At 62.6% G+C, this 453,179-nt stretch carries 436 protein-coding genes, 5 tRNA genes and 1 other RNA gene (1 of these 442 running past the window's edge); 237 read left to right on the top strand and 205 right to left on the bottom strand.

What is annotated here, in order from left to right; all coding sequences use genetic code 11:
- Nucleotides 1-460, top strand: partial view of an MlaD family protein gene (locus K3146_RS07780; protein WP_221545706.1) — the 3' portion only. The gene continues 488 nt to the left of window position 1, outside the view; only the last 460 of its 948 coding nucleotides appear in the window; its start codon lies beyond the left edge, outside the window; the stop codon is at nt 458-460.
- Nucleotides 461-477: 17 nt separating this feature from the next.
- Nucleotides 478-1,062: an ABC-type transport auxiliary lipoprotein family protein gene (locus tag K3146_RS07775; RefSeq protein ID WP_221545705.1), complete on the top strand. Its 585-nt coding sequence runs from the start codon at nt 478-480 to the stop codon at nt 1,060-1,062.
- Nucleotides 1,063-1,065: 3 nt separating this feature from the next.
- Here the strand turns inward: K3146_RS07775 and K3146_RS07770 are convergent, their stop codons facing one another.
- From K3146_RS07770 to crcB, 9 genes are all read right to left on the bottom strand, one after another.
- The gene (locus K3146_RS07770) at nt 1,066-1,590 is read right to left on the bottom strand and encodes a CAP family protein (RefSeq protein WP_221545704.1); all 525 of its coding nucleotides are present in this window, start codon (nt 1,588-1,590) and stop codon (nt 1,066-1,068) included.
- 71 nt (nt 1,591-1,661) lie between these two features.
- Nucleotides 1,662-2,324: a L,D-transpeptidase gene (locus K3146_RS07765; RefSeq protein ID WP_247711117.1), complete on the bottom strand. Its 663-nt coding sequence runs from the start codon at nt 2,322-2,324 to the stop codon at nt 1,662-1,664.
- Between the two features lie 5 nt (nt 2,325-2,329).
- Nucleotides 2,330-3,016: a PEPxxWA-CTERM sorting domain-containing protein gene (locus K3146_RS07760; RefSeq protein ID WP_345723986.1), complete on the bottom strand. Its 687-nt coding sequence runs from the start codon at nt 3,014-3,016 to the stop codon at nt 2,330-2,332.
- A 131-nt stretch (nt 3,017-3,147) separates the two neighbouring features.
- Complete coding sequence (locus K3146_RS07755) at nt 3,148-3,843, bottom strand: ATP12 family chaperone protein (protein ID WP_221545703.1); 696 nt, start codon at nt 3,841-3,843, stop codon at nt 3,148-3,150.
- On the bottom strand, nt 3,840-4,052 hold the full coding sequence (locus tag K3146_RS07750) for a hypothetical protein (protein WP_221545702.1): 213 nt from the start codon (nt 4,050-4,052) through the stop codon (nt 3,840-3,842). Before K3146_RS07750 ends, K3146_RS07755 begins: the two co-directional genes overlap by 4 nt.
- Nucleotides 4,039-4,689: an HAD-IA family hydrolase gene (locus K3146_RS07745; RefSeq protein ID WP_221545908.1), complete on the bottom strand. Its 651-nt coding sequence runs from the start codon at nt 4,687-4,689 to the stop codon at nt 4,039-4,041. The genes K3146_RS07750 and K3146_RS07745 overlap by 14 nt, the downstream gene beginning before the upstream one ends.
- A gap of 5 nt (nt 4,690-4,694) precedes the next feature.
- A complete protein-coding gene (locus tag K3146_RS07740) occupies nt 4,695-5,297 on the bottom strand; it encodes an FMN-binding negative transcriptional regulator (protein ID WP_221545701.1) in 603 nt (200 codons plus the stop codon).
- Entirely contained in the window at nt 5,297-6,430 is a 1,134-nt protein-coding gene (locus K3146_RS07735; RefSeq protein WP_221545700.1) for an RluA family pseudouridine synthase, read from the bottom strand. Before K3146_RS07735 ends, K3146_RS07740 begins: the two co-directional genes overlap by 1 nt.
- The gene (gene crcB / locus K3146_RS07730; protein WP_221545699.1) at nt 6,427-6,837 is read right to left on the bottom strand and encodes a fluoride efflux transporter CrcB; all 411 of its coding nucleotides are present in this window, start codon (nt 6,835-6,837) and stop codon (nt 6,427-6,429) included. The genes K3146_RS07735 and crcB overlap by 4 nt, the downstream gene beginning before the upstream one ends.
- A 207-nt stretch (nt 6,838-7,044) precedes the next feature.
- Between crcB and rpsU the strand changes: the two genes are divergently transcribed.
- The 7 genes from rpsU (at nt 7,045) to K3146_RS07695 (ending at nt 13,278) form a co-directional block, all read left to right on the top strand.
- Entirely contained in the window at nt 7,045-7,251 is a 207-nt protein-coding gene (rpsU, locus tag K3146_RS07725) for a 30S ribosomal protein S21 (RefSeq protein ID WP_006834591.1), read from the top strand.
- Nucleotides 7,252-7,329: 78 nt separating this feature from the next.
- Nucleotides 7,330-7,875: an FKBP-type peptidyl-prolyl cis-trans isomerase gene (locus K3146_RS07720; protein WP_221545698.1), complete on the top strand. Its 546-nt coding sequence runs from the start codon at nt 7,330-7,332 to the stop codon at nt 7,873-7,875.
- An 87-nt stretch (nt 7,876-7,962) separates the two neighbouring features.
- Nucleotides 7,963-9,684, top strand: a complete 1,722-nt coding sequence (locus K3146_RS07715) for a DUF4153 domain-containing protein (protein WP_221545697.1) — start codon at nt 7,963-7,965, stop codon at nt 9,682-9,684.
- A 58-nt stretch (nt 9,685-9,742) separates the two neighbouring features.
- Nucleotides 9,743-10,045, top strand: coding sequence for an Asp-tRNA(Asn)/Glu-tRNA(Gln) amidotransferase subunit GatC (gene gatC / locus K3146_RS07710; protein WP_221545696.1), 303 nt, complete (start codon nt 9,743-9,745; stop codon nt 10,043-10,045).
- Nucleotides 10,045-11,526 (top strand): Asp-tRNA(Asn)/Glu-tRNA(Gln) amidotransferase subunit GatA, encoded by a 1,482-nt coding sequence (gene gatA / locus K3146_RS07705; protein ID WP_221545695.1) that lies wholly within the window; start codon nt 10,045-10,047, stop codon nt 11,524-11,526. The genes gatC and gatA overlap by 1 nt, the downstream gene beginning before the upstream one ends.
- Before the next feature lie 109 nt (nt 11,527-11,635).
- Complete coding sequence (locus K3146_RS07700) at nt 11,636-12,439, top strand: FkbM family methyltransferase (RefSeq protein WP_221545694.1); 804 nt, start codon at nt 11,636-11,638, stop codon at nt 12,437-12,439.
- Nucleotides 12,440-12,501: 62 nt separating this feature from the next.
- Nucleotides 12,502-13,278: an FkbM family methyltransferase gene (locus tag K3146_RS07695; RefSeq protein WP_221545693.1), complete on the top strand. Its 777-nt coding sequence runs from the start codon at nt 12,502-12,504 to the stop codon at nt 13,276-13,278.
- A gap of 18 nt (nt 13,279-13,296) precedes the next feature.
- Here the strand turns inward: K3146_RS07695 and K3146_RS07690 are convergent, their stop codons facing one another.
- Nucleotides 13,297-14,193 carry a class I SAM-dependent methyltransferase gene (locus tag K3146_RS07690; RefSeq protein WP_221545692.1) on the bottom strand — a complete coding sequence of 299 codons (897 nt, stop codon included), beginning with the start codon at nt 14,191-14,193 and terminating at the stop codon, nt 13,297-13,299.
- A gap of 139 nt (nt 14,194-14,332) precedes the next feature.
- On the opposite strand from K3146_RS07690, the gene K3146_RS13630 reads away from it, so the two are divergent.
- The 4 genes from K3146_RS13630 to K3146_RS07670 all read left to right on the top strand — a co-directional run bounded on the left by K3146_RS13630 (nt 14,333) and on the right by K3146_RS07670 (nt 20,031).
- A complete protein-coding gene (locus tag K3146_RS13630; RefSeq protein ID WP_221545691.1) occupies nt 14,333-15,556 on the top strand; it encodes a glycosyltransferase family 4 protein in 1,224 nt (407 codons plus the stop codon).
- Between the two features lie 28 nt (nt 15,557-15,584).
- Entirely contained in the window at nt 15,585-17,081 is a 1,497-nt protein-coding gene (gene gatB, locus K3146_RS07680) for an Asp-tRNA(Asn)/Glu-tRNA(Gln) amidotransferase subunit GatB (protein WP_221545690.1), read from the top strand.
- A 131-nt stretch (nt 17,082-17,212) separates the two neighbouring features.
- Nucleotides 17,213-17,695, top strand: coding sequence for a DUF4410 domain-containing protein (locus K3146_RS07675; RefSeq protein ID WP_221545689.1), 483 nt, complete (start codon nt 17,213-17,215; stop codon nt 17,693-17,695).
- A 173-nt stretch (nt 17,696-17,868) separates the two neighbouring features.
- The gene (locus tag K3146_RS07670) at nt 17,869-20,031 is read left to right on the top strand and encodes a S46 family peptidase (RefSeq protein WP_221545688.1); all 2,163 of its coding nucleotides are present in this window, start codon (nt 17,869-17,871) and stop codon (nt 20,029-20,031) included.
- A 61-nt stretch (nt 20,032-20,092) separates the two neighbouring features.
- Here the strand turns inward: K3146_RS07670 and K3146_RS07665 are convergent, their stop codons facing one another.
- Nucleotides 20,093-20,773 (bottom strand): hypothetical protein, encoded by a 681-nt coding sequence (locus K3146_RS07665; RefSeq protein ID WP_221545687.1) that lies wholly within the window; start codon nt 20,771-20,773, stop codon nt 20,093-20,095.
- 16 nt (nt 20,774-20,789) lie between these two features.
- Entirely contained in the window at nt 20,790-21,581 is a 792-nt protein-coding gene (locus K3146_RS07660; RefSeq protein WP_221545686.1) for a hypothetical protein, read from the bottom strand.
- Between the two features lie 171 nt (nt 21,582-21,752).
- Here K3146_RS07660 and K3146_RS07655 point away from each other — a divergent pair, with 171 nt between their 5' ends.
- Entirely contained in the window at nt 21,753-21,932 is a 180-nt protein-coding gene (locus K3146_RS07655) for a hypothetical protein (protein WP_221545685.1), read from the top strand.
- An 80-nt stretch (nt 21,933-22,012) separates the two neighbouring features.
- Here K3146_RS07655 and K3146_RS07650 read toward each other — a convergent pair whose 3' ends face one another.
- Genes K3146_RS07650 through K3146_RS07640 form a run of 3 tightly spaced genes read right to left on the bottom strand, consistent with a single transcriptional unit; the run spans nt 22,013 to nt 27,474 of the window.
- Nucleotides 22,013-22,318 (bottom strand): hypothetical protein, encoded by a 306-nt coding sequence (locus K3146_RS07650; RefSeq protein ID WP_221545684.1) that lies wholly within the window; start codon nt 22,316-22,318, stop codon nt 22,013-22,015.
- Between the two features lie 41 nt (nt 22,319-22,359).
- Nucleotides 22,360-25,233, bottom strand: coding sequence for a M16 family metallopeptidase (locus K3146_RS07645; protein WP_247711116.1), 2,874 nt, complete (start codon nt 25,231-25,233; stop codon nt 22,360-22,362).
- 15 nt (nt 25,234-25,248) lie between these two features.
- The gene (locus K3146_RS07640; protein ID WP_221545682.1) at nt 25,249-27,474 is read right to left on the bottom strand and encodes a penicillin acylase family protein; all 2,226 of its coding nucleotides are present in this window, start codon (nt 27,472-27,474) and stop codon (nt 25,249-25,251) included.
- Nucleotides 27,475-27,593: 119 nt separating this feature from the next.
- Between K3146_RS07640 and K3146_RS07635 the strand changes: the two genes are divergently transcribed.
- From K3146_RS07635 to clpB, 3 genes are all read left to right on the top strand, one after another.
- Nucleotides 27,594-29,042 carry an ATP-binding protein gene (locus tag K3146_RS07635; RefSeq protein ID WP_221545907.1) on the top strand — a complete coding sequence of 483 codons (1,449 nt, stop codon included), beginning with the start codon at nt 27,594-27,596 and terminating at the stop codon, nt 29,040-29,042.
- 122 nt (nt 29,043-29,164) lie between these two features.
- Nucleotides 29,165-30,730 carry a leucyl aminopeptidase family protein gene (locus tag K3146_RS07630; protein ID WP_221545681.1) on the top strand — a complete coding sequence of 522 codons (1,566 nt, stop codon included), beginning with the start codon at nt 29,165-29,167 and terminating at the stop codon, nt 30,728-30,730.
- 177 nt (nt 30,731-30,907) lie between these two features.
- The gene (clpB, locus tag K3146_RS07625) at nt 30,908-33,484 is read left to right on the top strand and encodes an ATP-dependent chaperone ClpB (protein WP_221545680.1); all 2,577 of its coding nucleotides are present in this window, start codon (nt 30,908-30,910) and stop codon (nt 33,482-33,484) included.
- 19 nt (nt 33,485-33,503) lie between these two features.
- Here the strand turns inward: clpB and K3146_RS07620 are convergent, their stop codons facing one another.
- Nucleotides 33,504-34,292 carry a hypothetical protein gene (locus K3146_RS07620; RefSeq protein ID WP_221545679.1) on the bottom strand — a complete coding sequence of 263 codons (789 nt, stop codon included), beginning with the start codon at nt 34,290-34,292 and terminating at the stop codon, nt 33,504-33,506.
- Nucleotides 34,293-34,376: 84 nt separating this feature from the next.
- Nucleotides 34,377-37,565 (bottom strand): TonB-dependent receptor domain-containing protein, encoded by a 3,189-nt coding sequence (locus tag K3146_RS07615; protein WP_221545678.1) that lies wholly within the window; start codon nt 37,563-37,565, stop codon nt 34,377-34,379.
- Between the two features lie 387 nt (nt 37,566-37,952).
- Here K3146_RS07615 and K3146_RS07610 point away from each other — a divergent pair, with 387 nt between their 5' ends.
- A complete protein-coding gene (locus tag K3146_RS07610) occupies nt 37,953-38,522 on the top strand; it encodes a hypothetical protein (protein WP_221545677.1) in 570 nt (189 codons plus the stop codon).
- Between the two features lie 110 nt (nt 38,523-38,632).
- Here the strand turns inward: K3146_RS07610 and K3146_RS07605 are convergent, their stop codons facing one another.
- Nucleotides 38,633-41,845: a TonB-dependent receptor plug domain-containing protein gene (locus K3146_RS07605; RefSeq protein WP_221545676.1), complete on the bottom strand. Its 3,213-nt coding sequence runs from the start codon at nt 41,843-41,845 to the stop codon at nt 38,633-38,635.
- Nucleotides 41,846-42,171: 326 nt separating this feature from the next.
- Here K3146_RS07605 and K3146_RS07600 point away from each other — a divergent pair, with 326 nt between their 5' ends.
- Complete coding sequence (locus tag K3146_RS07600) at nt 42,172-43,344, top strand: acetyl-CoA C-acetyltransferase (protein ID WP_221545675.1); 1,173 nt, start codon at nt 42,172-42,174, stop codon at nt 43,342-43,344.
- A gap of 27 nt (nt 43,345-43,371) precedes the next feature.
- Nucleotides 43,372-44,157, top strand: a complete 786-nt coding sequence (locus K3146_RS07595) for an SDR family NAD(P)-dependent oxidoreductase (RefSeq protein ID WP_221545674.1) — start codon at nt 43,372-43,374, stop codon at nt 44,155-44,157.
- 76 nt (nt 44,158-44,233) lie between these two features.
- Here the strand turns inward: K3146_RS07595 and K3146_RS07590 are convergent, their stop codons facing one another.
- On the bottom strand, nt 44,234-44,833 hold the full coding sequence (locus K3146_RS07590; protein WP_221545673.1) for an SDR family oxidoreductase: 600 nt from the start codon (nt 44,831-44,833) through the stop codon (nt 44,234-44,236).
- A gap of 32 nt (nt 44,834-44,865) precedes the next feature.
- A complete protein-coding gene (locus tag K3146_RS07585) occupies nt 44,866-46,245 on the bottom strand; it encodes an NAD-dependent succinate-semialdehyde dehydrogenase (RefSeq protein WP_221545672.1) in 1,380 nt (459 codons plus the stop codon).
- A 272-nt stretch (nt 46,246-46,517) separates the two neighbouring features.
- On the opposite strand from K3146_RS07585, the gene K3146_RS07580 reads away from it, so the two are divergent.
- Nucleotides 46,518-47,390, top strand: a complete 873-nt coding sequence (locus K3146_RS07580; RefSeq protein ID WP_221545671.1) for a crotonase/enoyl-CoA hydratase family protein — start codon at nt 46,518-46,520, stop codon at nt 47,388-47,390.
- Nucleotides 47,391-47,455: 65 nt separating this feature from the next.
- Complete coding sequence (locus K3146_RS07575) at nt 47,456-47,926, top strand: MarR family winged helix-turn-helix transcriptional regulator (RefSeq protein ID WP_221545670.1); 471 nt, start codon at nt 47,456-47,458, stop codon at nt 47,924-47,926.
- Between the two features lie 42 nt (nt 47,927-47,968).
- Here the strand turns inward: K3146_RS07575 and K3146_RS07570 are convergent, their stop codons facing one another.
- The 7 genes from K3146_RS07570 to K3146_RS07540 all read right to left on the bottom strand — a co-directional run bounded on the left by K3146_RS07570 (nt 47,969) and on the right by K3146_RS07540 (nt 55,401).
- Nucleotides 47,969-48,952 (bottom strand): type II secretion system F family protein, encoded by a 984-nt coding sequence (locus K3146_RS07570; protein ID WP_221545669.1) that lies wholly within the window; start codon nt 48,950-48,952, stop codon nt 47,969-47,971.
- A 22-nt stretch (nt 48,953-48,974) separates the two neighbouring features.
- Nucleotides 48,975-49,946, bottom strand: coding sequence for a type II secretion system F family protein (locus K3146_RS07565; protein WP_221545668.1), 972 nt, complete (start codon nt 49,944-49,946; stop codon nt 48,975-48,977).
- An 84-nt stretch (nt 49,947-50,030) separates the two neighbouring features.
- Nucleotides 50,031-51,278: a pilus assembly protein CpaE gene (locus K3146_RS07560; protein WP_221545906.1), complete on the bottom strand. Its 1,248-nt coding sequence runs from the start codon at nt 51,276-51,278 to the stop codon at nt 50,031-50,033.
- Between the two features lie 9 nt (nt 51,279-51,287).
- Complete coding sequence (locus K3146_RS07555; protein WP_221545667.1) at nt 51,288-51,941, bottom strand: CpaD family pilus assembly protein; 654 nt, start codon at nt 51,939-51,941, stop codon at nt 51,288-51,290.
- Between the two features lie 14 nt (nt 51,942-51,955).
- A complete protein-coding gene (locus tag K3146_RS07550; protein ID WP_221545666.1) occupies nt 51,956-53,500 on the bottom strand; it encodes a type II and III secretion system protein family protein in 1,545 nt (514 codons plus the stop codon).
- A 38-nt stretch (nt 53,501-53,538) separates the two neighbouring features.
- Complete coding sequence (cpaB, locus tag K3146_RS07545) at nt 53,539-54,597, bottom strand: Flp pilus assembly protein CpaB (protein WP_221545665.1); 1,059 nt, start codon at nt 54,595-54,597, stop codon at nt 53,539-53,541.
- A 90-nt stretch (nt 54,598-54,687) separates the two neighbouring features.
- Nucleotides 54,688-55,401 (bottom strand): A24 family peptidase, encoded by a 714-nt coding sequence (locus K3146_RS07540; protein WP_221545664.1) that lies wholly within the window; start codon nt 55,399-55,401, stop codon nt 54,688-54,690.
- Between the two features lie 63 nt (nt 55,402-55,464).
- Between K3146_RS07540 and K3146_RS07535 the strand changes: the two genes are divergently transcribed.
- The 3 genes from K3146_RS07535 to K3146_RS07525 are packed head-to-tail and all read left to right on the top strand — an operon-like array spanning nt 55,465 to nt 57,799.
- Nucleotides 55,465-56,469 (top strand): alpha/beta hydrolase, encoded by a 1,005-nt coding sequence (locus tag K3146_RS07535; RefSeq protein ID WP_221545663.1) that lies wholly within the window; start codon nt 55,465-55,467, stop codon nt 56,467-56,469.
- A complete protein-coding gene (locus tag K3146_RS07530; RefSeq protein ID WP_221545662.1) occupies nt 56,466-57,563 on the top strand; it encodes an NAD(P)/FAD-dependent oxidoreductase in 1,098 nt (365 codons plus the stop codon). The genes K3146_RS07535 and K3146_RS07530 overlap by 4 nt, the downstream gene beginning before the upstream one ends.
- Nucleotides 57,564-57,622: 59 nt before the next feature.
- Nucleotides 57,623-57,799, top strand: coding sequence for a YegP family protein (locus tag K3146_RS07525; protein WP_221545661.1), 177 nt, complete (start codon nt 57,623-57,625; stop codon nt 57,797-57,799).
- A gap of 2 nt (nt 57,800-57,801) precedes the next feature.
- Here K3146_RS07525 and rnhA read toward each other — a convergent pair whose 3' ends face one another.
- From rnhA to ispH, 3 genes are read right to left on the bottom strand one after another with little or no spacing between them, the layout of a single operon-like run.
- On the bottom strand, nt 57,802-58,251 hold the full coding sequence (gene rnhA / locus K3146_RS07520) for a ribonuclease HI (protein WP_221545660.1): 450 nt from the start codon (nt 58,249-58,251) through the stop codon (nt 57,802-57,804).
- A gap of 28 nt (nt 58,252-58,279) precedes the next feature.
- Complete coding sequence (gene thrB, locus K3146_RS07515) at nt 58,280-59,236, bottom strand: homoserine kinase (RefSeq protein ID WP_221545659.1); 957 nt, start codon at nt 59,234-59,236, stop codon at nt 58,280-58,282.
- Complete coding sequence (gene ispH / locus K3146_RS07510) at nt 59,237-60,223, bottom strand: 4-hydroxy-3-methylbut-2-enyl diphosphate reductase (RefSeq protein ID WP_221545658.1); 987 nt, start codon at nt 60,221-60,223, stop codon at nt 59,237-59,239.
- A gap of 93 nt (nt 60,224-60,316) precedes the next feature.
- Here ispH and K3146_RS07505 point away from each other — a divergent pair, with 93 nt between their 5' ends.
- The 9 genes from K3146_RS07505 to tatC all read left to right on the top strand — a co-directional run bounded on the left by K3146_RS07505 (nt 60,317) and on the right by tatC (nt 67,559).
- Nucleotides 60,317-60,970 carry a hypothetical protein gene (locus K3146_RS07505; RefSeq protein WP_221545657.1) on the top strand — a complete coding sequence of 218 codons (654 nt, stop codon included), beginning with the start codon at nt 60,317-60,319 and terminating at the stop codon, nt 60,968-60,970.
- Between the two features lie 46 nt (nt 60,971-61,016).
- Complete coding sequence (gene argS / locus K3146_RS07500) at nt 61,017-62,756, top strand: arginine--tRNA ligase (protein ID WP_221545656.1); 1,740 nt, start codon at nt 61,017-61,019, stop codon at nt 62,754-62,756.
- A 3-nt stretch (nt 62,757-62,759) separates the two neighbouring features.
- Nucleotides 62,760-63,461, top strand: a complete 702-nt coding sequence (locus tag K3146_RS07495; RefSeq protein ID WP_221545655.1) for an SPOR domain-containing protein — start codon at nt 62,760-62,762, stop codon at nt 63,459-63,461.
- A gap of 91 nt (nt 63,462-63,552) precedes the next feature.
- Nucleotides 63,553-64,572, top strand: coding sequence for a beta-N-acetylhexosaminidase (gene nagZ, locus K3146_RS07490; protein WP_221545654.1), 1,020 nt, complete (start codon nt 63,553-63,555; stop codon nt 64,570-64,572).
- Nucleotides 64,569-65,372 (top strand): segregation and condensation protein A, encoded by an 804-nt coding sequence (locus tag K3146_RS07485; protein WP_221545653.1) that lies wholly within the window; start codon nt 64,569-64,571, stop codon nt 65,370-65,372. The genes nagZ and K3146_RS07485 overlap by 4 nt, the downstream gene beginning before the upstream one ends.
- Entirely contained in the window at nt 65,369-65,971 is a 603-nt protein-coding gene (gene scpB, locus K3146_RS07480; RefSeq protein WP_221545652.1) for an SMC-Scp complex subunit ScpB, read from the top strand. Before K3146_RS07485 ends, scpB begins: the two co-directional genes overlap by 4 nt.
- 62 nt (nt 65,972-66,033) lie before the next feature.
- On the top strand, nt 66,034-66,264 hold the full coding sequence (gene tatA, locus K3146_RS07475) for a twin-arginine translocase TatA/TatE family subunit (protein ID WP_221545651.1): 231 nt from the start codon (nt 66,034-66,036) through the stop codon (nt 66,262-66,264).
- 28 nt (nt 66,265-66,292) lie between these two features.
- Nucleotides 66,293-66,742: a Sec-independent protein translocase protein TatB gene (tatB, locus tag K3146_RS07470; RefSeq protein ID WP_221545650.1), complete on the top strand. Its 450-nt coding sequence runs from the start codon at nt 66,293-66,295 to the stop codon at nt 66,740-66,742.
- Nucleotide 66,743: 1 nt separating this feature from the next.
- On the top strand, nt 66,744-67,559 hold the full coding sequence (gene tatC, locus K3146_RS07465) for a twin-arginine translocase subunit TatC (RefSeq protein WP_221545649.1): 816 nt from the start codon (nt 66,744-66,746) through the stop codon (nt 67,557-67,559).
- On the opposite strand, the gene K3146_RS07460 is transcribed toward tatC, so the two are convergent.
- Nucleotides 67,544-69,193, bottom strand: coding sequence for an amidohydrolase (locus K3146_RS07460; protein ID WP_221545648.1), 1,650 nt, complete (start codon nt 69,191-69,193; stop codon nt 67,544-67,546). The two genes, tatC and K3146_RS07460, sit on opposite strands and share 16 nt — an antisense overlap.
- 112 nt (nt 69,194-69,305) lie before the next feature.
- Here K3146_RS07460 and K3146_RS07455 point away from each other — a divergent pair, with 112 nt between their 5' ends.
- The 4 genes from K3146_RS07455 (at nt 69,306) to K3146_RS07440 (ending at nt 77,871) form a co-directional block, all read left to right on the top strand.
- Nucleotides 69,306-70,559, top strand: a complete 1,254-nt coding sequence (locus tag K3146_RS07455) for a threonine ammonia-lyase (protein ID WP_221545647.1) — start codon at nt 69,306-69,308, stop codon at nt 70,557-70,559.
- Nucleotides 70,560-70,704: 145 nt separating this feature from the next.
- Entirely contained in the window at nt 70,705-71,547 is an 843-nt protein-coding gene (locus K3146_RS07450) for an arginyltransferase (RefSeq protein WP_221545646.1), read from the top strand.
- A gap of 10 nt (nt 71,548-71,557) precedes the next feature.
- Complete coding sequence (locus K3146_RS07445) at nt 71,558-73,672, top strand: autotransporter assembly complex protein TamA (protein ID WP_247711114.1); 2,115 nt, start codon at nt 71,558-71,560, stop codon at nt 73,670-73,672.
- Nucleotides 73,672-77,871: a translocation/assembly module TamB domain-containing protein gene (locus K3146_RS07440; RefSeq protein ID WP_221545645.1), complete on the top strand. Its 4,200-nt coding sequence runs from the start codon at nt 73,672-73,674 to the stop codon at nt 77,869-77,871. The genes K3146_RS07445 and K3146_RS07440 overlap by 1 nt, the downstream gene beginning before the upstream one ends.
- A gap of 9 nt (nt 77,872-77,880) precedes the next feature.
- Here K3146_RS07440 and K3146_RS07435 read toward each other — a convergent pair whose 3' ends face one another.
- The 3 genes from K3146_RS07435 to K3146_RS07425 all read right to left on the bottom strand — a co-directional run bounded on the left by K3146_RS07435 (nt 77,881) and on the right by K3146_RS07425 (nt 80,143).
- Complete coding sequence (locus tag K3146_RS07435) at nt 77,881-78,462, bottom strand: fasciclin domain-containing protein (RefSeq protein ID WP_221545644.1); 582 nt, start codon at nt 78,460-78,462, stop codon at nt 77,881-77,883.
- A 15-nt stretch (nt 78,463-78,477) separates the two neighbouring features.
- Nucleotides 78,478-79,464, bottom strand: a complete 987-nt coding sequence (locus tag K3146_RS07430; protein ID WP_221545643.1) for a hypothetical protein — start codon at nt 79,462-79,464, stop codon at nt 78,478-78,480.
- Between the two features lie 82 nt (nt 79,465-79,546).
- A complete protein-coding gene (locus K3146_RS07425) occupies nt 79,547-80,143 on the bottom strand; it encodes a lysozyme (RefSeq protein WP_221545642.1) in 597 nt (198 codons plus the stop codon).
- Between the two features lie 116 nt (nt 80,144-80,259).
- On the opposite strand from K3146_RS07425, the gene K3146_RS07420 reads away from it, so the two are divergent.
- Nucleotides 80,260-81,015: a hypothetical protein gene (locus K3146_RS07420; RefSeq protein WP_221545641.1), complete on the top strand. Its 756-nt coding sequence runs from the start codon at nt 80,260-80,262 to the stop codon at nt 81,013-81,015.
- On the opposite strand, the gene K3146_RS07415 is transcribed toward K3146_RS07420, so the two are convergent.
- The 6 genes from K3146_RS07415 to K3146_RS07390 all read right to left on the bottom strand — a co-directional run bounded on the left by K3146_RS07415 (nt 81,006) and on the right by K3146_RS07390 (nt 86,904).
- Nucleotides 81,006-82,013, bottom strand: coding sequence for a PilZ domain-containing protein (locus K3146_RS07415; protein WP_221545640.1), 1,008 nt, complete (start codon nt 82,011-82,013; stop codon nt 81,006-81,008). The two genes, K3146_RS07420 and K3146_RS07415, sit on opposite strands and share 10 nt — an antisense overlap.
- A gap of 165 nt (nt 82,014-82,178) precedes the next feature.
- Nucleotides 82,179-83,588 (bottom strand): type I glutamate--ammonia ligase, encoded by a 1,410-nt coding sequence (glnA, locus tag K3146_RS07410; RefSeq protein WP_221545639.1) that lies wholly within the window; start codon nt 83,586-83,588, stop codon nt 82,179-82,181.
- 60 nt (nt 83,589-83,648) lie between these two features.
- Nucleotides 83,649-83,987: a P-II family nitrogen regulator gene (locus K3146_RS07405; protein WP_221545638.1), complete on the bottom strand. Its 339-nt coding sequence runs from the start codon at nt 83,985-83,987 to the stop codon at nt 83,649-83,651.
- Between the two features lie 174 nt (nt 83,988-84,161).
- A complete protein-coding gene (gene argC, locus K3146_RS07400; protein ID WP_221545637.1) occupies nt 84,162-85,100 on the bottom strand; it encodes an N-acetyl-gamma-glutamyl-phosphate reductase in 939 nt (312 codons plus the stop codon).
- Nucleotides 85,090-85,443, bottom strand: a complete 354-nt coding sequence (locus K3146_RS07395) for a hypothetical protein (protein WP_221545636.1) — start codon at nt 85,441-85,443, stop codon at nt 85,090-85,092. Before K3146_RS07395 ends, argC begins: the two co-directional genes overlap by 11 nt.
- Before the next feature lie 72 nt (nt 85,444-85,515).
- Nucleotides 85,516-86,904, bottom strand: coding sequence for a leucyl aminopeptidase family protein (locus tag K3146_RS07390; RefSeq protein ID WP_221545635.1), 1,389 nt, complete (start codon nt 86,902-86,904; stop codon nt 85,516-85,518).
- 46 nt (nt 86,905-86,950) lie between these two features.
- On the opposite strand from K3146_RS07390, the gene K3146_RS07385 reads away from it, so the two are divergent.
- The gene (locus K3146_RS07385; RefSeq protein WP_221545634.1) at nt 86,951-87,769 is read left to right on the top strand and encodes a PdaC/SigV domain-containing protein; all 819 of its coding nucleotides are present in this window, start codon (nt 86,951-86,953) and stop codon (nt 87,767-87,769) included.
- 41 nt (nt 87,770-87,810) lie between these two features.
- A complete protein-coding gene (gene map, locus K3146_RS07380; RefSeq protein ID WP_221545633.1) occupies nt 87,811-88,641 on the top strand; it encodes a type I methionyl aminopeptidase in 831 nt (276 codons plus the stop codon).
- On the opposite strand, the gene K3146_RS07375 is transcribed toward map, so the two are convergent.
- Both K3146_RS07375 and ccmA read right to left on the bottom strand, forming a co-directional pair.
- Complete coding sequence (locus K3146_RS07375) at nt 88,638-89,294, bottom strand: heme exporter protein CcmB (RefSeq protein ID WP_221545632.1); 657 nt, start codon at nt 89,292-89,294, stop codon at nt 88,638-88,640. The genes map and K3146_RS07375 overlap by 4 nt on opposite strands.
- The gene (gene ccmA / locus K3146_RS07370; protein WP_221545631.1) at nt 89,291-89,872 is read right to left on the bottom strand and encodes a heme ABC exporter ATP-binding protein CcmA; all 582 of its coding nucleotides are present in this window, start codon (nt 89,870-89,872) and stop codon (nt 89,291-89,293) included. The genes K3146_RS07375 and ccmA overlap by 4 nt, the downstream gene beginning before the upstream one ends.
- Nucleotides 89,873-89,942: 70 nt before the next feature.
- Between ccmA and K3146_RS07365 the strand changes: the two genes are divergently transcribed.
- The gene (locus tag K3146_RS07365; RefSeq protein WP_221545630.1) at nt 89,943-90,233 is read left to right on the top strand and encodes a 4a-hydroxytetrahydrobiopterin dehydratase; all 291 of its coding nucleotides are present in this window, start codon (nt 89,943-89,945) and stop codon (nt 90,231-90,233) included.
- 1 nt (nt 90,234) lies between these two features.
- Here the strand turns inward: K3146_RS07365 and K3146_RS07360 are convergent, their stop codons facing one another.
- Nucleotides 90,235-91,041 carry an SDR family oxidoreductase gene (locus K3146_RS07360; protein ID WP_221545629.1) on the bottom strand — a complete coding sequence of 269 codons (807 nt, stop codon included), beginning with the start codon at nt 91,039-91,041 and terminating at the stop codon, nt 90,235-90,237.
- Nucleotides 91,042-91,181: 140 nt separating this feature from the next.
- Nucleotides 91,182-91,799 (bottom strand): DNA-3-methyladenine glycosylase family protein, encoded by a 618-nt coding sequence (locus K3146_RS07355; RefSeq protein WP_221545628.1) that lies wholly within the window; start codon nt 91,797-91,799, stop codon nt 91,182-91,184.
- An 87-nt stretch (nt 91,800-91,886) separates the two neighbouring features.
- On the opposite strand from K3146_RS07355, the gene K3146_RS07350 reads away from it, so the two are divergent.
- The 25 genes from K3146_RS07350 to K3146_RS07230 all read left to right on the top strand — a co-directional run bounded on the left by K3146_RS07350 (nt 91,887) and on the right by K3146_RS07230 (nt 118,648).
- Nucleotides 91,887-92,204, top strand: coding sequence for a 2Fe-2S iron-sulfur cluster-binding protein (locus K3146_RS07350; protein WP_221545627.1), 318 nt, complete (start codon nt 91,887-91,889; stop codon nt 92,202-92,204).
- A gap of 42 nt (nt 92,205-92,246) precedes the next feature.
- Entirely contained in the window at nt 92,247-93,263 is a 1,017-nt protein-coding gene (locus tag K3146_RS07345; RefSeq protein ID WP_221545626.1) for a cysteine synthase A, read from the top strand.
- A gap of 14 nt (nt 93,264-93,277) precedes the next feature.
- Nucleotides 93,278-93,658, top strand: a complete 381-nt coding sequence (locus K3146_RS07340; protein ID WP_221545625.1) for a hypothetical protein — start codon at nt 93,278-93,280, stop codon at nt 93,656-93,658.
- On the top strand, nt 93,639-94,427 hold the full coding sequence (locus tag K3146_RS07335) for a GldG family protein (RefSeq protein ID WP_221545624.1): 789 nt from the start codon (nt 93,639-93,641) through the stop codon (nt 94,425-94,427). Before K3146_RS07340 ends, K3146_RS07335 begins: the two co-directional genes overlap by 20 nt.
- Nucleotides 94,428-94,807: 380 nt before the next feature.
- Nucleotides 94,808-95,293 carry a division/cell wall cluster transcriptional repressor MraZ gene (locus K3146_RS07330; RefSeq protein WP_221545623.1) on the top strand — a complete coding sequence of 162 codons (486 nt, stop codon included), beginning with the start codon at nt 94,808-94,810 and terminating at the stop codon, nt 95,291-95,293.
- On the top strand, nt 95,290-96,228 hold the full coding sequence (gene rsmH / locus K3146_RS07325) for a 16S rRNA (cytosine(1402)-N(4))-methyltransferase RsmH (protein WP_221545622.1): 939 nt from the start codon (nt 95,290-95,292) through the stop codon (nt 96,226-96,228). The genes K3146_RS07330 and rsmH overlap by 4 nt, the downstream gene beginning before the upstream one ends.
- Nucleotides 96,228-96,746, top strand: coding sequence for a hypothetical protein (locus K3146_RS07320; protein WP_221545621.1), 519 nt, complete (start codon nt 96,228-96,230; stop codon nt 96,744-96,746). The genes rsmH and K3146_RS07320 overlap by 1 nt, the downstream gene beginning before the upstream one ends.
- Nucleotides 96,747-96,787: 41 nt before the next feature.
- Nucleotides 96,788-98,500: a peptidoglycan D,D-transpeptidase FtsI family protein gene (locus K3146_RS07315; RefSeq protein WP_221545904.1), complete on the top strand. Its 1,713-nt coding sequence runs from the start codon at nt 96,788-96,790 to the stop codon at nt 98,498-98,500.
- Entirely contained in the window at nt 98,487-99,965 is a 1,479-nt protein-coding gene (locus K3146_RS07310) for a UDP-N-acetylmuramoyl-L-alanyl-D-glutamate--2,6-diaminopimelate ligase (protein ID WP_221545620.1), read from the top strand. The genes K3146_RS07315 and K3146_RS07310 overlap by 14 nt, the downstream gene beginning before the upstream one ends.
- Nucleotides 99,962-101,419, top strand: coding sequence for a UDP-N-acetylmuramoyl-tripeptide--D-alanyl-D-alanine ligase (locus tag K3146_RS07305; protein WP_221545619.1), 1,458 nt, complete (start codon nt 99,962-99,964; stop codon nt 101,417-101,419). Before K3146_RS07310 ends, K3146_RS07305 begins: the two co-directional genes overlap by 4 nt.
- 15 nt (nt 101,420-101,434) lie before the next feature.
- Nucleotides 101,435-102,505 carry a phospho-N-acetylmuramoyl-pentapeptide-transferase gene (mraY, locus tag K3146_RS07300; protein WP_221545618.1) on the top strand — a complete coding sequence of 357 codons (1,071 nt, stop codon included), beginning with the start codon at nt 101,435-101,437 and terminating at the stop codon, nt 102,503-102,505.
- A complete protein-coding gene (gene murD / locus K3146_RS07295; protein ID WP_221545617.1) occupies nt 102,502-103,785 on the top strand; it encodes a UDP-N-acetylmuramoyl-L-alanine--D-glutamate ligase in 1,284 nt (427 codons plus the stop codon). The genes mraY and murD overlap by 4 nt, the downstream gene beginning before the upstream one ends.
- A 5-nt stretch (nt 103,786-103,790) precedes the next feature.
- Nucleotides 103,791-105,050: an FtsW/RodA/SpoVE family cell cycle protein gene (locus tag K3146_RS07290; protein WP_221545903.1), complete on the top strand. Its 1,260-nt coding sequence runs from the start codon at nt 103,791-103,793 to the stop codon at nt 105,048-105,050.
- Entirely contained in the window at nt 105,047-106,243 is a 1,197-nt protein-coding gene (gene murG / locus K3146_RS07285; protein ID WP_221545616.1) for an undecaprenyldiphospho-muramoylpentapeptide beta-N-acetylglucosaminyltransferase, read from the top strand. The genes K3146_RS07290 and murG overlap by 4 nt, the downstream gene beginning before the upstream one ends.
- Nucleotides 106,240-107,649, top strand: coding sequence for a UDP-N-acetylmuramate--L-alanine ligase (gene murC / locus K3146_RS07280; RefSeq protein ID WP_221545615.1), 1,410 nt, complete (start codon nt 106,240-106,242; stop codon nt 107,647-107,649). Before murG ends, murC begins: the two co-directional genes overlap by 4 nt.
- A gap of 38 nt (nt 107,650-107,687) precedes the next feature.
- Entirely contained in the window at nt 107,688-108,614 is a 927-nt protein-coding gene (murB, locus tag K3146_RS07275) for a UDP-N-acetylmuramate dehydrogenase (protein ID WP_247711158.1), read from the top strand.
- Entirely contained in the window at nt 108,611-109,105 is a 495-nt protein-coding gene (locus tag K3146_RS07270; RefSeq protein WP_221545613.1) for a DUF4262 domain-containing protein, read from the top strand. The genes murB and K3146_RS07270 overlap by 4 nt, the downstream gene beginning before the upstream one ends.
- Nucleotides 109,102-110,082 (top strand): D-alanine--D-alanine ligase, encoded by a 981-nt coding sequence (locus tag K3146_RS07265; protein ID WP_221545612.1) that lies wholly within the window; start codon nt 109,102-109,104, stop codon nt 110,080-110,082. The genes K3146_RS07270 and K3146_RS07265 overlap by 4 nt, the downstream gene beginning before the upstream one ends.
- Nucleotides 110,075-110,983: a cell division protein FtsQ/DivIB gene (locus K3146_RS07260; protein WP_221545611.1), complete on the top strand. Its 909-nt coding sequence runs from the start codon at nt 110,075-110,077 to the stop codon at nt 110,981-110,983. The genes K3146_RS07265 and K3146_RS07260 overlap by 8 nt, the downstream gene beginning before the upstream one ends.
- Complete coding sequence (gene ftsA, locus K3146_RS07255; RefSeq protein ID WP_221545610.1) at nt 110,983-112,281, top strand: cell division protein FtsA; 1,299 nt, start codon at nt 110,983-110,985, stop codon at nt 112,279-112,281. Before K3146_RS07260 ends, ftsA begins: the two co-directional genes overlap by 1 nt.
- 139 nt (nt 112,282-112,420) lie before the next feature.
- Nucleotides 112,421-114,184 carry a cell division protein FtsZ gene (gene ftsZ / locus K3146_RS07250; RefSeq protein ID WP_221545609.1) on the top strand — a complete coding sequence of 588 codons (1,764 nt, stop codon included), beginning with the start codon at nt 112,421-112,423 and terminating at the stop codon, nt 114,182-114,184.
- Nucleotides 114,185-114,228: 44 nt separating this feature from the next.
- Complete coding sequence (locus K3146_RS07245; RefSeq protein ID WP_221545608.1) at nt 114,229-115,929, top strand: SPOR domain-containing protein; 1,701 nt, start codon at nt 114,229-114,231, stop codon at nt 115,927-115,929.
- 146 nt (nt 115,930-116,075) lie between these two features.
- Nucleotides 116,076-116,579 carry a type III secretion system chaperone family protein gene (locus K3146_RS07240; protein WP_221545607.1) on the top strand — a complete coding sequence of 168 codons (504 nt, stop codon included), beginning with the start codon at nt 116,076-116,078 and terminating at the stop codon, nt 116,577-116,579.
- A gap of 125 nt (nt 116,580-116,704) precedes the next feature.
- Nucleotides 116,705-117,487, top strand: coding sequence for a Bax inhibitor-1/YccA family protein (locus K3146_RS07235; protein ID WP_221545606.1), 783 nt, complete (start codon nt 116,705-116,707; stop codon nt 117,485-117,487).
- A 168-nt stretch (nt 117,488-117,655) separates the two neighbouring features.
- The gene (locus tag K3146_RS07230; protein ID WP_221545605.1) at nt 117,656-118,648 is read left to right on the top strand and encodes a hypothetical protein; all 993 of its coding nucleotides are present in this window, start codon (nt 117,656-117,658) and stop codon (nt 118,646-118,648) included.
- Between the two features lie 48 nt (nt 118,649-118,696).
- On the opposite strand, the gene K3146_RS07225 is transcribed toward K3146_RS07230, so the two are convergent.
- The 6 genes from K3146_RS07225 to K3146_RS07200 are packed head-to-tail and all read right to left on the bottom strand — an operon-like array spanning nt 118,697 to nt 129,965.
- Nucleotides 118,697-120,199: a tryptophan halogenase family protein gene (locus tag K3146_RS07225; RefSeq protein ID WP_221545604.1), complete on the bottom strand. Its 1,503-nt coding sequence runs from the start codon at nt 120,197-120,199 to the stop codon at nt 118,697-118,699.
- Nucleotides 120,196-122,229: a glycoside hydrolase family 97 protein gene (locus K3146_RS07220; protein ID WP_221545603.1), complete on the bottom strand. Its 2,034-nt coding sequence runs from the start codon at nt 122,227-122,229 to the stop codon at nt 120,196-120,198. The genes K3146_RS07225 and K3146_RS07220 overlap by 4 nt, the downstream gene beginning before the upstream one ends.
- On the bottom strand, nt 122,226-123,827 hold the full coding sequence (locus tag K3146_RS07215) for an alpha-amylase family glycosyl hydrolase (RefSeq protein WP_221545602.1): 1,602 nt from the start codon (nt 123,825-123,827) through the stop codon (nt 122,226-122,228). The genes K3146_RS07220 and K3146_RS07215 overlap by 4 nt, the downstream gene beginning before the upstream one ends.
- The gene (locus K3146_RS07210; RefSeq protein ID WP_221545601.1) at nt 123,824-125,671 is read right to left on the bottom strand and encodes an alpha-amylase family glycosyl hydrolase; all 1,848 of its coding nucleotides are present in this window, start codon (nt 125,669-125,671) and stop codon (nt 123,824-123,826) included. Before K3146_RS07210 ends, K3146_RS07215 begins: the two co-directional genes overlap by 4 nt.
- Nucleotides 125,668-127,176: a tryptophan halogenase family protein gene (locus K3146_RS07205; RefSeq protein ID WP_221545600.1), complete on the bottom strand. Its 1,509-nt coding sequence runs from the start codon at nt 127,174-127,176 to the stop codon at nt 125,668-125,670. Before K3146_RS07205 ends, K3146_RS07210 begins: the two co-directional genes overlap by 4 nt.
- Nucleotides 127,177-127,235: 59 nt before the next feature.
- Nucleotides 127,236-129,965: a TonB-dependent receptor gene (locus K3146_RS07200; RefSeq protein WP_221545599.1), complete on the bottom strand. Its 2,730-nt coding sequence runs from the start codon at nt 129,963-129,965 to the stop codon at nt 127,236-127,238.
- A 309-nt stretch (nt 129,966-130,274) separates the two neighbouring features.
- Between K3146_RS07200 and K3146_RS07195 the strand changes: the two genes are divergently transcribed.
- The 6 genes from K3146_RS07195 (at nt 130,275) to K3146_RS07170 (ending at nt 138,204) form a co-directional block, all read left to right on the top strand.
- Nucleotides 130,275-131,309, top strand: a complete 1,035-nt coding sequence (locus tag K3146_RS07195) for a LacI family DNA-binding transcriptional regulator (RefSeq protein ID WP_221545598.1) — start codon at nt 130,275-130,277, stop codon at nt 131,307-131,309.
- Nucleotides 131,310-131,406: 97 nt separating this feature from the next.
- Nucleotides 131,407-132,939, top strand: coding sequence for an MFS transporter (locus K3146_RS07190; protein ID WP_221545597.1), 1,533 nt, complete (start codon nt 131,407-131,409; stop codon nt 132,937-132,939).
- Nucleotides 132,932-134,326, top strand: coding sequence for an alpha-amylase family glycosyl hydrolase (locus tag K3146_RS07185; RefSeq protein WP_221545596.1), 1,395 nt, complete (start codon nt 132,932-132,934; stop codon nt 134,324-134,326). The genes K3146_RS07190 and K3146_RS07185 overlap by 8 nt, the downstream gene beginning before the upstream one ends.
- 37 nt (nt 134,327-134,363) lie before the next feature.
- Complete coding sequence (gene cysD, locus K3146_RS07180) at nt 134,364-135,413, top strand: sulfate adenylyltransferase subunit CysD (RefSeq protein WP_282098473.1); 1,050 nt, start codon at nt 134,364-134,366, stop codon at nt 135,411-135,413.
- Nucleotides 135,413-137,332: a sulfate adenylyltransferase subunit CysN gene (gene cysN / locus K3146_RS07175; protein ID WP_221545594.1), complete on the top strand. Its 1,920-nt coding sequence runs from the start codon at nt 135,413-135,415 to the stop codon at nt 137,330-137,332. Before cysD ends, cysN begins: the two co-directional genes overlap by 1 nt.
- 26 nt (nt 137,333-137,358) lie before the next feature.
- Entirely contained in the window at nt 137,359-138,204 is an 846-nt protein-coding gene (locus K3146_RS07170) for an FkbM family methyltransferase (protein WP_221545593.1), read from the top strand.
- 6 nt (nt 138,205-138,210) lie between these two features.
- Here the strand turns inward: K3146_RS07170 and K3146_RS07165 are convergent, their stop codons facing one another.
- Nucleotides 138,211-139,479, bottom strand: a complete 1,269-nt coding sequence (locus K3146_RS07165) for an acetyl-CoA C-acetyltransferase (RefSeq protein WP_221545592.1) — start codon at nt 139,477-139,479, stop codon at nt 138,211-138,213.
- Between the two features lie 115 nt (nt 139,480-139,594).
- Here K3146_RS07165 and K3146_RS07160 point away from each other — a divergent pair, with 115 nt between their 5' ends.
- The 6 genes from K3146_RS07160 to K3146_RS07135 are packed head-to-tail and all read left to right on the top strand — an operon-like array spanning nt 139,595 to nt 147,035.
- Nucleotides 139,595-140,356 carry a crotonase/enoyl-CoA hydratase family protein gene (locus K3146_RS07160; RefSeq protein ID WP_221545591.1) on the top strand — a complete coding sequence of 254 codons (762 nt, stop codon included), beginning with the start codon at nt 139,595-139,597 and terminating at the stop codon, nt 140,354-140,356.
- A gap of 1 nt (nt 140,357) precedes the next feature.
- Entirely contained in the window at nt 140,358-141,521 is a 1,164-nt protein-coding gene (locus tag K3146_RS07155) for an acyl-CoA dehydrogenase family protein (protein ID WP_221545590.1), read from the top strand.
- Between the two features lie 51 nt (nt 141,522-141,572).
- Complete coding sequence (locus K3146_RS07150; RefSeq protein ID WP_221545589.1) at nt 141,573-142,961, top strand: O-antigen ligase family protein; 1,389 nt, start codon at nt 141,573-141,575, stop codon at nt 142,959-142,961.
- The gene (locus K3146_RS07145; RefSeq protein ID WP_221545588.1) at nt 142,958-143,671 is read left to right on the top strand and encodes a polysaccharide biosynthesis/export family protein; all 714 of its coding nucleotides are present in this window, start codon (nt 142,958-142,960) and stop codon (nt 143,669-143,671) included. The genes K3146_RS07150 and K3146_RS07145 overlap by 4 nt, the downstream gene beginning before the upstream one ends.
- A 17-nt stretch (nt 143,672-143,688) precedes the next feature.
- A complete protein-coding gene (locus K3146_RS07140; RefSeq protein WP_221545587.1) occupies nt 143,689-145,872 on the top strand; it encodes a GumC family protein in 2,184 nt (727 codons plus the stop codon).
- Nucleotides 145,869-147,035 carry a hypothetical protein gene (locus K3146_RS07135; RefSeq protein ID WP_221545586.1) on the top strand — a complete coding sequence of 389 codons (1,167 nt, stop codon included), beginning with the start codon at nt 145,869-145,871 and terminating at the stop codon, nt 147,033-147,035. The genes K3146_RS07140 and K3146_RS07135 overlap by 4 nt, the downstream gene beginning before the upstream one ends.
- On the opposite strand, the gene K3146_RS07130 is transcribed toward K3146_RS07135, so the two are convergent.
- The 13 genes from K3146_RS07130 to tsaD all read right to left on the bottom strand — a co-directional run bounded on the left by K3146_RS07130 (nt 147,011) and on the right by tsaD (nt 157,411).
- The gene (locus K3146_RS07130) at nt 147,011-148,105 is read right to left on the bottom strand and encodes a glycosyltransferase (protein WP_221545585.1); all 1,095 of its coding nucleotides are present in this window, start codon (nt 148,103-148,105) and stop codon (nt 147,011-147,013) included. The genes K3146_RS07135 and K3146_RS07130 overlap by 25 nt on opposite strands.
- Nucleotides 148,106-148,140: 35 nt before the next feature.
- The gene (locus K3146_RS07125) at nt 148,141-149,151 is read right to left on the bottom strand and encodes a fumarylacetoacetate hydrolase family protein (RefSeq protein ID WP_221545584.1); all 1,011 of its coding nucleotides are present in this window, start codon (nt 149,149-149,151) and stop codon (nt 148,141-148,143) included.
- 15 nt (nt 149,152-149,166) lie between these two features.
- On the bottom strand, nt 149,167-149,808 hold the full coding sequence (maiA, locus tag K3146_RS07120) for a maleylacetoacetate isomerase (RefSeq protein WP_221545902.1): 642 nt from the start codon (nt 149,806-149,808) through the stop codon (nt 149,167-149,169).
- Nucleotides 149,808-150,983, bottom strand: coding sequence for an acyl-CoA dehydrogenase (locus tag K3146_RS07115; RefSeq protein WP_221545901.1), 1,176 nt, complete (start codon nt 150,981-150,983; stop codon nt 149,808-149,810). Before K3146_RS07115 ends, maiA begins: the two co-directional genes overlap by 1 nt.
- An 80-nt stretch (nt 150,984-151,063) precedes the next feature.
- Nucleotides 151,064-151,504: a lasso peptide biosynthesis B2 protein gene (locus K3146_RS07110; protein WP_221545583.1), complete on the bottom strand. Its 441-nt coding sequence runs from the start codon at nt 151,502-151,504 to the stop codon at nt 151,064-151,066.
- A 53-nt stretch (nt 151,505-151,557) separates the two neighbouring features.
- Nucleotides 151,558-151,944, bottom strand: a complete 387-nt coding sequence (locus tag K3146_RS07105; protein WP_221545582.1) for a four-helix bundle copper-binding protein — start codon at nt 151,942-151,944, stop codon at nt 151,558-151,560.
- A gap of 82 nt (nt 151,945-152,026) precedes the next feature.
- Complete coding sequence (locus K3146_RS07100) at nt 152,027-152,392, bottom strand: response regulator (RefSeq protein ID WP_221545581.1); 366 nt, start codon at nt 152,390-152,392, stop codon at nt 152,027-152,029.
- A 66-nt stretch (nt 152,393-152,458) separates the two neighbouring features.
- Nucleotides 152,459-152,929, bottom strand: a complete 471-nt coding sequence (locus K3146_RS07095; protein ID WP_221545580.1) for a hypothetical protein — start codon at nt 152,927-152,929, stop codon at nt 152,459-152,461.
- On the bottom strand, nt 152,929-153,069 hold the full coding sequence (locus K3146_RS07090; RefSeq protein WP_221545579.1) for a hypothetical protein: 141 nt from the start codon (nt 153,067-153,069) through the stop codon (nt 152,929-152,931). The genes K3146_RS07095 and K3146_RS07090 overlap by 1 nt, the downstream gene beginning before the upstream one ends.
- Nucleotides 153,070-153,810 carry an OmpA family protein gene (locus tag K3146_RS07085; protein WP_221545578.1) on the bottom strand — a complete coding sequence of 247 codons (741 nt, stop codon included), beginning with the start codon at nt 153,808-153,810 and terminating at the stop codon, nt 153,070-153,072.
- 33 nt (nt 153,811-153,843) lie between these two features.
- The gene (locus tag K3146_RS07080) at nt 153,844-155,334 is read right to left on the bottom strand and encodes a lipopolysaccharide biosynthesis protein (RefSeq protein ID WP_221545900.1); all 1,491 of its coding nucleotides are present in this window, start codon (nt 155,332-155,334) and stop codon (nt 153,844-153,846) included.
- A 50-nt stretch (nt 155,335-155,384) separates the two neighbouring features.
- Complete coding sequence (locus tag K3146_RS07075; protein ID WP_221545577.1) at nt 155,385-156,374, bottom strand: NAD(P)H-dependent glycerol-3-phosphate dehydrogenase; 990 nt, start codon at nt 156,372-156,374, stop codon at nt 155,385-155,387.
- The gene (gene tsaD / locus K3146_RS07070; RefSeq protein WP_221545576.1) at nt 156,371-157,411 is read right to left on the bottom strand and encodes a tRNA (adenosine(37)-N6)-threonylcarbamoyltransferase complex transferase subunit TsaD; all 1,041 of its coding nucleotides are present in this window, start codon (nt 157,409-157,411) and stop codon (nt 156,371-156,373) included. Before tsaD ends, K3146_RS07075 begins: the two co-directional genes overlap by 4 nt.
- Before the next feature lie 45 nt (nt 157,412-157,456).
- On the opposite strand from tsaD, the gene hemC reads away from it, so the two are divergent.
- From hemC to K3146_RS07055, 3 genes are read left to right on the top strand one after another with little or no spacing between them, the layout of a single operon-like run.
- Nucleotides 157,457-158,389: a hydroxymethylbilane synthase gene (gene hemC / locus K3146_RS07065; protein ID WP_221545575.1), complete on the top strand. Its 933-nt coding sequence runs from the start codon at nt 157,457-157,459 to the stop codon at nt 158,387-158,389.
- The gene (locus K3146_RS07060) at nt 158,386-159,069 is read left to right on the top strand and encodes a uroporphyrinogen-III synthase (protein WP_221545574.1); all 684 of its coding nucleotides are present in this window, start codon (nt 158,386-158,388) and stop codon (nt 159,067-159,069) included. The genes hemC and K3146_RS07060 overlap by 4 nt, the downstream gene beginning before the upstream one ends.
- A 54-nt stretch (nt 159,070-159,123) precedes the next feature.
- The gene (locus K3146_RS07055) at nt 159,124-160,023 is read left to right on the top strand and encodes a hypothetical protein (RefSeq protein WP_221545573.1); all 900 of its coding nucleotides are present in this window, start codon (nt 159,124-159,126) and stop codon (nt 160,021-160,023) included.
- Nucleotides 160,024-160,026: 3 nt separating this feature from the next.
- On the opposite strand, the gene K3146_RS07050 is transcribed toward K3146_RS07055, so the two are convergent.
- Nucleotides 160,027-161,241 (bottom strand): FAD-dependent monooxygenase, encoded by a 1,215-nt coding sequence (locus K3146_RS07050; protein WP_221545572.1) that lies wholly within the window; start codon nt 161,239-161,241, stop codon nt 160,027-160,029.
- A 43-nt stretch (nt 161,242-161,284) separates the two neighbouring features.
- On the opposite strand from K3146_RS07050, the gene K3146_RS07045 reads away from it, so the two are divergent.
- Nucleotides 161,285-163,357: a protein-disulfide reductase DsbD family protein gene (locus K3146_RS07045; protein WP_221545571.1), complete on the top strand. Its 2,073-nt coding sequence runs from the start codon at nt 161,285-161,287 to the stop codon at nt 163,355-163,357.
- Here K3146_RS07045 and K3146_RS07040 read toward each other — a convergent pair.
- On the bottom strand, nt 163,299-163,853 hold the full coding sequence (locus K3146_RS07040) for a hypothetical protein (protein ID WP_221545570.1): 555 nt from the start codon (nt 163,851-163,853) through the stop codon (nt 163,299-163,301). The genes K3146_RS07045 and K3146_RS07040 overlap by 59 nt on opposite strands.
- A gap of 69 nt (nt 163,854-163,922) precedes the next feature.
- Nucleotides 163,923-165,383: an amidohydrolase family protein gene (locus K3146_RS07035; RefSeq protein ID WP_221545569.1), complete on the bottom strand. Its 1,461-nt coding sequence runs from the start codon at nt 165,381-165,383 to the stop codon at nt 163,923-163,925.
- 149 nt (nt 165,384-165,532) lie between these two features.
- On the opposite strand from K3146_RS07035, the gene K3146_RS07030 reads away from it, so the two are divergent.
- The 3 genes from K3146_RS07030 (at nt 165,533) to K3146_RS07020 (ending at nt 167,618) form a co-directional block, all read left to right on the top strand.
- Nucleotides 165,533-166,153 (top strand): TetR/AcrR family transcriptional regulator, encoded by a 621-nt coding sequence (locus tag K3146_RS07030; RefSeq protein WP_221545568.1) that lies wholly within the window; start codon nt 165,533-165,535, stop codon nt 166,151-166,153.
- Nucleotides 166,153-166,545, top strand: a complete 393-nt coding sequence (locus tag K3146_RS07025) for a DUF1761 domain-containing protein (RefSeq protein WP_247711153.1) — start codon at nt 166,153-166,155, stop codon at nt 166,543-166,545. Before K3146_RS07030 ends, K3146_RS07025 begins: the two co-directional genes overlap by 1 nt.
- A 71-nt stretch (nt 166,546-166,616) precedes the next feature.
- Complete coding sequence (locus K3146_RS07020; RefSeq protein WP_221545566.1) at nt 166,617-167,618, top strand: hypothetical protein; 1,002 nt, start codon at nt 166,617-166,619, stop codon at nt 167,616-167,618.
- Here K3146_RS07020 and K3146_RS07015 read toward each other — a convergent pair.
- The 4 genes from K3146_RS07015 to uvrB all read right to left on the bottom strand — a co-directional run bounded on the left by K3146_RS07015 (nt 167,615) and on the right by uvrB (nt 172,074).
- A complete protein-coding gene (locus K3146_RS07015; RefSeq protein ID WP_221545565.1) occupies nt 167,615-168,403 on the bottom strand; it encodes a class I SAM-dependent methyltransferase in 789 nt (262 codons plus the stop codon). The two genes, K3146_RS07020 and K3146_RS07015, sit on opposite strands and share 4 nt — an antisense overlap.
- Before the next feature lie 129 nt (nt 168,404-168,532).
- Complete coding sequence (locus K3146_RS07010; RefSeq protein ID WP_221545564.1) at nt 168,533-168,991, bottom strand: MarR family winged helix-turn-helix transcriptional regulator; 459 nt, start codon at nt 168,989-168,991, stop codon at nt 168,533-168,535.
- A gap of 66 nt (nt 168,992-169,057) precedes the next feature.
- Nucleotides 169,058-169,765 (bottom strand): hypothetical protein, encoded by a 708-nt coding sequence (locus tag K3146_RS07005; RefSeq protein ID WP_221545563.1) that lies wholly within the window; start codon nt 169,763-169,765, stop codon nt 169,058-169,060.
- A gap of 113 nt (nt 169,766-169,878) precedes the next feature.
- A complete protein-coding gene (gene uvrB / locus K3146_RS07000) occupies nt 169,879-172,074 on the bottom strand; it encodes an excinuclease ABC subunit UvrB (protein WP_221545562.1) in 2,196 nt (731 codons plus the stop codon).
- A 98-nt stretch (nt 172,075-172,172) separates the two neighbouring features.
- On the opposite strand from uvrB, the gene K3146_RS06995 reads away from it, so the two are divergent.
- The 7 genes from K3146_RS06995 (at nt 172,173) to K3146_RS06965 (ending at nt 178,312) form a co-directional block, all read left to right on the top strand.
- On the top strand, nt 172,173-172,718 hold the full coding sequence (locus K3146_RS06995; protein ID WP_221545561.1) for a DUF3617 domain-containing protein: 546 nt from the start codon (nt 172,173-172,175) through the stop codon (nt 172,716-172,718).
- Nucleotides 172,719-172,767: 49 nt separating this feature from the next.
- Nucleotides 172,768-173,520: an esterase/lipase family protein gene (locus K3146_RS06990; protein ID WP_221545560.1), complete on the top strand. Its 753-nt coding sequence runs from the start codon at nt 172,768-172,770 to the stop codon at nt 173,518-173,520.
- Between the two features lie 64 nt (nt 173,521-173,584).
- On the top strand, nt 173,585-175,012 hold the full coding sequence (locus K3146_RS06985) for a circularly permuted type 2 ATP-grasp protein (RefSeq protein ID WP_221545559.1): 1,428 nt from the start codon (nt 173,585-173,587) through the stop codon (nt 175,010-175,012).
- On the top strand, nt 175,012-175,956 hold the full coding sequence (locus K3146_RS06980; RefSeq protein ID WP_221545558.1) for an alpha-E domain-containing protein: 945 nt from the start codon (nt 175,012-175,014) through the stop codon (nt 175,954-175,956). Before K3146_RS06985 ends, K3146_RS06980 begins: the two co-directional genes overlap by 1 nt.
- The gene (locus K3146_RS06975) at nt 175,956-176,771 is read left to right on the top strand and encodes a transglutaminase family protein (protein ID WP_221545557.1); all 816 of its coding nucleotides are present in this window, start codon (nt 175,956-175,958) and stop codon (nt 176,769-176,771) included. The genes K3146_RS06980 and K3146_RS06975 overlap by 1 nt, the downstream gene beginning before the upstream one ends.
- A gap of 13 nt (nt 176,772-176,784) precedes the next feature.
- A complete protein-coding gene (locus tag K3146_RS06970) occupies nt 176,785-177,534 on the top strand; it encodes a proteasome-type protease (RefSeq protein WP_221545556.1) in 750 nt (249 codons plus the stop codon).
- Between the two features lie 148 nt (nt 177,535-177,682).
- The gene (locus K3146_RS06965) at nt 177,683-178,312 is read left to right on the top strand and encodes a response regulator transcription factor (protein WP_221545555.1); all 630 of its coding nucleotides are present in this window, start codon (nt 177,683-177,685) and stop codon (nt 178,310-178,312) included.
- Between the two features lie 41 nt (nt 178,313-178,353).
- Here the strand turns inward: K3146_RS06965 and K3146_RS06960 are convergent, their stop codons facing one another.
- Nucleotides 178,354-179,028, bottom strand: coding sequence for an extensin family protein (locus K3146_RS06960; protein WP_221545554.1), 675 nt, complete (start codon nt 179,026-179,028; stop codon nt 178,354-178,356).
- Nucleotides 179,029-179,124: 96 nt separating this feature from the next.
- On the opposite strand from K3146_RS06960, the gene K3146_RS06955 reads away from it, so the two are divergent.
- Genes K3146_RS06955 through K3146_RS06945 form a run of 3 tightly spaced genes read left to right on the top strand, consistent with a single transcriptional unit; the run spans nt 179,125 to nt 181,060 of the window.
- Nucleotides 179,125-179,427, top strand: a complete 303-nt coding sequence (locus tag K3146_RS06955) for a metalloregulator ArsR/SmtB family transcription factor (RefSeq protein ID WP_221545553.1) — start codon at nt 179,125-179,127, stop codon at nt 179,425-179,427.
- Nucleotides 179,424-180,086 carry an SdpI family protein gene (locus K3146_RS06950; protein WP_221545552.1) on the top strand — a complete coding sequence of 221 codons (663 nt, stop codon included), beginning with the start codon at nt 179,424-179,426 and terminating at the stop codon, nt 180,084-180,086. Before K3146_RS06955 ends, K3146_RS06950 begins: the two co-directional genes overlap by 4 nt.
- Nucleotides 180,086-181,060 carry an alpha/beta hydrolase gene (locus tag K3146_RS06945; RefSeq protein WP_247711111.1) on the top strand — a complete coding sequence of 325 codons (975 nt, stop codon included), beginning with the start codon at nt 180,086-180,088 and terminating at the stop codon, nt 181,058-181,060. Before K3146_RS06950 ends, K3146_RS06945 begins: the two co-directional genes overlap by 1 nt.
- A 6-nt stretch (nt 181,061-181,066) precedes the next feature.
- Here the strand turns inward: K3146_RS06945 and K3146_RS06940 are convergent, their stop codons facing one another.
- The 3 genes from K3146_RS06940 to putP are packed head-to-tail and all read right to left on the bottom strand — an operon-like array spanning nt 181,067 to nt 184,759.
- The gene (locus tag K3146_RS06940) at nt 181,067-181,438 is read right to left on the bottom strand and encodes a VOC family protein (RefSeq protein ID WP_221545551.1); all 372 of its coding nucleotides are present in this window, start codon (nt 181,436-181,438) and stop codon (nt 181,067-181,069) included.
- Nucleotides 181,439-181,449: 11 nt separating this feature from the next.
- Nucleotides 181,450-183,240 (bottom strand): gamma-glutamyltransferase, encoded by a 1,791-nt coding sequence (gene ggt / locus K3146_RS06935; RefSeq protein WP_221545550.1) that lies wholly within the window; start codon nt 183,238-183,240, stop codon nt 181,450-181,452.
- A 40-nt stretch (nt 183,241-183,280) separates the two neighbouring features.
- The gene (gene putP / locus K3146_RS06930; protein ID WP_221545549.1) at nt 183,281-184,759 is read right to left on the bottom strand and encodes a sodium/proline symporter PutP; all 1,479 of its coding nucleotides are present in this window, start codon (nt 184,757-184,759) and stop codon (nt 183,281-183,283) included.
- A 126-nt stretch (nt 184,760-184,885) separates the two neighbouring features.
- Between putP and K3146_RS06925 the strand changes: the two genes are divergently transcribed.
- Together K3146_RS06925 and K3146_RS06920 are read left to right on the top strand one after the other, a co-directional pair.
- On the top strand, nt 184,886-185,431 hold the full coding sequence (locus K3146_RS06925; RefSeq protein ID WP_221545548.1) for a PAS domain-containing protein: 546 nt from the start codon (nt 184,886-184,888) through the stop codon (nt 185,429-185,431).
- A 12-nt stretch (nt 185,432-185,443) separates the two neighbouring features.
- Complete coding sequence (locus tag K3146_RS06920) at nt 185,444-188,866, top strand: chemotaxis protein CheB (protein ID WP_221545547.1); 3,423 nt, start codon at nt 185,444-185,446, stop codon at nt 188,864-188,866.
- Here K3146_RS06920 and K3146_RS06915 read toward each other — a convergent pair.
- Entirely contained in the window at nt 188,841-189,227 is a 387-nt protein-coding gene (locus K3146_RS06915) for a response regulator (protein WP_221545546.1), read from the bottom strand. The two genes, K3146_RS06920 and K3146_RS06915, sit on opposite strands and share 26 nt — an antisense overlap.
- A 443-nt stretch (nt 189,228-189,670) precedes the next feature.
- Here K3146_RS06915 and K3146_RS06910 point away from each other — a divergent pair, with 443 nt between their 5' ends.
- Genes K3146_RS06910 through K3146_RS06900 form a run of 3 tightly spaced genes read left to right on the top strand, consistent with a single transcriptional unit; the run spans nt 189,671 to nt 192,443 of the window.
- A complete protein-coding gene (locus tag K3146_RS06910; protein ID WP_221545545.1) occupies nt 189,671-191,191 on the top strand; it encodes a Tad domain-containing protein in 1,521 nt (506 codons plus the stop codon).
- On the top strand, nt 191,188-191,811 hold the full coding sequence (locus K3146_RS06905) for a TadE/TadG family type IV pilus assembly protein (RefSeq protein WP_221545544.1): 624 nt from the start codon (nt 191,188-191,190) through the stop codon (nt 191,809-191,811). Before K3146_RS06910 ends, K3146_RS06905 begins: the two co-directional genes overlap by 4 nt.
- Nucleotides 191,812-191,813: 2 nt before the next feature.
- Entirely contained in the window at nt 191,814-192,443 is a 630-nt protein-coding gene (locus tag K3146_RS06900; RefSeq protein ID WP_247711110.1) for a TadE/TadG family type IV pilus assembly protein, read from the top strand.
- A 30-nt stretch (nt 192,444-192,473) separates the two neighbouring features.
- On the opposite strand, the gene typA is transcribed toward K3146_RS06900, so the two are convergent.
- A complete protein-coding gene (gene typA, locus K3146_RS06895) occupies nt 192,474-194,294 on the bottom strand; it encodes a translational GTPase TypA (protein ID WP_221545543.1) in 1,821 nt (606 codons plus the stop codon).
- 269 nt (nt 194,295-194,563) lie between these two features.
- Here typA and K3146_RS06890 point away from each other — a divergent pair, with 269 nt between their 5' ends.
- Nucleotides 194,564-197,221 (top strand): TonB-dependent receptor, encoded by a 2,658-nt coding sequence (locus K3146_RS06890; RefSeq protein ID WP_221545542.1) that lies wholly within the window; start codon nt 194,564-194,566, stop codon nt 197,219-197,221.
- Between the two features lie 161 nt (nt 197,222-197,382).
- Entirely contained in the window at nt 197,383-197,871 is a 489-nt protein-coding gene (locus K3146_RS06885; protein ID WP_221545541.1) for a DUF805 domain-containing protein, read from the top strand.
- On the opposite strand, the gene K3146_RS06880 is transcribed toward K3146_RS06885, so the two are convergent.
- Together K3146_RS06880 and K3146_RS06875 are read right to left on the bottom strand one after the other, a co-directional pair.
- On the bottom strand, nt 197,868-200,375 hold the full coding sequence (locus K3146_RS06880) for an ABC transporter permease (protein ID WP_221545540.1): 2,508 nt from the start codon (nt 200,373-200,375) through the stop codon (nt 197,868-197,870). The genes K3146_RS06885 and K3146_RS06880 overlap by 4 nt on opposite strands.
- Entirely contained in the window at nt 200,372-201,061 is a 690-nt protein-coding gene (locus K3146_RS06875) for an ABC transporter ATP-binding protein (protein ID WP_221545539.1), read from the bottom strand. Before K3146_RS06875 ends, K3146_RS06880 begins: the two co-directional genes overlap by 4 nt.
- A gap of 47 nt (nt 201,062-201,108) precedes the next feature.
- Between K3146_RS06875 and K3146_RS06870 the strand changes: the two genes are divergently transcribed.
- Nucleotides 201,109-201,810 (top strand): arylesterase, encoded by a 702-nt coding sequence (locus tag K3146_RS06870; protein ID WP_221545538.1) that lies wholly within the window; start codon nt 201,109-201,111, stop codon nt 201,808-201,810.
- Here K3146_RS06870 and recF read toward each other — a convergent pair.
- Complete coding sequence (recF, locus tag K3146_RS06865) at nt 201,807-202,886, bottom strand: DNA replication/repair protein RecF (RefSeq protein WP_221545537.1); 1,080 nt, start codon at nt 202,884-202,886, stop codon at nt 201,807-201,809. The genes K3146_RS06870 and recF overlap by 4 nt on opposite strands.
- A 229-nt stretch (nt 202,887-203,115) precedes the next feature.
- Here recF and K3146_RS06860 point away from each other — a divergent pair, with 229 nt between their 5' ends.
- From K3146_RS06860 to K3146_RS06850, 3 genes are read left to right on the top strand one after another with little or no spacing between them, the layout of a single operon-like run.
- Nucleotides 203,116-203,235: a recombination protein F gene (locus K3146_RS06860; RefSeq protein ID WP_221545536.1), complete on the top strand. Its 120-nt coding sequence runs from the start codon at nt 203,116-203,118 to the stop codon at nt 203,233-203,235.
- A 39-nt stretch (nt 203,236-203,274) separates the two neighbouring features.
- The gene (locus K3146_RS06855; protein ID WP_221545535.1) at nt 203,275-203,394 is read left to right on the top strand and encodes a recombination protein F; all 120 of its coding nucleotides are present in this window, start codon (nt 203,275-203,277) and stop codon (nt 203,392-203,394) included.
- Nucleotides 203,391-203,612: a PspC domain-containing protein gene (locus K3146_RS06850; RefSeq protein WP_221545534.1), complete on the top strand. Its 222-nt coding sequence runs from the start codon at nt 203,391-203,393 to the stop codon at nt 203,610-203,612. Before K3146_RS06855 ends, K3146_RS06850 begins: the two co-directional genes overlap by 4 nt.
- A gap of 93 nt (nt 203,613-203,705) precedes the next feature.
- On the opposite strand, the gene K3146_RS06845 is transcribed toward K3146_RS06850, so the two are convergent.
- From K3146_RS06845 to K3146_RS06825, 5 genes are read right to left on the bottom strand one after another with little or no spacing between them, the layout of a single operon-like run.
- Entirely contained in the window at nt 203,706-204,500 is a 795-nt protein-coding gene (locus K3146_RS06845; protein ID WP_221545533.1) for an SDR family oxidoreductase, read from the bottom strand.
- Nucleotides 204,501-204,502: 2 nt separating this feature from the next.
- On the bottom strand, nt 204,503-205,048 hold the full coding sequence (locus K3146_RS06840; protein WP_221545532.1) for an NUDIX hydrolase: 546 nt from the start codon (nt 205,046-205,048) through the stop codon (nt 204,503-204,505).
- A gap of 2 nt (nt 205,049-205,050) precedes the next feature.
- Nucleotides 205,051-205,725, bottom strand: a complete 675-nt coding sequence (locus K3146_RS06835; RefSeq protein ID WP_221545531.1) for a TPM domain-containing protein — start codon at nt 205,723-205,725, stop codon at nt 205,051-205,053.
- A complete protein-coding gene (locus K3146_RS06830) occupies nt 205,726-206,559 on the bottom strand; it encodes a TPM domain-containing protein (RefSeq protein WP_221545530.1) in 834 nt (277 codons plus the stop codon).
- Between the two features lie 19 nt (nt 206,560-206,578).
- Nucleotides 206,579-207,196, bottom strand: coding sequence for a LemA family protein (locus tag K3146_RS06825; protein ID WP_221545529.1), 618 nt, complete (start codon nt 207,194-207,196; stop codon nt 206,579-206,581).
- A 136-nt stretch (nt 207,197-207,332) separates the two neighbouring features.
- On the opposite strand from K3146_RS06825, the gene mscL reads away from it, so the two are divergent.
- From mscL to K3146_RS06805, 4 genes are all read left to right on the top strand, one after another.
- The gene (gene mscL, locus K3146_RS06820) at nt 207,333-207,800 is read left to right on the top strand and encodes a large conductance mechanosensitive channel protein MscL (protein WP_221545528.1); all 468 of its coding nucleotides are present in this window, start codon (nt 207,333-207,335) and stop codon (nt 207,798-207,800) included.
- A gap of 31 nt (nt 207,801-207,831) precedes the next feature.
- Nucleotides 207,832-208,176, top strand: a transfer-messenger RNA (tmRNA) gene (gene ssrA, locus K3146_RS06815).
- Between the two features lie 241 nt (nt 208,177-208,417).
- Nucleotides 208,418-208,876, top strand: a complete 459-nt coding sequence (locus K3146_RS06810; RefSeq protein ID WP_345723922.1) for a DM13 domain-containing protein — start codon at nt 208,418-208,420, stop codon at nt 208,874-208,876.
- Between the two features lie 154 nt (nt 208,877-209,030).
- Nucleotides 209,031-209,705 carry a CPBP family intramembrane glutamic endopeptidase gene (locus K3146_RS06805; RefSeq protein WP_221545527.1) on the top strand — a complete coding sequence of 225 codons (675 nt, stop codon included), beginning with the start codon at nt 209,031-209,033 and terminating at the stop codon, nt 209,703-209,705.
- 10 nt (nt 209,706-209,715) lie between these two features.
- Here K3146_RS06805 and K3146_RS06800 read toward each other — a convergent pair whose 3' ends face one another.
- From K3146_RS06800 to K3146_RS06785, 4 genes are all read right to left on the bottom strand, one after another.
- On the bottom strand, nt 209,716-209,976 hold the full coding sequence (locus K3146_RS06800) for a hypothetical protein (RefSeq protein ID WP_221545526.1): 261 nt from the start codon (nt 209,974-209,976) through the stop codon (nt 209,716-209,718).
- Nucleotides 209,977-210,122: 146 nt separating this feature from the next.
- On the bottom strand, nt 210,123-211,373 hold the full coding sequence (locus tag K3146_RS06795; protein ID WP_221545525.1) for an N-succinylarginine dihydrolase: 1,251 nt from the start codon (nt 211,371-211,373) through the stop codon (nt 210,123-210,125).
- Nucleotides 211,370-212,386 carry an arginine N-succinyltransferase gene (locus K3146_RS06790; protein WP_221545524.1) on the bottom strand — a complete coding sequence of 339 codons (1,017 nt, stop codon included), beginning with the start codon at nt 212,384-212,386 and terminating at the stop codon, nt 211,370-211,372. Before K3146_RS06790 ends, K3146_RS06795 begins: the two co-directional genes overlap by 4 nt.
- Entirely contained in the window at nt 212,383-213,591 is a 1,209-nt protein-coding gene (locus K3146_RS06785; RefSeq protein WP_221545523.1) for a hydrolase, read from the bottom strand. The genes K3146_RS06790 and K3146_RS06785 overlap by 4 nt, the downstream gene beginning before the upstream one ends.
- 130 nt (nt 213,592-213,721) lie before the next feature.
- Here K3146_RS06785 and K3146_RS06780 point away from each other — a divergent pair, with 130 nt between their 5' ends.
- Both K3146_RS06780 and K3146_RS06775 read left to right on the top strand, forming a co-directional pair.
- The gene (locus tag K3146_RS06780; protein ID WP_221545522.1) at nt 213,722-215,827 is read left to right on the top strand and encodes a malate synthase G; all 2,106 of its coding nucleotides are present in this window, start codon (nt 213,722-213,724) and stop codon (nt 215,825-215,827) included.
- Nucleotides 215,828-215,895: 68 nt separating this feature from the next.
- A complete protein-coding gene (locus K3146_RS06775) occupies nt 215,896-216,447 on the top strand; it encodes a PilZ domain-containing protein (protein WP_221545521.1) in 552 nt (183 codons plus the stop codon).
- Here K3146_RS06775 and rsmA read toward each other — a convergent pair.
- The 4 genes from rsmA to K3146_RS06755 form a co-directional block, all read right to left on the bottom strand.
- Nucleotides 216,439-217,260 (bottom strand): 16S rRNA (adenine(1518)-N(6)/adenine(1519)-N(6))-dimethyltransferase RsmA, encoded by an 822-nt coding sequence (gene rsmA / locus K3146_RS06770; RefSeq protein WP_221545520.1) that lies wholly within the window; start codon nt 217,258-217,260, stop codon nt 216,439-216,441. The two genes, K3146_RS06775 and rsmA, sit on opposite strands and share 9 nt — an antisense overlap.
- Nucleotides 217,253-218,266: a 4-hydroxythreonine-4-phosphate dehydrogenase PdxA gene (pdxA, locus tag K3146_RS06765; RefSeq protein ID WP_221545519.1), complete on the bottom strand. Its 1,014-nt coding sequence runs from the start codon at nt 218,264-218,266 to the stop codon at nt 217,253-217,255. Before pdxA ends, rsmA begins: the two co-directional genes overlap by 8 nt.
- A complete protein-coding gene (locus K3146_RS06760) occupies nt 218,263-219,609 on the bottom strand; it encodes a peptidylprolyl isomerase (RefSeq protein WP_345723916.1) in 1,347 nt (448 codons plus the stop codon). Before K3146_RS06760 ends, pdxA begins: the two co-directional genes overlap by 4 nt.
- Nucleotides 219,610-219,736: 127 nt before the next feature.
- A complete protein-coding gene (locus tag K3146_RS06755) occupies nt 219,737-222,046 on the bottom strand; it encodes an LPS-assembly protein LptD (RefSeq protein WP_247711109.1) in 2,310 nt (769 codons plus the stop codon).
- A gap of 136 nt (nt 222,047-222,182) precedes the next feature.
- Here K3146_RS06755 and K3146_RS06750 point away from each other — a divergent pair, with 136 nt between their 5' ends.
- The 4 genes from K3146_RS06750 to K3146_RS06735 all read left to right on the top strand — a co-directional run bounded on the left by K3146_RS06750 (nt 222,183) and on the right by K3146_RS06735 (nt 225,148).
- The gene (locus K3146_RS06750) at nt 222,183-223,640 is read left to right on the top strand and encodes a leucyl aminopeptidase (protein WP_221545517.1); all 1,458 of its coding nucleotides are present in this window, start codon (nt 222,183-222,185) and stop codon (nt 223,638-223,640) included.
- An 11-nt stretch (nt 223,641-223,651) separates the two neighbouring features.
- Nucleotides 223,652-224,098: a DNA polymerase III subunit chi gene (locus tag K3146_RS06745; RefSeq protein ID WP_345723913.1), complete on the top strand. Its 447-nt coding sequence runs from the start codon at nt 223,652-223,654 to the stop codon at nt 224,096-224,098.
- Nucleotides 224,099-224,208: 110 nt separating this feature from the next.
- Nucleotides 224,209-224,631 carry a nucleoside-diphosphate kinase gene (ndk, locus tag K3146_RS06740; protein ID WP_221545516.1) on the top strand — a complete coding sequence of 141 codons (423 nt, stop codon included), beginning with the start codon at nt 224,209-224,211 and terminating at the stop codon, nt 224,629-224,631.
- Nucleotides 224,632-224,725: 94 nt separating this feature from the next.
- Complete coding sequence (locus K3146_RS06735) at nt 224,726-225,148, top strand: nuclear transport factor 2 family protein (protein WP_221545515.1); 423 nt, start codon at nt 224,726-224,728, stop codon at nt 225,146-225,148.
- Here the strand turns inward: K3146_RS06735 and K3146_RS06730 are convergent, their stop codons facing one another.
- Genes K3146_RS06730 through purM form a run of 4 tightly spaced genes read right to left on the bottom strand, consistent with a single transcriptional unit; the run spans nt 225,149 to nt 228,606 of the window.
- Nucleotides 225,149-226,348, bottom strand: coding sequence for a sulfotransferase (locus K3146_RS06730; protein WP_221545514.1), 1,200 nt, complete (start codon nt 226,346-226,348; stop codon nt 225,149-225,151).
- Entirely contained in the window at nt 226,345-226,551 is a 207-nt protein-coding gene (locus K3146_RS06725; protein WP_221545513.1) for a hypothetical protein, read from the bottom strand. Before K3146_RS06725 ends, K3146_RS06730 begins: the two co-directional genes overlap by 4 nt.
- On the bottom strand, nt 226,551-227,516 hold the full coding sequence (purN, locus tag K3146_RS06720) for a phosphoribosylglycinamide formyltransferase (protein WP_221545512.1): 966 nt from the start codon (nt 227,514-227,516) through the stop codon (nt 226,551-226,553). Before purN ends, K3146_RS06725 begins: the two co-directional genes overlap by 1 nt.
- Complete coding sequence (gene purM, locus K3146_RS06715) at nt 227,509-228,606, bottom strand: phosphoribosylformylglycinamidine cyclo-ligase (protein ID WP_221545511.1); 1,098 nt, start codon at nt 228,604-228,606, stop codon at nt 227,509-227,511. Before purM ends, purN begins: the two co-directional genes overlap by 8 nt.
- 147 nt (nt 228,607-228,753) lie before the next feature.
- Between purM and K3146_RS06710 the strand changes: the two genes are divergently transcribed.
- Genes K3146_RS06710 through K3146_RS06695 form a run of 4 tightly spaced genes read left to right on the top strand, consistent with a single transcriptional unit; the run spans nt 228,754 to nt 231,673 of the window.
- The gene (locus K3146_RS06710; RefSeq protein ID WP_247711108.1) at nt 228,754-229,968 is read left to right on the top strand and encodes a heavy-metal-associated domain-containing protein; all 1,215 of its coding nucleotides are present in this window, start codon (nt 228,754-228,756) and stop codon (nt 229,966-229,968) included.
- 23 nt (nt 229,969-229,991) lie between these two features.
- Nucleotides 229,992-230,603 carry an HdaA/DnaA family protein gene (locus K3146_RS06705; RefSeq protein ID WP_221545509.1) on the top strand — a complete coding sequence of 204 codons (612 nt, stop codon included), beginning with the start codon at nt 229,992-229,994 and terminating at the stop codon, nt 230,601-230,603.
- Nucleotides 230,604-230,630: 27 nt separating this feature from the next.
- Nucleotides 230,631-231,320, top strand: coding sequence for a serine O-acetyltransferase EpsC (gene epsC / locus K3146_RS06700; RefSeq protein ID WP_221545508.1), 690 nt, complete (start codon nt 230,631-230,633; stop codon nt 231,318-231,320).
- Nucleotides 231,320-231,673, top strand: coding sequence for a DUF2794 domain-containing protein (locus tag K3146_RS06695; protein ID WP_221545507.1), 354 nt, complete (start codon nt 231,320-231,322; stop codon nt 231,671-231,673). The genes epsC and K3146_RS06695 overlap by 1 nt, the downstream gene beginning before the upstream one ends.
- 57 nt (nt 231,674-231,730) lie before the next feature.
- Here K3146_RS06695 and K3146_RS06690 read toward each other — a convergent pair whose 3' ends face one another.
- The 4 genes from K3146_RS06690 to K3146_RS06675 form a co-directional block, all read right to left on the bottom strand.
- Nucleotides 231,731-232,792 carry a hypothetical protein gene (locus K3146_RS06690; protein WP_221545506.1) on the bottom strand — a complete coding sequence of 354 codons (1,062 nt, stop codon included), beginning with the start codon at nt 232,790-232,792 and terminating at the stop codon, nt 231,731-231,733.
- Nucleotides 232,793-232,847: 55 nt separating this feature from the next.
- Nucleotides 232,848-233,693, bottom strand: coding sequence for a DUF4328 domain-containing protein (locus K3146_RS06685; protein ID WP_221545505.1), 846 nt, complete (start codon nt 233,691-233,693; stop codon nt 232,848-232,850).
- Between the two features lie 70 nt (nt 233,694-233,763).
- A complete protein-coding gene (locus K3146_RS06680; RefSeq protein ID WP_221545504.1) occupies nt 233,764-234,693 on the bottom strand; it encodes an SDR family NAD(P)-dependent oxidoreductase in 930 nt (309 codons plus the stop codon).
- A 129-nt stretch (nt 234,694-234,822) separates the two neighbouring features.
- Nucleotides 234,823-235,506, bottom strand: coding sequence for an HAD hydrolase-like protein (locus K3146_RS06675; RefSeq protein ID WP_221545503.1), 684 nt, complete (start codon nt 235,504-235,506; stop codon nt 234,823-234,825).
- A 62-nt stretch (nt 235,507-235,568) separates the two neighbouring features.
- Between K3146_RS06675 and glmU the strand changes: the two genes are divergently transcribed.
- Entirely contained in the window at nt 235,569-236,936 is a 1,368-nt protein-coding gene (gene glmU, locus K3146_RS06670; protein ID WP_221545502.1) for a bifunctional UDP-N-acetylglucosamine diphosphorylase/glucosamine-1-phosphate N-acetyltransferase GlmU, read from the top strand.
- Nucleotides 236,937-236,959: 23 nt separating this feature from the next.
- Here glmU and K3146_RS13625 read toward each other — a convergent pair whose 3' ends face one another.
- From K3146_RS13625 to K3146_RS06620, 10 genes are all read right to left on the bottom strand, one after another.
- Entirely contained in the window at nt 236,960-237,187 is a 228-nt protein-coding gene (locus K3146_RS13625; protein ID WP_221545501.1) for a hypothetical protein, read from the bottom strand.
- Nucleotides 237,188-237,191: 4 nt separating this feature from the next.
- Complete coding sequence (locus tag K3146_RS06660; RefSeq protein ID WP_221545500.1) at nt 237,192-238,442, bottom strand: O-antigen ligase family protein; 1,251 nt, start codon at nt 238,440-238,442, stop codon at nt 237,192-237,194.
- Nucleotides 238,443-238,556: 114 nt separating this feature from the next.
- A complete protein-coding gene (locus K3146_RS06655) occupies nt 238,557-240,689 on the bottom strand; it encodes a prolyl oligopeptidase family serine peptidase (protein WP_221545499.1) in 2,133 nt (710 codons plus the stop codon).
- A gap of 155 nt (nt 240,690-240,844) precedes the next feature.
- Entirely contained in the window at nt 240,845-241,102 is a 258-nt protein-coding gene (locus K3146_RS06650; RefSeq protein ID WP_221427993.1) for an ATP synthase F1 subunit epsilon, read from the bottom strand.
- 9 nt (nt 241,103-241,111) lie between these two features.
- Nucleotides 241,112-241,396: a hypothetical protein gene (locus K3146_RS06645; RefSeq protein ID WP_221545498.1), complete on the bottom strand. Its 285-nt coding sequence runs from the start codon at nt 241,394-241,396 to the stop codon at nt 241,112-241,114.
- 3 nt (nt 241,397-241,399) lie between these two features.
- Nucleotides 241,400-242,857: a F0F1 ATP synthase subunit beta gene (gene atpD / locus K3146_RS06640; RefSeq protein ID WP_221545497.1), complete on the bottom strand. Its 1,458-nt coding sequence runs from the start codon at nt 242,855-242,857 to the stop codon at nt 241,400-241,402.
- Nucleotides 242,858-242,877: 20 nt separating this feature from the next.
- Nucleotides 242,878-243,240 (bottom strand): hypothetical protein, encoded by a 363-nt coding sequence (locus K3146_RS06635; RefSeq protein ID WP_221545496.1) that lies wholly within the window; start codon nt 243,238-243,240, stop codon nt 242,878-242,880.
- 11 nt (nt 243,241-243,251) lie between these two features.
- Nucleotides 243,252-244,124, bottom strand: coding sequence for a F0F1 ATP synthase subunit gamma (locus K3146_RS06630; protein WP_221545495.1), 873 nt, complete (start codon nt 244,122-244,124; stop codon nt 243,252-243,254).
- 27 nt (nt 244,125-244,151) lie between these two features.
- The gene (gene atpA / locus K3146_RS06625; protein WP_221545494.1) at nt 244,152-245,681 is read right to left on the bottom strand and encodes a F0F1 ATP synthase subunit alpha; all 1,530 of its coding nucleotides are present in this window, start codon (nt 245,679-245,681) and stop codon (nt 244,152-244,154) included.
- A gap of 12 nt (nt 245,682-245,693) precedes the next feature.
- Entirely contained in the window at nt 245,694-246,248 is a 555-nt protein-coding gene (locus K3146_RS06620; protein WP_221545493.1) for a F0F1 ATP synthase subunit delta, read from the bottom strand.
- 203 nt (nt 246,249-246,451) lie between these two features.
- On the opposite strand from K3146_RS06620, the gene K3146_RS06615 reads away from it, so the two are divergent.
- Nucleotides 246,452-247,279 carry a TauD/TfdA dioxygenase family protein gene (locus K3146_RS06615; protein ID WP_221545492.1) on the top strand — a complete coding sequence of 276 codons (828 nt, stop codon included), beginning with the start codon at nt 246,452-246,454 and terminating at the stop codon, nt 247,277-247,279.
- Nucleotides 247,280-247,305: 26 nt separating this feature from the next.
- Here K3146_RS06615 and K3146_RS06610 read toward each other — a convergent pair whose 3' ends face one another.
- Entirely contained in the window at nt 247,306-248,871 is a 1,566-nt protein-coding gene (locus K3146_RS06610; RefSeq protein ID WP_221545491.1) for a S1 family peptidase, read from the bottom strand.
- A gap of 117 nt (nt 248,872-248,988) precedes the next feature.
- Between K3146_RS06610 and K3146_RS06605 the strand changes: the two genes are divergently transcribed.
- Nucleotides 248,989-250,029, top strand: a complete 1,041-nt coding sequence (locus K3146_RS06605; RefSeq protein WP_221545490.1) for a bifunctional transcriptional activator/DNA repair enzyme AdaA — start codon at nt 248,989-248,991, stop codon at nt 250,027-250,029.
- A 215-nt stretch (nt 250,030-250,244) separates the two neighbouring features.
- Here K3146_RS06605 and K3146_RS06600 read toward each other — a convergent pair whose 3' ends face one another.
- From K3146_RS06600 to K3146_RS06590, 3 genes are all read right to left on the bottom strand, one after another.
- The gene (locus tag K3146_RS06600) at nt 250,245-251,201 is read right to left on the bottom strand and encodes an amidohydrolase family protein (protein ID WP_221545489.1); all 957 of its coding nucleotides are present in this window, start codon (nt 251,199-251,201) and stop codon (nt 250,245-250,247) included.
- 116 nt (nt 251,202-251,317) lie between these two features.
- On the bottom strand, nt 251,318-252,874 hold the full coding sequence (locus K3146_RS06595; protein ID WP_221545488.1) for a cryptochrome/photolyase family protein: 1,557 nt from the start codon (nt 252,872-252,874) through the stop codon (nt 251,318-251,320).
- 34 nt (nt 252,875-252,908) lie between these two features.
- Nucleotides 252,909-255,074: a primosomal protein N' gene (locus tag K3146_RS06590; protein WP_221545487.1), complete on the bottom strand. Its 2,166-nt coding sequence runs from the start codon at nt 255,072-255,074 to the stop codon at nt 252,909-252,911.
- 66 nt (nt 255,075-255,140) lie between these two features.
- Here K3146_RS06590 and K3146_RS06585 point away from each other — a divergent pair, with 66 nt between their 5' ends.
- The 7 genes from K3146_RS06585 to K3146_RS06555 all read left to right on the top strand — a co-directional run bounded on the left by K3146_RS06585 (nt 255,141) and on the right by K3146_RS06555 (nt 262,399).
- Nucleotides 255,141-255,827: a DUF4197 domain-containing protein gene (locus K3146_RS06585; protein WP_221545486.1), complete on the top strand. Its 687-nt coding sequence runs from the start codon at nt 255,141-255,143 to the stop codon at nt 255,825-255,827.
- Nucleotides 255,828-255,970: 143 nt separating this feature from the next.
- Nucleotides 255,971-256,693, top strand: a complete 723-nt coding sequence (locus tag K3146_RS06580; RefSeq protein WP_221545485.1) for a PEPxxWA-CTERM sorting domain-containing protein — start codon at nt 255,971-255,973, stop codon at nt 256,691-256,693.
- 185 nt (nt 256,694-256,878) lie between these two features.
- A complete protein-coding gene (fsa, locus tag K3146_RS06575; RefSeq protein WP_221545484.1) occupies nt 256,879-257,538 on the top strand; it encodes a fructose-6-phosphate aldolase in 660 nt (219 codons plus the stop codon).
- 10 nt (nt 257,539-257,548) lie between these two features.
- Nucleotides 257,549-259,375 (top strand): cobaltochelatase subunit CobT, encoded by a 1,827-nt coding sequence (gene cobT / locus K3146_RS06570; RefSeq protein ID WP_221545483.1) that lies wholly within the window; start codon nt 257,549-257,551, stop codon nt 259,373-259,375.
- 328 nt (nt 259,376-259,703) lie between these two features.
- Nucleotides 259,704-260,384 carry a nitroreductase gene (locus tag K3146_RS06565; RefSeq protein ID WP_345723896.1) on the top strand — a complete coding sequence of 227 codons (681 nt, stop codon included), beginning with the start codon at nt 259,704-259,706 and terminating at the stop codon, nt 260,382-260,384.
- Between the two features lie 152 nt (nt 260,385-260,536).
- Entirely contained in the window at nt 260,537-262,012 is a 1,476-nt protein-coding gene (gene cysS / locus K3146_RS06560) for a cysteine--tRNA ligase (protein ID WP_221545482.1), read from the top strand.
- 30 nt (nt 262,013-262,042) lie between these two features.
- A complete protein-coding gene (locus K3146_RS06555; RefSeq protein WP_221545481.1) occupies nt 262,043-262,399 on the top strand; it encodes a hypothetical protein in 357 nt (118 codons plus the stop codon).
- Here K3146_RS06555 and K3146_RS06550 read toward each other — a convergent pair.
- Complete coding sequence (locus K3146_RS06550) at nt 262,396-263,043, bottom strand: 2OG-Fe(II) oxygenase (RefSeq protein ID WP_221545480.1); 648 nt, start codon at nt 263,041-263,043, stop codon at nt 262,396-262,398. The two genes, K3146_RS06555 and K3146_RS06550, sit on opposite strands and share 4 nt — an antisense overlap.
- Nucleotides 263,044-263,057: 14 nt before the next feature.
- Between K3146_RS06550 and K3146_RS06545 the strand changes: the two genes are divergently transcribed.
- Nucleotides 263,058-263,996 carry a D-2-hydroxyacid dehydrogenase gene (locus tag K3146_RS06545; RefSeq protein ID WP_221545479.1) on the top strand — a complete coding sequence of 313 codons (939 nt, stop codon included), beginning with the start codon at nt 263,058-263,060 and terminating at the stop codon, nt 263,994-263,996.
- Here the strand turns inward: K3146_RS06545 and K3146_RS06540 are convergent, their stop codons facing one another.
- Both K3146_RS06540 and K3146_RS06535 read right to left on the bottom strand, forming a co-directional pair.
- Complete coding sequence (locus K3146_RS06540) at nt 263,997-264,350, bottom strand: hypothetical protein (protein WP_247711107.1); 354 nt, start codon at nt 264,348-264,350, stop codon at nt 263,997-263,999.
- Complete coding sequence (locus tag K3146_RS06535; protein WP_221545478.1) at nt 264,340-264,552, bottom strand: hypothetical protein; 213 nt, start codon at nt 264,550-264,552, stop codon at nt 264,340-264,342. The genes K3146_RS06540 and K3146_RS06535 overlap by 11 nt, the downstream gene beginning before the upstream one ends.
- A gap of 179 nt (nt 264,553-264,731) precedes the next feature.
- Here K3146_RS06535 and K3146_RS06530 point away from each other — a divergent pair, with 179 nt between their 5' ends.
- Nucleotides 264,732-265,370, top strand: coding sequence for a S24 family peptidase (locus K3146_RS06530; protein ID WP_221545477.1), 639 nt, complete (start codon nt 264,732-264,734; stop codon nt 265,368-265,370).
- Between the two features lie 223 nt (nt 265,371-265,593).
- The gene (locus tag K3146_RS06525) at nt 265,594-266,037 is read left to right on the top strand and encodes a hypothetical protein (RefSeq protein ID WP_221545476.1); all 444 of its coding nucleotides are present in this window, start codon (nt 265,594-265,596) and stop codon (nt 266,035-266,037) included.
- 12 nt (nt 266,038-266,049) lie between these two features.
- On the opposite strand, the gene K3146_RS06520 is transcribed toward K3146_RS06525, so the two are convergent.
- Nucleotides 266,050-267,060: a hypothetical protein gene (locus K3146_RS06520; RefSeq protein ID WP_221545475.1), complete on the bottom strand. Its 1,011-nt coding sequence runs from the start codon at nt 267,058-267,060 to the stop codon at nt 266,050-266,052.
- A gap of 206 nt (nt 267,061-267,266) precedes the next feature.
- On the opposite strand from K3146_RS06520, the gene K3146_RS06515 reads away from it, so the two are divergent.
- Entirely contained in the window at nt 267,267-268,055 is a 789-nt protein-coding gene (locus tag K3146_RS06515; protein WP_221545474.1) for a hypothetical protein, read from the top strand.
- Here K3146_RS06515 and K3146_RS06510 read toward each other — a convergent pair.
- Nucleotides 268,052-268,417 carry a c-type cytochrome gene (locus K3146_RS06510; RefSeq protein WP_221545473.1) on the bottom strand — a complete coding sequence of 122 codons (366 nt, stop codon included), beginning with the start codon at nt 268,415-268,417 and terminating at the stop codon, nt 268,052-268,054. The genes K3146_RS06515 and K3146_RS06510 overlap by 4 nt on opposite strands.
- Nucleotides 268,418-268,529: 112 nt before the next feature.
- On the opposite strand from K3146_RS06510, the gene K3146_RS06505 reads away from it, so the two are divergent.
- A complete protein-coding gene (locus tag K3146_RS06505; protein ID WP_221545472.1) occupies nt 268,530-269,171 on the top strand; it encodes an MBL fold metallo-hydrolase in 642 nt (213 codons plus the stop codon).
- Between the two features lie 6 nt (nt 269,172-269,177).
- On the opposite strand, the gene K3146_RS06500 is transcribed toward K3146_RS06505, so the two are convergent.
- Nucleotides 269,178-269,576 (bottom strand): MAPEG family protein, encoded by a 399-nt coding sequence (locus tag K3146_RS06500; RefSeq protein ID WP_221545471.1) that lies wholly within the window; start codon nt 269,574-269,576, stop codon nt 269,178-269,180.
- A gap of 238 nt (nt 269,577-269,814) precedes the next feature.
- Here K3146_RS06500 and rpmF point away from each other — a divergent pair, with 238 nt between their 5' ends.
- The 5 genes from rpmF to K3146_RS06475 all read left to right on the top strand — a co-directional run bounded on the left by rpmF (nt 269,815) and on the right by K3146_RS06475 (nt 272,818).
- Nucleotides 269,815-269,997 (top strand): 50S ribosomal protein L32, encoded by a 183-nt coding sequence (gene rpmF, locus K3146_RS06495; protein ID WP_040965823.1) that lies wholly within the window; start codon nt 269,815-269,817, stop codon nt 269,995-269,997.
- 26 nt (nt 269,998-270,023) lie between these two features.
- Nucleotides 270,024-271,061 (top strand): phosphate acyltransferase PlsX, encoded by a 1,038-nt coding sequence (gene plsX / locus K3146_RS06490; RefSeq protein WP_221545470.1) that lies wholly within the window; start codon nt 270,024-270,026, stop codon nt 271,059-271,061.
- Nucleotides 271,058-272,023 (top strand): beta-ketoacyl-ACP synthase III, encoded by a 966-nt coding sequence (locus tag K3146_RS06485; RefSeq protein ID WP_221545469.1) that lies wholly within the window; start codon nt 271,058-271,060, stop codon nt 272,021-272,023. Before plsX ends, K3146_RS06485 begins: the two co-directional genes overlap by 4 nt.
- Nucleotides 272,024-272,131: 108 nt before the next feature.
- Entirely contained in the window at nt 272,132-272,431 is a 300-nt protein-coding gene (locus K3146_RS06480) for an integration host factor subunit alpha (protein ID WP_221545468.1), read from the top strand.
- A 21-nt stretch (nt 272,432-272,452) separates the two neighbouring features.
- Nucleotides 272,453-272,818, top strand: coding sequence for a MerR family transcriptional regulator (locus K3146_RS06475; RefSeq protein ID WP_221545467.1), 366 nt, complete (start codon nt 272,453-272,455; stop codon nt 272,816-272,818).
- Here K3146_RS06475 and K3146_RS06470 read toward each other — a convergent pair.
- The 6 genes from K3146_RS06470 to K3146_RS06445 form a co-directional block, all read right to left on the bottom strand.
- Nucleotides 272,815-273,864 carry an amidohydrolase family protein gene (locus K3146_RS06470; protein WP_221545466.1) on the bottom strand — a complete coding sequence of 350 codons (1,050 nt, stop codon included), beginning with the start codon at nt 273,862-273,864 and terminating at the stop codon, nt 272,815-272,817. The genes K3146_RS06475 and K3146_RS06470 overlap by 4 nt on opposite strands.
- Nucleotides 273,865-274,015: 151 nt before the next feature.
- Complete coding sequence (locus K3146_RS13450; RefSeq protein ID WP_247711106.1) at nt 274,016-274,753, bottom strand: PEPxxWA-CTERM sorting domain-containing protein; 738 nt, start codon at nt 274,751-274,753, stop codon at nt 274,016-274,018.
- A gap of 197 nt (nt 274,754-274,950) precedes the next feature.
- Complete coding sequence (locus K3146_RS06460) at nt 274,951-278,373, bottom strand: AAA family ATPase (RefSeq protein ID WP_221545465.1); 3,423 nt, start codon at nt 278,371-278,373, stop codon at nt 274,951-274,953.
- A 24-nt stretch (nt 278,374-278,397) separates the two neighbouring features.
- A complete protein-coding gene (locus K3146_RS06455) occupies nt 278,398-279,144 on the bottom strand; it encodes a thioredoxin domain-containing protein (protein WP_221545464.1) in 747 nt (248 codons plus the stop codon).
- A gap of 104 nt (nt 279,145-279,248) precedes the next feature.
- Nucleotides 279,249-279,980: a thioredoxin domain-containing protein gene (locus K3146_RS06450; RefSeq protein ID WP_221545463.1), complete on the bottom strand. Its 732-nt coding sequence runs from the start codon at nt 279,978-279,980 to the stop codon at nt 279,249-279,251.
- Nucleotides 279,981-279,984: 4 nt separating this feature from the next.
- A complete protein-coding gene (locus K3146_RS06445; protein ID WP_221545462.1) occupies nt 279,985-280,557 on the bottom strand; it encodes a DUF721 domain-containing protein in 573 nt (190 codons plus the stop codon).
- Nucleotides 280,558-280,571: 14 nt separating this feature from the next.
- Between K3146_RS06445 and mutY the strand changes: the two genes are divergently transcribed.
- Nucleotides 280,572-281,591 carry an A/G-specific adenine glycosylase gene (mutY, locus tag K3146_RS06440; protein ID WP_221545461.1) on the top strand — a complete coding sequence of 340 codons (1,020 nt, stop codon included), beginning with the start codon at nt 280,572-280,574 and terminating at the stop codon, nt 281,589-281,591.
- Here the strand turns inward: mutY and K3146_RS06435 are convergent.
- Nucleotides 281,588-281,809, bottom strand: a complete 222-nt coding sequence (locus K3146_RS06435; protein WP_221545460.1) for a hypothetical protein — start codon at nt 281,807-281,809, stop codon at nt 281,588-281,590. The genes mutY and K3146_RS06435 overlap by 4 nt on opposite strands.
- A 112-nt stretch (nt 281,810-281,921) precedes the next feature.
- Between K3146_RS06435 and K3146_RS06430 the strand changes: the two genes are divergently transcribed.
- The 4 genes from K3146_RS06430 to K3146_RS13445 all read left to right on the top strand — a co-directional run bounded on the left by K3146_RS06430 (nt 281,922) and on the right by K3146_RS13445 (nt 285,704).
- Nucleotides 281,922-283,232 carry a serine hydrolase domain-containing protein gene (locus tag K3146_RS06430; protein WP_221545459.1) on the top strand — a complete coding sequence of 437 codons (1,311 nt, stop codon included), beginning with the start codon at nt 281,922-281,924 and terminating at the stop codon, nt 283,230-283,232.
- Nucleotides 283,232-284,089 (top strand): NAD(+) diphosphatase, encoded by an 858-nt coding sequence (gene nudC, locus K3146_RS06425; RefSeq protein WP_247711104.1) that lies wholly within the window; start codon nt 283,232-283,234, stop codon nt 284,087-284,089. Before K3146_RS06430 ends, nudC begins: the two co-directional genes overlap by 1 nt.
- On the top strand, nt 284,086-284,769 hold the full coding sequence (locus K3146_RS06420) for a DsbA family oxidoreductase (protein WP_221545458.1): 684 nt from the start codon (nt 284,086-284,088) through the stop codon (nt 284,767-284,769). The genes nudC and K3146_RS06420 overlap by 4 nt, the downstream gene beginning before the upstream one ends.
- A 350-nt stretch (nt 284,770-285,119) precedes the next feature.
- A complete protein-coding gene (locus K3146_RS13445; protein ID WP_247711103.1) occupies nt 285,120-285,704 on the top strand; it encodes a PEPxxWA-CTERM sorting domain-containing protein in 585 nt (194 codons plus the stop codon).
- A gap of 85 nt (nt 285,705-285,789) precedes the next feature.
- Here the strand turns inward: K3146_RS13445 and K3146_RS06410 are convergent, their stop codons facing one another.
- Genes K3146_RS06410 through mgtE form a run of 3 tightly spaced genes read right to left on the bottom strand, consistent with a single transcriptional unit; the run spans nt 285,790 to nt 287,982 of the window.
- Complete coding sequence (locus K3146_RS06410; protein WP_221545457.1) at nt 285,790-286,179, bottom strand: DUF1489 family protein; 390 nt, start codon at nt 286,177-286,179, stop codon at nt 285,790-285,792.
- A 29-nt stretch (nt 286,180-286,208) separates the two neighbouring features.
- The gene (locus K3146_RS06405) at nt 286,209-286,532 is read right to left on the bottom strand and encodes a hypothetical protein (protein WP_221545456.1); all 324 of its coding nucleotides are present in this window, start codon (nt 286,530-286,532) and stop codon (nt 286,209-286,211) included.
- Between the two features lie 4 nt (nt 286,533-286,536).
- On the bottom strand, nt 286,537-287,982 hold the full coding sequence (mgtE, locus tag K3146_RS06400; RefSeq protein WP_221545455.1) for a magnesium transporter: 1,446 nt from the start codon (nt 287,980-287,982) through the stop codon (nt 286,537-286,539).
- Nucleotides 287,983-288,098: 116 nt separating this feature from the next.
- On the opposite strand from mgtE, the gene K3146_RS06395 reads away from it, so the two are divergent.
- From K3146_RS06395 to K3146_RS06365, 7 genes are all read left to right on the top strand, one after another.
- The gene (locus K3146_RS06395; RefSeq protein ID WP_221545454.1) at nt 288,099-288,560 is read left to right on the top strand and encodes a peptidylprolyl isomerase; all 462 of its coding nucleotides are present in this window, start codon (nt 288,099-288,101) and stop codon (nt 288,558-288,560) included.
- Nucleotides 288,561-288,580: 20 nt separating this feature from the next.
- A complete protein-coding gene (locus K3146_RS06390) occupies nt 288,581-288,820 on the top strand; it encodes a hypothetical protein (RefSeq protein WP_221545453.1) in 240 nt (79 codons plus the stop codon).
- 35 nt (nt 288,821-288,855) lie between these two features.
- The gene (gene miaB / locus K3146_RS06385) at nt 288,856-290,199 is read left to right on the top strand and encodes a tRNA (N6-isopentenyl adenosine(37)-C2)-methylthiotransferase MiaB (protein ID WP_221545452.1); all 1,344 of its coding nucleotides are present in this window, start codon (nt 288,856-288,858) and stop codon (nt 290,197-290,199) included.
- A 101-nt stretch (nt 290,200-290,300) separates the two neighbouring features.
- Nucleotides 290,301-291,332, top strand: a complete 1,032-nt coding sequence (locus K3146_RS06380; RefSeq protein ID WP_221545451.1) for a PhoH family protein — start codon at nt 290,301-290,303, stop codon at nt 291,330-291,332.
- Between the two features lie 214 nt (nt 291,333-291,546).
- Nucleotides 291,547-292,038, top strand: a complete 492-nt coding sequence (gene ybeY / locus K3146_RS06375; protein WP_221545450.1) for an rRNA maturation RNase YbeY — start codon at nt 291,547-291,549, stop codon at nt 292,036-292,038.
- Between the two features lie 17 nt (nt 292,039-292,055).
- Entirely contained in the window at nt 292,056-292,973 is a 918-nt protein-coding gene (locus K3146_RS06370) for a hemolysin family protein (RefSeq protein ID WP_221545449.1), read from the top strand.
- Between the two features lie 68 nt (nt 292,974-293,041).
- Nucleotides 293,042-293,926 carry a LysR substrate-binding domain-containing protein gene (locus K3146_RS06365; protein WP_221545448.1) on the top strand — a complete coding sequence of 295 codons (885 nt, stop codon included), beginning with the start codon at nt 293,042-293,044 and terminating at the stop codon, nt 293,924-293,926.
- On the opposite strand, the gene K3146_RS06360 is transcribed toward K3146_RS06365, so the two are convergent.
- From K3146_RS06360 to K3146_RS06330, 7 genes are all read right to left on the bottom strand, one after another.
- Nucleotides 293,923-294,825 carry a lysophospholipid acyltransferase family protein gene (locus K3146_RS06360; RefSeq protein ID WP_221545447.1) on the bottom strand — a complete coding sequence of 301 codons (903 nt, stop codon included), beginning with the start codon at nt 294,823-294,825 and terminating at the stop codon, nt 293,923-293,925. The two genes, K3146_RS06365 and K3146_RS06360, sit on opposite strands and share 4 nt — an antisense overlap.
- Nucleotides 294,797-295,219 (bottom strand): Fur family transcriptional regulator, encoded by a 423-nt coding sequence (locus tag K3146_RS06355; RefSeq protein ID WP_221545446.1) that lies wholly within the window; start codon nt 295,217-295,219, stop codon nt 294,797-294,799. The genes K3146_RS06360 and K3146_RS06355 overlap by 29 nt, the downstream gene beginning before the upstream one ends.
- Before the next feature lie 77 nt (nt 295,220-295,296).
- The gene (locus K3146_RS06350; RefSeq protein ID WP_221545445.1) at nt 295,297-295,737 is read right to left on the bottom strand and encodes a Ros/MucR family transcriptional regulator; all 441 of its coding nucleotides are present in this window, start codon (nt 295,735-295,737) and stop codon (nt 295,297-295,299) included.
- 119 nt (nt 295,738-295,856) lie between these two features.
- On the bottom strand, nt 295,857-296,312 hold the full coding sequence (locus K3146_RS06345) for a GNAT family N-acetyltransferase (RefSeq protein WP_221545444.1): 456 nt from the start codon (nt 296,310-296,312) through the stop codon (nt 295,857-295,859).
- Nucleotides 296,309-296,920 carry a tRNA (adenosine(37)-N6)-threonylcarbamoyltransferase complex dimerization subunit type 1 TsaB gene (tsaB, locus tag K3146_RS06340; RefSeq protein ID WP_221545443.1) on the bottom strand — a complete coding sequence of 204 codons (612 nt, stop codon included), beginning with the start codon at nt 296,918-296,920 and terminating at the stop codon, nt 296,309-296,311. Before tsaB ends, K3146_RS06345 begins: the two co-directional genes overlap by 4 nt.
- Nucleotides 296,921-296,956: 36 nt before the next feature.
- A complete protein-coding gene (locus K3146_RS06335; protein ID WP_221545442.1) occupies nt 296,957-297,565 on the bottom strand; it encodes a malonic semialdehyde reductase in 609 nt (202 codons plus the stop codon).
- Nucleotides 297,566-297,591: 26 nt separating this feature from the next.
- Nucleotides 297,592-298,173: a NifU family protein gene (locus K3146_RS06330; protein ID WP_221545441.1), complete on the bottom strand. Its 582-nt coding sequence runs from the start codon at nt 298,171-298,173 to the stop codon at nt 297,592-297,594.
- Between the two features lie 114 nt (nt 298,174-298,287).
- On the opposite strand from K3146_RS06330, the gene K3146_RS06325 reads away from it, so the two are divergent.
- From K3146_RS06325 to K3146_RS06285, 9 genes are all read left to right on the top strand, one after another.
- On the top strand, nt 298,288-301,221 hold the full coding sequence (locus tag K3146_RS06325) for a M16 family metallopeptidase (RefSeq protein WP_221545440.1): 2,934 nt from the start codon (nt 298,288-298,290) through the stop codon (nt 301,219-301,221).
- 109 nt (nt 301,222-301,330) lie between these two features.
- A complete protein-coding gene (locus tag K3146_RS06320; protein WP_221545439.1) occupies nt 301,331-302,704 on the top strand; it encodes a class II 3-deoxy-7-phosphoheptulonate synthase in 1,374 nt (457 codons plus the stop codon).
- A 112-nt stretch (nt 302,705-302,816) separates the two neighbouring features.
- Nucleotides 302,817-303,884: a GGDEF domain-containing protein gene (locus K3146_RS13620; protein ID WP_221545438.1), complete on the top strand. Its 1,068-nt coding sequence runs from the start codon at nt 302,817-302,819 to the stop codon at nt 303,882-303,884.
- A gap of 127 nt (nt 303,885-304,011) precedes the next feature.
- Complete coding sequence (gene egtB, locus K3146_RS06310; RefSeq protein WP_221545437.1) at nt 304,012-305,262, top strand: ergothioneine biosynthesis protein EgtB; 1,251 nt, start codon at nt 304,012-304,014, stop codon at nt 305,260-305,262.
- Nucleotides 305,259-306,257: an L-histidine N(alpha)-methyltransferase gene (egtD, locus tag K3146_RS06305; protein WP_221545436.1), complete on the top strand. Its 999-nt coding sequence runs from the start codon at nt 305,259-305,261 to the stop codon at nt 306,255-306,257. The genes egtB and egtD overlap by 4 nt, the downstream gene beginning before the upstream one ends.
- A gap of 52 nt (nt 306,258-306,309) precedes the next feature.
- Complete coding sequence (locus K3146_RS06300; protein ID WP_221545435.1) at nt 306,310-306,948, top strand: retropepsin-like aspartic protease family protein; 639 nt, start codon at nt 306,310-306,312, stop codon at nt 306,946-306,948.
- Between the two features lie 59 nt (nt 306,949-307,007).
- A complete protein-coding gene (gene otsB / locus K3146_RS06295; RefSeq protein ID WP_221545434.1) occupies nt 307,008-307,751 on the top strand; it encodes a trehalose-phosphatase in 744 nt (247 codons plus the stop codon).
- Entirely contained in the window at nt 307,748-309,535 is a 1,788-nt protein-coding gene (locus K3146_RS06290; protein ID WP_247711102.1) for a glycoside hydrolase family 15 protein, read from the top strand. The genes otsB and K3146_RS06290 overlap by 4 nt, the downstream gene beginning before the upstream one ends.
- A complete protein-coding gene (locus K3146_RS06285) occupies nt 309,532-310,932 on the top strand; it encodes an alpha,alpha-trehalose-phosphate synthase (UDP-forming) (RefSeq protein ID WP_221545433.1) in 1,401 nt (466 codons plus the stop codon). Before K3146_RS06290 ends, K3146_RS06285 begins: the two co-directional genes overlap by 4 nt.
- Here K3146_RS06285 and K3146_RS06280 read toward each other — a convergent pair whose 3' ends face one another.
- Nucleotides 310,933-311,391: a response regulator gene (locus tag K3146_RS06280; RefSeq protein ID WP_221545432.1), complete on the bottom strand. Its 459-nt coding sequence runs from the start codon at nt 311,389-311,391 to the stop codon at nt 310,933-310,935.
- Nucleotides 311,392-311,512: 121 nt separating this feature from the next.
- Here K3146_RS06280 and K3146_RS06275 point away from each other — a divergent pair, with 121 nt between their 5' ends.
- Complete coding sequence (locus K3146_RS06275; protein ID WP_221545431.1) at nt 311,513-312,292, top strand: tyrosine-protein phosphatase; 780 nt, start codon at nt 311,513-311,515, stop codon at nt 312,290-312,292.
- Between the two features lie 66 nt (nt 312,293-312,358).
- A complete protein-coding gene (trxB, locus tag K3146_RS06270; RefSeq protein ID WP_221545430.1) occupies nt 312,359-313,324 on the top strand; it encodes a thioredoxin-disulfide reductase in 966 nt (321 codons plus the stop codon).
- A gap of 10 nt (nt 313,325-313,334) precedes the next feature.
- Here the strand turns inward: trxB and K3146_RS13555 are convergent, their stop codons facing one another.
- The 5 genes from K3146_RS13555 to K3146_RS06250 form a co-directional block, all read right to left on the bottom strand.
- Nucleotides 313,335-313,463, bottom strand: coding sequence for a hypothetical protein (locus K3146_RS13555; protein ID WP_282098472.1), 129 nt, complete (start codon nt 313,461-313,463; stop codon nt 313,335-313,337).
- The gene (locus K3146_RS06265; protein WP_221545429.1) at nt 313,463-313,633 is read right to left on the bottom strand and encodes a hypothetical protein; all 171 of its coding nucleotides are present in this window, start codon (nt 313,631-313,633) and stop codon (nt 313,463-313,465) included. Before K3146_RS06265 ends, K3146_RS13555 begins: the two co-directional genes overlap by 1 nt.
- 113 nt (nt 313,634-313,746) lie before the next feature.
- A complete protein-coding gene (locus K3146_RS06260) occupies nt 313,747-314,181 on the bottom strand; it encodes an MAPEG family protein (protein WP_221545428.1) in 435 nt (144 codons plus the stop codon).
- Between the two features lie 15 nt (nt 314,182-314,196).
- Nucleotides 314,197-314,649, bottom strand: coding sequence for an MAPEG family protein (locus K3146_RS06255; RefSeq protein WP_221545427.1), 453 nt, complete (start codon nt 314,647-314,649; stop codon nt 314,197-314,199).
- A 66-nt stretch (nt 314,650-314,715) separates the two neighbouring features.
- Nucleotides 314,716-315,654, bottom strand: a complete 939-nt coding sequence (locus tag K3146_RS06250; RefSeq protein WP_221545890.1) for a threonine ammonia-lyase — start codon at nt 315,652-315,654, stop codon at nt 314,716-314,718.
- A 260-nt stretch (nt 315,655-315,914) separates the two neighbouring features.
- Between K3146_RS06250 and K3146_RS06245 the strand changes: the two genes are divergently transcribed.
- From K3146_RS06245 to K3146_RS06215, 7 genes are all read left to right on the top strand, one after another.
- Nucleotides 315,915-317,126 carry a saccharopine dehydrogenase family protein gene (locus K3146_RS06245; RefSeq protein WP_221545426.1) on the top strand — a complete coding sequence of 404 codons (1,212 nt, stop codon included), beginning with the start codon at nt 315,915-315,917 and terminating at the stop codon, nt 317,124-317,126.
- Complete coding sequence (locus K3146_RS06240; protein WP_221545425.1) at nt 317,126-318,430, top strand: S41 family peptidase; 1,305 nt, start codon at nt 317,126-317,128, stop codon at nt 318,428-318,430. Before K3146_RS06245 ends, K3146_RS06240 begins: the two co-directional genes overlap by 1 nt.
- The gene (locus K3146_RS06235) at nt 318,427-319,395 is read left to right on the top strand and encodes a peptidyl-alpha-hydroxyglycine alpha-amidating lyase family protein (protein ID WP_221545424.1); all 969 of its coding nucleotides are present in this window, start codon (nt 318,427-318,429) and stop codon (nt 319,393-319,395) included. Before K3146_RS06240 ends, K3146_RS06235 begins: the two co-directional genes overlap by 4 nt.
- A gap of 91 nt (nt 319,396-319,486) precedes the next feature.
- A complete protein-coding gene (locus K3146_RS06230) occupies nt 319,487-319,867 on the top strand; it encodes a hypothetical protein (RefSeq protein WP_221545423.1) in 381 nt (126 codons plus the stop codon).
- Nucleotides 319,868-319,933: 66 nt separating this feature from the next.
- Nucleotides 319,934-321,112 (top strand): carboxynorspermidine decarboxylase, encoded by a 1,179-nt coding sequence (locus tag K3146_RS06225; RefSeq protein ID WP_221545422.1) that lies wholly within the window; start codon nt 319,934-319,936, stop codon nt 321,110-321,112.
- Between the two features lie 188 nt (nt 321,113-321,300).
- Entirely contained in the window at nt 321,301-322,503 is a 1,203-nt protein-coding gene (locus K3146_RS06220; protein ID WP_221545421.1) for a type III PLP-dependent enzyme, read from the top strand.
- A gap of 58 nt (nt 322,504-322,561) precedes the next feature.
- Nucleotides 322,562-323,422 carry a DUF5694 domain-containing protein gene (locus K3146_RS06215; protein WP_221545420.1) on the top strand — a complete coding sequence of 287 codons (861 nt, stop codon included), beginning with the start codon at nt 322,562-322,564 and terminating at the stop codon, nt 323,420-323,422.
- Nucleotides 323,423-323,433: 11 nt separating this feature from the next.
- On the opposite strand, the gene K3146_RS06210 is transcribed toward K3146_RS06215, so the two are convergent.
- The 8 genes from K3146_RS06210 to murI all read right to left on the bottom strand — a co-directional run bounded on the left by K3146_RS06210 (nt 323,434) and on the right by murI (nt 331,276).
- On the bottom strand, nt 323,434-324,642 hold the full coding sequence (locus K3146_RS06210; RefSeq protein ID WP_221545419.1) for an RNA polymerase sigma factor: 1,209 nt from the start codon (nt 324,640-324,642) through the stop codon (nt 323,434-323,436).
- Nucleotides 324,643-324,648: 6 nt separating this feature from the next.
- On the bottom strand, nt 324,649-324,987 hold the full coding sequence (locus K3146_RS06205; protein ID WP_221545418.1) for a YciI family protein: 339 nt from the start codon (nt 324,985-324,987) through the stop codon (nt 324,649-324,651).
- Nucleotides 324,988-325,097: 110 nt separating this feature from the next.
- Complete coding sequence (locus tag K3146_RS06200; RefSeq protein WP_221545417.1) at nt 325,098-325,889, bottom strand: hypothetical protein; 792 nt, start codon at nt 325,887-325,889, stop codon at nt 325,098-325,100.
- A gap of 83 nt (nt 325,890-325,972) precedes the next feature.
- Nucleotides 325,973-326,443 (bottom strand): hypothetical protein, encoded by a 471-nt coding sequence (locus tag K3146_RS06195; protein ID WP_221545416.1) that lies wholly within the window; start codon nt 326,441-326,443, stop codon nt 325,973-325,975.
- Nucleotides 326,444-326,622: 179 nt separating this feature from the next.
- Nucleotides 326,623-327,315 carry a nitroreductase gene (locus tag K3146_RS06190; protein ID WP_221545889.1) on the bottom strand — a complete coding sequence of 231 codons (693 nt, stop codon included), beginning with the start codon at nt 327,313-327,315 and terminating at the stop codon, nt 326,623-326,625.
- A gap of 76 nt (nt 327,316-327,391) precedes the next feature.
- Entirely contained in the window at nt 327,392-329,005 is a 1,614-nt protein-coding gene (locus K3146_RS06185; RefSeq protein ID WP_221545415.1) for a class I adenylate-forming enzyme family protein, read from the bottom strand.
- A gap of 147 nt (nt 329,006-329,152) precedes the next feature.
- Nucleotides 329,153-330,373 (bottom strand): 5-aminolevulinate synthase, encoded by a 1,221-nt coding sequence (hemA, locus tag K3146_RS06180; protein ID WP_221545414.1) that lies wholly within the window; start codon nt 330,371-330,373, stop codon nt 329,153-329,155.
- A gap of 108 nt (nt 330,374-330,481) precedes the next feature.
- Nucleotides 330,482-331,276 carry a glutamate racemase gene (gene murI / locus K3146_RS06175; RefSeq protein WP_247711101.1) on the bottom strand — a complete coding sequence of 265 codons (795 nt, stop codon included), beginning with the start codon at nt 331,274-331,276 and terminating at the stop codon, nt 330,482-330,484.
- A 118-nt stretch (nt 331,277-331,394) separates the two neighbouring features.
- Between murI and plsY the strand changes: the two genes are divergently transcribed.
- The 7 genes from plsY (at nt 331,395) to K3146_RS06140 (ending at nt 338,446) form a co-directional block, all read left to right on the top strand.
- A complete protein-coding gene (plsY, locus tag K3146_RS06170) occupies nt 331,395-332,000 on the top strand; it encodes a glycerol-3-phosphate 1-O-acyltransferase PlsY (RefSeq protein WP_221545412.1) in 606 nt (201 codons plus the stop codon).
- Nucleotides 331,997-333,115 (top strand): DNA-processing protein DprA, encoded by a 1,119-nt coding sequence (gene dprA / locus K3146_RS06165; protein ID WP_221545411.1) that lies wholly within the window; start codon nt 331,997-331,999, stop codon nt 333,113-333,115. Before plsY ends, dprA begins: the two co-directional genes overlap by 4 nt.
- A gap of 89 nt (nt 333,116-333,204) precedes the next feature.
- On the top strand, nt 333,205-334,803 hold the full coding sequence (locus tag K3146_RS06160; protein ID WP_221545410.1) for a vWA domain-containing protein: 1,599 nt from the start codon (nt 333,205-333,207) through the stop codon (nt 334,801-334,803).
- A 71-nt stretch (nt 334,804-334,874) separates the two neighbouring features.
- Nucleotides 334,875-337,421: a type I DNA topoisomerase gene (topA, locus tag K3146_RS06155; protein ID WP_221545409.1), complete on the top strand. Its 2,547-nt coding sequence runs from the start codon at nt 334,875-334,877 to the stop codon at nt 337,419-337,421.
- On the top strand, nt 337,421-337,603 hold the full coding sequence (locus K3146_RS06150) for a hypothetical protein (RefSeq protein WP_221545408.1): 183 nt from the start codon (nt 337,421-337,423) through the stop codon (nt 337,601-337,603). Before topA ends, K3146_RS06150 begins: the two co-directional genes overlap by 1 nt.
- An 88-nt stretch (nt 337,604-337,691) precedes the next feature.
- Nucleotides 337,692-338,051 (top strand): DUF805 domain-containing protein, encoded by a 360-nt coding sequence (locus tag K3146_RS06145; protein ID WP_221545407.1) that lies wholly within the window; start codon nt 337,692-337,694, stop codon nt 338,049-338,051.
- Complete coding sequence (locus K3146_RS06140; RefSeq protein WP_221545406.1) at nt 338,048-338,446, top strand: hypothetical protein; 399 nt, start codon at nt 338,048-338,050, stop codon at nt 338,444-338,446. Before K3146_RS06145 ends, K3146_RS06140 begins: the two co-directional genes overlap by 4 nt.
- Before the next feature lie 19 nt (nt 338,447-338,465).
- Here the strand turns inward: K3146_RS06140 and era are convergent, their stop codons facing one another.
- The 3 genes from era to lepB all read right to left on the bottom strand — a co-directional run bounded on the left by era (nt 338,466) and on the right by lepB (nt 341,003).
- Complete coding sequence (gene era, locus K3146_RS06135) at nt 338,466-339,368, bottom strand: GTPase Era (RefSeq protein WP_221545405.1); 903 nt, start codon at nt 339,366-339,368, stop codon at nt 338,466-338,468.
- 115 nt (nt 339,369-339,483) lie between these two features.
- Nucleotides 339,484-340,155 carry a ribonuclease III gene (gene rnc, locus K3146_RS06130; protein ID WP_221545404.1) on the bottom strand — a complete coding sequence of 224 codons (672 nt, stop codon included), beginning with the start codon at nt 340,153-340,155 and terminating at the stop codon, nt 339,484-339,486.
- Nucleotides 340,152-341,003, bottom strand: a complete 852-nt coding sequence (lepB, locus tag K3146_RS06125; protein ID WP_221545403.1) for a signal peptidase I — start codon at nt 341,001-341,003, stop codon at nt 340,152-340,154. The genes rnc and lepB overlap by 4 nt, the downstream gene beginning before the upstream one ends.
- 52 nt (nt 341,004-341,055) lie before the next feature.
- Here lepB and pgi point away from each other — a divergent pair, with 52 nt between their 5' ends.
- The 4 genes from pgi to K3146_RS06105 are packed head-to-tail and all read left to right on the top strand — an operon-like array spanning nt 341,056 to nt 344,780.
- The gene (gene pgi / locus K3146_RS06120) at nt 341,056-342,645 is read left to right on the top strand and encodes a glucose-6-phosphate isomerase (RefSeq protein ID WP_221545402.1); all 1,590 of its coding nucleotides are present in this window, start codon (nt 341,056-341,058) and stop codon (nt 342,643-342,645) included.
- Nucleotides 342,642-343,622: a calcium/sodium antiporter gene (locus tag K3146_RS06115; RefSeq protein ID WP_221545401.1), complete on the top strand. Its 981-nt coding sequence runs from the start codon at nt 342,642-342,644 to the stop codon at nt 343,620-343,622. The genes pgi and K3146_RS06115 overlap by 4 nt, the downstream gene beginning before the upstream one ends.
- Before the next feature lie 53 nt (nt 343,623-343,675).
- On the top strand, nt 343,676-344,359 hold the full coding sequence (locus K3146_RS06110; protein WP_221545400.1) for a ferritin-like domain-containing protein: 684 nt from the start codon (nt 343,676-343,678) through the stop codon (nt 344,357-344,359).
- A gap of 16 nt (nt 344,360-344,375) precedes the next feature.
- Nucleotides 344,376-344,780, top strand: coding sequence for a GtrA family protein (locus tag K3146_RS06105; RefSeq protein WP_221545399.1), 405 nt, complete (start codon nt 344,376-344,378; stop codon nt 344,778-344,780).
- 15 nt (nt 344,781-344,795) lie between these two features.
- Here K3146_RS06105 and K3146_RS06100 read toward each other — a convergent pair whose 3' ends face one another.
- From K3146_RS06100 to K3146_RS06090, 3 genes are all read right to left on the bottom strand, one after another.
- Nucleotides 344,796-345,344 (bottom strand): hypothetical protein, encoded by a 549-nt coding sequence (locus K3146_RS06100; protein ID WP_221545398.1) that lies wholly within the window; start codon nt 345,342-345,344, stop codon nt 344,796-344,798.
- A gap of 142 nt (nt 345,345-345,486) precedes the next feature.
- Nucleotides 345,487-345,753, bottom strand: a complete 267-nt coding sequence (locus tag K3146_RS06095; protein ID WP_221545397.1) for an antitoxin Xre/MbcA/ParS toxin-binding domain-containing protein — start codon at nt 345,751-345,753, stop codon at nt 345,487-345,489.
- Nucleotides 345,754-345,883: 130 nt separating this feature from the next.
- On the bottom strand, nt 345,884-346,063 hold the full coding sequence (locus tag K3146_RS06090; RefSeq protein ID WP_221545396.1) for a hypothetical protein: 180 nt from the start codon (nt 346,061-346,063) through the stop codon (nt 345,884-345,886).
- Between the two features lie 523 nt (nt 346,064-346,586).
- On the opposite strand from K3146_RS06090, the gene K3146_RS06085 reads away from it, so the two are divergent.
- Together K3146_RS06085 and gorA are read left to right on the top strand one after the other, a co-directional pair.
- Nucleotides 346,587-347,948, top strand: a complete 1,362-nt coding sequence (locus tag K3146_RS06085; RefSeq protein WP_221545395.1) for a DEAD/DEAH box helicase — start codon at nt 346,587-346,589, stop codon at nt 347,946-347,948.
- 65 nt (nt 347,949-348,013) lie between these two features.
- On the top strand, nt 348,014-349,366 hold the full coding sequence (gene gorA, locus K3146_RS06080; RefSeq protein WP_221545394.1) for a glutathione-disulfide reductase: 1,353 nt from the start codon (nt 348,014-348,016) through the stop codon (nt 349,364-349,366).
- Here gorA and K3146_RS06075 read toward each other — a convergent pair.
- Complete coding sequence (locus tag K3146_RS06075) at nt 349,363-350,466, bottom strand: NAD(P)/FAD-dependent oxidoreductase (RefSeq protein WP_221545393.1); 1,104 nt, start codon at nt 350,464-350,466, stop codon at nt 349,363-349,365. The genes gorA and K3146_RS06075 overlap by 4 nt on opposite strands.
- A gap of 79 nt (nt 350,467-350,545) precedes the next feature.
- Here K3146_RS06075 and K3146_RS06070 point away from each other — a divergent pair, with 79 nt between their 5' ends.
- From K3146_RS06070 to K3146_RS06040, 7 genes are all read left to right on the top strand, one after another.
- Nucleotides 350,546-351,571: an NAD-dependent epimerase/dehydratase family protein gene (locus K3146_RS06070; RefSeq protein ID WP_221545392.1), complete on the top strand. Its 1,026-nt coding sequence runs from the start codon at nt 350,546-350,548 to the stop codon at nt 351,569-351,571.
- Nucleotides 351,568-352,293 carry an SDR family NAD(P)-dependent oxidoreductase gene (locus K3146_RS06065; RefSeq protein WP_221545391.1) on the top strand — a complete coding sequence of 242 codons (726 nt, stop codon included), beginning with the start codon at nt 351,568-351,570 and terminating at the stop codon, nt 352,291-352,293. Before K3146_RS06070 ends, K3146_RS06065 begins: the two co-directional genes overlap by 4 nt.
- Before the next feature lie 105 nt (nt 352,294-352,398).
- Nucleotides 352,399-352,956 carry a TspO/MBR family protein gene (locus K3146_RS06060; protein ID WP_221545390.1) on the top strand — a complete coding sequence of 186 codons (558 nt, stop codon included), beginning with the start codon at nt 352,399-352,401 and terminating at the stop codon, nt 352,954-352,956.
- A 31-nt stretch (nt 352,957-352,987) separates the two neighbouring features.
- Entirely contained in the window at nt 352,988-353,233 is a 246-nt protein-coding gene (locus tag K3146_RS06055; RefSeq protein ID WP_221545389.1) for an accessory factor UbiK family protein, read from the top strand.
- A gap of 32 nt (nt 353,234-353,265) precedes the next feature.
- Nucleotides 353,266-353,862, top strand: a complete 597-nt coding sequence (gene recO / locus K3146_RS06050; RefSeq protein WP_221545888.1) for a DNA repair protein RecO — start codon at nt 353,266-353,268, stop codon at nt 353,860-353,862.
- Entirely contained in the window at nt 353,863-354,930 is a 1,068-nt protein-coding gene (gene leuB / locus K3146_RS06045) for a 3-isopropylmalate dehydrogenase (protein WP_221545388.1), read from the top strand. It abuts the gene before it with no gap.
- A gap of 31 nt (nt 354,931-354,961) precedes the next feature.
- A complete protein-coding gene (locus K3146_RS06040; protein WP_221545387.1) occupies nt 354,962-356,053 on the top strand; it encodes a glycosyltransferase family 2 protein in 1,092 nt (363 codons plus the stop codon).
- A 4-nt stretch (nt 356,054-356,057) separates the two neighbouring features.
- Here the strand turns inward: K3146_RS06040 and K3146_RS06035 are convergent, their stop codons facing one another.
- Together K3146_RS06035 and K3146_RS06030 are read right to left on the bottom strand one after the other, a co-directional pair.
- A complete protein-coding gene (locus K3146_RS06035) occupies nt 356,058-357,329 on the bottom strand; it encodes a phospholipid carrier-dependent glycosyltransferase (protein WP_221545385.1) in 1,272 nt (423 codons plus the stop codon).
- Nucleotides 357,330-357,372: 43 nt separating this feature from the next.
- Nucleotides 357,373-357,762, bottom strand: coding sequence for a hypothetical protein (locus K3146_RS06030; RefSeq protein ID WP_221545383.1), 390 nt, complete (start codon nt 357,760-357,762; stop codon nt 357,373-357,375).
- A gap of 86 nt (nt 357,763-357,848) precedes the next feature.
- Here K3146_RS06030 and K3146_RS06025 point away from each other — a divergent pair, with 86 nt between their 5' ends.
- The 5 genes from K3146_RS06025 (at nt 357,849) to apaG (ending at nt 363,070) form a co-directional block, all read left to right on the top strand.
- Nucleotides 357,849-358,373 (top strand): TetR/AcrR family transcriptional regulator, encoded by a 525-nt coding sequence (locus tag K3146_RS06025; protein ID WP_221545381.1) that lies wholly within the window; start codon nt 357,849-357,851, stop codon nt 358,371-358,373.
- A gap of 40 nt (nt 358,374-358,413) precedes the next feature.
- A complete protein-coding gene (locus K3146_RS06020) occupies nt 358,414-359,619 on the top strand; it encodes a trans-sulfuration enzyme family protein (RefSeq protein WP_221545380.1) in 1,206 nt (401 codons plus the stop codon).
- Entirely contained in the window at nt 359,616-360,227 is a 612-nt protein-coding gene (locus K3146_RS06015) for a 2-hydroxychromene-2-carboxylate isomerase (RefSeq protein ID WP_221545378.1), read from the top strand. Before K3146_RS06020 ends, K3146_RS06015 begins: the two co-directional genes overlap by 4 nt.
- Nucleotides 360,228-360,624: 397 nt before the next feature.
- Nucleotides 360,625-362,613, top strand: coding sequence for an alpha/beta hydrolase family protein (locus K3146_RS06010; RefSeq protein ID WP_221545377.1), 1,989 nt, complete (start codon nt 360,625-360,627; stop codon nt 362,611-362,613).
- Between the two features lie 58 nt (nt 362,614-362,671).
- On the top strand, nt 362,672-363,070 hold the full coding sequence (apaG, locus tag K3146_RS06005; RefSeq protein WP_221545887.1) for a Co2+/Mg2+ efflux protein ApaG: 399 nt from the start codon (nt 362,672-362,674) through the stop codon (nt 363,068-363,070).
- Nucleotides 363,071-363,074: 4 nt separating this feature from the next.
- Here apaG and K3146_RS06000 read toward each other — a convergent pair whose 3' ends face one another.
- The 4 genes from K3146_RS06000 to argJ form a co-directional block, all read right to left on the bottom strand.
- Complete coding sequence (locus K3146_RS06000) at nt 363,075-364,610, bottom strand: Ppx/GppA phosphatase family protein (protein ID WP_345723855.1); 1,536 nt, start codon at nt 364,608-364,610, stop codon at nt 363,075-363,077.
- Entirely contained in the window at nt 364,607-366,796 is a 2,190-nt protein-coding gene (locus tag K3146_RS05995; RefSeq protein ID WP_221545375.1) for an RNA degradosome polyphosphate kinase, read from the bottom strand. The genes K3146_RS06000 and K3146_RS05995 overlap by 4 nt, the downstream gene beginning before the upstream one ends.
- An 82-nt stretch (nt 366,797-366,878) precedes the next feature.
- Complete coding sequence (locus K3146_RS05990; protein ID WP_221545885.1) at nt 366,879-367,643, bottom strand: inositol monophosphatase family protein; 765 nt, start codon at nt 367,641-367,643, stop codon at nt 366,879-366,881.
- Nucleotides 367,644-367,672: 29 nt separating this feature from the next.
- Nucleotides 367,673-368,899, bottom strand: a complete 1,227-nt coding sequence (gene argJ / locus K3146_RS05985) for a bifunctional glutamate N-acetyltransferase/amino-acid acetyltransferase ArgJ (RefSeq protein ID WP_221545373.1) — start codon at nt 368,897-368,899, stop codon at nt 367,673-367,675.
- A 109-nt stretch (nt 368,900-369,008) separates the two neighbouring features.
- Between argJ and K3146_RS05980 the strand changes: the two genes are divergently transcribed.
- Together K3146_RS05980 and secA are read left to right on the top strand one after the other, a co-directional pair.
- A complete protein-coding gene (locus K3146_RS05980; protein WP_221545371.1) occupies nt 369,009-369,281 on the top strand; it encodes a hypothetical protein in 273 nt (90 codons plus the stop codon).
- Between the two features lie 95 nt (nt 369,282-369,376).
- Nucleotides 369,377-372,178 (top strand): preprotein translocase subunit SecA, encoded by a 2,802-nt coding sequence (gene secA, locus K3146_RS05975; protein WP_221545370.1) that lies wholly within the window; start codon nt 369,377-369,379, stop codon nt 372,176-372,178.
- 21 nt (nt 372,179-372,199) lie between these two features.
- Here the strand turns inward: secA and K3146_RS05970 are convergent, their stop codons facing one another.
- Entirely contained in the window at nt 372,200-372,820 is a 621-nt protein-coding gene (locus K3146_RS05970; protein ID WP_221545368.1) for a GNAT family N-acetyltransferase, read from the bottom strand.
- Nucleotides 372,821-372,881: 61 nt separating this feature from the next.
- On the opposite strand from K3146_RS05970, the gene K3146_RS05965 reads away from it, so the two are divergent.
- The gene (locus K3146_RS05965) at nt 372,882-373,619 is read left to right on the top strand and encodes a sulfite exporter TauE/SafE family protein (RefSeq protein ID WP_221545367.1); all 738 of its coding nucleotides are present in this window, start codon (nt 372,882-372,884) and stop codon (nt 373,617-373,619) included.
- Nucleotides 373,620-373,625: 6 nt separating this feature from the next.
- On the opposite strand, the gene K3146_RS05960 is transcribed toward K3146_RS05965, so the two are convergent.
- Nucleotides 373,626-373,700, bottom strand: a tRNA-Asn gene (locus K3146_RS05960).
- A 96-nt stretch (nt 373,701-373,796) separates the two neighbouring features.
- Complete coding sequence (locus K3146_RS05955) at nt 373,797-374,579, bottom strand: NAD kinase (protein ID WP_221545365.1); 783 nt, start codon at nt 374,577-374,579, stop codon at nt 373,797-373,799.
- Nucleotides 374,580-374,708: 129 nt separating this feature from the next.
- On the opposite strand from K3146_RS05955, the gene K3146_RS05950 reads away from it, so the two are divergent.
- On the top strand, nt 374,709-376,028 hold the full coding sequence (locus tag K3146_RS05950; protein ID WP_221545364.1) for a GGDEF domain-containing phosphodiesterase: 1,320 nt from the start codon (nt 374,709-374,711) through the stop codon (nt 376,026-376,028).
- A gap of 9 nt (nt 376,029-376,037) precedes the next feature.
- On the opposite strand, the gene mfd is transcribed toward K3146_RS05950, so the two are convergent.
- Nucleotides 376,038-379,529, bottom strand: a complete 3,492-nt coding sequence (gene mfd, locus K3146_RS05945) for a transcription-repair coupling factor (RefSeq protein WP_221545362.1) — start codon at nt 379,527-379,529, stop codon at nt 376,038-376,040.
- A 36-nt stretch (nt 379,530-379,565) separates the two neighbouring features.
- Complete coding sequence (locus tag K3146_RS05940; protein WP_221545360.1) at nt 379,566-379,844, bottom strand: FAD assembly factor SdhE; 279 nt, start codon at nt 379,842-379,844, stop codon at nt 379,566-379,568.
- 93 nt (nt 379,845-379,937) lie between these two features.
- Between K3146_RS05940 and K3146_RS05935 the strand changes: the two genes are divergently transcribed.
- Together K3146_RS05935 and recG are read left to right on the top strand one after the other, a co-directional pair.
- Nucleotides 379,938-381,359 (top strand): pyridoxal phosphate-dependent decarboxylase family protein, encoded by a 1,422-nt coding sequence (locus K3146_RS05935; RefSeq protein ID WP_221545358.1) that lies wholly within the window; start codon nt 379,938-379,940, stop codon nt 381,357-381,359.
- A gap of 41 nt (nt 381,360-381,400) precedes the next feature.
- Nucleotides 381,401-383,464, top strand: coding sequence for an ATP-dependent DNA helicase RecG (recG, locus tag K3146_RS05930; RefSeq protein ID WP_221545356.1), 2,064 nt, complete (start codon nt 381,401-381,403; stop codon nt 383,462-383,464).
- Here the strand turns inward: recG and K3146_RS05925 are convergent.
- The 8 genes from K3146_RS05925 to K3146_RS05890 all read right to left on the bottom strand — a co-directional run bounded on the left by K3146_RS05925 (nt 383,461) and on the right by K3146_RS05890 (nt 389,708).
- Complete coding sequence (locus K3146_RS05925) at nt 383,461-384,267, bottom strand: fructosamine kinase family protein (RefSeq protein ID WP_221545354.1); 807 nt, start codon at nt 384,265-384,267, stop codon at nt 383,461-383,463. The two genes, recG and K3146_RS05925, sit on opposite strands and share 4 nt — an antisense overlap.
- Nucleotides 384,254-384,727: a low molecular weight protein-tyrosine-phosphatase gene (locus K3146_RS05920; protein WP_221545353.1), complete on the bottom strand. Its 474-nt coding sequence runs from the start codon at nt 384,725-384,727 to the stop codon at nt 384,254-384,256. Before K3146_RS05920 ends, K3146_RS05925 begins: the two co-directional genes overlap by 14 nt.
- Before the next feature lie 150 nt (nt 384,728-384,877).
- Entirely contained in the window at nt 384,878-385,927 is a 1,050-nt protein-coding gene (locus K3146_RS05915; protein WP_221545351.1) for an MBOAT family O-acyltransferase, read from the bottom strand.
- Nucleotides 385,924-386,967 (bottom strand): hypothetical protein, encoded by a 1,044-nt coding sequence (locus K3146_RS05910; RefSeq protein ID WP_221545350.1) that lies wholly within the window; start codon nt 386,965-386,967, stop codon nt 385,924-385,926. Before K3146_RS05910 ends, K3146_RS05915 begins: the two co-directional genes overlap by 4 nt.
- Nucleotides 386,964-388,409 carry an AMP-binding protein gene (locus K3146_RS05905; RefSeq protein WP_221545348.1) on the bottom strand — a complete coding sequence of 482 codons (1,446 nt, stop codon included), beginning with the start codon at nt 388,407-388,409 and terminating at the stop codon, nt 386,964-386,966. The genes K3146_RS05910 and K3146_RS05905 overlap by 4 nt, the downstream gene beginning before the upstream one ends.
- Nucleotides 388,406-388,657, bottom strand: coding sequence for a hypothetical protein (locus tag K3146_RS05900; RefSeq protein WP_221545346.1), 252 nt, complete (start codon nt 388,655-388,657; stop codon nt 388,406-388,408). The genes K3146_RS05905 and K3146_RS05900 overlap by 4 nt, the downstream gene beginning before the upstream one ends.
- Before the next feature lie 4 nt (nt 388,658-388,661).
- The gene (locus K3146_RS05895) at nt 388,662-389,480 is read right to left on the bottom strand and encodes a sulfotransferase (RefSeq protein WP_221545345.1); all 819 of its coding nucleotides are present in this window, start codon (nt 389,478-389,480) and stop codon (nt 388,662-388,664) included.
- A gap of 151 nt (nt 389,481-389,631) precedes the next feature.
- Nucleotides 389,632-389,708, bottom strand: a tRNA-Pro gene (locus K3146_RS05890).
- A gap of 122 nt (nt 389,709-389,830) precedes the next feature.
- Between K3146_RS05890 and thyA the strand changes: the two genes are divergently transcribed.
- The 6 genes from thyA (at nt 389,831) to K3146_RS05860 (ending at nt 395,800) form a co-directional block, all read left to right on the top strand.
- Nucleotides 389,831-390,793, top strand: a complete 963-nt coding sequence (gene thyA, locus K3146_RS05885; RefSeq protein ID WP_221545343.1) for a thymidylate synthase — start codon at nt 389,831-389,833, stop codon at nt 390,791-390,793.
- Between the two features lie 91 nt (nt 390,794-390,884).
- Nucleotides 390,885-392,201, top strand: a complete 1,317-nt coding sequence (locus tag K3146_RS05880; RefSeq protein WP_221545342.1) for a 3-methyl-2-oxobutanoate dehydrogenase (2-methylpropanoyl-transferring) subunit alpha — start codon at nt 390,885-390,887, stop codon at nt 392,199-392,201.
- The gene (locus tag K3146_RS05875) at nt 392,198-393,031 is read left to right on the top strand and encodes an alpha/beta hydrolase (protein WP_221545340.1); all 834 of its coding nucleotides are present in this window, start codon (nt 392,198-392,200) and stop codon (nt 393,029-393,031) included. Before K3146_RS05880 ends, K3146_RS05875 begins: the two co-directional genes overlap by 4 nt.
- Nucleotides 393,028-394,089, top strand: coding sequence for an alpha-ketoacid dehydrogenase subunit beta (locus K3146_RS05870; protein WP_221545338.1), 1,062 nt, complete (start codon nt 393,028-393,030; stop codon nt 394,087-394,089). The genes K3146_RS05875 and K3146_RS05870 overlap by 4 nt, the downstream gene beginning before the upstream one ends.
- 5 nt (nt 394,090-394,094) lie before the next feature.
- The gene (locus tag K3146_RS05865; protein WP_221545337.1) at nt 394,095-395,387 is read left to right on the top strand and encodes a dihydrolipoamide acetyltransferase family protein; all 1,293 of its coding nucleotides are present in this window, start codon (nt 394,095-394,097) and stop codon (nt 395,385-395,387) included.
- Between the two features lie 336 nt (nt 395,388-395,723).
- Nucleotides 395,724-395,800 (top strand) — tRNA-Asp (locus tag K3146_RS05860).
- Between the two features lie 42 nt (nt 395,801-395,842).
- Here K3146_RS05860 and K3146_RS05855 read toward each other — a convergent pair.
- Both K3146_RS05855 and K3146_RS05850 read right to left on the bottom strand, forming a co-directional pair.
- On the bottom strand, nt 395,843-397,279 hold the full coding sequence (locus tag K3146_RS05855; protein WP_221545335.1) for an MFS transporter: 1,437 nt from the start codon (nt 397,277-397,279) through the stop codon (nt 395,843-395,845).
- Between the two features lie 116 nt (nt 397,280-397,395).
- On the bottom strand, nt 397,396-398,751 hold the full coding sequence (locus K3146_RS05850) for an amidohydrolase family protein (RefSeq protein WP_345724075.1): 1,356 nt from the start codon (nt 398,749-398,751) through the stop codon (nt 397,396-397,398).
- Between the two features lie 322 nt (nt 398,752-399,073).
- Between K3146_RS05850 and K3146_RS05845 the strand changes: the two genes are divergently transcribed.
- Both K3146_RS05845 and K3146_RS05840 read left to right on the top strand, forming a co-directional pair.
- The gene (locus K3146_RS05845; RefSeq protein ID WP_221545332.1) at nt 399,074-399,406 is read left to right on the top strand and encodes an ArsR/SmtB family transcription factor; all 333 of its coding nucleotides are present in this window, start codon (nt 399,074-399,076) and stop codon (nt 399,404-399,406) included.
- A complete protein-coding gene (locus K3146_RS05840) occupies nt 399,399-399,923 on the top strand; it encodes an SRPBCC family protein (RefSeq protein WP_221545330.1) in 525 nt (174 codons plus the stop codon). Before K3146_RS05845 ends, K3146_RS05840 begins: the two co-directional genes overlap by 8 nt.
- On the opposite strand, the gene K3146_RS05835 is transcribed toward K3146_RS05840, so the two are convergent.
- The 4 genes from K3146_RS05835 to K3146_RS05820 form a co-directional block, all read right to left on the bottom strand.
- Entirely contained in the window at nt 399,920-400,135 is a 216-nt protein-coding gene (locus K3146_RS05835) for a DUF2842 domain-containing protein (RefSeq protein WP_221545328.1), read from the bottom strand. The two genes, K3146_RS05840 and K3146_RS05835, sit on opposite strands and share 4 nt — an antisense overlap.
- Entirely contained in the window at nt 400,132-400,704 is a 573-nt protein-coding gene (locus tag K3146_RS05830) for a 5-formyltetrahydrofolate cyclo-ligase (protein WP_221545326.1), read from the bottom strand. Before K3146_RS05830 ends, K3146_RS05835 begins: the two co-directional genes overlap by 4 nt.
- Nucleotides 400,705-400,981: 277 nt before the next feature.
- A complete protein-coding gene (locus K3146_RS05825; RefSeq protein WP_221545325.1) occupies nt 400,982-401,290 on the bottom strand; it encodes a cell division protein ZapA in 309 nt (102 codons plus the stop codon).
- Nucleotides 401,287-401,469 (bottom strand): hypothetical protein, encoded by a 183-nt coding sequence (locus K3146_RS05820; RefSeq protein WP_221545323.1) that lies wholly within the window; start codon nt 401,467-401,469, stop codon nt 401,287-401,289. The genes K3146_RS05825 and K3146_RS05820 overlap by 4 nt, the downstream gene beginning before the upstream one ends.
- Nucleotides 401,470-401,647: 178 nt before the next feature.
- On the opposite strand from K3146_RS05820, the gene tkt reads away from it, so the two are divergent.
- Genes tkt through K3146_RS05805 form a run of 3 tightly spaced genes read left to right on the top strand, consistent with a single transcriptional unit; the run spans nt 401,648 to nt 405,876 of the window.
- A complete protein-coding gene (gene tkt, locus K3146_RS05815) occupies nt 401,648-403,627 on the top strand; it encodes a transketolase (protein ID WP_221545321.1) in 1,980 nt (659 codons plus the stop codon).
- A 27-nt stretch (nt 403,628-403,654) separates the two neighbouring features.
- Nucleotides 403,655-404,662 carry a type I glyceraldehyde-3-phosphate dehydrogenase gene (gene gap, locus K3146_RS05810; protein WP_221545319.1) on the top strand — a complete coding sequence of 336 codons (1,008 nt, stop codon included), beginning with the start codon at nt 403,655-403,657 and terminating at the stop codon, nt 404,660-404,662.
- A 14-nt stretch (nt 404,663-404,676) separates the two neighbouring features.
- Nucleotides 404,677-405,876, top strand: coding sequence for a phosphoglycerate kinase (locus K3146_RS05805; protein WP_221545317.1), 1,200 nt, complete (start codon nt 404,677-404,679; stop codon nt 405,874-405,876).
- Here K3146_RS05805 and K3146_RS05800 read toward each other — a convergent pair.
- Complete coding sequence (locus K3146_RS05800) at nt 405,873-406,631, bottom strand: flavodoxin family protein (RefSeq protein WP_221545315.1); 759 nt, start codon at nt 406,629-406,631, stop codon at nt 405,873-405,875. The genes K3146_RS05805 and K3146_RS05800 overlap by 4 nt on opposite strands.
- Before the next feature lie 124 nt (nt 406,632-406,755).
- On the opposite strand from K3146_RS05800, the gene K3146_RS05795 reads away from it, so the two are divergent.
- A complete protein-coding gene (locus K3146_RS05795) occupies nt 406,756-407,643 on the top strand; it encodes a fructose bisphosphate aldolase (RefSeq protein WP_221545314.1) in 888 nt (295 codons plus the stop codon).
- Nucleotides 407,644-407,679: 36 nt separating this feature from the next.
- On the opposite strand, the gene K3146_RS05790 is transcribed toward K3146_RS05795, so the two are convergent.
- Nucleotides 407,680-408,750, bottom strand: a complete 1,071-nt coding sequence (locus K3146_RS05790) for a leucine-rich repeat domain-containing protein (protein ID WP_221545313.1) — start codon at nt 408,748-408,750, stop codon at nt 407,680-407,682.
- A gap of 122 nt (nt 408,751-408,872) precedes the next feature.
- Between K3146_RS05790 and thiE the strand changes: the two genes are divergently transcribed.
- The 3 genes from thiE to K3146_RS05775 are packed head-to-tail and all read left to right on the top strand — an operon-like array spanning nt 408,873 to nt 411,493.
- Nucleotides 408,873-409,505, top strand: a complete 633-nt coding sequence (gene thiE, locus K3146_RS05785) for a thiamine phosphate synthase (protein ID WP_221545312.1) — start codon at nt 408,873-408,875, stop codon at nt 409,503-409,505.
- A 54-nt stretch (nt 409,506-409,559) separates the two neighbouring features.
- Nucleotides 409,560-410,774, top strand: coding sequence for a L,D-transpeptidase family protein (locus K3146_RS05780; protein WP_247711099.1), 1,215 nt, complete (start codon nt 409,560-409,562; stop codon nt 410,772-410,774).
- Nucleotides 410,775-410,791: 17 nt separating this feature from the next.
- The gene (locus K3146_RS05775) at nt 410,792-411,493 is read left to right on the top strand and encodes a M23 family metallopeptidase (RefSeq protein WP_221545310.1); all 702 of its coding nucleotides are present in this window, start codon (nt 410,792-410,794) and stop codon (nt 411,491-411,493) included.
- A gap of 6 nt (nt 411,494-411,499) precedes the next feature.
- Here the strand turns inward: K3146_RS05775 and K3146_RS05770 are convergent, their stop codons facing one another.
- Entirely contained in the window at nt 411,500-411,865 is a 366-nt protein-coding gene (locus K3146_RS05770) for an elongation factor P (RefSeq protein WP_221545308.1), read from the bottom strand.
- Nucleotides 411,866-412,005: 140 nt separating this feature from the next.
- Between K3146_RS05770 and efp the strand changes: the two genes are divergently transcribed.
- From efp to K3146_RS05750, 4 genes are all read left to right on the top strand, one after another.
- Complete coding sequence (gene efp / locus K3146_RS05765; RefSeq protein WP_221545306.1) at nt 412,006-412,569, top strand: elongation factor P; 564 nt, start codon at nt 412,006-412,008, stop codon at nt 412,567-412,569.
- 15 nt (nt 412,570-412,584) lie between these two features.
- Nucleotides 412,585-412,938, top strand: a complete 354-nt coding sequence (locus tag K3146_RS05760) for a hypothetical protein (protein WP_221545305.1) — start codon at nt 412,585-412,587, stop codon at nt 412,936-412,938.
- A 9-nt stretch (nt 412,939-412,947) separates the two neighbouring features.
- Complete coding sequence (locus tag K3146_RS05755) at nt 412,948-413,769, top strand: inositol monophosphatase family protein (RefSeq protein WP_221545303.1); 822 nt, start codon at nt 412,948-412,950, stop codon at nt 413,767-413,769.
- A gap of 41 nt (nt 413,770-413,810) precedes the next feature.
- Nucleotides 413,811-413,895: transfer RNA gene (locus K3146_RS05750), tRNA-Leu, on the top strand.
- Nucleotides 413,896-413,905: 10 nt separating this feature from the next.
- On the opposite strand, the gene K3146_RS05745 is transcribed toward K3146_RS05750, so the two are convergent.
- Entirely contained in the window at nt 413,906-415,003 is a 1,098-nt protein-coding gene (locus tag K3146_RS05745; protein ID WP_221545301.1) for an acyltransferase family protein, read from the bottom strand.
- Between the two features lie 178 nt (nt 415,004-415,181).
- Between K3146_RS05745 and K3146_RS05740 the strand changes: the two genes are divergently transcribed.
- The 4 genes from K3146_RS05740 to K3146_RS05725 all read left to right on the top strand — a co-directional run bounded on the left by K3146_RS05740 (nt 415,182) and on the right by K3146_RS05725 (nt 419,809).
- Entirely contained in the window at nt 415,182-415,760 is a 579-nt protein-coding gene (locus K3146_RS05740) for an ArsR/SmtB family transcription factor (protein WP_221545299.1), read from the top strand.
- A gap of 115 nt (nt 415,761-415,875) precedes the next feature.
- Nucleotides 415,876-416,487 carry a hypothetical protein gene (locus tag K3146_RS05735; protein ID WP_221545298.1) on the top strand — a complete coding sequence of 204 codons (612 nt, stop codon included), beginning with the start codon at nt 415,876-415,878 and terminating at the stop codon, nt 416,485-416,487.
- A gap of 45 nt (nt 416,488-416,532) precedes the next feature.
- The gene (locus tag K3146_RS05730; RefSeq protein WP_221545297.1) at nt 416,533-418,332 is read left to right on the top strand and encodes an SLC13 family permease; all 1,800 of its coding nucleotides are present in this window, start codon (nt 416,533-416,535) and stop codon (nt 418,330-418,332) included.
- A 130-nt stretch (nt 418,333-418,462) separates the two neighbouring features.
- The gene (locus K3146_RS05725; protein WP_345723835.1) at nt 418,463-419,809 is read left to right on the top strand and encodes an amidohydrolase; all 1,347 of its coding nucleotides are present in this window, start codon (nt 418,463-418,465) and stop codon (nt 419,807-419,809) included.
- An 89-nt stretch (nt 419,810-419,898) separates the two neighbouring features.
- Here the strand turns inward: K3146_RS05725 and K3146_RS05720 are convergent, their stop codons facing one another.
- Together K3146_RS05720 and K3146_RS05715 are read right to left on the bottom strand one after the other, a co-directional pair.
- Nucleotides 419,899-420,081, bottom strand: coding sequence for a hypothetical protein (locus K3146_RS05720; RefSeq protein ID WP_221545882.1), 183 nt, complete (start codon nt 420,079-420,081; stop codon nt 419,899-419,901).
- A 20-nt stretch (nt 420,082-420,101) separates the two neighbouring features.
- The gene (locus K3146_RS05715; protein WP_221545295.1) at nt 420,102-421,700 is read right to left on the bottom strand and encodes an isocitrate lyase; all 1,599 of its coding nucleotides are present in this window, start codon (nt 421,698-421,700) and stop codon (nt 420,102-420,104) included.
- A 156-nt stretch (nt 421,701-421,856) separates the two neighbouring features.
- On the opposite strand from K3146_RS05715, the gene K3146_RS05710 reads away from it, so the two are divergent.
- The 4 genes from K3146_RS05710 to K3146_RS05695 all read left to right on the top strand — a co-directional run bounded on the left by K3146_RS05710 (nt 421,857) and on the right by K3146_RS05695 (nt 427,969).
- The gene (locus K3146_RS05710) at nt 421,857-423,239 is read left to right on the top strand and encodes a helix-turn-helix domain-containing protein (RefSeq protein ID WP_221545293.1); all 1,383 of its coding nucleotides are present in this window, start codon (nt 421,857-421,859) and stop codon (nt 423,237-423,239) included.
- Between the two features lie 205 nt (nt 423,240-423,444).
- On the top strand, nt 423,445-425,556 hold the full coding sequence (prsK, locus tag K3146_RS05705; RefSeq protein ID WP_221545291.1) for an XrtA/PEP-CTERM system histidine kinase PrsK: 2,112 nt from the start codon (nt 423,445-423,447) through the stop codon (nt 425,554-425,556).
- Entirely contained in the window at nt 425,556-426,929 is a 1,374-nt protein-coding gene (prsR, locus tag K3146_RS05700; protein WP_221545289.1) for a PEP-CTERM-box response regulator transcription factor, read from the top strand. The genes prsK and prsR overlap by 1 nt, the downstream gene beginning before the upstream one ends.
- 38 nt (nt 426,930-426,967) lie before the next feature.
- On the top strand, nt 426,968-427,969 hold the full coding sequence (locus K3146_RS05695; RefSeq protein WP_221545288.1) for a bile acid:sodium symporter family protein: 1,002 nt from the start codon (nt 426,968-426,970) through the stop codon (nt 427,967-427,969).
- On the opposite strand, the gene K3146_RS05690 is transcribed toward K3146_RS05695, so the two are convergent.
- The gene (locus K3146_RS05690; RefSeq protein ID WP_221545287.1) at nt 427,902-428,969 is read right to left on the bottom strand and encodes a DUF475 domain-containing protein; all 1,068 of its coding nucleotides are present in this window, start codon (nt 428,967-428,969) and stop codon (nt 427,902-427,904) included. The genes K3146_RS05695 and K3146_RS05690 overlap by 68 nt on opposite strands.
- A gap of 20 nt (nt 428,970-428,989) precedes the next feature.
- Nucleotides 428,990-429,862 (bottom strand): 3-methyl-2-oxobutanoate hydroxymethyltransferase, encoded by an 873-nt coding sequence (gene panB, locus K3146_RS05685; protein WP_221545286.1) that lies wholly within the window; start codon nt 429,860-429,862, stop codon nt 428,990-428,992.
- 137 nt (nt 429,863-429,999) lie between these two features.
- On the opposite strand from panB, the gene K3146_RS05680 reads away from it, so the two are divergent.
- Nucleotides 430,000-431,412, top strand: coding sequence for a sodium-dependent transporter (locus tag K3146_RS05680; RefSeq protein ID WP_221545284.1), 1,413 nt, complete (start codon nt 430,000-430,002; stop codon nt 431,410-431,412).
- A gap of 63 nt (nt 431,413-431,475) precedes the next feature.
- On the opposite strand, the gene K3146_RS05675 is transcribed toward K3146_RS05680, so the two are convergent.
- Entirely contained in the window at nt 431,476-431,961 is a 486-nt protein-coding gene (locus K3146_RS05675) for a pyridoxamine 5'-phosphate oxidase family protein (protein WP_221545282.1), read from the bottom strand.
- 148 nt (nt 431,962-432,109) lie between these two features.
- Between K3146_RS05675 and K3146_RS05670 the strand changes: the two genes are divergently transcribed.
- Nucleotides 432,110-432,892, top strand: coding sequence for a hypothetical protein (locus K3146_RS05670; RefSeq protein ID WP_221545281.1), 783 nt, complete (start codon nt 432,110-432,112; stop codon nt 432,890-432,892).
- Nucleotides 432,893-432,957: 65 nt separating this feature from the next.
- Entirely contained in the window at nt 432,958-434,475 is a 1,518-nt protein-coding gene (locus K3146_RS05665) for a DUF6504 family protein (protein ID WP_247711138.1), read from the top strand.
- A gap of 4 nt (nt 434,476-434,479) precedes the next feature.
- Here K3146_RS05665 and K3146_RS05660 read toward each other — a convergent pair whose 3' ends face one another.
- The 3 genes from K3146_RS05660 to K3146_RS05650 all read right to left on the bottom strand — a co-directional run bounded on the left by K3146_RS05660 (nt 434,480) and on the right by K3146_RS05650 (nt 436,430).
- A complete protein-coding gene (locus K3146_RS05660; protein WP_221545276.1) occupies nt 434,480-434,878 on the bottom strand; it encodes a PilZ domain-containing protein in 399 nt (132 codons plus the stop codon).
- A 129-nt stretch (nt 434,879-435,007) separates the two neighbouring features.
- Nucleotides 435,008-435,739, bottom strand: a complete 732-nt coding sequence (locus tag K3146_RS05655; protein ID WP_221545274.1) for a carbonic anhydrase — start codon at nt 435,737-435,739, stop codon at nt 435,008-435,010.
- Nucleotides 435,740-435,845: 106 nt separating this feature from the next.
- Nucleotides 435,846-436,430, bottom strand: coding sequence for a phosphoribosyl-AMP cyclohydrolase (locus K3146_RS05650; RefSeq protein WP_221545272.1), 585 nt, complete (start codon nt 436,428-436,430; stop codon nt 435,846-435,848).
- A gap of 223 nt (nt 436,431-436,653) precedes the next feature.
- Here K3146_RS05650 and K3146_RS05645 point away from each other — a divergent pair, with 223 nt between their 5' ends.
- Genes K3146_RS05645 through K3146_RS05625 form a run of 5 tightly spaced genes read left to right on the top strand, consistent with a single transcriptional unit; the run spans nt 436,654 to nt 444,330 of the window.
- Entirely contained in the window at nt 436,654-437,898 is a 1,245-nt protein-coding gene (locus tag K3146_RS05645; protein ID WP_221545270.1) for a putative DNA modification/repair radical SAM protein, read from the top strand.
- Nucleotides 437,895-439,331 carry a UdgX family uracil-DNA binding protein gene (locus K3146_RS05640; protein ID WP_221545269.1) on the top strand — a complete coding sequence of 479 codons (1,437 nt, stop codon included), beginning with the start codon at nt 437,895-437,897 and terminating at the stop codon, nt 439,329-439,331. Before K3146_RS05645 ends, K3146_RS05640 begins: the two co-directional genes overlap by 4 nt.
- 1 nt (nt 439,332) lies before the next feature.
- The gene (locus K3146_RS05635) at nt 439,333-442,947 is read left to right on the top strand and encodes an error-prone DNA polymerase (RefSeq protein WP_221545267.1); all 3,615 of its coding nucleotides are present in this window, start codon (nt 439,333-439,335) and stop codon (nt 442,945-442,947) included.
- 22 nt (nt 442,948-442,969) lie between these two features.
- Nucleotides 442,970-443,608, top strand: a complete 639-nt coding sequence (locus tag K3146_RS05630; RefSeq protein WP_221545266.1) for a LysE family translocator — start codon at nt 442,970-442,972, stop codon at nt 443,606-443,608.
- Nucleotides 443,605-444,330 (top strand): extensin-like domain-containing protein, encoded by a 726-nt coding sequence (locus K3146_RS05625; protein ID WP_345723827.1) that lies wholly within the window; start codon nt 443,605-443,607, stop codon nt 444,328-444,330. The genes K3146_RS05630 and K3146_RS05625 overlap by 4 nt, the downstream gene beginning before the upstream one ends.
- Here K3146_RS05625 and phoB read toward each other — a convergent pair whose 3' ends face one another.
- The 9 genes from phoB to K3146_RS05580 form a co-directional block, all read right to left on the bottom strand.
- Nucleotides 444,331-445,020: a phosphate regulon transcriptional regulator PhoB gene (gene phoB, locus K3146_RS05620; protein ID WP_221545881.1), complete on the bottom strand. Its 690-nt coding sequence runs from the start codon at nt 445,018-445,020 to the stop codon at nt 444,331-444,333.
- A gap of 61 nt (nt 445,021-445,081) precedes the next feature.
- Nucleotides 445,082-445,753: a phosphate signaling complex protein PhoU gene (phoU, locus tag K3146_RS05615; RefSeq protein WP_221545264.1), complete on the bottom strand. Its 672-nt coding sequence runs from the start codon at nt 445,751-445,753 to the stop codon at nt 445,082-445,084.
- Between the two features lie 12 nt (nt 445,754-445,765).
- A complete protein-coding gene (gene pstB / locus K3146_RS05610; protein ID WP_247711134.1) occupies nt 445,766-446,512 on the bottom strand; it encodes a phosphate ABC transporter ATP-binding protein PstB in 747 nt (248 codons plus the stop codon).
- Between the two features lie 38 nt (nt 446,513-446,550).
- Nucleotides 446,551-447,801 carry a phosphate ABC transporter permease PstA gene (pstA, locus tag K3146_RS05605; protein ID WP_221545260.1) on the bottom strand — a complete coding sequence of 417 codons (1,251 nt, stop codon included), beginning with the start codon at nt 447,799-447,801 and terminating at the stop codon, nt 446,551-446,553.
- On the bottom strand, nt 447,794-449,179 hold the full coding sequence (pstC, locus tag K3146_RS05600) for a phosphate ABC transporter permease subunit PstC (protein WP_221545258.1): 1,386 nt from the start codon (nt 449,177-449,179) through the stop codon (nt 447,794-447,796). The genes pstA and pstC overlap by 8 nt, the downstream gene beginning before the upstream one ends.
- 18 nt (nt 449,180-449,197) lie before the next feature.
- A complete protein-coding gene (locus tag K3146_RS05595) occupies nt 449,198-450,244 on the bottom strand; it encodes a substrate-binding domain-containing protein (RefSeq protein ID WP_221545256.1) in 1,047 nt (348 codons plus the stop codon).
- 127 nt (nt 450,245-450,371) lie between these two features.
- Nucleotides 450,372-451,724 carry a porin gene (locus K3146_RS05590; protein ID WP_221545255.1) on the bottom strand — a complete coding sequence of 451 codons (1,353 nt, stop codon included), beginning with the start codon at nt 451,722-451,724 and terminating at the stop codon, nt 450,372-450,374.
- Between the two features lie 142 nt (nt 451,725-451,866).
- A complete protein-coding gene (locus K3146_RS05585) occupies nt 451,867-453,036 on the bottom strand; it encodes a sensor histidine kinase (RefSeq protein ID WP_221545254.1) in 1,170 nt (389 codons plus the stop codon).
- 68 nt (nt 453,037-453,104) lie between these two features.
- Nucleotides 453,105-453,179 (bottom strand) — tRNA-Glu (locus tag K3146_RS05580).

Raw genomic sequence — 453,179 nt, 5'->3', positions numbered from 1 at the left:
TACCCAGCTGCTCGACGAAGACAATCAGGGGGCAATCGCCGGCATCCTTGCCAATACCAACCGCATGACTGCCGACCTCGCCCAAACCGCGCCGCAGATCGAGCGGACGATGGCGGAACTTCAGGTGACTCTGCGCGAGGCGTCTGAAGCGCTCGACCAGTTCGAGAAGGTGACGGCGTCGACCGACCAGCTACTCAACCAAGAAGGCGCTCAGCTTGCGGAGCAATTGCGCGTTACCCTGCGCCAGGCGGGCGATGCCTCGCAGGAATTGCAGGGTGTACTCGCGGAAGCGCGCCCCGCGACCAAGCAGTTGACTGAAAGCACTCTGCCCGCTGCCGAGGCCACGTTGCGCGATCTGCGCGCAACCAGCAAGGCGCTGCGCGGCGTCACCGAGAAACTCGACGAGCAGGGGGCGGGCGCACTGCTGTCCAGCCAGCCGCTGCCAGAGTACGAGCCGTGAGACAGGGAGCGGACGCGATGACCAGCCACTTCAAATTCGCCATCCTTGCCCCGGCCTTGTTGCTAGGTGGCTGCATTTCCTTCGGTAGCGAACCGCCCGAAAGCCTGTTGACGCTCACTCCTGCAAACAGCGCTCCAGCCGGTACGGGTGGGTCCAGCGAGGCAGGAACGGCGCTCGCGCTAGTGGAGTTCGAGACGCCGAGCGCACTCGACGTAACGCGCGTACCGGTGCAAGTCAGCGATACCGAACTCGCCTATCTCAAGGACGCGGTTTGGGTTGAGAAGCCTGCCCGCCTGTTCCGCAGACTGGTCGCCGAGACTATTCGCACGAGATCAAACCGCGTGGTGATCGATGGTGACGATCCCGGTGCGCTGGCCACCAACCGGCTTGGCGGAACGCTGCGCCAGTTCGGCTATGATGCCCGCAGTGGCAGTGTCGTCGTGGTGTTCGATGCGGTGCGTCCGGGCGAGGGTAGCGGTGTCGAAACCCGCCGTTTTGAATCTGTCGTGCCAGGTGTCGGTGCAGATGTACGCAGCGTCGGTCCCGCGCTCAATCAGGCTGCAAACGACGTAGCCGGACAGATCGCCGACTGGCTTAGCTAACCTTCAGGCGAGCGGGCGGCGTCCCAGGACATTACCCGGTTGGCTGTAGCGGCACACGAGGATTTCCTCCTCACCGCGCTTGGACAGGCCGCAGCCGACCTTGCCGGTCCGCTTCCAGATTAGCTGGGTGTAGTGGCTGACATCGGCCACATCGCCCGTGGTGCTGTTGAACGGGAACTTGCCGCGGCGGAAATACTGTTTTTCCTCCACCCAGAGGTCGATCATGCTTTCCGGGCTGAAGTGATCGGGTGTCCCGCCCCAGATGTTCTCGCCTTCGAGCGCTTGGCCCTTGCGATTGGGCGAATGCTCGAACTTGCCGGTTTCGGACAGGTGATCCGCCCATTCCTGCGCGCCCTTGGCGAGGGTGGCGTCCCATTGCAGCGGGCCTACGCCTATCGCCTGGCGCTCGCGGTTGTGTGCGGCCAGCAGACGGTCTTCGAGATCGTTGGTCCGCCCCTGCGCCCCGGGGAGCAGGGTCATGCAGGTGGCTGCGAGTACGATTTTTACGTAAATGCGCGGTGCAGGCATGATCCAACCTTTCGGCTGGACAATGGCTCCAGAGCGCTAAACCAAGCTTAGGAAACGTGGTTAACCAGAGGTTACCAAGGGGCCTTCTGCGCGAGCTTCTCTGTCGCGCCCGCATCGGAAATGACCACGGTAACCTCGTCACCGACGCCAACCGCTTCGAACAGCAGGCGGGCGAATTCGGGAGGCAGGCCCACACAACCGTGCGTCGCGCGGCCGCGCTCCACATCCGATCCATGCAGCGCAACGCCATCATTGGTGATGAACAGCGAATGCGGCATGGGCGCATCGTAGCTGCGCGAATGATAGTCGGCGACCTTGCGCAGGACCGGGAAGGTTCCGCGCGGCGTATCGTGGCCGGGCTTGCCGTAGAGAATGACCGATGTGCCGATCTCGTGCGGCCCACGATAGGCCGATACCATCTGGCGGCGAAGATCGACCCAGACGGTGACCTTGCCTGCGGGCACGTCCGTGTCGTCCCAGGCAAACTCGCCGTGTCGCATCATGCCCTTGGACAGCAAGGACTTGGTGCCCGTCGGCATCAGGTGCGCAACGGCCGCGGCCTCAGCTTCCTCTTCGCGCAGCGCCACGCGCGCCGAACTGGTGGCCCAATCCGGCTTGACGGTCAGTTCTTCCGCCTGCGGCGACGGCTTGTCCTCACCTGCCGACGGCCAGGCGGCCATGGCTAGGCTGCCTGCAGCGAAGATCGAGAGAAGGGAGAGATCCAGCAGTCGCATGGCGCTCAGGCCTTCGCGACAAGGAGCATCTTGCGGCGACGACGCAGCGCTGCGCCGGCAAGGCCCATTCCAAGGATCATCATCGCCCAGCTATCGGGTTCGGGAACTGCCGAAATGGGAGGAGGTGGAGGGGGATTGCCGCCACCGCCACCGCCGCCTCCGCCGCCACCGGAGCCGCCGCCACCGGAGCCGCCGCCACCGCCGCCGCCTCCAGAGCCATCGCCGCCGCCACCGCCGCCGGTCAGCAGGCCAACGAGGAACGGATCGGGAGTGGGGGCGCCGCCGCCCGGATTGCCGACATCTTCGGCAAATTCGGGAAGGGTGAGGATCGGCGTATTGGCAAGGTCCTTGCCAAGCGGTTCTTCAACGAAGTCTTCGTCGAGCGGGTCGATGATCTTGCCAAGTGCACGCTGAGCGGGTTCTTCCGGCATCGCGAAATCGAGTTCGCCGTCACCCTTGCCCTTGCCTTGGAACAGTTCTGCGTCGGTGCGTTCGCCGGGCGAGCGGGCGAGGAATTCGCCCAGCTGCGAAGCCGCCTGCTGCATTGCATGGCCGGCCTGCGGAACGAAAGTGACCACGCCGCCACCTCCCAGCAGCAGGCACGCGACAACGGCGGTCGCAACCGCCCTGCGTTTGCCACCTGCCCAATTTTTCGCGCGCCCGAATGGCGTATCTGAAACGGTCTTTGCCACGCCCGTCTTATACCGACCCGAGATGAATGGTTACCAACGCTTTAACCATAGATCGGGTACGGCGTTCCATTCCGCAACATGCGGGTGTCTACGTGTTTCCCTTAGGGCATCCGTTCAAAGGATTGGGTAAATCAAAGGGTTGCCGCGCGGGCAAACGCGATTGCGCGCAGGAAGTCCGTCTTGCGTTTGTCACGGCGCTGTTGCGCCTCTGCATCAATTCCCCAGAGTTCGGCCTGCCAATCCTCCTCCAGATTGGCCGCATCCCACAGTTTCTCCCCCTCGGCTCCGTTGCGAATCGATTCGAGGCCGATGCAGAGCGACGCGGCGAGCGAAGTAGTCTGTTCGAGCGCGGTGAGGGTGAAAGGATCGAGCGTGGCAAGGCGGGTGCGCAGGCGAGCCGTCGTTTCACCACTTTGGGGTCGGTGGAGGATGCCGCTGATACGGTGCAGGCTCACGCCTTCGCGCTGTTCGAAGCGTGTAACGATCGGCTCCCAGACTTCCTGCTGCCTGCGGTAGAGCGCTTCCTCGGGATCGGCGCGATAGCAGAGCGTATCGGTCTCGGCATAACCCAGCAGCTTGTCGATCACTGGCGCGGTATCGCGAGAAACCACGTCGATCGCGTAGTCTGCCATGTCGCGAAAGGGGAAGGCAGCGGGATCGATGTCCTCGCCCTGGCCGCGCCATTCCTCGGCCATGGCCTCGGCCAATTCCTCCGTTGGCACCAGCTGCGGCTGGCCGCCCTGCGTCTTGATCGGTCGCCCGTCGAGCGAGATAGTCCAGCCGAGGTCGGTCCCGGCCGTGGTGACGTCCTTGTAGAAACGCTTCATTGCTCGTCGGATTTCCAGCTTTTGGACAGCAGCATCGGGACGAAGAAGAACTCCGCTGCGCCAAGCACCAGCAGGAAGTAGCCGACAATCTCCGGCAGTTCGACGATGCGGCCAATGATGAGCGCTCCTGCGAATACCATCAGCACCGCACCGAAGCGCGCCATCTGCAGGATCCAGAAACGGCGGGCTGCGGGGTCAGCTTCGGCCATTGATCAGCCTCTCCAGTTCTTCCATCGTTGCGGCGACGCCGATAGCGCCGGCTTCGAGCAGTTCGTGTGGTTCGTGATAGCCCCAGGACACGCCGATAGCGCGCACTCCGGCGGCCTGCGCCATATCCATGTCGAAGGTCGTGTCGCCGATCATCACAGCGCGATCTGCGGTTACACCCGCTTCCGACAGTGCTTCTTCGAGCATGGCCGGATGGGGCTTGGAAGGGTGGCGGTCGGCGGTTTGCAGCGTCACGAAGCGCTGCTTGATGCCGTGGGTGTCGAGGCAGGCATGAAGCCCGCGATCGCTCTTGCCAGTGGCGACACCGAGCAGCCAGCCAGCCGCGCCGAGCCGCTCGATCAGCTCTGCCATCCCTTCATACAGAGGCTCCTCGAGCATGCTGGTCTCGCGTCTCGTGCGATAGCCTGCCCGATAGGCCAAGAGGGCGGCTTCACGTTGCTTCTCGTCGGCTGTGGGAGCGAGGATTTCCAGCGCCTGCGGGAGGCTCAGGCCCACCATCCGCCGGACCGTATTGCGATCGGGCGCGGGCAAGTTCGCGGCGGCGAAAGCCTCGTCCATCGTATCGCAAATCGCGGCCTGCCCGTCGACCAGCGTGCCGTCGCAATCGAAGATCACCATCCGGTTCACGTGAGGTATCCCCGCATCAGTCCGGCCATCTCCTTCTCCCCCTCGGCTTCCAGCCCGGCTACGACTTCCCCAATAACCTCGGCCGACTTGTTCTGCGAAAGCTTCACCGTCTCGCGCCAGTCATCGACCTGCATCTCGAAGCCGACGATGGCCTTGAGCAGACGCTCGCGATGGGTCTCGGAGAGCTTGTCCATGCTCCAGGGTGTGCCGTGTTGCAGCCGCGCTTCGTGCCGTGCCGTCAGGGCCTGAAGCAGCGATACCAACCCTTCGCGGTCCATCGCACTTACCTGGCCCTCCATTTCGGCAGCGAGATAGTTCCAGGTCGAAACCTGGTCGGGATCGGAGTACCAGCGCGCCGAGATATAGGCGTCTGCGCCGTTGACCACGATGAGCGCGCGCGAGGATGGCAGGTGCTTCGTCAGCGCATTTCCCCGCGCAAGGTGGAATCGCAGCGTGAATTCCCCCGAGAGGATAACCGGTGAATGCGCCACGCGCGGGCCATCGGGGGTTGAGCAAAACACCATCCCGAACCCGACCTGCTCGATGAGCCCGCGATGGAATGACCTGTCCTGCTCGCGAAAGTTCGGGTTGGGATGCATCAGCGCTTGCCCTTCGCGCCCGGACGGCCCTTGGGCTTGCCGCCGGACCCACCACGCGCACGGCGCGGGCCGCGCTGGGACTTGCGATAGTTCTTGGCATGCTGGCGCGCCTGCTGCTTCTTCTCCTCGCGCGACTTCGGCGGAGGATCGTCGCGCATCGGTGTCGCATCGCTGGCGTCCTCGTCGAAGCCGATCTGCTCCATGCTGGCGGCGAAATGTTCGGGCAGTTCAGCCGTCACGTCGAGCTTGCCGCCATCCGGACTGTCGATGATCAGGCGGCGCGCATGGAGGTGCATCTTGCGGCTGACCGAGCCGGTCAGGAAAGCGTCCTTCCCACCGTATTTGCCATCGCCCACGATCGGGTGACCCATGGCCGCGCAGTGGACGCGCAGCTGGTGGGTGCGACCGGTCAGGGGCTGGAGCTCGAGCCAGGCGGCCTTCTTGCCTGCGCTGTCGACGACGCGATACTTGGTCTTGGCCGGCTGGCCGCCTTCGTGATCGACATGCATCTTCTCGCCGCCTGAACCGGGCTGCTTTGCGAGCGGAGCTTCGATCACGCCTTCCTTGATCTCGGGAACGCCGACGACGAGCGCCCAGTAGATCTTCTTGGCACTGCGGCCAGAGAATCGCTTGGAAAAGAACGCCGCGCTGCCGGGGGTGCGCGCCACCAGAAGGACACCGCTGGTGTCCTTGTCGAGCCGGTGGACGAGACGCGGGCGCTGTTCGTAGCCCTCTTCCATATAAGCGTCGAGCAGGCCGTCGACATGGTTGAAAGTGTTGGTCCCACCCTGTGTAGCAAGGCCCGGTGGCTTGTTGATGACGAGCGCGCTCGTGGTCTGCTTGATAAGCATGTCCGCGGCTTGCTCATGCTCCGCCTTTGTCAGGTCGCGCTTCGGCTTTGCCTGCTTGTGCGGTGCGTCGCCCCCCGGTGGAACACGGATCTGCTGGCCCTCGGCGAGCCGATCGTCGGGCTTGGCGCGGCCGCCATCGACCCGGACCTGTCCGGTTCGAGCCCATTTGCTGACCGTGCCGAAGCCTACCTGCGGCAGGTGGCGCTTGAACCAGCGGTCCAGTCTGATGCCGTCATCGTCTGCCTGGACCGTGAAGGTCCGGACCTCGTCTGAAGTCTTCACCCGGCCATCCTCATCACTGCAAGCCCGACCATCAATCCGGAGATACCCAGCGCAAAGGACAGTACCGCGTAGAGCGAAGCGAACAGATACTGCCCGCGCTCGATCATCAGCACCATTTCGAGGCTGAAAGCGGAGAAGGTCGTAAAGCCTCCGAGAACGCCTACCCCCAAGAGAAGGCGCATCTGCTCGCTCCCTTCATTCCCGTGGCGGACCAGCCAGCCGGCGAGCAAGCCCATCAGCAGGCTGCCGATCGCGTTGACGGCAAGCGTGGCGAAAGGGAAGGCCGACACGATCGGCGCGCCGAGCCATTGCGTCATCGCGCGGCCGGTCTGGTAGCGCAGAACCGCACCGGCTGCGCCGCCAAGGGCGACGTGCAGGGTTGCGACCATGGGAGAAAGATTGGACATGCCCGATCCCCTAGCGACTGGAAGGCCATTGCGAAAGGTGCCCTTACGCTCTTGCGTTTTTCGACGCGAATCCGTATGTGCGCGCCATTCGAGCCGGTCCGGAACGGATTCGGCGCGCTTTTCGTTGAAAGAGCGAAACCCAAATTCAAGGAGGCTTACCCCGCCTTTCCGCGGGCTCTGGCCCGTAAAGTCGAGGTATTGAAGTTTATGCAGATCATGGTTCGCGATAACAATGTCGACCAGGCCCTCCGCGCGCTCAAGAAGAAGCTGCAGCGTGAAGGCGTGTATCGCGAAATGAAGCTGCGTCGTCACTACGAGAAGCCCAGCGAAAAGCGCGCCCGTGAAAAGGCTGCTGCGGTTCGCCGTGCACGCAAGCTCGAGCGCAAGCGCATGGAGCGTGACGGCATCAAGTAAGCCGTTGCCTTAGCTTTCAAGCCAAGCCATGAGGGCGCGGAGAAATCCGCGCCCTTTGCGTATCAGGACAAGACCTACATGACCGAGATTACCCGCGTGCCGCTCCAGCCCATCAAGAAGGGCTCGTTGACCAAGCTTTGGCTCGGCGTGCTCGTCGCCATTCTGCTGGGTGGCGGGCTGGCCTGGGCCGCACAGCCCAAGGGGCTCGACCTCGAGGTCCTGACCGAAGGCACAGGCCCGAAAGCCCAGATGGGCGACGTGGTCTTCGTGAATTACGTCGGCAAGCTGGCAGACGGCACCGAATTCGACCGGTCCGAACCGTTGCCGATCCCACCCGGCTTCTTCCCCGAAGGCACGCCAATGCTGCTCGAAGAGGGCGGACTGATCCCCGGATTCCTGACCGGCCTGACGCAGATGGAAAAGGGCGGCAAATACGAACTGTCGATTCCTGCCGACCAGGCCTATGGCGCTGCGCCGCCTCCAGGTTCGCCGATCCCGGCCAATGCGGACCTCGTGTTCGAAGTCGAAGTCATGGATATCATGAGCCGCGCCGATTTCGAGGCCAAGGTCCAGCAGCTACAGGCCATGATGGGCGCTCTGGGACCGGCCCCTGAAGGCGAATAGGGCGCTGTTTCCACCGGTAAATCCGGTGGCAGGCGTGGAACATCCCGCATGATCGGCTAGCCTCCCGTAACGGAGGAGGAAGTCGTCATGTCCCAGGACCCCACTGCAGTACCGACTGCACCGGATGGCGAATGGTCGCTGCGCCCCTGGTTGCTGGCGGGATTGCTCGGCGTGGCCGGGCTGCTGGTCCATTTCGCGAGCGACTGGGATTACGACGACGTCCAGCCATGGCGCGCGGCGCTCACCGCGCTGGTATTCTTCGGACCACTGGCCTTTGCCTTCTCGCTCGACCGCGATCGGTGGAAGGAGCCGCTCGTATTCGCCACATTGGTCGGCGCGGTCATGGCCGGGATCGCCTGGCGCGTAGCGCGGGCGGAAGACCACTACGCCGATGAGGGGTACTGGTTTGCCGCTGCGATTGTCTCCATCACGCTGGCGCTCCCGCTGTTCCAGGCAGGCTTCCACAAGCTGCGCTTGCGCACATCCTATGAAGCCACGCATTTCCACGTCTGGACCGACGCGATCTGCGCGGCGGGTGCTCTGGCCTTTACGGGGCTTTCATGGCTGTTGGCTTACCTCCTGTCCGAATTGTTCCGCGCCATCGGCATCGATTTCCTGCACGAACTGCTCGAATGGGAATGGTTCGGCTGGTTGTTCTCTGGCGTCACCTTCGGTGCTGCGCTGGGCGTGCTGCGCAATCAGCTGAAAATCATCGGTACCCTGCAATCTGTGGTGATGCTCGTGTTTTCGCTGATCGCCGTGCCTTTCGCAGTGGCGTTGGTGATATTCATCCTCGCGGTGCTGGTGAGCGGGCTTGAAGTCCTGTGGTCAGCGACCCGCAGCCCGACACCGCTGCTGCTGTCCTGCGCTGCTGCCAGTTTCGTGCTGGTCAATTCGGTCGTGCGCAACGGTGACGAAGAGGCGAGCGGCAACCGTGTGCTGCGCTGGGCAGCGCTGGTTCTGGCATTGGGCATTTTGCCACTCTCGATCATGGCGGCGGTTTCCACCGGCACGCGGATCGGCGAATACGGCCTAAGTCCGGAACGTATCTGGGGCCTCGTCGCGATCATCGTGGCGGTCGCCTATGGTGTTGCATACTTTGTCGCCCCGATCCGCGGACGCATGGCGCATTGGATGGAGCGTGTGCGGCGGGCAAACCTGCATCTGGCGGTTGGCACTTGCGTATTGGCCTTGCTGCTTGCCCTGCCACTGCTCGATTTCGGCGCCATCTCCACGCGTGACCAGCTGGCGAGGCTGCAATCCGGCAAGGTTCCGGTCGATGAATTCGATTTCACCGCCCTGCGATGGGATTTCGGAGACGCCGGGCGAGAAGCGCTGGCAAGACTGACCAAAAGCGATGATCCCGAAATCGCGAAAATCGCCCGTGAAACGCAAACACAGGAACTGCGCCCCTATCGCGGCTATCGAGATACGAGCCGCGAAGAGCGCCTCGCAAATATTCGCTTCGAGTTCGAAGACGAAACGTTGCGCGAGCATGTGCGCGGCTCCGTGCGCGGGAATGGCTGGCAGTGCGACAAGCCTTGTGTTGCACTGGATCTTGGTGCCGACGAAGACGGGCGACGCAAGGTGGCTATGGTCGAAAGTGGGATCGTGCGGAACCTGAGCTTCGATCTTGGCGAAGCGGTCGACGATAGCGCGGTAGGCTCTGCTGCTATGGAAGCGATCCTCGCCGCAGAAGCGGTTGAAACCACACCAGTTCAGACCGCAGAATCGCAAGTCGAAATCCGCGAATGGACAGGTCGGCGCATCTATATCGATGGCAAACCGGCAGGCGACCCGTTCGAATAGCGTTTCATGCGCCATAGCCGCTTGAAGCAGGTCGCCTGCGCGGCTAGTGCGCTGCACCATGTCAGTCACACGCGAAGAAGTGGCCAAGATCGCCTCGCTCGCCCGCATCAAGATGGGTGACGAGGACCTTGATCGCATGGTCCCCGAACTCAACAATATCCTCAACTGGGTCGAACAGCTGGGCGAGGTCGATACCTCGGGCGTCGAGCCGATGACCGCGGTCATCCCCAACACGCTGCGCCTGCGCGACGACGTCGTCGATGCGATCCCCGAAACTTCGGGCGGTCGGCGCGAGGATGTGCTCGCCAATGCACCGGTGGCCGAACATGGCTTTTTCGGTGTGCCCAAGGTGATCGAATAATGACCGACTATACCCAGCTTGGCGTGAAGGATATCCGCGACGGCGTGGCCGGCGGCGACTTCACTGCGCGCGAAGTGGCGGAAAGCTTCAACGCTGCTGTCGCTGCTGCTGCCGACCTGAACGCCTTCATCGTCACGACGCCCGATCATGCGCTCGCTGCGGCAGACGCCACTGACGCCAAGCGCGCCAAGGGAGAGGACCTCGGCAAGATGGGCGGCGTGCCCATCGGTATGAAGGACCTTTTCGCCACCAAGGGCGTGCAGACGACCGCAGCCAGCCACATCCTCGAAGGCTTCAAGCCCGAGTATGAAAGCACCGTCAGCCAAAAGCTGTGGGATGCGGGCGCGGGCATGCTCGGCAAGCTCAATCTCGACCAGTTCGCGATGGGCTCCTCGAACGAGACCAGCTATTTCGGCAACGTCTCTTCGCCGTGGAAGAAGGACGGTACCAACGCAGCGATGAGCCCGGGTGGTTCCTCGGGCGGCTCCTCTTCCGCTGTCTCCGCACGCATTGCGCCGGCCGCGACCGGCACCGACACCGGCGGCTCCATCCGCCAGCCCGCCGCCTTCACCGGGATTTGCGGCATCAAGCCGACCTATGGCCGTTGCAGCCGCTGGGGCGTTGTCGCCTTCGCCAGCTCGCTTGATCAGGCAGGTCCGATGGCGCGCAGTGTCGAAGACTGCGCGATCATGCTCGAAGCCATGGCCGGGTTCGACCCAAAGGATGCGACCAGCCTACAGATGGATGTGCCCAACTGGGAAGCGGCCCTTTCGGCAGACCTCAAGGGCAAGAAAATCGGTATCCCGAAGGAATACCGCATGGATGGCACCGACCAGGCGATCCTCGACAGCTGGGAGCAGGGCAAGGCCATGCTGCGCGACGCTGGCGCTCAGATCGTCGATGTCTCGCTGCCGCACACCAAATACGCGCTGCCCGCCTATTACATTATCGCGCCTGCCGAAGCCTCGTCCAACCTCGCGCGCTATGACGGTGTGCGCTACGGATTGCGTGACCTGCCCGATGGGGCGGGCCTGCAGGATATGTATGCCGCCACCCGCGCCGCCGGTTTCGGCGACGAGGTGAAGCGCCGCGTGCTCATCGGCACCTATGTGCTCAGCGCCGGCTTCTACGACGCCTATTACACGCAGGCGCAGAAGATTCGCACGCTGGTGGCGCAGGACTTCGAGAAGGCTTTCGGCGAGTGCGACGTGATCCTTGCGCCGACGACGCCGACCGCCAGCTTCCCGCTGGGCTCTCTCAACGAAGACCCGCTGACGATGTATCTGAACGACGTTTTCGCCGTTCCCGCATCGCTCGCCGGCCTGCCCGCGATGAGCGTGCCCGCCATGCTGAATTCCGACGGATTGCCGCTCGGCCTCCAGTTGGTCGGCAAGCCCTTCGACGAGCAGGGTGTGCTCGACGCAGGCCTCGCGATCCAGCAGCGCGCCGGATTCGACGCCAAGCCGGAGATGTGGTGGTAGCCCCGACGCGGGACATTGGTGACAAACAGGTGGGCCGTTAGCTTTATGGACACCTATAGGCGCCAGTGGTAATTTCGCGTTTCTAGAACGGTTTGGGGGCCGGCCAGCAATGAGCATTGTCGCAAGAATTCGGACCAAGTTCGAACGCGCGATCAAGTATGGCGCGATCCTGACGCGCGAGTCCGGGCCGGTCGATGCCGGTCGCTGGCTGGCGGCATCGATCCTCGGCAAGAAGACCACCGTGCCGGTGACCATCGGCGGCACGCGGGTGCATATCCGCACATTTTCATCGGATCTCGATGCGGCGACAGTATCGTTGAGAGGCGAGCTCGATTCCCTGTTCAAGGCCGTACCCGACCTCGAGCACGGCTTCATCGTCGATGGTGGGGGCTATATTGGCACCGCCGCGATCGAATTCGCCAAGGCCTATCCAGACGCCACGGTTGTGACGCTGGAGCCAAGCCAGGACAATTTCGCGCTGCTCAAGCGCAATGTCGCAGCCTATCCCAACATCCACCCGGTCAACGCCGCGCTGAGCAACCACAGCGGGAAGATCGAGCTGCGCAACCGGGGCACGGGCGAATGGGGCTTCACCATCGTCGAGCGCCCCGATGATCATCCCGACAGCCGCGTCCTGCACGAGGTCGACTGCGTCACGATCCCCGAACTGATGGAGCGCTTCGGCAAGGGCGGGGTCGACATCCTCAAGCTCGATATTGAAGGCGGCGAATACCAGCTCCTGAAAGACAAGCCCGGCTGGATCGCGGACGTCGGCGTGGTATGTATCGAACTCCACGATCGAATTGTCGGCGGCTGCAGCGAGGCCTTTCAAGGCGCGACCGAAGGACGCGTCAATCGCGACATGGATGGAGAGAAATATCTCTCTTTCCGCCACGATCGCGCCGCTGCCTGAGCACTGTGCGTAGCGAGCTTGCCGAGCTTGGCAGGCCGCGGCGACGAACCTAGGATCGCCGCATGGCGAGTTTTTCCCTCAAGGTTAGCGCATTGGCGACAGCCAAGGACCTGCTACGCGGCGGCCCCGGCTTTGCCTTGCGGGCGAAGCTGGGCTCGACACTCCCCTTGGGGAAGGGCGAAACCATCTGCGTAAGACGCGGGACGAGCGACCTCGAAGTCGTCCGCCAGATCCATCGTGACGAGCAGTACTGGATCCCTCAGGACGCGCAGGTCGACCGATTGAAGCGGTTTGAGGCCGATATGGTCGCTCGCGGCAAGGTCCCGGTCATCATCGACGCCGGGGCCAACATCGGTGCCGCAGCCCTGTGGTTCGCACGAGAATGGCCGCGCGCCCATGTCGTTGCGGTGGAGCCCGATCCTGCCAACGCGGCCTTGGCGCGCACGAATTGCGCGAGGCGAAAGCAAATCGATGTCGTCGAAGCAGCCATCGGCGGCGAACCGGGTTTCGTCTCCGTTGATAGCGAAGTCGAAGCCTATGCGGTCACGACTGAGCGGTCAGAAAGTGGCTGCCGAGTGGTCACGGTCGACGAGTGCCTTCGCTCGGTCGAAAGTGGCGAACTCTTCGCAGTCAAGATAGACATCGAAGGCTTCGAAGACGACCTCTTCTCCGCGAATACCGCGTGGCTGGACCAGGTAAAACTCGTCTACATTGAACCGCACGACCACATGTTTGCCGGCCGGGCAACAAGCCGGAATTTCCAAGCAGAGATGGGCAGGCGGGACTTTGATGTGCTGATCAGGGGCGAGAACCTGATCTACGTGCGGCGCGACCCTTAAGGCGCGCCTCCCGCGAACTCAGGCGGGCAGCAGTTCGAAAATCATATTGTCGCCGGTACGACGTCTATCCATCCGCTCTCCGATCGCGGTCGCCAGCGAAAGCGGTACGAGCACTCCCGAAACCGGTGTGGGCACCTTGAGGTATTCTCGCATCGATTTGCGGATCGAGTGGCGCGTGATCCATGGTACGGATACGGTCTGCATGTCACCCACTGTCAGACCCGCACTTTCCGCCGCCTTTCGCAGGCTGGAAGGGGTGAATTGCATCAGGTGATAGGGCAGGTCAGCCCCATCCCATCGCGCACCCAGGATCTTCGCCCAAAGGCAATCGGCATTCGGCACCGCTATCCAGATCAACCCGCCATCTGCGAGCAGTGAGCGCATCTTCGCCAGGGTAGCAACAGGGTCGGATGTGTGTTCGAGGACCTGGTTTGCCGTGATGATGTCGAAACGTTCATCGGTTTCGAAATCGTCGAGCATGCCATGGAATACTTCTATCCCCTGGCCGCGCACGATCTTGGCTGCGACCTCGCTGGGTTCGACACCTTGGACCTCTGCGCCCAGTTCCTTGCATATACGCAGGAAAAAGCCCCCGCCGGTTCCAACATCGAGGATCTTCTTGCCCTCGATTGGCAGCGAGAGGTGGCGGAACTCGCCGTCCTTGCGCGCCTTGGCGATCACCTCCGCATCGTCAGCTGTCGTCCCGTGAGATGTTTCGTAAGCGCCGTAGGAGCTGTCGTAGTAATGTTTGAGATCGTCCCACTCGGGTTGCGGATTGATGAAGCCATGTCCGCAATCGCGGCATTGTGACACCGACCACTTGTGCTTCTCGGAAGCCACGCGCAGCGATTGACCGGAATAGGCCAGCTTTAGATTTGCGTTGTTACAGACCGGGCAAGTGTCTAGGTCTTTCATCGTTAAAGCTAACTCCGCAAACTGATCTCTACAGGGCCCGGCAAACCGAGGAAAACCGAGAAGCTGTTACTGTGCGATATCGCCTTGAGTTGATATCCATTAACCGAAGGACAGTTAAAGATATTCGTATGGGCATTCGGTGAACTCGGTCAACAGCAACTCAAACCAGCCCCCTCCCGTCGTCGGTTACCTCAGCGGCCCGGTCGACGCCCGCAAGGTGTACCGCGCCTGGCGCGACGAGGCGCACACCGAATTGTTCGGCACAAGCTATTTGCGCCACTGGTTCAATGAAGTCGAAGACCAAGGCCGGTCCGGCGTTGTGATAACTTCAGAAGCGGGAGAAGCCTACGAGGAAACTCACGGCAACTTCACCATTCTCAATCGCCCAAAACCGACCAGTAGCGGGCTGCGCTACCACATGGACATGGTGCGGTGGACCCGTGAGAGGCTGAGCGAGCTGGAAGGAGCAGGTGCGCGGACAGTCGTGATGACTGATGCACCGCAATACTGGTTCGTCACGCCGCCTTTCCGGCGCCGGGGCATGAAGTTCGTCAACTCGTTCCACTGCGCTATCCGTTCGCTCGGCCATAGTGCGTTCAGTCCCCACGAGTTGCTGATCCGCGCTTCGGCCAGCGTCCATATGGCGAATGGCGATCCGAGCATGGTCATTGTCGAGCCGATACTTGACGAGCTGAGAGCCATGCCTGGCTCGGATAGGCGCGACACATTCCTGCTCCGACCCGACTACAAAGAGAAGATGTTCGCGGACTTCGGTCCACCTTCAATCGCTGAGGGCGGCCGGGAGGAGGTCCGAGTAATTTTCGCCGGACGAGTCACTCGAAACAAGGGTGTCTTCGATCTGCTCGAAATGGCGGAGAGGCTGAGCCTTCGAGAAGGACCCAGAGTACACTTCGATATCCATGGCACCGGAAGTGATCTTGATGAGCTGCGGGCTGAAATTGCTCGCCGCAACCTTGAAGCGCTCGTCACTGTGCATGGCTTTACGGCGGGCGCGCAACTGCTGGATCATTACCGCGACGCAGATATCGTCATCGTACCGACACGGTCCGATTTCGAAGAAGGCGTGGCAAAGTCAGTGATCGAGGGCGTGCTGACTTTGCGACCTGTGGTGACATCGCAGGCATGCCCCAGCATACGCGTCGTTGGGGACGCCTGTTTCGAAGCGGAGGTCGACAATCCGTCCAGCTATGCCGAAGCGATCTGGAAACTCGCCAACAATCCCGAATTGGTCAGGGAGAAGGTGGATGCCGCGCGCGGTTTGCGAAAGCTGTTCTTCGACCCACCGGAACGCTACGACAGGCAGTTGAGAAAGGCCCTTGCTGTCGCCGAAAGTGGTGCCTAGGGCGCAAGCCAAGATTGATAGGCAAGACATGACCAAATACACAATCCACGGTGCAACCGGCGAATGGGAGGTCGTGATCGGCCTCGAAGTCCACGCGCAGGTTACTTCCAATGCCAAGCTTTTCTCGGGCGCTTCGACCGCCTTCGGTGCCGAGCCAAATACGCAGGTCAGCCTCGTCGATGCGGCGATGCCCGGAATGCTGCCCGTGCCCAATCGTGAATGCATTCGCCAGGCGGTGCGCACCGGCATGGCGATCGACGCGCAGATCAACAAGTACTCGCGGTTCGACCGCAAGAACTACTTCTACGCCGACCTTCCGCAGGGCTACCAGATCAGCCAGCTCTACCACCCCATCGTGGGCGAGGGGCAGCTACTGATCGAGGCGGACGAGAAGGCCGGTATTCCCGAAGACAAGCACATCGGGATCGAGCGCATCCATGTCGAGCAGGATGCAGGCAAGCTGATGCACGACCAGCATCCGACCATGTCCTATGTCGATCTCAACCGCGTGGGCATCGCGCTGATGGAGATCGTCTCCAAGCCCGATATGCGCAGCCCCGCAGAAGCAGGCGCCTATGTCCGCAAGCTGCGCTCGATCCTGCGCTATGTCGGTTCGTGCGACGGGAACATGGAAGAAGGTTCGATGCGCGCCGACGTCAATGTGTCGGTCCGCCGCCCGGGCGAGGAATTCGGCACGCGTACCGAAACGAAGAACGTGAACTCGGTTCGCTTCGTGATGCAGGTTATCGAATACGAGGCCAACCGCCAGGTCGATGTCATCGAGAATGGAGGTGCGGTGGAGCAGGAAACGCGCCTGTTCGATCCGAACACCGGCACCACGCGCACCATGCGCAGCAAGGAAGATGCGCATGACTATCGCTACTTCCCCGATCCTGACCTGCTGCCGCTCGAGCTGGAGGACAGCTTTATCGAGGAATGCCGCGCAAGCCTTCCGGAACTGCCCGATGCCAAGCGCACGCGGTACGAGAACGAGCTGGGCCTCACGCCCTATAACGCGCGCGAGCTGACGGCGGAGGTCGAAACCTTCGGCCGCTTCGAAACCTTGCTCGCCGCTACCGCTGCCAAGATCGGCAAGCCTGAACCCAAAGTCGCCACGCAGGTCGCCAACTGGGCGCTTTCGGTTGCGCCGGGCGTGGTCAAGTCGCTGGGTGATGAGGCGAACATGGCCAACGCCACTGCAGAAGCTCAGGCCAGCATCCTCGCCATGCAGGACAAGGGTGAGATTTCGGGCGGTCAGGCCAAGGAAATTTACGAGATCGTCCTCAAGGAAGGCGGCGAGCCCGAGACAATCGCGGACGAGCGCGGCCTCAAGCAGGTCAGCGACACGGGCGCGATCGAGGCGGCTATCGATCAGATCATCGCAAACAACGCCGACAAGGTCGAAGAATATCGCGGTGGCAAGGACAAGCTGTTCGGCTTCTTCGTCGGCCAGACGATGAAAGCGATGCAGGGCAAGGCCAATCCGGCGGTGGTGAACCAGCTGCTGAAGAGCAAGCTGGGCTGACAAAATTGCCACAGTGAGTGGCAAAGTATTAGCAGGCCGATTGCTGTGCGGATTTCGATCATTTGTTGCTTGATCGAATTCGCCTTTGTGCAAGTAATGCCCACCTCGTTTGGACTGTAAATGGGGTCATAATGAAGAAAGTACTGTTTGCGTCGGCGCTCGCGCTGGCACTGTCTGCATGCGCTTCGGGCGCGCTCACCGTCGAAACGCCGAATGCCAGCGACTATCGCACCGACACCGCGACGATCGTGCACGACAATTCGCGCGTCGAAGTTGACGAAAACAACCTCACCTACACCGAAGAGAAGCTCGCCAAGGAGCTCTTCGAAGGTGAAGACGCACCTTTTGCCAAGGGTGACGGCCTGACGATCAGGTATCGTTATGTCGGCTTCGACGAAGGCAGCCGCGCTGCCCGTTACCTGCTTGGCCCGTTCGCCGGCGGTTCGAAAATCCACCTCGAAGTCGACTTCGTGTCGCCCGAAGGCGAAGTTCTCGCCACGGTTCGCGGTGAAGGTTCGGTCTCGGGCGGCTTCATGGGCGGCTCGAACAAGAGCGGCATCGACAAGGCCATCAAGGAAGTGGCCGAATATGCTGCCAAGGAATTCGCTCAGTAAGCAGCTTGCATAGCTAATCGGAAAGGGGCCTCGCCGGATATCCGGCGGGGCTCTTTTCTTTGTCCGCAACGAGGCGGTTTTTCGACGAACGACATTGCCGCAAGTGCGCGACGTGGTAGCGAAGTTCCATCCCGCGCGAGGGGTCGCGCGTTAGAGAAAAGGGACTTCCATTCATGCGTACCACCGCCACTGTCGCCGCCCTCCTGGCGTGCGCTGCTTCCGCGCCGCTTGCCGCCAAGGAAGGCATGTTCACTCCGCAGCAGCTGCCCGAAATCGCCGACGATCTGCGCGACACCGGCCTGGAACTCGATCCCGAAGTGCTCACGGATCTCACCGGTTTCCCGATGGGTGCGGTGGTCCAGCTTCCGGGCTGCACCGGCAGCTTTCTTTCGGAGCAGGGCCTGGTGGTCACCAACCATCACTGTGCGCGTGGATCGGTGCAGTACAATTCGACGGCAGAGAACAACTATCTCGAAAACGGCTTCCTGGCGAAGTCCCTCGGCGATGAGCTTCCCGCAGCACCCGGCACGCGCGTCTATGTGACGACCGCGCTCACCGATGTAACCGCCCGCATGCGCGAAGGTGTCGAAGCCATGTCGCCGACCGAGCGCTACGAGACGGTCGACCAGCGCAGCAAGGATATCACCGCGGAATGCGAGCAGAAGGCGGGTTACCGCTGCCTTGTCGCCAGCTTCTACGGCGGTGCGCAGTATACGCTGATCGAGCGGCTCGAAGTGCGCGACGTCCGGCTGGTCTATGCTCCGGCGGATGCGATCGGCAAGTATGGCGGCGACATCGACAATTGGATGTGGCCGCGCCACACGGGCGATTTCGCCTTTTACCGCGCCTATGTGGCGCCCGACGGGTCGGCGGCCGATTATGCCGAAGAGAATGTCCCTTACCGTCCCGACCATCACCTCAAGGTAAGCGCGAGCGGGCTGAAAGAGGGCGATTTCGTGATGGCAGCGGGCTATCCGGGCTCGACCTCCCGCTATGCGACGCTCGCCGAGGTGGAGAACACCTTCAGCTGGACATACCCGACCTACGTCAAGCTGGTGAACGACTGGGTCGACACGATCGAGGAGGCCGCGCCCGCAGGATCGGATGCGCGGGTGAAGTATGAATCGCTGCTCGCCAGCCTTAACAATTTCGAGAAGAACACGCGCGGCCAGCTCGAAGGTGCGCGCCGGGTCGGGCTCGTCGAGCGCCGTGCAGAGCGCGAAGAGGCGCTTGCGGCCTGGATTGGTGCCGATCCCTCCCGCGCCGCTTATGGCGAGGCGATTTCCGGGCTCACCGCATTGTCCGAAGAGAGCGCCGAAGCCGCCCGTCAGGCTTTCTGGTACAATTTCGCGACGCGCCCCTCGCTCCTCTCGGCGGCGCAGCGGCTCTATCGCCTGTCGCACGAGCGCCAGAAGCCCGATGCGCAGCGTGAACGCGGATACCAGGATCGCGACCTCTCCTTCTTCCGTCAGGGTCTCCAGGCACTCGACCGCCGTTATGACGCGGGTGTCGATAAGGCGCAGTGGCTGCTGTTCCTCGGGACTTATCTGAAAGAGCCGGCTGGCAACCGCGTGGCAGTGTTCGACGAGGCGCTTGGCCTGACTGAAGATCTCGACAACGCAGCGCTTTCCGCAAAGCTCGACGCCTACTACGCGGGCACGACGCTGGGCGATGCCGAGACGCGTCTTGCGCTAATGGATGCCAGCACAGCCGAACTGGAGGCGATCGACGATCCCTTCATGCAGCTGGCCGTCGCCCTGTACGAATATGAGCGCGGCCTCGAAGCGCAGGCCGAGGAACGGTCGGGACGCTCGCTGGCGCTTCGTCCCGCCTATATGGAAGCGATCACCCAATGGCAGGCCTCTCAGGGCGTGCTGACCTATCCCGATGCCAATTCGACGCTGCGCGTGACCTACGGCACGGTGCTGGGCGGATCGCCCAAGGATGGTATGGCTTATATGCCGTTCACCACGCTGGAGGGCATCACCGAGAAGGATACGGGTGAAGATCCGTTCAACGCTCCGGAACGCCAGCTGAAGAAAATCCGCGAGAGGGATTACGGGCAGTACTATTCGGCAGAAGTAGGCTCGGTACCGGTGAACTTCCTCTCCGATCTCGACAGCACTGGCGGCAACAGCGGCTCGGCCACGCTCAACGCGCGCGGCGAGCTCGTGGGCCTGCTGTTCGACGGCACATTCGAGAGCGTCAATTCGGACTGGGACTTCGACCCGCGCACCACGCGCACGATCCATGTCGATACGCGCTACATGCTGTGGGTGATGGACAAGGTCGATGGGGCCGAGGGCCTTATCGAGGAAATGGAAGTGGTCGAGTAAGCGCTCGATCTTTCGCTAGGGTGAGAAGGGGCGCCGGTTCAGACTGGCGGCCCTCTCGTTTTCAGCCGCCTTCGATCAGCGCATCGACGACAACATAGGTTTCCGGCCCGTAGATGATCGTCACTCGGTCGCCATCGCGTGTGGAAGAGAAATCCCACCCAGCCGAGCCGTCCGCTTGCGCGCTGTCCGCGCCATAGGGTTCGGTCCCGTTGAAGAAGATCGCGCGCTTGCGGCCATCAGGCTTCAACACCTCCACGAGGTGTGTGCCGTCCTCGCCCCAATTGCGCTTAACGCCCGCATCGCAGCTTTGCGCTGGTTCGGCTCCATCGAATCCGCATGGCAAGATCGTGGTGGCGTTATAGTCGGTGCCTGGGACGAGCGCGTCCCCGCCGCCAGTCGGGCCGTTCTCGCCCATGGTCGCATTGGTATCGCCCATCGGAACGCTTACGAGCAGAACGCCCTCGACATTACCGACGATACTGCCGCCAAGCGCTTCTGCTGATGCTTTGGAAAGGCAGCCGACCAATATCGCGCTGTCATCGAGATAGTCCGAAGTCGCCGCACTCTCGCCAAGGTTTCGACACTGATCGCCGGTATCAGGATATCCATCGCCAAAGGGCGCGAGGCTCTCGGGGAAGTCGGCGAGTTCTTCCGGAGCGCTCGCTTCGGGCTCGGGAGGCGTTTCACCGCAGGCGGCGAGGGCGAGCGCGGAGGCGCCCGCCAAGGCGATCTGGCATCGCATCGCTATCCTCCCCAGCTTACCGGCAGTTTGGATGACGGCCGATATCGCGCAGATCGTAGAAGCGACCATCCGCGATGGTTACCTGTACGCACTGCCGCGAACCTGCGCGCCATTGAATCGAATAGCGAGTGTTGCCGCTCGTGAAGTTGTCTACCTGACGAAAGCCGCGGTTCTCGAGCTCGCTCATGCCCGTTCGTGCACGTGCACCCTGGAGATCCTTGAACCGCGCATTCTGCCGGTAGCCTCCATGGCCGTAATGGTGACGAAGATTGGCATTACGTTCGTCTACGCCCGCGCTGTAACCGTCCGAGTAGGCGTTGGAGCGATCGTAATTGTGGTAGGGCGCATTGTACAAGCCGTCCTTGTAGCCACGTTCGTAATGCGCCTCGTCCTCGGTGTCGTTGTGGTGCCGATTGTCATCGTGATGGTGGGATTTGTGGCTCAGCAAAGCGCCGAGGATCGCGGCACCCGCTGCGACGCCCAGTGCCGTACCGACATCGCTGCCACCCGAGTGCCCGCAGTCCTTCTTCGAAACGTCGGCGACCGACACGACGCCGCCGTCATAGGCTTCGATCCGGATGCAGTTCTTATTGCCGCGATGCCACCAGTAACTGTTAACGTACCCGTTCGAATAGCTGTCGTGGCTGCTTTCGTGTCGAAACCCCCTGGCCTCCAGCTGGCGTTCGGCCTCGGCGGCGCTCCGTCCATTCAGGAAAAGCAGCTGGTCTGCCTTTTCTGCCATTACGGGCACGGCAACCAAGGCAATCAGGGCAGCGCTCGCGGTAAGATTTCTTGCAGTCCGGGTCATAGTCTCTCCCTGCCGCGTGCTGCGGCCACTCGTGTGAAACGACTCGACCCGAATTCCCTGTCTTTTCTGGCAAGCTAGGCTGAATTACGGCGATTTTTTGACCGTTTGCCCCGTTGATGAATATACTGCGCGAACCGATCCGAAAATTCAGTGCCATGAGGGAGACCAATTGTGCATTTTGATTTGGCGCATGCCGCAGTTAGCGCGATCGTCATCGGGATCCTTGTTTTCCTCTTGAGGGACAAGGACGGAAATGGCGGAACGAAGGCGGGATGGAATTGGCGATTGTTCGTCGCCGTGTTCTTCGTCATGTTTCTCATCAACATCGTCTGGCCGTTCGACAACGTTTGAGCGCAGCGCGCAGCGTGCACGAAAAAGGGGCCGCCGGATCGCTCCGACGGCCCCTCGTGTTCGTGAGGTGATCTAGCGGATCAGCCCTGGCGTTCGCCGGTCAGCGCCATGTCGCCGAATGCGCCTGCGTTGACGGTGCCGGTCAGCTGGTCGCCATTGACGGTTGCCTTGCAGTTGAGCGTCATCGGCATCGGGACCGTCATGTCCATTGCCCAAGTCAACGTGTCGCCGTCGATCTTGCCGTCCTTGACGTCCATCGAGCCCATGCCGCCGGCCATCGAACCGGTGAAGGTGTTGCCATCGTCGCCGGGGACGACGGTGAAGGTGCCCTTCTGGTCGCCCATCGGGCTCTTCACGACGGTGTCATAGGTACCTGCTACGGACATTGGGAATTCCTCTCTTTGCGAAGTGAGTTGTGTGTGGAGACCTATTCTGCGTTGCTGACACCTGTGTCAACAGCGAGATAGGTGGTCGGGATGCCGAGGCCTTCCAGTTGGGCGTCGATCTCGCTGCGATCCCCGACGACAACGATGGTGAGATCGTCCGGCCCGAGATAGCGCGCAGCGGCTGCGTTGATAGCGGCCTGATCGATTGCCCGGTAGGTGGCAGGCAGGTTGGTGTAATAGTCGTCGGGACGGCCCAGGCGATCGTTCTCGATCAGCGCGCCGAGAACCTGGAAATTGGTCTCGAAGCGGTTGGGCAGGCCGCGGATATTGCCATCGGTGACGCGCGCGAACTCCGTTTCGTCCACGCCTCGTGCTCCGCTGGCAAACTCCTGCGCCGTGTCGAGGATCAGCTGGATCGAGTCGGCGGTGCGGTCGGACTGGACGGCGGTGCTGACGCTGAACAGCCGCGGCCCGGCAGGGGAATCGATCCCGCTGCGCGCGCCGTAGCTCCAGCCCTTTTCCTCGCGGATGATCATGTTGAGGCGGCTTAGGAAGCCGTTACCCAGGACCTCGTTCGCAAGGTCCAGCGACTCGAGGCCGGGAGTGGCCCCCTCGAGCGGAAGCACGCGGCCGGCATAAATCACCGACTGCGGCGAATTGGGCCGGTCGATAACGACCAGCCGCGTCTGCGCTTCGGGCAGTGCAAGGTCGAAGTTCTTGTCAGATGCAGCGGATCCGGAAGCCGTCCAGTTGCCAAAAGCCGCTTCCAGCTGGCCGGTGAGCTCGCCCATGGTGATATCGCCGACCACGAAGATTTCGGCATTGTCGGGGCGGATCCACTTGCCGTGTTCGCCGCGCAGGCGATCCGGACCAAGGGTCTGCACCACGGGCACCGTGCCAAGCGATCCCACGCTGCCGTAAGGATGGTTTTCACCGAAGACGAGCGGGCGCAGCGTGCGGCTCGCAAGACCTCCGGGCGATGACAGTTGCTGGGCGATCTGCGCAAGCCGCTGATCGCGAACGCGCTGGACGTCGCTCTCCGCGAAGGCCGGATTGCGGACGATATCGGCCATCAGCTCGAGCGATGGTGCCAGATTGGAGGTGAGGGCATTCATCGTGACCGAGCTGGTATCGAGCGAGCTGCCGGTTCCGATCGAGGCGCCGAGCCGCTCCTGCTCTTCGGCAATTTCGACTGCGCTGCGGCTAGTCGTGCCTTCTTCGAGCAGGTCCATCATCAGCGACTGCGTGCCGGCATTGGTTGAACCGTCAGCCGCGTAGCCAGCGTCGAACTGGATCGACACGGCGACCTTGGGAATGGCTGTCCTGCGGGCGAGAGTGACCGGGATGCCGTTGCTCAGCGTGTCGCGCTCGACTGTCGGGAAGGTCAGCGGGCCCACTGGCTCGGGCTCGGGCATTTCGCGCGGCGGGCCGGTACGAGTGATCTCGACCGGTTCCTTGGCGTCGGGCTCGGGCGCGGGATAGAGGTGTTCATCGCCCCATCCGCCCATGTCTGCGCCGCTTTCGACACGTTCACCGGGGACGATTGCCATGCGATAGACCGGCCGGGACAGCCAGCGATCCATGGCTTGCTGCACCGTTGAGGGGGTGAGGGCCGCAACCTGTTGGAGCGAGTCCTTGTATTTCGCGGGATTGCCCGAATAGAGTAGCCCTTCTGCGAGGGTCGAGCCCTTGCCGCCGAAACCTCCGACCCGTTCGAGCGCATCGATTTCGTTGGACACGAGGTTCGTCGCAGCACGTTCGAGTTCGTCCGCGCTCGGTCCTTCGGCCACCATCTGTGCGATCACGGCATCGAGCCGCTGTTCGGCAGTCGCGCGGTCCACGCCCGGCTTGATGTCCATCTGGACCAGCAGCCCGGATAGCTGCTCCGATTGCCAGTTGAAGGCCGCAACGCTGGTCGCCAGCTGTTCGTCCCGGACCAGCACATTATCGAGCCGCGAGCTCGCAAGGCCGCCGAGAACGCTCATACCGATGGTGAGCGGCATTGCGTCGGCGTGATTGATGCCGGGACCGCTCCAGACGCGATAGATGCGCGTCTGCGGAACCTGGTCGATGAGTTCGCGATCCTTGTCTTCGGCGAGCGTGACCGGACCAGCTTCGACCGCAGCCACCTCGGGACCACGCGGGATAGCGCCGAACCATTTCTCGACCATCGGGCGCGCTGTTTCCACGTCGATATCGCCGGTGAGCGAGAGAATCACATTGTTGGGGCCGTAATTGTCCCGGAACCACTTCTGAACGTCGCCGAGGCTGGCCGCCTCGAGGTCCGCCATCGAGCCGATTGTCGAGTGGCGATAGGGGTGGCCGACCGGGAAGAGACCTTCGCCGAGCAGATACTGGGTTAGGCCATAGGGCTGGTTGTCGCCCTGTCGCTTCTCGTTCTGGACGACGCCGCGCTGCTTATCGAGCTTTTCCTGGCTGATCGCGCCAAGGAGGTATCCGAGGCGATCGCTTTCCATCATCAGCGCGAGGTTCAGCGCTCCAGTGGGGACCGTTTCGACGTAATTGGTACGGTCGGCATTGGTCGAACCGTTCGTGCTCGTCGAACCGGCGGCCTCCAGCGGAATGTCGAAATTCTCCACATTCTCGCTGCCACCGAACATGAGATGCTCGAAGAGGTGGGCGAAGCCAGTCCGCCCGCGCGGTTCGTGCTTCGCGCCGACGCGGTAGTAAGTCGTCACGCCAACGATCGGCGCCTTGCGATCGGTGTGGACGAGGACAGTCAGCCCGTTGTCGAGTGTGAAACTCTCGTAAGGAATGCTGACCTTGTCGACTAATGCCGAAAGTGCGCTGCTCTCGGGCGCCGGAGCGCTTTCCACGATCGGCGCATCGGTCGGAGCGGTAGCGCATCCGGCAAGCGCGATGGCTGCGAGACCGGCAAGTAGGTGAGAACGCATGGGCATTTTTTCCTGTCAGTGCTTTGGATTGTGCGAGACGACATAGCGCCGCTGCGCATTGGCGAGAACGTCCTCACGCCAGAAATGGACGGGTTTCAACCGGTGCTGGACGAACAGCGTGCTCTGGTCGGTATAATGCTTCGAGCGCGGCCGTGTGGTCGCTGCGCCGAATGGCTGGATCGAGCGCGAACGGACCCGCTGGCCGGGAAGCCACTCGGCCCACTGGATGAAGCTGTCGCCGTGGCGGACGGCCAGCCGTCCGTCTTCATTGACGTGCCACAGCGTCGAGGCGCGCAGAGTGTCCGATCCGCCGTCGATCGGCAGGTCGACATCCCCTTGGCGCAGCCGCAACAGCTCGCTTTGCGGAGGGTCGATGCGGCCGAAATGGGTCTTGAGATGGTCGACCGCCTTTTCCAGTTCGCTGAGCGCGGTTGGACAGGCCTTGTTCTGGTAACGGCAGGACATGAATTCGCGGATCATCAACAGGGCAAGGCTGTCCGCGCGGCCGATGTTGTCGGCAGTGAAATCCCATTCGAGCAGCAGCTCGCGCGCCTCGGCAAGGTCGCTACCTTCGGGCAAGTCGAGCGCTTCGATCTCGTCCCACAGATCGGCGATATAGCCCTCGCGCGCATAGGCCGTGTCGTATTTGATGGCCTTCAGAGCGTCGCGATCGAGCTGGTCCGCCGCGCTCAGCAGCTTCCAGGCCATCCGCGAACGATTGGTCTGCTTCAGTTCGATGCCCAGTTCGGGGGCGAAATCCTGCGGTGACAGGTCGCTGCCCGCGCCGGCGGCGGAGAAGGGCGTATTGTTGGCATTATAGACCCAGCCCGAGGAGGGGTTCGCGATCTGCGGCAGCTCTTCGAACTCGACCGTACCGTCCCACAGGAGTTTCGGATCGCTGCCGTCGAGCACGCTGCGCCAGTTCGGGCCTTCGTGCCGGTCGGGCAGGGCGGCGTTGTAGAGATAGGCGATATTGCCCTCTGCATCGCCATAAATGAAATTGGTCGAGGGAATATCCAGCCGCGCCATGATCGTGCGCCACTCTTCGAAGCTCTTCGCCTTGTTCAGCCGGTAATAGGCATCGAGCTGGCCGAGATTGTCGATCCCGCCATAGCGGAAGGCGAAATAGCCATTCTCGTTCTTGATCACCGGGCCGTGGACGCTGCGATGGATGTCGCGACGGACCGGCAGGACTACCGGGCCGACACGGACGGGAAGGGTGACCGTTCGCGTCTCCAGCTTGAGCCATTCCTCGCCGAAGCGATACATGACTTCATCACCGTCGATACCGGGGGTGACTGTCGTTTCCAGCTCGTAGATATCGGTCATGTCGGGCGTGTTGACCGTATTGGTCCAGCCGAGATTGCGATTGTGGCCCAAGAAGGGGAAGGGCGAGCCAGGGAAATTGGCCCCGGCGAAGTGCCATCCTTCCTCGCTTTCAACGACCAACTCGTACCATGCGACACCGCCCCACCACGGCTGGTGGCTGTTGGAAACGAGAATCGTCGGGCCGCCTGATTTCTCAGGAGCGACGGCGAAGGCATTCGAGCCATTGAGCGCGCCGTCTTCGCCAAAGGGCGAATAGGATACCGTTTCACCTGCAGGTACAGGAGGATTGGAGTCGGGATTGCCTGCGCGCGGGAAGCCCGGAATATCCGGACCGAATTCGCGCGGAAGGTCTCCCCCCGTAACCAGCGGCTGGATCACACCGTTCAAGCCGAAGAAGAACGGCTGGCGCAGTGCGAAGCCGGCAGCGACATCCTTGCCTTCGACCGGGAACAGGTTGCCGAGCTTCAGTTCGCCGGGGTTCTGCGCGGCGTAATCGTTGAGACCGGTAGCATAGGCCTCGAACAGAGCTCGGGTGTCTTCGGGCAATTCCGGATACCTCCGGTCGGCCGTGCCGCGCGCGTCGAGCAAGTGATAAACATAGTCGATCGCCGCGCCATCCTGTCCGGCAATCGCGCCATACCGCCCCTGCGCCATCGCGATCACGTCCTGCAGGGTCGAGAAATCGTCCTCGGCATGGGCAATGGCGACGCCATAGGCGACATCGCGATCTCGCTTGCCGTAGATATGCGGGACTCCGAATTCGTCGCGGATGATCTCGGCAGTGTAGCTATCCGTGGAAGTCGCAACCCCGTCGCGCTTCGCCCAGAAGGGTTCCCACGTTGCCAGCGCCACGAATACGACGAGCAGCAGGACAACGAGCGCGGCGCCGATGCGCCCCAGCCATTTCAGCATAGAATCCAATCCTCTCTTGGCATTGGACGCTAGCGTGTGACGGGAAGACTCGCAATCGTTGGGCAAAACCTGAAGAGGGCGCTTCCGCTTTCCGGATTCGGCCCGCTAGCCCCATGGGTGTGACAGCGCAGATCACCATCGGCCATGAAAGCTCCGGCAAGCCCGTGCACTTCGATATCGAGGAGCTGCTGGCAACACGCCTGCTCGTCCAGGGCAATTCGGGCAGCGGCAAATCGCACTTGCTGCGTCGCCTGCTCGAAGAAAGCGCGGGGTTGGTCCAGCAGGTGGTTATCGACCCCGAAGGCGACTTTCCCTCGCTGGCGGAAGAATTCGGCCATGTCGTGATCGATGGCTCGGCCTATTCGCCGCCCGAGATTGAAGCCTTGGCGCGCCGTATTCGCGAACATCGTGCCAGCGTAGTGCTCGACCTCGACGGGCTCGAGGTGGAACAGCAGATCCGCTGTGCGGCGCAGTTTCTCACAGCCCTTTTCGATGCTCCGCGAGAACATTGGTATCCCGCGCTGGTAGTCGTTGACGAGGCGCAAATGTTTGCCCCGGCTGCGGCAGGAGAGATGGCCGAGGACACGCGGCGAATGACGCTTGCGGCCATGACCAACCTCATGTGCCGTGGACGCAAGCGCGGCCTTGCGGGGATCGTCGCGACGCAGCGCCTGGCGAAGCTTGCCAAGAATGTCGCAGCAGAGGCGTCGAACTTCCTGATGGGGCGCACGTTCCTCGATATCGACATGGTGCGCGCGGCCGACCTGCTTGGCATGGAGCGGCGGCAGGCCGAACGCATTCGCGAGTTGGAGCGCGGGCATTTCCTCGCGCTGGGGCCAGCGATCACGAGGCTGCCGATCGCCTGCAAGATCGGGCCGGTGAAGACCGGTCACCAGGCGCGAAGCGAGGGGCTGATGGCGCTTCCCGATACCGCGCCCGAGGACATGGCGGACCTGCTGACCCGCGACCTCGCCGCAGATGTCGCCAAGGCCCCGCCACCGCCCGCGCCTCCGCCTGCGCCGCGTGTGGACGAGCTCGAAGACAGCATCGCCCATGCCGAGGAACGGCAGGTCGAAGCCCCTCCCGAAGCTCTCGACACGTCACATGTTGCCAACCGCATTGCGGATATCATCGGCGAGCTCGCCCGCGAAGACGGCATCGCCTTCCAGTCGGCATCTGCACAGTACCAGACTTTCCTCACTCGTTGCCGTCGCGAGCGTCTGATCGGCCCGATGCCCGACATGCATGCTTTCCGTCGCCGCTTTGCGATTGCCGGCGCAGGGCTGGGCGAGCTCGGCGAGGACATGCAGGCGCGCATTATGCAGCTTGCCGGCGCGGTCGATGAAGACCTGCTCGGGCCGTTCCTCGTCATCGCCAAGGCTGCACATGCGGGGGAAACGCAAGTCGACGAGGACGAACTCGCGCGAGCTTATGGCACGAGTTCACCTGGCCGGATCCGGCGACTGCTCGACCATCTCGAGCGTCAGGGACTGATCGTCGTACGCGAGGATTTCGGCGGCGGACGTACGGTGATGGTGCCCGGTCTCGAAGGCGTGGGCGCAGGCTGAAGTCTTTCGTCGATCCCGGTCGGCGTGCTGCCGAGTGGAACCGCGCACAAGCTTGCCTGTTTCGCCTTTGGGGTGCCAGAGCACCGCGCACAGGAATCCAGTCCGACAACAGGGGTTGCACCATGCCACGCAATACGCTTGCCGCCGTTTCGCTCGTCCTCGCGCCCATCGCAATCGCGCCGGGCATCCTTCATGCTCAGGACGTCGCAGGATCGGGCATCGCACCTGCAACGGTCGGAAATACGCAGGAGAGGCCGATTGCTTTCTCCGCCGAAGTGCCTTCGAAGGCTGCCCTTGCAATCGTGATGACCGATGAGCGCTTGCCCTCGCTTCGCGGATTGCCGGCGGATGCAGCAGCCCGGATCAAGGCTGCCGGTTTCGAAGGCGAGGACGGCGAAACGCTGGAATTGCCCGGCGCCGCAGGATCGCCGCGGATCGTTCTGTTCGGTGCGCGGGCTGCGGACGGAGAACGGCAGGACTGGCGCGTCGTCGGGGCGCGGATCGCACGCGAACTGAAGGACGAGGATGCTCCCATCGCCATCGCGGGCCTTGCCGATGCCGATGCGACGGCGCAGGCGGCGCTCGGCGCAACGCTCGGGCAGTATCGCTTCGACCGCTACAAGAGCGATCGCAAGCCGCTGCCTTTCCAGCCGATCACATTCGTCGGTCCGGTGGCCGAAGCGGGAGGCAACTTGTGGCGGTCGCGTCACGCGCATCTTGCGCAAGGCGTCCGTTTCGCCCGCGACATGGTCAACGAACCGGCCAATGTCGTCTATCCGGAAAGCTTCATCGAGCGCGCTCGTGAAGCGCTGGACGGGGCGCCGAATGTGACCATCGAAGTTCTCGACCAGGCCGATTTCCGCCGTCTTGGCATGGGCGCGATTGCCGGTGTGGGTCAGGGCAGCACCCGTGGCAGCCGCATGATGGTCATCACCTATCGCGGCGCAGGCGGCCCGCCGATCGCGCTCGCCGGCAAGGGAATCACTTTCGACACGGGCGGCATCTCGCTCAAGCCGAGCAGCGGCATGTGGGAAATGAAGGGCGATATGTCCGGCGCTGCAGCCGTGACGGGCGCCATTCTCAGCCTCGCCAAGTCGCGCGCACCGGTCCACGTCGTGGCGGTTGCGGCGCTTGCAGAGAATATGCCGGGCGACAATGCCCAGCGCCCCGGTGATGTGGTTCGCACCCTGTCAGGCAAGACGATCGAGATCCGCAGCACCGATGCCGAAGGGCGGCTCGTTCTCTCCGATGCGATCGAATACACGGTGCAGGAGAAGAAGCCATTCGCGCTGGTTGATGTCGCGACGCTCACAGGCTCGGCCGTGCGCGCTCTTGGTCCCGAATATGCGGCCCTATTCGCTCGTGAGGATTCCCATGCCGAAGCTGCCCTGACCGCGGGCATGGCTGTCGACGAGCCGCTGTGGCGGCTGCCGCTTTCGGATGCCTATCGCGAGGCGATCAAGTCCGACATCGCCGACATCAAGAATTCGGACGCGTCACCCGCTCCGGGCGCGAGCGCCGGCGCGCATTTCATCGAGTATTTCGTGCCCGAGGACCTGCCATGGATCCATATCGACATGGCTGCAGTCGATCGCGGCGATGGCTCGAACCCGATGATACCCGCAAGCGCCAGGGGCTGGGGGGTAATGATCCTCGACGAACTCGCGCGGAGCTGGCGCCCCGAATAAACGCGAGCGGTTCGCCGACAATCTGGACCAGCACGCGCCTTGCCCCTTGCAGCGCGCGCCGCAGGGCTTACCTATGCGAGTAATACACCTGCATCTTTCCTAATGTGCAGGGCTTGTGTTGCCATTGTGCAACACTATATCCGTGCGGTGACACCAGATTGAGGGACTATTCCAGCGATGAATCTCGAAAAATTCACCGATCGTGCCAAGGGCTTCCTGCAGGCGGCGCAGACGGTCGCCATCCGCATGAATCACCAGCGCATTACGCCTTCGCACCTGCTCAAGGCGCTGCTCGACGATGAGCAGGGCATGGCCGCGCAGCTGATCCAGCGCGCGGGCGGCAATGCGGGTGTCGCGATCACCGAGGTCGACACGGCGCTGGGCAAGATCCCCGCAGTCTCGGGCGGCGGAGCGCAGCAGACGCCCGGGCTCGACAATGATGCCGTGCGGGCGCTCGACCAGGCCGAACAGCTGGCCGAGAAGGCAGGTGACAGTTTCGTTCCGGTCCAGCGCATTCTCCAGGCACTCGCACTGGCGGATAATGATGCAGGTAAGGCCATCAAGGCAGCCGGTGTCGATGCAAAGTCGCTCGAAGCTGCGATCCAGGACGTGACCGGTGGCCGTACCGCCGACAGCGCGGGCGCCGAAGAAAGCTACGATGCAATGAAGAAGTACGCGCGCGATCTCACGCAGGCGGCGCGCGACGGCAAGCTGGACCCGGTGATCGGCCGCGACGAGGAAATCCGCCGCACGGTCCAGATCCTCGCCCGGCGCACAAAGAACAACCCTGCGCTTATCGGCGAACCCGGCACCGGCAAGACCGCAATTGCCGAAGGCCTCGCGCTGCGTATCGCCAATGGCGACGTACCCGACAGCCTCAAGGGCCGCACCCTCATGGCGCTCGACATGGGTGCGTTGATCGCGGGCGCGAAATATCGCGGCGAGTTCGAGGAGCGCCTCAAAGCCGTGCTCGACGAGGTGAAGGGCGCCGAAGGCCAGATCATCCTTTTCATCGACGAGATGCACACGTTGATCGGCGCCGGCGCGTCGGAAGGCAGCATGGATGCGAGCAACCTCCTGAAGCCCGCCCTGTCCCGCGGCGAACTGCACTGCATCGGCGCGACCACGCTCGACGAATACCAGAAGTATGTCGAGAAGGACCCCGCGCTCCAGCGGCGCTTCCAGTCGGTCTATATCGACGAGCCCAGCGTCGAGGACACGATCTCGATCCTGCGAGGCATCAAGGACAAGTACGAGCTGCATCACGGCGTGCGCATCACCGATGGTGCGATCGTGGCCGCGGCGCAGCTTTCCAACCGCTATATCCAGAACCGCTTCCTGCCCGACAAGGCGATCGACCTGATGGACGAGGCGGCCTCGCGCATCCGCATGGAAGTGGAATCGAAGCCCGAAGAAATCGAGGGCCTTGATCGCCGGATCATCCAGCTGCGGATCGAGGAACAGGCCTTGCAAAAGGAGACCGACAGCGCTTCGAAGGACCGGCTCGAGAACCTGCGCAAGGAACTGGCCGATCTCGAACAGCAGTCTTCCGAACTGACCACCCGCTGGCAGAACGAGCGCGACAAGATCCATGCCGAGGCACGGATCAAGGAAGAGCTCGACGCCGCGCGGCTCGAGCTAGAACAGGCACAGCGCGCGGGTGATCTCGCGAAGGCGGGCGAACTGCAATACGGCAAGATTCCCGAGCTCGAGACAAAGCTCGAGGAGGCGTCCGGCCATACGGATAACGCGCTCCTGCGCGAGGAAGTGACAGAGGACGATATTGCCGGCGTGGTTTCGCGCTGGACCGGCATCCCGGTCGACAAGATGATGGAAGGCGAGCGCGAGAAGCTGCTCGACATGGAAAACATCCTGTCGAAGCGGGTGATCGGCCAGTCGCAGGCCATCGACGCCGTCTCAAAGGCCGTGCGCCGTGCGCGGGCAGGGCTACAGGATCCGAGCCGCCCGCTCGGCAGCTTTCTGTTCCTCGGCCCCACCGGTGTCGGCAAGACTGAACTGACCAAGGCGCTCGCCGGATTCCTGTTCGACGACGACCAGGCGATGGTCCGCATCGACATGAGCGAATTCATGGAAAAGCACGCAGTCGCCCGCCTGATCGGCGCGCCTCCGGGCTATGTCGGCTATGAGGAAGGCGGCGTGCTGACCGAGGCCGTGCGGCGCAGGCCCTACCAGGTCGTGCTGTTCGACGAGGTCGAAAAGGCGCATAGCGATGTCTTCAATGTGCTGTTGCAGGTGCTCGACGATGGCCGCCTGACCGACGGGCAGGGCCGCGTGGTCGATTTTTCGAACACGCTGATCATCCTGACCTCGAACCTCGGCAGCCAGTATCTGGCGCAGATGGAGGATGGCCAGAAGGTCGAAGATGTCGAGCCGCAGGTCATGGATGTCGTGCGCGGACACTTCCGCCCCGAGTTCCTCAACCGGCTGGACGAGATCATCCTCTTCCACCGCCTGGCGCAGGAGCACATGGCCCCGATCGTCGAGATCCAGGTCGCGCGGGTGCAGAAGCTACTCAAGGACCGCAAGATCACGATCGACCTGACCGAGGCTGCGAAGAAGTGGCTCGGCCGGGTGGGTTACGATCCGGTCTACGGCGCGCGCCCGCTGAAGCGCGCGGTCCAGCGCTACGTGCAGGATCCGCTCGCCGACATGATCCTTGGCGGCAAGGTGCCCGACGGATCGACGGTGAACATCGACGAAGGCGACGGCGCACTGGAAATGGTGGTGGCCTAAGGGGCCGCCACCTTAAAAATCAGGCGTAGCCGAGGATCTCGCGCAGACCGGGAGCCGCGAAATCGACCAGCGTGCGCTGCTGCGCGGTGAGCTCGTCGGGGATGGTGATGCCGCCTTCGGTAAGGTTTTCGCGAGCGGTACCGCTCTGCTTGCGATCGGAACCGATACGGACCCGTTCGCGCCAGTCGTCGGGCACCTTCGCGAGGCCGGCAGCCTCGAACACGCTCATGAAATATTCCTCGGCTTCGCTGCTATCGAGCGTCTTCACCGCCTGGACGAGGTCCTCGTACTTCAGGATGGTGCAGTCGGTACCCATCCACGCGACCGCGTTGAAGGTGAAAAGCTCGCGCATCGACATCGCCTTACCGTGAATGCCGAAGATCATGAGATTGATGAGTGTATCTACGGTCAGCTCGCCGTTTTTGACGAGTACGGAATTGTCACCGAACTCGTCGGAAAGGAAAAAGCGGGCGCGGGCGAGGACCCAGGTGTAGGGATCGCGCACCAGCACAATCTTGCGCGTCGGTGCGGCCTCGATCGCCGAGGCATCGCTGAACAGCAGGTGCCCCCAGCTCAGCATCTTGCGATGATCGTCGAAGGCGCCGGCATGTTGCTTGAGATTGCCGAACTGGATGAACTGAGTCTGGTACTGGTCCTCGACCGGGACGAACATGCGCATGATATTGCGCAGCAGGTGTGACCCGGACTTGGGGACCGAGTTCAGGAACACTGGCTGGGGCAGGCGGGTCTGCTCGAACTTGCGGTTTTCTTCGTCGAGTGTGTCGGGCTGAAGTCGGACATGAACCATGGCGATATCCTAGCGTCCATCTGCAACAAAAAGAAAGGGCGGCAGGTGATGCACCTGCCGCCCCAAAGCTTCGGGAAGATGCGATTACATCTTCACGTTGAAGTTCACGAACGCACGGCGGCCGCGAAGATCATACTGCGAGTAGAGAATACCCTTACCAAGGACGTTCACACCGGTACCCGAAAGATCGGACAGGCGCGGCGCCTTGGTGTCGAAGATATTCGACATACCAACGGTCATGCGGAAGTTCTCGCCGATGTCGCGAGTGATCGCGGCACTGTGGTAGAACTTGGCTTCCGCACGCAGCTTGGCACAGACCGGGGTGTCATACGTCGTGAAGTCCTGGCAGATAGAGCCAGCACGTTCGATGTAGTAGTCTGTGTTGTCGGTGCTTCCGATCACGTCGAGACCATAGAAGAAATTCCACGGACCCGTATCGAGCTGGATGTTGAAGTCGCCCGTAAAGATCGGTTCGCCGGCCAGGCCGTTGAAATCGTCGAAGTTGCCTTCGAACAGGGCAACCTTGTCTTCCAGCTGCCAGGTCACGAGACCCTGAAGCGTCAGCGTCGTGTCGCTACCGAAATCGTGAACGATCCGGGTGGTGACGTCGATGCCGCGGTTCGACTGGCTGTTGATGTTCAAGAAGCTGTCACGGATGACCGCAACGTTGTCCTGGTTGCCGTTGTTGAAGAACGGATCGCTCGGGTCGAGATCACGGACACGATCGAATTGGTCGCAAAGAGGCTCATTCGGGAAGAATTCCGAGTCGTAGCAACCATATACGATCGACGACGCGCCCAACTGGGCGATTTCGCCATTCACTTCGATGTCGAAGTAGTCGACCGCGATGTTGATGTCCGTATCGGGCAGGAACGAGAAGTTCGGGGTCAGGATCGCGGAAGCGGTCCAGGCCTTCGAAGTTTCCGGTTCCAGCACGCCGAGACCACCGCCGGTCACCGCACTCGGCTGGATGCCGCCGCCTGTGAAGGTCAGCGGAATTCCGTCGGCGATACAGTTGTCGTAGCGCTGCTGCGTGATGTCGCCATTGGCGAGGTTCGTCGCAAGGTTGCTACAAGGATCGCGGAAGCCGCGAACCGTACCGACCTGGTCGGCTAGGAACTGCTCGAACAATGCGGGTGCACGGTAGGAGGTACCGTAGGTGCCGCGAAGGCGCAGGAAGTCCGTCAGCTCCCAGTTGAGCGAGAGCTTGTAGGTCCAGTTGCCATTGGTCGAGTAGGATTCGCCGTCCGAAGCGCGCGTTGCCTTCACATTGGTGACACGTGCCGCACCGTTGAAGGTAAGCGATTCAACCATCGGCAGGCCTTCGAGAAGCGGGATTTCGATTTCACCGAAGGCTTCCTTGGTCACCGACTTACCGGCAGTGACACCTGCGCTAACGAGCTGGAAGCCCAGGTCGTTGAGCTGGAGGTAACCCGGAGTATCGTTGATCTCGTCTTCACGGATGGTTCCGCCGACCACGACGCCGACAGGGCCGCTCCACGGCAGATCGATCAGCTGACCAGTGACGATCGCTTCGACATACTTCTGCGTGTACTTGGTGTTGCCTTCGTCCCAGGCGAACAGGAAGTCCTTTTCGGCCTGGGTGTAGTCACCGAACATGATGCGCGGGCTGTACCAGTCGATATCGATACAGGGCCGTTCAATCGGTGTGCCGGCGCTAAGCGTCGTGCCTGCGCACGAAGCGTTCCGGAACGTCGCCACATCCAGCGCATCGTTGAGCGGGGTCTGGTTGCGATAGGTGCCGTCCGAACGCGAGTACTGGCCATAGATGTCATATGCCCAGTTCGAAGTGATGTCGCCGCGGAAACCGGCAACACCGCGGTAGTAGTCGACCTCGACCGAAGAATCGACCATGTCGGTGTAACCGGTCGGGCTGAACAGCGCCCAGCCGACCCAGCCGGTGGCCAGCGGGTCGTTGCCGAGGCCGAAGAGCGACGCACTGCGATCGCCGTCGAGGGCATATTCGCCGTTGCCGAACATGTAGACCTGTGCCGACGAGTTCACATAGGTCTCACGCTTGTTGTAGAGACCTTCGAAGTAGAACTCGGCAAAGTCGGTCAGCTCGTACGAGCCATCGGCATAGATGGTGTAGAGGTCGGTTTCGGGGATCATGGAATCGCCGAAACGCGAGGGGTGGAACTGGTTCTGGACCGCTTCCGTTGCGGAATCGATGCCGGTGATGAACCAGCCGGCCGGGACACCGATCTGGCCGTCCTGCGTGATCGCCGGGAAGGCCGGGATGTACTGGCCGAGCGTGCCCGAATAGTCGTACTGGATCAGGTAGACGTCGCCGTCACCGCCCTGCACGTCGTTCGGCGAGGTAGCCGGCATGTTGGTGTCCACACCGTAGTAATAGGTGTAATCATAGGTCCAGACGTGGCCCCAGGTCGAGTTGCTCTCGCTGGTGCAGGCGAATTCGCCCGTGCGCGGATCGATGAGGTCGGCACGCGTGCTGTGGGTTTCATCGGTGAAACCGTAGAGTTCGGTGCAGCCCAGGTAATCGCGGTCGCCGCGCTTGAGTTCGTTGCGACGCTGGTAGCTACCCGAAAGCATCAGGTGGCCGCGATCGAAGGTCTTACCCCAGGTGGCCGAGATCGAATACTGCTCGCCGCCACTTTCGAAGGGAACCGAGCTGAAGAAGTCGAGTTCGATGCCGTCGGTGTCGCGCTTGGTGATCAGGTTGACCACACCGGCAACTGCGTCCGAACCGTAGATCGAGGATGCGCCGTCCTTGAGGAGGTCGACCTGGCCGACAACAGACTGCGGCAGGACGTTGAGGTCGAAGGACGAAACAGCACCACGCGTACCGGCCGGGCCAGCACGACGGCCGTTGAGCAGGACGAGAGTACGCTCGGCACCGAGACCACGCAGCGAGATCGTCTGCGCGCCGGTACCACCGTTGGTCAGGAAGTTCGACGAAATGGCGTCGGTCACCTGGCCCGAACCGGCAGCGATCGGCGAACCCTGGACGAATTCGGCGGTCGAGTTGAGACCCTGGCGGACAGCGATCTCGGGATCGATGACGGTCAGCGGAGCCGGCGAGGTGAACTCGTCGCGGCGAATGCGCGAGCCGGTAACCACGATGGGCTGAGCCGCAGGTGCGGTTTCTTCCGCCACTTCTTCGGTTTCATCGGTAGCGGCATCGTCCTGCGCGAAGGCGGGAGCGGCGACGGTGCAAGCCAGCACCGAGATGGCGGCACCTGCAAGCCAGGATGCCTTGCCACCATTGGTGGCATACTCAAACTTTTTCACATTAATTCCCCTAGTCCAATGCTGCCTTTGCAGCGATCGTCCCTGAACGAGAGCGACCCGAATCCGGGATGAGAATCCCACATACGGCACTCGCTGATGGCTGCTTGCGTCAGTGACAGGCGAGTTACAACGATATTAAGACCAGATGGCGAGACTCATCGACGAGTGTGTTCGCTATGCCACAAGATTGGGCAACTGGCGGGCGCTTGCGACATTTTCTGAGGCTGAAATGTCGTCAGTGCGAACGAAGATTACCCACATGGCTCCGCGAAGGGATCGCCTTGCCAGCCGCAAATGCGTGCTCAAATCCCGCAAGAGGCAGACAATGGGACCAAGCGGAGCTATCCCATCCGCCTGAAACCGTGAAACGCGCAAAGGAAACTCAGAATGATTGACAGATATGTGCTGGTGCCATGCGGAATGGCCGCCCTGGTTATCGGGGCCGGGCCCCTGGCCGCGCAGGACACTGGTGCCGACCCCTATGGTGAATGCGCAAGGATCTCGGAGGATGCCGCCCGGTTGGCCTGTTTCGACGCTACCTATGTAAGGGAAAGCGCCCTCGCCTCGCAGCGAGTGGAAGAAGAGAAGGAGGCGACCGAGGACAGTTTCGGCTTCAACGAGAACGAATTGCGCCAGCGCGAAGCGGAACGGGCGGCCGAGGTCGCAGCGTCAGCGCCGCAATCTGCGGAAGTGCCGGGAGCAGTTGCGGCTGCGCAGCAACCCGAGCCTGCTTTCGAGGGTATCCGGGCCACCATCACCGAAGTCCTTACCGACCGTCGCGGGGAGAGGGTGATCATGCTCTCAAACGGGCAGATCTGGCGCACAACGGCAGTGAAGAGCTACCGCGGCTCGGTTCGCGAAGGCTGGGTGGTTGAAATCACCGAAGGGACCATGGGCGGCTATCGCATGAAGTTCGAAGATCGTCGCGGCTTCCTCGGCGTTCGACGCGTTCGCTAAACTAGCCAACGGGAGCGAGTGGATCTGATCCTCTCGTCTCCCGATTGCAGGCAATAAAAAAGGGGGCGGACCTTGCGGTCCGCCCCCAATTTCTTGCGTGAAGCGCCTTCTTAGAAGGTCAGCTTCGCACCAAGGCGGAAGTTACGACCCAAGATGTCGTATGCAAAGCCCTGGTTGCCGCTGGCGCCCGACGGGAACGGCGGTTCCGTGTCGAACACGTTGTCGATGTTGAAGCGAACTTCGACCGTGTCTGCGACCTGAGCACGGATACCCAGGTTGAACAGCCAGTAGTCGTCGACCGTCAGGTAATCGCGGGCTTCGTCCGAGTCGTCGTTCGAGAACGCCGATTCGCCAACGAAGCGGGTCTGCCAGAGGAAGCCCCAGTTGCCGAGATCCCAGTTCAGGTTCAGCTGACCACGCCAGTCCGCACGACCGATTTCGCCAGCGTCTTCGACGAGGTCGAAGCCGGTGACCGAGAAGTCGTCCTGGATCAGGTGGAACACGTTGGCCGAGATGTTCAGGCGACCAAGATCGCTGTCACCGCCGATGAGATCGGCAACATCGGTACGATAGTTCAGCTGACCAGTGACACCCTGGAAACGACGGAAACCGGAGTTCTCATAGCCAGTCTGGAAGCCAGGCTGGATCTGGAAGATTTCCTGTCCCGGACCGCTAGCAGCACCGCGAGTGAAGCGGCCGCAGAAGTCGTTCGGGAAGCTTTCCGAGTCGTAACAAGCACGCATCACCGACGAGAGGTTCAGGTTGGCGATGGCATTGTCGATCTTGATGTTCACATAGTCACCACCGATCGTGAGGCCGGGGATGAAGTCGGGCTGGAACAGACCGCCAATCGTGTACGAGTCAGCGACTTCGTTGCCGAGGCTCTGGTTACCCGAAACGAGACCCTGACGGGTACCGTTGATGACCACCGACTGGAACGGATCGACAGTGCCGTCGCCGTCGTTGTCGAAGGTCGCATCGAGATCCACACCGGCCGCTGCAGCTTCAGCTTCGCAGTTGATGCGGCGGAAGCTGGTGCCACCGTCGATGTTGGTCGGGTCGCACGGGTCATTACCGAACGAGTTCGTTGCGCTCTGCGGCAGGAACAGTTCGACGAGAGCCGGCGAGCGGATCGCGCGAGTGAAGTTACCGCGAACGATGAACTGGTCGTCGAAGAAGCCGATACGGCCGCCTGCGGTCCAGGTCTCTGCGCTACCCGAGCGCGAGTTGTCCACGTAACGGAACGCACCTTCTGCAATGACGCTCGAAAGCGGGCCGAGGCCCATTTCCGGGCTAACCAGCGGGATCAGAGTTTCAGCAAAGAACTCGTCGGTTTCGAAGCCACCTTCGGTGCCGGTGATCGGAACCGAACCCTGTTGCAGACCGGTTGCCGCGCCGGAATCGGGGATGAACTGCGCGAATTCTGCGCGGTGTTCGTAACCCACAACCAGCGAGACGCCACCGCCCCAGATATCGAAGAGCTCACCGCCAACCGAGGCGTTGAAGACCTTCTGGTCGATGACCGTGTCCGAACCGAAGAACTGCGCCACATAGGCACGCGCTTCAGGCGAGGTGTTGTTCTCACCGAAGTAGTTCAGCGGCACACACAGCGCAGCGTCGTTCTGCGAAGCCTGTTCGGGGATGCTGACGCCACCACCCGACGGATCCGGCGGAGTGACAGTTGCCGAACAGGCGATGTCGCCGACCTGCAGCTGCGAGACGTCGAGCAGCAGCGTTTCGCCGCCGCGGACGATCGTTGCACCCGGGAAGGCGAAGTTGTCGATGTCGTCCTGCGTGAGTGCAACAACGTCAAGTGCGTTGCTGAAACGACGCGAGTTCACACCGATAACGTTCGAGTTGTTCTCGGTACGACCGTAGTTGAACGAGACTTCCCAGTTGAACGGACGATCGCCCAGGTCGAATTCGCCTTCGAGGCCGACAACCGTGCGGTACAGGTTTTGTGCCGTGCGGTTGGTACCTTCGGTCAGCGTACGACCATAGCGAGCGACGAGGAAGTTACAGCTGTCCGGATCCGAAAGACCGTTTGCATCACAGGTAGACTGGATGAAACCAGCCGCCTGCGAGCTCAGGAACGGGTTCTGGACGTTGAACTGGATGGCACCGCCGTCATCGGAGAAGAAGTCGGTGTTCCAGACGGCCTGCGAGCCAAGGTCCTGACCCTGCGTATTCGCAAAGTTGAACTCGGCAAAGGCCGTGATGCTGTCCGTCACGTCGTAGTGAGCGTTGGCAGCAGCGATCGTACGACGCAGACCCGAGGTCAGCGTGTTGATGTCGCTGATCGAAACGCCGTCACCGCCGTCAGCGAACACCGCACCGAAGCGCGTGCCGACATCGAACGGGATCAGGTCGCCGTCCGGGCCGAACTGCAGGATGTCGCCAGCAGGGTTGGTGATCGGAACGCCGAAGAACGGGTTGCCGAAGAACAGCGCGCCGATACCGTCGAAGGTCGCGAAGGAAACGCGAGCATCGCGGATGAGAACGCGGTCAGGGATACCGTCCGTACCGCTGCCGTTGGCAGGGTTCGGCTGGAACGAGAAGGCCGAGCCGAGGAAATCGTAACGATCACGCTCGAGAAGGCCGTCGACTTCCTGGTATTCGAGACCCAGGGTCACGTTACCACGGCCATCGGCGAAGTTGCCGCCGACGATGGTGCCAACGCGGAAGTCCTGTGCGTCGCCACGTTCGGTAAGACCGTAGCTGCCGCTGACTTCGAGACCTTCGAAGTCATTCTTCAGGATAACGTTGACCGTACCCGAGATAGCGTCCGAACCGTAGATCGGTGCACCGCGGATGGTGACGGTTTCGATGCGATCCACCATGGTGGAGGGGATCACGTTGAGGTCGACCTGCAGACCCGGCGCGGCGTTGTTGAACACCGTCGGAGCGTTTGCAGCAACGAAGCGACGACCGTTGACGACGGTCAGCGTACGCTGCGAGCCAAGGCCGAAGAAGTTGACGAAGTTCTGGCCGACGTCGGCGTTACCGACGGTACCGGTACGCGACTGACCCGGGACACCGAATGCCGGCAGTTCGTTGATGGCATCTGCCACGTTATTGAACTGGCGATCTTCGATCAGCTCTTCGCCGATGATGAAGGTCGGCGAGGTTTCCTGGAATTCGTCGCGACGGATACGCGAACCGGTCACGACGATGGCTTCGCCAGCCGCGACGGCAGGACCGTCCTGAATGGTTGCGTCGAGGACTTCCTCGTCGGCATCCTGTGCGAATGCAGGTGCCGCCGACATGGCAATCGCCATGGCGCCGGTAGCTGCAGACAGCTTTGCTAGTGTAGTTATTTTCACGTTTCCAATCCTCAACGGTTTGTGTTTGGAAAGAGGCGTCGGCCCTTTTTCGCTTTTCCTGCTTGGCTGCTGCGCAGCATTGCCCTCCTAGCGGGTCCAGGCCCGAACCGTGCAGGGAATGAGCCATCGCCCGGATAGTATCAAATGAAATTCATAGGTATGCGGGGATTGTCCCCGGTTATGTTGCCAAATCGTCACACGGGGTGATCACCTGCCCGTCGCGTATCGTTAACGCCGGGCGGTCATATCGCTTCTGGCATTGCCCTTGACGTAAACGGAAGGTCCACATAGTCCCGTTCCAAATCGCAACCCAAAAGGATTCTCTCATGCCCGAAGCCTATATCGTCGAAGCCGTCCGCACTGCCGGAGGGCGCCGGGGAGGGCGGCTTGCAGGCGTGCATCCCGTCGATCTCGCGGCGAAGTCGCTCGATGCGGTGATGGAACGCTCGGGCCTCGAGGCCAAGGCGGTCGACGACGTCGTGATGGGCTGTGTCAGTCAGGGCGGCGAGCAGGCCATGCAGGTGGGGCGGAACGCCGTGCTCGCTTCGAAGCATTTGGGCGAGGGCGTGCCTGCCGTCACTATCGACCGCCAGTGCGGCTCCTCGCAGCAGGCGATTCAGTTCGCCGCGCAGGCCGTGATGAGCGGCACGCAGGACGTGGTCATCGCCAGCGGTGTGGAAAGCATGACGCGCGTACCGATGGGTTCGACCGCGATGTTTCATATGAAGGAGGGGCTGGGGAACTACAAATCGCCCGGTCTCGAAGGGAAATACCCCGGCATCCAGTGGAGCCAGTTCATGGGCGCGGAGATGATCGTCAAGAAGCACGGCTTCTCGAAGGACGATCTCGACCGCTTCGCGCTCTCGAGTCACGAGAAGGCAATCGAAGCGACGCGCTCGGGGGCTTTTGAGGCCGAGATCGTGCCGGTTGAAGTGGAAACGCCCGAAGGCACCGAGATGCACACGGTCGATGAGGGCATTCGCTTCGATGCGACGCTCGAAGGCATCGCCGGCGTAAAGCTGCTGAGCCCCGAGGGTACGATCACCGCCGCTTCGAGCAGCCAGATATGCGACGGGTCGAGCGCGGTGCTGGTCGTCAGCGAGAAGGCGCTGAAGGAATATGGTCTCACGCCGCTCGCGCGGATCCACAATCTTACTGTCACGGCAGGTGACCCGGTCATCATGCTGGAAGAGCCGCTGTTCGCAACCGACCGCGCGCTCGAACGTGCTGGCATGAAGATCTCCGACATCGACCTGTTCGAGGTGAACGAAGCCTTCGCCCCGGTGCCGCTCGCATGGCTGAAGCACACGGATGCGGACCCGGAACGCCTCAACGTCAACGGCGGCGCGATCGCGCTGGGCCACCCGCTTGGCGCTTCGGGTACCAAGCTCATGGCCACGCTGGTCCACGCCCTTAAGGCGCGCGGCAAGAAATACGGCCTCCAGACGATGTGCGAAGGCGGCGGCGTCGCCAACGTGACGATCGTCGAGGCGCTTTAGTTACCCCCATTCGAGAGGAAATCTGAAATGGAAGTCAGCAGCAATACCCCCGCAGTCGTCACCGGCGGCGCATCGGGCCTTGGCGAAGCCACCGCTCGCGCCATCGCGGCCAAGGGCGCCAAGGTCGCCATTTTCGACATGAACGAAGAGAAGGGCGAAGCAGTCGCCAAGGACATTGGCGGCATCTTCTGCAAGGTCAATGTGATGAGCGACGAAGACGTCGACGCAGGCTTTGCCAAGGCGCGCGAAGTACACGGCCAAGAGCGTATCCTCGTCAACTGCGCAGGGATCGGCAACGCCATCAAGACCGCCAAGCGCGACAAGCAGACGGGCGAGATCAGCCACTTCCCGCTGTCGGCCTTCGAATTCGTCATCCAGGTGAACCTGATCGGCACCTTCCGCTGCATCGCGAAGTCGGCGGCTGGCATGATGACTCTCGACCCGCTTTCGGACGATGGCGATCGCGGTGCGATCGTCAACACCGCATCAGTTGCCGGTGAAGACGGTCAGATCGGCCAGGCAGCCTATTCGGCTTCGAAGGGTGGCGTAATCGGCATGACCCTGCCCATCGCACGCGACCTGATGCAGGAAGGCATCCGCGTAAACACCATCCTGCCGGGTATCTTCAATACCCCGCTGATGAACGCTGCTCCTCCGCAGGTGAAGGAAGCGCTGGCCGCATCGGTCCCGTTCCCCAAGCGCCTCGGCAATCCGGAAGAATATGCCCAGCTGGCCATGACCATGATCGAGTGCGGCTACTTCAACGGCGAGGACGTCCGCCTCGACGGCGCAATCCGCATGGCGCCGCGCTAAATATCTGTAATTGCAACAGAAAAGCGCCGCTCGTCCTTCGTGGACGGGCGGCGTTTCTTTTTTCCCTCTCGGATGATCAGCCGACGGTCTCCATCAACTTGATGGCGCCGACCCATTCGTCCTGCTCGGCCGCATCGGCCAGGAGGACGGCGACGTCGCCCCGGGCGGCTTCGCCCTTGGGGTCCACTTCGTCTCCCAGCCGCACAGAGCCGGTCGGTCCATCGTCGGTCAATGCGACGGGCCGCAGTATCACGTAGTCCAGCGAGCTGGCCTTGAGCCTTTCGTCGGCAACGTGCTTGGCCTGCAGATAATGGGCAAGGTCGCTATTCGGATCGGGATCTTCCGTGCCGACCGAGCTCAGCATTACGAAGCGCTTTACCCCCGATTTCTCGGCAATATCGATCAGCCTGATCGCGCCGTCACGATCGACCTTCCTGGTCATTTCCTCGCTCGTATCGCCGCCCGATCCGGCAGCGAAAATCACGACGTCGCAGCCTTCGGTCACGTCGTCTTCGAGCGATGTCAGGTCGCCGAGCCGCTGCTCGACGTTTTCGGGCAGCTCGCTGGTGTCGGACGAAGAGCGGACCAGTGCGACCGGTTCGTGGCCGCGCGAGCAAAGTTCATGGACCAGGCGGGTGCCGGTATTGCCGGTGGAGCCGGCTACGAGAATTTTCATCGGTATCGATCCTCTTGATCGGGGAGGGCAGGTCAGGGCAGGAAGATGGCTTTCGTGTTCACGAATTCCTTCATTCCGAACCCGCCGTGTTCGCGGCCGTATCCGGAATCCTTCACCCCGCCGAAGGGCATGTTCGGGTCTGCCGCACCAAAGGAATTGATACGGATCATGCCGGTGTCGAAATGATCGCGCGCTAGGCGGATCGCCTTGTCCTGGTCCTTGGTGAAGATGCCGCCGCCCAGGCCATAACGGCTGTCGTTGGCGATACGCATCGCATCCTCGTCGTCCTTCGCGCGGATGATCGAAGCGACGGGGCCGAACAGCTCATCGTCATAGGCGGGCGTTCCCGGCTTGCAGTCGGCAAGCACGGTGGCGGGGAAATACCAGCCATCGGGATCGTCTTCCGGATCGCCGCCGCAAAGCAGCGTGCAGCCACCTTCGAGGCTCTTCTGCACCTGCTCGATCAGCGTTTCGAACTGCTCCTTGCTCGACACCGGGCCGAGCTGCGTATCCTCGTCGGTCGGATCGCCCATTTTCGCCGATTTCATCCGTTCGACGAAGGCCTCGACGAAATCGTCATAGACTGCATCGGTCACAACGAAGCGCTTGGCCGAAACGCAGGTCTCGCCATTATTGTAGAGGCGGCCGGTCACGCAGGTTTTCACCGCAAGATCGATGTCGGCATCTTCGAGCACGAGATAGGCATCGTTCGAGCCCAGCTCGAGTACGGTCTTTTTCAAGGCGTCGGCAGCGGTCTTGCCGATATGGCTGCCGGCCCCGTCGCTTCCGGTCATCGTGACCGCGCGGACCTTGTCGTGCCTGATGATCTCGTCCGACACCTCGTGATCCACCAGCACAACGTCGAAGAGACCTTCGGGAAGACCCGCCTCCAGGCACAGGTCGCGTAGCAACAGGCCGCTGCCGGTGCAGATCGATGCGTGTTTCAGGATGCAGGCATTGCCCGCCATGGCATTGGCGGCAAGCACCCGCACCGGCTGGTAGAGCGGGAAATTCCACGGCTGGATCGAATAGATGACGCCGATGGGTGAATAGGTGACGATGCCGCGCTTCTTGCCGCCCGAATGCTCGCGCTCCTCGTCGGCGAGCTCGGTTGGGCCCTTGTCGGCGCCATATTCGAAAATGCGGGCGCAGATTTCGACTTCGGTCTTTCCGTCCTTCAGCAGCTTGCCCATCTCGCGGGTCATCATTGCGCTGATGCGGTCGCTGTTGTCGCGCAAGGTGCTCGCGATCTTGCGGAGCACTTTGCCGCGATCCTCGTGGCTGCGTGTCCGCCAATCTAGGAAGGCTTCGTGCGCGGCCTCGATTTTCGCGAAAGCCTCGTCCTTGGACATGAGGTCATAGGTCTCGATGGTCTCGCGGGTGGCTGGATTCGTGGTGGTGATATGCGACATGGGGCACCTTGCTGTGGGTGAATGCGGGGGTCCCTTTGGCAACGGAGGCTGGTGCGGCGCGTTCCTGAATGAATATTTCCAGACGGAGGGAACCGAAGCGGGGTTCCGTTTTCCTACCGGCGGTTTGCCGGGTAATTCCGGCCGACGATGGACCCGATCAAGCCTCCTCTCCCCGGCCTTCCCTGCCGCGCCTGCACCGGGGGCTTTGCATTTTCGCATGGACCGTGTTCCATGTGTTCCAAGCTGATGGATATCGCTGAGAGAGAATCCAAATGAACGCCTACACGCAGATCAAGCTCGATATTGCCGATGGCATCGCCACCGTGACGTTGCATCGGCCCGAGAAGATGAACGCTTTCACCCGCACGATGATGGCCGAGATCATCGATGCGATCGACACTACCGATGCCGACGACAGCGTTCGCGCGGTGATCGTGACGGGTCACGGTGACAGGGCTTTCTGCGCCGGCGCGGATTTGACGCCGGAGGGCGGGGGGCATGTCTTCTCCGATCCCAACCCGGTCGAGGATCTGTCCGACGAGCGCGTGCGCGATGGCGGCGGACGGCTCACCTTGCGGCTGTTCAACTCGAAAAAGCCGCTGATCGGTGCCTGCAACGGCGTTGCTGTCGGCGTGGGTGCGACGATGCAGCTGCCCTTCGACATTCGCCTCGCCAGCGACAATGCCCGCTTCGGTTTCGTCTTCGCACGGCGCGGGATCACGCCTGAAGCCGCCTCGAGCTGGTTCCTGCCGCGACTGGTGGGCATGCAGACGGCGCTTGAGTGGTGCATGACCGGTCGCGTCTTCGATGCCGAGGAGGCCAGGGAACGCGGCCTGGTGCGGTCGGTGCATGCGCAATCCGAGCTGATGGATGCAGCTGTCGGGATTGCGCGCGAGATCGCCGACAACACCTCTGCCGTGTCGGTTTCGATGACGCGGGCAATGCTGTGGCGGCTTGGCGCGGGCGGGCACCCGATGGATGCTCACCGCGTGGACAGCCGGGCGATCTACCGTCTCAGCCGCAGCAATGATGCAAAGGAAGGGATCGCCAGCTTCCTCGAGAAGCGTCCGCCCGCCTATCCCGACACTGTCAGTGAGAACATGCCCGACTTCTACCCGTGGTGGGAGGAGCCGGCCTTCGAGTAGTTGCATGTGAGATAGTCACAGCGGCAACCTTGCCAAGCGCGGCGGGGAAGCTAGAGCTAGGCCGCATGACGTCACGCAAACCCGCCCAGCGCCTCGCCGACTTCCTGCCCTACCAGCTGTCGGTCGCCTCCAATGCGGTTTCCACGCGAATTGCGGAGCAATATCGCAAGCGGTTTGCGCTGAAGACAACCGAATGGCGGATCATGGCCGTGCTGGGGGATAGCGGGCCGACAACGCAGCGCGAGCTGTCGCAGGCGACGCTGATGGACAAGGTACCGGTCAATCGCGCGTGCAAGGCGCTTGAGAGCAGGGGGCTCGCACGGCGCAAGCCAAACGCGCAGGACGGGCGCTCGCACCTGCTGGAGCTGACGGCAGAGGGCAAGGCCGTGCACGCGGGGATCATGCCGCTCGCGCTGAAAATCGAATCCGAGCTGTTCTCGGTGCTGTCGAAGGAAGAACAGGCGGCGATGCGCGACATGCTTTCCCGGCTGCGAGAGAATGCGGGCGAGTTCGATGCAGAAAGCCTCGCCGACTAGCTAGTCGACGAGGCTTTCCTAATTCGCTTCGATTTGCTTGGCCTACATTCCGAAGGCGTCGGCGATCGAACAGGCTGCCGGGCCGAGGATGAAGATAAACAGCACCGGCAGGATGAACATGATCAGCGGCACGGTCATGATGGCCGGCAGGCGCGCGGCCTTCTCTTCGGCGCGCATCATACGTTCGTTACGGAATTCTGCCGAGAGCACACGCAGCGCGGAGGCCAGCGGCGTACCGTAACGTTCGGTCTGGACCATCGTGGTGACCACACCCTTCACGGCTTCCAGGTTCACGCGATAGGCGAGGTTGTCGAAGGCCTTCTTGCGTTCGTTGAGGAAGGACAGCTCGATCGCGGTGAGGGCGAATTCGTCGCCCAGTTCCGGATAGGCGCGGCCCAGCTCCTTGGCGACGCGGTTGAAGGCAGCGTCGACCGTAAGACCGGCCTCGGCACAGATGACCAGGAGGTCGAGTGCGTCGGGCAGGCCCTTGCGGATCGCGTCCGTACGCTTGGTGGCGATATTCTTGAGGTAGATTTCCGGGCCCTTGTAGGCGAGGAAAACCGTGCCACCGAGCGCCATCACGCGCTTGAACTGCCAGTCGGGATAGATCTCGACCGCGTACAGCAGGATCGCAGCGATCGTGCCGAAGACAAGCGGCAGGACCATGCGCAGGCCGATCAGGATGACGGCGATGTCCTTGTTGCGGAAACCGGCCCAGGCCAGCTTCTGCTGCATCATCTCCACCTGGCTCGCCTGCAGGACCTTCATGTCCTTCAGCGTGTCGCGGACCTTGTCGGTCGTGCCGGACTTGCGCACCAGGCTTTGGCGCTTCTTGGCGCTGGCGGTGACTAGGCCGAGCTTCAATTCCTCGCGACGGCCTTCGAGCGCTTTCACGCGCTTGGCCATCGGGTCCTTGATCGTGACCGCGGTGTAGATTGCGAAGAGCACTGCCATCGCTGCGATCCCGGCAAGGATCGAACCGACGAGAATGACGTCGAAACCTAGGAGCTTGGGGCCGGACTGCATGACTTTATGATCCCTCGGTCGATTAGATTTCGAAGCTGACCATCTTGGCCATGATGAAGGCGCCGATGCTCATCCACACCATGCCGCCCAGGCCCGCCACGATCAGGCGGTCGTCGGTAAAGAAGCCCGCGAGATAGCTCGGGTTTACCCACCAGATGAGTACGAAGACGATGAAGGGCAGCGAGCCGACGATATAGGCCGAAGCCTTCGATTCCGAGCTCATCGCCTTGATCTTGAGCTTCATCTGCGCGCGTTTGCGCAGCACGTCGGAAAGGTTCGACAGCGTCTCTGCAAGGTTACCACCGGTTTCGCGCTGGATGGCGAGCGTGATGCAGAAGAAGTTGAACTCCGGAATGCCGAGACGGTCGGCGGTTTCCTGGAGCGATTCTTCCATGGTGCGGCCGATCTTGATGCGCTCGACGATACCCTTGAATTCCTCGCCAACCGGGCCAGGGACTTCCTGCGAGACGACATTGAGCGTCTCGGTCACCGGCAGACCCGAACGAAGGCCACGCACGAGCAGTTCGATCGCGTCGGCGAACTTGGCATTGAACTTGGTGGTACGGCTCTTGATGAACCGGCCGACGATAAAGTGCGGGATACCTGCGCCGGCGAAAACGCCGATCGCGAAACCGAGCGGCAAGGAACCGGTGCGCAGGAAGATGATGACGGCTACAACGAGGCCCACACCCAGCGAGGTGTAGAGGTACTGGCTCAGCGTCCAGCCCTTGCCGGTCCGGTCTAGCCGGACAGCCAGAGCCTCGAGACGGGATCCCGATCCCGCCCGCTTGAAGCTCTTCGGCTTGCGTGCAGCGATTGCCTTCTTGAGCTGCGATTCCACCTTGGCGTCGGTGCTTTCCGAGTGTCGGTAGCGCAGCTGCTGGAGGCGTCGCTGGCTGGCCTTCGCGGCGTTGGGACCGGCGAAAGCAGCATAAGCCAGTGCGAGCAGGAGAAGGACACCGCCGGCAATCAGCACAAGCTGGATCGTGTTCATCTAGTCTACTCCGTCCCGTCCATTCAGTCTCGTCCGGATGAGGCGGGGACTGCGTGTAGCAGGCCCCGCCATTCCGGCTCGTTATCAGGCGTCAGCCTTGTCTTTCTTGGCCATCAGGCCCTTCAGGTCGAAGCCGCCGAGGAGCGATTTCTTCTCGCCGTCAGAAGCCTCTTCGCCTTCCTCACCGCCAAGACCGATGATGCGGCTGGCGACCTGCTTGATGCCCGAGGAAACCTTGCTCGAGCCATTGGCGTCGATGAAGGTCTTGCCGAGTTTGGCAGCCGCGCTGGCGCCCTTCTGGTCGAAGGGGATCACCACATCGAGCTTACGTTCGATCGAGGCTTCGAAATCGGCCTTGCTGATCTCCGCCGTGCCGGCCTGAACCTTGTTGGCGACGACCAGCGGGGTCACATGACCGGCATTGGCCTTGAGCCAGCTCAACACGCGGATCGTGTCGCGCGCCGAAGCGAGCGTCATTTCGCACACGACCGTAGCGACGTTCACGTCGTTCAGGACATGCGGGAAGTTGATCAGCATGTTGCGCGGAAGGTCGACCAGCGTGATTTCGAAGGCATGGCGGAATTCTTCCTGCAGTTGCAGGAAGGCCGCGCCGTCGGTCATCAGCGGCGAGTTGATTGGTGCCTCTGCCGAAAGGATGGCGAGGTTGTCGTTCGCACGGATCATGGCGCGTTCGATGAACAGGCCGTCGATACGGCTCGGATTGTCGATCGCGTCGGTCAGGCCGCGGCCCGGCTCGAGGTCGAGCGTGAGGGCACCGGTGCCGAAGTGCACGTCGAGATCGAGCAGTGCAGTCGGCATTTTCTTGTCGGCGCTGTAGTGCCAAGCGAGCGAAGTCGCGAGGGTGGAGGCACCCACACCGCCACGCGTACCGATGATCGCCGTCGAGATGTGACGCTTCGACTGCTCGGCTTCGCCCTGGCGCGGAGCCGAGAATACGGCCTGCGCTGCATTCAGCGAATCCCGCAGGACCGATGCCGAAAGCGGCTTAAGCAGATAGTCGTGGATCCCGCTGGAGAGCAGGTCGCGATAGAGGCGCACGTCGTTGACCTGGCCAATGGCGACAACCACCGTGCCGGGCTCGCAGACTTCGGCCAGCGCGTTGATGTCGTTGAGCGGGTCACCGCTTTCCGACAGGTCGACCATCAGGATATTCGGGCTGGCCGACACTGACAGGGACTGGACTGCATTACGCAGGCCGCCCTTGTTGCACTTCTCGGGCTGCCAGCCGAGTTCGATCACGACCGGACGCAGGACATCCAGCGCAGTTTCGTCGCAGATATAGGCGGCGAATGGATCGCGGTTTCCGGGCATGCTCATGGCTTACTTGCCTCCCTTGTTAGTCTTGACTTCAGGAAGACCTTCGGTGCCCGTGGGCTCCGCTTCCCGATAGACCTTGATGGCCTTGGTAGAAGTGGTGACGATGGTTTCGCCCGTGCCCTGCTGGCCCTGGACGAGGTCCTCCGGATTGGCGACCATCGCGGCAAGATTGCCGTAGACGGAGCAGCCGTAATTCGGGTTCGTCGCGTTGTTGAGATTGGTCTCATTGGTGTGCGACCAGTCCGGGCAGTCCGGAACCGAAGCGCTGGTCCGGGTGATGACTACCCGTGCTTCGCCCGGGCCGGTCTGGCCCGCCGTTACCGGCGCACCTTCCGCAACCAGCATGCCGTAGCGACCCGCGATGGCAGCGACATCGTCGCGCACGGCGAGGCTGTTGCTACCGTCGTCGATCGAGACACGATCGCCGTAGCGCAGGTCCATCGTTTCGAACCAGCCAGCGAGACGCTGCTGTTCGGAAACGGGCAGGCCGGAAGCGGTCGTTGCGACGTCGAGCGTGTAGTTGGCACGTTCGACCACCGGCTGCTTCACGCTGTAGAGCGAGCGGTTGTCCATGTTGGTTGGGCCGCATGCGCCCAGCGTCAGGGCCAGCGAGGCCATCAGCGGAGCCGCGAGAGTGCGAGTGTTGAGATTACGCATGATCGTGGTCTCCCTTATTCGAAGCTGAAGCCGGGCATTGCTGCCGCAGTCTTCTCGTTGCGGCGGGCCTCGTCGGCCGACGCCAGCTGTTCATCACCCGGCTGTGCCGGACCGTGCGAGATTTCCGGTGCGGCTCCTTCGCCAGCTGCCCGAGGCATTGGGCGGCTGGCACCCGAGCGACCGTCAGCTTCGCGCAGTTCCAGCAGACGCTGCGCTTCCGTCGGCTTGAGATAACCATCGGTCGGCAGCCTGATGTCATTCGCGTTGACGGGCTTCACGAGGTAAGGCGTGACAACGATAACCAGTTCAGTCTCGCCCTTGCGATAGTTGGTCGAACGGAACAGGTTGCCGAGCACGGGAATATCACCCAGCCCTGGAGCCTTATCGATCGAGTTCTGCGCGCTGTTCTGAAGCAGGCCAGCGATCATGAAGCTCTGGCCCGACCCCAGCTCCACCGTGGTTTCGGCACGGCGGGTGACCAGCGATGGGACCTGGAAGCCGTTGATCTGGATCGAGTTCTGGCTCGAGATCTCCGACACTTCCGGGCGGACACGCATCGAGATGCGGCCATTGGCCAGAACGGTCGGGGAATAAGCCAGGCTCACGCCGAATTTCTTGTACTCGATGGTGGTCGTACCCAGGCCGCCGCTGAGCGGGATGGGGAATTCACCACCGGCAAGGAATTCTGCCGTTTCGCCGGAAAGGGCGGTCAGGTTAGGCTGCGACAGGGTCGTCACCAGGCCTTGGGTCTCGGCAAGGTCGAGTGCGGAGAGCACATCCAGGCCAAGCAGGTTTCCGGTAAGGCCGAGCGTTGTACCGCCGATGTTCGGAATGTCGGTACCGCCATCGGTCGGCTCGGTGAAGCCGACACCGAAACCAGCGGGGCCGCCCGGGGTAAATCCAGGGATACCTTCGTTGAAGCCACGGCTGACACCGAAGCGGAAACCGCTCGTCGCGTCGACGGTAGCGAGGTTCATGCCGATGGCTTTCACCACGCTGCGGCTGACTTCGGCGATGCGCACCTGCAGGTTGACCTGCAGCGGCGTCGCCATGCGCAGGCGGCTGATCACATTAGTGCCTTCGCCCACATAAGCTTCGACGAGCGACTGCGCGTCTGCGGCGTCTTCCGGCGCGGCAACCGTCCCGGTCAGGAGCACGGTGTTCGTGCCCATGGTCGCGACGTTGATCTTCGCTTGCGGCATCGCCAGGGCAAGCATCTGGTCGATGCTGCCGATGTTCGATCCGACCCGGACAGTGGCTGCCCAGATGATGTCGCCTGCGGCATTGCTGGCATACAGGGTGGTTTCACCGCCCGACTTGCCAAACAGGTAGAGCTGGCGCTGCGACTTGATCTGCACATCCGCGACGCTGTCGTTCGAGATGAACACGTCGGCCATGGTGCCAGGCACGTTGACGAGTTCGCCGCGACCGATCGAAAGCACGATTTCTTGGCTCGGGCTCACAACCGACTGGGCCGTAGCCGTAGACGTCGGAGCAGCTGCGATCGGGGCGAGTGCGATACTCGCGAGCAGCAATTTGGTGGTAAGACGACGTTTCATGGAGATGCCCCCTGAATGGCTTCCTGTCTGAAGAAAACTTAGCGAAGAGTGCTCAGCGCGACCGGTGCGGTCTCGCCTGCGTTGCGGGTGCCAGTGACAACCGAGGAGTTCAGTCCACCGACGCGGCCGACATTGACACGCTCGGAGTTCTTGCCGCGGGTCACGATGACAGTCGGGCCAGCGCGGACCTGGCTGTTTCCGCCGCCGCCGCCTGCGCCGCGATCTGCGGGCATCGAGCTGCGCTGGAAACGCGAGACGTCGCCGCCGGTCACGTAGGTGCTGATGCCATCGTCCGGACGGCCGGCGACTTCACGCATCAGGCGTTCTTCTTCTTCCGGCGATACGCCATCGGGGATGACAAGCTCGCCAGAAGCGATCGCACGCTCCAGTTCGCTTTGGTTGTCTGCCAGCGGGCGCAGGGCCAGGCTCAGCGAGCCGAGCGTCTGGGCAACAGCCACCTTCTCGGCGATCGTCGGGGTCACTTCGAGCGTGACCGTGCGGAAAGCGCGAACCTGAGTGCGGCCATCCTTGGTCTTCTGCGTGGTGGTCTGGTCGGTTGCGAGGACGCGAAGGTTACGAAGGATGGTTTCCGAGGCTTTCAGCGAGCGACCTTCGCCCTTGACCGATTGGGTAAGGACCATGTCGACACGGTCACCCGGGAAAACGAAGCCTGCCACACCGGCTTTCGCATCAACCGGAACGGTGATGGCGCGCATGCCGGGGGTGAGGGCGGCAGCAAGGAAGCCGCGATCGCCAGGACGCACGAGCGAACCCTGGGTGACCGGCTCACCTGCCGTAACCGGGTGACGGACGACGGTGCCGAGCAGCTTGTTCACGTCGGCCTCGCCATCGAGGAAGTAGGCGTCCTGAACCAGCTCTTCGGGCCACAGCTGGTACCCGATGGCATCAGCGGTGATGATCGTCCCGGCCGGCAGAGCACGCTGCGCGACGAGAACCTTGGGTCCCTGGGCTTCGACCACCGCAGCGGCCTCGGCCTGCGGAGCGGCAGCTCCTGCGAACATGCTGCGGGCAACAAGGGCAGTACCGATCGCAACGATCAGCGCGCCTACCAGCAGAACAAGCTTCTTCCTATCCATGGCTATTTAGCCCCCTCGTATGGCCCGTCAGATTCGAATGCGGGCAGCTATGGTTTCCATCCCTACGGCTGGATTGGTTAAGATCGGGTTTCATCCACCTGCGGCAGTTGCTGCGGTGGTGATGAAACCGCCGCCTACGACCCACAGGCCAGCCATCGAGATGGCGAGGCCGTAGGGAATGCGGGGTTCGCGATTGTGTCGCCGGATGATCCTGATTGATGCGAGTGTGACGACTGCAAGAATCGCGATCGGCAGCAGCGCGATCAGAATGGCGGTGTTCGGATTGGCGCCCAGCGTATCGATAAGTGATTGCGGGATGGCGAGCTTTGGACCGCCAAGGACAGCGCTGGCGAAGTTGGCTGCAATCAGCGTGCAGGCCATCAGCAGCGCGGTGTCACGTACCGGCTTGGCACCTACGATCCGCGAATGGGCAACAGCCCAGATACCCATGGCCAGGGTCAGTACCCATCCCAGCATGGCCATGATGAGGACCAGGCCGACGAAATTGGTCGGCGGGAACCACAGGGCCAGCGCCGTAAGCAGTTTGACGTCGCCGCCGCCCATCTGGCGGATGGCGAAGAACAATGCGCATACGGCAAAGGTTGCAGCAGCGATGCCAAGCTGGATCGCCACACCGGGCCACAGGTCGAGACCGTTTGCCCACCAGAAGAAGGGAGCGCCCGCCGCGATGACGAGGTTCAGCTTGTTCCCGATAGTGCGACTCTTGAGATCGGTGAATGCTGCAACCAGCAGCGCCATTGCCAAGCCGCCGAGCAGCACATAGGTGAAAATCTGTTGGTCCATGACCTGCTTTCCGTGAAGTTGCGGAAGGCAGAGCTACAGAAACATGCTTACCAAAGGGTAACCATGGCCGAGCGCAATACGGAGGATGCCATTTCGCAGCAGAACGATCAGCAGGCCGGAGGTGAAATCGACCGCCGGTCCATCCCCGAACACGCGGTCGAAAGCAGGTGGCAGGCCGCCGACGGGCATGCCCTGCGGCGGATCGACTGGACGGGGCTAGGCGATTCTGCGCGCGGGTCGATCCTGTTCCTCCCGGGGCGGGGCGATTTCTATGAGAAGTATCTCGAAAGCCTCGAGGAATGGCACCGTGCCGGATGGAAGGTCACGGCGGCAGACTGGCGCGGCCAGGCCGGTTCCGGCCGCCTCGGCGACGATAAACTGACTGGCCACATCGGCGATTTCGCCGACTGGGTTGCCGACCTCGAACACTTCTGGGTGGATTGGAAGGAGCAGACACCGGGGCCACATGTCCTGATCGCGCATTCGATGGGCGGGCATATCATCATGCGGGCACTGATCGACAACGCAGTCGATCCCGATGCCGTCGTCCTGTCTGCGCCGATGCTGGGAATGGCCGGGCCGCCGCTCCCGCTTGCATTGCTGCATTCGGTCGCGCGCGTCATGAACAAGGTCGGTGTCCCGACACGCCCGGCGTGGAAGTGGAGCGAGAAGCCGGGCGAGGTTCCGGCCCGGCGCCGGGAACTGCTCACCCATGACGATGCCCGTTATGAAGACGAGCTATGGTGGCGGGAGAACAGGCCCGAGCTGGTCATGGGGCCGGGCAGTTGGGGCTGGGTGGAACGCGCCTATGCCTCGACCCGCGAGCTCGAGGCGCCGGGAGCGATGGAGCAAGTGGACGTGCCGGTGTTGGTCGTTTCGACTTCGAACGACAAGCTGGTGAAGCACGAAGCGGCAGTGCGTGCGGCACAGCGCCTGCCGAAAGGAGAGCTGGCGGCATTCGGTGACGAAGCGCACCACGAAATCCTGCGCGAGGTCCCGGAAGTGCGCAACCGGGCGATGGATGCCATTGCGGAGTTCCTCGAAAGGGTCGCACCGGCCCGCAAATGACCTCCTATGATTTTGCCATTGTCGGAGCTGGGATAGCCGGTGCCAGTCTCGCTGCAGAGTTGGGAGAAGGCGGCGCACGCGTTCTCTTGCTCGAGGCCGAAGACCGGCCGGGTTACCACGCCACCGGACGGTCGGCTGCCTTCTGGGAGGAATGCTATGGCGGCCCCGAACTCGTCCCGCTGACACTCGCATCCGGCGCCTACCTGCGGGAACATGGCTTCCTGACACAGCGCGGCGCGCTTTATATCGGACGCGAAGACGACCGCGGCGCGCTGGACGATTTCATGGACCGTTTCGGCGACACCGGGGCGTCGATCGAGCGACTGGATGCGAACGGCCTGCGATCGCACCTATCCGGTCTGCGAAGCGCATGGACCGATGCGATCTGGGAACCAGCCTGCGCCGATATCGACGTGGCGGGTCTCCACGCACATTACCTGAAGCGCGCCAAGGCCGGATCGGTGCAACTCGAATGCCGTGCGCGGGTCGGGGAGGCGCATCGCTCCGATGGCTTATGGCAATTGAGCTGCGAGGATGGCCGGAATTTTCGTGCCGCCGTTCTGGTGAATGCAGCGGGGGCATGGGCAGATTCGCTCGCCACGCTGGCTGGCGCAAAACCGATCGGGATCACTCCATATCTGCGGACCGTGGTCCAGCTGAGGACCAATCCTGCTCCGGACCCCGACCAACCGCTCGTGCTCGACATCGGGGGGAGCTTCTATTTCAAGCCTGAGGCAGGAAAGCTGTGGCTCAGCCCCCACGACGAGGTGCCGAGCGAACCCTGTGATGCTGCCCCTGAAGAGCTTGCGGTGGCACAAGCTATCGACCGGCTGCAGCGAGTCGTCGACTGGAAGATCGAGGCAGTCGAGCGCCGTTGGGCCGGGCTGCGGAGCTTCGCGCCCGACCGATTGCCGGTCTATGGCTATGACCCGAAGGTGGAAGGGTTCGCGTGGTTTGCCGGGCAAGGGGGCTATGGCATCCAGACTTCGCCGGCGGCCGCACGGCTGGCTGCCCAGCTACTGCTTGGAAGCTCGCGCGACGAGATGACCCGCGATCTCGACGCTTCGCTCTACGATGCTGCACGCTTCGACTAGCCAAGAGCGTATCATTTGTTAGGGTGGCGGCCTCAAAACCAAGGATAGGAGGCCGCACAGTGGCGCACCATTTCGAAATCTATAAGGACAAGGCAGGCGAATATCGCGTGCGCTTCAAGTACAATTCGGAAGTCATGTTCTCGACAGAAGGTTACTCCTCGAAGGACAGCGCCAAGAATGCGATCGCTTCGATCCAGAAGAACGGACCCGGCGCGGAAACCGTAGACAACTCGTAAGTCTAGCCGTCTTCGCCAGCGGCGATCCGTTCAGCGGCGTCGCTGGCGAGCTGGTCCACCCGTTCGTTTTCCGGGTGGCCCGAGTGGCCCTTCACCCAGTGCCACGTAACCTGGTGCTTGCTCCGCAAGGCGTCGAGTTCGCGCCACAGGTCTTCATTGACGACAGGCTTCTTGGCCGCGTTGACCCAGCCGCGCTTCTTCCAGCCGTGAATCCACTTGGTGATCCCGTCGATCAGATATTTGCTGTCGGTATGAAGCGCGACCTCGCATGTCTCGCGAAGCGCACCCAGCGCGCGGATCGCGGCGGTCATTTCCATTCGGTTGTTGGTGGTCTCTGCTTCGCCGCCGCTCATTTCTTTCTCATGCTGCCCCATGCGAAGCAACGCGCCCCAGCCACCCGGGCCGGGATTGCCCTTGCAGGCACCGTCGGTGAATATTTCGACTTGTTTCATTGCCGCGCGCTCTAGCCTTTCGCCGCGCTCAGGCAAATGCGGCCTGGCCCTGGCTGGCGTAGAAATCCCAACGGCGGACGAAATCCATCGGGTCCTTGCGCTCGACCTGCGCATCGGCGGGCACGTCCAGCCAGTCCTCGGCCCTGCTCGCGACGAAGCGCAGGCACGCGCCCTGCGCCAGTGCGGGCAGGGCAGCACGTTCGCGTGCCTCGAGCGAACGGACCGTTTCGTATCCTTCGATCATGGCCTCGCCGATATCCGCCGCGAACCGGGACCCGGACTTATCGAAGCACCAGGCCGCATGGGTGACGGCCAGATCGTACGCCATCATGTCGTCGCAGGCGAAGTAGAAGTCGATCATGCCGCTCACATCGTCGCCGAGCATGAGGACGTTGTCGGGGAACAGGTCAGAGTGGATGATCGAACGTGGCAGGTCGTTCGGCCAATCCGCCGCCAGAGCCTGTGCCAGGTCGACGATCGCCGGAAGGCCTGCATCCACTTGGGCCAGTCGTTCGCGGCCGCACTTCTCGAGGATGGCGACGCTGTCGGTTGGGGTGAGATTGTTGGCGCGACTCGACCTGAAATCCCTGGCGGCAAGGTGCACCTTGGCCATCGCGGCGCCTACGGCGTGCGCTTGCGCAGGTGTGGGTTCCGTCGGCGAAATCCCCGGCAGGAATTCGATCAGCGCGACCGCCTTGCCATCGATCTGGCGGTAGGCCGCGCCCGACTTGTCGTGGATCGTCGCGGGTACAGCGCAGCCATTGGCCGCAAGATGATCCAAAAGGCCGAGGAAAAACGGTAGCTGCGCAATGTCGATCCTGCGCTCGTACATCGTGAGGATGTACCGGTTTCGGGTCGTTTCAACCAACCAATTTGAATTGGACACGCCTTCTGCAATGCCCTTCGCCGAGATGAGTTCGCCCACATCGTAGTGCTCGATGAGCCGGGCGAGCTCTTCCGCTCCGAGATGGGTGTAGACGGCCACCTATTCGGTGAGCTGCCGGGGCAGCTTGAAGACCATGTTCTCTTCGGCCGAAACGATCGGCTGTTCATCGACGAGGCGCCAATCGGAAAGGCGGTCGACAACTTCGCGGACCAGCTTCTCGGGAGCGGATGCGCCCGCGGTAAGGCCGAGCGTGCCCACTCCTTCCAACCATTCCGGCTGAATCTCATCGGCGCGCTGGATCAGCTTTGCATCGGTTCCGAGCCTTTCGGACACCTCCACCAGCCGGAGCGAATTGGAAGAATTGGGTGCGCCGATCACAAGTACGAGATCGCTTGCAGGTGCAATCTGCTTGACCGCAGCCTGGCGGTTGCTCGTGGCGTAGCAGATGTCCTCCGCCTTGGGCGCAACGATGTGCGGATAGCGAGACTGCAAGGCAGCGATGATATCTGCGGTATCATCGACCGATAGCGTTGTCTGGCTGAGGAAGGAGAGATTGTCCTCGTCGGTGAAAGGAAGCGCTTCCACGTCTGCGATCGTCTCCACCAGCGTGATTCGGCCTTCAGGCACCTGGCCCATGGTCCCGATAACCTCAGGGTGGCCGGCATGGCCGATGAAGAGGATGTGCTGTCCCTTTTCGATCTGGCGTTCGGCTTGGCGGTGCACCTTGCTGACCAAGGGGCACGTAGCATCGACATAGAGCAGTTTGCGACGCTGTGCTTCAGCCGGCACCGATTTCGGAACGCCATGAGCGGAGAAGACTACCGGCGCATCGTCGGGAACTTCGTCCAGTTCCTCGACAAAAATCGCACCCTTGGTCTTGAGCGTATCCACTACATAACGATTGTGGACGATCTCGTGCCGGACATAGACGGGAGGTCCGTACTTCTCCAGCGCCCTTTCGACGATCTCGATCGCGCGATCGACTCCGGCGCAAAATCCTCGAGGCGCGGCGATTAGCAGCTTCAGCGGAAGGCGCGGATCGCTCGACTGCGGACGGTCGTCAGGGGATTGAAAGGGTGCGTTCATGCAGGCCCCCCTAGCGCTTTGCATCGCGCCAAGCTAGGGCACGCGTCGCCTGCCATCAGGTATGCATACGAAGACACGAGGATTGCCGCAGACATGACCAACCGAATTCGCCTCCTGACTGCCCTTACGCTGGGTATCGTGCTGGCAGGATGCAGGACTTCCGGTGAACTGGTGGTTGATAATGGCGGAGCTGGCATCACCGCCGTGCGCACGGCCTGTCCTGCAGTCGGTATCCCCGATTACACCGGCGATGTGACCCTGTTCCGCAGCCCGACGTCCAAGACCCTAGCTGATCTCGACGTGACTGCGGCGATGACTGACCTGACATCGACCTGCAACGAAGGCGGAGAACAGGTCTACACCGAAGCGTCCTTCAACGTAGTCGCCCGGCGGACCGATACGCGCGGGGCCCGCAGTGTCCAGCTACCCTATTTCTCGACCGTGCTGCGCGGTGGCAGCGCGGTGGTGACCAAGCGCGTAGGAACAGTTACCCTGAACTTCGCCGATGGCCAGGAGCGCGCGCAGGCAAGCGCGAACGCGGCGGCCTATGTGAGCCGTGCCGAGGCAACCCTGCCGGCCGATATCCGCGAGAAGATCACCCGCAAGCGCCGTGCTGGCGATCCCGACGCCGCGCTTGATCCGCTGGCCGATCCCGAAGTCCGCGCTGCGGTCCAGCGCGCGACCTTCGAACTGCTCGTCGGGTTCCAGCTGACCGAAGACCAGCTGCGCTACAACGCGACGCGCTAGGTCCAAGTATCTTGCCATTTTGCGCCATTCGTCTAGGCGCGCGGGCATGTCCGACATCCAGACTCTCCACGCGGGTTTCGCCGCTAAAATCGACGCCGTTCTGAACGCTCTCGAGATGGAAGGCCACCTTCCGCCCGAGACGAACCGATCGGGCGTGACGGTGGAGCCTCCGCGCGATCCCTCGCATGGCGATCTCGCCACCAATGCGGCCATGGTGCTGGCCAAGCAGGCAAAGACCAATCCGCGCGCGCTCGCCGAACTGATCGTCGAGCATCTTACGCGCGAACCCGACATTACCGAGGCGAGCATTGCCGGCCCCGGATTCATCAACCTGCGTTTGTCGGAACAGGCATGGCTGCGCGAACTCAAGGCAATTGCCGCGCTGGGAGAAGACTATGGTCGCTCGCAGCTTGGCGGCGGGCAGACGGTCAATGTGGAATACGTCTCGGCCAATCCGACCGGGCCGATGCACATGGGCCATTGCCGCGGTGCTGTCGTGGGCGATGCGCTGGCGGGCCTGCTCGAATTCTCGGGCCACAAGGTAACGCGCGAATACTACGTAAACGATGCCGGCGGTCAGGTAGACGTTCTCGCCCGTTCGGTACACATTCGTTACCGTGAGGCACTTGGCGAGGATGTCGGCGAGATCCCCGAAGGTCTCTACCCGGGTGAATACCTGAAACCGGTGGGCGAAAAGCTCGCACAGGAATTCGGCGCGGCCTACAAGGATGCGGACGAAGCCGACTGGCTCGCAATTTTCCGCGAGCGTGCGGTTGCCGCGATGATGGACATGATCCGGGCCGATCTCGCCCAGCTTGGCATCCATCACGACCTGTTCTCTTCCGAAGCCAAGTTGCAGGCTGCCAAGAAGCCCGAAGAGGCCGAGGCGTGGCTGCGCGAGCATGGTTTCGTTTACGATGGCGTCCTCGAGGCCCCGAAGGGCAAGGCCCCGCCCGAGGACTGGGAACCGGTCGAATTGCCGCTGTTCCGCTCCACCGAGTTTGGCGACGACCAGGACCGGCCCATCAAGAAATCGAACGGCGCATGGACCTATTTCGGTGCCGATCTCGCCTATCACTTCCAGAAGGCCGAGAACGCCGACGCGCTGATCGACATCTGGGGTGCCGATCATGCGGGCACGGTAAAGCGCATCAAGGCTGCGGTTGCCGCGCTGACCAAGGGCGCCGGTCGCGAGGTGCCGTTCGACGTCAAGCTAGTTCAGATGGTCAATCTGATGCGCGATGGTGAGCCGGTGAAGATGTCCAAACGCTCGGGCAATTTCATCAGCATTGCCGATGTCGTGAACGAGGTCGGCAAGGACGTGGTGCGTTTCACCATGCTCACCCGCAAGCCCGAAGCGCAGATGGAATTCGACTTCGCCAAGGTGGTCGAGGCGAGCAAGGACAATCCGGTATTCTACCTTCAGTATGCCCATGCGCGCATTCGTTCGACCTTGCGCAAGGCAGGCGTCGCGCCGAGCGACGAACATCTCGACCGGCTCGGCGCAGATGAACTCGCGCTCGTGCGCGAAGCCGCCCAGTTCCCGCGTGTGGTCGAAGCTGCCGCGAGGGCACGCGAACCGCACCGGATCGCGTTTTTCCTCGGCGATCTCGCCGCCGCCTTCCACAGTTTCTGGAATGCGGGTAACGATGACCCGAAGAAGCGGATCATCCAGGAAGAGGATGCCGAACTGACGGGCGCGCGGTTGTTTGTGGCAGATCAGGTCGGTCAGGTGATCCGCAACGGTCTCGGCATCCTTGGTGTCGAGGCGGTGGAGGAGATGTAAGCCATGGCGCGGCCGCCCTATGAGCATGACGAGGACTGGACCATCGCCGATCTCGAACTGATCGACGGCGAGGAAGATCTTCCCTGGCTCGAATCGGGCGAGGACGAAGAAAACGAAGGCGGATATGCGACCTCGCGCCTCGTGCTGCTGGGGGTGCTTTCACTCGTCGTCGTCGGTGCGATTGTGGCGGCGGCATGGCTCGCACTGGGATCGTCTGGCGACGAGCCTCCGGCCGACGGCAGCGTAATCGCAGCCCCCGAAGAACCCTACAAAACCAAGCCCGAAGAGGCTGGCGGCAAGACCTATGCCGGAACCGGTGATACCAGCTTTGCCGTGGGCGAGGGCCAGACCCGCGAAGGAAAGCTCGCAGAGCCGACCCCGACACCGAGCGCCTCGCCTGCCGAGGGCGCCGAAGTTGCCGGCCCGTCGCTAGCAACTACCCTCAACGAGGGCGAGCGAACGCCGGATCGGCCGGGCACCTATGTCCAGGTAGGCGCCTTCCCGAAATGGAGCGATGCGAAGGAAGCCTGGGGCAGGCTGATGCGCCAGACCGAAGCACTCAACGGAGTTCGCCACCGCGTGGTGCAGGCAAAGGTCGATATCGGGACTGTCTACCGGCTCCAGGCGGTCACTGCGAACAACGCCGAAGCCAGGGCGCTGTGCGGTCGCCTGAAGGACGACGGGCTGGCCTGTTTCGTGAAATAGGCACCCACAAAGGCCTCAACCTACCTTAATTTCCACACCTGCCGACTCCGCTGCGCTTGGATTCTGCAGGGAATCGCCGCAGTTTCCTTCCATGACACCCGCCATTTTCGGCATTTCCGGCCTCGAACTGACGGCCGATGAGCGCGCCTTCTTCAAGGATGCCGATCCGGCGGGCTACATCCTGTTCGCGCGCAATTGCGAAACCCGCGACCAGATGCGGGCACTTACCGATGATTTGCGCGCCATCCACGGACGCGACCGGTTGGTCATCTCGATCGACCAGGAAGGTGGGCGCGTGACGCGCATGAAGCCGCCCGAATGGTCGAAATACCCGGCCGGTGAAGCCTTCGCCAGGCTCTATGAGATCGCTCCTGCCTCCGCGATCGAGGCGGCGCGGGTGAATGCGGAGGCGATGGCCCGCGAATTGGCCGAAGTCGGCGTGTCGGTGGATTACCATGCCCCCTTAGATGTGCGCCGCCCCGAGACTGACGATGTGATCGGCGACCGTTCGCTGGGCAGCGAACCGATGCAGGTCGCGGCACTCGGCCGCGCGGTGCTCGATGGCATGGCGCGCGGCGGCGTCGTCGGCTGCCTCAAACACATGCCCGGCCACGGCAGGGCGACGGTCGACAGCCATAAGGAGTTGCCGCGCGTAGAGGCGAGTGCGGAGGAGCTCGAAGTGGATATCGAGCCGTTCCGCACACTCTCCTCACATCCCTTGGGCATGAGCGCGCATATCGTGTTCGACGCATGGGATGCCGAGAACCCGGCGACCTTGTCGCAGACGGTCATTCGCGACGTGATTCGCGGCAAGATCGGCTTCGACGGCCTGCTGTTTACCGACGATATCGACATGCAGGCGCTCGAGGGCACGATCGTCGAGCGCGGTGCAAAGGCGCTCGATGCGGGATGCGACATCATCCTGAACTGCTGGGCGAAGATGGAAGACCAGCAGGCGATCGCCGCGCGCTTTCCTTCTCTCTCGCAGGAAGCCGCCGCACGGCTCGACCGGGTCCACGCTGCAATGGGCGAGCCAGGCGATGGCCCCGAAACCGCCGAACTCCTCGCCAAGCGTGACGCGCTCCTGTCCATCACGGAGGAAGCCGCGTGACCGAAGGCGTGCTCTTCACCGATCCGGTCCAGCAAGAGGGCGAGGAGTGGGACGGCATCGCTGCCGATGCCACGCTCGATCAGGACGCGCTTTATCTCGAGCTGGACGGCTGGGAAGGCCCGCTCGACCTGCTGCTCGACCTTGCGCGGCGCCAGAAGGTCGATCTGCGCGAGATTTCGATCCTCGCTCTGGTCGAACAATACCTCACCTATATCGAGCAGGCCGAAGCGCTGAAGCTCGAACTGGCGGCGGACTATCTCGTGATGGCCGCCTGGCTCGCCTATCTCAAATCGGCGATGCTCCTGCCCAAGGAAGAGCAAGAAGATCCTTCGCCCGAGGAACTCGCGCTCAAGCTGCAGCTGCGGCTCCAGCGCCTCGGCGCCATGCGCGAGGCGGCGGGCCGGCTCATGGGCGGCGACCGGATCGGGCGCGATGTCTTCCTGCGCGGTGCGCCCGAAGGCCTCGCCATTGTCCGCAAGACGCAGTGGCAGTGCGACCAGTTCTCGCTGATCGAAGCCTATGGCCGGGTCAAGGCGCGCACGGCGCCGGCTGTCCATATTGTGCGCGACAGGCCGGTCATGACGCTCGAATCGGCGCTGGACCGCGTGTCGAACATGCTCGGCGTGACGCTGGAATGGATGGAGCTGCGCGATTTCCTCCCGCCGTATGCCGAACCGCGCCTGCGTCGCTCCGCGCTGGCTTCCAGCTTTGTCGCAGCGCTTGAACTTGCGCGGATGGGCAAGGCAGAGATCGCGCAGGAAGAGACGTTTGGTCCCATGCGCTTGAGGCGCGTCGCATGAACCAGATGGAACGCGCCGTCGAAGCCGCGCTGTTTGCAGCCGAAGAGCCGATGAGCGTCGATGCGCTGGCCGGTTTCCTGGGCGATGCGGAAAAGGCGGAGGTGCGCGAGGCGCTCAATTCGCTGGCCGCGACCTACGAAAAGCGGGGTATCCATCTCGTCGAGCGCGGCAAGCGCTGGCATTTCGAAACAGCGCCCGATCTTGCCCATTTGCTGCGCAAGGAACGCGAGCAGGTCCGCCGCCTCAGCCGTGCCGCGACCGAGGTGTTGGCGATTATCGCCTATCACGAGCCGGTCAGTCGCGCAGAGATCGAATCGATCCGCGGCGTGCAGACCTCCGGCGGTACGCTCGACGTGCTGATGGAGGCGGGCTGGGTGAAGATTGCCGGGCGCCGCGAGGTCCCGGGGCGCCCGACCATCTACGCCACCACGGCGGAATTCCTCGACCATTTCGGCCTTTCGAGCCGCCGCGACCTGCCTGGTCTCGCAGAGCTCAAGGCCACCGGCCTGCTCGACCCGGTAGACGATGCGTTCGAAGAACTGGTGGGCGATGTGTCCGAGGTGTCGGAAGAGGACCAGGAACCCAGCGACGCAGCCTGACTGGCGTTCGCGCGAGGGTGCGCCTATATTGGTGCTAAGTAACACACACAAAGGTACTCACAATGTCGCTCGGCCCCTGGCAGCTCATCATTATCGCCCTCGTCATCCTCGTCCTGTTCGGGCGCGGGCGCATCTCGGAAATGATGGGCGATTTCGGCAAGGGCATAAAAAGCTTCAAGAAGGGCATGAACGAGGATGATGCCGAACCCGCGAAGCAGATCTCGCATGAGGCAAAGCCGGCGGGTGAGGGGCTGAAGGAAGACCAGGTCAAGACGACCTCCGACCCCGAATAATCCGCGGAACCAGGCGGAGAACGCATTCATGTTCGATATCGGCGCGGCCGAATTGCTGGTGATCGTCGTGGTGGCGATCCTCGTGATCGGCCCCAAGGACATGCCCAAGGCCATGCGCACGGCAGGGCGCTGGATCGGCAAACTGCGCCGCATGTCCGCTCATTTCCGCTCCGGCCTCGACGAGATGGTCCGCCAGGCGGAAATCGAGGAAATGGAAGAAAAGTGGTCCAACCGGAACAAGGAGATCATGGCGAAATACCCAACCGGTAACGAGCCGGAGGGTGGGGCGCCCGAAAATCTCCTGCCGCCCGATCAGGGGATGGAACCGCTCGCGGCCGCGGATGAAGTGCCCGATCCCGATGCCTCTGCCGAAGCGGCGATCAAGCGCGCGGCTCCGAAGAAAGCGCCCGAACATGGCGGAGACTCCCCGATAGACGAGCCCGGCCTTCCCTTCGGCGACAGCGGGAAGGGCAGCTGAGATGGCGTTCGAGGTCAAGGATATCGACGAGAGCCAGGCGCCGTTGCTCGATCACCTGATCGAATTGCGCACGCGGCTTGTCCGCAGCGTTGCGGCGCTGGTGGTGGCTTTCGGCGTGTGCCTCTATTTCGCCGACCAGATCCTCGGCTTCCTGATCCAGCCACTCAAGAAGGCTTTCCCGACGGGCGAGGGGCAACTCATCTTCACCAAGCTCTACGAAGTCTTCTTCGTCGAGTTGAAGGTCGCGCTCTTTGCGGGTTTCTGCATCGCTTTCCCCTATATCGCGAACCAGCTCTGGGCGTTTGTGGCGCCCGGCCTCTATGCGAGGGAGAAGAAGGCGTTCCTGCCGTTCCTGCTCGCCACCCCCTTCCTGTTCATCGCCGGGGCGGCGCTTGCCTATTACATCGTGATGCCGACCGCCTTCGAGTGGTTCCTCGGCTTCGAGGGCAGTGCGGGCGGTCTGGAAATCCAGGCATTGCCGACCGCCAATGAATACCTCGGCCTCGTGATGCAGTTCATCCTTGCTTTCGGGATGAGCTTCCTCCTGCCGGTCCTGCTGCTGCTCTTGCATCGTGCGGGCATCGTCACGCGCGAGCAACTGGTCGGAGCGCGGCGCTATGTCATCGTGCTGGTAGTAGCACTTGCAGCGATCATCACGCCGCCCGATCCGGGGTCGCAATTGCTGCTTGCCGTGCCGCTGCTGCTCCTCTTCGAGGGCTCGCTGTTGCTGATGCGCGTGTTCGACAAGCGCGACGCCAAGGAAACGGCGAAGAGCGAGAGCGAGACGGAGACCGAGGCCGATCAGTCGGCGTCGTAGACCTTCCGCCCGCCAACCCAGGTTTCGTGCACTTTCGTCGCCCGGATTTCGTCGGGTGTTGCGAGCAGGGGATCGATATCCACCAGGATGAAGTCCGCGCGCTCGCCCGGTAGCAGTCGGCCGAAACGTCCTTCGGCGAACCCTGCGAAGGCTGCTTCCGAGGTGAAACCGGCCAGCGCCTGCTCGCGCGTCACGCGCTCGGTCGGGCGCCAGCCGCCGAAGGGCTCGCCCTCGGCATTGCTGCGGGTGATTGCGACGGCGAGACCGGCGAAGGGATCGGCCGATTCCACCGGAGCATCCGAGCCGAAGGCCAGCCGCCCGCCGAGTTCGAGGATGGAACTCCACGCATAGGCGCCGCCCAGCCGGTCGGGCCCGAGGCGGGCCTCGGCCATGAACATGTCGCTGGTCTGGTGGACCGGCTGCATGCTCGAGATGATGCCGTGTTCGGCTAGCTTGGGCAGGTCGGACGGATCGACGATCTGCACATGCTCAATGCGCCAGCGGCGGTCGCCGCCGAAGCTCTCCGCGATTTCGCCGATAGCGTTGAGCGCTTCGGCATTGGCGGCCGTACCGATGGCGTGGATTGCAGGCTGGAAATTGCCCTGCGCCGCGCGGACGAGAATGTTGCGCAGCGCCGCCGGCGGGGTCAGCGGCAGGCCGGTATTGTGGGGGTCGTCTGCATAGGGCTGCTTGAGCCACGCCCCGCGACTGCCCAGCGCGCCATCGAGGTAGAGTTTGATCCCGTTAAGGCGCAGCTTGTCGTCATAGAGCCAGGGCGTCGGTCCGCTGCCGCCGATCAGCACCATCTGCTCGGGTCCTGCGGAGTAGGCCATGATCCGCAGCGTCAGTGATCCATTGTCGCCCGCGCGGCGGAAGGACTGCCAGTCCTCGATTGTCGTGCCCATGTCCGCCATCGCCGTGATGCCCTGCGCGTGAAGCACCTTCTGCGCCTCGGCCAGCGCGAGGTCGCGCTCGACTGGACGCGGGGCGGGGAGGACTTTCTCCACCAGACCCATCGCAAGGTCGATGAAAACGCCCGAAGGGGTTTTCCCGTCGGCGAGTTTCTCGATGCGGCCACCTTCGGGCGACACGGTGCTGGCGTCGATTCCCGCGGCCCTCAGCGCAAGGCTGTTGCCCCATCCGGCATGTCCGTCGACACGATTGAGCCAGACAGGGCGGTCGGACACCACGCTGTCGAGCTCCGCAGCAGTGGGGAAGCGGCCGAGGCCCCATTTCTCCTGGTTCCAGCCGCGTCCGAGAATCCAGGGGCGGGCCTCGTTCTCCTCCGCGAAGACACGAATGGCTTCGAGCGCTTCCTCCAGCGAATTCGTGGCCGAGAGGTCCAGAGTCAGGGCGTTGAAGCCCACGCTGCTCACATGGCCATGCGCATCGATGAAGCCAGGCAGCATGACGCGGCCTTCGCCATCTTCGAGATAATCGGTGCGGGGTCGTTCCTCTCCGCGTTCGACCAGTCGTGCGATCTTGCCGTCATCGTCGATCACGAGCGCCTCGAAGCGCTTGACCTTGCCTTCCTCGTCGATCGTGATCCCGCTGACATTGTCGATCAGCACGTCGGCCTGCGCCGGCATGGCGATAGCGGAGGCAAGCAGGGTGGCGGCAAGTTTCAATTTCATCGGAAGACCCCCGGAATGTCAGTTCTCGGACGAGAGCGATAAGGCATAGCTTGGTGCAGGCAAACCCTTTCCGAGATTGCGAAGGACCCGCCTGCGGCCTAGGGGCGGGAGAATGACCCAAGCATCATCCCTTCGCGCCAATGAGTGCGCGACCGATCTCCTGACCCTCGACGATGTGCGCGCGGCAGCGCGGCGCATCGAAGGCGCGGTGGTCAGGACGCCGATGATGCACTCGATCACGTTGTCCGAGATTACGGGCGCCGATGTCTGGCTGAAGTTCGAAAACCTGCAGTTCACCGCCGCTTACAAGGAACGCGGCGCGCTCAATGCCTTGCTGCAACTTACCGAGGAACAGCGGGCCAAAGGCGTGATCGCCGCGTCGGCTGGCAACCACTCGCAGGGGCTTTCCTATCACGGCCGGCGGCTGGGTGTACCGGTGACAATCGTCATGCCCTCAACCACGCCTAGCGTGAAGGTGATGCAGACCGAGAGCGTCGGCGGCAACGTGGTGCTGCATGGCGAGACATTCGACGAAGCATATGCCCATGCTCGCGAGCTAGAGGCCGAACGCGGTCTCACCTTCGTCCATCCCTTCGACGATCCACATGTCGCGGCAGGGCAGGGCACGGTCGCGCTCGAAATGCTCGAGCAGAAGGACGATTTCGACTGCCTCGTAGTCCCCATTGGTGGTGGCGGGTTGATGAGCGGCATGGCGACGGTAGCCAAGGCGTTGAAGCCGGGTATCGAGATGGTCGGCGTCCAGGCGGCGCTCTACCCTTCGATGTACTCGGCGGTGACGGGCAAGGATCTTCCCTGCGGCGGCGATACGCTGGCCGAAGGCATTGCGGTCAAGGAGCCGGGTGCCTTTACCCGCCAGATCATTTCCGAGCTGGTCGACGAGGTGCTGCTGGTCGAGGAGCCGAGGCTCGAGCGGGCGGTCTCGCTGCTCCTGCAGATCGAGAAGACCGTTGTCGAGGGAGCAGGTGCGGCAGGGCTTGCCGCAGTTCTCTCCTATCCGGAGAAATTCGCGGGCAAGACGGTCGGACTGGTGCTTTGCGGGGGCAATATCGATACCCGGCTGCTAGCCAATGTGCTTGTACGTGACCTCGCACGCTCGGGGCGCCTCGCGCGCCTGCGCATTACCCTCCAGGACCGCCCCGGGGCGCTCTACAAGGTCATGCGCGAGTTCAACGACCACGATGTCAACATCATCGAGATCTACCACCAGCGCATCTTCACGACGCTTCCGGCCAAGGGCCTCATCACCGAGATTGAGTGCGAAGCGCGCGATGGGGCGCAGATCGATCGGCTGGTGAAGGCACTGGAAGGCAAGGGGTACAGCGTCGAGCTCGCCGAACTGGCCTGATCGGCGCCCATCCTTCATCGCGTTGGGCGACTCCAGATGTCGCCTGCCGATTTTTCATGGTTAAGAGTCTTTTAACGCGCCCCTCGGTCATGCATAAAGGATTCGTTAACGAATTCGGCAACGCCCGAGAGAGGACCAGCCCGCCGTGACGGCACCCATTCGCTTCCCCCGGTTTTTCGTGACCAGCCCTGCGCCGTGTCCGTACCTGCCGGGGCGCAGCGAACGGAAGGTTTTCACCGAATTGCGCGGCGACAATGCCGATGAACTCAACGAAGCGCTGGGGCGGATCGGCTTCCGCCGAAGCCAGACGGTGGCATACCGGCCATCGTGCCTCGACTGCCAGGCGTGCGTCTCCGTCCGGGTCGTGACTCAGGAATTCAAGCCGTCGTCGAGCCAGAAGCGCACGATGAAGGCCAATAGCGACCTCATTTCGACCGAATGCCGCCCCTGGGCGACCGACGAACAGTATGATTTGCTTCGTCGCTACCTTGCTGCACGTCATCCCGGTGGGGGCATGGCGGAGATGGACGAAAGCGATTTCGCCGATATGGTGGAACATACGCCCGTCTCAAGTTATGTCATTGAATATAGGGAGCCGGGAGTGGGCGCCGAGCCGGGTCGTCTGGTCGGAGCTTGCCTTACGGACGTTCAGGGCGACGGGCTGTCGATGATCTACAGCTTCTACGATCCTGACATTGAAGATCGGGCCGGGCTTGGGAATTACATTATCCTCGACCACATCAGGCGTGCGGCACAGGACGGCCTGCCCTTCGTCTACCTCGGCTACTGGGTCGATGGATCGGACCGCATGCAGTACAAGATCCGCTATCGCCCGCTCGAACGGCTTGGCCGCGCCGGGTGGGAGCGCATGCCCGATACCGAGCAGAAGCGCCTCATCGCTGCTGCAACTGCGCCAAGGCGCGAACGCGAAGATGCGCCATTGCCCGCCAAGGACGGCAGCCCGCTCGAGTACAAGCTCGCCGACTGAAATCCCCCACATGCGGTTAATGGTCTGCGCAGCGGCGCTGGCGCTCATCGCACCTCCGTTGGCGGCGCAGGACCAGAATGCGCCTGCCAGTCTCGAAGACCTCATTCCGGATTCGGCGGTAGAGAATCCCGAGAGCTGGGCGGAACAGGGCGCAGAGCCGGATGAGACGGACATCGAAGTGCCCGATGCCGAAGAGCCGATTCCCGATCCTCAAGGCGTCGACCTTCCGTGGCCCGATGACATTTCCATCGAAAGCTTCGATCCGCTCGAGAAGGAAGAGGACCTCGAATTCGCCGAGCTCGATCTCGGACAATCCCAGGTTGCCTTCGAGGAGGCCGAAACCGAACGGATCGACGATCACCTCATCCTTGGCTTTCCCCAGACCGAGCCGCCCTTTTCCGCCCGCGGCGATTTCGTCGAGCGTTTCGCAGCGCTGTCTACGATCGAAAGCCTCGAAGATGAGGATGCCAATGTCGCGCAGCTTGCGGCCCGGGCGCGCGAGGATGAGGAACTGCTGGGCAATCTCCTGCGCGTCTACGGATATTACGACGGGCAGGTCATCCGCTCCATCGGTGCCGTGCAGGCTGGGGAAGTGGCAGCCGACGAAGCGCCGGTCGTTCGTTTCGATATTATTCCGGGGGACCGCTACACTTACGGGTCCATCGATCTCGGTAACCTCGATTCCGCGCCCGATCACACCCGCCTGCGCGAAGCGTTCGGGATCCAGCCGGGAGACTTCCTTCAGAGCGACACCATCGTTGCCGAGCAATTCAATCTCGACCGTGCACTCGGCGAAAACGGCTATCCCTTCGCCGCCATCGACGAGCCGCAGCTGCTGATCGACCACGACCGGGTCGAGGGCGACCTCACCCTCAATGTCGAGCCCAACGGCAAATATGTCTTCGGCGAGGTCACCAGCAGTGATCCGAAGTTCCTGTCCGGCCGCCATCTCGGCACCATTGCTCGCTTCGAGCCGGGCGATACCTACCAGCGCAGCCTGTCGCTCGACCTGCGCCGCGCGGTGACGGCCACGGGCCTCGTCTCCTCGGTTTCGGTAACGCCGCGCGAAGTCACTCCGCCCAGCGAAAGCGAACCTGGCGTCGTGGCCATGGACGTCGAGGTCCAGCGTGCCAAGCTGCGTACGATTGCCGGCGCAATCGGCTATGGTTCGGAGGAGGGCTATCGCCTCCAGGCAAGCTGGGAGCACCGCAACCTCTTCCCGCCCGAGGGTTCGCTCCGCCTGCGCGGAATTGCCGGTACGCAGGAGCAGCTTGCCGGGATTACCTTCCGCAAAAACAATTTCGGCGGGCGTGATCGCGTGCTGACGCTCGATGCCTATGCCAGCACGATCGACAGCCCTGCGTTCGAGGCGCGCACGATTGCCCTCACCGGTATTTTCGAACGGCGTTCGACGCTGCTGTTCCAGAAGGAGATCAGCTGGTCGGCGGGGGTCGAGCTCATCGCGACGCAGGAAAGGCCACCCGACGTCGATGGTGTCGCCCAGCCGCGCCAGACCTTCTTCGTTGGCGCGCTGCCGGGCACCTTGCTGCTCGACGAAACCGACGACCTGCTCGATCCGAGCCGCGGTTTCCGGCTTGGCGCGCGCTTCTCGCCGGAAATCTCCACGACCAACTCGGTGGAAAGCGCCTATTTGCGCGCGCGCTTCGATGCGAGTTACTACCAGTCGCTTGGCGACCGCCTGGTCCTCGCCGGGCGCGCGGCCTTCGGGTCCATTCCCGGTGCAGGGCTCGATCAGATCGCACCTTCTCGCCGCTATTACGCAGGCGGTGGCGGCTCGGTACGCGGCTACGGATTTCGCGAGATCGGTCCTCGCGACGAGCTGGGTGAACCCTCGGGCGGGAGAAGCCTGGTCGAAGTGGCGATGGAGGCCCGCATCCGCACCGGGCTGCTCGATGGCGCTGTGTCGATCGTGCCCTTCATCGATGCTGGTTCAGTCGGTCCCGATCCCACGCCCAATTTCGATGAGATCAAGGTCGGTGCCGGCATCGGCCTGCGCTATCACACGGGCTTCGGGCCGATCCGCATCGACGTGGGCACTCCGCTGACACCGGACGAGGATGACGCGCCTATCGCGGTTTATGTGTCGCTGGGGCAGGCATTCTGATGTCCGAGGTCGAGGCACAGCAGGCGGACCCGCCGAATACCCGCGGTCGCAAGCGGCGTATCGGGAAATGGACGCTGATCCTGCTCGGCGCGCCATTGCTGTTGCTGGTTGCGGCGCTCGTGCTGCTCAACACGCCGCTGGGCGAGCGTTTCCTCGCCAGCCAGATCGCCAAGCAAACGTTTCCGAACGGCCTCACCATCCGCATCGGCCGGATCGAAGGCGATATCTATGGCGAGGCTGTCCTCCACGATGTCACCCTGTCCGATCCGCAAGGGGTATTCCTCACGATCCCGCGCGCCGAGGTCGACTGGAACCCGCGGGCATGGGTCAGCAACCGGCTGGACATCAACAGTTTCGCCGCGCGCCGGGGACAGATGGCGCGCCTGCCCGAGTTCCTGCCAAGCGAGGAGGAAGGCCCTATCCTCCCAGGTTTCGATATTTCCATCGATGAGCTGGCAATCGACAACCTTACGCTGGCACCGGGAATAGTCGGGGATGAGGCCCGGCGGGTGGACCTCGATGCCGAAGTGCAGGTGGAAGACAGGCGGTTGCTGCTCGACGGGGATGTGCTGTTCGGCCAGCGTGATCGGCTGGCCTTGCTGGTCGATGCCGAACCCGATGACGACAAGTTCGACCTTTCCGCCGACCTCCGGACTTTCGCCGATGGCCCGCTTGCCGAGGTGGCAAATCTGGAGCGCGGTTACACCGCCGTCCTGCGCGGAGATGGCACCTGGTCGCAATGGAAGGGCGGACTGCTTGTCCGTTCGCAGGACGAGCGCGTGGCGGCCCTGCGCATTACGAACGATGCCGGCACATTCGGCCTGATCGGAAAGCTCGATCCGAGCGATTTCCTCACGGGCATTCTGGCGCGCGCGCTGGGCGACGACGTGTCGCTCCGCTCCCGCGTGGCGATCGACAACCGTGCTTTCGACGGATCCACTACGATCATTGGCCAGGGGCTGCGACTGGAAGGCGAGGGACTTGTCGACCTCGCCGAGAACCGCGTCGGCAATTACGAGATCGACCTCGCCCTGCGTGATCCATCGCTTTTCGGCGAGGACCTCAGGCTCGAGAACGCGCGCGCGGACGCGACCATCGACGGCGAATTCAGCGACCTAGCCATCGTTCACGACGTTGCCGTTGGCAGGCTCCTATCCGGCACGACGACACTGGCGAACCTCACTCAACAGGGTACCGCGCGCTTTGACGGGGAGCGCTGGACCATCCCGCTCTCGCTGCGCGTGGGACGTGTGTCGACGGGCAACGCGCTGGTCGGTCCCCGCCTTGTCGATGGCACGGGACGCGGCTCGCTCGTTCTCGACGGCTCCAGGCTCACCGGCGACGACCTGAGGATTGCCTTCCGCGGACTGGCCGCAAACCTGGCACTTCGCGGTGATATCGACGGCGGACGATACCAGCTGCGCGGCCCGCTTCGGGCAAGTGGTCTCGCACTCGACAATGTCGGGACTGCGGGCGGCACCGCGCTGGTCGATTTCGATCTCCTACCCGGCGGATGGCGCCTGGGAGCGCAATTGGATGCGCGCATCGCGCCGGTCAGCAACGATACATTGGCCAACCTTGCCGGTCCCACCGTTCGGGTGCGCGGCGGGATCGCGACCGGCAGCGGCACCTCGATCGACTTCAGTCGATTGCAGGTCGATTCGGAAAAATTGCAGCTGGCAATGAATGGATCGATCAGCGGCGGGACGACCAGCCTTGCCGGGACGGGGCAGCATACTTCCTACGGGGCCTTCACCGTTCAGGGCAGGATCGAGGACGGTGCACCGACGGCGGAGCTGGTGTTCGCCCAACCCGTGACCGGTCTCGAGAATGTACGGCTTGCTCTCGCCCCGACCGACGATGGCTTCTCGATCGATACCGAGGGTGACTCGGTTCTCGGGCCCTTTGTCGGCGTGGTCGGGCTCTATTCGCCGGAAGGCGGGCCTACGCGCCTCGCCATTGAGCGGATGACGGTCTCCGAGACCGATGTCTCGGGAGAATTGCTGCTGGTCGAAGGCGGTGCCCAAGGCACTCTCGCGCTAGGCGGTGGGGGTCTTGACGGGACAGTAGCGCTCTCACCGCGCGATGGCGGGCAGGGGCTCGATATCGACCTTGCCGCGCGCAACGCCCGCTTCGGCGGCGACACGCCGCTCCTGATCGGACGCGCAGAGGTCGATGCGACCGGCGTCATCGGTGACGGCTCCTACAATTTCTCCGGCACGGCCAATGCACAGGGACTGCAGTACGGGACCTTGTTCATCGGCCGGATGGCGGCGCGCGGAGAGGTGGTCGATGGTGTCGGAAACCTCGATGCGGCGGTTTCGGGCAGGCGCGGCAACCGCTTCGCGCTCGACATCAACGCGCGGTTCCAGCCGCAGCGGATCGCGATTGCAGCGGACGGACAGTTCGCAGGGCGCAACATCACCATGCCGCGAAGAGCCGTTCTCACGGCGCTCGACGGGGGCGGATGGCGTCTCGCACCCACGCAGATCAACTATGCCGATGGGCGGGCACTTGCTTCGGGCCTGTTCGCCTCCGACGAGACCGCGCTGGAGCTCAAATTGGCGAGCATGCCGCTCTCGCTGGTCGATGTGGCGGTAGCCGATCTGGGAATGGGCGGAACGATTTCCGGTATCGTGGACTTCCGCGCGCCCAGGGGTGGCTTGCCGACAGGTTCGGCGCGCGTAAAGGTCGATGATCTGACCCGGTCGGGACTGGTACTCTCCTCGAAGCCGGTCGACCTGTCGCTCCTGGCCCGGCTGGAAGCCAATTCGCTCGAAGCGCGCGCGGTGCTCAAGAACGAGGATATCCGGCGCGGGAGGGTGCAGGCCTATATCACCGACCTTCCGCCCTCCGGCGACCTCACGCAGCGCCTGCGCGCGGGCAGGCTGGAGGGTAGCCTGCGCTACGATGGCGCGGCGGAGAGCCTGTGGCGCCTTGCTGCCATCGATGCCTTCGACCTGACCGGCCCCGTGTCGATCACCGCCAATGCGACTGGGACGCTCGCCAATCCGCGGGTCCGCGGGCAGCTGACCAGCGACGATTTGCGGGTTCGTAGTTCCATCTCGGGGACCGACATTCGCGATGTCAGCGTACGCGGAACTTTTGCGGGCTCGCGATTGAACCTCACGCGCTTTGCCGGCTCCACCGAGAACGGCGGGACCGTCACGGGCAGCGGGATCGTCGATCTGGAGGGACTTGGCGAAAGGGTCGAGGGGCGCTTCAGGGAAATTCGCGGCCCGACGCTGGACCTGCGGGCATCGGCCAACCGCGCCTTCCTGCTCGAGGCCAATGGCCTCAGCGCCACGATTACAGGCCCCTTGCGCATCGTCTCAAACGGGCTGGGCGGCACGATTGCCGGGCGCGTGCAGATCAATCGCGCGAACTGGCGACTGGCGACCGCCGCCGACGACTTGCGCCTCCCACGTATTGCAACGCGTGAGATCAATGCGCCTGCCGATATTGCGCCGAGGACATCTTCGGGGCGGCCGTGGCGTTACCTGATCGACGCCCGGGGAAGCAGCCGGATCGATGTCGACGGGATGGGCCTCGACAGCGAATGGGGTGCCGACATCATCCTGCGCGGGACGACCGACGATCCCCGGATCGGCGGATCCGCCACGGTGGTGCGCGGCGACTACACCTTCGCCGGGACGCGGTTCGAACTCACGCGCGGCGAAATCGATTTCGACGAGAACGTGCCTATCGATCCCACTCTCGACATTCGCGCCGAGACCGAACGCGACGGAATCGATGTCATCGTGCGCGTGACGGGGCCAGTCAGCCAGAGCGATATCTCCTTTACCTCCGATCCCGCGCTTCCCGAGGAGGAAATCCTCGCCCGCCTGCTGTTCGGCGGCTCGATTTCCGAACTGTCGGCGACCGACGCCCTCCAGCTTGGCGCTGCCGTTGCCAGCCTGCGCGGCGGCGGCGGGCTCGATCCGATCAACCAGCTCAGGAGCGCAATCGGCCTCGATCGACTGAGGATCGTGTCGGCCGACCCTGCGCTGGACCGCCAGACCGGCGTGGCGCTGGGGAAGAACTTCGGACGCCGTTTCTACGTGGAAATCATCACCGACGGACGCGGATACAGCGCAACCGAGGTCGAGTTCCGCATAACGAGCTGGCTGTCGCTGCTCGCCGCGGTATCGACCATCGGTCGCGAAAGCGTCGTGGCCGAGATCAGCCGCGACTACTGAGCCCTTGGATCAGTCCGCAGGCTCGTCTGCGGGTACGAGCACGGTATCGAGCGGGATGATGACCCCATTTGTTCCGGCCGATGCCGCGCCGGAGAAGCTGGCGGTCGAGCCTTGTCCGTTCGATACGGAAATGGCGTCGCCATCACGCGAGAAGGTGACGTTGCCGCCACCCAGCGTCGTCATGGTCACTTCACCGCCCTGGCTCTCGATCGCCTCTGAAATATTCTCCGGCGTGAGGTGTCCCGGCAGGATGTGCTCGCGGAGCAATGCCACCAGCACCGGGCGCTGATCCTCGGTCATCAGGGCCGCGCCGCTATCGCCCAGCGCCTCGAATGCGCCGTCGTTAGGGGCGAGCAGCGTGTAACTCGCCGGTCCGTCGAACACCGAGCCGAGCTCGGAGGCTGAGACAGCGGAGTTGAGGCTGGACATTTGGGGTAATTCGCCCAGCGCAGCGGCAACCGTGCGGGTGGCGTCCTCCTGCGTGGCGCTATCCGCCGAGGAATCGCTGGGTTCTGCCGAACAGGCGGGCAGGATCGCCAGGCTGGCGATTGCGCTGGCCAGCGCCAAGGGTTTGGAAAGCCGTGCTTTCATGGTCTTTCTCCTGGATCAGATGAGCAACTCGATGGCCGCGGCCACCAGCCGGGTTTCGGGATCGACCTGGTACACATAGCCGTCCGAATAGCGGTACATGTATTCGGGGGTGTCGTAATACCGGTCGCGATAAGCGTAGGGGACGTTGTAGACGTCATAGCCACGCGGCATCGGTTGGCCGACAGTGAACTCGTCACCCGTGATCAGCGCGGCGATCGACGTGATCGCGGCATCTTCCGGATCGACCCGGTAGATCACATTGTCGGCATAACGATAGCGGTCGTCCCCGCCGAGATCGTAATAATCGACGTAATAGTCGGGTACGCGGTAGCTGCGATAGCTGCTCGGCCAGACTTCGCCGATGCCCAGCGCGCCGCCCAGCAACGGGAGCCAGCTCGCGATGCCGCGGTCCCCGTAACGGACGAGGTAGCCGTCACGGTAATGGTAGTCTCCGCGGCGGTCGTAATTGAGCAGACCGAACAGACTCGGGCGATAGTCATAGCCGAAGATACTGCGGCGGTAATCGTCCTTGACCTGTCCCGGCGGGTTGCAGCCGTTGCGTTTCTTGGCAAGGCCCGGAGGACAGCCGGCAATCAGTCCACGCTCACGGTCCTGGATCAGCCAGCTGCGGTCCCGGTCGCCGCGCAGGATACGGCGGTCGTCGCGCTCGTCATAGCGAACGCGCACTTCGCGCCGGTCGTCACGACGTTCGGAGTAGCGCCGGTCTTCATAGCGGTCATTGCCGCCAGCCCGCTCACCGTGATCGGCTTTCCGGTCGGGTCCGCGATCGGCATTTATTTTGTCGTTGCCCTGGCCGCGGCTCGAAGGCCCACGATCCGCCTGCTGGGCGCGCTGGGGGCCGCGATCGGCCTTGGCGCCCTTCTTGCCTTGTTCCGCAGCAGCATTGCCGCCGCCATTTCCATTTCCGTTGCCCTTTCCCTGGGCGTAAGCTCCGCTGGCGGCAAGCGCGAGCGCTGCCGCTCCGGCCATCAGAATACGCATGGTACAAACTCCTTTGGTCAATCAACGGGAGCAATCGCGGAACGGTTCCAGCCCGTTTGGCGCAGAAGTCTGCCGAAAACCTTCACGAACGATAGAGCCTGGCCTCCTCGCGTCGCCGGCGGACAAGGCCCTTGAGCACCCGGCCACCAGCGAATTTCCACCGCGCGAATTCTTGCTCGGCCGCCGAGGAATCCCCGCTACGATGTAATTTGGTGAGCGTCGCACGGTGGATCGCACCGGTGTTGAAATGGAAGCTGACAAGCGCGTCGAACTGGCCCTGCGTGGTGACCGCGTCCCCGATCGCCTGCACGACGTCCTGTGCATGGCGCGCGACATCTGCTTCCAGCCGCGCGTCACATTGCTCCTTCGTCCAGACCGTTCCCGGCTTGATGTCAGGGCCTGTTGCACCCCAGCCAATGGTCCAGGGGGCACCGCCTGTGCCGGGATCGGGATAGGCTTCATAAAGGCCATCGGGGCGCAAACGCGCACAGCCCTCGAATGCTTTGATGAGTTGGATGCCCGCCGCCGAAACACGACAGCTTGGAACACATGGAACACTGTCCTGCGAAGAATCCGCTCCAACGCCATCGAGCGCTGCATCGAGCCTATCGACCTCGCTTTGGCGCAACCCGCGACCGAGCATGTTGCGGACAGTATCGAACAGGGATTTGCGAGTCATCGAAGCACCTCTTTCCAGAAAATCGAGGTGCGCGGATTAGGCAGATTCTTGGGGAGTAGGAAAATCCCCGAATGTCCATGTCTGGCTTTCGCAGACAAAGCGGCTAGACGTGAGGAATGCTCTTCGCCGCCAAACCGCCGATATCAAAGGAAGAATTCGACTGGCTGCTTGCCTGCTTCGCCTGGTTGCGCACGATGCTGGGTGACCGACACACTACGCCACAACTGATCGCGCCATCGCACCCGGATCTTCTTGCTGCGCGAACTGGTCCCGAGCTGTTCGAGGCGGTGAGGGGGCTCATGCGCATGCGGGACTGGCCTTGCAGGCTGGAAATTGTGCCCGACGGGAATCAGCATGAGCCGGACGGCACCATATCCGAGGGGTCGGGTGCATGCGGCACATGTTCGGTCGTGGATGGCGTGGCCACGATCCGGTACAGTTCGCAGATGCTTGCGAACCCCGATGCGCTCGCAGCGACCTTTGCACATGAGCTGTGCCACTTCCTGCTCTGGGAGGCGGGCGATCCGCCGGGTGGCCCCGACCTGATGGAGCATTCGACCGATTGTGCCGCGGCCTATCTGGGGTTCGGCGTGTTGCTGGCGAATTCGGCACGTACCTTTGCCAAGTGGCAGGACGACGTTTACGGATATTGGCAATCGTCGACTGCGGGATACTTGTCAGAGCAGTCGCTGGTCACGGCAACTGCAGCTTCGGCCGCACTACATGGCTTCGATCTGGGTCCCGCCGAAGACGGCCTGAAGCCCTATCTGCGCAGCGACCTCAAGAAGGCTCGCAAGGCCCTGGCGAAACGCCACCCTGACCTTGGGACTTCGCTGTCGGGAATCGACTTGTTGGAGTGGAATTACGCCTGATCGCTATCGTCAGGCGTGCTTTCCTTCCCGTCCTCCACCTCGTCTTCAGGGCGACCGTTGGGGTAGAGCGTCGCGTACAGTTCCTCGATGGTGAGGCGCTTGTATTCCATTTCGGGGGGCTGGTGGGGATTGGTCACCTTGCCGAGCTTGACCCGCAGGCTGTCGGGTTCATCCGAGAAACCGGCATCCCTCTCGGGCGCGCCGAGGCCACGGGCATCGTCGGGCGGAGCGAGTTCGGCGCATGCTTCGTGCACCAGCTCCGAGACGTCGAAGTCGGATGCGAACTCGATGCCGACCTGGCGATCCGCCGCCCAGCGGATGCGGGCGGGAAAGTCGCCGATCTGTTCGAGCGAGAGCTTCACATCCGCCCCGCGGCAAAGCGCGGTCTCGCGCGCCAGCGAGATCATCGCTCCCTTGGCGGAGATGTTCCGCACGCGGACAGTGGTGTCTCCGCCTTCGTGACGGACCTTGGCAAGCCAGACGAGTTCGTGCCGTTTGTCGCAGGCGCGTAGCTCCGGTCCGACCTTCAGGTCCAGCGGATGGCCCGATTTCTCGTTCTGGCGCGAGATCGTCTTGATGATGAAATCCTGCACGCCGGCATCCGCAATGATCACCGTCTCGGCCACGAATTCGAGGCCTGCCTTCCGTCCGCGGATCCAGCGTGCTTCGGCAGTGATCGGCGCGCATTCGTCGAAGGTGAGGCTCACCCGTTCACCGATGGCAATTTCGTCTTCGAGTTCGATCATCACCCCGTTCGAAGACAGGTTGAGGATCTTTACTTCGTACTCGCTGTTGCCGAATGCGGCCCGCGCCGTGGTTCCGTTGAGGTAGTGGCGATCTTCATTGCGCTGATGGATCGCGCGCGCACCGCGCCGGCCGATGGAGACCGCACCGAGGCCCTTGGCCTTGGGGTCCTGCTTGCGCCGCTTTTTCTGGATGATGACGTCCGCGCGCGTTTCCGCGTCCTCAGCCGTGATATCCTTGCGCCAGAAGTTCATTAGTGCCCCGTTTCGCCGGATTGCGCCCCTTGCGCATGGCCTAGCGCGCTAACCCTAAGAAACTGTTTAGGATGACATCGCATGTAAAACGGCGCCCGGATCGCTCCGGACGCCGCTTGGTCTCCTGGCGTGGAAACGCGCAGGGATTCGAATGGGTTGTGCGCGTTAGGCGCTGTAATACATGTCGAATTCTGCCGGGCAGGGCGTGGTTTCGACCCGCAGGACTTCTTCCCACTTCAGTTCGGTATAGGCTTCGATCTGGTCCTTGGTGAAGACGTCGCCCTTGAGCAGGAATTCGTGGTCTGCCTCGAGTGCCTCGAGCGCTTCACGCAGGCTGCCGCATACGGTCGGAACGTCGGCGAGCTCTGCCGGGGGCAGGTCGTAGAGGTTCTTGTCCATGGCTTCGCCCGGGTGGATCTTGTTCTGGATCCCGTCGAGGCCGGCCATCAGCAGTGCGGCATAGGCGAGATAGGGGTTCGCCATCGCGTCGGGGAAGCGGAATTCCACGCGCTTCGCCTTGTCGCCCGCACCGTAGGGGATGCGGCACGAAGCCGAACGGTTGCGCGCCGAGTAGGCGAGCAGCACAGGTGCTTCGAAGCCCGGCACCAGGCGCTTGTAGCTGTTGGTGGTCGGGTTGGTGAAGGCGTTCAGCGCCTTGGCATGCTTGATGACGCCGCCGATGTAGTAGAGACAGTTTTCGCTGAGGCCGCCGTACTGGTTGCCGGCGAAAGTCGGCTTGCCGCCGTCCCAGATCGACATGTGGGTGTGCATGCCCGAACCGTTATCGTCCTTGATCGGCTTGGGCATGAAAGTCGCCGTCTTGCCGTAGATATGCGCGACCTGGTGCACGACATACTTGTAGATCTGCATGTTGTCGGCGGTTTCGACCAGCGTGCCGAAGGTGAGGCCGAGCTCGTGCTGCGCGGCGGCCACTTCGTGGTGGTGCTTGTCGCAGTTGAGGCCCATTTCGATCATGGTCGAGACCATCTCGCCGCGGATGTCGACAGCGCTGTCGACCGGGGCGACGGGGAAGTAGCCGCCCTTGGCGCGCGGACGGTGAGCGAGGTTGCCGCTTTCGTATTCCTTGCCGCTGTTGGTCGGCAGCTCGATGTCGTCGATGGCGTAGCCCGAACCCGCATAGCCGTCTTCGAAGCGGACATCGTCGAACATGAAGAATTCGGCTTCGGGGCCGACGTAGATCGTGTCGCCGATACCGGTCGACTTGAGGAATGCCTCGGCGCGCTTTGCCGTCGTGCGCGGGTCGCGGGCGTACCATTCACCGGTCGAAGGTTCGACGATGTCGCAGAACATGATCAGCATGGGTTCGGCGCTGAACGGATCGACATAAACGCGGTCGAGGTCCGGCTTCAGGATCATGTCGGATTCGTTGATGACCTTCCAGCCTGCGATCGACGAACCGTCGAACATAAGGCCGTCTTCGAGCTGGTCCTCGTCCAGCGTCTTGGCGACCATGGTCAGGTGCTGCCACTTGCCCTTGGGGTCGGTGAACCTGAGGTCGACCCACTCGATGTCCTCGTCCTTGATGCGTTTGAGGACGTCGCTTGCACTTGCCATGGTAGTAATCTCCGTTGGGAATGTTCGTGTTGGCGCCCGCGCGACCTGCGGGCAGGAAAATCAGATTGCGTCTTCGTCCTTTTCGCCGGTGCGGATGCGCAGGGCGCTCTCGATCGCGCTGACGAAGATCTTGCCGTCGCCGATCCGGCCGGTTTGCGCCGCGGCTGCGATCGCTTCGACGGTGCGTTCGGCAATGTCGCTGGGCACGATGACCTCGAGCTTCACCTTGGGCAGGAAGTCGACGACATATTCGGCGCCGCGATATAGCTCGGTATGGCCTTTCTGGCGCCCGAAGCCCTTGGCCTCGGTCACGGTGATGCCCGAGACGCCGATCTCGTGCAGCGCCTCCTTCACCTCGTCGAGCTTGAAGGGCTTGATGATCGCTTCGATCTTTTTCACGTGTCCACCGGTCCCGTCTGTTGCCGCGCGGCAGAGAATCCGCACACCAACCTAATGTCATTTCCCGCGCGTCGTTCCAAGAAGCGTGCCAAATGCGAAATGGCGGTTTTGCGCGGGTTGAGTTGGCAGGGCTGATAGCGACTGCCCAAAGGCTGGACGGGGCCTGCCTAAATTTTAGGCAGCGGGCAGGATCAGGCCCGAAGTCTCGGGTAGGCCGCAGAGCAGGTTCAGGTTCTGCACTGCCGCTCCGCTGGCGCCCTTGCCGAGGTTGTCGAGCCGCGCAACGAGACGCGCATTCCAGCCGCCCTCATTGCCGAAAACGAACAGTTCCATTGCGTCCGTAGGCTCGGCGCGGGGCTCTAGCAGCAGCTCTGCCGGGGCAGGGTCTCGGCTCACGGAAACGACCGCCGAACCTTTGTAGAATGCCGCCAGCGCCTCGCGAAGCTCATCGGAATGCGGATCATTTGCCATCGCGCCGAGATGGAGCGGGACTTCGACGATCATCCCGCGATAAGCCGCCACGACCGAGGGGGCGAAGAGGACCGGATGATCGAGCCCGGCATGCGCTTTCATCTCGGGCAGATGCTTATGCGACAAATCGTAGCCGTAGGAACGAAAGGCCGGCGCACCTTCGTTTTCGAACCGCTCGATCAGTGCCTTCCCTCCGCCCGAATAGCCGCTCACCGCATTAACGGTGTAAGGCCAGTCGGACGGCAGCAACTCTGCCCGCACCAGCGGCGCCACCAGCGCGAGGAAGCCGGTGGGGTAGCAGCCGGGATTGCTCACCCGGCGCGCATCGGCCACGCGTTCGCTGCCGACAAGCTCGGGAAATCCATAGCACCAGCCATCGGCGGTACGGTGGGCGCTGGATGCGTCGATCACGCGCGTGCCGCCTGCCGGATCGATCAGTTCGACAGCTTCGCGTGCGGCATCGTCGGGCAGGCACAGGATCGCGACATCTGCCTCGTTCAACGCTTCGCGCCGGGCAGCAGTGTCCTTGCGCTGCGCATCGTCGAGCGTGATGAGCGTGAATTCGCTCCGGCCTTCGAGCCGCTGCGCGATTTCGAGCCCGGTGGTTCCCGCAGCCCCGTCGATAAAGACCTTATGCGTCACTGTCGGGGGCGAGTGCGCCGGCGCGCAGGTAGCCGCTCGGCCCTTCAGGACCGCGGGTGACCCAAAGCCAGTCGCCTGCTTCGTCGAGCAGTTCAACGGGCGTTCCGGCGCCCAGCGTGACGCCGTCACCGGCATCGTCACGCATGGCAACCTTGAGCACCACGTCCCGGTCGCCGATCAGGCGCTTGTGGGGCACCACGTAGTGGGCCGAGAGGAAGCCTTGCGCGAGCGCGATATGCGCAAGGTCGCCGCGCAGGGGAAGCGTGCCGGGGGCCGGCTTTTTGACCGGGCCCTTGAGACCGACAATACCTTGGGGAAGGCTGTAATCCGCCGCTTCGCTCACTTAGTCATTTCCCTGTTGCACTTGCGGGCGCTTAACCGCGGCTTGCGTGCGGGGCAAGTTCCCGAAAGGCAACTATGCCGCTTTGAAACGCTTGTTGAGCATGTGCCAACTGGCGCGAAGGCCATAGGCTTCGCCGCCCTTCGGGCGTCCGGGCTTTGCAGAGGGGCGCCAGGCGAAGGTGTCGAAATGCGCCCAGTCGATCCCATCTCCCACGAATTTGTCGAGGAACAGCCCTGCCACGCTAGCACCTGCGTAGGAATTGGCGTGCGCGTTATTGGTATCGGCGATTTCGGAGGACAGCCATTCGGCATAGACCTCGGGGAGAGGCAGGCGCCAGGGTTCATCGTCGTGAGCCTTGCCCGCGTCGATCAGGGCCTGGGCGGTGTCGTCGCGGCGGGTCATGAGCGCCGGGAATTCCGGGCCGAGCGCAACGCGTGCAGCGCCAGTGAGGGTTGCGAAGTCGACGATGAACTCGGGCTTCTCCTCGCTCGCGCGGGTGAGAGCGTCGCCGAGGATCAACCGCCCTTCGGCGTCGGTATTGCCAATCTCAACGGTAATCCCCTTGCGGGTGTTCAGCACATCGCCAGGACGGAAAGCATTGCCGGCAATGGCATTCTCGACGGCGGGAATGAAGAGATGCAACCTGACCGGAAGCTTGGCGCCCATGATCAGTCCGGCCAGCGCGATCGCATGCGCCGCACCGCCCATGTCCTTCTTCATCAGCAGCATGCCCGAAGAGCTTTTCACGTCGAGCCCGCCGCTGTCGAAGCACACGCCCTTGCCGACTACCGCGACAACCGGGTCGCTCTCCTTGCCCCAGGTGAGGTGCATGATGCGCGGCGCGTGATGGCGTGCAGCTGCCCGGCCGACCGCATGGACCATCGGAAAATCCTTCTCGAGCTGGTCGCCGCGCGTGACCGAAAGCTTCCCGCCATGCTGTTTGGCGAGTATTTCGCACTGCTCTTCGAGCGCGGCAGGGCCCATGTCCTCGGCCGGTGTATTCACGAGATCGCGCACGAGGCAGACCGCCTTCGCTTCGGCGAGCGCGGCGTCGATCTTCTTGGCTTCCTTGGTCAGCAAAATGCGCGGGCCAAGTGGCTTTTCTGGCTTCTTGTAGCGGTGGAAGGAATATTGGGCGGTCTGCCATCCGTGCAGGGCCGGACCCGGATCACCGCTCGCACGGCGATAGGTCCCTGCGGGAAGCGTTTCGGCGAGCTTGGCCATACACCAGCTCGAAAGCTTGTCCGGGTTCGCCACACCGCCGACGACGAACCAGGTATCGCCATCGGGGACGATACCGACCTGGTATCCGCACCCATCGAACTTCTGCGCATCGAGCGAAGCGCGCTGGCCAGCCGACAGTTTCTTCACCCAGTCGGGAAAACTGTCCTTGTTGACGAGATGGATGGGGATAGCGTCCTGTCCGCGATCCGCCTGGATTAGGTCGGCCTTGTCAGCCATGATATAAGCCCCTCGGGTAGCAAAGTGTCTTTTCGAAGGTAATTCGATGCGTGCGCCCCTGTTCCTGATTTCGCTGGCTCTGTCGAGCGTTGCTTGCTCCGAAACGAGCGACAGTGGCGAGGCGGAAAATGCCGTGGCGACGGTTTCAGCCAGTGCTGCAACCAGCCCGACCGCTGCCGCAGATGCGGTCGAGATGACCGACAAGGAAGAACGAGACGGCGGGACCCGCGAATTTACCTACAGTTGGCCCGCCGCAGTAAGCGAGCAGACCGCCCTGGCCGAGCGCTTCGAGCAGGAGCGCGATGCGGCGCTTGGCGCGCAGAAGGAGGAATGGGAGCGCTCCCTGGTCGATTTCCCCGGAGATTGCGTAGCCTGCAAGGGCAGAGGCTACGAGAAGGAGTGGAAGGTGGTAGCCGATCTGTCCGGCTGGTTGAGCCTCTCCGCAGACATCTACGAATATACAGGCGGAGCGCATGGCAACTACACCCGGCAATCCTTGGTGTGGGACAAGCAGAACGAAATTGCGCTTGCGGGAAGTGAGCTGTTCAAGAGCCCTGTGGCGCTCGAGACGGCGCTCGGCTCCGCACTTTGCGACGGCCTCAATATAGAGCGCGAGAGGAAGCGGGGGATGCCGGTGGATTCCTCGGCAGGAGATCTCTTCAACGACTGCCCCGGACTCGACGAGGCGAGCATCTTCGTGGGCTCCTCCGACGGCGAATATTTCGACCGGATCGGCATCTACTTCGGACCCTATGTCGCCGGTTCCTATGCCGAGGGCGCGTATGAGCTCAATTTCCCGGTCACTGCCTCGGTGATCGACGCCGTGAGGCCTGAATATGCAGGCGCTTTCAGGGTGAAGCGCTGACGCACTCGCATTTTGCGCGCCGGATCGCTACATGGGCGCGCATGACCGAATACCAGGTGATCGACAGCGAACAGACCGTCTACCGCGACGGGACCATTAAGCTTCACGGGCCGGAAGGCTTCGAAGGGATGCGCAAGGCCGGGCGCCTTGCCGCAGAAATCCTCGACGAGCTGACGGATTTCGTCGAACCCGGCGTCACGACCGGCGCGATCGACGACAAGGTTCGCGGGATGATGCTCGATGCGGGCGCGGTCCCCGCGACGATGGGCTATCGCGGCTATGCGCATAGCTGCTGCACTTCGATCAATCATGTGATCTGCCACGGCATCCCTTCGGAGAAGGCTCTGAAGGAAGGCGATATCGTCAATATCGACGTGACCCCGCTGCTCGACGGCTGGCACGGCGATACCAGCCGCATGTTCTTCGCAGGCGAGCCTGCGCTTAAGGCCAAGCGGCTCGTCGAGATCACCTATGAATGCCTCATGCTCGGCATCGAGGCGGCGAGCCAGCCCGGCGCGCGGCTGGGCGATATCGGCGCGGTGATCGAAGGTCATGCGCGTTCGCATCGCTACGGTGTCGTGCAGGAATTCTGCGGCCACGGCCTCGGCCGCCTGTTCCACGACGCGCCCGAGGTGATCCACACCGGGCGCAAGGGCACGGGGCCGCTCCTGAAGCCCGGCATGTTCTTCACCATCGAACCGATGATCAACCTCGGTCGCCCGCACGCCAAGATGCTGAGCGACGGCTGGACGGCCGTGACCCGCGACAAGTCGCTTTCGGCCCAGTTCGAACACTCGATCGGCATCACAGAGGACGGGGTGGAGATCTTCACGACCAGCCCCAAGGGCCTGCACAAGCCCCCTTACAACTAGGCTTCCCGCGCCGCTCTGATTGCTGCCGCTGCGGCAAGGGGTGCCAGCGCGCATAGTCCCAGGCTGATCGCTGCCGTCAGGAGCAAGGCCGAGGGATCGGGGCGGGCAAGGGCGCCTGCTCCGAAGATCAGGATCGGCACAGCCAGCGGGATCACCATCAGGCCGGCGAGCGCCGCGCCGCCGCGCATGCTGGCCGTTAGGGCCGCAACGGCGAGGCCGACTGCGGCGAGGCCAGGCGTACCCGCTAGCAGCCCGAGCAGGACGGTTTGCGTCGTTTCCTCGCCAAGGCCTAGCAGTGCGGCTGCGGGCAAGGTGGCAATCAGGAGCAGCGGTGCGAAGGCGAGCCAGTGCGCGATGAGGCGCACTGCCATGGCGAGCTCCTCCGTCACCCCGCGCAGGTGGAGCTGGTCGAAGACACCCGCCTCGACATCATCCGTCACCAGCTTTTCGAGCGGCAGGATCGCGGCGAGGAGAGCAGCGACCCAGATCACCCCGCCGCCGGTCCTTGCAAGCAGCTCCGGCTCCGGCCCAACCGCAAAGGGATACAGCATCGCCACGGCGAGGAAGAACAGCAGCGGAAGCACGCCTCCGCCGCTGCCGCCGGGCATCAGCAGGCCGAGATCGCGGCGTAGCAGGGTCCACGCGGCGCTCACGCGGCGTAGTCCTCGATGCCGAGGAGTGTAGGAGAGGGCAGGGCGATCGGCTGGTGCGAGGCCACGACTGCAATCCCGCCCCTGTCGCAATGCTGCGCCACAAGCGCCTCGACGCTCTTTTGCGCCTGGCCATCGAGGCCGTTCAGCGGTTCGTCGAGCAGCCAGATCGGGCAATGGCGATTGAGTAGCCGCGCCAGTGCCGCGCGCTTCTTCTGGCCCGTCGAAAGGAACCGCACCGGGACGTCCAGCAGCGGTTCCAGTTGCAACAGATCGAGCGTGCGGCCCGGCTCGCTGCACCCGTCCAGCCGCTCCCAGAAGGCGAGCGCCTTGCCGAGTGGCTGGTTCGGATCGAGCGCGAGCCGCTCGTCCACAAGACCCAAGCCGCCCTCCGCGGTGACTTCGCCCGAGAAGGGACGCAGGAGACCGGCGAGAATACGGATCAGGCTCGACTTTCCGACACCGTTCGGGCCGGTGACATGCACGGCGTCACCGGGCGCGCAGGCCAGTGAAAGGCCCTTGAACAGCAACCGGTCCCCGCGGCGGCATGCGATGTCGATAGCGGTCAGCTGCGCTTGCATGGCACGCAGCGTTAGGCAAAAGCCCCCATGCCCACAAGCAGGGCGCGTCAAGCAAGAGGAGATTCGCGCGATGTCTGTCGAAGAACTAACGCAGGAAGAACGCGATAGCTGGATGCGCGCCTTGCCCGAATGGTCGCTCGCCCGCGAAGGCAAGGCGATCGAGCGCAAGTTCGAATTCTCCGATTTCGCCGAGGCATTCGCCTTCATGACGCGGATCGCGATCATCGCGGAAAAGCGCGATCACCATCCCGAATGGTTCAACGTCTACAACCGGGTCGAGATCACGCTGACCACGCATGACGCGGGCGGCCTGTCGCTGCGCGACGTGAACATGGCCAAGAAGATCGACAAGCTGGTCTAGCTTACTGCCCAAGCGGCCGTGCCGAAGCGCGCGTCTGCTGGCGTACACGCCCGGGCATCCAGCGCGCACCGAATGCGATCTTCTTGGCGGTCTTGCCGACCAGCGTGTGCAGCTTCTCGCCATGCACGGCGTCCCAGGCGGCCTTGGCCACTTCCTCGACCGGCGTGATCTCGAGGCCCGCATCGGTCACCCGGCTGCGGATATCTTCGTTGGTCTTGGCATTGGGGTTGTGATCGAGCAGTGGCGTGTCGATGAAGCTCGGCATGATCGAGCGGACCTTGATGCCGTCTTCCGCCCATTCGCCGTCGAGGCTCTCGGTGATGGCACGCACACCGAACTTGGTGGCGCTGTAGACGCTCGCTCCGGGCGTGCCATAGACGCCTGCAGCGCTGGCGGTGTTGAGAAGGCAGGAGCCCGGTGCGGTCTTCTTCAGATGCGGATAGGCGGCCTGCGCCCCGAAAAGCACGCCTTTCAGGTTGATGTCGAGGCAGCGTTCGATTTCCTCGACACTGTTTTCCATCAGCGCGCCGCCGAGCGGGATCCCCGCATTGTTCGCCAGTACGTCGATCCGTCCGCCTGAAGCGGTCGCAAAGCTGTCGAGCGCATCATCCCACGCGGCGCGGTCGCGCACGTCGAACTTGTGGTGGAAGACAAAGCCGTGGCCGATCATGTCCTCGGTCGCCAGCATGCCGTGCTCGTCCACGTCGCCAAGTCCGACGAACCAGTCGCGCTGGCCGAAGTAGAGCGCGATGGCGCGGCCGATGCCCGATGCCCCGCCGGTGATGAAAATGGCCTTGCGCGTAGTCATACGTAGTTCTTTTCCTGTCCTCTCGTCATTGCGAGGAGCCCCATGGGGGCGACGCGGCAATCCATCATCCACTGGCAGTTCAAAGTCAAAGGTCGGTCGATGGATTGCTTCGCCTTTGGCTCGCAATGACGCGCTAAGGGCTAAAGTGCCGGATCGGCATAGGCATGCCAGGTGAAGATGGCCATCGCCCCGCGATAGGGCTTCCACTTTTCAGCCAGCGCGCGCGTTTCCTTTTCGGTCGGGCGCTCGGCGAGGTCGAGCAGCTTCCCGCAGGCGGCCTGCACGGCGAGGTCACCCGCCGGCCAGATGTCCGGCCGCCCTTCGGCGAAGAGCAGATAGATTTCCGCCGACCAGCGCCCGATACCTTTGATCCGGGTAAGTTCTGCAATCGCTTCCTCGTCATCGACAGGCAGGTTCTCGAGATCGAGCTCTCCGCCTGCCACCAGCTCGCACAGGCTGCGCGCATAGCCCTGTTTCTGGCGCGACAGCCCGCATGCCCTGAGCGTATCGAAATCGCGCGCGAGCAATTCGTGCGCGTGCATATCCTCGCCCAGTTCGGCTTCCAGCTTGTTCCAAACCGAAGAAGCGGCAGCGACGCTTACCTGCTGGCCCACGATGGTGCGAAGGAGCGTGCGATATCCGGTCGGACGAATGCGGCCCTCGGGATAGCCCACGCGCTCGATCGCCCCTGCCACGACCTTGTCTTCGGCGGCGACCGCATCGAGATGTTCGCGTATCTGCTCAGTCGTGAGACCCATAGTGTGGCTTGCCTTCCCGCCTCGCTTTGAATAGCAGCCCCACGCATACGGCCCGCGCGGCGGGCAAGGCAACACAGGAAGCAATCGATGCCCAAGCTGATCGTCACCACTCGTGAAGGCGAAACTTCGGAAATCCAGGTCGAAGACGGCCTGACCGTGATGGAAGCCATTCGCGACAATGGCTTCGACGAGCTCCTGGCCCTGTGCGGCGGCTGCTGCAGCTGCGCGACCTGCCACGTGCATGTCGATCCGGAATTCACCGGCAAGCTTCCCGAGATGAGCGAAGACGAAGACGACCTGCTCGAATCCTCCGATCACCGCGTCGAGAATTCGCGTCTTTCGTGCCAGATTCCCTTCACCGGCGATCTCGACGGACTGAAGGTTACTATCGCCCCTGAAGATTGATGTTGTTTGCGCCGGGCGGGGCGCCCGCCTACCTCGGCCAGCATGACACAAATTCCCGTACGCGAGCAGACGCTCGACCTGATCGGCAATACCCCGCTGGTGCGGCTCGAAGGCCCCAGCAAGGAGGCCGGCTGCGACATCTATGGCAAGTGCGAATTCGCCAATCCCGGCGCTTCGGTAAAGGACCGCGCCGCGCTCTACATCATCCGTGATGCAGAAGCGCGCGGCGAGCTGAAGCCGGGCGGCTGCGTGGTCGAAGGCACGGCCGGCAATACCGGTATCGGTATCGCGCTGGTCGCCAATGCGCTCGGCTATCGTACGATCATCGTGATGCCGGACAACCAGTCGAAAGAGAAGATGCAGACGATCCGCGCGCTGGGTGCGGAACTGGTCACCGTCCCGCCGACCAAATATGCCGATTGCAACCACTTCCAGCACGTCTCGCGCCGCATGGCGGAAGAGACCGAAGGTGCAATCTGGGCGGGGCAGTTCGACAATACCGCCAACCGCAAGGCGCATATCGAAGGCACGGCGAAAGAGCTGTGGGAACAGCTGGAAGGCCGGATCGACGGATTCACCTGCGCCGCCGGGACCGGTGGCACGATCGCAGGCGTCGGCATGGGCCTGAAAGAGCTGGACGAAAATGTCATCATCGCGCTGACCGATCCGCACGGCGCGGCGCTCTACAATTACTACGCGCATGGCGAGCTGAAGGGCGAGGGCTCGTCGGTTGCCGAGGGCATCGGCCAGGGCCGCATCACCGGCAACCTCGAAGGCGCGCCGATCGATACGCAGTTTCGCATCTCGGACGAGCGAGGGCTGGAATGGGTCGCCCGCTTGCTGCGCGAGGAAGGCCTGTGCCTCGGCCTGTCGAGCGGCATCAATGTCGCCGGAGCCGTCGAACTGGGCAAGAAGCTCGTTGCGGAAGGACGTGAGAACCCCCGGGTCGCGACGATCCTTTGCGATACCGGTTTCCGCTACCTCTCGACGCTCTACAATCGCGAGTGGCTTGAGGAAAAAGGCCTCCCGGTCTTCGACTGGCTCGACGAGAGCGATTGACGGGAGCGCGCGCAATGCCCAAGCTTCCCGGCATGCCGCGTAGTTTCGATCTCACCCGCAGTGCGCCTGGATTGCCCGAGCCTGCCGATTTTCCGCTTGGCGGTTCGCGCGAACAATCCGTCCAGCGCTTGCAGATCGGGATCGGGGGAGTTGTGCTTATGGTGCTACTGGTCGGCCTCGCCAGCCTGATCCAGGACCGCACGCGCGAAGTGGATGCCGTCTCGGTCCCTGCCGCAGCGCCGACGACCGAACCCACGGCTGCCCCTACCCAGCAGGACCCGCTGGTCGAGGCGGGCGTGGTGCCCGACCTGCCGGAACAGCCCGTCCCGACCGCTACGCAATCGCCGGCGGTCGTCCCCGAACAAGGGGTGCAGGATGCCCAGCCCCAGCAATAGCGCGATTGCCGCCGCATTCCTGCTTTCGCTCGCCGCTTGCAACGGCAGTGCGGCGCAGGACCAGGGTGGAGTCGCTGAAGCCGAGGAGGCCAAGCCCCGGCTAGGCCTCTTCACCACGCTGCCGATCTACTGGGGCGAGGCGGGCGATATCGCCTCGATACTGTCCGATGGCGGCGAGCCCGACTGGGTCCGCACCGAACTCGAAACCGAGTTCGAGATCGTACCTCTCGATACGCTCGAGACGGAAGCGCTGGCAGGCCTGGATCGGGTGTTGCTTGCCCAGCCGCGCCCACTGGCCCCATCCGAGAACGTGGCCTTCGACAAATTTCTGGTGAGGGGAGGCAAGGCCCTCATCCTCGCCGATCCCATGCTTACACGGCATTCGGATTACGGCATCGGTGACCGCCGCCGACCGCAGGATGTCGTCTTGCTGTCGCCTATCCTTGATCGAATGGGAGTGAAACTTCTGTTCGATGAAGACCAGGTCGATGGCGAACGGCTGGTCGAACATTATGAGTATCGATTTCCTGTGAATCTCGCCGGACATTTCAGGCGTTTCGATACTGGCGAAGGTTCGCGCTCCTGCCACGTGTACGACAACGGACTGCTTGCCATGTGCGGCTATGGCGGCGGAGAGGTATTCCTTTTCGCCGATGCCGCCATCCTCGATTGGGAAGGGCAAGAGCCGGTCCCCGAGGCGCGCCGCGTGGCGCTATGGGGACTGCTGCAACCGCTCGTGCCCAGACCGCGTGGTGACGCCGAAGAATAACGATCGCGGCCCGGGCGGGCTTCCACGGGAATTTGCGGGACTCGACCCGGGAAATCACGGGAAAGGACTCGGGAGAATGCGGGAAACTGCCCGATTCTCTTGGTTTTTCCGTAGCCTAGGGTAACAGTCTGTTAAGGGAATCCGCAAAACGACAGGCATCAAAAGACAATAAAAACAGAGACTTCCAGACTTTTCCCGTAAAATCCCGCAATTTTCCCTTCCATCCCCGCGCCTCCCGCGATACATCTTCCTCACATCGGACAAGCCATTGTCTTTGCGCGCATCGATTCTCTCGGTGCGAGCCGCGGAAGCCTGCGCTTCCGCGGACGGGGGAGGTTTGGCCGACGGAGAGGTAGCAAGCGCCAGTCGGGGACGGGGACGTGCAATTCGGAGGTTACAGCGGACAAGCCTATTCGCCTGCGGGCGATAAGGGCCGCTTTGTGCTTCCGCCCCTGTTCCGCAAGGCCGTGAAAGAAAGCTCCGACGGCCGCGTGCTGTGCCTGATGAAGCACCCCACATGGAAATGCCTCACCGGCTTCGGCCTGTCCCGCAAGACCGAGCTCGACGCGCAGCTCGATCGCGAAGAAGAACTCGCCTACCGCGCAGGCCGCGATTTCGACCGCGATACCCGCGCCAGCCAGCTCTTCGGCTTCATCGAACTCCCTTTCGATGACAGCGGCCGCTTCGTCATGCCTGACCATCTCCGCACGCTCGGCAAGATCGAGGACGGCCTCTACTTCCAGGGCGGTGGCCGCTTCTTCACCCTGTGGAACCCTGCCGAACTCGCCGAAATGGGCGACGACTGGGCGAGCGCCAAGGCCGCCTGCGACAGCTTCCTTGCCGACGCGAAGGCGAAAGGCAAATGAGCGGCGCGCCCCACATCCCAGTCCTCCTCGACGAGGTGATCGAGGCATTGGATCCGCAACCGGGCGACGTGTTGATCGACGCGACTTTCGGCGCGGGCGGCTACACCCGCGCGCTGCTGGAACGCGGCGCGACCGTGCATGCCTTCGACCGGGACCCCGACGCAATTGCTGCGGGTCGCAGCTGGCGGGAGACGGAGAGCACTCCGCCCCGCCTTATCCTCCATCCGCATCGCTTCTCCGAGATGCTGGACGTCATGCAGGCTGCCGGCGTGCAACGCGTCGACGGCGTGGTCATGGATATCGGCGTGTCTTCGATGCAGCTCGACCAGGCCGAACGCGGCTTTGCCTTTTCGGCGGACGGCCCGCTCGACATGCGCATGAGCCAGGACGGCGAAAGCGCCGCCGATTTCCTCAACACGGCTGAAGAAGGCCAAATCGCGGATGTGATCTACCAATATGGCGAAGAGCGCCAGTCGCGCCGCGTCGCGCGCGCCATCGTCGCCGCGCGCCCGCTGGAAACCACCGGCGAACTCGCGCGCGTCGTGCGCAAGGCGCTCGGCCACAAACCGCATGACAAGAAGGACCCGGCCACGCGGACCTTCCAGGCCATCAGAATTCACGTGAACGGCGAACTCGACGAACTGTCCCAAGGCTTGTCGGCCGCCGAACACCTGCTGCGCGAAGGGGGCCGCCTTGCCGTGGTCAGCTTCCACAGCCTCGAAGACCGGATCGTCAAGCGCTTCCTGCGCGAGGCATCCTCGACCCCGAGCGGCTCGCGTCACGTCCCCATGTTGGCGAAGGACGATCCGGTTTTTTCGAGCGTTTCCAAGGCGATCAAGCCCTCTGCGGCCGAGATCGACCGTAATCCGCGCGCGCGTTCTTCGGTGCTGCGCCACGCGGTCCGCACAGCAACACCGGCGAGGGAGGCAGCGTAATGGCCCAGGTTTCTCGTATCCGCCAGATCGGCTGGCTTCTGGTCCTCGGTGTCTGTTTTGCAGCCTTCCTTGCGCTCACTTTCCGCGTGAATGCCGTGAAAAGCGAAGTGCGCCTGATCGAGCGCCAGATCATCGCTGCCGAAAAGTCAAAGCTGATGCTGGAAACCGAATTCCAGACCCGCGCTAGCCAGCACCAGCTGGCGGCGTGGAACCAGGTGGAATTCGGCTACAATGCTCCGCGCCCCGACCAGTATGTCGAGCATGAGCGGCAATTGGCATCGCTCGGCACGCCCCGCGGCCTGCATTCGCCGCAGCCGATCCGCGTCGCCAAGGCCGATCTCGGCCCGATCGAGGATGACAGCCTGTTCGGCGACTGGCTCGATGACGACAAAGGCGAAGGGGTAACGGTCGCCGCAGCCATGCCCCAGGGACCGACCCGCAGCCTGGCGTCGAGCCTCGCCCAGCGCCTCGCGCGTCCGGCCACCACGTCCGTCGCGATCGCGGAGGCTGGCCGGTGAACGCATTCTCCGCTCTCCACGGTGGACCGGGAGCGGTAAGCATGGCGATGGCGAGCGGGCGGGTGCAGCTCGTCAGCATTCGCCAGAAATCGCTCGATCTTGCGCGCTGGCGCGTGCTCTGGATCGCTCTCATTTTCGCGCTGATCGCCGCCTGTGCGATGGTCCGCATCGCCTATCTCGGCATCGGCGGCGAAGGCGCACGCGCCACGTCGCTCGAAGCAGCCCTGCTGCCCGATCGCGGCGAAATCGTCGATCGCAACGGTGTGCCGATGGCGCGCGCCTTTCCCGCCTACGCGCTGTGGTTCAATCCGCAGGCCTTGGGAGAGGGGCAAGAGCCGCTGGTCGCCAAGCCGGCAGAAGTTGCTGCCAAGCTCAAGGCGATCTTCCCCGATCTTGATGCCAAGGCCGTCGCAGCCCAGTTCGCTGCCGGAAAGCAGGGCTATGTGCGCCGCCGCCTGCTCCCCGAAGAGGCGAACCGCGTGCAGGAAATTGGTGAGCTCGCCCTCGAAATGCCGATGGAAGACGATCGCCACTACCCGCAGGGCAAGATGGCGGCTCACGTGCTCGGCTATGTCGCGGCAGACGGCAAGGGCCGCGTGGGCATGGAGCAGGTATTCGATGAACACCTGACCAGCCCGCTCACCCGCGGCACTCCGGTTGCGCTGTCGATCGACGTGCGCGTGCAGGGCGCACTCGAAGACGAGCTGCGGCGCGGCATGAAGCTCACCCAGGCGCAGGGCGGTGCGGGCATCGTGCTCGACGTCGATACTGGCGAGGTCCTCGCACTCGCATCGCTACCCGAATTCGATCCGAACAAGATCGACAAGGAGGGGCAGAGCCTGATGTTCAATCGCGTGACCAACCAGGTCTACGAGCTCGGTTCTACCTTCAAGCCGCTGACCGTTGCCGCCGCTATCGACAGCGGCACGATCCGCGATCTTGGCCGCCGGTTCGATGCGTCGCCGGTCAAGGTCGGGCGCTTCACCATTCGCGACAGCCACGCGATGGGCGCGGACCTCAATGCGGTCGAAACGCTGATCCACTCCTCCAATACGACCAGCGCACGTATTGCAGACGAAATGGGTGCCGCGCGACTTCGCCAATACATGATCGACCTCGGCATGAACGCGCGTCCGGAGATCGAATTGCCCGCCAAGGGCTTTCCTCTCTGGCCGGGCGACAAATGGGCGCGGCTTACCAACATGACGGTGGGCTTCGGACACGGTATCGCGGTCACCCCGCTGCATCTCGCCAGCGCCTATGCCGCAATGGTCAATGGCGGTGTCTATCGTCCTGCCACGCTCAATAAACTCGGCCCGGGCGAAGCGCCCAAGGGACGCCGCGTTTTCAAGGCCTCGACTTCCAGCCGCATGCGCCAGATGATGCGTGCCATCGCGATCTACGGCACTGGCCGCAATGCCGATGCCCCGGGCTATCGCGTCGGCGGAAAGACCGGTTCGGCAGAAAAGCCGGGCGGCAAGGGTGGCTATCGCAGGACCGCACTGGTTTCGACGTTCGCCGCAGCCTTTCCGATGGATCGTCCCCGCTATGTGGTGATCGCCATGCTCGACGAGCCGCGCGGCACGCTTGCCAGCTCCTACCAGCGCACCGCGGCATGGAACGCGGCACCAATTGTCGGTCGGCTCGTTCCCCGTATCGGGCCGCTCATCGGTGTCCGGCCGGACGATACGCGCGATATCGATATCTCGGCCATCACCCCGCTGATTCCGGAGGCGCAGGATGAAGCTGAGTAAGCTGTGTGCCGCCGCCGGGCTCGATTGCCCGCAGGCCGGCGATGAGAATGTAACGGGCTTCGCCATCGACAACCGCAAGGTCGCTCCCGGAACCGTGCTCGGCGCGTTCCAGGGCACGCAGGTCAATGGCGAGGACTTCATTCCCGCTGCTATCGAGGCGGGCGCCATTGCCGTGGTCGCGCGTCCGCAGGCGAAGGTCGACGGCGCGATCCATATCGCCCATGACGAACCGCGCCAGGCCTTCGCGCAGATTGCCGCGCAGTACTTCACGCCCGTTCCCGAACATATCGTCGCGGTCACGGGCACGAACGGGAAGACGAGCTGTGTCGAGATGACGCGCCAGATCTGGCGGATGTCGGGCGAGCGGGCAGCCAGCATCGGCACTCTTGGCGTCACCACGCCGGACGAGAGTGTTTCGACCGGACTGACCACGCCGGACATCGTCACCTTCCTGTCGAACATGAGCGGCCTCGCCCGCGAGGGCGTCACGCATGTCGCCTACGAGGCATCGAGCCACGGGCTCTCGCAATTCCGCAACGAGGGTATTCCGGTCGAGGCGGCAGGCTTCACCAACTTCAGCCGCGATCACCTCGATTACCACGCGGACATGGAAGACTACTTCGCCGCCAAGATGCGCCTCTTCGACGAGGTCGTCTCGGACGATGCGACCGCCGTTATCTGGATGGGTACCGGCGACAGCGGCTGGAACAAGCGCGTGGTCGAACATGCCGAAAGGCGTGGTCTCAAGATCATGACGGTGGGCGAGCAGGGTGAGGACATCCGCCTGACCCGCCGCGAGCCGACGCAGCTCGGCCAATCGCTCACAGTCGAACATGCCGACACGGAGCGGACGATCAATCTGCCGCTGATCGGCGCCTACCAGGTTTCCAACGCTCTGGTATCGGCTGGTCTCGCACTCGCAAGCGGGATCGACGCCGGGCGCGTATGGGATGCCGTGGCACGGCTCCAGCCGGTTCGCGGACGCCTCGAGCGCGCAGTAATCGCACCCAGCGGCGCACCCGTCTATGTCGACTACGCGCACACGCCCGATGCGATCGAAGCAGCCATCGCAGCTTTGCGTCCGCATGTGACGGGACGGCTCATCACCGTGTTCGGCGCAGGCGGCGACCGCGACCACGGCAAGCGCGCGCCGATGGGCGAAGCGGCAGCCAAGGCCAGCGACCTCGTGATTGTCACCGACGACAATCCGCGCGGCGAAGACCCTGCGGATATCCGCCGCGCAGTGCTTGAAGGCGCGGGCGATGCACGCGAAGTGGCGGGCCGTCGCGAAGCCATCAACGCAGCCATTGCCGAAGCGGGCAAGGACGACATCGTCCTCATCGCCGGCAAGGGCCATGAAACGGGTCAGATCATCGGATCGGGAGAAAACATGAAGGTCCATCCCTTCGACGACGTCGAGGTCGCACGCGAATGCGCGGCGGCCATCGCAAGAGGTGATGCATGAGCGCTGCCATCCTTCGCCACCCGGCCTATCTGGAATGGCCCGCCGACGAACGCGACCGGCTGCCGCTGACGCTTTGGGATGCGCAATCCATCGCCGAGGCCGTCGGCGGCACGGCAAGCGGCGATTTCCAGGTTGCCGGTGTCGAGATGGATAGCCGCGATGTCGTGAACGGCGATCTCTTCTTCGCGCTCAAGGGCGAAGCGATGGACGGCCACCGCTTTCTCGACAAGGCCTTCGCCAATGGTGCCGCCGCTGCAGTGGTCGATCGGCCGGTCGATTATCCGCACATTCTCGTCGAAGATACAAGCGTGGCTCTCAAAGCGCTGGCCGCAGCGGCCCGCAGCCGTGTGCAGGCGAAGATCATCGGCGTGACCGGTTCGGTCGGCAAGACCGGCGTCAAGGAAGCCATTTTCGCATCGCTAGAGCGTGCCAGTCGCGGTGCCGCGCATCGCTCGACCCGCAGCTACAACAACCATGTCGGCGTGCCGCTGAGCCTCGCGCGCATGCCCGCGCGCAGCCGTTTCGGCATCTTCGAGATGGGTATGAACCACGCGGGCGAAATCGAGGAACTGACCACGCAGGTCCGTCCTCACGTAGCCGTGATCACCACCATCGCGCCCGCGCATATCGAAAACCTCGGCTCGATGGAGGCGATTGCCGATGCGAAGGCAGAGATTTTCATGGGCCTCGAGCCGGGCGGTGTCGCGGTTATACCTGCGGACACACCGCACTACGAACAGCTTCGGGCAGTGGCCGAGAAACTGGGCGCGACGGTCGTCAGCTTCGGACGCTCGATGGAGGCGGAAGTCCGCCTGCTGGATGCCATTCCTAGCGCCAATGGTGGAAGCCTCGTCACCTGCGAGTTCCCCGAAGGGCGCTTGTGCTACACGGTCGCCGAACCCGGCGATCACTGGGTCACCAATTCGCTCGCCGTCATGGCGACCGTGCGGGCGGCAGGCGGCGACATGGCTGCTGCCGGCCTCGCGCTCGCCGAGATGGGCGGATTGAAAGGCCGCGGTCAGCGTCACGGCATCGAGGTGCCGGGCGGCAAGGCCCTGATGATCGACGAAAGCTACAATGCAAACCCCGCCAGCATGCGTGCCACGCTGGCGCAGCTAGGGCAGACCCCGTCGAGCCGCCGGATCGCCGTGCTCGGCTCGATGAAAGAGCTGGGCGACTTTGCCGAAGGGTTCCACGGCCAGCTGTCCGAACCCCTGATTGCCGCCGATGTCGACTATGCGTTGCTGGTGGGCGACGAGATGCGCGCGCTGGCCCGGGAACTGGGGAAACCGGCCTTCAATTCGCTTGGCAAGCCGCTCGAGTGGGAGCATTGCAGTTCCGCCGAGGAGGCCATTGCGCGACTGGAGGAATTCGGGCTGATTGCCGGAGACGCCGTGCTGGTGAAGGGCTCCAATTCGGTCGGGCTCGGCAAGCTCGTGGAACACTTTACCTAGGAGCCGACGAGGCCGATGCTGTATCTCCTCGCCGAGTATTTCAACTTCGAAGGCCTGTTCAATCTCGTGCGCTACCAGACGGCGCGCGCGGGGGCGACGTTGCTTACTGCGCTGGTTATCGGTCTGCTGATCGGCCCGCGCTTCATCGACATGCTGCGTGTGCGGCAGGGTAAGGGGCAACCGATCCGCGAGGACGGGCCGCAAACGCATCTCGCCAAGGTCGGCACGCCGACCATGGGCGGGCTGATGATCCTGATCAGCCTGACGCTGGCGATGCTGCTGTGGATGGATCTCAGCAATCCCTTCGTCTGGGCCTGCATGGCAGTGACCGGCGGTTTCGGCCTGATCGGTTTCCTCGACGATTACGACAAGGTCTCCAAGGCCAGCCACAAGGGCGTGTCGGGCAAGGTCCGCCTGCTGTTCGAATTCGGCGTGGCCGGGATCGCGAGCTGGATCATCGTCAGCCAGATCAACACCTTCCTCTACGTGCCCTTCATCAATGATTTCGGCATCGAGCTTGGCCCGCTCTACTTCCTCTTCGCCGCCTTCGTGATCGTGGGCGCGGGCAATGCGGTGAACCTCACCGACGGGCTGGACGGGCTGGCGACCATGCCGGTTATCATCGCGGCGGGCACATTCGCCGTAATCGCCTATCTCGTGGGCCGCGTGGACTATTCCGAATATCTCGGCATTCCGCATGTGGCGGGCGCGGGTGAACTTGCCATCTTCTGCGCGGCGATCATGGGGGCGGGGCTTGCCTTTCTGTGGTTCAATGCGCCTCCCGCGGCCGTCTTCATGGGCGATACGGGTTCGCTGGCACTTGGCGGCGCACTTGGCGCGATCGCCGTGGCGACGCATCACGAAGTCGTGCTGGCGATCGTCGGCGGACTGTTCGTGTTCGAGGCGCTGTCGGTCATCATCCAGGTCTTCTGGTTCAAGCGCACGGGTAAGCGGGTGTTCCGCATGGCCCCCATCCACCACCATTTCGAGCAGCTCGGCTGGTCCGAGAGCAAGGTTGTCATCCGCTTCTGGATCGTCGCCATCGTGCTCGCACTCCTGGGGCTGGCAACGCTCAAGCTGAGATGATCACCTCGCCCGCCTGGAAGGACAAGAAATACGCGGTGCTCGGCCTCGCGCGGTCCGGCCGGGCGACCGTCGAGGCGCTGCTGGCGGCTGGCGCGGACGTGCTGGTGTGGGACGACCGCGCCGAAGCGCGCGAGCCCTATGCCGGACGCTGCGCCATCGGCGATCCGCTGGAGGCGGACCTCACCGGCTATGCGGGCGTGATCGTCAGCCCCGGCGTGCCGCTCAACACCCACCCGATCAAGCCGCGTGCCGGCAGCTTCGGCGTGCCGGTGATCGGCGACATCGAACTCTTCGCACAGGCGCGCGATCACCTGCCGCCGCACAAGGTCGTCGGCATCACCGGCACCAATGGAAAGTCGACCACGACCGCGCTGGTCCACCACATCCTCAAGACCGCAGGCGTGCCGACCACAATGGGCGGCAATATCGGCCTGCCGATCCTCGAGCAGGAGCCTCTGCTGGAAGGTGGGGTCTACGTGCTGGAGCTGTCGAGCTACCAGATCGACCTGACCTATTCGCTCGATTGCGATGTGGCGGTGCTGCTGAACATCACGCCGGACCATTTGGATCGGTATGATGGGGATTTCGCGAAGTATGCGGCGAGCAAAGCGCGACTCTTTTCGATGCAGGCACCCAATCGCTTCGCTGTTGTCGATTACCGCGCTGAAGCAGACGAGGACGTGTTTGAAGAAGCTGAAGACCCGCTGATTCAGTTCATCGATGACGTTCACGTGGGTGACCAGGAATCATGGCTTGCGCTGCAGGGGCCGCACAATCGCCAAAACGCAGCTGCCGCTAAGGCTGTCTGTGAGGATCTTGGCTTGTCGAGTGATCAAGTTATTGAAGGTCTTCGGACATATGGCGGCCTCCCGCACCGCATGGAACGGGTCGCGGAGATTTCCGGCGTCGCTTACGTCAACGACAGCAAGGGCACCAACACCGCCGCCTCCGCGCCTGCGCTCGCGGCGTTCGACAAGATCCACTGGATTCTCGGCGGGCTCGCGAAGGAGCCGGGGCTGGGCGAGTGCGAGGCCGAACTGGGCCATGTGAAAGCCGCCTACACCATCGGCAAGGCCGGGCCGGATTTCGCCGCGCTCCTCGAAGGCCGCGTGCCGGTGGAACAGTGCGAAACGCTCGATCGTGCCGTAACCTCTGCCGCAGCAAATGCCGAAGCGGGCGACACCGTCCTCCTCTCCCCTGCCTGTGCCAGCTTCGACCAGTATCAGGACTTCGAAAAGCGCGGCGAACACTTCCGTGAACTCGTGGAGGCGCTCGCGTGACGGCCATGCAGCCCTTCGTCCCCGGTGCCAAGCGCAAGCCCGCCCACATTCCGGGCGGCAAGCTCTCGCGGTGGAGCCAGCTCAAGATCTGGTGGCGCGAGATCGACCGCGTGCTGCTCGGCCTCGTGCTTCTGCTGATGACGCTCGGCACCATCGCCGTTGCCGCAGCCAGCCCCGCGAGCGCCGACCGCCTCTCGACATCGAGTGAAACTCTCGATCCGTTCTACTTCTTCTACCGCCACCTTGCATGGCAGGCGATTGCCCTGTGCGTGCTCTTCGGATCGTCCATGCTGGCACGCGAGAATGCCCGCCGCTTTGGCATTCTGCTGGGTGCGGCCATGCTGGGCCTGCTGTTCCTCGTCCCCTTCGTCGGGGTCGAAATCAACGGTGCGCGGCGCTGGATCAGCCTCGGCATGCAGTTCCAGCCATCCGAATTCCTCAAGCCCGCCTTCGCCATCGTGCTGGCGTGGCTGCTGTCCTGGCGGATGCGCGATCCGAACCTGCCCGTCCTGCCGATAGCGACTGCGCTTACCGCCCTCATCGGCGTCCTGCTCATGATGCAGCCGAATTTCGGTGAGTTCATGCTGTTCGCCGGGCTGTGGCTGGTGATGATCCTGCTCGCCGGGATGCCGATCAAGCGGCTGGGGATCGTGATGGGGGGTGGGCTTTTCCTGCTTACCGCGACCTATTTCCTCTACGACAACGCGCGGCACCGGATCGACGCCTTCTTCGGTGGCGGTACGGCTTATGACCAGGTCGACCTTGCCAGCCGGACCTTGCTGGCGGGCGGCTGGACCGGAGCCGGCTATGGCCTCGGCCTGAGGAAGATGAGCCTTCCCGAGGCGCATACCGACTATATCTTCTCCGTCATCGGCGAGGAATTCGGCCTGATCGCCTGTGCGGTGATCGTGCTCCTGTACCTTGCCATCGTCGTGCGCGTTTTGATGCGCCTGGTGGACGAGGAGGACCTGTTTGCGCTGCTCGCCGGAACGGGGCTGGTCGCGCTGCTCGGCGGGCAGGCCTTCATCAATATTCTCGTGAACCTCCAGCTCTTCCCGTCCAAGGGCATGACTCTGCCACTGGTCAGCTATGGCGGATCGTCCACCATCGCGATCGCGCTGACGGTCGGCCTCCTGATCGCGATCACGCGCCGCAATCCCTACCTCAAAACCACCACGAGGGGACTTGGCGACCTGCTGGGCATAGGGCAGGGGGACGCGATGAAGAAACCAGAGGCGCGCGTGACGCGCGAGATTCACCAGTGACCGGGTCGAGTCGTCATTACGTGCTGGCTGCCGGCGGTACCGGCGGGCATCTCCTCCCCGCCTTCGCGCTGGCGAGCGAGCTCGAACGGCGCGGTCACCATGTTGCGCTGATCACCGACGAGCGTGGCGAGCAGATCCCCGGCAAGCCCGATTTCATGCCTGCGCACGTGCTGCCCGCGGGTCGCTTCGGCAAGAACCCGCTGCAATGGATCAAGGGGGCGAAAGCGGTGCTGGAGGGGCGCAAGATGGCGCTGCGCCTGTTTGAGAGCTTCCAGCCGAGTGCGGTGGTGGGCTTCGGCGGCTATCCCTCGCTGCCTGCCATCCTCGCTTCGACTTCCGCGAACATTCCGACCGTTGTCCACGAGCAGAACGCCGTCCTCGGCCGCGTCAACCGTTTGCTTGCCGGCCGGGTGGAAGCGATCGCGACTGCCTATCCCGATGTCCAGCGACTGAAGCCTGCGCATCGCGAGAAGATCTACCTCGTCGGCAATCCCGTCCGTGCCGAGGTTCTGGCGCTGCGGGACGAGCCATTTCCCGCCTATGGCGATGATGGCTTGCTCCGCGTGTTGGTGACCGGAGGCAGCCAGGGAGCGCGGGTTCTCTCGGAGATCGTGCCCGATGGCCTCGCCATGCTCCCGCCTGCGATCCGGCAGCGGCTGCAGGTGACCCAGCAGTGCCGCGCCGAAGATCTCGAGGCAGTGCGCGAACGCTATCGTAATCACGGCATCCCCGCCGAGCTGGCGACCTATTTCGAGGATATGTCGGCCCGGCTGGCCGATGCGCATCTTTTCATTGGCCGCGCGGGTGCGTCGACCATCGCCGAGCTGACTGCTGTCGGGCGGCCCGCAATCCTCATCCCACTCCCCATCGCCACCGACGATCACCAGGCCGCCAATACGCGCGAGATGGTGAAGACCGGCGGCGCGCGAATGATCCGGCAGGAGAAGTTCGAGGCGAAAGAGCTGGCCAAGCAAATCCGCGCCTTGGCAGATAATCCTCAAGGTCTCGCCAACGCAGCGCATGCAGCGTGGAATTGCGGACGACCCAAGGCCGTCGAAGACCTGGCCGACCTCGTAGAAAGCTTCGGCGGGGCGGACATGATGGACGTCATCCGCGTCGGCGGAAATAATGCGCGCGGGGCCACGCAGGGTCAGGTCGCAGGGCAGGGCGCGAAGCGGGAGAGCGCGAAATGAAGGGCGTCCCCACCGACATCGGTGTGATCCATTTCGTCGGCATCGGCGGCATCGGCATGTCGGGCATCGCCGAGGTGATGAACAACCTCGGCTACACCGTGCAGGGCAGCGACATCAACGAAAGCCCCACGGTCGAGCGGCTGCGCGCGCAGGGCATTTCGGTCCATATCGGCCACGAGAAAGAGAATGTGGAAGGCGCGGCGGTTGTCGTGACCTCCACGGCTGTTCGCCGGACCAATCCCGAAGTCGCCCATGCACTCGAAAATCGCATTCCCGTGGTACGTCGCGCGGAGATGCTGGCGGAGCTTATGCGGCTGAAGTCCACCATCGCGGTGGCGGGCACGCATGGCAAGACCACGACGACCAGCATGATCGCCGCGCTGCTCGACAGCGGTGATGTCGACCCGACGGTGATCAATGGCGGTATTATCGAACAATATGGTTCGAATGCGCGCCTAGGCGACAGCGACTGGATGGTGGTCGAGGCCGATGAGAGCGACGGCAGCTTCCTGCGCCTCGACGGGACGATTGCCGTTGTCACGAATATCGATCCCGAACATCTTGACCATTACGGCGATTTCGACGGGGTCAAGGACGCCTTCGTGGAGTTCATTCACAACGTGCCGTTCTACGGCGCAGCGGTGCTGTGCATCGACCACCCCGAGGTGCAGGCGGTCATCGGCAAGGTTCGCGACCGGCGCGTGGTGACCTATGGCTTCAACCTCCAGGCCGATATCTGCGGTGTGAATGTCCAGCCGCACGAGGGTGGCAACCGTTTCGACGTCATCGTGCGCCAGCGCGGCGAGGAAGATCGCCGGATCGAGAACGTCACGCTTCCGATGCCCGGTCGCCACAATGTCCAGAACGCGCTCGCGGCGATTGCCGTGGCGATCGAGATGGGCTGCCCGGACGAGGTGATCTGCAACGGTTTCGGCAGTTTCAGCGGCGTGCGTCGGCGTTTCACCAATGTCGGCAGCGTGGCGGGCGCCACCATCATCGACGATTACGGCCACCACCCGGTCGAAATCCGCGCCGTGCTCTCCGCCGCGCGCGAGGCCTCGCGAAACCGCGTTATCGCGGTCGTGCAGCCGCACCGCTACACGCGCCTGCGTGACCTGATGGATGACTTCCAGAGCGCCTTCAACGAGGCCGACCAGGTCTATGTCACTCCAGTCTATGCAGCAGGTGAGGACCCGATCGAAGGTGTCGATGCGGAGGCTCTTGTCGCCGGTCTCAAGTCGCGCGGCCACCGTTCGGCAACCACGGTCGAGGACCGCGATGATCTCGCTCGCAAACTGGCGGGGGATATCGCCGAGGGCGATCTTATCGTCTGCCTCGGCGCAGGCGACATTACGAAGTGGGCGGCAGGGCTCGCCGATGCGATCGAGAAGGAACGCGCCTCGTAATGGACCAGCCGGATGACGTGTGGAACTGGGATAGCGGCATGGCGCCCGATTGCGCCGTCGAAGGCGGGATCGAGGCGCCGATCGACACCGACGGCCTGCGCGGGAAGCTGACGCCCGACGCTCCCCTCGCCAAGCTGGTGTGGTTCAAGAGCGGCGGCAATGCCGACTGGCTGTTCGAACCAGAAGACCTCGAAGACCTCACCGAGTTCCTTCGCCGCCTCGATGGCGACCTGCCGGTCATGGCACTTGGCCTCGGCTCCAACATGATCGTGCGCGATGGCGGCGTCCCGGGCGTCGTCGTCAAACTGGGCAAGCCTTTCGCGCAGGTCGAAACGCATGACGACCATACGGTCACCTGCGGCGGCGGCGCGCACGGTATCCTCGTCGCCAGCAATGCGCGCGATGCAGGGATAGCGGGTCTCGAATTCATGCGCGGCATCCCCGGCACGGTCGGCGGCTTCGTGCGCATGAACGGCGGGGCCTACGGACGCGAAGTCAGCGACGTGCTGTTGGATTGCGACGTCGTCATGCCCGATGGGCAGCTGATCACGCTGCCTGCGGCCGACCTCCAGTACAGCTATCGCCACTCGGCCTTGCCGGAGGGTGCAGTGGTGGTCTCGGCGCGCTTCCAGGGCACGCCGGGCGATCCCGAAGAGATCGGCGCAGAGATGGACCGCATTGCCGAAGCGCGCGAGAATTCGCAGCCGCTACGCACCAAGACGGGCGGATCGACCTTCAAGAACCCGCCGGGCAAAAAGGCATGGGAGCTTGTCGATGCAGCGGGTTGCCGCGGCCTGAAGCTGGGCGGCGCGCAGGTGAGCGAGAAACACACCAACTTCCTCATCAACACAGGCGATGCGACCAGCGCCGATATCGAGGGGCTGGGCGAGGAAGTGAAACGCCGCGTCTACGAGAATTCGGGCGTCGAGCTCGAATGGGAAATCCAGCGTGTGGGGCGACCGTGAGCGAGCGTCCTCTCAGCGATTTTGAGCAGGGGATTCTTGAGAATATCGAGAAGTCCGGCTGTCAGGTGAACACCATTTTCGATCCAGAAGGTGACGAGCCGACATTCAGCTACTCGATCGGGTTTCCAAAAACAGTCGATCAGCCCGAAGTCATCATCTTCGGACTTAGGCACGAGGTCATGCATTCCATGATCAACGTGCTTCTCGAAAAATGTCGCCAAGGTCTGCTTTTACGGGACGGGCTGGTGATCGACGATCTTCTCGATGGGTACAACTGTGTCGCGAGGGCGGTTTTGAACGACTATCTCGTGGAGGACTATTTCGCATCTGCCATATGGTACGAGAAATATCGCACCGGAAGCGAGATGAAGGGAGCCTATCAGATCGTCTGGCCCGGCGTGCAGCAGCGCTTGTTCCCTTGGGACGTGGGCTGTGAGCAAATCGTCATCGATAGCCAGCCTGCCCTATATTTGCCGGAGTCTGTGCATTGACCGATCTCGCCAAACTCCCCGATGATCTGCACGTCGCCGTCCTGATGGGTGGCTGGGCCAATGAGAGGCCTGTCAGCCTGATGTCGGGCGAGGGCGTCGCCAAGGCGCTGGAAGCTCGCGGCCACAAGGTCACGCGCATCGACATGGACCGCGACGTTGCCGCGCGCATTGCCGAGGCTAAGCCGGACGTCGTCTTCAACGCGCTCCACGGCGTGCCGGGCGAGGATGGCAGCGTGCAGGGCATGCTCGACCTGATGGGCGTGCCCTATACGCATTCGGGGCTCGCCACATCGGTGATCGCGATCGACAAGCAGCTGACCAAGCAGGCGCTCGTCCCGCATGGCATCCCCATGCCCGGCGGGCGCATCGTCAAGACTGCGGACCTATTCGAGCGCGACCCGCTGCCGCGTCCTTACGTGCTGAAGCCTGTCAACGAGGGCAGTTCTGTCGGCGTCGCCATAGTCACAGACGAGGGCAATTACGGCAATCCGATCGCCCGCGATTCCAAGGGTCCGTGGCAGGACTTCGCAGAATTGCTCGCCGAACCCTATATCAAGGGCCGCGAGATGACCTCTGCCGTGGTCGATTTCGAGGATGGTCCGCGCGCGCTCGCAGTCACCGAGTTGAAGCCCAAGAGCGGATTTTACGATTTCGATGCCAAATACACCGACGGCATGACCGACCACATCTGTCCGGCGGACATTCCCGGTCCTATCCGCGACCTGTGCCTCGAGATCGCCCTGAAAGCGCACAAGGTCCTTGGTTGCCGGGGGACGAGCCGGACCGACTTTCGCTGGGACGAGGAGCAGGGCGAAGACGGGCTGTTCGTACTCGAAACTAACACCCAGCCGGGCATGACGCCCCTCAGTCTCGTGCCCGAGCAGGCCAAGCACGCAGGGATCGAATATGGCGAGCTGGTCGAGACGGTGATCGCCGCCGCCCTTCGTCACCACGGCAGCGGGGGACGCGATGGCTAAGGTCACGCGCAAACCCACTGGCGTACGTCGCTCTGCAGCAGCGCGCAGCCGCGGCCAGAAGGCGCGTGCGGCGAAGAAACACACTTCGGGGCTGCTCGACCGCGCGATGGCAGCGTTGCCCTTTACCGAGGAGCAGTGGCACAAGTTCTGGCTCACCCTCATCGTCGCGGTGGGCCTGGCGATTGCCTGGACCGTGGCAAGCTATGCCGGCGTTCCCGAACTCGCCCGCGCCGAACTGGCCAAGTCTGCCAGCCGAGCCGGTTTCGAAGTGGATCGCGTGCGCGTGACCGGGGTCGAACGGCTGAGCAAGCAGGCGGTGTATGAGCGGGTGCTGGGCGAGCAGGAACGGCCCATGCCGCTGGTAGAGGTGGGCGAAATCCGCGAACGCCTGCTCGAGCTATCCTGGGTCAAGGATGCCCGCGTCTCCCGGCAGCTACCCGACCTGCTGAGCATCGACATCGTCGAGCGCGAACCGCATGCCGTCGTGCGCAAGCCTGACCGGCTTATCCTGGTCGATGCGACGGGTCATGAACTCGAACCGATTTCCAGCAAGGCCGCCGAAGACATGCTGGTGATCTCCGGCCCCGGTGCGCAGAAGCAGGTCGCTGAGCTAGGCAAACTCCTCGACGCAGCGCCCGCTCTTACTCCTCAGATTGCCGCGGCCGAATGGATCGGGAACCGTCGCTGGAACCTGACCTTCAAGACCGGCCAGTTGCTGGCACTGCCCGAAGGCGACCAGGGACCGGCCGCCCTCGTGAAGTTCGCAGAGATGGATGGACGCAACCGGCTGATCGGAGGCAAGGCCGTGGCGATCGACATGCGCGTGCCCGACCGCGCATATCTACGCTGCGAGGACGGTCCGTGTCCGCGCGGCATGCAACCGGTGGAGGAAAGCGAATAATGGCTTCCTCACCGCATACTCCGCTCCCCCGCATTGCCCGCGTTTATGCGGCGGTCAACATCGGATCGTTCCGCGTGTCGGCCATGATCATGGGACAGGGCGAGGACGGCGAGATGGTCGTGCTGGGTTCCTCGCACCGCAAGGCGGAAGGCATCAAGCGCGGCTATGTCACCGACATGACCGCCGCGAGCCACGCGATCAGGGCAGTCGTCGAGAAGGCGGAGGCCAGCGCCAATACCAGCGTATCGGGCGTGTGGATCGGCTGCGCGGGCGCGGGTCTTGCAAGCAAGATCGCCAGCGTCGAGATCGCCATAGGCGGACGCCGGATCGACGAGGACGACGTCGAGCACCTGCTGTTCGCCGCGCGGGACCATATCCAGCCGGACGGACGCATGGTGCTGCATGCACAGCCCGCGCATTACACGCTCGACGGCGCGCATGGCATTGCCAATCCGGTCGGCCTTCATGCGGAGGCGCTGGGCGTCGATATCCACGTGACACTGGCCGAAGGCGCGCCGGTCCGCAATCTGATCGAAGCAGTGCAGAACGCCCATCTCGATGTCGAAGGCGTGGTCGCAAGCCCGCTTGCCGCGGCCTATGCTTGCCTGTCGCACGAAGAGCGCGACCTTGGTGTGGCGCTGGTCGAGATCGGAGCACAGGTCACCAATGTTTCGGTCCATGCTGGCGGCATGCTGCTGGGCCTGCGTTCGATCCCTGTCGGCTCGAACGATATCACCGATGCCATTGCCAGCTCGCTGGGTATCCGGCGCGGGCAGGCGGAGCGTCTGAAATGCGTGGCCGGTTCGGCCATCGCGACGCCCAGCGACCACCGCGAGATGATCCCGGTCAACGGGCCGGGGGAAGAGCCCGATGGTAGGCTTGCACGCGGCGCGGACGAACAGAACCGTATCCCGCGCGCAGAGCTCGTCTCCGTGGTGACCGACAGGCTCGGAACGATGACGACGGAGATCAGCAAGGGTCTGAAGGGCATGGGCTTTTCCGGCGCGAACGGTGGTCAGGTCGTCCTGACGGGCGGCGGAGCGGAGCTGCACGGCATCGCGGAATTCATGCAGGGTGCGCTCGGTCTCCCGGTGCGTCGCGGCAGGCCGCCGGCCCTGCGCGGTTTGCCCGAGGCTCATGCGACACCCGGCTTTGCAGCGCTGGCGGGTCTTTGCCTTTATGCGGCGGATGAACCGGCCGATATCCGCAGTATCGGGCCAAGCTACCAGCCCACGAAACGCTATTCCGGGATCGGATTGGTAAACCGGGTGGTTCAGGCAGTGCGCGAGTATTTCTGACAAGCTGCGCGAAATCAGCCGAAACGCTCCGTAAAGTGCGGTGGATAACACCATTTAACCTTTGCAAGCGCGAATCGCTTTGTGCCAAAAGCGTGTCCAACACGGCCAAGGCCGGAATTCTGTCCCAAGGGAACGCCCAATGAGCATCAATATCGGACCTGCCTCGAGCGACGACATGCGCCCCAAGATCATGGTGGTCGGTGTCGGCGGGGCCGGTGGCAACGCTATCGCCAACATGATGGACGCCGAGATCGAAGGTGTCGATTTCATCGTCGCCAATACCGATGCGCAGGCGCTTGCGACCTCTCCGGCTGAGAAGCGCATCCAGCTCGGCCCCGATATTACTGGCGGCCTCGGTGCAGGGGCGCGGCCCGAAGTGGGCAAGGCTGCGGCTGAGGAGACGGTCGAAGATATCGAAGATGCGCTCGACGGCGTGAACATGTGCTTCATCGCCGCCGGGATGGGCGGCGGCACAGGTACGGGCGCAGCGCCCGTCATCGCCGAAGCCGCGCGCAAGAAGGGCGTGTTGACCGTGGGTGTGGTCACCAAGCCGTTTCTGTTCGAAGGCACGCGCCGCATGCGGGCCGCCGAAGCGGGCATCGACGAGCTGCAGAAGCACGTCGATACGCTGATCGTCATTCCCAATCAGAACCTGTTCCTCGTCGCCAAGGCGGACACCACGTTCAAGGAGGCTTTCGAGCTCGCTGACGAAGTGTTGCAACAGGGTGTGCGCTCGATCACCGACCTCATGGTCATGCCGGGCCTCATCAACCTCGACTTCGCCGACGTGCGCAGCGTCATGAGCGAGATGGGCAAGGCGATGATGGGCACCGGCACGGCAGAGGGCGACAATCGTGCTCTCGAAGCAGCCGAACGCGCCATCGCAAACCCGCTGCTCGACGGCGTGAGCATGGCCGGCGCCAAGGGCGTGATCATCTCGATCATCGGCGGCGAAGACATGAAGCTGCTCGAAGTCGATGAAGCCGCAAACCACATTCGCGAGCTGGTCGACGAAGATGCGAACATCATCTGGGGCAGTGCCTTCAATCCCGATCTCGACGGCAAGATCCGCGTTTCGGTGGTCGCCACGGGTATCGAGCAGGATGGCAGCGCAGTTGCCGCCCAGCAGCGCAATTTCTCGATGGCGCCTCAGCGCGCGCCTCAGCGTCCGGTCCTGGATCTGCAGGAAAGTGAAGCAGAGGACGAGCCGTTCGAACTGAGCGAGGGTCTGTCAGCCGATCCCGAGCCGGAGCCGATGCCGGAACCTGCGCCCGAGCCGGAGCCTGAAGTCGTCGAGGCTGCCTATGACGACAGCGAGGACGAAGAAGGTCCGCTGATGAACCCAGCCGGACTTTCCCCGTCCGATGGCGATGATTTTGGCGATGACGAGTTCGAAGAGGATGACGGTATCGTCGATCCGCTTGCCGGGCTTCGAGACGAACATACGGAGCGTTTCGAGCAGGATGACGAGGGCAGCGTCCCGCCGCCCGCCGAGGACCACAACTTCACCTACGGCGCGGCCGAAGGCGAGGGTTTCGCCGAGGATGCCGGGGCTCCGCCCCCGCTCGACCTTGGCGAGGAGGCCGACGAAATTGTCGATCCCAACTACAGCCCGCTGGCACAGAAGCCCGGCCGTGGCCCTGCCGCTCCGGTTGGCGACGCAGGAGCTGGTGGCGGTGCCGCCGGTGGCGGCTTCGCTGGTGGTGGCTCCGGCGGTGGCGGCGGTGGCGGTGGCCCTGCAGGTGGCGGTGCTTCGCAGGGTAGCACGCTCTTCGAACGCATGGCCAATCTCTCGCGCGGCCCGGGCACCTCGCAGGATGAGGATGATGAGGACGAGGATGACGACGAGGGCGGCAGCGGCCTCAACATCCCGCGTTTTCTCGGTCGCCAGAACAACCAGTAGGATTTTCTGAACCGACGCGCGGTCTCGCGCGTTGGCAAACCGATATGGCAATTCGCACGATCAGGCGATTGGCAACTGGCGCTGCGCTTGTCGCGCTGGCGGCAGGCGTTGGGCCTTTGCGCGCGCAAGAGGTGGTGCAGTCCTTGCCACCGGAGGGCACGCAGGAGCTCAACACCGCGCTCCAGCGGCTCGCGCGCAATGCCAATGATGTGACCGCGCTGATCGATGCGGGCGATGCTGCGCTCAGGCTCGGTGACGTCGCCGCGGCTATCGGCTTCTTCGGTCGCGCCCAGGCGATTGCGCCGTCCAATCCGCGCATCTCGCTTGGCCTCGCGCGCGCATACACGCTGTCTCGCCGCCCGGTGGAGGCGTTGCGACTATTTGCTGAGGCAGAGCGCGGCGGCATTGCAGCCGCCGAGATGGCCGAACACCGCGCATTGGCCTTCGACCTCGTTGGGGATGCGCAGAGCGCGCAGGAGCTCTACCTGATTGCAATCGCCAATGGCGCGGATGACGGCGCGCGCCGCAATCTGGCGCTGAGCCAGGCGATATCGGGTGACAGAGCCGGATTCGAGGCAACGCTGCTCCCCATGCTCGAAGCCGGCGATTTTGCAGCCTTTCGCACCCGGGCCTTTGGCCTTGCCATCCTTGGCGAGACCGATGCCGCGATCAAGATTGCCCGCGATATGATGCCCGCGCAGGCGGCCTCGCAGATCGAACCATACCTGCGCTACATGTCCGAACTTACCCCCGCCCAGCAGGCCGCAGCCGGGGCGCTGGGTGTGTTCCCCCGGGCGGCAGCAATCGGGCGCGACGATGTCGAGATTGCGACCTATTCTCCCTCACAGGTGGGATCGGTGGGCAGGGCGGATCGTGCGCTGGAGCCCAGCGGCGCTCCGCTCGGCTCGCTCGCACCAGCGCGCCGAGAGGCCGAACTGCCGCCTGTTGCTCAGAGCAGTCCGCCAACCGATCCCGTCGTCGCTGCGCAAGACACACCGGCGGTGACCGTCACGCAGCCCGATCCAGACCGCCGCGAGCAGCAGAGCATGGAGGACGCGTTCGCATCCTTCGACCTGCCTCCCAGTGCCTCCACCGCTCCCCGCGCCGGGGCAGTCGATATCACTGCTATCGAGGCGCCACGCGAGACGAATGAGCCGCCCCCGCCTGTGATCCCGGCGCGGCACTGGGTTCAGGTCGCGACCGGGCGCGATATCAGTGCGCTCGGGTTCGACTGGCGCAGGATCAGCCGCAATTCGGGGGGCGAGCTTGCCGGCAAGAACGCCTTCACCGCCCCGTGGGGAGAAGCAAACCGCTTGCTTGCCGGACCCTACGACAGTGCAGGTGAAGCACGCGAAGTAGTCGGCCGCCTCAAGGCCATAGGCGTCGACAGTTTCGCCTTTTCCAGCGCCCGCGGGGAGGAAGTCTTCCCGCTCGAAGGTGCAAGGGCAGCTCCTGCACAGCCCGCACCTCCTGCCCACCCAGCGCGAAACTGGGTGCAGGTCGCGACCGGTCGAGACCGGCAGGCGCTGGGGTTCGACTGGCGCCGGATTGCGCGCGGTGCCGAGGGCGAACTCGATGGCAAGGGGCCATTCGTCGTCGAATGGGGCGTTGCCAACCGCCTGCTCGCCGGGCCCTACGATTCGCCCGCGGAGGCCCGTGAGGCGGTCAACCGGTTGAAGGCGCTTGGGATCGACAGTTTCACCTTCACCAGCGAAGACGGGCAGGCCATCGAGACGCTCGACTGATTGGGCGCCCCTATCCGTAAGCGGGTGCTTGTTCACAGGCTTTGCACAAGCCGATTGCGTTCTCCCCAGCACCGAGCGTTGGCGCGATTGCCAAGCGCCTTAACCATTCTCCACATGGGACCCATGACACGGACGAGACAGCGCTGATGCGTGCAGGAGACACGCGATACGAGGTCGAGGAGGACGCCGCTCCGCTCGACATGCTTGTGGCGTTGTTCGAAGCGCGCGGCTGGCCATGCGAGGTTGGTTCGGAAGAGATTTGCGGCGAGATTCAGGGCAGCTGGGCCAAGTATCAGCTACGCGCCATCTGGCGGCCCGAGGATCGCGTGCTCCAAGTGCTGTGCCTGCCGGACATCCGCATTGCAGCCGAAAAGATGGGCGCTGCGCAGGAACTCGTCGCACTGGCCAATGAGCAGATGTGGCTGGGCCATTTCGATATCTGGTCGAATGGCGGCGTGATGCTCTATCGGAACGGCACCCTGTTAGGCCGCGAAGGGCTGCTCAGTCTCGATCAGGCGCAATCGCTGGTCGAACTTGCAGTGGAGGAATGCGACCGGTTCTACCCGGCATTCCAGTTCGTCCTATGGGGCGACAAATCGCCGCGCGAGGCGCTCAAGGCGGCGATGGTGGATGCCGCAGGGGAAGCCTGAGCCAAATCCTTGATTTTGCATTAGGCATGTCCGTTCCGGTTTCGCTTGAAATCCTCCGGTAAAAACCCGATATTCTTTTCAGAAGCAGGGCATTTTGCGCCCTTGCACTAGGGAGATTTGAAACAATGGCCGATTGGAACGACACCAACCGCCGAGTGGACATGACGTCCGTTCCGCGCGCTGGCGACGCGGCTACCCGTGGAACCACCTTCGACGCGGGGCTGCGCAAGCACATGCTGTCGATCTACAACATGATGGCATCGGGCGTGCTGCTGACCGGCATCGTTTCGCTGCTGTTCGTGAACACCCCGCTGTTCGACGCGGCCTTCAACGTTGTGCAGACGCCCTACGGTCGTTCGCTGCAGGTCACCGGCCTCGGCTGGGTGATCAAACTGGCTCCGCTGGCCTTCATCCTCGCCATCTCCTTTGGCGGGATCGGGCGGTTCAGCAAGACCACGCTTCAGGCGATGTTCTGGACCTTTGCGGTTTCGATGGGCCTCTCGCTGTCGACGATTTTCGCGGTCTACACGGGTGAATCGGTCGCTTCGGCGTTCTTTGCCGCTGCCGCCGCATTCGCCGGGCTGAGCCTGTTCGGCTACACCACGAAGAAGGACCTTTCGGGCTGGGGCAGCTTCCTGCTGATGGGCCTGATCGGTATCATCGTGGCGATGCTGCTCAACGCCTTCGTGTTCCAGTCGGGCGCGATGGGCCTGGTCATTTCGATCCTCGGCGTGCTGATCTTCGCTGGCTTCACCGCCTACGATACGCAGCGCCTGAAGGAAGAATACGCCTACCTGCGCGGCACGGAGTTTGCCGGCAAGGCCGTCGTGATGGGTGCGCTGAGCCTCTATCTCGACTTCATCAACCTGTTCCTCTTCATCCTGCAGTTCCTCGGCAACCGCGAGTAATTCTCACCGCCGACCGCAACTGCCGGTCTACCCAACGTGCCCGGGGCGAAACCTTCGCCCCGGGCATTTTCTTTGTCGGCACAGGAGGCTAGGGTCCTTGTCGCTTCATCCCCGATCAATGCGTGACGGGCGATGATGCCAACAAGCCTTGAGGAGGGTCCGCACCCCGTGAGCCGTGTGTCTATCCAGTCAATTCGCCTTGCCGCCATGGCTGCGGGCCTCGCAGCAATCGCCGCCTGTGCTACGCCGCCCCCGCCTCCTCCACCGCCACCACCGCCTCCGCCTCCCCCTGCGCCGGTCGTAATTCCACCGCGCCCGACGCCGCCTTCCGGTGCGTCGCTCGGCATGACCATCCCGATGATGGCTGCAACGGGAGTGCGCCAGACGGTCAACGCCAACCTCACGCCAGCGCAAACCACTTGGAACCTTCGTTCGGCGCTCAACGTGGCAGCGCTCAATTGCCTCGATCCCAAGCACGCCTCGCTGGTCGACAATTATGGCGCCTTCCTGAAACGCAAGGCGCGCCAGCTGTCGGCGACCAATCGGGCCCTGCAGAGCGAGTTCCGCCAAGCCTATGGCGTGACGTACCGCGACGTGCAGGATTCCTACATGACGCAGGTCTACAACTACTTCGCCCTGCCGCCGGCGAAGGCGGATTTCTGCGAAGTCAGCCATGCGATTAGTCAGGAAGTACTGACGATCGAACCGAATACGCTGGAAACCTATGCCGCTTCTGCGCTCCCGCGGATCGAGGCCGTCTTCGAGGACTTCTTCCGGGCCTATGAGCAATACCGCGTGGATCTCGCTGCGTGGGATTCGCAATACGGTCCGCCTACGGTGACGACGACAGTGCAGGGCTACGTGAACCCGCTCGATCCGAATGTCGAAGTGGAGCCGGGTCAGACCGTGGTGGGCGCCATGCCTGCGACCGCGCCTGTCAGCGCCCCCGGCGAAACGCAGGCTCCTGTCGATCTTCCCCCTGCGAGCGAAGAGCAGGTGCCCATCGTCATAGCCGGTGATGCTCCCGCCGATGGAAGCGCGGCTCCCGTTACCCTGCCGACCGAAGGCCCGATCTTCCAGTCGGGCGAAGTGGTGCAGGGCCAGCAGGGAATTGGCGAGGATATCGAGCCGGACGCAGCCGACGACACGCCCGTCCCCTGACTATCTCGCGCCGCTCACTCTAAGTTGGCACGCCTGCATGCCGGAAGGCTACGAGAGCGGATCGTAGTCCGGGAAGTTGCGCGCGCATGCCTGCAGCATGGCTCGGACGTCTTCGAGGCTTGCAGCTTCGATGCCCGCAGGGAGCTGCTGGAGTTTCTCACGATCCGGGAAACAGCCATAGCCTGCGAGCAGGCAGTGCCAGCTTAGCGAGGGATAGGCGGGTGTCCGTCCGTTGATCTCGCGGTTCGCGCTTCCGATGTCCTCGTGCGTGAACCAGGCGGTTATCATCGCTTTCAGGCCTTCGGGCAGGGCCTCGTTTGCCCCGTTCTCTCGCCAATAGTCGCTGTCGGTCCGACCGTTCATCCGGTAATGCGCCACGATATAGTCACGGATTCCGTCGTAACGCTCGGCAATACGGCGGTTGAAGGTATCGCGATGCTTTGGTGTGAAGCCGCCAGCCTCGAATGCCTTGGCGAAATCGGTCGCGGTGTAGATGACGATGTGGAGGGCCGTTGCCTCCAGCGGCTCGATGAACCCCTGCGAGAGGCCCGCAGCAAGACAATTGCCCGTCCAGCTGTTTTCGACCCGGCCGACCTTCATGTGCAGTAGCCGCGCCTCCCCAGCGTCTTTCTCGGTCCCGATAGCTGCGCGCAGTTCTGCCTCCGCGTCTTCATCGGAGATGTGGCGCGAGGAGTAGACGTAGCCATTGCCGACGCGCGAGGTGAGCGGGATCGACCACCGCCAGCCCGCGCTCATGGCGATGGCATCGGTCTGCGGGCGGGGCGTCGAGGAGTGTGCGGTGGGCATAACGACCGCCCGATCATTGAACAGGTTCTCGCCGAAAGAGATGAACCGCGTACCGAGCCTTTGCTGCGACAGGATCGAGGCGAAGCCGGAGCAATCGACGAAGAAATCCGCTTCGATCCGCTCGCCGCCTTCGCAAAGGAGCGCAGCGATCTCCTGTTCGCCGGACAATTCGACTTCTTCGACCTTGAGCGGGCGGTGTTCAACGCCGCGCCCCACTGCCCAATCACGCAGGAAGGTGCCGAGCTTGTGAGCATCGAAATGGTAGCCGTAGCTGGGTGCGAAAGGGAATGTCTCTTCCGCGCGCGGCGATTTGCTTTGCTCTGCCAGGATCGAGGCGAGGAACCAGTCGTCCGGATGTGCCGGCACATCGGCGCCCTTTCGCCTCAGGGCGCAATTTTGCGCGAAGCCGGGTTCGCTGTGCAGGTCGACGGGGCCGGGGAAGGGGTGGAAATAGCTCTCGAAGCCGGGGGTCTCGCTCCAGCCTGTAAAACGGATGCCGAGCTTGTAGGTCGCATCGCAGGCGCCCATCCACTCGCGTTCCGCAATGCCAAGCAGGTCGAAGAAGGCCTTGAGCTGGGGTGTGGAGCCTTCGCCGACGCCGATGATCCCGATCGCGGGACTTTCGACAACGGTGACTTTGCCGCCGCGCGCGCCCCATTCGTGGTGCAGGAGGCAGGCCGTTATCCAGCCCGCGCTTCCGCCGCCCAGGACGACGATGTGCGGAGGTTTCGGCCCTTCGCTCACCCTTGGGGAACGAACTCGATGGCGAAGCCGCCCGCCGGTGCGATCCTGAGTTCAAGCGTGTCATCGCCGCTGACCGTCCGGGTTTCGACTTCCATGGCGTGGCGATCATTGCCGAGGCCGTTCGCGCGTGCACCGTCGCGCCAGATGGTGGCGGCATAGCGCTTGCCCGGATCGAGGAAGGAAAGCGGGACGCTGACGCTGCGCTCCGCCTCGTCAGTAACCGCGCCGACATACCAGTTGAGCGTGTCCCGATCGCGCCTGGCGATCACGGCAAATTCGCCGACCTTTCCGTCGACCAGCATGCTTTCCGCCCAGTCCGCGGGCACGCGCTTCACGAAGTCGAGCGCGCGGGGATATCTGGCAATGTTCTCGGGCAAGTCGGCGACCATCTGGATCGGCGAATAGATCGTGACGTAGAATGCCAGCTGCCGCGCCAGTGTGCTCGGCAGGTCGGGTGCCGTGGCCCCGCGACCCTCGAGCGAGAACACACCAGGCGTATAGTCCATGGGACCAGCCAGCATCCGTGTGAAGATCAGTTCGGGCACATGGCCCGGATCGTTCTTCGGCTCTGCCCAGGCATCGTATTCCGCACCGCGCGCGCCCTCGCGGCTCACCCAGTTGGGATAGGTACGGCGCAGCCCGGTATCCTTGATCGGTTCATGCGGATTGACTGCGATCTGGTGCTCGGCGGCTTCCTCGACGACCTTGAGATGGTGCCGGACCATTTCCTGTCCGTCGTGCCACACGAAGGTTTCGCCCCAGCCGCCTTCGCCCGCAGGTGCGATGACGCCGCCCGCATCGGCGACATAGCCAGTCTTGACCGCGTCGATCCCGAGGCTCTCGTAGAATGCCATCGCGTCCTCGAGCTGCTCTTCGTAGACCTTGATATTGCCACCGGTCTCATGGTGGCCGATGATCTTGACGCCCTTCTCCTCGCCGTAGCGGGCGACTTCGGCGATATCGAAATCGGGATAGGCTTCGGTGAAGCTGAAATCGCGGCCGTTGCCGAACCAGTTACCGTCCCAGCCCTTGTTCCAGCCTTCGATCAGGACGCCGCGGAAGCCGTGTTCGGCAGCGAAGTCGATGTATTTTTTGGCGTTCTCGGTCGTCGCGCCATGCTTCTCGCCGCTGGCCCAGCTCTCGATATCGAGATGCATGCCCCACCAGATGCCGATATATTTGTGCGGCGTGAACCAACTGACATCGCCGAGCTTGTTGGGCTCGTTGAGATTGATCGTGATGTCGCTCTCGAACAGGCCCTTGGGGTTGGATGAGATCAGGATGGTGCGCCATGGCGTGTGGAAAGCGCCGTCGCGCACGACCTTCGCACCGCGCGGACTGGGTGCGAGCTGCGCACGCAGGCGCGTACCGTCGATACGCTTCAGCCACATCCCTGAATAATCGACCAGCGCCGCTTCATGGAAGGAGAGGTGGGTGCCGTTGTCGAGCACCATCGTCACAGGCGTGTGCACCGTGGACAATGCACTGATCGGCGTCTTGGAGTAGAGATATTCGTACCGGTTCCAGTCACCTGCCGGGATAGACCAGGCGGTGCCATCGCTGGCGATATTGAACTCGGTGAGCTCTTCCGCGATGTTGGTGAAGCGCTTTTCCGGGTTCTCCGGGAACTCGGTGCGGAAGCCGATGCCGTCGTCGAACACGCGCAGGCGCACCGTGATCTCTCGCGCCCCCTCGTCTCTTTGGCGGAAGGTTACTGCCAGTTCATTGTGGCTGTCGATCACCCATTGCTGCTCGCCCCAGGGTTGCTCCCAAGTGGTGTTGGTGGCCTGCTCGCGAAAGCCTACGACTTCGAAGTTGCGACGCAGTGGATCGGCATCGGTGAATGTGAAACCTAGGTTCGACTTGGCGATGATCGGCACGCCATCGCGGCTCACCTCGTAAAAGGGAATGCCTTCGCCATCGGCATCGAGCGTGACCTTTATCCGGCCATCGGGAGAGGTGACGGTCTCGGCCTGTGCGGCGTTCAAGGGGAGCAGCGCGGCGGTCAGCAGAAGAGCGAGGCGGGTCATTCGGAAATCTCCGTTATGATTGCGGCATAGGCCGGCAAATCGCTGTGGCTCGCACCGTTGATAGCCATCAGGACGCGGCCTTGGCAATCGTCGAGACCGATCGGCTTGGTGCCGAGATTGAAGCGGAATTCGAGGGTCTGGCCCGCGGCTTCGCGGCGGAGGATCAGCAAATCGCCGTCATGCCGGCATTCGGTTACCTTGCCGTGTTTCATGGCCGGATTGGCGCGGCGCAGCGCTATCGCCTTGCGCGTGGATGCAAGCAGGGAGCCTTCTTCGCGATCCTGCACCGCAACCGGCCGCGCGCGATTGGCGTCGCCGACGGGGAGCCAGGGCTCCTTGCTGCCGAATCCCGCACTGGCGCTCTCGTCCCACGGCATGGGCGTACGGGCACCGTCGCGGCTCAATGTCAGCGGCCAATTGGCGATCGCCTCGGGGTCGTGCAACTGGTCGAAGGGGATATCGACCTGCCTCAACCCCAGTTCCTCGCCATAATAGAGGATCGCATTGCCGCGCAGGCTCATCAGAAGGAGGGTCTTGAGCCGCGCGAAGGCATCGCAATCCTCGCCATTGCACCAGCGGCTGAGTGCACGCGGTGCGTCGTGGTTCTCGAATGCCCAACTCGGCCATCCGACACCTTCTTCGTCCGGCCATTCGGACAGCGAACGGCACACGAGCTGTGCGGTGAGTTTTTCCGCATAAAGGAAGTTGAAGCTGTAGGCCGAATTGAGGTGATCTTCGCCCTCGGTGAAGAGCCGCATCTCGCGCATGGCATCGTCGCCGCCGACTTCCGCGACAGTGAAGACCCCGTCGAAACTGTCGGTAAGCTCGCGGATCCGCTCGATGAAAGCCGGGATGTCGGCGTGACCCTGGTTGAATTTCTTGAGCTGGAAATCGAACGAGCGCGTGCGCGCCTTGTCGGTGGCCGGAGCTGGCGGATTATCGCGCAGCTCCGGGTCGTGCATCGCGAAATTGAGCGCATCGATCCGGAAGCCGTCGACGCCGCGTTCCAGCCAGAACCGCATTACCTCCAACACAGCGTCCTGAACCTCTCGATTGTGCAGGTTGAGCTGTGGTTGCGAGCTGAGGAAATTGTGCATGTAATACTGGCCGCGCCGCGCGTCCCAGGTCCATGCCGGGCCCCCGAAGACCGACTGCCAGTTGGACGGCGGGGTACCATCGGGCTTGGCGTCGGCCCAGACATACCAGTCCGCCTTTGGATTGTGCCTGCTCGACCGGCATTCCTCGAACCAGGCGTGTTCGTCGGAAGTGTGCGAATAGACCTGGTCGATCAGGACCTTGAGGCCAAGCTCGTGCGCGCGGGTTACCAGCGCGTCGAAATCGGTGAGATCGCCGAAGATCGGGTCGACCTCGCGATAGTCGGACACGTCATAGCCGAAGTCCTTCATCGGCGACTTGAAGAAGGGTGAAATCCAGATCGCGTCCACGCCGAGGTTGGCGACATGCGGCAGGCGCTGCGTAATGCCCGGCAGATCGCCGATCCCGTCGCCGTTTGAATCCATGAAGCTGCGCGGATAGATCTGGTAGATCGTCGCACCCTTCCACCATGGCAGGTCGGAATTGTGTGCCTCGCGGCTCATTCGGCGCGCTCCGACACGCGGCACACGGCCCAGCCGAATGCAGGCAGGGTGAAGGCCGCGCTGCCCGGGGCGGTAGGTGCTGAAGGACAGCTGCCTGCAAGCGTTTCGAAAGCTCTTGCGTCATATCCGAGGGTGACATTGGCGGATTGCGTCGCACCGCTTGTGTTGAAAACGAGGAGGTATTCGCGACCGTCTTCCGGATCGAAGCGACTGGCAGCGAAGATACCGGCCTCGTCTCCATAATGACGAACGACCTGCCGACCGCGTGAAAGCGCCTCGTGCTGGCGGCGAATGTCCGAGAATTCCGCAATCAGGCGGTAGAGCGGGTGCGTGCGATCGAAATTGCTTGTCGCAGTTGTCGCATCGGTGCCGATCAGCTCGTTGTCATTGTAGCTATCGGTAAGGCTGGGGAACATGTCCTCGCGCGCGGCTTGGTCGTTGCCATCGCCCACGAAACCCTGCTCGTCGCCATAGTAGATCACCGGCGATCCGCGCAGCGTCAGCAGCATGGCGTGGGCGAGCCTGGTCCGGGCAAGCATCTCGTCGCTGCTGATGTCTGGGTTGTCCCAGCGCAGCATGGTGGTGAAACGGCCCATGTCGTGATTGCCGAGGAAGGTCGGCATGCCGAGAGCGGCTTCCTCGCCGCCTTCGTAGAGCACATCGCCATCGAACAGTTCGTTGAGGATAAAGGTTCCCTTGCCCATGCTCACGGTTTCTCGAATGCCCTGCTGGAAGGCGAAATCGAGCACGGCGGGAAAGCCGTCGCGGCGAGTGTATTGGGCAATGTATCCATTGTCGTGATCGTCGCGGTAGACTTCGCCGAAGATGTGGAAGTTCGGAATGCCAGCTTCCCGCGCGGTGTCCAGCATTGCGGGTACGAATTCCTGCCAGAACTCCGGATTGACGTGGCGCGCAGTATCGACGCGGAAGCCGTCGATGCCGGTGTCGCGGATCCATCCCGCATAGATGTCGATCATGCCCTCGACCACGCGCGGATGCTCGGTGAAGAGGTCGTCGAGACCGACGAAATCGCCCTGCCGGCTGCTTTCGCCGCTGAAAGTCGTGTCGCCGCGATTGTGGTAGTAGATCGGATCGTTGAGCCAGGCGGGGACCTTCACGTCCTTCTCTGCCTCGGGCACGACTGGCGTATAGGCGTAACTCGGGTCGGTCAGCTTTGCGAAATTGGCCTCGCTACGATCCTCGTCGCCCATGAAGCCTTCGTTGATGGCTGCACCATTCACCCCGCCTTTGCGCGAATAGGGGAAGTCTCCCTTGCTCCGATAGGCATAGCCCGTCTCGTCGCCCTCAGTGTAGCGGATGACATCGGCCGTATGGTTGGTGATGATGTCCATATAGACCTTCATCCCCCGAGCATGCGCCGCCTCGACGAAGGTGCGGAATTCCTCGCGGCTGCCGAAATGGCTGTCTGGCCGCGTGAAGTCGGTCACCCAATAGCCGTGATAGCCGGCGCTTTCGTTGCCGGGAGGGCCCTGGACCGGCTTGTTCTGGAAGATCGGCGCGAACCAGATGGCGGTAATCCCGAGACCTTCGAGATAGTCGAGCCGCTGCGTGAGGCCAGCAAGGTCGCCGCCATGGAAGAAACCCTTGTGCGCCGGATCGAAGCCATGATCGAGAGGGCCGCCTGTGAAATCACCGAGATCGTTCGATGTGTCGCCGTTTTCGAAGCGGTCGGGCAGGACGAAATAGACAACTTCCTCCGACGGCACGCGCTTCCGAAAGCTGACGTCGGCATCAGGCGCGGGCGGAGGCGTCTGCGCGGTGGCGCAGGCAGCGAGGCCAAGGGCGAGCAAGGGGAATGCGGGGCGCAGGGCGCGTTTCATCATGCTGTCTCCGGTGCGCGGCCAACGAGGCCGGTAAGGAATTCTCGGTGGGTGGGTAGAGCGGCCGCGATGGTCGTCGCCTGCTTTTCGAGGGCTGCGAGGAAGGGACCGACATCCTCGCCCGGCACATTGTCGGCGAGAGGCGACCAGCTGCGCGGTTCGATTCCTTGTCCAAGCATGACCTGCGCCCAGCTGTCGTCCAGGAACAGTTCGTCGTCTTCGCGAACGAACTGGCCGGAATTCGAGAACATCTCGAGCTTCTCGCGAAGCGTATCGGGTGGTGTCATCGCGCGGCAATGGTCCCAGAATGCATCGCCTTCCCGCTCATTCGCGATGTAGTGAAGCACCAGGAAGTCGCGGATGCGCTCCCACTCAACGGTCGACTGGCGGTTGAAGGTCTGACGAGCCTGCGAAAGGTTGTGGCGGTCGCCGGGCAGAAGGTTCAGCAGTCGGGCAATGCCCGATTGAACCAGATGGATCGATGTCGATTCCAGCGGCTCCATGAAACCGGCGGCAAGGCCCAGGCCGACACAGTTGTGGGACCAGAATTCCTTTCGATGCCCGGTCCGGAAGCGGATCGGGCGAGGGTCTGCGAGTGGTTCTGTCTCGAGCGTGTCGAGTAGCAATTGCGTGGCCTCTTCGACCTCCATGAACGAGGAGCAGAATACGTGGCCATTGCCGGTGCGGTGTTGCAGCGGGATCCGCCATTGCCAGCCTGCGGGACGTGCCATCGACTGGGTGTAAGGTCGCAGCTGTTCACCACCCTCGGTCGGGACGGCCAGTGCGGTATCGCAAGGCAGCCATTGGCTCCAGTCCACGAAAGGCACATCCAGCGCCTGCCCCAGAGCGAGGCTGGCAAAGCCGGTGCAATCGATGAAGAGTTCGGCGTGAATCTCGCGCTCGCCTTCGAGCGTGAGGGCCGTGATGTCGCCGCTGGCGCCGTCGCGCTCGAATCTCTCGATCTTGCCCTCGATCCGTTTCACTCCGCGAGCTTCCGAATAGCTTCGCAGGAGCTTCGCGAGGAGCGCGGCATCGAAATGATAGGCGTAGGCGAGGTCGGGTACGGACTTGAGCGAGGCCAGGCTGAACCGCTGCTGCCGCGCGGCAGCAATATTCACACTATAAGCGCCGAAGTCTTCGGCGACGCCCAATGCTCGCCCGCGCAGCCACAGCTGTCGAAAGGGGATGAGCCCGACCGGACGGCCGGTGGTGCCAAAGCTGTGGATGTAACTGTGACCCTCGCGCAGCCAGTCGACGAACTCGATCCCCAGCTTGAAGCTGGCATTGGTCGCGCGCATGAATTCGGCCTGGTCGAGACCGAGACCGATGATCAGATTGTGGATCTGGGGGATGGTCGCCTCGCCCACGCCGACCGTGCCGATCGCATCGGATTCGACCAGGGTGATCTCGGCGGTTGCTCCGAGAAACCGGGCGAATAGTGCGGCAGCCATCCATCCGGCGGTCCCGCCGCCGGCAATGGCAATCTTGAGGTTTTCGGTGTTGCTCATCGCTTCACCATGGCTTTGCGTGTCCGGCCTGCCAACAGGCCGGACACGCCTTGCTTGGGTCAGAACTTATAGGTGAAGCCGGCGAGGAAGCGGCGACCGTAGGTCTGATATTTCAGCCATGCATCGTCGATTCCGTTGCCATTGATCTGGGCAACCGTTGCCTGGCGTTCGTCCGTGAGGTTCTGTCCCTGGACGAAGAGCGAAAGGCCTTCGAGAGTTGACCCCTCCGCGAAATCGTAGCCGATTTGCGCATCGAAGACTGTTTCGGCGAGGACCGACTGACGATCGAGGCCGCCGCTAAACAGCGAGAAGTCGCCAAGGAAGTCCGAACGGTAGCGCATGCTGGCACGGGCGCTCAGTCCGCTGCCGCGATCGTAGTAGGCGGTCATGTTGGCCACCCACTTCGAGTAGCCGGGAATGTCGCTCGAGTTGCCGTTGAAATCCTCGGCCTTGGTATCGGTATATGCGACGCCACCAGTCAGGCCGAAGCCATCGAGCGCGGATGAGAAGACTTCGAAGGGAAGCGTCCCTGCGAGCTCGCCGCCCATGATGAAGCCACCCTCGGTGTTGACCGGACCGCTGAAGATTCCGATCGGCGATGACGGGACCTGGCCCGGAGGTGCGGGGAAGACCGAATAGTCGAACGCGGTGTCGTTGGCGCTCGGATCGATATACTGGTCGAGGTTCTTCCAGTAGAGCTGGAGCGCAATGTAACCCTGAGTACCGAAATACTTTTCGAAGCTCATGTCGATTGCGGTCGCCATGTAGGGGCGAAGGGTGGGGTTACCGCCACCACCGGTGTAGATCGGCGGGGTGAAAGCATTGTTCACGCCGAACCCGATGATGTTATTCATCTGCGGCAGACGCGGTCGCATGAACTGGCGTGACGCACCGAAGCGGATCACCACGTCTTCCGGTGCGCGGAAGTTGAGGTTCAGGCTCGGCAGCACCATCCAGTAGTCATCGGTAACGGTCGGGTTGACCGCGCCTTCCGAGGTCACACTGGTGTGCACGGCCTGCACACCGATGTTGCCGGTAAGATCGGTCGTGCCCAGTGCCGCCCCGAAAGTGAGCAAAGCGTAAGGCGTCCAGACGTCCTCGGTTACTTCGTAAGCCTGAGAGTCTCCGAAGGTGTTCGGTACGTAGTCGAGCACTCCTTGCGGGACGAGCAGGCGCGGGTCGTATGAAAGGACCAGTCCAAAGCCACGATCGAGATTTGTCGGCTCGACCAGAATGTCCGCGGGAATGGTCGCGAAATCCGCGCCATTGGGCGGCACCAGTGTCGCCTCCGACTGTGTGAGGCGCTTGGTACGGTACACATGGTCCACGCCCACGATGGCCGACTCGAAGAACCCGCCCAGATCCTTTTCGATTTCTGCACGGATCTGTTTGAGATCGTCGCGGCTCTCACGGATCTTGTCATAGCCGGCCTGGTTGGTTGCGCCCGACCAGCCCTGGACGTCGGTCAGGACGAGGGCAGAGCTGTTGGCATCGAAATCGCTCGTGAAGAGAAGCGCGTTATCCTCGGTCAGCGTATAGCCGAACGTACCGCCATAGCTGCTAACGGGAAGCGGATTGCCACCTCCGTCGGTCGTCGGGAGGTTGCGACCCAAACCTGCGATTGTTTCCAAACGGTCCTGCCAGCGATCGGTGCGCGACCAGCTCACATCGAGCATGGCGCGAAGACCGTTGTCGTTGTCCCATTCCAGATTGCCGCCGACGGAATAGGTGTCGTTTTCCTGGTCGGTTGCGTAGTTCTCGATGATCGGACGGCCGGTCCATGACGCGCTGGTCACGATCGAGGCGCCAGCTGCGACACCGGTCAATTCGCGGCTCGTAAAGCCGGTCACCGTCGAACCGCAGCACAGGATCGGCATTTCAAAGCCCTTCTGATCGAGCTTTTCGTCAAAGCTCGAATAGAAGCCGTCGACGGTCAGCAGGAGCTGGTCGCTCACGCGCGCCTGCACCGTGCCGTTCAGGCCGAGACGTTTGAGCCTGGTGGACTCCTCCCAGGTCTTCACGCCGCTGATCCCGAAGACGCCGGGAGCATACTCGCCATATCCCCAGGCATTCCAGTCACGGATATGGTAGGGCTCGTCGGTGTAGGCTGCCGACAGCGCAACGCCGACATCGTCATTTCCGAATGTGTCGACGAAGGTTCCGAATACCCGGAAGCCCGTGTCCCGACTTCCAGCTACGGCCTTGAGGTCATTGTATACGCCGCGTGCGCCGACGGCGATCACACGCTCGTTCATTTCAAGCGGACGGATTGTGCGGAGATCGATGCTGCCAACGAGGCCGCCTGCCGTCCTGTTCGCCTGTGAAGACTTGTAGACGTCGACGCCCGACAGGATCTCCGAGGGGAATTGGTCGAACTCGACTGCGCGGCTGTCATTGGTCGTCGTTTGCTCGCGACCGTTCAGCGTGGTGGTCGAGAAATCCGGGCCGAAGCCGCGGATCGAGATGATATTGGCGCGGCCGTTGCTGCGCTGCGCGGCGATGCCGGGCAGGCGGGCAATCGATTCACCGATGCTGTTGTCAGGCAGCTTGCCGATATCCTCGGCCTTGACCGATTCGACAATTGTCTCGCTCCGCTTCTTTTCCGCAGTCGCGTTCTGAAGAGCAGCGCGGAAACCGGTGACGACGATGACATCGCTATCCTCTTCGGCTGCTGCTGCGGTGTCCGTTTCGGAATCATCCTGCGCGAATGCCGGTGCGGCGACGCTGCCCAGCGCGACGGCGAATGCCGACATACTGACGGTGGCGGTAAGCTTGCTACGAATAGCCATAAACAGTCCTTCTCCCGAGATTGGTCCGATCCCTCTTTCGGGGCCCCCAGACCATGCAGTCACGCAGGCGTGTCACCTGCTTGTCATCTTGATAGGTCCGGATTTGGCAGCGGCGGAAGACGGTATACGTATACGCAAACTATGCGCAGCGCGGCCTTGGTGCACAAAAACAACAGTGAACGTTCACAACAAGAAACTTTGTGAAAGCCCCCTAATTCGGCGCGATTGCATCGTTGCTCGTTTGCCATGCAAGCCGCGGCTGCCTAGTGTCGGCCCGTAGGGCCGCGAAGCGCCCTTGTGGGGAGAGCTATGGGACGCAAGCCGACCGGACGGCCGACCAGCTTCGATATCGCCTATGCTGCCGGCGTGTCGCAGCCGACCGTCAGCCGCGCGCTTCGCGGCGATCGTTCCGTCAGCGAGAAAACACGGCAAAAGATCGAACAGATCGCCCGCGATCTCAATTACACGGTCGACAAGAATGCCTCTTCGCTGCGTTCGCAACGCTCGAACACGATCGCCTTGCTCTTCTTCGAGGACCCCACGCCCGACGAGACCATGATCAACCCCTTCTTCCTCGCCATGCTGGGGTCGATCACCAAGGCGACGGCGGACGAGGGGCTGGACCTGCTCATTTCCTTCCAGCGCATGGAGGACGACTGGCACGTGCAATACCAGGACAGCCACCGCGCCGATGGCCTGATCCTCCTGGGCTACGGCGACTACACCAAGTATCGCGAGCGGATGGACCAGCTCGCGCGGCAAGGAACGCATTTCGCGCGCTGGGGCTCCGTGTCGAGCGACAGCAGCGGGGTGACGGTCGGTACGGACAATGTGGAAGCAGGCCGGCTGGCGGGCGAACATTTGCTGGACCAAGGCCGGAAACGGATCGCTTTCCTCGGCCACGCGGATGATCACTATCCGGAGTTCAACGGGCGCTATCGCGGCCTCTGCGCGGCCATGCGCAAGGCCGGGATCGAACCTGACGACAGCCTTCAGGTCGATGCTCTCACAACGGAAGAGGAAGGGCGACAGGCGGCAAAGACCTTGCTCGATCGTGGGGCCGAGTTCGACGCAATCTTCGCGGCCAGCGACCTCATTGCGATCGGTGCCATGCGCGCCCTGGCCGATGCCGGGCTAAGCGTCCCGGGTGACGTGGCCGTGGTCGGCTTCGATGATATTCCTTCGGCCAGCATGACCACTCCGCCTCTGACCACCGTGATGCAGGACATTCGGGGGGCGGGGCAGATTCTCGTGGAAACCCTCCTTGCGCAGGTCGAGGGGCGGGACCTTCCGCCGCGCAAACTGCCGGGCAAGCTGATCGTGCGCGGCAGCAGCGTCGCTTAAGCGTATTCGTATACGTAGTGGCCTCGCGCCGCGCTTCGTGCCAGCCATGATGGGAAGGGACCGGGCAAAGACCCGGCCGGGACGAGGATAGAGCATTATGGACGCGACTGCGCGCGAGAAGCCCCGGCAGGGCTTTGCCGGACTTTGGAACATCAGCTTCGGTTTCTTCGGAATCCAGATCGGCTTCGCGCTGCAGAATGCGAATATGAGCCGTGTCTTCCAGACTCTCGGCGCAAGCATGGACGATCTGCCCGCCTTGTGGGTCGCAGCACCGCTCACCGGCCTGATCGTGCAGCCGATTATCGGCCACTTGTCTGACAAGACCTGGAACCGGCTGGGTCGGCGGCGTCCATACTTCCTGACGGGCGCGATTTTCGCGGCACTTTCGCTCTTCGTCATGCCGTTGAGTTCCGCCTTCGCTTATCCGCTTTTCTTTGCAGCGGCCATGCTGTGGGTACTCGATGCCTCGCTCAATGTCTCGATGGAGCCCTTCCGCGCCTTCGTGGGCGACATGCTCAATACCGATCAGCACAGCGCGGGCTATGCCGTGCAGACCGCCTTCATCGGGGCAGGCGCTGTGGTCGGTTCGATCTTCCCCTATTTTCTCGAGCAGCTGGGTGTGAGCAATGTCGCTGCCGATGGCGGCATACCTGACACTGTCAGGTTCAGCTTCTGGTTCGGTGCCTTCGCGCTGTTCACGGCCGTCATGTGGACTATCGTGACGACCAAGGAATATTCGCCGGAAGAGATGGCTTCCTTCGGCGAGGAGGCCGAGGCCGATACTGCGCAACCCATTCGTGCTCTCGCATCGAAGACCTATCTGTCGTGCGGCATATGGATGGCGGCGGGCCTCGCCGTGGTCCTTCTGGTACAGTCATTCCAGCTGCAGAAGGAGATGCTGCTGCTCGGCGCCTTGCTCGCTGTCTACGGGCTGCTCAGCGCCATTGCGATCTCAATGGCGAAGAAAGGCCAGGCGGCCAACATGCTTTCCAGCATCGTCGGCGATTTTTCCGGAATGCCGGAGGTTATGAAGCGCCTCGCGCTCGTCCAGTTCTTCAGCTGGTCCGCGCTATTCATCATGTGGATCAACACGACGCCCGTCGTGACGCAGTATGTCTTCGGCAGCACCGACACGACTAGCGTGGCGTACAACGAGGGTGCGAACTGGGTGAACGTGCTCTTCACCGTCTACAATGGTGTGGCTGCCATTGCCGCGCTGGCTCTGCTCCCCGTGCTTAGCCGTAAGGTGGGTCAGGTGATGACGCATTCGATCTGCCTGACACTGGGTGCGCTGGGGTTCCTGATGTTCTTCTTCGTGCGCGATGCAAACACGCTGCTGCTGGCCGAGGTCGGCATCGGCATCGCCTGGGCGAGCATCCTTGCCATGCCCTATGCCATTCTCGCCTCGAATCTGCCGCAGGCAAAGCTTGGCATCTATATGGGGCTGTTCAACGTCTTCATCGTTGTGCCGCAGTTGCTGGTGGCGACGGTGATGGGCCAGCTAATGCTGTGGCTCTTCCCGGGTGAGCCCGTCTGGACCATGCTGTTCGCCGCCGGAGCCTGGTTGATCGCGGCCTTGACCATGCTGCGTGTAAAGGCGGCCATCCCTCAGGAGGCCGCTCATGCGTAAGCTCGCGCTTGCAGCTACGACAGCCGCCCTCATTCTGACTGGCTGTTCGATTGCCGACGCCAGCGAAGCAGAGACCTGGGAGCCGCAGCCGGTTGTCACGATCGAGCATCCCGAATGGTCGCGCAGCGCGGTGCTTTATCAGATCAATACCCGCCACTTCACCAAAGAGGGGACCTTCAAGGCGGCACAGGAGCAATTGCCGCGCCTCAAGGAATTGGGAGTAGACATTCTCTGGCTGATGCCGATCCATCCGATCGGCGAGCAGAACCGGAAGGGCACGCTGGGCAGCCCCTATTCGGTGCTAGATTATTACGGGGTGAACCCGGAGTTCGGGACCGAAGAAGAATTCCGCGCCTTCGTTGATGCGGCGCATGCTCAGGGCTTCAAGGTCATCCTCGACCTCGTCGCCAACCACACCGCATGGGACCATCCGCTTCGGACAGAACATCCGGACTGGTACGAGAAAACCTGGGACGATAATTTCCGGCCGACGCCCTGGTGGGACTGGTCCGATATCATCGATCTCGACTGGTCGAAGCCCGGCGTGCGCGAACATGTCGGCGGGGCAATGGAATACTGGGTCCGCGAATTCGGCATCGACGGCTACCGCGCCGATGTCGCGGGCTACGTCCCGCTCGATTTCTGGGAAACCGCTCGTGCAAGGCTCGATGCGATCAAGCCAGTCTTTATGCTTGGCGAGGTGCAGCAGACCGCTTTCCATCACAAGGCCTTCGATGCGACCTATGCCTGGGACTGGCACAACACGACCAAGAACGTGGCACAGGGCAAGGGCGATGCCACCAGCTTCTATGGCTACTACGCGGAAAACGAGAGCTTGTGGCCGCGCGAAGCAATGCGGATGACCTACATCGAGAACCACGACAGCAATGCGTGGGAAGGTACGATGGCGGAGAATTACGGCGCTGCCCTCGAAGCGATGACCGCTCTCTCTTTCACCGGCGAGGGCCTGCCGCTGATCCACAACGGGATGGAGGCCTGCAATTCCAAGCGCCTCGAATTCTTCGAGCGAGATCCCATCGACTGGGATCAGGACCCCGAGTGCAACTACGGCGATTTGCTGAAGCGCCTAATCGAGTTCCGCAAGGCAAATCCGGCGCTGGAAAATGGGCAATGGGGCGCGGTGATGCACAAGGTCGAGAACAGCGCGCCCGACCAGCTCCTGGCGTGGGTGCGCCAGGAAGAGGGCAACAAGGTCCTCGGCCTGTTCAACATGAGCGACCAACCCGTATCGGCGACCTTCTCGGACGCCTTGCCCGAAGGTAGCTATGTCGAATTCGCTACCGGCGACGAAACCGCCATCGAACCGGGCGCGACGATCGAATTACCTGCTTGGGGCTACCGGCTGCTCAGCCAGCACCGCCAGTAACCGGGCTATCAGTTTCTAGCCCTACATAGCGTCCACGATGCGGGCGGCCCCTCCCATTGTGCCGCGTGTCAACTTAACCTATCCGGCGAGCGACCTTTCGCTGCTTGCAGGCTGGTGGCATGAACGCCATTTGCCCCTGCGACCAAGCCAGCACGACCCAATCCGAGACGAGACCATAATGTCCCTCACGCACCTGCAACGGCTCGAAGCCGAAAGCATCCACATCATGCGCGAAGTGGTGTCCGAGGCCGAAAAGCCCGTGATGCTCTATTCGATCGGCAAGGATAGCGCGGTGATGCTGCACCTTGCCAAGAAGGCATTCTATCCCTCGCCGCCGCCATTCCCGCTGCTCCATGTCGATACGACGTGGAAATTTCAGGACATGTACGCCTTGCGCGAAAAGAGCGCAGAGGAAGCGGGCATGGAACTGCTGGTCCACCGCAATCCCGAGGCCCAGGAAATGGGCATCAACCCCTTCGATCACGGTCCGCTCCACACCGACATGTGGAAGACGCAAGGCCTGAAGCAGGCGCTCGACAAATATGGTTTCGATGCTGCCTTCGGCGGCGCGCGCCGCGATGAGGAAAAGAGCCGCGCGAAAGAGCGCATCTTCTCCTTCCGCACCGCCAGCCACGGCTGGGACCCGAAGAGCCAGCGGCCCGAATTGTGGAACCTCTACAACGCGCGCAAGAAAAAGGGCGAGAGCATCCGCGTCTTCCCGCTGTCTAACTGGACCGAGCTCGACATCTGGCAGTACATCCACCTCGAGAATATCGAGATCGTACCGCTCTATTATTCCGCCAAGCGTCCGACCTTCGAATTTGAAGGCGGCTTGTTCATGGCGGACGATATCGAGCGGCTCGAAAAGGTCATGGGCCATCGTCCCGAGATCACCGAACGCTCGATCCGCTTCCGCACGCTGGGCTGCTTCCCACTGACAGGCGCCGTCGAAAGCGAGGCGGCTACGCTGCCGGAGATCATCCAGGAAATGTTGCTCACCACGACGTCTGAGAGGCAGGGCCGCGTGATCGACAAGGATTCGGGTGACGCGTCGATGGAGAAGAAAAAGCAGGAGGGTTATTTCTGATGACCGATCCTATCTACAAGACCGACGCTCTCATCGCCGAGGACATCGACGCCTATCTCGAGAAGCACCAGCACAAGACCATGCTGCGCTTCATCACCTGCGGCAGCGTGGATGACGGCAAGTCGACCCTGATCGGCCGCCTGCTTTACGACAGCAAGATGATCTTCGAGGACCAGCTCGAAGCGCTGAGCAACGACAGCAAGAAAGTCGGCACGCAGGGTCAGGAGATCGATTTCGCACTGCTGGTCGATGGCCTCGCTGCCGAGCGCGAGCAGGGCATCACCATCGATGTCGCCTATCGCTTCTTCGCGACCGAAAGCCGCAAGTTCATCGTCGCCGACTGCCCGGGACATGAACAGTACACACGCAACATGGTCACCGGTGCTTCGACCGCGGATCTCGCCTGCATCCTGATCGATGCGCGCAAGGGCGTGCTGGTTCAGACCAAGCGCCACAGCTTCCTGTGCCACCAGCTTGGCATCAAGAATCTCGTGCTGGCCGTCAACAAGATGGACCTGATCGACTATGATCAGGCGAAGTATGACGCCATCATCGCGGATTATCAGGCTTTCGCCGAAAGCATTGGCATCGAGAGCTTTACAGCCATCCCGATCTCGGGCCTCGCCGGCGATAATATCACCACGAAGTCGGATAACACCGCATGGTATGGCGGCCCGACGCTGATGGAGCATCTCGAAGCGGTCGAGGTGCGGAGCGAGGTCAATCTTCACAAGCCCTTCCGCATGCCGGTCCAGTGGGTGAATCGCCCGAATCTCGATTTCCGCGGATTCTCCGGTCAAATTGCCACTGGCAGCGTGAAGCCCGGCGACAGCGTCCGCTCGCTTCCGTCGGGCAAGACCAGCACGGTCAAGTCCATCGTGACTTTCGACGGAGATCTAGAAGAAGGTGTCGCCGGACAGTCTGTCACCATCACGCTAGAGGACGAGATCGACTGCTCGCGCGGCGATGTTCTTGCCACGGCAGACGCTCCGCCTGAGGTCGCCGACCAGTTCGAGAGCACTCTCGTCTGGATGGATGAAGAGCCACTGGTCGTTGGTCGCGCCTACTGGATGAAGATCGGCACCCAGATGGTCAGCGTCACCGTTGCCGAGCCCAAGTATGAGATCAACATCAATGACCCATCGGGCGAGGGATCACACCTTGCGGTCAAGACGCTGGATCTGAATGCCATCGGCGTCGCGGAGATCACGACCGACAAGCAGATCGTGTTCGAGGCCTATGCCGACAACCGCGCGCTGGGCGGGTTCATCCTGATCGACAAGATCAGCAACCGCACGGTCGGTGCCGGCATGCTCCACTTCAGCCTGCGCCGGGCGCAGAACGTGCACTGGCAGGCGGTCGACATCACGCGTGACGATCACGCAGCGATGAAGAACCAGCGCCCGCGTGTCCTGTGGTTCACCGGCTTGTCGGGGTCGGGCAAGTCGACGATCGCCAATGAAGTCGAGAAGAAGCTGGCGATGATGAACCGCCACACCTTCCTGCTCGACGGCGACAACGTCCGTCACGGTCTCAACAAGGACCTTGGCTTCACCGAAAGCGACCGGATCGAGAATATCCGCCGCATCGGCGAAGTCGCCAAGCTGATGACCGACGCCGGCCTGATCGTGCTGACTGCATTTATCAGCCCTTTCCGCGCAGACCGCCAGCTCGTGCGCGACATGATGGGCGAGGGCGAGTTTATCGAGATCCACGTCGACACGCCGCTCGAAGTGGCCGAAGCGCGCGACGTTAAGGGACTCTACAAGAAAGCTCGCGAGGGCAAGCTCAAGAACTTCACCGGCATCGACAGCCCTTACGAGGAGCCCGCTTCACCTGAAATCCGGGTCAACACCGTTGCCATGAGCCCCGAAGAAGCAGCAAACTACATTATCGAGCAAATTCTACCGCTTAAATAGGTCACGCTCGGTAAGCGAAGGATTCCTTGGGACGTCGCAAACTTGTACTCGATTTCGGTATGCATGAGGGAGAAGACACGCGCTTCTTCCTTGATGCAGGTGCCGATGTCGTCGCGTTCGAGGCCAATGAGGAATTGGTCAAGCGTAATCGGCGTCGTTTTCGACGCGAGATCGAGCGTGGGCAGCTGAGGATCGTCTTCGGCGCAATCGTCGAACGCAGCAGCTCCGGCGAAACCGTTCCGTTCTTCATCAATGACGACAAATCGGTTTTCAGCACTGCGAAACCCGAATGGGACGAGCGAAATCGGTTGCAGGGCTTTCACTCGCATCGGACCGAGGTTCCGGCGATACATCTCGACGAGATACTTCCCGACCTGAAAAGGCCCTTCGCAGCCAAGATCGATATTGAGGGAGCCGACAGGCTTGTTATCGGCGAAATCGCGAGGGCGGATTGGACGCCGGACTATATCTCCATCGAAAGCGAAAAAGCGTCGTTCGAACGTCTTCAACAAGAGATTCAAACGCTGTACGACATGGGCTATCGGCAGTTTGCGGCAGTTCAGCAGGCGACCATTCCGAAGCGACTGGTTTCGGGCAGGCGGCTCGATTCCGGCGCGCGATTCCAACATCGGTTCCGCAATCACGCCTCAGGGCCGTTCGGTCCGTTCCTCGCCGAGGAAGTCTGGAAAACGGCGGACGAGGTAATTCATGACTACCGCGCCATCTTTCGACGCTATCGGCGATTTGGTGACCTAAGCTATCTCATGCAGCATCGGCTGACGCGACTGCCGACGCGTCTGGCGAACTGGATGTCGATCCGTGTTTTCGGCCAGCCCTTCTGTGGCTGGTACGATACACACGCCCGCCTGTAGCGCGGTTCAGTCCACGAAATCGTCGACCCGCTCGATAACAATCGCAGGGGCCATGCCGCCCGCCGCACACATGGTGACGAGGCCGTAGCGCTTGTCCTGCCTTTCAAGTTCGTCGACCATCGTGCCGATCAGGATCGATCCGGTCGCCCCGATCGGGTGGCCGAGCGCAATCGAGCCGCCATTCACGTTGACCTTGTCCCAATCGAGTTCGAGGTCGCGGACGAACTTGGCAGCCACAACCGCAAAGGCCTCGTTGATCTCATAAAGGTCGATATCGTCCTTGGTCAGGCCAGCCTTCTCCAGCACTTTCTTCGCTGCGGGGACGGGCGCGTTGAGCATCAGCGTGGGATCATCGCCCATGTTGGCCGTGGCGACGATCCTCGCCCGGGGTTTGAGACCATGCTCCCTCGCGTAGTCCTTGCTGGCCACCAGCACAGCGGCTGCACCATCGACCACGCCCGAGCTGTTGCCGGCATGGTGGAAGTGCTGAATTTCGAGATCCGGATATTTCGCGTTCACGAGTCCGGCGAATGTGGTGCCGTTCTTGTCGAGCGGGACATTGGCGATCTTGGAGAAGGCGGGTTCGAGCTGGGCGAGGCCCTCACGCGTGGTCTGCGGGCGCGGATATTCCTCCCGGTCCAGCACAACGTTTCCATCGTCATCCACCACTGGCACCACCGACTTGTCGAAGCGGCCTTCCTCGATCGCCTGTGCTGCGCGCCGCTGACTACGATAGCCGACCTCGTCCAACTCTTCGCGGGTGAAGCCTTCCATCGTGGCGATCGCATCGCCGCACACGCCCTGGTGGCTCTGCGGATGGCTGCGCATCAGGCGCTCGTTGTAACTGCCCATCATCGGCGGGCGCAGGCCGGCCGCCATCTTGTCCTTCGACATCTGTGCGGTGAGGCTCATCATCTCGGTACCGCCTGCAACCACGCAGTCTTCCATGCCGCTCATCACCTGCGCTGCTGCGAGCGCAACCGAGGTGATGCCGCCGCCGCAGAACCGGTCGAGCGTCGTACCCGAAGAGGTGATGTCATAGCCCGCGTCGAGCGCGGCCATGCGGCCCATGTCGCCCGCCTGCATCCCGTCCTGCGTGCTGACCGACCAGATGACATCGTCCACCGTGCTGGTGTCGAGGTTGTTGCGGTCCTTGATCGCCTTGAGACACGTTGCTGCCAGATGCTGCGGATGCATGGCAGCCAGCGCGCCCTTGCCCTGCTTGCCGATCCCGCGCGGGGTGCGGACGGCATCGATGATATAGGCTTCGGACATGGCGTGTTCCTCTCTCGACTTATCGAATCTTGCGGCGATTGCCGGTTGACGTTTGCGTAAACCTCCCGCAGCAAGGGCGCAAGAACAGTTTCAGAATGAAATGGAGAGTGAGAGCATGTCGGAAGAAGTCCTGACCGAAGTGGACAACGGCGTCCTGACCGTCACGATCAACCGTCCCGAAGCGAAGAACGCTATGACCAAGGCGGCGGCCGAGGGCATTGCCGAGGCCATGGACCGGCTGGATGCGGATGACAGTCTGCGCGTCGGCATCCTGACGGGTGCGGGCGGCACATTCTGCTCGGGAATGGACCTCAAAGGCTTCCTGCGCGGCGAATCGCCGAGCATCGAAGGCCGCGGTTTCGGCGGGATCGTCCAGAAGCCGCCGGTGAAGCCGTTGATCGCAGCGGTCGAGGGCTATGCGCTGGCCGGCGGTCTAGAACTGATGATCGCTTGCGATCTCGTGGTGGCCAACAAGGATGCGCAATTCGGCATTCCCGAAGCCAAACGCGGCCTTGTCGCTGCCGCAGGCGGGGTGATGATGCTGCCCGACCAGATTCCCGAGCGCATTGCCATGGAGCTGGCTCTCACAGGTGACTTCATCAGCGCGGACCGGGCCTACGAACTCGGCCTCATCAACCGTGTGGTCGATGGATCGGCGATTATCGGCGCACGCGAACTCGCCGACCGGATCGTTGCCAACGGGCCTCTGGCTGTCCGGGTTTCCAAGCAGATCATCAAGGAATCGCGCGGCTGGCCGATGGACGAACGCTATACGCGTCAGGCCCAGCTGATTGCTCCGGTATTCGTATCCGAAGACGCGCGTGAAGGGGCGGCTGCCTTTGCGGAGAAGCGCGTTCCGAACTGGAAGGGGAAGTAATATGGCCGTTATCGACGTACCCCAGCCAGCCTTCATGGACGACGAGGAGATTTCGATTTTCGCCGATGCCGTGGGCAAGTTCTACCAGCAGCATGCCCCCGAGAAACGTGTCCTGAAGTGGCGTGAAGAGGGCCAGGTCGAGCGCGATTTCTGGCGCGAGGCGGGCGAGGCGGGCCTGCTCGGCACATCGGTGCCCGAGGAATACGGCGGCCACGGCGGCGATTTCCGGCACGAGATGGTCGTCATCGACCAGCAGGCCAAGCACGGCGTCGAAGGCTTCGCCGCCAGCCTGCATAACACGGTGATCCTGCCGTATCTGGTGCGTCACGGGACCGAAGAGCAGAAGAAGAAATACCTGCCCAAGCTCGTGACCGGCGAACTCGTCAGCGCAATTGCGATGACCGAACCGGGCGTAGGCTCCGACCTCCAGAGCATTACCACCACAGCGCTTAAGGACGGCAATGGCTACCGCATAAACGGCGCCAAGACCTATATCTCCAACGGCCAGACCGCCGACTTCATCATCGTCGTCGCCAAGACCGACCCGAACGAGCGTGCGAAGGGCATTTCGCTCATGCTGCTCGAGACGGAAGGTGCCGAAGGCTTCCAGCGGGGCAAGAAGCTAGACAAGATCGGGCTCGACGCGGCGGACACCTCGGAGCTGTTCTTCGACGATGTCTTCGTCCCGGCTGAAAACGTGCTTGGCGGGGAAGAGGGCAAGGGTTTCTACCAGCTCATGGGCGAGCTCCCGCAGGAGCGCCTGATCATCGCCATGGGCGCGATGACCGGAATCGAGAAAGCGCTCGAGACGACGATGGAATACGTCAAGAGCCGCAAGGCCTTCGGCAAGACCATCTGGGACTTCCAGAACACCCAATTCGTGATGGCCGATCTGAAGGCACGGGCGACCGCGGCACGCATTTTCGTCAACGATTGCATCGCCAGGCACCTCAAGCGTGAACTCAGTGTCGATACGGCTTGCATGGCCAAATACTGGGTCACCGAATTGCAGGGCGAGGTGGTCGACAAATGCCTCCAGTTCCACGGCGGCGCGGGTTTCATCAACGACTACCCGATCGCGCGCATGTATCGCGACAGCCGCGTAACGCGCATTTTCGGCGGGTCGAACGAAGTCATGAAGATGGTGATTGCGCGCTCGATGTAGTTTTCCGCGCTCCCCTTGGCCGTTAGGGTCGCCGCGAGAAGCAGAAGGGGAGTGGGAAGGCTGCAATCCCGCAGGTTTCAGGGCGTAACTCGCCGCGGCAAGGTCCTTGCCGGGTTCCTCGCCGTGGCAATGGTGCTGGGCGGAGGCGGCTCTCCGAGTCCCGAAACCGAGATACTGCTCCAGATATGTTTTGCCGGCGCTGTCTTGTTCTGGATATGGTGGGCGTCTGGCGACGGGTTCGATGGTTCCGGCATCCCGCGACCCTTGGTCATCGCGGGTGCGGTGATCCTTGCCATCCCGCTCCTGCAGCTCGTGCCGCTACCGCCTGCCATCTGGCAGGCGCTTCCGGGAAGAGAGCCGGAGCTCCAGGCGCTCCGTCTCGTGGGAGAACAGGACAGCTGGCGGGCGCTGTCTGTCAGTCCGCACCTTACCCTGGCGGCCCTTCTGGCGATGATACCTGCGGTCGGTGCCTTCTGGGCTGCATCGACCCTGACGCAGCCGGACCGACGCTTCTTGCTTGTCGTGATCTGGATAGTTGCGTTGGCCGGGGCCGCCCTCGGTGTGGTCCAGATGGCAGGCGGCCCGGATGCTTTCCGCCTCTATGAGAAGACCCACCTGGGCTGGCTCACCGCCTTCCACGCCAATCGCAATGCCGCAGCCGACGTGTTGCTGATCGGCATGCTTGCGCTGAGCGGATGGTTCGCCGGGATCGGCGCAGGTCCGCAATCGGCGAGGCAACGGGTGATCCTGTTTGCAGCCGGACAGTTCATCCTGCTTGCAGCGGTGGTGATGACCGGATCGCGCGCAGGTATCGCCCTGTTATTGCTAACCCTCCCGCTCCATTGGTTGTTGCTGAGACCCAAAGGCCTCGATCTCAAGGGCAAATTCCTTGCCGCTGGGGCGATCGCCGTAGCCTTGGCCATGGTGATCCTACCCATCGCGCTCTCGGGCAACACCCGCCTATCGCAGGTCGCCAGCCGTTTCGATGCGAGTAGCGATGCACGCTTCCCCCTGTGGCAGGATAGCTGGGATGCCGTGACGGCGTTCTGGCCCGCGGGCAGCGGGATCGGCACGTTCATGCAGGCCTTTGCCCCATATGAAAGCATCGAGCATCTCGACCAGTTCTTCCCCAATCGGGCACATAACGACTATCTGGAATTCCTTCTGGAAGGCGGGGTTATGGCGCCGGTTCTTCTCGCCATAGCCGTCGTCATGCTGTTTCAAGTGCTCCGCAGGATCGTGGCAGCTGGCGCCAGCCAACAGCCAGTGGAATTGGTCGGGGTTGGAATCCTCGCGATCATTGCGCTTCACTCTATCGTCGATTATCCGCTGAGGAACATGGCAATAGCCTGTCTCGCTGGGGTTGCGGCAGGATTGCTTCCGATAGGGTCGCCCGAGCGCACAACAAGCGCCGGCAAGGGACGGGAAGGCGAAACATGATCGAGGTGTCGAAAGGGACGGCCATCGCGCGTCTGACGCTTCTCGCAAGCTTCGCCTTGCTGGCAGGTTGCCAGCGGGGCATCGAACCGGTGATGCCCGCGGGGCAGGCAGGTTACGATGCCGTTTCCATCGACCCCGACGAAACCATTCCGCTTCGTTATACTCTTGCGCCGGGGGACCGGATTGCCGTGCGCGTTTATGGCGAAACCGAGCTTTCCGTACCCGAGATCGTGCTCGACAATGCCGGGGTGGTCAGCCTCCCCTTGATCGGCGATGTCCGCGCGATCGGGAGCACGGCGACCGAGTTCGCCCGCCAGATCGAAGCTGCATATGCCGCCGAGTTCCTGCGCGATCCGCAGGTGACCGTAATCGTCCTGGAAAGCCGCCAACTGACCATTGCAGTCGAGGGTGAAGTCGAGCAGCCCGGAGTTTATCCCTTCAAGGATGGACAGACCCTGCTCTCTGCCCTTGCCGTGGCGCGCAGCCCCACCGAGTCAGCCAAGCTCGATGAAATAATCATCTTCAGGACCGTCGGCGAACAGAAGCTGGCCGGCCGGTTCGATTTGCGAGACATCAGGGGCGGCCGGTCGCCCGATGTGGCTCTAGTTCCGGGTGACATCGTGGTGGTCGGTTTCTCTTCAAGCCGGGCGGCATTCCTCGACGTGGTTCGGGTCCTTCCGATCGTCGGCTTCTTCAGGCCGATCAACTGATGGATACGAGCGCGAGCATGACCTCCATCCCGCATTCGGCGACTTCACACGCCTTTGCCACGGAAAGCGCCATCGGCGCTGCGATCCGCAAGGTCCTCTCGGCGATCCGCCGCAACTTCTGGCTGGCTGTCGCGATCATCGGAGCGGCGGTTGCGCTCGCGTTGGTCGCGACCATGCTGGATACGCCGCGCTTCACGGCAGTCTCGACGGTGCAGATCAACAACCAGAGCGACGAAGTCCTGGGAGCGGATTTCGAGACCCAGATCGCCCCTCCGTCCGACTGGGATACCGAACGTTTCCTCAATACCCAGCTCGACGTGCTGCGCAGTCGCGCGTTGGCGGAGCGCGTGCTCGATGCGCTGGATCTGGCCGCAGATGACCGCTTCTTCGCGGCCATGGAGATTCCGGCAGAGGCGCTCGCCGATCCAGAGGTCGACCGGCGCAAATGGGCAATCAGCCTGTTGCAGGACAATCTCGAAGTCGACCTTCGCCGCACGACCCGGATCGCCCTGATCGGCTACACCAGCATCGATCCCGAGATGTCCTCGCGGGTTGCCAATGCGTTTGCTGAAGAGTTCATCCAGCAGTCGCTGCAACGTCGTTTCGACAGTTCCGCCTATGCCCGCAATTTCGTCGCCGAACAGCTCGACGAGGCGCGGCGCGACCTGCAGGAAACAGAGGAAACGCTGAATGAATACGCGCGGCAGGTAGGGCTGCTGCGCACGCGCGATGCGATCTCCCCGACCGGGGAACAGCTTGCGGCCGGCACCATCACTTCTTCGAGCCTGTTGCAGTATAACGAAGCTTCAATCCGGGCGCGCGAGGCGAGGATTGCCGCGCAATCACGATGGGACGCGGTGCGTAATAGCGCGCTGCTGTCCTCGCAGCAGGTTCTCTCGAACCCCACGATCCAGAGCCTGATGACGCGCCGCGCCGACCTCGAGAGCCAGCTGGAGGCGGCACGCGATCGCTATCTTCCGGGGCACCCTGCAATTACCCGCCTGGAAGCAGACGTTTCCGGCGTGAACAGCCAGCTCACCCGCACCGCCAGCGATGTGCGCGAATCCATCCGCGCCGAGTACCAGGCAGCTGCAGCGGCCGAACAGCGGCTCGACAGCCAGCTTCGCAGGGCACGTAACGCTACGCTGGCCGAACAGGCGCAATCGGTGCGTTACAATGTGCTCGCGCGCGAAGCCGATACCGCGCGCTCGATCTATGACGGGCTGCTGCAACGCTATCGCGAGTTGAATGCTTCGGCGGGTATCACCTCGAGCAATATCCTCATCGTGGACCGGGCCGACGTGCCGAGCACGCAATCCTCGCCCAGCCTGACTCGCAATCTCGCGATCGGGTTGCTGATCGGCTTTGCTCTTGCAGGCCTCGCCATATTCCTGCGTGATCAACTCGACGATGTAATTCACATTCCCGAGGACATCGAGGACAAGCTCGCGCTGCCGCTCCTTGGTGTGATTCCTGAAGCTGAGGAAGGCGATCCGGTCGCGGAGCTCGAGAACCCCAAGTCGACCGTCACCGAGGCTTACAATTCGATGCGCGGCGCGATGCTGTATTCGACACCGCAAGGTCTGCCCGGGCTAATTGCCGTGACCAGCGCACAGGCATCGGAAGGCAAGAGCACGACGAGTATCGCCATGGCTGCCGGCTTTGCCCGGATCGGCCTGTCGCCGCTTCTGATCGATGCCGATCTGCGCCGTTCTTCGCTGCATCGCACGCTTGGCGTTGAGGGAGCGAGGGGGCTTACGGATCTACTTACCTCGCAAGACGATCCGCTGGCCGTGCCGGTCGAGGTCGGGTCGGAAGAGGCGCGTTTCGACCTTCTTGCTGCGGGTCCGCTCCCGCCAAGCCCGACCGAGCTCATCGCCTCGCCGCGCATGGCGCAGCTGCTGGAAGTCTACGCCGGCAAGTACGATGTCGTCATCATCGACAGCCCGCCGGTCCTGGGGCTTGCCGACGCGCCCATGATGGCGGCGATTGCCGATGGTACGGTTTTCGTGATTGAGGCAGAACGTGGGCGCAGCGGCTCGCTCAAGGCCGCGCTGCGGCGACTGCGCACGATGGACCCCCACATCCTTGGCGCCGTTCTCGCCAAGTTCGACCCGGCGAAATCGGGCAACAGTTATTCGCAATATGCGGGCGGCAATTACTACTCCTACTCCGCCATCGAACCCGGTCTCCAGACATGACCGGCCGAGGGCGGCTCGTCGGGTCGCTGCTCGCCCTGGCCTTTGTAATTCTTGCGCTGTTTTCGGGGCTCGACCGCATGAGCCAGTCGCAACCCGGCGTGGCAAGGCTTGTACCGCCCCCGTTTCGTGCAGAGGCGGCACTCGCCGAAACCAGCGCAGCTATCGCGCGCGGCGATGGTGAACTGGCCACACTTTTAGCGGCAGAGGCAATCGCGTCGAGCCCGCTTGATCCGCGTGGGTCAAGCCTGTGGGCGGCAGCAAGGCTGGCCGCGGGGGATCGGGAAGCGGCAATCGCGGGTTTCGGGGTGGCCGACGGATCTGGCCTGCGTTCCCCGCTGGTGCAGGCCTATTTCTTCGACAGGGCTCTTGCAGCCGGAGAGGTGGCAGAGGCAGGCGAACGGCTCGATATCCTGCTGCGTGTTCACCCTTCGCTGGTGCGGCAGGGATATTTCTTCGCTGCGCTCGAAGCCAGCGATACGGGGCGCACCGAACTCGCCCGCCGGCTGCTGGAAGCACCCTCCTGGTCCGCAGCCTATTTGTCCGCCTGGGAGGCGGGGGACGATGTCTTGCGAGCACGCGCCGCTTTCCTCTCGCGCGGCGAGGGAGGTGTCGAGCTGGGATGCGGGCGGATCGAACCGATGATGCGCGAGCTGGCACGCCGCAACTTCCGCGCCGAGGCGCAGCGACTGGCGCAGGTGCAATGCCCCGACCGGACGACGGCGCAGGCGATTGCCGATCCCGGTTTCGATGCCGTGAATGGGGAGAACGCTTTCGGCTGGCAGCGGCATGGCAGCGGAGATGTTCGCGTTACTTCCATCGGCGACGGAGACCGGCAAGTCGAATTGCAGAACCGGTCTGGCGTGACGCGGCTGGTTCTCTCGCAGTCGGTCGCGCTCGAGGAAGGCGAGTACCGCGTGTTCGCCAGCGTCTCGGGCCGTGGCAGCGAGGGCGTGGTGGCCTCGCTCGACTGCGGCGAGGCGCGGCGTCCGGCGCGCAGCGGTGGCTCGCTTGGCCGCGGCCAATTGTTGCGCGCTCGAGGTTGTGACAACGCGGTCCTGGGCATCTGGCTTCGGCCCGGCAGCGGCGTCGTCCGGCTGGACGCCATGCGGATCGAGCGGGTCGGCGATCCGGGAGTCGGTCAGCCTTCGAGCAGCGCCGAATAAAGCCGCTCCCATTTCCCGGCGACTTCCCCGGGCGAAAAGGGCCCTGCTGCGAGCTGGCGGGCAGCGGCAGAGCGTCGCTGCCAATCCCCCTCGCTCACCGACAAGGCGTTCACCAGCGCATCGCGGATTGAGCCAGCATCGGTCCCGCATTCGATGGCTGCACCTGCTTCGAAGCCTTCCGGAAGGTGGCAATGCCTGGTCATGATTGAGGGTACGCCCGCGCTCCATGCTTCGAGAATCGCCATCGGCAGCCCTTCGCTCAGCGAGGGGAGGACGACGAACCGCGCAAGATCGAGCAGCGCCGCCTTTTGCGAACCGAAGGCCGTGCCGACGAATTCGATCCCGGCCTCGCGATGCTTGCGCATGGCCTGCTCGAGTGCGGCAACTCCGGTATCGTCGCCCCAGCCGGCAATTGTCAGCGTTGCGTCCTCCGGCAGCTGGGGCTTTGCGGCGACCCAGCCTTCGACAAGGGCGGCGATGTTCTTCTTCTCGTGGATTCGGCCGATGTAGAGCACGCTCGCCATGCGCGGCAGGTCGTCGGGGGAACCGAACGGCGGCGCCGGATTGGGAATGACCGCCACACGCGCGCCGCCGGTTTCCTCTCCGATATCCTGCGCCTCGGCCTCGGTCAGAGCATGGAAGGCTGTTGCCGAGCGCCACGCCTGCCGCTCCCACACCCACCGGGCGAGATGTTTCTTCCATGCATTGCGGCCGGTGATCCAGGGGTCGAGCATGCCATGAGGGCTGATGACCAGCGGCTTGCCGGTGCCATCGGCCCAGTCTCCGGCAACATGACTCGGATATTGCCAGATCCCGTGCAGGTGGAGCAGGTCGAGTTCGGCGCCGCCCAGCGCTTCGTTGAGGTCGGGCGCGAAGGCCAGAGCCGCAGGCCCCGATCTGTCGACCAGCCTGCTCTCGATCCCTTCCAGCCGCCAGGCGTCGGCTTCGCTGTCTTCGTCACGGATTCCAAGGACTAGCGGGACCGCACCGAGGGCGCGAAGCATGTCGGCCTGCGCGACAACAGCCTCGAATACGCCGCCATTGCGGCGCGAAACCCACGAGGAGAGCAAGCCGATCTGCTTGCCTTCTAGGGGCCTTACACTGCTCAGGCCTCGACGACCTTCTGTTCGATGGCTCCGAAGATCGAGTGGCCTTCTGCATCCTTCATTTCGACGCGGACGGTATCGCCCGGTGCCATGAAGCGCGTCTTGGCCTCGCCGTCTGCAATCGTCTCGATCATGCGTATTTCGGCGATGCAGCTATAGCCGAGACCGCCTTCGGCCACCGGCTTGCCCGGATCGCCGTCGGGGCCCTGGTTCGAGACCGTGCCCGAACCGATGATTGTGCCCGCACCCAGGTCTCGCGTCTTGGCGGCGTGCGCAACGAGGTCGGCAAGGCTGAAAGTCGCATCGATACCGGCATTGGCGCGGCCGAAGGGTTCGCCGTTGTAGTCGACCATCAGCGGCAGGTGGATGACGCTGCCTTTCCATGCATCGCCGAGTTCATCGGGCGTGACCGCGACGGGGCTGAAAGCGCTGGCAGGCTTGGATTGGAAGAAGCCGAAGCCCTTGGCGAGTTCGCCGGGGATCAGCCCACGAAGGCTCACGTCGTTGACCAGCATGACCAGCTTGATGTGATCCGCGGCCTCTTCGCTCGTCACGCCCATCGGTACATCGTCGGTGATGACCGCGATCTCGCCTTCCATATCGCAGCCCCACTTGGTGTCCTTCAAGGGGATGTCGTCGCGCGGGGCGAGGAACTTGTCGCTGCCGCCCTGGTACATCAGCGGGTCGTGGTAAAAGCTCTCGGGCACTTCGGCGCCGCGCGCCTTACGGACCAGTTCGACGTGATTGATATAGGCCGAGCCGTCAGCCCACTGATAGGCGCGGGGCAGCGGCGAATGCGCCTCGCGCTCGTGAAAGCGCTCGCAAGGCACGGTCTGGTGTTCGACATCGGTGTAGAGCGCGTTGAGCTTCGGCGCGACTTCGTCCCAATTGTCGAGCGCGGCCTGCATGGTGGGCGCGATGTTGTCGGCGGCGCAGTAGCGGGTGAGGTCCTTGGAGACGACCACCAGCTTGCCGTCGCGGGTTCCGTCTTTCAGCGTGGCGAGTTTCATGGGAGGTCCTCTCTCTTATTGGTTTTCGGGATTGTCGGGCTGCGCGTCCGGATGGGCGCGCTGGAAGGTGGGCAGGGCAAGGCAGGCAGCCTCTATTCGCTCGATATGCGGTTTGTCCGAGAAGTCGAACTCGAAGCGCCGCGCGTTGTAAACTTGCGGCAACAGGCAGACTTCGAAAAAACCGGGGCGATCGAACAGGAAGTCGCCCGTGCCAAGCTGCGCAAGGCGCCGCTCCAGCGGATCAAGCGTGCGGGCGAGCCAGTGGCGATACCAGACCGCAATCTCGTCCTGCGACTTGCCGTATTCGTTCGCGAGATACTTCAGGACCGGCAGGTTGAGCGGAGCGTGAAGTTCGGTTGCGATGGCATAGGCCAGTTCGCGCGCAATATAACGGTCTTCGATGTCCGAAGGCAGCAACGGCTTGTCCGGATAGGCTTCGTCGAGCCACTCGATCTGCGCCATCGACTGCACGCGGTCCTTGCCGTCTACTTCGAGCAGTGGCACCGAACCGAAGGGGTTGCGGCTGGTGAAAGCTTCGCCCTTCTGTTCGCTGGTGAGCAGGTTTACCGGGACATACTCGTATTCGAGCCCCTTCAACTCCAGCGCGATGCGCAGGCGGTAGGAGGTCGAGCTGCGATAATATCCGTGAAGCCTGATCAAAACGCAGCGATCCCCGTGATGGCGCGGCCGAGGATCAGCGCATGGACGTCATGCGTGCCTTCATAGGTGTTGACCGTCTCGAGGTTCACCATGTGGCGGATGACCTGGTATTCTTCCGAGATGCCGTTGCCGCCGTGCATGTCGCGCGACTTGCGGGCGATATCCAGAGCCTTGCCGACATTGTTGCGCTTCACGATGGAAATCATGTCGGGCGAGAACTTGCCTTCGTCCATCAGGCGGCCGACCCGGAGCGAACCCTGCAGGCCGAGCGAGATTTCGGTCATCATATCGGCGAGCTTCAGTTGGTAGAGCTGCTTGGAAGCAAGCGGCACCCCGAACTGCTGGCGGTCGAGACCATACTGGCGCGCGGCGTGCATGCAGAACTCGGCCGCACCGAGCGCGCCCCAGCTGATGCCATATCGTGCGCGGTTGAGGCAGCCGAAGGGCCCCTTCAGGCCCTGCACTTCGGGCAGCAGCGCGTCTTCGCCCACTTCGACCTCGTCCATGACGATCATGCCGGTGGTGCTGGCGCGCAGCGAGATCTTGCCCTCGATTTTCGGAGCCGAGAGACCTTTCATGCCCTTTTCAAGCACGAAGCCGCGAATGCCGCCGCCATGCGCTTCGCTCTTCGCCCAGACCACGAAGACATCGGCGAAGGGCGAGTTGGAAATCCACGTCTTCGAGCCATTGAGGACATAGCCGCCGTCGACCTTCTTGGCGGTGGTCTTCATGCCTGCCGGGTCGGAGCCGGCATCGGGTTCGGTCAGGCCGAAGCAGCCGATAAGCTGGCCGCTGGCAAGACCGGGCAGGTACTTCTGCTTCTGCTCTTCCGAACCATAAGCATGGATCGGATACATCACGAGGCTGGACTGGACCGATGCCATCGAGCGGTAGCCGCTGTCGACGCGCTCGATCTCGCGCGCGATCAGGCCATAGGCGACATAGCTTGCGCCCGCACCGCCGTATTCCTCGGGCACGGTCGCACCGAGCAGGCCGGCTTCGCCCATCAGCGGGAAGAGTTCGGGGGCATCGAGTTCCTTGGAAAAGCCCTCGATCACGCGTGGCTGGAGTTCGCTCTGCGCAAATCCATGCGCGGCGTCACGGATCATCCGTTCTTCCTCGGTCAGCTGTTCGTCGAGGTTGAAGGGATCGGTCCAGTCGAATGGCACCATACCGGCCATGTGGTCTCCTTTGTAACTTTATGCGCCGATGGCAGAGAGCGCGTGCGCGTGCAAGGGGCTGGGGCGCGGAATCACGCGGTCTCCGCCGTGCCGGGGACGAGCAGGGTGTAGCTGCTCTCGTCGCATAGTCCGGTCACCCATTCCTCTCCCACCTTCAGCCATGCGTGAAAGCGCGGATGGCCGGCCTCGTCGCGTTGTGTCCCAAGGAACAGGCTGGACTGAATGCTGCGGCGCTCCAGCATCCATCGCGCCGCCAGCGCCTGGGGCAGGCAATGGGGTGAGCCGGGCACGTTATTGAGCGCGCGCATGATCGCGAGCCGGACCCGGCGGACGGTGGCTATGTCGGCTGTGTCATCACCATTCCGGTGCGCGACCGCGCCGAACCGCGAGCGCCAGCGGCGCGGGGGTACGCTTGCGATCAGCGCCTTGGCGTAGAGGACCAGCATGATCGCCTCGAGTGAGGCGATCTTGTCCGCGGAATCGAGGTCCAGGAAGGTGGCGAGCTTGGACATTGCGGCCCGAGCATATCACGACCCAGCAATTTGCACGCAATTTTAGGCCATCTCTAGTTCACCAAAGGGAGAGCCTTGCGGCAGTCTTCTGCACATTCACGGCACATCTCGGCGCACAGCTGGCAATGCGGGTTGTCATGGCCCGAACATTCCTCGGCACAGGTCTCGCAAGCCTTGATGCAGGTCTCGAGCTGGCTTCGCAGCACATCGATGTTCTGCGCAGTGCGGCGCGTGGCAAGGCGGGCGGTGGCGGCGCAGACATCCGCGCAATCGAGGCAGTTGCGGATACACTGGGCCATATCCATGTCCTCGGCCACGCAGGCGTCAGCACAGCTGGTGCAGAAGAGCGAACACAGCATGGCATGGCGTGCGGCGAGGACGAGTTCTTCGGTCCGGTCATCGACCTGGGGATGGGCGTCGACCATTCTTTGCAGGGACATGGATTTTCCTTTCCTTGGAGTGCGTTACCCAAGGAATGGATTGCGGGCGCGGTATGTTCCGCGCCCCGACGAGGTCAAGCGATCAATGGTGCTGCGCGGCGCGCTGGACCGAGTGGATCACCTCTGCCGGCGGGCAGGGCTTCTGCAGCGCCTGGGCGTTGGGGAAGCGGCTCGCGACCTCTTCGGGCGTCAGCTGGCCAGAGTGGAAGATAACCGGCACATTCTCGGCCATCATCTGCTCGGCGAGCGGGTAGACAATGCCATCGCCAAGCTGGACATCGAGGATGGCCACGTCGGGTTTGGTTTTCTGGTATGCGAGCATGGCGCTGGAGAGGTCGTCAAACGGACCTTCGACCAGATAGCCTGCTTCCGAAACGGTATCGCAAAGGTCGTAGCCGACGATCATCTCGTCTTCTGCCACAAGTACGCGTAGCTGCTGCTGTCCCATCCAGCCTCTCCTCGTTTGCGCCGACCCAATGAAGATTAATGGGCGGATGGGAATTTGGTTCCAGCGCTAGGCGCCGGCCCCGTACTTGCTTTGGAACTCGGCCCCTTTCCCGTCTGCGAGCAGTGCGGCCTGGCCCTTCCAGTCGTCACGCCGGATGCGCCCCTCGAAGCGGCCGAGCTGGCTGTCGATCCGGTCGATTTCGGCATCGTCCCATGCGGCGATCTGGCGGAAACTGGTGATGCCGAGGCTTTCGAGCGTAGCGGCCAGCTTGGGGCCAACGCCCTTGATGCGCGTGAGGTCGTCGCCATTGCCGTCACTCACCTTCGTTACCGGCGCAGGATCGCGAGTGGCCGCCGGTGCGGCATCGACCAAGGCGGAATTGCGCTGCGCCCGCTCGGCGCCTTCGTCAAGCACGTCCCTGCTTGCGCCGGTGACGCGGGTGCGGCGGTTGGTGCGGAAGAGGAACCAGGCGACGATCAGCCCGATCACCAGCGCAATCGCCAGCAGGATCCAGTTTTCGGCGAGGAGTTCGCTCATCATTCGTCCTTCTTGTCGTCTTTGTCGTCACTCTCGTCAGCCGGGGTGGTCACCGCGCGGCCCCAGAGTGCCCAGCCAATCGTCAGGCCGATCCCGTAGGCGACCAGCATCAGCGCGATGACTTCGAACCAGATCGGCATCTATCGCGGTCCCGGCGTATCGACGGGGGTGGGAGTCAGCGGTTCGAGCCGGATGACCGAGAATTCGATCCGGCGATTGGCCGGGTCCTCTGCCGTCAGCCCCTGCACGGGCTCGGAAGAGCCAAGTCCGCGAGCGCGCAGGGTGTCGCGCGGAATGCCGCGGCGCACCAGCGCTTCGCGAACGACGCGCGCGCGGTCCATGCTCAGCGCGACATTGGCCGTTTCGTCGCCGATCTTGTCGGTATGTCCGTTGATGGCGATGATCGCGCCAACGCAGGGCTTGAGCGCATTGGCGACCTCGTCGAGCAGCATGCGACTGGCTGGAACCAGCGCAGTGCTGGCCTCCTCGAAACGGATCGTCCGCGTCCGTAGCAGGCCGTCGACATCTTCCTGGCAGTGAAGCGGTTCGAAGGCCCGGTCCCCGCTCTCGGCATTGACCGTACCATCGACCCAGCTGACCCCGCCGACCCCGGATATCGAAGCCACCGCCTGCGCAGCGCGCGCACGCATGGGGTCGTCGAGAGTCTCGCCGCCCGACAGGACGGGGTGGCGAGAGGGCGCGCCATAGCGATTGGCGAAGCGGGCATCGATCTGCGGTGTCCCGGCTTCGGCAAGCGCCGCCTCCGCCTCATCATGCAGCCGGTCGGCCATCGCCTGCGCCCCTTGCTGGCTCGCAACGAAACCAAGCGCCGATACCAGCGCGGCGCCGAGGATTATCGCGAAGTTGGATGGCAGTTTCATGGCCCACTATCTCTAGAGCGCGCGAGGGCTTGTTCAAGGGGTCGGCGCAGTTGAGTCGCCCTGATTCTGGCTCTTCTTGAACAGGATCCGGTCTTCCGGTCCGAAACCGCGCTTCCAGATCACGAAGAAGTAGGTAGCGAGGATCGCCGGGATGCCGACGATCAGCTCTGCCCATTCGGGCAATTGCGTGGCGAGGAAGCCCACGACGACCGCCGGGGCGGTCGCCCAGACCAGCGTCCAGCGCCAATTGCTGACCGGCGCCTTGAGCAGCGACTTGAGCAGCAGCGCCTTGATCAGGCTGGAAATGCCGAGCGCGATGAACAGCGCAAGCGCCGCCCCCGCAGCCTTGAAGCCCTCGCTCATGCCATAGGTGTCGGCCAGCATGATGAGGCCTAGCGTGAGAACCGCTTGCAGCGTGATGATACCGATAGAGATCATCAAATTCCGCTTGCGCGCGATATAGACCAACACGCTTTCGGAGACGACTGCCATCGAGGCCACGACCTCGGCCGCGAGCAACAGCGCAAGCGCGCCCGTACCGCCAACGATGGCAGGTCCGCCAAGGCCCATGACCGCCTCGCCCGGGATGGCAAGAGCCAGCGCGATTCCCGCCTGCAGCGCGATGATCCAGAATCCGACCTGGCGCACCTGCGCGGCGATGGCCCCCATGTTCCCGCTCTTCAGGTTTTTCGTGATCACTGGCGATAGGATCGGTTCGAAGCTGGACTTCAGCTTTTGCGGGACGCTCACCACTTCCTTTGCAAAGAAGTAGATGCCGACCGCCGCGGCCGAGGTCGACTGGCCGAGCAGGAAGACGTCGAGCAAACGTGTCCCGCGCTCGATCACGTCGGCGCCGACGAGCGGGAGTGCGCGGGCCGACATCTTGCCCAGGTAACGCGGCCGGGGGCGCCAGCCGCTCGGCAGGCCATAGGTTCGCAGGAAGGCCCAAAGAGCGGTCAGGAGGCCGCCGTAGATCGAAGCGAGAAAGGCGAGCGCGAGCCCGCCATCCTTGATCGCGGGAATGAAGAAGAAGGCGCCGACGCAGATCGATCGCGTCCACGGCTCGACAATGGCGCGGGCGCGCACGGTGGTGGCGATATCATAGCGGTAAGCCTGCGCTGCCAGCAGAATTTCGGTGAGCGCGAAAGCGGGGATCGCTGCGATCATCCACATGTCGAACTGGCTGCCGGTCCCGTTCGGGAAGATGATGACCGGGAAGGCCAGCAGCAAGGCGCAGGCAAGGATCGCGAAGGCGAATGATGCCAGCATCCCGTCGAAGACGAGATTGGCGGGCCTGATCCTGTCGTCTTCTATGCCGTCGGTCAACCGCTGCGCGAGGCCGCGCTTTTCGCCGAGCGCGCAGACCAGTGCGAAGATTTCGATGACAACGAAGGCTGCGGCGAAGCGCCCCATGGCCTCGACCCCGTAGAGCCTATAGCCGATGAACAGGAAGGGGATGTTGCCCAGCAGGCGGATGAAGAAACCGAGCGTATTGGTGCGCCCGCCCTTGGCGAGCGTCGCCATGTCGTCGCCGCCCTTGGCAGGATCAACTGGTGCAGGGGATGTCGGATCGCTCAAGCGCCGGCTTCCTGTTCGGCCTTGAGCGGGCGGGACAGCAGTCCCTTGACCACTTTCGCCGGATTGTCGCCCTTGAGTAAGTCATAAACGGCAGTGACGATCGGCATGGCGATGCCGTAGCGTGCGGCCAGCTCGACCAGCACGGGCGCAGTGTGCGCGCCCTCGGCCACCGTCCGGCGGTCGGCCATAAGGTCGCTTGCCTTCTGCCCTTCTCCCAAGGCCTTGCCGAGCGAGAAATTGCGGCTCGATGTGGAAGAGCAGGTCAGCACGAGATCGCCGAGACCGCACAGGCCGGTCAGCGTTTCGGGCTTGGCGCCCTTTGCCTCTCCGAAGCGCAGCATCTCGGCATAGCCGCGCGCGATCAGCGCCGCGCGCGCATTCTGGCCGAGCTGAAGGCCGTCGACCACCCCGCAGGCGATGGCGAGCACATTCTTGACCGCCCCGCCGATCTCCGCCCCCGTCACGTCATCGGAAAAATATGGCCGGAAAGCGGGTCTCGCGATGTAGGGAGAAATCCGTTCCCACTGCGCTTCTCCGCCTCCGCAGGCGAGCGTGACGGCTGCGGGGAGACCCGCGGCTACTTCATGCGCAAAGGTAGGGCCGGACAGTACCGCGATCTTGCTACCCGGTGCCACGTCGCGCGCGACGTGGTTCATAAGCCGCCCCGTGCCAGCCTCGATCCCCTTAGAACACAGGACGAGATCGCGCGGATGGCCGGGCATCGCTTCGAGAACCTTGCCCATATGCTGTGCAGGCGTGACAACCAGCAGCACGTCGAGATCGGCCATCCGGCTGAGGTCATCGGTCGCGCGGATAGTGTCGTGTAGCGTGGCGCTCGGCAGGTAGATCGTGTTGGTGCGCGCAGAGTTGATCTCTTCCACGAGCTCCGTCTCGCGCGCCCAGAGCAGGATCTCGGTCCCGTCGCTTGCCACCATCTGCGCAAGCGCGGTTCCCCATGCGCCTGCCCCCAGGACCCCGATTGTCATGCTTTCACTCCTGCGCCGCGCACCGGCTCCGCTTCCGGATCGAGCGGCCAGCGCGGCCTTGCCGATATCTCGAGCGGGTCGGGGGCGAAATTGTCCATGCCTAGCCGCTCTATACCAGCCCAGGCGATCATGGCTGCATTATCCGTGCACAATCTGGGTGGCGGGGCGGTGAAACGCATGTCGTGTGCGGCAGCGAGCTGTCCCAGCGCGCTGCGAACCGAGGCGTTGGCAGCGACACCGCCTGCCACCACGAGCGTGCGGCAATCGGACATTTGGGCGAGCGCAATGCGCAGACGGTCGACCACGCAATCGATCGCGGCCTGCTGGAAGCTAGCGGCAATGTCGGCTGGCTGGTACTTGCCGCTTTCATGCGCGCGCAAAACGGCGCTCTTGAGGCCGGCGAAGGAGAAATGGGGTTCGCCGCTGCCGACCATCGGGCGCGGCAGGGGGACTGCCTTTGGATCGCCTTCCTTTGCCACCCTCTCCACCGCCGGGCCGCCAGGAAATCCGAGGCCGAGGATTTTGGCGGTCTTGTCGAAGGCCTCGCCCAGCGCATCGTCGATTGTCGTCGCAAGGCGGCGGTATTGGCCCACGCCATCGACCCGCAGTATCTGGCAATGGCCTCCCGAAACTAGCAGGAGCGCGTAGGGAAATTCGAGCGTCTCGTCGGCAAGCCGCGGGCTCAGCGCGTGGCCTTCGAGGTGGTTCACTGCGATCAGCGGCACGTCACCTGCCATGGCAAGGGCCTTGGCGCTGACCAGCCCGACCATCACCCCGCCAATGAGGCCTGGCCCGGCGGTCGCTGCAATCGCGTCGAGATCGCTTAGCGACACGTCGGCATCTGCCAGGACCGCCTCGATCATCGGCGCCAATCGCTCGGCATGGGCGCGCGCAGCGATCTCCGGCACGACGCCGCCGAAAGGCGCGTGCTCGGCATCCTGCGAAGCGATGCGCTGTGCCACGATACGTCTCTCGCCGTCGACCAGCGCTGCCGCGGTTTCGTCGCAGCTGCTTTCGATGCCCAGAACCAGTGTCATTGCGCTTCCCCTTAGCGGGATCGCTCGCTAGGGCAAGCGCCCGCCATGCCTGACAAGCCGCTCATTCGCCTCGGAACCCGCCGCTCTCCGCTTGCCATGGCGCAGGCGCATGAGGCGCGCTCGCGTTTGTGCGCGGCGCATGGCTGGGACGAGGCGCAGATTGAGCTCGTCCCCGTGATTGCCAGCGGGGACAAGATCCAGGATCGGCCGCTCGCCGATATCGGCGGGAAGGCGCTGTGGACGCGCGAACTCGACAACTGGCTTGACGAGGGGCGGATCGACGCAGCCGTCCACTCGATGAAAGACGTCGAGACGCTTCGGCCGGACGATTTCGCTATCGGCGCAATCCTGCCGCGCGCGGACAAGGCCGACGTCTTGCTCGGTGCGCGGTCGATCTCTGCCATCCCGCCCGGGTCGAAAGTTGGCACCAGCGCGCCGCGCCGTGCGGCCCAACTGCTCCACGCGCGGCCCGATCTAGAAGTGGTCGGCATTCGCGGCAATGTGGCGACGCGGATGGCGAAGCTGCAGGCTGGCGAGGCCGATGCGACCTTCCTCGCCGCTGCCGGACTCGCGCGGCTGGGCGAGGAGGCGGTCGGGGTACGGCTCGATCCCGGGGAGTGGCTTCCCGCTCCAGCGCAAGCCGCAATCGGGATCGAATGCTGCGCCGACGATGGCAGGACGCGCGACTGGCTCGCCTCAATCGACCACACGCCGAGCCGCGAAGAGGTGCTAGCCGAACGGGCCCTGCTCGAAGGCTTCGGAGGAACTTGCCACAGCCCCATCGCCGCGCTCACCCGGCGCGAAGGGAGCGAGCTTCATATGACTGCCGCGATATACAGCCCCGACGGCGCGATCTGCATCCGGCGCGAGGCCGTATTCGCTCCGGGGAATCACGACGCTGCGCGGCAGCTTGCTCACGACATGCTGGACGCGGCGCCTGAGCATGTCCGTGCCCATTTCAACGGTGCGCAAGCGTGAAGCGACTGTTCGTCTTCCGGCCCGAACCCGGGCTTAGCGTCACGCTGGAGACCGCGCGTTCGCTAGGTCTGGAAATTTCGGGCTGCCCCCTCTTCGAAGTCGAGCCGGTCTCGTGGTCAGCCCCGCCTGTCGAGGATTACGACGCGCTGCTGGTGGGCAGCAGCAATGTCTTCCGCCACGGGGGGACATCCTTGCCCAAGCTGGAGACACTGCCCGTCTATGCGGTGGGCGAAGCCACTGCCGAAGGCGCGCGCGAGAAGGGTTTCCTGGTCACGAAGACCGGCAAGGGTGGGCTGCAGGTCCTGCTCGACGAGCTGGCTGGCCGTGAGCTGAGGATGCTGCGCTTGTGCGGAGAGGCGCGCGTCGAGCTCGATCCTCCCGCCGGGATTACGATCGACACGCGGGTGGTCTATCGCACCACGCCGCTTGAAGTTTCTGACGAATGCGCCGCGGCGATGCACGAGGACGGCGGTGTTGCACTCCTCCATTCGGGCGAGGCGGCGCGGCGGCTGCGTGCCGAATGCGAGCGGCTCGGGATCGACCGCGGCAAGCTCACCATCGCCGCGCTCGGCCCGCGCATCGCCGACATGGCTGGCGGGGGCTGGCAATCTGTCCACACCGCAGCGCAGCCTCTTGATGCCGAGCTACTGGCCTTGGCGCAGGCTTTGTGCCAAGGCTGAAGCGGGGGATTGGCAGGCCGGTTCGACCGGCCCGGCCAGCGTGATTGGAATAGAATGGACACATTTTCGAACAATCGGCGCGGGACCGGCAAGATCCGGCCCATGCTGCTTGCGGTTGCCGGGTCTTTCGCGCTCGGAGCCGGCCTGGTGGGTTACATCGTCTGGCAGATGGACGATGGCGAAACTGACGTTGATCCCGCTACAAACGAACCACAGGCGGCGCTTGCCTCGCCGGTAACCAGCGATACGCCGATCCCGTCGCCCTCCGCGACTGCCAGCCGCGCCGCTGCGGAAACCGCGGAAGCGGTCGAGCAGATGGCCGAGCAGCAGGGCGGCATCGATCAACGTCTTGCCGCCGCCGAACAGCGTCTCGCGCGTCTTGATCTCCAGGCACAGGCAGCCGCCGGCAATGCCGCGCGCGCCGAAGGCCTGCTGATCGCCTTTGCCATCCGTCGCGCTATCAACAAGGGAGCAGAGCTTGGCTATCTCGCCGACCAGCTGCGGCTGCGCTTCGGCGATGCGCTGCCCAATGCGGTGAATACCATCCTCACTTTTTCGCGCGATCCGGTCACGCTCGACCAGCTGACCGCCCGGCTCGACGGACTCGCACCGCAACTGCAGAGCGGGGAGGATCGCGGAGGGTTCGAGCGCTTTACCGAAGAGTTGGCTGCCCTGTTCACCGTCCGCCGCGAAAGCGCACCCTCGCCGCAGCCCGAAATGCGGATCGAACGCGCGCGGCTGTTCCTGCTCAGCGGAAGGACGAACAGCGCGATTGCAGAAGTGCGGAACATGCCCGGGGCGAGCAATGCCCAAGGGTGGCTGCGCGACGCCGAACGCTATGCCGCGACGCAGCAGGCGCTGGACCTGATCGAAACCGCCGCCGTGCTCGAACCGCGCCGCCTGCGCGACGGGATGGGTAACCGGATTTCGCAGCCCAGTCCTGCCGAAGAGTAGGCTTCAGGCCTTCATCAGTTCGGGAACGTCGCCAGAGACGCCTCGCGCCTCGTCCATGAAGAACTTCTTCAGCCAGCCGCTGCGCTGGACGCCGGCCATGCCGAGGCGGCGCACCGCGCTGGCGGTCCTGCCGGGGACACCGAACAGGCGGGTGAGCGTGTCGGTCGCGCCCATGACCATGATGGAATCGAGTGCGCGCCACTTCTCGTAACGCTCGAGCACCTGCGCATCGCCGAGGTCGAGGCCCAAACGGCGCGCCTCTTCCAGCACTTCCACCAGCGCCCCTACATCGCGCAGGCCGAGGTTGAGGCCCTGTCCCGCAATCGGGTGCATCCCATGTGCGCTGTCCCCAATCAGCGCCATGCGTTCGCCGACGATCCGCGCCGTATGCTGGAAGCTCAGAGGGTAGGAGGACCTTCCGCTGTTGAGTTCGAGCTTGCCCAGGATATCGCCCATGCGCTTCTCGACTTCGGCAAGGAAGGCGCGGTCGCCCATCTTGAGCACGCCCGCGGCATCCTTCTCGTCCACCGTCCATACCAGCGCGCTGCGATGCGTTCCGTCCGGACCGTCGAGCAGCGGGAGGAGGGCGAAGGGCCCGTCCTCGTAGAAGATCTCCCATGCGACGCCTTCATGCGGCTTCGAATGGTTGAGCCCGGTGATGATCGCGCGGTGCGAATAATCCCAGCTCGCCATCTTGAGCTCGGCTTCCTCGCGAGTAGGCGATCCGCGCCCCTCCGCACCGACAAGCAGATCGGCCTCCAGCACGGTGCCATCGGCCAGCGTTGCGCTGACGCAGAAGGCATCGCGGTGCCGCTCGACGACGTCGACAGGCGCGTGGTGCGTGATGAGCGGCTCGGCCTTGGCCGCGTCATAGAGCGCGATCCGCAACTGGCGGTTGGCGAACATGCGTCCCAAAGTGCCTTCATGCGGCTCGGGGCGGAAATCGATCCGGCCCGGCTTCATCTGGTCGAGCACGGCAATGGCCTCGATCTCGCAGCCATGTTCTTCCAGGCTCTCGGCCAAGCCGATATTGCGAAAGAGGCGCCAGCTGGCGGTCGAGATCGCCGAGGCGCGGCCATCGAAACTTTCGGCGGTGAGGTCTGCCGGATCGGCTCGATCGACCAAGTGGCTGGAAAGGCCCTTTTTCGCCGCCGCCAGCGCCAAAGTGGTGCCGACGAGTCCGCCGCCAAGGATGAGCAAGTCGCGCTTGTCTGTCATGGGGGCAGTCCCTAATGCGGCGAGCGTGACCGAAGCAAGCAGAATGGACGGATGGCGCTGGCACTGGGCGCTGCTGCTTGCGGCACTGGCACTCCTGCTGCCTGCCACGCTGCGTGCGCAAGAGGCGCGTTTCGGCGACGAGAATATTTCCGTCGAGTTGCGCAGCGACGGTGCGCCGGTCCCGGGCGAAACATGGATGCTTGCGCTCCACTTCGCGCCGAGCAGCGAGGAATGGCACGGATACTGGTCCAATCCCGGCGATGCGGGGCAGGGAATGGACCTGCAATTGAACTTGCCCGAAGGCTGGGAGGCGGGTGAGCCGCTCTATCCCGTGCCGCAAACGCTGGTGACCGCTGGTTTGATGAACCACATCTACGAGGGCGAGTATGCAGTGTTGGTACCCATAGAGGTGCCAGAACAGGCCGCGGTCCAGAATATTGCGCCGATCACCGGCTTCGTATCCTATCTGGCATGCACCGACCGTATCTGCGTCCCTCAGGATGCAGCATTGCGTGTGCAGACAGGGGGCGATTTCGACGCCTGGCGCGCGCAAATTGCGCCCTTGCTCGACAGCACTGCGGGCTTCGAAATCGTGCGCGACCGGCTGCGCGTTGGCTTTCCGATTCCCGAAGGCATGCAGGTCGGCGATGTGCATATGTTTCTCGCCAATACCGAGCTAGGTGGCGGCCTGAGACCCGATTACGCCGGCGTCCAGACGCTGGTGGGCGAAGGCAATCTCCTGGTGGTCGAGATGCCGCTCGAGCGCACGGAAATTGCCGAAGATGCCCCCACGCCCGAGGTGCTGGAGGGCATCCTTTCATTCGGTAGCGGGCAGGGTGTCCGCTTCCGCGCCGAGCCGCGAGATGTGCCGCTCGAAGGCGTGAAGCCGATCCGCGGGCCGGTGGACATGCCGTCCCTATGGATCTTGCTGATCGCCTCACTTGCAGGCGGCCTTCTGCTCAACATCATGCCCTGCGTTTTCCCGATCCTGAGCCTCAAGGCGCTCGCGCTGGCCAAGGCCGGGGGCGACGAGGCAAGCGCGCGCCGTGATGCGCTGGCCTATACGGCGGGCGTGGTGCTTGCCTGCGCCGCGCTCGGCGCGCTGATCCTGCTGCTGCGTTCGGCGGGTGAGCAGGTCGGCTGGGCGTTCCAGCTTCAGGAGCCGCGTGTGGTGGGCGGCCTCTTCCTTCTTGCGGTAGCGATTACGGCCAACTTCCTGGGGCTTTTCCAAGTGCCCGGTATGGCCATTGCAGGCGGCAGGGCATCGATGCGCGGCTCATTCGGCACCGGTTTGCTGGCTGCCTTCGTCGCGACGCCATGCACCGGACCTTTCATGGCGCTGGCGCTCGGCGCTGCGCTCGTGCTTCGGCCGATTGAAGGCTTCGCGATCTTCACCGCGCTGGGCGTGGGACTTGCGCTGCCTTTCCTCCTGCTCGGTTTCATTCCCGCGTGGCGGCGGAAGCTTCCGAAGCCCGGCGCCTGGATGGAGCGGTTCCGCCGGTGGATGGCGGTGCCGATGGGGCTCACCGTGCTCGCATTGGCATGGCTGCTCTGGCGGATCGCTGACGATTTTTGGCTTGTCATGCTGGGCGTCGTGACGCTGGTCCTGCTGGCCTTGCTCGCATCGCTCGGCCGGCGGCAGGCCAGAGAGCAGGGAGGTGACAGGCTGTTCTTCGCAAGTGTTGTCGCCCTCGTGATTTTCGCGCTCTCGATCGTGCCAGCGCCACAGCCACGCGCGTTGGAAGCAGCCGAAAGCGTGCTCGATCCGGGGGTTTTCTCCGAAGCAGCACTGGCCGAGGCGCGCACTTCAGGGAAGCCCGTCTTCGTGTGGTTCACTGCCGACTGGTGCCTAACCTGCAAGGTCAACGAGCAGGTCGCCATCGAGCGGGAAGAGACGCGTAAGGCCTTCGAGGAAGCAGGCGTCATGACGCTGCGCGGCGACTGGACTCTGCGCGACGAGGAGATTGCCGGTTTCCTAGCGCAACAGGGTGCGGCGGGCGTCCCGCTCTATCTCTGGTATCCACCAGGCGGCGACGCGCGGCAATTGCCGCAGGTGCTTACGCCGGATCTCCTGGTGGATCTTGCGGCTGGGGAAGCAGACCGGCGCAGCGAGTGATGAATTCGCCAGGCGCGCTGCTGGCATTGAGGATCAGCGAGCCGGCGCCCGGAACGGTGGCCTCCACCCGGCGCGGGCCGGTCAGCACGTCTAGCCGAGGGTCACTCGCGACAATCTGTCCGCGCCACAGATAGGCGCTGTTTTCGTCCGTACCATCCTGCTCGGCATCGATCCAAAGCCGCTCGACATGCCCGTTGCCGATCAGCGCCAGCACAGCCTTCGCTCCGCGATCGGCGGCGACATATCGTGTGTAGACAAAATTTCCGTTCTCGCATGCGAGCGAGAAGAACGGGGCCTCTCCCGGCTTGCCATAGAGTAGGCGGCCGCTCGACGGGCTGGGTGCCCAGGTCGCGCCCTCGACATCGGGCGAATCGACTGGCGCGCCAGGCGCGGTGCGTTCAGGGCTCATCTGCGCGCGCGCGGCGTAATCTTGCGATGCGGGCGGCTTGCAGGCGGCCAGAAGGTACAGCAGAAAAAGGGCGGAGGTGCGAACCATCGGCGCAGCTATGCCATGCGTTCGAAACCGGTCAACGCCATTCACCCCGCGCCATCCACAGACTGGCGATCAACCGGGCCGTCCGCGATGTTCGGACCACAACGACAGGAAGTCGCGGCGGTTCTGGGGTCCGTAGGTCGCGAAGCTCGGATTGGCCTCTAAGCGGTTATCGGCACGCAGTTCCTCGAGGCTGTCCGTCCGCGCAAACTCCGCCGGGTCGAGCCCGTAGACCCGCGCGCCGTTGAGGCCGAAAATCTTGCGCTTGGCCTCTGCCGTTAGCGCGGGATATCCGTAGCGTTCCTGGTATTCCTCGCTGATCTCGAAGGCGCGAAAGGCCTGGATCTGGTCCTGCGGGCTGCCGAACCAGATGCTGTCCGTGCCCCACATGATGCGGTCTTCGCCGAAATATTTCAGCAGCTTGCCCATCAGGTGCGCGGCCTCGTCGGGTCGGCCCATGTGATAGCGCCACACCGAGCCGAGTTCGGCATAGAGATTGCCCTCGTTCGGTTTGAGGCCCGCATCCAGTCGCGACTTTATCAGCCGGTCGGCTCCTTCGGGTTGCTCGGGATTGTAGGCGCCCTCGGCTTTGCCCGGCTCCCAACCGGAATGATAGACGAGGAAGGTGAGATCGGGGTTCTGCGCTGCGGCAGGTCCCATGTCGCGCGGGGATGAATATTCGTACTCCAGCCCGTAGAGCGGCACGCCCTTGTGCACCGCAATAGTGGTCACGCCGAGTTCGCGCGCCTTCTCGAATGCGCGCGCGGCGTGATCGCTGGAATCGAGGAAGTAGCCGGTCCCGTCCGGTCCCCATTGCGGGTACATCTTCCAGGCATCGACGCCGTAGGTTTCGACCTTCTCCTGCATCGCGTCGAGATCGCCCGGGTCGTTGGGCAGGAGGCCGCCGTGGATCAGGCAGCGTGCGTCGCTGCCGCCGATGCTCTCGATGATCTCGCGCGCTTCGGCGGCGTAGTCGGTAGGTGTGGGATTGCTCGCCTGGCTACCCCAGAGCGCGGAAACGACCGCAGCGTCGGTATCGCTGTCGAGGAAGACCTCTTTCGCGAGCGTCTGGGCCGAATAGCAATCGTAGCCGCTCTCGCCGCACTTCGCATATTGTCCGAAGGCCTGCGTGAGCACCGCGTTCCAGATTTCGCCTTCCTGCCCCACGCGCCACGCGCCTGACGGATCGACGCAGTGGGTCTGGACGTCGAAGATGAACTCGTCGCCAGTCAGGATGGAAGATGCGAGCGCATTGTCGAGGCCTGCTTCGGCGGGGACAGCATAGCGTCCGCCCGCATCGGGGTTTGCAGTGTTGCAGGCTGCCAGGCTTGCCGCGGCCCCGGCCGATGAAACCAGGAAAGCGCGCCGTCCGAGACCGAGCCGCTTGGAGTTCTCGTCCGCGGCCCGATGGGCGAGCTCGTTGGTGAGTTGCTGGCTGCGCGTCAGCGCCGGCGGCAGGAATTCGCCATTGCTCGTACTGTCGATGCGGATCGGCAGCCTTACCCCGTCCGGATCGCAATCGTGTCTAGCCATTTTCGTCCTCCCTCTGCCCCCGATAGCACGTGGGGTGAGGATAGCGCATCCCAGTCGACAGGCGGCATAAGCGCATCTTCGAAGGGCTTGACGTGACTTGATTGATCGTTCAATCAACACTTGATTGACCATTCAAGTGGAGCGACTCGATGAACACCGCGACCCGTGAAAAGATCGTCCAGACGGCGCTCGAACTGTTCTGGGTAAAGGGATACCAGTCGACCTCTATCTCCGACATTCTCAGTCGCAGCCAGGTCCATTCGGGCAGCCTCTATCACTTCTTTCCCGGCAAGCAGGATGTGCTCGTCGCCGTGCTCGAATGGTATCGCGACGGGATCGACGAGAACCTGTTCGCCCATGCCTGGGCCGGGGTGGACGACCCGATCGAGCGGATTTTTGCGCTGCTCAACGGATACCGCATGCATCTCGCCTCGAGCGACTTCATGTATGGCTGCCCGATCGGCAGCCTCGCGCTCGAACTGCACGAGCCCGATCCCAAGGTGCGCGACCTGCTGGCGGTGAACTTCGCCAATTGGGTTGAGGGCGTCGAGCGCTGCCTGCACGAGGCGGGCGACCGCCTGCCAGCCGACACCGATCACAAGGCCGTGGCCGAGTTCATCCTCACCATCATGGAAGGCGCGATCATGCAGGCGCGCACGCACCGCGACATCGGCCACTTCGATCGCAATGTCGAAGTGCTGAGGACCTATCTCGACGCGCTCGAAGCGAAGGCGCGGCTCAATCAGGATCAACAAGGGGAGAAGTTGTGATGGAGATCAACTGGATTGCGATCGTGGTGGCGGGTGTCTCCGCCTTCGTGCTTGGCGGGCTGTGGTACGGGCCGCTGTTCGGCAAGGCATGGCAGGCCGAGACCGGCCTGAGCGACGAGCAGCTCAAATCGGGCAATCCGGCGAAGATCTACGGGATTTCGCTCGTGCTCTCGCTGCTCGCAGCCTTCGTATTCGCCATGTTCCTCGGCCCCGACCAGCCGCTTGAATTCGCTGTCGGTGTGGGCTTTGCCGCGGGCTTTGCCTGGGTCGCCGCGAGCTTCGGGATCAACTACCTCTTCGAGCACAAATCGATGAAGCTGTGGCTGATCAACGGCGGCTACCACACGCTCCAATTCACGCTTTACGGATTGGTGTTGGGCCTGATGGGTTGACGCCTGATCGAATAGCGGTTGCGCCGGGGAGTGTCGGCAGGACAATTCCCGGTGCAATAGGGAGACTGCCGATGATCCGCAAAATCGTTCTCGCGAGCCTGGCGCTGATGCTGGCACCACCTCAGGCTTTGGCCGAGGAAACGGCCGATGAGGTCGTGCCGGCGATCACCCAACTAAGACAGGCGGTCGGCACATGGGATGTCGTAACCACATTCTACCGGGACGATGGCAGTGTCGCGGGCGAGGCGGATGGTACCTACACGTTCGATTGGGTGACCGAGGACAAGATCCTGCGCGGCCAATCGGAGATCCCGCAGTTCTACATGCGGTCCGCGATCCTGTTCTATCACCGCCCCGGCACTTCCGAGGTCGAGATGGTCTCGGTCGGGCCCGACGGCAGGCTCTGGGTAATGACCGGCCCCGACACCACAGAAACGCGCGAGACGCCTGTCGTCACCAACCCCGATGGCAGCACGATCAAGCTGCGTTTCACACGGTTCAACGTGAGCGACGATCGCTTCGAATCGCGCATGGAGCGATCGAGCGATGGCGGCGAGACCTGGGTGCAGGGCAACCACCAGCTCTTCATCAGGCGCAGCCGACAGGACAGCGCCGCGCTCGATTTCCTGAAACCTCTCGCCGGGTCCTGCTGGAAGGGGATGTTCGGTGATGGTCCCGCCTATGATGTGATGTGCGTCGAGCAGATGGCGGGAGGCTTCCTGAAGTCGCGCCACACGGTGCGCGGTATCGATGGCAGCTATTCGGGCGAGACGATCTACTTCGCCGATCCCGCCACGGGCCAGCCGCGCTATACCTACTACACTTCGCTCGGCGCCATCCAGCATGGCGCGATTGCTTCGGGAGATAGCGAAGTCCGCTTCAAGGACATCGTGCACACTGCGCGCGATGGCAGCGAAATGCGCTTCAAGGGTACCGGATCATTCTTGCCAGACGGTCGATATCGCGCGACCACCAGCCAATGGCACGACGGCCAGTGGTTGGAGCCGCGCGAGATCGTATTCGGCAAGCTCGACTGCGCCTCGTGGGCTGAGGTCGAGCGCGGCTGCGGCTAGGCCTCGGGCTTCACGAACTTCATGATGAAGCGATCGGTCTTGCCGCGGATGGCGGGATCGAACACGCTCGTGTCGTGCCCGTCTTCGGGATTAGCGAGCATGGCACTCTCGGACTCGAGCACGAAACCGGCCTTCTCGAAGTCAGCGCGCACGACTGCCGGGTCGATCCGGTGGAAATCCTCCACGGTCTTGCGCGTGTCACCTTCATTGCCGACGTGGTCGATGACGCCGACAATGCCGCCGGGCTTCATGATCGAATAGAGGCTGGCGAGGTAATCCTGCGGTTCGGAACGCGGAACGTCATACTGTTCCGATTCCCAGTACAGGTCGTGGTAGACGAGGTTCATGACCGCGAAATCGAACCGTGCCTCGCCGGACTGGAAATCTTCCATCCGATAGCGTTCGAGCGCGATGCCGGGTTCGCGTTCGTCCAGAGCGGTCCAAACCTCTTCGTTGTAGAACTGCTCCGGCTCGAAGGCCGTCACGCTGCCGTCCGGGCCGACAGCCTTGGCCAGGATTTCCGCCCAATAGCCACCGCCGGAAACGAGGTCGGCGGCAGTATCTCCTTCCTCAAGGCCGAGGAATGCCAGCACCGCAGCCGGCTTGCGGCTCGCATCCAGCTCGCGCGCCTGTTCGGGCCGGGCTTCGTTCGCAACAGCTGCATCGAGCGCTTCCAGCGAGAGGGCCTGTGCGGCGGTTTCGGTTTCCGCCTCTTCGGTAGCCGGCTGCGAGCAGGCGGCGAGCGACAGGGCCAGTGCGGTGGCCACGGTAACATGCAGTTTCATCGAATCTCCCCTTGGTGATCTGAGGGCGAGTGTGAACGGGGTGGCCAGATACGAGAAGGGGTCGGAGAGGCGCTCGTCGAGTCGATGCGGCCCCCGGTCGAAGTCTGGCAGGCTATCGGGCTTCTAGCCTCAGCCTTTTCGAACCGGCACGAGCGGATTGAGCCGATGTGCCGTCCTCTCGAGCCCGCCGATATTGTCCTGCCCCAACGCCGATTCCGCCCATTCCTGGGCCTCTTGCCACCCGGCATAGGCCTCGCGCAGCTTGGCCGTGCCGACCGCCGTCAGTTCGAACTTGACCGCCCGATTGTCTTCCGGATCGGACAACCTCCTGACCCACTCGTGTTTCTCGAGCCGTTCGAGATTCCGGCTGAGCGTCGATTGTTCCATCTGCAAATAGCCCAGCATGTCGGCTGGACGGACGGGCTGGAGCATGGAGACGAGACAGAGCAGCGTCAGCTGGTTCGACGTGACACCGTGCTGTCGCAGGGCCTGATCGTAACGCGCCGAAACGATACGCGCGATCTGGTGCGTGCGTCCGGCAACGCAGCCGCGCAGCATTTGCACAGCCTGATCGCGCATATCGTCCATTCAACTTCACCCCAGGGACTTCAGAGCGAAGTTGCATGATCGGGCGGGAATTACAATTCGCCAGCCTCAGTGTGCCGAGGTGCCGTCGGACCACATGGGGGAGAGAATCACCACGGTTGCGAACATCGATCCGCTTTCGGTCACCATCGGTACGCCCTGCATCGGGCTGCCCCGGCCATAGCTGTCCTGCGTGACGTGCGGCATGTAGAGCATGACATGCGGATGAAACCTGCCGCCATCGGGCGTGAGGACCTGGCGCGGCGAGAACATGTAGGACATTGCCCCGTCATCAGGCATGGCAATCGCCCCTGTGGTCAGCGCTTCTCCAATCGCGAGGTCGACTTCTGTAGTGGTGGCCCCTTGCATGAAATGCCAGGTGGCAATGCGGTGAACCTTGAGCATCGAAGGCGCGGCGGCCGCGTTGAAGCATTGCGGCGCACGGATTTTCGGATCGAAGTTGTTCTCGCTCCAGACGCGTTTGCCTTCGCTGAAACGGGCGGGCGCAGTCCAGGCCCGGCCGGTAAAGCACGTCCAGCCATTCGTACCCTCGACTGCCGTCCGGTAGCCGCCATCCCCTTCCAGGACGAGAACGCTGGCCTGGTCGGATATCGCCGACGGGGCAGCCGAGCGGCTCAATGCGATCTCGTCGGCTTCCTCCATCAGGAAGGCGGAAGGATCGCTCACACCCAATGTCGTCTGGGCAAATGCTGCACCGCAGGTGCCGCTGGCCAGGATGGCCGAAAGGGCGGTACCAAGAATTCTGGACTTCTTCATCGTTAAACTCCCCGTTATTCGATGTATATACATGTAAAGTAGCAGAGAGCGATTGGCCAGTGTCGTTCGTCGAGTGCTGGCTGAGTTTCGTCGGCTGGCTACATGGGCGCTGGCTAGGGCTTGCCGCCCATCCGCTTGTAGCGCGTCTTACCATAGCGGGTCTTGCGCGTGCCCGGGCGGCCTGCATCGCTGCGGCCGACGCGCGGTGCCTTCTTTTCCTCGTCACCGAGCCCGAGCTCGTCGTTCTCTAGACGGCGGATCTCGTCGCGCAGGCGTCCAGCTTCCTCGAATTCGAGGTCGGCAGCAGCAGCGCGCATGCGTTTCTCGAGGTCCTCGATATAGGCGCGCAGGTTGTGGCCGAAGAGATTGTTGCGCTCGTCGTCGCCTGTATCGACGGTGACCCCGTCCTGCGATGCGGTATGCGCGACGATGTCGGCGATGTTGCGCTTGATTGTCTTCGGCGTGATGCCGTGCTCTTCGTTATAGGCCTTCTGTTTTTCGCGGCGACGGTCAGTTTCCGCCATCGCGCGTTCCATCGATCCCGTCACGCGGTCGGCATAGAGGATCACGCGGCCTTCGACGTTGCGCGCCGCGCGGCCGATGGTCTGGACGAGGCTCGTCTCGCTGCGCAGAAAGCCTTCTTTGTCCGCATCGAGGATGCAGACCAGACCGCATTCCGGGATGTCGAGGCCTTCGCGCAGCAAGTTGATCCCCACCAGCACGTCGTAAACGCCAAGGCGCAAGTCGCGGATCAGTTCGATACGTTCGAGCGTCTCCACGTCGGAGTGCATATAGCGGACCTTCACCCCCGCTTCGTGCATGAATTCGGTCAAGTCTTCGGCCATGCGCTTTGTCAGCGTGGTGACGAGGGTGCGGTAGCCCATCTTGGCGGTCTTCTTGCATTCCTCGATGCAGTCCTGGACCTGGTCCTCGACCGGCTTGATCTCAACCGGCGGGTCGATGAGGCCCGTCGGGCGGATGACCTGTTCGGCAAAAACGCCGCCCGTTTGCTCCATTTCCCACGGGCCAGGTGTCGCCGAAACGCAGAAGGTCTGCGGGCGCATTGCGTCCCATTCATTGAAGCGAAGCGGTCGGTTGTCGATGCAGGAGGGCAGGCGGAACCCGTATTCGGCCAGCGTCAGCTTGCGGCGGTGGTCCCCGCGCGCCATCGCGCCGATCTGCGGCACGGTCTGGTGGCTTTCATCGACGAACAGGAGCGCATTTTCGGGCAGGTATTCGAACAGCGTCGGCGGCGGTTCGCCCGGAAGGCGGCCGGTGAGGAAGCGACTGTAGTTTTCGATGCCAGCGCAGGAGCCGGTGGCGGCAATCATCTCTAGGTCGAAATTGGTTCGCTGTTCGAGGCGCTGTGCTTCGAGCAGCCGGCCTTCCTCGTGCAATTCCTTGAGCCGTTCCTGCAACTCGAACTTGATCGCTTCGGAGGCCTGTTTCATCGTCGGGCCGGGGGTGACGTAGTGCGAATTGGCATAGACGCGCACCTTGTCGAGGCTCGCGCCCTTCTTGCCGGTCAGCGGATCGAATTCGCTGATCTCCTCGATCTCGTCGCCGAAGAAACTGATCCGCCAGGCCATGTCCTCGTAATGCGAGGGGAAAATCTCGAGACTGTCGCCGCGCACGCGGAAGTTACCGCGCGCGAAGGCGGCATCATTGCGCTTGTATTGCAGGGCGACGAGCTTGCGGATCAGTTCGCGCTGGTCGACCGTGCTCTCTTTCACGATGTCGAAAATCATCGCGGAGTAAGTTTCGACCGAACCGATACCGTAGAGGCACGACACCGAGGCGACGATGATCACGTCGTCGCGTTCCAGCAGCGCGCGCGTCGCCGAATGGCGCATCCGGTCGATCGCCTCGTTTACCGAGCTTTCCTTCTCGATGTAGGTGTCGGACCGCGGCACGTAGGCCTCGGGCTGGTAGTAGTCGTAATAGCTGACGAAATACTCGACCGCGTTTTCCGGGAAGAAGCTTTTGAATTCGCCATAGAGCTGCGCGGCGAGGATCTTGTTCGGCGCGAGGATCAGGGCGGGGCGCTGCAACTCCTCGATCACCTTGGCCATGGTGAAGGTCTTGCCCGATCCGGTCACGCCGAGCAGGACCTGCGTCTGTTCGTCTTCCTTTGCGGAGCCGACGAGCTCGGCAATAGCCGTCGGCTGGTCGCCGCTAGGGGTATAATCGGACACGAGCTTGAACGGCCGCCCGCCCATCGATTTTTCGGGGCGCTCGGGCTTGTGGGGGACGAACTCGCCAGTGGTGTCGGGTTCTTCGAGGCCGCGCCGGATTACGAGTTCTGCCATGCGCGCACATATGGGGAACAAAACTTCGCGGCGCAACGGTGCTTGCCACGCGCGCGCCCGGTGCTAGCTTCCAAGCCTATCGAATGAGGAGAGATTCCATGCGCCGTATCCTGCTTGCCGCCTCTGCCAGCCTTGCCCTTGCCGCATGTGGCAGTTCCAGTGCCGATGCGGACGGTGACGGCGAAATCTCGATGGAAGAAGCCGCTGCAAAGTCGAAGGATCTAGTGAAACCACAGCCGGGCAAGTATCGCGCGACGGTGGAGATGGTCTCGATCGACATGCCCGGCGCATCGGAGCAGGTGAAGAACGTCATGCGTCAGATGATGGATCAGGGTCCGCAGATTCATGAGTATTGCCTTAGCGCCGAGGATGCCGAGAAAGGCTTCGAGGAAATGGCCAAGCAGAGCCAGCAGAACGGCAACAATTGCAGCTTCGAGAAATTCGATGCGGACGGCGGGGAAATCGATGCGATCATGAATTGCTCCGCCCCCGGTGATGGAAGCGCGCGGATGACGATGAAAGGCACGGGTAGCGAAACCTCCTCGCAGATGACCATGACGATGGATGCGACCGGGCCGGGTGGCCAGACGATGAAAATGACGATGAAGAACTCGCAGGAACGCATCGGCGATTGCGACGCCTGAACGGCGCATTCAGGAACCTGAAATCGCAGCGGCGCATTATTACGCCGCTATGGCAACGCTACCCTTTCATGAAACGCGCGCGGAATGGAGCCGCAGGCTGGCCCTCGCTGCCGAGCCGAGCCCCGACGATGCGCGCGGACCCCGGGCGCTGCTGTTGCTGGGTGAATTCCTCTGGCCGCTGGAGCCGATAAAGCGCCGGTTGGAGCGAGTCGCATATCCCAAGGCCCGCCGTCCGCAGAACATCATGCTCCTGCCCGGCTTCGGTGCCCATCCCATTCGCATGCGCTGGATGGCGCGCCGGCTGGAAGAGGCTGGGCACACGGCGAAGAAATGGGGCCTCGGCTATAATCTCGGCGCGACAGCCGATCGCTTCGCCAAGGTCGAAAAGCGGCTGATGGCGCTTCACGAGGCCAAGGGCGAGCCGATCACGCTCGTCGGCTGGAGCCTTGGCGGGGTGATGGCACGCGAGCTGGCGAAAAAGCATCCGGACAAGATCGCCAAGGTCGTGACCATGGGTTCGCCCTTCTCGGGTAGTCCGCGAGCGAACAATGGCTGGCGGGCCTACCAGGCGATCGCCGGTCACCGCGTCGACGAGCCGGAAATCGATACGGTCATCGGTGAAAAGCCTCCGGTCGAGACAGTTGCTTTCTGGAGCCCGCGCGACGGGATCGTTGCCCCGAAATCGGCATGCGGCAAGGCAGGTGAACGTGACCGCGCAGTCGCGCTTCGCTGCACGCATATGGGCTTCGTCATGTCGCACGAGGCTATGATTGCGCTTCTTTCGGAACTGGACCGGCCCTGAACCCTTTAGTCTAGTATGACCGCGCGGCTGTCCTGCCGCGTGTTACCGGACTTCCAGGGGATCGATGACCGGCGCTGCCGAATTCTTCAACGAAATGCGCGAGAGCGATGGCGGTGTCCGTCACGCCTACGCCAACTACTGTGACTGGTTCGACGAGCAGGACCAGAAGCTGCTGCGCCGCAAGCATGGCGAAGCGGAGACCAACTTCCGCAAGACCGGCATCACCTTCAATGTCTATGGAGAGGACGAGGCCGAGGAGCGCCTGATCCCCTTCGACATGGTGCCACGCATCATCGACGCGGGCGAATGGCGGCGATTGAGCCGCGGTATCGAACAGCGTGTGTCGGCGCTCAACGCCTTCATGCACGACCTCTATCATCGTCAGGAAATCGTTCGCGCTGGCCGATTGCCCGAGCGTCTGCTGCGCCATAACGAGGCGTGGTTGCCGAACATGGTCGGCTTCACCCCGCCGGGCGGGGTCTACACGCATATCGTCGGTATCGACTTGGTGCGCACCGGACCGGACGAATTCTACGTCCTCGAGGACAATGCCCGGACGCCTTCGGGTGTCAGCTACATGCTCGAAAACCGCGAGACCATGATGGCGATGTTCCCCGAGCTGTTCCTGCGCTGCCAGGTAGAAAGCGTCTCGGACTATCCGCGCCGCCTTGCCAAGAGCCTCGCCGCATGCGCGCCGAAATGCGCAGGCGATCGCCCGGTAGTCGCCGTACTGACGCCGGGCATCTACAATTCCGCTTATTTCGAACACGCCTTTCTTGCCGACCAGATGGGGGCGGAGCTGGTCGAAGGCAGCGATCTGCGCGTGGTCGATGGCCGTGTCGCGATGCGAACCACTAGCGGCTACAAAGCTGTCGACGTGATCTATCGCCGTGTGGACGACGAATTCCTCGACCCGTTGACGTTCAATCCCGACAGCATGCTGGGCGTGCCGGGCATCATGGATGTCTATCGTGCGGGCGGGATCACCATCGCCAATGCCCCCGGCACAGGCGTGTGCGACGACAAGGCGATCTACTCCTTCATGCCGGAGATCGTCGAATTCTATACCGGCGAAAAGCCGCTGCTGCCCAATGTCGAAACGTGGCGCTGCGCCGATGAGGACAGCCTCAAATATGTCCTCGACAACCTCGCCGAACTGGTGGTGAAGGAAGTACACGGATCGGGCGGCTACGGCATGCTGGTCGGCCCGGCCTCGACGAAGAAGGAAATCGAGGAGTTCCGCCACAAGATCGTCGAAAATCCGGACAACTATATCGCTCAGCCGACGCTGGCGCTGTCGACCTGCCCGATCTTCACCAAGAAGGGGCTCGCGCCCCGCCATGTCGATCTGCGACCCTTTGTCCTCGTCTCACCCGACAAGATCGACATCACCCCTGGTGGCCTCACCCGCGTGGCGCTGAAGGAGGGGTCGCTGGTCGTGAACTCGAGCCAGGGTGGCGGGACGAAAGATACCTGGGTGCTCAAAGACTGATGCTGGGACGGACCGCCAACGGATTGTTCTGGATGTTCCGCTATCTCGAGCGGGCAGAGAACACTGCACGCCTGCTCGATGCAGGCCTGCGTATGGCGCTCACCCGCGACCTCGTGACCGCGGAAGAGGAATGGCGCTCGGTTATCGAAACCGCCGGGCAGCGCGAAGCCTATGAGGCCAAGCACGCCAGCTATACCGGGATGCAGGCGTGGAACTTCATGCTCCGCGAGAAAGACAATCCCGCCAGCATCATCTGCATGTTCAAGCTCGTGCGCCAGAATGCGCGGCTCGCCCGCAATGCGATCAGCGGCGAATTGTGGGAGGCGATCAACGAAAACTGGCTGATCATCGAGGAGCAGCTCGCCAAGCCGGTGGGCGAGAACAAGGTGATGGACTCGGTCAAGACAATTCGTCGTGCCGGCACGATGGCGCGCGGCGCGCTGACCGGTTCGATGCTGCGCGAAGAGGGCTATCACTTCTCGCTTGCGGGCATGTTCATCGAGCGCGCCGATGCGATCGCGCGGATTCTCGACATCAAATACTATCTGTTGCTGCCTTCGCTCTCTTATGTCGGATCGAGCCTCGATACCGGGCAATGGGATACGGTGCTGAGGTCGGTTTCGGGCGACCGTGCCTATCGCTGGCTCAACGCCGGACACATCGATGCGCGCAATATCTGCGAATTCCTGATCCTCGACGACCGCTTCCCGCGCAGCCTTGCCTTCTGCCACTCACAATTGCGTGAGAACCTGGCGGCATTGGCGCGGCTTCACGGAAGCGAAGGAACCAGCAACGAGCTGATGCGCGAAGCGGACACCAGGCTGACCGATCTTTCGATCGACGAGATCTTCGAGCAAGGGCTGCACGAGTTCCTGATCGACTTTTCCGCCTCCAATGCCGCGATCGCCAATGCCATTGCCCAGGATTACAGGTTCCTCAGCTGATGCGTCTCTCGATCCGCCACACCACCCACTATCGCTTCGACAATCCGGTCGTGCACGCGCTCCAGCGCCTGCGACTGACGCCAAAGGAGACGCAGGGGCAGGAAATCCTCGAATGGTCGATGGAATATGACAACGCCTTCGAGGAGCTGACCTACGAAGACCAGCACCACAACACTACGGTTCTGGTGGGCGTTGCGCCGGGCACGAAGGAGGTCACGATTACTTGCAGCGGCAAGGTCGATACGCACGACCATGCGGGGGTGATCGGACGTCATGCGGGGCATCTGCCGCTCTGGAGTTTTCTCGCGCAGACGAAGCTCACCCGGCCGGGCCCCGGCATGAAGAAGCTGGTTTCGGACTTGCGCAAGTTCGACGGCGAGCGGCTCGACATGTTGCACGAACTGTCGCGATCGACGCTCGATCGGGTCGAATATCGTGTCGGCAAAACCGATGCGCAGACCACTGCTGAGGAAAGCTATGCTGCCAAGTCGGGTGTCTGCCAAGACCATGCGCATATCTTCATCGGTGCGGCGCGCGCGCTCGACGTGCCGGCGCGCTATGTCTCCGGCTACCTCATGATGAACGACCGCATCGAGCAGGAGGCTACCCATGCTTGGGCCGAAGCCTATGTCGACGGGCTCGGCTGGGTGGGCTTCGATATTTCGAATGGCATCAGCCCCGACGAACGCTATGTGCGCGTGGCGACCGGTCGCGATTATCGCGATGCATCTCCGGTCACGGGGATCAGTTTCGGCAACAACAGCCAGGTGCTGCAGGTCGATGTCGAAGTCGAGCAGCAGCAGGTACAGCAGTAAGCGAAAGAAAAAGATGACCTATTGCGTGGGAATGGTGCTCGAAAAGGGCCTCGTGCTGATGAGCGATACGAGGACCAACTCGGGCGTCGACAATATCTCGGTATTTCGCAAGATGTTCACCTGGCAGGTGCCGGGAGATCGGATCATCACGCTGATGACGGCGGGCAACCTTGCCACTACGCAGGCGGTGATCAGCCAGCTCGAGGAACGCACCAAGGAGCCCGACGAGCGCGACAATATCCTCCTCCAGTCGCCCACCATGTTCCAGGTGGCGACCGAGATCGGCAAGTTGCTGCGAGGGATCATTTCAGACCGGCAGGATGCCAACGGCGTCAAGGGCCGAGGGCGCTTTACCGCGTCGATCATCGTCGCAGGACAGATCAAGGGCATGGAGCCGCGCCTGTTCATGGTCTACCCCGAAGGCAACTTCATCGAGGCAAGTCTCGATACGCCTTTCTTCCAGATCGGCGAAACCAAGTACGGGCGCCCCATCATCATTCGCGGCTACGATCGCCAGATGAGCCTCGAAGATGGGGTCAAGCTGCTGATGGTCAGCTTCGATTCCACGCTCAAGGCCAACCTGTCGGTTGGCTTGCCGCTAGACCTCCAGGTGATCGAGCGGGATAGCTACGAGGCGAGTCACCAGCACCGCGTCAGCCACGAGGATGGCTATTTCCAGGCAATCTCGGCGGGCTGGGGCAATGCGCTGAAGAACGCTTTCCATTCGCTCCCCGATTACAGCTTCTTCCGCGGCGACGAGTAGGTCCGCCTTCGAAGAGGAAATCGGTCCACAATGGCGGCAATGTCTTTCGCCTTGATTGGACCGAAAATGTAATTTTCCGCCAATCTTACAACCATATGCGTATTATTACGGAATGCGCGTTTGTCCTGATTGTGCATAGCATCGGGGCATGGATCAGCGACTTACTCTCCACATCGTCGACGGCTCCTGCAGTTCTCGTGCAGAGCAGGACCGAATGGGCTTCGAGCTGGGTCACCATTGCGAGATTTATTCCGATCTCGCCGAACTCATGGCCATCCCGCCTTCCCGCGGCATCGTACTTGCCCGCGATGACGAGGGGGCGGGCTGCGCATCGGATGTACTGCGGGTACTTGCCGATGCCGGTATCTGGATCCCGGTGGTGGGGACGTCCCTCCAACCACGGCCGGGCCAGGTTGTGGCCGCAATCAAGGCAGGCGCGCTCGACTACCTGCGTCTTCCCCTGCGCGAAGAGCGACTTGGCGAAACCGTCGCGCGGATCGAACGCGAGGCGGAAGCCTATGGCCATGCCCGTCGCAAGATGGTGGAAGCGCGCAATCGTATCGCTGCGCTATCCCCTCGAGAACGCGAAGTGCTCGACTGGCTGGCGGAAGGGCGCAGCAACAAGATGATCGCGCGCGAACTCCACATCAGCCCGCGCACGGTGGAGATCCACCGGGCCAACATGATGAACAAGCTGGGCGCGCATCACGCTGCCGAAGCCGTGCGGCTGCGGATCGAAGCGCATCTCGACGGTGGTCAGAAAATCCGGGTGGGCTGAGATCCGCCGCCCCCTTCGGGTCGCATCCGCAGGGGATCATTTCAGCGGCAGAAACTCCCGCCGCCATGTTCGAGATGGAAATGATCGTGGTGGTCGCGGTTGTAGTCGGGCCCAAGGACGGTGCCGAAGCGCTTGCAGGCGCTGCGGTGGATGATGCGGAGGAACTCGCGTTCCTCGCGGCTGGCATTCCACCCCTCTTTCACGCTGATGCGCCGTCCGTCGGCAAGCACGAAGGCCGCGATGTCGATAGCTTCGGCGCGTGAGTGCGCCGACAGGCGGCCCGTGCCTGCCACATTGCGGCAGGAATAACTCCCCATGGTCTCGATCTTCGCCAACGGGCTGCCGAGGATCTGCCGCGCTGCCCGATCCACCCCATACCGCGCCCAGGCGGCGAATGTATTGGCCAGCGGGCAAGCGAGGGGACCGAGATTGGTAACGAGGAGCTGGCCGCGATCGCCTCCGATCCGGTCCAGCTGAACGCTGTCGAGGGCCTTGCAACCTGCACCGTAATACCGGTCGGATAGCGGGGCGAAATCGGCACCGCTGGCGCTGAGTTCGGCGATGCACTGGCGCGCTTCGGGCCGCTCCCAATTGGACGGGGCAGCTGCTGCCGTGGTCACGGCAGGGCGAGTGGCGGGTTCGCGATTTCCGGGATTAACGCCGCATCCTGTCACCATGATTGCGGAGAGGAGAGCGGTGACAGCGATGCGGCGCATGACCACTTGATACTCCCTCATGGTTAACAAATCGATAACCATGATTTCGCGAAGGTCTTGCGAGCGCGATCGATTTAGTCTATTAGCTAAATAGCTATGACGAGTGTATTCGATGCCCTGTCCCACCCGATCCGCCGAGAGGTGCTCGAGTTGCTGAAAGGCGGCGGGAGGACGGCTGGCGATTTGGCAGACCATTTCCCGGTCTCGAAGCCTACGATGTCGGGCCATTTCGCCAAGCTCAAGGCTGCTGGCCTGATCCTCGGCGAGAACCGCGCGGGAAGCATCGTCTACACGCTCAATATGTCCACCCTCGAGGAAGCCCTGCACGGGTTCATGGCACGGATGGACATGGGCCGAACCCCCGCCGACGACCCCGTAGAACATGGAGACCAAGCATGAATGTGAAGCGTCCGCTTCTGGCAAGCCTGGCGCTTGCTGCCCTGATGGCGGTATTTGCTTTCGTGACCGCCGCCAGGTTGCCCGCCGACGCGCTCTTGCCGACGCATTGGAATGCCAGCGGCCAGCCGGACCAATTTCGCGATCCGCTGACGGCGCTATTGATGCCGGCAGGGCTGATGGCGTTGGTTGCCATGGTTCTCGCCATCATCCCGCGGATCGAGCCGCTGCAGGACCGTCTCGCCGGGTCCGCCCCCCTGTTGCGAGCCAGCTGGATCGGTGTCGCCCTGCTCCTCGTGATTGTCCAGCTGACGATCGGGCTCCCGGCTTATGGTGTCGAACTGCCGGTGAACGCCATTATCCTCGGTGTCGGCCTGTTGTTCGTGCTGCTTGGCAATGCATTGCCCAAGAGCCGACCCGGCTTCTTCGTCGGAATACGCACCCCCTGGGCGATACTGGACGAGGACAACTGGATCGCGACCCACCGATTGGGAGGCAAATTGATGATGCTGGCAGGTGCGGCGATTGTCCTAGCCAGCGCGATACCGATGAACCCGGAAGGTCTGGCTGTAGTTGTCCTGATTGGCGCGCTTGGCGTGGGACTGGTTCCTACTTTCTACAGCTGGTGGCTATGGCAGCAACGCAACAAGGCATCGGATTGATGGCGAGGTGGGAGACAGCGCGACTGCTGGCCATCGCGCTTGCTGCAGGAACGGCCATGCCGCTTGCCGCGGAGGAGGAGATAACCGCGACGCATCGCGCCCTCTCGGGTGAACTCGCGGGCACATTATTGGGCGAATTGACCGGCGATGGTCCCTCCGTCCTGATCATCCCCGGATCTGGCCCGACCGATCGCGACGGGAACAACGCACTCGGCGTCAAGGCGGCGAGCTACCGATTGCTGGCGGAGGCTTTCGACCAGCATGGCATTGCCACCGTGCGGATCGACAAGCGGGGCATGTTCGGCAGCAGCGAAGCGACTGCGAATGCGAACGATGTCACGGTCGATGCCTATGTCGACGATGTCGAGGCCTGGACCGAGGTCATGCTCGATCGCAGTGGCGGAGGATGCATTTGGCTGCTCGGCCACAGCGAAGGCGGCTTGATCGCCATGGCTGCTGCTGCGCGCGATGCGTCGCGGTATTGCGGCCTGCTGCTGGTCGCCGCTCCCGGACGCAACTTGTCGGATGTGGTGCGCGCGCAGATCGCCGCCAATCCGTTGGCGACACCGCTGCTGGCGCAGGTCGACGAAATATCCGAGCGGCTGAAGGCGGGCGAGACGGTACCGGCGGAAGAAATCCATCCGGGGCTGCTGCCGCTATTCGGCCCACAGGTGCAGGGCTTTGTCGCCAGCCTCTTCCGGCAAGAGCCTGCAGAACTGCTTGCGGCGCACGATCTGCCGGTTCTGATCCTCAATGGCGGCAAGGATATCCAGACGCCGGCGAGCGATGCAGAATTGCTGGCGACTGCTCGCGCCGATGCGAAACTGATAGTGCTGGAGGACGTCAACCACGTTCTGAAGCTGGTCGAAGGCGACGACCGCGCGGACAACCTCGCTACCTATGGTAATCCCGACTTGCCCCTTGCTCCCGGCGTTGCGGAGGCGATTGCGGAGTTTATCGGGTCGGCCCGCTAGGCCGCATTACTCGGGGGCTTCGACCTGCTCCCAAAGCTCGATCTTGACCCCGTCGGGATCGAGCAGCCAGGCAAACTTGCCATAGCCCTCGTCGACGCTGTCGAGCACATCGACGCCCTTGGCCTTGAGCTGTTCGACGAAATCGTCGAGATCGTCGACCCGCAGGTTGATCATGAAACCACCCGTGCCGGGTTTCAGATACTGATCGTCCTTGAAATGGCTGATGAGCGAATAGGGCTTCTCGCAAGACTCCTCGCTCCAGTTCAGCTGGGGCCCATATTCCCCGTCGATGCCCAGCGTATCGCGGTACCATGCCCGCGTCGCCTCTGGGTCCTTCACCACGTAGAATACGCCGCCCAATCCGGTAATCTTCGCCATCTTGCCTCTCCTCAGTATCCGCTGGCCTGTCCGTCCTTGCGCATCTCGGTCGCGCCGGTGAGCACACCCGTGTCTGGATCACGGGCAATGGCCTGGTAGCCTCCGAACATGACGCCGTTATCGACCACTTCGACCTTGTGGCCCATGGCGCGCAGTTTCTCGATGGTTTCAGCAGGAATGCCTGGTTCGACATAAAGCGTGCCGAGCGGATCGGCCGCCGGGCCATCCAATGCCTCTGTCGGCTGGCGGCCGCCATCGTGGTTGAAACGCGCGGCATCGCCCGCCTCCTGCACATTCATGCCGTAGTCGACGATATTGACCAGCACCTGCACATGGCCCTGCGGCTGCATGCCGCCGCCCATCAGGCCTAGGGTCATGAAGGGTTTGCCGTCCTTCTTCACGAAGGCGGGGATGATCGTGTGGAAGGGCCGCTTGCCCGGCTCGTAGGCGTTGGGATGCGCCGGATCGAGGCTGAAGAGCTCGCCGCGGTCCTGGAACATGAACCCGGTCCCCGGCGCAACCAGCCCGCCGCCCATGCCGCGATAATTCGACTGGATGAGGCTGACCATCATGCCGCTGCCATCGACCACCGTCATGTATGTCGTGTCGCCTTCACCCTCGAGCTTGGGCTCGCCCGGACCGAAGTCCGGTGCGGCGCGAACGGGATCGATCAGGGCGAAGCGTTCGCGGCCATAGTCCTGGGTGAGGAGCTCTCTGGGAAAGGGGGCAAAATCGGGGTCGGCATAGAAGCGCGCGACATCGGCATAGGCGAGCCGCTTGGCCTCGACCATGTAATGGAGCGCCTCTGCGCTTCCGCGTTCCCACTGCGACAGGTCCACGTTCCTGAGGATATTGACCATCTGCAGGGCGGCGAAGCCCTGTCCGTTGGGCGGTAGCTCGCACAGCTCGTAGCCGTCCTTGTACTCGGCGCAGGCCGGTTCGACCCAGTCGCTCGAATGTTCGGCAAAGTCCTCGCGTGTGAAGGCGCTGCCCTGCTCCTGCAGATACTCGACCATCACATCGGTCAGCGGACCGTCATAATAGGCATCGCGGCCATTTGTGCCGATCGCTTCGAGCGTGTTGGCTAGGTCGGGATTGCGGAAGATTTCGCCAGCTTCCGGCGCGGTACCGTCGGCAAACCAGACCTTGCGGGCATTGTCGAACTCGAAGGGATAGGCTTCCTGACGCCGCGTATAGGCACGTAGCGCGCGCTCGAGATACATGCCGATGACCGGCGCGATCGGGTGGCCTTCGCGGGCGTAGCGGACGGTGGGCGCGAGATTTTCGGCCATGGAAAGCTTGCCGAACTTCTTATGCATGGCGAACCAGGCATCGACCGTGCCGGGGATCGTCACCGGCAAGGCGCCGACGGGTGGCAAGGCCTCGGCACCATCGAGCTTCGCCATCAACTGGTCGAGCGTCTGTCCTTTGGGCGAACGACCCGAACCGTTGATCCCGTAAAGTCTGTCGGTCGTCGGGTCGTAAATAATCGCGAAAAGGTCGCCGCCGATGCCGTTGCCGGTCGGCTCCATCAGGCCAAGCGCGGCATTTGCGGCTATTGCCGCATCGACTGCGGTGCCGCCTTCCTTCAGGATATCGAGAGCGACCTGCGTGGCGAGCGGGTGCGCGGTTGCGGCCATCCCGTGCTGCGCGATCACCGGGCTGCGAGACCAGTTTGCGCCGACCGGCCTGCCGCCGCCGCCGATCTGTTCTTCGACCGGGGGGTGCTCGGTTTCGTCCTGCGCTGAGGTCGGTGTCGCCGCCAGCGCCAGTGCTGCTACGCCTGCCAGTATCGCTCGCATATATCTCTCCTCTTGCAAGGAGAGGTGTGGAGCTTCCCGGTCAGGCTGGCAAGGGCTCTGCGCCGCGCGCGGTTGCCTTGCTGACCAGCCAGATTGCCAGCCACGCGGCGATGAATCCCGGGACAATCTCGTAAAGGCCTGCACCCATTCCCGGAAGCTCGCTGTTCCAGCCCAGCGCGATCCACGCTGCAACCGTGCCAGCACCGACAACGAGACCGGCAACCGCGCCTGCGCCGGTCATCCTGTCCCACGTTAGCGAGAGGATGATCAGCGGGCCGAAAGCGGCACCGAATCCCGCCCAGGCGTTCGACACGAGGCCGAGCACCTGGCTTTCGGGATCGCTTGCGATCCAGATCGCCGCAAGTGCCACCAGCGCCACGCAGACGCGACCGACATTGACGCTTTCTCGCTCGCTCGCCTGCTTGCGGAAGAACAGCTTGTAGAAATCTTCCGTCAGCGAGGATGATGCCACCAGCAGCTGCGAACTGATGGTCGACATGATCGCCGCGAGCAGTGCCGCGAGCAGGAATCCGGTTACGATGGGGTGGAACAGCAGGTTTGCCAGCACGATGAAGATCGTCTCGGGATCGTCGACCACCAGTCCGTTGCGCTCGACATAGGCTCGGCCCGCGATGCCGATCCCGATCGAACCGAGCAGTGCCACACCCATCCACGTCATGCCGATGTTGCGGGCAGGGCGCACCTTTTCGACCGTGTCGATCGCCATGAAGCGCACGATGATGTGCGGCTGGCCGAAATAGCCGAGGCCCCAGGCGATTGTGCTGATGAAAGCGAGCAATGTCAGACCTTCGGTCAGGCTGAGGAAGCCCGGTACGTCGACATCGGCCAGCGACCCACCTCCTTCTCCGCCAGCGCCAAACATGACCACCAGCGGCATTACAACGAGTGCGACGACCATGATCAGGCCCTGCACGAAGTCGGTGAGGCTCACTGCGAGGAATCCACCAACCATGGTGTATGCCAGCACCACCAGAGCCGTGATCCAGATGCCGAGCATGTAGTCGCTCATGCTGACCCCGGGGAGAAGACCCGCAAAGCTGGTCTCGAACAGCTTGCCGCCGCCAACGAGGCCGGCGGCAGTATAGACCGCGAAGAACACGACGATGATCAGGGCCGAAACCACTCGCAACGCCACCGCCTTGTCGGGGAAGCGATTGGCGAGGAATTCGGGGATGGTGAGGGCATTGCCGCGCTCCTCGGTCTGCTTGCGCAGGCGCGGGGCGACCACCCACCAGTTCACCCAGGCACCGATGAACAGGCCGATCCCGATCCATGCCTCGACTAGTCCCGCTGCGTATAGAGCGCCGGGTAGGCCCAGTAGCAGCCAACCGCTCATGTCCGATGCGCCAGCCGATAGCGCGGCGACCGCAGGAGGCAGGTTGCGTCCGGCGAGGAGGTAGCCCTCGCTGGTATCGGTCGATCGGCGCCAGGCCCACAGGCCAATACCGATCATCGCGATGAAATAGAGGGCGAGCGAAATGAGTGTTCCCGTCTGCATGGGCGGGCAGGTAACAAATGCAACCAGTCTTGGCCACCGCAGTCCCGGAACCCGCAGTAACCCTCGCGAGTTTTATGTCCGGGTCGCATTTCCGAGATTATGGAGGAAGAGCTGGAACAGGCTCTCATGACGGCCTTTTTCGAAGATCCAGCCACGCTTCCCAGCGGGTTGGTGAAGTTGTTCGAAAGAAGCAAGGTGTCGCTCACCCTTGCCGATGCGACGCGTCCGGATTGTCCGCTGATCGCTGCCAATGCCGCATTTCTCGACCTTTCTGGCTATCGAGCCGAGGACGTCATCGGTCGAAACTGCCGCTTCCTTCAACCCGAAGGCGGTGCAGGCCCTGTCCGCGCACGCATGCGTCGTTTCCTGAAGATGGATGACGTAGCCAACGAGCGTTTCCTCATCCCAAACCGGACCGCGGACGGCGAAGACTTCCTCAATCTCGTCTACATGGCAAAGCTTGGACGCGACGCCGATCGCCGCCTGATCCTCGGTTCGCAATTCCGGGTCGGTCGGCCGCAAGGGCTGGCGCCGGATGTTTATGACCGTGCACTCAAGCAAGATTTGCGCAAACTCAATGAGTTGAGTAGCGGTAGCAATTGGGAATTGCTCGCGAGTCTCGAAACTCTGGCATCAAGCCATTCGATCATTGCGCGAATGCGATATGAATAGGGGTACGACTGAATGGCGGAACGGGATTTCCCGGTCATTGGTATCGGGGCGTCGGCAGGCGGGCTCGAGGCCCTGCGCGCCCTGTTTGGTGGTGCCAGCGAACTGACCGGGATGGCCTTCGTGGTCGTCCAGCATCTCGATCCTACCCATGAATCGCTGATGGCGCAGCTGATCGAGCGCTATACCGATATGGAGGTCTCGCAGGCGACCGGCGGAGAAATCGTCGAACCCGATCATATCTACGTCATCCCGCCAGCACACGGCCTCGCGCTCAAGGATGGCGTCCTCGAGCTTACCGAATTCAAGGATCCGCGCGGGATGCGCCGTCCGATCGATGATTTCTTCGAAAGCCTCGCGCAGGACCGCGAGTCCAATGCGGCCTGCGTCATTCTGTCGGGAACCGGTGGCGATGGGAGCCGTGGTCTTCGGGCGATCAAGGAGCACGGCGGCCTGTGCGTGGCGCAGGATCCCGAAAGCGCGGGCTATGATGGTATGCCGTCCTCGGCGATTGCCACGGGCCTGGTCGATATCGTTGCCGCTCCACGCCAGATCATCGAGGCGCTGCACAATTTTTTCGACCGCTCCAGCGGAGTTGCAGGGAAGGTCGATGAAGCGAGAGAGGTCACCGATCATATCGATGACCTATGCGACGTCTTACGCAAGGCCGTCGGTCACGATTTTTCGCGCTACAAGCGCTCGACCCTGACGCGGCGCATCGCCCGCCGGATGCAATTGCTCGGCCTGGATAGTGCGGCTGAATATCTGGAACGCCTGCGAAGCGATGAGGATGAATGCACCGCGCTTTTCCGTGACCTTTTGATCAATGTCACACGGTTCTTTCGTGATACGGCGCAGTACGAAGCGCTGTCGACGCTGGTTGTCGATCGGCTGGTCAAACAAACCCGCGACGAGGAAGAGCTACGCATCTGGGTCCCAGGCTGCTCGAGCGGTGAGGAAGCCTATTCGATCGCCATGCTGTTCGCCGAAGCGGCGCAGCGTCAATCCAAGCGGCCATACATCCAGATTTTCGCGACAGACATCGATGACGGGATGCTCGATATCGCGCGTGGCGGAGCCTATCCGCTCTCTGCGCTCAGCGATATTCCCCAGCCTCTGCAGGAGCGCTACACCATTGGTGGAAGCGACAAATTCCACATCGCTTCGAACATACGCGACATGGTTCGCTTCAGCGTGCACAACGTCGTTCGCGACCCCCCGTTTTCGAAGATCGATCTCGTATCTTGCCGCAACCTGCTGATTTATTTCGACGAATCGCTTCAGCGTTCGGTGATCCCGCTGTTCCACTTCTCGCTGGCCGAAAGGGGCATGCTGTTTCTCGGCTCTTCGGAGGCAATCGGTCGTTTCGATGATCTGTTCGAGACCATCGACCAGAATTCGCGCATCTTCCGCAGAAAGGAAGTAAAGGGCAAGTATACTTTGCAGATCGGGAAGGATGGCCCCGTCGGACCGCGGCCTCGGCGCAAGCCCGAGTTCTCGAAAGACCCGTCGCCGACCGAAGGCAACGAGATAGCCGCCCTGAAGACGATCGCGCGGCGCTATGCCCCGGTCAGCCTGCTGGTCGATAACGAGGGCATGCTGATGGAACGTTGGGGGGCGGCGGGACGCTATCTCGATTTCCCCGACAGGCTTGAGCGCAACGTTGTCGTATCCTCGCTTGCCCGTCCGGGCCTACGCGAATTGATCGGGCCGATGATCCGACAAGTTGCCGATGAGGCACGGGGGCGCCGTGTCGGTGCGAAGAACATTCTCGTTCGAACCGAATTCGGCGAGGTGGAAACGCGCATCGTTTGCGAGAAGATCGATCACGGCTCGTTCCTCTTCATTATTGAGGAGACGGGCGAACTGCAGCCGGTCGACCAGGCCGACCTTATCGACTTCGACATGGAGCACGGACAGCAGCATTTCCTCGAAGAGGAGCTGCAGGCAACGCGGCACCGGCTCCGTTCGACGGTCGAGGAACTGGAGACCACGAATGAGGAGCTGAAGAGCTCCAACGAAGAAATGATGTCGATGAACGAGGAGCTCCAGTCCACCAACGAGGAGCTGACCACGGTCAATGACGAGCTGAAGAACAAGGTCGACCAGCTTACGATGGCCAATTCCGACCTGAAGAACTTCTTCGACAGCACCCAGCTGGCGGTGCTGGTTGTCGACGGCGAACTGAGGCTGCGCAGTTTCACCGATGCCGCGCGCGACCTTTTTCCGATCGACAAGCAGCAGATCGGTTCGAATCTCGGCTCCTTGCCGAATGCCTTCGCGGACGACGAATTCGTCGAGCTGGCACGCTTGGCCAGTTCCGGTGGCGAAACCAGGGAAGCGCGCGTTCATTCGAATTCGCTCGAAGCCGAATTTATCATCCGCGCCTTTCCCTATCGCAGGCTGGATGGTGAACTGGACGGAGCTACACTGGTCTTCACCGACGTCACCAGGGCATTGTCGCTCGAAAGCGAACTACGCGAGGAACGCGAGCGTCTACGTCTCGCGCTGGAAGTCGCGCGCATAGGGGTGTGGGAATACGAGCCGTCGACCGACATCACGGTACTCGATGAAACGGAACGGCAGTTACTCAACATGAAGGAAGGCGAGGCTGGTGACCAGATGCAGCCGATCCTGGACAATCTGCCTGAAGAGGATCGGGCACGGGTAAATCAGTCGTTGCGTCAGGCCATGGACGGTACACGCCCGTTCGACGAGCGTTTCCGCGTTCCGCTCGACAATGGTGACTATCGCTGGCTCCACGGCCTCGGACGCCGCATCGACAATGGCCAGACCAACAAGTTCATAGGCGTCACCATCGACATTACGGCGGAACGCTCGCTGCTCGAACAGCGCGAACTGATGATCCGCGAGATGAACCACCGGGTGAAGAACCTGTTCTCGGTCATCAGCGCCATGGTTTCCATCGCCGCGCGCGAAGCAGAGGAAGTGGAAGAATTCGCCGAGGACATTCGCGATCGCATCCATGCGCTGGGTCGGTCGCACTCGCTAACAAACGATTCCGCGGTCGGGGGTGCAGGGGCAGTCCCGCTGCGCAGCCTGATCGAAACGGTCGTCAATCCCAGCAAGTCTACGCAGGACATTCACCTGATGGGCGAGGATGTCGATGTGCCGAACAGCCAGATCACATCGCTCGCCCTGATCCTGCATGAATGGGCGACCAATGCAGCCAAATATGGCGCCCTTTCGGTGGAGGACGGCTGCCTCGAGGTGGACTGGGCAGTCGAGGAGAACCGACTGACGCTCGACTGGCGCGAGAAGGGGCTGGGCAAGAAAGCGGGGGGCGGCAAGGCCGGGTTCGGAACCAGGCTGATTGAAACCGCAACGCGGCAGCTCAAGGGCGATATTGAAGGCGAACCGACCGACGAAGGCTATACGCGACGTCTGCGGTTTACGCCCGACCTGCCTCAGCTCTAGGTTCGTACCGGGCCGATCCGAATATTCCGCTCAGCGTCTTGTCGATCTGGTCGGCAGAGGCGGGCTTGTCGATAAAACCGCAATGCGAGAACTCCCCGCGCAGTTCTTCGTGCGCGCGGTTCGCACTCACGAACACGATCGGGCAGTCGCGGGTTTTTAGAACTCGGGCGAGCGGCCAGACCAGCGTGCCGCCGACGTCGATATCGAGGAGGGCAGCATCCGGGCAATCCTCGCCCAGGCATTCCAGCGCATCGCTCACGCTGATGCTGTCGCAGAACACCTCGTACCCGAGATCCTCTACCGTCATCGCGAGATCGAACAGGACGAGGGCCTCGTCATCAACGATCATCACACGGCGCATGCAAATCCTCCTGCGGCCACTAACACCCGTTCGCGAATGCGGTTCCCGTTCTGGAAGATTGTTCCCTGCAGGTGTGTTAAGATTGCCTAGGGAGCCGTGGCCGAGATTGTGGCCCGGAGGAGATCGGGGCCTGACATCTGATTCGTCTGATCCACGCCGAATTCCGAAGGTTTGCTCCCTTGCAATGCGCGTCGCGTCGCCAGAGAAAATGACCATGCCCGGAAAAGACCAGAATCCGGTAACCCGAACTTAACACTGATTTCGGCGCTTTTCTGTAGTTGTGAACGTAACCATTCTTGGAGGCCCCTGAATACCCACGTTTTCTGCCGCGAATCATCGTCGTGGTTTACTTGTTGGAAATAAATTCTCCTCATCCTGATGTGTGATTTTCCGGAGGCTATTGTGCGTTCGGACATTCCGGGGCTCGTCGGGGAGGCGAAATCATGGGGTTCAAGGCATTCTTTCGTAGGCTGAAAGACGACGTCGAAGGCAACGTACTGATGCTCGCAGCAGGAGCATTGGTGCCGCTGATGATCCTTGTCGGCGGGGCCGTCGACATGAGCCTTGCCTACTCCGCCCAGGCCAAGCTGCAGAACGCATGTGACTCCGCCGTGCTTGCAGGTCGGCAGTCGATGCTCGGGACCAATCTCGATGTCGGCAATCGCGCAGAGGCGCAGAAGTTCTTCGACTTCAACTTCCCTGCCGCCAGCCTCAATGCCCGCAATGTGCGGTTCAACCTCGGACAGAATCCGGTGGACCAGCAGGAAATCGTCGGCACGGCTTCGGCCGAGATCCCGACGGTCATCATGCATGTGTTCGGTTACAACAGCGTGCCGGTTGCCGTGAATTGCGACGCGAAGCGCGACCAGGCGCATAACGACATCGTGCTCGTGCTCGACGTGACCGGGTCGATGGCCAATGCGCCGTCGGGCGGCGGTTCGGCGAAAATCGATGCCCTCCGCACGGGCGCATCGGGCCTGTACCGCGCGCTAGCCGGCGCTCCGAATTCGCAGACGCGCTATGGCATCGTGCCCTATTCGCACACGGTCAATGTCGCGCGCAGCCTTGCTGAGAACGACATTCTGCGGCTGCAGACTTTCATCGACGAAAGGTGCACGGGATCCGGGTGCAGCGCGAGGACCAAGACGGTCAACGTGAATGCTGAGAACTGGGGTAGTTACACTGGTAACAGCGGCAGCAATATCAACCTGTTCCGCCGGAGCGGTGAGGGCTGCATCGAGGAACGCGCCAGTGTCGGGGAGTCTTCTTCCCCCATTGAAATCCACGAAACCATAACCCGCGCAGACGTCGATAATCGGGCGGCGAATGCAGGCGACACCGCACTGCAGTTCGGGCGTTACGCCCCGGATAGCCACACGACACGCTGGAAATCCGGCAGTGGGCTCGTCAGGTACGGCCTCATCGGAACCACGATGTTTGCAGGCTGCCCGGCTGAGGCGAGCAGGCTGACCGAATATGCCGACGAAGCGGGCTATAATGCCGCGATCTCCAGTGCCACGGCTCGCGTCCGGGGTGGTACCTACCACGATATCGGTATGCTCTGGGGCGCGCGCTTCATCTCGCGCACCGGCTTCTTCTCAAGCGACAATCCTACCGAGATCGGGACGGTGCCGGTCAACCAGCACATCGTCTTCATGACCGATGGTGAGCTCGACACGGATGATCGGCTTTACTCAGCGCATGGCGTGGAGCCGTTCCAGCAGCGTACCCAGGGCACCGGTACGCTCGACCAAAAGCACCTCGACCGCTTCGCGTCTGCCTGCTCGGTCGCCAAGTCGATGGGCGTTACGGTCTGGGTGATCGCGCTGGACGTTGGCAGCACGGACGATATCGAACCCTGCGCCACCAGCAGCGATCACTTCTTCGTGAGCGATGGCAGCGACCTCGAAACGGTCTTCGCCACCATCGGCCAGGGCATCGGCAATCTGAGGCTGACGCGATGAGGCCGGCCATCTTGCAGCGTTGCAGCCTGCTGCGTGACCAGCGCGGCGTGAGCGCGGTGGAATTCGCACTTCTTGCGGTGCCCTTCTTTACCATTCTTATGGGTGGTTCCGACCTGGCTCACAGCGCGTATGTGAAGTCCCAACTGCAAGGGGCGCTGTCCGACAGCGCACGCTTGGCAAGCGTACAGGATCCCGGCTTTACGGCTGCCGGAACAACGCTGGAAGAGCGGATCGAGAACACCGTGAAGGCACAGGTCAATCCCGTCGCACCGCGCGCGACCTACAACATCGAAATCAGCAATTTCTACGACTTCAGCGGGATCGGTAATCCGGAAAAGTTGATGACCGACGTCAACGCCAACGGAAGCTACGACGCAGCCGATAACGATTGCTTCGAGGATCTGAACGAAAACGGGTCTTACGACACTGACACCGGGCGTGCCGGTGTTGGCGGCGCAAACGACGTGGTGTTCTACCGGGCTACCTTGACGATGCCGCGTCTGTTCCCGGTCGCCGGATGGCTGGGCTTGTCGAACACGACAAGCCTCGAGGCCAGCAGCGCCGTGCGCAACCAGCCCTATGCCGATCAGGCGCTTCCTCCGGTTCTGTGCGGAGTATGACGATGAACTACAGGGACACACGCGATCTCATCGAAGATACGGACGGCGTGGCAATGATCGAATTCGCGTTCATTGCGCCCGTCCTGCTGGTGATGATCCTCGGAGGACTCGAGCTGACGAATTTTGCCCTGTCCTACATGCGCGTGAACCAGATCGCGATGACCGTGGCCGACAATGCCGGGCGTATCCCGACTTCGGTGGACGAGGCCAATATCTACGAGGTCTTCGCAGGCGCGGACGTTCTGGGAGAAGACCTTGATTTCGAGGCCAATGGCCGCGTTGTCCTGTCCTCGCTTCAGGACAACAAGGGAAATGGCGTAAACAAGGGTCAGATGATCCACTGGCAGCGCTGCTGGGGAGACCTCACGATCGCGCCTGCCTATGGCCGCGAAGGCAAGGGTCGAAGCGACAACAGCCTGAACACCGGCATGGGTCAGGGAAGCAACAAGATCACTGCCGCGCAGAATACGGCCGTGATGTTCGTCGAAGTGACTTATGACTACCAGCCGCTGGTCGGGCCCAATTGGATGGCGGCCCGTCGCATCCGCCACGAAAGTGCGTTCAACGTGCGTGGACGCCAGAACCAGGACATCGGCAACGCCCAGGGACTGGCCGTCAACGCCTGCACCTGACCTCGCGGTCAGGCGGGAAGCTCTTCCAGTTTAGGCCTGCGCGGCGCGCTTCGCGCGCTTGCGCTCGTGCGGGTCGAGGATGGCCTTGCGCAGGCGGATGTTCTCCGGCGTCACTTCGACCATTTCATCGTCGTCGATATAGGCGATGGCCTGTTCCAGCGTCATCACGCGCGGAGGGGTCAGGCGGATGGCGTCGTCCTTGCCGGTCGAACGGAAGTTCGTCAGCTGCTTCGACTTCATCGGGTTCACTTCTAGATCGTCCGGCTTGGCATTCTCGCCGATGATCATGCCTTCGTAGATTTTCGCGCCGCCGCCGATGAAGAGTTCGCCGCGTTCCTCGAGCGCGTTGAGCGCATAGGGTACGGCTTCACCCGGGACCATCGAGATAAGCACGCCGTTCTGGCGGCCTTCGATGGGGCCGCGATAGGTGTCATACTTCTCGAACAGGCGGTTCATGATGCCCGTGCCGCGCGTGTCGGACAGGAATTCGCCGTGGTAGCCGATGAGGCCGCGCGAGGGGGCGGAGAAGGTGATGCGGGTCTTGCCCTGGCCCGAGGGGCGCATTTCGGTCAGCTCTGCCTTGCGGCGCTGCATCTTCTCGACAACCGTGCCCGAATGCTCGTCGTCGACGTCGATGACGACGGTTTCGAACGGCTCCATGCGCTGGCCGTTCTCTTCGCGGAACAGCACGCGCGGGCGGCTGATGCCGAGTTCGAAGCCTTCGCGGCGCATCGTTTCGATGAGAACGCCCAGCTGCAGTTCGCCGCGGCCAGCCACTTCGAAGCTGTCCTTGTCGGCGCTTTCGGTGATGCGGATGGCGACGTTGGTTTCGGCTTCGCGGTAGAGGCGGTCGCGGATCATGCGGCTCGTCACCTTGCTGCCTTCGCGGCCAGCCAGCGGGCTGTCGTTGACCGAGAACTGCATGGCGAGCGTCGGCGGGTCGATGGGCTGCGCTTCGATCGGCGTCTTGACGCTCGGATCGGCGATGGTGTTCGACACGGTGGCCTTTTCGAGGCCTGCAAGCGCGATTATGTCGCCTGCAACGGCGCTTTCCACCGGCACGCGGTCGAGGCCGTCGAACGACATGAGCTTGGTAGCGCGGCCGACTTCGATGACCTTGCCATCGCCGTCCAGCGCGTGGATCGGATCGTTGAGGTTGATCTTGCCCGACTGCACGCGGCCGGTGAGGACGCGGCCCATGAAGTTGTCGCGGTCGAGCAGGGTAGCAAGGAAGCTGAACGGCGCTTCGGTGTCGAGGCCCGGAGCGGGCACGTGGTCGACGATCAGCTTGAACAGCGGCTCGAGATTGCCGTCACGTGCGGTTTCGTCGTCGCTGGCATAACCGTCGCGACCCGAAGCCCACAGGCTCGGGAAGTCGAGCTGGTCGTCATTCGCATCGAGCGAAGCGAAAAGGTCGAACACTTCGTCGAGCACTTCCTGCGGACGCGCGTCGCCGCGGTCGATCTTGTTGACGACCACGATCGGGCGCAGACCCAGGCCGAGCGCCTTGCCGGTGACGAACTTGGTTTGCGGCATTGGACCTTCGGCGCTGTCGACCAGCAGAATAACGCCATCGACCATGCTCAGGATACGCTCCACCTCGGCGCCGAAGTCGGCGTGACCGGGCGTGTCGACAATGTTGATGCGCGTGCCGTTCCATTCGACGCTGGTGCACTTGGCGAGAATCGTGATCCCACGCTCTTTTTCCAAGTCGTTCGAATCCATCGCGCGCTCTTCAACGCGCTGATTTTCGCGGAAAGTACCCGACTGGCGGAAAAGCTGGTCGACGAGGGTGGTCTTGCCATGATCGACGTGGGCGATGATCGCCACGTTGCGAAGGTCGCGGGACATATTCTGTGCTTTCTTTTGGATGCCGTAGCGGCGGGCGATTCCGCCCGAGCAATTTCGTGCGCGCCCCTAGCTTAAATGGTGCAGTGCGGCAAGCGCCGTGGTCCCGTTTGGGTAGTGTGACTCGAAAAGCACACTTGTGAATCCCGCTGTGTCTTGCCCGCGCTAAACACTTGAGCGCAGGGCGCGCACTCAATAATTCCGCATACGTCTGCGTAGTTTGGGGACTGCACAGCAGGCCAGACACGTAAGTATTGAGAGGATACTGACACATGAAATTTGCCACCAAGAGCATTCGCGCAACCCTGTTGACCGGTGCAGCCGCCTTCGCGCTGCCGACCGGCCTCGCCGCCCAGGAGATGGACGAGGCACAGGATGTCCAGGAAGAGGTCGATAGCGACGACGACGGCTATGTAGATGCCGCCGACGCCGATACCGGAAACGTCATCATCGTGACCGCCACGAAGCGCGAGCAAACGCTTCAGGAAACCCCGATCTCGGTCTCTGTGACCACTGCCGAAACGCTCGAACAGGCCAATATTCGCGACGTTCTCGACCTCCAGACGGTGGCTCCCTCGCTGCGCGTCAGCCAGCTGCAGAACTCGTCCTCCTCGACCTTCATCATCCGCGGTTTCGGTAACGGCGACAACAACTTCGGCATCGAACCTTCGGTCGGTGTGTTCATCGACGGCGTCTTCCGTTCGCGTTCGGCATCGTCGCTGAACGACCTTGCGAACGTACAGCGCATCGAGGTCCTGAACGGCCCGCAGTCGACCCTCTTTGGGAAGAACGCGTCGGCCGGCGTCATCTCGGTCATCACGCGCCCCCCGCAGTTCGAATTCGGTGGCTCGATCGAGGCCAGCTACGGCAATTACAACAACATCCAGGTCAAGGGCGACATCACCGGTCCGATCAGCGACAATGTCGCCTTCTCGCTCGACGGCAGCTACAACAAGCGCGATGGTTACGGCACGATCGTGAACCTCGATGAAGATGTGAACGAGCGTAACCGCTGGACCGCGCGCGGCCAGCTGCTGTTCGAACCGACCCCCGATCTCAGCATCCGCGCGATGGCCGATTATTCAAACATCGACGAAAGCTGCTGCGTCGTCAGCACGCTGGTTGCCGGTCCGACCGCTCCGGCAGTCTTCGCTGTCGGCGGTGCGCTCAACACCGACTTCTTCAGCTACGACATCTTCCTCAACCAGGTTCCGATCAACGAAGTGAAGAATTACGGTGGTTCGATCCAGGCCGACTGGAATGCCGGACCCATCGGCGTGACCTCGATCACCGCCTATCGTGAACTGCGCAACTTCGTCGACCAGGACGTCGATTTCACCAGCGCCGACATCGTCAGCGAAACGCGTGACCAACGGGTCGATACCTTCACCCAGGAACTTCGCATCGCGTCGGACTTCGATGGCCCGTTCAACTTCCTGCTGGGTGGCTTCTACTTCGATGAAACAGTGGAACAGGACAGCCTGCTAACGACTGGAACGGCAGCACGCCCGTTCTTTGCGCTGTTGACCGGCGATCCGACGATCTTCAGCACCCTGGAGGCAGGGTTCGGTCTTCCTGACGGCAGCATCTTCTCGGCCGGCCTGCTTACGAGCGAAGATTACAGCATGGACAACACGTCCTGGTCGATCTTCGGCACGGTCGATTTCGAACCGATCGACGGCCTCGTCTTCACCGGTGGCTTCAACTACACCGACGACAAGAAAGACTTCGCACTTAGCGGGCAAGCTTTCGACGAGCTGGCCAACATCAACCTTGCGGATGCGTTCATAGTTGGCGCTCTTGCAGGCTTCGGCGTGGACGCGACAGACCCGGCACAGCTCGGCGCATTCCTCGCTACGCCTGCCGGTCCGACGGTATTCTCGCAGGTTTCGACCCTGGCGGTCACTCCCTGCAGCGCGTCGGCTCCGCCGCCCAACTGTAACGAACTTCTCGGCCTCGCCGCGTTCCAGTTCCAGCCGCCTTTCCTCAACACGCCGAATGCGGTCGAGGACGGTCGTACTCGCGACGATGATTTCAGCTACACGCTGCGTGTTGCCTATGACGTCTCGCCCAACCTGAATGCCTATTTCAGCTATGCGACGGGCTTCAAGGCCAGCTCGGTCAACCTCTCGCGTGACAGCCGTCCTTCGTTTGGTGACTACATTCCGGCCTCGCTGCCCGCTGGAGTCGCCTCGGTTGTTGGTGGCAGCGTCTTCCTCTCGCCGTCCTCGCCAGTCCGGGATGCTGGTCTTCCGATCACGAACCTCACCACGGGTTCGCGTTTCGCCGGGCCGGAAGAAGCCGAAGTTTACGAACTCGGGCTCAAGGGTCAGTGGGACGGGCTGAGCGTCAATCTCGCGCTGTTCGACCAGACTCTGAAGGGCTTCCAGAGCTTCCTGTTCACCGGAACGGGCTTCCAGCTTGCGAACGCTGGTGAGCAGACGGTGAAGGGCTTCGAGCTCAGCAGCACGATCACCCCGACGCGCGGACTCGATTTCACCTTCGCCGCGACCTACCTCGATCCGCTCTACGAAAGCTTCGAGGAAAGCCCTGTGGGTGACCTTTCGGGTGAACGCCCAGGCGGCATTCCTGCCTGGAACATTGCCACTTCGGCCACCTATGCCCACGAGTTCGGCGACAGCGGCAATGTGCTCGTGACCCGTCTCGACTACAGCCACGAAAGCAGCACCCGCATCAATAACGGCCTGCCGACCTTTGGTCCCAACAGCTTCAAGCGTGAAGTAAACCTCGTGAACGGTTCGATCACGCTGAAGATGGAAAACGGTCTCGAAGTGGGCGCATGGGCGCGCAACCTGCTCAACGACGAATACATCCTGACGGTGTTCGACGGCGTGGCGCAGGCTGGCACGGTCTCTGGTTACCCGAGCGCACCGCGCACCTATGGCGGTGTGGTCCGCTTCAAGTTCTGATCTGCAAGATCAACAAGAAGAACGGGGAAGGGGGCTTTCGGGCCCCCTTTTCTTTTGAGCCAGCGACCTTTGTTGCAGAAGTTAGTCTCTAAGAACTGGCGATAAGTATTGGGTAATTCTTTCCTGCGATAAGATCTCGGACGATTAAAGGGGTCTCAGTAATGGAAAAGATGTTCTGGCCTTACGCCCGGTATTTCGAGTTCAGCGGCCGTTCGACGCGCGCGGAATACTGGCTGTTCACGCTCTTCACATTCTGCGTGGTCTTCGCATGCATCATGCTCGGCGGAGGCATGGCGTTGCTGGCCGGTCTGGAATCGGAAGAGGCGATGCTGCAGGCGCTTACCAGCTTCCCGATCCTGCTGATCATGATCTTCGGGTTCTTCAGCTTCATTCCCGCGCTGGCCGTAACCGTGCGCAGATTCCATGATGCAGGGTTCTCGGGATGGGTCTATGTCGGACTGATCCTCCTCTCGCTGATCCCCTATGTCGGCTGGCTCGCCAATATCGGCATTTTCGTCATCACCCTGCTGCCAAGCGTTGCAGGCAACCAATGGGGCGAGGATCCGCATGACGATTGGCAGCGCGACGACAATTACGGCTATGATCGGCCTGAACCTGCAGCCCGTCCAAACGGCGTGCGCTTCCGCTAGAGCGCTCGCAAGGCCTGCGCCGGCTTGGCGCGCAAGAGGGGGAGCGATCCCCCGATCGCAAAGGCAAGCACGACTGCTAGGCCAAGACCGAGCACGGCGAAGACTTCGCCCCAATCGGGCAGCCAGTCGAATTCGAACAGCTGCGTCACCACCAGCCAGGCGGTGAGCGAACCGAGGCCAAGCGCGACGACTGCGAGGGCGCCGGCAAGCACCGCGTACTCGGCGAGCTGCATCTTCAGGATTTGGCCGCGATCCGCGCCCAGCACGCGCAGCACGACCGTGTCATATGTCCGCGAAGCGCGCGCGGCTGCGATAGCTCCCAGCAGAACGGCCAGCCCGGCCAGGACCGCTACGCTCGCCGCGGCCAGCGTGGCCAGTCCGACCTGCTCGAGGATGGTCCGCGCCTGCTGAAGCACACCGCCCACCTCGATAACCGAAGTGGACGGGAATTCGCGCACTAGCGCCTGGAGCAGCGGCCCGGTGGGCACATCTTCCGTCAGTTCGATCGTCGCTGCGAGGTTGTGCGGCGTCTCACGCAGCGCGTTGGGGCTGAGCACGAAGACGTAGTTGAACCCCATGTTCTCCCAGTCGATGCGCCGCGTGCTGGCAATCCGCGTCTCGATCTCGGCGCCGAGCACGCCGAAAGTAAGCTTGTCGCCGATTTCCAAGCCTGCAGCCTCCGCGAATTCCTCGTCGATGGAAACGAGATATTCGCCCTCGTGCATCGGTCCCCACCATTCTCCAGCGGTTACCTCGCTGCCGGGTGGGACAGTGGCGGCGTAGGTCAGCCCTCGCTCGCCGCGCAGGGGCCATGCGCCGTCGGGGATCTCTTCCAGGCTCGCTGTGCGCGTCATGGCGCCTCCAGGCCCGAAGGCCAGTACGGAGCCGCGCAGGGCTGCGACTGCCGAGACCTGCGCATTTTCGTCGGTCTGGGCGACGAGGGTGCGGAAATCGCCCTCTCGATCACGCGGGACATCGAGCACGAAGTAGTCCGGTGCGCGCTCGGGCACGCGGCTCTGGATATTGCCGTCGATCGAACTCTGGATGGCGGCGAGCAGGACGAAGGCAGCGAGGCCGAAGCCGAGTGCGGTAACCAGCGCTCCGGTACTCGAACCCGGCCGATGGATATTCGCCAGCGCCGCACGGGCGATCGGGCTCTTGGCGCGGGGAATGGAGGCTGCTCCCTTGCGAATCAGCCAGCCGAGCAAGGCGAGAAGCGCCAGGACGAGGGCGGCCCCGGCGAGGAATCCGCCGGCAAGGAAGGGTCTGCTCGACGTAGACAGAGCAAGCGCGACGATTGCGACAAGACCTGCAATGACCACAAGGATCGCGGACTTGTCGCGGGCGAGCGGGGCTACGCGCGCGCGCATCAGTGCCATGGCGGGAAAATGCCTTGCGCGCATAAGCGGGGGCGCGGCGAAGATCAGCGCTACCAGCAGTCCGTAGGTCGCCGCGAGCAGGAGCGCGCCCGGATCCAGCACGAAGCCCGCATTGACCGGAAGCAGTCCATCAAGCGCCTGCGCAAGGATGGGCACGACCGCCACTCCAACCGCGAGACCGGCGATGCTGCCGACCGCAGATGCGGCGAAGATCTGCAACGCATAGATGCGGGCGATGTCGCGGCTGTCCGCGCCGAGAACCTTGAGCGTTGCGACCGATTGCCTCCTCGCGTCGAGATAGGAGGACACTCCGCCGCCAATCCCGATCCCGGCAATGACCAGCGCTGCGAGCCCGACCAGTGTCAGGAATTCGCTCATCCGCTCGACGAACCGATCCGTTCCCGGCGCTGCCCGTTCCGCGGTGTCGATGTCGAAACCGGAATCGGGGAAGCGCGCCTCGAGGTCTTCCTCGATACTCTCAAGGTTTCGAGGAGTGTCGAGGGCAACGCGCGTCTTGCTCTGATACATCGCGCCCGGTGCAAGCAGCCCTGCGCGCTCGGGCACGTCTTCGGCCACGATGATCGTCGGGCCGAGCTGGAAGCCTTCGCCGAGGCGATCAGGTTCGTCGGCGATAATCCCGGCGACGGTAAGTGTCTCGGTGCCGATGGCGATGGTATCGCCCGCCGCAACGCCCAGGCGGTCGGCAGCGCCGGGAGCAATATAAGCCTCGTCGCCCGATGGCGCCGCGACCTCGCCTTTGCCTTCCAGCGTGAGCGCGCCGTATAGGGGATAGGCTGCGTCCACCGCTTTCAATTCGATCGGCGCGGCAATGTCGTCCTTGCGCGCCATAGCCTGGAGGCGGGTGCCTGCGGAGACGGTACCCAGCTCCTCGAGCGCAGCGCGCTCCTCCTCATTGAGAGAGCGCTGCCACAGCTCGATCTGCACATCGCCGCCAAGGAACGCCTGTCCGTTTGCTGCCAGTTCGCGTTCGATCGCAGCCGTCAGCGATCCGATTGCGGCCAGTGCTGCCGTGCCGAGAAAGATGCAGACCAGGAGCAGCCGCAAGCCCTTGAAACGGGCGTTGAGATCGCGGCGCGCGATCCTCCAGGCGGTGGCCCAGCTCATGCGCGCGTATCGGTGGCGATCTTTCCGTCGCCGATAGTCAGTACGCGTTCGCAGTGATCGGCGAGTTCGGGATCGTGGGTGATGACAAGGAGGGTCGCCCCTGTTTCCTCGCGTCGCCTGAAGAGCAATTCGACGATCTCATGGCCGGTTGCCGCGTCGAGATTGCCGGTCGGCTCGTCGGCGAAGATGAGGTCCGGGCGCGGTGCAGTGGCGCGGGCGATGGCTACACGTTGCTGTTCGCCGCCCGAAAGCTGCTGCGGATAGTGGTCGAGCCGGTGACCGAGGCCGACCGCTTCCAGTTCGGCCTTGGCGCGGGCTTGCGCATCGGTTTCCCCGGCGAGTTCCATGGGAGTCGCCACATTTTCGAGCGCGGTCATAGTGGGGAGCAGGTGGAAGGCCTGCAGCACGATGCCGATCCTTCCGCGGCGTGCGCGGGCCAGCTCGTCCTCGTCGAGAGCGGCGAAGTCCTGTCCCGCTACCTGCAAGCTGCCGCTCGTGGCTCTTTCGAGCCCTGAAAGAACCGCCATGAGCGAGCTCTTGCCCGAGCCCGATGGGCCGAGCAGGGCAACGGTCTCGCCCTTGCCGATGGTGAGGTCGAGGCCTTTGAGGATTTCGACCGGTGCTTCGGTCGATCCAAGGGTGAGGCGCAGATCGCGCGCGCAAATCGCATCTTGAGAAGTCGTCACATGGCTGCGATGGCAGAAGGCCCCGACCCGCACAAGGAAGTCCGCCGATGCGCTTTGGTAGTTTATCGATACCTTTTCTTGCCCTCAGCCTCGCTGCATGCGGAAGTGAGGTCGCAGAAAGCGAGGGCAGAGCGCAGGCAGGGGCGAGTTCGGAGGCCCCCGAGGAGATCACGGTCAAAGGCGAAGAACGCCGCATCCTGGCCTTCGGCGACAGCCTGTTCGCAGGGTACGGGCTTGCCGAACACGAAGGCTACCCCGAGCGGTTGCAGCGCGCGCTCAGGCAATCGGGCATCAATGCGACTGTGATTGATGCGGGTGTTTCCGGCGATACCAGCGCTGCAGGTAGGCAGCGGCTCGGCTTCGTGCTCGACCAGCAGCGGGAAAAGCCCGATCTCGTGCTGCTCGAGCTCGGCGGCAACGACATGCTGCGCGGTATCCAGCCGGCCGATACCCGCGCCAATTTCGAAGCGATGCTCGATGAGCTCAAGCGCCGCGAGATTCCCGTCCTGCTGATGGGCATGCGCGCGCCGCCTAACTACGGGCCCGACTACCAGCGCCAGTTCGACGGGCTCTATGGCGAGCTAGCGAGCGAACATGGGGTCGGCTTGGTGCCGTTCTGGCTAGAGAGTATTTATCAGGATTCCACGCTTTTCCTCAGTGACCGGATCCATCCCACGGCCGAGGGTATCGACCTGGTCGTAGAGGATACGGTCGATGACGTGCAGGCAGCCTTGGCCGTCGAAGGCTAGCGCCGCTCCACGTTCCCGCCAGACACCCGCCAGATGGCGGACTTGTCGGTAATGGTCTCGAAGGGGCCGACCTCGGTCCCGGTCATCCAGACCTGCGCGCCGCTGGCGTCGAGTTGTTCGAACAGCGCGGCTCGGCGGACGGGATCGAGGTGGGCGGCTACTTCGTCCAGCAATAACACTCCTGCGCGTCCCTGTGCGGCAAGCGCGGCATGGGCGAGAGTGATGGCGACCAGCATCGCCTTTTGCTCCCCGGTCGAGCTCTGCGCGGCGGGGACGCGCTTGGCGGCATGGACGACCTCCAATTCGTCCCGATGAGGGCCGGCCAGCGTTCGCTGCGCTGCCCGATCCCTGTGGCGCCCTTCGAACAAGGCTTGTGACAGCGCTTCCGCATTGTCGGCGCCACCGGGGGAATAGGTCAGGGCGGGGCGGGCGAATGGCTCGCTCGGCATATGGGCGATCCGTGCCATCAGCGTATCGACCAGGGCCGCGCGCCCGGCGATCAGCCGTCCGCCGTGCTCGACCATCTGCGCCTCGATCGCGTCGAGCCACGCGCTTTCGGGAGCGCGGTCGTCCGACAGCAGACGGTTGCGCTCGCGCAGCGCGGCTTCATAGCGCGAGACATGGGCGGCGTGAGCAGGATCGAGCGCCAGGGCCATGCGGTCGAGAAAGCGCCTGCGATCATTTGAGGGCCCGGTGAAGAGCCCGTCCATCGCAGGGGTCAACCAGGTGAGGGCGATCCATTCGCCGAGCGCGGTGGCGGGGGAATCCGCACCATTGATGCGGACTTTCCGCCGTGTGGGACTGGCGGTTTCGCAATAGGTTCCGAGCCTCACGGCGTCCGCCCCTTGCTGGGCCAGGTCGGCCCCTACGGCGAATCCATGATCCGACCCCTGCATCGCCATCTCGGCCAGCGCGGCCCGACGCAATCCGCGGCCCGGTGCCAGCAGCGAGAGAGCCTCCAGCACATTCGTCTTGCCTGCACCGTTTTCGCCCACGAGCAGGTTGAAGCGCGCGGTCTCGCGCAGCTCGCTAGCGGCATGATTACGGAAATGGGTGAGGGAAATCCGGTCGAGCATCGTGTGCCTGAGGCCCTAGCGCGAAGGCCATTGCGCCACCAGCCGAAAGCCTATTTCCAAATATTGGGAAAATTTCCCAACCTTTCGGATTGATGAATGAGGGTTGGACTTTGTGTTCAGTCAGGAATGGCGGAATTCCGCCGTTTTTTGGTTTTGGCACGGCCGTTGCAATGCACTGGGTGTCCGCCGGATGGTCCGACGGAAAACTGACTAAAAGGGATTATTCACAATGTTCGCCATCGATTTCGCCAGCAACAAGGCTCTGGCTTCTGTCTTCGCCATCGGCGCCTCGGCCCTCTTCATGGCCATGGCCATCGTCCCCGCTTCGCCTGCCGGCCTGCTCGCCTGAGCCAGCCTTCAGACACTCAACCCCGAAAGGAAAGGAACCATGTTCAATCTCTCCAATCACGGCAGCAAGATTTTCGCCGCTGCCTTCTCGCTTCTCGTTTCGTCGGCCTTCTTCGCGACGGCCATCATCCCCGCATCGCCGGGTGGAGTCCTCGCATGAGCCAGCTGAAGTTCCGTGAAAACGACCACGCCGTATCGCCCAGCAAGGGCTTCCGCCTCGACCATTCGCGCGGCAAGCTGATGGGTGTTTGCTCGGGCATCGGGCGCTACACCGGCATCGATACCACGTGGGTCCGCATCGGTTTCGTCCTCGGCGCCTTCTTCAGCCTGGGCACCGCTGCGCTCATCTACCTCGCGATCGGCCTGATCGCGGATTGAGTTCGATCCTTCCCGCGGCCATCCCGGAGATTTGCTCCGGGATCGCGTGAGAAGGGTCGGACTTTCCTGTTGCAGGCACAAAGCCCGCAGACATCACATGGCCGAGATACCGCCGTCGAGCTTCAGCTCCGCACCGGTCATGAACTTGCTCTCGTCGCTGGCGAGATAGACCACCGCATTCGCGATATCGTCCGGTTCCCCGACCTTCTTCAAGGGGATCTGCCGGGCCAGCTTCTCCATCAGTACGTCCTTGTCGAGATTATGGTTGCGCGCCGTTCCATCGAGGATCGGCGTATCGACGAAGGTCGGGTGGATCGAATTGCAGCGGATATCCATCCGGTTCTTGGCGCAGTGCAGCGCGATTGACTTCGACAGCATCCACACCGCCGCCTTGCTGGCATTATAGGCCGGCATCGTGTCGCTGGCGATGAGGCCGGCAATGCTCGAGATATTGACGATCGATCCGGGCGCATGCTCGCGCATGAGCGGCAGGGCCTTCTGGCACCCATGGAAGATCGAATCGACATTGACGGAAAAGCAGCGCTTCCAATCGTCGAAATCGCAGGTCTCGATGTTGCCGCCTACGCCGATCCCGGCATTGTTGACCAGAACGTTGAGCCCGCCAAGCTCGCGATCGGCGATGTCGACGACCCGTTCCCAGGCTTCGGGATCGGTTACGTCATGCTGGGCACCATAGGCATGGCCCGATCCCATCTCCTCGACGATCCGGGCAGCGGTTGCCTCTGCCCCTTCTCCGTTGACGTCGGTGCACAACACGCGTGCACCTTCTTCGGCGAGCCTGCGCGCATGGGCCGCGCCAAGGCCTTGTGCCGCTCCCGTAACCAGCGCCAGCTTGCCTTCGCAGCGTCCGCGTTTCTTGCCCGCCATCGTCACTCTCCCTCGATAAGGCCTTGTCCCAGCAGCAGGAGCATACGCACGTCGACCCCGCAACCCTGCTTGCGCTTGTTGGCGAGAAAGTCAGGTAGTCCTGCAAGCGGAACACGGTGCGGAATGATGTTCTCTCCCGCCACGCCGCCGCCTTCACCGACCTTTGTCAGTCCGCGCGCACGTACGAGCGTGAAGCTCTCGCTCACCATACCTGGCGAGGAGTAGAAGGTACCCATGTCTTCGAGCCTGGCGGCTGCGTAGCCGGTTTCCTCGATCAGTTCGCGACCCGCCGCGGCCAGTGGATCTTCGTCGGGAGAGCTGTCGTCGTCGCCGATCAGGCCAGCGGGGAGCTCGATACAGGGCCGGTCGAGGGGGACGCGGAATTGTTCGACCAGAAGGACGTGGTCCTCTTCGTCGACTGCCAGGATAACGGCCGCGCGAATGCCCCTGCTGCGCGAGACGTACTCCCAGCGCCCGCGCTTCTTCGCCGTGACGAAACGGCCCTGCCAGGTGATTTCCTCCGGCGCGTCGTGGTCGGGTACGGCCAAATTCAGACCTCGATCAACCGGTCGGGCAGTTCGTTCTCGTCATGGTCGCCGCGCGGGAAATGTTCTGCCAGCACCTTGCCGACATCGCGGACGCCAGCGGCTAGTCCCTCTGCGATATGACCGCGGCTGACCTCGGCCAGCATATCGACCATGGCCTCGCCCCAGACTTCAGCCGGGACCAGCAAGGCGATTGGCTCGTCAGCCACGATTTCCGCGCGGTGTTCGCGCATCGAGAGGTAGAGCAGCACGCCTGTGCGCCCGTGTGTGCGCCGCTCTGCGCCGACCTTGAAATGGCGGATCGCTTCCTCGCGCACCCGCTGCTCGGTCACAGGCGAGGGGATCAGTCTGAACTTGAGCGGCTGCCACAGCTGGATGGCTAGGACCGCGAGGAATTTGAGCAGGCCCACGCCGAGGATCAGCGTAAGGACCTGACCCTGCGTCCAGTCGCCTGCCCAGCCGCCGCGCAACCAGTCGAACTTGGCCAGGAAGAAGTCGGGAAAGGCTGCCATAAGGCTCATCGCGGTGAAGCTCGCGCCGATGGCCCACCAAAGGGCGACATCGGTATAGCCGTCCGACCGGTCGGCAAGCACGGTGACGATCTCGCCGCTGGTATTGTCCTCTGCCGCAGACACGGCCGTGCTGACGATGCGGTGTTGTTCCTTGTCCAGATAGCCCATTTACCAGCCCCCCGAGGCGCCGCCGCCACCAAAACTTCCGCCTCCGCCGGAGAAACCGCCGAAGCCGCCGCCTCCGCCGAAACCTCCACCGCCGCCCCAGCCGCCGCGACCGCCACCATCGATTCCGCGAGCAATTGCCTTGCCAGCTTCCCACAGGATGATGTCCCGCGCCGTGTCGCCCCAGGGGCCACGGCGGTAGCGCCGCTTACGTCGGCGTCCGCGGAACATCGGAAGGATGAAGAAGAAGAACACGAAAGCGAACCAGATCAGACCGCCGAGCGGAAAACCGCTCTCGTCGATTGAAGCGCGTTGCTGCGACTGTTGCGCAATCTGTGCCGCCTCTTCGGGCGGAAGTTCGAGTTGGTTGATGATCTGATCGGCACCCCAGTCGATACCGCCGGCGAAGTCATTGTTGCGGAAATAGGGCTTCATGCCCTCGATATATTCGAAGGCGAGCCCGTCCGGGATAATGCCTTCGAGGCCGTAGCCGACTTCGACCCGCATCTGCCGCTCGTTGGGGGCGACGATGAGGATGATACCATCGTCATTCTCCGCATCGCCCAGTTCCCAGAAGCGACCGAGCTGGTACCCGTAGTCGGCAATATCGTAGCCTTCGAGGTCCGCGATCGTGGCAACCACGAACTGGCGCTCGTTCCGCTGTTCGAACTCAAGCAGCTTCTGCTCCAGCGCCTGCTCCTGCGCCGGGTCGAGCAGATCGGCCTGGTCGACCACCGGCGAGTTGTCGAGCGCCGGGAAGCTGGGCTGCGCGACCGCTGGGACGGCGAGGCCGATCGTAGCTGCGACCAGCAGCAAGAGGCGAACCAAGTGGGTCATCAGTCTCTTAGACGGTCGATCAGTTCGCCTCGTCGCCGCGCATGTTCAGCTCCGGCGCGACTTCGGCGCCTTCGGTGGCGGCTTCATAGGGGACCATCGGTTCGGCACCGTGGATGATGTTCGCGCCGATCGTGTCGGGGAAGGTGCGGATCGTGGTGTTATACTGGCGGACCGCCTCGTTGTAGTCGCGGATAGCGACCGAGATGCGGTTCTCGGTTCCCTCGAGCTGGGTCATGAAACGACCGAAGTTTTCCTGGCTGCGCAGTTCGGGATAGCGCTCGACCGAAACAAGCAGGCGGCTCAGCGCGCCGCCGAGCGTATTCTGCGCCTGCTGGTACTGCTGCATCTTGGCCGGATCGTTGAGATCGCCCTCGTCGAGCTGGATTTCGGGTCGCGTGGCAGAGGCACGGGCCTCGATCACTTCGTTCAAGGTCTCGCGCTCCTGTTCGGCGGAGGACATCACGATCTGCTCGAGGTTGGGGATGAGGTTCGCGCGGCGCTGGAACTGCGCCTCGACATCGGCCCATTTGGCCTTGGCATTCTCTTCCGCTGCGGGGACCGAGTTAATCCCGCAAGCCGATAGCGCGAGGGCGAAGGCTCCCAGCAATGCGGTGCGAATGGCAATGATGCGGTTCATGACGGTGTTCCCCTTCAAATACTGTCTTATCCAGATAGCACGCCAGCCGAGCCTTTCAAGCGAAGCGGGCTTGAGGACGCGCAATTCTCATGTCATCAACGCGAATAGGACAATCGGGTTGCTGGAGGGATTGCGCATGCTGAAAGATTTCAAGGAATTCATCGCCAAGGGCAACGTTATCGACCTGGCGGTCGCGGTGATCATCGCGAGCGCATTTGGCGTCATCGTTGCTTCACTCACCGACGAGATCATCATGCCGATCGTCGGCACGATCTTCGGCGGGGCGGATTTCTCGAACTATTTCATCCTGTTGAGCACGCCCGAAGGCTATGAGGGTTCGACCACAGACTATGCTGCGCTGAAAGAAGCAGGGGCGGCGATGATCGGGTATGGTGCTTTCATCACGGCCATCGTGAACTTCCTGATCTTGGCCTTCATCATCTTCCTGCTGGTCCGCTATGCCAAGAAGGTGATGGCCGAGTTCGAAGAGAAGGAAGAAGAAGCACCCGCAGGTCCGACGGAGATCGACCTGCTCAAGGAAATCCGCGACGAACTGCGCGCTGCGCGCCCGGATTATGCGCCTGACAAGGGCCCGATGGGCTGAGTGACCACCCCTCCTCCGCAAGAGGAGGGGTACACTTCACATTAAGCGTTTGATCGCTATATGGGAGCTGCCGGTTTCGGCCGGCTATGGCGATAAATTGTGCTGTGTAATAGGTACAACGGACCCGGGGGCAGTACCCGGCGGCTCCACCATAACCCGCGGTAAATGCGCGGTTTTTGACGGGGCCGAACTAGGATCGACGTGTGCTGAAAGACAGTGTTTTCGCCCGGGCTGAGTACCCCGTAAAACTGTTCACAACACACAAGTGCCAACGATAACGAAGCACTCGCTCTCGCTGCGTAACCTGACGGGCTAACGCCCTGATCTTACAAAGCTAAAGCGCGGTTGGACCCACCGGGCAACAGAAGCGGATTCCGGGGGCTCGGGGCGGGCCTAGCAACAGAATCGCCCCACCTACATCAGCTTGAAAGTACCCAGTTCGCCAAGGCGCGACGGTCCTCGCCCCTGAAAAGAAGACTCTGGGTAGTTAGCAACAGAAACCCCCACCTTTGCCTACATCGATGACAAGGCGAGCCTTTGGCTATTCGGGCCGTCTGTGCTGTAACCTGCAACCGCGGCAGCGCGAATGGCGAGAAAATTGCCTGAGGGGAAACCTTGTGAAGAAGATCATCGCTATCGCCCTGGCAGGGCTCATTGTCCTGGCAGCCGGGCTATATTTTTACCCGATCCTCACCGCGGAGGACGCGCCTGATGCTGCCCAACTCGACGAAGCCGAGGCGAGCGCTTCGTACACCGCGCAGCTTACCCGTGATCTGCGAGGCAGCGATGCGCTGCATTGGGGTGAGGGGCAGATCAGCGTCTCGGCAGATGCCATCGCCCATCGCGGCAAACTGGCCCCCGGTCCTGATTACAAGCTGTATCTGACAAAGGGCTTCGTTGAGCATGAGGACGAGTTCGAGCCGCTCAAGGCCGATGCCGCTCTTATCGGAAGCGTGAAGAGCTACGACGGTTTCTTGCTCGATGTGCCTGAAGGCGTGGACATCGAAGAATACGATACGATCGTCGTGTGGTGCGAGACATTCGGCGAATTCATAACAGCCGCGCGATACCGATAGTCCGATCGAACCGGAAATATTGCCGTTTATCGATAAGATTCGTAGCGCACCTCGCGTTGGTCGTCAGCCATGAGCGTTTGGGCCATTTGCATTGCCTATGCGAGGCATCGACCGCTAGCGGTTAGCTCACCAGCCAAGGGAGCCTCGTAGTGCTATGGAACTGACATCAAATCGCCTCACTGCATGGCGCGATCTCGCGATCGTTGTGGCGGTGCTCGTGCTCGTCAAACAGAGCATCCTCCCGTTCAGCCAGCTGTTCGGGGGACCTGCCTCGACCTTCACGGCGATGATCGTGGCGACTTGGTTGCTTCATCGACGCGGATCGTCATGGGCGGACCTCGGACTTCGCTGGCCCGAAAGCTGGTTGCGCACGCTAGGTTATGCGGCGCTCATCCTTGTCGCGCTCCTCGCGACGGCTGGCGCCATGCAGGCGCTAGCCGACCTGTTCTTCGAGGATATCGGCACGAGCGGGCGGTTCGACTTCGTTGAAGGCAACCTCCCCGGCTATCTCATGATGCTGGCGCTGGTGTGGACTCACGGGTCGTTCTTCGAGGAACTGCTGTTCAGGGCCTTCATCATCACCAAGCTACACACGGGCTTCGGCAATTCTGCGCTCGCAGGTTATCTTGCTGTCGTGGTGGCGGCGATATTCTTTGGGTACCGGCACTACTACTATCAGGGCATGCACGGTGCTGTCGTGACGGGCGGCATCGGGCTGGTGTTCGGCCTGATCTATCTGAAGGCCGGCCGTTCGAGCATCCTGCCCCTTGCACTGGCGCATGGTACGATGAACACGATCGCGCAGACCATCCGCTTCGCTGGAGGCTAGGAGGCCGGGGTCAGGTATCGGGCGCGGATGGCCCGTCGCTTTCCGCCGCGGCCTTCGCTTCGCGCTCGTAGCGGATCGCGTCGAGGATCTTTGCGCCGCCAAGCATGACCGCGCCGCCGGTCGCCGCCATCAGGAGATAGCCGGGCCAGCCGGGGTATTGCAGCGTATAGTCGACACCACGGGTCATGGCACCGAGCGCCAAGGCGTAGATGATCAGATACGCTTCCCAGCGCGTCTTGATCACGAACAGCCTCTTCACCTTGGTCCACATGATCGTGGGCGACTCCTTCCTTAACCAAATCCGCTGCAAACTGCGTGCCATCGACGCATTGCTGCGGCTTTCAATGGTTAATTGCAGGGCGAGTGTAAGGAGCGCCGACGAACAGAGTCGAGTCAGTTAACTATATTGTTTTCCGCTCAGGCCAGCTCGTCCAAGGATAGGACAGAAAGAAGGGCTTCACGGGCCTCGATAACGCGGGCGGCAAGCGCTTCGCTGCCGAGGTCTTGCGGATCGATCGTCTCCGGCCACTTCTCCGCGACGACGGCCTCGATCCGGTCGGCCTTGGCTTCGTCCAGCATGAAACGCTGGTCGACCGTTGCCGGGTCCGCAACGATCCGCAGGCGCAGGCAGGCAGGCCCGCCACCATTGGCCATCGACTGGCGAACATCGACGGGCAGGACTTTGCGGATCGGGCCATTGCTGGCGAGCATGCTCTCGCAATAGGCCCACACGCTCGCGCTTTCCTGGCATTCGCTCGGTACCACCAGAGCCATTTCGCCGCTGGGCAGGGTGAGCAGCTGGGCGTTGAACAGATAGCTGCGGACCGCCTCTTCGATGCTCACGGCGCTTTCGGGCACCTCGACCACTTCCAATGCCGGGAAGGCGATGCGGATCGCGTCATAGGCGCCCTGCTGATCGGCGAAGGCCCGTTCGTGGGTGAATAGCACGCGCTCGTTCGCGACCGAGACCACATCATTGTGGAATGCGCCCGCTTCGATCGCCTCGGGATTCTGCTCGATGAACACGCACTTTGCCGGATCAAGCCCGTGCAGTCGTGCGATGGCGCGGCTGGCCTGCTCGTGCTGGCGGGCGGGGAACTTGCCGCCCTGGCGACCCCACACGAAGACCTCGACGCCAGATGCGTCGTGCCCTTCACAGAAGCGCATGTGGTTTGCTGCACCCTCGTCACCGAATGTGGGCAGTACTGCGTCGTGCACCGTGAAGTGCTGCTCGTTGCCGAATGCAATCGCGAGCTGAGCCTGCGTGTCCTGCCATTCCTGCGCGCGGTGCGGCATTGTGACGAGATTGGCGGGCGTCAGGTGACAGCGGCCATCCGCCGTGTCAGGAGCCGGGCTCACGGTGGCTGCGTTGGCGGTCCACATGCTCGATGCCGACCAGGCCGCGGCGAGCAGTTGGCGCGGCGCGTTCTCGTCGATTGCGAGTCCACGGATCAGATCGCCATTCGGGCGTGGCAAGGGCAGCAGGAAGCCCTGCGCAAGCCCCAGCGCCATGTTCGAGCGCATCTTTGCGATGCCTTGGAGCGCCGCAGCGCGCGGATAGGAAGTGTCGCCCTTGTGGCTCGCACTCGCGATATTGCCGAGGCTGAGGCCCGCGTAATTGTGGCTTGGGCCGACGATGCCGTCGAAATTGATCTCAACCAAGCTCATCGTGCCACGCTCCACACTGTGTCACCCACACCGACTTCGAGTGCTTCAGCACATGTCGCGTCGATGGCGACTGTTTCATCGTCTCCGAATGCGCGCATGCCGTAGGCGGACTTGAAGCTGTCGAGCTTGCCGGTTGCGACCAGCGCGCGCTCGCCCTCGTCGAGGTCGATGGCGCTCACGGTCGCCTCTCTGGAATCTGCAATGCTTCTCACATTGTCGGTCCGCGCCGTCATGGTCGGGCCGCCATCGAAGATGTCGACGTAACCTTCGGCTGCGAAGCCCTCGTTCTCGAGCATGCGCATCGCCGCCCGTCCGCTGGGGTGGGGTACGCCAATAACCTTGCGGGCTTCCTCGCTCAGCATTTCGACATAGACCGGGTGCTTGGGCATCAAATCGGCGATGAACTGGTTGCCATTGGTGGCATTGAAATAGTCGGCTTCCTGGAAGGTCATTCCGAAGAAACGCCCGGCAACGCCGTCCCAGAACGGCGAGCCGCCGCGATCGTCGATGACGCCGCGCAGCTCGGCAAGGATGCGGTCGGCGAAGCGCGCGCGGTGCATCGCGATAAAGAGGTAGCGGCTGCGCGCGAGCAGGAGGCCGAGCCCGCCGGCACGTTCACCCGGGTGGAGAAACAGGCCGCCGACTTCGGAGGAGCCTTCGAGGTCGGTCACGAGGCTCAGCAGTTCGGCGCGCACGGTGCGGTCGAGTTCCTGGCTGTGCTGGGTCAGCGTGTTCAGGCGATAGCTGTAGAAAGGCCACTGCTGCCCGACCTGGGTGAACAGCTGGCATGTGCCGCGTACCTGCCCCGTCTCGGTATTCTCCAGCACGAGGGTGAAGACATCATCGCCGAGCGTGTCCTCGGTGCGCGAGAATGCCTCGTCGGCGCGTTCGAGCTTCTTGGTCAGCGCGGCCTTGTCGGCGGGCAGGTTCGTAAAGCCGCCGCCCGTAAGCTTGGCCATTTCATACAGATGCTCGAGATCGGAAATATGCGCGGCGCGCAGGCGGAAGGTCACAAATACTCTCCGGTAGATAGCTTCGAGAGGACCAGCGCGCTCAGGGCGGCGCGTTCCCGCAGCGAAGGGACAATCATGAATTCATCGGGCGAATGGATGGCGCCGCCGCGCACGCCCATGGTGTCGACCACGGGGACGCCGGTCGCAGCAATATTGTTGCCGTCGCACACGCCGCCGGTCGATTTCCAGCCGATCGTCTGGCCAAGCTCGGCGCCGCATGCCTTGACGAGGTCGAACAGGCGCTGCGCCTTTTCATCGACAGGCTTGGGCGGACGGGTGACACCGCCGTGACGATGGATGCCGACTTTGTGTTCGCTCTCGATCATCCGCAGGATCGCGTCGAGCTCGCCATCGAAGCGGTTCATCGCATCGGTCGACTTGGGGCGGATATTGAATCGCAGGATTGCGAGGTCGGGTACGACATTGTTTGCCGCACCACCTTCGATCTTGGCGGGGTTCACCGTGATGTCGTCGGCCTCGAGCGCCTTGATGCGCAGGACGAGATCGCTCGCGGCGACGATGGCGTTGCGGCCCTCGTGCGGGTTACGGCCGGCGTGGGCACTTCGCCCGGTGATCGTGATCGAGTAATTGCCCGTTCCGCCGCGTGCATGGGCGAGTGTGCCATCGGGCAGGGCAGAAGGCTCGTAGGTCAGCGCCGCATACTTTCCGCGCGCAAGCTCCTCGATCAGGCCGCGGCTGGCGAGACTGCCGGTCTCCTCGTCCGAATTGATCATGACGTCGTAGCCGACCCGGTCTGAGCCATCGATCGTTTCGAAGAGCTTGAGCGTGTGCAGGATGACGTTGAGGCCGCCCTTCATGTCGGCCGTACCGGGACCGTTGATCGTTTCGTCGTCGAGCCACGTCACCTCCTGGAAGGCGTGATCGACAGGGAAGACCGTGTCCATATGGCCGGTCAGTACGAAACGGCGCTCCGCTTCGGGGCGCACGCGCAAGACCATATGCTGGCCATGCGGCTTCTCGAATTCTCGTCCCTCGGCGGAAATCGCCGTTACGGTTGCCGGATCGACCAGTTCGACCTCTCCGGGGAGGGTCGAGAAGGCATCGGCGAGCACGCCCGCCATGGCCTTCAGCCCATCGATATTCGCCGTGCCGGTATTGATCGCGGCCCAGTCCTGCACCTCGCGCAGCATGGTGTCTGCGTCGACGGCGTCTAGAAGGGCCTGGGGTGCGCTATCCGGTTTCATCGGCAACGTCCTTAGACTCGCCTGCAATCAAGTCCACCCCGTGCCTTGCAATCGTCAACCGCTCTCGCCATAGGAGGGGCACTCCTCCCCGGGTCCACATCGCAGGTCGTAGACTACCCAGAGGAGTTCCATGAGCAATTACGTGACGCGCGCCGGTATCGAGGTTGACCGGGAGCTTGCCACTTTTGTCGAGTCCGAGATCCTGCCCCCGTTGGGCAAGGATGCTGAGGCTTTCTGGCAGGGTTTCGCCGCGCTGCTTGGCGAGTTCGCACCGCGCAATGCCGCGCTGCTCGAGACGCGCGAAGACCTGCAGGGAAAGATCGACGGCTGGCACAAGGCTCAGGCCGGAAAGCCGCATGATGCCGCTGCCTATCGCTCATTCCTGGAGGAAATCGGATACCTCGTCCCGGAGCCGGGCGAATTCACCATCGGCACCGATAATGTCGATCCAGAGATCGCGACCATGGCAGGGCCGCAGCTGGTCGTTCCGATCCTCAACGCGCGCTTCCTGCTGAATGCGGCCAATGCACGCTGGGGTAGCCTCTATGATGCCTTCTACGGCACCGATACGCTCGATGCGGCGCCAGCCAAGCCGGGTGGATATGACGAAGAACGCGGTGCGGCGGTTATCGCCGCTGCGAAGAGCTTCATGGACGAGGCCGTACCTCTGGCCGATGGCCGAGAATGGGCCGATCTGACCGATGTAAAAGAGAAGGGCATTCCGCTCGCCGATCCAGCCCAATGCATAGGCTGGAACGATAAGGCCTGCCTCTTCAAGCATAATGGCCTTCACATCGAAGTGGTGTTCGACGCTGACCACCCGGTGGGAAAGACCGACCCGGCAAATATCGCGGACATCAATCTCGAAGCTGCGCTCACAACCATCGCCGACTGCGAAGACTCTGTCGCGGCGGTGGATGCCGAAGACAAGCTGCTCGCCTATCGCAACTGGCTGGGCGTGATCCGGGGCGATCTGTCGGAGAGCTTCGAGAAAGGCGGCAGGACCATGACGCGGGAGCTTGCTCCCGACCGACGCTATTCCGCGCCTGATGGCACGGAGTTCGCACTGCCCGGACGCAGCCTGATGTTTGTCCGCAATGTCGGCCATTTGATGACCAATCCGGCGATGCGCTGGGATAGCAAGGAAATCCCCGAGGGCATCCTTGATGCCGTAATGACCAGCGCGATTTCGGCGCAGGACGTCGCGGGGCTGGGCAAATATGGCAACAGCCGCAAGGGCTCGATCTACATCGTGAAGCCCAAGATGCATGGTCCCGAGGAATGCGCCTTCACCAACGATTTGTTCGATGCGGTGGAAGACCTGCTCGATCTGCCGCGTCATACGATCAAGGTCGGCGTCATGGACGAGGAACGCCGAACAAGCGCGAACCTCTCCGCCTGCATCCACGCGGTGAAAGACCGGATCGTCTTCATCAACACCGGATTCCTCGACCGCACCGGCGATGAAATTCACACCTCGATGCGTGCGGGCCCGATGATGCGCAAGGGTGAGATGAAGAACTCCGCCTGGCTCAAGGCCTACGAGGCGCGCAATGTCGGGATTGGCCTGAAACACGGCCTCTCCGGCCGCGCGCAGATCGGCAAGGGAATGTGGGCCGCGCCCGACCTGATGGGCCAGATGATGATCGAAAAGATCGGCCACCTGCGCGCCGGTGCCAACACCGCCTGGGTGCCAAGCCCGACCGCGGCAACACTTCATGCGATCCACTATCACCGCGAGAATGTGTTCGAGATCCAGCAAGGCCTGGGAGATGTGCCGGGGCTCGAACCGCTGCTCTCCATCCCGCTCGCGGAGGGCACGAACTGGTCCGAAGCGGAGATCCGCGAGGAACTGGACAACAATTGCCAGGGCCTGCTCGGCTATGTCGTTCGCTGGGTGGATCAGGGGGTCGGCTGCTCCAAGGTTCCGGACATCAATGATGTGGGCCTGATGGAAGACCGCGCCACGCTGCGAATCTCCAGCCAGCATATCGCCAACTGGCTGCTCCACGGAGTGATCTCGGAAGATCAGGTGATGGATTCGCTGCGACGGATGGCGGCCAAGGTCGACCAGCAGAATGCAGGCGATCCCTTCTATGAGCCGCTGCTTGAAAACGAGGAGGGTGCTGCCTTCAGCGCGGCCAAGGAATTGATTTTCAAGGGGGTCGAACAGCCGAGCGGTTATACCGAGCCGCTGCTCCACCGCTGGCGCCAGCGCAAGAAGGCAGAAGCCTGAGGCGGCGGTCAAGCTTATGGTAAATATTGCGGGCTAGGCCGGGCGGATAAGTAAAAGGGATCGCCGCCTTGGCCGCCGTAGAATTCAAGCAGCGCCGTGAAGAGCGCATAGACCTGTTCGTGCGTGCCAGCGTGCACTCGCAGCCCGGAGCAGGCGTCGTGCGACTGTGCAACATGTCGCCGATCGGCGCGCTGATCGAAGGCGAGTCTCTCCCGCTCGTAGGGTATGAGGTCGAACTGCGGCGCGGGTCCATGTGTGTTCCCGGCAAGATTGTCTGGCGCAGCGGCGACCAGGCCGGGGTCTCCTTCTCGGAGAGGACCATCGTCGAGGACTGGTTCCCCGACGCGCAGCCGCAGCATTCGGTCGATCGCGCATTCCAGCGGATCATGGACGAAATGCGCGAACGCGGCCCGGTGCGCGAGAACAATGCCCCGTTGCACAACTCCTATATCACTGCCGATGACATGCACCGCGTTGCTGGTTCGCTCGACGACCTCGCCGATGCATTGTCGGAGGACATGGAAGTCGTGCTGCGCCTGTCGGAGGAGTTGCAGACACTCGATATTGCCGCGCAGCTGCTCCGCAAGCTCGCCCAGCAGGAGCGAGCGCGGCTAGGTTAGCTCGCGCGCCAGTGCCACAAAGTCCGCAACCTGCAGCGTCTCTGCCCTGCGTTGCGGATCGATCCCGAGGCTGTCCAGCGCATCGACAGCACCGGGCATGCCCTTGAGACTCTGCCTAAGCATTTTCCGACGCTGACCGAAGGCTGCCTCTGTAACCCGTTCGAGGATACGTGCGGACACTCCCTCCGGCATAGCGGCGGGTTCCACATGGACGATTGCGCTCATCACCTTGGGTGGAGGGGTAAAGGCGCTGCGATGGACCTTCATCGCCAGCTTCGCCTCGGCGCGCCATTGGGCCAGCACAGCAAGGCGGCCGTAGGCAGAGGAACCGGGCTTCGCCACGATCCTCTGTGCCACCTCCTGCTGGAACATCAGGGTGAGCGAGGTCCATTGAGGCGGCCATTCTTCACCGCCCATCCACCGGGTGAAGAGGGCCGTGCCGACATTGTAAGGCAGGTTTGAAAGCACGGCGAAGGGCTCGCCGCCCATGATCTCACCATGGTCGAGTTTGAGCGCATCGCCCTCAATCACCTGGAGGCGGCCGGGATATGCCCCGCCGAGTTCTTCAAGTGCTGGCAGGCAGCGGCGGTCCATCTCGATTGCCGTGACCTGCGCACCAGCCCTCAACAGGGCGCGGGTCAGGCCTCCGGGACCGGGACCGATCTCAAGCACCCGCCTGCCATCCAGGCTGTCGGGCACGGCGGCAATCCGGTCGAGCAATTGCTCGTCGAAGAGGAAATTCTGTCCCAGAGCCTTGCTGGCCGAGAGGCCATGCCGCGCGATGACTTCGCGCAAGGGGGGGAGGTCAGCCATCGGTCGCGCGCCGGGCTGCCATATCGCCTGCCATGCGCAACGCGGCGATCATCGCGCCGGGATCGGCTTTGCCCTTTCCGGCGATGTCGAAGGCGGTTCCATGGTCGGGGCTGGTGCGGACCACGGGGAGGCCAAGAGTGACGTTCACTCCCTCATCGAAATCGAGTGCTTTCAGGGGGATAAGCGCTTGATCGTGATACATGGCTAGTGCTGCGTCATAGGATTTCCGCGCGCGAGGCGTGAAGATCGCGTCACCGGGATGCGGCCCGGTTATGTCGAGACCTTCGCTTTCGAGCTGCGACACAGCCGGTCCTATGACGAACTGTTCCTCGTCACCGAACTTGCCATTCTCACCGGCATGGGGGTTGAGACCACTGACTGCGAGGCGGGGCTTCACGATCCCGAAATCGCGCTGGAGCGCGCGGTGAACGATGCGCGCCCGGTGAACGATCAGCTCCTTGCTGAGCAGGTCCGGGACTTCCGCCAGCGAGCAATGCACGGTCAGCGGCACGGCCCGCAGCGAAGGGCCCGCCAGCATCATGACGGCATCCTCACGCGCTTTCCCGAACGCGTCGGCGAGGAATTCGGTTTGCCCCGGCTGGGTGAAGCCGACCTGTGCCAGTTCGGCCTTGGAAATGGGTGCGGTGACTATCCCGCTCGCCTCGCCCAGCGCGGCGCGGCTCGTGGCTTCTACAAGGGAGAATAGCGCCAGCCGAGCACCCGATTCCTCGGGCGCACCGGGAGTATAGGGAGCATCATCTGCGCCGAGAACGGGAAGGGCACGGGTCCAGACCTCGATTGCCTGTGCGGGGGCCTCGATGCGCTCTATCGTGATGTCGAGCCCACGCGACCCTGCAGCCTCGTGGAGGACACCGGCTCCACCGACCACGAAGAACGGCGGAATGCCATCCGCATCGCGCCGCGCCCAGGCTTCGGCAATGATCTCGGGACCGATCCCTGCCGGATCGCCGAGCGATACAGCAAGGGGGAGCTGGAGGGAGGTCAATTGTATTCGATGTAGGCGTCGTTGCGCAGGTCGCGCAGGTAACGCTGTGCGGCCTTGTTGATACGCTCGTCTTCGAGTTGCGCCATGATCTCATCGAAGTCCGGGCCCTCGGCGACCTGCGGATCGTCCCTACCGCAAAGCATCAGGACACGGACGCCTTCTTCGACCGAGCCGAATGGCGGCGTGGTCTCGCCGATCTGCATGTTCAGGATAAGATTCTGTAGCTGCTCTGGCAGCGCGCGGGCTCGGATCTGGTCGTTCGTGACGACGCTGCCGCCAAAGGATGCGGCCGTTTCTTCGGCGCTGCCACAGCCGCGCATGGATTCCACGCCGGCAAGGAATGCATTCAGTCGCGCTTCGGTAGCTTCTCGAGGAGCCTGGGGGTCGAAGTCGATCTGCACCTGCTTCAGGCTGAGCGTTGCGTCGCGAGGATCGGCCATCAGCACCTGTCGCTTCTCGCGCAGGTAGACGATCCAGTAGCCGCCCGAAATCTTGATCGGTCCGACCAACTGTCCGGGCTCCATCTGGCCGACCACGGTCTCCAGCTGCGCATCGCCAAGCTGCGGCAGCCGGATCCACCCGAGATCGCCGCCAACCGCTGCGGTGGACGCCTCGGAGAACTGTCGCGCATAGGCAACGAAGCTGCCGCCTTGCCGCAGTTGTTCCATGATCTTGGCCGCATTCGCTTCCACGGCCGCGTCGGTCTCGGGGGTTGAGGACTGGAAAATTTCCCAGACCCAATATTCATTGGTCCCCTTCGATTCCTCGAGGCGCTTCATCACCTCGTTCACCTCTTCCGCAGAGACGTTGACGAAGAAAGACACTTTCTGCCGGAGAAGGCGCTGCCAGGCGAGCTCGCCGCGGATCTGGCGCTTGAGCGAGGTTGCCGACGAGCCGATCGACGCAAGGTAAGCATCCATGTCCTCGACACGGCGATTGTTCTGCGCCGCGACGCGGGCGAAGGTCTGCTCGACCTCGGCTGCGGAGATTTCGATCTCTTCCGCCTCGGCGGCCTGAATCTGCAGCGTCTCGTCGATCAGGTTGCGGAGCACCTGTGCGCGCACGCGCTGAAGCTCTTCGGGCGGGATTTCGGCACCCTGATTGGCTTCGACAAGCAGGGCGACACGGTGATCGAGGTCGGTTCCGGTAATCACGTGACCGTTCACCACCGCAGTTGCGCGGCGGACGTTGGGATCGGGATTCGCCAGCAGGGTTGGCTGCTCTGGCAGTCCGAGCGGGTTCGCCTGCGGGTCGGTAGCCTGCGCCGAAACCGGCTGCGCGGCGGCCGCGATCCCCGCCATCGCGGCAAGACCAAGAATTTTCGAAACGGTATGAAGTCTCACGCGTGTATTCCCTTGCGACGCACGGTCGGCGTCCGGATAGGCCTTGAGATGTCGCCCTGCGGCTTAACCAAAGCTGATTGCGAGCGGGCGGATAGCGCGTTTGGCCTCCGCTGCCAACACGGGCAGGTCAACGAAAACCGAGATTCTTCAGGCTGAAATAGAGCTGGAACGTATCGCCCCTTCGCGCATCGCCTGCCGAGACATAGTCCCGCCGCCAGGTCAGGCCCATTTCGAGGCAGTCGTCCTGGTAGGCAACGCCCAGTCTGGTCCGGATCGGCTGGAAACCATCGCTCGACAAGGTGGGGTCTTCCTCGCGATCGGTCAGGTTGAAGACGCCGGAGCCAAAGACAGACCAGTAGTTCGCGAATGCGACACGCACGGCCGCACGCAGCTCTTCGCGGTCCTGAAGGTCTTCGATGGTGTCGATGTTGCGGTTGAGGCGCAGGTACCCGATCTCGGCATAGGTCCGGCTCGTGCCCACAGTTGCGTCGAACTCGTTGCGCCGGACAGCGAGGTTGTCCTTGTCGAGGCGATAGCGGTGCGCGAACTTCAAGAAATCGCGATAACGAACTTCCGTGCGCCCGACGAAATCGCTCACCTTCTCGGACAGGCCGGTCCCGTCGGGGAAGATGTCGCGGTCGTTGTCGAGGCGATAGGACTGGCCAAGGGTGGTGAATATTTCGAGGCCTGGACGGCGCAGCTTCCAGTCGAAACCGTAAGTGACGCGCGCTCCGTCCTCGATCCGGTCGTAACCGGGAAAGCGGTTGAGCGCGAAGAGGTTGGAATCCTCGAGATCGATCGCTCTTGCGTCTTCATTCGGGATATCGAGATTCTCGACCGGCGGGGTCACCACCAGCTGGACGCGCGGCGTGAAAACCTGCTCACCGCCCAGGAATTCGCCAGCGAATGGCCATTCTACGTCAAGCGCACCGAGCGCGATAGCCCGCGCTTCCCACCCGGGATTGCCGCGATAGGCAGCCGTGGGATTGAGCTCGTTTCCATCTGAATGATAGACATCGCCGCGCACGAGCGCCGTGGCGGTGACAAGCTGGCCCAGCCCGGTAATCGTCCGCCGGCTCCACTGACCTTGGGCAAAGGCGCGTTCGGTCTCCTGCCCCACCTTGCGCACCACGGCGAGGCTGTTGAGCTGCAGGTCGAAGCGCCCGCCGAGTACGGGATCGTCCAGCCGGCGCCGCCAGTCGACCAGAGGCAGGGCGACGGGCACGGTGTTCTGCTCCTGATTGAGCCGCAGCGTCTGCGTGGCCCATCCGGCGGCAGAGAAATAGCTGTTCGGGGTTATCCGCTCGAGATTGATTGTCGATCGCAGCCGGTCGTCTCGGCTGATATCGTAGCGGCGAAGGAAGGTCTTGTCGCTGGCGAGGCGGACCGATCCGGTCAGGCTCCAATAGGGATCGAACTGCAATTTGCCGTTGGCGAAGAGGTAGCCGCGCGGGTCGGCCTCGCTCGTCGTCACACCCGTGAAGTTGGAAATGCGGCGGCTGTGGGTCGCATAGCCGGTGATCTGGTACGCGCCCTTCTCGGTCAGATGTCGCCATTGGGCGGAGACCATGGGAGCGGTCTTGGAAAACACATAGGCTGACAGCGTCAGGTCGCGATTGTCCGCCAAGCGCACGAAGTAACTGCCGGAAACCTCGACCCCGTTACTTTCGGAAACGCGGATGTCCGGCACGAGAAAGCCCGAGACCGCGCCGCCATCGGTCCTGACTGAAAGGCCGGGGAGGGGGATCAGACGTGTACCGAAAAGTTCGAGATAGGCGCCGCGGAAGCTCACCTTGGACTTGGACGGATCGTAGATCACCCTGTCCGCCGTGATCCGCCAACTCGGGTCCTTGTTGCAGCCTTGGGGATCGACGACCGCACAGGCGCTGTAGGCGGCCTGTTCGAGCGCAATCGAGCCGTCGCTTTCCCTGACCCCGCGGTTGGCCGCGAGCCGTCCGCCCTGGCGCAGGGCAAGAAGCAGGTCTTCCATCGCGCCTGCTTCGAATTCGTCGGTCAGTTCGACCCGCTCGGTGAAGAGCTGGTTGCCGTTCTCGTCGACAAACCGGACGTTGCCGCTTGCCACGATAACGCCGGTGCGCTGGCTCCAGCTGACGCTGTCCGCGCGCAGCGAACGGTCGCCCGATCGCAAGACCACGTTGCCCTCTGCAGTGGTGAGATCGGCGTCGGAATCGTAGCTCAGTATGTCGGCTTCGAAGGCGATCTGCCGATTGCCCTGCGCGTCAAACTCGCTTGGCGGAGGCGGCGCGTCGTTCTCGTCCGCAATGATGACCGCGTCCGGCGGCGCCGGAAGGTCACTCGGGCTTTCGCCTTGCGGCTCCTCCACAGTGCCGGCACCAGTAGCCGCACCCTCCTGGGCGAGGGCAGGCGAAGCCGAGGCGAGCGCCATCGCGGCCGAGGCGGTCCCCAGCAAGAGCATGACTGTTCGCTGCGATTTTTCGCGGCCCGGCTGCATGGCTTGCCTATCGCACCGGCCACGCCTAATCGCAATCGCGTTCATCCGGGCTGCCCACGATTTCGGCAGATCCGGGCAATCAGAGAATTCGGGAGAATCCATGCACATCCAGTTCAGCCAATCCCGTCCCCAAGGCGCGCGCCTAATTGCGCATGTGGTCGATCAGGGCAAGTTTCCTTCCGCCACCACCGCCGCCATGCGGGCCGGAGCCGAGGGGGCTCGCTTCAAGGGTAACGCCGGCCAGACTTTCGACGGCTTCGTGGAAATGGGTGGCGAAGTCGTGCGGCTGGCTCTGGCAGGAGCTGGCGACAAGAATGATGAAGAACGCCTCGCCAATCTGGAAAAGGCAGGTGCGGCGCTTGCTGGAAAATACCAGTCGAGCGGCGACGAGGATCTCGTGCTGGAGCTTTCGGAAAGCGGGCTGTCGGCGAAGGAAGCTGCTGCAGTGCTGCTTGGCCTGCGGCTGCGCAATTGGCGCTACGACATCTATCGCACCAAGCTCAAGGACGAGCAGAAGATCACTCTCAAGACCGTGACTGTCGTCGGTGCGCCCGACGGGATCGACGCTGCATGGGCCAATGCAGCGGCCCTCGCTGAAGGCGTGGAGTTCACACGCGAGCTCGTTACCGAGCCAGCCAATATCATTTACCCGGAGAGCTTTGTCGAACGCTGCAAGCAACGCTTCGAAGGTACGGGCGCGGAGCTGGTCGTGCTCGACGAAGAGGAGATGACCAAGCTCGGCATGGGCTCGCTCCTCGGCGTGGGACAGGGTTCGACCCGCGAGTCGCGCATTCTAGCCATTCGATGGAACGGCGGCGGCAGTGAAGCGCCGACCGCATTCGTCGGCAAGGGCGTGACCTTCGATACCGGCGGCATCTCGATCAAGCCGGGACCGGGTATGGAAGACATGAAGTGGGACATGGGCGGCGCAGGCGCGGTTGCCGGTGGCATGCTCGCGCTGGTCAAGCGGAAGGCCAAGGCCAATGTCGTGGGGGTGATGGGCCTCGTCGAGAACATGCCCGACGGCAATGCCCAGCGTCCGGGTGACGTCGTCACCAGCATGAATGGCCAGACCATCGAGATCCTCAACACCGATGCCGAAGGACGGCTCGTGCTCGCCGATGCGCTGCACTGGACGCAGGAAGAATTCCAGCCGAGCCGCGTGATCGATTTCGCCACGCTTACCGGGGCGATCATTATCTCGCTCGGCCATGAATATGCCGGCCTGTTCTCGAATGACGATGAACTTTCGAAGCAGCTTTCGGACGCTGGCGAGACGGTTGGCGACAAGGTCTGGCGCATGCCCTTGGGCAAGGCTTACGACAAGCTGATCGACAGCCCCATTGCCGACATGAAGAACATCGGCGGGAAAGGTGCCGGCTCGATCACTGCAGCCCAGTTCCTCCAGCGCTTTATCGCCGACGATACGCCCTGGGCGCATATCGACATTGCGGGAATGGCGTGGTCGGACAAGCCCGGCAGGACCTGGGGCAAGGGTGCAACCGGCTTTGGCGTGCGCCTGATCGACCAGCTGATCGCCGATACCGCAGAAGGCTGACGGCACCCGGCGTGCCTATCCGAGTGGACTTCTACCAGCTGAGCCGCGATCCGGTCGAACGGGTCGTGGCTCTCCTGGCTTCCAAGGTTCTTCAGGCAGGCCAGCGGCTGATCGTGGTAGCCTCTGACGAGGGGCTTCGCGATCGTCTTTCGAAGACGCTGTGGGAGCAGGGCGGCGCGAGCTTCCTTGCGCATGGTGCGGCAGATGGACCGCATGCTGCGCGCCAGCCGATCCTGATCTCCGATGGCTGTGCAGCCCCTAACGAGGCGCGCATGGCAATCCTTGCCGATGGCCAGTGGCGCGAAGAGGCAAGCGGTTTCGAACGCACCATGCTGTTGTTCGATGGCGACGCCACCGATGCCGCTCGCAACCTGTGGCGAGAACTTGCCGCGCGCGAGGAGATCGACAACCGCATTTTCAAGCAGACGCCAGAAGGCGGCTGGCGCGAAGGCCGTTGAGACACTGTGCAGGGCGACAATATCTTGCCCCGCCGCCGCCTTGGCGCTAGGGGCGCGCGCGAGAACTCTCTCCCCCCGATAAAACCACGAAATTCGCAAGGAACTCTATCATGGCGGTTACCCGCACCTTCTCGATCATCAAGCCCGATGCTACCCGCCGCAACCTGACCGGCGCGGTCACCAAGATGCTCGAAGACGCCGGCCTTCGCGTCGTCGCTTCGAAGCGCATCCATATGACTCGCGAACAGGCGGAAGGATTCTACGCCGTCCACAAGGAACGCCCCTTCTTCGGCGAACTGGTCGACTTCATGATTTCGGGTCCGGTCGTCGTCCAGGTCCTGGAAGGCGAAAACGCCGTGAAGGCCAACCGCGACGTGATGGGTGCAACCAACCCGGCCGATGCCGATGAAGGCACGATCCGCAAGACCTATGCGGAATCGATCGAAGCAAACTCGGTCCACGGTTCGGACAGCGACGAAAACGCCAAGATCGAAATCGACTTCTTCTTCGACGAAAGCGAAATCGTCGGCTGATTATCACGCGATGTCAGTCTCTTGCGGAACAGATTTCTGTAAGAAAACATATGAGTTAGTGTGCGGGCGCGGTCTTTGATAGGCTGCGCCCGTTATGCTTTTGAAGGTCCTCCAGTTCATGCGCCCCCGCGCCTTGCGCGAGCGATGCGTGCGCGACATGGTCGATGCGTCCAACCGGATGGACTACGAAAGCGTCAAGGATCTCGTCACCAGCGATCTTGTTTTCGCAGATGTTCGGGGGGAAAGCATCGAAGGTAGCGATGTCTGGATTCGCGAACATCGCCGCTTTTGTGAAGCCGCTGGCAACCCCCAGATCATAATCGAATCGCTCGACCACAACGGCGAGGAAGTGCTCGTCCGAGGTTATCTCGAAGGTGGCATGCCCGAGATTAGTGGTCCGACCATGTGGCGCATCTTGTTTCGAGGATCGAAGATCGCCTTTGTCGAGGTAACGCGGCAGTATTCGCAGGTCACGTTGCCCTCTTTCGTGGCAGGCCGGGAGCGGCGCGAAGCCTGATTAACCGGTTTCGGGTAGCAGGTGTTCGATCTGCTCGCGATGCATGCGATGCGGGCTGCGCCCTGCTTCCTCGATCTCGGCCTTCATGCAGTCTCGGGCAGACCGGTCGAAAGACATGTCGAGGGCCTTGTAGAGCGAGGCCATGGCTGCAACGGAATCCGCATTGAGATCTTCGAAACATATCTCAGCGACCGGGCCGGAGAAACTCTTTAGCGCCTGATCGAGCCGTCGTTCTCGATGGTCAATCTTGCGGGCCCATTCCGCTTCGAGGTCGGCAAGCATGTGCCTGTCGCTCTGGAACGCCATCTGGCTTGCAACCATCGAGACGCTGCTGGCATGCACCTCATCCTGCGCACGGGTGCAGCGAACCACCTTTGCATCCGGAAACTGGTCCAGCAGGGCCTTCGCATCCTCTGCGAATTGTGGGCATTTGAGCACGCGCGGCCTGTCCGCATTCTTCGCCGTGGCCGCATCTGTCCGCAGCATCCTTGCAAATTCGCGATAGACCGGCGTCTGATCGTGCCCTTCATTGAAGGCGACATAGGAGGGGATGCGCCACTGCGCTTCGAATGCGGCCGGGGACAGCGCGGCGGAGAGCCAGCCAATCTCCTCGTCCGTTTGCGTCGCACCGAATGGATGGAAGGTGTCGAGCCAGGGATTGACCCGGCGTGCCATAAACAGCGCCGCCCTTGCTTTCAGGGGACGCAGATCGGGGCGCGAAGGAACTGGGTCGTGGCTGTCGCAAAACCGCGTTCCGGCCAGCTTGGGATCGGCATCAAGAAGGCGTTGGACGCGCGTGGTGCCGCTGCGCATCTGGCCCAGAACGATGATGGGTGGGGCGATGGGCGTCGACGCCAGTTCCGGTCTTTCCCGCCACAACCGACCGAGAGCATGGCGCTTGCGGATGGCGTTGCGCAGCTGGCCATAGGCCATGGTGTGGCCGAGCGAGTTGAGAGCCGCTTCTTCGCGTAGCGATGCGCACAGCCTCTCCAGCCTGAGCCGCAAATCCTCGACATCCTCCGAGCTGCGGATCGAGTACTCGTCCTCTTTCGAATAGCCCTTGCTACCTAGCGTCCAGAGGTAGTCCGGATCGAGCGACGGCTTCTCGTCCCAGCCGCGATCCCACACCGTCTCGATCAGCCGGTCGCACACTTCGGCGAAGCGTGAACGGGCAAAGAGATGGGGCCGAGGTCGAGTCACTGCTGGCGGTCTTTCGACCGGGCGTAAATCCAGCCCACCCGTTTTCTCAGAAGGTGGGCGCCGATCAATACGCCAGCGGTAATGAGCACGGCATCGAGCATGTCGACTTCTTCGGTCTGCCAGCTATCGTCCTTGTCGAAGGCGACCATGGCCAGACCGATGACGGCGATCAGGAAGAAGGCGTAAGGTGTGATCCGCTGCATCAGAACTGATCCGCCGCGTCGATAAGCTTCGTGGCGCTATTCGGGGCAACCGCCCGCCAGCTCCGCTCCAGCCAGTCGGACACATGTTCCCAGTCGAGGCCGGGCCGGTTCAGGATAACACCGATCCATCCGCTGGCACCATAATAGGCCGGCTTGAAATAGGCTTGGGGCTGCGCTTCGACGAGGTCGAGAAGCTCATCCATACTGCCGGTCTTGACCAATACAGCGATGTGGTCGCTGCCGTGATGCTGGTCGTTGAAATAGGCGAAATATTTGCCGGATTTTTCGCTACCCGCGCGCCACCCGGGGGAGCCGTGGCTTTCCCTTTCATGGCTTTGCGGAAGTGCGAGAGCCAGCTCGCGCACCTTCTCGAGCAGGAAGGTGGGGTCGTTCTCCCGCCCCAGGTATTCGTTCAAGACATGCGGATAGAGCTGGTGCTCGGCAAATCGCACGCGATCGGCGAGACTTGCCGCGGTTTCTCCCGGGCGGATAGCTACTTCCACTTGTCCCAGCACTTCGCCTGCATCGAGTTCGGATGTCACCAGATGGACCGACACGCCGCCATGGCTATCCCCGGCGTCGATCGCGCGCTGGTGAGTGTCGAGGCCCGGATATTTCGGCAGGAGGGAGGGGTGGATGTTGAGCATCCGTCCTGCCCAGCGATCGACGAAACCGTCGGTGAGGATGCGCATATATCCGGCTAGAACGATGAATTCGGCGCCTGCGTCATGGGCGGCCTGATCCATCGCCTTGTCGTGCTCTTCTCGCTGCATGCCCTTGTGGGAGAGTGCGAAGGTGCTGACCCTCTCGGCTTCTGCCAGCGCAAGGCCCTCTGCGTGCGGATCGTTCGCGGCCACGAGAACCACCTCATAGGCGGCACCGGCAAGCTTTGCGGCATAGAGCAGCGCGGCCATGTTGCTGCCGCGTCCGGATATGAAGATCGCGACTTTGGCCTTGTCAGCCAAGGTGCACGGCCTCCCAGTCCTCTTTCGCCGACCAAGTGCCCTGAGATCCGCGCACGGTGCAGCCTTTTTCGCCTTCGACTATACGGCCGATGGAGAGCACTTCCTCGCCCGCTTCCTCCAAGCGGCTACGAACCAGTTCGACCTTCGCAGGGGCCACTGCCAGCACCATGCCGACGCCGCAATTGAACGTGCGCGCCATCTCAGCAGGCTCGATGTTCCCCTGTGCCTGCAGGAAGGCCATCAGCCCCGGCTGGCTCCAGCCATCGGCGTCGACCTCCGCATGCGCGCCCTTGGGCAAAACGCGTGGGATGTTCTCGAGCAGCCCGCCGCCGGTGATATGCGCCATGGCATCGATCAGCCCGTCACGAACCAGCGGCAGGAGCGTCTTCACATAGATACGCGTGGGTTCGAGCAGGGTTTCGACCAGCAGCCTATCCTGATCGAACAGGGCAGGGCGATCGAGCTTCCAGCCCTTGTCTTCGGCAAGGCGGCGCACCAGCGAGAAGCCGTTCGAATGCACCCCCGAACTGGCAAGGCCCAGCAGGATGTGGCCCGGCGCAACCCGGTCGCCGGTCAGCTGCTCGCCGCGCTCGACTGCGCCGACGCAGAAGCCTGCAAGGTCGTAGTCTCCTTGCGCATACATTCCCGGCATTTCGGCGGTTTCGCCCCCGATCAGCGCACAACCTGCCTGTTTGCAGCCATCGGCAATACCCGCGATCACACGTTCGGCGACGCCGTTCTCCAGCTTCCCGGTGGCAAAATAGTCGAGGAAAAAGAGCGGCTCTGCGCCTTGGACGATTAGGTCGTTCACGCACATGGCAACCAAGTCGATGCCGACTGTGTCGTGACGATCGGTATCGATCGCGAGCTTGAGCTTCGTCCCTACGCCGTCATTCCCGGCAACCAGCAGCGGGTCCTTGTATCCCGCAGCCCTGGGGTCGAAGAATCCGCCGAAACCACCGATCTCACCGTCGGCCCCCGGACGCATGGTCGATTTCACCAGCGGGCCGATCGCCTTGACGAGCCTGTTGCCCGCGTCGATCGATACTCCGGCCTGTTCGTAGGTATAGGAAGGCGTGTCGCTGCTCATGCCAGCGCTTTTGCGCATATCGAGCCGAATTTCCAGCATTCCCGCTTGGATTTCCCGAATGCTTTGGGCAAAAGGCTCGCCCTGAACCCTATGCGGCCCCTTTTCCCCCTTTCCCGGCGCAGACGCATCGCCCTTTTTGCCTCCGGCTTGGCCCTTGCTGGCGGGGCGGGATGGCTCGCGCAGGCTCAGGTCGGCGGGGAGCGCGGTATCGCTGCGGTTGCCGCATCGCGTGACATCCAGGTCTCCGACATCGAGGTCGATGTGCGCGCCGATACGGGTATCGAGGCGCGCGAAGAGGCTTGGCGCGAGGCTCAGGTCAAGGCGTGGGAGAAGCTCGGCGGTCCCTCGCTTCCCGAATCGCGGATCGCGGGTCTCGTATCGGCGATCGTCATCGAGAATGAGCGACTGGGTCCGAAACGTTATGTCGCGACACTTGGCGTCATCTTCGACCGCCAACGCGCTGCGAGCTTCCTGGGCGAAGACGGCGTAGGCCAGCGTAGTGCGCCGATGTTACTCCTGCCGGTGACTGTCAGCGGCGGAACGCAGCTGATGTACGAGCAGCGCAACCCCTGGCAGCGAGCCTGGGCCGAATTCCAGGCGGGGCAGAGCCGGGTCAACTACGTACGGCCCCACGGCGCGGGCGGCGAATCGCTGCTCCTGACCTTCGGTCAGACGTCACGGCGCAGCCGCGTTTGGTGGAGCAATATCCTCGAAGGTTATGGCGCAGCGGACGTGCTCGTTCCGATCGCGCGGCTTCGCTACACCTATCCCGGCGGGCCGATCGAAGGCACTTTCACGGCGCGTCACGGGCCGGACAACCGCTATCTCGACAGTTTCACCTTGAGCGCCGAGAACCCTGACCAACTGCCTGCCATGTTGGCCCAGGCAGTGCGCCGCTTCGACGCTGTATTTCAGGTCGCGCTGGCCGATGGCACGATCAGGCCTGACCCCACGCTCAACGTGAAGGCGGGCGACCTTGCGCCGGAAATCCAGAGGCTGGTCGAACTCGGCAGAGCTCTGAAAGCGCGCGACGAAGCGCGCGCGCAGGCTGCTGCACAGCCGACAGAAGCTAGCGGCGGTGCCATCAACGCAGCGCCGGTCAATGCGCCGCCTCCGGAGGGCTCAGTGGCGCTCTATACGGTCCAATTCCAATCGCCCGATGGAGCGGCTTTCAGCGCGATCCTGGCAAGTGTGCGCGGAACCCCGGGGGTGCGTTCAACGGGCATTCGTTCGACCGCAATCGGTGGAACTTCGGTGATGACCGTGAGCTACTCCGGCTCGATCGGCCAGCTTGCCGAGGCCTTGCGTGCGCGCGGCTTCACCGTGCAGCAGGGAGCCACTGCGCTCTTGATCAGCCGCTAGGCGCGGAGCAAGGCTCACGCCCCATGTCGCAAATCGCGCTTCCACTGACCCATTCCGGCCCGCAGGAGCCTGCCAGCATCGTGATTGGTGCCGGCAATCGGCATGTGGCAGAAGCATTGGCGGCGTCTGCCGACTGGCCATTCGGAACCGCGATCCTCGCCGGGCCTCCGCGCTCGGGGAAGTCGCTGTTCGCGCGGTGGTTTGCCTCGCACACCGGGGGCGGAGCGATCGACGACGCCGACCGGCAGGACGAGACAGAGATCTTCCACGCCTGGAACCGGGCGCGCGAGGACGGATACCCGCTCTTGCTGACCGTCGATGCACAGGGTTGGCAGATCGACCTTCCCGATTTGCGCAGCCGGATGGGTGCCGCACTCCAGCTCGAGATCGGACCTCCCGACGACGAAATGGCGACCGATCTGATGCTTAGCCACGCCGCGCAGAGAGGGCTTGCACTGGGCGAAGGCGCGCCCGCCTATCTCGTTCCGCGGATGGAGCGAAGCTATGCGGCGATAGAGCGGATCGTTGCCGAAATCGACCGGCTCAGCCTTGAACGCAAGGTGCCAGCCACCATGTCGGTCTGGCGCGACGCGCTCGATGCGACGCAGGGCCCTGAGCAGGCGCGCTTGCTTTGAGAGGCCTCACGTGAAAGGATCGCAGGCATGTTCGAACGGCTGATTAGCTATCTGGATTCGATCAAGGCGCGCGATCCCGCGCCCCGCACACGGTGGGAAGTGCTGCTCTATCCAGGGGTATGGGCACTCGCATATCATCGCATGGCCCACTGGCTCTTCGAAGCCGATCTGTTCTTCCTCGCCCGGCTGGTCAATCACTGGAGCAGAATGGTGACGGGGATCGATATCCATCCCGGTGCCAAGATCGGCCGCAATTTCTTCATTGACCACGGGTTCACGGTAATCGGGGAAACGGCGGAAATTGGTGACAACGTCACGATCTACCAGAATGTGACGCTCGGCGGTACAAACCCGACCAATGGCAAGGGCGGCAAGCGCCACCCCACGATTTCCGACGACGTTATCATCGGTTCGGGCGCCCAGGTTATCGGGCCGATCACGGTAGGCAGGCGCGCGCGCATCGGCGCCAATGCGCTGGTGCTCGATGAAGTACCCGAAGGCGCGACCATGGTTGCCTTGAAAGCCCGTAGCCATTTGATCGCCGCCGAAGAGTGGAAGAAGGAATTCGTCCCCTACGGCACGCCGTGCGACGATCCTTGCGCTCCCAGCCGCGATTGCATCGAGAAGCTGGAAGGCGAGATCAAGGCGCTGCGCGACCAGCTCGATGCTCTTGCTGCACCGAGTGAACCTGCCCAGCGTAGCGGTACGGACGACTGATGGCGTCACCCCTCGGCGCGACGGTCGTAGCTTTTCCGGGACGCCAGCCGAACCAGGTCGGCTTTTCGCGCGACGAACTCACCAAGATCCTCGATGTCTACGGCCGGATGGTCGCGGCAGGTCAGTGGCGTGACTATGCAATGGATTTCACCAAGGACGCAGCGACCTTCGCGGCCTTCGTAAGGCACGCCGAACGCCCGCAGGCACGGTTGGAGAAGCGCCCCTCGCTCCGCGGTCGGCAGGGGATGTGGACGCTGTTCGGTGAGCATGGACAGGTTCTCAAGCGCGGACACGAGCTGGCTGGCGTCATGGCTCCGATCGAACGCCGCCTGCTCAAGGCTGTCGAAGACTGACCCGAAAAAGGGGCCCGCCTCGCGGCGAGCCCCTTCTCCCGTCCATTCCTGGCCTAGTTATGCGGTGGCGGGCAGTCGTGCCTGCACATCGCCCGGCAGGCCTTTCACCACTGCGCGGCGTATGGGCGTCCACAGCGCGCTGAGGGTGAGGAGTGCGGAACCGATCACCAGAGCCGTCAGTGCGAAGTTGAGCTCCACCGCGCCGAACTCTCGGAAGAGGAAGGTCAGTGCGATCAGCACATAGGCGAGGGCGGACACCAGGAGCGCACGCCGATCCACTGCAAGGGCAACGATGCCGAAGGCAATGTAGACCCCCAGAACGGCGACTGCGGCTGCGGCGCCGATATTCTCGCCCTCGGTTACGCCGATCAGCGCAAAGATCGGATGGGCGATTGCCGGGGCGGCCAGCAAGTGGAGCCAAAAGGCGACGTCGCTCCGGCGCGTTTCTCGGCGCGGGTCGCTCATGTCCCAGCGCATGGCGAAGGCGAATACCACCAGCCCTGCAACGAAGACGAGACCGAGGATGATCGTCTCGAGATTGTCGCTGTTGGGGCCAATGATGGCAATCAGCACCGCGATGACGGTGGCCGCGACCGCAGCAGTTCCAGCGGCAATGGTGATGGGGACCATGAAGCGCTTCCAGTGGATCCACGCCGCGCCCGCAGTAAGCAGAGCGGAGCCTGCAATCAGGAGAACGCCGATCGTGTCCATAGTCGGTCCGCCGCCATCGACGATCGGTACGACAAGCCCGATAAAGGTCATGAATGTGCCGCCGATGAACGCAAGCAGCAAGATGATGCTTGGGAGCGCCATGCGGCGTTTCGCGGTGAAGAATTCGGCCAGCATCCAAGCGGTCCCGGCCACGAGAGCCGCACTTACGGGTGAGGGGCCATCATTGTTGCTCCAGATGGCATCGCCGATCGCAGCCATGGCCATCAGAAGGATGACCGCGCCTATGCTCACGAAAATGTCGTTAAAGCCGGTAATCAGGCGGAAGTGCTCAGCATCGGCAGGCACCGCATCGCGCTGTGCAGCGACATGCGCGCGCAAGGCATTGGCCGCCTCTGCGCTGATCGCGCCCGCCGATACGGCGGAATTCAGGTCTTCTTGGCTATACATGCCATCTCTCCCCGTTGAAGAATGGCAGCGGTGATACCTTTAGTGTATTAATACGTCAATACGGCTCCGTTGCCTCGCCTCCAAGGATGCGGACCGACTGGCGAGCCGGTTCTTCCAACTGGTCAGCATTGGCTGCGATCTCGGGAAGGAACTCGGCCTGGGCGGCGGCGATCCTACGCGTCAGGCCTGCAAAGAGCAGTGCACCTACCAGCAGCAAGACGATGGCGAAGGCGAGGATGGCGAACTCCATCCACAAAGGCGTCATCAGGATGAGATTTGTTCCGGCATCGAGCGTCATCTTCACGATCATGGCACTGAAGATCAGCAGGCCGACGATGACCGCCGTCCACCATGCGGTGACATCCTCCACCGACGAATGCGCAAAATCCTCCGGCTCTCCGTGGCTGCGGTTGTGCAGTTCGCGCATGGCTTCGAAGGGAAAGATCAGGTTGGCCACCGGCAGGAGATAGGCCGCCAGCGCCTTGCCCGGGGTGTATTTCGCGCGAACCCCTGCCTCGATGATGTTTGCGTGAGCTCGCCAGACCCATATCATCGCGGCGATGAAGAAGCCGAGCGCGGCGGCAACCAGGGCAAGGAAAGCGATGGCAGACGGATCGCTCCACGTAAGCTCGTCCGATCCGGATAGAAAGCGCCCCTCGGCGAAGAAGCGGCTGCCCGACCGGTTGTATTCGGCCTGCACCGCCGCCTGTTGCGCCTGGTACCCGTAATAGGTGCTCTGCCGCGTAAGCTGCTCAAGCTCCTCGATCCGGTCGTATTCCTCGCTCACGGCCATGGCGCCGAGGCCGAGCTGGGCAACGCCGACGGCCAGCAACAGTGCGGCAAAGATCGTGACGACGAGAGAACTGGTGCGCAGCGAGCGCAGCTTGGCTTCGGTATTCATGCAGACCCCCAAAGAAAAACCCCGCGCCATCATGCGATGGGGCGGGGCTCTTCGCAATATCGGAAAGAACTTATCCGCGGGCGCTGCTCGGACCCGTGCCGGTTACTTTCTGCATCGCGGTCAGGATCGCACCCGACTGCTCGCTGCCCGACTGCGGGGCCTTGAGGTTCGAGAACTCGCTGATCTTGTCCCAATTGGCGGCAAAGCCTTCGACCGTACGCTCCCCATCGGGCAGCCAGACGGCGTCGTTCATGACGGTCCATGCCGAGTGATAGCCACCTGCACCTGCGCCGACGATGGCATTGGTCGGCGCATCTTCGCTGACGAGGAAAAGTGCAGCCGGGACCACATTCACCGGATCGAAAAGCTTGAAGGCTTCTTCGGGGAAGAGGTCTTCGGTCATGCGCGTGCCGGCAACCGGCGAAAGCGTGTTGACCTTGATGTTGTACTTCGCGCCTTCGAGCTGGAGCGTCTTGGTGAGACCCGCGAGGCCGAGCTTGGCAGCGCCGTAATTAGCTTGGCCGAAGTTGCCGAACAGACCGGTCGAGGATGCGGTCATCAGGATGCGGCCGTATGCCTGCTCGCGGAAGGTTTCCCAGCACGCCTTGGTGACGAAAGCCGAGCCGGTGAGGTGAACCTTGAGGACGAACTCGAAATCTTCCGGGCTCATCTTGGCGAAGGTCTTGTCGCGCAGGACGCCGGCGTTGTTGATGAGGACGTGCACGCCGCCCCACTTCTGCTTGGCGTCCGCAACCATCTTTTCCATCTGGTCGTATTCGGTGACGCTGCCGCCGTTCGACATCGCCTCGCCGCCCATCTTCTCGATTTCCTCGACGACCTGGAGCGCCATGTCGGAGTGGCCTGTGCCGTCGCGCGCACCGCCGAGATCGTTGACGACGACCTTCGCGCCGCGGCGGGCAAGCTCGAGCGCATATTCGCGGCCCAGACCGCCGCCTGCGCCGGTGACGATGGCTACCTTGTCCTTGAAGTCGATGGTCATGGGAGGGCTCCTGCTTTTCGTGTTTATCGTTTACGTAAAGGTCAATCGGTGCAGCGGACTGCCATGTTCCCTTCGCACATGCAACACCGGCCTCGTCTGGGCGCGATGCCGTAGGGGCAGAAGGCGCTTCTAGAGGGCTTCGAGGGCGGGAATGAGGCCTTCGAGCGAATCGATGGCCGCATCGGCTGCCAGTTCCTCTGCCGTCCCGTCGCAATAGCCGTACATGGCAGCGACAACTGGGACGCGGGCCGCGCGCGCTGCTCTCACATCATAGCTGCTGTCACCTACGAATGCGATCCGGCCGCCACCACCGAGTTCCTGCGCCTTCAAGATGGGTTCGGGGGCCGGCTTGGCGAGATAGCTACCGTCCGGTCCCTTGCCGAGGCTGTCCCCGCCGATCACGAACTGGAAGCGCTCGATCAGGCCGAGCGCAGTGAGGATCGAGCGCGCGAAGCCCTCGAACTTGTTTGTCACAACGCCCATGCGGACCGTACGGGCGTTGAGCGCATCCAGCACCGCTTCGGCATGCGGAAATGGGCGCGTGTGGACTGCGTTGTTTTCCGAGTAGTAACCGAGCATCGCCTTGTAGAGCTTGCGGAACTCGTCATCGGGCAGCCCTCCCTGCGCATCGACCGCCTGCTTCAGCATGATCTTCGCACCGCCACCGATCAGGTCGGTCGCGCTTTCGATCGGGACCGTGTCGAACCCGCCGAGCACCAGCGCGTGATTGACCGCCGTGCCGAGGTCGCGGTGGGTTTCGAGCAGTGTGCCGTCGAGGTCGAAGGCGACGATATCGAAGGGGAAGTGAGCCATCGCGGGAGTGCGTGCAGTATGGTTCTTCAAACTGCAAGCGATTGGTGGCATGGCCCAATCCCATGAACAAGAACCGTGATTTCGCTGCCGTGATCCTGGCCGCAGGCAAGGGCACCCGCCTCAAGAGCGGGCTGCACAAAGTCCTCCATCCGATCGCCGGGCGCCCGATTATCGAGCACCTCATGGCATCGGTCGAGGAACTGGCGCCTGCTCGCACCATCGTCGTGGTCGGCGATGAACGCGAACAGGTCATTGGCCAGCTCGGCGAACGCGCCGAGTGCGTCGTGCAGGAGCCGCAGCTTGGAACGGGGCATGCCGTGGCGCGGGCGAAAGAGGCGCTGGCGGGGTTCGACGGCGATGTCGTGATGCTGCTGGGCGATGCCCCCTTCATCAAGAGCGAGACGATGGGCGAGATGCTCACCCGTCTGCGCGCAGCAGATGCGCCTGCTGTGGTGGTGCTTGGCTTCGAGCCCGACGATGCACTGCAATACGGCCGCGTCATCACGCATTCGGACATGACGATCGAGAAGATGGTCGAATTCAAGGATGCCAACGAGGCCGAGCGCGCCTGCCGCCTGTGCAACTCGGGCCTGATGGCCGCGCGTGCCGAGGTCCTGTTCGACCTGCTCGACCGGGTCGATAACGACAACGCTCAGGGCGAATACTATCTGCCCGATATCGTCAATGTGGCGGTGAAGGACGGCAGGACCTGTGCCGCCGTCGTCACCGATCGCCCGCATGAGGTCGTCGGGATCAACTCGCGCAAGGAACTCGCCGCAGCCGAGCGCCAGTGGCAGGATCTTAAGCGCGACGAGGCGCTGGAAAACGGTGTCACCCTGAAGGCACCGGAGACGGTCTTCTTCAGCTATGACACAGAGCTCGCTGCCGACGTGACGGTCGAACCCAATGTGGTGTTCGGACCCGGCGTGAAGGTGGAAAGTGGCTCGCGCATCCGCGCTTTCAGCCATCTCGAAGGCGCGCATGTCGGCGAGGATTGCGAAGTGGGACCCTACGCCCGCCTGCGACCCGGCGCGGTGATGGAGAAGGGCAGCAAGGTCGGCAATTTCGTCGAGATGAAGAAGGCGACGCTGGGCGAGGGCGCCAAGGCAAACCACCTGACCTATCTCGGCGATGCGAGCGTGGGCGCGGGCGCGAATATCGGGGCCGGAACGATCACCTGCAACTACGATGGCTATTTCAAGTATCGCACTGAAATCGGCGAGCGGGCCTTCATCGGTTCGAACAGCGCGCTGATCGCCCCGGTCAAGATCGGTGCGGATGCTATCGTTGCGGCGGGAAGCGCCGTCAGCCGCGATGTCGCCCCGGGCGAGCTGCGGATGGTGCGCGCCGAACAGCTGGTCAAACCCGGTTGGGCCGATCGCTTCCACGACACGATGAAAAAGAAAAAGGCCGCGGAGAAGAAGGACTGAGCGAGGGTCGCACCACCTGCTGGCTATGCGAGCGAGAGATCGGCACGCGGGTACAGCATCATCACCCGGTACCGAAATCGAAGAAGGGGCGCTTCACTGTCCCCGTCCATCCGATCTGCCACCAGGCGATCCATGCCAATTTCACTAATACCGAACTGGCCCGCATCGGTGAGGATCGAGAGGCCCTTGTCGCCAATGAGGCGATAGCAAAGTTCCTGCGCTGGGTTGCGAGCAAGCCGCCAGATTTTCACGCGCCTACGCGCTAGGCTGGTCTGCTGCTGCCTTGATCATCGCACAGGCGATGACGAAGACCATGGCAGGATAGGCGTAGAAAAACGGGCCGTCGATCAACGAGACCGTGCCAAGACCCACCACCAGTGCAGCGGGGGCGAGGACTGTCTCGCGCTTGGCGAGAATCGACTTGAACCCGGCGAACACGGCGTTGGCGAAGAGCGCGAATGCCGCGAGCGTGCCGATCACTCCCCAGGCGACGAGGAACTGAAGCGGCGAGCTATGCGGATGGTGGACACGCCATTTGACGTCGGCGAGCAGACGGAACTGGCCTTCGCCATAGCCGATCCACGGATGCGCCGGGATCTGGCCCAGCGCACGCTTCCACAGGATCACGCGGCCCTGAGCCACCTCGCCTTCGCCCGATTGCCCGTAATAGCCTAGTTGCAGGCGAATGACGCCCCAATGAGGATCGGGCGGCACGTAAATCATCGAAAGGGGCACTGCAGCGACGGCCATGGCGACCACGAGGGGCAAGTTCTTGCGCCGCAGTTCCGGAGTGCCGAGGAGGGCACAGGCTATCGCCACGAGCGTACCGATCACGATCACGCTTCTCCCACCGACCAGACAGGCGAAATAGAGCCCCAGCATGAGTGCTGCTGCGAAGGCCCAACGTTCACGCCCTTCCTTGGAGGTGGCGAACAGCCCGGCTGCCAGCGCGATCTGGATCATCGCCCGATAACTCAGGTGGCGCGTGTGGCTGACACCGACGTAGAAGTTTTTCCAATCATAGTCGGGATTGCCAGCTTCTACGCCGATAACGACGATGCTCAGGAGGATGTGGAGCGTGCTACCAGCTAGTAGGGCGGCAATCAGCGCTCGCTTATGCTCGCCGGCGCGTTTCACGAAGGTCGAATAGACGAACCAGCCGATCAGCAGGATCGCGAAATTACGGGCGAGGTAGTAGTTCACCCAGTACTTGCTGACCGCATTGAGCTGGGCGGAAGCAACCCATACACCAACCAGCACAGCTGCTGCCAGGAGCACCCATAGTCCCGGCTTCACCACGGTGAGCTTCTTTGCGGCAATCAGGCCGACGAAATATACAACCAGTGCCCACTGGAGGAACACCATCAGTGGACGGTGCGGCGCCCAGTCGGGCTCGAAATAGGTGGAGATCCCGACTACCACGGGCGCAAAGGCCAGTGCCGCAAATACCGGCAGGAACCAGCCGCTCGTCAACGCGATACGAAATAGTCCGGGATGGGATTGCATGGCCGTTCCTTACCGCAGGATCCTGACTGCGGGGTTAAATCGACCTCAAGGGCTTGGTAATGACCCCGCGATCCGTGCGCAACCAAGCTGCACCGGATCGCAGGGCAAAACGTTTTACTCGCCTTCGTTGTGGTCCATCAGGCGCTGCATCAGGTAGACCATCTGCAAGGCCTGCAGTTTGGCGCGCTGTTCGTTGTCGACGCCGCCAGAGTGGCCGCCAGTCATGTCCTCGAAGTACCAGTACTCCTGGCCTAGTTCCTTGAGCCTTGCCGCACCCTTGCGGGCATGCGCCGGATGGGTGCGATCATCGGCAGTCGAGGCCCAGAGGAACGGGGCGGGGTAGTCCACGCCCTCGACGATCTTCTGGTAAGGCGAATAGCCTTCGATCCAGGCGCGCTGCTCGGGGATGCGCGGGTCGCCATATTCACCGATCCACGAGGCGCCGCGACCGATCAGGTGATAGCGCAGCATGTCGAACAGCGGGATCGCGACGATCGCCGCGTCGAACAGCTCGGGCGCCTGCGTGAATGCGGTGCCGACCAGCAGGCCGCCTTGCGAGCCGCCCTGGATGCCGAGCTGGCCGGGGTTGGTGATCCCCCGCTCGACCGCGTCGCGGCCGACGGCGATGAAATCGTCCCATGTACGCTGCTTGTTCTCGCGGATGGCGGTCTGGTGCCAGCCAGGGCCGAATTCGCCGCCACCACGCAGGTTTGCAAGGATGAAAGCGCCGCCCTTCTCGAGCCACATCTTGCCGGTCAGTGCGCGATAGCCGGGGAGCTGCGACACTTGGAATCCGCCATAGCCATAGAGCAGCGTGGGCGTGGTACCGTCCATCTCCATGCCCTGGGGCTTCACGAGGAAATACGGGATCTTCGCTCCGTCCTTGCTGGTCGCTTCAAGCTGGACGACTTCCATGCCGCTGGCATCGAAATAGGCAGGCGAGGTCTTGAGGACTTCGGGCTCGCTCGTGCCGTCCGAATACCAGAGCGTGCTCGGGTTGAGGAAGTCGGTCGAGGAGAACATGATTTCGCCGGTTTCAGACGAGGTCGTGGCGACGCTCAGCGTGGCGTTGTCGGGCAGCGCCACTTCGCTGGTGACCCACTTGTCGTCCTCGAAATCGATCTTGAGCACCTTGCCCACGACATTGTCGAGGATTGCCATATAGGCGCTGTCGGCAGTGGTCCCGCCGCCTTGCTTGGTCTGGCGCTCGCCCGGCGCCCAGACGAGCGTTTTCTTGGCACCATTGGGATCGCGCTTGAACTCTTCCAGGTCGACCGCGACCAACGCATCGGCGGGGAAGACCTGTCCTTGCGTTTCCCAGTCGACATCGGTCGAGAAGGTCAGCTGCCCATCGATGATGCCACCGATATTGGCCTTCTTGGGCATGTCGAGTTCGACCCACTCGCCCTTGTGCCAGACATAATTGATCGCCTCATGGAAGCTGATGGCGCGATAGGCGGTACGGCCATGGACCACGCCTTTGTTATCGCGGATCAGCCCTGCGCCAGCCCAGACATCGCTTTGCTCACCACGGAAAATTTCCTCAGCTTCGGCAAGCGGCGTACCACGCTGCCACAGGCGGGTGGTGAAGGGATATTCGCTCTCGGTGATCGTATTGCCGCCGAAATCGCGGCCAACCAGCAGCGTGTCTTCATCGAGCCATTCGATGCCGCCCTGGCTTTTCTCCTCGATCACGAAACCGCCTTCAACGAACTGCTTTGCGACCATGTCGAATTCGCGCAGGATTGTCGCGTCCTCGCCCCCGTCGGACAGCGCGATCATGCACAGGCGTTGGTCGGGAGGCAGGCAGGTGCTGCCCTTGTAGACCCACTCCTTGCCCTCGGCCTCGGCTAGCGCATCGACATCGAGGATGATGTCCCACTCGGGATTGTCGGTGCGATAGCTTTCGAGCGTCGTGCGGCGTAGGACGCCCTTGGGGTTCTGCTTGTCCTGCCAGAAATTGTAGAGACCGTCCTTGCGGATCGAGACATAGGGTACACGATCCTCTGCATCGAGAATGGCCAGCGCTTCCGCAGTCAGCTCGTCGAAGCGAGGATCTTGCGCCATATGCGCCATGGTGCGGTTATTTTCCGCACGTACCCAGTCGAGAGCTTCTTCGCTGCGTGCTTCCTCGAGCCAGATGTAAGGGTCTTCGTCAGGGCCGGGTACGCCGTCCTGCGCCATTGTGTTGGTGGTCATGCTGAAAGCCAATGCTGCGCCGAGTGCGGCGGTGGATACGAGTTTCATGGATTGAGCGTCCCTCTCTCAAAAGCGATGCGGGACATTCGCCAAAGCCGCGGGTTTGCGCAAGGGTAATCGGTCGAAGGATCAAGCGGTTGGTCGAACGAAAAAGGGCGACCCGTGGGGCCGCCCTCATTCAATTCGCGATTGTCCCGAAAGGCTCAGCCTTCGACATGCTCCGCGAGCACGGTGAGGCCGTTTTCGCCCACTTCGGCAAAGCCGCCGCGGACTTCGATGGTCTCCGGGGCGCCGCCCTCGGTCTTGTAGACCTGGACTTCGCCGTCACGGATGGTCGACATGAAGGGCGCGTGGCCCTCGAGCACGCCGAATTCGCCTTCCGTGCCGGGGACGACCACCATGTGGACGTCTTCCGAACGGACCAGCTTGGCCGGAGTTACAAGTTCAAAGTGGAGTGCCACGTCTTTATCCTACTGTCCTGCTGCTTCATCGACTGAACGCTGGGCTTCTTCAACCGCCGCATCCAGCCCCGACTGCATTTTGTCCATGCCTTCTTCGAGCTCGGCCATTCCCTTCATGATGCGCTCCTTCTGCTCATCGCTGAAGTTTTCCGGATTGCGGCATGGCTCGCTGTTCTTGAACATGGTTTCCGTCTCGCAGAATGCCGCGAAGCGCTCGTCCACGCTCGAAGTGCCGCCCGAACAGGCGCCGAGCGCGACGCTCGCTACCATGAACGACACGAAAGCGCGGGCCATGGCTTAGTCTTCTTCCGCCATCTTCTTGGCCTTCTCGACCGCCTGGTCGATGCCGCCAACCATGTAGAAGGCGCTTTCCGGCAGGTGGTCGTATTCGCCATCGACGACAGCCTTGAACGACTTCACCGTGTCTTCCAGCTGGACGAATACGCCCGGGATGTTGGTGAAGACTTCTGCGACGTGGAACGGCTGCGAGAGGAAGCGCTGGATCTTGCGGGCGCGGGCCACGGTCAGCTTATCTTCTTCCGACAGTTCGTCCATGCCGAGAATGGCGATGATGTCCTGCAGGCTCTTGTACTTCTGCAGCGTTTCCTGGACGCGGCGAGCGGTGTTGTAGTGCTCTTCACCGACAACGCGCGGTTCGAGAACGCGGCTGGTGGAGTCGAGCGGGTCAACTGCCGGGTAGATGCCCAGCTCCGAGATGGCGCGCGACAGCGTGGTCGTTGCGTCCAAGTGGGCGAACGAGGTTGCCGGTGCCGGGTCGGTAAGGTCGTCGGCGGGAACGTAGATGGCCTGGACCGAGGTGATCGAACCCTTGGTGGTCGAGGTGATGCGTTCCTGCAGGTTACCCATGTCCGTGGCGAGCGTCGGCTGGTAGCCCACGGCCGAGGGAATACGGCCGAGCAGTGCCGACACTTCCGAACCCGCCTGCGTGAAGCGGAAGATGTTGTCGACGAAGAACAGCACGTCCTGGCCTTCGACGTCGCGGAAGTATTCCGCCATGGTCAGGCCCGAGAGAGCAACGCGGGCACGTGCGCCCGGAGGTTCGTTCATCTGACCGAAGACGAGGGCAACCTTCGAGCCTTCCGAGATGGCTTCACCATCGTCGTTCTTGGCGATAACGCCGGCGTCGAGGAATTCGTGGTAAAGGTCGTTACCTTCGCGGGTACGCTCACCCACACCGGCGAAGACGGACACACCACCGTGGCCCTTTGCGATGTTGTTGATGAGCTCCTGGATCAGAACGGTCTTGCCCACGCCGGCGCCGCCGAACAGGCCGATCTTACCGCCCTTCGCGTAAGGCGCGAGAAGGTCGATGACCTTGATGCCGGTGACGAGGATGGCCGCTTCGGTCGACTGGTCGACGAAGAGCGGGGCTTCCGCGTGGATCGGGCTGGTGCTTTCTGCGCCAATCGGGCCGCGTTCGTCGATCGGCTCGCCGACGACGTTCATGATGCGACCGAGCGTCTTCGGTCCGACTGGGACCGAGATCTGCGCGCCGGTGTTGACGACTTCCTGTCCGCGCACGAGGCCGTCGGTGCCGTCCATCGCGATCGTACGAACGGTGTTCTCACCGAGGTGTTGCGCGACTTCGAGAACCAGCGTCGTGTCGCCGTTCTTGGTCTCGAGAGCGGTCAGGATTGCCGGCAATTCGCCTTCGAAGGCGACGTCGACGACGGCGCCGATGACCTGGGCGATGGTGCCGTTGGGGCTCTGGTTAAGCTTGGGTGCGGTGGCCATGATAATGGGGTCCTACTGGCTCAATTTGCGGAGTGATGGGCGCCATGTTCGGCGCAAAGGGCTTCGGCGTCGGCAAGCATCCAGCCGTCGTTCGCCTCGTTGACGGCGAGAGTGGCCTTGTGACGCAGGTATTCGTCTTCACCGAGGCCGAATTCACAGGCGACGGTTTCGGCGCCCATGGCACGGCGGCAGACCGCCTTGTTCACGGGCTCGGCGCCTTCGCAGGTTTCGGCGAAGGTGGACTTGAACAGGTCCTGGTCCGGCGCGGGCAGCGTGCTGACCGGCTCGGGCGTTGCCGTTTCGGTCGGGGTCGGCTCGGGCGCGGGTTCTTCGCCACAGGCTGCCAGGGCGAAAACGGGGAGGAGGAGGGTGAGTTTCTTCACGGTATCTTCCTTTACAGTGCTTCCGCGCCGGCGATGATTTCGATCAGCTCGGTGGTGATCGCGGCCTGGCGGCTGCGGTTGTACTGAATGGTCAGCTTGTTGATGAGGTCGCCCGCATTGCGCGTGGCGTTGTCCATCGCGGTCATCGAGGCACCCTGTTCGGAAGCCTCGCGCTCCAGCAGTGCGCCGAAGAGTTGCGTCTTCACGTAGCGCGGGAGCAATTCCTCGAGGATTTCCTCTTCACCCGGCTCGTATTCGACGACTGCGTCACCGCCAGTACCTTCGCTTTCCGGCGAGGGAACCGGGATCAGCTGGTCGACGGTCGGGTCCTGGGCAAGCGCCGACTTGAAGATCGGGTAGACGAGGTGGGCAACGTCGAATTCGCCCTTCTCGAAGCGCTCGATCAGGTCGTCCGCAATCTGTTCGGCCTCGTCGAAGCCCGGGTTGCGGACGGTCGAGGTGTCGAAATGCTTCTCGATCTTGTTGGCATAGTCGCGCTTGATCGGCGCGCGGCCCTTTTTGCCGACGAGGTAGAAGGTCACATCCTTGCCTTCGGCAATCAACGACTTCGCCTTGGCCTTCGCGGCCTTGACGATATTCGCGTTGAGACCGCCGCACAGGCCCTTGTCGGTGTTGACCACGACCAGCAGGTGACGCTGGGTCGAGCCGGTGCCGGCCAGCAGCTTGGGCGCGCTGTCGCCGCTCACCTTGCCGGCGAGCGAGGCCATCACGCCCGACAGCCGTTCGGCATAGGGGCGAGCAGCTTCGGCAGCAGCCTGCGCACGGCGCAGCTTGGCCGCTGCGACCATCTGCTTGGCCTTGGTGATCTTCTGGGTCGACTTGACCGAGTTGATCCGGCCCTTGAGTTCTTTAAGCGAGGCCATGACGGCTCCCTGTTAGGCTCGTGGGACTTAGGCGAACTGCTTGGCGAAGGTCTTCAGTGCGTCGACGACCTTGTTCTTGGTGTCGTCTTCGAACTTTCCGCTGGTGCGGATTTCCGCGAGCACATCGGCATGCTCCGAGCGCATGAAGCTCAGCATCTGCTCTTCGTAGTCGTTCACGCGGTTCACGGCGATATCGTCGAGATACCCGTTGGTGCCGGCGAAGATCGAAACGGTCTGCTCTTCGAAAGGCATCGGCGAGAATTGCGGCTGCTTGAGCAGCTCGGTCAGGCGTGCACCGCGGTTGAGCAGCTTCTGCGTTGCAGCGTCGAGGTCCGAGCCGAACTGCGCGAAGGCAGCCATTTCGCGGTACTGCGCGAGGTCGAGCTTCATCGAGCCCGATACCTTCTTCATCGCCTTGGTCTGGGCGGCACCGCCCACACGGCTAACCGACAGACCGACGTTAATAGCCGGACGGATACCCTGATAGAACAGGTCGGTTTCGAGGAAGATCTGGCCGTCGGTGATCGAGATCACGTTGGTCGGGATGTAGGCCGACACGTCGCCTGCCTGCGTTTCGATGATCGGCAGTGCGGTCAGCGAGCCGCCGCCTTCCGACTTGTTCATCTTCGCAGCGCGCTCGAGGAGACGGCTGTGGAGGTAAAAAACGTCACCCGGATAAGCTTCGCGGCCCGGAGGACGACGCAGCAGGAGCGACATCTGGCGATAGGCAACGGCCTGCTTGGAAAGGTCGTCGTATACGATCACGGCGTGCATGGCGTTGTCGCGGAAGAATTCGCCCATCGCACAGCCGGTGTAGGGTGCGAGGTACTGCAGCGGAGCGGGCTCCGAAGCGGTTGCAGCGACGACGATCGAGTATTCCATCGCGCCGTTTTCTTCGAGCTGCTTCACGATCTGGGCAACGGTCGAACGCTTCTGGCCGACAGCAACGTAGACGCAGTAGAGCTTCTTGAACTCGTCGTCGCCCGCGTTCAGTTCCTTCTGGTTGATGAAGGTGTCGATCGCGACAGCCGACTTACCGGTCTGACGGTCACCAATGATCAGTTCGCGCTGGCCGCGGCCGACGGGAACGAGGGCGTCGATGGCCTTGAGGCCCGACTGCACCGGCTCCGAAACCGATTCACGCGGGATGATGCCCGGCGCCTTCACTTCTACGCGGCGGCGCTCGGTGGCTTCGATCGGGCCCTTGCCGTCGATCGGGTTGCCCAGAGCGTCGACTACGCGGCCCAGAAGGCCCTTGCCAACGGGAACGTCCACGATGGTGCCGGTACGCTTCACCGTGTCGCCTTCGGCGATGTCGGTGTCGGAGCCGAAGATCACGGCGCCCACGTTATCGGCTTCGAGGTTCAGGGCCATGCCCTGCGTGCCATTGGCGAATTCGATCATCTCACCGGCCTGGACCTTGTCGAGGCCGTGGATGCGGGCGATGCCGTCACCCACCGAGAGAACGGAGCCGACTTCGCTGACTTCGGCTTCGCTACCGAAATTGGCGATCTGGTCCTTAATGACCTTGGAGATTTCTGCGGCGCGGATATCCATGATGTTTGTCCTTTAAGCCTTCATGGCCTGGGAGAGCGAATTGAGACGGGTGCGGATCGAGCCATCAATGCGCTTCGATCCGATGGTGACGACGAGGCCGCCGAGGAGCTCGGGGTCGACCTTCGTGGAAAGTTTGACGGTGCGGCCTTCGCGCGCGGTCACCTTGGTCTTGAGCTGATCGAGCTGCGCGTCGGTCAACGCGTGGGCGCTGGTGACTTCGGCTGCGACTTCACCGCGCTGGGCTGCAGCGATCGCGCGAAAAGCGCGGATGATGCTGGGGAGGTCCGACAGGCGGCGGTTCTGCGCCAGCGTGCCGAGAAACTTCTGCGTGAGGTCCGAAAGGCCCATGATCGCCGAAACGCCCCACAGCGCCTTCTCTGCCTGCGAGCGGGTCACGCGCGGATTGGTGGTGAGCATCTTGAGCTCGGCCGATTCGGCCAGGCCCACTTCGAGCTTCTCGAGGTCCGATTCGACCGCGGTTACGGTCCCTGCCTCACTGGCCAGGTCGAACAGTGCAGAGGCATAACGCCCCGCAAGGCTAGCCTTAATACCGGCGGAAATTTCCACGCGTCTCTCGTCCTCTAGGGGTCGGAAAATGGTTTCTTACGGCCATGCCGATGGAGCGCGAAAATGAGTCGCTCCGGCAAGGTTGGCGCGCGCCTAGCAAAGCCCTCTCGGCAAGGCAACCCGACTCGCGCGGGTAATCATGGACTCTTGGTGCAGGTCGCGTAGGATGCGCGCTCCAACCGGTCGCATCGGAGGGAGGAGAGATGGATACCAGGCCGCTGGCCCCGAATTGCGGGGTCGAAGTTTCGGGCGTTTCGCTCGCCAGCGCGGAGGGCGCTCAGCTCGATGCGATCCGTGACATTATCTATACACACGGCGTGGCGGTCTTTCGCGACCAGCAGTTCTCGCCCGAGGACCATATCGCCTTCGCCAAGCGCTGGGGCGGGATCGACATCAACAACTATTTCCCGCTGACCGATGCGCATCCCGAGATCGCCGTGGTCCGCAAGACCAAGGACCAGGAAACCAATATCGGCGGCGGCTGGCACACGGACCATTCCTACGACCAGATCCCGGCGATGGGCTCGATCCTCGTCGCGCGAACCTTGCCGCCAAAGGGAGGCGACACGCTGTGGGCGCATATGGGCGCGGCCTACGATTCCCTGTCGGATGAGATGAAGGAGCGGCTCGAAGGCCTCGAAGCGTTCCACACCGCCGACCATATATATGCGCCCGATGGCCTTTATGCGCAGACCGACCAGGGCGCTGAGCTGCGAGGCCAAGACCTCAAGACCGGCGCGACCCATCCGGTCGTGATCCGCCACCCGAGGACGGGACAGAAGCTTCTCTACGTCAATCCCGGTTTCACCATTAATTTCGTCGGCATGACCCGAGAGGAAAGCCTGCCGCTGTTGCAGGAGCTATTCGCCCATGCGATGAGCGCCGAGCACCAGTGCCGCGTCGAATGGGCGCCGGGCACGGTCGCGATCTGGGATAATCGCACCACCTGGCATTATGCGATGAACGACTACCAGGGATACGCCCGCGAGATGCACCGCATAACGTTGAGCGGGGAGGCGCTGGCGGCCTAGCTCCACCCCTTTTCTCCTGCGCGCCGTTACTCCTTCGCCTCACACTCATAAACCAGCCGCTCGTTGGGCTGGCGCGGGAGTTTGCTGAGAACTTCGCCCTGCAGGTCGCCGAGGCGGGTCGCAGCGCCTTCTGCCTTGCAGGTCGGCGCGGTGTATTCGCCGCGTGCCTCGCGTGCTTCGCTCATGGCATTGCGCGACAGGAGGTAGCGTTCGGAGCGAAAGATGCGGCGATCGGGGTCGTAGCTGTTGACCGAGACCGCGTCTTCCGAATTGGGCACGAACACGCGCGACCAGCTGCCCGAAGCATAGCCATATTGCGTGCGCTCGTTAACGCAGCCGTCTTCGCTCCAGTTGAACTCGACCTCGGGCTCATGCGAACTTGTGATGCGGCTGCGCTCCGGGACGAGGCGGCAGACCAGGGCGACTTCGCCTTCAGGGTCGCTATTGCCTGCAGGCGAGGGATTGTCGCCGCCCTCCTGCATGGCGGCGGCCACGCGGCGGTCGATCTCGTCGAGGCCGGGCCGGGTAAGGAAGGCGATCAGCGCCACGACCACGAAGAAGCCCGCGATGCCGAAAGCGATCTTGACCTTCTTCTGCCTGAGCGCCGCATCCTCCGCCTCTGGATCGATCCGCTCGCGCTGGGTCCAGGCCCAGAGCGCGATGCCGAATGCGCCGAGCAGCAGCAGGAAGGCAAGCGCCATGCGGTCTTCGCGGTCCTGCGACACTCCCAGCTGGGCTTCGAGCAGCGCCCGCTCGCGCTTCTCGCGGCGTTCCTCGGCGCGCTGGGCGAGTGCCTGCATGGCGGCAAACTGTTCGCGCTCCAGTCGCTTGCGCTCGTCATCGTCCAGATCCTCGAAGCTGCGGCACTGGGTATCGTTGAGGACCGGCTCGATATCGTTGGAGCGCAGGAAGGGGAGCAGCTCGCGAACCGAGACGGCGAAGAAGAACTCCGCATCGCCGCCCTGGTTGTCCGATCCGAAACTGTTCACGCCGACTACGCGGCCGCAGGTGTCGAGCAAGGGTCCACCCGAATTGCCGCGAGCGATGGGGGCGGTGTGGAGGATGGTGTCGAACTGGCGGCTGGGGCGCTGACCGGAGACGAAGCCGGGGCTGGTGACCGGCGGCATGGAGATGAAGATGTCCGACAGGTCGAGCCCCTGCGCGCGGTCGACATTCATTGGATACCCGACGCTCACCACCTGGCCGCTGCCCGAAAGCGGGCGCGGGGTGATCGCGAGCGGGGGCAGCCGCAGGCTTCCGGTGAGCTGCAGCAGCGCGAGGTCGGTGCGCGCATTGACCGAGACCAGCCGGGCATAGACCGCATCGCCGCCGCCGCTGGGCACGATGCCGATACGCAGATCGTCGTCGCTCATCGCGTCGCGCACGACGTGGGCATTGGTGACGATCTTGTCGCTGGTAACGGCAAAGCCGGTCCCGTGGCTGACGGGGAAGAGCTCGTCATCGTCATTGCCGATGATGACCACGCGCACAACACCGCGCGATGCCGCGTCGATATCGGCTGGGTCGGCCTGCGCCGCGACCGGGGCCAGCAGTGCGAGCATTGCAGCGAAAAGTGCGAGGAAACGTCCCATCCACCGCTCCCTTAGCGGCCTCGCGACATTGACCGCAAGCTTCGGGATGCGCGCTTGCGCAGCTTTTGCGAGGGGTGTGCTTGCAGTATCGCTGCGAGCAATGGAAGGATACGGCCCATGGCCGATACGAAGCCCCTCACCGATGACGAGCGCTGGCGTATCGCGCTGGCCAAGGACCGCCGTTTCGACGGCGTCTTCGTGACCGGGGTCCACTCGACCGGTATCTACTGCCGCCCGTCCTGTCCGGCACGCCCGCCCAAGCGGGAGAATGTGCGCTTTTATTCGGACTGCGAGGCTGCCGAGGCGGCTGGCCTGCGTGCCTGCAAGCGCTGCGCGCCCGACCAGCAGAGCCGTGAGGAAGCGGCGGTGCTGGCCGCGCTGAAGGTGCTGCGCGAGGCAGAGGAGATGGTCTCGCTCGAACGGCTGGGCCAGCTCACTGATTATTCGCCCACCCATTTCCAGCGCATCTTCACCCGCGCAGTCGGGCTCTCTCCTGCCGCCTACCAGCGCGCCCTGCGCCGCGAACGCGCGGAAGAGGCGCTGGGAGAGGGTGGCAGCGTGACCGGCGCGATCTACGAGGCAGGCTATGGCGCGCCCTCGCGCTTCTACGAGAACAGGAAGGACAGCGGCATGAGCGCGAGCGACTGGAAGGATGGCGGCAAGGGTCGGACGGTGCACTGGTCGGTAATCGAGACGACGCTTGGCGACATGCTTGTCGCGGCGACCGGGAAGGGCGTGTGCTGCCTTTCCTTTGGCGAGGGCGAAGCCGAGTTGCGCGCCCGTTTTCCCAAAGCCGAACTGGTCGAAGCCGGCGAGGATTTCCGCGCCCTGTTCGAGCAAGTCACCGCCGCCGTCGAGAACCCTGCCACCGCGACACATTCGGACATCCCGCTCGATGTGAAGGGCACCGCCTTCCAGCAGCGCTGCTGGGACGCGCTGCGCCAGATCCCGGCAGGCGAGACCCGCAGCTATGGCGAACAGGCCGCCATGCTCGGCAACCCCAAGGCCAGCCGCGCGGTCGGCGGCGCCAATGGGGCAAACAACATCGCCGTCCTCATCCCCTGCCACCGCGTGGTACCGGCAAGCGGCGGGGTGGGTGGCTATGCCTACGGGACCGAAATCAAGGCCGAGCTGCTGCGGCGCGAGAAGGGGGAATAGCCGCGCGCCGCGCCGGTTGGATTGCCCGAGGATTGCACCACAGGATGGAACACTTGGAACACGGTCTAGTGGGAAAAGTTGCGAAGGGACCGACAGGGGCGCAAAGCGCCGGACTGTTGGGAAGTGACGTACGGGAGGCATCCTGTTTCAATGCCACGTCGACCAGCTAGTAGGAAAACGTGAATGACCGCTAACGACCCGAATGCAGACTTCGCTTATTGTCGCGTAATCTCTTTGTGCGTTGTGATCTCTGCTCCTGAGAGCTCGAGAAATCTTGCTGCATTGTTGTAGAATATATCCGCTTTCTGCTCATGAGTTAGGTAGTCGGCTTCCTGAACCGCCTCAATCGCCAACCCGATTGCATCTGGCCAAATCATTTGGTCTGAACCGAACATGATCTGCTTGTCGAAGCCTGCCTCGACTAGTGCGCGAAGATAAGTGTGGAACTCCTTCGTCGGTATAAACCAGCTGAGCGGCGAAATATCTACATAGACGTGTGGATAGGACCACAAGATTGCCTTCATCTCATCAAGAAACGGCCAACCGGCATGCATCACGTAAAGCCGCAGGTCAGGGTGGCGAATGATGAGGGGCTCCAACAACAAGGGTCTGCCATTCCCTATGCGATAGTCCGGGTGCTCCGTAAGGGCGACCCCGCGCCCGCTAAGGCCGACATGAAGGCCGAACGGAATCCCGAGTTCTTCGGCCAGCGCCACATAGGGCTCAAGCCTTTTGTCGGCTGGTTCCATCCCGGAGTATTGCGACGAGATTTCACCCATCGCCTCAAAGACACCTGCCTCATACTGTCCTCGCATTTCATCAATATCTGTCAACGGACTCCATCGGGGAAAATGCGGTGAGGTAAGAAACAGTCCCGGTGCGCGCTCCTTCCATCGCGCAACAACTTCCGGTGGGCCGCTCAAGACCGCAAGCACAATTTTGTGCCTGCGCATCTGCTCCAGCGTTCCTTGCCTGATCTCTTCCTCTGTCACCTCTGTCGAACCCAAGCCTGATATGGGATTAGGAACTGGCGATCCGAAGATATCTGGCGGATAGGCGTGCATATGCATGTCGATAATTGGACCCTCATATCGCTCTTGTGCGTCCGCAGCATTCGATTGGAGAGAGCTTGCTGCTAGAACGGCTATGAATGTGCGAAAGAGTCTGATCATGTGAGCCTCCCACCAAGGTTCTGATGGGAGGTAGCACAGCATCTGGAGTCGGCCGAAACTGCCGCTGCGTGGCAGCTCTAGCCGGCGTCAGCTAGCCACCCATAGCCAAACTTTCTTCAGTCCCGGGCCCAACCATCACCCGCAGGAATCAACGTCCCCAGAAACGCCTCCGCGCTTTCCAAATACTCTGCCTGCCGATCCTCGCCCATCCGGTCCCAGGTCGCGTAGATCCGCCCGATACGGTGGTTCTTTTCCAGCCGCTCGCGGTGCCGGTGCATGAAGTGCCAGTAGAGCGGGTTGAACGGGCAGGCGCCGTCGCCGGTTTTCTTGCTCGGTGAGTATTTGCAGCCCGAGCAGTAGTTGCTCATCTTGTTGATGTAATTGCCGCTCGCCGCATAGGGCTTGGAGGCGAGCTTGCCGCCGTCGGCATAGAGGATCATCGCGGCGACATTGGGCAGCTCGACCCATTCATAGGCATCGGCATAGACGACGAGGAACCAGTCCTGCACTTCGCGCGGGTTCACGCCGGCCAGCAGCGCGAAATTGCCGAGCACCATCAGCCGCTGGATGTGGTGGACATGCGCATTGTCGCGGGTCGAGCGGATGCAGTCGGCATGGCAGGCCATGTCGGTTTCGCCGGTCCAGTAGAACTCGGGCAAGCCTCGCTGGGCGTTCAGCGCATTGGCTTTTTGCAGATGCGGCATCTGGTGGAAGTAGAAGCCGCGCACATATTCGCGCCAGCCGATGATCTGGCGGATGAATCCCTCGACCGAATTGAGCGGCGCCTTGCCGTCCCTGTAGGCCTTCTCCGCGCGCTGGCAAAGTTCGAGCGGGTCGAGCAGGCCGAGGTTGATGCTGGTCGAGAGCATCGAGTGGAACAGGTCGTCCTCGCCCGCGAGCATCGCGTCCTGATAGGGGCCGAAGCATTCGATCCGCTCGGCGAAGAAGGCATCGGCGGCTTCCTCCGCCTCCTCGCGGGTGACGGGCCATTGGAACCGTTCGAGTGAGCCAAAGTGGTCGCCGAAGCGCTCCTCGACGAGCTCGATCACCTCCTGCGTGATTGCGTCCGGCTCGAACTTGGGGCGTTCGGGTGCGGAGAGGCCGTCCTTTGGCGGCTTGCGGTTTTCGCTGTCGTAATTCCACTCGCCGCCCTCGGGCTTGTCGCCATCCATGAGGAGGCCGGTCTTGCGGCGCATCTCGCGGTAGAAATATTCCATGCGGAGCCCCTTGCGGTCCTCCGCCCACTCATCGAACTCGGCCTGGGTGCAAATGAAGCGGTCGTCGCGCAGGATTTCGACATCGCAGGCGAACTTGTCCCCCCACTGATCCATGGCTTCGCGCACGCGCCATTCACCCGCCTCGACCACGCTGACGAGCCGCGGGGCGTGCTCCTCGATGGCGCGGGCGACCTCTCCGGTGAAGCTGCCCGAATTGCCCTCGTCGTCGAGTTTGACATAGTCGACGCTCCACCCCGCCTCGCGTAATTCCTCGGCGAAATGGCGCATGGCGGAGAAGATCAGCACGATCTTCTGCTTGTGGTGTTTGACGTAGGTCGCCTCGTCCCAGACTTCCATCATGAGGATGACGGTATCGTCCTTGGTCCGCCCGCGGATCGAGGCGAGGTTGCGGGTCAGCTGGTCGCCGAGGATGGGAACAAGAACGGGGCCGGGCATTGCCGGGACAATGCATAACTAGGGGGAGGGTGCCTCAAACGAAGCTATAGGGATCCACATCGACCGCAACGCGCACGCCGGGCGGGTGGTCGATCTGGCCGAGCCAGCGGCGGATCACGTCCTGGAGTTGTACGCTGCGGCGGGCGTTCATCAGCAAGCGGTAGCGATAGCGGCCGCGCAATTGCGCCATGGGGGCGGGCGCGGGGCCGAGGATCATGCAGTCGGGCACATCGGGCCGGGTATCGCCAATCCTTCGGGCAGCTTCGCGGGCTTCGGCCTCGTCCTCGCTGGACACGATGATCGAGGCCCAGCGGCCGAAGGGCGGGGCACCTGCATCGCGGCGCATCTCGGTTTCGACGCTGTAGAAGGCATCGCGGTCTCCTGCCGCGAGGGCTGCAATGACGCTGGCCTCGGGATGGCGGGTCTGGATCAGGACTTCGCCCGGTTTCGCGCCGCGTCCCGCCCGTCCGGCCACCTGCGCGACCTGCTGGTAGGTGCGCTCGCCTGCACGCAGGTCCCCGCCTTCAAGGCCGAGATCGGCATCGACCACGCCCACAAGCGTCAGTTCGGGGAAGTGGAAGCCCTTGGTGACGAGCTGTGTGCCTACAATCACGTCGATCTCGCCCGCATCGACCTGCGCGATGAATTCAGCAGCGCGGCCGGGCGAGTTGAGCGTGTCGGAAGTGGCAACGAAGACTCGCGCTTTGGGCAGGCGTTCGGCCACTTCGTCGGCGATGCGTTCGACGCCGGGGCCGCATGCGACGAGGCAGTCGGGCTCACCGCATTCGGAGCAGCGATCGGGGCTAGGCGCTTCGTGGCCGCAATGGTGGCAGGCGAGCCGGCGGGTGAAGCGGTGTTCGACTAGCCATGCGCTGCAATTGGGGCACTGGTAACGAAAGCCGCAGTTCCGGCACAAAGTCAGTGGTGCATAGCCTCGGCGATTGAGGAACAGAAGCGACTGCTCGCCGCGTTCCAGCCGCTCGGCAATCCCGTCGACCAGCCTCTGGGCCAGCCACATGCCGTGCGGCGGCTTCTCCTGCGTCAGGTCGATTGTGTCGATCGCGGGCAGTTGCGCGCCGCCGAAGCGGCTCGGCAGGTCGACCTTAGTGTAGATCCCGCTCTCGGCCATCTGCAGGCTTTCCAGCGCTGGGGTGGCGCTGGCGAGGATGATAGGGAAGCCTTCGAAATGCGCGCGCATCACGGCGACGTCGCGCGCGTTGTAGCGAACGCCATCCTCTTGCTTGAAGCTGGTCTCATGCGCTTCGTCGACCACGATCAGGCCGAGCTTTGCGAAGGGAAGGAATAGGGCCGAGCGTGCACCCACAACCACTTGCGCTTCACCGCTCGCCACTGCCCTCCATGCGCGGCGCCGCTCGGTCGATTTGAGCGAGGAGTGCCACAGCACCGGCGCAGCACCGAAACGCTCTTCAAAGCGGTGGAGGAAGTTTTCGGTCAGCGCGATCTCGGGCAGCAGGACAAGCACCTGCCTTTCCATTCTCAGCGCTTCGGACACGGGTTCGAAGTAGGTTTCGGTTTTGCCCGATCCGGTCACCCCGTCGAGCAGGAAGGGCGCGAACTTCACCTCGCGCACCGCGGAGGAAAAAGTCTCTGCGGCTTCGCGCTGCTGATCGCTCAACTCCACCTGCGCGAAGTCGGGCCGGGCCTCGTCATAGGGCCGGTCGCAATCGACCTCGACCGGTTCGAGCACGCCCTGGTTGACGAGCCCGCGCAAGACGCCTTCCGATACATCCGCAATTCCGGCCAGTTCGCGAATGGTCGCCTGCTCGCCCTCCAGCGCCTCCATCGCCGCCAGTCGCTGCGGGGTCATGCGTTCGGGCATGCCCCCCGTAAGGCGATACTCGGTGATGCTCGCCGGCCCCTTCAGCGCCCCGCCCGAGGACAGCGCCATCCGCGCCACGCTCGCCAGCGAGGCGACATAGTAGTCGGCCGTCCACTCGATCAGGTGGCGCAGCGGCGCAGGAAGGGGAGGGATGGGATATATCCCCCGCAAATTGCGCAGTTTCTCCACCGGAACCTCGTTGCCCGGCAGCCGTTCAGCCTCCCAGACGATCCCGACGACCGTCCGCGGACCGAGTGGGCATTCGACTACCTGCCCGTATTCGACCTCCATCCCCTCGGGGACCTTGTAGTCGAGGGGGCCGAGCGCGGCATTGAGGACGAGGCAGCGGACGCGGTTCATTTGGTGGCCATATGGGCGGCGTCACTGCGACAAGACAAGGGTGGGACTTTGCCAAGGAGAACAATAATGACCGATATTCTTGTGAGACCCACCGGACGCCGCGCTTTCCTCGGCGGTTTGACCGCCGGGACGGCCGGTCTCGCGCTTTCCGGATGTGCGGGTATCCCCGGCTTCAGCCTGACCGACGCCGTCCAGCGCATCCTGTTCCTTTCGAGCGAGCGTGCCTTTGCCCGCATGCTCGATGGCGGCGGCTTCTGGGACCAGCAGGTTGAAGAAGTCGGGCTTGAGAACCTGCTCGGCGCTCGCGGAGGCGTGCTGTCGAGCATCCTCACCTCATCGCTGTTCAAGGATCGGCTGTTCGATGCTTTCGGCGATATCGCCTACGAGGGCGCAGATCGCGCCGCCCCGCTTGTGACCGAGGCCGTGCGTACGATCGGGATCCAGAACGCGATCGATCTCGTAAACGGCGGGCCGACGGCAGCTACCGCCTTCCTGCGCGGGTCGATGGGTAGCTCGCTGATCGAGGCAATGGTGCCCGAACTCGGCACTGCCATGCGGGTCGCGCAGGACCCGCTGGTGGGACAGGCTCTGGCAGCACTAACGGGCGTCGATATCCCGCAAGTGTCCAGCCGCGTGGCGGGCCGGATCGACGATACGATCTGGCGTGAGATCGGTGTCGAGGAGGCCGGAATCAGGGCTAACCCGCGCGAGACGCGCGATCCGTTGATTATCGGAGTTTTCGGCGCGCTTTAGGCCGGAGATCGCGGACCCTTTTGTCCCGATTTGGCACAGCCGAATCTGAGTTTATTAACGCTATTCCCGGGACTCGGGTGGGTGGAATAATACCGCAATGCGTCCACTATCGGGCGCTGCAGGTTACTGTCCGAGAGGGTCTCATGAACATTCGTCGTAATATCGCCAAGCTTTGTGCCATTGGCAGCCTTGCAATCGCGGGTGCAGCCCATGCGTCGACGCTTGTCCTGGCTGGCGGTGCGGGTTCCGGCTCCGACGGCAATTCGCTCATATTCAGTGACGGTGCCACCTCAGTCCAGGCAACCGCCTGGGCCGTCGACTACGACAGCAATCTCGAGGACGGCTCGCTTGGCCAGTGGTCCTACGGCCTCGGCGTGAACAACAGCGACGGCGACGGTTCGCATACGGTCGACAATGTCGGCTGGACCGACTTCATCCTCCTCCAGTTCAGTTCGTCGGTCGTCCTGGAAAGCGCGACATTCGCAACCGGCTGGCACGGCATGAACGATACCGATGCGACTATCGGCGCGATGAATGCTCTTGGTGCCTGGAACGTCGCTCCTTTGTGGGACGAGCAGCCCGACTCGATCCTCTCTGGCTTCAGCTTTTGGGAATCGGGATCGGTCGGCCAAAGCGGCTGGGATACGCGCAACATCAATCCCGGTTCGGTCTCAGGCAATTGGTGGATCATCGGCGCGTCGAGCAGCAATCCGGACAATTATGGTGATGGTTTCAAGCTCAAGAGCATCACCTTCAGCTCGGCTGTTCCCGAGCCTTCGACCTGGCTCATGCTGATCCTCGGCTTCGGCCTTGTCGGCGGGGTGATGCGCCGCGAGAGCCGGAAGGTTCGCCTGGCCTACAGCTAAGCTATTCCATGCTGAGGTACCCGAAGGGGCCCCGCGATCCTGGTTCGTGGGGCCCTCTTGATTCCGGGTGCGAGCCGGACAAGCGAGACTTAGTCCACGACTGGAGAGCCAGCGGGGTAGATGCACATCGTCCGGTCGTTTAGAGCGAGAGGGAATCGCCAACCGCTTCTCCGGAGCTCGCACACATGAAATTCTTCGTCGACACTGCCGACATCGCCGACATCAAGGAAATGGCCGACACCGGCCTGCTCGATGGTGTCACCACCAACCCCTCGCTGATCGCCAAGTCGGGCCGCGACTTCATGGAAGTCACGAAGGAAATCTGCGGCATCGTCGATGGCCCGGTCAGCGCCGAAGTCGTCGCGCTCGATCACGAGACGATGATGAAAGAAGCCGAGACGCTGCGGAAGATCGCGGACAATGTCTGCATCAAGGTCCCGCTGACGATCGACGGGCTCAAGACCTGCAAGAAGCTCACCAGCGACGGCACGATGGTGAATGTCACGCTGTGTTTCTCGGCCAACCAGGCGCTGCTGGCTGCTAAGGCCGGCGCGACCTTTGTCTCGCCCTTCATCGGCCGTCATGACGACAACGGCTTCGACGGCATGGAACTGATCGGCGATATCCGCCTGATCTACAACAATTACGACTTCCAGACCGAAATCCTCGCCGCCTCGATCCGCAACCCGGTCCACGTGTTGCAGAGCGCGCGTCTGGGTGCCGATGTCGCGACCATGCCGCCCGCCGTGATCAAGGGACTATTCAAGCACGTCCTGACCGACAAGGGGCTGGAAGGCTTCATCAAGGACTGGGAAAAGACTGGCCAGTCGATCCCGACGTCCTAAATAGGCCCGCGTGACAGACCAGACACCTCTCGACCTGTTCAAGCAGGCGCTCACCGGCACGGCGCGCGCCATCGCGCGTGAGCCGGAAGTCGAGGTTGCCTGGTCTGCCGACAGCCCGACGCAGAGCGGCAAGAACTTCCGCGTGCCGCTGCCCGGGCGCACGCTGCCGCCCGACCAGGCGCGCGAGGCGCGTGGCTTTGCTGACAGCTTCGCACTCAAGTTGCGTCACCACAACGAGGCGATGCACGCGAAGGGCGCGCCGCCCGAACCGATCGCGCGCGCCTGTTACGACGCTATCGAACGCACACGCTACGAGGCGCTCGGCTCCAACAACTATTCGGGCATGAAGGGCAATCTCGACGCGGCGGTCGAGATGCGCACGGCGACCGATCCCATCGGGCGCGCGGAAGCGGCGAAGGACGTCCCGCTGCCCACCGCGCTATCGCTGATGCTGCGCGAGGCGCTGACCGGCGAGGCCATTCCCGACCGCGCGAAGCCCGGCGTCGACATGGTGCGCGAGGAAATCCTCAGCCGCATCGGCACCGACATGGAAGACCTCGCGGGCGCTCTAGACGACCAGCGCGCCTTCCAGGACCTGACGCTCGACATGCTGCGGCATCTCGAACTCACGCTTCCCGACACGCCCGAGGACGAAGGCCGCGATGATGGCGAGGACGAGGAAGGCGACGCTCCCGACGACGAGCAGGACACCGACGAGGAAGACGAAGGCGAGGCCCAGCCGCAGGAAAGCGACGCGCGCGGCGAAGTCGTCGACGGCGAGGCCGATGGCGATGCCGAACAAGACGTCGAGGGCGAGCAGGAAATGTCCGATGGTGATCCTTCGGACGAGGAGGGCGAGGGCATGCAGCCCGTCCGCCCGAACCGCCCGTGGACCGACCTGCCCGAGGATTTCGACTACAAGCACTACACCGACAAATTCGACGAGGTGATCGAAGCACCCGAGCTGTGCGATCACGAGGAACTGGACCGGCTGCGCGCCTATCTCGACAGCCAGCTCGCCGGATTGCAGGGCGTGGTGACGCGGCTCGCCAACCGCCTCCAGCGCCGCCTCATGGCGCAGCAGAACCGCAGCTGGGATTTCGACCAGGAAGAGGGGCTATTGGATGCCGCGCGCCTCACCCGCGTGGTCGTCAGCCCCGGCCATGCGCTATCCTACAAGATCGAGCGCGATACCGAGTTCAAGGACACGGTCGTCACGCTCCTGATCGACAATTCGGGCTCGATGCGCGGGCGGCCGATCAGCATCGCCGCGATCAGCGCCGACATCATGGCGCGCACGCTCGAGCGCTGCGGCGTGAAGACCGAAATCCTCGGCTTCACCACCCGCGCGTGGAAGGGCGGGCAGTCACGCGAGGCTTGGCTCGCCGATGGCCGTCCCGCCAATCCGGGCCGCCTCAACGATCTGCGCCACATCGTCTACAAGAAGGCCGACGAGCCATGGCGCCGCGCGCGCCGCAACCTCGGCCTGATGATGCGCGAAGGTCTGCTCAAGGAAAACATCGACGGCGAGGCGCTGCTCTGGGCGCACACCCGCCTGCTCGCCCGCCCCGAAGACCGCCGCATCCTGCTGGTGATCTCGGACGGCGCTCCGGTCGACGACAGTACGCTGAGCGTAAACCAGGCGGGATATCTCGAAGGCCACTTGCGCAAGGTGATCGAGTGGATCGAGAAGCAAAGCCCCGTCCAGCTCGCCGCCATCGGCATCGGCCATGACGTGACCCGCTACTACAAGCGCTCGGTGACGATCATGGACGTGGAACAGCTCGGCGGCACGATTATCGAGCAGCTTGCCGGGTTGTTCGAGGTGGAGGGGTGAGGCGTGTTCTGATCCTTCCGCTGGCGCTAACGATAGCCGCTTGCGGCTCGTCGATAAGCGACCTCACGATAATCAACGGAACTGACGATAGGATATCTTCCATTCAGGTCGCTGCTGGTGGTGACGTTTGGTATCTGGACGACCTTGAAGCGGGACAGGCGACGAAGTTCACGGCACGCGTTTCGGGTGAGGGAGGGCCGAGAGTGTCTTGGAAATGGCGCGATCAAATTCACGCAGCTGATGCTTGCTATTACACTGCGGGGTTTGGATATGGCTACGGCCCTGAAGGTCGTCTCCAAATAAATGGTTCAGACATGGAAATCCTTCGATGCGAATGACCCCCACCGAAGCCGTCCAGTCCCGCCGCTCGATCCGCAAGTTCACCGACCAACCGGTCGACCGCGAGACGCTCACCCGCGTGCTCGAGAAAGCGCAGCGGGCGCCTTCTGGCGGGAACACGCAGCCGTGGCATGGGATCATCCTCACCGGAGAGCCGATGCAGGCGCTTTTCGCACGGATCGCGCAGGAATTCCCCAAGGGCCGCGATGCCCACAAGCCCGAATATCATATCTACCCGCCCGAGCTCGACGGCGCCTATGAACAGCGCCGGTTCGGCGTGGGCGAGGACCTTTACGGTGCGCTCGAAATCTCCCGCGAGGAGAAGGGCAAGCGCCTCATGTGGTTCGCCGAGAACTTCCGCGCTTTCGGTGCGCCGGTTCTGATGCTGGTCCACACGCCCAAATACATGGGCCCTCCGCAGTGGAGCGATATCGGCATGTGGCTCCAGACCATCGCCCTACTACTTCGCGAGGAAGGGCTCGACTGCTGCTTCCAGGAGGCCTGGGCGGTCTATTCTCCGCAAATCCGCGAGGTGGTCGATATTCCCGAGGACCACATCTTCTTCTGTGGCATGGCCATCGGCTACCGCGATGCGGATGCGCCGGTGAACACATTCGACGTGAAGCGCGCGCCCCTAGATGAAGTCGTGCGTTGGGAGGGTTGGGACTGATTTCTCGTCCCGTCATTGCGAGCCGCAGGCGAAGCAATCCATCTCCCGATGTCGCAATATGCGGATGCGTTTGAAGCTGGATTGCCGCGTCGCTTCGCTCCTCGCAATGACAGGAATTGACCGCAGCGCCCGCTATCGCCATTGCGCCACCCATGACCGACACGCCGCTCAAGCTGTTCAACTCGCTCACCCGCGAGATCGAGATTTTCACTCCCGTCCATCCGGGCGAGGCGCGCGTCTATTCCTGCGGGCCGACGGTCTACAACTACCAGCATATCGGCAATATGCGCGCCTATGTGTTTTCCGACACGCTGGGGCGAGTGCTGCGCTGGAAGGGCTATGACCTCACCCATGTGATCAACATCACCGATGTCGGCCATCTCACCTCCGATGCGGACGAGGGCGAGGACAAGATGGAGAAGATGGCGGCCAAGGAAGGCCGCTCGGCCTGGGACATCGCCAAATTCTACCAGGAAGATTTCGAGCGCGATCTTGCGCGGCTGAACATCACCGGCAAGCAGCACCCACGCGCCACCGAATATGTCGAGCCGATGATCGAGTGGGGCAAGCGGATCGCCGACAAGCACTGCTACGAGCTCGACAGCGGCCTTTATTTCGATGTCTCGACCATCGAGGACTATGGCAAGCTCGCGCGTGCCGTGACCGAGGAGGGTGAAGGCCGGATCGAACGGCTGGAAGGCAAGCGCAACGCGGCCGACTTCGCGATCTGGCGAAAGACGCCCGAAGGCGAGACGCGGCAGATGGAATGGGATTCGCCGTGGGGCAAGGGCGCGCCCGGCTGGCACCTCGAATGCTCGGTGATGGGCGAGGCACTGCTCGGCTTTCCTTTCGACATCCACACCGGCGGGATCGACCACCGCGAGATCCACCATCCCAACGAGATCGCGCAAAACCAGGCCTATTGCTGCACCGGCGGGCTTGGCAAAGCCGAGAACAGTGGCGCGCGCATCTGGATGCACAACAACTTCCTCGTCGAACGCTCGGGCAAGATGTCCAAGAGCTCCGGCGAGTTCCTTCGGCTGCAATTGCTGGTCGACAAGGGCTACCACCCGCTCGCCTACCGCATGATGTGCCTCCAGGCGCATTACCGCAGCGAGCTGGAATTCAGCTGGGATGGGCTGGGGGCAGCGCTCACGAGGCTCAAGCGTATGGTGATGGCGGTAGGGCGCTGGAAGGCACTTCAGGAGGAACGCCACGCGGCCGACTGGCATGCCGACAGTTGGGAGCGTCATCCCAAGACGCGCGAGCCGGTGGAGCGATTCCGCGATGCAGTCAGCGACGATCTCAACACGGCCGAGGCGCTGACGGCATTCGAGGATGTGCTCTCGCTCAAGAAGATCGATCCCGACTGTGTGCTTTCGGCCATGTCGGAAATGGACAAGGTGCTCGGTCTGGACCTCGAGAACCTCTCCCGCGAGGACCTGCGCATCCGCCCCAAGTCCGCCGAAATCACCGAGGCCGAGATCGAGGCCGAGCTTTTCCGCCGCAAGGAAGCAAAAATCGCCAAGGATTACGCCACCAGCGACGCAATCCGCGAGAGCCTTGCCGCGAAGGGCGTCGAGGTGATGGATGGCGATCCGCTGGGCTGGGAGTGGAACTTGGCTTGATCTTGGCGAGCTAGCTGATAATAAGGTTGCATGTTGCAACCTATTTGTTGGCTCGCACTCGCGGCGATTCATGCGCTGCCCGCGCTGGCTTTCTTCCGTCCAGCGACCCTGACAACGCTCTACGGGCTGGCGGCTGACAACCCGTTGTTCCTGCTTATGCAGCACCGAGCCGCGCTGTTCCTTGCGGTCTTCGTCGCATGCCTCTGGGCAGCGTTCGTACCCGAAGGTCGCCGACTTGCCGTGCTGGTCGTGGGCATCAGCATGCTCAGTTTCCTCGCGCTATACTGGCTTGCCGGATCGCCGGCGCCGCTCAAGCGCATCGCGGTTGTCGATCTTGCCGGCCTCCCGTTTCTCGCCTTCGTCGCCTGGAGCGCTTTCCGGCCCTAGTCGGCGAGATTCCGCCCCAGCCAGCAGGTCAGCGCGAACCGCGCTTCGGCGAAGGGCGCATCGGGCTGCACCACCTTGCGGACCTCATGCGGTGCGAAGCTGGGGAAAGCCACCAGCCGGTCGTTCCTGGGCTCGATCACCTCCGGCTCACCGTGGCCGAACAGCCCGTGCAGGACCAGCTCGCCGCCTTCGAAGCGCGCCTGCGGGAGATGCGCGTAATAGGTCAGCGTTACGAGCCGGTCATAGCCGAGGAAGGCGCGATCGCCGCTCACCACCACATCGGTGTGCGGAGTGAAGAAATCGCCGTCGCGGTGGGCCGACAGGAGGAATTCGTGATGGGGTTCTGCGACCGGCTCCATTCCCAGTGCTGCGAAAACGCCAGCCTCCGCGACGCGCTCCACGAACCGCGCGCCCAAGCCGCCCAGATCGCCCTCGAAGGTGAACGACCGGCGCGAGGCCAGGTCGAGTTCGCGCTCGACAGTCGGGCGGGTCACCACCGCGCGTTTGAATGCCGCCTCATTGGCCACTGCCAAGGCGCAAAGTTCGGCCGAAAATTGCGCGCCCATGAAGCCGTCCTCGACCAGTAGCGGCACATGCGCGGGCTTGACGGGCGCAATCGCTTCGGGTTCGTCATGGGCTGCCATTGGAGAGACGCTAGATGACCAAAGCCGTGATGTCTGCCCTGATCCGCCCGCTGGTAGAGCCGCGCCTGCCCGACTGGGTGGAGCCGCTGTGGTTCATGACCAAGGAGCAGGCGCTGGAGATGGCGCCCGAGGCCGAGATCGGTTGGTTCGACCTCAACGAGAAGGAGCCGATGATCGAGATCGCGCATGCGGCGACAGGCCTGAAATGGCTCAATTCGATCTATGCGGGGCTCGATTTCCTGCCGCTCGACGTGCTTCACGATCGCGGCGTCACGGTGACCAATGGCGTGGGCATCAACGCCATCACCATCGCCGAATATGTCGTCATGCTGATGCTCGCTCATGCGAAGGGTTATCGCGAGGTCGTGCGCGCGCAGGAGCGCAAGGAATGGCTGCTCGACAGTCCGGGCAAGCGGGAATTGTCAGGCGAGCGCGTGCTATTGCTTGGCCTCGGGGCGATCGGCGGGCTGATCAAGACCCGGCTCGAGGCCTTCGACATGAAGGTCATTCCCGTGCGCCGCTCGGGCGGCGAGGGCGCACTACGTCCCGGCGAATGGCGCGAAAAGCTGGGCGAGTTCGACTGGGTTGTGCTGGCGGTTCCCTCGACCGAGGAAACCCGTCACATGATCGGCGCTGCCGAACTCGCCGCGATGCGCCCCAATGCGGTGCTGGTGAATATCGCGCGCGGTGACGTGGTGAAGCAGGACGACCTCGTCGAGGCGCTGAAGGCCAAGACCATCGAGGCCGCCCTGCTCGATGTCACCGACCCCGAGCCGCTGCCTGAAGATCACCCGCTATGGGAGCTGGAAAACGCGCAGATCACCATGCACCTGTCGGGCCGAGCGCAGACGAAGATGTTCCAGCGCAGTGCCGATCGCTTCGTCGAGAACCTTGAACTTTGGCACAAGGGCGAAGCGGTAGAGCCGCAGATGGATCTTCAGGCGGGATACTAGTCACGCATCCTCCAGAAGCAGCAGGTCGCATTGCACCACCATGCGAGGGTTGGGGGAGAGGCGGTGTTCCACCTCGACAACGCCCGCGTCGGCCACCAGCTGGCCGGGAATAGCGAACTCGTGGTCGGGCAGGGTGGCGACAAAGCGCTCTCCTGCTTCGACCGCTTCTTCACCGGCAAAAAGCAGGGCGATCGAGTGGCGAGTGCCGGCGAAGGTGATGCTCGCCCAGGCCTTCTCGGTGTGCGTGATCACCTGTCCCTGATGCTCGGCAAGCACGGTGATCGCCTGCCTAACCCTGTCGCTGGAAGAACGGCGCGAACGGGGAGGGCGGGGAGGTTTCGTTTCACAGGACATGGAGCGCCTCCTTCGTGGCAGCCGATGAGGCCGCGTCGAAACCGGTCATGAAGCCGCGAATGCGCGCCTCGGTTTGGCTGCGCGGCTCGCGGCCCATCCTGAGGTCGAGCACGAAGCGCGGATCATGCGCGGCCAGTCGCCCGAATTTTGTCGGTGGCATATCGTGTGCGCGAAGGAATTTCTCGATGCTGCGGATCAACATGTTCACTGCTCCCCATGGCTGTATCCGTGCGGCGAATCGCTCGCCGTGTTCCCGATACGTTCCAGTCCAAATCCTACTTGTCTAGGAAAAATCCTATGCTATAGGAATTTTCTCGCTCAGCTCCTGCTTGCGGTCCCGATTTGGATCACCTGGGTGGGTAGCGAAGGAAGGAATTGAGGATGGCGGACATGACCCCTGAGCGTGCAAGGCTGGTCGAATTGACCGAGAAAAGTCGCACGAGCCTGTCCTCTCTCTCATCCATGTTGGGCCGTAATCCCAGCTACTTGCAGCAATTCGTGCGCAAGGGCAGCCCGCGCAAGCTGGAGGAGGCGGACCGGCGCAAGCTGGCTGAATTCTTCGGGGTCGACGAGGTCGAACTGGGTGCCGATCCGCAGCTGGGAAGGCCGCGCGAATCGGATGGCTTTGTCGCGGTCCCTCGGCTGGCTCTGGACGCATCGGCGGGCCCGGGAGCGTTCTCAGCTGAGGAAATTTCCTTCGATAGCTTCCGCTTCTCGCGCCGGTGGTTGCGCGAAATGGGTCTGGAAGGCGCGGACCTCACTGCCATCCGGGTCGAGGGGGACAGCATGGAGCCGGTCCTGCGCAGCGGCGACGAGATTTTCGTCGATCGCCACAAGCGCGCTGGCGAGGGCATCCATGTCGTGCGGATCGGCGACGCGCTGCACGTCAAGCAGGTGCAGGCCAGTGCGCCCGGCCGCATCGCATTGATCAGCGCAAACGATGCCTACGCGCCGATCGAACTGGCGCGCGAGGAAGTGGAGGTCATCGGGCGGGTGGTATGGAAGGGCGGGCGGATCTAGCGCGTCCTCAGCTTGACAGCCCTCTTCCTGCGGCGCAGCATGGATCCATGATCCACGCAACTGTCATTGCCATGACGCAACAATCTCGCCCGACCATATCGGCGGCGGATTGCCCTGCGCCTGTGTGCTGACGCGCTCACGATCAGACCACACAGCAATGCAACCCCGCCCGGCCGGCGGGGTTTTTCGTGTCGGTCGGGTATCCGCGAGAGGAACCTATGACATGACCGATTTTCCCACAGATGCTCATTTCGAGGAGCTCGCGACACGCGTGCTCGACAGGACCCTGCCGCATGCCGAATGGACGCATGAGGCACACTTCGCGTTTGCGTTGTGGATGCTTCGCCACCGGCCCGACCGCAGCAACTCGGAGGCCTTTCGTACGATCATTATAGCGCTCAACGAAGCGCATGGTACGCCGAACACCGATACTTCGGGCTATCATCACACGATCACCATCGCGTCGCTGGGCGCTGCAGGATTCGTGCCCGGGTCGGGAGAGATGGATAGACCGCTAGCAGCCGCTTTGGCGGAGCTAATGGTGGGCCCCTATGGTCGCTCAGATTGGATACTGGCCCATTGGTCCCGCGAACAGTTGTTCTCACCCGAGGCACGCAAGTCGTGGGTCGAGCCCGACATGGCGCCCTTGCCTTGGTCCTGCAGCTGATTGCGAGCGATGCTAGATCCGGTTGGGGAGGTCGAGGACGATTCCCTGCGCCTCGGCCACTTTGACGATCCACTGCGTGACCAGGTCGATTTCCTCACCATGGATCGAAAATGTCTCGTCGAGCTCGCGTGCGCGCTTGTGGCTGTCGAAATCTTCGCCAGTCTTGGAGTGCCGCCGAAGGATCGGGTTCGCCACCACTTGCTCGGCGTCGTAATCAAGCGAGAGGAACTTGCCGATCGCGTCTATCGAGGCTTCCTGGCTGTTGAGCAGCTTCTCGCTATCGAGCGCCACCACACGGCCCGGGAAACGCGAGAGCGCTGCCTGCATTTCGCGATGCAATGCCAGCCAAGCCAGCGCGGTAATCTGCAGGTCGGTCTGGGCGAACAGCTCTTTCGACGTGAAACCGAGGGACGTCATCTGTGCGCTGGCCAGCGTGCTGAACAACTGTCGCCCCCAGACACGCCCTGCAGTGCGCTTTCTCGCAACTGAAGCAAGGTAAATGGTGAGCGGGGATTGCAGGCACAACGCGCGGCTTTCGGACCAATTGGAAAGTATGTCACCTGCCAGCGCGTTGCCGACGGCACCAGACTTGAGAACCACGACTTCTCCCTGCTCGAACGGTCGCGCCAGGATTCGCAATACGGATCGTATCCTTTCGGACACTTCCCTGGATCCCCGGTTGGCCAATTTCAGGGACATGAGATCGGTCAGGATCGGCGGCTCGCTGAAAGTGGTAGCAACACCCTCGATGTCGAGCGCCTTGGTGAGCAATGTCGAGCCCGCAAGCCCGGAGTGCATTATCAAATGGACCGGCACCGGAGTGATGCCGTCAAAAGCGAGTTCGCTGCGCGGAACGGACTTGCTGGGTGCAGAATCGATAAGTGCCTGATCGTACAGGAAGCTGGCATTCTTGCGCGCTTCACGCGGAAGTCTGACAAACTGGATCGCATCGTTGCGCACATCATAGCGATGAGCCAGCCAGGCTGGATCGGCCAGAGTCTCGACGGATCGCAATGCAGTCATCGACGTCGCCAGCTATCCAAGCTGCGAAATGGTGCATCCCCTAATCTGCGGACTACGGCTCGATCCCCACCAACCGGTAAGAAAAATCGTCCAACGACGTTCGTAATCCTATGATTTCGTCAGGTGAATCGGAATTGCGGACCCCACGAACAGTTCGTCGACGGTCGTTAACCGACGGGGCAATGCTGTCGTGCTAGAAGCGAGCCATGACCCGCGCGCCTGACCGGTTAGGCGAGGCCAAGATAGGCCCAGAGAACCCCTTCTTCGAGATTATCGAGGAGGCCTATCGCGTGTTTGCAAGACCCAAGCCGCGCAACATCGAGGTTTGCGAGGGCTGCTGCATGGACCCAGCGATCGAGGCGGACTTCTTCAATCCGCCGATTGCCGAGTTGCCTCTTTCCTATGTGCAGGACTGGTTTTTTGCCGCCTACAATCCGGAAACAGGTGTGGCGAAGGCGACCTGGGCTTATCTTCTTCCGCGAATCCTCGAGGTCCTCGCGTCGGGCAATGATGTTGCGAATGTCGGGCTCGAGGTTGCCCTCCAGCGATTCGATACGGGTAACAGGGACAATTGGAGTCCGGAGCAATGGAACGTGCTCGACGCATTCCAGCGACTCTACCTGAGGTTACAGCTTGAGCGAGCGGCGCCGTTCACGGAACAGGGCGACTACCTCGACGATGTCGTGTGCATGTTCGCGCTTGGCGGCTGGCCGGCTGAAGATCTCGTTGATCAGCTCAACGTCGCCGACGATCGGGCGCTAGCAGAAAGACTGTATCGCGACTGGCGCCACGGTCGATACGAAGACGGCAAAATCTGGATCACGGCCTTCTGGGAAGGACCAGGGCGCGACGAGGTCTGGTCATTCTATACCTCGCAGGGGCTCCATGATCGGATGGCGCGTCTTGCTCTGGACGATGATGTCGATCCCGAGCTGGCAGAGAAAGCCTATCGCGTAGCCAATGTGGTCCGCGCCAATCAGGATCTGCCGGACTAGGAGGGTGCCCGATGGTACTCGTCAGATTGCAAGGTCATCATGTAGTCGGCGATCGTCTCGATATCTTCTTCATCGAGATCGACATCCATCTGTAGCGGGTAATTGTGCGCGTCAGACAGGAAGGTGACCAGCGTTTCGCGCGTAAGTCCCGGACTGTTGGCGACGTCCTCGAAGCCGGGAGCTTCCGGATTGGGAGAGATCGCGTTGGGGCGCACAGCGTGGCAGTCGCCGCAGATGGCAGTCACGTAGACGGGGACTTCGGGCGCTTCCGTCGGTTCGGCGCTCGCCAGCTCGGCCTCCGTGCCTGTGGCCTGGCAGGAGGCCAGCAGGGCCGCGCTCGTCGCAATTGCAAGACTTCGCATTTCTCTGCTCCTTTTCCGCCGACACTATCACAAGCGCGAAGTCGCGCCTTGTTTTCGATCAAGAACCGAACCATCTCACTACATCATGAACGACACGCCGAAACAGCCTCCGATGAAAGCCGGTATCGTGCCGGTCACCCCGCTCCAGCAGAATTGCTCGCTGATCTGGTGCACTGCGACCAACAAGGGCGCGCTGATCGATCCGGGCGGGGACCTCGATAGGCTGAAAGCGGCGGTGAAGCAGACCGGGGTAGAGCTGGAGAAGATCCTCATTACCCATGGCCATATCGACCACTGCGGCGAAGCAGGCATCCTCGCCAAGGAACTGGGGTTGCCGATAGAAGGCCCGCATGAGGCCGATCGGTTCTGGATCAGCCGGCTGGACGAGGACGGCGCACGCTACGGCGTGAATGGCCAGGTTTTCGAACCCGATCGCTGGCTGGAGGATGGCGATACGGTCACCGTCGGCGAGCTGGAACTGGAAGTTATCCATTGCCCCGGCCACACGCCAGGCCACGTCGTATTCTTCCACCGCCCGAGCAAGTTCGCCGTCGTGGGCGACGTGTTGTTCCAGGGAAGTATCGGGCGCACCGATTTCCCGATGGGCAACCACCAGGACCTGATCGATGCGATCACGAAGAAGCTATGGCCGCTGGGGGACGACGTGACCTTCATTCCGGGTCACGGCCCCACCAGCACTTTCGGCCAGGAGCGCAAGACCAACGCCTTCGTCAGCGACGCGGCGTTGGCCTGATTACGCTTACATCACGCCAAGCGTGATCAGCACGGCCACGATAGCGAGGCCGAGCAGTGTCAGCATGGTGATCAGCACGCCGATCATGCGCGGCTTGGTGGGACCTTCGCCGTCCATCCCGATGCCATGCGCGATCCTGCCGAGCATGTAGACGCCCACAACCCATGCCAGCCACGGTTGTCCGCGACCGGACAGCTCGATTGCTGCCACAAGCGCGAGCAGGAACGGCGTGTTCTCGACGAAATTGAGCTGTGCGCGCATGCGGCGGGTGAGGGGGCCCCCGCCATCGTCGCCGTGGATCGTCTTGGTGGCTCCGCGCATCTGACCGACGCGCACCGATAGCCACAGATTGATGATCGCCGCAGCGGCAGCCGCAGTCAGCGTAACCGGCAGGATAATGCCCATGTTTCTCTCCCTTTCGATAACCCGTGGCCGGACTGGTATGGCAAGGCCGCCTCCTCGGCAATCAGGGGCAAAGGATTATCCTCCGCCACGCTTGCAACAGCCGGAAAATTCGCTATAGCGCGCGGCTTCACCGTCACGGTCGGGAAATCCTTCGTCATCGCCCTCTTGTGCGTTGCCGGACCTTCCCCTAGGGCGGCCACCGAAATTGATTGAAATTGTTTGAGGAACAGGTGCCGAGATGGCCGTCCCCAAGAGAAAAGTATCGCCCCACCGTCGCGGCAACCGTCGTGCTCACGATTCGCTCAAGGTAGAAGCACATCACGAGTGCTCGAACTGTGGCGAGCTGAAGCGTCCGCACAACCTGTGCCCGCATTGCGGTTATTACAACGGGCGCGAAGTCCTCGCTCCCGAGGGCCTCTAAGACCTTAAATTGGTTCGGAGAACGTCATGAGTTTGCCGCGTATCGCAGTTGACGCGATGGGCGGAGACGAAGGCGTGCGCACCATGATCGAGGGCGCCGCGCTCGCGCGTAGGCGCCACGATCGATTCAACTTCCTGCTGGTCGGCGACGAGACCCGCATCAAGGCGGCGCTCGAAGATCATCCCGGTCTCGCCGAGGCCAGCGAGATCCTTCATTGCGAGGATGTGGTCGGCGGCGACGAGAAGCCGTCGCGTGCCTTGCGCCGCGCCAAGACTACCAGCATGGGCCTAGCGGTCGATGCAGTGAAGCGGGGCGAAGCGGGCGCTGCCGTCTCCGCTGGCAATACCGGCGCACTGATGGCGATGAGCAAGCTCGCACTCCGCACCATGCCCGGCCTCGACCGACCGGCCTTGGCCGCGTTGCTGCCCACGCTGGGCGACAATGACGTTATCATGCTCGACCTCGGCGCGAACCGTGAATGCGATGCGCGCAACCTCGTCCAGTTCGCCATCATGGGCGCAGCCTACTCGCGCATCGTGACCGGCCGTGAGAGTCCGCGCGTGCGCCTCCTCAACATCGGCACGGAGGAAACCAAGGGTACCGAGGATATCCAGGCCGCCGCAGACCAGCTTCGCGCGGCCGAAGGCCTGGCGATGGATTTCGAAGGTTATGTCGAAGCTGACAAGATCAATCGCGGCGAATGCGATGTGGTCGTGTGCGACGGCTTCTCGGGCAATATCGCGTTGAAGGCGATCGAGGGCGCAGCGCGCTTTGTGACCGACCTGCTGAAGCGGGCCTTTTCTTCCTCGATCCGGTCGAAGGTCGGTTTCCTCGTCTCGCGTCCGGCGACCGAGTTGCTCAGGCACCACCTCGATCCGAACAACCACAATGGCGCGGTTTTCCTCGGCCTCAACGGCGTGGTGGTGAAGAGCCATGGCAGCGCCAATGCCAAGGGTGTCGCCAACGCAGTAGAAGTTGCGGCGCGCCTCCTCGAAGACGATATTACCAATCGAATCGCCAAGGACCTTGGCGCTGTCGACGCGGGAAGCCTGAGCGCAAAATGATCCGCGCGGTCATCACCGGCAGCGGCAGCGCGCTTCCTTCCAATTGCGTCACCAACGCCGAGCTCGCCAAGCGTGTCGATACCAGCGACGAATGGATCGTCGAACGCACCGGCATCCGCCAGCGCTATATTGCTAACGAGAGCGAGACGACATCCACCCTCGCCATCGAGGCTTCGCGCAAGGCGCTCGAGGATGCGGGTGTCGACGCGAGCGAGATCGGGCTCATCATCCTTGCCACGGCCACTCCCGATCACACCTTTCCGGCCACGGCGACACAGGTCCAGCAGGCATTGGGTTGCCGCGGAGGCGTTGCCTTCGACGTTGCGGCGGTTTGCTCGGGTTTTCTTTATGCACTCGGTACTGCGGACTCGCTCCTACGCACCGGCATGGCGAAGAAAGCGCTCGTGATCGGCGCGGAGACCTTCAGCCGCATCCTCGACTGGGAAGACCGCACCACCTGCGTCCTGTTCGGCGACGGGGCGGGAGCGGTCGTGCTCGAAGCTCAGGACGTGGCAGAGGACGGCCCGGGCATTCTTGCCACGCGCCTCCATGCCGATGGTGAGCACAAGGAACTGCTCTACGTGGATGGCGGACCCTCAACGACGGGCGAGGTTGGGAAGCTTCGGATGAAGGGACGCGAGGTGTTCCGTCACGCCGTGGTCAATCTCGCCGAGGTTCTGGGCGAGGTACTGGATGACGCCGGGGTGCCGGCAGAAGCCATCGATTGGGTGGTACCGCACCAGGCGAACCAACGCATACTCGATGCCACGGCGCGCAAATTGGGTCTCGACAGCGAGAAAGTCGTCGTAACCGTCGACCGTCATGCCAACACCTCTGCGGCATCGGTGCCGCTTGCATTCGACGTCGCGCGCAAGGACGGTCGCATCAAATCGGGCGATCTCGTCATGTTCGAAGCTATGGGCGGTGGGTTTACCTGGGGTGCGTCGCTCGCGCGGGTATAACTTTTGTTAGAATTTTACCGTCGCTCCATTGCGGTAATCAGCCAAATACAGTAGGTTGCTTGAGTCGCTCGAACCCAGGGTCGCGTCTGGGGAAGGATTACAATGGACATGATGCGCTCCGTGGGGACGCTGACCCGCGCCGATCTTGCTGAAACAATCAACCGGAAAATGGGATTGAGCCGGGCCGAGTCGCTCGACCTGGTCGAAGAAATCCTCGGCAAGATGAGCGATGCGCTTGCGCGCGGCGAGAATGTGAAGGTTTCGGGCTTCGGCAGTTTCGTCCTGCGTGACAAGAAAGAACGCATTGGCCGCAACCCGAAGACGGGGGTCGAAGTGCCGATTACGCCACGCCGGGTGATGACTTTCCGTGCAAGCCAGCTGTTGAAAGAGCGGATTGCAAACGGCTGAAGTTAGCGCCTAGAGTGGCGCATGGCTGAGTTTAGCGATCACAAGGAAGCAGGTGCCCTGCGCACCATTGGCGAAGTTGCCGGCGCGACCGGCATCAAGACGCATGTGCTGCGCTATTGGGAGCAGCAATTTCCGCAGCTCAAACCGCTGAAACGCAGTGGCGGCCGTCGTTACTATCGGCCTGAAGACGTGGCGCTCGTAGCGCGAATCGACCAGTTGGTGAACCGCGATGGCTATACGCTGAAAGGCGCCAAGGCTGCCCTGCGCGGCGTACCGGACCAACAGGCAGCGGCACAGGACGCGTCTTCGCGAGGTGCCATCGGCGGCGACGTCTTGGCCAAGCTGAAGGCCATCCGCGCAGACCTCAAGTCCGCGCTGTCCGCCTAATCAGGCAGCTTCCCGTCCGCATCGAGCCGCAGGAAGCGGGCGGCGTTGTCATGTAGAATGGCCTTCTTCTGATCGTAGGTCAGGTAATCGGCTTCGTTGACCGCTTCGATCCCCAATCCGATCGCGCCGGGCCAGTTCATCTGGTCAGATCCGAACATGATCCGATCGCCAAAGCCGGCGCGAACCAGCTCTGCCAGAAATGCGTGGAACTCGGCGCGCGGCAGGGCAAACTGCAGGACAGCGATGTCGATCATCAGGTCCGGATGCACCCAGAGAAGCGCCTTCAGATCGTCGATATAGGGGTATCCGCCATGCATGACGAAGACGCGCAGCTTGGGATGCTTGCCAAGGACCTCGGCAAGATGGCTCGGACTTTGGGCTCGGAACGATGGATACATGTGGACGGCGCCCGGAGGACCAAGGCCGATGTGCACGCCGACGGGGATGCCTTCGCGCTCGGCCATCGACCAGAATGGCTCCATGCGTGGGTCGTCGACCATGATGCCCGAATACTGGCCCGTAATTTCGGCGATCGCTACGATCTCGCCAGCAGCGAAATCTGCAGCAAGGCTTTCCGGAGTGGTTTCGGGATCGCGTTGGGGATTGAGGTGTCGTGCAGGCCAGAACAGATCGGGCGCGGCTTGCATCCAGTCGGCTACGCGCTCTTCCGACCCGCCAAGCAGACCGCGGACTTTCAGGCGTCGCATCTCGGTTATGGTTTCGTCACGGAGGGCTTCGTCGGTTAGCGAGCCGGCGATTGGCTTGAGGCAGGGTCGGGAGAGAACCTTCGCTCCGAAATGCTCGATCCAGCTTCCCTGACCATCCCAGGCGAATTCGCTGAGCTCGGGGCAGAGTGGCGTGCCGGGCGGCCCATTGCCATCTGCTGTGTACGCATGAAGATGCATGTCGATCACCGGGCCATCGTATGTCGCCGGTTCCTCAGCGCTGGTCGGAGCGGCTGCAGCTGCAGCCACGATTCCGGCAAGAGCAAAAATCTTCAGTCGCATGTCGGTCTCCACTTCGGACATTGCGGCGCTGGCGGACATGCTGGGGCCGATTTGCAGAGATTGTGCGTGCCGCCAAATCGTCCGCTGTGTCACGCCATTCGCCCGCAAACTGACTGATCGTGTCAGTGCATATGAAAACGCCCGCACAGCTTGCGCTATGCGGGCGTTAGGTACTGAAGCTTCAGGAGATTTACGCCGAAGCGAGAACTCCGCTCTTCTCGCGGCGGGTACGACGGAGCGTACCGCCGATGCCGAAGAAGCCGAGAAGCAGCATCGCCCAGGTCGACGGCTCGGGAACTGCCGAGAGGCCGACGTTGAAGTCGAAGTGCTGCGGGAGTTCGTTGGTGTTGACCCATGCCGAAGCACCAAGCTCCTCGTCATCCTTCGCGTTGGCACCGGGGCCGTACTGCCAGGCGGTCGGATCGCGGAACGGATCGGAAGTGTCGATCGTCAGCGAATAGAGCAGGTTGTTCATATCGTCGTAGATATCGATCGTACCCGAACCACCGGTGAAGAAGTCGATATCCGGAATGTCGAGCGTGGGATCGTAGTTCGCACCCTGCTCGGTCTTGTACTGGAAGCTGCCATCCGGCGTATCGTGCCAGTCGCTCAGCGCCAGGTTGAAGACAGCGACATATCCGTCGGGATTGACCGCCGTACCGGCAAAGGTAGCCGAGAATGTATTCGGGTCCATGTCACCGAGATCGTCGAGCGTGAAAAGCGCGCTTGCGATCGAGAAATAGTTTGCGGGATCGACGGAATTCGCGCCGAACAGGCCATTGGTCCAAAGACCATGAACTTCGCCGTTGGCGTCGCTCACGTCGTAAACGGTTTCAGCAGCCGATGCGGGCGTCGCCACGCTGGTTGCTGCAAGAGCGGCTGCTGCCACGATTGGCGCGCCCTTCAGAACATTGGAAAACATAGTCATCGCCGTATCCCTCATAGTGATTCGAGCTTCAGTGATCCCGAGATAACAGAGATTAACTATTCGTCGTGCGGCCCTTTCGTACTTTCCCATTTTGGGACAGATTTAATCTCTGCTTAAGATTTCCCCGGAAAAGCGGCGCACGGCGCCTTGCATTTACCGCCATTTGCGCAGGGTCAGGGCGATCTGGCGATCCCTCGCTATTCTGCAGCGAGAAGTTCTTCAGCCGCGCCAAGATCGACGCTTACCAGGCGCGATATGCCCTTCTCGATCATGGTCACCCCGAACAGCCTGTGCATGCGGCTCATGGTCACGGCATTGTGAGTGACGATGAGATAACGGGTGTCGGTTTCCTTCACCATTGCTTCGAGAAGGTCGCAGAAGCGGTCGATATTGGCATCGTCGAGCGGTGCATCGACTTCGTCGAGCACGCAGATCGGTGCGGGATTGGTGAGGAATAGCGCGAAGATGAGCGCGGTTGCGGTCAGCGCCTGCTCACCGCCCGACAACAGCGTCAACGACTGGAGCCGTTTGCCTGGCGGCTGGGCAAAGATTTCGAGGCCTGCCTCAAGCGGATCGTCGCTGTCGATCAGGGCCAGATGCGCCTCGCCGCCTTCGAAAAGGCGGGTGAACAGGCGCTTGAAATGGCCATTCACCTGCTCGAACGCCTCGCGCAGCCGCTCTCGTCCCTCGCGGTTGAGGTTGCCGATCGATCCACGCAGGCGGTTGACCGCTTCACGCAGTTCCTCCTGCTCGGCGGCGTTGGTGCCGTGTTCCGCTTCGATTTTTTCGAGCTCTTCGGCGGCGACGAGGTTGACCGGACCGATCCTCTCGCGGCTGGCGGTGAGGCGGTCCATTTCCTCGGTCTCGGTCTCGGCGGCCTTGACGCTGTCTTCGGCGAAATCGAACTTGCCCGGAAGCAGGGGAGGAGGGCTCTGGAAGCGTTCGCCCGAAATGCGGGCCATCTCGATCCGGCGACCCTCCTGGTTTTCCGCGCGTTCGGAAAGGCCGGCGCGGTTCTCGCGTGCCTTTGCGAGTTCTTCATTGGCAGTATTGAAACCACGGTCGGCTTCCTGCGCGACTTCGCTCGCCGCTGCGACTGCCTTCTCGGCTTCGGCCAGTTCCGCACCGAGCCGTTCGCGCACCGTGTCGCCTTGTTCGATCTCCTTCACCAGGCCTTCGGGCTTGGCGGCAAAGATTGCGCGCTGTTCCTCGATTTCCTCGAACCGCCGCGCCATGTCCGAGAGGCGACGCGCGGCCTCCCCCGAACGAGCCTGCCAGTTTGCCATGTCACTGCGCTGGGCGGCTGTACGCTCGCGGGCTACGGCAAGCGACTGGTCATGCGCCGCAAGTTCGGCAGCACGCGCCTGCAAGGTGGACCTAGCTGCTTCGTTTTTCGCACGCGCAGCATCCAGCGAAGCCCGACCCGCTTCAGGATCGGGCAGGGCGTCGCGCTTGGCTTCGGCACTGGCGAGTTCGGCCTTAGCCTGGCCGACGATCTCGGCATGATCGTTTTCGGCTTCCTGCAGTTCGAGGAGCCGAGCGGCGACACGCTCGCGCTGCGCCTCCGCCTGATCGAGCGAGCGCAGCGCCTGGCGTTCGGCTTCCGAGGCTTCGGCAAGGGCGCGATCGGCACCGATCAACTCGCGCTGGAGGGCTGCCAGCGCCTCGGCAGCTTCGCCCTGTACAGCCTCGGCTTGCTCGACGGTTGATTGGAGCCTCGGCACTTCAATTTCGAGCTCTGCAAAGCGGTTTTCCGCCTCGAGGCGCGCGGCCTCTGCGGCTCCTTCGCCACGTACCACAAGGCCATCCCAGCGCCGCAGCTTGCCGTCGATCGTGACAAGGTTCTCGCCCGGCGCTAGCGCGCGGCCATCGTCGGTTTCGGCGACGTGGACGAGGCTGAGGCGCGCGCGCAGTTCCTCGGGACAGGAAGCGAGGTGATCGGCGAGGCTGTCCTTGACCGCTCTTGGGGCTTCGGCGCCGGTCCAGTAGCGCCCCTCGCTGCCTTCATCGGGAAGGCCCAGCAACGCCTTTCCATCGCGACCGAGTGCCGCAGCGACGGCGCGTTCGTACCCCTTTTCGGCGCGCACTCCGTCGATCGCCTGCTTGCGGCCGGACCGCTTGGCAGCCGCCCGTTCACGCGCTTCACGGTCGCGCTTCAGGGCGTCGTACTCGCGTTGTACGCCCGACAATTCGGCCTTGGCGGCAGAATAGGCGCTGGCGGCCTCGTCGCGCTGCACCTGCAGATCGGCCTTGCGCGCTTGCATTTCCTCGATCGATGCGCGCTTTGCAGCGATTGAGGCGGTCGCCTCGTGGGCCTTCTCGCGTGCGCTTTCCACCGCGCCTTCGAGATCTTCCGCCGAAAGAGCAACGCGCTGATCGGCAATCCGGCGTCCCTCGGCCTCGACGCGTTCGAGCCGCGCCTTGGCCTGGTTGACCTCGGCCTCGACCACACGCCACTCTGCCTCAACCCCGGCATTGTCGGCGGTTGCCTTGGCCAGCGCCAGCTCCGCGGTGCGGCTGGCGCGTTCGGCATCCTCGCTTTGGGCGACGAGGGCGGGGCGCCGTTCCTCGTCCGCGGCCAGCGCTTTCTCGCTGGCGGCATGCTCCTTCTCGAGCCGGGCAAGGGCCTCTGCCGCGTCCTTGGTCATGCGATCTGCATCACCGCGGTCTTCTTCCAGTCGAACCTTCTGGCGCTCGAGATCGGCTAGGCGCTGCTCGGCCGCTTCCAGCTGGCTGGTGAGCGCTGCCATGCGGTGACCATGTGCGCTTGCATCGTCTCGCCGGTCCGCCTGTTCTTCTCGCGCTTCGGAAAGCTTCTCTGCCGCATCGCGCTGGGCCTTTTGCGCTTCGTCGGCTGCTTTCTGTGCTTCCGCCACTCGCGCATCGGCATTGGCGGCGGCCTTCTTGGCTTCTTCGGCGGCCGCAGCCGCATCGCGCCAACGTGCAAAGACGAGTCGCGCCTCGGCAGTCTTTATCTCGTCGGAAAGCTTGCGATAGCGTTCTGCCTGCTTTGCCTGTCGCCTCAGCGAGGCGATCTGGCTATCGAGCCCCGCCATCAGGTCTTCGAGACGTTCGAGGTTTTTCTCGGTCGAGCGCAGCTTGCTCTCTGCATCGCGGCGGCGGACGTGGAGGCCGGCGATACCCGCGGCCTCTTCGAGCATCATGCGCCGTTCGACCGGCTTGGCGGCGATGACCTGCGCAATCTTACCCTGGCTGACGAGGGCAGGGCTGTGGGCGCCGGTAGCCGCGTCGGCAAAAGTCAGCGCAACGTCCTTGGCGCGCACATCCTTGCCGTTCACACGATAGGCGCTGCCCGCGCCGCGCTCAATACGTCGGACAACCTCGAGGTCTTCCCCGTCATCGTCCTCGGCGGAAAGAACCACTTCGGCGAAGTCGCGCGGGGGGCGGCTGGCAGTGCCGGCGAAGATCACGTCTTCCATCCCGCCCGAGCGCATGGATTTGGGCGAATTCTCGCCCATGACCCAGCGAATTGCTTCGAGCAGGTTGGACTTGCCGCAGCCGTTCGGGCCGACGACGCCGGTCAGCCCGGGTTCGATGCGCAGGGTGGAAGGCTCTACGAAGCTCTTGAAACCGCTCAGCCTGAGCTGTTTGATGAGCATCGCCTGTCCGCCCCCCTTTCCGGTTTACCTCGCGCCGGCGCGCTGGAGGATGGGTTCGATGCCCTGCCACTGATTGGCATCGAGACGACGGCCATTGAGGAAGAACGTGGGGGTGCCGGTCACATTCTCGGCGGCGGCTTCTTCGCTCGACTTCTCCGCCATGGCAGTGATGGCATCGCTATCCGAAAGGCAGGTTCGAGCCTGGTCGGCGGAGATACCGCGTGCAGCGAAGAATTCGATGAGGCCCGCAGCCTCTGCGAGCTGGACGAAACGCTGCTCGGGCGCAGCGGACATCGCCGCTTCATAGGCAGCGCCATTCGACTGGAGACGGTTGCCGAATTCCGAGAGCGAAGCCCAGGCCTGATCGGACAGGGCATGGAAACCCTCGGGAGAACCGCAACGCGCAAGCGTCGAGATCGTCACATCGAGCGGATCGCGCAGGAGCGGCCGGATTTCGTAGCTCACCACACCGCTTTCGACGTATTTTTCCTGGAGGGGAGTCGAACCGTTCTCTGCGAAATAGGCGCAGGCACCGCAGGTGTGGCTGGCGAATTCAACCAGCTTGAGTGGGGCATCCGGGTTCCCGATGACAAATCCGCCCTCCTCGGTCTTGCTGGCCGTTTCGAGCCAGCTTGCGCCGTCGGGAGCAGGGATCGCGGCGATCGCTTCACCTTCGAGCGAGGCCTCGTCGCCCTCATCGGCACCGCCGCTGCATGCGGCGAGCGCCAGGGCGAGGGGGGCGGCAAGGGCGAAACGCAGGGTACGGGTCATCGGAATCCTCGTGTCTGGGCCGGAAAGGCTATGGCATGCGCCGCCGCAGGTGAAGGACGGCAAGGGGTGTGTCCACAGGGCTGTCCCCCGAAAATGGCGGGAAATCAGTTCTGGGACGGTGATCGGAAGAAAGCGTCGAGGTGTGGTTGGAGCGCGGGCCAGTCATGCGCGTCGAGCACTTCGCCGCCCATCATGAAGGTTGGCGTGCCGCGCAGGCCGTAGGCTTCGACATCGGCCTGGCTCTGTTCGGCGATGGCCTTGGCCTTGTCGGTATCGGTCAGGCACTGGTCGAGCTCGCTGCGGCCATAGCCGCGGCTTTCCATGATCTCGTAGAAGTCGAGATCGCTGGCGATCGCCTGCGCACGGCTACCGAAGCTGCCGAACTGCCAGCGCGCCATCTGCGCCTGGGTGACGGTACGCGCCTTGGCCATCCATTCGCCGTGCTTGAGGATCAGCGCCTCGTGATTGCCGGGAAATTTCTGGGCATCGCCGCACTGCGCGGCCAGAGCAACGGTGAGGTCGATTGGGTCGCGGATCAGGTGGCGGATTTCGTAGGAAACCTTGCCAGTCGGTACGTAGAGAAGCTTGATCGCCCCGTCGCCCGTGCGCGCGAAATCTGCGCAGTGCGAGCAGGTGTAGCTCATGAATTCGACCAGCTTGCCTTCGGCTTCGGGATTGCCGATCAGGTGGCCGCCTTCGGTTTCGGTGACCATCGTACCCCAGTTCGACTGGGCTTGGGAGCCGGGGAGCTGCGTGTCCTGTGCGGTTGCACCGGCAGCGATGAGCGATGCCGCTGCAATCATCAGCGGCCGGGATAGGCGAGAATATTTGGCCAAAAGTCTACTCTTTCCTGTCGTCTTCGCCGAAGCTGCGCGCCAGCGATTCCAGCACGGTGCGCAGCTCGGGATCCCCGATATCGCGCAGACTATCGCCCAGTTCCATCGGAATCGGCTTGAGCGAAGGCGGCGCTTTGGCCTTGTTCCTGTCCTCGGGAGGCTTAACCGCACCTTGCCGAAGCTTGATCCGCGCGACCGCCTTGTAGCCGAAGAAGCGGTTCACCCGTTCGGTGATCTCGGGGAGGACTTGCTGGATCAACGGCGCGTGGGCCGGCAGCACCACAAGCTCGAGAATGCCTTCCGACTTCTCGCCGGGGGGGAAGCGGATCATTTCCGGCATGCAGACGCGGGCGTGGGTTTCGCCGACGATTTCCGGCCAGCGGCTGACAACGCTGCTCTGGACGAAGCCGAAGCGACGGAATGCCGGGCGACCGATCTGCGGCATGAGGTCGGAAATGGCCTTGGCCCCGCCGCCGCGCGGGCGTTCATAGGGCTTGTAGGCCTTCTTGCGGCCTGAAGCGGCCTTCTTGCCTTCCGGTTTGTCGGTCTTGTCGCTTCCCATTGTGCGGGTGCTCATGCCATAGGCGCGGCGTGGCCGCCATAGTCTCCGAAAAGCTTCTCGACTGGTACGACGAGTATGCCCGCGACTTGCCTTGGCGCGCGCGGCCGGGCGAGCCTGCTCCCGACCCCTATCGCGTATGGCTTTCGGAGGTGATGCTCCAGCAGACCACCGTCGCAGCGGTGAAGCCCTATTTCGAGGCCTTCACTGCGCGTTGGCCCACCGTCGAAGCGCTGGCGGCGGCGCCCGAAGAGGATGTCATGGCCGCCTGGGCGGGGCTGGGCTATTATTCGCGTGCGCGCAATCTCGTAAAATGTGCGCGCGCTGTCGCCGAGCTTGGTGCCTTCCCCGAGGTGGAAGAGGAGCTGCGCAAACTACCTGGGCTGGGCGCCTATACGGCAGCGGCAGTAGCGGCGATCGCCTTTGGGCAGCGCGCCGTGGTGGTCGATGCCAATGTCGAACGGGTCGTCGCCCGCCTGTTCAATCTCACCGATCCGCTGCCCGGCGTACGCAAGGTCATTCGTGCTTGCTCCGATACCATCACGCCCGAGACACGGGCAGGCGATTTTGCGCAGGCGATGATGGACCTGGGGTCCTCGATCTGCACCGCCCGCGAGCCGAAGTGCCTGGTCTGTCCGCTGGCCAATCACTGCCGCGCCCGGGCCGAAGGTGATCCGGCGTCGCTACCGGTAAAGGCTCCAAGGAAAGCCAAGCCGGTCCGGCAGGGGCGCGCTTTCTGGATCGAGCGAGACGGCTCCGTCTGGCTGGTGAGGCGCGAGGGGCAGGGCATGCTTGGCGGAATGCGCAGCCTGCCCGACAATGGCTGGTCGGCGCGCGGAGACGGAGCGGATTCAGCCCCGCTTGAAGGCGAATGGGAAGCCGCCGGGCTGGTCAGACATACCTTCACCCATTTTGCACTCGAACTGTCGGTCAGTCGCTATCGCGGCGCAGATCGACCTTCGGGCGAAGGAGAGTGGTGGCCGCTCGACACGCTTGACGAGGCAGGCCTTCCGACCCTCTTCGCGAAAGCTGCGAGGCTGGCGTTGGCTTAGAAGATCCCGCCGGTGATCGAGAGTCGAACCGCGATGATCAAGACGACCAGTAGATTGAGATTGCGCCCGTGGTTCTTGGAGGAAAGCGCGCCGATGACCGCGCCTACCACTGCAATCGGAAGCAAGAGCCAAAGGCCCAGCCCTAGAATCGGCAGTTGCAGGGGAATGGCGAGGATCAGCGAGACGATACCGATCAGGAGCGAGACAATATTCAGCATGTGTCTTATATGGGTAGGACAGCGCGTGAATGCAAGAGTTTCGATTCGCAATTGACCGTTCAGCTTCGCATGCCCATCACTGCGTCAAGCAAATACCGAAAGAGAGATGTCCATGGCCTATCGCGAATTCGACGCACCCGTCCTTTCCCGCCGCGCGCTGTTTCGTTCGGGCGCACTGCTGACGGCTGGCGCAGCTGTAGCTGGAATTCCTGGCGGGTCGCGGCTGCTGGCGCACGATGTCGGTCACGCCTTTCCCGAGCTCGCAAAGATGACCGACAAATACGTTGCAGATCGCAAGGTTGCCAACCTGCTGGTGGCGATCGGCCGCGGCCAGGAAGACATGGCGCATACGGTCGGCGGCGGAAAGCTGGCCTTCTCAAGCGATGCCGATGTCGGGCTGGATTCGCTCTACCGCATCTACTCGATGACCAAGCCGATTACCGGAATGGCGACGATGATGTGCATCGAAGACGGGCATTTCGGGCTCGACACGCCGCTCGCGGAAATCCTCCCCGCCTTTGCCGATATGCGCGTGCTCCAGACGCCGGACGGATCGCTCGACGATACGGTGGCCGCCGACACGCAGATCACCATTCGCCACCTGCTCACGCACACCTCCGGCCTCAGCTACATCATCGATGCCAAGGGCCCGCTCCTCGCTGCCTATGTCGAGAACGGTCTTGTCGGTGGCCGCGTCAGCCGCATGCCGATCCCGGGACTGCCGGAAGTCACGCCCGCGCCATCGCTCGAAGCATTTGCCGACCGGTTGGCGACGCTGCCGCTAGTTGCTCAACCCGGCACCAAGTGGATCTATTCCGCTAGCATCGACCTTCTCGGCCGCGTTGTCGAAGTCGCCTCCGGCATGAGCTTCGAGGATTTCCTCCAGACGCGCATCTTCGATCCCTGCGGCATGACCAGCACCTATTTCGCTGTGCCAGACAGCGAACGGGCTCGCCTGACGACCAATTACGGCATGCTTGGCACCACGCCGATCCCGATCGACCCGGGTCCGAGCTCGGTATTCCTCGATCCGCCTCAATTCCCGGCGGGTGGCGGTGGACTAGTTTCCTCGGCGCGCGACTATGACCGGTTCCTGCGTATGCTGCTCGGCTACGGCAAGCTCGACTCTGTGCAAGTCATGGAAAGCGATACCGTGCGCACGGCGGTTTCGAACCTGCTGCCTGCCGGTGTCGATACGAAGGGGTCTTGGGTCGAAGGCGAAGGTTTCGGCGCAGGAGGTCGCTCGAAGAACGGCCAGTATGGCTGGGGCGGCGCGGCGGGCACGCTTGCCGCGGTCGACTATAGTCTCGACCTGCGCACCGGCCTCTACACGCAATACATGCCGCCGGAGACCTTCCCGATCCGCGAAGAATTCATCAAGGCGCTCACCGCCGACCTGCAGGCCATGAAAGCCGCAGCCTGATGCTTTCCTTCACCGGTTCGAGGCTCGACCGCGCGGATCACGTGCGGGCCGATCCCGAACGGCTGGCAGGCTATATGAACTGGAAGGCACGGCTGCTCGCACTCGATGGGCTGATGCCTGCCATGGACGATGAAGGTGGTCTCGCCTGGGGCACGCTTGCCGATGCCAGCGAGGATGCCGAACTGGTGTTCCTGGGGCTGGACGATGGCAAGGCCTGTTTTGCTGCCGTTCCGGCCAAGGGCGATGCCAGCCCGCGCATGGCCAATCCGCAATTGTGGTCGCTCATGGCCACTCTCCGCCCGGACGACCTCGCTCTCTATGGCGGTGCGCGCAGCATTGTCGACTGGCATGCCCGCCACCGTTTCTGCGCCCAATGTGGCGGCGATACCAGGATCGCCAAGGGCGGCTGGCAGCGCGATTGCACAGCGTGCGGGGCGAGCCATTTCCCGCGCACCGACCCGGTCACGATCATGCTGGTCGAGCACGAGGGCAGGCTGATGCTGGGCCGCGGCCTGGGCTGGCCGGAGGGTAGCTTTTCCGCGCTCGCGGGCTTCGTGGAGCCGGGCGAGAGCATCGAGGAAGGCGTTGCGCGCGAGGTGCTGGAGGAAAGCGGCGTGAAGGTGCGCGACGTGACCTACGTCGCGAGCCAGCCTTGGCCATTCCCGAGCCAGCTCATGATTGGCTGTCATTCCTTTACTGATGATGACAGTCTCACCATCGACGAAACCGAGATGGCCGAGATCAACTGGTACACGCTGGATGAGGTCAAGGCCTCGCTGGCGGGGAACGGCCCATTCAGGGCGCCGCCTCCCCATGCTATAGCGCATCACCTAATGCATTGGTGGATCCATAAATGAGCGAGCCGCGCAAGCTTTCGATCGACATCTGGTCCGATGTCATGTGCCCCTGGTGCCTGGTGGGCTGGGGCAATCTCTCCCAGGCACTGGAAAGCCTCGATGGCGAGATAGAGGCGGACATCCGCTGGCACGCTTTCGAACTTAATCCCGACATGCCGGCCGAGGGCGAAGAACGCACCGCGCATATCGCGCGTAAGTATGGCCGCACCATCGAACAGTCGAAACAGGTGCAGGGCCAGATGCGCGAGGCAGCGGAGCAGGCGGGCGTCTCGCTCGACTATCAAGGAGCTGAGCCCGCGCCCGACGCGATGATGTGGAACACATTCGATGCGCACAAGCTGCTGACCAAGGCACTTGAAGAGCACGGGGCCGAAAAGCAGACGCAGCTCAAGCTCGCGCTGTTCGAGGCGCATTTCAACCAGCGCCGCCGCATTGGCGAACGCGAGGTCTTGCTCGACGTGGTCGAGGAAGTGGGCCTCGACCGCGAAGCCGCCTCAGCCGCGCTCGACAGCGAGGAACTCGCCCGCAAGACCCGCGTCGAGGAACGCGCAGCTATGGAAATGAACATCACCGGCGTGCCCGCGATGATCGTCGAAGGCCGTTTCATGATCCCCGGCGCGCAGCCGCCCGAGGCCTATGCGAATGCGTTAAGGCGGGTGGCGGAGAAGACTGTGGCCTGACGATTCCAACTTCGGGCTGAGTCCGCCACCTTGGTGACAAGTACTTGCTGAACTTTCAATCCTGACGTGACGCGCCGAAGCGGATCGTGCTCCGTGATGATTCTGCCCATTGAGCGGGATTGGCTCAACTGATCGGGTAGGCGACCACGTGTCATGCGTCGACGATGCCTGAAAACGAGCTCGAAATAGCCCGCCAAGAGTTGATCCCAAAAATATTCTCCACGCTTTTATTTTTCCACTAGATCGAAATATTTTATTGATCCGTCCCATTATGGCACCAGAGAAATGTTGGTCGATAAAATATGGACTAATATCATAGTTAACACGGACCATTTTTCAGGGGAAATATTATGAAGATTCGTTCGAAAAGTGCTGCAGCCACGGTGGTTGCGGCGGCTTCAATTGCGCTCGCGTCCCCTGCACAGGCGGTGGACTATGTGGAGGGGTTGGACGTCGATATCTTCACCGCCGCGGTTGATGCCTTGGGTCAACCCACCCGCGATCCATTTACTCTGGACGCGGGAGAGAACGAGTTCGTCGGGACAATCCTGTCGCCCAACGATGGCGCTGACTTCATTCCAGTCGAAGTGCTTGCCGGCTATACCCTGATCGGCCTTACCGTCGTGGTGGACACCAGTTTTGATTTTGGCGGAACGTCCATATTCTTCTCAAATCTCCAAGGCGGAGACGTCATTACCAACCCGCTTGCCAGCTTCTCCACATCACTTGATCTGGGGCCGAATCTGTACGGCATACTGTTGGGCAATGGTGTGGTGGGCGCCAGCTACAACGTGACATTCGATGTCGCCGGGCCGGGAGGTCCGAGCGGTTCGGTTCCTGAACCGTCAACCTGGGCATTGATGCTACTTGGCTTCGGCTCAATCGGGTTTGCGATGCGCCGTCGTCGCAGGCTGCTGCGCGTCACCTACGCCTGAAGGCTTTCCGGTCTGATAGGTGCTTTAGGCTCTGGTCGATTTCTGAAGGCGCGGCGAAGAATTTGCCGCGCCTTCTTCACTTCGGTCAGATTAGCCCCAGCCGCTCCAGCTTCCCCGCCAGCTTTCCCGGCAGCGCGTCGCCAATATCCTCGCCTTCGGCAAGGTCTCGCGGGGGGTCGCCCTTGAGATAGCGCCAGCCCTGGTGGGCGCGCTTGGGGCGGGGGTGGACGCGGATGAGCTCGGGTTTGAGGTCGATCGACCAGCGGCCGTCTTTGGTCTCGCTGAAACCGAGGATCTCGCTGCGCGCGACGATGCTGTGCTGGTGGATCCAGAACAGCGAGCCGCCGATGCATTGCTCCCATTTGGTGGGGCGATAGCGGGTCGTCAGGTTCGGGCTGCGCCGCTGCGCGTACCAGCTCTCGATATCGCCATAGGATTGCGCTCCGAATGCGATCTTGGTCAAGTTGAGCGGCATGGGGAGGAGATAGGGGGTTGCGCGGGAAATTACAGCCCGTGTGCCTCGCAGAACTTTTCCATTTCCGCGTCGATCCCCTCCGCCAGCTTTTCGCTGGTGACGTAGAAATAGAGGTCAGGCGCGTCGATATCGTCGATCCACGCGGAGAATTTCATATTCACCGGCTGGCCTTCGAACGCCAGGTGGAGGTCGCATCCGTATGCGGTTTCGACTTCGGCCTCGGCGACCCGCTTGGCGAGATGGTCGACATCGAGGCCGAGACTGAAGGCCTCCTCGAGCTGCGACAGGAACGGGCGGACGTGCTCCATGTCGAAATTCATCGACGCTTCGTAATATCCGTTCACTGGTTCCATGGCGTCAGACCACCTGCATCGCCACGGCGAGACCGAGGAAGGCGAAGAAGCCCATCGAATCAGTGATCATGGTCACAAAGACGCTGCTTGCCACGGCCGGGTCCTGGTCGAGCCGGTCGAAAGCCACGGGCACCAGCACGCCGGCAAGACCCGCAGTCACCACATTGATGATCATGGCAAGCGCAATCACCGCGCCGAGCATCGGGGTAAAGATCGCCGCGGTCGCCATGCCGATCAGCACCGCGATGGTCGCGCCATTGAGGAAGGCGACGCGCAGCTCCTTGGTCAGGATGCGCCGCGTGTTGGAGCGGGTGAGCTGGTTCATCGCGATTGCGCGCACGGTCACTGCCATGGTCTGCGTGCCAGCATTGCCGCCGATGCTGGCGACGATCGGCATCAACACGGCGAGCGCGACAAGCTTCTCGATCGCCGAGCCAAAGAGCGCGATGATGAGGCTGGCGACCAGAGCCGTGCCGAGGTTCGCCACCAGCCAGCGCACACGGCTGGAATAGGCCTCGCGGATCGGTTCGTTGATGTCGCCTTCGCCCGCGCCAGACATTAGCAGGGCATCCTCGCCCGCTTCTTCGGCGATAATGTGGACGATGTCGTCGACCGTCATCTGGCCGACCAGCCTGCCGTCCTCGTCGATGACGGCGGCGCTGATCAGGCCGTATTTCTGGAACATCAGCGCGACCTCTTCCTGGTCGAGTTCGGCCGGGATGAGCGTCTGGTCGCGCTTCATCACGTCGCCCAGCACGATGTCGCGCGGCGTGCGCAGGATCCAGGAAAGGTTGCAGGTGCCGACCGGGTGCATGCGCTGGTCGACGATGAAGACCTCGAAGAAGTCCTCCGGCAGCTCGCGCTCGTCGCGCAGGAAGTCGATGAGGTTTCCGACCGTGATATGCTCGGGCACTGCCACGAAATCGCGGCTCATCAGGCGCCCGGCGGTTTCCTCCGGATAGGCGAGGGCGGTTTCGATCGCGGTGCGGTCTTCGGGATCGAGCTCGGCAAGGATGGCCTTCTGGTCGTCCTCGTCCAGATCCTCGATCAGCTGGACCGCGTCGTCGGTCTCGAGCTGTTCGGCGATCTGCGCCACCGCATCGGCGGGCAGCGCCTCCATCATCTCTTCGCGGACGTAGTCGTTAAGCTCGGCAACGACCTCGCTGGTCATCAGGTCGGTGATGGCCGAGGCAAGCTGCGCACGCTCGTCCTTGTCGAGCAGTTCGAGCAGGTCGGCGACGTCGGCGGGGTGGAGCGGCTCGACGAGGTCGTAAACCTCGCTCTCGTCGCCCGCTTCGAGCGCATCCTCGACCGAACGGACGAACTCGCGTTTCAGCGTGTTCTCCTCGTCCATGCGCTCATCGTCGATGCGGTCGTCAGGGCGCGCGCCTTCCTCCGGCGCATCTGCCACGGCCAGTTCTTTGTCTTCGAGGCGCGTCTCTTCGACCATAGGTTGAGGGGCTTAGGGGGGCGAGCATGAAAAGCAAGCGAGTGGTGGCACATGGCTGGTGACTCTCGCCCCACAATCCCTATGTAGGCGCCAACCGAATTACAGGAGACTTACCAATGGCCGACAAGCTGACCTTCACCCTCGACACCGGCGATGGCGAAAACAAGGACGTGGTGATCAAGCTGCGCCCCGATCTCGCACCCGGCCATGTCGAGCGTATCACGACGCTGGCGGGCGAGGGCTTCTATGACGGCGTGGTCTTCCACCGCGTGATCCCCGGCTTCATGGCGCAGGGCGGCGATCCAACCGGCACCGGCATGGGCGGTAGCGACAAGCCCGACCTAAAGGCTGAATTCAACAGCGAACCGCACACCCGCGGCACCTGCTCGATGGCCCGCACCCAGGTGCCCGACAGCGCCAACAGCCAGTTCTTCATCTGCTTCGACGACGCCGAATTCCTCGACGGCCAGTACACCGTCTGGGGCCAGGTCGAGAGCGGCATGGAACACATCGACGCGCTGCCCAAGGGCGAGCCGCCGGCAAACCCGGGCAAGATCGTGAAAGCGACTGTTTCGTAATGATAAGTGCGGGAGAGAAGGTGTCGAAGTGGGGAGGCTTTGCCTTTGCCCTCGTTCTTTCTCTCCCGATGCTCGCCTATTTCGCATGGTTTGTGATGACCGCAATCGATATCGGCGAATTTTCTCTTGGGTTCTTTCTCGCTGGGCTCTTGGTCGCGGGAATGGCTAATCTGCTTTGGGCGATTGCCGTGGCGGCGGTTGGGGCCATTGGGTCAGCCATTTGGTTGGCGGTGAGGCCTCGGGATATCCTCGGTGATTGAACCCAACTACCAACACCGCTAAAGCGCCCCTTCCCATGAAACCGACCACTTCCCCCAAGACCTACAGGGTCAAGAGCTTCGGCTGCCAGATGAACGTCTATGACGGCGAACGCATGGCCGAGATGCTGGGCGAACAAGGCATCACGCCTGCGCCCGAGGGCGAGGAAGCCGACCTCGTCGTGCTCAACACTTGCCACATCCGCGAGAAGGCGGCGGAGAAGGTCTATTCGGACATCGGCCGCCTGACCAAGGCGGGCCGCGAGGCCGGCAAGGAGCCGCTGATCGCGGTCGCGGGCTGCGTCGCGCAGGCCGAGGGCGAGGAGATCATGAAGCGTTCTCCGGCGGTCAGCATGGTCGTCGGCCCGCAGGCCTATCACCGCCTGCCCGAAATGCTCGACAAAGCGGTGAAGGGTGAGCGGGCGACCGACACCGACATGCCCGCCATCGCCAAGTTCGCCGCGCTGCCCGAGCGTCGTCGCACCAATCCGGCGAGCTTCCTCACCGTGCAGGAAGGCTGCGACAAGTTCTGCACCTATTGCGTGGTGCCCTATACGCGCGGCGCGGAAATCAGCCGTCCTTACAGTGACTTGGTTACCGAAGCGAAGAAACTAGTCGATGCGGGCGCGAAGGAAATCACGCTGCTCGGCCAGAATGTCTCCGCATGGTCGGGCGAGGACGAGAAGGGCCACGGCGTCGGCCTTGCAGGCCTCATTCGAGACCTTGCGAAAGTTGAGGGCCTCGCGCGCATCCGCTATACCACCAGCCACCCGGCCGACATGGACGACGACCTCATCGCCGCGCATGGCGAAATCGACAAGCTCATGCCCTTCCTCCACCTCCCGGTGCAGGCAGGTAGCGACCGTGTCCTGAAGGCCATGAACCGCAGCCACACAGCGGAAAGCTATCTTAGGCTCCTCGAGCGCTTCCGTGCCGCGCGGCCCGACCTCGCGCTTTCGGGCGACTTCATCGTCGGCTTCCCCGGCGAAACCGATGCCGAGTTCGAGGAAACCCTCGCTCTGGTCGACGAGGTCAAATACGCGCAGGCCTTCAGCTTCAAGTATTCGCCGCGTCCCGGCACGCCCGCCGCGACGATGGAGGGCCAGGTGGCGAAAGAAGTCATGGACGAGCGCCTCCAGCGCCTCCAGGCCGCGCTCAACCGCGACCAGTTGGCCTTCAACGAGGCAAGCGTGGGCAAGACCTGCGAAGTCCTCGTTGAACGCAAGGGCAAGCACGCTGGCCAATGGCTCGGCAAGTCGCCCTGGCTCCAGAGCGTCTGGTTCGAGGGAGATGCACAGATCGGCGACCTCGTGCAGGCCGAACTGGTCGAGGCAGGTCCCAAATCGCTCGCCGGGAAGCTGCGCGAAACCGTCGCTGCCTGATTACACTCGCGTGACTTTCCACCGTGATCGCGCGGTGCCCTTCTTGCGCGACGCGCGTTGAAGAGTAACCTTCCGACTCGGTACTCATTCGAAAGGAGCAGATGGCTCGCAAACCAGCACGGCAGGCCGACCCGGCCCTGACCAAACCGCCCGTCCCGCAGCGCGAAGTGCGCCGCGCGCAGATCGATCTCAACTTCGAAAACCAGAGCCTTCTTGGCGCGCTTTTCGGACAGTTCGATGCCAATCTTGTGCAGGTGGAGAACCGGCTGGGCGTGTTCATTTCGGCTCGCGGCAATGCGATCCACATCGAAGGCCCCGAAGACAGCGTCGCCCGCGCACGCGACGTTCTCAATGAGATGTATGACCGCCTCGCCATGGGGCAGGACCTCGACGCAGGCGCGATTGAGTCGCTGATTGCCATGTCCAACGAACCGACCCTCGATGGGATCATGGACGGCAAGCCCGAAGGCCCGCCGATCATGATCCGCACGCGCCGCAAGACCATCGTGCCGCGCAGCGCCATGCAGGCGACCTACATGCGCAGCCTCGTGCGCGACGACATTATCTTTGCGCTCGGCCCGGCGGGTACCGGCAAAACCTATCTTGCCGTGGCGCAGGCAGTGGCGCAGCTGATCAGCGGCAGCGTCCAGCGCCTGATCCTGTCACGTCCGGCGGTCGAGGCGGGCGAGAAGCTCGGCTTCCTGCCCGGCGACATGAAGGACAAGGTCGATCCCTATCTGCGCCCGCTCTACGATGCGCTCTACGATTGCATGCCACCTGAACAGGTCGAACGGCGACTGGCTTCGGGCGAGATCGAAATCGCACCGATTGCATTCATGCGAGGCCGGACGTTGGCGGACAGCTTCATCATCCTCGACGAAGCGCAAAATACCACGCGCGAGCAGATGAAGATGTTCCTCACCCGTTTCGGCCAGAACAGCCGCATGGTCGTGTGCGGCGACCCGCGCCAGGTCGATATTCCCGGCGGTGACGGGATGAGCGGGCTGGCTGATGCGGTGGGTAAACTCGAAGGCGTCGAAGGCTTCGGCACCATCCGCTTCACTGCGGCGGACGTGGTTCGCCACCCGATCGTGGGCCGGATCGTCGAGGCTTACGAAGGGCCTGCCGCTTGAGTGAATTGAAAGTTGTAAAGGCGTTTGAAAGTCCCGATGGGTCCGAGCGCATTCAGATTCTTCGACGGAAGGATGGAAGGTACACTTTTCACCAAAACTGGCTGAGAGATGGTGAATGGAGCGGTGGCTTGGACCTCGGGATATACGACTCTTCGCTGACCGCCGAAACCGAAGCACGCCAGCGAGTTGCCTGGTTACGTGATAGGTTCAACTGATGGACCTCGACATCGAAATCGACGGCTGGCCGGACGAGCCGGATTGGGGAGTCCTGTGCGAGCGTGCGCATGGGGCCGTTGCAGGGGTCGAGCCTGCGCTTGCCCATGATCGCCTGACGACGAGCGTGTTGTTCACGTCCGACGAGCAGGTACACGAACTCAACAAAGAATGGCGCGGCAAGGACAAGCCGACGAACGTGCTCTCTTTCCCCATGCTGGAGCGTGACGAGCTACTGGACCTGACACCCGACGGACCGCCGGAGATGCTCGGCGATATCGCGCTCGCGTTCGAGACTTGTCAGCGCGAAGCGAATGAGAAGGGCATCAGTCTCGCCGACCACACGACTCATCTCCTTATCCATGGTTTCCTGCATCTGGCAGGCCACGATCACGTCGATTCGGACGAGCAGGCGGCGGCAATGGAAAAACTCGAGATCGAAGCGCTTGCAAAACTGGGCATAGCGGACCCATATGGGGATCGCGACAACTAGGAGTACGCAACCGGGCCATGCCCAATTCTTCACCCCCCGCCGGAGACGCGGAGAGTAGCAGCGGGCTTTGGCCCGCAATCCGTAAACTGTTCGACCCCGAAAGCGGCGAGCGCTCGCTGCGCGCGCAGCTCGAAGAAGCGATCGACGAGCACGAAGGCGAGAACGGCTCGGACGACACCGAGGAGAACGGAAAGGGCGACTTGTCGCCGGTAGAGCGGCAGATGCTGCGCAACCTCCTCCATTTCAGCGAGCACGATGCCGACGATGTCGCCGTTCCTCGCGGCGAGATCATCGCTGTGGACGCGAATGCCAGCTGGGACGAGGTCGTGGCCACCTTTTCCGAGCACGGTCACTCGCGCATGCCGGTCTATCGCGGCCAGCTCGACGATGTGATCGGCATGATCCACATCAAGGACATCTTCCCGTTCCTGGCCGAGAAAAAGGTGCCGCCAGCCGACTGGACCGTGCTGATGCGCCAGCCTCTCTACGTTCCGCAGACGCGTAACGCGCTCGACGTGCTGGCCGACATGCGCGCGCAGCGGATGCACCTGGCGATAGTCCTGGATGAGTTTTCCGGCACGGACGGGATCATCACCATCGAAGATCTCGTCGAAGAGATCGTCGGCGAGATCGAGGACGAGCATGACGATGCGCCCGAGGAATGGATCGCATCCATCGGCGAAGGTATGTGGGATTGCGACGCCCGCGCAGAGCTCGACGATGTGGCAGACCGGATCGATCCAAGGCTCGCCGAGGTGGAGGAAGCGGTCGATACGCTTGGCGGTCTCGCTTTCGTTCTGGCCGAGCAGGTGCCGCCCGTCGGTGCCGTACTCGAACATCCCAGCGGGTGGCGCATAGAGGTCACGAGTGGTGACGAGACACATGTGACCCGTCTGCGCTTGCATTCGCCCGAGGAAGCCGAAGCGACCGACTAGGCGCGCTAGTTGCAATTTTTCGCACATTGCGCCTCGACAGCAGGGGCAATGGTGAATAGTTCGAAGACATGGCCGTCCGCCGACTTCCACCCCTGCGCGCACTCGAGGCTTTTGTCCGGACTGTCAGGCTCGGCTCCGCGCGGGCGGCTGCCGACGAGTTGGGGCTGAGCCCATCCGCCTTGTCGCGCCGGATCGGAAACCTCGAGGATTTTGTTGGCAAGAAGCTCTTCACCCGCGCACGGCAGGCGATGCAGCTGACCGACGACGGGCATGCCTTCTACGAAGCGGTGAACCCGCAGCTCGAAGCCTTGGCCAGGGCGGTAGAGAGCCAGTCCGAAAACCTTTCCGTCCTACGCCTCCACCTCGGCGTATTGCCCCTGTTCGGAAGCCAGCGCCTCTTCCCGCGACTGGGCGAATTGCGGGCACGCCATCCGCTCCTGCACATCGACATCGATACCGGGCCCCATCTCGAAGACAGGGTCGGCGATACGCTCGATGCAGCGATCATCCTGTCGAGAGGACCGGCTTCTGGGCTCCACGCCGTGCGGCTCGATTTCAACATGGTGCATGCGATCGCGAGCAAGGAAGTGGCTGGAAAGCTGGGCGACAAACCCGATCCCGCGCTGCTCGCCAAGCAGACCTTCCTGATCCACAACGAGCTGCCCGAGAGCTTTCGCGCGTGGAAGGACGAGCTCGACCTGCATGATCTCGAGCCTGCGGCGATCGACCATTTCGATTCCGGCCAGCTCATGCTCGAAGCTGCAGCCCAGGGGCTGGGGATCGCCATCATGCATGACGACCACTTGCGCCGGGCGCGCGACGGGCGCCTCACCGATCTCTACGGTGTCGAGGTCGAAAGCCCCTACAGCTATTGGTTCGTGTGCAAGCCGACCGCGCTCGAGGAACGGCCGGTGCGCCTGTTCCACGATTGGCTGGTCAAGGCAGGTCTCTAGGCTTCCGCGTCCTTCGCCGGCGGCTTGTAGCGTACAGCGTCGACCACATGCTGGAAGTCGCGTAGCGGCTTGCCTAGATTGGCGACGAGCTGCTCCTCGATCTCCTCCCGCGCCTTCGCCGCAATCGCCTTGCGACCGCGGAAATCCTCCGGGCTGAAGGGCTCCAGATATGTGATTTCGAGGCGAAAGGTGCCACGCCGCGCCATGATACGCATCGCGTTGTGCAGACCGCTCTCCTCACCGACCCAGCCAATCTCTTCCGAATGTTCGCCATAGTTCAACACTGCAGGCTGGACCATGACCCCGGGCGGGGGCGGCTCGAGCACGGAGATCATCGAGGATTTGAAGGGAAGCAAGGAATGTCCGTCGGTGACCGTTCCCTCGGGAAAAACGGTCACCGACCAATTGTCCTGAAGTGCGTCCTTCAACGCGTTGATCTGCTCCGCCACACCCATGCGATGCTCGCGCTTCACGAATACCGTACGGTTGAGGCTGCATAGCCATCCGATAACGGGGACCTGACTCAATTCCCATTTGGCCACGAAAGCCGTGCCGCTGGCACCGGCCATGGCGAGGATGTCGATCCACGAAATGTGGTTCGAGATGAAGAAGACGTCTCGCTTGAGCGGCGTGCCGTGGACCCGGACCCGCGCCCCGACGACGCGCGCCGTGTACCTGAGGAACAGCATGGGGAAGGGGGAGCCGTAGGCAAAGATGCGATAGGCATAGTGCATCGGCACGAAGACGAGGAGCAGGGCGATGATGCCAAGCGTGCGAAGGATGAAGCGGAGCCATCCCGCGATTGTCAGCGGGACCTTCTCGCCTCGCGCGGCGGCCAAACGCTTCTCGGTGTAGCGGGCGAGCCTGCGCTCAGTTTTCGCGGTCGAGCCGGACGCCATAAAGTTCCATGCGGTGGTCGACAAGGCGGTAGCCCAGCTTCTCGGCGATTTGCTTCTGCAACGCTTCGAGTTCGGGATCGACAAATTCGACCACCTTGCCCGTTTCGACATCAATTAGGTGATCGTGATGCGCTTCTGGCGCGGCTTCGTAGCGTGCTCGGCCATCGCCGAAATCGTGCCGGTCGAGTATACCGGCCTCTTCGAACAGGCGGACGGTGCGATAGACGGTGGCGATCGAAATGCCCGGATCGATCTTGTTTGCCCGCTCGTGGAGCATTTCCACGTCCGGGTGATCGTCGCTGTCCGAAAGGACCTTCGCGATCACACGGCGCTGCTCGGTAATCCTGAGGCCCTTGTCTGCGCAGAGTTGTTCGAGGTCGATACGCTGGTGCAATTCGGCTTCCCAAATGAATGACGCCCCGAACCCTTATCGGGCCGGGGCGTCTATCTCAAGTTGAACCCGCAGGCTTTTTACGAGGCTTTCTTCTTGCGGCCACGCTTCTGCCCTGGTTTCCGTCCGAGGCCGATCTTCTTGGCCAGGTCGCGGCGGGTATCGGCGTATTCGGGGGCGACCATCGGATAATCCGACGGCAGGTCCCAGCGTTGGCGATAATCGTCCGGGGTCATGTCATGCTCGGTGTTGAGGTGACGCTTGAGCATCTTCATCTTCTTGCCGCAGTCGAGGCAGATGATGTGATCCTTCTTCACCGATGCGCGGACGGATACGGCCGGATCGGGCCGCTCCTCTTCTGCTGCGCTTCCCCCGCCAAGGCCGGAAAGTGCCGAATAAACATTGGAAATGAGCGTCGGGACTTCGTCAACCGATACGCTGTTATTGGAAACATGTGCAGCCACGATATCCGAGGTCAGCGTAATCAGTGTCTCGGTCATATCGACTTCGAATTCATCCATTGAATAGTCTCCACCTTTTTGGGTGGGGTATTCCTGTAGGCAGTGGCTGTCTACTCCAAGTTGTAAATTTCCGCCATTTTGTCGCTCTGCTACAACTTTCGATGGCAATTGGAGCGGTCTCAGACCTCGCGGGCAAAGGTGAGGGCATCGATCGTGGCCCCGGTCAGTGTGCGGTAGTAGTCCTTACGTTGCCCGATCTGTTCGAATCCTGCTGCGCGATAGAGCCTCTCTGCGGGATTATTGGACCGCATCTCCAGAAAGACTTTCGCAGCGGATCGTGCGCGGGCGCTCTCGATGAATTGCGCGAGCAGGCGCCGGCCAATTCTCTTGCCGCGATGTTGGGGCAGAACAGCAATCAGCAGCAGCTCCACTTCGTCGGCAGCCTGACGGGCGAGCACGAAGCCCGCCGCGATTTCTCCGTCACCCATCGGCTCGCCCGCCGCGTTGACCAGCAACATGTATGTCGAGGGCAGGGTGAGCGATTCCTCGACCTGCCGCCTTGTCCATGCCTCGCGATAATGCGGATCGAAGCTGGCTTCCATCACGGCCATCAGCTGGTCGATATCGTCGATCATGCGGGCAGTTTCGCGTCCGGGGCGCGCCCGTAGATGGGGGAAAGGACGTCAGTGATTAGTCCCTCGGGTACGGCCAGGACATGGCGTGCATCCGCAAGGAGTTCGATGGCATTGAGCGGGTTGGGTGCGAGCTCGACGAACTGTGCAGCGCGATTACCGGCAATCGAACGGGCCTGTAGGTTGGTGACCGCGTCTTGTGGCGGCAGCGAGACGAGCTTGGTGGCCGGATGGCCGTCGGCTTCGAAGCCTTGGACGAACCACTCGCCGTGGCCGCCATTCATGCAGACGCCGACATCCATCGCGCGCCCCTCGCGCGCCATCGCGGCGATAAGTGCAAGCGTCGGATATCCTCGCACCTTCGCGCCCCAGGCCAGGCCCAATGCGCGCGCTGCCGCAAGGCCGATGCGAACTCCGGTAAAGCTGCCGGGACCAAGCGAGACGCGGATTTCGTCCGCCCGCCCGCGACCGGGCAGTTCGCCGATCATCGGCACAAGCCGTTCTGCATGGCCGCGACCGATGGTTTCGTGGCGCGCATCGAGCAATTCGCCGTCCTCGAACAGGGCGACGGAGCATGCTTCTCCGGAGGTTTCGATGGCGAGCAAGCGCATGGCTGCGCCCTGCCTTACTCCGCTTGCCGCTTCAAGTCAGGCGATCGAATTGAACTTGTCGAAATCGGGGCGCGGGCTGCGGCCGAAGATGGATTCCTTGTCGCCATATCCGATCGAGCAGATAAAATTCACCCGGTGCCGTGGAGCGTCGCTGAAGAACGCCTTCTCGACCTTCTCCGGGTCGAATCCCGACATGGGGCCGCAATCGAGACCGAGCGACCTGGCGGCAATCATCAGATAGGCGCCTTGCAGGGACGAGTTGCGGAATGCGCCTTCCTTGCGCCCTTCCTCGTCGCCTTCGAACCAGCTCTTCGCGTCGGTATGCGGGAAGAGCCAGGGCAACTCTTCGTGGAAATCGATATCGTAGCCGATCACTGCAGTTACCGGGGCGGCTTTCACCTTATCGTGATTACCTTCGGATACACACTCGAGAAGCTTGGCCTTCGCGTCGTCGGATTTCACCCAGACGATCCGCGCGGGCTGCATATTGGCCGATGTTGGCCCCATCTTCATCAGCTCATAGATCGCCTGGATCTGTTCATCGCTCACCGGCTTGTCGAGCCAGCCATTGTAGCTGCGCGCCTCGCGGAAAATCTGGTCGAGGGCGTCTGCCGACAGGTGCGTGTCGTGAAATTGCTTGGTCATGGTCTTCCCGGGAAGCTGGTGAAAAATCAGGCGGCGCGGACTTCAACGACTTCCGGCACGTAATGTTTCAGCAGGCCTTCGATGCCGTGCTTCAATGTCGCGGTCGATGACGGACAGCCAGAGCAGGCGCCTTGCATCTGGAGGTAGACGATCCCGTCCTTGAAGCCGCGATACTGGATGTCTCCACCATCCCCGGCAACGGCGGGGCGGACGCGCGTTTCGAGCAGTTCGTTGATCTGGGCGACGATATCGGCGTCGGCCTCGTTTTCTTCCACCAGCAATTCGTCATCTTCGCCGGGGACCGAGATGCCGCCAGCGGTCCCGGGCGTGAAGAGCGGGGCTTCGGAAACGAAGTGGTCGAGCAGGATCGAAAGGACCTGCGGTTTCAGATCGCTCCAGCTGACGCCAGGTGCGGAGGTTACCGTAATGAAGTCGCCCCCGAAGAACACGTTCACCACTTCACCGGTGTCGAAGATCGCCTGAGCCAGCGGGCTGGCTTCCGCAGCTTCGGGAGACGCGAATTCGCGCGTTCCCTGTCCCATCACCGGACGACCGGGGAGGAATTTCAGGCTGGACGGATTGGGCGTGGTTTCGGTTTCGATGAACATGGGTAGCGATGTAGGGTCGGGTGGGTGAGCCGACAAGGCAATTGTCGAACGCGCCGCAATGCATCTCCTTTCATTCACTGGCGCTTCACGCGGTGTCTTTCTATATCCTTGCCCATGACCGATTTTCTGCGCGCCACGCGGCGTCTCGCATTTTTCCTTCCGGCTTTCCTGCTCGTTCCCCTACCGGCTGTCGCGCAGGATGCTCCGCGGCCTGAATCGCTCCAGGCCGAGGGCGAGGTCCCCTGGATCTATGAGAACAGCGACGTTCCACGCGACGAGGAGTGGCTGTTCGGCAAACTCGACAATGGCATCCGCTATGGCGTGCGGTACAACGGCGTGCCTCCGGGTCAGGTTTCGATCCGTGTCCGCATCGATGCCGGCTCGCTCTACGAAGAAGACAATGAGCTAGGCTACGCGCACTTGCTTGAACACTTGCTGTTCCGCGAGAGCAAGTATCTCGGCCCGGCTGAGGCTATCCCGACATGGCAACGCCTCGGCGCGACGTTCGGCAGCGATACCAATGCCGAGACCAGTCCGACGCATACGGTCTACAAGCTCGATCTACCCGACGTCGACCCGGCGAAGCTGGAGGAAAGCATTCGGCTGATTTCGGGTATGATCCGCGAGCCTGTCCTTTCCGACGAAAACGTGCGTGCCGAAGTTCCGATCGTCCTGGCCGAGAAGAGGGAGCGTGGTGGGGTCGGCGAACGCGTCAGCGAAACCACCCTTCGGACGCTGTTTGCAGGCCAGCGACTTGCCGAGCGTCTCACGATTGGAACGGAAGACAGCTTGCAATCGGCGGACGGCGCATCGGTCAGCGCCTTCTACGATCGCTGGTATCGTCCGGAAAACACCGTGATATCGGTTGTCGGCGACCTCGATCCCATGCTTTTTGCCGCACTGATCGAGAAGTATTTCCAAGACTGGAATGTCGCCGGAACACCGGCGCTCGCGCCCGATTTCGGCGATCCCGTCGCTCCGGCGGATGCGGACCCTTCCAACCCGGTTGGCGAAGTTGCTGTCATCGTCGAGCCGACACTTCCGCGCGCTTTCAGCTATGGCTACTTCCGCCCTTGGCGGCAGGTCGACGACACCATCGTCTATAATGAGGGCCGACTGCGCGACCAGCTGGCTCTGGCATTGATCAATCGGCGGCTTGAGGCCCGTGCGCGGGCTGGGGGCAGCTACCTTTACGCACAGGCAAGCGAGTCCAAGATCAGCCGCTCCACCCATGCCACGATCGTGCAATTCGGTCCCCTCAGTGAGGATTGGGAGACCGCTCTCGCGGACGTGCGCGGTGTCATTGCAGATGCCCTTGCGCATCCCCCGACGCAGGAGGAGATGGACCGCGAACTGGCCGAGATGGAGGTCGGTTTCGCCAATTACGTCGAGCAACGCTCGGTCCTGGCAGGATCGACGATTGCCGACGATCTGGTCGGCGCGGTCGATATCCGCGAAGCTATTGCTGCACCTGAAACCTTCCTGATGGTCTTCAACTCGATGAAGGAGAAGACTTCGGCGCAGGACGTGCTCGAAGCTACGCGCGGGCTCTTCGAGGGTTCGGTGATCCGCGCCACATATATCACCCCCGATCCCCGTGAGACGAGCGATGCCGGCATTCGCACGGCCTTGCTTGAGCCGGTTGACGCCGCCTCCGGTGCAAGGATCGCCGCGCAGACCATCCGCTTTGAGGATCTGCCTCCCATCGGCGAGCCGGGTGAAGTGATCGCTCGCGTTCCGCACGGCATAGGTCAGGTAGAGCGCGTCGAGTTCGCCAATGGCGTAAAGGCCATCCTGCTCTCGAACGGCAACGAGCCGGGTCGCGTTGCAGTTCGGGTACGGTTCGGTGCAGGTCTTCGCGCATTCGAGGCCAAGGACGCACCCTACATCCAGCTTGGTGAGACAACGCTCGTCCAGCTTGGTCTCGGCGAATTGGGGCAGGAAGAGCTCGACCGGATCTCCACCGGCCGCAAGATGGGCTTTGAGTTTACGATCGAGGAGGGAACGTTCCTGTTCGGCGCCCAGACGCGGCGCCAGGATCTGGCCGACCAGCTCTATCTCTTCGCTGCGAAGCTCGGAATGCCGCGCTGGGATACAAACCCTTTCGAGCGCGCGAAGGCAGCAGGCAGGCTGGCCTATGAAAGCTACGCTTCGAGCCCGGGAGGAGTGCTGAACCGCGACCTCGAATACTTCATCTACAATCGCAATCCGATCTTCCGGACCGCGGACCCCAGGACCCTCGAACGAGCGACAATGAAACGGTTCCGCAAGGTCTGGGAGCCGATCCTCGAGCAAGGTCCTGTCGAAGTCCTCATTTTCGGCGATTTCGACAGCGAGGAAGCGGTCGAGGCCCTCTCGCGGACATTTGGTGCTCTGCCGGACCGCAAGCCAATACCGTCAAAGGTTCTCGCGCGGGAACTCGAAATCTCGGAAGGCGGCGACGCGGTCGTGCGGTATCACAAGGGCGAGGCGAACCAGGCAGCTGCGGTCATTGCATGGCCGGTCGGCGGTGGGCGGGGCGAGATTCGCAAATCCCGCCAGCTCGCCATCCTCACCGAGGTTTTCAGCAATCGCCTGATGGATGCCATGCGCGAGAGGGCAGGCGCCAGCTATTCTCCCTCGGTCGTGCTCGACTGGCCAGCAGACGTCGAGAGCGGCGGAACAGTCATGGGCTTCGCCCAACTGCAGCCCGCCGACGTACCGGTGTTCTTCGCCGAAGCCGACCGGATCGCGCGCGAGCTTACCGAAATGCCGCCGAGCGAAGACGAGCTCGCGCGCGCCACCGAACCTCTGCGCAACTACTACCAACGCATTTCGAGCGGAAATTTCTTCTTCCTGCTCGAATTGGAGGGCTCGACGACCGATCCCCGCCGGATGCAGGCGCTGCGCGGCTTTCTGCTCGACTATTCGCAGACCACGCCGGAGACGATGTTGTCACTGGCGCGCGAGTATTTCGGCGGCCAACCCGGCTGGCGTATGGCGGTCATCCCCGAAGGCCAGGAACTCGCAACGAGAGTGAGCGCGAACAGGGGCCAGGCCGGACGCTAGACCGATCACGGCAATCGGGCTTTTGCACTGGCCAAGTTTATGCTGCTTGCGCGAAAGAGGTGGCTGGGCTTGGCTTTCGGGCCGAAATGAACATTGAACTGGATGAATAATGGCACGCGAATGGTCTCCCGATAGCTGGCAAGGTTTCGAAGCGAAGCACTTGCCGCGCTATGAAAGCGCATCTGCGCTGGAAGAGGCGACGCAGGCGCTCGCCAGCCATCCGCCGCTCGTTTTTGCGGGCGAGGCGCGTGCACTGAAGGCCGATCTCGCCGAAGTGGCTGAGGGCAATGCCTTCCTGCTGCAGGGCGGTGATTGTGCGGAAAGCTTCGCCGAATTCCACCCGAACAACATTCGCGACACCTTCCGCGTGCTGTTGCAGATGGCGGTGGTCATGACTTTCGCCAGCAAAAAGCCGGTAGTGAAGGTCGGGCGCATGGCGGGGCAGTTCGCGAAACCGCGCAGCTCGGATACGGAAACGCAGGGCGATGTAACCCTGCCGAGCTACTTTGGCGACAATGTCAACGGCATTGAGTTCGATCCCACCGCCCGCACGAATGATCCGCAGCGCATGGTCCGCGCCTATTTCCAGGCTTCGGCAACGCTCAACCTGCTCCGTGCATTTGCCGGCGGCGGTTATGCGAACCTAAGGCAGGTCCATCAATGGACGCTCGATTTCATGGGTCGCAGCCCCTGGGCCGACAAGTTCTCCGATGTCGCCGAACGGATCGGCGAAGCGCTCGACTTCATGGAAGCCTGCGGTGTTACGCCGGAGACGCTACCACAACTGCAGGGCACCAGCTTCTACACCAGCCACGAAGCTCTTTTGTTGCCCTACGAACAGGCCCTGACGCGGCGCGATAGCCTGACCGGCGAATGGTACGATACCAGTGCACACATGGTGTGGATCGGTGATCGCACCCGCTTCGAAGGTAGTGCTCATGTCGAATTTGCACGCGGCATCGGCAATCCGCTGGGCATGAAGTGCGGGCCGAGCCTTGAGACGGACGCCATGCTCCGGCTGCTCGATACGCTCAATCCTGCGCGCGAGCCGGGGCGCATCACCCTGATCAGCCGTTTCGGTCACGACAAGGTGGAAGAGGGGCTGCCGCGCCTCGTTCGCGCGGTGAAGGCCGAAGGGCATCCAGTCGTTTGGAGCTGCGACCCGATGCATGGCAATGTCGTCAAGTCGGACAGCGGCTACAAGACGCGGCCTTTCGACCGTATCCTGACCGAGGTGAAGGGCTTTTTCGCCGTGCACCGCGCGGAAGGCACGCACCCGGGCGGTATCCATGTCGAAATGACCGGTCAGGACGTGACAGAATGTGTCGGTGGCGCTGTGGCAATCACCGATGAGGCGCTGAAAGACCGCTATCACACGCACTGCGATCCGCGACTCAATGCCGCACAGTCGCTCGAACTGGCTTTCCTGATTGCTGAGACGCTCAACGCCGAGCATTCGCAAACGCAAGCCAATGCCGCCTAGGTAAATCTGCGAGGGTCGCTATCGACCCTCGACTACGTCTTTCCGGGATAGGTCCTTCTGCGAGCAGGAGGACCGCTTGCGCCAAGCCAGTTTACCATCGAAGAACTCGCTCGTGCTACTTGTGTGGCCGATCGCTGGTATGCTGGCCGCATTGGCAATAATGAGCCCCGATCCCAAGGCAGGCATCCTCCTGCTCATCCTGTCTTTCGCCCTCTTGGCCGCCCAGTGCTTCCGGCATCGTCGGATCAACAGTCGCCTACGCAGGGATGCCGAAAAGCTCGCCCGAAACGTGGATCTGCTGCAGAAGGCAGAAGGGCTCGCCGGATACGGGCGATGGTGCATCGAGATCGAGCCGCGTCGCCATCTATGGTCGGAGGAGATGTGCCATTTGGCAGGCCTGCCGGGAGGCACTCCTCCTCGCGACGATATTCTCCGCCGCATCATGCCCGATGGTCTGAAGCAGATCGAATTGGTGCTGGAAGAGCACGCGGCCGATACAGACACCTTCGCGATCGAGTTCGAGGTTCAGGGCCGGAGAGACGAAAGCCGAATCCTGCGCGCCCGGGCGCGCAATGTCTTCTCTCCCGAGCGCATGCGCGAACAGGTGTTCATGGTCGTACGCGACATCACGACCGACTACGAGCTCAAGAAGGATCGCGACGAAGCTCTAGCGCGCGCGGAGAAAGCACAAGAGGAGGCCAACACCGACGCACTTACCGGCCTCGCGAACCGACGTTTCGCCATGGCGCAGCTGGATCGCGCCGTGGTGGAGGCGCGATCGACCTCTGTTCCGCTATCGATTGTCGTCTTCGACATCGATCATTTCAAGAAGATCAACGATCGTTATGGCCACCTAATCGGGGACAAGGTCATCGGTATGCTTGGCGATATCGCCCGCCGCCAGGCGCGTGAATTCGACATTGTCGCGCGGATCGGTGGCGAGGAGTTCCTCTGGATCATGCCCGGGTCGGATGGAGAGGCGGCTCTCCTGGCGGCGGAGCGGCTGAGATGGGCGGTAGAAGCCGGGACCCATAGCGCGCCCGTTCCTGCAATCACGATCAGCGCTGGACACGCCCAGTTGGGTAAGGGCGATGCGGCCCTGCTCCTGTTCGCGCGCGCTGATGCGGCGCTATATGAAGCGAAGCGGGGCGGTAGGAACCGCGTCGGGCAGGCCGCCTAAGCTCCTCTTACCGCTAAGATTTGATAAGATAAGGCTTTTTCCGAAGACGCACTTTAAATGACGCGAGGATTGCGCCATTATGAGTCGTGGTCGCCCCGTTCTGGTGGCCGCAACAGGGGAGAGGGGGATGCCTCCGACCCAGGCGAGCCAGTCCGTAACCGCAAGCGCTCTTGTGGACGAATATGCGAAGACTCGCGCCCTGACCGAGGCGCTGGTCGAACCGCTATCGGATGCCGATGCGACCTTGCAGTCCATGGAAGACGCGTCGCCTGCCAAGTGGCACCTCGCCCACGTCACGTGGTTCTGGGAGACTTTCCTCCTGCGCGACCGTTCGCCGGGTTACTCGCTTTTCAACGAAGACTGGCCCTTCATCTTCAATTCCTATTACGAAGCAGAGGGAGAGCGGATCGCCCGCTTTTCCCGCGGCATGCTGTCGCGACCGACGCTCGACCAGATCCTAGAGTTTCGCGCGCATGTCGATGAGGCAATGCAGCCGCTGATTTCGCGAGAAGACCTGCGCCCGCTGATCGAGCTTGGCCTTGCGCATGAGCAGCAACACCAGGAATTGCTCCTCACCGACATAAAGCACGCGCTTTTCCAGAACCCCCTCGGCCCGGCGATGTGGGAGGCGGCAGCACCCCCCGCCAATCGGCAGGCGGACGGCTGGTATGCGCATCCGGGCGGTGTAGCGCGTGTCGGTCATCAGGCCGCGGGATTTGCCTTCGACAACGAAGGTCCTGCCCATCGTGTCCTGCTCGAACCCTATGCCTTGTCATCGCGTTTGGTCACGAATGGCGAATGGTCCGAATTCATTGCCGATGGCGGGTATGCGAAAGCGTCACTCTGGCTATCCGACGGATGGGCGTGGGTGAACGAGAACGGGATTGGCGCCCCGTTGTACTGGCGGGAGGACGAACAATTTACGCATTGGGGCTGGCAAGCCCGCGATCCCAATGCGCCCGTCACGCATATCTCCTATTTCGAGGCCGATGCCTTTGCCACTTGGGCAGGGTATCGTTTGCCGACCGAATTCGAATGGGAAGCCGTCGCGCGAGGTCAGGAGGGTGAGGCACCAGCCCATGATCCGGCGGGTGGGAACCAGCTCGACCGGGCCGAGCCACCGCTTCCGAGCGGTAGCGAAGGCCTGTTCGGCGACTGCTGGCAGTTCACGCGTTCTGCCTATCTGCCCTATCCCCGCTTCCAGCCTGCTGCGGGAGCGGTTGGAGAATACAACGGCAAGTTCATGAGCGGGCAGTTCGTCCTCAAGGGGGCAAGCTGTGCGACTGCGCGTGGCCATTCGCGGGCCAGCTATCGAAACTTCTTCTACCCCCACCAGCGCTGGCAATTCACCGGGCTGAGACTGGCAAAGGACCTATGAAGACCGAACAGGGAATAGCTCTCGTCAATCGGGATGATGATGGCGTGGACCGCGCGTTTCGCGAGGATGTGCTCGCCGGGCTTCGCCAGCGACAAAAGGCGGTTCCCGCGCGCTGGCTTTATGATGATGCCGGTTCGCAGTTGTTCGAGGACATCACCGAACTGTCCGAGTATTATCCTACCCGCGCCGAGACCGAGATATTGCAATCGCGCGGCAATGAGTTCGCGGAACTGATTGGCGCGGGACGTGCGGTGGTGGAGTTCGGCTCGGGAAGTTCGGTCAAGACGCCGCTCCTGCTTCGCGCGATCGATCCAGCGGCCTATGTCCCGCTCGATATCTCGGGCGATTTCCTGCGCGAATCCGCAGCCGCGCTGGCCGAGAAGTTTCCCAATCTGGCCGTGCACCCGGTCGAAGCGGACTTCATGCGCGAAGTCACGCTGCCGCAAGAGGTGCTCGGCATGAAGAAGCTCGGTTTCTTCCCCGGTTCCACGATCGGCAACATGGTCGCCCGAACTGCGGTGGATTTGCTGCGTTCTATGCGGGTGACGCTGGGAGCGGAGAATGGCGAGCGACCAGTGCTGTTGATCGGCATGGACCTGATCAAGGACCGCGCGGTGCTGGAAGCGGCCTATGACGATGCACGCGGCGTGACGGCCGAGTTCAACCTCAACCTCGCGCGGCGGATCAATCGCGAACTGGGCGGGACCATTCCGCTCGATGCCTTGCAGCACAGGGCGGTGTGGAACGACGCCTATGCGCGGGTCGAGATGCATCTCGAGGCGACGCGCGACTTCGATTTCTCCGTTGCGAACGAGAATTTCGCGATGCGGGCGGGGGAAACGATCCACACGGAGAACAGCCACAAGTTCACGCGACGCAGCGCCAATACGTTGTTGCTTGCGGGTGGCTGGACACCTCGGAAGCGATGGACGGACGGGGAGGGGCGTTTCTCCTTGATCCTCGCCGAAGCGACCGAAAAGCGCGATGCGCCCTGAATAATTTCACGCATTCATCGACCAGCGGGGAACGAGCCCCTATATCCTCTGGATGGACCCGCAGAGCGCACTCGACGCCATAGCTGAAATTGTCCGCGCCATTCCGCGCTCAGGCCTGCTCGTCGGCACGATCGCTGCCCTTCTGATCGGCTGGGTTGGCGCGATCATGCTGCGCAACCGGATAGCTGGCGGCCGCATCGTGCGAACGGTGAGCACGCTCGCGCTGGTTGGGATCCTGCTGACGGTCTTCCTGCAACTCGCACGGTTCGATCCGAGGCTTGATGCAGTCACCGAGATTGGCCTTCCCGAGCAGAAAATCCTGGGCGAAGAGACGCTTATCCCGCTGGCGGCCGACGGCCATTACTGGCTCGTTGCCGAGGTCAATGGCGTGCCGACACGATTCCTGGTCGATACGGGGGCAACGCTGACCGCTTTTTCTGCGGACTCGGCCCGCGCCGCCGGTCTCAAGCCACGGACTGGCGGCCTCCCGGTCGTCCTGGGAACCGCTAACGGGACTGTCACTGCAGAACTCACCACTGTCACCAGGCTCACCTTCGGAAATATCGAGGCCGAGGGTCTCGACGCAGTGATCGCGCCAAACCTCGGTCGAACCAATGTGCTGGGAATGAATTTTCTCTCCCGGCTCGAGGGCTGGCGGGTGGAGAATGGCGACCTGATTCTCGATCCGTGAATCCCGCGAATCCGCTCCGCGTTTGACCGGAGCGGCTAAGCCGCTAATGCCACATCACGATGGCAAGCCACTCTCCGCGCCCATCCCCGCCGCCACTGGCCGAATTGCTTTCGCAGCGGCCGGTCTCGCTGTTCCTCGATTTCGACGGGACACTGGTCGGCATTGCCCCGCGCCCCGGCGACATCCACGTGCCGAACGATCTCTCGGATCGGCTCCATGATCTACAGAGCAGGCTCGGCGGAAGGCTGGCGCTGGTCAGCGGGCGTGCGCTCGACGACCTTGAAAGCCATCTGGGCTCGGTATCAATCGCGCGGGCGGGATCGCATGGCGCCTCCCGGTTCAATGCCGATGGATCCCGGCTGGGTGAGGCGCCCAAGGGCCTGCCGCAAACCGCCATCGACGAACTGAGCAGCTATGCCGAGGTCAACGGCCTGTTCTACGAAGCGAAGAGCCACGGCGGTGCTCTGCACTTTCGCGGACAACCGGAGAAGGCTTCGGCGGCCCTTGAATTTGCACATGATGTGGCCGCGCGCTTCGCGCTAGACGTCACCACGGGCAAGGCCGTTGCCGAGCTCGTTCGCCCCGGCGCGAACAAGGGTGCGGCGCTTGAAGCGTTCATGGCCATCGATCCCTTCCTCGGCAGCATGCCGGTGTTCGTCGGAGACGACGTGACGGACGAACACGGGATGGCTGCTGCAAGCGAATTCTCGGGATTCGGTATTGCGGTAGGGGAAAGGGCGAGCGAGGCTGCACGCTATCATTTGGAAGACGTCGACGCGGTGCACAGCTGGCTGGATCTATGAACGAACCCAATCTCGAACTCTCCCCCATCGGCAATTGCCAGGTCAGCGCCTTGGTGGATCGGGACGGCGGGTTCGTCTGGGGTTGCATTCCGAGAGTCGACGGAGACCCGGTTTTCTGCTCGCTCCTTAACGGCGAAAAGCGCGATGAGGGGGTCTGGCGGTTCGAGCTCGAGGGTCAGGTTTCCGCGAGCCAGCACTATGTGCGGAACACGCCGATCCTTGTCACCCGGCTCGAAGCGGGGGACGGAAGTGCGCTGGAAATCCACGATTTTGCGCCTCGTTTCGAAAGCTCGGGTCGGATGTACCGCCCGGTTGCCTATATCCGCATCATCCGCCCCATTTCGGGTGCGCCCCGGCTGCGCGTGCGGCTGGCACCCATGCACGAATATGGCAAAGCGCTGGCTGGCACGACCAATGGGACCAACCACATCCGCTACCTCGTCGGTGAGCAGGCGCTACGCCTCTCTACCGATGCGCCGGTCGGCTATATCCTCGAGGGCCGCAGCTATAGAGTAGAAAGCGACCAGCATTTCTTCCTTGGGCCCGACGAGCCATTCGTCGGCAACATCCGCAGCGAATTGCGGCGGATGGAAGCCAATACGAGGAAGTACTGGAAGCACTGGGTGCGTGGCCTCCACATCCCGCTAGAATGGCAGGAAGAGGTGATCCGCGCGGCCATTGCGCTGAAGCTGTGCCAACACGAAGAGACCGGCGCGATCGTCGCGGCGCTGACCACATCCATTCCGGAGGCGCCCGGCAGCCAGCGCAACTGGGACTATCGCTACTGCTGGATCCGCGACAGTTATTACACCGTGCAGGCGCTCAATCGCCTGGGCGCACTCGATGTGCTGGAAAAATACCTCGCCTACCTGCGCAACATCATCGACCAGGCCGGCGGAGGGCAGATCCAGCCGCTTTACTCGGTAATGGGGGATGCCGAATTGCACGAGAGTGAGGCGGAGCATCTGGCCGGTTATCGCGGCAACGGCCCTGTCCGGATCGGCAATGCTGCGTACAAGCAGGTGCAATATGACTGTTACGGACAGATCGTGATGCCGACAGCGCAGGCGTTCTTCGACACCCGCCTGCTCCGCATGGCAGACGGGAGGGATTTCGCTCATCTGGAAGAGGTCGGAGAGGCAGCCTGGGCCAAGCATGACAAACCCGACGCAGGCCTGTGGGAGTTCCGCACGCGGCAGGAGGTCCACACCTACTCCGCTGTCATGTGCTGGGCGGCCTGCGACAGGCTTTCCAATGTCGCTGCCCGTCTCGGCAAGGCGGATCGCGTCACCTTCTGGAAAGACCGGGCCGAGGCAATTCGGGCCAAGATCGAGGCCGAGGCTTGGAGCGAGGAGGGCCAGCATTATGGCGCCAGCTTCGAAAGCGACTATCTTGACGCCAGCCTGCTCCAGATGGTCGAACTACGGTATCTGAAGCCCGACGATCCGCGGTTCCTCAAGACATTCGCCGCGGTGGAACGCGACCTCAGGCGCGGCGACCACATGTTGCGCTACGCTGCCGAGGACGATTTCGGCGCGCCCGAGACCGCGTTCAACGTGTGTACCTTCTGGCTGATCGAGGCGCTTCACCTGACCGGGCGCAGCGAGGAGGCGAGGGAGCTGTTCTGCTCGATGCTGAGCCACAGGACCCGCTCGGGAATGCTCAGCGAGGACCTCGATTACGAAACAGGCGAACTTTGGGGGAACTTCCCCCAGACCTACTCGCTGGTAGGTATTATCAATAGCGCAGGTCATCTTTCGAAAAGCTGGAGCGAGGTGCGGTGAGCGCCGACGCCCGCCTAGTCGTGATCTCGAACCGCGTTGCGGTGCCCAAGGCGCGCGGCGCGGCAGGCGCACAGGGAGGCCTGGCCGGCGCGCTGCATTCTGCCCTCAAGTCTCGCAAAGGTTTGTGGTTCGGCTGGTCCGGCGAGGAAAGCGAGACAGGGCGGACCGGAAACATCGCAACTCAAACGAGTGATGGCGTGACCACTGCGACCATCGATCTCTCGCAGCGGGACGTCGAGGAATACTACAACGGATACGCCAATTCGACGCTCTGGCCGCTGTTCCACTACCGCCTCGACCTTGCGAAATACGAACGCGAGACGGGCAAGGGCTATGAGCGCGTCAACGAACGCTTTGCAGAGCTGGTCGCTCCGCTAATCGAGCCCGATGATGTCGTCTGGGTGCATGATTACCACCTGATCCCGCTCGGCGAACGGCTTCGGGCACGGGGCTTCGGGAACCGGATCGGCTTCTTCCTCCATATCCCTTGGCCCGCCACCCGCCTCTTCGTTTCGCTCCCCTATCACGAGCGCCTCGTGCGCACGATGCTGCACTATGACGTGGTCGGCTTCCAGACGGAGGAGTGGCTCGAGAGCTTCCTCCATTATTGCCGGACTGAGCTAGGGGCCGAGGTGAATGACGAGACCGGGGCCGTCACGTTGGATGGTCACACAACGATCGCCCGTGCTTATCCGATCGGTATCGATTGGGATCACTTCAGCGCGCTCGGGGATACCAAGGACGCCTGGAAGGCCGAACAGCGCCTTGCAAATTCTACTCGCGATCGCACCGCAATGATCGGCGTTGACAGGCTGGACTATTCCAAGGGCTTGCCCGAACGCCTCGATGGCATTTCACGCTTTTTCGACAAGCATCCCGAGCGGGTCCGCGATCTTGTGTTCGTACAGATTGCACCTCCCAGCCGTGAAGACGTGGATAGCTACCAGGCGATCCGCGCCACGCTCGAACAGAAGGCTGGCCAGATCAACGGCGCGCGCAGCGAGGTTGATCTCGTGCCGGTGCGCTACGTCAATCGCGGCTATAGCCATGCCGAGCTGTACGGCTTCTTCCGCGCTTCGAAGATCGGTCTCGTCACGCCCCTGCGCGATGGAATGAACTTGGTGGCCAAGGAATATATCGCGGCGCAGGATCCAGAGGATCCGGGGGTTTTGATCCTGTCGCGCTTCGCGGGGGCTGCCGACCAGATGAAGGACGCCCTGCTGGTCAATCCGCACAGCCCGGACGATCTGTCGCACGCCATCCGCACGGCGCTCGACATGCCGCTGGAAGAACGCAAGGCGCGCTACGACAAGCTGATCGCGACCGTCCGCGACGATAATGTGCAGGATTGGACCGCGAGGATTCTCAGCGATCTCGACAATGCACCGGGTAGATAATCAGTAGACTGCGCGCTTTTTCGGCGCGTCACGCCAACGCCCCGTTGCCTGTTCCAGATGCTCCATGAGGCTGAGATGGCGAGGTCGCTCGGCCCGCGGCGCTAGAACCTCTTCGACCTGCCGCAGCAGCACTTCGGACCGGAACGGTTTTCGCAGGTAAGCCTGCGCCCCGTTGTGGAAGGCAGCGTTCTCGTCGTCCACTCCACTGATCCCGGTGAACATGATGACCGGGAGGTCATAGGTTTCGGCAGAGCTCCGGAGTGAACGCAGGACCTGCGCCCCGGTAAGGCCCGGCATGTCCTGGTCGAGCAGGAGCACATCCGGTCGCCGCCAGCGCAGCAGATCGAGCGCCTTCTCCCCGTCGCAAACCCATCCACAAGCATGTCCTGCGTCCATCAGGATTTCGCTTGCCATCTGGGCTACGATTTCATCGTCGTCGACGATCAGGATATGCGGCATGGGTTCGGCTCCGTTCTGCGTCCCGCGGACGCCAATTGGGATAGCCGGCACTGTTAGAAAACGCGGTTCCCCGCGCAATAAGGGCTATCACCTAGCGGGCGCGAGTGCCACGCTGCGGGCCATGATTCGTGACCCATTTCTCGAGACCGAAGGCATCCACAATTTCCGCGACTACGGCGGTTGGGCGACGCAGGGCGGCGCGCGGGTGGCGACTGGCTTGCTCTGGCGTTCGGGACAGCACGTCGGAGCGAGCGACGCCGATCTGGCATCGGTGCATGCGCTCGATATCCGAACCGTGATCGACTTGCGGGGTCTGTCGGAGCGCGAGCGCAACCCCTGCAAGCGACCGGACGGCTTTGGGGGCGAAGTCTTCTTCTACGAAGGCGAAACGACCTCGAGCCCGCCGCACATGGATGTCGATCCCGAGACCACCACCGAGGATTTCGCCCGGCAACGCATGCTCGCAGTCTATTCGCGCATGCCGCGCAATCCCGCGATGATCACGATGTTCTCGCGCTTTTTCAAGCTTTTGGCCGAGCGTGAAGGGGCGAGCCTCGTCCATTGCTTCGCCGGGAAGGATCGCACTGGTGTTGCGGCGATGCTGCTGCTTCATGTGCTCGGCGTGGCGCGAAGCGACCAGATGGCCGAATTCCTGAGAACGAATGATGCCCCGACGCTAGAGGTGCTTGCGGCGCAATCGGTGCCGGGTATCGAGGAACGTCTCGGACGCAAGCTCGACCAGGGCGCGGTCATGGCGCTGCTGGGTGTGCGCGAAGAGTATCTCGAGACCTTCTGGCGCGAGGTCGAGGACGACCACGGTTCGCTCGACAACTTCATCGGGACCGCCTTAGGTGTGGACGACCTGTTGAAGGACCGCCTTCGCGCGCGGTTCGTGACGTGACTCTGGCAGGGGCAATCCCCATATAGCCTCATCATTCCTCGTCAGACCCTCCAAGAGACACGACCCATGGCTACCCATCGCACCAAGATGCTTATCATCGGCTCCGGCCCCGCTGGCTATTCCGCCGCAATCTACGCCGCGCGCGCGATGATGGAGCCGATCGTCGTGCAGGGGCTCCAGCCGGGCGGCCAGCTGACCATCACCACCGATGTCGAGAACTATCCCGGCTTTGCCGACGTGATCCAGGGTCCCTGGCTGATGGAGCAGATGCAGAAGCAGGCCGAGCATGTCGGCACACGGATGATGTGGGACACGATCGTCGATGTCGATGTCTCCAAGGGTTCGCCCTTTACCGCCAAGGGCGACAGCGGCGACGAATACGTGGCCGATGTGCTTGTCATTGCCACCGGCGCGCAGGCCAAGTGGCTGGGCGTGCCGGGCGAGCAGGAATTGGGCGGCAAGGGCGTGTCGGCCTGTGCGACCTGCGATGGCTTCTTCTACCGCGGCAAGAAAGTCGCCGTGATCGGTGGCGGCAACACCGCTGTGGAGGAAGCGCTCTACCTCACCAATCACTCGGACGACGTCACACTGATCCATCGGCGTGACGAGCTGCGCGCCGAGAAGATCTTGCAGGAACGCTTGCTCAACCATCCCAAGATCTCGGTCATCTGGAACAAGACCGTCGAGAGCTTCGAAGCCGGACCCAATGGCGCGCTGCATCATCTGAACCTGCGCGACACCGTGACAGGCGAGGACAGCACGCTCGAGGCGGACGGTGCCTTCGTCGCCATCGGCCACGCCCCTGCAACAGAGCTGTTCAAGGGCAAGCTGCCGATGGATGACGGCGGGTACCTTCTGACCGAACCGGGCTCGCCCAAGACCGAAATCCCGGGCGTGTTTGCTGCCGGCGACGTGACCGACCACACCTATCGCCAGGCGGTCACCGCGGCAGGCATGGGCTGCATGGCCGCGCTCGATGCCGAGCGCTTCCTCGCCACGCTGGAAGTGGCGGAGCGCGAAGCGGCGGAGTAATCCGCAGACCCTAATCTATACGGCGATAATCCCACCATTTGCGGGGCTTGTTCGGGTCGCGCGGGCCGATAACCCAGCGACCCATAACGTAGGATGCAAGGCCAAGTCCCGCCAGCCAGAGGAAATTGGGATCGGCCATTATTCCTCATCCCTTCGGTAGAATGGGATCCAGCCATCGTGGTCGATCCAGCTCTTGTTCTTGCGCGTCAGGAATACGAAAGCTGCGAGGCCCCAGAACACGAAGGAACCCGGCTCCCCGGAGACGAGGAACTCAAGAAACTTCCACCAACCGCGATCGTCTTCCTGCATCGATCAGCCCCAGCATTCGGTAGAATGCGCTCTTCGAAGAGTGCTGAACCTAGCGGGAGGGTCTTAAGGAAGAGTGAGGCCGACCGGGAGATGCCCGACCGGCCGAATTCGGATCAAAAGTGAATATCGAACGCCCAGATCGCGGCGTGGAAGATCAGTGCCATCAGCACGAGGCTGGATAGCGAGAACAGAACGAAGCGGACCATGACGCGGTTGGCGGTAGCCTGGACCAGCGAGTGAATGATCCTGAGTCCGACGTATATCCACGCCAGCAGCGCATTCATCCCGTCGCCCCATCCAACCATGGCGAGGACCAGGCAGACCGCATAAAATACGGTCGGTTGCTCGTGTAAATGATTGTAATTATGAGCCTTCCACTGGACTTCGGGAGGAAGCGTTTCGTCCAGGCCCTTTGTCTTTCGAGCATCGTCGGGCTTGATTCCCGCCTTGCTCATCGCCGGAATGCGGGTCGCGTACATCCACACCCACATGACCATTGTCCAGGCCAGCAGGACCACCACCGGCCGCAGGATTTCAGCATCGATCATCGGTCAATCTCCGGGTCAGGCGGGCGCAAGGCTCGGATCGTGGAACAGCGTCACGGCGACCGCGCGATAGGCGAGGTAGAGCATGGCGAAATTCGACAGGAGGAACAGGCTGAACCGGACGGCAACCACATTCACCGTCGCCTGCCAGATCGAGTGGATAATGCGCAGCACCACATAGGCCCACGCCACCAGCGGATCGAGCGCGCTGGCGCCCATGATCGCGATGATGACGCTGGCAGCATAAAAGATAGTCGGCTGCTCCATCAGGTGGTTGTAGTTGTGGGCTTTCCACTGGACCTTGTCGGGCAGGACGCCATCGAGATCCTGTCCGCGTCCACCTGGCTTGGCATCCTTGAGACTGCTGCCGCTGGCCTTGATTGCGGGGAACCGCGTCCCTGCCATCCAGAACAGCATCACCATCGACCACGCGACGAGCACCGCTGCGGGTGCGAGCATTTGAGCCTGCATTATTTCCTCCCTTTCGACCCTGATTACCCGAACTTGCGTGCGGGGCAATAGATTGTCAAATGCAACCTAGTTTCCGAACAGCGTTTCGGCGAAACTGGCTGCATCGGTGTTCCCCCCGGTGAGCATGATCACCGTATGCTCGTCCAGCGGCACCTTACCCGCCAGCGCTGCGGCGAGCGCTGCCGCACCTCCAGGTTCGGCGACGAGATTGAGCGCGGAGAAGGCAAAGCGCTGTGCGGCGCGCACCTCTTCATCGGTCACGGTCACACCGGGCTCTGCACGCCCTTGCAGCACGGCAAGGTTGATCGGCTTGGTCGCATCGGGCTGGAGCGCGTCGCAAATCGTGGAGGGAGGGTTCTGGCTCACGCGAACGATCGCGCCTGCCGCAATTGCCTGCCCGACCATGTCCCAACAATGCGGCTCCACCACGTGGATATCGCTTTCGGGGCAGGCGAGGGCGAGGCCCGCCGCAAGGCCCCCGCCACCGCAGCATACAAGTATACGCGAGGGCGCGTGGCCGAGCTGCGCCTCGATCTCGACGCCGGCGCTGCCCTGTCCCTCGATCACCCAGGGATCACCGAAGGCATGGACCAGCGTCCCGCCGCGTTCCTCAATAAGCCTTGCGGCTACCTCGTCGCGGTCCTCGCCCGGTCGCTCGTAGAGCACGATCTCTGCGCCCAGTGCGCGCGTAGCCTCCAGCTTTACCTTCGGAGCGTTGCGCGGCATGACGATGGTTGCCGCGATACCGAGTTTGCGCGCCGCCCACGCGACCCCCTGAGCGTGATTTCCCGAGGATACGGCGACCACGCCGCGCGCCTTCTCTTCCTCGCTCAGGTTCGACAGGCGCCACCAGCCGCCGCGGATCTTGAAGGCACCGACCGGCTGCAGGCTTTCGGCCTTCACATGGCATCGAGCGCCGTTGATCTCGACCGGCAGCAAGGGCGTCGGCGGGAGGATTGCCGCAATCGATTTTGCCGCCTCCTGCACGCCGCCCCGCGTCGGCATGCGCTGTTGGACTGGATTAGGATTGCTCACGGAACACTCCGTCAGGATGGAACAGATGGAACACGGTCCTGGCGAAGAAACCGCCGAGCGCGTTCTGCCTCGCGATCGGCGCTTTATGGCAGGTCTGGGCTACTCTCTCCATGGCCGCGCTTATGTCGCAGCGCCGGGAAATAGGAAACGGGTTTTCCGGATCGATTGGCGGCGCGCGTGCATTCGGTTAGAGGGCGCGCAAGAATCGAATTCACGAAGAGGTTTCACACATGTCGACAGTCCTGGTCATCGGCGCGGGCGGCGTCAGCAGCGTTTGCGTGCACAAGATGGCGATGAACAAGGATATCTTCACCGATATCCATCTCGCCAGCCGCACCAAGTCCAAATGCGATGCCATCGCCGAAAGCGTGAAGACGCGCACCGGCGTGGACATCTCGACCTACGAGATCGATGCCGAGGAAGTCCCGGCCATGGTCAATCTCATCAAGAAAACTCAGCCGAGCCTCGTCGTGAACCTCGCTCTGCCGTATCAGGACCTGCCGATCATGGACGCCTGCCTCGAGGCGGGCGTGAGCTATCTCGACACGGCGAACTACGAGCCCAAGGACGAGGCCAAGTTCGAGTATCATTGGCAGTGGGCCTATCACGACCGCTTCAGGGACGCGGGCCTGATGGCGCTGCTCGGTTCGGGCTTCGATCCGGGCGTGACCAGCGTTTTCACCATGTGGCTGAAGAAGCACAAGCTGAAGACCATCCGCCAGCTCGATATCCTCGATTGCAATGGCGGCGACCATGGTCAGGCCTTTGCCACCAACTTCAATCCGGAAATCAACATCCGCGAAGTGACCGCGCCTGCGCGTCACTGGGAGAACGGCGAGTTCGTCGAGACCCCGGCGATGGCGAAGAAAGTCGAATTCGACTTCGAGGGCGTTGGCCCGAAGAACATGTACATGATGTATCACGAGGAGCTGGAAAGCCTCGCCAAGTTCAACCCGGAACTGGAACGCGCGCGTTTCTGGATGACCTTCGGTGACGAATACATCAAGCACCTTACCGTGCTGCAGAATGTCGGCATGACGCGGATCGACCCGATCAAGTACAAGGGCAAGGAAATCATTCCGCTGCAATTCCTAGCCGCCGTGCTGCCCAAGCCCGAAACGCTGGGCGAAACGACTAAGGGCAACACCAATATCGGCGTTATCGCGACCGGCGAAGCGCTCGATGGGTCGGGCGAAAAGACCTTCTACATCAACAACATCTGCAGCCACGAGGCGGCTTACGAGGAAACCGGCAACCAGGCCGTGTCCTACACCACAGGCGTGCCCGCGATGATCGGCTCGGCCATGATGGTCACCGGCGAGTGGTCGGGCGACGGCGTGTTCAACATGGAACAGATGGACCCCGTTCCCTTCATGGAGATGCTCAACGAGCACGGCCTGCCCTGGCAGGTGAAGGAAATGGACGGACCGGTCGACTTCTGATGAGGGTTGGGGGGACGCTCGCCGCGCTGGCTCTTGGTCTTGGCGGGCTGAGCGTCCAGCCCGTACTCGCACAGGACAGGGCCAAGGAAAGTACTGAGGCCGAATTCGATGCCGAGGCGGGCTGGAGCGAATTTGAGCAGCTCCTGCGCGGCAAATACGCCTATATCGACCGCGAAGATATGGATGTGGATGCGCAGCTTGCGCGTACTCGGGCAGTGGCCCTCGAGGCGAAGGACAGGTCGGAACTGCGGCGCATCCTCCATCAGACTGCGCTCACATTTTCCGATCCGCACCTGATTGTCGGCCCATTCGACGACGATGACTACAATATCGTCATGACCTCCTCCGATCTCGCCATGCGGGTGGCGGATGGTCGGGCCGTGGTCGCCGATGTACGGCGCGATTCCGCCGCTTTCGAGGCAGGGTTGCGGCCCGGCGACGAGGTGATCGCGGTCGATGGGGTACAGGCTCTGGACGCTGCATTGTTGCCCTATGGCCCGGTCATTGGCGAACCGACACCGCTCCAACTCGACTACGGGCTGACACTGGCAGTGAACGGCAAACGAGCGGGCGAAAGGTCGCTCGTTGTACGCCGCGTCGCGTCGGGCGAAGTGGTGACCGTCAGTCTGGCCAACGCCCGCGTATTCGCTCGAGCGGTAAACGAGCGTGATCCGGTGAGCTTCTCATTTGTTGGAGTCGATGGGACTGTGGCGGTGCTCCGCCCGAACAACTCGCTCGGCAATAACGACACCATTCTCGCTTTCGACGCAGCGTTGGAACAGGCCATTGCTGCCGGAGCAACTGCCGTGATCCTCGACATGCGCGAAACCCCCAGCGGCGGCAACACCGAGGTTGCGCGCTCGATCATCGGTCACTTCACGGATGAAACGACGCCTTACCAGATGCACCGGATTCCCGCGTTCGAGCGCGAATTCACCGTGCCGCGCCAGTTCGTGGAATATGTCATGCCGAGGCAGCCGCAGTTCACCGGGCCGGTTGTCGTACTGCACGGGAAATGGACCGGCAGCATGGGCGAGGGCATCGTGATCGGGATGGATGCCGCGACCGGGGCGGTGTCGGTCGGTTCGGACATGGGCGACCTGCTGGGCGGATTGTGGAACTACGATCTTGAGGCAAGCGGTGCACGTGTCGATCTGGGTGGAGAGGCTCTGTTCCATGTCGACGGCACCCCGCGCGAGGATTTCGTGGCAGACTACCCGCTCTCCGCCGCAAGTACGGCCCCGGACGGCAGCGATCCTGCTGTCCGCCGTGCACTGGAAATACTGGCAGGAGAGGGGGAATGATGATTGGCCATTCGGTTCGCGGCCTTGCGGTTTCGGCAATTGCGCTGGCGCTGATCGGTTGTGGCGCACCCGCGCCTCGTGAAGCACCTCCAAAGGCGCAGATCGACGAGAACTGGCCCACCATCCCCGCCGACGCTATTTTCGGGCAGGTCAGCGCGGTCGAGGTCGACAGCCATGGCCACATCTTCGTGCTTCATCGCGCAGGCAGGGAGTGGGAAGAGCCGTTCACGACTGAACCGATCGCCGAACCGACCGTCTTCATGTTCGACACGGATGGCGAACTGCTTGCGCAATGGGGGGCGGGCACATTCGTGATGCCGCATGGCCTCTCGGTGGATGCCGATGACGCCGTGTGGATCACCGATGTCGCGCGAGAGCAGGTGTTCCGCTTCAGCCACGATGGCGAAGAGCAACTCGTTATCGGCGAGCGCGGGGTCGGCGCCCAGGACGAGAGGCATTTCGGACGGCCCGCAGACGTCGCCTTCCTCGGTGATCGCGTGCTGGTTGCCGATGGCTATGTGAACACCCGCGTCGCCGAGTTCGACCGCAGTGGCGCGTTTCTGCGGGAATGGGGCGATTTCAGTATCGCGCATGGCATCGCGGTGGACGAAGAGCGTATCTACGTCGCCGACCGTGAGAATGCGCGGATACAGGTCTTCGCGCACGACGGAACACTGCTGGAGAGCCGCGCTTCGAAGACCGGCAATCACACCTACGGGCTGGCGGCCCTCGGCGGGGGACGGCTCGCCGCTGTCGAGGGACGCGATGGAGAGGACCGGACGGGCACAATCATTCGCGTCTACGCGGCCGACGGAACGGTCGAACGTTCGCTCGACATCGGCCTAGGGGGAGAGGGTGCGAGCCTTGGCCATGACATCGCCGTCGATCGCGAGGGCAATGCCTATGTGACCGACGTCTACGGCAACCGCGTTGTGCGGTTCGCCTTAGAGAATGAAGGCAGGTAAGGGGACCTAGCGGCGGTAGATTCATGCCGAGTGGCTAAATGGCCGTTACTTCGGTATCCCACCCTTCCGGGACTGCCAGACCGGAGGAAATATGACACGTTCGCACGCTTCGATCGCCTACTTGGTGTTTCTGGCCCTCTTTGCCGCCTTCAAATACTTCTCCGCTGCACCGGCGGCGTTTAGCGCAGGCTATCTCGTCTCGGTGATCGTGCTGGTCCTGCTGACCGGTGTAATCCCCTACTTCCTTGCCCGCTTCGCCGCCGGGCGGGCAGGCGGAACGGCTGGTCGGTGGGTAGCGGCGCTGGCAGTTGCTCTATTGGCCTGCTGCGCGGGCTATGCGGGTTACTTCAAGCTCTTCATCGAACCACAGAACCTGGGTGTATCGATGGGCGAAGTCGCGTTGCGCGGAATATACGCGGGAACGATCCAGGGCGTGCTCGCCGCGCTCTACGCCACTGCACGTCGACAATAGCACCAAGCAGCGCGCGAAACGCGCGGGCTCTTCCCGCCGCGCCGCTTTGGCATTAGGGCGCGCGGCATGGAAACCAAAGCCGGCGATCCGGGCGCCTTTGCCCAATTCGATCTCAATCGTGTCGACAGCCCCGCCTTCGTCGTGGATGCGGCCAAGCTGCGGGCCAATTGCCAGGTGCTCGCCGAGATCCGCGACGAGGCGGAGATTAAGGTGCTGTCCGCGCTCAAGGCCTTCTCCATGTGGAGCGCAGCGCCGATCATCGGGGAGTATCTCGACGGAGTGTGCACCTCGGGCCTGTGGGAAGCGCGGCTGGCGAGCGAATTCTACGACGGCGAGATCAGCACTTATTGCGCGGCCTACAAGCCCGACGAACTGGACGAGGTCTGCCGCCTTTCGGACCACGTCATCTTCAATTCGCCCGGCCAGATGGAACGCGCGGCGCTCATTCTCGACAATGCGCGCGCCTCGGGACAGGATTTCGAAGTCGGCCTGAGGATCAACCCGCAGGTTCCGACCGGCGAAGTGCCGCGTTACGATCCCTCCAGTCCCGGCAGCCGCCTCGGATTCCCGCTCGACCAGCTGACGCCCGAGATGATGGAAGGGGTGGAAGGCATCCACTTCCACAACCTCTGCGAACAGGATCTCGAGCCGCTGATCCGGACTTGGGACCGCGTGTTCGACGCCATTGAACCGTGGTTCGGCCAGCTCAAATGGATCAACATGGGCGGCGGCCACCACATCACCCGCGCCGATTACCAGCGCGAGGAGTTGGTCGAGTTCCTGAAGGATGCGAAGGACGACACCGGCGCGGAAATCTATCTCGAACCGGGCGAAGCGGTCGCGCTCGATGCGGGCATCCTCGTCGGCACGATCCTCGACACCGGCTTCAACGGCGTTCCTGTCGCCATCGCGGACGTATCGGCCACCTGCCACATGCCCGACGTGATCGAAGCACCCTATCGTCCTGCCATGCTCGGCGAAGCCACGGACGCCGAGACGCCCGAGGTCCGCATCGGCGGCCCCTCCTGTCTTGCAGGCGACGTGATCGGCGACTACCGCATCCCCGGCGGTGCGGAAGTGGGCAAGCGCTTCGCTTTCCTCGACCAGGCGCATTACTCGATGGTCAAGACCAACACCTTCAACGGTGTCCAGTTACCGTCCATCTACATGTGGGATAGCGAATCCGACCAGCTCGAGCTGGTCAAGGAATTCGGCTATTCCACCTTCCGCGACCGGTTGAGCTGAACCACGTCCCATCGCAGCTGAGGCCCGATGCGCCTGACTTGAGGGTTGCGAATTTTCGCTTCATATTCACTTGCGTTTCATGATCGACGAGATATATGCGCCGCTCCCGCTGCCCCAAGGGGACTTCCTAACCGCAAGGCAGCTTGTCGTTTCATGGTCCGGATGGACCGTTTAGGGGGTCCCTTGAGTTGCAGCATTTTCCTGATGCCAAGGCTGTAGTCCGCGCTCTTTCGCCGGACGAACCTGTAATCCTCAATCGCCCGCACGCCGCTGCGCGCGCTGCCCGCTTCTTTGTCGAGAAGTTTCCGGGCAAGTCGCTCTATGCGGTGAAGGCGAACCCGTCGCCCGACCTGTTCCAGATCCTGTGGGATAACGGCATCACGCATTACGATGTCGCATCGATCGCCGAAGTGCGCTCGGTGCGCGCGACGCTGCCCGATGCGACGCTGTGCTTCATGCATCCGGTGAAGTCGCCCGGCGCGATCCGCGAGGCCTATTTCAAGCACGGCGTGAAGACCTTCAGCCTCGATTCCAGCGAGGAGCTGGCAAAGATCGTCGAGGCGACGCGGGACGAGAATGGCGAAAACGCAACCGACCTGCGCCTGTGCGTACGTCTTCGCGTCTCGTCCGAGCACGCTGCGCTGAGCCTTGCCGCCAAGTTCGGCTGCGACCTCACCGAAGCGCCCGCACTGCTGCAGGAAACCCGCCAGTATGCCGACTGGCTGGGCGTGTGCTTCCACGTCGGCAGCCAGGCGATGAGCCCGTTCGCTTACGTGCAGGCATTGGACCGCACTCGTGCCGCGATTGCCGAAGCTTCGGTGGTCATCGACATGATCGACGTGGGCGGGGGCTTCCCCTCCGTTTACCCGGGCATGGAACCGCCGCCGCTCGAGGATTATTTCAAGATCATCCACCAGCACTTCTACGCGCTGCCGATCGCCTACAACGCCGAGCTGTGGTGCGAACCTGGCCGTGCGCTGTGCGCGGAATACAGCAGCCTCGTGGTGAAGGTGGAAAAGCGCCGCGGCGAGGAACTCTACATTAATGACGGCGCGTACGGCGCGCTGTTCGATGCCGCGCATGTGGACTGGAAATTCCCCGTCCGCGCGCTCGAAGACGACCTCATCAAGCCGGAGATGGATTTCGCCTTCTACGGCCCGACCTGCGACGATGCCGACTACATGCCTGGTCCCTTCGCCCTGCCGGAAGATATCCAGGCGGGCGATTACATCGAGATCGGCATGCTCGGCGCATACGGCGCGGCGATGAAGACCGATTTCAACGGTTTCGGCGCTGCAGAACGCATCATCGTGACCGACGAGCCGATGGCTAGCCTCTACGACGGCAGCCGCCAGCGGCCTGTCGCGGACAATGTGGTGAGCTTGCGCTAGGACTTGCAACGCGCCTCCTTTGTGTATTAATGCAGCAATACACGAAGGAGGTTCTCCCATGAACTTGAAGCGACTTATCGCCGCAGTAGCCTCGCTACTTGCCGTGCCTGCCACCGCTCAGGCCGATGAAGCCACTCAGCCCGATACCGAGGTCATGGTCCTCGGGGTCTATCACTTCGCCAATCCTGGGCTCGACGCAGTCAATATCGAAGTCGGTGACGTGCTTGCTGTGAAGCGCCAGCGGGAAATCCGAAATCTCGTCGATGTTCTTGCCGAATGGGGCCCCACGCGTATCGCCGTGGAAGCTCAGGCGAAGGCACCAGAGCTTACCTTACCAGACTATGCGCGTACGGAGGAGTTGCTCGGTACGCGTCGCAACGAAAGCGTCCAGATCGGATTCCGTCTCGCCCGTCAGCTGGGGCATGACGAGGTTTTTGGCTACGATGAACAGCCGGGGGAGGGTGAGCCGGACTACTTCCCGATGGGTAAGGTTCAGTCCTTCGCTGCCGAAAATGGTGGGATGGAGCTTCTTCAGTCTCTTTTCGACGAATTGCAAGTGATGGCAGCGGAAGAGCAAGCAGCCCTGCCGACGCAATCGATCGCGGAATCACTTCTTCAACACAACGATCCCGATCGTGTCGGCGCCATGCACGACAAGCTTTATTATTCGCTGCTGTCGATCGGAAATGGCGATGCGCAGCCCGGTGCGGAACTGAACGCCTACTGGTACATGCGCAACGCGAAGATGTTCTCCAAGATCGACATGTTCGCAGAGCCGGGAGACCGCATCCTGGTGATCGCAGGTAGCGGCCATGCCACCTGGTTGCGGCATTTCGTAAGGCGTATGCCTGGTTACAAGCTGGTGGAGCCCATGCCTTATCTCGTCGCTGCAGCTGCCTTGGACGGGGCTACGGACTAGCGAGAACCTCGCTATGCGAGCTCATTCCGTTTCGCCGTCAGCCACCTGATCTCGGCATCCGATTCCTGCAGGGTGATTGCAGCATCATAGGCTGCCCGTGCCGCTGCGAGTTTGCCGCGGCTAGCGAGTAGGTCGGCTTTGACTGCGTGATAGGCAGGGACATTCTCGAGTTGTCCGGCGGGCAGGGTTTCGAATTCCGCCCATGCGCTGGCAGCGCCTTCGACTCTCTCCAGCGCGACGATGCGATTGAGCCGGGCGAAGGCGTTGTCATCCAGTTCCAGCAGGCGATCATAGAGCTGGAGGATGCGCGGCCAGGGTGGCGCATCCTCGGCGGTTTTGCGGGCGCACCATGCGTGTTGCAGCTCAAGCTGGATGAGCCTCGGTGTAAGTTCGTTGTCGAGGCCGATCCGGCTACGGCAATGCCTGGCAGCATTCAGTAGTTCGCCGTCCCACAGTCCCGGGTCTTGCTCTGCCAGGGGGATCATCGCCCCATCTGCGTCGGTGCGCGCGCCGCGCCGGGCTTCGGAGAAGTGAAGCGTGGCAGCCAGTGCCAGCACCTCGGCTTCGTCCGGAAGGAGTTCGATGAGCAATCGTGCAAATTCGAGCACCTGCCTCGCGAGCAAGGGGTCGCTTCCTTCGGTCGCGCTCGAGGAGTGGGGTCTGGAGTAGGCTATCTCGAGGGTGGTCAGGACTGCTTCGAGACGCTCACCGTAGAAACGCGGATCGGGAATCTCGAACACGATACCGCCACCAGCCAGTTTGCGCTTGGCCCGTACGAGCCGCTGCGAGACGGCGGCAGGGCTGAGGAGCGATGCACGGGCGACCTGCTCGGCGGTGAAGCCGCAGATCGTCGACAAGGCCAGCGTCACCCGCGAAACGATGTCGATTGCCGGGTGGCAGCAGGCGAAGATCAGCGCGAGCCTGCGGTCGGGAATCAGCTCGGTCTCGCCCATCTCTCCTTCCTCCGTTTCCGCAGCGCCAAGCCTGTGTTCGCGGACGACCTTTGTGTGACGAAGTTCGTCCAGGGCGATCCTTGACGCGGCCGTATAGAGCCATGCCGCCCAGTCGCGCGGTGCTTCGGTTAGCGCGGCGCCGCGTGCGCAGGCTTCGGAAAAGGCATCTTCCGCGAGATCCAGATTGCCGAACCGGGCGGAAAGCGCCGCGACAATGCGCAGTCGCTTTCCGCCGACGATCGCGGCCAGATCGACCGGTCCGGCCAAGCCGTCTCAGTCCTCGCCGATGCAGGGGCGGATCTCGATCGAGCCTTCGCCTGCGAGCGGGATATCCTTGGCGATGCTCATCGCTTCGTCGAGCGAAGGGACATCGACGAGGTAGAAGCCGCCGAGCTGCTCGCGCGCCTCGGCAAAGGGCCCATCATGGACCATGGTCTCCGCACCATTGCGGCGCAGGGTCGTGGCAGTTTCGGGCCCGTTCAAGCCTTCGCCGCCGACGATCGCAGAGCCATGTTTCTGGCCGAATTCATTGTGCCGGCGGATAATATCCTGCCAGCTCTCCTCGTCCTGGTAGTGCGAATGGTCTTCGTGGATCAGCAGAGCATATTTCATCGCAAGTCTCCTTCGGAAACGAAACCATTGGCGGTCTCATCCCCTAGACGTGCGCGAGCCTAGCATTTCGACACGAGTGACGAAAATTTATCCGTCACCTCGAAAAATTCTTACCGACCGAGGCGGACCAGTACCTGCACTCCGCCGCCGATATCGGGGCTTCCATCGGCAAGGCCTGTGTAGGCATAGCCCTGCAGCCGCAGCCCATCGCTGAGCTTGTGCGTGGCCGAGCCGGTCACTTCGCTGCGGTTTGGCGCAGTAGGCAGCGAGCCGTCTCGCCAGTCGTAATCGAGGCCCCAGGTTGTATCTCCGGACACCAGGAACAGGCTTGCGCCCCCGAGCCAAACGTCGTCGAGCGCGAAATCATCGCTCTCACCATTGAATCGTCGACCGGCTCGCACGGCCGCGCTGACATCGCCGAAGACCTGCATGAGTTCGCCTTGCAGAGTGAAGTCGGTTGTTCCCGTGCCGAGAGACTTCTCGACCGAGGCGGTCGGCAGCTTCACCTTGCCGGTGACGTCGAAATAGGTCGCATCGGAGAGGCCGAAGGAATAGGTCGCCGCCGCGACAATGTCCCCGAGGCCGGAGCGCGAGGCGGTTTCGACCGGATCGGTTCCTCCCCCGCCATTGCCGCGACCCGGACCACGCACGCCGCCGTCACCCGGGATGACCCCCGTCGGACCGTCGACACTGACCCAGGGTACTGACACGCGCACAGCCAAATCGCCTGTCTTCAGCTTGGCGGAGACCGGCACGGCCAGCATGGTCGTGTCGGCATCCTCCCCATAGTCGCCGCTGGAGTAGTCGGCCCCGACGCCGAACTGGACAAAGTCTTGGGCCAGAGCGGCCTGGGGCAGAGCGAAGGCACACAGCGCGGCTGTGGCGGCAAGCATACGGGTCATCGTCTTCATTCCTGAACATGAAGGCGCGCCGCCCGGGTGGCTCTGAACGAGACCGCCGGACGACGCGCAAAATGTGGGCCTGATCAGCCGCCGCGGCCGGGACGTTCCGGCTTCTCGGGCTTCTCGGGCTTTTCCGGTTTCTCGGGCTTCTCCGGCTTTTCGGGACGCTCCGCACGAGCCAAACGCTCGGCTCGTTCGTGCGTCACGACAGCGCGTTCGCCTTCGACCTTGGTGATCGTGTGACGATTGCCCGAGGGCGTTTCCACCGTCTGGACCCAGCCGCCGGTTTCCACGGTCTCGAAAGTCGGATTGCCGTCGGCGTCGAGCACGGGTTCACCATTCTCGTCGACGATCGCGACTTCCTCGGTGATGGCTTCGCGCGTGACGATCGCACCATTGCTTTCCATCACTTCAGGATCGGTCCCATCGGTCTCGGGTGTTTCGGTGTCAGGCGTTGCAGGCGGGGTACCGCCATCTTCCTGAGCAAACGCACCCGTTGCGAGCGCGGTCAAACCGAGTGCGGCCGGCAATGCGGCCAAGGCAATTTTCTTCATTGTGCTAACCCTCCATCGAGCCTTGGGGCGACAAACGCCGCCCTTGAGACTGCCTCGCGCATTGCTCTTAATTTTGACCAAAGGGGCAAGGTAAGTGCGACGAGGTGAAAAGAGTGCAGGGTGAGGCGATGAGGCGGTGCGCCACTCGCTTGCGAAAGTTAACGCAAGCAATTGGCCTCTCAGTCAAATCCCACGAAACGCGCCGCCTCGCTGACTTCGCGCCTGGTGATCTTCACCGGGTTGGCGGGGAAGTCCGGATCGGGCCAGCCCATGGCGACTGCTTTCATGATGACCTGATCATCGGGAATGCTGGCGTGTTCGCGCACGACGGGTGACTGCATGATGCCTTGCGAGTTGATTACGCAGCCGAGACCGCGGCTCCAAGCGGCATTGACGAGGGCAGTAGTGACGGCCCCGCAGTCGAAGGGCGTGTCGTCGCTGCCCGAGAGTTCCTTGTCGTAGGTGATGATGACGCAGACGGGCGCGTCGAACTGGCGGAAGCCGCGCAGCACCCAGTCCTGGCGCTTCTCCTTGTCGTCGCGCTCGATCCCCATGGCCTCAAACAGCTGGACCGCGCAGCCGATCTGCCGCTCGCGGTGGACGCCAGCGAAGGGTTCGCCCCGACGAAATTCGCGGCTGTCGGGTACGCCTGCGAGGATGTTTTCGGTATTGCCCTTGCGGATACGGTCGAGCGGTTCGCCGGTAATCACGTGGAAGTGATAGGGCTGGGTATTCATCGAGGAGGGCGAGCGCATGGCAAGCGCCAGGATTTCCTCGATCAGGTCGCGCGGCACCGGCTTGTCGAGATAGCCGCGGATCGAACGGCGGCCCATCACGACCTCTTCGAATGTCTGTTCGCGATTGCCGGCCATGATTACTCCGCTGCTCAATTCGTCATCCTGCTAGCGCAGCTTTCGAACATCGCCAAAGACGCTAGGGAACGGCGGTTCAGGCGGGCTCGTAAGCGCCCGCCAGATAGGCATCGCGCAGTTCGAATTTCTGCACTTTTCCCGAACCGGTCATGGGGTAATCACGCACCTGCACCCAGACCACCGGCGTTTTCTGCGCAGCAAGGTGTTCGCGGCAATGCGCCTTGAGTGCTTGCTGGTCGAAGGGGGCGTTGTCCGGGGTACGGATGAATGCGGCGACGATTTCGCCCCATTTCTCGTCCGGGAGCCCCACCACTGCGACCTGCGCGACCTCGGCATGTTCGAGCAGGATATTCTCGATCTCGACCGGGAAGAGGTTTTCGCCGCCGCGAATAATCATCTCCTTCACCCGGCCAGTGATCGTGATGAACCCTTGCGCATCCATCCGGCCGAGGTCGCCCGTGTGCATCCAGCCATCCTCGTCGATGGCCTGCGCTGTGGCATCGGGATTGTCGTTGTAACCGGTCATCACGCTATAGCCGCGCGCGCATATCTCGCCCACGGTGCCGATCGGTACGACTGCGTTGGTCTGCGGGTCGCGGATCGACATGTCAAGTTGGGCGAAGGGCTGGCCGATGGTCTCCGATTGCTTTTCCATCGGGTCCGTATCGCGCGTACCGGTGAGCAGTGGTGAGGTCTCGGTCATGCCATAGCCATTGGTGAACTTGCAGCCGAAGCGCTCCTTGATGCGGCGGATCAGTTCGGGCGAAACCATCGAGCCGCCGGCACCGATCACCTCTACCGATGTGAGGTCGCGTGGATTGGCATCGTCTGCCTCCAGCATCATCATGAACATCGTGGGCACGCCATTGATGAAATTGATCTTCTCGCGCTCGACGAGGATATTGCAGACATTCGGGTCGAACAGTGGCGGCAGGTAGGCGTGGATGCCCGCCTGGCACGATCCCAGGACCGACACGGCACAGCCCGTGGTATGGAACAGCGGAGCGACGATCAGTCCCTTGCCGTTTGGCTCAATCCCGATGCGTTCGAAGGCATGGCGTGAGTTGTTGGTCAGGCCATGGTGATGCAGCAGAACGCCTTTCGGGAAACCGGTGCTGCCCGACGTATACTGGATCTGCGCGATATCGTCGCCCGACACATCGGTGCGTGGATTGTTCATCGCGCCCTTGGCAAAGAGCGAGGCTTCGTCCTGCATATCGACGACTTCGCGAATGGCCGAATTCTCCTCGGCCAGCGAACGTGCGATGTCGCCCATTGGATTGCCGCGAAAGCTCTCGACGATGAAGAGACCTGCGGCCGAGGACTGGTCGATCACATAGGCGAGTTCGCGCTGCTGGTAGCCGGGGTTGGCAGTGACAAGCACAAGGCCCGCAATGCCGAACGCATATTCGCACAGTATCCACTCGGCGATATTGGGTGCCCAGACGACGATACGTTCGCCCGGCTGGTAACGCGTCAGCAGCGCATCGGCGAGCCGCTCACTATCTGCGAGCAGTTCGGTATAGGTCCAGCACCGCTTGAGATTGCCCGCCTCGTCCGTTTCCTGCAGCGCTACCCGGTCTGGCCATTTGGCCGCCGCTTCGCGCAGGACCGAGGGCACGGTCGTGTCGCGAAGTTCCAGATCGGTCTGCTTCGGGAAGAAGCTTTCTGTGAGGCTCACATCGTACATCGGCTTTCTCTCCACAAGCGCGCTGCAAGGGAGGAGATAAGCGGATTGCGGCGGTTATGCCAAGCTCCGGTTGGCCAAGCGCTTCAGGCGTCGACCAGGGATTTGGGCTCTGCCAGCAAAACGTGAGCAGACATTCACACCAGCGGTTCAGGCGGCCTCGCGCAATTCCAGGTCCATCCGGTCCCAGATTTCCACCAGCGCATCGACCAGCATGTCCATCATCGCTTCGGTATGCGCGGGGCCCGGCGTGAAGCGCAGGCGCTCGGTGCCGCGGGGAACGGTGGGGAAGTTGATCGGCTGGACGTAGACGCCGTATTCGGCGAGCAGAATGTCGCTGATCTTCTTGGCGCGGACCGGGTCGCCCACCATCAACGGGACGATATGCGTGGTCGACGGCATGACCGGAAGACCGGCAGAGCGCATCTTGTCCTTCAGCAGTGCAGCGGCAGCTTGCTGCGCATCGCGCTCCTCGCTGCTTTCCTTGAGATGCTTCACTGCGGCGAGGACGCCGGCGACCAGCACCGGGCTGAGCGAGGTGGTGAAGATAAAGCCCGGTGCGTAGCTGCGGATGCAGTCGATCACGCGCTTGTCGGCCGCGATATAGCCGCCCATCACGCCGAATGCCTTGCCCAGCGTACCCTCAATGATGTCGATGCGGTGTGCGGCCTCGTCACGCTCCGAAATGCCGCCGCCATGTTCGCCGTACATGCCGACTGCGTGGACTTCGTCGATATAGGTGAGGGCGTTGTACTTCTCGGCGAGGTCGCAGATCGCGTGGATCGGGGCGACGTCGCCATCCATCGAATAGACGCTTTCGAAGGCGATGACCTTGGGCGTTTCGGCATCTTCGGCAGCCAGCAGCTGCTCGAGATGCTCGAGGTCGTTGTGGCGGAAGACGCGCTTCTCGCAGCCCGAATTGCGGATGCCGGCAATCATGCTGGCGTGATTCAGCTCGTCGGAGAAAATCACGCAGCCGGGAAGCAGTTTTGCGAGCGTCGAAAGCGTGGCATCGTTCGAGACATAGCCGCTGGTGAACAGCAATGCGCCGTCCTTGCCGTGAAGCTCGGCCAGTTCGTGTTCCAGCTCGACATGGAGGTGGGTGTTGCCGCCGATATTCCGCGTGCCGCCCGAACCCGCGCCGACGTCGTGCAGCGCGTTTTCCATTGCCTCGATCACCTTGGGGTGCTGGCCCATGGCGAGGTAATCGTTCGAGCACCAGACGGTGATCGGCTTGGGGCCGTTATGGCCGTGGAAGCAGCGCGCGTTGGGGAAGGCACCCTTGTTGCGCATGATGTCGATGAACACGCGGTAGCGGCCTTCCGTATGGAGGCGGCCGATCGCTTCGTCGAAAATCTGGTCGTAATTCACCCGGGATCACCCGTTTCAGCGCCGTCCAAGAGCGGCCGAATATGGGGGTCCACATAGGCAAAGGCTGCGCGCATTTCTACCGCGATCTTTGCGAACGATTCGCAAAGATCAGAAGCGCTTGAGTTTCATGATCCCGTGATTTTCGAACGCGCCGGACAGGCGTCTGAAATCTTCCAGCCCGCCGGTCGTCACCGCGAAGCTCTTGCTCCAGAAGGGAAACTTCTGGCCTTCCAGCAGATGGGCAATCCGTTTCGCGATACCCTCTGCCCCATGGACGAAGGAGACGTCCTTTCCGAAGGCCTCGCGCAATTCGGGTTCGAGCAGGGGGAAATGCGTGCAGGCCAGCACAACCGTATCGAGATTCTCGCCGCCCGCCTGCAGCACGAGTCCCGCCGCGGCCTTTGCCACATCGTCCACGCTGACCTCCTCGCCGCGCAGTTTCGCTTCGCCGAGCGCGACGAGGCCGTTGGCGCCATAGCGCAGCAGCTTCTTGCCTTGCGCGAACTCGCGCTCGAGATCGTCGACGTAGCGCTGACGCACGGTTGCCTCGGTGCCGAGCAAGCCGATCGTACCGGTCTTGGTGAGCGCGGCGGCTGGCTTGATGGCGGGGACCGTGCCCACGATCGGCGTTTCCAGCACTTCACGCACCATGCCGAGCGCAATCGTGCTCGCGGTGTTGCAGGCAATACAGATCAGGCGCGGATTGTAGCGTTCTGCCATCCGGCCCAGCAGCCCTGCGACGCGCGCTGCCACTTCCGCCTCGCTCTTCGCGCCATAGGGCAGGCCCGCCATGTCGGCCGCGTAGATGACCGGCGCATCGGGCATCAGCTTGCGCAATTCGGCAAGCACGGTGAGCCCGCCGACGCCGGAATCGAACAGCAGGATGGGGCTGGAAGAGTTCAAATCGGTCCCTTTTGCTTGCTCCATGCTTGCCGGAGCGGCGCAATTCCCTCTAGATGCGTGGCTAGACAAAAAGGCAAGCCTTTCACAAGCCTTGCTCCAGGCACGGGGGACCGCCGGAATGGATTTCGGAACCGATTTCACCATCAATGTGCTGTGGGCGTCGCTCCTCGGCTATGCCTTCGGGTCTATCCCGTTCGGGCTGATCCTCGCGAAGCTCGCCGGCAAGGGCGATATCCGCCAGCAGGGCAGCGGCAATATCGGGGCGACGAACGTCCTGCGCACGGGCAGCAAGTGGCTGGCAGCGGCGACCCTGCTGCTCGACCTTGCCAAGGGTCTGGTACCCGTGCTGATCGCCTGGAACCTGTTCTGGCAGGAGGTGGGCTGGACTGCGCTCTTCGCCGTGATCGGCCATTGTTTCCCTATTTGGCTGGGCTTCAAGGGCGGCAAGGGCGTTGCGACCAATGCGGGTGTCGCCTTCGGGCTCGGCTGGGTCTTCGGCGCGGCTTATGCGGTGACGTGGATCGCGGTACTCGCCATCACGCGCATCAGCTCGCTCGCCGGGATGAGCGCGGTCGTGGTGACTGCAGTTGTCGCCTTCTATTTCCGCGAGACGACCATCGCCTATGTTTTGACGCTTATCGCAGTGCTGGTGCTGTTCCTCCACCGTGAGAACATCAAGCGCCTTGCCAGCGGAACCGAACCGAAAGTCGGCCAGAAGGGGTGAACGACGCTTCGCACACGAAGCCTGCGCCACTGTCGCAGGACGAAGCCTTTGCGCGTATCCGGCTGCTGCGCTCACCCAATATCGGGCCGGTCAGCTATGCCATGTTGCTGGCCCGTTTCGGAACTGCGGCGGAAGCGCTGGACGCGCTGCCCGATCTTGGGAAGCGGGGAGGGCGGCAGTATCGGGCTGCTGCTGCCGACCGGATCGAGCGCGAGGTCGATGCCGTCCGCAGGGCAGGGGCGAAGTACCTATTCCACGACCAGTCGGACTATCCCCGCTTGCTGGGCGAGATCGACGGTGCCCCGCCGATCGTGACCTATCGCGGCGATCTGTCACTGGCGGCAAAGCCCTGTGTCGCGATGGTCGGCGCGCGCAACGCCAGCGCGGCGGCGGTCAAGCTGGCACGCGATTTCGGCAAGGGGTTGGCGGACGCGGGCTTCACGGTCGTGTCGGGTTTGGCGCGCGGGATCGACGGGGCGGCGCATGAAGGCGCGATGCCGCAGACTATTGGAGTGATCGCGAGCGGGATCGACATCGCCTATCCCCCGCAGCACGAAGCCTTGCAGGAGCGGATCGCCAGCGAAGGCCTGCTGATCGCCGAGCAACCTCCGGGCACAGAGCCGCGCGGCAGCCACTTCCCCAGCCGCAACCGCATCATTGCGGGACTGGCTTCGGGCACGCTGGTGGTGGAGGCGGCGGTCAAGTCGGGCAGCCTCATCACTGCACGGCTGGCGGGCGAGGCCGGGCGCGAAGTCATGGCGATCCCCGGCAGCCCGCTCGAAGCGCGCAGCCATGGCTGCAATCACCTCATTCGCGAAGGCGCAGTCCTGGTGCAATCGCCCGAGGAGGTGGTGGAACTGCTATCGACCTTCACCGGAGAACCTCGATCGACTTTGCGTGAGACCGCATCCGATTTCGACTTCTCTGCCGACGAACTTGCCGATGCGGAGCCGGCGGATATCGCCAGCCTGCTGACGACCGCTCCGATTGCAGTAGACGAGCTGGTCCGCCAGTCCGGCCATGGCGCTGCGGCGGTGCAGCTGGCCCTGCTGGAACTGGAGATCGCAGGGCGGCTCGAACGGCATGCGGCAGGGCGCGTAAGCCTCTCAGCCTGACCTCTCGTCGCTTGTCAGCAACGGTTCATCTGCGGCCTGCGATGAAATGTGATAGAGTATCATTTCACATTCGCGTGGGGAGAGTCGCAATGAAGAAGATCGTCGCAAGCGCCTGCATGGTTTCGCTGCTGGTACCCGGGCCGGCTACTTTGCAGGCGGGATCGGACATTGTGAGCCAACCCGTCCCGACAGCGCGAAGTGGGGGGACCTACTGCCGTTCGCCGGAACCGCTGCCCGATCTTGGCCGCGAGGTGGAGAACCAGCAGCAAGCCCATCCCCATCGGCCGCGGCCCGCTACGGCGGTGCGTACAGCTCCTGCAATGGCCGAAGAGGCGAGCGATCATGATTCCGGACCGCACCCCGCTCCGCCGCCTCCTCCTCCGCCACCGCCGCCTCGCGCCGGGGTTGCCGATGAAGCGGAAGACCGCATCGTGGTCACCGGTAGCCGGGTCGATCGCAAGTCGATGGATTCGCCTGCACCGGAAGCCAGCGTGGAAAGTGCCGAAACGGCAGACCGCAGCCGCTACATGCCGGTGCCTCCACCCTATCCGCCGCGGCCACCGCGTCCGCAGAGCGGTTTGCTCACTGCCGGCGAGCATGACGATCTGCTCAATCCCGAACTCTACGCAGACTATGTGCGCAAGAGCGATCTCGGCCAGCGGCTGAGGGACCTGCCCCTGCTCGACACATCAAGCATCCTGCGCGTCAGGGCGATCGACAGCCGCGGCCAGGCGGTACCCTTCATGCCGATCGAATTGCGCTGCGAGGACGGCAATTCGATCACTCTCAACTCGGTGGCCGATGGTAGCGCCGTCTTCTTCCCGGGCCTCGACCGGCTCAGCGAGAATGTCTGGGTCCGCGCTGGTGACAGCAAGTGGCGCCTGGTTCGCCTGGCCGATGCGGAGGGCGCACAGAGCGTAACCATCCGCACGTCTGACTATGCCTCGAAAGTCCGCAAGCTGGACCTCGCGCTGGTGGTCGATGTCACCGGTTCGATGAGCGACGAGCTTCGCTTCCTCCAGGCGGAATTGCGCACGATCATCGACTCGCTCGAAGCGCGCCATCGCGACATCGATATCCGGGTCGCTTTCAGCTTCTACCGCGACCAGGGCGACGAATTCGTCACCCGCACCTTCGACTTCGACAGCGACGTCCCTCGCGCGCAGACGCGGCTCGCTGCGCAATATGCGACCGGCGGCGGAGACTATGAGGAAGCGATGCAGGATGCGCTGGTGCGCGCGGCCAACCTCGAATGGCGCGACGATGCGGTGAAGTCGTTGCTGCTCGTCGGCGATGCCCCGCCGCATGATGAGGACATCCCGCAGACCTGGCTTGCCGCCGAGCACCTACGTGCCGAGCGCGTCCACGTCGTCCCGGTCGGTGCATCGGGCGTGGCGGATGTGGCCGAATACGTCATGCGCGCCATGGCTGCGGCCACCCAGTCGCGTTACACCTTCCTCACCGACGATAGCGGGATCGGCAATCCGCACGCCAAGCCGGCGATCGATTGCTACCTCGTCACGAGGCTCGACCAGTTGCTGCGCCGCGTGATCGACAGCCAGATCTCTGGACGCCGGATCGAACCGGAAAAGAACGAGGTGATCCGTGCGGTCGGGCAATACGATGCCGGCAAGTGCATCCTGCCTCCCGATTTCGCTGAACAGGTGCGAAAGCAGAAAGACGCTTGACGCTGTGTGAGGGCGGTCCCCATTTTCGCGCGTATACACACGTACACACGTAAGGGACCGCCTCCACTCTCATGCAACTGGTCATCGTAGAATCGCCCGCAAAGGCGAAAACCATCGAGAAATACCTCGGCAAGGACTTCAAGGTCCTCGCCAGTTACGGTCACGTCCGCGACCTGCCGCCCAAGGATGGCAGCGTGCGCCCCGACGAGGATTTCGCGATGGACTGGGAACTCTATCGCGACAAGCAGAGCCGCTTCAAGGAAATCGCGGACAACGCCAAGAAGGCCGACCGCCTCGTGCTCGCGACCGACCCTGATCGCGAAGGCGAAGCGATCAGCTGGCACGTCAAGGAACTGCTAGCCAAGCGCAAGGCGCTGCCCGAGAAGGTCGACCGCGTCACCTTCAACGCCATCACCAAGGCAGCCGTCACCGATGCGATGAAGGCCCCGCGCGAGCTCGACCAGGACCTTATCGACGCATACCTCGCCCGCCGCGCACTCGACTATCTCTATGGCTTTACGCTCTCGCCAGTGCTCTGGCGCCGCCTGCCGGGCGCGAAAAGCGCGGGCCGCGTGCAGTCAGTTGCGCTGCGCCTGATCGTCGACCGCGAGATCGAGATCGAGCACTTCAAGGCGGACGAATACTGGTCGGTCCTCGCCAAGCTGGAGCAGGACGGGACCGAGTTCGACGCGCGGCTGGTCAAGTATGACGGCAACAAGCTGCAGAAGCTGACGCTGGGCGATGAAGGCAGCGCCAAAGCCGCGAAGAAAGCGGTCGAGGATGCGCGCTTCACGGTCGAGGAGATCGAGACCAAGCCGCTCAAGCGCAGCCCCGCGCCGCCGTTCACCACCTCGACACTGCAGCAGGAAGCCGCGCGCAAGCTGGGATTCTCGGCAAGCCACACCATGCGCCTCGCCCAGTCGCTCTACGAGGCAGGGCACATCACCTACATGCGTACCGACGGCGTCCAGATGGACGGCAGCGCGATCGACGCCTGCCGCAAGGCCATCGCCAACCGCTATGACGCCTATTACCTGCCCGACAAGCCGCGGTTCTATGCCACCAAGGCCAAGAATGCGCAGGAAGCCCACGAGGCGATCCGCCCGACCGATTTCAGCCGCGACAAGGCGGGGCCGGGTGACGAGGGCCGCCTCTACGACCTCATCTTCAAGCGTGCGATGGCGAGCCAGATGGCCTCTGCCAACCTTGAGCGCACCACGATCACTCTGCGCGATGGCACCGGCAAGCACGAGCTGCGCGCGACCGGCCAGGTGGTGAAATTCCCCGGCTATTTCGCCGTCTACCAGGAAGGCCGCGACGAGCCTTCGGAAGATGATGAAGACGGCCTGCTGCCGAACATGAGCAAGGGCGACAGCCCGCTGAAGAGGGCGGTCGAGGCCAACCAGCACTTCACCCAGCCGCCGCCGCGTTTCAGCGAAGCGAGCCTGGTGAAGCGCCTCGAAGAACTCGGCATCGGGCGGCCGTCGACTTATGCCTCCACGCTCCAGACGCTGCGCGATCGCAACTATGTGCGAATGGAGAAAAATCGTTTCTTTGCAGAGGAATCGGGCCGTCTCCTCACGGCATTTCTCGAGCGGTTTTTCGAGCGCTACGTGTCCTTCGATTTCACCGCTGGCATGGAAGACGAACTCGATACCGTGTCCGACGGGCGCGAGGAGTGGAAGAAGCTGCTCGCCGAATTCTGGCGAGACTTCAAGCCGAAGACCGAAGAGATCATGGAGAAGAAGCCCTCGGAAGTGACCGAGGTGCTCGACGATTTCCTTGCCGACTATCTCTTCCCCGAACGCGCCGACGGCAAGGACCCGCGGCATTGCCCGCTATGCGAGACTGAAGGCCGCGAAGGCGGCAGGTTGGCATTGCGCGGCGGCCGCTATGGCGCCTTCGTGGCGTGTGCCAATTATCCCGAATGCAAGTTCACCCGCCAGTTTGCCAAGCCCGGTAGCGAGGGTGAGGATGGGGCGGATGATGGCGTGATGGGCGAGGACCCGGAAACGGGCCTGCCGGTCGAGCGCAAGAGCGGCCGTTTCGGCCCCTATGTCCAGCTCGGCGAGGGCAAGGACGCCAAACGCGCGAGCATTCCCAAGGATCTCGACGATTTCGATCTCGAATGGGCGCTGAAGCTACTGAGCCTGCCGCGCATCGTCGGAGCGCATCCCGAAACGGGCAAGGAGATCGAGGCTGCCATCGGGCGCTACGGCCCCTACCTGCGCCACGACGGCAAATACGGGAAGCTCTCATCGACCCGCGATGTCTTCGAAGTCGGCATGAATGCCGCTGTGACAATTCTTGCCGAAGCGGCCAACCGCAAGGGCGGCGGACGCGGCAAGGCAGAGCCGATCAAGACGCTGGGAGAACACCCGACCAGCGGCGGTGAGATCAAGGTCATGCCGGGCCGCTACGGTCCCTATGTCACCGACGGCACCACCAACGCCACGATCCCCAAGGACGTAAAGCCCGAGGATGTGACCGAGGCGCAGGCGATCGAACTGATCGATGCCCGCGCGGCCAAGGGTCCGGCGAAAAAGAAACGCAAGGCTCCGGCCAAGAAGAAGGCCGCGCCGAAGAAGAAGGCTGCGGCCAAGAAGAAGGCCGACTGATGGGCAAGGAGCGCTTCGAGCGTCACAAACAACCCTGGACGGGCGAGGAGGCGGGCCAGCTCCGCACCCTCGCCGCCAAGGGGCAGGGCCTGAAGCAGATTGCAAAGGCGCTGGGCCGAAGCGAGGAATCCACCAAGGACTTCGCCAAGAATAACAAGATCAAGGTGGCGAAAAAGCGGTAGAGACGCGTATCGCAATGAGCAAATGGCGTCCGGTTGAAGTGCAAGCCGCTCTGTGTCACTCTGCACGCATCTTTCCGGGGAGAGGCATGTGCTCGAAGCGCTGAAGTACGGATTTTCCAATTACTTCAATTTTGCAGGGACGACCGGACGCCGACTGTTCTGGTTCTGGGTCCTCGGCATCTTCGTCATTGCCTTCATCCTCAGCCTGATCGACGTTTTCGTCATCGATCCCGCGCTTGGCGTGCCCTCGACGGGAGAGGATGCGCAAAACCCCTTGGCGTGGCTCTTCGCGCTGTTCACGATCATTCCCAATATCGCGATGGGCGTGCGCCGCCTGCGCGATGCAGGGTACAGCCCGTGGTTGATCCTGTTGGGGCTTATCCCTTTCGTGAACCTGGTCCTGATCTACTTTTACGTGCAGCCGACCAAGGCAGGGAGTGAACTATGAGACATTTTCGCGTTTGCATGCAGGCAGCAGCAGTCGGTCTCGGTGTTCTTGCACTCGGCGCATGCGGAGCCGCTCCGGATGAGGCAGACCCAGCTGATCCGGTAACAGAAGCTTCCAGCGACCCGGTCGCCGAAGCGGCCGGGGACCAGCCGCCGGAAGTTACGGGCGACTACGACGAAGCAACCGTTCTTGCCGCGCAGGCATGCCACGACAAGGTGTGGCTCGAGGATGCGCGTTTCAGCAACCTTCCGAACGCCGCTGTTTCAATCGATCCGGCGAGCCTTGACGACGATGACCCCGCCATAGGTTGGACCGTCGAGTGGGATGATCCGCAGGTCTCGGCTGCCGGCACCTGCATCGTCGACGGAAGCAATGTTTCGATAACCGAAGGCTGATGTGGAGAAGGGCTGGGCACTAGCCCTTCCACTCCAGCCCCATTTCCTCGAACATTTCCTTGTCTTCGCTCCAGCGTTCGTCGGTTTTGACGTGGAGGAAGAGGTGGACCTTCTGGCCTAGCAACTCGCTCAGCTCCTCGCGCGCGGCCTGGCCGATGGCCTTGATGCGGCTGCCGCCCTTGCCAAGCACGATGGCGCGCTGGTTGTCGCGCATCACCACGATCTGCTGGTGGATTTCCACACTGCCATCGGGGCGCTGGATGTATTTTTCCGGGCGCACCGCGCTGTCGTAGGGCAGTTCCTCATGCAGCTGCTTGTAGAGCTGTTCGCGGGTGATCTCGGTGGCGAGCAGGCGCTCGCTGGCGTCGGAAACCTGGTCTTCCGGATACATCCACGGGCCTTCGGGCATCAGCTTGGCAAGCGCTTCCTTCATTTCGGGAACGCCGTCGCCCGTGAGCGCGGAGACGAAATAGACCTCGGTGAAATCGACCGCAGCGGTCAACTCCTGCGCGAGGGCCAGCAAGGGCTCTTTCTTCGCCCTGTCGACCTTGTTGAGCACGAGAATCTTGCGCTCGGGCCGCTCCTTCAATGTCTCGAGAAGCGGCTCCAACTCGTGCCGACGCTGTTTGATCGGATCGACCATCAACAGCACCGCATCGGCGGCTTCGGCGCCTTCCCAGGCGGCGCTGACCATCGCGCGGTCGAGCCTGCGCTTGGGCGCGAAGATGCCGGGCGTATCCACGAGGATCATCTGCGTATCGCCATGCAGCGCGATGCCGAGCATCCGCGCCCGCGTGGTCTGCGCCTTGGCGCTGGTGATGGCGACTTTCTGGCCGACGAGCTGGTTGACCAGCGTGGACTTGCCCGCATTGGGGGCGCCGAGCACGGCGACGAGGCCGCAGTGTGTTTTCTCTTGTGTCATATCGTGTCCGTTCGCCCTGAGCTTGTCGAAGGGCTGTTCTTCATTTTTGGTGCGGCGCTAGAAGAAAAGTGGAGGGCTTCGACAAGCTCAGCCCGAACGGGGGAGGGGGAGGCCCTCATCCGAACTTCTCCATGAATTCTTTCGCGGCGGCCTTTTCGGCTTCGCCCTTGCTGCCGGCGGTGGCCGTGGCCTCGCCGACCTTGTGAACCGATACCCTGACCGTGAACTGCGCGGCGTGGTCCGGGCCTGACCGGTCAACAACCTCGTACTCGGGCGGCTTTCGCTGATTGCCGGCAGCCCATTCCTGCAGTGCGCTCTTGGGGTGCTTGCTCTCGCCGGCACCGCTTTCGAGCGCAGGTCGCCACAGCACGTGGATCAGTTTGCGCGCCTCGGCAAACCCGTTCTCGAGATATTGCGCGCCTAGCAGCGCCTCCATCACATCGCCGAGGATATTGTCGCTATCCTTGCCGCCGTCGGCGCGCGCCTGCTTGGAGATGCGCATGTGGTCGGCCAGATCGATCCCGCGCGCAACTGCGGCGCACATCTCGCGGCTGACGATGGCATTGAGACGCTGGGCAAGCTTGCCCTCGGGCGCATCGCTCTGTTCGAAGAGCCAGTGTGCGATCGACAGGCCCAGCACACGATCGCCGAGGAATTCGAGCCGTTCGTAGTCGTTCTTCTCTCCCATGCTGCCATGGGTGAGCGCCGCGTGCCAGACATGTTCATTGGCGACGGTAAAGCCCGTCTTTTCGAGCCACTCGCGGGTTTCGGGTGTGAGGGCGCTCATATGCCGGTCCCGATCCGGTCCCAGCGTGCTGCCGTGAACCAGGTCCAGGGCAGCAGCCATTCCGCGCTGCCGTCGGTCGACCACAGCACCATGCTGGCGCGCGCGACGAGCAAGTCTGCGTCGACCAGCCCCACGCCGCCGCCAGCGGTCGCCGGGAAGCGGCTGTCGAGCGAGTTGTCGCGATTGTCGCCCATCACGAAGATCTGGCCCTTGGGCACGACGATCGGCCCGAAGTTGTCGTTGATCCTCGGCCCGAAATCGATGGTCGAGTAGCTCTTGCCGGAGGGCAAGGTCTCGACAACCAGGCGATATCGGCAGGTGGTCTCGCCCACCACCACGCCGCCATCCGGGCGGCATCCGGTATTCGCGCTCATCGGGATGTCGACAAAGCCGCCACGCTCCTGCGCCAGCGGTTCGCCGTTGAGGATGACCGTGCCGCGCCGCATCGCGATCGTGTCGCCCGGAAGGCCGATGGCGCGCTTTACATAGTCCGTCCCGTCTACCGGGTGCTTGAAGATCACGACATCGCCGCGTTCGGGCAGGCTGGCGAAGATGCGGCCCGGGATCAGCGGCGCCTCCAGAGGCAGCGACAGGCTCGAATAGCCATAGGGCCATTTCGCCGCGACGAGGTAATCGCCATTGCGCAGGCCCGGCAGCATGCTCTCGCTGGGAATGGTGAAGGGCGAGAAGATGAAGCTGCGGAAGATCAGCACCACCGCAACAAGTTTCAGCAGGAACTTGAGGAAATCGCCCCAGCTTTCCTCCTCCTTGGCGGCGGCGCTGGTACCGGATACGAATTCCGGATCGGCATCGGCCTCCGGACTGGCTAGGCGGGGGTTCTCATTCATCGCCGAAACCCCTAGTCGCACCTGCGCGACCATTAAAGGATTTTTGCCCGCCATGACCAAATCCGCCGCAGCCATCTGGAGCGAACTCGGAAACCTCCCGCAACCGACGCTGCTCGAATTGTTCAGCGCCATGCGCGATGGAGGCGAGGGTGCGAACGAACCCGGAGGGGCGGATCGCGTGGCCATGCTGTCGGGTCGGATCGAGCTGGCAGGAGATGCGGCAGGCGATCCCATGGCACCGGGCGGCATCCTGTTCGATTGGTCGAAAACCCATCTCGACCGTGCTGTGCTGGCGAAGTTCGCCGAGCTGGCCGAGGCCATGGATTTCACCGAGAGGCGCCGCAAGCTCTTCGCAGGCGAGGTGGTCAACCCGACCGAGGGACGCGCGGCGGACCATGCGACGCTGCGCGGCGTAGGCGACGAGGCGAAGGTCGAGGAGGCCGCGGCGCTGATCGACCGCATGGGCATGCTGGTCGAGGCGATCCACCAGGGCGCGCTGGGCGAGATCGACCACCTGATCCATATCGGTATCGGCGGCAGCGCGCTGGGCCCCGCGCTGGGCGTCGATGCGCTTGGCCGCGATTTCTCCCGCTGCGACGTGCATGTCGTCTCGAACATCGACGGCGTGGCGCTGGAGGCTGCCTTTGCAAAGTGCGATCCGGCCAAGACGCTGATCGCCGTTGCCAGCAAGACCTTCACCACCATCGAGACAATGACCAACGCCCAGAGCGCGCTCAAATGGCTGGCCGACAACGGCGTCTCCGATCCGGGTGGACGCGTGATTGCCCTCACGGCTAATCCCGAAGGTGCGGTAGAGTGGGGCGTCGACGAGACCCGCATCCTGCCGTTCCAGGAAAGCGTGGGTGGGCGCTACTCGATCTGGTCGAGCATCGGCTTTCCCATCGCCATGGCCGTGGGGATGGACGACTTCCGCGAGATGCTGGCAGGTGCTGCAGCGGTGGACGCGCATTTCCGCGATAGCGACGCAGCCGACAATCTCATCCTGCGTGCATCGTTCGCGGACCTTTACTACACCCGTATCCGCGGCTGCCAGACCCGGGCGGTGTTCGCATATGACGAGCGGCTTGGCCTGTTCCCCGACTACCTCCAGCAGCTGGAAATGGAGAGCAATGGCAAGCGTGTTACGGCCGACATGCAGCCTGTGGACGGCCCGACTGCACCGATTACCTGGGGCGGGGTAGGCACCGACGCGCAGCATGCGGTGTTCCAACTGCTTCACCAGGGCACACATCTGATCCCGGTCGATTTCATTGCGAGCATCGCGCCAGGCGACGAACTCGATCCCGCGCACCACCGGATCCTGCTGATGAACTGCTTCGCGCAAGGCGCAGCACTCATGGCAGGCAAGAAGGGCGAAGATCCGGCGCGCAACTACCCGGGAGACCGCCCGAGCGCGACGATCCTCTGCGACGATCTCGATGCGGCCACGCTAGGCGCGCTGATCGCCTTTCACGAACATCGTACCTTCGCCAGCGCAGTGCTGATGGGGATCAACCCCTTCGACCAGTTCGGAGTCGAGCTCGGAAAGCAGATGGCCAAGGCGATCGAGCAGGGCGGCGAGGAGTTCGATGCGAGTACCGAGGCGCTGCTCGAGGCTGCAGGTCTTTCGGCGTGTTCTTGACAGCGCTGCTGCTCGCGGCGGGTTTTGTGCTGCTCCTCATCGGCGGCGAGTTGCTCGTCCGCGGGGCGTCCCGCCTCGCCGAGGAACTGGGAATGTCGCCCATGCTCGTCGGGCTGGTGGTAGTTGGCCTCGGAACCTCGACGCCCGAATTGGCGGCAAGCGTGCAGGCGGCCATTGCGGGTTCGCCCGGGATTGCCGTCGGCAACATCGTCGGCTCAAACCTTGCGAATACGCTGCTCATTCTGGGCACAGCCGCGTTGATCTCTCCCATCTTCGTCCAGAAGAGCGTGCTCTGGCGCGATGGGATGGTGGGACTGGCGGGGGCCGGCCTCATGCTGGTGCTCGGCCACAGCCTTGGCCTCGACCGGCTGGCGGGAGCCGGTTTCCTGGCGATCCTGCTCGCCTATCTCGTTTTCGCATACCGACAGGAGAGCCAGGGCCAGAAGGCCAATGCTGCAGGCCTGCGCACCGCGGCAGTCGAGCATACCGATCCGGGCCTGCACGGCCATCCGCAAAAGGATCACAAGGGCATCTGGAAGGCGGCGATCTTCTTCCTCGTCGGCATCGGCGTCATCGTTGCGGGCGGCAGCATCCTGGTGAATGCGGCGATCGACATCGCGGAGAGCTTCGGCGTTTCGGATGCGGTCATCGGGCTGACCATCGTTGCCGCCGGAACCTCCGCTCCCGAGCTTGCGACGACGGTGATCGCGGCCATCCGCAAGGAAAGCGATATCGCGCTCGGCAATGTGCTGGGATCGAACATCTACAATATCTTCTTCATCGGCGGCGTCACCGGCCTCGTGGCGCCGGGCCCGATCCCGGGCGGCATCATCGAGTTCGATCTTTGGGTCCTGGCGACTGCTGCCTCCGTCGCCGTGATCTTCGCCTGGACGGGCGGACGGCTCGGCCGGCGCGAAGGCGGCATTCTGCTTGCCGCCTATCTGGCCTTTATCGCCTACACGGTGGCCGCCGCATAAGCCGTTGATGTGCGGCGGATTACTTTACCCTGCCGACGTGATACACTCGGGCCATGAAAGCCTGGTTCGCCCGCCGGTATCTCGACCTGCTCGGGTCGATCTACATCTATAACGAGCATCGCGGTTACACCGCGCTTGACCGTGTGCTCGAAGCGGTGAAGGCGAAACATCCCGAAGCGACCGAGCTGATCGCTGCGGTCGAGAAACACCGCGCAGACGAGCGCAAGCATTACACCATGTTCAAGCGCTGGTTCCAGCTACAGGGCAAGATGCCGATCGCGCTGGACCGGACCTTTGGCCATATCGACCGCTTCATCGAGATCACTTTCGGCACTACGATCGACAGTCTCGACACCGATGCCATCATTGCCAGCGACGATCTGTTCGAACGCCTGTGCCGCGTGATCTCGCTGACCGAAAAGCGCGGACTGAAGCAGGTCGAAATCCTGCTCGATCATCCCATCGTGAAGCAGGACAAGGCGCTGCACCGTATCTTCAAGGTGGTGCATATCGACGAACCCGACCACTTCCTCCCCTATGACAAGTGGCTTGCCGAAAATGCGCGTCGCATGCCTAATGCATGGGAGCGGTGGATCGACCGGATGATCCATTCCGAGCTGCTCTTCATCAAGCTGCCGCTGCTGTTCCTGTGGTTTGGCGCGCCTCGCCGGACGGACTGGCGCGATGCGGGGGAGAGCAATCCCAAGCCCGTCCCGCGTTCTGCAGCCGCAGCCTGAGCCGAAACGCACACCAATGCTGAATCGCTTCTTCAAGCGCCGCGTGGGCTGGATGCTGGTCCGCAATACCGTGGTCAGCACGGGCGTGTTCCTGTTCGGCCTCCTCGCGCTGTGGGTTATGGTGGAGCAGGGCGGCATCAACCCGACGCTGGCAACCGGTATCAGCTTCCTGATGGCCAACAGTATCCACTACATCTTCGGCCGCACGTGGATCTTTAAAGGGACGGATCGAGCGGTCGGGAGCGGCTATGCCATCTTCCTCGCCAATGCACTCGTCGGACTGGCGGTGACGGTGAGCCTGTTCTGGCTGCTGACGACCTACACGCCAATGCACTACCTAGCGGCGAGGGTGCTGGTTTCCGTCTTTGCAGGGCTGGCAATGTTCGCCCTCAACGCGACGATCAATTTTCGGCGGGTGTAGCCGGCAACCGCCAGCCTATCGACTGGACCGCGTCATGGCTCTGGTCTCATCGATGTTCTCCGACGCAAGCGAGAGATGAATTCGGTCGAGCCTGACATCTTCCGATCGACCGGCAATTTCGATGCATTGTACGCCGCGATCCTCGAACGTGAGAGTGGCGCGCGGACGCTTGCCGTACAGGTGATGGAAATCGAGGCCGCCATCCCAGCCCCATTCTTCCCAGGGCGTGTTGGCGAAAAGCTTCATCCAGTGACGACCGTCCATCCGCAGCCAGAGATCGTTACGCTCGTCTTCACGGATTTCCGGCTCGCCTGCTCTTGAACGCAGCATGCGGATGCGCAGGTGATACTCGCCCGGGGTCTCGACCTTCAGACAATAGCGTAAGCCGACATGATTATCGTCTTCTTCATAGCGGTTCGGGCCTCGCCAACGCATGTATCCGCCGTTGGTGGCTGCTTCATCCCGGACGATCTCCCAGTCGGCCACGGGCTGCGCGTCTTCGGCTTCGATCACGAATACACCGTCGACTGGCAGGTATAGCGGCGCATCGCTGGGTGATGCCACTTGGGCGGCCGTGCCGATGGCAAATAATGCAAAGGTCCATAAGGCCATATCTTACCAATCAGCTTCTGGACCTGGCGTTCCTGCAGCTCTGGCGGCTGTGATTCCTATATTGCAGCTTCCACATTGCTACAGGAGATGCGCGCTAGCCAGCTTGTTCGTTGATCAGTCGGCTGACCTGGTCGAAGCCTTCGCTACTTTCGCTGGCAACATCCAGCGGTCGTGCATCAAGACTCGCATGGTGCGTGTTGAGGAATGCTACGGCCAGGTCGCGGTCCCCAAAGCTCGTGAAGGCCAAGGCTGCGATGGCTCCCTGCCGTCTTGCCTGGCCAGGCGGCATCTTGGCCAATCTTCGCGACCGTTTGAACTTGAGCTTGGGTCCGGATTGAGCTTCTGTTTCTTCCCCCGTCATGCGGCGACCTTTCCAGCCGGCATTCGCTTGCCCAATGTGAGATGGGTTTTGCGAGCTTTCCTGAGACGGCGAGCGGTTATTGCGCAAGCCAATGCCGCACCAGGATGATTGGGGCCAAAGAAAACGTCGTTCAAGGCTGTTTCCCCTCGATATTCTCGTTTGTCGCACCGATGTCCTTTGCGCGTTCCTTGCGATACCGGCGAAGGTCGACCTTGTGCGGCGCGTAATAGTGGATCCGCCACACGAGAAAGGCGATGAAAGCAGCCATCAGGATGCCGACACCATAGGCGAGCAAGATGCGATCGCTCATGACCTGGGCGCAAGCCACGCAGCCGAGCGACTTGCCGGCGCATTGACCGCAACCAGAATATCGCGAATGCGTCGACCGTAATGTTCGACGAGGCACGTCGTATCAGGCTGCTTGCGGCATTGGCCTGACGCTCGCATGATCGCGATCTGATGATGATAAAGTAATTGATTGAGATCCATGTCCCGTGCTCCTCCATTTCGCGGAAAGCACGACGGTCTCTCAGTCGCAGGGTCGCGGGGATGGTCCTGCAATCTGCGAGTATTGCCTGAAAAACCGTTTTTGCGCAAGGATTTTGTGCGCCGCACAAAGGATCGATTGACTTTTCCGGCATATGCGACCACATGCCAGCCATCGAAGCGCGCTAGCCAGCGTGAAGCGGCGATGTGAGAGACATCCATCGTCCCGGCCGCGCTTCGGTCTTTTCCCAAGGACTTCCCTTTTCACGCGGGTCGTTTGACACCCGCGCCGCGCGACGAATCCACCCGGATTCCGTCTGCGCGCCGCAAGCATATTGCGAGTATACATGACACAATTCACTGACCTCGGGCTGTCGCAGCCCGTTCTCCAGGCCCTCGATCTGAAGGGCTACAATGAACCCACGCCGATCCAGGCGCAGGCCATTCCGCGCGTTCTCGAAGGACGCGACCTGCTGGGTATTGCCCAGACCGGCACCGGCAAGACCGCTGCTTTCATGCTGCCCAGCATCGATCGCCTGCGCGAGGCGGACAAGCAGACCCCGTTCAAATCCTGCCGCATGCTGGTGCTTGCCCCAACGCGCGAGCTGGCAGGCCAGATCGCGGATAGCGCCAAGGATTACGGCGCGCTGGCGGGCCTCAAGGTCCATTCGATCGTTGGCGGTACTTCGGTCAACAAGGACCGCAACAAGCTGCATCGTGGCACCGACATCCTCGTTGCGACGCCGGGCCGCCTGCTCGACCTGATCGACCAGAAGGCGTTCACCCTCGACAAGGTCGAGGTGCTGGTGCTCGACGAGGCTGACCAGATGCTTGACCTCGGATTTATCCACGCGCTGCGACGTATTAGCCAGCTCGTACCCGATGACCGTCAGACGCTGTTCTTCAGCGCGACCATGCCCAAGCAAATCCAGGAGCTGGTCGGACAATACTGCCGCAACCCTGTGAAGGTCAGCGTCACGCCCGAAAGCACGACGGCAGAGCGCATCGACCAGTATCTCTTCATGGTCCAGCAGGACGAAAAGCAGACGCTGCTCGAAATGATCCTGTCCGAACGCCACAAGGTGCCGGGCGAATTCGAACGCGTGCTCATCTTCGCACGCACCAAGCATGGCTGTGACCGCGTGGTGAAGAAGCTCGGCCAGAGCGGCATTCCCGCCAATGCCATCCACGGCAACAAGAGCCAGCCGCAGCGCCAGCGAGCGCTCGACGAGTTCAAACGCGCCAAGACGCCGATCCTCGTTGCCACCGACGTTGCCGCGCGCGGGATCGATATCCCGGGCGTGAGCCACGTGATCAACTACGAGCTGCCCAACGTACCGGAGCAGTATGTGCACCGCATCGGCCGCACCGCACGTGCGGGCAAGGATGGCATCGCGATTGCCTTCTGCGCCGAGGACGAGCGCGATTACCTCAAGGACATTCGCAAGAAGACCGACGCGGAATTCGAGCGCCTGCCGCTTCCGGACAATTTCCGTGCCGTGGTGGAAGGCGTTGGCCCCACCAAGCGCGAGCAGAAGCCGCGTCTCGCCAGGCCGAAGGTTCGCCCAGCGGGCGGTGCAGCCAAACCCAAGCCGAAGCAGAAGCACCCTGCGCGCAAGGGCAGGCCTGCCAGTGCCGGTCAGGGGCAGGGCGGTCGTCCTGGCGGCAATCGCAACCGTAACCGCAACAGGTCGCGCGGCGTAAGGTAAGTCGGAACTTGCCAAGGCGCGTCCTGTTGGCGAGAGACACGCGCAACAGCTGACAGGAGCGCCGGATGGCCGAGACTTACGATTACGACCTCTTCACGATTGGCGCGGGCTCGGGCGGTGTACGTGCATCGCGCGTCGCCGCTGCACATGGCGCGCGGGTCGCAATCGCCGAGGAGTATCGGGTCGGCGGCACCTGTGTCATTCGTGGCTGCGTGCCGAAGAAGATGCTCGTCTACGGCGCCCACTTCGCCGAGGACCTCGAAGACTGCGCCAACTTCGGCTGGGAAGTCGGGGAGAAGACCTTCAACTGGAAGAAGCTGCGCGACAATGTGTTGAAGGATGTCGACCGGCTCGAGGGCGCATATACGAACACGCTTGAAAACCACGATGTCACCGTTTTCAGCCAGCGGGCCGAAATCTCGGGCGCTCACGAAATCACTCTGGCAGACGGGCAGAAGATCACGGCGAAATATATCCTCATCGCCACCGGCGCACGCCCGCAAATCCCCGATGTCGAGGGCGCGGAGCATGCGATCACCTCGAACGAGGCGTTCCACCTCGACGAGCTTCCCAAGAAAATCATCATCGCGGGCGGCGGATATATCGCCAATGAGTTTGCCGGCATTTTCAACGAGTTCGGCAGCAAGGTCTGCATCGTCAATCGGGGCGACCAGCTATTGCGCAGCTATGACGAGGCTTTGCGTGAACGCTTGCTCCTGATCTCGATGAAGAAGGGCATCGACTTCAAGTTCAACACGAAGTTCGAATACATCAAGCCGTGCGAAGACGGCGGTTTCTTCGTGAAGCTGACCGATTGCGACGAGGAGCGTGTCGACCAGGTCATGTTCGCCACGGGCCGCACGCCGAACACGGGAGGCCTGGGGCTGGACAAGGCGGGCGTCGAGCTCGGCGAGAAGGGCGAGATCAAGGTCGACCGCTTCAGCAAGACCAATGTCGACCACATCTACGCGGTCGGCGATGTCACCGACCGCGTGCAGCTGACCCCGGTGGCGATCCGCGAAGGCCAGGCCTTTGCCGACACGGTCTTCGGCGGCCACGAGCCGGTCGCGGTCGATCACGGCTGCATTCCCAGTGCTGTGTTCAGCCACCCGCCGATTGCCGCCGTCGGCATGACGGAGGGTGAGGCCAAGAACAAGCTGGGCTCGGTCAAGGTATACCTGTCCGACTTCCGACCGATGAAGAATGTGCTCGCCGGGCGGGACGAACGCAGCCTGTTTAAGATGGTCTGCGATGGCGACAGCGGGAAGATCGTTGGCATCCACATGATCGCGCCCGAAGCAGCGGAGATGATGCAGGCAGCTGCGATTGCAGTGAAGGCAGGGCTGACAAAGGCCGATTTCGACGCAACCACGGCCATTCACCCGACCATGGCCGAAGAGCTCGTGCTGATGCGCTAGGCGAGGCGTTCGGGGGAGAGCGATTGCTTGCTCACTCCGACTGCTTCCAGCGCATCGGGCCAGTCGAGCCGCGCAACCAGCGCCTCGGTAGCGAGCGCCATGGCGGGCGATGTCTGGAGGCCAAAGCCGCCTTGGCCTGCAAGCCAGAAGAACCCCGATGCTGCTCCATCGAACCCGGCCACGGGTTGCCGGTCTGGTAGGAAGCTCCTGAGCCCGGCCCATTTGCCAGCGAGCCGTCTGACTTCCAACGTCGTGATTTGTTCGACCCGCCAGGCGGCCAGCGCAATGTCCTCCTCATCCGGCTGGGCGTCGCATGGCTGGCTCGGCCCCTCGTCCATCGGACAGGCGAGCAGGCGGCCCTGTCCCTCAGCCTCGAAATAGAGATCGGGCCCCACCGTCTTGGTGAATGGCCATCCGGACACATTGAGGGCTCCGGCAACGTCGTAGGTAATCACGGTGCGGCGTAGCGGCTGGAGACCGAGCGGTGCGATACCGGCAAGCCGGGCGATATGGTCAGCCCAGGCCCCTGCCGCGTTGACGATCGTCCCGGCCGAATGATGGTCGTTGCGCGTCTCGACAACCCATCGACTGCCCTCTTGGCGCAGGGCGATGACCTCGTTCCCGCAATCGAGCGTGCCGCCCGATTCCAGGAGCTGCTTGCGATGGCCCTCGAGCATGGCATGGGCATCGAGCTTCTTCGCACGGCGATCGAGAATTGCACCCGACAGCCAGTCTTCGCGCAGCACGGGCACGAGCTTGCGCGCCTCATCGGCAGTCAGGCGTTCTACTTCCGGCGCCCACTCCCGGTAGGCGTCGAACAAACCAGCAAGCGCCGCCTCTTCTCCCTTCGCAGCGATAAACAGGGCCGGGTGCTCATGCGCCGCGGGTTCGGTGAGCAGGGGCATGCTGGCCGCGGTCAGTGCGCGGACCATCGGACTTGCCATGTCGTAATGCGCGAAGGCTGCACTGCGCCCGGAGGAGTGAAAGCCGGGCGCGCTCTCCGCTTCGATCACGAGTGTCGAGCCATGCTTTGCGAGCCGTGCTGCCGCAGACAAGCCGGCAATGCCTGCCCCGATCACGATGAAATCGTAATGCGCCATCGGTTGTCCTTGTCCCCGGCGATTGCACGCACATCGGCTAGGCCCTAATCATCACAAAGGCAAAGCACGGAGATGGATCATGGCAGGCAAAGTTCTTGTAACCGGGGGCACGGGCTACATCGCCGGCGAGTTGATCAGGCAGCTGCTCGCCAAGGGCTGGACGGTCCATGCCACCGTGCGCAGCAAGGCCAAGAGCGAGCAGATCCTTCGCAACCGGCTGGGCAACCCCGGCGAAGATCGACTCAGGATCTTCGAAGCCGAATTGATGGACGATGCCGGCTGGGCTGAGGCAGTGGCGGGTTGCACCCATGTCGCCCACGTTGCGTCTCCCATCGCCGCCTCCACGCCGAAGGACGAGAACGAGATGATCGTCCCCGCACGCGAAGGAACACTGCGGGCCTTGCGCTTCGCCCAGGAAGCGGGCGTGAAGCGCTTTGTCCAGACCAGCTCAATGGCGGCGGTCGCCTACGGCCGCAGCGACAAGGTCTATACCGTCGACGAAAGCGACTGGACCGATGTGACGCACCCCGATGTCTACCCCTACGTTAAATCCAAGACCATTGCCGAGCGCGCGGCGCGCGACTGGATGGCGGAGCATGGCGGGGACATGGAGTTTGTCTCGGTCAATCCGTCGATGGTGCTGGGCCCTGTGGAAGATCCGGATTTCTCGCCATCGGTCGAGGCGGTGAAACAGGTGCTCGACGGGTCCATGCCGATGGCGCCCGACCTCGGTTTCGCAATCGTCGACACGCGCGACTGTGCCGACCTGCATGTGCGCTGCCTCGAAGAACCGGGCCTCGCGAACGAGCGCTTCCTTGCCGCGGGCAAGTTCATGAAAATCATCGAGATTGCCGATGTCCTGCGCGAGCGCTTGCCACCCGAACATACACGCAAGGTGCCCAAGAAGGTGATGCCGAACTGGATGGTGTCGGTCCTCAGCCTGTTCAATCCCGGTGTGCGCTCGATCAAAAGCGAGATCGGCAAGACCCGCAATGTCGACGCAAGCCATGCTGAAAAGCGGCTCGGCTGGAAGACCCGGTCCGAAGAAGACAGCGTCGTCGATTGCGCGAAGAGCCTGATCGCCCACGGCGTGGTGAAACCATGACTAGGCTTGCCGGCAAGCGCGTATTGCTGACAGGTGGCAGCGACGGCATCGGCCAGGAACTGGCGAGACAGCTCACCGCCCGGGGCGCAGAGGTGACGCTCACCGGTCGCTCTCCGGAGAAGCTTGCCCGCATGGCGGCCGAAGGTTTTGCGACTATCGAGGCCGATTTCTCGCATTCTGGCGGTGTCGAGGCGGTGGTGAAGGCCTGGGGCGCCGCGCCGCTGGATATCCTCATCAACAATGCCGGGATGGGCCGTGACCACGACTTCCGCCGCGGCGCGGTCGAGGCATCGGATATCGAAGAGAACATCCACGCGAACCTTACTGCGCCCATCCTGCTGGGAGCGCGGCTGCACGAGAACCTCAAGCGCGGCAACGATCCGATGATCGTCAACGTGACGTCCGGTCTTGCGATCACACCGAGCGCTTCCGGGCCGCTCTATTGCGCGACCAAGGCCGGGCTGCGCAGCTATTCGATCGGCGCGCGCGAGCAATTGCGTGAGAGCGGTATTCACCTGCTGGAGGCTCTGCCGCCAATGGTCGAAACACAAATGACCGATGGACGGGAGGGCAAGAAGCTCAGCGTTGCCGAATGCGCAGGCGCCATCGTCGAGGCGATCGAAGACCGTCGCGAGGAGGCCTTCATCGGCATGGTGAAAACGCTGAGGCGCATGCACTCCTTCTCGCCGAAGCTCGCGCAGAAGATCCTGCTGCGGTTTTGAACGCGCAGCTTTGCCCAGCGGAAACAACAGTGCGCATTGCAAGCAAGGCAACCGCGATTCTAATGTCCGCTCCACGAATCGGGTCGCTTGGGGAAGAGTAGCTTTATGAACATGCTGGCATCGCGCGGGCAGCTTCGCGCAAGTTTCCTCCGCTGGGCCCTGTTCCTCGTGCCGCTGTGCCTCCTGCTGGGCTTCCTTTCCGGCCAGCTCGGCGCAGGCCCGAACAGCGCCTGGTTCCAGTCGCTGGAGAAGCCCTCGATTTATCCCGAACCCAAGTGGTTCGGCATCGTCTGGTCGATCCTTTACGTCATGATCGGTTTCGCAGCCGCCTTCGTGGCCTCGGCCTGGGGCGCGCGCGGCAGGGGCGCCGCCCTCACGGTATTTGCGCTGCATTTCGTGCTGAACCTGGCTTGGTCACCGGTGTTTTTCGGGATGCAGGAGTTGGCCCTCGCGCTCGGCCTGTTGGTCGCGATCGTCCTCACCCTGCTCGTCGTGATCGCGCTGTTCTGGAGGGTCCGCAAAATCGCCGGGATACTGCTGCTGCCCTATCTTGCATGGGTCTGCTTTGCGACGCTGCTCAATTACGAGTTCCTGCAACTCAATCCCGATGCGGATGGTGGATCGCAGGGCGACCGGATCGAGCGGGTGCGGATCGGCAATTGAACTGCCGCCCCGCCGCGCCTAGATAGCGCCCATGCAAAGCCAGAACCCGATGATCGCCGACTTCGTCAAACTCGCCAATTCGGCGGCCGGCACACTCGCCGGCATGACCCGCGAGGCGCGCGAGACTGCGCGTGAGCGCGCGAAAGAGGCCTTCGGCGGGATGGATTTCGTGACGCGCGAAGAGTTCGATGCGGTCAAGACCATGGCCGCCAAGGCCCGCGAACAGGCCGAAGACCTCGCCGCTCGCGTCGCCGCGCTGGAAGCCAAGCACAAGTGATCAAACCGGCAGCGATGGTGTAGGCCGTGGCCATGCACCTTCGCGCGCCAGCTATCCTGCTCTCGGCTCGTCCGCATGGCGAGACAGCGGTTATCGCACGCCTGCTGACCGAAGAGAGCGGTGTTGTCGCCGCCTATGTCGCTGGTGGGCGTGGACGACAGCTGCGTCCGGTGGTGATCCCGGGCAACCTCGTCGAAACGGAGATCCGCGCCAAGTCCGACAGCCAGCTACCTTTCGCGCGCCTGGAGCTAACACAAAGCCGTGGGCCCTGGCTGACCGAGCCGCTTCCCGCAGCGGCCATCGCCTGGACCTGTGCCCTGACGGCGAGCGCGCTGGCGGAGCGCAATCCCTATCCCAGCCTCTACTCCGCACTTTCGGGGCTGCTCGATGCCGTGTGCAATGCCCCCTCGGCGCGCGGCTGGGTGCCTGCCTTGGCGAGCTATGAAGTGCTCCTATTGCGAGAGCTTGGCTATGGCGGGGCCAAGCCGGAGATAGCGAGCCTTGAGGAGGCTCTGGAAATTCTGCGCGCAAACGAGGGCCAAATCGCCCGCTACCTGCTTGCCGACACGAGGTCCGACGTTCTAGCCGCAAGGTCACTCCTGATGCAGCGGCTCGAACGGATGGCATAAATGAAACTGGCAATTCTCCCCGGCGACGGGATCGGCCCCGAAGTGACAGCGCAGGCGCGCCGCGTCCTCGATGCCCTGTCGCTCCCGCAGCTCACCATCTGGGAAGGCGATGTCGGGGGCATAGCGTACAAGCGCCATGGCCATCCGCTGCCGCAGGAAACGATCGAGATGGCGCAGGCCGCCGATGCAGTGCTGTTCGGCGCAGTCGGCGATCCAGCATGCGACGATTTGCCGCGCGAACACCGGCCCGAGCAGGCGATACTGGGCCTCCGGAGCGAGCTAGGCCTGTTTGCCAACTTGCGTCCCGCAGCTGGCTATCCGGGGCTGGAGGACATGTCATCGCTGAAACCGGAGGTGGCGCGCGGCATCGACCTGCTGGTCGTCCGCGAGCTCAATGGGGACGTCTATTTCGGCGACAAGGGAGAACGCACCAGCGAGGGCGGGCGCGAGGGCTGGGACGCCATGTCCTACAATGAGGCGGAGGTGCGCCGCATCGCCCACACGGGTTTTCGGGCGGCGCAGAAGCGCAGGGGCAAGCTGACCAGCGTGGACAAGGCTAATGTGCTCGAGACCAGCCGCATCTGGCGCGAGACGGTGGTCGAGGTGGCGAAGGAATACCCGGACGTCGCGCTCGATCACATGTATGTCGACAATGCTGCCATGCAGTTGGTGCGCAGCCCCGGCCAGTTCGACGTCATCCTGACAGGAAACCTCTTCGGCGACATCCTGTCCGACCAGGCGAGCGCCTGCGTCGGCTCGATCGGCCTCCTTGCCAGCGCAAGCCTTGGCGAGCGGCAGACCGAGTTCGGCACCTTTGGTCTCTACGAGCCGATCCATGGCAGCGCGCCCGATATTGCGGGTGAGGGCAAGGCCAATCCGGTTGCCGCGATCCTCAGCCTTGCCATGCTGCTCCGCCACTCGCTGGGCCGCGAGACTGAAGCGGGGCGGATCGAACGCGCCGTCGCCAAGGTTGTGGCGAGCGATGTGCGCGGTGCGGACCTTGGCGGCAGCGCATCGACCGCAGAAATCGGCGATGCCGTCTTGCGAGCGCTGACCGCAGTGTCTTGATATTGAGAAGAAACCGCGTCAGGCGGCCTGCATGACGCTCGATCTCGCGATCATCCTTCCCACGCTCAACGAGCGCGACAACCTTGCCCCGCTGGTGGAGCGGATCGAAGAGGCGCTGGGCGAGAGTGGCTGGGAAGTCCTTGTCATCGATGACAATTCTTCAGATGGGACGGCCGAAGAGGCGCGGCGGCTGGCGCGCGGCGACCGGCGGGTCAGGGTGATCCAGCGCATCGGCCGCAGGGGATTGTCGAGCGCCGCGATCGAGGGCTTTTGCGCAACCGCTGCGCCCTATGTCGCTGTCATGGACGCCGATCACCAGCATGATCCGGCCTTGCTCGTGCCCATGCTGCATGCCGTCCGCTCGGATGGGGCCGACATCGCTGTTGCGAGCCGCTTTGCCGATGGCGCAAGCACCAGCGACTGGTCCGACCCTGAACGCGAGCGCCTGTCGGGGCTGGCCAACAGGCTTGCCCGCAAGCTGACGGGGGTCGAGCTGACCGACCCGATGAGCGGATACTTCCTCCTGCGGACCGAGACAGCCCTCTCGCTCGTGCCGAAACTATCGGGCATCGGTTTCAAGATTTTGCTCGACCTGCTGGCGACATCGGACAAGCCCCTCACGGTACGCGACATACCGATGAACTTTGCCAAGCGCCGTACTGGCGAAAGCAAGCTCGACCGCGCCATCGCGCTCGATTTCCTCGCTGGCCTCTACGACAAGACTTTCGGGCGCTTCATTCCCACCCGGTTCGCGCTGTTCGGTACGGTCGGCGCCATGGGCGTGCTGGTGCATATCGCCATCCTTTACCTCTGCCTGCTGGCCGCTGGTGCGCAATTCGCCTGGAGCCAGGGGATCGCCACTCTAGGCGCGATGAGCTTCAACTTCTGGCTCAACAACTTCCTCACTTACCGCGATCGACGGCTGAAGAGCGCTGGTGAAATGTTCCGCGGCTGGCTGAGCTTCATCGCCGCCTGTTCGGTCGGGGCTTTCGCCAATGTCGCGATAGCCAGCACGCTGTTCGAACGCGGACTTCATTCGCTGCTCGCCGCCCTCGTTGGCATCGCGATCGGGTCGGTATGGAACTACGCCCTCTCCAGCCGCTTCGTCTGGGGGCGTTACTGAGCCGCTACCTCCAGCTCTCGAGCCAGGTCCAGGTGCGGAAGCTGTCGGGGCCCGCGAGTGGTTCAGCGGCAAGCACTTCGTAAAAGAAGGCGAAGAACAGCGTGCTTGCGACCAGTGCCGCGCTGGCAGTCTTTCGCCAGCCTGCTCGGCGCAAGTCGCCGAGAGCCAGCGCCAGGGCAACGAGCAGGACGGTGCTGGGCAGGAAATAGTGGTAGTAGAACTGGACCGGCTTGGCAGCGAAGATCCAGAAGCCGAGGCTGACTGCGTAAAGTAGTGCGACGGCCCCGTACATTGGCTTGCGCGCGGCAATGCCTTGCCACGCACACCACAAGAGAGCCGGGAGGCCGAGGAGCATGGTCAGCGGATTGCCGATCAGGATCACGCCGCGCTGGGCACCGTCCACGGTCTCGTAGAGGTACCAGATGGCGCGCCAATTGATGACCCAGTCGGGCCAGTTCGACTGGTAGGGATGGGGCTTCAGGACCTGTGTTTGCAGGTCAAGCATCTCCCGGTGGTGGGCGATGAGACCTTCGGAGATCGCGTTTTCGGCGAAGAAATGCCCCGGCAGGAATGTCGCCGCATATACCGCGAGCGGCAGCAAGCCGAGCCAGACGAATGCTTCGACCAGGGTCATGCCCGGGACCGGCATGCCGCGGCGGCTCAGGAGGAGACGGCGACGGCCTGCCAACAGGCGCAAGACGAGGAATCCGACGCCGGGCAGGGCAGCGATGACCAGCGCGTTCCACTTGGCCCCCATGGCAAGGCCGAGAGCAATGCCGGCAAGCGCCAGTCGCCAGCGTCCCGTCTCCGGCTCGCGCATGGCGGCGGCGCATTGCCAGAATGCGACCGCAAGCCCGCCGACCATGAAGATATCGAGCATAGCGATGCGCGAGTGGACGAAGAGGTGGAATCCCGTTGCCACCAGCACGCCGGCGGCAAGCGTCGTGAAACGGTCGAGCGTGCCGAACCAGATGGCACGCATCACGGCGAAGAGGGCCAGCGCGCCAGCAAGCGACGGGAATATGCGCCATCCCCACGAATTGTCACCGAACAGCGCGATACCCAGCGCGATCATCTCCTTGCCGAAGAGCGGGTGTTCGCGATTGGTGAAAGCGCCGAGGTCGAGCAGCTCGCGCGCAGCGGGGAGGTAGTGGACCTCGTCGAAATAGGGCTCGCTCGGGATGGCGAGGTTCCACGCGAGCAGCGCCCAGAACGCAATCGCCAGCGCGGCGCACCAGCGGATCGGGTCAATCGGTTGCTCGGGCGCGCGGCTCATCGCCGTGCGGCTTAGGAAAGGCCTGCGCGCCCGGCAAGCGGGTTCAGGCGGTTTTCGCGCGCTTTTCGAGCCAGAACAGGCGCGCGACCATGGCGAGTAAGCCGATGCTGGCGGTGGCTGCGACAAACAGCAGCCACGGGATGATGGCCATGTTCTGCGCCCTCGCGCGCGGCACGATGAAGAAGGCAGCTATCCCGACCGCGAACAGCAGGTCCCACCAGACCTGCACGCCCCACAGATTGCTTGTGTGATTGACCCAGACCGGCATCACGCCTTCACGGGCGATAGTAACCGCGGAATAGCCGGCGAACAGGCCGCACAAGGCCGCCGCCAGTCCGGCACTGCCGATGGCCTCGCGGGTAGAAGCGATATGGATGAGAGCGATCGCTGCCGCGATGAGGCCACCGGCTGCGAGGAATTCGAATGGGGTCATGGCAATTTCCCGAGTCGTTTGTAGCGAGTGCTACACTTGTAGCCGTGTGTAGCACTCGCTACAAGCCCGGCATGGCGAAACCGAGAATGAGCCCCGAGACCCTCCTGCCTCCGATGGCGGCTCATGTGTTGGAACATGGCATATCCGGGGTCAGCCTGCGCCCTTTGGCGAAGGCGGCCGGCACGAGCGACCGCATGCTGATCTATCATTTCGGAAACCGGCAGGGCGCGATCGACGCACTGCTCGAATACCTCGCAAAGCTGTACGAAACGGGATTGGACAGCTCGCTGCCAGAGCAACGCGCGAAAAACCGCCGCGAAACCGTGCGGCAAATCCTGGACGTGACCTCTACTCCGCAACTGCAGCCCTTCATGCGCCTGTGGTGGGAGGTGGTCGCCGCATCCGCCACGGGCAATGAAACCTTCCGCAGAAGCGCTGCGGCTATCATGGGCACTCTGCTCGACTGGCTCGAGGCGCATATGCCCGAAGATGATCCGGACCCACGCGGCGGAGCGAGGCTGCTGCTGACCCTCATAGAAGGCTCGCAACTGCTCGATGCAGTCGGGCGGGCGGATATTGCCGAAGCTGGGCTTGCCGCCCTCGAAGGGTGACCTGCTTGCCGCGGGCTATCCGCGTGCTATCGCTTGCGCCATGAAGAAGACTACCGGCACCGATCGTTCGATCACCCGCAACTGGCGCCCGGCGACGCAGGCCGTGCGTGGCGGTACCTGGCGCAGCGAGCATGGCGAGACCAGCGAGGCGCTATTCCTCACCTCGGGCTATACATACGACGATGCGCAGACGGTTGCCGACCGTTTCGCGGGCGAGGCCGAGGGCATGACCTATTCGCGTCTGCAAAACCCGACCGTCGCCATGCTGGAAGAACGGATCGCTCTGATGGAAGGGGCAGAAGCCTGTCGCGCGCAGGCGAGCGGGATGGCGGCCATGACGACCGCGCTGCTGTGCCAGCTCTCGGCCGGCGATCACGCGGTCGGCGCGCGCGCCGCCTTCGGGTCCTGTCGCTGGCTGCTCGACAATCTGCTGCCTCGCTTCGGCATCGACACGACCGTGGTCGACAGCGCCGACAACGACGCTTGGGAAGCGGCAATCCGGCCCAACACCAAGGTGTTCTTCTTCGAGACGCCCGCGAACCCGACGCTCGACGTGGTCGACCTCGCGCATGTCTGCGGGCTCGCCAAATCGCGCGGCATCACCACCGTGGTCGATAATGCTTTCGCCACCAGCGCGCTGCAGCGGCCGATGGATTTCGGCGCGGACGTGGTGGCCTATTCGGCGACCAAGCTTATGGACGGGCAGGGCAGGGTGCTGGCTGGGGCAGTCTGCGGTTCGCAGGAATGGATCGACGAGGTGCTGCTACCCTTCCAGCGCAACACGGGCCCCAACATCGCCCCCTTCAATGCCTGGGTGGTCCTGAAGGGCCTTGAGACGCTGAGCCTGCGCGCGCACAAGCAGAGCGAGAATGCGGTCGAGCTTGGCAGTTTCATCGGAAGCCGCGTACCCCGAATGCTGCACCCCGGCCTCGCCAGCCACCCGCGCCATGCGCTCGCGCTCGAGCAGATGAGCGCCACCGGTCCGATCTTCGCCTTCGACGTCGAGAGCAGGGAGCGTGCCTTTGCCATTCTCGATGCGCTTCAGCTGATCGATATCTCGAACAATATCGGCGATGCGCGCAGCCTGATGTGCCATCCCGCCAGCACGACACATGCCTCGATGAGCGAGGAGGCACGTACAGAAATGGGCGTGACCGAAGGCCTGTTGCGGATCAATGTCGGGCTCGAGGACGTCGAGGATCTGAAAGAAGACCTTGACCGTGCGCTGAAAGCTGGCGCGCTATGACCAAGACCGTCGAATACATTCTCGATCTGGGCGCACCTAACGGTTACCTAGCATGGTATCCACTCAAGGAGGTCGTCGCGCGGACCGGGGCGAAGCTGGTGGTGACGCCGGTCTTTCTCGGCGGCATGCACAAGATCACGGGCAATTCCCCGCCGATGATGCGCGATGCGAATGTCCTCGGAAAAGTGCCTTACGCTGCGCTGGAGTTCCGGCGTTTCCTCGACCGGCATGGGATGGACAAGTTCCGCATGCATCCGGACCTTCCCTTCAACACGATCATGTTGCAACGCGTGCTGGTCGCGGCAGACGACGAGGCGCAGCGCCAGGCGCTGGTCGACGCATTGCAGCCTGCCGTATGGGAGCAGAATATCGATTGCAGCGATGTCGAGGCAGTAGGCAGGGTGCTATCCGATGCGGGATTCGACGCAAGATCCCTGCTCGAGCGGACCCAGGACGCCTCGGTGAAGCAGAAACTTGCCGACAATACAACTTACGCGGTGGAACGCGGTGCCTTCGGCATTCCGACCTTCTTCGTCGGCGATGAAATGTGGTTCGGCAAAGAGCGCCTGGAACAGCTCGAAAGCTATCTAACGGGCGGAAAGCCTTAGAGTTTGTGTCGTCCTGTCTTTAAAGAACGATGACGGCGAGCACGACCTGGGCGGCAAGCATCAGCTCGATGCGTCCTTCCCCGTCAGTGTCGCGGACCAGCCGCCTGATGAAAGCGAAAACCATTTCGCGTCCCCTTCCTGAATGCAGAATTGCACTCGGTGCTTAGTAATTCTTATCAGGATGGGGTTAATTGAAGCTAAAGCACGATTCGAAGCTGCCGATCCTGCGGGAAAGATGCCTCGAGAGCGCTGCCTCGGCTGGCAGAGCGAGCAAGGCTGGGAGGCATTTGCGCACTAATCGCAGAGTAAAAGTTCTGTGAATCACTCATAATCGCTGCAAGTGTTATTGCGTGATCATTCCTCGCTGGTAACTTGTCCCTCAATTTCGGGGGTTGCCATGCGTTTTCTGTTTTCGATCTTGCTTGCGAGCAGCATCCTGCTCGCGCCGCTTTCTGCTCAGGAGGTCGAACTGGCCCCTGCCAGCGCGCCGTCGGACATCCCGATCGAAGCGTTCACGGGCCATGCGCTTTTCCAGTCGGCCAAGCTGTCCGAAACTGGGAACCGTTTTGCTTTCATTCTTACAAGAGAGAAGAAGCTCTATCTCTCCGTTTACGATTCCGACACGCGCAAGGAAGTGATCACGGTCGATGTCGGCACGAAGGAAGGCTTCAATTGGTTCAGCTGGGCGGGTGACGACAGGGTCCTGATTTCCCATTCGCGCGGCGGATACTCCATGTTCGGCATCAGGCTGAGCGAACTCCTGCTTCTCGACATTCCCAAGAAGCAAGTCGGTTATCTCGGTTTCGACAAGCAGGGCTTCGAGGGTGACGATGTCCTCTACACCGATCCGGCCGGTCGCTATATAATCCTGTCCATCAGCGAGACTGCCCTGAAGCGGCCGCAAGTCTGGCGCTTTCCACTCGACGGCAGCGGTGAAGCGGGTGCAGTGCTTGTCCAGAAGCGCAACAACCAGGTCGACGAATGGTTCGCCGACGACACCGGCGTGGTCCGGCTGGGCATGAGCGTCAGCCAGCGCGGAGCGATCAAGATATTCTACCGCTCCGGACCGGACGAAGAGTTCGAGCGAGTCACCAAGGTCAAACCCAAGGACGACGATAAGCTCGATGCGTGGGATGTCATGGGAATCTATGCCGGGAGCGATATCGGCTATGCCATGGTCGAAGGCGAAGATGGCAGGATCATCCTGCGGGAGATCGACTACTCGACCGGCGAACTGGGGAAAGTTGTCTACGCCAACCCGAGCTGGAGCCTGACACGGGCCTATTTTCAGCGATCCAAAGGGCCGATCGGTGTAGGCTTCAGTGACGACAAGCCACGGACCGTGTGGCTGGATCCTGTAATGGGGCAATATCAGGCGGCACTCGAAGCGGCACTGCCCGGCAGTGAGGTCACGATACTCAGCCAAGCCAAGATGGACCGGATGCTCGTTCTTCAGGGTGGCGATGCCGATCCCGGCGCGCTCTACATCTTTACCCCGGGAGAGAAGAGGCTCGACCTGTTCGCGAACTTGCGACCTGACGTCGATTTTCGCCTCCTCTCACGAACGAGTGCACATGACGTCGTGGCGCGCGATGGTACAAAACTTCGCGCTTTCCTCACTCTGCCGAAGGATCGTGAGCCGAAGAATCTTCCGCTAATTATCATGCCTCACGGGGGGCCTTACGGCGTGCGGGACACAATGGTCTACGATGACTGGACGCAATTGCTCGCCAGTCGCGGCTACGCGGTGCTACGCCCGAACTTTCGCGGATCGGGGGGCTATGGCGACGCTTTCGAACGCCTCGGCGATGGCCAGATCGGACGAGGAATGCAGGATGACCTCGACGATGCGATGCAATGGGCTGTCGACAACGGATACGCAGATCAAGGCCGTGTATGTCTGATCGGCGCAAGCTATGGCGGCTACGCGGCCCTTTGGGGAGCCATTCGCAACCCCGAACGCTATCGTTGCGCAGCAAGTTTTGCCGGCGTGACCGATTGGGAAGACATGCTGAAGTACGATCGCGACTATCTTGGTCGCGGCAGGGAGAGTGGTAAGTGGTTCCGCCGGACCTGGGTGCCTCGCATCACGGGTGACGACGGCTTCGATTTGGCAACGATCTCGATCGTAGACAACATCTCCCGCCTGCAAAGGCCTGTCCTCCTCGCCCACGGCAAATCGGACAAGCGTGTTCCCTTCGATCAGTTCGAGGATCTGAGAGATGCGGCCAAGGAGCGTTCCATCGCTCTGGAACTGCTTGAACTGGACGACGATCACCACCTCAGCAATCGAGAGGAAGAAACGCGGTTCTTGGAGACGCTGATCGCCTTTCTGCAAAGGCATAATCCGCCCGGTCAACCGGCTGACACTCCGGATCAAAACTAGGGAAGAAACCAAGCTGGGTACTTGTCCCCCGCGTCAGTCCGACTACCTTGCAAGTGTGATCAAGGAACTCTTCCAGCATAGCGCCATGACAGATGGCATTACCGTGCGCGTCGCGGTGAACTTCCTGCCCGAGCAGTCGCAGCCCGAGGCGGAAAAGTGGTTCTGGGTCTATCATATCCGCATCGAGAATGCCTCGCACGAGAAGGTGCAGCTGATGACGCGGCACTGGCGGATCACCGATGGCATGGGAATGGTCGCACATGTCGATGGCGACGGGGTCGTGGGTGAACAGCCTGTACTGGCACCCGGGGAAAGCCACGATTACGTTTCAGGCTGCCCGCTCGACACACCGCATGGTTCGATGGAAGGCTTCTATACATTCCACCGCGAAGACGGCTCTCCCTTCGAGGTCCGCATTCCGTTCTTCCCGCTTGCGGCGCCTGCCACGGCGGATTGAGCATTCAGTCGTCGGGATCGTCCAAGGGATTTTCTTCGGAGCCATACTCGCCGATCTTGATCTTCGGCGTACGATCCAGCCATTCGGCAAGCACGTCCAGGTCTTTGGTGAGCGGCCAGGTGGCTAGCGCCGCTCGGCTTTCGTCGAGATAGAGCACCAGCGACTTCTTCTTCAGCCTCAGCCTGCTGTTGCCGAGGGCTTTGCGCGAGCCTGCACCGAGCCGCCGGGCCAGGCGGAAGCCGAGGCCCCAGGTCAGGCCTTCGCGCAAATCGTCGTCATCGGCGAGTTCGCGCAGCTTGGCGGGCACTTCGGTGCGCCCGAGGCTGCCGAACAGGGCAGCGCAGATCATCGCGCGGTCCCGCGCGCTGCAATCGATCCAGCGCTTGTCCAGCGCCCATTCCGTCGCGTGGTTTGCGCGCAGGTTCGGTTCGACACGCTGGAGCGCTGCGGCCAGCTGTGCAGCCGCAAGGCGCAGGCGCTCGTTGCGCTTGCCGGTGCCATTGGCAAGATCGACCGTCCAGCCCGCCACGCGCGTGGCGTCGACCACCGGCGCGTCACGCGGCTCGGCAAAGGCGTGTACGCCCGACAGCAACGGATCGAGGCCGCGTTGCAGGTCGGTCAGGCGCGAATAGAGCAGGCCCTCGCGAATGCCCCAGCTCGAGAAGACGAGGTGGTCGGGCTGGAGGCCGTCGAGCAACGGCAACAACATCGCAGCGGCGTCGGGCAGATAGCCTGCTCGCATGGCGCTGATACCCGAAATCTTGACGAGATCGTCCGGCTTTGCCTCCACTAATGTGCGGGCATGTTCGCGTGCCTGCTCGACCGACAGGGTGAAGCCGTGCGGGTCGGTTAGCGGGTAGTCCGCTTCGACCATCGCGTAATGTGCCAGTGCGCGCCAGGTACCGCCGATCATGTAGAGCGGGCCGGTATGCGATTGCAGCCAGCCGACGCCGGACAAAGCCTCGCGCACCGTATCGCCAAGGTCGCGTTCGGCTGCGCGGAATGCCGGCAGACGGAGGGTGCCGAAGGGCAGACTCACGGCATCGCGGCAATCGCCGCCGCCGATCGAGACGAGTTCTAGGCTACCCCCGCCGAGGTCAGCCACAACGCCCTCCGCGCCGGGGAAAGCCCCAATCGCACCGTAGGCGGAATTGCAGGCCTCCTCTTCGCCCGAAAGAAGGCGCGGTTCGAGCCCGAGGTCGGCCACAGCGGCAAGGAACTCGGCGCCGTTCTCGGCATCGCGTGCAGCGGCCGTCGCGACCGTTTGCACATCGTCTATCCCGCGATCGGTGACGAGCAATTGATATCGGGCCAGAGCAGCGAGGGCCTCGTTGGAAGCCTCTTCAGGAATGCGTCCAGTCTCGGACAGGTCACGACCTAGGCGCGCTGCGACTTTCTCGTTCCATACGGTTTCCGGTGCGCGGCCGGTGCCTTCATAGATGACAAGGCGGACTGTGTTCGAACCGATATCGATGACCGCGCGGGGCGGATGCATGAGGCGGCGCTGCCATTGGGGGCTGCGCGTCTTGGACCGCCTCACGCCCTGCTCCCGGGGAGGGTAAGATGCGGCACGTCATGCGCCTCGAGCGCCGATCCGCGCCCGGAGAGCGAGGGGTTCGACATGAAATATTCGTGGCAATTGAAGCCGCCATCCCCCTTGCGCATGCGCCGGTACTGCCCATCCGGATCGAGCCGCCAGCTCTGCTCGGTATCGAGGATATTGGCGAGCATGACCTGCTTCAGCAGCTGGTCGTGAACGGTCTTGTTGGTCACTGGCACCATCACTTCCACACGCCGGTCGAGATTGCGGCTCATCGCATCCGCACTTGTGAGGAAGACCTTGGCCTGGCGGCTGGGCAATTCCTTGCCATTGGCGAATGCCCACATTCGCGCGTGTTCGAGGAACCGACCGATGATCGACTTCACGCTGATGTTTTCCGACAGACCGGGGATGCCTGCGCGCAGAGAGCAGATGCCGCGGACGACCATGCGGACTTCAACGCCCGCCTGGCTGGCTTCGTAGAGCTTGTCGATCATCGCCTGGTTTGTGATCGCGTTGAGCTTTACCCAGATGCCGGAGGGCTTGCCCTTCTTGGCATTCGCGATTTCGCCATCGATCAACTCGTACAGTGATTGGCGCATGCCGATTGGCGAAATGGACAGCAATTCAAGGTCGTCGGGCTCGATATAGCCGGTGATGAAATTGAACATCTTCGCCGCGTCGCGGCCGAGGGCCTGGTCGGCGGTGAAGTAGCTGAGGTCGGTGTAGATCTTGGCGTTGACCGGGTGGTAATTGCCGGTCCCGAAGTGGCAATAAGTGCGGAAACCCTCTTCTTCGCGCCGGACCACCAGGCTGACCTTCGCGTGCGTCTTCCATTCGGTGAAACCGTAGATGACCTGCACGCCGGCGCGTTCGAGTTCGTTCGCCCAGCGGATATTGCGTTCCTCGTCGAAGCGCGCCTTCAGTTCGACTACCGCCGTGACGGCCTTACCGTTCTGCGCAGCTTCGACCAGCGCAGCGATGACGGGCGACTGGTCGCCCGCGCGGTAAAGCGTCTGCTTGATCGAGACGACATTTGGATCGATCGCTGCCTGATGAAGGAAGTCGACCACCACCTCGAAGCTCTCGTAAGGGTGATGGATCACCATGTCCTTCTCGCGGATCGCGGTGAAGACATCGCCGTCATGTGCCAGCACGCGCTCGGGATAACGAGGCGAGAAGGGCGGGAATTTCAGGTCGGGACGCGGTTCGTTGCAGATCGCGTCAAGGTCGGCGAGACCGAGCATTCCGCCGGTCTTCACGATCATCGCCGCATCGACATCGAACTGTTCGCGCAGCAGTGCCTCGGCAGCAGCGTCGCATTCATCGTCTAGTTCGAGCAGGACTGCACGGCCGCGGCGACGGCGTTGGATTGCGGTGCGGAAATAGCGCACCAAGTCTTCGGCCTCGTCCTCCACTTCGATGTCGCTGTCGCGCAGGACGCGGAAGATCCCGTCGCCGAGGATCTTGAAGCCGGGGAACATCTGGCTGGCAAAGCGCGTGACCAGCTGTTCGATTGCGACATAGATCGCCTTTTCCCCCGGAACGCGAACGAAACGTGGAACGCCGCTGGGGATGAGGACCATCTCTACAAGTTCACCCTTGCGCTTGCCCCGCTTGAGGCGGAACAGTACGCCCATCCCGCCACTCGCGACGAAGGGGAAGGGGTGCGAAGGGTCGATCGCCTGCGGGGTGATCAGCGGGAGGATATCGGTTTCGAAATAGCTTTCGAGCCAGTTCTGCTCGGGCTCGGGCAATTCCTCGACCAGCGCGAGCAAGATCTCCTCGTCTGCGAGCAGGCCGCGCAGGATTTCGAGGCTGTCCTGCTGGCGGTCCTCCAGTTCGAGGACCTGTTCGCGGATTGCATCGAGCTGCTGACGAGGCGAGCGCCCATCGATACCTGTCGTCTCGATCCCGCGCTGCAGCTGGCCTTCGAGGCCTGCGATGCGAACGGTGGTGAACTCGTCCAAATTGCTGCCTGAAATCGACAGGAAGCGGAGGCGTTCGAGCAAGGGATAATCGGTGTTCTCGCTTTCCGCGAGCACGCGACGATTGAAGCTGAGCCAACTCAGTTCGCGATTGACGTAGCGATCTTCCGGTGCCTCTGGCGCGGCCGGAGCGGCCGCATCGAGCGGATCCCGGTCGGCATCCTCGATACCGGGGGCTGGGGCATCGCCAAGCGTCAAGAGCTCTCCCTTCGGTTCAACTGCAAGTAGAGGTAGGGCGCAGGACCGCCCTTGGAAAGGCTTTCCCTGTGCTGCAGCTATATTACATTTTTGCGTATCGCGCGGCGAGTTCCTCCCAGAGCGCGGGGCTGGATGCTCCGAGCAATCCTTTCCGCTCCCATTCATCGACGCGGTAGGGCGACCCATCGGGTCGCGCGACCTTGCCGCCGGCCTCCTCCAGCCACAGCGCGCCGGCGGCATGGTCCCAGGCAAGCGTGCGCTCGAAGATCGAAACGTCGTTCTCGCCGAGGCCAAGGCGTGGATATTGCTCCGCCGCGCAGAACGGAATGTCGACCAGCTCGTAATTGGGAGAGATGTGGCGGCGTGTTGCCTGCCGCCGTTCCTCCTCCATGAAGATCAGCGAGATCGCGGCGACCGGGGGCGACTTGCCTGTGGCGCGCGAAGTCACCTTCTCGCCATCGACATAGGCTCCTGCGCCCTTGTGCGCAGCGCAGAACCGCCGTGTGAGGCAATCATAAAGCCAACCCGACTGTGCTTCCCCGCCATCCGCTCGCGCGATGATGATGCCGAAAGGAGGCTTGCCGTGTGCGAAATTGCGCGTCCCATCCACCGGGTCGACGATCCAGCAGGGTGCGTCGAGCCGGTCGAGGATTGACGGATCGGCATGCGCCGCTTCCTCGCCGACGAAGCCGAGGCTGTCATCCAGTTGCGACAGTCCTTCGCGAAGCAAGGCTTCGGACTCCTTGTCGGCGATGGTGACCGGGTCGTTCCCGCCTTTGTCTTCGACCTCGCCATCGGCAAGATTCCGATAGCGCGGGAGTATGGCCTGCTCGGTAACGCGCTGCATCAGCGCACGGATTTCGGCGTCGAGCGTGGTCAAGAGCGGTAGTCCGCGTTGATCGAGATATAGCCATGGGTGAGGTCGCAGGTCCAAACCGTCGCCCGCCCCTCCGCAATACCGAGATCGACATCGATGCGGATGTCCTGTCCTTGAAGGTGTTCCGCGACCGGAGCCTCGTCGTAGTCGGCGAGGGGTTGGCCGTCCTTCGCGGCCCAGGTCCCGCCAAAACCGATCGAGAGCTCGTCCCGGTCCGCCGGTTCGCCCGCTTTGCCGACTGCCATTACCACGCGTCCCCAATTGGCATCGCCGCCTGCAATGGCCGTCTTCACAAGGGGAGAATTGGCGATTGCGAGGCCAACCCGCCGGGCGCTTTCGTCGCTCTCGGCGCCGGTTACGGCAATTTCTATGAACTTCTGCGCGCCTTCTCCATCGCGCACGACAAGATGGGCAAGGTCGCGGCAGACCTGCAGCAATGCGGCGTAGAAGGCGTCGGCTCCCGGATCTTCCCACGAGGCCAGGGGCGGATTACCTGCCTTGCCCGTCGCGAAAGCCAGCACCGTGTCGCTGGTCGACGTGTCGCCGTCGACGGTGATGCAAGAGAAGGTCTCCGTGTTGGCCTTCGACAGCATCGCCTGGAGGAAGCCGGGCGCCACTGCGGCATCGGTGAAGATGTAGCCCAGCATCGTTGCCATGTCGGGTGCGATCATGCCGCTACCCTTGATGATCCCGGCAAGCTCGACCCGTGTCTCACCGAGCAATGCGGCGGCTTGAGCACCCTTGGTGAACGTGTCGGTTGTCCCGATCGCGTTGGCCGCTTCTTCCCATCCGCACGGCTCTGCCTGAAGCACGGCTGCCACGCCCGCGCGCGCCTTGTCCTTGGGCAGCGGCACGCCAATCACCCCGGTAGAGGACACGAAGACCTCGCTCGGTTCGCAAGTCAGGGCCTCGGCAACCTGGGCCATGATCTGCTCGACCGCTTCGCGGCCGCGAATGCCGGTGAAAGCGTTGGAATTGCCGGCGTTGACGATCAGCGCACGGGCTGCGCCCAGACGGGCCTGTTCGCGGCCCATCTCTACCTCGCTCGACGCGCAGGCGGACTTGGTGAAGACCCCGGCGACGCTCGTTCCGGCCGCAAGCTCGGCGAATGTAAGGTCGGCCCGTTCCCAGTTCTTGTAACCGGCGCGCGCAGTGCGCAGCGTGACACCTGCGATGGCGGGCAGGTCGGGAAAGGGGCGTGCCAGGGGCGAGCGTTCAAGGTCCATTCCCGCGCGCTAGACCGCACATCTCCGCGCCGCAAGCGCCTCGCGCGCGGGAAAAATGCGCCTTGCGCCTTTAAACGGTAAGGATTGTGCGCTATCTCGACGTCCGACCATGTTTCGCCAATTGCTCGCCCTTATTGCGCTCCTGACCGGCCTTGCGGCTCTCGGCGCGCCTGCGCAGGCAGTGGTCGGAACGGAATCGAGCGTCGGGGTGGAACAGTCCGCCAGCGGCGATATTGATCCCCGCGATGCGCAGTGCTCATGCGCGGAAAAACAGCGCAAGCAGAAGATGCGCGGCGAAAGGGTCACTCCCTGCAAGAAGCAGGAACCAGTTACCGTCTATATTCCCTCGGTGATGTTCGGCGCCGACCGCGCCTACGAATAACATTCGTCATTCGCCAGACCCCGCATGCCCGGCACAATGAATGTGCGCGGGCATTACCTACATAATTTCCCAGATACTCAAGGCATACGCCCACCATGTTCAAAGCAATCGGCAAGGCCCTTTTCGGCTCGTCAAACGAACGTTACGTAAATTCCGTCCGCAAGGTCGTCGACCAGATCAACGCCCTCGAACCGCAGATCCAGGAACTGACGGACGAGGAACTGCGCGCGCAGACCGACAAGTTCCGCCAGCAGCTGGCCGACGGCAAGACACTCGACGATATCCTCCCAGAAGCTTTCGCTACCGTACGTGAAGCCTCGGTGCGCGTATTCGGCATGCGACATTTCGACGTGCAGATGATCGGCGGCATCGTGCTCCACCGCGGCGAGATTGCCGAGATGCGCACGGGTGAGGGCAAGACGCTGATGGCGACGCTCGCGACCTATCTCAACGCCATCGAAGGCAAGGGCGTGCACGTCGTCACCGTGAACGACTATCTCGCCACGCGCGATGCCGAGTGGATGGGCCAGCTCTACAGCTTCCTCGGCCTGACCATCGGTGTGGTTGTGCCGAACATGGGCGAATTCCAGAAGCGCGATGCCTATGGCGCCGACATCACTTACGGCACCAATAACGAATTCGGCTTCGATTACCTGCGCGACAATATGAAGCACGATCGCGGCCAGATGGTGCAGCGCCCCTTCAACTTCGCCATTGTCGACGAGGTCGACTCGATTCTGATCGATGAGGCCCGTACTCCGCTGATCATCTCCGGCCCGACCGAGGACAAGTCCGACCTTTATGTCACGGTCGACGAGATCGTGAAGAAGATTGAACCCGAGTGGTACGATGCCGACGAGAAAACCAAGAACATCACCTGGACCGAGGAAGGCACCGACGCGATCGAGGAGATGCTGAAGGAGGCCGGTCTCCTCGAAACCGACAACCTCTACGATGTCGAGAACACGCAGGTGGTCCACCACCTCGACCAGGCGCTCAAGGCGAACATCATGTTCAAGCGCGACACCGACTACATCGTGAAGTTCGAAAAGAAGATGCAGCCGACGGGCGAGATGGCCGAAGTCGGCAAGGTCGTCATCATCGACGAGTTTACGGGCCGCATGATGGACGGTCGCCGCTGGTCGAATGGCCTTCACCAGGCAGTCGAAGCTAAGGAAGGCGTACAAATCGAGCCGGAGAACCAGACGCTCGCCTCGATTACGTTCCAGAACTATTTCCGCATGTATCCAAAGCTGTCCGGCATGACCGGTACTGCTGCAACCGAAGCGGCTGAATTCTGGGACATCTACAAGATGAATGTGGTCGAGATCCCGACCAATGTCCCCATCCAGCGCATCGATGAGGAAGACGAGTTCTACAAGAACACGGCCGACAAGTTTAAAGCCATCGCCAAGGCGATCAAGGAGAAGCACGAAATCGGCCAGCCGGTGCTTGTCGGCACCGTATCGATCGAGAAATCGGAACTGCTCTCCAGCTTCCTCGACAAGGAAGGCGTGAAGCACGAAATCCTCAATGCGCGTCAGCACGAGCGGGAAGCACACATCGTCGCCCAGGCGGGCCGCATCGGGGCGGTCACCATTGCCACCAACATGGCGGGTCGTGGGACCGATATCCAGCTGGGCGGCAACGTCGACTTCCGGATCGAAGACGAGCTTTCCGAGCTCGCCGAGGACGATCCCAAGCGCCAGCTCGAAATCGATCGGATCAAGGCCGAAGTTGCAGCCGAACGCGAGAAGGTAAGAGAAGCGGGCGGCCTCTTCGTCCTTGCGACCGAACGCCATGAGAGCCGCCGTATCGACAACCAGCTGCGCGGTCGTTCGGGCCGCCAGGGCGACCCGGGTCTTTCGCGCTTCTATCTCTGCCTTGAAGACGACCTCCTGCGCATCTTCGGGCCGGACACGCTGTTCGCCCGCATGATGAACTCGAACCTCGAGGACGGCGAGGCGATCGGATCGAAGTGGCTGTCGAAGGCCATCGAGACTGCGCAGAAGAAGGTCGAGGCGCGCAATTACGAAATCCGCAAGCAGGTCGTCCAGTACGACGACGTCATGAACGACCAGCGCAAGGTCATTTACGAACAGCGCGCCGAAATCATGGACAGCGATGCGGTGGACGATGTCGTGATCGACATGCGTCACGACGCGATCAATGCCATGGTTGGCGAACATTGCCCGCCGGGCTCCTATCCCGAACAATGGGATATCGCTGGGCTCAAGACCAAGGTCGACGAAGTCTTCGGCCTGTCCTTCCCGATGGAGGAGTGGCTCGAGGAAGAAGCGATCGAGCCCGAACTCATCGAAGAGCGCATCCGCGAGGAAGCCGATCGACGGATGGAAGAGAAGATCGCCAAGGTCGATCGTGACTGGTGGCGCGGCGCCGAGAAGAGCTTGCTCCTCCAGGAGCTCGATCACCAGTGGAAGGAGCACCTCGCCACGCTCGATGCGCTGCGGCAGGTGGTGGGGCTGCGCGCCCATGCGCAGAAGCAGCCGCTCAACGAGTACAAGCAGGAAGCCTTCGCCCTGTTCCAAAGCATGCTCGACAAGCTGCGCGAGAATGTGACGTCCAAGCTGCTGCTGGCCCAGCCCGCAGAGCCCGCACCGCTTCCGCCGGTGAACCTGCCGGATCTGCCCGACTTCCTGACCGGGCATATCGACCCGCTCACAGGGATGGACAATTCGAACGACGGTGACGGTTCCGAAGGTCGTGCCGCCCTCTTCGGCGCTCTTGCCGGTAGCCCGCGTGCCGCCGTCGGTCCCGGGGGCTCGGTCACGGACAACCCTTATGCCGGCATGAACATCAGCCGCAACGAACCCTGCCCCTGCGGCTCCGGCAACAAATACAAGCACTGCCACGGCGCAATCGGCGCCAGGGCCTGATCGGGTAGGGCGGCCCCTTCGCTAGGCGCCGCGGGGCTGCCTGACCATGGGAACGAGGGCCGGACTGCCCGGTTCGGGGTGGATCGGCTCTCCATAAGGCTCGAAACCGCAGGAGCGGTAGAAGCCTTCATTGGCGGGGTTGGAATTCTCAAGATACGCGATCGTGCCCGTCCGGTCGCAGGCATCCAGTACCGGCAGGATCAGCTTGCGGCCTAGCCCCTTGCCCTGGTGTTCCTGTCGCACGCCGATGCTGAAAAGGTAGGCGTGCTCGAAGTCCGGGTGCTGGCGCTCCATGGCCTCGCCGGTCTTGAGCGCCCGTTGCAAGGCCCGTGGCCCGCAATAGAATAGCGCGGGAATTACGATGGCGGCATAGTCCATCAGCCGCAGCGAAGAGTCGCCACCCGGAAGCATCCACATGGCCGCCCCCTCATCGCCCATCCGATAGCTGAAACCGCGAGGGACATAGATGCGCCGCGCCTGCGCATGGAACAGCGCCCGGATCGCGCGGTACTTGCCAAAGAGCCACGCGTTGAAGGGATCGTGGCGAAAGGCGTCGGCCGTGATCTCGCCGACAGTGTATGAATCCTTGCCGCTAGAGCGTGCGAAGCCTTCGGGTAGCTCGATATCGGCGGCATTCATCATTCGTCCCCCTCTTGGACTGGCAAGGCTAGTCGCCCCACGCTCCCCGGTCTAGGAGGCTTGCATGCCGTTGCTCCTCGCTGCCTTTTTCCTGACGGCACTGCTCTATGCGAGCGTCGGCTTTGGCGGGGGTTCGACCTACAATGCGCTGCTGGCGCTCTCGGGGGTCGATTATCGCATCCTCCCTCTGATAGCGCTGTGCTGCAATATCGTGGTGGTGGCTGGCAGCACGATCCGGTTCGCGCGTGCGAAAGTCACGCCCTGGCGCGGCGCGCTGCTCCTCACCGCTATCGCTGCGCCCGCAGCGTTGGTCGGCGGCCTGATGCCCATCGGCGAGAAGGCATTCCTGACCGTTCTCGGAGCAAGCCTGCTCCTGACCGCGTTGACGATGATGTTTCCGACCGGCGTCGCCGAGGGCGAACCGCACCGACTTGCGCGCTTCGTACCCTTGACTGCGGCACCACTCGGATTCCTCGCCGGTCTGGTCGGCATCGGGGGAGGTATTTTCCTTGCCCCGCTGCTGCACCTGACGCGCTGGAACGGGGCAAGGGCCATCGCTGCAACGGCGAGCGTGTTCATCCTCGTGAATTCGCTCTTCGGGCTTGCGGGCCAGATCCTCAAGGGCGGGGAGGGGCGCTTCCTGGCGGCCGTCGATTTCGGTCTGCCGCTCGTCATAGCCGTGGCGATCGGGGGGCAGATCGGCAGCCTGCTTGCGCTAAAGTTCATGCCCCAGCGCTGGATACGCCTGGGCGCGGCAGCGCTCACAGGGTGGGTGGGCCTGCGGCTGCTGCTTGCGATGTAAGGAAAATGGCTCCCCGAGTTGGATTCGAACCAACGACCAAGTGATTAACAGTCACCTACTCTACCGCTGAGCTATCGGGGAGCAGCCCGAAGGCGAAGCGCGCGTATATGGGCGAGCTTGGCCTTTTGCAAGCCGGGTTTTGGAAAAATTTCCGCGACCCGTGCAACAGCGTTGCAATCACACCACGAACTGCTCCGAAACAATGCGTTCGTCGAGCGCGTGACCGGGGTCGAACAGCAGCGTGAGCGCGCTTTCGCGGGCGATTTCGAGGCGCACTTCGGCGACATCGCGGATTTCGCGCTGGTCGGCGACGGCGGAAATGGGGCGCTTTTCGGACTCTAGGACGCGAAAGGTCACCCGGCTTCGATCGGGCAGGATGGCACCGCGCCAGCGGCGCGGGCGGAAGGCGGAAATCGGGGTCAGGGCGAGCAGCTGGGAATCGAGCGGCAGGATGGGGCCATCGGCCGAGAAGTTATAAGCGGTCGAACCGGCCGGGGTGGACAGCAGCACGCCGTCGCACACCAATTCCTTGATCCTGACCTTGTCGTCCACCGACACTTCGATCTTCGCGGTCTGGCGGGTTTCACGCAGCAGCGAGACCTCATTGATTGCGCAATAACGATGGGTTTGCCCATCCTGCGTTTCCGCCTCCATCGCGAGAGGCAGGATCGTATGCGGCTTCGCGCGGCCGAGGCGGCCGAGCAGCTTTTCGGGCTGGCGGTTGCGGTTCATCAGGAAACCGACCGTGCCGAGGTTCACCCCATAGGCTGGAAGTATTCGACCCTCATCCAGCATCGCATGGAGGCTCTGAAGCATGAAACCATCGCCGCCAATGACGACCAGGGCATCAGCCTCTTCGGGGGCAACCCATTGGGTCAGCGGGCGGAAAATGGACTCCGCCGCCTCCTGTGCGCGGTCCGAATCGGACACGAGGAGCGCCAGTTTCTGGAATTCGGCCATGTGCGCCCGCTTCTCGGTCTATCGTTTCATCTGTTGAAACCACCGCAACCCTATGGACACCTGTCCCTTTTGGCAACAATGTCGATTTTATGACTAACAAAAGGTAAACTGGGTCGCTACCAAGGGCGGATGGCGAGTATGCCCAATGTAATAAAGATGGAGTCGCAGGATACGTTGACCGGTTTGGCCGACGTTGGACAACTGCGTCGAACCACCGCCCAGTGGCGTGACGCGTGGCCATCAGGTGCTGGCCCGTGTCCCATCCATGCAATGCTTATTACCCTTGGCCGGATGGACACGGTCAATGTCGCATTCGGCGAAAGCGTCGGTGATGGGGCTCTGGTCGAAATTGCACACCGCATCCGCCACTTCGCCAATGACGAGCTTGAAAGCGATGCATGGATGGCTGCCCGCCTGACCGGCGGCGTCTTCATGCTTGTGGCCCGCACCGAAAGCAGTCGCGAGCGTTGGCAATGGCTGGCCGAAGCTCTGGCCGATGCCCTTGCAACGCCCATTGCACATCCCGACGGCGGCAGCAGCCTGCGCCTGTGGCCGCGTATCGCGCTGATGCGTACCGGCGAAAACGACGATGTCGATTCCATGCTCGATCGCCTGTCCGAGGTCGCTGCCCGCATGCGCCAGGCTCACGGCCGCCGCATCGAATGGTCGAGCGGCACGGTCGAAAGTGCCGCGCGGTCGAACATCCAGCTCGAGAGCGACCTGCTCGCTGCAATCGACCGCGACGAGATCGAGATCCTGTTCCAGCCGCAATACTCGCTGGTCGACGGCCACATGGTCGGCGCGGAAGCTTTGGCGCGCTGGCATCACCCGATCGTAGGGCGGATCGGTGCAGCTGCGCTGTTCCAGATCGCCGAGCGGGCCGATCATGTCGCGCATCTCTCGCGCCATATCGCCGAGCGCGCGCTGGAGGCTGCAAAACTGTGGCCCTACAGCCTGCGTCTCTCGCTCAACATCACCCCGGTCGATCTGGCTGCCGACAATTTTGCCATCGATTTCGCCCGCATGGCAGAGCGCGTCGGTTTCCCGCTCTCTCGCGTGACGCTGGAAATCACCGAGCAGGTCCTGCTCGACGACCTCGACCGTGTGAGCAAGACGCTGCAGCAACTCAAGGTGCTCGACGTGCGCATTGCGCTCGACGATTTCGGGGCGGGTTTCTGCAACTTCCGCTACCTCAAGGTTCTGCCGATCGATTGCATCAAGCTCGACCGTTCGATGGTCGAAGGGGTGCTTGAAGACGAACGCGACCGGGCGGTCTTCCGCGCGATCATGGGCATGGCCAAGGCGCTCGACCTGCGCGTGCTGGTCGAAGGGATCGAGACCGAACGCCAGCGCGATTTCTGCGCCGCCGAAGACTGCGAATACTACCAGGGCTTCCTGAGCGCGGAGCCCATGCCGCCGCACGCCTTCCTCAACGCGTCCATGCGTTGAGCCGCTGGCCTACGCGGCCTGTTTCTCGCGCTTCTTCGCTTTCCTGACGATCCCCGACAAACCCTTGGTCAGCTGGAACAGCCCGTTGAGGCGGCTTTCCGGCGAGTTCCATGCGCGGCTGATCACCAGTTTCATGTCGGGCCGCAGCTTGGCCGTTCCCTGGAGCCGGTCGACATAGGCGATCAGGCCAGGGCCATCGGGGAAGTCGTCACGGTGGAAGGTGACCAAAGTGCCCGCCGCGCCGACATCGATCTTCGAGATGTTCGCCTCGATTGCCTGAAGCTTGATCTGGATGAGGCGGACGAGATTCTCGGTTGGGGAAGGTAGTGGCCCGAAGCGGTCGATCATTTCGGCGGCAAGCGCCTCGATCTCGCCCAAGTTCTCTGCATCGTTCAGGCGACGATAGAGTGCCATGCGGACGGCCAGATCGGGGACGTAGTCTTCGGGGATCATGATCGGGGCATCGACCGTGATCTGCGGACTGACCGTCTCGCGCTTGGCCTCGAGCCCCAGTTCTCCGGCCTTTACGGCAAGGATCGCGTCCTCCAGCATCGATTGGTAGAGCTCGAACCCGACTTCGCGGATATGTCCGGACTGTTCGTCGCCCAAGAGGTTGCCCGCACCGCGAATGTCGAGATCGTGGCTCGCGAGCTGGAAGCCTGCGCCAAGGCTATCGAGATCGCCGAGTACCTTGAGCCGCTTTTCCGCAACCTCGGAAAGCGCCACGTCCTTTTCATAGGTGAGATAGGCGTAGGCGCGCAGTTTCGCTCGCCCAACGCGGCCGCGCAGCTGGTAGAGCTGGGCGAGGCCGAAGATATCGGCGCGATGGATGATGATCGTGTTAGCGCTAGGCAGGTCGAGACCGCTCTCGACGATGGTGGTGGCAAGCAGGACTTCGTATTTGCCCTCATAGAAGGCGCTCATACGCTCTTCGATCTCGCCAGCGCTCATCTGGCCGTGCGCTTGGACGAACTTCACCTCGGGCACGTTCTCATGCAGCCAGTCGGCAATGCCTTCCATGTCCGATATGCGCGGGACCACAATGAAGCTCTGCCCGCCGCGGTGGTGTTCGCGCAACAGCGCCTCGCGCATCACCATGTCATCCCATTCCATCACATAGGTGCGGACCGCGAGGCGGTCGACCGGAGGAGTCTGGATGGTGGAGAGCTCGCGCAGGCCCGTCATCGCCATCTGCAGCGTGCGCGGGATGGGCGTGGCGGTGAGCGTGAGCATGTGCACGTCGGCGCGCAGCTGCTTGAGCTTTTCCTTGTGGGTGACGCCGAAGCGCTGCTCTTCATCCACGATGACGAGGCCAAGGTTCTTGAACTTGGTTTGTTTGGAGAGGATCGCATGCGTGCCGACGACGATGTCGACGTCGCCTTTCTCCAGCCCTTCGCGCGTGTCCTTCATTTCCTTCGCCGGCACGAGGCGCGAGAGACGTCCGACCTTCAGCGGGAAGCTGGCGAAGCGCTCGGCGAAATTCTGATAGTGCTGGCGGGCGAGCAGGGTGGTGGGCGCGACCACCGCGACCTGTTGGCCGTTCATGGCGGCAACGAAGGCGGCGCGAAGCGCGACTTCGGTCTTGCCGAAGCCGACATCGCCGCAGACGAGGCGATCCATAGGCTTGCCGCTTTCGAGGTCGGACAGGACATCGGCGATGGCGCGATCCTGGTCGTCGGTTTCCTCGTATTGGAAGCGATCGAGGAACTGGTTGTAGACCCCGTCCTCGACTTCCAGCACCGGCGCTTTCTTCAGCGCGCGCTGGGCCGCGACCTGCATCAGCTCGCCCGCGATCTCGCGGATCCGCTCCTTCAGGCGCGCACGACGCTTCTGCCAGGCCTCGCCGCCAAGCCTGTCGAGCATGACCGCTTCTTCGGATGAGCCGTAGCGGCTGAGAACGTCGATGTTCTCGACCGGGATGAACAGCTTGTCGCCGCCCCGATATTCGAGCTGGACGCAATCGTGCTTGGACTTACCCACGGTAACGGGTTCGAGACCGAGGTATTTGCCGATCCCGTGTTCGGTATGGACGATCAGGTCGCCAACGCTCAGCGCCTGCAATTCGGCGAGGAAGGCATCGGCATCCCTGCGCTTCTTCTTGCGGCGGATCAGGCGGTCGCCGAGTATATCCTGCTCGGTGAGCAGTTCCATCTCATCATTGGCGAAGCTGGCTTCCAGCGGCAACACCATCGCCGCCGGCTTGCCCTTGGCGGAGAGGCCCAGCGCTTCCTGCCAGCTATCGGCCAGCTGCACCGGCGCTCCGGCTTCCGAAAGGATCGAAGCGATGCGCGCGCGGCTGCCGGTCGAATAGGCGGCGAGTAGCGGTCGCTTGCCTGACTTGCCGAGTGCCGTCAGGTGGTCGGCCAGCACCGGATAGACATTGTCGCCGCGAGCGCGTTCGGGCGCGAAATCGCGTCCCGAGCGGAAACCGAAATCGATGACCGTGTCGCTCTCGGGCTCGTCGAATGTGGTGGCGCGATGGGCAGGAGCCGCTTCGAGCGCTGTCTTGAACTCGGTATCGGTCAGGTAGAGCGATTCCGGCTTAAGCGGGCGGTAGCTGCCCTTGGCTTGCCCGCTGGCCGCCTTGCGTTGCTCGTAGTAGTCGGCGACGTCCTTGATGCGCTCGTCCGCCGCCGCGAGTGAGGCATTGTCGATGGCCACCGTGTCCTTGGCGTCGAGGTGGTCGAACAGCGTGACCAGCTTCTCTTCGAACAAGGGTAGCCAGTGTTCCATGCCAGCAAGGCGACGTCCCTCACTGACCGCCTCGTAGAGAGGGTCCTGCGTGGCATTGGCGCCGAACATCTCACGATAGCGGCTGCGGAAACGCTTAATGCTGTCTTCATCGAGCAGCGCTTCGCTCGCGGGGAGCAGCAGGTGATTGTCGAGCCGGCCAGTGCTCATCTGCGTGTTCGGATCGAAGCTGCGCAGGCTTTCCAGCTCGTCGCCGAAAAAGTCGAGCCGCAAGGCCTCATCGAGTCCGGAGGGGAAGACATCCACGATCGAACCGCGGATCGCGTATTCGCCCTTGTCGATCACCGTGTCGGTACGGCTGTAGCCCTGCTTCTGCAGGAGCAGCGACAAGCTCTCTCGCCCGATTTCGGTGCCCGGTTTGAACTCACGCACGCTTTCGCGAATGCGGAACGGGCTGAGCACGCGCTGGAGCACGGCGTTGGCGGTTGTGACGACCAGCTGCGCCTTGGCCTTGCCGGTTTGCAGGCGGTGGAGTGCGGCAAGCCGCTTCGCACTGATCGATAGCGCGGGGCTGGCGCGGTCGTAAGGAAGCGAATCCCATGCCGGAAATTCGATCACCTCCAGTTCGGGCGCAAAGAATGCCGCCGCATCGACGATTCCGCGCATCGCCGCATCGTCGGGTGCGATGAATACGGCGCGTCCTGTGCCTGCGCGCGCGAGATCGGCCATCACCAGCGGCTGAGCGCCGCGGGCGACCTGCGCCAGCGTCAGTTGCCGGTCAGCTTTGAGGATGCGGGAAAGGTCGGGCATTGAAGGGACAGCGCGATAGCGTTCCCCCCGTTCCCGTCAACGCGGAATGTCGACGTAATCGAGCTTCTGCATGCTCTCGATCAGTTCGCCCTGGAATCGTGGAGGAGTGGGCTGGGTTTTCAGTGCCCAGGCCATGATGTCGACGTCGTCTTCCTCGAGCAGGGCCTCGAACCAGGCCAGCTCTACCTCGCCCCAATCCGCGTGATAACGGTCGAAGAAACCACCGATCATGTAATCGGCCTCGCGCGTGCCGCGGTGCCAGCTGCGAAACTTGCAGCGCGCTATGCGGCCGTCGAAGGTAAGGAGGTCAGCCAAGTGATTTGCCCGAATTCTGCATGCGTGCGCGCCTTTGACCGATAGGGCGATTTCGATCAAGCTTATCCGGCAACCGGACGAAGGGGAATCGGTATGGCAGGCAGCGAGGATCGCAGTTTCGAAGCCATGCGACTGGCCGCTCGGATAGCAGAAGAATTCCGTCGCGAGATAGCGGTCGCCGAGAGGACCCCGACCTCAAGCTATGCCGAAGTTATTGAAGGCTTGCGCGCGCCGCTGCCCGAAAGCGGAGGCGATGCGGTGGAGATCATCGAGGATCTCAACCGATTGGCGCGCGAAGGGCTGCGCAGCCCCAGCGCGCCGCGGTTCTTCGGCTGGGTCATGGGCGGGTCGCACCTTACCGGCGTTGCGGCTGATTTCTTGACCTCCGCCTGGGGCCAGAACACGGGGAATGTGCAGGTATCTCCGTCCGGTAGCGCCTTCGAGGCCGTCGTTGTGGACTGGATTCTCGAATTGCTGGACCTGCCGCGCTCGGCGTCGGTCGGCGTGGTGACCGGGGCAACCGTCGCCAATTTCGTCGGCCTCGCCGCGGCTCGCAGCGCGCAACTCGCCAAGCGGAGCTGGGATGTCGAGGCGGACGGGCTATACGGCGCCCCGCCGCTGCGCGTGCTCATTGGAGCGGATGCCCACACCACTGTTTACGGTGCGCTCAAGTTCCTCGGCCTTGGGGCGAAGCGCGTGCGCGAAATCGCAACCGACGATTTGGGGCGGATGCTACCATCGGATTTCGAGCGTGCGTTGGGTGAGGATGACGCGCCTGCTATCGCGATTGGCCAGTGCGGGCAGATCAATACGGGAGCCAGCGACCCCTTCGCGGAAATTGCTCCCATGGCGAGGGAAGCAGGAGCATGGCTGCATGTCGACAGCGCCTTCGGCCTGTGGTCGCGGTCGTCGCCGAAACTGAAGCATCTCGCGGAGGGGCTGGACCTTGCGGACAGCTGGGCGGTCGACGGGCACAAATGGCTGCAAACGCCCTATGATTGCGGCTTTGCAATCGTGCGTGATGTGGAAGCACACCGCCGAGCCATGTCATTTTCGGCGAGCTACCTGCCGGTCGCTGACACCTCGGAGCGCAATCCTTCCGACTATGTCCCCGAGCTGTCGCGCCGGGCTCGCGGTTTCGCGGCATGGGCCATGATCCGCCAGCTGGGCCGCGATGGCATTGCGCGCATGGTCGAAAGCAATGTCGAAGTCGCGCAGGCGATGGCGACAAGCATGGCCGAAATCGATGGTGTCGAACTCGTCTGTCCGGTCGAACTCAACCAATTCATGGTGCGGATCGGGCAAACGGACGATATCGCGGAAGGAGATCGCCTGACGCTTGCCACCGTAGAACAACTGCAGCGCGATGCCGTGGCCTTTGCCGGTCCCGCTCAATGGCGCGGTCGCTGGGTGATCCGCTTCTCGGTAATCTCCGCCGCGACAACGCCGGAGGACGGTGACATGACGGTCGAGGCATTGCGCAAGGCATGGGAAACCGTGCGCAACGCGAACTAGGCCTTCCGTTAAAGCGGCTGCCTGCCTAACAGAATCAAGTCATGCGGCCCGACATCCTCAATCCCCTTTTTGCCGAGACGGAAACGCTCGAGGGCGTCGGGCCCAAGCTCAGGAAGCCGCTCGACAGGCTGGGGCTTACGCGGCTCAAGGACCTCGCCTACCACCTGCCGGAACGCTTCGTGACCCGCCGCGCGGTCGAGAATGTCGACGAGGCGGGCGAGGGCGAGAACATCGTTCTCAAGCTCACCGTGACGGAGCATCGCGGGGGACGCTCATCGCGCGCACCCTACCGCGTGCTGGCGCAGGACAGCGTGGGCAACATTATCGCGCTGACCTATTTCGGTCGCGCGTCCTATACGGCGAAAAAGCAGCTCCCGGTCGGGGCGACACGCTGGGTGGCGGGCAAGCTCGAACGCTATGGCGACTTGCTCCAGATCGTCCATCCGGACCACGTGGTAGAGGAGGGTGGCGATACGCTCCAGCGGCTGTCGGAGCCGGTCTATCGCCTGTCCGAAGGCCTGACCCAACCTCGCGTTGCAGGCTTGGTCGAACAGGCGCTGTCCAAGGCCCCCAAGCTGCCTGAATGGATCGAGCCCACCCAATTCGAAACGGCCGGCTGGCCCGAATGGCGCGATGCGCTGCATCTGGCACACAAGGGCGAGCACAAGGCTGCGCGCGACCGGCTGGCCTATGACGAACTCCTCGCCAACAGCCTGGCGCTGATGCTGGTCCGGGCGGACAACCGCAAGCGCAAGGGCCAGCCACTCAAAGGTGACGGCAGCTATCGCGGCAAGCTCCACCTGCCATTCCCGCTGACGGGCGCGCAGAAACGCTCGATTGCCGAGATCGAAGGCGACATGCAGCCGGAAGCGCCCATGCTGCGGCTCCTGCAAGGCGATGTAGGTGCAGGCAAGACCGTCGTGGCGCTCGAAGCCATGCTGATTGCGGTGGAAGCGGGGGCGCAGGCGGCTTTGCTGGCGCCGACCGAAATCCTCGCTCGCCAGCATTACGAGAGCCTGCGCCTTATGGCCGAGCCGACCGGAGCACAGGTCGCGTTGCTGACGGGCCGCGACAAGGGCAAGGCGCGCGAGGGGATCCTGATGGGTCTGCTCGACGGAAGTATCGACATCGTCGTCGGCACGCATGCGATCTTCCAGGACAAGGTCGCCTATAAGAACCTAGCCATGGTGGTGATCGACGAACAGCACCGCTTCGGGGTGGGCCAGCGCTTGATGCTGGCGAGCAAGGGCAAGCGCGCGCCGCATGTGCTGGCTATGACCGCCACACCTATCCCGCGCACCCTGACGCTGGCGCAGTATGGTGAGCTCGATGTGAGCAAGCTCGACGAACTGCCACCGGGCAGGCAGGCGATCGACACGGTCGTCATGGGACAGGACAAGATCCCGGCACTCGCCGAGCGTCTTGCCGCGCAGTTCGAGCAGGGCCGGCAGGCTTTCTGGGTCTGCCCCATGGTCCGCGAGATGGATGGACCGGAAGAAATCGCGGCGGCCGAGGCGCGCTACGCAGCCCTGAAAGAGCGTTTCGGTGACGATGTCGTGATGGTCCACGGCCAGCTCGCGCCCGAGATGAAGGATGCCGCAATGGAACGCTTTGCGCGCGGCGATGCGCGGCTGCTGGTGGCGACCACGGTTATTGAGGTCGGCGTCGACGTTCCCAATGCCACATTGATGGTGATTGAGCAGGCCGAACGGTTCGGCCTAGCGCAGCTCCACCAGCTGCGCGGCCGCGTGGGGCGGGGCAGCGAGAAGAGCTTCTGCGTCCTGCTCCACGGCGAGACCCTGTCGGAAACCGCGCAGAAGCGCCTTGCCCTGATGCGTGAGAGCCAGGACGGCTTCCTTCTGGCCGAAGAAGATCTCAAGCTGCGCGGCGGCGGCGAATTGCTCGGCACGCGCCAGTCGGGAGACACGCCCTTCAGCGTCGCCAGCTTCGAGCAGATTACTGAGCTGCTGCCCAAGGCCCATGACGACGCGCGCCTCCTGATGGAGCGCGATGGAGGTCTGGAGGGCAAACGCGGCGAAGCGGCGCGCATCCTGCTCTACCTTTTCGAACGCGATTTCGGTGTGAAGACCCTGCGCGGCGGCTAGAAGCCCAGCGCAGCCAATTCCCGCTCCACGGCAGGCCGGTAGCTGTCGCCGAACAGCCGGACATGCAGCAGCCACATCCACAAGCGGTAGACAGGCACTCGCTCCTGCCAGCCAGGGGCCGGCCCCACAGCCGCGAAGAAACTCGGCGGAGGGGAGTCGAATACGGTGAGGCTGGCGAAGTCCACTTCCCGGTCCCCGAAATAGGCGCACGGATCGATGAGGCCCGTAACGCGGCCATTCGCCACAAGCACATTGCCTCCCCACAGGTCGCCATGCAAGAGGACGGGCGGGGGAGTGGCCGGCAAGATGTCTTCAATCCGGGCGCCGAGGTTCTCGACCCGTCCTGCGAGATCGGGTGCAAGTTGGTCGAGGTGGCACAGCAGGCGGCGTTCGGCCCAGAAGCGCGGCCAGTTATCCAGCGGCGCGTTCTCGACCTTCACGTGGCGCAGGGCATAGTCTTCGGGCCAGCCGTAGTCGGTTCCAGTGATCGCGTGGAGTCCCGAGAGTGCATCGGCCAGCGACTGCCAGACGTCACCGGAGAGCGATCCCCCGGATGCGAGCCGCTCGATCAGCAGGACCTTGTCGGTATGGCCAAGCACCTTGGGGACCGGCGCAGCGCTCCTGCCCATCGCCTCGAGCACGCGTGCCTCGACATCGACCACTGGCCCATGCTTTCCGACCATGACGCGGCCGTCTTCGAGTACGATCTCGCTGGCACCCGAAATATCTCCGCCTGCAAACCGACGCTGGCTGAGGACCGGCGAACCCGCCAGCTGTTCGATGATGTCTTCAGGAATGCCCATCGCGCAAGATTGCGACGAGCGCCTCGGCTGCCATCGTCACGTCTTCCCAGGTCGCGCGGAAATTGTCCTCGCCGCCGTACCAGGGATCGGACAGCTCGCGCCCCTCCGAGCCGCGCACGATATCAAGCAGCATGCGGACCTGCGCCTTGCCGTCTTCCGGCTGGATCCGGGAAATATTGGTCATGTTCGAGCGGTCCATGCCGAAGATGTAGTCGAACTCGTGGAAATCCTGCACGACCAGCTGTCGGCCACGATAGCCGGTGATGTCTATGCCGTGCCTGCCTGCCTCGTCGATGCTGCGCGGATCGGGCATCTCGCCGACATGATAATTGGCTGTCCCGGCGCTATCGACATGAACGTCCAGCCCAGCCTCGCTGGCGGCGCGACGAAATGCGGCCTCAGCCAGGGGTGAACGGCAGATGTTGCCGAGGCATACGAACAGGACGCGGGTTGTGCTCATCTGGGATCGGGTAACAGCAGCCACTCGCCCCTGTCGAGCTTCTTCAATACTCGGCGTAGGGGAGCTGGACGTCGCCGGGTGAAACGACCGTTAGCAGTGCCATCGCAATCACCAGCCACAAGGCGATAAGCAGGATTTCGCGAGAGATCTTCATGCCAGCCAACTGTAGTTTGCGATGTAGGAAAGCCCAATAACCGCCAGCCAGGTCAGCGCGCGTTCGGCGAGGCGCCCAATGCGGCTTTCAACCTGCTTGGGCCAGAATGCGAGCAGCAGACCATGGCTCAGCCCCCAGACGAAATAGCCCGCCGACAGATTGTGCCACAGCCCCATAAAGACGAAGGCCGCAACGGTGGCGAGACGCGCATTTGCGCCGCGCATGTTCATCGGGATGAAGATATACTGGATGACGAAACCCGCCATGGAGCGATGCCAGCGCTGCCAGAAATCGCGGATGTTGCGCGCCAGCCAGGGCTTGTCGAAATTGTGCGGCAGGGTTCGACCGAACAGCTTGGAGCTGTATTCGGCCACCAGGCTCTGCCCGTAGAATCCGGCGAACAGCATCAGGAACAGCAGCGGGGCGGCTTCCCACCCAACGTTCATCGCGTGATACGGCTGTTCGAGGCGGCGCAGCTGCAGTCCGAGATAGGGATTGACCAGCAGCACCATGACCATGCCGGTCAGCAGGAAACGGTAGGTTCGCGCAGACCGGTCGGGCCTCTCGCCCTCTATCGCTTGTTTGCGCAGGTCCATGCCCGAAAAGACCGGACCCACGATCAGTGCCGGCAGGTAGAATGCCGCAGCCCAGATCCAGCGCAATTCGCTCGCCTCGAAGCCCTTTCGCATTGCCAGCAATTGCTTGGCGGTCATGAAGATGCGGATCGTCGAGAAGGATATCGCCAGCGTCTCTACCGAGATCAGCAGGATCGCCGGATGGAGCTCGACAAAAAGCAAGTTGGCGAGGAGGACATAGGGCAGGTACTGCCGGATATCGCTTCCGCGCGGCTTCTTTTCGAGCCAAAGCACCAATAGGCAGGCCTCAAGCGCTGTCAGCGTGATCCATGCCAGCGCGACGGGGGCATAACTTCCGAGGAAGGCTACGCCGAACAGGCTGAGAATGAGCGCAGGACGCCGGTCGCCGCCGAGCGCGAAGACGAGCCACGCTGCGACCAGAAAGAGCAGGTGAGCGATCGGATTGATCATTCGATCCGGTCCGCCACATCTTCGGCAAGGCGGCGCGAGAGAATTTCGGCGCCCGCGAAATTCACATGGAGTGGATCGCGATAGAGCGACTGTATCTGCTGTCGCTCCTCCTCGGTCAGCAGCGAGCGAACATCGATCATCTCGTAGCCGAGCGTGTCGGAAAGCGCGGTGTAGTTCGCTGTATCTTCAGCCGCGCTGTCGAGATTTGGATAACCGATAAGCACGACCTTGCTCCCGGCCGCCTCCAGCCCAGCAAGAATCTTGCGGTTCTGGTCGAGTTCGAAGCGGCGCGACGGATCGGTTAGGGGGGCCGGGTTGCGCGCGGACATGTCGCGGCGCCACTGATCCCAAGCGCTCTGGTTGATGACCGGTCCGGCACTGTCGCCGGGAGCGAGGGGAAGCGTGCCATTGGGCCAGTGACCGACCTGCTGGAACTTGCGATCCCCGGCGCAGAACCGCTTGTGCTTCGCCATGCGCTGGATACTTAGCGCGCCGGTGATGCGCTCAACCTGGCGGTCGATCCACATGGTCGCGGTGGTCCGGTAACCCTTGGCCGCCCAGTAGGGCAGAAAGGAGCCCGTCGGACTATTCTGCGCGTCCTGCTGCAGAGCAACGAGTTCGTCCCAGTCCTGGTAAACGAGGGTGTCGCGCGGGTGGATAGGACGCCCCGCCTGTGCATCGCGGTCAGAACGAACCAGCATCGGTTGGATGACGACGAGCTTCGGCGCGCCGCGCTGTGCGACGTAATCCTCGATCAGCATGCGCAGTCCGACGACATTGGCGCGGATGATGGCCAACTTCTCGACCTGGGGAGCGTCCTCCCCGCCGAGCAGCTCCTGCATGTATTGCGGATCGATCGATGCGCCCGTCTGGCTGTTGCCGACGAAAAGGATGTCGGCAGCCGGTCGTTCGTCGCGCGCGATCTCGTAGGCGCAATGGAAGACGACATTGAGATCGTATGTCTCGGTCCGCGCGCCCAGCAGCGCAAGGCCGGCCACGACTGCCGTGGCGCAAAGCGGAGCGAACACCCGCGCAATCATAGCAATTGCTTGAGCGCCTTGCGGTCGACCTTGCCGCTGCTGTTGACGGGCAGGGCGTCGAAATGGCGCGTGATCTTCGGCACCATATAGGCGGGTAGGCTATCGCCAAGTGCGGAAAAATCCGCGTCAGGATCGCCTTGGTATGCGACCACGATATGGGCGTTGGCACCTTCGCCCAAGACGATTGCAGCGGCGGCGTCCACCCCGTCCTGTTTGACGCAAACGGCTTCGATCTCACCCAGCTCCACCCGCAGGCCGCGGATCTTTACTTGGCTGTCGATACGGCCGAGATATTCGATCGTGCCGTTCTCACAGCGCACCAGGTCGCCGCTGCGATAGAAGCGTTCGCCCTCTGCGTCATGCACGAAGCAGTCGCTTGCGACCGGTGGTTCGTAGCCGCCGAAGATCTGTGGCCCACCCAGCAGCAATTCGCCCTCGATCCCGCCTTCTGCCGGCAGGATAGCCCCGTCGGCGAGCACGGCGACACGGTTTTCGCCGAAGCTCTGCCCGATCGAGACCACCGGCTTGTCGAAGTCATCCTCGGTGAGCTTACGCCCAGTGACGATGATCGTCCCTTCGGTTGGGCCGTAGAGGTTCCAGACCTCGCCGTCTTCGGGCATCAGCTCCCTGATCCCTGCCGCATATTCGCCGGGCAGTCCTTCGCCGGCGAACATCGCCATCCTGAGCTTCGTGTCGGTCGGCATCGAACGCTGGCCGCGCGCAGCGAGTACGCCGAGAAGCGGGACGGAAAACCAGATGTCGATCCTGTTTGCCGCCACGTAGCGGTGAGGCATCATCATCGCCATGTCATTGGCAGGGATGACCGTGCCGCCGGTACTCAGCCCCACGAAGATGTCGTGCAGCGAGGGGTCGAAGCTGAGATCGAAAAACTGCGTTGAACGGCTGTGCTCCGGAATGCCCACAAGCTCCGCAATTTGCGTGACGTAGTGAGACAGCGAGCCATGCGTGATCGGCACGCCCTTGGGTTCGCCCGTGCTGCCGGAAGTGAAGAGGTGGTAGGCGCGTGCGTCCGCCCCGGCTTCGATCGGCTCGCGCTCAACCGAGGGCAGGGCGAGGTCGATCCTTCGTTTCCGAACATCGAGGTCCGCGGCTAACGCGGCGTGACGCTCCTCATACAGGCACTCGGTTGCGCCCGAAGCCTCGATGATCTTCTTTAGGCGGCCTGCCGGGAAGGAGGGGTTCAACGGCACAAACACCCGCCCGAAGCGGAAACAGGCGAGGAGGGCGACATAAGCTTCGAACGAACGGTTCGCCAGGATTGCCACCGGCCCGGTTCCTTCGAACCCTTCGGCGACGGCTGCTGTCAATCCCCGTAACCGGGCATAGCTTATGCCATCGGTCTTCTCGGCATCGAAGGCGAGCCGGTCGCCTTCGCTTGCGAGCCTGCGCTCGATCGCGCTCCAGAGGGCGGTTGCGCTCACAGGATCTCGTTGAGGAATGCGTGCATCGCCGGAATCGAGGTGAAGTGATAGGCGTCGTCGTCGGCGAGGTCGGCCTCGTATCGCTCCGCGACGGCGGTGAAGACGGAGATGAAAGAAAGCGAATCCCATTCCTCCGGCTCGCCCATCTTCGACTGGGCGGTAACCGGCGCCGACAATTGATCGACACCGCTCGTTTCGCGTAGCGCCCGGTCCACCAGTGCGATCAGTTCTTCGACTTCGAAAGCCATTTCCTCAAAATCCAATCTGTGCTTGCGCTTCTGCCGCAAAGGCCGTTTCGGCTTCGCTCCATTCGGAGAGAGGACCGATCTGGTAGCCCGATTTCTTGCGGTTTTCGTATCCCTTGGCAATTTCGAGCGCCTTCGAAATCCCCTGTTTCGGCTGCTCGAAATGATCCAGGATCGCCTCGAGGAAGCCCTCGGGATCGTCTTTCAGCCTTTCGAACGGCAGCAAGAGCACGCGGTCGGGATGGCGCCTCCTTGCGTCGAGCAAGAGTGCATTGGTTTCCCGCCAGAGCCATATGTTTCGCATGATGGCAGACCAGCCGTCCCAAGCCTCGGCATCCTTGGTCCCGCGTGTAGGCTTGAGCCGCCCCATTCCGATAAAGCGTTCGCGCGTGACGAGCGGTTTGTTCGGATCGGGCCAGCCTACGGGGAGCGGATCTTCGCCTACCATCGCAGTCGCCGAGCGCACGAAGCCCTCGAGATTGCGGATCACACCGACAAGCCGCAAGCCCCCGTGATGATCCAGCAGGGCGTCGGCAAGGACCGAATTATAATAGCCGACATCGACCAGCGTCTGCACGCTTTCCGATGCGCAGACCGTCGCGACCAGCTCCTTGCCGCGCTTCTCCGCCACGATTCCGGCCACCTTGCTGCGGTCCTGGTATGCGGCGCGATTTTCGAGATTGAGGAGCGGCAGGACAGGTTCGCTATCTTTGTCGCCATCGCGATGGCCTTCGTGGACGGCGGCAATTCCCTCGAAACTGTCGAGCGCGCGGGCAAGGAAGGTCGTTGCCGTGCGCCCCGTGCTCGCGATCGTGTGAAACTGCAAACCCGCCTCCTGAGCGCCAATGATAGCGCGCCGGATTCGCATAAGGGACCCGACCGGACTTCCTTATGCGCAGAAAAACCAAATCATGGTTAACGCGAGGCGAAGTTCACGCGATCTGGCGCGACAAGCGAATTATCAGGCTTGACGAAAATGGTCGGGGAGAGAGGATTCGAACCTCCGGCCCCTGCCTCCCGAAGACAGTGCTCTACCAGGCTGAGCTACTCCCCGACCGGATCGGCCCGCGGTGCGTCTGGCGCTGCGGGTGCGAAGCAAGGCGCGCCCTATAGGTGTGGATTTGCACACACGCAAGCGGGCTTTTGTGATAATTCGGGGCTAGGGCGGTGAACACGATGAAAGCCGGTGATTCCTACGTGATCGATAGCCATTTCGAACAGCAATATCTCGACCTGATGCGCCGCATCTGGCTCGAAGGCGACGAACGGCGCGATCGCACCGGCGTGGGTACGCGTTCGGTCTTTGGCGCGATGTTGCGCTTCGATCTTGCCGATGCCGCGATGCCGCTCATCACCACCAAGCGGGTCTACTGGAAGACCGCCACGCGCGAGATGCTGTGGTTCCTCACCGGCAATACCAATATCCGCCCCCTTGTGCTGCAGGGCGTGAAGATCTGGAACGAGTGGCCGCATGCGCGCTATGTCGATGAAACCGGTGACGATATGGAACTCGATGCCTTCGTCCAAAAGATCGCCGATGACGAAAGCTTCGCCGAGAAGTGGGGTGATCTTGGCCCGGTTTATGGCAAGCAATGGGTCGACTGGCCGACCTACCAGCCGGTGAAGGGCGGGCTGTTTCGCAAGGGACGCGGCATCAACCAGGTGGCAGAAGTGGTGCAATCGCTGCGCGAGAACCCCGGCAGCCGCCGCCATATCATCGAAGGCTGGAACGTAGCAGAGGTGCCGCAGATGGCTCTTCCGCCATGCCATAAGACCTACCAGTTCCACGTCAGCGAGGGAGCGGACGGAAAACCGCGCCTCAACGGCCTCCTTTACCAGCGCAGCTGCGATGTTGCGCTCGGTCTCCCGTTCAACCTGTGGTCGGCGGCGCTGCTCCAGCGAATGCTTGCGCAGCAGGCCGGTCTGGAGCCCGGCGAATTCGTGTGGATGGGAGGCGACACGCACCTCTATCTCAACCATGAGCACCTCGTGAAAGAGCAACTCTCGCGGGAACCGCAGGGCCAGCCACGCCTTGAGATTACGCGGCGTCCGCCCACGATCTTCGACTACACAATTGAGGATTTTGCGGTTCACGACTACACGCCGCACGGAGCTATCAAGGCTCCAGTCGCGGTGTGACCGAAATCGTATGCATAGGCGTACTTGACCGTTTCCGCGGCGTGAAATAAAATAACGCGCAAGCGTAAGATTACGTCTGGGAGACGATTCTATGGCCGACAGGCCTCAAGGTGCTGCGAAAGCGGGCGATAATCGTCCTTCGCTTTCGCTTCACGTACCCGAACCCAAGTTCCGGCCCGGCGATGCGGTCGACTTCTCGCATATTGAGGTGCCCGAAGCGGGCGCGCAGCCGCGCCCCGACGAAACCACCGACCCCAAGGACATGCTCGATTTCGCGCATGGCCTGATCCGCGTGCTGGGCGAGGACAACAAGGCCCACGGCCCGTGGGATCCCAAGCTCGACCCGGAAACGCTGCGCACCATGCTCGGCCACATGGCCATGACGCGCGCTTTCGACGAGCGCATGTTCCGCGGCCAGCGGCAGGGCAAGACCAGCTTCTACATGAAGTGCACCGGCGAGGAGGCGACCAGCGTCTCGGCCTCTATGGCGCTTGCTGCGGACGACATGGTCTTCCCCAGCTATCGCCAGCAGGGCATCCTGATTCAGCGCGGTTATCCGATGGTCGAGATGATCAACCAGATCTACTCGAACCGCGGCGACAAGCTGAAGGGCCGTCAGCTGCCGATCATGTACTCCTCGCGGGAGCACAGCTTCTTTACCATCTCGGGCAACCTCGCCACGCAGACCCCGCAGGCGGTCGGCTGGGCGATGGCGTCGGCGATCAAGGGCGACAGCCGCATCGCCGCGACGTGGGTGGGCGAGGGCAGCACCGCGGAAGGCGACTTCCACTCTGCGTGCCTGTTCGCGACCGTCTACAACGCGCCGGTCATCCTCAACGTGGTCAACAACCAGTGGGCGATCTCCAGCTTCAGCGGCTTCGCTGGCGCAGAGCGTGCGACCTTCGCAGCGCGCGGTGTCGGATATGGCATCGCCTCGCTGCGCGTAGACGGTAACGACCCGCTCGCCTGCTATGCTGCCGAGCAGTGGGCCGCCAACCGCGCCCGCGCGAATGCCGGTCCTACGCTGATCGAATTCTTCAGCTACCGTGCGGAAGGCCACTCCACGTCCGACGATCCTTCTGGATATCGCAGCGCGCAGGAGCGCGACGAGTGGCCGCTCGGCGATCCGGTGATGCGCCTCAAGAACCACCTCATCGAAATCGGCGAGTGGGACGAGGAGCGGCAGGAGAAGATGGACCTTGAGGCCGCTGAGCACGTCAAGAAGACCACCAAGGAGGCCGAAGCCAACGGCATCCTCGGCCACGGCCTCCACCATCCGTTCCGCACCATGTTCGAAGACGTTTTCGAAGAGCTGCCCTGGCATCTCAAGGAGCAGAGCGAACAAGCGATCCGCGAACGCGAAACCAAGTTCCCCGAAGGCTTGCCGAACGGAGGGAAGGGCGCATGAGGGCCGTCATCGCACTTGGCGTGGCGACGCTTGCGTTGTCGTCGCAGCCTGCTTTTGCCGAACCTTTCGCCGAGCCGGAAACGGTCGAGATCGAGACTCCCGATGCGCGCCAGCTGCCCGTCCGTGTCTGGCAGCCGGAGGAAGCTCCGCGCGGTGTCGTGCTTTTCTCGCATGGATTCAATTCCTGGCCGGCCGCATACGAGGCGCTGCTTGCGAAGCTGACGGGCGAGGGATTGGCAGTGGTTGCGCCGCTCCATCCCGACTCTATGCGCTCTTCGCTCGAAGGGAAGATATCGCCGCAGCAGGCTTTCGCCGCGCGCATGATCGATATGCAGCTTGCATCCGATATGGTGGGTGAACGTTTTGAAGGTCTTCCAATCCTTGCCGTAGGCCACAGTTTCGGCACGCTCGACGCGATGGTGCGCGCGGGCGGCCTGCCTGCCCTTGGCGCGCCGACCGATGAGGGCGTTTCCGCCATCCTCGCCTTTTCGACCCCGGGAAAGATCCCCGGCCTTATCGGCGATGATGCGTTTTCGGCGGTTGGACTTCCGACCATGCTGGTGACCGGCGACAGCGATACCGTCCCGGGATTCGTTGCCGATCCCGCCGACCACCGCATCTACGCCGAGCGCGTGTCGGGGCCATCATACCTTGTCTCCGTCGAGGGTGGTGACCACGATCTCGTGGGCAACGACGCCATCATGGCGCAGGTATGGCCTGCCGTGTCGGGCTTCATTGCAGTGCACCTTCTGGACGAGGCGGAAACGCCCGCGCTTGCACGATACGCACTCGAAAAACCCTCCACCGCTCAGCAGGGTGACGCAGAATGACCGAGGTAAAAGACATGGCCGCCAGCGAAAGCGAAGCGCCTGCGGAACGTCGCCTCAACATGATCGAGGCCATCAACGACGCGCTCGATGTGACCATGGGCCGCGACGAGAATATCGTCATCATGGGCGAAGATGTCGGCTATTTCGGTGGTGTGTTCCGTTGCACTGCCGGACTCCAAGAGAAATACGGCAAGACCCGCGTGTTCGACACGCCGATCTCCGAATGCGGCATTATCGCTGCGGCAGTCGGTATGGGGGCCTATGGCCTGCGCCCAGTGCCGGAAATCCAGTTTGCCGATTACATCTATCCCGGGCTCGACCAGCTGATCTCCGAAGCGGCGCGCCTGCGTTATCGTTCGGCAGCTGAGTATATCGCCCCGATTACCGTGCGAAGCCCGTTTGGTGGCGGAATCTTCGGCGGCCAGACGCACAGCCAGAGCCCCGAGGCGATTTTTGCCCATGTCTCCGGCCTGAAGACGGTCATTCCCGCGACGCCCTATGATGCCAAGGGCCTGCTTATCAGCGCTATCGAGGATAATGACCCGGTCATCTTCTTCGAGCCCAAGCGCATCTACAACGGCCCGTTCTCGGGTTATTACGACAAGCCGGTCGAACCGTGGAAGCGCTTTGATGCGAGCGTCGTGCCTGAAGGCCATTACACGATCCCGCTGGGAAAGGCGCGTTACGCGACGCAGGGCGATGAGCTCACCATCCTCGCCTACGGCACCATGGTCCACGTGGTCGAGGCAGTCTGCCGCGAGAAGGGTGTCGAGGCCGATATCGTCGACCTGCGCACTATCGTCCCGGTCGACATCGAGACGATCGAGGAATCGGTCAAGAAGACCGGCCGCTGCCTGATCGTCCATGAAGCGACCCGCACAGCCGGCTTCGGCGCGGAGCTTTCAGCGCTGGTCACCGAGCGCTGCTTCTATCACCTCGAAGCCCCGGTCGAACGCGTGACCGGTTTCGACACACCCTATCCCCACAGCCTCGAATGGGCCTACTTCCCCGGCCCGATCCGTATCGGCGAGGCCCTCGACAAGATCCTGAGCGAGTAATCGACATGGCGAAATTTGTATTCAACATGCCCGACATCGGCGAAGGCATTGCCGAGGCGGAAATCGTCCAGTGGCACAAGAAAGTCGGCGATACGGTCCGTGAAGACGAGGAATTCGTCGACATGATGACCGACAAGGCGACAGTGCCGATGGAAAGCCCGGTCGACGGCAAGATCATCGAGATTGCCGGAGACGAAGGCGACATGGTCTCGATCGGCTCGATGCTGGTGGTGATCGAGGTCGAGGGTGAGGTGCCCGAGGACGTCGCCGAAGAAGCGCCTGCTCCGGCTCCCGCGCCCAAGGCACAAGAGGTCGAAGAGCGGATCGAGGTGGAGACCTCTGACGCAAGCGATGCCGACGATGCGCTGGCTGCCGATCCCGAGCCCGAACCGCTGCCTGCTCCGACCCCGGCGCCTGAGCCGAGGCATCAGGCCAAGGTCCTTGCGACCCCGGCCGTGCGCAAGCGTGCCAAGGAACTGGGCGTCGATCTTGGCCAGGTGAAGCCGGCCGAAGATGGCCGCATCCGTCACGGCGATCTCGACCAGTTCCTCTCCTACACTTCAGGATACGGCGCGGCTGCCAAGACCCGCGAGGACGAGGAGAAGAAGGTCATCGGCATGCGTCGCCGCATCGCCGAGAACATGGCCGCCTCGAAGCGCAACATCCCGCATTTCTCCTATGTCGAAGAATGCGATGTTACGGATCTTGAGGTGCTCCGCGCGCAGCTCAATGCCAGCCGCGGCGACAAGTCCAAGCTGACCATATTGCCGCTGCTGATCACCGCGATCTGCAAGACGCTGCCCGACTTCCCCATGATCAACGCGCGCTATGACGATGAAGCGGGCGTGGTGACGCGGCACGGCGCGGTGAACATGGGCATGGCGGCGCAGACCGATGCAGGGCTTATGGTCCCGGTCATCCGCAATGCGCATGCGCAGAACCTGTGGCAGCTCGCCAACGAGATTTCGCGCCTTGCCGATGCCGCGCGCAACGGCACGGCCAAGAAGGAGGAGATGGAAGGCGGTACGCTGACCGTGACTTCGCTTGGTCCGCTGGGCGGTGTAGCGACCACTCCGGTCATCAACCGCCCCGAAGTCGCCATCATCGGTCCGAACCGGATTATCGAGCGCCCGATGTATGTCACCGGCGCAGATGGGGTCGAGCGGATCGAAAAGCGCAAGCTGATGAACATCTCGATCAGCTGCGATCACCGCGTGGTCGATGGCTGGGATGCGGCAAGCTTTATCCAGGCGCTGAAGAAGCTGTTGGAAACCCCAGCGCTGATCCTGGTCGACTAATCACATAGCTCCCGCTTCGGCGGGAGTTTTCATTTGGCGGGCAGTTCGACCGCCACCGATTCCTGGATATCGATTGCCGATTTGGCCGCCAGTGCGCCGCCGCCCAACATGGCGAGCGAAGCAGCGAGAAATGCCGTCTGCAACATAGCGAAACCCCCGTCTTGCCCCACGCGATTTCGAGAGGTGAGAATCTGCCCAAAAGGTAAATTTTGGGTAAAATTCAACGCCGTGCGGACGGATGTGAAATTCTGCGAAATTTCCGGCTCAATTAGCGTTGACAGGAATCGGGCGCTCCACTAGATGCGCGGCTCCCAAGGGGGCGCTACAGCGCAATGCGCGGGTGTAGCTCAGTTGGTTAGAGTATCGGCCTGTCACGCCGAGGGTCGCGGGTTCGAGTCCCGTCACTCGCGCCACCTTGGGATTATCTCTCCAAATCAACGATTTGCATTGTCCGGCTACGGACTGGCCGACGCCTGCTTTTCGCGCAGGGCACGAAGGTTTTCCTCGTGCTGCGCCTTGTCAATCCGGTAGCGCGAGATGCAGTAGAGCGTGGCGCTCCAAAGCAGGATCAGCAAGGGCGCGTAGAGCGCACCGAGCCACCACAAGGTCTCCTCGCTAACCCCGATATCAGAGACCGTCTCGGGAAAGGCGACGAGCGAGAGAATTCCGCCCGCCATGAACACACCAAGGCCCTGCGTGGCCTTTCGTGTAAAGGTTATCGCGGAATAATAGACCCCTTCGCTGCGCCTCCCGGTCTTCAGCTGGTTCGATTCCACCAGGTCGGCGATCATCGAATAGAGCACCGCTTGCAGTGCGATGATCAGGGCAATGTCGAAGATATTGATCGTGAGCAGGAGCGGAAACAGGATCGGGTCACCGTTCTCCGGCATCAGGCCGACAAGGCGCAGGATGACGGGTGCAGGTGCGATCGTGAAAGCGAAGATGCCGATCCCGATCACCGCGCGTTTCTTGCCCCACTTCCGCGTCGCCCACGGCCCAAGGAAAAAGCCCAGCAATGCCGAGATGAACACGGAAGAGACCCAGATGAAGATCTGGAATTGCGTGAATTCCCAGAAATAGCTGAGGAAGATGTAGGCCAGCCCGGCGACGATGCCGGTTGAGATCGATCCGAAGACCATGGTGAGGAACAGCGCGATGAAGCTCTTCTCGCTCAATGTCTCGACCATCTCGGCGTAAACGCGCCGCATGCTGTAGCGCTCACCAGTCGCAACTGGCCGCGAAAGGGTCGGGATGCGGTGATGGGTACCGATGGCGGAAACCATGATCGAGACGAAGATGAGGCCGCCACCGATGATTCCATAGGTGGCGAAGGCTTCGGGATTGTTCTGGCCCGCTGCTCCGGCGAGCAGCACGCCCCACATGAGCAGGCTCATCACGCTGCCGCCTAGCCATCCGAACATCAGGCGATAGGACTGCATGCTGGTGCGCTCGGCATAGTCGCTGGTCAGCTCCGGCAGGAGCGAGGTCGAAGGCGTTTCGAAGACGGTGATGAAGGTGCGGATCAGGATCGCCGTGATCGTGAGGTACGCGAACAGGCCCCACTGGCCGACATCGGGCGGGATCCACAACAGAAAGTAGCTGAGCGAAACGGGCAGGGCAGCCGCATACATGAAGGGATGGCGCCGCCCCCAACGCGAGCGCAGATTGTCCGACCAGTAACCGACGAGCGGATCGGACAGCGCGTCGAACACGAGCGCGATGAACAGCGCGAGCCCGACCAGCCACTGCTCGAGCCCGATTACCGTGCCGTAGAACAGCAGCAGGAAGTAATCGAACCCGTTGTTCTTGATCCCGAATGCGGCTGCACCGAACCCGTGCGCCAGTTTCAGGCCGACCGACGGCTTGTCGGGCACCGCAGCTGCTGTCGCCATATCCCCTCCCTTTGTATGTCCGGCTAGGACGACTGCAACGTCAGTGCAATGTGTGCGAGCCGCAAAACGGCATTCGCCGTCTTGAACTCGCCCAATGAGGAAACGGACAACGCCAACTACTGATCGGCATACTCGGCATCTATTCGGGCCTTGGCGGCCAGTTGCAGCTGATCCAATTCCTCTCGGCTGTATAGCGTGCCGTCGGTCATGATTGCAGAAATGGCCCGCAAGTTTCTCACGTCTTCGAGCGGATTTTCGGTGAGAAGAACCAGATCGGCCTCGTAGCCTGGGGCAATGCGGCCGAGGCGAGCAGTCGGATCGACGTATTTGGCAATCAACTCGCCACCCGCCAATGTAGCGGCGGCAATAGCCTCGCGGTTGTCGAGCCCCGCCTTTACGAGCTCCCGGATTTCCGAATGGATGGATATGCCGGGTATCATCTGGCGATCCGGAGCGTCCGTGCCCGTGACGATCAGAATCCCGGCCGCCGAGGCCTGCCGGGTCAGCTCGTGGCTGTAGAAATTCTTGATCCGTTCGCGGAGCATACGCTTCTCGACCTGGTCGCGTCTCGCGCTGTTCATCTGCTGCCATGCACCCAAAGCAATTTCCGGCCAGAATCGGGCCTCGGGCACCGATAGGGCAGCTGCCTCATCATCCCAAAAACGGAGGGTTGCAAAGCCATAGGAAAGGTTGGGGATCAAAGCGACATCGTTCGCCTTCATCAGTGCAATGGCGGTGGGTATCGCATCGAAATCGGGCAGCGCGCCATCGAACTGTTGCAAGTCGTCGTCGACAGGTCCTTGGCCAAGCGCAAAATAGAACTCCTCAGCATGCGCTACGACGTCGAGGCCTTCCATCGATCGCTCGAGTGGAATGTCGCGCGGGATGTGCCCGAAAACCGGCAAGTGCGCTTTTCTTGCTTCGGCCACGACCAGGTCGAAGGTTTCCGGCGCGATACGCTCGCTTATCTTTACAAGGTCGAACCCGTTTTGCCGCAGGGACCTGACGTATTCCTTCGCCTCTTCTGCAATGGGCGAGCCATCGGACCAAGGCATCAGTTTGTCGGCGGTGTAGATCCTTGGGCCAAGCCGTTCGCCTTTCTCGACCAAGGCGCGAAACTCGACGAAATTTTCCGAGCCTGTCCTATTGCCAAGGCCGATAACTGTCGTGACACCATACCGAAGGTATGCCTCGTAGGGGACGATATCGAAATGATGGGTATGGGCGTCAATCAGGCCCGGAAGGACATAGGCTCCCTTTCCATCTATGACATTGAATTGTTGAGGATCGAGCGTGACTTCACGGTCGACAATACGAAGGATGATGCCATTCTCGACGACCAGCGAAAGGTCATCTGACACCTTGCCTAGTTCGACGTCGACAACATGAATGTTGGTGACCAGTGTCGGCTGGGCGACGGCGGATGAAGTGGAAACAAGGCATGCGCAGGCCAGAAATGTTCGTAACAGCACGCTCAAGCCTCCTCCCTTTCAAGAGCAAGTCCAGCTTAGAGCAAATTTTGCGACGAGGAAGTTCTCTGCAGAGCCCTATGTCGCTCAGGTCGATTGATTTCGCGCTGCAGTGACCATCCCGCTTGGCCCCGACCAGTCATTGCAGAAGCCCGATTGCATCGCCCTAGAGTAGCATTTCGGCAGTGATCGAACTGTTGCTTCTAATCCGAGGATCGGCAGCGCCAAATCCGTGAACCAGCTGTCAGTCATATAATGACGGTGATCGGCAATCGATACTCAACCAAAGGGTTGACTATCTCGATCTCTACTGTAGTTTAACCGTATGGTTGAATATAACGAGTCGAAGGATGCAATCTTCCGCGCACTGGCCGATGGTACCCGCCGTGACATCGTCGAGCGTCTGTCTGCGAATGAACAGACTGTCGGCATGCTGGCGGAACCGCTCGATATGAGCCTTGCGGCAGTTTCGAAGCATATTGGCATTCTCGAGGAGGCGGGCCTTGTCACCCGCCGCAAGCGGGGGCGCGAGCGAGTATGCACGCTCGATCCCGCCGGCTTGCTGGCTGTCCGCGACTGGACCGAGCGCTACGTCGAATTCTGGAATTCCCGTCTCGATGCCCTCGATCGGGCGCTGAAGGAGGATGACGATGAGTGACTATGCGCGATTGGTAGATGGCAGCACGATCGAATTCAGGCGCCATTTCGAGGCAGATGTCTCCAGAGTCTGGGAATTCCTGACCGATCCCAAAAAGCGCGAACGCTGGTTTTGCGGCGGCGATGTTGAGCCTCGCAAGGGCGGCAAGATCGTCTTCGACTTCGACCATCGTCGCCTATCAAACTCGCCTCCGCCCGAGAAGTATGCGGATGAGGAGCAAGCGTATTACGAGGGCGAGGTACTGGTCTACGATCCGCCGCACCGGCTCGCATTCACCTGGCCCGAAGAATATGGCGAGGGAACCCAGGTCGAGATTGAGCTGACGGAAGCAAGCGGCGGCGGAACCGACATGGTTCTTGTCCACCGCAAGCTGGCAAATCGCGAGTTTCGTATCGGGGCAATGGCCGGATGGCATGCGCATTTCGACCTGTTGGAAGATGTCCTGTCAGCTCGGTCAGTTCGCGATTTCTGGCCTCATCACATGGCCCTCGAAGGCGAGTACGAAAGCCGCGCCTAACGCCAGCTACCCGTCTCCATCCATTTAAGGAAACGACCGAGTGGCAGAAGCCAGATCAGGCCAAGAATTACATAAACGACTGTCTGAGCGAGCGTGGGCCATTCGCCGATGAGATCGGGCAGGTAGCGCGCGATCACGATGCCGTAGACCAGCAGGCCTAGCAGCAGCCCCAAAAGGCCGACCGGGATGCGCCAGGTAGGTTCGTTTCTCATGCGAAAGGTCCGTAGAAGCGGGTGGGGGTGACGACTGCCTTTAAGGGCTTGTCGTGATCTTCGACGGGCATCAGGTCGACGCGTTGGCTGTCCCATGCGAGGCCAATCGGCACAGCGCGATCATGCTCGGCCAGCCAGCGGTCGTAGTGCCCGCCACCCTGACCCAGTCGCAATCCCGTTTCGGTGAAGCCGACGAGAGGGACGAAGAGGAATTCGGGCGTCAGGATCGGCGCGTCCTCGAATGGCTGGAGCAAGCCGAAGGGGCCGACTTCGAGATCTTCCTCATCGAATGGGTCGGAGAAGCGCGCGAACTCCATCGGGGCGTTGCGGCTCGCGAAACGGGGCAGGGCGAGCTCGTGCCCGCGTTCGAGGAAGAATTTCGCATAGGATGCAGCAGGGGCTTCGAAGGGATTTGCGCGATAGAGCCCGATGGTCGCGCTTTCAGGCACCATCTCGAGCAGGGGTGCAGGGGGGCGATGGAAGACCAGCGCGCGCATGCTTTCTGGCAAGGCAGTGACGGTATCGCGCCGGGCGGCTCGCAGCTTCTTGCGGAGTTCGTCTTTTGTCACGCCTTACAACCTCATGCGCTCGAGCAGCGCCAACGATAGTTCAACAAGCCTGCGCTTAGGCAGCGACAGCGCAACACAGAAAGTGACGGGACCACCATGGGTCGTTGCCGGAAAATCCTCTGACGCCTTCACGTCAGGTGGGCGCCGTATATCCGAATCGCCAGGACGAACCCGCCAACTCAGTAGGGACAGCTCCCTTGGATTGCTTATAGCCTCAGGGATATTCATGCGGCTCGTGCCGGGCAGCCCCGCCGCACCCTATCTAGGCGTGCTGCAGTCAGCCCTCAAGCCTAGATGCAGTGTTTTCGAGCGAAGTAGCGAGCCGTTCGAGCTTGTCAGCAACCGCATCCGTATCGAGCCCGGGATCGGGCGGGTGGGCCAGCTTCTTCTGCGCATCGTTCAATTCGTCGGCAAGCAGGATGGCCGCAAACAAGAGATTCTTCGCCTCGTTACTCGAGACATTGGCGCCCATTCCGGCGATCTTGGCATCGACCATGGAGGCGAGGTGGCGCAGGCTGTCCTCCTGCCCGTCCGCCACCGAGACCGTGTGCACGCGCCCTCCGACCTGGAGCTTTACCTCGCTCATTTCTCGAGGCTTTCGATCAGTTCGTCGAGTTGCGACAGGCTGGCAGCGACGCGGGTTTTCAGTGCCTCGTGCTTCGCTGCCGCCTCTCCATCGCCGCGCGGATTCGCGGCCTGCGCTTCGATCCGCGCAAGCGCGCGTTCGATCCTGTCGATAGCGCCGAAGATGCGTTGCTCGCTCATGGAGCCGAGGAATTAACCCTATTGGCCTGACTTGGCAAAGGGTTGGGCCAGCCTGTTGATAAATTGCGAAAGCTGGACGGGTGGGCAATTCGCCGGGGCAGTCGGCTTGACCTCCCGGGCCGCCTCCGCGAAGGGTGCGCGCGCGTCGAATCGCCAGCCTTACCGGAGAATATACCCCATGAGTCTCGACACCGCTCGCATGGTCCAGATGGCCAATGCCATCAGGGCACTTTCGATGGATGCGGTGCAAGCAGCTAATTCGGGGCATCCCGGCATGCCGATGGGTATGGCCGATGTGGCGACCGTGCTGTGGAGCGAGTATCTCAAGCACGATCCAAGCGCGCCCGACTGGGCCGACCGCGACCGTTTCGTGCTGTCTGCCGGCCACGGCTCGATGCTGATCTACAGCCTGCTGCACCTTGCGGGATACGAGCGGCCGACGATCGAGGACATCCGCAACTTCCGCCAGCTGGGTAGTCCCTGTGCGGGCCATCCGGAGAACTTCCTGCTCGACGGCGTCGAATGCACCACTGGCCCGCTGGGTCAGGGTCTGGCGATGGCGGTCGGCATGGCGATTGCCGAGCGCAAGCTGAATGCGGACTTCGGTAGCGACCTCGTCGACCACAAGACCTGGGTGATCGCTGGCGACGGCTGCCTGATGGAAGGCATCAACCACGAAGCGATCGGCCTTGCCGGGCACCTCAAGCTCGGCCGCATGAATGTGCTGTGGGACGACAACAACATCACGATCGACGGCTCGACCGACCTGTCTACCAGCGAAGACATCAGGGCCCGCTATGAAGCGACCGGCTGGCACGTCACCAGCTGCGATGGCCACGATTTTGCGGATATTCGCCGCGCGCTCGATGAAGCGCAGGCGGACGAGCGCCCCTCGCTGATCGCTTGTCGCACGGTCATCGGCAAGGGCGCGCCCAACAAGCAGGGCACCAGCGCCACCCACGGCGCGCCGCTGGGCGATGAGGAAATCTCGGCCGCGCGCGATGTGCTGGGGTGGGAACACGCACCGTTCGAAATTCCCAAGCAGGTGCTGTCAGATTGGCGCAGTACCGCCGAGAGCGGTGCGAAGGCGCATGGCGAATGGAATGACAGGCTCGCCGCGAGCGACAACCGTGCCGAGTTCGAGCGCCGCATGTCGGGCGACCTGCCGAAGAATTTCAGCCTCGATGGTTATATCCAGTCGCTGATGAAGGAACCGGTCAAGGTCGCGACCCGCAAGGCGAGCGAAATGGCGCTCGCACAGATCAACGCGCAGCTTCCCGACACGATCGGCGGCAGCGCCGACCTCACGGGTTCGAACAACACCAAGGCGGGCGGTATCGGCCCATTCACGGCCGACGATCACTCGGGCCGCTACATCTATTACGGCATCCGCGAATTCGGCATGGCCGCTGCGATGAATGGCATGGCGCTGCATGGCGGCGTTATCCCCTATGGCGGGACCTTCCTCGTCTTCACTGATTATTGCCGCGCGGCGATCCGTCTCTCCGCCCTCCAGCAGACACGCGCGATCTATGTCATGACGCATGACAGCATCGGACTTGGCGAGGATGGCCCGACCCACCAGCCGGTCGAACACGTACAGTCCTTGCGCATGATCCCGAACCTGCTTGTGATGCGCCCAGCCGACGCGGTCGAGACTGCCGAGTGCTGGGAAATCGCGCTGCGCAGCAAGGATCGCCCGACGGTTCTCGCGCTAACCCGCCAGGGATTGCCGCAGGTGCGCAACGCACCCGACGAGACCGACATGTGCTCCAAGGGTGCCTACCGCCTCAAGAAGGCAGGCAATGCGCGCAAGGTCACGCTGGTTGCGTCGGGAAGCGAAGTGCATCTCGCGCTGGAATGTGCCGAGCAGCTAGAGAAGCAGGGCGTGGGCGCTGCCGTCGTTTCCATGGTCTGCACCCAGCTGTTCGACGAACAGGACGCAGCTTACCGTGCGGACATGATCCCTGCAGACACGCTGCGCGTGAGCATCGAGGCCGGCACGACCTTCGGCTGGGAACGCTACACCGGCGAGAATGGCCTCAACATCGGCCTCGACCGGTTCGGTGCCTCTGCTCCGGCAGAGCAACTCTTCGAGAAATTCGGTTTCACGGCGGACGCTATCGTGCCGCAAATCATGAGCAAATTGCCCAAGTAATTCAGGACTTAAGCAGGAGCTTTTCGCATGGCTACCAAGGTTGCAATCAACGGTTTCGGACGCATCGGACGCCTCGTGGCACGTGCGATTCTCGAGCGTGACGATCACGATCTCGACCTCGTCTCGATCAATGATCTCGCGGACACCAAGTCGAACGCGCTGCTGTTCCAGTTCGACAGCACGCACGGCCGCTTCCCCGGCACCGTCGAAGTGGGCGACAACGCGATCATCGTGAACGGCAAGTCGATCGCCGTGACCAGCGAGCGTGATCCGGGCAACCTGCCGCACGGCGAGCAGGGCGTTGACATCGTTCTCGAATGCACCGGCTTCTTCCAGAGTCACGAAGCTGCGGAACCGCACCTCAAGGCTGGCGCCAAGCGCGTGCTGATCTCGGCTCCGGCCAAGAACGTCTCGGCTACGATCGTCTACGGTGTGAACCACGAAACGCTGACCGCCGACGATGTGATCGTCTCGAACGCCAGCTGTACCACCAACTGCCTCTCGCCGATGGCGAAGGTCCTGCACGACACCGTCGGCATCGAGCGTGGCTTCATGACCACGATCCACAGCTACACCAACGACCAGCGCATGCTCGACCAGATGCATGGCGACATGCGCCGTGCCCGCGGCGGCGCGCAGAACATGATCCCGACCACCACCGGTGCAGCCCGCGCGGTCGGCCTCGTCCTGCCCGAACTTGCCGGCAAGCTCGACGGCAGCTCGGTCCGCGTTCCGACGCCGAATGTCAGCCTCGTCGACCTCGTCTTCACTCCGGGCCGCGACACCAGTGCCGAGGAACTGAACGCTGCGCTCAAGGCGGCTGCAGAAGGCAAGATGAAGGGCGTGCTCGATTACACCGACCAGCCGCTCGTCAGCAGCGATTTCAACCACTATCCGGCAAGCTCGACCATCGACAGCCTCGAGACCAGCGTCATGGAAGGCAAGCTCTGCCGCGTCGTTAGCTGGTACGATAACGAATGGGGCTTCTCGAACCGCATGATCGACACCGCCGGCGTGATGGCGAAGTTCCTCTAAGGAAAGCCACCGATATGAGCAGCTTTAAGACCCTGGACGATCTTGGTGACATCAAAGGCAAGGTCGCGCTGGTGCGCGTCGATCTGAACCTCCCGATGAAGGACGGTTCGGCCACCGACGTCACCCGGGTCGAGGCGGTGAAACCCACCATCCTCGAACTCGCGGAAAAGGGCACCAAGGTCTTACTCCTCGCTCACTTCGGCCGCCCCAAGGGAATGCGGCATTCGACCATGTCGACCAGTTTCGTGCAGGGCGATGTCGAAGAGGTTCTTGGCAAGGAAATCATGTTTATCCCCGAGGTCATGGGCCCGGTGGTCGAACAGTCGATTGGCATCCTGTCGGACGGCGATATCGGCCTGCTCGACAATGTCCGTTTCTGGCCGGGGGAAGAGGCGAACGATCCGGACTTCGCCAAAGGCATTGCGGCTCATGGCGATTTCTACGTCAATGACGCCTTCTCCGCCGCACACCGCGCTCATGCTTCAACCGAGGGGCTGGCGCACCACCTTCCAGCCTATGCGGGCAGGGCGATGGAAGCCGAACTCAAGGCGCTTGACGCGGCGCTTGGTACGCCCGAGCAGCCAGTTGCCGCAGTCGTCGGCGGGGCGAAGGTCTCGACCAAGCTCGACGTGCTCGAGAACCTCGTCGGCAAGGTCCAGCACCTCATCATCGGTGGCGGCATGGCCAACACCTTCCTCGCCGCACGCGGGGTCGATGTCGGCAAGTCGCTGTGCGAGCATGAACTTACTGCCACTGCCAACCGCATCATGGACCAGGCCGACCACGCAGGGTGCATTGTCCACCTGCCCTACGACGTCGTGGTGGCTAAGGAATTCGCCGCCAACCCCGCGAGCTTGCGCACCTGCAACGTCCACGAGGTGGCTGACGACGAAATGATCCTCGATGTCGGCCCGCAGGCGGTCGAGGCGCTGGGCGATGTGCTCAAGACCTGCAAGACGCTGGTGTGGAATGGCCCGATGGGCGCGTTCGAGACCGAACCCTTCGATGCCGCCACGGTCTCGCTCGCCAAAACGGCGGCTGCGCTGACAGAAGCTGGCGCGTTGACCTCGGTCGCAGGCGGAGGCGATACTGTCGCAGCGCTTGCTCACGCTGGTGTGAAAGACGATTTCACCTTCGTCTCGACCGCTGGTGGCGCCTTCCTCGAATGGATGGAAGGCAAGGCGTTGCCCGGCGTCGCGGCGCTGACAGTTTAACGATACTCGGGATTCGGCGCGTCCAAGCGGCGGCCCTCGTTCCATAAATCGACCGAATTGCCATGGGCGGGGATGCCGCCTGCGTCCTTGAGCATGCGCGCCATGTGCATCAGGTTCCAGGTCATGAAAGTCGTGTTGCGGCGGGTGAAGTCGTTGTCGAAGCCGACGTAGCCGCTCCCGTCCTCCTTGGCATCGCCGTAACTGGGGCCGGGGCCGGCTTCGCCGATCCAGCCGGCGTCGGCCTGTGGCGGAATGGTGTAGCCTACGTGCTGGAGTGAATAGAGCACGCCCATGCCCACGTGCTTGATGCCGTCCTCGTTACCTGTGACGATACAGCCGCCGACCTTGCCGTAGAACACGTATTGGCCCCGGTCGTTCGTCTGGCCGGAATGGGCATAGAGCCGCTCGATCAGGCGTTGGCAGACCGAGCTTTTCTCGCCCAGCCAGATCGGTGTGCCGACGACGAGGATGTCGGCCGCCTGGACCTTCTTCCAGATTTCGGGCCAATCGTCGGTCTGCGCGCCGCGCTCCCTCATATCGGGATAGACCCCCGGCGCGATATGATGATCCACCAGCCGCACCTGTTCGAGCGCCACATTGTTGCGGACCATGATCGTCTCGACCACGCCAAGCAACTTGTCGGTGTGCGATCCCTCGGGGCTGGGCTTGAGCGTGCAATTGATCGTCAGCGCCTTGAGGTCCGAAAAGTCCGTCGGGTTGTCCTCGCACAGCTTTTCCTGTGTCGCGTCGAGCATGAAATCTCCCTTCTCCTGAAGACAATACGTCCCAGAGAGAGATAAGTTACCCGCGCGGTGTTGCAGGTGCGAAAGGGCAGCGCTATTGGCCGCGCATACGTTTGCACGGACACGGGGTTCTCACATGACTTTCGATGAAATGAAGGCGCGCGTCGCCGAAGGACAGGGCTTTATCGCGGCGCTCGACCAGTCGGGCGGGTCCACTCCCAAGGCACTGCGCGGCTACGGCGTGGAAGACGGTGAGTGGGACGGCGACGACCAGATGTTTGCGCTCATCCATGAGATGCGCCAGCGCATCATCGAAGCCCCCTGTTTCGGCAATGGCAAGGTCATCGGCGCGATCCTGTTCGAGAAGACAATGGAAGGCGAAAGCGGCGGCAAGAGCGTGCCCGCACGCCTCAAGGAACGCGGCATCGTGCCGTTCCTCAAGGTCGACAAGGGTCTCGAGGACGAGCGTGACGGTGCGCAGCTGATGAAGCCAAATCCGAATCTCGAAGCGATGTGTGCGCGCGCAAGGGAACTAGGTGTGTTCGGAACCAAGATGCGCAGCGTGATCAAGTCGGCCAACCCGGTCGGGATCAAGGAAAACGTCCGTCAGCAGTTCTCAGAAGGCGCGCGTATCCTCGCCTGCGGCCTGATGCCGATGCTGGAGCCCGAATACGACATCACCGCCGCCGACCGTGCGGAAGGCGAGAAGATTCTCCTCGAAGGGATCGAGGAAGGTCTCGATGCGCTGCCAGAAGGCCAGCAGATCATGCTCAAGCTCTCGATCCCCAAGGAAGCGGGGCTTTATGCCGGCCTCACCAGGCATCCCAAGGTGCTTCGCGTCGTGGCACTTTCGGGCGGCTATTCCACCGACGAGGCTTGCCGCGAACTGGCCAAGAACCCCGGCATGATCGCCAGCTTCAGCCGCGGCCTTCTGCAGGACCTGCGCAAGGCACAGAGCGATGACGAGTTCGACGGCACGCTGTCGGGCGCGATCGACCAGATCCACGCGGCGAGCGTCGCCTGATCCTCTACAGGCGGGGCGAGAGCTCCGCCAGCCAGCCTATTTGTAGAAGAAATCGCTGTCGGGGTGTTCCTCGGCGATGTAGCCGCGCGCCCTGATCGTTTGCTCGACTGGCTGGCGCTCCTTCATGCGCTTTGGGACAATGAGCAGATGGGTGAGGCTTCCGGGCAGGTCCAATCGGTCGAGATCAAGCCCGGTCGAATGGGCATAGAGGCTGACGAGGGCGGGAAGCTCGCCAAGGCCCTCGATCGCTTCCAGCTCCTGCATTCCGCCAAGGTTGATGTGTTTGAGATGCGCATTGCCTGCGCCTGTCACGATTCTCCCCACCCGCTTTTGGTCATTCATCCGCAGGCGTTCGAGGCGGGGAAACCGCTGCAAGTCGCCGAGGTCCTCCAGGAAACGCACCCATTCGAATGACAGGTCGCGCAAATTGGGCAGGCCGCCCAAGCTTTCGAGCGACTGCATCCCGCCGACGGCGAATTTCAGCACTTCGAGCGACGTGAGCGTTTCGAGAAAGCCGAGGTCGAGGCTCTTTGAGGGATAGAAGACGAACTCGCGTAACTGGCTCAACTCTCCGATGGCCTCGACATTTTTGTACTGCCCCATAACCCGCAGCGTTTCGAGCGTGCGCGCGTCGGCCAGCGGGGCGAGGTCGAGCTTGCGGTCGGGTGTTTCGACCAACGTCAGCCGCGTGAGCCGGTCGACGCCGATCTTCTCCAGCCGCTTCGGGTCGTCGCAAAAGGCGACATCGTGGCAGAAGACCTTAAGGTGCTCGAGCTCGCCCACGACTTCGGGATGCTCGAAATCGAAAGCCGAAACCTGCAGATTCTGGACCCGGGGGAAAGTGCGCAGCAATCGGCCGTCGAGCGGCTGCGAATAGAAGTAGAGGCACAGCCTCTCGCCCAGCGTCTCGCAGGCTTCGTTGAGCAGACCGACAAAGGTTTCCGAGCTGACTGTTTCTAGCGAGGTGGTCTCGCCTTCGTTGTTGGTCCGGTGCAGCACCACTTCACCCGAACCACGCCACTCGGGGATGTTGAACAAGAAGCTTTCGGGGACGTCCCAGTTTTCGATGACCCATCGCGGGTCGAACATGGTGTACGGCTCGGTCATGGTCGGATTGTTAGTAAGCCGGCATTAGCATGGCGTAAACGAAGTCTCTGGAAGGGCACATCGGAAGGATGGAGGGAGTGACGTGCATTGCCTAATGTATTCTCTCGACTATTGAGCCTCGCATGGACGATCAGATTCCCACCCAGCTTTACCTGATCTCGCCGCTCGATGTGTCGGGCGATTTCCCGCAGCGGCTCGATCGGGCGCTGGAGGCGGGGAAGGGCGTGGTCACGGCTTTCCAGCTCCGTGTGAAGGGGCTGGACCAGCACGAGGCGGCGGCGCTTGCCGAGCCCTTGCAGGCGATCTGCGCGGCGCATGAGGTGGCCTTCATCGTCAACGATTCCATTGCTCTGGCGAAGCGGCTCAATGCAGACGGCGTGCATCTCGGACAGTCCGATGGCGACGTCGGTGAAGCGCGCGAGGAACTGGGCCGCGATGCGCAGATCGGCGTGACCTGTCATGCCTCTCGCCACCTGGCGCTCGAAGCGGGCGAGGCAGGGGCCGACTATGTCGCTTTTGGTGCGTTCTTCCCGAGCGAAACCAAGGAAACCGAACATCGCGCGGAACTCGACCTGCTCGAATGGTGGAACGAGATGGTCGAAATCCCCAGCGTTGCCATCGGCGGCATCACGCCTGAGAATTGCCGCCCGCTTGTGGCGGCGGGGGCCGACTTCCTTGCCGTGTCCGGCGCGGTCTGGTCGGGCGATGAAGTCAAGGCAATCAAAGCCTTCGCGGAGCAAATCGCAGCCGCGTGAGTTATCTCACCAGAACGGGGCGGGTCGCGTCCCCGGAGTTCAGGAGAGGACCCCATGCGCAAATTCATTTTCATCACAGCCTCGTCGCTGGCGCTCGCCGCCTGCGGGATGAATGGCGCCGAAGAAGATACCGACGCCTCCACCGCGCAGGCCGAACCGGCCGAAGACTACGGCTACGAGACCTATGACGAGGAAAACCTCGCCGACACGATGGCGTCTAACGACGATGCGCAGGGCTTGGGCGACAGCGTGGCTGAGGAAGATCAGGACATCCCCGACACCGAAGAGCGCCCGATCATGCAGGCGCAGGTCGTGCTTGACCGGGTGGGCTTCGGCCCCGGCGTGATTGACGGAAAAATGGGCATGAGCACCGAGAATGCCTTGCGTGGATTCCAGGAGGCAAACGACCTCGAAGTCACCGGCACGCTGGACGAGGCGACGAAGGAAGCGCTGTCCGACTGGGATTCGATCCCCGCCACCCGCGTGGTCACCATCCCTGCAAGCTGGGGGGATGCGGGCTTTGTTGAGATGCCGGAAGAGCCGGAAGGCAAGGCGAAACTGGACCGGCTATATTACACCTCGCTGGACGAGAAGCTCGCCGAACGATTCCACACGACGGTCGAAGTACTCAAACAGCTCAATCCTGATGGCCGCCCGGCCGGTATGGAAGCGCCCGCAGAAACGCCTTCGCCCACGCCGACCAACGATATCGCAAAGGTTGGTCTCGACAGCTATTTCAAGCCCGGCCAGCAGGTGCGCGTGCCGAACATCGGCGGCGATCGCATCGCGAAGGGCTCGGTTCAGGACCGCGATTGGCAGCGCACGCTGGCAAGCCTCGGCGTCGGCAGCGACCAGCCTGAGGTCGACCGGATCGTGGTGAGCAAGGCGGGAAAGACGCTGAAGGCCTACCAGGGCGAAAAACTGGTGGCCTTGTTCACCGTCAGCTCCGGCTCGAGCGAATTTCCGCTTCCGCTTGGCGAATGGGACATCGTGGGCGAGGCATACAACCCGCCCTACCGTTATGATCCCGAGGTGCTCGGCAATGACGACAGCAAGGACAATGTGCACATGCTTCCGCCAGGACCGAACAGTCCGGTCGGCGTCGTGTGGATCGACCTGTCGAAGGAGCATTACGGCATTCACGGCACGCCCGATCCCGAAACCATCGGCCGAGCGCAATCGAGTGGCTGTGTACGGCTGACCAATTGGGATGCTGCGCGCCTCGCCGGAATGGTGTCGCAGTCGACGCAAGTGATTTTCGAGGCCTGAGAGGCTAGGGAGGGACCATGGGTTTCGTAGACAGACTGCTCACGATCGTCATCACGGCCACGATCACCAGCGCGATCTGGATCGTGGCCGGGGGTTCGCTGATCGAAAACGCGTCCAGCGAGGGACAGCGCAATACCACGCGGCCCGCCGAGGCCGCGCCCAGTCCTTCGCCGACGCTTACCGGTACAGCGGATGCAGGCGACGAAACGCCGGTTTCGGATACGGCGCGAAAGGGCGAGGCGCTGGATACAGAGTTCGCCCGCCCGGTCGATATGAAGAAGGCTGGCGAGTTGTTGATTCCGGTCCTCAACGTGCGGCCCGGCGACCTGTCGGACACCTACAGCGATTCGCGCGGAGGTGGCGAGCGATTGCACGAGGCGATCGACATCATGGCTCCTACGGGCACGAGTGTGGTTGCAGCCGGCCCGGGCGTGATCGAGAAGCTGTTTCGTTCCGATGCGGGTGGCAAGACGATCTACGTGCGGTCGAACGATGGCCGCACGATCCACTATTACGCGCATCTCGACGAGTACGCGGAAGGGCTGAAGGAAGGGCAGAAGGTTCGCCGCGGGCAGAGGCTGGGCAGTGTCGGTTCGACCGGCAATGCGTCGCCCGATGCGCCGCATCTTCATTTCGCGATTCTTCAGACCACGCCCGATTCCGAATGGTGGGAGCCGGCCAACGCTGTCAATCCCTATCCGCTGCTGACCCGGCGCTGAGGCAGTTTATTCGCGAACGGGGCCGACCCGGTGACAGCGCAATCGGCCGAGTTTCCCGTCGGGCCCGTATTCCTGCAGCAGGCCCGACGAAACCTGCATCATCTTGTGGCCCTTGAGCGGGCCGCGCGTGAAGGTGACGCGGTTGCCTTCGAGCAGATATGTGCCCGAACCCTTTTCGGTCGAATAACTGGAGGCGCCAGTGATCGAGAATCCGTGCCCTTCCACCTCGTTCCAGGCCGGACCATCGGCGCTTCCGGGCAGTGCGCAGATGTACTCACCCTGTGGCAAGAGGCCCAATCGCCCTTGCGCCAGCGAAGGTGCGGCGACCAGCGCAGCGACGCATGCAATGACAGCGATCGGAAGCGGTTTCATCTCATGCCCTCCATCTCCGGATATAGGGAGAGGGGTGCAAAATTTCCACCACCTTGCCGTGCGCCTTGCCAGCCTGTAAGGCGCGCTCCACACGGCTGCCGGCCTAGCGGCAGCGCTCTTTCACATCGAGGCATATACCCATGAAGATCAGCGGCGTGGACATCCGTCCGGGCAACATTATCGAATACGAAGGCGGCATCTGGAAAGTTGCCAAGATCCAGCACACCCAGCCCGGCAAGGGCGGCGCCTACATGCAGGTCGAGATGAAGAATCTGCAGGACGGCCGCAAGACCAACGTCCGCTTCCGCAGCGCCGACACGGTCGAAAAGGTGCGCCTCGATACCGCCGAATACCAGTTCCTTTACGAAGATGGCGACATGCTCGTCTTCATGGACCAGCAGACCTACGAACAGATCACCCTGCCGTCCGACCTTCTCGGCGATGCGCGTCCGTTCCTGCAGGACGGCATGCAGGTGAAGCTGGAACTGTGGGAAGAAAAGCCGATCTCGGTCGAACTGCCCGCGCAGATCGAAGCCGAAATCGTCGAGGCCGATGCCGTTGTTAAGGGCCAGACCGCCTCTTCCAGCTACAAGCCCGCCGTGCTCGACAATGGCGTGCGCATCATGGTCCCGCCGCATATCGAAAGCGGCACGCGGATCGTGGTAGACGTCTACGAACAGACCTACGTCGGCAAAGCCAACTAATCAGGAGTCGCATCCATGGGCAAATCCATCGCCAGTCGTTTCGACAATATCGACATCGCCAAGAGCACGCTGCGCGCCGTCATCATCAATGACGACGAGCTGACGCTGGAGATGGATTTCTGCCTTGAGCCCGAGCACGAGGATTACGAGGCCCCGCTCGAGGGCGAGGACTGCTGCTGGCATCCGGGGTTGCTCAAGTTCGCCGGGATCAGCAAGCTCCAGCTCGACCGCAGGGATATGGGCGCCGACAGCAACAAGCGCCGCTTCGCGATCGAAACTTTCAACATCGAGGGCACCAAGTTCGACATGGCCTGCGAGTGGGGTGACATCCACCTCCAGGCGCGCTCGATCCGCGTCCTCACCGAATAAGAGACTGTAATGGCCGCAATTTCCGGACTGATCCGCGTGATGGAGAAGGCCGCGCGCAAGGCGGGTGGCCGCCTGCGCCGCGACTTCGGCGAGATCGAACACCTCCAGGCGAGCCGCAAGGGCCCTGCCGACTTCGTGTCGAAGGCCGATTTGCGCGCCGAGCGCACGATCTACGACGAACTGCTCGCCGCGCGCCCCGACTGGGGCTTCGAGATGGAAGAAGCGGGCACGATCGAAGGCGCGGACGGAATGCCGCGCTGGATCGTCGATCCGCTCGACGGCACCAGCAACTTCCTCCACGGCATCCCGCATTTCGCGATCAGCATCGCGGTGCAGGAGCGCAAGCTGGGCAGCGACGATTGGGGCGATGTGACCGCGGCTGTCGTCTACAATCCGATCACCGACGAAACATTCTGGGCGGAAAAGAGCCGCGGCGCCTGGCTGCACGATGGCCGGTTGCGCGTCTCTTCGCGCCGCAATCCCTCCGAAGCACTGATCGCAACCGGCATCCCGTTCCACGGCCATGGCGACTTTGCCGAATGGTCGAAGATTTTCAACGCCATCGGTCCCAATGTGGCGGGTATCCGCCGTTTCGGAGCGGCCTCGCTCGATCTCGCGTGGCTGGCGGCCGGACGTTATGACGGCTTCTGGGAAAGCGGCCTCTATGACTGGGACACGGCGGCAGGTTGCCTGATCGTGCGCGAAGCGGGCGGTTTCGTATCCGATTTCCGCGGCCGTTCGCAGCCGATCCATTCAAAGCAGGTGCTCGCGGCAAACGACCAGCTGCACTCGCGCCTTCATAAACTGCTTGCGGGCGCTCTGAAGGCTTGAAGCATCCCGGGAGCGCGGCTAATGCCCGCGCTCCAACACGTGCCTCCGTGGCGGAATTGGTAGACGCGCTCGACTCAAAATCGAGTTTCTTACGAAGTGCCGGTTCGAGTCCGGCCGGGGGTACCACCTTCCAGTATCAGGGCGTGGCAGGCGCCATTTCCTCGATGTCCCTGCGCGATGCGGCGGGGACGATGCCCCGCGCGCGTCGCTGGCGCCAGCGGTCTACTGGTCGCTCGATAAACTGCAGGATTGCGGCCGAAAGGGCGAGGGTGAGGATGATCGCGGTCCAGGTAGGATAGGGCCATTCGTAGATCAGCACGGGTGCCATCACCACGAGGTGGGTGAGGTAGATCGGATAGCTGAGCTCGCCGATCCAGCGGTCGGCTTTCCACTGGCGCGTGGCGGCAAAGGCGAAGGGCGTTCCGATCGCGACGCCGATATAGACCATCCACACCTGCACGTCGCCCGACCAGCCCGTGTGCGGCAGACCAACGATCAGCGCGATGAGCAATGCGAGTACGGCGAAATGCGCCGCGCGGGGCAGCTTCTCGACGAGCGGCATTGCGCGGTAGGCGAGCATTCCGAAGACGAACATGAAGAGCACCGGCAGGAAAAGCCGACCCTGCCACAGCGGCAGTTCGACCGGCATCAGGTAGCCGAGGAAGCGGATGCCGATGCTGGCAGCGGCAATCGCAATCAGCGTTCTCAGATGCCGCTTCGCCAGCCAAGGGGCGATGGCGTAGAAGAACAGCTCCAGCGACAAGCTCCAGCTTTGCGGGACCAGTAGCGCCTGGAAAGCCACCGCGCTCGTCTCGGTCGGCATGCCTCCATATGGATCGAGAGCTAGGGCGCCCTGTTCGTCGATCATGAACCAGTAGGTCCAGTGCTGGCCGACGACGAAGAGGTTCTCGAGCACCATAACGATGGCAGACAAGGGATTGGTATAGGTCGCTTCCATGATCTCCATGGAGGATGTCACCGTCAGGCCGAAACCCAGCAGGGCGACAAGCGCGATTGCCATCATGGCGAAATAGGCGGGGGCGAGGCGTAGCAGGCGGTTGGTGTAGAACAGTTTGGTGTCCGAGTATTTCTCGTCGAGCACCATGGCCATGTAGAAGCCAGACACCACGAAGAATGCCTGCACGGCGAGGCCGCCATGGATGAAGTGGACGGTGGACGTAGGCATGTGGGCAAGCAAGACGGCAAGCGCGAGGAGGAAACGGACGAGTCCCATCGATCATGATCCCGGATCTGGTTGGCGGATAACGCGATCGGGCCTTTATTCAATTTATGATTGAATATTGAACAATAACTCTCGCAAGGGGCCATGGGCTTCGACGAATGACATGTTGCCTGAAGCTTCAGGCTGGCCATAATCACGGCCCTGTACGGCCAGCGACGGGGACGAGACATTGCCTTCCAAGACAACACCTCCTGCGGAACCTCACGAGGAATGGATCCTCCGGGAAGACCAGCTGGAGTGCCTGATTTCGGCGACCAGGACAGATATCGTCGACCATCTTGCCGCGCATGGCCCGCTGTCCGTTCGTGAGCTGGCGAAGGCCATCGGGATGCAGCCCTCCGCGCTCTATCATCACCTCGAGCTGCTGGTCGCGGTCGACCTCGTTCGTGAGGAAGGAAGCAGGAGCAGCAATGGAAAGGCCGAAGCGCTTTATGCCACGCCGTCGCGCCGCATGCGGCTTCGCCGCGCGCTTGAGCATCCGCACCATGCACCGACAATGCGCAAGATTGTCGCGACGCTGGGCCGACGCGCCGAGCGCGATTTTGCCCGCGGGATCGAGGCGGAATGCGCGCGTGCCGGATCGCAAGACCGCAACCTCGGCTTCTTCCGACTGGTGAACCGCATGGATCGACAGCGGCTGGGCCGCCTCAACGCGCTGCTCGACGAAGTGGCGGAACTTATGTGGGAAGAGCCTCAGGAAGATGGTGAGCTGGTCACCCTGACCTGGGTCATGGCGCCGCTGGAATAGGGCTTTGCGTTTTCTGGCTCATCGTTGGAGCTCGCCCTGCATCACAGGCTGTAACCAAGTGTGCTATCGGATCGGATGAAGGCACAGCCGCGCTGTGCTGGCCAAGGGGACTGTCATGCAATTCACCATTCGATCCTCCATGACGGCGATCGCCGTCGCGATCCTGCTGCTTGTCGCGACGCAGGTCTTCTACATGGCGGTAGTCTACCCTGCCGGACCTGAAACGGTGCTGCGACCCATCACGTGGATGGTCGAGATGGCTGCTTTCACGGTAATCACGATTGCCGCACTGGTTCTCAGCGCAAGATCGCCGCATGCGCCACTTGTCTGGGCGGCGATTGCTGTTTCAGGCCTGCTGAACATGGTCCAGGTCGGTATTGGGTTGGCCATGTTCCCGCCTGCAGCCTCCGTGATGGAGCAGATGCCGGCGCTGTTCGACACGGTCCTGAAAGGTGCGTTCTTCCTCTACTTCACGGGTAAGCTGCTGTTCGGCCTGGCGGCAATCGCCTTGGGCCGGCTGCTGCTCGCCGGGCCCTCCGCCATGAGGAAGGCGATCGGCGGTGTCGCGATCCTTGCCGGATTGGCTGCTACTGCCCTCAACATCCTTGCCCTGCCGACCGGGCTCGACTGGATGATGCCAGCAGGGGCCAGCGGAACGGCGGCTTCAGTGCTGCTGGCTGTCGCGATACTCCTGCTCCGCGGCCAATTCGCGGAAACAAATAGCTAATTAGCTCTTGTATTAATCCGACAGTTTTGGGAATCACCGCTCCGAATGATCGGGATTCCGTCCTATCACGCGATTGCGGCCATGGCCGTAACGGTCGCAATGTTCGTCGCCTTCGCGCGCGGACGCATGTCCATCGAGATCATTTCGCTGCTGACCATCGCGGTGATCGCGGTGGGGCTCTATTTCTTCCCGCTCGATGGCCAGTCACCGACCGATGGTCTCGGCATCGCCTTCGGCGGCTTCGGACATTACGCGCTCATCACGATCTGCGCTTTGATGATTCTGGGGCGAGGGCTGATCGTGACGGGCGCACTGGAGCCTGCGGCGCGTTTGCTCGAACGAGTTTTCAAGTTCAACTTGCAGCTTGGTCTCCTCCTTTCCCTGTTTCTCGCGTTTGCGTTGTCCATGTTCGTGAACAACACGCCGGTGCTGGTGCTGCTGATCCCGATCTTCGTGACGCTGGCCGCGCGCGGCGCGATGCCGGCATCGAAAACCCTGATGCCACTCAACGCAGCCTCGCTGATTGGCGGCCTTGCCACTACCATCGGGACATCGACCAATATCCTCGTGGTGTCGATCGCGGTCGATCTCGGCATGCCGATGATGAGCGTGTTTCATTTCACGCCACTCGTACTGGCGGCGGGGCTTGTGGCGCTTCCTTACCTTTGGCTGGTGATGCCGAAGATGCTTGGCGACAACCGGATCGAACTGACCCACGAGAGTCGCCGCTTCTATACCCGCCTGCGCGTGACGGAAAACAGCCTGATGAACGGGCGCGAGTTGAAGCAGATCGCCCCGCGCCTCCCCGCCGGAATCGAGTTCCATGATGTGAAGCCGGGTCTGTTCCGCGCGGGGCAGAGGATCAAGGTTTCCGGCACGCATGATGCCATCGAGGAAGCCATCCAGGTCATGCGCGGCGAAGCGGCACCCAGCTGGGTGCTCGAACGTATCCAGCGCAAGCATGACGAGACCGGCGAGGACATCCAGGTCGTCGAAATGACGGTGACCGCCGACAGCCGCCTCAACAGCCGCACCCTTCCGACCTCGGGAATTGCCGATCTGTATGGCGTGGCCGTGGTAGGTATCCATCGTCCCGATACGCTGATCGGCCAGAAGGACGAATTCAGCGACGTAGGCGATATCCGCATCAGGGAAGGCGACGTGTTGCTGGTGATGGGCCTCCAGCACGATCTCGAAACCTTCGCGAGCGGTGATAGCCTGCTCCAGCTCGAAGGGCGTCGCGAGCTGCCCCGTCGTTCGAAGGCCCTGCTTGCCGCGGGCATTATGGGTGGGTCGGTGGCTTTTGCATCGCTGGGCCTGGTGCCGATCGCTATCGCGGCGCTGGCAGGCGCAATCCTGATGTTCGTGACCGGCTGCGTCAAATTCGATCGCGTCGGCCGGGCGTTATCCGCACAGGTGATCGTGCTCGTTGCAGCGAGTATTGCCATCGGACGGATCATCGATGAAAGCGGGGCGGCGGCATGGCTGGGCGAATTGCTGTCCTATGGCCTGCAATACCTATCCCCGGCGCTGGTCCTCGCCGCGATCATGGTCTTCGTGACCTTCCTCACCAATTTCGCCTCGAATGCTACCGCCGCAACAGTGGGAACCCCCATTGCCTTCGCCATCGCGGGCACGCTGGGTCTTCCGCCCGAACCGCTGGTGCTGGCGGTGCTGTTCGGCTGCAACCTCTCTTACGCGACGCCCATCGCCTATCAGACCAACATGCTGATCATGGCCGAAGGGAGCTACAAGTTCGGCGATTACGTGAAGACCGGCGTGCCATTGGTGGGGATCATGGTGACGGCGCTCTCTGTCGGGCTGGTGCTGACCTACCAGCTCTAAGGCTGCCGCCATATTGCTTTCCTATCTGCGCAGGCTCTGCCAGTCTGGACGCCAGAGAGATGACATTTCCGGCCCCGGGGATTCCTTCCCCAGGACCGTGTTCCAAGTGTTCCAAGCTGGAGGGGAAACCGTGCTCAAATCCAACCTGCGTCCTACAAGCCTCGTCGCCTGCGCCGCGGCCGCCATTGCCTTTGCTTCGCCCGCCCAGGCGGATGACCTTCGCGCTTCGCTGGAAGAAGACATGCCCGGGCTGATGGAGCTCTATCGCGACCTTCACGCCAATCCGGAACTCAGCTTTGAGGAGCACCAGACTGCAGCAAAACTCGCCAAGCGGATGCGCGACCTCGGCTTTGAAGTGACCGAAGGCGTAGGCCAGACCGGCGTCGTGTCGGTGATGAAAAACGGCGATGGCCCGGTGGTCATGCTGCGCGCCGACATGGACGGCCTGCCGGTGATCGAGCAGACGGGCCTTCCTTATGCGAGCACGGTGCAGGCGACGCCCGCAAGCGGTGTCACGACCGGTGTCATGCACGCCTGCGGTCACGATACGCACATGACCGGCTTCATCGGTGCCGCCCAGTTGCTGGCCGAGCGGAAGGACCAGTGGCAGGGCACGTTGGTCATGATCCTCCAGCCGGCCGAGGAGCTTGGGCTGGGCGCGCTCGCGATGCTCGAAGACGGACTTTACGAGCGCTTCCCCAAGCCGGAATATGTGCTCGCTTTTCACGATGCTGCTGCGCCTGCTCCAGCTGGTACCATCGGCTATACGCCGGGCTACGCGCTGGCCAATGTGGATAGTGTCGATATCACGGTGAAAGGCATCGGCGGCCATGGCGCCTACCCGCACACAACGGTGGATCCGGTCGTTCTGGGAAGCGCGATCGTCATGAAGCTGCAGACGGTCGTGAGCCGAAGCTCTTCTCCGCTCGATCCGGCGGTGATCACGGTGGGCAGCTTCCACGCGGGGGCGAAGCACAACATCATTTCGGACGAGGCGCGACTCCAGCTGACCGTGCGCAGCTACTCGGATGAAAGCCGCCAGTTGCTGCTCGACGGTATCCGCCGCGTCGCCAAGGGCGAAGCGGTCACTGCTGGCCTGCCGGAAGAGTTGCATCCGGTGGTGACGGTCGAGGATCCCTATACGCCTTCGACCTTCAACGATCCCGGTTTCAGCGAGGAACGCGCTGCGGCCTTCAAGGCGCGGTTCGGCGAGGATCGTGTGTTCGTGGCGCCCGCTGTGATGGGCGGCGAGGACTTCAGCCAGTTCCGCCGCGCCGATCCGGAAGGGGTGAAAAGCATGATCTTCTGGATCAGCGGGACGCCGGAAGAGATGCTCACTGCCCTTCGCGAAGAAGGAAAGCCGTTGCCTTCGCTTCATTCGCCCTTCTGGGCGCCCGATGCAGAGGCGGTGGTCAGGACCGGGGCCGAGGCGCTTGCGAGCGCCGCGCTCGACCTGATGCCCGCGAACGGCGGCTGACGGCGAAAAAATTGACGGCCGCCGAGGTGTTGGGGCACCTCGACGGCCGTTTCTCCTCCCCAGGAGAACTGGTTATTTGAAAGCGTGGGTCAGCCGTCCGAAGGGACGTAGGTGCCGAGGCGATGGTGAAGGGCGTTGATCTTCGCCAGCTCCTCGCGGTCTTCCGTCTGGCGGGCATAGCTCGTCAGAGCAGTGCGCAGCAGGCGGAAGTCGGCGGTCGAGAACAGGGCGCGCGCGCGACCCGGTTCGGTCTTCGGGGTGTCGTCTGTCATGGTCGTCATCCTCTCTCTCCTTACGCCGCAGCGAACTGGTTCATTGTGTTGTCCTTGCCGCCGGCCTTGAGGGCCGCTTCACCGGCAAAGTATTCCTTGTGATCATCGCCGATATCCGATCCGGCCATGTTCTGGTGCTTCACACAGGCGATACCCTGGCGGATTTCCTCGCGCTGGACGTTCTTGACGTAGCCGAGCATGCCAGCATCACCGAAGTATTCCTTGGCGAGATTGTCAGTACTCAGCGCAGCCGTGTGGTAGGTCGGCAACGTGATCAGGTGGTGGAAGATGCCCGCCTCGCGTGCCGCGTCCTTCTGGAAGGTGCGGATACGCTCGTCGGCTTCTGCCGCCAGATCGGTGCCGTCATAGTCCACGCTCATGAGCTTTGCGCGGTCGTAGGCCGACAGGTCCTTGCCCTCTGCTTCCCAGGCATCGAAGACCTGCTGGCGGAAGTTGAGCGTCCAGTTGAAGCTGGGCGAGTTGTTGTAAACCAGCTTGGCATTGGGGATCACTTCGCGGATGCGGTTTACCATCCCGCCGATCTGGCCAATGTGCGGCTTCTCGGTCTCGATCCACAGCAGGTCGGCACCATTCTGGAGCGCGGTGATGCAGTCGAGCACGCAGCGATCTTCACCCGTTCCGGCACGGAACTGGTAGAGGTTCGAAGGCAGGCGCTTGGGCGACATCAGCTTGCCGTCGCGGCTGATGAAGACCTGGCCGTTCTTGATGTCGGCGGGATCGACTTCGTCGCAATCGAGGAAGGCGTTGTACTGGTCGCCGAGGTCGCCCGGCTCCTTCGAGAAGGCGATCTGCTTGGTCAGGCCAGCGCCGAGGCTGTCGGTGCGGGCAACGATGATGCCATCGGGAACGCCGAGCTCGAGGAAGGCATAGCGGATCGCGCGGATCTTCTGGAGGAAGTCTTCGTGCGGAACGGTAACCTTGCCGTCTTGGTGGCCGCACTGCTTTTCGTCCGACACCTGGTTCTCGATCTGCAGCGCGCAGGCGCCAGCTTCGATCATTTTCTTGGCGAGCAGGTAAGTCGCTTCGGCATTGCCGAAGCCTGCATCGATATCGGCAATGATCGGCACGACATGGGTCTGGTGCTCGTCAATTTCCTTGAGGAGACGGTGGGTGGCAACCGCGTCACCTGCAGCCTTTGCATCGTCGAGCTGCCGGAACATGCCGCCGAGTTCACGGGCATCGGCCTGCTTGAGGAAGGTATAGAGTTCACCGATCAGAGCGGGCACGCTGGTCTTCTCGTGCATCGACTGGTCGGGCAGGGGGCCGAATTCGCTGCGCAGAGCGGCAACCATCCAGCCAGAGAGGTAGAGGTAACGGCGCTTGGTGCTGCCGAAATGCTTCTTGATCGAGATCATCTTCTGCTGAGCGATGAACCCGTGCCAGCAGCCGAGCGACTGGGTGTAGTTCGCCGGGTCCTTGTCGTAGGCTTCCATGTCCTCGCGCATGATCTTCGCGGTGTAGCGCGCAATGTCGAGCCCGGTAGGAAAGCGGTTCTGGACGGCCATGCGGGCAGCACTGGCGGCGTCGATCGCAGCCCAGCTGTCACCATTCTCGGCGATGGTCTCGTTCATCTTCGCGATGTGGCTCTGGTAGGTCATTGCGTATTCTCCTGTCCGGTTGGCCCAAGCTCTGAGCTGGCCTTGAAGAGAGAATGCGCCGGGAAAAGTGATTCTGGCAGGAAAATTTACAGAATTTCTTGTCTAGAACCCTTAACGGGGCCTATTAGGCCTGTAAGGTTGTAAAGGAATTTACAAATGTCCGATGATGCCATCCGCGCCGGACCTGCCATCCGTCGACTAAGGAAGCGGGAAAGCCTGACCCAGGCTGCGATGGCTGCGCGGCTGTCGATTTCGCCCAGCTACCTCAACCTGATCGAGCGCAACCAGCGGCCTGTAAGCGCGCGCGTAATCATGGGGCTGGTCGAGCAATTCGACTTCGACCCACGCAGTATTCGTGAGGACGAGGCAATCGGGGGTCTCGATGGTCTCGCGCGTCGCTTCGCGGATGAACGTTTCGCCGATCTCGCGATCGATCGCGAAGAGCTGGACGAATTCCTTTCAACCGCTCCGCAGGCAGCTGCCGCCTTCGCCCGACTCTATGATAATGCGGGCCCGGCCGCAGTGTTGGCGGAAGATCCGCTTGCCGCTTCGCGCCGCGAAATCGAACGCTGGCGCAACCATTTCGCCGACCTCGATACGGCAGCAGAGGAACTCGCCGACGAAATGCGCCTGTCGCGCGGCGATATCGGGCTCGCGCTGACCGAGCGTTTGCGCGAGCGGCACCAGCTCTCGGTCCGTTCCCTGCCGCGCGAGGTGCTTCCCGACAGCCTCAGCCGCCTCGACCTCCATGCGCGCCAAGTGCAGCTGTCCGAAATGCTTGGCCCTGCTTCGCGGAATTTCCAGCTCGCGCTCAAGATCGCCCAGCTCGAGAAGGCAGACGAGATCATGGCGATCGCCCAGGGCGCAAAGTTCGATGACGAGGCCGCCCGCGCACTCTTCAAGCGCCACCTCGACGGATACTTCGCCGCCGCACTGCTGATGCCCTATGGACGTTTCCTGCGTGCTTGCGATGCCACGGGTTACGACCTTCCCGTGCTGGAGCGCCGTTTCTCGGTGAGCTTCGAGCAACTCGCCCACCGTCTCACCACCTTGCAGAGGGTGGGCCAGCGCGGGCTTCCCTTCTTCATGGTCAGGCTCGACCGGGCCGGGCAATTCTCGAAGAGCTTCATGGGAGCGAGCACGGCGCGATTTGCCGGCGAAGACGTATCCTGCCCACTATGGGATGCCCACCGGGCCTTCGAGCGGGGCGGCGAACTCGTGGTTCAATATGTGAGTCTCGACGATACCGGAGAAGGGCAGGGGGGCTGGCTCACTATGATGCGCAGTGTGGAAGGCAGCGGTGCTCCAGGCGAGGCGCGGTTCGTTGTCGCGGTGGGTATCGAGGCGGTGCTTGCCACCGACCTTGCCCACGCACGCGGCCTTTCGCTGCGTCCGGCCGATGCGCAGAGGATCGGGCCGGGATGTGCACGATGCCACAGGGAGGGCTGTCCACAGCGTTCGCTCCCGCCGCGCGGGCGCAAGCTACACTTCGATCGCATGCGCCGCGGAACCTCGCCCTTCGAGTTTGGCGAGCGCTGAGATCGATCCTCCTAGAATTGTCAGGAATGGCGACGCTTTCCTCGGTGAAGGCGTCGCCTTCTTGGTTTATTTGGTGTAAAATTTACCGACAATTCACCATTCGAGCCTAGTCCCGAACCCCTATGCAATGGCGCGGGTATGCGGGAATGAACGGGGTTACTGACCAGAGCCTGATGGCACCCTGCCCGGGGCAGGAGCGCTCCTGATGGAGTGGGCTGGCTCGCTTTCCTACATTTTCTACTCGATTGGCGCGATCGTCAGCGGGCTTGCGGCGCTGTGGATCGCGCGTAACGGGCAGGAAGAACGATCGGATCGCTGGGCCGGGATTATTGCTCTTGCCCTCAGTGCCAACTGGTGTTTCGCCGCAGCCAGCTTCAGCTTCGACCAACCGATCGTCACGCTGACGGGCGTCGCCAGTAATCTCGCCTGGATCTACCTGCTCTTCCGTCTCTTCGCCAATGACGGGCGTGACGAGAGCTCACGGCTCGTGCGGCCAGTGGCATTCTCGCTTGCCTTTGTCGAAACCCTCCAGGTTGCGCTGCTCCTGATTCAGGAGCGCTACGCCCTTACGCCTCAGATCGAACTGCTGGTAACGCAGACTTCCGCCATCTTCCGCGTGCTCGTCGCGGTTGGCGCGCTGGTCATGCTGCACAATCTCTACATCGGAGCTGCACAGAGCTCGCGCCGCATCCTTCGCTGGAATGCGGCCGCCATGGCGGGCCTCTGGGCCTTCATGCTCAACTTCTACACGATCGCCTACCTCTCGGGCGGGTTTGCAGAAGAGCTGGTGGCCTTGCACGGACTTGCGATCGCGGTGATCGCCGTCCCGTTTGCAATCGGTTTCAACAAGAGCGCTGTCGGCCTGACATTCAGCCCTTCACGCGCAGTTACCTTCCACTTCCTCTCGCTGCTGGTGATCGGCGCTTACCTGCTCGGAATGCTGGGGCTGGCAAGTTCTCTCGACATTCTTGCCGGCAATGCTGGACGCCTGACCCAAGTCGGGCTGGTGATCGCTGCCGGGGCGCTGGCGCTTATCTGGCTGCCATCCGACCGCCTGCGCGGATGGTTGCGGGTGACGGCGATCAAGCACCTGTTCAAGCACCGCTACGACTACCGCAACGAGTGGATCCGTTTCACGCATACCATCGGCCGTTCGAACCTTGACGAGGCAAGCCTCCAGGAACGCGCGATCAAGGCGATGGCGGATATTACCGAGAGCCCGAAAGGCATCCTGCTCCTCGCAGATGACGACGGGAAGCTGGGCTTCGGCGGACATTGGCGCTGGCCTCAGTTCGCGGTCCCGGCGGAACCGATCAGCGACGACCTGTCCGGAATATTCGAGCGCGAAGGCCTGATCATCGACCTCGATGAGGCCCGTGCTGGGATCGAACACCAAGGCGAACTGGCCCATATTCCAGAGTGGATTATCGACGAACCGCGCGCCTGGGCCGCGGTTCCATTGCTGCATTTCAACCGGCTCGTCGGAGTGGTTGTGCTGTCGCGCCCGCTGGTCGAACACAAGCTCGACTGGGAGGATTTCGACCTCCTCGGCATCGTTGGCCAGCAACTTGCCAGCTACCTTGCCGAGCAGGCCGGGCAAGAGGCGCTTTCCGAAGCTGCTCGTTTCGACGAATTCAACCGCCGGATGGCCTTCGTGATGCACGACATCAAGAACCTCTCCAGCCAGATGTCGCTCCTTCTCAAGAACGCAGAGAAGCATGCGGAGAAGCCCGAGTTCCGCAAGGACATGTTGGTGACGCTGCGCAACAGCGCGGAAAAGCTCAATACGATGCTCGCCCGGCTTGGCCGCTACGGTGCCGCGTCCGCCGAGGACGCCAGGCCCTTCGACATGACGAGCCATGTGCGCGCGACGGTGCAACGGTTTGCCGCGACGTCGAAGGTAGCCTTGCTACGCAACGAACCGATGCAGGTCGATGGTCAGGCGGATGCCTTCGAACAGGCATTGTCGCACATCATCCAGAACGCCATCGACGCCGGAGGACCCGAGAGCCCGGTGATGCTCGAAACCTTCAGCGATGGTTTGTTCGGGATTGTCCAGATCGTCGACAGCGGCCGCGGGATGAGCCCCAATTTCCTGCGCAGCGGCCTCTTCAAACCGTTCGTTTCCTCCAAGGAGGGCGGCTTCGGCATCGGCGCCTACGAGGCGCGCGAGATCATCCGCGCCATGGGCGGACGGCTCGACGTGGAATCGCGCGAAAGCCTCGGCACCCGATTCACGATTTGCCTGCCGCTGCGTTCGGCGGCTGAGATCATTGCCAGGCCGCGCGCGCCTGAACCCCAAAAGGATGTAGCCTGATGGCCAAAGACAAGCCCAAGCCCACCCTGCTGATCGTGGAGGACGACGAAGGCCTCCAGGCGCAGCTGAAATGGGCCTATGACGACTACAATGTCGTCATCGCGGGCAATCGCGACCAGGCGCTGGCTGCCTTGCGTAGTGAAGAACCGGCTGTGGTCACGCTCGACCTCGGCCTGCCGCCCGATCCCGACGGCACGAGTGAGGGTTTCGCCGTTCTCGATGCGATCATGCAGATCAAGCCGGATACGAAGGTTGTGGTGGCCTCGGGTCACGGGGCCCGCGAGAGCGCCCTGCAGGCCGTCGAGCGTGGTGCGTATGATTTCTACCAGAAGCCGGTCGATATCGATGAGCTCGGGCTGATCGTCGACCGGGCCTTCAAGCTCAGCACGATCGAGGGCGAGAACCGCCGACTTGCCGAGAAAGTAGGCGAAGAGAAAACCGTGCTCGGCACGATGATCACCGCTGCGCCCGAGATGGCGAAGGTCGCGCGCACGATCGAGCGCCTCGCGCCGACCAATGTCTCGGTAATGCTGCTCGGCGCCAGCGGAACGGGCAAGGAGCTGCTCGCCAAGGGACTGCATGAAGCGAGCGATCGCCGGGGCGGGGCCTTCATCGCAATCAACTGCGCTGCGATCCCGGAAAACCTCCTCGAGAGCGAACTCTTCGGTCACGAGAAGGGTGCCTTCACCGGCGCCGTCAAAACCATCGAGGGCAAAATCGAGATGGCCAATGGCGGCACGCTCTTCCTCGACGAGGTCGGCGATATCCCGCTGCCGCTTCAGGTGAAACTGCTCCGCTTCCTGCAGGAGCGCGTGATCGAACGTATCGGCGGCCGCAAACCCATCTCGGTCGATACGCGCATTGTCTGCGCCACGCACCAGGACGTCGAGGGCATGGTCAGCGAGGGTACCTTCCGCGAGGACCTGTTCTATCGTCTCGCCGAAGTCGTGGTGAAGATTCCGGCACTCGCCGAACGGCCGGGTGACAGCGTGCTGCTGGCCAAGCATTTCCTCACCCGCTTCGCTGCGGAGATGAATCCGCAGGTCAAGGGTTTCACGCCCGATGCACTTGCAGCGATCGATTGCTGGGGCTGGCCCGGAAACGTGCGCGAGCTGGAAAACCGGATCAAGCGCTCGGTCATTATGGCCGATGGCAAATTGGTTGCGGCGGAAGACCTCGACCTTGGCGATGGAGCCGAAGAGGAGGACATGGCGCTCAACCTCAAGCAGGCGCGCGAGGCGGCCGATCGGCGGATGATCCGCCAGGCCATGGCGCGCAGCCAGGGCAATATCTCGATGACGGCCAAGCTTCTCGGCATCAGCCGGCCGACGCTGTACGACCTGCTCAAGCAATACGATCTGCAGGCGACCTAGGGCGCGACAAGCGGGGCGAGGCTCGCTAGGGCGACGTCATGGCGATCCGCACCATTCTTGCCGACCCTATGCTGAGGCTACTGGTGGCTGCGGTTGTGCTGGCAGCCGTGCTGCCGATCCCTGCCGAGCAATCAGATGCTGCGCAAGGCCTCGCCAATATCGGGATCTTCTTGCTCTTCCTCCTCAACGGAATGCGCGTGTCGCGGTCCGAAATCGGGCGCGGTCTGCTCAACTGGCGCTTCATCTTGCCGATGGTGCTGTGGGTCTTCGGCGCGATGGCCCTTGCCGGGCTTGGCCTAAGCAAGCTGCTGGCATTCGGACTCCCGTCACTCGTTGCGGTAGGTTTCCTCTACCTCGGTGTGCTGCCCTCGACCGTGCAATCGGCGACGAGCTACACCACGCTGGCCAATGGCAATGTCGGCCTGTCGGTCATATCTGCCGCCCTGCTAAATATCCTGGGTGTCTTCGTGTCGGTTCCGATCTTTCTGCTATTGGGCGGGACGGGCGAGGGCGGCGTAGGCATGGAGACTATCGAGAGGATCGCGCTGATCCTCCTGCTGCCATTCGTGATTGGCCAGCTGGTCCAGGGCTGGACGAAGGATTGGGTTGTGCGGAACAAGCAGCGGGTCGTCTGGCTTGACAGGCTGGTAATTGCCCTTGCTGTCTATGTGGCATTCTCGGGTGCGGTCGAACAGGGCATCTGGAGCACGCTCGATCCGGCTGCGTGGGGCATGCTCGGACTTGGGATCGCCGTTTTCCTCGCGCTCGGCAATGGAGGTGCCTGGCTGGCCTCGGGCGCACTCGGTCTGCCGCGTCGCGATCGGATAGCGTTCCTCTTCGCGGGTGCGCAGAAGAGCGCGGCTGTGGGCGTCCCGCTCGCCACGATCCTGTTCGCGCGCGAGGAAGCGGGCTTCATAGTCCTGCCACTTCTGCTCTATCACTTCTTCCAACTGGTGCTGGCCGCGCCGCTCGCTAGTCGGCTGGCGTCTCCCCCTCATGGGGATGCCGACGGTTATAGCGCACCGACCACCAGAAGCTGAGCCCGATCAGGATTGCCCCGATCAGCCCGGTGATGGTTTCCGGAATGTGGAACTTGGCCGAAATCAGCATGATCGCGCCCAGCACGATGATCGCCCAGAAGGCGCCATGCTCAAGGAACCGATAGGCTGCCAGCGTACCCTTGCGCACCAAGTGGATCGTCATCGAACGCACGAACATGGCACCGATCGACAGGCCGAGTGCGATCACGATCATATTGTTCGACAGGGCGAACGCACCGATCACGCCGTCGAAACTGAAGCTGGCGTCGAGAACGTTGAGATAGAGAAAGCCGCCAAGCCCGCTGCGCACGGCCGCCCCTGCCAGTTTCTGCTTCTGCTCGTGGATTTCGAGGATCGCGTTGATACCTTCCACTGCGATGAAGGTGACGAGCCCGAGGATCCCGGCAATGAGGAAGGTCAGCGCCTCTGCAGGTTCGAGCAATGACGAAATGCCCCACAGGACCAGAAGCAGGATGGCGATCTCGGCTGCAGGCAAGGCAGCGAATTTCGACAGGTTCTCCTCGATCACCGCGATCCAGTGAATCTCCTTGTCGAGATCGAAAAAGAACTTGAGACCGACCATCGCAAGGAAAGCGCCGCCAAAACCGGCAATGCCGACGTGCGCGCTGCTGACAATCCGCTCGTATTCTGCGGGATCGTTGAGCGAGAGCCGGATCGTCTCAACCGGACCGAGTCCTGCCGCGATGGCTACGATGGCCAAAGGGAACACGATGCGCATGCCGAAGACGGCGAAGGCAATGCCCCAGGTCAGGAAGCGTCGCTGCCAGACCTCGTCCATCTCCTTTAGGACCGAGGCATTCACGACGGCGTTGTCGAAGCTGAGGGATACCTCCAGCACCGATAGCACGACGATGATCCACAGCAGTGCGGCAGTGCCGGTGAGGGTGCCTGTGCTCTCCCATCCGTACCAGACTCCCAGTCCTAGGCAGAACAGGGTGAAGATCAGCGAGAAGCCGTAAAAGCGCCAAAGCGTTTGCATGTGTTGGTGAGGTCCTGTCTTCAGCTCTTGGGCTGGTAAGTCTGGTCTGCCGTCGGGAAACTGCGCGAGCGCACTTGCTCGGCATACTGCGCCACGGTCTTCTCAATAACCTCGGCAATATTCTCGTATTTCTTCACAAAGCGAGGCACCCGCTCGAACATGCCTAGCATGTCTTCGGTAACGAGCACTTGCCCGTCGCATTGCGCCGAGGCGCCGATGCCGATCGTGGGGCAGGACACCGCCTGCGTTGCTTCGATTGCGATGGGTTCGAGCACGCCCTCGAGCACGATGGCGAAAGCGCCTGCCTCGTCGAGTGCCTTTGCATCGCCGACGATCTTCTTTGCTTCCGCATCGTCCCGACCGCGAGCCATGTAGCCACCCAGTACATTGACGGCCTGCGGGGTCAGTCCGACATGGCCCATCACGGGAATGCCGCGCTGGTTGAGGAAGGCGACCGTTTCGGCCATCTGCTCTCCGCCCTCCAGCTTCACGGCAGCCGCCCCGCTTTCCTTGAGCAAGCGTGCGGCGCTTTCGAAAGCCTGCTCCTTCGATCCTTCATAGGATCCGAAAGGCATGTCGACGACGACGACCGAATGATAGCTGCCGCGCACGACGGCTGCCGCGTGATTTGCCATCATGTCGAGCGTGACGGGAATGGTGGAGGGCAAGCCGTAAATCACCTGTGCAAGCGAATCCCCGACGAGCAGGATATCGCAGTGCGCGTCGAGCAACTGCGCCTGCCGGGCCGTGTAGGCCGTCAGCATCACCAACGGCTCCTTGGTCTCGCCCTCGGCCTTGTGGGCGCGAATCTTCGGGACCGTCAGTCGCTTCATCGGCTGCGGCGTGGGATTGGCTCTGCTGGTGCTCGTATCGAGCTGGAAGGTAGTCGACATGGCAGATGCGTCTAGCGAGCGTACCGTGCAAAGGCAAAGCTTGCCTCTTGGCCTCGGCACGGATTCGTTGCAGATAGGCGCGCACACGGGAGTTCGCGCCGCCGGGACGAGCGCGATGAAGAGGGTTATTGGAACAGATGGCAGCAGCAGGTTCGGGTGCAACATCAGGCCATGAGAATTGGTCGTCGCGCAGTGCATTCATTCTAGCCGCAGTCGGTTCGGCTGTCGGTCTTGGGAACATGTGGCGTTTCCCGGCAGAGGCGGGCGAAAACGGGGGCGGGGCATTTGTCCTTTTCTACATTTTCTGCGTCCTTCTGATCGGCCTGCCCGTCTTGCTATCCGAAGTATTGATCGGACGGCACGGTCAGGCCTCCGCACCTGACAGCGTCCGCAAGGTTGCAGAAGACTCGAATGCTTCGAAGAGCTGGAGCTTGATCGGCTCGCTCGGCGTTTTTGCAGCTTTCCTGATCTTGAGCTTCTACTGCGTCGTTGGCGGCTGGGTCGTGTACTATATCGGCGTTTTCCTCGGAGACCTGTTCCAGACCGGCCTGACCGGCGGTGCGTTCGAAGGGCGCGCTGCGGAAGATATCGAGAGCCTCCTGCCGGGACTTTTCGGCAACGGATCGCTGATGGTCGGGCTCAACCTCGCTTTTCTCGCCGCGACTATCTTTTTTGTTGCGCGCGGTGTGTCGAGCGGGATCGAGTGGGTAGCTGTTTATCTGATGCCGATGTTCTTCCTGTTGTTCCTTGGCATCACGATTTACGGAGCGTTCACGGGCAATTTCGGCGAAGCGGTCGGCTATCTCTTCACATTCGATTTCAGCAAGCTGACGGGCGAGGTCATGCTCGCGGCTGTCGGACAGGCGTTCTTCTCGCTCTCACTGGGTGTTGCTGGGATGATCACCTACGGGTCCTATGCCAGCCGCAACACGAATCTTGGCGAAACTTCGGGCATTATCGCGGGCGCCGATACCGCGGTGGCTTTACTGGCAGGCCTCGCGATCTTCCCGATCGTCTTTGCTGCCGGCCTTTCCGCCAGCGCAGGTCCGGGCCTGATGTTCCAGTCGCTTCCGATCGCGTTCCAGGCGATGCCGTTCGGTTCGCTCATCGGTCTCGCATTTTTCATCATGGTGTTCTTCGCCGCGCTGACCAGTTCGGTATCGTTGCTTGAGGCGCCGACAGCTTTCGTGAAGGACAGGTTCGGCATGTCGCGAGCCATGGCGACGTTGCTTGTCGGTGCGGGTGCGGCGGTGCTGGGCGTTCTGTCCTCGCTTTCGTTCAACGACATGGCGGATTTCCGTCCACTTGGCTTCATACCGCTGTTCGCAGAGGCGAATTTCTTCGACGCGCTCGACGGGGTGACCGCGAAACTGTTCATGCCGATCGGTGCGATTATGACCTGTATTTTCGTAGGCTGGGTGGCCGATGCGAAGCTGATCGACGACGAGAACGGGCTCGATGGTGTGCTGCATCAGACGTGGCGCGCGCTGGTCCGTTATGTTTGTCCGATCATTCTGGCCGTCATCCTGTTCTTCGGCATCTTCGGCTGACGCAAAAAGGGCCGCCCGGTGGGGGCGGCCCTTTGCGACTTTTCTTATCGTTGTTGGGTCGATTTAGAGATCAACCGATTCCACGTGGCGTTCCTCCGCTTCGTCGTGGACATTCATGCCCAGCGCCATCTTGGCCGTATTGAGCAGGCCAAGATCGCCGCTCCAGATTTCGGCATCGCCGAGGTCCATGCGCAGGAATAGGATGTCGGGATCGTCCTTGCCGCCATCGTACCAGGCTTCGACGAAGTTGTTCCAGAATTGCTCGAAGCGCTGCTTGCTGGTCTCGACAGAAAGCGTCCCGTCGAAGCGCGCAAACATGTCGTGATCCTTGCCGGCGAAGCTCGCCGTGACCTTGCCGAGTTGGGCGAAGGTGGAGTTCTTCTGGGTGAAGAACCAGATCGAACTGTTGGCGTCCTTGTCGAGCTGGGCGGTCATCGGGACAGACGTGTCCGAACGGCCGTCGAGCTCGAGGAACAGGAAGGGCGAGTCGGCGAGTGCGTGCCAGAACTTGTTCTTGAGCGCGTCGGGGTTGCCGTCTGAGTATTTCATGGGGGGCCTTTCTGAATTGGTATTGCCTGATCAACGGTTTGCGCGGGTACGATGTTCCCGGAGGCTGCGCCGGGGCGAGGCTGTGAAAGGATGAATTGCGAATCCTCGTCGCATGGAACATAATAGGAACATACGAGTCGACTCCCGCATGACCCAAACCGATCTTTCCTCCTTGCCGACCACGGCTTTCGAAGACGTCGCCACACTGTCCGCGCGGCGGAGTGCGCGCTGGCGGCCTGGATTGGCGGCGCTGCAGGGCAAGGCTCTGCATAGCGAGGTGTTCACCTCATCCCGCGAGGCGGCGGGTGCAGGGGCGGCGCTGGCTTTGGCGCTTGATGACTGGCGGAGCGTCCCGCGCGGCGAAGGGCAGGAAGCCGAAGACCGGCGCAGCGTTCTCTGGGTGCAGACGCGCGAGGCGGCCCGGCTGGGCGGGCGGCCCTATCGCGCCGGGCTGCCTGCGGATCTCCAGGCGCGCGTGATCCATGTATTGGCAGAAAAGGCGGAAGATGCGCTCTTCGCGCTAGAGGAAGGGCTGCGTTGCCGCGAACTCGCCTTCGTGATCGGGGAGATTGCGGGCAACCCGAAGACACTCGACTTTACTGCCTCGCGCCGGCTGACGCTGACCGCGCAGAAGCACGGCGTGCCGTTGTTCTTGCTGCGGGTGGATGCTGCGCGCGATTTGTCTTCGGCACGGATGCGGTGGGAGGTGACCTCCACCCCTTCTGCAGCGCCCGAATGGAATGCGCAGGCCCCGGGCGATCCCTCGTGGGAGGCTGAACTCTTCCGTGCCCGCACGCATGCACCGGGCGGATGGGTGCTTGGCGAGAAGGACGGGTGTCTGACTGCGAGGAAGGCTCGCGAGGAGACTGACAAGGCCGTGGCGAACTGGACAGCGGGGCTGCAGCATAGCCGTATGCCCCGCCGCGCGTGAATGCGCCGGCGGCAGGCCTCCCCGTTCCCCAGGCCCGCCGCATCCTTTCGATCTGGCTCCCCGCCATGGCGATGGATCGCTGGCGGCAGGGGGCATCCGAACGCCGCGAGCTTGATGACAAACCGCTCGTCCTGATCGCCGATACCGCGCATGGGCCGCGGATCGAGGCGGCCAATCGCGCAGGCGCTGCGGCCGGGGCGAGGGCGGGGATGATGTTGGCCGATGCGCGCACGCTGTGCCCGGAGATCATGACTGCCCCGTCCGACCCGGCGGGCGATCTTTCCTTCCTCGAGAAGCTCGCCGTCTGGGCGCAGCGCTGGGGGCCGTGGTCGGCGATGGATGCGCCAGACGGCCTATTGGTGGACGTGACTGCCGTACCGCACCTGTTCGGCGGAGAGGAAAGGCTGGTGGCCGATGTCGTCGAGGCTTTCGCTGGACGCGAACTCGCGGTGCGCTGCGCCATAGCGCCCACGGCTGGCGCGGCTTGGGCGCTGTCGCATTATGCTGTGTCGGGCACGATCGTGGATCCTCCCAGCGAGGGAGAGGATCTGGAACGGGCCCTTCAGAACCTCCCCGTCGCAGCGCTTCGGCTCGATCAGGATGTGGTCACGGTCCTGCGCCGCCTCGGACTCAAGAAACTTGGCGAGCTCACTACGATAGGCCGCGACGCGATCCAGCGGCGTTTCCGCAACCGCAAATCGCCCGCAGCCAATCCGCTTGTCCGACTCGACCAGTTGCTCGGCCGCGTACCCGAGCCTTTGCTGCCAGTGGTCCCGCAGCAAATGCCGCTGGTACAGCGCCGCCTGATGGAGCCCATCCGCCACCGCCAGCTACTCGACCAAGTGGTAGAAGACCTCGCCGAAGACATGGCGCGCGAGCTGGAGGGCCGGGGGGAAGGTGCGCGAAGGCTCGAACTCGGCCTGTGGCGTGTCGATGGCGAGGTGACGGTCCGCCGCCTCGAACTTGCCGCCGCCACGCGCGAGGCGGCGCATATCGTGCGGCTCTTCGCGACCAAGCTCGACGATATCGATGCAGGTTTCGGGATCGAGATGCTGCGGCTGCGCGCCAGCTGGGCCGAGCCGCTGGCGCTGGAGCAGGACGATATCGAGGCGGCGGCGGAAAACCATGGCATTGCGCTCTCGGCGCTGGTTGATCGGTTGACCGTGCGGCTGGGCGAGGGGGCCGTCAGCCGCCCCGTACCCTTCGCCAGCCATATTCCCGAGCGCGCCCAACGCTGGCAGCCCCCGCTCGAACCCGAACCTGCGAGCCAGGGCCAGCTCGCCTTCCACAAGCGGCCCCTGAAACTGCTCGAACGGTCGGAGAAGATCGCCGTGCTCTACGCTACGCCGGATGGATACCCGCAACGCTTCCGTTGGCGGGGCGAGGTGCATGAGGTGAGCCGGGTCGAAGGGCCCGAACGGATTGCACCCGAATGGTGGCGCGAGCGCGGGACCACGCGGCTACGCGATTACTACCGGATCGAGGACCAGCGCGGCAGGCGCTACTGGATTTACCGGCTAGGCATCGTCGGGGATGGGCGCGGCGGCGCGCCCGAATGGTATCTGCAGGGACTATGCGCCTGAAGCGTCAGCTATCGCGCGAGACGAGCCCGGCACGGCGGCCGCGCTTGGCGACAGGGATATTGCCGAAATTGGCCACCGGGCCCGAAGCAACTTCCACCAGTTCGCAGGTCTCTTCGACCACCGACATCGGGATAGGACGCTCGAAAATCACACCGCAGCTATTCTCGTTCGCCCAGACGACCTTGCCGAAAAACTCGTGCTCGCCCCACTGGAGCAGGCCTGAAACACCTTCCTGTGGCGGATTGAGTGTGTCGAACCGCGCACCTGCTTCCGAGAGATCGGACAGGCGCCCTTCACGGTCGCCGCCAAGCATCTTCAGCCGGGCTTCGCAATTGACCGAATAGCGCTGGACCATCCGGCGCTCGTCTTGGACCACGGTGGAAAGTTTCTGGAATAAAGCCACAGATCGACCTCTCGCTGTTGTGACGTGCACAATCGCCGAGGACGGTTAATACCGCTTTCCCAAGTAGCATTAGCGAGAATTTAACCACGGGGACCGGCGCATTCGGCCAGTCCCCGCAGCTACGACGAGTTATTCCGAGGGTGCCACCAGAAGGCGCGAACCGAGCGGCTGGAGCGAGCGGGCCGACGGGCCGAGATTCGCTTCCATCGCCGCAATCTGTTCCGCACTGGCAGTCAGGGTGGTGTCGGCGACGTGCCAGTTCACCCCTTCGCTGCAGGGCGGCGTGGTGAGCGAACCCATGTAGCGGAAGACCTCGAGGTCATCCGGGACCATGTCGTTGATGTCGAATTCGACCGAGGCGCCTTTGCCTTCGCCGACACCGGAAACGATTTCGCCGAGGGCGTCATTGGCTTCGCCTTCCTCGAACATCACGCCGAGAACGCCGAGTTCGCCTTCATTGGTCGCATGGACAAAGTGGGCAACCAGCGGATAACGCTCGCCCGAGATGGCGTGTTCGGACGGCGTGTGGAAGTGGACCTGGATCAGGTTGAATTCTTTGCCACCCGAATTCATGCCGAAGCCTTCGGGAAAATTGACTTGCACCTTCTCGGTGCCGAGCTCGATCGTCCCGGTGCTGTTGCCGAAATTGGTGGTGAGCTCGACATCGCCGCGTGCATTCGGGCTGCCGAGATCGATTGGCGACTGGTTCAGGCCGGCATCGCAGATCGCATAATCGGTATTGATGGTGGACCAACGTTCCGGCGTCGTGCCGTCACCGAAATTCCAGTCCTTTTCGTGGTGATCGGCGAATGCGGGCGTCGCGGCCATGGCGACCAATGCGACCGAAGCTAGGTATTTCATCTGTTCTCCCCTGTTTTCGTGGGTTCTCTCTGCCGAAGTGAGCGCTGGGCGAGGCAGGGCCGAAGTCATGGGCGAAGAGGAAGTGCGTTCCCCTTCGCCCTTTGGATCAGTTTGCGCTGTAAGGCAGCGAGCTGTGGTGGAGGACGATATCAAGTTCGCCATCATCACCGCGTTCGTAGGCGAAGGAATACTCCACCTTGGTTTCATTGCCGTCGGCACCGGTGAAGAAGTAATTGCCCATTGCCACGGCCATGTCGCCGCTGTCGGAGATCACGGTGCCGTTGTTTTCCCAGCGGACGGCCGTGTAGGGAGCGATGGCGAAGCCGCCATCCTCGGTTCCCTCGGTACCCACGAAATAGCTCAGCGCCTCGGTATCGCTTTCGCGGAACTGGTCTTCGGCAGCGAGAGTGGGCTTGAACAGGATGGTCTGGTTATCGCCATAGGCATAGTGCGTGGCGATGTGTTCCTGTGCCCGTGCACGGTAGTCGCCCTCATCGGTAAAGGTCTTGCCGATGTCGACGATGCCTTGGCCCCACGCTTGCTGCGCGGCCTGGACTTCAGCTTCCGTGATCGGCTGGTTCGCTTCATCGGTTGCCGCCGTGTCGGCAGCGGCGTTTTCGTTCGTCTCACCGCATGCCGCGAGTACCAGAGTGCTCGCAGCGAGTGCTGAAACAGCAAAAATTTTCGACATGTATATTCCCTTCTGTCGGTGCAGTGCACCTGTGAAATCGACGAGAGGGGAACACCTGTTGCGTACACCCCTCTCCGCTTGCGTCCGACATCGCGTGCGCTTCAAGCGCGCGCCAGAGGGGCCCGGTCCGCGTGATCAATACGGAAGCCCCTGCGATTGGTTCCCGGCGGCGGCTTTGCCTTTTGATATTGGCGAATCCAACAGCGGAACGTATAGTGAACAAATGGCTGAGCAGACTGTCCTCCAGAAGCTCGAGATTCTCGCCGATGCGGCGAAATACGATGCTTCCTGCGCGTCGTCCGGGACGGCGAAGAAGAACAGTCTGGGCGGAAAGGGTATTGGTTCGACCGAAGGGATGGGCATTTGTCACGCCTATGCGCCCGATGGCCGCTGCATCTCGCTGCTCAAGATCCTGCTGACCAACCACTGCGTGTTCGACTGTCATTACTGCGTCAACCGCAAGAGCTCGAACGTGGCTCGGGCGCGCTTCACTCCGCAGGAGGTGGTAGACCTCACGCTCGCCTTTTACCGGCGCAATTATATCGAGGGGCTGTTCCTCTCTTCGGGTATCGTGAAGAGCTCGAACCACACGATGGAGCAGATTGTCGAGGTCGCGCGGATATTGCGCGAGGAGCACGATTTTCGCGGCTACATCCACCTGAAGACCATCCCTGAAGCCGATCCGGAAATCGTCCACCAGGCGGGGCTTTATGCCGACCGCGTCTCGATCAATGTCGAACTGCCGACCGACAGCGGGCTCACGCGCCTCGCGCCCGACAAGGATGCGCGGCAGATCGAAGGCGCGATGGGCAAGGTGAAGGCCGACCTAGTCGAGGCGAAGGATGCGAGGAAGCGCTTCAAGCATGCGCCGCGCTTTGCGCCCGCGGGCCAGTCGACGCAGATGATTGTCGGCGCCGATGCCGCGACCGATGCGGATATCGTGGGCAAGGCCAGCCGGCTCTACGACAATTTCCGCCTTCGCCGCGTCTACTACAGCGCCTTCTCGCCGATTCCCGATGCCAGTGCGGTGCTGCCGCTGAAGCGCCCGCCGCTCATCCGCGAGCACCGGCTCTACCAGTCCGACTGGCTGATGCGCTTCTATGGCTACAAGCCCAGCGACGTGATGCAGGCGACCGAGGCGGACGGGAACTTGCCGCTCGATATCGACCCCAAGCTTGCCTGGGCGCTCAAGTTTCGCGAGGCCTTCCCGGTCGATGTGAACCGCGCGTCGAAAGAGCAATTGCTGCGCGTCCCCGGCCTCGGCGTGAAGGCGGTGGGCAAGATCCTGGCGAGCCGTCGCCACCGCAATCTGCGGCTCGACGATGTGGCGCTGCTCACCCAGTCGATCACCAAGGTGCGGCCCTTCATCTGCGCCGTCGACTGGCGGCCGATCACGCTGACCGACCGCGCCGACTTGCGCAGCCTGCTCGCGCCCAAGTCCGAGCAACTGGAGCTGTTCGCCGCATGACCGCGCTCCAGCACGTCAAGCTTGGCACCTATTACGTGGTGCACCTGCCGGAAGCCGACGATTTCGACTTCTGGCGCGAACGCGCGCGCTCGCTCGTCCAGTGCGACGTGCCGCCGGACCGGATTGCATGGGTCGAGCCGGGCGGCAGCGGGGACCTCTTCGCGCATGGCGAGCGCCGCATGCCGGTGCCGCCGATGGACGCAAAGCCGGTGCGGGCCAACCGGCGCTTCGTGAGCCTTGCTAGGAACGCCATCCTTCACTCCGACCCCGAGCGGTTCGCGCTGCTCTATCGCCTGCTCTGGCGGCTCCAGTCCAATCCGCGGATGATGGAGGACAAGGCCGACCTCGATGTGCGCCGCGTGGAGGAACTCGACAAGAACGTGCGGCGCGACAGCCACAAGATGCACGCCTTTGTCCGCTTCCGGCTGGTCGAGATTGAGGACGAGGAGGTGGGCGAGCATTACGTCGCCTGGTTCGAACCCGAGCACCATATCCTGCGCGCCAATGCAGGCTTCTTCATGCGGCGCTTTTCGAATATGCGCTGGTCGATCCTGACCCCGCGCGGGAGCCTGCATTGGGATACCGAGACCATGTCCGAAGGCCCTCCGGCAGAGCGCCACGATGCGCCCGGCGGCGATCCGATGGAGGACCTCTGGCGCAGCTACTACGCCTCGATCTTCAATCCCGCGCGGCTGAAAATCGGCGCGATGCTGAAGGAGATGCCGAAGAAATACTGGAAGAACATGCCCGAAGCCGCGCTCATTCCCGACCTCATTGCGGGTGCACAGGGGCGCGAAGCAAAAATGGTCGAGAAGGGCGCGCTCGAGTTCGAGGAGCGGCCCGATACACTCGCCGCCATCGACAAGGCGATTCATGCTTGCCGCAAGTGCCCGATCGGCCAGCTCGATAACCATGCCGTGATGGGCGAGGGGCCTCAGGACGCTGCGTTGATGATCGTCGGCGAGCAGCCCGGCGACCAGGAGGACCAGATGGGTCGTCCCTTCGTGGGTCCGGCAGGGCAATTGCTCGACGCGCATCTGGAGAAGGTCGGCATCGATCGGCGCGCGGCTTACGTCACCAATGCGGTGAAGCATTTCAAATACGTCCAGCGCGGCAAGCGGCGGCTTCACCAGAACCCGGGCGCGAAGGAGATCGACACCTGCCGCTGGTGGATCGAGAGCGAGCGCGCGATCGTGAAGCCGAAGTTGGTGCTCGCCATGGGCGCGAGCGCGGCGCGGGGGCTGCTCGGCAAGACGGTGAGCATTTCCAAGGTCCGCGGTGCGCCCATTCCGCTGGAGGATGGCAGCGAACTCTGGGTCACCGCGCACCCCTCCTACCTCCTGCGTCTCGATGGTTCTGCACGCGAGGAACAGGCGCGGCTGTTCGATGCCGATCTCGCCGCGGTGAGGGAGCGGCTGGAGGAGCTCGCGTGACATGCCCGAGAACGACCTCCAGATACCCAAGCGCACAATCGAGCTCGATCCGGACGCCATAGACGCGCCCCCACGCGCGCCTTTCGTCGAACTGGGCCTTGTCTCCTGTTTCAGCTTCCTGCGCGGCGCGTCGGATGCGGTGGACCTCGTGCTGCAGGCGCGCGCGCTGGGCTATGACGCGATCGGGATCGCCGATGCCAACACCATGGCCGGCGTGGTGCGCGTTCATACCGAGGCGAAGACGCTCAAGCTGAAGCCGTGCATCGGCTGCAGGATAGAGACGGTAGAGGGGCTGGCCTTCCTCGCCTATCCCAAGAGCCGCAAGGCCTATGGCAGGCTCTGCCGCCTGATCTCCGCCGGCCGGATGCGCACGTTGTCGGGCGAGTGGCAGGAGAAGGGTGCGTGCGACATCAGCCTCCCGATGCTGGCGGCGCATAGTGCGGGGGTGCAGCTGATCCTAGTCCCGCCGCGTGATCTGGGCGAGCGGTTCACCATCGAGGTTGAAAGCAACGTCATCCCCTTCCGTCACCCCGGACTTGATCCGGGGTCCCGCTCCTCTTCGAGCGCGACAGCAGAAGAAGCGGGACCCCGGCTCGGGGGCCGGGGTGACGTTGAAAATGTGGCAATGGAGGGAAGGTTCGAGGAAATTCTCCCCCACCTCACGGCGCAACTCCCTACACTCCGCCACCTCGCCGCAGCCTTCCTTTACACCGATAGCGACGTCGCGCGGATCGAGCAGTTGGACACGCTGGCACGCGCCAACGGCCTCTCCATCCTCGCCACCAACGATGTGCATTATGCGACGCCCGACAGGCGTCCGTTGCAGGATGTGATGACTGCGATCCGCCACAAGACCACCGTCGCGCGGGCAGGGCACCTGCTCCACGGCAATGCCGAGCGCTACCTCAAGCCTCCCGAGACCATGTGCCGCCTGTTCGCACGCTGGCCACATGCGATCCACGCATCACGTGAAGTGGCCGATGCCTGCGATTTCAGCCTCGATGAGTTGAAATATGAATACCCCGAAGAGCTTTATCCCGGCGGTGCCGAGCCGCAGGACTATCTCGAAAGCGAGACCTGGAAAGGTGCGGAGTGGCGCTATCCCGCAGGCGTACCCGACAGCGTCACCGAAACGCTGCACAAGGAACTCGCGCTCATCGGCAAGATGGACCTCGCGCGCTATTTCCTGACCATCAAGGACATCGTCGACTTCGCGCGGACCAAGGTCGATCCGCCAATCCTGTGCCAGGGACGCGGCAGCGCGGCCAACTCGGCGGTCTGCTATTGCCTCGGCATCACCAATGTCGACCCGGCGCAGCACCAGCTGCTGTTCGACCGCTTCATCTCCGAAGACCGCAAGGAGCCGCCCGATATCGACGTCGATTTCGAGCATGAGCGGCGCGAGGAGGTGATCCAGTATCTCTACCGTAAATACGGCCGCCATCGCGCCGGGCTATGCGCCACGGTGATCCATTACCGCCCGCGCATGGCGATCCGCGAGGTGGGCAAGGCGATGGGGCTGACCGAAGACGTCACGGCGGCCCTCGCCAAGACCGTGTGGGGCGGGTGGGGCCGCGAAATCAGCGAGAAACACGCGCAGGAAACGGGCATGGATGTGACCGACCCGCACCTGAAACGCGTTCTCAAGCTGACCGAGCAAATGATTGGAATGCCGCGCCATTTATCGCAGCATGTCGGCGGGTTCATCCTCACCGAAGGCGCGCTCACCGAGACGGTGCCGGTGGGCAATGGCGCCATGCCCGATCGCAGTTTCATCGAATGGGACAAGGACGATATCGAGGCGCTCGGCATCCTCAAGGTCGATGTGCTGGCGCTGGGCATGCTGACCTGCATCAAGAAGTGTCTCGACCTGCTCGATGATCATCATGGGCGCACACTGAGCCTCGCATCGGTCCCGCGCGAGGACCCGGAAACCTATGCTATGCTGCGTTCGGGCGACTCTCTGGGCGTGTTTCAGGTCGAAAGCCGTGCGCAGATGAACATGCTGCCGCGCCTTCGCCCCCGCCAGTTCTACGACCTCGTCATCCAGGTCGCCATTGTGCGACCCGGGCCGATCCAGGGCGATATGGTGCATCCCTATCTCAAGCGCCGCCGCGGAGCGGAGCCGGTGGTCATCCCCGCACCATCGCCGCAGCACGGACCGCCCGACGAACTTTCCAGCATTCTCGAGCGCACGCTGGGCGTTCCGATCTTCCAGGAACAGGCGATGAAGATCGCGCTCGATGCGGCGAAGTTCTCTTCCAAGGAGGCGAACCGGTTGCGCAAGGCCATGGCCACCTTCCGCAGCCGCGGGATGGTGGACGAGCTGCAGGACATGATGGTCGAGCGCATGGTCCATCGAGGCTATGATCGCGATTTCGCGCAGCGCTGCTTCAACCAGATCCGCGGTTTCGGCGAATATGGCTTTCCCGAAAGCCATGCGGCGAGCTTCGCGCATCTCGTCTATGTATCGAGCTGGCTCAAGTGCCACTTCCCCGCCGCCTTCGCCTGCGCGTTGCTGAATTCTCAGCCGATGGGCTTTTATGCGCCCGCGCAAATTGTGCGCGATGCGGCCGAGCATGGGGTGCGTGTGCTGCCGGCGGATGTGAACCTCTCGCAATGGGATTGCACGCTGGAGGAGATCGATGCGGGCAGGGCGGTCGAGGGCGACAGTGGCCGCCTCGACAAGCATATCGCGCTGCGGCTCGGCCTGCGGCAGATCGACGGCCTGCCCGAAGCGGTTGCTGCGCAATTGATCGCCGAGCGTGAGGAGAATGGGTCTTACGAGGATGTCCGCGCCCTGCGTGACCGCGCGCGGATCGGCCCGGCGCATGTCGAACGCCTAGCCAGCGCCGATGCTTTCGGTTCGATGCAGCTTACCCGCAGGCAGGCCCTGTGGGATGCGCGCAGCCTGGTCGGAGGGCCGCACCTGCCGCTCTTCGCCGCCGCTGCCGCGCGTGACGAGGGCGCGGAGAAATACGCCACGCAGCTACCCCAGATGCCGCTCTCCGAGGAGGTGGTGGCCGATTACCAGACCACGCGTCTCAGCCTGAAGGCGCATCCCATGGCCTTCCTGCGCGCTTCGCTGGCCGAGCGCGGTTTCGTGCGCGCCTGCGATCTGCGCGAGCGCAAGTTCCGCAGCATGGTCCATGTCGCGGGCGTGGTGCTGATCCGCCAGCGTCCGGGCAGCGCCAAGGGTGTGTGCTTCATCACGCTCGAGGACGAGACGGGTGTCATCAACCTCGTCGTCTGGCCCGATCTCAAGGAAAAGCAGCGCCGCGTGGTCATGGGTTCGCGATTGATGGAGGTAAGGGGACGCGTCGAATATGATGACGAGGTGATCCATGTGATCGCACACCACATGACCGATGCTACCGGCGAGCTGCACAAACTGTCCGACGACATGCTCAACGCCCCGCTCGCACGCGCCGACCACGTCAGCAATCCGCTCCCCGACAAATTCAACCCGCGCGACAATCTGCGCGAGGGCAAGGACGATCCTTACCAGCCCATCGAACCGTGGCAGGAACCACCCCCGGGCAATCGCGAATGCGGTTGGCATCAGGGTCATCCACGCGATGTGCGCATCATCCCGAAATCGCGCGACTTCCACTGACACTAGCGTTACGGGCGCAGCCATGTTCGATCCGGAACGCCTCATTGCCTTTGCCTGGATAACCGCACTCACCAGCATCGTGCCGGGCCCCTCCATGATGTTCGTCATGGGGCAGGCCATCTGGCGCGGGCCGCGCGCGGGCTGGGCCGCGCTGATGGGGATGCAGATCGGCTACATCGTCTGGTGGATCGCGGCAGCGCTCGGCCTTGCGACGCTGGCATCTGCATACCCCTTGGCCTTCAAGGCGCTGGCCGTGGCTGGCGTGCTTTATCTGGCATGGCTTGGGTTGCAGGCGATCCGCCACTCCTTCCACGGCGACACGGAAGATAATCCGGCACCCGCAAAAGAGCCCTCGCGTCATGCGTTTCGCGACGGGATCGCAGTGGCAATCGGAAATCCCAAATCGCTGATCTATGTCGTCGCGATCATACCACCCTTCGTCGATCCTGCCGGATCCATCGGTTGGCAGATCGCGCTTCTCGCAGCTGTCGCGCTAGCCATCGACCTGCTGATCGGCTGGATATACATCGGCGCGGGCAAGCAACTTGCGAAAGCGATGGAGCGCGCCGCGACACGCCGATGGATCGATCGGGGCATCGGAACCGTATTCATCCTGATCGCAGCTCTCATCGCGGTCGATCTCTACGGGACGCAGCTGTGAACTTCGCCATTTCGCGACACATTGGCAAATTCATCGTCGAGCGGCGTGTGGTTTTGCTCCTCGTGCTGGCCGGCCTGTTCATAGCTGGGCGCAGCTGGCTGCAGGAGCATCCGCAACACAATCCATGGGCGCCGCTCGACCTTAACCATCCAAAGGGCTGGGCAACGCAGCAGAAACTGCTCGCCCTCCGTGAGGATGTCGATCTCTGCCGCGCGGTGCTCGAGCGAAGCGAAGTGGCCTTTCGCGTGCTGGAGCCCGCTGGCGATGGCGAATGCAGGCGAGAGGACCGCACCCAGCTGTCGGCCTATCCGCTAAGCCCCGACACGCCAGCTACGACTTGCCCTGTCGCCGTCGCAATGGAGCTTTGGAAGCGAGACACACTCGACCCGGCTGCGCTCGAAATCCTCGGCAGCAAGGTGTCCCGGATCGAGCACCTGGGGGCCTATTCCTGCCGCAGGATGTATGGCCGCGAAGATGGGCCCTGGAGCGAGCATGCGACGGCAAATGCGCTCGACATCGCGGGGTTTGTGCTGGCCGACGGAACGCGCGTCAGCGTGCTTTCGGACTGGCCGGGAGAGGGCGACAAACAGCGCTTCCTCCGCGAGGCGCGCGATGGTGCGTGCGGGGCATTCTCGACGGTTCTTTCACCCGAATACAATGCGGCGCACGCCGATCACCTACATCTCGACATGGACGATCGCTGGACCAGCGTCTGCCGCTGATCAGGCTGCTTCGAGCGAATACCCCGCGCTGCGAACGGTACGCACCGGGTCTTTCGCTCCTTCGATCTCGATCGCCTTGCGCAGGCGGCGGATATGGACATCCACCGTCCGCAGCTCGATATCGCTCTCGGTTCCCCACACTCCATCGAGGAGCTGGTTGCGGCTGAAGACGCGCCCCGGGCTTTCCATGAAGAACTTGAGCATGCGGTACTCGGTCGGGCCGAGTTTGAGCGGCCGGCCGCGGCGAGTGACTTTGTGCGCGACCGGGTCGAGGGTGAGATCGCCTACTTCGATGGATTCGCCGGCCAGCACGGGTCGGATGCGGCGCATGACGGCCGCCACCCGTGCAAGTAGCTCGCGCGGCGAGAAGGGCTTGGTGAGGTAATCATCGGCACCGGTTTCCAGCCCACGAATACGGTCGTCCTCGGCCTCGCGAGCGGTAAGCATGATGATCGGGACATGCGCGGTGGTCTTATCGCGGCGGAGGCGGCGGCAGACCTCGATGCCGCTCGTTCCCTCGATCATCCAGTCCAAAATAACGAGATCCGGGACGTCTTCCGCTGCAAGCAGGAGCGCGTCGTCCCCATCCGCGGTGGCGCGGACGTCATATCCCTCGTTCGAGAACCGGTATTCGAGCAGCTCGGAGAGGGCTGGATCGTCCTCCACGAGCAAGAGCTTGCCAGCTTGCACCTTCGCGCCTTCCTGCTGTTTCTTTCCCACGGCAGTATGACCCTCAGGCTACAGAATTGTGTCAGCCGTCCTCATCGGGCGGATAGGTTCCGGTTGCGGCGAAATGGACCATCTCGGCCACATTCGTCGCATGATCGCCGATCCGCTCGAGATTGCGTGCCACGAACAGCAGCTGCGCGGCACTCGAAATGGTGGAAGGATTTTCCACCATATGGCTGACAAGGTTGCGGAAAATCGAGTTGTAGAATGCGTCGACTTTTTCGTCCGCCGCAATGACCTCGCGTGCCAGCTCCGGATCGCGCGCGGCGTATGCCGTCAGCACGTCATGGACCATTTCGCTGGCGACTTCGGCCATGGCCGGAAGCAGGGTAAGCGGCTCGAACTGTTTGCGATTGTCGCCGATCTCGCGGCTCGCCTTGGCGATGTTCTTCGAATAGTCGCCGATACGTTCGACGACGCCTGCGATCTTCAGCGCGGCAATGACCTCGCGCAGATCGTCTGCCATCGGCGCGCGCAGAGCGATGATGCGAACGGCCAGCTTGTCGATCTCGCTTTCGAGAGCGTCGATCTTCTTGTCGCCCTTGATGACCTTCTTGGCGAGGTCGTGATCACCCTTCACCAGGGCGTCGAGCGCTTCCTGGATGGCGACTTCGGCGAGGCCGCCCATCTCGGCGATGAGGCCGCGCAGGCGAGTGATGTCTTCGTCGAAGGCTTTTACGGTATGTTCGTTCATGATCTCAAAGCCTTATCCGTAGCGTCCGGTAATGTAATCCTGGGTCCGCTGTTCGATCGGATTCGTGAATATGTCAGATGTGCGGCCATATTCCACCATCTTTCCAAGGTGGAAGAAGGCGGTGCGCTGGCTCACGCGGGCCGCCTGCTGCATCGAGTGCGTGACGATGACGATGGCGTAGCGGCCATTGAGTTCGTCGATCAGTTCCTCGATTTTGGCGGTGGCGATGGGGTCGAGCGCCGAGCAGGGTTCGTCCATCAGGATGACCTCGGGATCGACCGCAATTGCGCGCGCGATGCACAGGCGTTGTTGCTGGCCGCCCGAAAGCGCGGTGCCGCTATCCTGCAGGCGGTCCTTGACCTCTTCCCACAGACCGGCGCGGCGGAGCGACTTCTCGACTACCTCGTCGAGCTCGTCCTTGCCCTCGGCAAGACCATGGATCTTGGGGCCGTAGGCGATGTTTTCATAGATCGACTTGGGGAAGGGATTGGGCTTCTGGAACACCATGCCGACGCGCGCGCGCAGCTGCACCACGTCGAGACTTGGGCTGTGAATGTCCTCGCCGTCGAGCGTGATCGTGCCTTCGACCCGTGCCGAGGGGATGGTGTCGTTCATGCGGTTGAGCGAGCGCAGGAAGGTCGATTTTCCGCAACCGGATGGCCCGATGAACGCGGTCACATACTCGGTGGGAATATCGATCGAGACGTTGTCGATGGCCTTCTTATCTCCGTAGAACACGGAAACGTCCTTGGCGCTCATCTTAGCCTCGGCGGTCTTCAGATTTTCGTGAACTACGGTCACCAGGTTTTCTCGAACTTGTTGCGCAGGTAAATGGCGAGGCCGTTCATCAGCAGAAGAAACAGCAGGAGGACGATGATAGCAGCGCTGGTGCGCTCCACGAAACCGCGGTCGATTTCATCGGACCAAAGGAAGATCTGCATTGGCAGCACCGTGGCCGGTGCGGTGAGGCTGTCGGGGGGTGAGGCCACGAAAGCGCGCATACCGATCATCAGCAGCGGCGCGGTTTCGCCCAGCGCCCGGGCCATGCCGATAATCGTGCCGGTCAGGATGCCGGGCAGGGCGAGCGGAAGGACATGGTGGAAAACCACCTGCACGGGCGAGGCGCCGACTGCCAGCGCGCCGTCGCGAATACTCGGCGGGACAGCCTTGATGGCATTGCGGCCGGCGATCACGATGACCGGCATAGTCATTAGCGCCAGAGTCATACCGCCGATCAAGGGGGCGGATCGATAGTTCGGGAAGATCGTCAGGAAGACTGCAAGACCGAGTAGGCCGAAAATGATGGAGGGGACTGCAGCAAGGTTGTTGATCGATAACTCGATGATGTCGGTCCACTTGTTCTTGGGCGCATACTCCTCGAGGTAAAGCGCCGCCAGAACACCGATCGGGAAGGCGAGTAGAAGCGTGACGACCATGGTCAGCATCGAGCCCTTGAGCGCCCCCCAGATGCCGACCTGCTGCGGATTGGTCGCATCGGCGCGGGTGAAGAACCCGGTGTCGAACTTCTCGGCCAGCTTGCCTTCTGCCGAAAGGCTGGCTGCCAGATCGCGCATTTCCTGCGAGCCTTCGCCGTCATAGCCCGAGGCGAGGTCCGCGCTTGCCGGGATCCAGAACGTTTCCTCGCGGTCGAGGATGGAGGGGTCAGCCGCAATCGCGGCGGCCACGTCGCGCCAAGCCTGGCTGCCGATCTCCGCGGCGCCTTCTTCGCCGAGCGCTTCGCCAGCATAGAACTGCACCACTTCGGGCAATCCCTGCGATTCCAGCGACTGCACCATGGCTGCCGGGTCGGTCGCCATGGGGTTGGCCGTGATTCCCGATTGCGTAAAGTCAATAGGAACCGCCAGCTCGGCACGCTGGAAGCCGCCGATGCCGTTGATGGTCATCGAACCGAGCAGGTAAATGAGAACGGCGATCGAAAAGACGATGGCGCCAAGGCCGATTGCCTTGAACCGCTTCTCAGCAGCGTAACGCTTTTTCAGCCGCGCCTCGAAAGCGGGCGTGCGCGTGGGGGCGATTTGCTCACTCATAAGCTTCGCGGAACCTTTTCACGACGCGCAGGGCGATGAAGTTGAGGCCGAGGGTGACGAGGAACAGCACGAAGCCGAGCGCAAAGGCGCTGAGCGTGGCCGGATGGTCAAAACTGCCTTCCCCGGTCAGCATGGCGACGATTTGCACCGTCACGGTGGTCATGGATTCGAGCGGGTTCGCGCTCAGATTGGCTGCGGTGGAAGCGGCCATCACCACGATCATTGTCTCGCCGATAGCGCGGCTGATGGCGAGCATGATGCCCGCGACGATGCCAGGCAGGGCTGCTGGGATAAGTACGCGCCTGATCGTCTCGTTGGTCGTTGCGCCCATTGCAAGGCTGCCATCGCGCATGGCCTGCGGAACTGCGGCGATGCTGTCATCGGCCATCGAGGAAACGAAGGGGATGATCATCACGCCCATGATCAGGCCAGCCGCCAGCGCGCTCTCGCTCGATGCGCCCGAGAAGCCGAGTGAAATCGCGAAATTGCGAATGGCCGGTGCGATGGTCAGTGCGGCGAAATAGCCGTAAACCACGGTCGGGACACCGGCGAGGATCTCCAGTGCTGGTTTCACCCAGGCGCGCAGCCTGGGGTGGGCGTATTGTGTCAGGTAAATCGCGCTCATCAGGCCGAGCGGGATCGCTACAATCATGGCGATAATCGCGCCGATAAACAGCGTACCCCAAAACAGCGGAATTGCACCATAGCGCGAACCGTCTGGGTTATCCGGATTGGCCATGGGGTCAGGCCCCCAATGCGTTCCGAAGAGGAAATCGATCGGGCTGACCATGCCGAAAAAGCGAATGGTCTCGAACACCAGGCTGACGAAAATCCCGAGCGTTGTCAGGATCGCAACGAGCGAGGCGGCCAACAGGATCGCCATGACGATCTTTTCCACCCGGTTGCGGGCAGCGAAATCGGGCTTCAGTCGCAGAAAGGCGTACATCCCGCCGAGGAAGGCGATCAGGACCGTCACGAGAATGCCGATCCAGTTATAGCGGGATATGGCCTCGCGATAGGGTTGGACGAATTCGGACGCGAGCGGGTTGAACACGCCCTGTGCCGCACCGATGGCAACGGCGCGTGCCTCATTCAGGATAGTCTGACGCTGGAATCCAAACTCGGGCAGCTGGTCGGCAGCGGGGCTGGCAAGGACGGCCTGGGTCACGAGTCCAGGTGCAATCGCGCTCCATGCGCCGATGAATACCAAGACGGGAAGGATGACCCACAGCGCCACATACCAGGCGTGGTAGCTGGGAAGGCTCGCCAGCCGCCCGTCGGGGCTGGCGCGCCGGAAGGACCATGCTCGCGCACGAGCCGCCAACCAACCGGCGAGCCCGAGCCCGAGGGCCAGGAGAAGCAGGAGGGTTAGCGACATCGTGCGTAGGCTCGTTCCTTACTTGAGGCTTGCGCCGTCAAGCGTGTCGTAATTCGTCACAGCCGACATGGCCGTGGCAGCGGCATCTTCAGGGTTCGCGACGAGGCCGATCTTGGCGAGATCGCCGTCCCGGCTCCACATCTGGCTCCACTGCGTCAGATATTCCTTGAGGCCAGGGATGGCATCGAGGTGCGCCTTCTTGACGTACATGTAGAGGGGACGCGCGCCCGGGTAATCGAAGCTGGCGATGTTCTCGTAAGTCGGGGCAACGCCGTTCATGTTGAGGCCCTGCACCTTGTCGGCATTTTCCTCAAGATAGGAATAGCCAAAGATACCCACAGCGTTGGGGTTACCCTGGATCTTCTGCACGATCAGGTTGTCCTGCTCGCCCTGGTCGACATAGCGGCCGTCGCTGCGGACCTCGGTGCAGACCTGGTCGTAACGGTCTTCATCCGATTCCTTGAGCGCCGACATCGATTCGTCGGTCTTGCAGCCGGCTTCGAGGATCAGTTCCTTGAGTGCGTCGCGCGTGCCGGAGGTGCTCGGCGGACCGTAGACCAGGATTTCGATGTTCGGGAGCGACGCATCCACATCCGACCAGGTCACATTGGTCTGTTCACCGCCATAGGGCGATGCTGCCAGAGCTTCGTAAACCATCTTCGGGGTCAGGTTCATGTTGATGCCGCCCTGCGCCGAAGCAAGCGCGATGCCGTCGAGGCCAACCTGGACTTCGACGATTTCGGTCACGCCGTTGTTCTGGCAGGTTTCAAATTCGCTAGCCTTCATGCGACGCGAAGCGTGTGCGATGTCGGGCGTTTCCGGACCGATTCCGGCGCAGAACAGCTTCATGCCGCCCCCGGTACCGGTCGATTCGATAAAGGGCGATTTGAAGTCGGGGTTCGCGCGGGCGAAGGTTTCCGAAACCGCCTTGGCGAACGGGAACACGGTCGACGAGCCGACGGCCGTCACCTGGTCACGGGCGCCGCCGCCAGCATCATTGCTACCGCAAGCGGCGAGAGTGAGGGCCGACGCAGCAGCGAGAGCGAATTTGAAAGTCTTGGTCATGGTTAGGGTACCCCTTTGGTGTCCACTAGCCGCGCAAGAGCGCGAAAATGTTACGTGTTGACGACAAGAGTGTGACTTTCGCTAGGGGGCCGCCGAATCTCTTGGCGGCCCCATAACGGGATTGATCTCAGAAATCGACCTGTGCGCGCACGCCGAAGGCATCGACGCCGTAATCGGTGTCGCCGTCGCCGGTCGGCAGGACCGCGTCTTCGTAGTCCATCCGGCCGTAGTTGATGCTGAAGAGAGTGTTCGAGGCGGGCTTCCAGATGAGTGATGCCTGGTAGCCGTTCTGCACGCCGCCAAGGATGCCAGCATCGTTGAGGTCGAGATGATCGTAACGCAGGTTGAGCTGCAGCGAGCCGAAGCCGCCGTCTCCGAGCGGGTTTACCGGTTTCACCCGGTCGAACTTCCCACCCTTGTACCCGCGGCTGTCGCCCTTGGTCAGAAAGTACCCGACTTCGGCATAACCACCAAAGAAGGTTGGGTTGGCGACATCCATACGCATGTCGACATTCTGCCAGAATCCTTCCGCCGACGCATGGAAGGGACCAGCGACGACGGCAGCTTCCAATCCTGCGCCAAATTCGCTTTCCGCGTCGAGATTGCCGGTGTTGACGAAGCGGGTCGAGGTGAAGTGAACGAACGGCCGCTGGCGGTAACGAACCGTCGCATCGTCTTCGCCGAGATCATTGTAATGCAGCGATCCGCCGAAATGCAGCTGGGCGTTGCCAGCCTTGGGCATGATCACAAAGCGACCATCGACACTGCGGTTGTCGGTGGCGGTGTCGTCAAAGTTGTCGGTGAAGACGCCCGCCTGACCCAGGAAGATGCCGTTTGCGTAGGTGATCGAGGCACCGATCCGGCGCTCGAAACCGAAGGCATCGGTAAAGGCGGCACGCTCGATGAAACTGCTGTGGAGCGAACTGGTCAGTTCCTCGAGCGACTGGAAATTGTTGTGCTGGCCGATGGCGATCTCGGCATTGCCGGTCTCGTAAGAGAAATAGGCGTCGTTCACGTCGATTTCGTCGCCGGCGATGTCGAACTCGACCTTGTAACCGAAGCCGCCGGGCAGGTCGCCCGAAGCGCCGAGGCGCGCACGGCGCACTTCATTGCCGAAGCCGTCGTCCGCACCGACGGAATCGGGTGCGCTGGTCGATCCGACATCGAACATCAGGCGGCCACGCGGCTTGAAGCTCCAGCCGTCCTTCTTTTCGAGCTCGGCAGCCGGAGCGGGCGCGGGAGCAGGGACGGCGACCGCCTCTGCGTTGGCGGCGATCACCGCATCCTGCGCGGCGTTTTCGGCCTTGGTCTGCGCAAGTTCGCCTTCGAGCTGGTCAATGCGCGAAGCGAGAGCTTCGAGCTGTGCGCGCATGGCGGCCAGTTCGTCCTCAGCAGATGGCGCGCCCTGCGCGAGGATGGGAGTAGCGATAGTGCAGCTCATCGCCGCCGCGAGGACGGAAAGCCGGAAAGCGGTCTTCATGTGACGAATCCCTTACAAGGTTACGTTTCGGCGTCGCCTCTATGACTGCTCTGTTACGGCAATGTGACAGTTCGCGAGCGACAGGACGCACGCTGTGGATAGCCTGTTGAGAAGCCCGAATTTCCGGCCGTTTCGCTAGGTCTCAGGCAGCGAGGGGAAGCGTCACCCGAACCCGCGTTCCTTCGCCAAGAGCGCTGTCGATCGCGAGCTTTCCGCGGTGCCGTTCAACGATATGTTTCACGATCGCGAGGCCAAGCCCGGTTCCGCCCGATGCACGGCTGCGGCCGGGATCGGTGCGATAGAACCGACGGGTCAGGTGCGGGAGGTGTTCGGGGGCGATGCCATCGCCGCGATCCTGGACGCTCAGCAGGACACGCTTTTCGCCCTGCGGCTGGAGACGGACGGTCACCGGTTGGTCATCGTCGCCATATTTGAGCCCATTGTCGACTAGGTTGCGGACCAGCTGTTCGAGTTGCTGCTCGTCCCCGCGGACCAGAAATTCGCCATGCGATTCGATGTCGAGCCGTTCGACCCGGTCGCCCGCTGCGTGGCGTGCGGCGCGATCCACCAGCTTGGTGAGATCGATTACCTGGTCGGGAAGGTCGTGCTTCTCCGCCTCGATCCGCGAAAGCGACATAAGGTCGCTCACGAGATCCTGCAGCCGGCGCCCTTCGCGCTGGATGGTGCCGAGAAACTTGTCGCCCGTCTTCGGATCGAGGTTCTCGATATCCTCGCGCAGCGTTTCGACATAGCCGAGGATCGAGGCGAGCGGAGTGCGCAGTTCGTGGCTGGCATTGGCGACGAAGTCGGTATGCGCGCGACTGATATCGGCCTCGGCCGTCTTGTTGACGAATTCGATGATGGCGAGCCCATCGCCTAGGTTCTTGCGATTGATCCGCCAGATATCGCGCCTGCGGGCCAGGGCGCGAATGATCGCGGTGCCGTCTTCCCCGCTTTCCAGCAAGCCCACGGCTTCCGGTTGGCGCAGGGCCATCCTCACATCCTGCCCGAGTATGTGCGCGCCGAGCAGCCGACGTGAAGCGAGGTTCGCGATGATGACGCGGCCAGCCTCGGTCACGATCACGGGGGTCTCGGAATGCTCGACGAGATCGCCCATTGTGTCGCGCGAAATTGCTCCATTGCCATTCTTCTCGACCGGCGGAGGAGGCGTCGCCCCGACCAGCCAGAGCGAACCGGCCCATACGAGCAGCATTAGCAGGATCGGGAGTACCGGAAGGTCCAGGACGATGAGGCCAACCGCCGTCGCGAGCGCCAGTGCGAAACCGGACCAGGGGAAGGGGCGGGAGCTCATTGCGAGGCCGCGCTTAGCGAGGCTTTTCGCGCGGCGCTAGTCCGGTCGCATGCCTGTCATGAAAGTGATGGTGACCCGTACGGGAATCGAACCCGTGTTTCAGCCGTGAAAGGGCCGCGTCCTAACCGCTAGACGAACGGGCC

Source organism: Qipengyuania vesicularis (assembly GCF_019711415.1).
Lineage (GTDB): Bacteria > Pseudomonadota > Alphaproteobacteria > Sphingomonadales > Sphingomonadaceae > Qipengyuania > Qipengyuania vesicularis.
This window is presented reverse-complemented; position numbering and strand designations above follow the sequence as displayed.

Bases quoted from the DNA above. Each gene is read 5' to 3' on its own strand.
- K3146_RS06630 (WP_221545495.1), bottom strand. From the start codon at position 244,124: ATGGCCTCGCTTAAAGAACTCAAGGGCCGGATCAACTCGGTCAAGTCG.
- K3146_RS05980 (WP_221545371.1), top strand. From the start codon at position 369,009: ATGTTTCGCCAATTGCTCGCCCTTATTGCGCTCCTGACCGGCCTTGCG.
- K3146_RS05720 (WP_221545882.1), bottom strand. From the start codon at position 420,081: ATGACAGACGACACCCCGAAGACCGAACCGGGTCGCGCGCGCGCCCTG.
- K3146_RS06090 (WP_221545396.1), bottom strand. From the start codon at position 346,063: ATGAGCGATCGCATCTTGCTCGCCTATGGTGTCGGCATCCTGATGGCT.
- K3146_RS06105 (WP_221545399.1), top strand. From the start codon at position 344,376: ATGCTGAATCGCTTCTTCAAGCGCCGCGTGGGCTGGATGCTGGTCCGC.
- rnc (WP_221545404.1), bottom strand. From the start codon at position 340,155: ATGAGCGCCCTCACACCCGAAACCCGCGAGTGGCTCGAAAAGACGGGC.
- K3146_RS07015 (WP_221545565.1), bottom strand. From the start codon at position 168,403: ATGAAACTGCATGTTACCGTGGCCACCGCACTGGCCCTGTCGCTCGCC.
- K3146_RS07585 (WP_221545672.1), bottom strand. From the start codon at position 46,245: ATGTCGCATATCACCACCACGAATCCAGCCACCCGCGAGACCATCGAG.
- K3146_RS06970 (WP_221545556.1), top strand. From the start codon at position 176,785: ATGACCTATTGCGTGGGAATGGTGCTCGAAAAGGGCCTCGTGCTGATG.
- K3146_RS05675 (WP_221545282.1), bottom strand. From the start codon at position 431,961: ATGAAATACTCAGACGGCAACCCCGACGCGCTCAAGAACAAGTTCTGG.
- rpsU (WP_006834591.1), top strand. From the start codon at position 7,045: ATGCAGATCATGGTTCGCGATAACAATGTCGACCAGGCCCTCCGCGCG.
- era (WP_221545405.1), bottom strand. From the start codon at position 339,368: ATGACACAAGAGAAAACACACTGCGGCCTCGTCGCCGTGCTCGGCGCC.
- K3146_RS07140 (WP_221545587.1), top strand. From the start codon at position 143,689: ATGACCTCCATCCCGCATTCGGCGACTTCACACGCCTTTGCCACGGAA.
- K3146_RS05715 (WP_221545295.1), bottom strand. From the start codon at position 421,700: ATGACCTACCAGAGCCACATCGCGAAGATGAACGAGACCATCGCCGAG.
- K3146_RS05670 (WP_221545281.1), top strand. From the start codon at position 432,110: ATGACCCAAACCGATCTTTCCTCCTTGCCGACCACGGCTTTCGAAGAC.
- leuB (WP_221545388.1), top strand. From the start codon at position 353,863: ATGAAACTGGCAATTCTCCCCGGCGACGGGATCGGCCCCGAAGTGACA.
- mraY (WP_221545618.1), top strand. From the start codon at position 101,435: ATGCTGTATCTCCTCGCCGAGTATTTCAACTTCGAAGGCCTGTTCAAT.
- K3146_RS07740 (WP_221545701.1), bottom strand. From the start codon at position 5,297: ATGCATCCCAACCCGAACTTTCGCGAGCAGGACAGGTCATTCCATCGC.
- K3146_RS06925 (WP_221545548.1), top strand. From the start codon at position 184,886: ATGACGGCCTTTTTCGAAGATCCAGCCACGCTTCCCAGCGGGTTGGTG.
- K3146_RS05990 (WP_221545885.1), bottom strand. From the start codon at position 367,643: ATGCAGCGCGTTACCGAGCAGGCCATACTCCCGCGCTATCGGAATCTT.
- atpD (WP_221545497.1), bottom strand. From the start codon at position 242,857: ATGGCCACCGCACCCAAGCTTAACCAGAGCCCCAACGGCACCATCGCC.
- K3146_RS06655 (WP_221545499.1), bottom strand. From the start codon at position 240,689: ATGAAACTCGTATCCACCGCCGCACTCGGCGCAGCATTGGCTTTCAGC.
- epsC (WP_221545508.1), top strand. From the start codon at position 230,631: ATGTTCGAACGGCTGATTAGCTATCTGGATTCGATCAAGGCGCGCGAT.
- K3146_RS07010 (WP_221545564.1), bottom strand. From the start codon at position 168,991: ATGGACGATATGCGCGATCAGGCTGTGCAAATGCTGCGCGGCTGCGTT.
- K3146_RS06365 (WP_221545448.1), top strand. From the start codon at position 293,042: ATGGCCGTCCGCCGACTTCCACCCCTGCGCGCACTCGAGGCTTTTGTC.
- K3146_RS05805 (WP_221545317.1), top strand. From the start codon at position 404,677: ATGAGCAGCTTTAAGACCCTGGACGATCTTGGTGACATCAAAGGCAAG.
- K3146_RS06995 (WP_221545561.1), top strand. From the start codon at position 172,173: ATGCGCCGTATCCTGCTTGCCGCCTCTGCCAGCCTTGCCCTTGCCGCA.
- K3146_RS05925 (WP_221545354.1), bottom strand. From the start codon at position 384,267: ATGGGCATTCCTGAAGACATCATCGAACAGCTGGCGGGTTCGCCGGTC.
- rsmH (WP_221545622.1), top strand. From the start codon at position 95,290: ATGAGCGGCGCGCCCCACATCCCAGTCCTCCTCGACGAGGTGATCGAG.
- uvrB (WP_221545562.1), bottom strand. From the start codon at position 172,074: ATGGCAGAACTCGTAATCCGGCGCGGCCTCGAAGAACCCGACACCACT.
- trxB (WP_221545430.1), top strand. From the start codon at position 312,359: ATGGCTACCCATCGCACCAAGATGCTTATCATCGGCTCCGGCCCCGCT.
- K3146_RS07770 (WP_221545704.1), bottom strand. From the start codon at position 1,590: ATGCCTGCACCGCGCATTTACGTAAAAATCGTACTCGCAGCCACCTGC.
- K3146_RS07035 (WP_221545569.1), bottom strand. From the start codon at position 165,383: ATGGCTAGACACGATTGCGATCCGGACGGGGTAAGGCTGCCGATCCGC.
- K3146_RS06975 (WP_221545557.1), top strand. From the start codon at position 175,956: ATGCGTCTCTCGATCCGCCACACCACCCACTATCGCTTCGACAATCCG.
- K3146_RS05770 (WP_221545308.1), bottom strand. From the start codon at position 411,865: ATGAAACCGCTTCCGATCGCTGTCATTGCATGCGTCGCTGCGCTGGTC.
- recF (WP_221545537.1), bottom strand. From the start codon at position 202,886: ATGCTCGACCGGATTTCCCTCACCCATTTCCGTAATCATGCCGCTAGC.
- K3146_RS07415 (WP_221545640.1), bottom strand. From the start codon at position 82,013: ATGAACTTCTGGCGCAAGGATATCACGGCTGAGGACGCGGAAACGCGC.
- pstC (WP_221545258.1), bottom strand. From the start codon at position 449,179: ATGTCGCTAACCCTCCTGCTTCTCCTGGCCCTCGGGCTCGGGCTCGCC.
- cpaB (WP_221545665.1), bottom strand. From the start codon at position 54,597: ATGGATAGGAAGAAGCTTGTTCTGCTGGTAGGCGCGCTGATCGTTGCG.
- K3146_RS07365 (WP_221545630.1), top strand. From the start codon at position 89,943: ATGTCTGTCGAAGAACTAACGCAGGAAGAACGCGATAGCTGGATGCGC.
- K3146_RS07020 (WP_221545566.1), top strand. From the start codon at position 166,617: ATGATCCGCAAAATCGTTCTCGCGAGCCTGGCGCTGATGCTGGCACCA.
- topA (WP_221545409.1), top strand. From the start codon at position 334,875: ATGCAACTGGTCATCGTAGAATCGCCCGCAAAGGCGAAAACCATCGAG.
- K3146_RS05790 (WP_221545313.1), bottom strand. From the start codon at position 408,750: ATGACCGAGCCGTACACCATGTTCGACCCGCGATGGGTCATCGAAAAC.
- egtB (WP_221545437.1), top strand. From the start codon at position 304,012: ATGCCTCCGACCCAGGCGAGCCAGTCCGTAACCGCAAGCGCTCTTGTG.
- K3146_RS06320 (WP_221545439.1), top strand. From the start codon at position 301,331: ATGGCACGCGAATGGTCTCCCGATAGCTGGCAAGGTTTCGAAGCGAAG.
- nudC (WP_247711104.1), top strand. From the start codon at position 283,232: ATGCTTTCCTTCACCGGTTCGAGGCTCGACCGCGCGGATCACGTGCGG.
- K3146_RS05880 (WP_221545342.1), top strand. From the start codon at position 390,885: ATGGCCGACAGGCCTCAAGGTGCTGCGAAAGCGGGCGATAATCGTCCT.
- putP (WP_221545549.1), bottom strand. From the start codon at position 184,759: ATGCAGACGGGAACACTCATTTCGCTCGCCCTCTATTTCATCGCGATG.
- K3146_RS06480 (WP_221545468.1), top strand. From the start codon at position 272,132: ATGATGCGCTCCGTGGGGACGCTGACCCGCGCCGATCTTGCTGAAACA.
- K3146_RS06260 (WP_221545428.1), bottom strand. From the start codon at position 314,181: ATGATCGATGCTGAAATCCTGCGGCCGGTGGTGGTCCTGCTGGCCTGG.
- K3146_RS07645 (WP_247711116.1), bottom strand. From the start codon at position 25,233: ATGCGTTCTCACCTACTTGCCGGTCTCGCAGCCATCGCGCTTGCCGGA.
- K3146_RS06800 (WP_221545526.1), bottom strand. From the start codon at position 209,976: ATGTGGACCAAGGTGAAGAGGCTGTTCGTGATCAAGACGCGCTGGGAA.
- K3146_RS06510 (WP_221545473.1), bottom strand. From the start codon at position 268,417: ATGCGAAGTCTTGCAATTGCGACGAGCGCGGCCCTGCTGGCCTCCTGC.
- K3146_RS06605 (WP_221545490.1), top strand. From the start codon at position 248,989: ATGGCCGATACGAAGCCCCTCACCGATGACGAGCGCTGGCGTATCGCG.
- mscL (WP_221545528.1), top strand. From the start codon at position 207,333: ATGCTGAAAGATTTCAAGGAATTCATCGCCAAGGGCAACGTTATCGAC.
- K3146_RS05735 (WP_221545298.1), top strand. From the start codon at position 415,876: ATGCAATTCACCATTCGATCCTCCATGACGGCGATCGCCGTCGCGATC.
- K3146_RS05800 (WP_221545315.1), bottom strand. From the start codon at position 406,631: ATGCTCGACGCGACACAGGAAAAGCTGTGCGAGGACAACCCGACGGAC.
- K3146_RS06695 (WP_221545507.1), top strand. From the start codon at position 231,320: ATGGCGTCACCCCTCGGCGCGACGGTCGTAGCTTTTCCGGGACGCCAG.
- K3146_RS05640 (WP_221545269.1), top strand. From the start codon at position 437,895: ATGACCGCGCTCCAGCACGTCAAGCTTGGCACCTATTACGTGGTGCAC.
- K3146_RS06890 (WP_221545542.1), top strand. From the start codon at position 194,564: ATGAAATTTGCCACCAAGAGCATTCGCGCAACCCTGTTGACCGGTGCA.
- K3146_RS07390 (WP_221545635.1), bottom strand. From the start codon at position 86,904: ATGGCTGACAAGGCCGACCTAATCCAGGCGGATCGCGGACAGGACGCT.
- K3146_RS06010 (WP_221545377.1), top strand. From the start codon at position 360,625: ATGCGTTTTCTGTTTTCGATCTTGCTTGCGAGCAGCATCCTGCTCGCG.
- K3146_RS06940 (WP_221545551.1), bottom strand. From the start codon at position 181,438: ATGGCGAAGATTACCGGATTGGGCGGCGTATTCTACGTGGTGAAGGAC.
- miaB (WP_221545452.1), top strand. From the start codon at position 288,856: ATGAAACCGACCACTTCCCCCAAGACCTACAGGGTCAAGAGCTTCGGC.
- K3146_RS06805 (WP_221545527.1), top strand. From the start codon at position 209,031: ATGGAACTGACATCAAATCGCCTCACTGCATGGCGCGATCTCGCGATC.
- K3146_RS06055 (WP_221545389.1), top strand. From the start codon at position 352,988: ATGCAAAGCCAGAACCCGATGATCGCCGACTTCGTCAAACTCGCCAAT.
- K3146_RS07690 (WP_221545692.1), bottom strand. From the start codon at position 14,193: ATGAAAGACCTAGACACTTGCCCGGTCTGTAACAACGCAAATCTAAAG.
- K3146_RS07445 (WP_247711114.1), top strand. From the start codon at position 71,558: ATGCGGTTAATGGTCTGCGCAGCGGCGCTGGCGCTCATCGCACCTCCG.
- K3146_RS06515 (WP_221545474.1), top strand. From the start codon at position 267,267: ATGACCCGCGCGCCTGACCGGTTAGGCGAGGCCAAGATAGGCCCAGAG.
- K3146_RS06545 (WP_221545479.1), top strand. From the start codon at position 263,058: ATGACCAAAGCCGTGATGTCTGCCCTGATCCGCCCGCTGGTAGAGCCG.
- K3146_RS06330 (WP_221545441.1), bottom strand. From the start codon at position 298,173: ATGTTCATCGAAACCGAAACCACGCCCAATCCGTCCAGCCTGAAATTC.
- K3146_RS06785 (WP_221545523.1), bottom strand. From the start codon at position 213,591: ATGAAACCGGATAGCGCACCCCAGGCCCTTCTAGACGCCGTCGACGCA.
- K3146_RS06095 (WP_221545397.1), bottom strand. From the start codon at position 345,753: ATGACGGGGGAAGAAACAGAAGCTCAATCCGGACCCAAGCTCAAGTTC.
- K3146_RS07030 (WP_221545568.1), top strand. From the start codon at position 165,533: ATGAACACCGCGACCCGTGAAAAGATCGTCCAGACGGCGCTCGAACTG.
- K3146_RS07045 (WP_221545571.1), top strand. From the start codon at position 161,285: ATGGACGGATGGCGCTGGCACTGGGCGCTGCTGCTTGCGGCACTGGCA.
- K3146_RS07145 (WP_221545588.1), top strand. From the start codon at position 142,958: ATGATCGAGGTGTCGAAAGGGACGGCCATCGCGCGTCTGACGCTTCTC.
- K3146_RS06900 (WP_247711110.1), top strand. From the start codon at position 191,814: ATGAACTACAGGGACACACGCGATCTCATCGAAGATACGGACGGCGTG.
- K3146_RS06225 (WP_221545422.1), top strand. From the start codon at position 319,934: ATGGAAACCAAAGCCGGCGATCCGGGCGCCTTTGCCCAATTCGATCTC.
- K3146_RS07460 (WP_221545648.1), bottom strand. From the start codon at position 69,193: ATGAAATTGAAACTTGCCGCCACCCTGCTTGCCTCCGCTATCGCCATG.
- K3146_RS07665 (WP_221545687.1), bottom strand. From the start codon at position 20,773: ATGCGATGCCAGATCGCCTTGGCGGGCGCCTCCGCGCTCGCCCTCGCC.
- K3146_RS06595 (WP_221545488.1), bottom strand. From the start codon at position 252,874: ATGCCCGGCCCCGTTCTTGTTCCCATCCTCGGCGACCAGCTGACCCGC.
- plsX (WP_221545470.1), top strand. From the start codon at position 270,024: ATGAGTTTGCCGCGTATCGCAGTTGACGCGATGGGCGGAGACGAAGGC.
- K3146_RS06325 (WP_221545440.1), top strand. From the start codon at position 298,288: ATGACCGATTTTCTGCGCGCCACGCGGCGTCTCGCATTTTTCCTTCCG.
- K3146_RS07305 (WP_221545619.1), top strand. From the start codon at position 99,962: ATGAGCGCTGCCATCCTTCGCCACCCGGCCTATCTGGAATGGCCCGCC.
- K3146_RS05955 (WP_221545365.1), bottom strand. From the start codon at position 374,579: ATGGCCGAATTCCAGAAACTGGCGCTCCTCGTGTCCGATTCGGACCGC.
- K3146_RS07005 (WP_221545563.1), bottom strand. From the start codon at position 169,765: ATGAAGAAGTCCAGAATTCTTGGTACCGCCCTTTCGGCCATCCTGGCC.
- prsR (WP_221545289.1), top strand. From the start codon at position 425,556: ATGGCCAAAGACAAGCCCAAGCCCACCCTGCTGATCGTGGAGGACGAC.
- K3146_RS05915 (WP_221545351.1), bottom strand. From the start codon at position 385,927: ATGATCAATCCGATCGCTCACCTGCTCTTTCTGGTCGCAGCGTGGCTC.
- K3146_RS05965 (WP_221545367.1), top strand. From the start codon at position 372,882: ATGCCGTTGCTCCTCGCTGCCTTTTTCCTGACGGCACTGCTCTATGCG.
- gap (WP_221545319.1), top strand. From the start codon at position 403,655: ATGGCTACCAAGGTTGCAATCAACGGTTTCGGACGCATCGGACGCCTC.
- K3146_RS06850 (WP_221545534.1), top strand. From the start codon at position 203,391: ATGAGCCAGCTGAAGTTCCGTGAAAACGACCACGCCGTATCGCCCAGC.
- K3146_RS07195 (WP_221545598.1), top strand. From the start codon at position 130,275: ATGGGACGCAAGCCGACCGGACGGCCGACCAGCTTCGATATCGCCTAT.
- K3146_RS07440 (WP_221545645.1), top strand. From the start codon at position 73,672: ATGTCCGAGGTCGAGGCACAGCAGGCGGACCCGCCGAATACCCGCGGT.
- K3146_RS06345 (WP_221545444.1), bottom strand. From the start codon at position 296,312: ATGATCGACGATATCGACCAGCTGATGGCCGTGATGGAAGCCAGCTTC.
- K3146_RS06610 (WP_221545491.1), bottom strand. From the start codon at position 248,871: ATGGGACGTTTCCTCGCACTTTTCGCTGCAATGCTCGCACTGCTGGCC.
- K3146_RS07135 (WP_221545586.1), top strand. From the start codon at position 145,869: ATGACCGGCCGAGGGCGGCTCGTCGGGTCGCTGCTCGCCCTGGCCTTT.
- K3146_RS05745 (WP_221545301.1), bottom strand. From the start codon at position 415,003: ATGGGACTCGTCCGTTTCCTCCTCGCGCTTGCCGTCTTGCTTGCCCAC.
- K3146_RS07100 (WP_221545581.1), bottom strand. From the start codon at position 152,392: ATGGGACAGCAGCAGCTACGCGTACTTGTGGCAGAAGACGAGATGATC.
- pstB (WP_247711134.1), bottom strand. From the start codon at position 446,512: ATGAGCGCCAAGGACGTTTCCGTGTTCTACGGAGATAAGAAGGCCATC.
- K3146_RS06520 (WP_221545475.1), bottom strand. From the start codon at position 267,060: ATGACTGCATTGCGATCCGTCGAGACTCTGGCCGATCCAGCCTGGCTG.
- K3146_RS06835 (WP_221545531.1), bottom strand. From the start codon at position 205,725: ATGGGCTATCTGGACAAGGAACAACACCGCATCGTCAGCACGGCCGTG.
- typA (WP_221545543.1), bottom strand. From the start codon at position 194,294: ATGTCCCGCGACCTTCGCAACGTGGCGATCATCGCCCACGTCGATCAT.
- K3146_RS06455 (WP_221545464.1), bottom strand. From the start codon at position 279,144: ATGACCCGTACCCTGCGTTTCGCCCTTGCCGCCCCCCTCGCCCTGGCG.
- K3146_RS06990 (WP_221545560.1), top strand. From the start codon at position 172,768: ATGGCAACGCTACCCTTTCATGAAACGCGCGCGGAATGGAGCCGCAGG.
- K3146_RS06060 (WP_221545390.1), top strand. From the start codon at position 352,399: ATGAACATGCTGGCATCGCGCGGGCAGCTTCGCGCAAGTTTCCTCCGC.
- cysS (WP_221545482.1), top strand. From the start codon at position 260,537: ATGACCGACACGCCGCTCAAGCTGTTCAACTCGCTCACCCGCGAGATC.
- K3146_RS06580 (WP_221545485.1), top strand. From the start codon at position 255,971: ATGAACATTCGTCGTAATATCGCCAAGCTTTGTGCCATTGGCAGCCTT.
- K3146_RS07430 (WP_221545643.1), bottom strand. From the start codon at position 79,464: ATGCGTATTCTGATGGCCGGAGCGGCAGCGCTCGCGCTTGCCGCCAGC.
- K3146_RS06705 (WP_221545509.1), top strand. From the start codon at position 229,992: ATGTCGCAAATCGCGCTTCCACTGACCCATTCCGGCCCGCAGGAGCCT.
- K3146_RS07385 (WP_221545634.1), top strand. From the start codon at position 86,951: ATGCGTGCGCCCCTGTTCCTGATTTCGCTGGCTCTGTCGAGCGTTGCT.
- K3146_RS07350 (WP_221545627.1), top strand. From the start codon at position 91,887: ATGCCCAAGCTGATCGTCACCACTCGTGAAGGCGAAACTTCGGAAATC.
- tsaB (WP_221545443.1), bottom strand. From the start codon at position 296,920: ATGCGCTTGCTCGCCATCGAAACCTCCGGAGAAGCATGCTCCGTCGCC.
- K3146_RS06030 (WP_221545383.1), bottom strand. From the start codon at position 357,762: ATGACCCCATTCGAATTCCTCGCAGCCGGTGGCCTCATCGCGGCAGCG.
- K3146_RS06025 (WP_221545381.1), top strand. From the start codon at position 357,849: ATGAGCCCCGAGACCCTCCTGCCTCCGATGGCGGCTCATGTGTTGGAA.
- K3146_RS05655 (WP_221545274.1), bottom strand. From the start codon at position 435,739: ATGAAATACCTAGCTTCGGTCGCATTGGTCGCCATGGCCGCGACGCCC.
- K3146_RS07095 (WP_221545580.1), bottom strand. From the start codon at position 152,929: ATGAGCGAACTCCTCGCCGAAAACTGGATCCTGCTGGCGATTGCGCTG.
- K3146_RS06750 (WP_221545517.1), top strand. From the start codon at position 222,183: ATGCACATCCAGTTCAGCCAATCCCGTCCCCAAGGCGCGCGCCTAATT.
- K3146_RS07320 (WP_221545621.1), top strand. From the start codon at position 96,228: ATGGCCCAGGTTTCTCGTATCCGCCAGATCGGCTGGCTTCTGGTCCTC.
- K3146_RS07720 (WP_221545698.1), top strand. From the start codon at position 7,330: ATGACCGAGATTACCCGCGTGCCGCTCCAGCCCATCAAGAAGGGCTCG.
- K3146_RS06435 (WP_221545460.1), bottom strand. From the start codon at position 281,809: ATGCTGAATATTGTCTCGCTCCTGATCGGTATCGTCTCGCTGATCCTC.
- K3146_RS07595 (WP_221545674.1), top strand. From the start codon at position 43,372: ATGGAAGTCAGCAGCAATACCCCCGCAGTCGTCACCGGCGGCGCATCG.
- K3146_RS06955 (WP_221545553.1), top strand. From the start codon at position 179,125: ATGACGAGTGTATTCGATGCCCTGTCCCACCCGATCCGCCGAGAGGTG.
- K3146_RS05845 (WP_221545332.1), top strand. From the start codon at position 399,074: ATGGTTGAATATAACGAGTCGAAGGATGCAATCTTCCGCGCACTGGCC.
- K3146_RS07695 (WP_221545693.1), top strand. From the start codon at position 12,502: ATGGCGAGTTTTTCCCTCAAGGTTAGCGCATTGGCGACAGCCAAGGAC.
- ndk (WP_221545516.1), top strand. From the start codon at position 224,209: ATGGCGGTTACCCGCACCTTCTCGATCATCAAGCCCGATGCTACCCGC.
- K3146_RS07715 (WP_221545697.1), top strand. From the start codon at position 7,963: ATGTCCCAGGACCCCACTGCAGTACCGACTGCACCGGATGGCGAATGG.
- K3146_RS06420 (WP_221545458.1), top strand. From the start codon at position 284,086: ATGAGCGAGCCGCGCAAGCTTTCGATCGACATCTGGTCCGATGTCATG.
- K3146_RS06675 (WP_221545503.1), bottom strand. From the start codon at position 235,506: ATGGCTCACTTCCCCTTCGATATCGTCGCCTTCGACCTCGACGGCACA.
- K3146_RS05835 (WP_221545328.1), bottom strand. From the start codon at position 400,135: ATGAGAAACGAACCTACCTGGCGCATCCCGGTCGGCCTTTTGGGGCTG.
- K3146_RS06245 (WP_221545426.1), top strand. From the start codon at position 315,915: ATGTCGACAGTCCTGGTCATCGGCGCGGGCGGCGTCAGCAGCGTTTGC.
- murD (WP_221545617.1), top strand. From the start codon at position 102,502: ATGATCACCTCGCCCGCCTGGAAGGACAAGAAATACGCGGTGCTCGGC.
- K3146_RS07630 (WP_221545681.1), top strand. From the start codon at position 29,165: ATGCCACGCAATACGCTTGCCGCCGTTTCGCTCGTCCTCGCGCCCATC.
- ggt (WP_221545550.1), bottom strand. From the start codon at position 183,240: ATGCGAGCGATACTGGCAGGCGTAGCAGCACTGGCGCTGGCGGCGACA.
- K3146_RS06485 (WP_221545469.1), top strand. From the start codon at position 271,058: ATGATCCGCGCGGTCATCACCGGCAGCGGCAGCGCGCTTCCTTCCAAT.
- K3146_RS06910 (WP_221545545.1), top strand. From the start codon at position 189,671: ATGGGGTTCAAGGCATTCTTTCGTAGGCTGAAAGACGACGTCGAAGGC.
- K3146_RS07260 (WP_221545611.1), top strand. From the start codon at position 110,075: ATGGCTAAGGTCACGCGCAAACCCACTGGCGTACGTCGCTCTGCAGCA.
- map (WP_221545633.1), top strand. From the start codon at position 87,811: ATGACCGAATACCAGGTGATCGACAGCGAACAGACCGTCTACCGCGAC.
- K3146_RS07040 (WP_221545570.1), bottom strand. From the start codon at position 163,853: ATGGTTCGCACCTCCGCCCTTTTTCTGCTGTACCTTCTGGCCGCCTGC.
- rpmF (WP_040965823.1), top strand. From the start codon at position 269,815: ATGGCCGTCCCCAAGAGAAAAGTATCGCCCCACCGTCGCGGCAACCGT.
- K3146_RS06950 (WP_221545552.1), top strand. From the start codon at position 179,424: ATGAATGTGAAGCGTCCGCTTCTGGCAAGCCTGGCGCTTGCTGCCCTG.
- K3146_RS06075 (WP_221545393.1), bottom strand. From the start codon at position 350,466: ATGGCGCATTACGATTTCATCGTGATCGGGGCAGGCATTGCCGGCTTG.
- hemC (WP_221545575.1), top strand. From the start codon at position 157,457: ATGCCTGACAAGCCGCTCATTCGCCTCGGAACCCGCCGCTCTCCGCTT.
- K3146_RS06470 (WP_221545466.1), bottom strand. From the start codon at position 273,864: ATGTCCGCCAGCGCCGCAATGTCCGAAGTGGAGACCGACATGCGACTG.
- K3146_RS07505 (WP_221545657.1), top strand. From the start codon at position 60,317: ATGACCAACCGAATTCGCCTCCTGACTGCCCTTACGCTGGGTATCGTG.
- K3146_RS07055 (WP_221545573.1), top strand. From the start codon at position 159,124: ATGGACACATTTTCGAACAATCGGCGCGGGACCGGCAAGATCCGGCCC.
- K3146_RS07745 (WP_221545908.1), bottom strand. From the start codon at position 4,689: ATGGTGATCTTCGATTGCGACGGCACGCTGGTCGACGGGCAGGCCGCG.
- K3146_RS05900 (WP_221545346.1), bottom strand. From the start codon at position 388,657: ATGGCTTTCGAAGTCGAAGAACTGATCGCACTGGTGGACCGGGCGCTA.
- K3146_RS06600 (WP_221545489.1), bottom strand. From the start codon at position 251,201: ATGATCAGACTCTTTCGCACATTCATAGCCGTTCTAGCAGCAAGCTCT.
- K3146_RS07670 (WP_221545688.1), top strand. From the start codon at position 17,869: ATGCGTACCACCGCCACTGTCGCCGCCCTCCTGGCGTGCGCTGCTTCC.
- K3146_RS05935 (WP_221545358.1), top strand. From the start codon at position 379,938: ATGGCAGGCAGCGAGGATCGCAGTTTCGAAGCCATGCGACTGGCCGCT.
- K3146_RS07160 (WP_221545591.1), top strand. From the start codon at position 139,595: ATGTCGGAAGAAGTCCTGACCGAAGTGGACAACGGCGTCCTGACCGTC.
- K3146_RS06845 (WP_221545533.1), bottom strand. From the start codon at position 204,500: ATGGCGGGCAAGAAACGCGGACGCTGCGAAGGCAAGCTGGCGCTGGTT.
- K3146_RS06395 (WP_221545454.1), top strand. From the start codon at position 288,099: ATGGCCGACAAGCTGACCTTCACCCTCGACACCGGCGATGGCGAAAAC.
- murC (WP_221545615.1), top strand. From the start codon at position 106,240: ATGAAGGGCGTCCCCACCGACATCGGTGTGATCCATTTCGTCGGCATC.
- K3146_RS06335 (WP_221545442.1), bottom strand. From the start codon at position 297,565: ATGACCAAGCAATTTCACGACACGCACCTGTCGGCAGACGCCCTCGAC.
- K3146_RS06685 (WP_221545505.1), bottom strand. From the start codon at position 233,693: ATGAATACCGAAGCCAAGCTGCGCTCGCTGCGCACCAGTTCTCTCGTC.
- K3146_RS07355 (WP_221545628.1), bottom strand. From the start codon at position 91,799: ATGGGTCTCACGACTGAGCAGATACGCGAACATCTCGATGCGGTCGCC.
- K3146_RS05910 (WP_221545350.1), bottom strand. From the start codon at position 386,967: ATGATTGCGCGGGTGTTCGCTCCGCTTTGCGCCACGGCAGTCGTGGCC.
- K3146_RS07540 (WP_221545664.1), bottom strand. From the start codon at position 55,401: ATGGACCAACAGATTTTCACCTATGTGCTGCTCGGCGGCTTGGCAATG.
- K3146_RS06505 (WP_221545472.1), top strand. From the start codon at position 268,530: ATGAAAGCCGGTATCGTGCCGGTCACCCCGCTCCAGCAGAATTGCTCG.
- K3146_RS07660 (WP_221545686.1), bottom strand. From the start codon at position 21,581: ATGACCCGGACTGCAAGAAATCTTACCGCGAGCGCTGCCCTGATTGCC.
- atpA (WP_221545494.1), bottom strand. From the start codon at position 245,681: ATGGATATCCGCGCCGCAGAAATCTCCAAGGTCATTAAGGACCAGATC.
- K3146_RS07590 (WP_221545673.1), bottom strand. From the start codon at position 44,833: ATGAAAATTCTCGTAGCCGGCTCCACCGGCAATACCGGCACCCGCCTG.
- crcB (WP_221545699.1), bottom strand. From the start codon at position 6,837: ATGTCCAATCTTTCTCCCATGGTCGCAACCCTGCACGTCGCCCTTGGC.
- K3146_RS07775 (WP_221545705.1), top strand. From the start codon at position 478: ATGACCAGCCACTTCAAATTCGCCATCCTTGCCCCGGCCTTGTTGCTA.
- K3146_RS06795 (WP_221545525.1), bottom strand. From the start codon at position 211,373: ATGAGCTTGGTTGAGATCAATTTCGACGGCATCGTCGGCCCAAGCCAC.
- plsY (WP_221545412.1), top strand. From the start codon at position 331,395: ATGGATTTCGGAACCGATTTCACCATCAATGTGCTGTGGGCGTCGCTC.
- K3146_RS06585 (WP_221545486.1), top strand. From the start codon at position 255,141: ATGACCGATATTCTTGTGAGACCCACCGGACGCCGCGCTTTCCTCGGC.
- K3146_RS07345 (WP_221545626.1), top strand. From the start codon at position 92,247: ATGACACAAATTCCCGTACGCGAGCAGACGCTCGACCTGATCGGCAAT.
- K3146_RS06250 (WP_221545890.1), bottom strand. From the start codon at position 315,654: ATGCCGACGCGGGGCGGCGTGCAGGAGGCGGCAAAATCGATTGCGGCA.
- K3146_RS06985 (WP_221545559.1), top strand. From the start codon at position 173,585: ATGACCGGCGCTGCCGAATTCTTCAACGAAATGCGCGAGAGCGATGGC.
- K3146_RS06460 (WP_221545465.1), bottom strand. From the start codon at position 278,373: ATGCTCATCAAACAGCTCAGGCTGAGCGGTTTCAAGAGCTTCGTAGAG.
- K3146_RS05875 (WP_221545340.1), top strand. From the start codon at position 392,198: ATGAGGGCCGTCATCGCACTTGGCGTGGCGACGCTTGCGTTGTCGTCG.
- K3146_RS05840 (WP_221545330.1), top strand. From the start codon at position 399,399: ATGAGTGACTATGCGCGATTGGTAGATGGCAGCACGATCGAATTCAGG.
- K3146_RS06150 (WP_221545408.1), top strand. From the start codon at position 337,421: ATGGGCAAGGAGCGCTTCGAGCGTCACAAACAACCCTGGACGGGCGAG.
- glnA (WP_221545639.1), bottom strand. From the start codon at position 83,588: ATGGCAAGTGCAAGCGACGTCCTCAAACGCATCAAGGACGAGGACATC.
- K3146_RS07090 (WP_221545579.1), bottom strand. From the start codon at position 153,069: ATGCCGATCTGGTTCGAAGTCATCGCGCTGATGCTGGTCGCCTACGGG.
- K3146_RS06265 (WP_221545429.1), bottom strand. From the start codon at position 313,633: ATGCAGGAAGACGATCGCGGTTGGTGGAAGTTTCTTGAGTTCCTCGTC.
- K3146_RS07200 (WP_221545599.1), bottom strand. From the start codon at position 129,965: ATGGCTATTCGTAGCAAGCTTACCGCCACCGTCAGTATGTCGGCATTC.
- rnhA (WP_221545660.1), bottom strand. From the start codon at position 58,251: ATGAAACAAGTCGAAATATTCACCGACGGTGCCTGCAAGGGCAATCCC.
- K3146_RS06565 (WP_345723896.1), top strand. From the start codon at position 259,704: ATGCGAATGACCCCCACCGAAGCCGTCCAGTCCCGCCGCTCGATCCGC.
- glmU (WP_221545502.1), top strand. From the start codon at position 235,569: ATGAACAAGAACCGTGATTTCGCTGCCGTGATCCTGGCCGCAGGCAAG.
- K3146_RS06555 (WP_221545481.1), top strand. From the start codon at position 262,043: ATGTTGCAACCTATTTGTTGGCTCGCACTCGCGGCGATTCATGCGCTG.
- K3146_RS07125 (WP_221545584.1), bottom strand. From the start codon at position 149,151: ATGAAACTCGCCACGCTGAAAGACGGAACCCGCGACGGCAAGCTGGTG.
- K3146_RS07235 (WP_221545606.1), top strand. From the start codon at position 116,705: ATGGCCGATTGGAACGACACCAACCGCCGAGTGGACATGACGTCCGTT.
- K3146_RS07050 (WP_221545572.1), bottom strand. From the start codon at position 161,241: ATGACAGACAAGCGCGACTTGCTCATCCTTGGCGGCGGACTCGTCGGC.
- K3146_RS06885 (WP_221545541.1), top strand. From the start codon at position 197,383: ATGGAAAAGATGTTCTGGCCTTACGCCCGGTATTTCGAGTTCAGCGGC.
- ftsA (WP_221545610.1), top strand. From the start codon at position 110,983: ATGGCTTCCTCACCGCATACTCCGCTCCCCCGCATTGCCCGCGTTTAT.
- K3146_RS05870 (WP_221545338.1), top strand. From the start codon at position 393,028: ATGACCGAGGTAAAAGACATGGCCGCCAGCGAAAGCGAAGCGCCTGCG.
- argS (WP_221545656.1), top strand. From the start codon at position 61,017: ATGTCCGACATCCAGACTCTCCACGCGGGTTTCGCCGCTAAAATCGAC.
- K3146_RS05775 (WP_221545310.1), top strand. From the start codon at position 410,792: ATGGGTTTCGTAGACAGACTGCTCACGATCGTCATCACGGCCACGATC.
- K3146_RS07455 (WP_221545647.1), top strand. From the start codon at position 69,306: ATGACCCAAGCATCATCCCTTCGCGCCAATGAGTGCGCGACCGATCTC.
- K3146_RS07570 (WP_221545669.1), bottom strand. From the start codon at position 48,952: ATGCAGTCCGGCCCCAAGCTCCTAGGTTTCGACGTCATTCTCGTCGGT.
- K3146_RS05920 (WP_221545353.1), bottom strand. From the start codon at position 384,727: ATGAGCACAACCCGCGTCCTGTTCGTATGCCTCGGCAACATCTGCCGT.
- K3146_RS06070 (WP_221545392.1), top strand. From the start codon at position 350,546: ATGGCAGGCAAAGTTCTTGTAACCGGGGGCACGGGCTACATCGCCGGC.
- thiE (WP_221545312.1), top strand. From the start codon at position 408,873: ATGGACGATCAGATTCCCACCCAGCTTTACCTGATCTCGCCGCTCGAT.
- K3146_RS06360 (WP_221545447.1), bottom strand. From the start codon at position 294,825: ATGGCGTCCGGCTCGACCGCGAAAACTGAGCGCAGGCTCGCCCGCTAC.
- K3146_RS05795 (WP_221545314.1), top strand. From the start codon at position 406,756: ATGACTTTCGATGAAATGAAGGCGCGCGTCGCCGAAGGACAGGGCTTT.
- K3146_RS06200 (WP_221545417.1), bottom strand. From the start codon at position 325,889: ATGACCCGTATGCTTGCCGCCACAGCCGCGCTGTGTGCCTTCGCTCTG.
- clpB (WP_221545680.1), top strand. From the start codon at position 30,908: ATGAATCTCGAAAAATTCACCGATCGTGCCAAGGGCTTCCTGCAGGCG.
- K3146_RS07340 (WP_221545625.1), top strand. From the start codon at position 93,278: ATGCCCAAGCTTCCCGGCATGCCGCGTAGTTTCGATCTCACCCGCAGT.
- K3146_RS06235 (WP_221545424.1), top strand. From the start codon at position 318,427: ATGATGATTGGCCATTCGGTTCGCGGCCTTGCGGTTTCGGCAATTGCG.
- pgi (WP_221545402.1), top strand. From the start codon at position 341,056: ATGACCAAATCCGCCGCAGCCATCTGGAGCGAACTCGGAAACCTCCCG.
- K3146_RS05630 (WP_221545266.1), top strand. From the start codon at position 442,970: ATGTTCGATCCGGAACGCCTCATTGCCTTTGCCTGGATAACCGCACTC.
- K3146_RS07565 (WP_221545668.1), bottom strand. From the start codon at position 49,946: ATGAACACGATCCAGCTTGTGCTGATTGCCGGCGGTGTCCTTCTCCTG.
- K3146_RS06190 (WP_221545889.1), bottom strand. From the start codon at position 327,315: ATGGCCGGCAATCGCGAACAGACATTCGAAGAGGTCGTGATGGGCCGC.
- K3146_RS05970 (WP_221545368.1), bottom strand. From the start codon at position 372,820: ATGATGAATGCCGCCGATATCGAGCTACCCGAAGGCTTCGCACGCTCT.
- ybeY (WP_221545450.1), top strand. From the start codon at position 291,547: ATGGACCTCGACATCGAAATCGACGGCTGGCCGGACGAGCCGGATTGG.
- K3146_RS06980 (WP_221545558.1), top strand. From the start codon at position 175,012: ATGCTGGGACGGACCGCCAACGGATTGTTCTGGATGTTCCGCTATCTC.
- K3146_RS05695 (WP_221545288.1), top strand. From the start codon at position 426,968: ATGGCGATCCGCACCATTCTTGCCGACCCTATGCTGAGGCTACTGGTG.
- K3146_RS05865 (WP_221545337.1), top strand. From the start codon at position 394,095: ATGGCGAAATTTGTATTCAACATGCCCGACATCGGCGAAGGCATTGCC.
- K3146_RS06645 (WP_221545498.1), bottom strand. From the start codon at position 241,396: ATGGCCCGCGCTTTCGTGTCGTTCATGGTAGCGAGCGTCGCGCTCGGC.
- K3146_RS07075 (WP_221545577.1), bottom strand. From the start codon at position 156,374: ATGACAATCGGGGTCCTGGGGGCAGGCGCATGGGGAACCGCGCTTGCG.
- K3146_RS06920 (WP_221545547.1), top strand. From the start codon at position 185,444: ATGGCGGAACGGGATTTCCCGGTCATTGGTATCGGGGCGTCGGCAGGC.
- K3146_RS07755 (WP_221545703.1), bottom strand. From the start codon at position 3,843: ATGAAGCGTTTCTACAAGGACGTCACCACGGCCGGGACCGACCTCGGC.
- K3146_RS07555 (WP_221545667.1), bottom strand. From the start codon at position 51,941: ATGCGTAATCTCAACACTCGCACTCTCGCGGCTCCGCTGATGGCCTCG.
- K3146_RS07610 (WP_221545677.1), top strand. From the start codon at position 37,953: ATGATTGACAGATATGTGCTGGTGCCATGCGGAATGGCCGCCCTGGTT.
- K3146_RS06690 (WP_221545506.1), bottom strand. From the start codon at position 232,792: ATGTATAGCCAAGAAGACCTGAATTCCGCCGTATCGGCGGGCGCGATC.
- scpB (WP_221545652.1), top strand. From the start codon at position 65,369: ATGAACCAGATGGAACGCGCCGTCGAAGCCGCGCTGTTTGCAGCCGAA.
- K3146_RS05590 (WP_221545255.1), bottom strand. From the start codon at position 451,724: ATGAAGACCGCTTTCCGGCTTTCCGTCCTCGCGGCGGCGATGAGCTGC.
- K3146_RS07575 (WP_221545670.1), top strand. From the start codon at position 47,456: ATGACGTCACGCAAACCCGCCCAGCGCCTCGCCGACTTCCTGCCCTAC.
- K3146_RS07315 (WP_221545904.1), top strand. From the start codon at position 96,788: ATGGCGATGGCGAGCGGGCGGGTGCAGCTCGTCAGCATTCGCCAGAAA.
- K3146_RS13555 (WP_282098472.1), bottom strand. From the start codon at position 313,463: ATGGCCGATCCCAATTTCCTCTGGCTGGCGGGACTTGGCCTTGCATCC.
- K3146_RS06735 (WP_221545515.1), top strand. From the start codon at position 224,726: ATGCTTTTGAAGGTCCTCCAGTTCATGCGCCCCCGCGCCTTGCGCGAG.
- K3146_RS06300 (WP_221545435.1), top strand. From the start codon at position 306,310: ATGGACCCGCAGAGCGCACTCGACGCCATAGCTGAAATTGTCCGCGCC.
- K3146_RS05650 (WP_221545272.1), bottom strand. From the start codon at position 436,430: ATGTCGAAAATTTTTGCTGTTTCAGCACTCGCTGCGAGCACTCTGGTA.
- K3146_RS13450 (WP_247711106.1), bottom strand. From the start codon at position 274,753: ATGACTATGTTTTCCAATGTTCTGAAGGGCGCGCCAATCGTGGCAGCA.
- K3146_RS06825 (WP_221545529.1), bottom strand. From the start codon at position 207,196: ATGAACCGCATCATTGCCATTCGCACCGCATTGCTGGGAGCCTTCGCC.
- K3146_RS07220 (WP_221545603.1), bottom strand. From the start codon at position 122,229: ATGACCCGCCTCGCTCTTCTGCTGACCGCCGCGCTGCTCCCCTTGAAC.
- K3146_RS06830 (WP_221545530.1), bottom strand. From the start codon at position 206,559: ATGACCCACTTGGTTCGCCTCTTGCTGCTGGTCGCAGCTACGATCGGC.
- K3146_RS07620 (WP_221545679.1), bottom strand. From the start codon at position 34,292: ATGGTTCATGTCCGACTTCAGCCCGACACACTCGACGAAGAAAACCGC.
- K3146_RS07765 (WP_247711117.1), bottom strand. From the start codon at position 2,324: ATGCGACTGCTGGATCTCTCCCTTCTCTCGATCTTCGCTGCAGGCAGC.
- K3146_RS06445 (WP_221545462.1), bottom strand. From the start codon at position 280,557: ATGAGCACCCGCACAATGGGAAGCGACAAGACCGACAAACCGGAAGGC.
- K3146_RS07240 (WP_221545607.1), top strand. From the start codon at position 116,076: ATGCGTGCAGGAGACACGCGATACGAGGTCGAGGAGGACGCCGCTCCG.
- K3146_RS05645 (WP_221545270.1), top strand. From the start codon at position 436,654: ATGGCTGAGCAGACTGTCCTCCAGAAGCTCGAGATTCTCGCCGATGCG.
- argJ (WP_221545373.1), bottom strand. From the start codon at position 368,899: ATGGACCTTGAACGCTCGCCCCTGGCACGCCCCTTTCCCGACCTGCCC.
- K3146_RS07310 (WP_221545620.1), top strand. From the start codon at position 98,487: ATGAAGCTGAGTAAGCTGTGTGCCGCCGCCGGGCTCGATTGCCCGCAG.
- K3146_RS07115 (WP_221545901.1), bottom strand. From the start codon at position 150,983: ATGGTGCCATTCGACTGGACCGATCCCTTCAACCTCGACGAACAGCTG.
- K3146_RS06535 (WP_221545478.1), bottom strand. From the start codon at position 264,552: ATGTTGATCCGCAGCATCGAGAAATTCCTTCGCGCACACGATATGCCA.
- K3146_RS06905 (WP_221545544.1), top strand. From the start codon at position 191,188: ATGAGGCCGGCCATCTTGCAGCGTTGCAGCCTGCTGCGTGACCAGCGC.
- K3146_RS06040 (WP_221545387.1), top strand. From the start codon at position 354,962: ATGACGCTCGATCTCGCGATCATCCTTCCCACGCTCAACGAGCGCGAC.
- K3146_RS06550 (WP_221545480.1), bottom strand. From the start codon at position 263,043: ATGGCAGCCCATGACGAACCCGAAGCGATTGCGCCCGTCAAGCCCGCG.
- K3146_RS07165 (WP_221545592.1), bottom strand. From the start codon at position 139,479: ATGTCCGAAGCCTATATCATCGATGCCGTCCGCACCCCGCGCGGGATC.
- K3146_RS05780 (WP_247711099.1), top strand. From the start codon at position 409,560: ATGCGCAAATTCATTTTCATCACAGCCTCGTCGCTGGCGCTCGCCGCC.
- K3146_RS07025 (WP_247711153.1), top strand. From the start codon at position 166,153: ATGGAGATCAACTGGATTGCGATCGTGGTGGCGGGTGTCTCCGCCTTC.
- K3146_RS07530 (WP_221545662.1), top strand. From the start codon at position 56,466: ATGACCTCCTATGATTTTGCCATTGTCGGAGCTGGGATAGCCGGTGCC.
- K3146_RS07580 (WP_221545671.1), top strand. From the start codon at position 46,518: ATGAACGCCTACACGCAGATCAAGCTCGATATTGCCGATGGCATCGCC.
- K3146_RS05585 (WP_221545254.1), bottom strand. From the start codon at position 453,036: ATGAGCTCCCGCCCCTTCCCCTGGTCCGGTTTCGCACTGGCGCTCGCG.
- K3146_RS06475 (WP_221545467.1), top strand. From the start codon at position 272,453: ATGGCTGAGTTTAGCGATCACAAGGAAGCAGGTGCCCTGCGCACCATT.
- K3146_RS07205 (WP_221545600.1), bottom strand. From the start codon at position 127,176: ATGAGCAACACCGAAAACCTCAAGATTGCCATTGCCGGCGGCGGGACC.
- K3146_RS07190 (WP_221545597.1), top strand. From the start codon at position 131,407: ATGGACGCGACTGCGCGCGAGAAGCCCCGGCAGGGCTTTGCCGGACTT.
- K3146_RS05665 (WP_247711138.1), top strand. From the start codon at position 432,958: ATGGCGATGGATCGCTGGCGGCAGGGGGCATCCGAACGCCGCGAGCTT.
- K3146_RS07560 (WP_221545906.1), bottom strand. From the start codon at position 51,278: ATGCCCGGAAACCGCGATCCATTCGCCGCCTATATCTGCGACGAAACT.
- efp (WP_221545306.1), top strand. From the start codon at position 412,006: ATGAAGATCAGCGGCGTGGACATCCGTCCGGGCAACATTATCGAATAC.
- K3146_RS06350 (WP_221545445.1), bottom strand. From the start codon at position 295,737: ATGGATGAATTCGAAGTCGATATGACCGAGACACTGATTACGCTGACC.
- K3146_RS05595 (WP_221545256.1), bottom strand. From the start codon at position 450,244: ATGACCAAGACTTTCAAATTCGCTCTCGCTGCTGCGTCGGCCCTCACT.
- phoU (WP_221545264.1), bottom strand. From the start codon at position 445,753: ATGAACGAACATACCGTAAAAGCCTTCGACGAAGACATCACTCGCCTG.
- recO (WP_221545888.1), top strand. From the start codon at position 353,266: ATGCACCTTCGCGCGCCAGCTATCCTGCTCTCGGCTCGTCCGCATGGC.
- K3146_RS07110 (WP_221545583.1), bottom strand. From the start codon at position 151,504: ATGTCCAAGCTCGCCACCTTCCTGGACCTCGATTCCGCGGACAAGATC.
- K3146_RS07105 (WP_221545582.1), bottom strand. From the start codon at position 151,944: ATGTCCCTGCAAAGAATGGTCGACGCCCATCCCCAGGTCGATGACCGG.
- K3146_RS06280 (WP_221545432.1), bottom strand. From the start codon at position 311,391: ATGCCGCATATCCTGATCGTCGACGACGATGAAATCGTAGCCCAGATG.
- otsB (WP_221545434.1), top strand. From the start codon at position 307,008: ATGGCAAGCCACTCTCCGCGCCCATCCCCGCCGCCACTGGCCGAATTG.
- K3146_RS06915 (WP_221545546.1), bottom strand. From the start codon at position 189,227: ATGCGCCGTGTGATGATCGTTGATGACGAGGCCCTCGTCCTGTTCGAT.
- K3146_RS07640 (WP_221545682.1), bottom strand. From the start codon at position 27,474: ATGCTGAAATGGCTGGGGCGCATCGGCGCCGCGCTCGTTGTCCTGCTG.
- tatA (WP_221545651.1), top strand. From the start codon at position 66,034: ATGTCGCTCGGCCCCTGGCAGCTCATCATTATCGCCCTCGTCATCCTC.
- K3146_RS07185 (WP_221545596.1), top strand. From the start codon at position 132,932: ATGCGTAAGCTCGCGCTTGCAGCTACGACAGCCGCCCTCATTCTGACT.
- K3146_RS06525 (WP_221545476.1), top strand. From the start codon at position 265,594: ATGACCGATTTTCCCACAGATGCTCATTTCGAGGAGCTCGCGACACGC.
- K3146_RS07360 (WP_221545629.1), bottom strand. From the start codon at position 91,041: ATGACTACGCGCAAGGCCATTTTCATCACCGGCGGGGCATCGGGCATC.
- K3146_RS05825 (WP_221545325.1), bottom strand. From the start codon at position 401,290: ATGAGCGAGGTAAAGCTCCAGGTCGGAGGGCGCGTGCACACGGTCTCG.
- K3146_RS06275 (WP_221545431.1), top strand. From the start codon at position 311,513: ATGATTCGTGACCCATTTCTCGAGACCGAAGGCATCCACAATTTCCGC.
- gatA (WP_221545695.1), top strand. From the start codon at position 10,045: ATGACCGACTATACCCAGCTTGGCGTGAAGGATATCCGCGACGGCGTG.
- K3146_RS06615 (WP_221545492.1), top strand. From the start codon at position 246,452: ATGGATACCAGGCCGCTGGCCCCGAATTGCGGGGTCGAAGTTTCGGGC.
- K3146_RS07420 (WP_221545641.1), top strand. From the start codon at position 80,260: ATGCTCTTCGCCGCCAAACCGCCGATATCAAAGGAAGAATTCGACTGG.
- K3146_RS07335 (WP_221545624.1), top strand. From the start codon at position 93,639: ATGCCCAGCCCCAGCAATAGCGCGATTGCCGCCGCATTCCTGCTTTCG.
- K3146_RS06590 (WP_221545487.1), bottom strand. From the start codon at position 255,074: ATGAACCGCGTCCGCTGCCTCGTCCTCAATGCCGCGCTCGGCCCCCTC.
- K3146_RS06530 (WP_221545477.1), top strand. From the start codon at position 264,732: ATGGCGGACATGACCCCTGAGCGTGCAAGGCTGGTCGAATTGACCGAG.
- ispH (WP_221545658.1), bottom strand. From the start codon at position 60,223: ATGAACGCACCCTTTCAATCCCCTGACGACCGTCCGCAGTCGAGCGAT.
- murB (WP_247711158.1), top strand. From the start codon at position 107,688: ATGGCGCCCGATTGCGCCGTCGAAGGCGGGATCGAGGCGCCGATCGAC.
- K3146_RS06110 (WP_221545400.1), top strand. From the start codon at position 343,676: ATGAAAGCCTGGTTCGCCCGCCGGTATCTCGACCTGCTCGGGTCGATC.
- nagZ (WP_221545654.1), top strand. From the start codon at position 63,553: ATGACACCCGCCATTTTCGGCATTTCCGGCCTCGAACTGACGGCCGAT.
- gorA (WP_221545394.1), top strand. From the start codon at position 348,014: ATGGCCGAGACTTACGATTACGACCTCTTCACGATTGGCGCGGGCTCG.
- K3146_RS05635 (WP_221545267.1), top strand. From the start codon at position 439,333: ATGCCCGAGAACGACCTCCAGATACCCAAGCGCACAATCGAGCTCGAT.
- K3146_RS06405 (WP_221545456.1), bottom strand. From the start codon at position 286,532: ATGGAACCAGTGAACGGATATTACGAAGCGTCGATGAATTTCGACATG.
- K3146_RS07425 (WP_221545642.1), bottom strand. From the start codon at position 80,143: ATGACTCGCAAATCCCTGTTCGATACTGTCCGCAACATGCTCGGTCGC.
- K3146_RS07550 (WP_221545666.1), bottom strand. From the start codon at position 53,500: ATGAAACGTCGTCTTACCACCAAATTGCTGCTCGCGAGTATCGCACTC.
- K3146_RS06880 (WP_221545540.1), bottom strand. From the start codon at position 200,375: ATGAGCTGGGCCACCGCCTGGAGGATCGCGCGCCGCGATCTCAACGCC.
- K3146_RS06205 (WP_221545418.1), bottom strand. From the start codon at position 324,987: ATGAAATATGCTCTGCTGATCCACGAAGACCATTCGCACTACCAGGAC.
- K3146_RS07080 (WP_221545900.1), bottom strand. From the start codon at position 155,334: ATGGCGACGCTCGCCAAGGGCGGGCGCACCAATACGCTCGGTTTCTTC.
- tatB (WP_221545650.1), top strand. From the start codon at position 66,293: ATGTTCGATATCGGCGCGGCCGAATTGCTGGTGATCGTCGTGGTGGCG.
- K3146_RS06430 (WP_221545459.1), top strand. From the start codon at position 281,922: ATGGCCTATCGCGAATTCGACGCACCCGTCCTTTCCCGCCGCGCGCTG.
- K3146_RS07650 (WP_221545684.1), bottom strand. From the start codon at position 22,318: ATGTCCGTAGCAGGTACCTATGACACCGTCGTGAAGAGCCCGATGGGC.
- panB (WP_221545286.1), bottom strand. From the start codon at position 429,862: ATGTCGACTACCTTCCAGCTCGATACGAGCACCAGCAGAGCCAATCCC.
- gatB (WP_221545690.1), top strand. From the start codon at position 15,585: ATGACCAAATACACAATCCACGGTGCAACCGGCGAATGGGAGGTCGTG.
- K3146_RS07290 (WP_221545903.1), top strand. From the start codon at position 103,791: ATGCAGCCCTTCGTCCCCGGTGCCAAGCGCAAGCCCGCCCACATTCCG.
- egtD (WP_221545436.1), top strand. From the start codon at position 305,259: ATGAAGACCGAACAGGGAATAGCTCTCGTCAATCGGGATGATGATGGC.
- K3146_RS06680 (WP_221545504.1), bottom strand. From the start codon at position 234,693: ATGACCATCGACTTCAAGGACAAGGTAGCCATCGTCACCGGCGCAGGC.
- K3146_RS06195 (WP_221545416.1), bottom strand. From the start codon at position 326,443: ATGAAGAAAATTGCCTTGGCCGCATTGCCGGCCGCACTCGGTTTGACC.
- K3146_RS06035 (WP_221545385.1), bottom strand. From the start codon at position 357,329: ATGAGCCGCGCGCCCGAGCAACCGATTGACCCGATCCGCTGGTGCGCC.
- K3146_RS07495 (WP_221545655.1), top strand. From the start codon at position 62,760: ATGGCGCGGCCGCCCTATGAGCATGACGAGGACTGGACCATCGCCGAT.
- K3146_RS06290 (WP_247711102.1), top strand. From the start codon at position 307,748: ATGAACGAACCCAATCTCGAACTCTCCCCCATCGGCAATTGCCAGGTC.
- K3146_RS13445 (WP_247711103.1), top strand. From the start codon at position 285,120: ATGAAGATTCGTTCGAAAAGTGCTGCAGCCACGGTGGTTGCGGCGGCT.
- purM (WP_221545511.1), bottom strand. From the start codon at position 228,606: ATGAGCAGCGACACGCCTTCCTATACCTACGAACAGGCCGGAGTATCG.
- K3146_RS07600 (WP_221545675.1), top strand. From the start codon at position 42,172: ATGCCCGAAGCCTATATCGTCGAAGCCGTCCGCACTGCCGGAGGGCGC.
- K3146_RS05855 (WP_221545335.1), bottom strand. From the start codon at position 397,279: ATGGCGACAGCAGCTGCGGTGCCCGACAAGCCGTCGGTCGGCCTGAAA.
- K3146_RS06540 (WP_247711107.1), bottom strand. From the start codon at position 264,350: ATGTCCTGTGAAACGAAACCTCCCCGCCCTCCCCGTTCGCGCCGTTCT.
- thyA (WP_221545343.1), top strand. From the start codon at position 389,831: ATGAAAGCCGGTGATTCCTACGTGATCGATAGCCATTTCGAACAGCAA.
- K3146_RS06230 (WP_221545423.1), top strand. From the start codon at position 319,487: ATGACACGTTCGCACGCTTCGATCGCCTACTTGGTGTTTCTGGCCCTC.
- K3146_RS05690 (WP_221545287.1), bottom strand. From the start codon at position 428,969: ATGCAAACGCTTTGGCGCTTTTACGGCTTCTCGCTGATCTTCACCCTG.
- K3146_RS06015 (WP_221545378.1), top strand. From the start codon at position 359,616: ATGACCAAGACCGTCGAATACATTCTCGATCTGGGCGCACCTAACGGT.
- K3146_RS06755 (WP_247711109.1), bottom strand. From the start codon at position 222,046: ATGCTCTTGCTGGGGACCGCCTCGGCCGCGATGGCGCTCGCCTCGGCT.
- tsaD (WP_221545576.1), bottom strand. From the start codon at position 157,411: ATGACACTGGTTCTGGGCATCGAAAGCAGCTGCGACGAAACCGCGGCA.
- pstA (WP_221545260.1), bottom strand. From the start codon at position 447,801: ATGAGTGAGCAAATCGCCCCCACGCGCACGCCCGCTTTCGAGGCGCGG.
- K3146_RS05755 (WP_221545303.1), top strand. From the start codon at position 412,948: ATGGCCGCAATTTCCGGACTGATCCGCGTGATGGAGAAGGCCGCGCGC.
- K3146_RS06725 (WP_221545513.1), bottom strand. From the start codon at position 226,551: ATGCAGCGGATCACACCTTACGCCTTCTTCCTGATCGCCGTCATCGGT.
- lepB (WP_221545403.1), bottom strand. From the start codon at position 341,003: ATGAATGAGAACCCCCGCCTAGCCAGTCCGGAGGCCGATGCCGATCCG.
- K3146_RS05730 (WP_221545297.1), top strand. From the start codon at position 416,533: ATGATCGGGATTCCGTCCTATCACGCGATTGCGGCCATGGCCGTAACG.
- ccmA (WP_221545631.1), bottom strand. From the start codon at position 89,872: ATGCAAGCGCAGCTGACCGCTATCGACATCGCATGCCGCCGCGGGGAC.
- rsmA (WP_221545520.1), bottom strand. From the start codon at position 217,260: ATGGCTGACCTCCCCCCCTTGCGCGAAGTCATCGCGCGGCATGGCCTC.
- K3146_RS06020 (WP_221545380.1), top strand. From the start codon at position 358,414: ATGAAGAAGACTACCGGCACCGATCGTTCGATCACCCGCAACTGGCGC.
- gatC (WP_221545696.1), top strand. From the start codon at position 9,743: ATGTCAGTCACACGCGAAGAAGTGGCCAAGATCGCCTCGCTCGCCCGC.
- K3146_RS07535 (WP_221545663.1), top strand. From the start codon at position 55,465: ATGGCCGAGCGCAATACGGAGGATGCCATTTCGCAGCAGAACGATCAG.
- K3146_RS06945 (WP_247711111.1), top strand. From the start codon at position 180,086: ATGGCGAGGTGGGAGACAGCGCGACTGCTGGCCATCGCGCTTGCTGCA.
- K3146_RS07210 (WP_221545601.1), bottom strand. From the start codon at position 125,671: ATGATGAAACGCGCCCTGCGCCCCGCATTCCCCTTGCTCGCCCTTGGC.
- K3146_RS06140 (WP_221545406.1), top strand. From the start codon at position 338,048: ATGAGACATTTTCGCGTTTGCATGCAGGCAGCAGCAGTCGGTCTCGGT.
- K3146_RS05710 (WP_221545293.1), top strand. From the start codon at position 421,857: ATGTCCGATGATGCCATCCGCGCCGGACCTGCCATCCGTCGACTAAGG.
- K3146_RS07750 (WP_221545702.1), bottom strand. From the start codon at position 4,052: ATGGCCGAAGCTGACCCCGCAGCCCGCCGTTTCTGGATCCTGCAGATG.
- ftsZ (WP_221545609.1), top strand. From the start codon at position 112,421: ATGAGCATCAATATCGGACCTGCCTCGAGCGACGACATGCGCCCCAAG.
- K3146_RS06215 (WP_221545420.1), top strand. From the start codon at position 322,562: ATGAACTTGAAGCGACTTATCGCCGCAGTAGCCTCGCTACTTGCCGTG.
- K3146_RS07435 (WP_221545644.1), bottom strand. From the start codon at position 78,462: ATGAAAGCACGGCTTTCCAAACCCTTGGCGCTGGCCAGCGCAATCGCC.
- K3146_RS05820 (WP_221545323.1), bottom strand. From the start codon at position 401,469: ATGAGCGAGCAACGCATCTTCGGCGCTATCGACAGGATCGAACGCGCG.
- K3146_RS06780 (WP_221545522.1), top strand. From the start codon at position 213,722: ATGAGCAATTACGTGACGCGCGCCGGTATCGAGGTTGACCGGGAGCTT.
- K3146_RS07155 (WP_221545590.1), top strand. From the start codon at position 140,358: ATGGCCGTTATCGACGTACCCCAGCCAGCCTTCATGGACGACGAGGAG.
- K3146_RS05950 (WP_221545364.1), top strand. From the start codon at position 374,709: ATGGCGAGTATGCCCAATGTAATAAAGATGGAGTCGCAGGATACGTTG.
- K3146_RS05760 (WP_221545305.1), top strand. From the start codon at position 412,585: ATGGGCAAATCCATCGCCAGTCGTTTCGACAATATCGACATCGCCAAG.
- K3146_RS06255 (WP_221545427.1), bottom strand. From the start codon at position 314,649: ATGCAGGCTCAAATGCTCGCACCCGCAGCGGTGCTCGTCGCGTGGTCG.
- K3146_RS06240 (WP_221545425.1), top strand. From the start codon at position 317,126: ATGAGGGTTGGGGGGACGCTCGCCGCGCTGGCTCTTGGTCTTGGCGGG.
- tkt (WP_221545321.1), top strand. From the start codon at position 401,648: ATGAGTCTCGACACCGCTCGCATGGTCCAGATGGCCAATGCCATCAGG.
- cysN (WP_221545594.1), top strand. From the start codon at position 135,413: ATGACCGATCCTATCTACAAGACCGACGCTCTCATCGCCGAGGACATC.
- K3146_RS06370 (WP_221545449.1), top strand. From the start codon at position 292,056: ATGCCCAATTCTTCACCCCCCGCCGGAGACGCGGAGAGTAGCAGCGGG.
- K3146_RS05680 (WP_221545284.1), top strand. From the start codon at position 430,000: ATGGCAGCAGCAGGTTCGGGTGCAACATCAGGCCATGAGAATTGGTCG.
- K3146_RS06965 (WP_221545555.1), top strand. From the start codon at position 177,683: ATGGATCAGCGACTTACTCTCCACATCGTCGACGGCTCCTGCAGTTCT.
- K3146_RS06185 (WP_221545415.1), bottom strand. From the start codon at position 329,005: ATGTACGATGTGAGCCTCACAGAAAGCTTCTTCCCGAAGCAGACCGAT.
- recG (WP_221545356.1), top strand. From the start codon at position 381,401: ATGCGGCCCGACATCCTCAATCCCCTTTTTGCCGAGACGGAAACGCTC.
- K3146_RS06855 (WP_221545535.1), top strand. From the start codon at position 203,275: ATGTTCAATCTCTCCAATCACGGCAGCAAGATTTTCGCCGCTGCCTTC.
- tatC (WP_221545649.1), top strand. From the start codon at position 66,744: ATGGCGTTCGAGGTCAAGGATATCGACGAGAGCCAGGCGCCGTTGCTC.
- K3146_RS06410 (WP_221545457.1), bottom strand. From the start codon at position 286,179: ATGCCGCTCAACTTGACCAAGATCGCATTCGGAGCGCAATCCTATGGC.
- fsa (WP_221545484.1), top strand. From the start codon at position 256,879: ATGAAATTCTTCGTCGACACTGCCGACATCGCCGACATCAAGGAAATG.
- K3146_RS06500 (WP_221545471.1), bottom strand. From the start codon at position 269,576: ATGGGCATTATCCTGCCGGTTACGCTGACTGCGGCTGCCGCTGCGGCG.
- K3146_RS07085 (WP_221545578.1), bottom strand. From the start codon at position 153,810: ATGAAACTGCCATCCAACTTCGCGATAATCCTCGGCGCCGCGCTGGTA.
- cysD (WP_282098473.1), top strand. From the start codon at position 134,364: ATGCGGGCGGCCCCTCCCATTGTGCCGCGTGTCAACTTAACCTATCCG.
- K3146_RS07215 (WP_221545602.1), bottom strand. From the start codon at position 123,827: ATGAGCCGCGAGGCACACAATTCCGACCTGCCATGGTGGAAGGGTGCG.
- K3146_RS07675 (WP_221545689.1), top strand. From the start codon at position 17,213: ATGAAGAAAGTACTGTTTGCGTCGGCGCTCGCGCTGGCACTGTCTGCA.
- K3146_RS06160 (WP_221545410.1), top strand. From the start codon at position 333,205: ATGAAGAAGATCGTCGCAAGCGCCTGCATGGTTTCGCTGCTGGTACCC.
- K3146_RS06065 (WP_221545391.1), top strand. From the start codon at position 351,568: ATGACTAGGCTTGCCGGCAAGCGCGTATTGCTGACAGGTGGCAGCGAC.
- K3146_RS07700 (WP_221545694.1), top strand. From the start codon at position 11,636: ATGAGCATTGTCGCAAGAATTCGGACCAAGTTCGAACGCGCGATCAAG.
- K3146_RS06660 (WP_221545500.1), bottom strand. From the start codon at position 238,442: ATGCAATCCCATCCCGGACTATTTCGTATCGCGTTGACGAGCGGCTGG.
- mfd (WP_221545362.1), bottom strand. From the start codon at position 379,529: ATGCCCGACCTTTCCCGCATCCTCAAAGCTGACCGGCAACTGACGCTG.
- K3146_RS06960 (WP_221545554.1), bottom strand. From the start codon at position 179,028: ATGCGCCGCATCGCTGTCACCGCTCTCCTCTCCGCAATCATGGTGACA.
- K3146_RS06380 (WP_221545451.1), top strand. From the start codon at position 290,301: ATGGCTCGCAAACCAGCACGGCAGGCCGACCCGGCCCTGACCAAACCG.
- secA (WP_221545370.1), top strand. From the start codon at position 369,377: ATGTTCAAAGCAATCGGCAAGGCCCTTTTCGGCTCGTCAAACGAACGT.
- K3146_RS06860 (WP_221545536.1), top strand. From the start codon at position 203,116: ATGTTCGCCATCGATTTCGCCAGCAACAAGGCTCTGGCTTCTGTCTTC.
- K3146_RS07245 (WP_221545608.1), top strand. From the start codon at position 114,229: ATGGCAATTCGCACGATCAGGCGATTGGCAACTGGCGCTGCGCTTGTC.
- mgtE (WP_221545455.1), bottom strand. From the start codon at position 287,982: ATGGTCGAAGAGACGCGCCTCGAAGACAAAGAACTGGCCGTGGCAGAT.
- K3146_RS06870 (WP_221545538.1), top strand. From the start codon at position 201,109: ATGCGCTTTGGTAGTTTATCGATACCTTTTCTTGCCCTCAGCCTCGCT.
- prsK (WP_221545291.1), top strand. From the start codon at position 423,445: ATGGAGTGGGCTGGCTCGCTTTCCTACATTTTCTACTCGATTGGCGCG.
- K3146_RS06085 (WP_221545395.1), top strand. From the start codon at position 346,587: ATGACACAATTCACTGACCTCGGGCTGTCGCAGCCCGTTCTCCAGGCC.